We start from the raw sequence: 461,373 nt of genomic DNA on the forward strand, positions 1-461,373 counted from the left end.
GGCCCTACCGGGTTACTGACCTTAGCCAAACTCCGAATGCCGGCAAGTCAGAGCGCGGCAGTGAGACTGTGGGGGATAAGCTCCATGGTCGAGAGGGAAACAGCCCAGAGCATCGACTAAGGCCCCCAAGCGTGTGCTAAGTGGGAAAGGATGTGGAGTCGCAGAGACAACCAGGAGGTTGGCTTAGAAGCAGCCATCCTTGAAAGAGTGCGTAATAGCTCACTGGTCAAGTGATTCTGCGCCGACAATGTAGCGGGGCTCAAGCACACCGCCGACGTCGTGTCATCGGCACATCAACCTCCAACGGGGGTGTCGATGGGTAGGGGAGCGTCGTGTGCCGGGTGAAGCCGCGCCGGAAGGCAGTGGTGGACGGTTCACGAGTGAGAATGCAGGCATGAGTAGCGATACAGGAGTGGGAAACTCCTGCGCCGATTGACCAAGGGTTCCTGGGTCAAGCTGATCTGCCCAGGGTAAGTCGGGGCCTAAGGCGAGGCCGACAGGCGTAGTCGATGGATAACCGGTTGATATTCCGGTACCCGCTGTGGAGCGCAAGGGCCGAGCCCGGTGATGCTAAGTCCGTGAAGCCGCCCGTGCCCTTCGGGGTGCGGTGCCGGTGGAGCCGACGGCCCGATCCGGTAGTAGGTGAGTGATGGGGTGACGCAGGAAGGTAGTCCAGCCCGGGCGGTGGTTGTCCCGGGGTAAGGGTGTAGGGCGCCAGGCAGGTAAATCCGTCTGGCACGAGGCCTGAGACCTGATGCCGAGCCGATGGTGGCGAAGTGGATGATCCTATGCTGTCGAGAAAAGCCTCTAGCGAGTTGCACGGCGGCCCGTACCCCAAACCGACTCAGGTGGTCTGGTAGAGAATACCGAGGCGTTCGGGTGAACTATGGTTAAGGAACTCGGCAAAATGCCCCCGTAACTTCGGGAGAAGGGGGGCCACATCCGGTGATCGCCCGTGCGGTGTGAGCCGGGGGTGGCCGCAGAGACCAGCGAGAAGCGACTGTTTACTAAAAACACAGGTCCGTGCGAAGCCGTAAGGCGAGGTATACGGACTGACGCCTGCCCGGTGCTGGAACGTTAAGGGGACCGGTCAGTCATCCTTCGGGGTGGCGAAGCTGAGAACTTAAGCGCCAGTAAACGGCGGTGGTAACTATAACCATCCTAAGGTAGCGAAATTCCTTGTCGGGTAAGTTCCGACCTGCACGAATGGCGTAACGACTTCTCGACTGTCTCAACCATAGGCCCGGTGAAATTGCACTACGAGTAAAGATGCTCGTTTCGCGCAGCAGGACGGAAAGACCCCGGGACCTTTACTACAGCTTGATATTGGTGTTCGGTTCGGCTTGTGTAGGATAGGTGGGAGCCGGTGAAGCATGCACGCCAGTGTGTGTGGAGGCGTTGTTGAAATACCACTCTGGTCGTGCTGGATGTCTAACCCGGGTCCGTGATCCGGATCGGGGACAGTGTCTGGTGGGTAGTTTAACTGGGGCGGTTGCCTCCCAAAGGGTAACGGAGGCGCCCAAAGGTTCCCTCAGCCTGGTTGGTCATCAGGTGGTGAGTGTAAGTGCACAAGGGAGCTTGACTGTGAGACTGACGGGTCGAGCAGGGACGAAAGTCGGGACTAGTGATCCGGCGGTGGCTGGTGGAAGCGCCGTCGCTCAACGGATAAAAGGTACCCCGGGGATAACAGGCTGATCTTCCCCAAGAGTCCATATCGACGGGATGGTTTGGCACCTCGATGTCGGCTCGTCGCATCCTGGGGCTGGAGTCGGTCCCAAGGGTTGGGCTGTTCGCCCATTAAAGCGGTACGCGAGCTGGGTTTAGAACGTCGTGAGACAGTTCGGTCCCTATCCGCTGCGCGCGCAGGAGTCTTGAGAAGGGCTGTCCCTAGTACGAGAGGACCGGGACGGACGAACCTCTGGTGTGCCAGTTGTTCTGCCAAGGGCATGGCTGGTTGGCTACGTTCGGGAGGGATAACCGCTGAAAGCATCTAAGCGGGAAGCCTGCTTCGAGATGAGGGCTCCCACCCCCTGGAGGGGGTAAGGCTCCCGGGAGACGACCGGGTTGATAGGCCGGAGATGGAAGCTCCGCAAGGGGTGGAGTTGACCGGTACTAATAGGCCGAGGGCTTGTCCGTAGATGTTCGCGTCCACTGTGTGGGTTCTGAGACCACGAACGGCCTCGGCAGGTTTTTCGGGGTTCTAATTGAACAGTGTGCTTGTTCGCTTGGAACACTCGAGTGGTGTTTCGGTGGTCAGAGCGAGAGGGAAACGCCCGGTTACATTCCGAACCCGGAAGCTAAGCCTTTCAGCGCCGATGGTACTGCACGGGGGACCGTGTGGGAGAGTAGGACGCCGCCGAACAGTTTTTCAGCCTCGGTCTTCGAGTTTCGGCTCGGAGACCGAGGCTTTTTTGCGTTCACGGTTTCCCCTGCCGTGATCAACAGACGGCGGACTACGTGGGTCGGAGCGTGCGATGCGGGGCCGGCGGCACAGTTCCTGGAAGCGCCCACCGTCCGGGGAGTTCGGCTGTACGTGCACGAGGATCGACACCGACCCCGAGCCTCGGCGGTTGAGGGCTCAGAGGCGGCCGGCGGCCTTGAGGGCGAGGTAGGCGTCGGCCAGGGCGGGGGCGAGCTCGTCGGGGATGGCGTCCACGACGGTGACACCGCGGCGGCGGAGCCGGGATGCGGTGTGGCGGCGTTCCGCTTGAGCCCGGGCCGCGGCCGCGGCTTCGTAGACGGCGTCGAGTGTGCCGCGTGCGGCGGCCATCTCCTTGATGCGGGGGTCGGCGACCGATGCGACCATGACCGTGTGGCGCTGGGTCAGGAGCGGGAGCACGGGGAGCAGGCCCTCCTCCACGGGGGAGGAGTCAAGGCCGGTGAACAGGACGACGAGCGAGCGCTGAGGAGCGTTGCGGAGGACGGTCGAGGCCATGCCCCGGGCATCGGACTCGATCAGTGCCGGTTCGAGCGGCGCCATCGTTGTGACCAGTGCGGGCAGCAGATCGCGGGCGGTTCGGCCCCGGACCGTGGCGCGCACCTGGCGGTCGTAGGCCAGGAGGTCGAATCGGTCGCCCGCGCGGGCTGAGAGGGCGGCCAGCAGCAGGGCGGCGTCCATCGCGGCGTCGAGACGCGGGATGTCGCCCACGCGGCCGGCCGAGGTGCGCCCGGTGTCGAGGACGGCCAGGATGCGGCGGTCGCGTTCGGGGCGCCAGGTGCGGACGGCGACCGCGCTCTGGCGGGCGGTGGCACGCCAGTCGATGGACCGGGTGTCATCGCCGGGGATGTACTCGCGGAGGCTGTCGAACTCGGTGCCCTCGCCGCGGGTGAGGACGCTGGTGCGCCCGTCGAGTTCACGGAGCCGGGAGAGCCGTGCGGGGAGGTGCTTGCGGCTGGTGAAGGGCGGCAGGACGCGCACCGTCCAGGGGACGGAGTGACTGCCCTGGCGGGCGGCGAGGCCGAGCGGCCCGTACGAGCGCACGGTGACGCGGGCGGCGTGGTGGTCGCCGCGCCGGGTCGGGCGCAGCCGCGTGGTGAGGAGGCGGCGTTCCCCGCCGGGTACGGTCAGCCGGTGCCGGGAGCCGGTGATCTCGGAGCCGGTGGCCCAGACGCTGGGCGGCCATGCGTCGCGGAGGTGTGCGCGGAGCGGGCGCCCGGCGGGGTTGGTGACGGCGAGCCGCACTTCGACAGAATCACCGAGTCGAACTGATGTATCACCGGAACGGGTGAAAAGGAGCTTTCGGACTGGTGCCGCGCGTCCCAGGTCGTAAAGAATTGCGAGCAGCAGGGGGAGCTCGACGGCGAGCAGGCCGGTCCAGCTCGGCAGCAGGAAGCCGACGAGAAGCGCGCCGAGGGCGGCGATGAGGGCTGTACGTCCGGTGAGAGCCATCGGTCAGTTCGCGTCGCCTTCAGCGGGGCACGGGGACATGAGCGAGCAGTGAGGAGATCACGCTGTCCGCGGTGACGCCCTCCATCTCGGCCTCGGGGCGCAGTTGGATGCGGTGTCGCAGCGTGGGCAGGGCGAGCGCTTTCACATCGTCGGGGGTGACGTAGTCGCGTCCGGTGAGCCAGGCCCAGGCTCGGGCGGTGGACAGTAGTGCGGTGGCGCCGCGTGGTGAGGCGCCCAGCGAGAGCGAGGGGGATTCACGGGTGGCACGGCAGATATCGACGACGTAGCCGGCGACTTCGGGGGAGACGGATGTCTTGGCGACCGCTGCTCGGGCCGCGTCGAGTTCCGCGGGGCCGGCCACACGGCGTACACCGGCGGCGATGAGATCGCGGGGGTCGAAGCCCTCGGCATGCCTGGAGAGGACCTTGATCTCCTCCTCTCTGGAAGGCAGCGACACCTGGAGCTTGAGCAGGAACCGGTCGAGCTGGGCTTCGGGGAGGGGGTAGGTGCCCTCGTACTCGACGGGGTTCTGGGTGGCGGCCACCAGGAAGGGGTCGGGGAGCTTGCGTGCGGTGCCCTCGACGGTGACCTGCCGTTCCTCCATGGCTTCGAGCAGGGATGCCTGGGTCTTCGGCGGAGTGCGGTTGATCTCGTCGGCGAGGAGGAGATTGGTGAAGACCGGGCCGGGCTGGAAGGAGAACTCGGCCGTGCGGTTGTCGTAGATGAGCGAGCCGGTGACATCGCTCGGCATCAGATCGGGGGTGAACTGGACACGCTTGGTGTCGAGTTCGAGTGTGGCGGCCAGGGCTCGGACGAGAAGGGTCTTGGCGACGCCCGGAACGCCCTCCAGCAGTACGTGTCCGCGGCAGAGCAGGGCGACGACGAGTCCGGTGACGGTGGCGTCCTGGCCGACCACGGCCTTGGAGATCTCGCCGCGCAGAGCCTCTAGGGCGGCGCGGGCGCTGTCTGCGGAGGGGGCGCTCACGGGGTGCGGTCCTTGTCTCTCGGAGATGGGGTGATGCGGCGTTCGAGGAGGTCGAGTCGGTCGGCGAGCCGGACGAGGGCTTCGTCGTCCATGGGTGCCGGGCCGAACAGGAGGCCGTGGATCTGGACGCCGTCGTCTCCGGTATGCGCGGCGACGGCCGGGCACAGGGCCTCGGAGCGGTGGGCCTGTGCAGTGGGTACGCCGACGAGAGGGGCGATCCGGGTGCGGGTGGCCGAGCGCAGGGCTTCGGCGGCGCGTCCGCGTGCGTTCGCCCGGCGGTAGAGGCGGGCGCGGCCTTCGGTCGCCTCGGACGCCGGGACGGCCACGGGCAGTCGTTCGGGGACGAGAGGGCCCAGGCGCCTGGCTCGCCAGAGTGCGGCGAGGACAGCGGCGATCGCGAGCTGGAGAGCGCCCCACCTCCAGCCGGAGGGGATGAGGTCGAAGAAGTTCTCGTTGCCGCCGTCGGTGGCGGCGTCGTCGTCCAGGGAAGGGAGGTACCAGACCAGATGGGGACGGGAACCGAGGAGTTGCAGGGTGAGCGAGGCGTTGCCGTGGTCGTCGAGACGGTGGTTGTACAGCAGGTCCGGGGCGCCGAGTACCACGGTGTCGCCATCGCCGGTTTCCGCGGGGAGCCGCAGCAGGGTGGGCAGCTCACCGCTGGGGTAGCAGGCCTCGACCGAGGCGGCGGAGGTGGTGTAGGTGATTCCGCCGAGTTCGGCCGCGCCCGCGCGCCGGGCGTACGGGGCGTCGCAGCCGGGGCGGAGCACCTCGACGGAGGCGGGCTCCACGGCGCGTACGTCCGGGGCCAGGGTGCCCAGCGAGGCGGGCCCCGGGGCCAGCAGGACGGTGCGGCCTCCGCTGCCGGACGCGGCGGCGCGCAGCGCGGACTGCTGGCGTGCGCTGAGCAGGTCGGGGTCGGTCACGAGCAGTGTGGTGTCGGGTCCCAGGGCCTCGGTGGCCTCGGTGATGCCGGTGGCGACGGTGGTGCCCACACCGCGGTCGGCGAGGAGTTCGGCGGTGGCGCGGCTGCCGTAGCGGTCGGCGGAGCGGGGGTCGAGCAGTCCGTGCTGCTCGCCGGAGCGGAGAGCGGCGATGACCAGGCCGGCCAGCGCCAGGACGGCGGCCGCCAGCAGCAGACCGCGGGCGTGCCCCCACAGTTGGCGTGCTGTGGGCGATACCGGGGTGGCCGCCTCGGTGGAAGGGGCGGGCGGTGCGGTCTTCATACGGCGCCACCACCGGGGGCCGCGGGTGTGGGACGGCCGTCGGTGAGGCGGGGTCTGCTGTGCCGGACGGCGTCATCGAGGTCCCGCAGCCGGAGGTACGCGGCCCGGTCGGCCGGGCGCCCGGCGTATGTGACCTCGTCGAAGGCGAGGGCGGCGGCGTACAGGTCCGTGGTGTGGTCCGGGAGGACCCGGGCGGCTTCGGCCGTGGCCTCGTCGGCGGTGCGGCCGGGGCGGGGGTCGAGCAGGGCGCGTTCCTCCAGGGAGCGGACGAGGGCGCGCATCCTCTCCTGGAGGGCCTCGCTCCAGCGGGCCGCGGAGGCGTACTGCTCGGCCGCGGCGCGGTGCTCGTCGGCGCTGCGCGGGCGGCCGTCGAAGAGTTCGCCGCGCCCGGCGGAACCGGGCGCGCGGCGCAGCGCGCCCATGCGCAGCCGCAGGCCGACCAGGAGGAGCACGACGAGCAGGGCGACGACCGTGAGGCCGACCCAGCCGCCGGGTGTGGCCCCGGCCGCGGCGTCGAGGAGGTCGCCGACCCGCTCCCACGCCCAGTCGAGGAGGCGCCGCAGCAGGCTCGGGTCGTTCTCGTGGTACATGGGCTTGGACAACTCGTCCTCGGCCGCCTCGCGCGCCGGGGCACGCGGGATCGTCACCGGCACCCCGCCATCGGAGCTGCCGGAGCCGTCGGAGCGCACGGCGAACGGGGTCTCCCGTACCGCCGTGCGTACGCCCGCGGGCCGCGTCACCACATCAGTTCCCCGGAGTGGTGTCGTCGGATTGCCGCTCGTAGCCGGGGACCCCCGCGGCGCGGGCGAGTTCGAGGTCGAGGGCCTCGCGGCGGATGCGCTGGTCCATGTAGAGGAGGGCGGTGACGCCCGCGCTGAGCGGGAGGGTGATGGTGGAGGCGATGACCGCTCCGATGCCGATGACGATCAGGTACGTCCAGGTGATGTCCGCGACGCCGCCGGAGATGAGGGTGTCGATGCCGTCGCCGCCCAGTACGGGGGCGAGGAAGGAGGCGGGAAGCTGGATGATCATCCCGATCACGGTGACCAGTACGACGGTGAGGAACTGGATGCCGAAGATGCGCCACCAGGAGTTGCGCACGAGTCTGGCGGAACGCCGGAGGGCGGCGAGGACGCCCTGCCGCTCCAGCATGAGGGCGGGCGCGGAGAGGCAGTAGCGGACCCACAGCCACACGGCCGCCACGGTGCCCGCGAGGCCGCCGAGGAGGCCGATGCCTATGCCGGCCAGCTCCGAGCCCGCCGCGCCGACGAGGATGCCGGGCAGGAAGCCCAGGGTGATCGCGCCGGTCACGATCAGGCCCACCAGCAGCGTCAGTCCGAGCAGGCGGGCGAGCTGCGGCCGGGAGTCGCGCCAGGCCTCCCCGATGGACACCGGGCGGCCCAGGACGGCACGGCTGACCACCACGGTGAGCATCGCGGTGGCGATGACCGTGCCGATCAGGGAGGCCAGCAGTTCGACGCCCAGGGTGCTGAACGTACCGCTGAGGGCGTCCAACACCTCGTCCGTGGTCGGCTCGGCCTTGGTCTCCAGTGCCTGGAGGCCGCTGTTGTCCCGCATCCAGACGCCGGTGGCCACGGTGGAGGCGAGCTGGATCATGATCGCGACCGCGAGCGATATGCCCAGGGCCGTCCGCCAGTGGGCCCGTGCGGTGGAGACCGCCCCGTCCAGGATCTCGCCCACGCCCAGGGGGCGGAGCGGGATGACGCCGGGCTTGGCCGCGGGCGGCTGGTTCCAGTTTCCCCAGCCGGGCCGGCCCGGCGGCGGGGGAGGAGGGGCGCCCCAGCCCTGCGGGGCGGCGGGCGGCTGCTGCGGCGACCAGCTCGCGGGTGGCTGCCGTGGCGGGGTCCTGTCGGTGGGCACCTTGTCGGCGGGCTGCCCGGAAGTACCGCCGCCGGATGCGCCCCCACCGGACGCGGGGGGAGGATCGGAGGGGGAGGATCCGGGCGAGGCCCAGCCCGGAGAGTCACTCACAGCGGTTCACCTCGTGTTCTCGCGGCCTGTCCGTGGGGATGTATCGGCTGGTTGGCAGCCATCGTGCCATGGGCCGCCGTGGAACGGCGCGGGCCCTGCGGCTCCCGGTTGCCTTCGACTGATGGTCGGGAGAAGGGGCAGACTGTCCGAATGGTTGACCAGACTGAGGAACGATCCACGGCTTCGGCGCCCGATGACGTACCGGTTCCCGTTCCCGCGCTGCGCTGGGAGGAACCTCCCGAGGGGCCGGTGGTGGTGCTGCTCGACCAGACCCGGCTTCCCGTCGAGGAGGTCGAGCTCGTCTGCACCGACGTGCCCGCACTGGTGGAGGCGATCCGCTCGCTCGCGGTACGCGGGGCGCCGCTGCTGGGGCTGGCGGGCGCGTACGGCGTCGCGCTGGCAGCCGCCCGCGGGTACGACGTGACCGATGCGGCCGAGCAGCTCAGACACGCGCGTCCGACCGCGGTCAACCTCGGGTACGGGGTGGGCCGGGCCGAGCGGGCCTTCCGGGCCGCTGCCGACGGCGGCGCGGGATACGAGCGGGCGGCCGCCGCGGCGCTGGCCGAGGCCCGGGCGCTGCACCGCGAGGACGCCGGGGCGAGCGAGCGGATGGCGGTGCAGGGCCTGGCGCTGCTGGGTGAACTGCTGCCGGGCGGCGGTTACCGGGTCCTCACCCACTGCAACACCGGGGCGCTGGTGTCCGGCGGGGGAGGCACCGCGTTCGGGGTGGTGCGGGCCGCGCACCACGCCGGCGAGCTGCGCAGGCTGTGGGTGGACGAGACCCGGCCGCTGCTCCAGGGGGCGCGGCTGACGGCGTACGAGGCGGCCCGAGAGGGCATGGCCTACACGGTGCTGACGGACAACGCGGCCGGTTCGCTGTTCGCGGCGGGTGAGGTGGACGCGGTGCTGGTCGGCGCGGACCGGATCGCGGCCGACGGCTCGGTGGCGAACAAGATCGGCAGTTATCCGCTGGCGGTGCTGGCCCGCTACCACCATGTGCCGTTCGTGGTGGTGGCGCCCATGACCACGGTGGACCTGGAGACGGCCGACGGCGGTTCGATCGAGGTGGAGCAGCGTCCCGGCCACGAGGTGACGGAGTTCGCGCCGCCGACGGTGCCGGGGGCCGGGGCGGAGCCGGGGAGCGGCATCCCGGTGGCCCCACTGGGCGCGCAGGCGTACAACCCGGCCTTCGACGTCACCCCGGCGGAACTGGTGACGGCGATCGTCACCGAGCGGGGTGTGGTCTCACCGGTCACGGGGGGCGCGCTGGCCGAGCTGTGCTCGTCCTCACCCTCACCCCGGGAAAAGTCACGATCGGGTAATGGGATGATGGACGCATGAAGGGACGCGTCCTGGTCGTCGACGACGACACCGCACTGGCAGAGATGCTCGGCATCGTGTTGCGTGGAGAAGGCTTCGAACCGTCGTTCGTGTCGGACGGAGACAAGGCCCTCGCCGCCTTCCGCGAGACCAAGCCCGACCTCGTGCTGCTCGACCTGATGCTGCCGGGCCGGGACGGCATCGAGGTGTGCCGGCTGATCCGCGCCGAGTCCGGGGTGCCGATCGTCATGCTCACGGCCAAGAGCGACACCGTCGACGTGGTGGTGGGCCTGGAGTCCGGGGCCGACGACTACATCGTCAAGCCGTTCAAACCCAAGGAGCTGGTGGCCCGCATCCGGGCACGGCTGCGGCGGTCGGAGGAGCCCGCGCCCGAGCAGCTCGCCATCGGTGATCTGGTCATCGACGTGGCGGGGCACTCGGTGAAGCGCGACGGGCAGTCCATCGCGCTGACCCCCCTGGAGTTCGACCTGCTGGTGGCCCTCGCCCGCAAACCGTGGCAGGTCTTCACCCGCGAGGTGCTCCTGGAACAGGTGTGGGGCTACCGTCACGCGGCGGACACCCGGCTGGTCAACGTCCATGTGCAGCGGCTGCGCTCCAAGGTCGAGAAGGACCCGGAGCGGCCCGAGATCGTGGTGACCGTACGCGGCGTGGGGTACAAGGCCGGACCAAGCTGACATGTGGCGTGGCGGTCGATTCATCCCGGACGGGCTGCTGTCCGAAGGGGCGACGGGCAGCCGGGCGCACCCCCTGTTCCGGATGTTCGTCCGCTGGGTACGGCGCCCGCTGCTGGCCGTGGCACGGCTGTGGCGGCGCAACATCCAGCTGCGGGTGGTGACCGCCACGCTGCTGATGTCCCTCGCGGTCGTCCTGCTGTTGGGCCTGGTCGTCATCGGCCAGGTCAGCAACGGGCTCCTGGACGCCAAGCAGCAGGCCGCGCGGAGCCAGGCCGCCGGCGGCTTCGCGGTGGCCGAGCAACTGGCCGACGACGCGGCCGACGACGCGGCCTCGGGAGGCGCCGGCAACGGACGCGACGGACGACAGGACACCGGCACCTGGCTGAACGACCTGGTGACCCAGCTCGCCAGTGGCGGTCAGGGCGTCTACTACCTGGTGGCGCTCAGTTCCGAGGAGGGGCCGGACACCTTCGGCGCGGGCGAGGGGTCGGGCAACCACGGCCCCCGCGCGTCCTTCGACCTCAAGCCCGAGGAGAGCGTGTCGCCGCAGCTGCGCGAGGCGCTGGACGACAGCCCCGACACCCACGAGCAGTACGGCACGATCATGCTGGAGGGCGGCCGGACAGAGGCCGCGCTGATCATAGGCAGGCGCCTGAACGACCCCAACGGCGATCCGTACCAGCTGTACTACCTTTTCCCGTTCCAGCAGGAGGAGAAGTCCCTCAGCCTGGTCAAGGGCACCCTCGCCACCGCCGGGGTCTTCGTGGTGGTGCTGCTGGGGGCCATCGCCTGGCTCGTGGTCCGCCAGGTGGTCACCCCCGTCCGGATGGCCGCCAGGATCTCCGAGCGGCTCGCCGCAGGACGTCTCCAGGAGCGGATGAAGGTCAGCGGCGAGGACGACATCGCCCGGCTGGGCGAGGCGTTCAACAAGATGGCGAAGAACCTCCAGACGAAGATCCAGCAGCTGGAGGAGCTGTCCCGGATGCAGCGCCGTTTCGTCTCGGACGTCTCCCACGAACTGCGCACCCCGCTCACCACGGTGCGGATGGCCGCCGACGTCATCCACGAGGCGCGCGACGAGTTCGACCCGGTGACGGCCCGCTCGGCCGAGCTGCTGCTGGGACAGCTGGACCGCTTCGAGTCGCTGCTGGCGGATCTGCTGGAGATCAGCCGCTTCGACGCCAGGGCGGCCGCGCTGGAGGCCGACCCGGTGGACCTGCGCGATGTGGTCAGGCGCGTTCTGGAGGGTGCGGAGCCGCTCGCCGAGCGCAAGGGCAGCCGCTTCCTGGTGTACGGCGACGAGCGGCCGGTCGTCGCGGAGGCCGATGCCCGGCGCATCGAGCGCGTGCTGCGCAACCTCGTGGTCAACGCGGTCGAGCACGGCGAGGGCCGGGACATCGTGGTACGGCTCGCCTCGGGCGACGGCGCGGTGGCCGTGGCGGTGCGCGACTACGGCGTGGGGCTCAAGCCGGGCGAGGCCAACCGGGTCTTCAACCGCTTCTGGCGTGCGGACCCGGCCCGTGCCCGTACCACCGGCGGCACCGGCCTGGGCCTGTCCATCGCGGTCGAGGACGCCAGACTGCACGGCGGCTGGCTGCAGGCCTGGGGCGAACCGGGCGGCGGTTCGCAGTTCCGGCTGACCATCCCGCGGACCGCGGGCGAGCCGCTGCGCGGCTCGCCCGTCCCCCTGGAACCGGCCGATTCCCGTCGCCGCGAGGAGGCGGCCCGCGCCCCGACCGGCGGGGCGCACGCGTCCGTGCCGTCCCCGGCCCCGTCCCGGGGTGCCGGGCGGGAGCCACACCGGTCGCCCGGCGGCACGGTGGCGGCGCCGCCCCGGGAGGCCGGGGACGGTGGGAGCGGTCCGGGCGGCGGAGAACCGGAGGCACGGAGGCGGACGGTGACGGAGCCGGAGGAGGGGAAGGACGGACATGGCGACCGGCAAGGCGACTGAGCGCCTCCGCGAGGGCTCCCGCCCTCCCCGCTTCTCCCGTACGCGCCGCGGGTCCGCGGCGGCGCTCGGTGCGCTCGTCCTGCTGCTCGCAGGGTGCGCGTCGATGCCTTCCGAAGGGGAGGTCCGCAGGGTGGACCCCCCCTCCCGGTCCGACACCGACTCCCAGGCGCGGGTGTTCGGGGTGAGCCCGCGCAAGGACGCGCAGCCCGGGCAGATCGTGCGCGGTTTCCTGGAGGCCACCACGAGCGACGAGCCGGAGTTCGCGACAGCCCGCGAGTACCTCACCGGCAGGGCCGCGCGCGGCTGGGACCCCTTCGCCCGTACGACGGTGCTCGATGTCGCCCCCACCGTGCTCGCCTCCGGCCGCTCCTCCACCGGTGAGGAGGGTGGCACCGTCCTGGAGGTGACCGGCCCCACCGTCGCGCTGGTGGACAGCGAGCACGCCCATCAGCCCAGCGACGGAACGTACCGGGAGACGTTCCACCTCGTCCGGGTCGGCGGCGAGTGGCGCATCGACCGGTTGCCGGACGGGCTGGTGGTGGCCGAGGCCGACTTCGAGCGCAACTACGAGTCGGTCAACACCTACCACTACGCCGATCTGGGTCCGGGCGCCGGCGCTGTGACACGGGGCGAGGACGTCCTGGTCGCCGATCCCGTCTACGTCCGGGAGCGCATAGACCCGCTGACCGAGGCGGTCGAGGCGCTGCTGGACGGCCCGACCGGCTGGCTGGCCCCGGTGGTCGGTTCGGCCTTCCCCGAGGGCACACGGCTCGCCGATGGCACGAGGCTCTCCCCGAACGACTCCGGCACGCTGACCGTGCCGCTGGTCGTGCGCGACGGGAAGGGGCGTGAGCGCCCGCTCAGGGTGGGGAGCGCCCAGTGCGACCGGATGGCCGCCCAGGTGCTGCACACCGTGGACGGCCAGGTGTCGGCCAGGACCTCCCGTGTCCGGCTGACCAGGGCAGGGGGTGGCGCGGAGCTGTGCTCCCTGACCCCTGACGAGGCCGAGGCGTACGCGCCGGGCCGGCTGGGCGGTGACGGCGGCCAGTACTTCGTCGACGACCGCGACCGGCTGGCCGTGGTGCTGGGCGACGGAGACCGGACCGCGCCCGTCGGCGGACCGTTCGGTACGGGGCGGGTCCGGATGGGCGCTGTCTCGGTGAGCCGGGACGAGAAGCGCGGTGCGGGGGTGTCGCTGGACGGCCGGTCGCTGTTCGTCGCCCCGCTCACCGCCGACACCGGGTTCGGCGATCCCGTCGTGATCAGCGGTGCGCAGCGGGAGAGGGACGGGCTGACTGCTCCGAGCTGGGACGGGCTCGGCGATCTGTGGGTGGCCGACCGCGATCCGGACAGGTCCCGGCTGCTGTGGCTGCGCGGGGGCCAGGAGGAGGCGAGGGAGGTCGAGGTGGCCGGTCTCGGCCGCGGCCGGATCGAGGCGCTGAGGGTCTCCTCGGACGGTGTGCGCATGGCGCTGCTGGTCAGCGAGGGGGACCGGACGACCCTCCGGCTCGGACGCATTGAGCGGGAGGAAACCGACGGCGGGGACCCCAAGGCGACAGTGGAGGGCCTGCGGCCCATCGCTCCGCGGATGGAGGAGGTGCTGGACGCCTCCTGGGCGGGCGACAGCAGGCTGGTGGTCGTCGGCCGGGAGTCCAAGGGCGTGCAGCAGTTGCGCTACACGGCCACGGACGGCTCGTCGGCCGGTCCCTCGACGCTGCCCGGGCTCAACGGGGTGACCGGGGTGGCGGCCTCGGAGAACGGCGAAAAACCGCTGCTGGCCGACACCGGGGAGGGCATCGCCCGGCTTGAGCGCGCCGAGTGGGAACTGGTCACGGACAAGGGGTCGATGCCTGTCTACCCGGGGTAGTCATCCCGGTATGTTCGATATGCGGGAATGGTGGCGGGAGCTGGCCGATCTGGTGCTGCCGGCCGACTGCGCCGGGTGCGGCCTGCCGCGCACCGGACTGTGCGCGCGGTGCCAGGGGCTGCTGCGCGGGGCCCGGCCGCGGCGGGTGCGGCCGGATCCGCCGCCGGACGGCCTGCCGCCGGTCCACGCGTGCCTGGCCTACGCCGACGAGGTACGGGCGGTGCTGCTCGCGCACAAGGAGCGCGGCGCCCTGCGGCTGGCCGCTCCGCTGGGGGTGGTGCTGGCCGGTGCGGTGCGGGCGGCGGCCGGGGAGACGGCGTCCGGGGGAGCGGCACGGCGGAGGACGGGGAGGGCAGGGACGCTGCTGCTGGTGCCGGTGCCCTCGGCCCGGCGCTCGGTGGCGGCGCGCGGCCACGATCCGGTGCGGAGGATGGCGCTGGCGGCGGCCGGTGAGCTCAGACGAGCCGGCCGGTCGGCACGGGTCCTGCCCGTGTTGCGGCAGCGGCGCACCGTGGCGGACCAGGCGGGTCTGGACGCCCGGCAGCGCCTGGCCAATCTGGCCGGCGCACTGGACACGGCCGCCGGTGCGGGGCGGCTGCTGACGGAGGGCCCGGTGGTCGTGGTGGACGACCTGGTGACCACGGGCGCCTCACTCGCGGAGGCGGCGCGGGTGCTGGGCCGGGCGGGCGGCGGGGTGGTCGGCGCGGCGGTGGTGGCGGCCTCGCGGCCCGGCGCCCTCTAACGCCCCCCGGCGCCGTGCCGGCCGGAGCGTCGGCGGGGCCCGCTCGCCGACGCTCCGGCCGTTCTCGCACCGGTGTGCGGGCGCTCACCCGGCAGACGGTTCGCGGGGGCGTACCCCGGCCGGGAGTGGGCAGTGTGGTCCGTACGGGTGGAACCGCCGGCGGGAGGGCCTCCTTCCCGTCGTGGTTCCCGTCGTGGTTCCCGTCGTGGTTCCCGTCGTGGTTCCCGTCGTGAAGGCGGAGCCGCCCACGACAGGAGGTACGTGCCGACAGGGGGTGCCGAGTTTCCCCCGGCGGAGGTAGGTTCGGTTGTGAGGGACGGCGAGAGTCGTTCCGTACGGCGGGACATGTGCGCTCCATGGCGTTCGCCCGGCTTTGCTGGTCATCCTCCCGGAAACGGAAGGGTGGCGATCTTCCCGACTGGGGAGGAGGAGGTGAAAGTCGCAACCCGACGTAGGGCCGGACGGTGACGGGCAAGGCCCCGCACCTTCCGGACTCAGTGCACAAAGGGCGTGCTCCGCCGCTCAGGCCGCGGAGGCGTCCGGGAACGGAGTTCTGCGTGGACATCGTCGTCAAGGGCCGTAAGACAGAGGTGCCGGAGCGGTTCCGCAAGCACGTGGTCGACAAGCTCAAGCTGGACAAGATCCAGAAGATCGACGCCAAGGCGATCCGCCTCGACGTCGAGGTGTCCAAGGAGCCCAACCCGCGTCAGGCCGATCGCTCCGACCGGGTTGAGATCACACTGCGCTCCCGCGGTCCGGTGATCCGCGCCGAGGCGGCGGCGGCCGACCCCTACGTGGCGCTGGACCTGGCCACGGAGAAGCTGGAGTCGCGGCTGCGCAGGCAGCACGAGAAGCGGGTCTCCGCGCGGAAGGGGAACGGCCACCACCGGATCCCGGCGCGCGACGTTGCCGTGACCGTGCCGAACGCGGCGACCATCGGCGAGGACGGCCGGCTCGGACCGCAGCGCACGGCGGTCGAGGAACCGCCCGCCACCACCAGGGTGGGACCGCTGGAGGTCCAGGGGGAGGGACCCCTGGTCGTCCGGGAGAAGACCCACGCGGCGGCCCCGATGTCGTTGGACCAGGCCCTGTACGAGATGGAGCTGGTCGGGCATGACTTCTACCTGTTCGTCGACTCCGAGACCAAGCTGCCGAGCGTCGTCTACCGGCGGCACGGTTACGACTACGGCGTCCTCCATCTGGAACCCGATCCGTTCGTGGAGGAGGCACCGCAGGGCGCCGGAGGCGCTCTGGGTGGCTGATAACAGCCGCTGACACCGCGTACCGGACCCGCCCCCGGCCGAACGAGGAATTCGGCCGGGGGCGGGGGCATGGAATCATGGCCACGTCCAACCGGCGCCCTGCATCGGCCGGTTGACGCTGCGTAGCCTGGTTGCAGGGGGAGGAACGATGGCGGACAGCTTCGGGCCCGTGACGCCCGCCGCGCGGGACGGCGGCCGCGCCCCCGCCCCCGCGGGGGCGGAGGGCCCGCGCAAGGAGCCCATCCGGGTCCTGGTCGTCGACGACCACGCCCTCTTCAGACGCGGGCTGGAGATCGTCCTCGCGCAGGAGAAGGACATCGAGGTCGTCGGCGAGGCGGGGGACGGGGCCGAGGCCGTGGACAAGGCGGCCGACCTGCTTCCCGACATCGTGCTGATGGACGTGCGGATGCCCCGGCGCGGCGGTATCGAGGCATGCACCTCGATCAAGGAAGTGGCCCCCAGCGCGAAGATCATCATGCTGACGATCAGCGACGAGGAGGCCGACCTCTACGACGCGATCAAGGCGGGGGCCACCGGCTACCTGCTCAAGGAGATCTCCACCGACGAGGTCTCCACCGCGATCCGCGCGGTCGCCGACGGGCAGTCGCAGATCAGCCCGTCGATGGCGGCCAAGCTGCTCACCGAGTTCAAGTCGATGATCCAGCGCACCGACGAGAAGCGGCTGGTGCCCGCGCCGCGCCTGACCGACCGGGAGCTGGAGGTGCTCAAGCTCGTGGCCACCGGTATGAACAACCGCGACATCGCCAAGGAACTCTTCATCAGCGAGAACACCGTGAAGAACCATGTCCGCAACATCCTGGAGAAGCTCCAGCTCCACTCCCGGATGGAGGCCGTGGTCTACGCGATGCGGGAGAAGATCCTGGAGATCAGGTGAGGCCGGCCGGTCCGCGGTGGGCCGGCCCGCGATACGCCGGCCGTGCCGAGTGCGCCGGGCGAACCGGGCGCTGCGGGAGGCGGCGGACGCGTCAGTCGAGGGCCGCGGTGAGGGCCGCGGCCAGTACCGGGTCGTCGCAGCGCTCGACGCGGACCGCGTCGCAGCCCACCCACCCCGCCGCCTCCCGCAGCGCCCGGGCCATCGGCTCCACCGCCCCGCGTCCCGCCATCGACACCTGCCGCGCCACCAGCGTCCTCCCCTCGCGGGCCGGGTCGGCCCGGCCCAGCAGCCGTCCCCCCGACAGCAGCGGCATCGCGAAGTAGCCGTGTATCCGCCGTGCCCTGGGCACGTATGCCTCCAGCCGGTGGGTGAAACCGAAGATCCTCTCGGTGCGCCTGCGGTCCCAGATCAGCGAGTCGAACGGCGACAGCAGTGTGGTGCGGTGCCGCCCCCGGCCCCCGGACGACTCGGCCTCCAGCGCCGCCGGGTCCGCCCAGGCGGGTCTGCCCCAGCCCGCCACCTCCACCGGCACCAGGCCCGTCCCGGCGACGACCGCGTCGACCTGCTCGCCCTTCAGCCGGTGGTAGTCGGCCAGGTCCGCGCGGGTGGCCACACCCATCGCCCTCCCGGCCTGGGCGACCAGCCGGCGCAGGCACTCGCGGTCGGTCGGGTCGTCGTGGAACAGCTCGCCGGGTACGGCGCGCTCGGCCAGGTCGTACACCCTCTTCCAGCCGCGCCGCTCGGCGCAGACCACCTCGCCGGTGTCCAGCAGCCACTCCACCGCGATCTTCGTCTCGGACCAGTCGTACCACTCGCCGCCGTTCTTCGCGCCGCCCAGCTCGGTGGCCGTCAGCGGGCCGTCGGCCTTCAGCCGGTCCCGTACGGCGGCGCAGGAGCGATCGGAGTCCTCCATGCGGTGCCAGCGGTGCCCCCTGGCCCGGAACGCCCGGCGCCGGAACGCGAAGTACGGCCACTCCTCGACCGGCAGGACGCAGGCGGCGTGCGACCAGTACTCGAAGGCGCGCCCTCCCGTCCAGTACGCCGCCTCCACCGTGTCGCGGCCGACCGCGCCCAGCCGTGCGTACGGCACCAGTTCATGGGAGCGGGCCAGTACCGAGATGGTGTCCAGTTGCACGGCCCCCAGGCGGCGCAGCGTTCCCCGAACCCCGGCCCGGCGGTCCGGCGGTCCCAGCAGCCCCTGTGCGCGCAGCGCGATCCGGCGGGCCTCGTCGGCGGAGAGTGACAGTGAGACGGTGGTCATGCGCCGACGATAGGACCTGCCGCCGACAGCGGGCCCGGAAACGGCCGGGCCGCGCTCCGGCGGCGCAGTCCGCCGGAGCGCGGCTCCTACGGCGCGGGCAGGTACGGTACGGCCGCCGTCAGCCCCCGGTCCGAGGGCAGCAGCGACGCCACCCAGGCGTCCCGCCGGGTCCCGCGGAAGGTGATCCGTGCTCGCAGGGTGCCCTCCATCACGAAGCCCAGCCGCTCCGCCACGGCCCGCGACCCGGTGTTCCCGGCCTCGGCGAACCACTCCAGCCGCTCCACGCCCAGCCCGGAGAAGGCCCAGTCGGCCACCGCCCGCGCGGCCTCCACGGTGTACCCGCGACCCCGCAGTCGCCTGGCCGTCCAGTAGCCCAGCTCCGCCAGGCGCCCCTCCGGGCCGGGCGGTGTGATGCGCACCAGGCCCATCGAGCCCACCAGCTCCCCGTCACGGGTGAAGACGCCGAAGTTGTACGCGGTGTCCTCGCGCCAGCCCGCCGGGCCGATGTTGAGCACGAACTCCTGCGCGTGCCGCCGCTCGTAAGGCTCGGGGAGGGTGGTCCAGCGCAGGATGTCCGGGTCCTGGCAGGCGGCGTGGACGGCGGGAACGTCCTGCGGTTCGAAGGGACGCAGCAGGAGGCGCTCGGTGCCGAGGGTGACGGGTCGCATGGAGAAGATTGTGCCGGTCATCCAATCGGGCGGAACCGGCACCTTCCGAGTCTCCGGCACGTTGGGGGGTACAGGGGCCGGTGCCCCTCGCATACGATGGCCGGTGCGGCTGGGCCCGACGCAAGGAAGAGGCCCGCCGTGCCAGAGCACCCAGACCGTGCCCGGCCCGACCGGCAAGGAGCCAGCCTACGTGTCCGTCTTCGGCAAGATCATGCGTGCAGGTGAAGGCAAGATCCTGCGCAAACTGCACCGCATCGCGGACCAGGTGTCGTCGATCGAAGAGGATTTCGTCAACCTCACCGACGCCGAGCTGCGGGCGCTCACGGACGAGTACAGGGAGCGCCTCGCCGACGGAGAGTCCCTGGACGACCTGCTGCCCGAGGCCTTCGCGACGGTCCGCGAGGCGGCCAAGCGCGTACTCGGCCAACGCCACTACGACGTGCAGATCATGGGCGGCGCCGCCCTGCACATGGGCTATGTCGCCGAGATGAAGACCGGTGAGGGCAAGACGCTGGTGGGCACCCTGCCCGCGTACCTCAACGGCCTGTCGGGCAAGGGCGTCCATCTCATCACGGTCAACGACTACCTGGCCCAGCGCGACTCCGAGATGATGGGCCGGGTCCACAAGTTCCTGGGGCTGACGGTCGGATGCATCGTCGCCAACATGACCCCGGCGCAGCGCCGCGAGCAGTACGCCTGCGACATCACCTACGGCACCAACAACGAGTTCGGCTTCGACTACCTGCGCGACAACATGGCGTGGTCTAAGGGCGAGCTGGTGCAGCGCGGCCACAACTTCGCGATCGTCGACGAGGTCGACTCGATCCTCGTCGACGAGGCCCGTACCCCGCTGATCATCTCGGGCCCGGCGGACCAGGCCACCAAGTGGTACGGCGACTTCGCCAAGCTGGTGAGGCGGCTGGAGCGCGGTGAGCCCGCCAACCCGCTCAAGCAGCAGCAGGAGACGGGCGACTACGAGGTCGACGAGAAGAAGCGCACGGTCGCCATCCACGAGTCCGGTGTGGCCAAGGTCGAGGACTGGCTGGGGATCGACAACCTCTACGAGTCGGTCAACACCCCGCTGGTGGGCTACCTCAACAACGCGATCAAGGCCAAGGAGCTCTACAAGAAGGACAAGGACTACGTCGTCCTCGACGGCGAGGTCATGATCGTCGACGAGCACACCGGCCGGATCCTGGCCGGCCGCCGCTACAACGAGGGCATGCACCAGGCGATCGAGGCGAAGGAGGGGGTGGAGATCAAGGACGAGAACCAGACGCTCGCCACGATCACCCTCCAGAACTTCTTCCGCCTCTACGACAAGCTCTCGGGCATGACCGGTACGGCCATGACCGAGGCCGCCGAGTTCCACCAGATCTACAAGCTCGGCGTGGTGCCGATCCCGACCCACCGGCCGATGATCCGCAAGGACCAGTCGGACCTGATCTACCGCACCGAGGTCGCCAAGTTCGACGCGGTGGTCGACGACATCCTCGAACGGCACGAGAAGGGGCAGCCGGTCCTGGTGGGCACCACCTCGGTCGAGAAGTCCGAGTACCTGTCGCAGCAGCTGAAGAAGCGCGGTGTGCCGCACGAGGTCCTCAACGCCAAGAACCACGAGCGCGAGGCCGTGATCGTCGCCCAGGCGGGCCGCAAGGGCGCCGTCACGGTCGCCACCAACATGGCCGGCCGCGGTACCGACATCAAGCTCGGCGGCAACCCGGACGACCTCGCCGAGGCCGAGCTGCGTGCCAAGGGCCTGGACCCGGTGGAGAACGCCGAGGAGTGGGCGGCGGCCCTGCCCGGGGCCATGGAGCGCGCCGAGCAGGCCGTCGCGTCGGAGCACGAGGAGGTCGTCGACCTCGGCGGCCTGTACGTGCTGGGCACCGAGCGGCACGAGTCGCGCCGCATCGACAACCAGCTGCGCGGCCGGTCCGGCCGCCAGGGCGACCCGGGCGAGTCCCGCTTCTACCTGTCGCTCGGCGACGACCTGATGCGGCTGTTCAAGGCGCAGATGGTCGAGCGTGTGATGTCCATGGCCAACGTGCCCGACGACGTCCCGATCGAGAACAAGATGGTCACCCGCGCCATCGCCTCGGCGCAGTCGCAGGTCGAGCAGCAGAACTTCGAGATCCGCAAGAACGTCCTGAAGTACGACGAGGTCCTCAACCGGCAGCGCGAGGTCATCTACGGCGAGCGACGCCGCGTCCTGGAGGGCGAGGACCTGCACGAGCAGGTCATCCACTTCATGGACGACACCATCGACGCGTACGTCCAGGCCGAGACGGTCGAGGGCTTCGCCGAGGAGTGGGACCTGGACCGGCTGTGGGGCGCTTTCAAGCAGCTCTACCCGGTGACGGTCACCGTCGAGGACCTGGAGGAGGCCGCCGGGGGCCGCGACGGCATCACGGCGGACTTCATCGCCGACGCCATCAAGGACGACATCCACGAGGGGTACGAGGAGCGCGAGAAGCAGCTCGGCTCGGAGATCATGCGCGAGCTGGAGCGCCGTGTGGTCCTCTCCGTCCTCGACCGTAAGTGGCGCGAGCACCTGTACGAGATGGACTACCTCCAGGAGGGCATCGGCCTGCGCGCCATGGCGCAGCGCGACCCGCTGGTGGAGTACCAGCGCGAGGGCTACGACATGTTCGTCGCGATGATGGACGGCATCAAGGAGGAGTCCGTCGGCTACCTGTTCAACCTGGAGGTCCAGGTCGAGCAGCAGGTCGAGGAGGTGCCGGTCGAGGAGGCCGGACCCGCCCCCTCCCTGGAGAAGGCCCCGAGGGAGGAGGCCGTCGCGGCGGGCGGGCGCCCGGCGATCCGGGCCAAGGGCCTGGAGGCCCCGCAGCGTCCGGACCGGCTGCACTTCTCCGCGCCGACCGTGGACGGCGAGGGCGGTGTGGTCGAGGGCGACTTCGCCAGCGGCGAGGACGGCGGCCCGGTCCGCTCGCCCGCGGACGGCATGACCCGTGCCGAGCGCCGCAGGGCGCAGAAGGAGAAGGGCCGCCGCCGCAAGAAGTGACCCGTCGACCGCCGCCGCAGGGAGGCCGGCGGTCCGCTTCGAGGCCGGCCCGGGGCCGGGCGTCCGCCGAGGACGCCCGGCCCCGCCGCGTTCCCCGTACCGCACGGACCCCCGCGTCCCGCGCGGCGCGGTCACGGTCCCGTCCCGCCGGTCAGGACACGGTGTCGAGTTCGACGGCGGAGCACAGCCAGCGCTGGTCGCGGGAGCGTTCCAGGCGGAAGGCCAGAGCGCGCAGCCGGTCACCGGCGGCGATCCGGGCGAACGCCTCGACCGCGCCGGGGCAGGGCTGCGACCAGCCGACCTCCCGGACCACCGGAGCCGGTCCGCCCGCCACCGCCGACCGCAGCGGGGTCAGCGGGGCGAGCCGGACCAACTGCTCGTACGCCTCGTCGCGGGTGTGGCCGAGCAGCAGATGGACCGGCCGCAGACCGCTGAGGACGAGCACCAGCCGGTGTGCGAACCAGTAGGGCGGCAACCGGTCGCGTTCGCGCTGCCGGGCGGCGAGCAGGGCCGAGCGGGCCGGCCGCCGGGAGTCCCGGCGGCCGGGAGGGGCGGTACGGCTGGTGGGCGGCATGGTGTCTCTCCCCGTGGTCTTGTGCGGTCTTCCGCACTGCGATCTGCCTACTGAGCGGTAACTTTCACTCCGGTTTCTACTGGGCGGCCCGCGAGGCGGCAACGACCGATGGACGGTGGCGCCGGACTCCGTGCGTTTCACCTGTCCGATGGAGGGGCCGCCCGGGGTTTGACGGCCGGGGCCGTTGACCTGCGCAGTTCGCTCGCCAGGGGCGGACGGGGCCGGGGGCGTCCGGCGCGCGGGAGCCGCCGTATGCTGTCGGGACACCCGGAGCGGCCTTACACGAAAGTGGTGGCGATGCGCGTCTATGTCCCCCTCACCCTGCCCGGCCTGGCGGCCGCGAGCCGGGCGGGCGAGCTCGGCCCCGGCCCGCTGACCGCCTACGCGGTCACCCCCGGACTGCGCGAGTGGTACGTCTCGGACGACATCGAGGAACTGGAGTACGCCGCGCTCGGCCGCGCCGCGCAGGCCTCGCTGCGGCTCCTGGCCGTCGCCCCGGACGCCCCGCGCCGCCGGGTCGTGGTCGCCGTCGACGTGCCCGACCGCGAGGCCGTGGCCGACCCGGACCGCGTTCTGGACCCGGCCGCGCTGGGCGAGGTGCGCATCGAGCGGGCCGTACCGCTGGAGCGGGCCGCCGCCGTGCACGTCGACGGGGGCGACGCCGAGGCGGACGTCGCCGCGGCGGCACAGGCGCTGGGCGCGGCCGACCAGGGTGACGACGACGCCCGCTTCACGGTGGACGGGGCGGACGACCACGAACTGCTGTGGTACGCCACCCAGGAGATCGGCGGCATCGTGGAGGAGCTGGGCTGAGCCCGCTCCCGTACGGCACCCCGGTCCGGGTCCGCAGGCCCGGTCCGCCGGCCGCGTCTGTCGTTTGTCGCACCCAGCCCTTAACGTCGTGGGTATGGACTCGGGCACGGGGAGAGCCCACATCGTGTGGGACTGGAACGGCACGCTGCTGCACGACATCGACGCGGTCATCGCGGCGACCAACGCCGCCTTCGCCGAGATAGGGCTGCCGGTCATCACGCTGGAGCGCTACCGGGAGCTGTACTGCGTACCGGTGCCGCGCTTCTACGAGCGGCTGATGGGAAGGCTGCCCACCGACGAGGAGTGGGCCGGGATGGACGAGATCTTCCACCGGCACTACTTCGCGCGCATCGAGCAGGTGGGGCTCGCCGAGGGCGCGGCGGAACTGCTCGCCGCGCGGCGGGAGGCCGGGCTGACCCAGTCGCTGTGCTCCCTGGCCCCGCACGACCATCTGGTGCCGCTGGTGCGCCGGCACGGCATCGAGGAGCACTTCGTCCGGGTCGACGGGAACCTCGGAGGCGGCAGCGGGTCGAGCGCGGGCAAGGCCCGGCAGATGGCGGCGCACGTGGCGGCGCTCGACGGGTTCGATCCCCGCCGCACCGTGGTGGTCGGCGACGCGGTGGACGACGCGGTGGCGGCCGCCGCCGTGGGCGCGCGGGCGGTGCTGTACACCGGTGGCTCGCACAGCAGGAACAGCCTGGAGGCGGCCGGGGTGCCGGTGGTGGACAGCCTCACCGAGGCGGTGGAGGTGGCCGAGCACGTGATCGCGGAGAACTGACACCGCTGTGCACCGTGTCGCCCGCGGCATGCCGCAAGCTGTCCACAACGTCCAACTCCGGCCCCCGGTTTTGTACACATACTGTCCATGACGCGGCCCGGACGGAGAGGGGTAGCCTAGCCGCGTGATCAGCGAGACGCCCGCGGGAGGCAGTGCCGCCTCCGACCCCGGGAGCCCGTGCGACGCCGCCGGGGCCGGGGATGCCGCAGATCACCCCGTCTCCGGGCATGACGCCCCGCTCCGGCGGACACTTGGTGTGCCGGCGTCAAGCCCTCAGAACCCTCAACGCCTTGACGTCACGCAACGGCGCGCGACAGGAGCCAGACGACATGCAGACCAAGCTGGACGAAGCAAAGGCCGAGCTGCTCGAACGAGCCGCCCGGGTCGCCGACGGCGGTCCCGCCGGCAGCCAACCCGTACCGGGGCTGGACGCCGGGACCCTCGGCTCGTACCTCCAGCGCTACTACCTGCACACCGCTCCCGAGGACCTGACCGACCGCGACCCGGTCGACGTCTACGGGGCCGCGGTCTCCCACTGCCGGCTGGCCCAGCAGCGCCCCCAGGGCACCGCGAACGTCCGCGTCCACACCCCGTCCGTCGAGGAGAACGGCTGGACGTGCACCCACAGCGTCGTGGAGGTCGTCACCGACGACATGCCCTTCCTGGTGGACTCGGTCACCAACGAGCTGACCAGGCAGGGACGCGGCATCCATCTGGTGGTCCACCCCCAGGTCGTCGTCCGCCGCGACGTCACCGGCACCCTGCTCCAGGTGCTGGACGCGGGCGCCCGGCCCGGAGAGAAGCTGCCGGACGACGCGGTCACCGAGTCCTGGATCCACGTCGAGATCGACCGCGAGACCGACCGCGAGGACCTCAGGCGGATCACCGCCGATCTGCGGCGCGTCCTGTCCGACGTGCGCGAGGCGGTCGAGGACTGGCAGAAGATGCGGAACGCCGCGCTGCGGATCGCCGACGGCCTGCCCGACGAGCCGCTCGCCGACGATCTGCCCGAGCAGGAGGTGGAGGAGGCGCGTGAGCTGCTGCGCTGGCTCGCGGACGACCACTTCACCTTCCTGGGCTACCGCGAGTACGAGCTGACCTCCGAGGCCGCGGACGGGACCGAGGAGCTGCTGCTCAGCGCCGTCCCGGGCACCGGCCTGGGCATTCTGCGCTCCGATCCGCACCACGACGACCGGGGTGGCGGGGATCCGGGCAGTGACCGGGGCGCCGCCTCCACCCGCCCCCACGCGCCCGCCCACACCCACGCCCACCCGGTGTCGCCCTCCTTCAACCGCCTCTCGGCCGGCGCCCGTGCCAAGGCCCGCGAGCACAGGCTGCTGGTGCTCACCAAGGCCAACAGCCGGGCCACCGTCCACCGCCCCTCCTACCTCGACTACATCGGGGTCAAGAAGTTCGACGAGGCGGGCAACGTGGTGGGGGAGCGCCGCTTCCTCGGACTGTTCTCGTCGGCCGCGTACACCGAGTCGGTGCGCCGGGTGCCCGTCATCCGCCGAAAGGTCGAGGAGGTGGTCGGCTCCACCGGCTTCGTCCCCGACAGCCACGACGGCCGCGACCTGCTCCAGATCCTGGAGACGTACCCGCGTGACGAACTCTTCCAGATCCCGGCCGACGAGCTGCGCGAGATCGCCACCTCCGTGCTGTACCTCCAGGAGCGCCGCAAGCTGCGGCTCTACCTGCGGCAGGACGAGTACGGCCGCTACTACTCCGCGCTGGTGTACCTGCCGCGCGACCGCTACACCACCGCCGTACGACTGCGGATGACCGACATCCTCATGGACGAACTGGGTGGCACCAGCGTCGACTTCACCGCCTGGAACACCGAGTCGGTCCTCGCCCGGCTGCACTTCGTCGTCCGCGTCCCGCAGGGCACCGAGCTGGCGGAGCTGACCCACGCCGACGCCGAGCGCATCGAGGCCCGGCTGGTGGAGGCCGCCCGCTCTTGGGCCGACGGCTTCTCCGAGGCGCTGGTCGCCGAGGTCGGCGAGGAGCGGGCGGCCAGGCTCGCCCACCGCTACGGCGGCGCCTTCCCCGAGGGATACAAGGCCGACTTCCCGCCCCGCACCGCCGTCGCCGACCTCCAGTACATCCAGGGCCTGGAACGGGGCGAGGGCGTCAGCGACTTCGCGCTCAGCCTGTACGAGCCGGTCGGGGCCGGCCCGGGCGAGCGACGCTTCAAGATCTACCGCACCGGCGAGCCCGTCTCGCTCTCCGCGGTGCTGCCGATCCTCCAGGCCATGGGCGTGGAGGTCGTCGACGAGCGCCCCTACGAGCTGCGCTGCGCCGACCGCTCCCCGGCGTGGATCTACGACTTCGGGCTCCGGCTGCCGGTGAACCACGCGCAGAACCTGGAGGGTGACGCCCGCGAGCGCTTCCAGGACGCCTTCGCCGCCGTCTGGAGCGGCGAGGCCGAGAGCGACGGCTTCAACGCGCTGGTGCTGTCGGCCGGACTCACCTGGCGGCAGGCGATGGTGCTGCGCGCCTGCGCCAAGTACCTGCGACAGGCCGGCTCGCCCTTCAGCCAGGACTACATGGAGGACACCCTCCGCCGCAACGTCCACACCACCCGGCTGCTGGTCAGCCTCTTCGAGGCCCGTCTCTCCCCGGACCGCGCCGCGGCCGGCCACGAGCTGACCGACGGCCTGCTGGAGGAGCTGGACGGGGCGCTGGACCAGGTCGCCTCGCTGGACGAGGACCGCATCCTGCGCTCCTTCCTCACCCTCATCAAGGCCACCCTGCGCACGAACTACTTCCAGCCGCGCGACGAGGAGTCGGGCCGGCCGCACGCGTACGTGTCGATGAAGTTCGATCCGCAGGCCATCCCGGACCTGCCCGCGCCACGCCCGGCGTACGAGATCTGGGTGTACTCGCCGCGGGTGGAGGGCGTGCACCTGCGGTTCGGCAAGGTCGCCCGCGGGGGCCTGCGCTGGTCCGACCGGCGCGAGGACTTCCGCACCGAGATCCTGGGCCTGGTCAAGGCACAGGAGGTCAAGAACACGGTGATCGTGCCGGTGGGGGCCAAGGGCGGCTTCGTCGGCAAGCGGCTGCCCGACCCCTCGGCGGACCGCGACGCCTGGCTGGCCGAGGGCGTCGCCTGCTACAAGACCTTCATCTCCGGCATGCTCGACATCACCGACAACCTCGTGGGCGGCCAGGTCGTACCGCCCGAGCGCGTGGTGCGGCACGACGGGGACGACACCTACCTGGTCGTCGCCGCCGACAAGGGCACCGCCTCCTTCTCCGACACCGCCAACGAGGTCGCCACCGCCTACGGCTTCTGGCTCGGTGACGCCTTCGCCTCCGGCGGCTCGGCCGGCTACGACCACAAGGCCATGGGCATCACCGCCCGCGGTGCCTGGGAGTCGGTCAAGCGGCACTTCCGCGAGCTCGGGCACGACACCCAGACCGAGGACTTCACGGTCGTCGGCATCGGCGACATGTCCGGGGACGTCTTCGGCAACGGGATGCTGCTCAGCGAGCGCATCCGGCTGGTGGCCGCCTTCGACCACCGGCACATCTTCCTCGACCCGGACCCGGACGCGGCCACCTCCTACGCCGAACGCCGCCGGCTGTTCGAACTGCCGCGCTCCTCCTGGGCCGACTACGACACCTCGCTGCTGTCGCCCGGCGGCGGAGTCCACCCCCGCAGCGCCAAGTCCATCCCCGTCAGCGCGCAGGTGCGCCAGGCGCTGGGCATCGAGGGCGGCGTCACCAAGATGACCCCGGCCGAGCTGATGAGGGCCATCCTCAAGGCCCCGGTGGACCTGCTGTGGAACGGCGGCATCGGCACCTACGTCAAGGCGTCCACCGAGACCGACGCCGACGTCGGCGACAAGGCCAACGACGCGATCCGCGTCGACGGCGGGGACCTGCGGGTGCGGGTCGTCGGGGAGGGCGGCAACCTGGGCCTGACCCAGCTCGGCCGCATCGAGTTCGCGCACGAGGGCGGCCGGATCAACACCGACGCCATCGACAACAGCGCGGGCGTGGACTCCTCCGACCACGAGGTCAACATCAAGATCCTGCTCAACTCGGTCGTCGCCGACGGCGACATGACCGTCAAGCAGCGCAACGCGCTGCTGGCGGAGATGACCGACGAGGTCGCCGAGCTGGTGCTGCGCAACAACTACGCGCAGAACGTGGCGCTGGCCAACGCGATGCGGCAGGCGCCCGACCTGCTCCACGCCCAGCAGCGGCTCATGCGCAGCCTGTCCCGCCAGGGACGGCTGGACCGGCAGCTGGAGTTCCTGCCGGCCGACCGGCAGATCCGCGAGCGGCTGGCGCACGGTCGCGGACTGACCCAGCCCGAGATGGCGGTGCTGCTGGCGTACGCGAAGATCACCGTCACCGAGGAACTGGCGGACACCGATCTCGCGGACGACCCGTATCTGCAGCGGCTGGCGCACGCGTACTTCCCCAGCGCGCTGCGTGAACGCTTCCCCGAGCAGGTCGGGCGCCACGCCCTGCGGCGCGAGATCGTCACGACCCTCCTGGTCAACGACATGGTCAACACCGGGGGTTCGACCCTGGTGCACCGGATGAGGGAGGAGTCGGGCGCCTCGGCGGAGGAGATCGTGCGGGCGCACACCGCCTCCCGGGAGATCTTCGGCCTGGCCCGTGTCTGGGACGAGGTCGAGGAACTGGACAACACCGTGGCCGCCGACGTCCAGACCCGTATGCGGCTGCACGCCAGGCGGCTGGTCGAGCGGGGCACCCGCTGGCTGTTGAACAACCGGCCGCAGCCGCTGAAGCTCGCCGAGACCATCGAGGTCTTCCAGGAGCGGCTGGAGGTGGTCTGGTCCCAGCTGCCCAAGCTGCTCAGGGGTGCGGACCTGGACTGGCACCAGAGCGTCAGCGACGAGCTGACCGGCGCCGGTGTCCCCGGTGAACTGGCGCTGCGGGTGGCGGGCTTCTCGTCCGTCTTCCCCGCACTGGACGTGGTGGCCGTCGCCGACCGCACCGGCCGCGAACTGCTGGACGTCGCCGAGGTCTACTACGACCTGGCCGACCGGCTGGGCATCACCGAGCTCCAGGACAGGGTGAGCGAGCTGCCGCGCTCCGACCGCTGGCAGTCGATGGCCCGCGCGGCGATCCGCGAGGACCTCTACGCCGCCCACCAGCTCCTCACGGCGGACGTGCTGGCCACCGGGGACGGCAGTGCCACGCCCGAGCAGCGCTTCGAGGCGTGGGAGGAGAAGAGCGCCGCCGTCCTGGGGCGGGCCAGGGCCACGCTGGAGGAGATCCGCGAATCCGACACCTTCGACCTGGCGAACCTGTCGGTGGCGATGCGCACGATGCGCACGCTGCTGCGCAGCAACCGCTGACGCGCCGGAGCGCGGAGCACCGGCAGGTCCCGGAGCACCGGGGAGCACGCTGGGAGGGGGCGGCCGTCCGGCCGCCCCCTCCCAGCGTGTGCGGCGCCGTGCCGCGCCCTCACCTCACCGCGCCTTCCACTCGCCCTCGCCCTCGGTGCCGCCGAAGGCTGCCGGGGCCCGGCCGGACATGTCGAAGCGGAGATCGTCGCCCGCGGCGATCAGCGCCTCGGTGATGTCGCGCTGCACGCCGTCGGGGTGGACGCCGGTGTCCAGCTCCCCGGCTTCCTTCTCCTCGGCCTCCTTGCGCGGCGGGCCCGTCGGCGTCACATCAGTGAGGGGGGAGCGGGGGCGCCCGCCTCGCGGGCCGCGCGCTCGACCGCGCTGGCGAGCAGCGCCAGATCGGTCGGCCCGTTGCCCAGCTCGCGCAGGGGGCGACGGGCGGGAGGGTCCCCGGCGCGCGCCCAGTCCAACGGGACCACCGTCGGCCGCAGAGTCGCCGTACGGGGTATGCGGCCCGACACCCGGCCCGCCTGGAAGGCGGTCACCGAGCCGTCCGGCCGGTGCAGCGCCCCCCGCCCCGGCCGCGGCTCCTGCGCGGAACCGTCCGGGCCGTTCGAACCACCCGGGCCGCTCCGGGTGTCGGAGCCCAGGAGGGCCCGCAGGGCCGCGCCCTGCCCGGTGGCCGTCCGCTCGGTGTGCTCCGGCCGCCCGGTGGCTGCTATCAGATGCACCCCCAGCCGCGCTCCGTCCCGCGCCACGGCCTCCAGCGCCCTGACCACCGAACCGGCCGCCGGCCGACCGGGGTTGCCCAGAGCGGGGGCGACCAGCGTGTCGAAGTCGTCGACGAGGACCACCAGCCGGGGCAGCGGTCCCGGCCCCGTGGCGCCGGCGGCCTTGGCGGGGTCCGCCTTTCCGGGCGCACGCAGCTTGAGTGCGCCGGGTTCGGAGCCCGCGCCGGGGCCCGTGCCCGCCGGGGGAGCGCCCGTGGCCCGGCGCTGGGCGACCACCCGGGCGGCGGGACCGCCGGTGGCGTGGTGCCGCGTACGCGACGCCTCCGCCGCGTACGCCTCGTACGGGTGGTCGCCCAGCAGTTCCGCGCGGCGCTTCAGCTCGCCGCCCAGGGCCTGGGCGAACTCCCGCATCCGCGCCGGGTCCCCTGCGGCCAGGTACGTCGTGGCGTGCGGCAGGTCGCCGCACGCCCGCAGCCCGTCGCCGTCACCGTCCACCAGGACCAGTGCCAGCCTGTCCGGCCGCTCTCCGGCGGCCAGCGAGGCGGCCGCCGAGCGCAGCAGCTCGGTCTTGCCGGAACCGGCCGGACCGGAGACCAGGAAGGGGCCGTGGCCGTCCGCGAGGTCGGCGGTGACCGGACCGTGCGGGCCCGCGCCCAGCACGGCCTCGGCCCGGGGGCCGGCGGGCGCGCCGCGCTCGGCGGGACCGTCGGCCCAGCGGGCCAGCAGCGCGGCGGGAGTGGCCCGGGCCAGGCCCAGCTCCTCCAGCAGCCGGGAACTCGGCGGCAGCGGCACGGGGCGGTCCGGGGACGGGCCCCTGGCCGTGTCCGCCTCGCGCAGCGGAGCCAGTGCCCGGGCGAAGCGCTCGGCCCAGGCCGACGACACCCCGTCCACGGTCGCTACCGGGGCGTTCGCCGGATCCGTACCGCGCGCCACCACCCGTATCGCCGTGGCGACGGCGCCGCTGAGCAGGCCGACGGCCCCGCAGAAGCGGAAGGCGGGGGAGGCGGCGGCCGCCGCCTCCAGAATCACGGCGAGCGGGGAGGTGGGGGTGGCGGCCGCCGTCTCGGCGAGGCACAGCAGGTGGACGCCCGCGGCCGGTCCGTGCGCCGCCAGCCGGGCCACGGCGTCACGCAGCTCGGCCGGGCCCGGATCGCCGTCGACCACGGCGACCGTCAGCGGGCCGCGGCGCGCGCCCGCCCCCGTGCCCGGCTCCGGTCCGTCCAGCCGCCGCAGCAGCTCCTCGGTACGGGCGGCGGCCTGTTCGCGGTCGTACGCCAGCAGCAGGCGGCAGTCCTGGCCGCGGGCCGGGTGCAGGTGCGGCAGCCAGCCCAGCCAGGACCAGTCGCCGCCCTCCGCCGCGTCGTGCGCGCCGCCGCGTGGCGCGCGGCCCGGGGCGATCAGCACGACCTCCAGGGCACCCGGCCCGTGCAGCGCGGTGAGCTGGGCGAGGACCGAGCGCACCAGCGGCAGCAGCCGGGCCCGGGGGCCGGCCAGCCCCAGCGAACCCGTGCGCCGCAGATCCACCGTCACCGGCTCGACGGACCCGGCCGCGCCGCGGGCCGAGCCGAGCCGGACGGTCAGCGCGTCGGCGTGGCCGGAGCCGCGCTCCCACAGCCGGGGGCCGGGGCCCAGCGCGGTGAGCAGGATCTCCGACGGGTCGGGCCAGCGCTCCGCGCCCGGCGCGGCCGCCGCGGCGGAGGATGCGGAGGGCACGGCGGCCGGGCCGGGCGCGGCCGGGCCCGGCCCGTGGGCGTCCGCGCCGCCGTCGTCCGGCCGCCCTCCGGCGAGCCGCCGCGCCCAGGCGCCCAGACCGCCGCGCCGGGGCCGCCCGGCGGCAGGGTCGCCACCCGGAGGCGCGATCCCGGCCCCGTGGGTGCCGCCGCCGGAGGGGAAGGGGTGGTCGGCGCGGCCGTGCTCGATCTCCTCGGCCGGTCCCGGGCCGCCGGCGACGTACGGGGTGGCCGCCGCACCGGGGCCGTCCGTTCCGCCGTCGCCGGGCCCGTACGGCGGGAGCACCGCCCGGCCCGGCCCGCTGACCGTCTCGGCGGTGGGAGCGGCAGGGCCCGCGGGCGCGCCGGGGGAGGCGGAGGCGGCCGAGGGCGCACAGTCCTGCTCCGGGAGCCCCCCGGACGCGTCGGTGCCGCCCGCGGAGATCCGCAGATGCCCTTCCCCGTCGGGAAGTGCGTGCGGCCCGCCCCCCAGTTCCTCCGCCCCGGCCCGCAGCCGTACGGCGGACTCGCCCAACCGAAGTGTCGCGCCCGGCGGCAGCGGCACCGGACGGTCGTGGACCGCGGCGCCGTCGACCGTCGTGCCGTTGGTGGAGGCCAGGTCGGTGACCGTCACCACTCCCGACTCCGCCACGGTGACCATGCAGTGCAGCCGGGAGACGTCCGGATCGTCCAGCGGCACGTCCGCCTCGGCGGAGCGGCCGACGCGCACCTGCCCGCCCCGCAGCAGGTGGACCCCGCCCGCGTCCGGCCCGGCGACGACGTGCAGCCGGGCGCGCGTACCGGCGGGGGCATGGCCGTGGCTCCATGGCGCGGTCGGTCCGTACAGGGACACCACCGCGCCGTCCACCAGCGGCGGCACGCCCAGCATCTGGCGCCCGGCGTCCAGCCGCTGCGCGCCGGCGAACACCGCCACCGTCTCTTTGGAACCGGCGGCGGACGCGGCGCCGGCGGAGGCCGCTGCCGCGGCGAGGGCGCCGGTCACCGCGGAGAGGGTGGTGCCGGCGGGGGCGGTCACCAGCACGTCGCAACCGCCGGTGCTCTGCTCCGCGTGACCGCCGCGCGGCCCGAGGACGGTCAGCCGGATCTGCATCGACATCGGCCCCTTCAGTCCCGTGATGCTGGATGCATCCTCGCACCGACCACTGTCATAGCGCCCACGTTCCTCCGTCGAATGATCTTGATTGGTCGGCTGTGCACGCAAATGTGGCCGGTAATTGCCCGTCCTCCGTGCGTTTCACTCCGATGCGAAACCCCGGACGGCCGCCCACCGGCAACCGTCCGCCCGCACGGCGCGTCCGACAGGACACGGGGGCAGGGCGCGGAACGGCCCGGGCAGGCGCCTGTGCACGCCTGTGCCCTGCCGCACACGGCACTACAGTGAGCCGCCGGAGCGCCGTACAGTGGCGGCTTGGGCAGTTCCGAACGAACCAGGGAGCGCATGACGTGCGGCCGGTAGGCAGCAAGTACCTGCTCGAGGAGCCGCTCGGACGCGGCGCCACGGGCACTGTCTGGCGTGCGCGCCAGAGGGAGACGGCGGGCGCCGAGGCGGCCGTGGCCGGGCACCCCGGCGAGACCGTGGCCATCAAGGTCCTCAAGGAGGAGCTGGCGAGCGACCCGGACGTGGTGATGCGCTTCCTGCGCGAGCGCTCCGTCCTGCTCCGTCTGACCCACCCCAACATCGTCCGCACCCGCGACCTGGTGGTCGAGGGCGAACTCCTCGCCCTCGTCATGGACCTGATCGACGGCCCGGACCTGGACCGCTACCTGCGGCAGAACGGCCCCTTCTCGCCGGTCGCCGCCGCGCTGCTGACCGCCCGGATCGCCGACGCGCTGGCCGCCAGCCACGCCGACGATGTCGTCCACCGCGACCTCAAGCCCGCCAACGTGCTGCTCGCCGGCTCCGAGGACGATCCCGCGGGCCTGCGTCCGATGCTCACCGACTTCGGCATCGCACGCCTGGCCGACTCCCCGGGCCTGACCCGCACCCACGAGTTCGTCGGGACCCCGGCCTACGTCGCGCCCGAGTCCGCCGAGGGCCGGCCGCAGACCTCCGCCGTGGACGTCTACGGTGCGGGCATCCTGCTGTACGAGCTGGTCACCGGTCGTCCCCCCTTCGGCGGCGGCACCGCGCTGGAACTCCTCCAGCGCCATCTGACCGAGGAGCCGCAGCGTCCCGGCAACGTGCCCCTGCCGCTGTGGACGGTCATCGAGCGCTGTCTGCGCAAGAACCCCGAGCATCGGCCCGGCGCCGAGAGCCTGGCCCGCGCCCTGCGGACGGTCGCCGAGGGGATCGGGGTGCACGCCACACCCGCGCAGGCCGAGGCCGCGATGGGCGTCGCCGCGCTGCTGGGCCCCGACCCCTCGCCCGCCCCGGTGCCGGGGCCGGCCGGCGCCTCGGACCCCACGCAGGTGCTGCCGACCACGGGCCGGCCCGGCGACGGCGCCCCCGCGTACGACCCCGACGCCGCCACCAGCTTCCTGCCGCACACCGGCGGCTCCGGTCCGGGAGGCCCCGGTGGGGGCGGCTCCGACGAGGGCGCCACCCAGGTCATGCCGCCCATGCCACCGGGCACGCCCTCCGGAGGCGGGGACGGACCGGCGCCCGAGGAGCCGCACCCCTGGCAGACCCAGCTGCGCGCCGCCCGGGACCGCAACGAGCAGACCCAGGTCCAGCCGCTCGACCCGGAGCAGGACCCGCTGCGCCGCCGCCCCCAGCGCCGCGTCGCCCCGCAGCAGCATCAGCCTGCGCACCATCAGCAGCCCCCGCCCCAGCCGCGGCAGCGCGCCCGGCAGCAGCAGCCGCAGCAGCCGTACGCCCCCGCGCCGCAGCACCGGCCGGAGCCGCAGCCGCAGCGGTACGAGCCCCCGCGTCCGCCCGCGTCCCGGCGCGAGCCCCGCCCGCCGCGGCGGCGCACCTCCAGCCCCATGCGCATCCCCGGGCTCGGCTGCCTCAAGGGCTGCCTGTTCATGGTGCTGATCTTCGTGCTGATCTGCGTGCTGGTCTGGAACTTCACCCCGCTGCCCGAGTGGTGGGACCAGGGGCGGCAGTTCTGGGAGGACACCAAGGACTGGGTGGGCGAGGCCTGGACGTGGATGACGGAGTTCGGCAACGCGGCCGAGGAGCTGCCCGCCGAACTGCCCTCGGACGTCCCCACGGAGCTCCCCGCGAACAACTGACGGACAACCGGCGGCCGGGAACGGCGGCTCGGTTGCTTTGTCGACTTTCGGGGCGGATTTCCGCCCCGGAGGTGGTGGTTGCCGCCATCCGGGGGGCACGGCGCCCCCGCGGAAGCGTAGTTTTGTCGCCATGTCACGGAAGATCGGCAGTCGGTACACCGCCCATCGGATCCTGGGCCGGGGCAGCGCCGGCACGGTGTGGCTGGGCGTGGGGCCGAAAGGCAGCCCCGTCGCCGTCAAGCTGCTGCGCGAGGACCTGGCCTCGGACCAGGAGCTGGTGGGCCGCTTCGTGCAGGAGCGCACCGCGCTGCTCGCCCTCGACCACCCGCGCGTCGTCAAGGTGCGCGACCTGGTGGTCGACGGCAACGACCTCGCCCTCGTCATGGACCTCGTGCGAGGCACCGACCTGCGCTCCCGGCTGGAGCGCGAGCGCCGCCTCGCCCCGGAGGTCGCCGTCGCCGTCGCGGCCGACGTCGCCGACGCGCTGGCCGCCGCCCACGCGGCCGGGATCGTCCACCGCGACGTCAAGCCCGAGAACATCCTGCTCGACGTCCACGGTCCGGCCGGGCCCGGCGGTGCCCCGCCCGCGCTGCTCACCGACTTCGGCATCGCCAAGCTGATCGACGCGCCCAGCCGGGGCGGCGGCAGCAAGGTCGTCGGCACTCCCGACTACGTCGCTCCCGAGATCGTCGAGGGACTGCCGCCGCGCGCCTCCGTCGACGTCTACGCCCTGGCCACGGTGCTGTACGAGCTGCTGGCCGGTTTCACGCCCTTCGGCGGCGGTCACCCCGGGGCCGTGCTGCGCCGCCACGTCACCGAGCGCGTCGCCCCGCTGCCCGGCATCCCCGACGAGCTGTGGCAGCTCCTCAACCAGTGCCTGGCCAAGGCCCCGGCCTCCCGGCTGCGCGCGTCCGAGACGGCCACGCGGCTGCGGGAGATACTGCCGGCCCTGGCAGGGCTGCCGCCGCTCGACATCGACGAGCCCGAGCCGGAGGCCGGCGCCCGCGGCGGCGAGCAGCAGGGAGCGTACGGGCACCACGTCGGCTCCCCGTACGACGACGGGCACCACGGACCCGGGGCGGACGCCGATCCGTACGGCGCGCCCGCCCGCGGCGCCGTTCCGCTCGTCCACGGCGGGCCCGCGCCCGACTCCACCCGTGACACCCACACCAGCATGCGCGTCCCCGGCGCGGACGAGCTGGCGGGCGGCGCCCACGGCACCGCCCGCGCCCCCCGAGCCCCGGGCAGCCCGCGAGCCGGCTCCGCCCGACACCGGGCGGCCGAGCGCCGCCGCAGGGTCAGGCAGGGCGTCACGGCCACGGCCGTCGCTGCCGCGCTCGGCATCGGCGGCTGGCTGGCCCTGTCCGGCGGTGGCGAGGAGGACGGCGGCCCCGCGGTCCCCTCGCAGAGCGAGGACGACCGCCCGGACGAGCCCTGAGGCGCCCCGAGCGGGCGGCTCCCCGGTGGCCGGGCGCGGGCCCGGCCACCGGCCGGGCGGCCCCCGCTCGACGGGGCGGCGGCAAAGGTTCCGGCAACCGTTAGTCTGGAGGGCGTGGCAGTCGTCGACGTATCCGAAGCACTGAAGTCCCTCACCTCGACCATGGAGTCGATCGAGGCCGTCCTGGACCTCGAGAAGCTGAGGGCCGAGATCGCCGTGCTCGAAGAGCAGGCGGCGGACCCGGCCCTGTGGAACGACACCGAGAACGCCCAGCGGGTGACCAGCAAGCTGTCCCTGCTCCAGGCGCAGGTCCGCAAGGTGGAGGAACTGCACGGCCGGATCGACGACCTGGAGATCCTGTTCGAGCTGGCCGAGGCCGAGGACGACGCGGACACGCGCACCGAGGCCGAGAGCGAACTGCAGGCCGTCCAGAAGGCCGTGGACGAGCTGGAGGTCCGCACCCTCCTGTCCGGCGAGTACGACCCCCGCGAGGCCATGATCAGCGTCCGTGCGGAGGCCGGCGGCGTGGACGCCGCCGACTTCGCCGAGCAGCTCATGCGCATGTACCTGCGCTGGGCCGAGCGCAAGGGCTACCCGACCGAGGTCCTGGACACCTCGTACGCCGAGGAGGCGGGCATCAAGTCCGCCACCTTCTCCGTCAAGGCCCCCTATGCCTACGGCACCCTCTCCGTCGAGCAGGGCACCCACCGCATGGTGCGCATCTCGCCCTACGACAACCAGGGCCGCCGCCAGACGTCCTTCGCGGGCGTCGAGGTGATGCCGGTGGTGGAGCAGACCGACCACATCGAGATCCCCGAGAACGAGATCCGCGTCGACGTCTTCCGCTCCTCCGGGCCCGGCGGCCAGTCGGTCAACACCACCGACTCCGCGGTCCGGATGACGCACATCCCGACCGGCATCGTCGTCTCCTGCCAGAACGAGAAGTCCCAGATCCAGAACCGCGCCGCCGCCATGCGCGTCCTCCAGGCACGCCTTCTGGCGCACCGCCGGGCGGAGGAGCAGGCCAAGATGGACGCCCTCAAGGGCGACGGCGGCAACTCCTGGGGCAACCAGATGCGTTCGTACGTCCTCCAGCCGTACCAGATGGTCAAGGACCTGCGCACTGAGCACGAGGTCGGCAACCCCCAGGGCGTCCTCGACGGCGACATCGACGGCTTCCTGGAGGCGGGCATCCGCTGGCGCAAGCAGCAGGAGCAGCAGAGCGCCGCCTGACCCGCGGCGGGTCCACCCGGGGCGGGTTCTCCGGAGGGCCTCCTCCTGTGTGTCGGTTCTGTCACAACCCGGTCCGCCGGAGTCTCAACTACCCGCCCACCGTGGACATTTCGGGTTGGTCCGGCTTGACGGCGGTGTCGGGCCTGGGAAAGCATTCTGGCCGGCACGCGCGTGTTCGGGGCGCGTAGGTACGGGGGTGGACAGAGCCCGACCGCTGATCGGTCGCCGACTCGACACGACGGACCCCGGCACGCAGGAAGCTCCGCACGGCTGCCCCATCGACGAAGACCACTACTGGGGGTAGTTGGCATATGACAAATTCCAGGACGCGAGTGCGCGTCGCGCGGGTCGCCGCAGGTGCGGTGTTCCTCGCGGGTGTGTCGCTGACGGCCATCGGCACGGCGTCGGCTGTCACCGGTGATGCGGAGGGAGGCCAGACCCAGGGTCAGACCGAAGGCAACGGGAACGGCGGTGGCGACACCGACGGCGCCAATGGTGGCGGCGACAGCGAGGGTGTCATCCAGGGAGTCGTCGAGGGTCTGACCGAAGGCGCCACGAGCGAGGGTGCGACCTCCGAGGGTGCCACGAGCGAGGGTGCGACCTCCGAGGGTGCGACGAGCGAGGGTCTGACCGAAGGCGCCACGAGCGAGGGTGCGACCTCCGAGGGTGCCACGAACGAGGGTGCGACCTCCGAGGGTGCGACGAGCGAGGGTGCGACCTCCGAGGGTGCGACGAGCGAGGGCGCGACCTCCGAGGGTGCGACGAGCGAGGGCGCGACCTCCGAGGGTGCGACCTCCGAGGGTGCGACGAGCGAGGGTGCGACCTCCGAGGGTGCCACGAGCGAGGGTGCGACCTCCGAGGGCTCCACCGGCGGCCCGGGCACCGCCACCACCGGCGGCGGGAGCGACAACCCGAACACCTGCATCCTCGACGAGTCCACCGTGGACTGCGGCCCCGACACCGACTCCGTCGGCACCAAGCCGATCAGCCAGGAGAAGCCGAAGGAGGAGCTGGCCAAGACCGGCGCCGCCGAGACGACCTTCCTGCTGGTCGGTGCGGCCACGATGATCGCCGGCGGTGTCGGCTTCCGCCTGATGCCGCGCCTGGCGAACCGCAACACCGTCGCCTGAGCGAACGGCACGGCGCCGCACACGCGTGACAACGCGTGACGGCACACAGGAGCAGCGCACATGAGGGGCCCGGGACGCATCCAGCGGACGCTGCTGGTTATTTCGGGCCCGTGCGTGACGTCGGCTCCCAAGACCCGGTTGTGGTCCTGGGAGCCGACGTTGTCGTATGGGGTGGGTGTCGCCGTCCATGCAGCCGAAGGGGCCGGGGGGATCCCGGCGGAGACGGTGCGGGTGACGCGGGCCGCGTTCCCGAAGGGGAGCCGGGCGACCCGGGTCCGGGACGGGCCGGGTCCGCCGTTCACTGACGAGGAGTTCGCCGACCTCTTCCCGGCGCGGGGGAAGCCTGCTTGGTCACCGGGCCGACTGGCGCCGGCGCCGGCGCTGGTGTTGCAGTTCGTCGAGGGGCTCACCGACCGGCAGGCCGCCGAGGCGGTGCGGGCGAGGATCGGCTTCAAATACGCCCTCGCGCCGGAACTGGCCGATCCCGGCTTCGACTTCTCGGTGCTGGCAGAGTTCCGGGACCGCCTCGTCGAAGCGGACGCCGGGCGGAGGGTGCTGGACGGCATCCTGGCCGCGGCCCGTGACAAAGGCCCGCTGAAGACGTCAGGCCGGGCCCGGACCGATTCCACGCATGTGCAGTCCGCGGTTCGGGAACTGTGCTGGCTGGAGACGGCCGCGGAGACGCTTCGTTCGGCGCTGAACGCGCTCGCGCAGGCCGCCCCCGACCGGCTGGCGGAGATCGCCGCACCGGACTGGTTCCGGCATTACGCCACCCGGGCCGGCGTCCGGAGCATCGCTCCGGGCCGGGCCCCTCATACGTCTCATTCGTTTCACACCTCGCGGCGCGCACGCGCCGCACGGCACCGCGAGGTGGCCTACACGGCGGCCTGGCGGGCCAGCAGGGCCACGGCGATCAGGGCCAGCAGCAGCGCCGCCAGCGCGGCCGGGGAAAGGGGTCCCAGGGAGAACGGTCCGTTCTCCTGGTGCAGTCGCTCGCGGTGCGCGCGGCACACCGGGCAACGGCCCTCACTCACCGGCCCTGCGCAGTTGGCACACACCAGTCGGTCGCACGTCATGCGATGTCCTCCTTATGCAATGCCAACGCCACCGGGCGGCCTTCTGTTCCCGCTTACGCCTCCGCGGCCGGAAGCTCTGCCTCCACTGTGCCAGCACCGGGGCCGGAGCGCAGAAAGTCATGGCCAATGCCTGGTTTGCGCCTGATGTGCCGCCGGACAAAACCCCCAACCGCGGACGCCGACTGCGGGCCCCTCGCGGATTCGCGTAGGGTCACCACACCGACGGGGATCCACTCCGCGGCTTCCGCTGCCCCTACCCAGGTCGACGTGGTGTAAATCCGTGATCCGATTCGACAACGTCTCGAAGTTCTACCCCAAGCAGAACCGCCCCGCCCTCCGCGACGTGTCGCTGGAGGTCGAACGCGGCGAGTTCGTCTTCCTGGTGGGCTCCTCCGGCTCCGGCAAGTCCACCTTCCTGCGGCTGATCCTGAGGGAGGAGCGCGCCAGTCACGGGCAGGTGCACGTCCTCGGCAAGGATCTCGCCCGCCTGTCCAACTGGAAGGTGCCGCACATGCGCCGCCAGGTCGGCACGGTCTTCCAGGACTTCCGGCTGCTCCCCAACAAGACGGTGGGGGAGAACGTCGCCTTCGCCCTGGAGGTGATCGGCCGGTCGCGCGGCGACATCCGCAAGTCCGTTCCCCAGGTGCTCGATCTGGTCGGTCTGGCGGGCAAGGAGGACCGGATGCCCGGTGAGCTGTCCGGTGGTGAGCAGCAGCGAGTGGCCATCGCCCGCGCGTTCGTCAACAAGCCGAAGCTGCTGATCGCCGACGAGCCAACCGGCAACCTCGACCCGCAGACATCGGTCGGCATCATGAAGCTGCTGGACCGGATCAACCGCACCGGGGCGACCGTGGTCATGGCCACCCACGACCAGCAGATCGTCGACCAGATGCGCAAGCGCGTGATCGAACTAGAAAAGGGCCGTCTCGTGCGCGACCAGTCGCGCGGTGTCTACGGCTACCAGCACTGAAAGGACGCCATGCGCGCCCAGTTCGTACTGTCGGAGATCGGCGTCGGTCTCCGCCGCAACCTCACGATGACCTTCGCGGTGATCGTCTCCGTCGCCCTGTCGCTGGCCCTGCTCGGCGGTGCGCTGCTCGCCCGTGAACAGGTGAACAGCATGAAGGGGTTCTGGTACGACAAGGTCCAGGTGTCGATCTACCTCTGCAACGAGAACGACGCCGACTCCGACCCCAACTGCGCCAAGGGAGCGGTCACCGCCCAGCAGAAGCGCCAGATCAAGGCGGACCTCGACAAGCTCGGCATAGTCGAGACGGTCTACCACGAGTCCGCCGAGCAGGCGTACAAGCACTACCGGGAGCAGTTCAAGGACTCCCCGCTGGCCGACTCGCTGACCCCGGACCAGATGCAGGAGTCCTACCGGGTCAAGCTGAAGGATCCGACCAAGTTCGAGGTCATCAGCACCGCCTTCTCCGGCCGTGACGGCGTCCAGGAGGTCCAGGACCAGCGGAACCTGCTGGAGAACCTCTTCCGGATGCTGGAGGGCATGAACTTCGCGGCGCTCGGGCTGATGGGACTGATGCTGGTCGTCGCCCTGCTGCTGATCGTCAACACCGTGCGGGTGGCGGCGTTCAGCAGGCGCAGGGAGACGGGGATCATGAGGCTGGTGGGCGCGTCCAGCTTCTACATCCAGATGCCGTTCATCGCGGAGGCCGCGTTCGCGGGGCTGCTGGGCGCGGTCGGCGCCACGGTGCTGCTGGTGGTCGGCCGCTACTTCCTCATCGACGCCGGCCTGTCGCTGGCCGAGCAGATGCCGCTGATCGACTTCATCGGCTGGGACGCGCTGCTCAAGGTGCTTCCGCTGGTGTTCGTGGTCGGTGTGCTGATGCCCGCGCTGGCCGCCTTCATCACGCTGCGCAAGTACCTGAAGGTGTGATGGGACCGCGGTCCGGGAGCGCCCGGGGCCGTTCGAACGCCCCCGGGCGCTCCCGGGGTGTGACGAAGGACGCCGCGGCCGTCCGTGCAACCTCCCGTGCGGCGCCCGCCCGTGTCCTAGACTCCGCAGCATGTCGGGTACGTCGAAGTTCGTTCCCCACGGTTTCGTCCGGGGCGCGGCCCGGGCCCCGGAAGGCGGGCGCCGGCCTCGCCGCATCCTCCGGGGGGCGGGGCTGACCCTGGTCTTCGTGGCCGTGCTGGGGACCGGAGCCGTCACCGAATCGTGGGGAGACGTCGCCGAGGGTGACGCGGCGCCTGTGAGCCCGGGACCGGCCGGCGCGGGGTCGGGGGAGGGCGGTCCGCCGTACGAGGGCGCCGCGCACGAGGACGCCGGGCATGACGCCGTGCACGACGCCGAGGAACTGGTCAGCCGCAGCGGGGACCGCTGGGCCGCCGCGTACACCGCCCGCGAGTACGCGGGGCTCCGGCAGTCCCTGGACGGCCGGTACGTCGGCGTGGGCGTCTCCGTGCGCCGTACGGGCGCCGACCGGATCGAGATCGCCCGCGTCCAGCCCGGCAGCCCCGCCGCGAAGGCGGGCGTACGCGCCGGGGACCGGCTGGTCACCGTCGACGGCACCGGGGTCGAGGGCCGCCCCGTCACGGATGTGGTGGCCCTGCTGCGCGGCGGCGCGCCGGGGGAGGGGGCCCCGCCCGGCAGCCGGGTCGCCCTCGGCCTGAGCCGCGGGAGCCTGCGCTGGGAGGAGGGGCTGGAACGGGCCCGGCTCAGCGTCGAGACCGTCACCGCCATCCCCCTGGGCGCGGCCTCCCCCGGTGCGCCGGAGGACCCGGACGAGCCGGCCGCCGGCGCCGCCCGCGTCAGGATCGACTCGTTCACCAGGGGCACGGGGGAGCAGTTGCGGCGCGCGGTGGAGGACCTCCCCCCGGGCGGGGGGATCCTGCTCGACCTGCGCGGCAACTCCGGCGGTCTGGTCGCCGAGGCCGCCGAGGCCGCCTCCGTCTTCCTCGACGGCGGTCTGGTGGCCACCTACGGGGACGGCGACACCGAGCGCGCGCTGTACGCCGAGCCCGGCGGGGACACCGCCTCCCCCCTGGTGGTGCTCGTCGACGGCGGCACGATGAGCGCCGCCGAACTACTGGCCGGCGCCCTCCAGGACCGCGGCCGGGCGGTCGTCGTCGGCACCCGGACCTTCGGCAAGGGCTCGGTCCAGGAACCGAGGGAGCAGCCGGACGGCTCGGTCGCCGAGCTGACCGTCGGCCACTACACCACCCCCGGTGGGCGGACCTTCGAGGAAGGCGGGCTGCTCCCGGACCTGGAGGTGCTGCCGGGGCAGGACGCGCAGGAGGAGGCCCGCACGGTATTGAGTGGCCTCGCCACCCGGTCGTAGTGGAACAATGGCGGTGCTATGGCTAAAGAGACGGGGCGCAAACTCATCGCGCAGAACAAGAAGGCGCGGCACGACTACCTCATCCTCGACACCTACGAGTGCGGGCTGGTGCTGACCGGCACCGAGGTGAAGTCGCTGCGGCAGGGGCGGGCGTCGCTGGTGGACGGCTTCGCCCAGCTCGACGGCGGTGAGGCGTGGCTGCACAACGTGCACATCCCCGAGTACAGCCAGGGGACGTGGACCAACCACAGTGCGCGGCGCAAGCGGAAGCTGCTGATGCACCGCGCCGAGATCGACAAGCTGGTCGGCAAGCTCCAGGAGTCGGGCCTGACGCTGGTCCCGCTCCAGCTGTACTTCAAGGACGGCCGCGCCAAGGTCGAGATCGCGCTGGCGCGCGGCAAGAAGGAGTACGACAAGCGGCAGGCACTGAGGGAGAAGCAGGACCGCCGTGAGGCCGAGCGCGCGGTCTCGGCGGCCCGCCGCCGCCGGCGGGCCTGAGGGCCGCGCCACCGCCCTCCGCCCCGGCGTGGCCGCCGCCCGTGAGCGGCCGGCCGGCCGCTCACGGCCCGGGTGGTCCGGGTGGCCGGGGACCACCCGCCCGGGAATACGTTGGCAGCCCTCCGCGCTGACCCGTACAATGACACCAGCGCCGTCCGGTCCAGGCCGGGCGAGCTTGTCAAATGAACATGGGGATGATCGGTTTCGACAGCGGCTGTTGAAGCAGGGGAAGCGAGCCGAGGAACGCGGCAATGATCTCGTTAACCATGTGCCGCGAAAAAATAATCGCCAACACCAAGCGCGATTCCTTCGCCCTCGCTGCCTGATCAGCGACTTGCGAAGTGTCAGCCCAGGGGCGTTCCCGCCCTGGATCCTGGCATCAGCTAGGGAACTTCACCGTTAACCCCGGTCACGGGGGCTGGCGGGACATCAAACAGTGACTGGGCCTGTCGGCGGCTTGTCCGCGTGACCGCCGGGGCCGAGAAAATCACAGCGGACTGCGCTCGGAGAAGCCCTGGTTCTGCACCGTTGGACGCGGGTTCGATTCCCGCCATCTCCACTCATCCCATGTGGGCCGAAGGCCCCGCCGTCCTCGGACGGCGGGGCCTTCGGCACGTCCCGGGCCGGGCGGACGGGCCGCGGCTCAGCGCCTTCCGGACGCCCGGGCCCGGGCCCGCGGCCCCGGGGCTCTGGCCGCGGCGGCCGCCGCGGCCAGAGCGACGGCGGCCGCGAGGGTGGCCGCCGCCGGCGGTACCGCGTACCCCCACGAGCCGCCCAGGTGCTCCGCCGCCCAGCCGCCCGCCGCCGAACCGGCGGCTATGCCGCCCAGCAGGGCGGTGACGGCCAGAGTCATGCCCTCGTTCAGCCGGCCGGACGGGGTCAGCCGCTGGACCAGCGTCATGCCGGTGACCATCGCGGGGGCCGTCGCCATCCCGGCCACCAGCAGCGCGGGGGCCAGCACCAGCAGGCTGCCGGCGGTCGAGGCGAGCAGCGGCAGCGTCATCAGGGCGGCCATCGCGCCCACGCAGACCGCGAAGCGCCGCCCCGGCGATCCCGCCGGGCGCAGGGCGCCGAAGGCGAGTCCGGCCGCGCCCGAGCCCAGGGCCTGGAGGGCGAGGACGGCTCCCGCCGCGCCCTTGTGGCCCAGCCCGTCGGCGTACGCCACGGTCACCACCTCCAGGGCGCCGAAGACGGCTCCGGTGGCGAGGAAGGCGGCCAGCAGCCCGGACAGCCCCGGGATGCGCAGCAGCGCGGCCGCGCGGGCGGGGCCGTCGTGCGGTGCGACCGGCGGCTCGGTGCGGCGCTGGGCGGCGAACAGCAGGGTGCCGCCCAGCAGCAGGACGGTGGCGGTCAGGGTGCCCGCCTCGGGGAAGAGCGAGACGCACAGGAAGGTGGCCAGCACCGGGCCGAGCATGAAGCACAGCTCGTCGAGGGCCTGCTCGAAGGAATTGGCGGTGTGCCGCGCGGCCTCGGCCTCCGGCGAGGGGCCGCGGTACAGGTACGCCCAGCGGGCCCGGGCCATGCCGCCGGTGTTGGGGGCGGTGGAGCCGGCCGCGTAGGCGGCGAACAGCGTCCAGTCGGGGGCGTCGTACCGCACGCACAGCAGCAGCGTCAGCGAGGCGGCCGCGGACAGGCACACCGCGGGGACGGCGATCCGGGCCTGCCCGTGGCGGTCCACCAGCCGTGCGACCAGCGGCGCCAGGAGGGCGGTGGCGACCAGCCCGGTGGCGGTGACGGCTCCGGCGAGGGCGTACGAGCCGCGGGTGGTGGCGATCATGATGACCGCGCTGATGCTCAGCATCCCCACCGGCAGCCGGGCGAGGAGGCCCGTGAGGGCGAACGCCCGCGTCCCGGGCGGCGCGAACAGCCGCACGTAGGGCGTGAACCAGCGCGTGCGCGCGGTGCGGTTCCCGGCGTCGGCGGGCCGGCCGCGCGGCACGGTGGCCGACTCCCCGCGCTCCGCCGCGGGCGGAGGGGCAGGGGCGGGTCCGGTGGACGAGTTCGGCATGTACACACCTTGGGCCGGGCGTCTGTGAGGTGTCCAACACCTTGTCGCTGGCCATTGACGCGCCTGTGTTGTCACCATGGGGCGTGCCCCGAGACACCGACCCCCGGCTGCTGCGCGCCTTCGTCGCCGTCGCCGACGAACTGAACTTCACCCGTGCGGCCGCCCGGGTGTTCGTCGCCCAGCAGTCGCTGAGCCGCGACATAAGGCGGCTGGAGGAGCAGCTCGGCACCGTGCTGTTCGTCCGTACGACCCGGCGCGTGTCCCTGACCCCCGAGGGGGAGCGGCTGCTGCCGTACGCCCAGCGCGTGCTGGTGGCGCACGAGGAGCTGAACGCCGCGGCCGTACGCGAGGAGCGCCCCCTGATCGTCGACGTCGGCGCTCCGGCCACCACCGGGCAGCGGGTGCTGGACGAGGTCCGGCGGCTGGCGCCCGACCTGGAGTTCGTCGCCCGCTACCACAGCGGCCTGATCGGTGCCGCCGCGGAGATCTCCGACGGAGGGCTGGACGTCTCCTTCGGCCGGGTCGCCGGACTGGATCCGGCCGTGCTGGGCGTGCTCGACCACCGCCTGATCCGCTACGAGAGGGCGGCCGTGCTGCTGCCGGAGGGGCACCGGCTGGCCCGGCTGCCCAGGGTGCCGCTGGACACGCTGGCAGGGGAGATCCTGTACGCGGGGGCCGGCAACCCCGAGACCGCGGAGTGGACCGACTACGCCCGCCACCTCTTCGCGGGCCGCGGGATAGAACTCGCCGCGCCCTTTCCCAAGATCGAGGGGGAGGCCGAGTTCGGCCGGGTCGTCCGCAGGCGCGGCTGGTCGGTGCTGGCGAGTGAGGTCTTCGCCGCGGTGCCGGGCATGGTGCTGCGCCCGCTGGTGGATCCCGTGCCGCTCTCGCCGGTCTCGATGGTCTGGCGGCGCGGTCTGCGCCACCCGGGGCTGGACGCGCTCAGGGCGGCGGTGCGGCGGCTGGCCGAGGCGGGACGCTGGCGGGAGCGGCCCCACGGCTCCTGGCTGCCGGAGCCGGACGCGCGTTTGCTGGGGGTGGCCGCGCCGCCGGCGCGCTGATTCCCGGCCGGACCGACGGCCCCGGCCGTACTCCGGAGCGGTCCGGTCCGGACAGCCCGGACAGCCCGGACGATCGTCCCACCGGAGTACCGGAGCGCCGTCGGTGTCTCCTGTGAGCGGGTGAAACCGCGCCGGGCCGCCGATGGACCGGCACGGCGGGGCACTCCCGAACCGCCTTTACCGAAAGCCCCGTTGAGTGCCGGAGGGTGGCGCGGGCGAGGGGCGGCGCCGCCCTCCGGGCCCGGAGGGCGGATTCTTGGATGATCTTTTGATCACGATTTGTCAGCTTGTGGGATATTTTCTTCGGGAGGGGTGCCAGGGAAGAGCGGAGCGCGGCCGGTGTCATGCGCCGGCCCTTTCGCATGTGGCGCCCGGCACGCGTGAGAAACCAGAGGAGGTGTTCCTGAATGACGTGTGCTGATCCAGGGGCCGGCAGCCCCCCGGGGGGACCGGTCTTCGTGGACGCGACCGGCAGGCGCGGGCGCGTGCTGCGGGCCCTCGGCTGGTCGTTCGGAGCCCTGTGCGGAGGCTGTGTGGCCGTACTGGCCGCCACCCTGACGGGAGGCAGCCCCACGGTCTCCGGCAGGCCGGCGCCCGGCGCCACCGCGGAGGCCGGGCCCTCCGCGCTCCTGGCCGACACGCCGGGCTTCGGCGCACGGAGGCACTGGGGCGGTCACGAGGGTCCGGGCATGCGCTGGACCGGGGGCGGGGGAGCCGCCATCGACTGGACGGTGGGAACCGTACGGGACGCCGCGACGGCCGCCCCGCTTCCCGGTGAGCAGACCTCTCCATGACCCTGGGGAGGCACGGGCGCCGGCGCCGGCGGGGAAGGCTGCGCCGACTGCTGGTCCTGCCGCTGCTGCTGACCGCCCTCACCGTGCTGATGCTGCGCGGCTATGTGCACAGCGAGTTCCTCGCGGACCACCGGGTGCGGCCCGGGGCCCCCGCCGACCGGGTGCCCCGGGAGGTCCGCGAGGGCGGCCCCGTCGTGGACGCCTCCGGCCCGCGTCCGGCCGGCCACCGGGTGCCCGACCACATGATCGTGCTGACCTTCGACGACGGCCCGGACCCGGTGTGGACGCCGAAGGTGCTGGACAAGCTGGCCGAGCACGACGCGCACGCGGTCTTCTTCGTGACCGGCGCCATGGCCTCCCGCCACCCCGGACTGGTCAGGCGGATGGTGGCGGAGGGCCACGAGATCGGCCTGCACACCTTCAACCACCCCGACCTGTCCTACCAGTCGGAATCCCGCATCAACTGGGAGCTGGCGCAGAACCAGCTCGCCCTGGCCGGTGCGGCCGGGGTGCGGACCTATCTGTTCCGGCCGCCGTACTCCTCGCACGCGCACGCCCTGGACAACGAGTCCTGGCCGGTGGTCCGGTACGTCGGCGGCCGCGGTTACATCACGGTCCTCAACGACACCGACAGCAAGGACTGGGCGCGCCCGGGGGTGGACGAGATCGTCCGCCGGGCCGTTCCGAAGGAGCCGGGCGCCGGCGCCGTGGTGCTGATGCACGACGCCGGGGGCGACCGCTCGCAGACCGTGGCCGCCCTGGACCGGCTGCTGCCGGAGCTGAAAGCGCGCGGCTACGCGTTCACCAACCTCACCGAGGCGCTGAGGGCCCCCAGCGCCCACACCCCCGTCAGCGGCTCCGAACTGTGGAGGGGCAGGTTCTTCGTCCTCGCCGTCGGCGTCGCGGAGCGGGCGACGTCCCTGTTCATCGTGGCGCTGACGGCGGTCGGCCTCCTGGCCTTCGCCCGCCTCGGGCTGATGCTGCTCCTGGCCAGGGCGCACGGCCGCGCCGCGCGCCGGAGAGCCGCCTGGGGTCCGGAGCCGGTCACCCGGCCCGTCAGCGTGGTGGTCCCGGCGTACAACGAGGCCAAGTGCATCGCCGGCACCGTGCGCTCCCTGGTGGCCGGGGACCACCACGTCGAGGTCGTCGTCGTCGACGACGGCTCCCGCGACGCGACGGCCGGCATCGTCGAGGCCATGCGGCTGCCGAACGTGCGGGTGGTGAGGCAGGCCAACGCGGGCAAACCCGCCGCCCTCAACAACGGCATCGCCCACGCCTCGCACGACATCGTCGTGATGGTGGACGGCGACACCGTCTTCGAGCCCTCCACCATCCGCGAACTGGTGCAGCCCTTCGCCGATCCGGCCGTCGGGGCCGTCGCCGGCAACGCCAAGGTCGGCAACCGCGACACCCTCATCGGGGCCTGGCAGCACATCGAGTACGTGATGGGCTTCAGCCTGGAACGGCGGATGTACGACGTGCTGCGCTGCATGCCCACGGTGCCCGGAGCGGTGGGCGCCTTCCGCCGCGAGGCGCTGGAACGCGTCGGCGGCGTCAGCGACGACACCCTCGCGGAGGACACCGACCTCACCATGGCCGTCCACCGCGACGGCTGGCGGGTGGTCTACGCGGAGAACGCCCGGGCCTGGACCGAGGCGCCCGAAACCGTCCGGCAGCTGTGGTCCCAGCGCTACCGCTGGAGCTACGGCACCATGCAGGCGATGTGGAAGCACCGCCGGGCGGTGGTGGAGCGCGGTCCCTCGGGACGCTTCGGCCGTGTCGGACTGCTGTTCATCTCGCTGTTCACCGTCCTGATGCCGCTGCTCGCCCCGCTGATCGACGTGTTCCTCCTGTACGGCCTGCTCTTCGGGCCCGCGCAGCGGACGGCGGCGGTCTGGCTGGGCGTCCTGGCCGTCCAGGCGGCGTGCGCCGCGTACGCCTTCCGGCTGGACCGCGAACCCCTGGTCCACCTGGTCTCGCTGCCCCTGCAGCAGATCCTCCACCGCCAGCTGATGTACCTGGTGCTGCTGCGGGCCTGGGTCACCGCACTCACCGGCGGCCGGCTGCGCTGGCAGAAACTGCGCCGCACCGGCGTCGTCGACTCCGCACCCGCGGGCGTCGCGGAACCCCGTCGCATGCAAGGGAGCACCACCGTATGACCGAGACGGCGACCCCCTCCCCGGTCCCGCCCCCGGGTACGGGGAACCGCGCGCCGGCCGCCGGGCGCGACCGCTACCTCGATCTGCTGCGCACCCTCGCGCTGCTGCGCGTGGTGCTTTACCACACCTTCGCCTGGGGCTGGCTGACGTTCCTCTTCCCGTCGATGGGTGTGATGTTCGCGCTGGCCGGCGCACTGATGGCCCGCTCCCTGGCACGCCCCGCCCCCGGGGTGCTGCGCGGCAGGATCCGGCGCCTGCTGCTGCCGCTGTGGCTGTACGGCCTGGTGGTGCTCGGTGTCCTGTTCGCACAGGAATGGCGGCCGGCCAGAGGCGAGGAGGCCGCCCTGTGGTGGCTGAAGCTGGCCTTCTGGGTGGTGCCCGCGGGCACCCCGCCCTTCCCGGTGCGCATCGGCGAGGACGGCGGGATGCTGGACGCGGGCTGGGCCCAGCAGGCCGCCGGCCCCCTGTGGTACCTGCGCGCCTACTTCTGGTTCGTGCTGCTCTCGCCACTGCTGCTGAAGGCGTTCCGCGCACTGCCGTGGGCCACCCTGCTCGCTCCGCTCGGCCTGACCGCCGTCGTCGGCACGGGCCTGGTGGAGATCCCCGGCGCCACGGGCGAGGCGGTGCGGGACTTCGCGGTCTACGGTGCCTGCTGGGTGCTCGGCTTCGCCCACCACGACGGGGTGCTCTACCGCGTCCCCGGGTACTTCGCGCCCTCGATCGGTCCGGTCTTCATGGGCCTGGGCCTGTGGTGGAGCGCCGGGCACCCGGGCCCGGACGGCTGGGACCTGGGCGACATCCCCCTGGGCCAGGCCCTGTGGTCCTTCGGGTACTGCGTCCTGCTGTTCCAGGTCAGCCCCGCCTGGCAGCGGCTGCCCGAACGGCTCCGGCGCTTCGACGGCACGATCACGCTGGCCAACAACCGGGCGGTGTCGGTCTACCTGTGGCACGAGATCGCCCTGCTCGCCACCGTGCCCGTGATCGACCTGCTGTGGAGGATCCCGGCCGTGTGGCGGTCCCCCGCCCTCTCCGGACTGCTGGAGAGTTCCTACCCGGTGCTGATGTTCCTGCTCCTCTGGCCGCTGCTCGCCGTGCTCGTGGCGGCCTTCGGCTGGGCCGAGGACCTCGCCGCCCGGCGCCGGCCCCGGCTGTGGCCCCGCGGCCCGCACCGCCGGAAGGCCGAGGACCGGAAGGGCGAGGGCCGGGCGGGCGGCGGTACGGGTGCGGGGGCGGTCCCGGGCGCGCGCGGGGCGGTCGGCGAGGGCTCACACACGCCCTGACCTCCGGGTGAGGGCAAGGTTGCGCGGAGGTCACCTGGCGGCACCGGGGTGAAACGCGCCGTCCATAGCGTCGGGAGCCGACACCCGACGCTATGGAGGCGCCATGACCGCTCCGACGACCGCACCCGGCAGGGGCCGCTGGATCGAGCACTGGGATCCGGAGGACGAGGACTTCTGGGAGAGGACGGGCCGCCGCGTCGCCCGCCGCAACCTCGCGCTCTCGGTGGTCTCCGAGCACATCGGCTTCTCCGTGTGGAGCATGTTCTCGGTCCTCGCCCTGTTCATGGGCCCCGAGTACGGCATCGACCCGGCGGGGAAGTTCTTCCTGGTCGCCGTCGCCTCCCTGGTCGGGGCCGCGCTGCGGATGCCCTACGGCTTCGCGGTCGCCCGCTTCGGCGGCCGCAACTGGACGGTGATCAGCGCCGCGATGCTGCTGGCGCCCACCACCGCCCTGCTGGTGGTCATGGAACCGGGCACCTCGTACACCACCTTCATGCTGGTGGCGGTCCTCACTGGGGTCGGCGGCGCCAACTTCGCATCCTCCATGACCAACATCAACAGCTTCTACCCGCTGCGCCTGAAGGGCTGGGCCCTGGGTGTGAACGCGGGCGGCGGCAACATCGGCGTCGCCGTCGTCCAACTCGCCGGCCTGCTGACCATCGCCGTCGCCGGGGCCGCGCAGCCCAGGCTGCTGCTCGCCGCCTATCTGCCGCTGATCGTCGCCGCCACCGTGCTCAGCGCGCGGTACATGGACAACCTCGGACCCGTGCGGGGCGACACGGGCGCGGCGAGGGAGGCGGCACGAGACCGCCACACCTGGATCATGTCGTTCCTCTACATCGGCACCTTCGGCTCCTTCATCGGCTACAGCCTCGCCTTCGGCCTGGTGCTCCAGAGCCAGTTCGGCCGCACCCCCCTGCAGGCCGCCTCGCTCACCTTCACCGGCCCACTGCTGGGCTCGCTGGTCCGCCCCGTCGGCGGCCGGCTCGCCGACCGGCTGGGCGGCGCGCGGGTGACCCTGTGGAACTTCGGGGCCATGACGGGCGCGGCCGGCATCGTGGTGGCCGCGTCGGTGCGGGAGTCGCTGCCGCTGTTCATCGCCGGCTTCGTCGTCCTGTTCGTCCTCACCGGTCTGGGCAACGGCTCGGCGTTCAAGATGGTCCCGGGGATCTTCCAGGCCAGGGCCCACGAGACGGGTCTGACGGGGGAGGCGGCCGCCGTCCGCGCACGGCGGCTGTCGGGCGCGGCCATGGCGCTGATCGGGGCGGTCGGCGGCTTCGGCGGGGTGGGCATCAACATGGCCCTGCGCCAGTCCTTCGTCGCGTCCGGCACCGGTACCGGGGCCTTCGCCGTCTTCCTCGGCTACTACGTGGTGTGCGCGGCGGTCACCTGGGCCGTATACATGCGGCCGGGTGCGGGGCTCGACGGAGGCGGCGGGCGCGTCCGCGACTCGGTGGCCGGGGAGGAGAAGCGGGCCGCTTACGCGGGGGTGTGAGAGGGCGGTGCGGGCGCGGCGTGTGTAACACCGGGGAAACCGCGGGGAACCGGGGGCGTCACGCATCCTTGTCAGGCTCGGTTGCCCCACGGCTGTGCGGGCGAGACCCGTACGAACGACTGCGGACGAGGACCCCATGCACCAGGTCGGACCACTGGAAGGCTTCACCGTCGGCGTCACCGCGGCCCGGCGCGCCGACGAACTGGGCGCCCTGCTGGAGCGGCGCGGCGCGGCGGTGGTGCACGCACCGGCCCTGCGCATCGTGCCGCTGGCCGACGACGGCGAACTGCTCGGCGCCACCGAGGCGCTGCTCGGCCGCGCCCCCGACACGGTGGTGGCCACCACCGCCATCGGCTTCCGCGGCTGGGTGGAGGCCGCCGAGGGCTGGGGGCTGGGCGAGGAGCTGCGGGGTGTGCTGGGCGGTGTGGAACTGCTCGCCCGCGGCCCCAAGGTGCGCGGCGCGGTACGGGCCGCGGGGCTGACCGAGGCGTGGTCACCGCCGTCGGAGTCGCTGGCCGAGGTCCTGGACCGGCTGCTGGCCGAGGGCGTCGCCGGACGCCGGATCGCCGTCCAGCTCCACGGCGAGCCGCTGCCCGGCTTCGTCGAGGCGCTGCGCGAGGCGGGGGCGGAGGTCGTCGGCATCCCCGTCTACCGCTGGCTGCCGCCGGAGGACATCGCTCCGCTGGACCGGCTGATCGACGCCGTGCGGGCCCGCTCGGTGGACGCGGTCACCTTCACCTCCGCCCCCGCCGCCGCCTCGCTGCTGGAGCGCGCGGAGCGGCGCGGCGTGCGGGAGGGGGTGCTGGAGGCGCTGCGGGGTGACGTGCTGGCCGGGTGCGTGGGGCCGGTCACCGCGCTGCCGCTGGCCGCGCACGACGTGCCGGTGGTGCGGCCCGAGCGCTTCCGGATCGGGCCGCTGGTCCAGTTGCTGTGCCGGGAGCTGCCCGCCCGCGCGCCGGCTCTGCCCGTCGCCGGGCGGCGGCTGGAGATCCGCGGCCACGCGGCGGTCGTGGACGGCGGGCTGAGGCCCGTACCGCCCGCCGGGATGGCGCTGCTGCGGACCCTGGCCCGGCGGCCCGGCTGGGTGGTCTCCCGCGCCGACCTGCTGCGCGCCCTGCCCGGCGCGGGGCGCGACGAGCACGCCGTGGAGACGGCGGTGGCGCGGCTGCGTTCGGCGCTGGGCGCGCCCCGGATGATCCAGACGGTGGTCAAGCGCGGTTACCGGCTCGCCTTCGACCCGTCGGAAGGACGTTCCGGAGCCGTGTGACCGCAGCCGGCGGTCGGGTGCCGCAGGGCCGCAACCGGTTCGACGCCGCCCGCGCGGCACTCGGACGCGGCCGGTTGCGAGGGCTCGGCCGCGTGCGCGCCGCGATCCCCTGGCGTACGGTGGACGGCTGCCCTGGGTACAGCAGAAGGGGGCCGTGCGTTGGGAGCGCAGGAGACAGTGCCGTCGGTGCCGGGGACCGCCGCCGGCGACGGTGGCGGGCACGAGGTGCACGACGGCGTACGGGAACGGGAGATCCGCGGGGAGCAGGAGCACCTCGACCGGGTCTACCGGCGCCTCGAGGAGAAGATCCACGAGGCGGAGTTCCTCATGGCGGACGCCGCCAAGCGCGCCCAGGTCGGCACACCGGGGGCGCTCGCCGAGCGGGACGCGCAGGTCTTCCGCGCCGGTGTGCACCTCAACCGGCTCAACAGCGAGTTCGAGGACTTCCTCTTCGGCCGGATCGACCTGCTGCGCGGCAAGGACGGCGAGCGCGGACCCGACGGCGCGTACACCTCCGTCGAGCCCGCCGACGGCGCCGTGCGCACCGGCGGTGCCGGTGCCGCCGTCGCGGACATCGCCGAGACCCTGCACATCGGCCGGCTCGGCGTGCTCGACGCCGACTACACCCCGCTGGTCATCGACTGGCGCGCCCCGGCCGCCGCGCCCTTCTACCGGGCCACCCCGGTGGCGCCGGGCCGGGTGGTGCGGCGGCGGGTGATCCGCAGCCGGGGCCGCCGCGTACTGGGCGTGGAGGACGACCTGCTGCGCCCGGAGCTGACGGCGTACCTGGACGGCGAGGAACTGGCCGTGGTCGGCGACGGCGCCCTGATGGCGGCCCTGGGCCGGTCCCGCGGACACACCATGCGCGACATCGTCGCCTCCATCCAGGCCGAGCAGGACGAGGTGATCCGGGCCCCCGCCGTCTCCGTCACCGAGGTCGAGGGCGGCCCCGGTACGGGCAAGACGGCCGTCGCGCTGCACCGCGCCGCGTACCTGCTCTACCAGGACCGGCGGCGCTACGCCGGAGGCATCCTCGTGGTCAGCCCCACCCCGCTGCTGGTGTCCTACACCGAGGGCGTGCTGCCGTCGCTGGGCGAGGAGGGCCAGGTGGCCGTCCGCGCGCTGGGCTCGCTGGTGGAGGGCGCCGAGGCGGGCACCTACGACGAGCAGGCCGTCGCCCGCGTCAAGGGCTCCTCCCGCATGGTGCGGGTGCTGCGCAGGGCCGCACGCGGCACGCTGGAACCCGGTGCGCTGCGCGCCGGCACGGTGCCCGGCCGGCTGCGGGTGGTCGCCCTCGGCACGCGCCTGGAACTGGACGCCGACGACCTGCGCCGGATCCGCGAGCAGGCGCTCGGCGGCACCGCGCCCGTCAACCTGCTGCGCCCGCGCGCCCGGCGGCTGCTGCTGGACGCTCTGTGGGAGCGCTCGGGAGCGGGCCGCCGTCACACCGATCCGGAGCTGGCGGCGGAGGCGCGCCGGGGGTTCGACGAGGACGTCTCCACCGAGACGGACTTCACCGGCTTCCTGGACGCCTGGTGGCCCGAGCTGACCCCGCGCCGCGTGCTGGCGGCCATGGCGGACGAGAAGCGGCTGTCGCGCTGGGCGCGCCGTGTGCTCCAGCCGGGAGAGGTACGGCGGCTGGCACGCTCGCTGGCCCGGCTGGACGCCGACGGCTGCGGCCCGCTGTCCGTCCACGACGTCGCGCTCCTGGACGAGCTGCGGGTCCTGCTCGGCACCCCCGCCCGCCCCCGCGGGCAGCGGGAGATGGACCCGCTGGACCAGCTCACCGGCCTGGAGGAGCTGAGCACCTACGCCGACCGCCTCGCCGGCCGCACCGCCCGCGCCGAACGCCGGGAGGAAGAGGAGCGCACCGACTACGCGCACGTCATCGTCGACGAGGCGCAGGACCTCACGCCGATGCAGTGGCGGATGGTGGGCCGGCGCGGCCGCCAGGCGACGTGGACGGTGGTCGGCGACCCGGCGCAGAGCTCCTGGTCGGACCAGGAGGAGGCCGCCGCCGCCCGCGACGAGGCGCTGGGAACCCGTCCGCGCCGCCGCTTCGAGCTGACGGTCAACTACCGCAACCCGGCCGAGATCGCCGAGCTGTCCGCCCGGGTGCTGGCCCTGGCCATGCCGGGGGTGTGCCCGCCCCGCGCGGTCCGCGCCACGGGCCTGGTGCCGCGCTTCGCCACGGTGGCTGGCGGCCCGGAAGGCCCGGGCGGCCCGGGCGAGGCGGTGGGCCGGGCGGTCCGCGCGGAGGCCGAGCGGCTGCTGGCGGAGGTGGAGGGCACCGTCGGCGTCGTGGTGGCGATGGGCCGCCGCGAGCAGGCCCGCGCCTGGCTGGCCGGGCTCGGCGACCGGGTGGTGCCGCTGGGCAGCCTGGAGGCCAAGGGCCTGGAGTACGACGCGACGCTCGTGGTCTCGCCCGCGGAGATCGCCGACGAGTCCCCGGCGGGCCTGCGGGTGCTGTACGTGGCGCTGACCCGGGCCACGCAGCGGCTGACGGTCCTGGCGCGGGCGAAGGACCTGCCGGACGCGGAAGGGGTCCCCGACCTGCTGCGGGAGTGAGGTGGCGGGAGCGGATCCTGTCCGGGTTCCGGGCGGATCGCGGGCGGGCTCCGCGCGATCTCCCGGCCGCCGGAGCCGAACGGAATCACCGTCGCCGATCGTTTGTTAGCCTGGCTGTGGCACCGGCCCGATCCAAGCCCCCGGGCCCAACCTTCGTCGCTTCGAGCGACCACTTGCCGCGAGGCGAGCATGGCGGGTCGGTGTCGCAGACGTGGATCCGAGGGGTCCGCACCGCCGGGAGGCGGTGCGGACCCCTCGTCCTTGTGCTTCCGGGCCCGGCGCCCGCGGCGTGTGGCGTGCCGCGCGTCACACGGCGGACCGGGCCGCGCCTTCCGCGGCGGGAAGCACTTTCCGTCCTCCGGAACCGGTTACCCGCTACCGGTCGGTAGGTGCGACGATCGGGTGACGCGATCCGGCGAGGGGGCCGGATGTGCGCACAGCACCACGGAAAGCAGAGGAACCCGGCCATGGCAACGGCGCCCAGTGTCTCGTACTCGATGACCATCCGCCTGGAGGTGCCCGCCGGAGGAGCGGCGGTCAGCCAGCTCACCACGGCCGTGGAGTCCTCCGGCGGCTCGGTCATCGGTCTCGACGTCACCGCCTCCGGCCACGAGCGGCTGCGCATCGACGTCACGATCGCCGCCTCCTCCACCGCGCACGCCGACGAGATCGTCGCCAAGCTGCGCGAGGTCGAGGGCATCGCCATCGGCAAGGTCTCCGACCGGACCTTCCTGATGCACCTGGGCGGCAAGATCGAGATGGCGTCCAAGCACCCCATCCGCAACCGCGACGACCTGTCGATGGTCTACACCCCGGGCGTGGCCCGGGTCTGCACCCAGATCGCGGCCAACCCCGAGGACGCCCGCCGGCTGACCATCAAGCGCAACTCCGTCGCCGTCGTCACCGACGGTTCGGCCGTGCTGGGCCTGGGCAACATCGGGCCGAAGGCCGCGCTGCCGGTCATGGAGGGCAAGGCGGCCCTCTTCAAGCGCTTCGCGGGCATCGACGCCTGGCCGCTGTGCCTGGACACACAGGACACCGACGCCATCGTCGAGATCGTCAAGGCCGTCGCCCCCGGCTTCGCGGGCATCAACCTGGAGGACATCTCCGCCCCCCGCTGCTTCGAGATCGAGGCGCGGCTGCGCGAGGCGCTGGACATCCCCGTCTTCCACGACGACCAGCACGGCACCGCCATCGTGGTACTGGCCGCGCTGACCAACGCGCTGCGCGTCGTCGACAAGCGCATCGAGGACGTGCGGGTGGTGATGTCCGGCGCCGGAGCCGCCGGCACGGCCATCCTCAAACTGCTGCTGGCCGCCGGAGTGAAGCACACGGTGGTCGCCGACATCCACGGCGTGGTGCACTCCGGGCGCGCGGACCTGGTGGACGCCGCCCCCGACTCGCCGCTGTGCTGGATCGCCGACAACACCAACCCCGAGGGCGTCACCGGCACGCTGAAGCAGGCCGTCGCCGGCGCCGACGTCTTCATCGGCGTCTCCGCCCCGGACGTGCTCGGCGCCGAGGACGTGGCGGCGATGGCCGACGGCGCCATCGTCTTCGCGCTCGCCAACCCCGATCCGGAGGTGGACCCGGCGGTCGCCCGCCGGACCGCCGCGGTGGTGGCCACCGGCCGTTCGGACTTCCCCAACCAGATCAACAACGTGCTGGTCTTCCCCGGCGTCTTCCGGGGCCTGCTCGACGCCCAGTCGCGCACGGTCAACGAGGAGATGATGCTGGCCGCGGCGTGGGCGCTGGCCGACGTGGTGCACGAGGACGAGCTGAACGCGAACTACATCATCCCGAGCGTCTTCAACGACAGGGTCGCGGGCGCGGTCGCCGGAGCGGTGCGGGAGGCCGCCATCGCGGCCGGGGAGTCTGTGACGACCGCCACGGTGTCCTGACCGCGTGGGACCGGCGCGTCGGGGGCATCCCACCCGTATGGCCCCTTAGGGTGGCGAAAGCCGCACCGAGGGTGGCTACGGAGTGTAATCATGGCGTGTCACGGGCGTCCCCCGGACGATGCCGCAGGGCGCCGGATTGGCATTACCACCGCAGGTGGGGGCAGGATGCTCCCCCGAGGGCTGCGTCCTGGGGGCGCCCCCGCGGACGCAGAAGGTCTGGCAGCAGACCCGGGTCCGGGGACTGTCCGAGGGCCTTGGCAGCATCGGCTTCGATCTCATGCCTCACAGGCAAGAAAAACACGGGAGTACGAATTATGAACCGCAGTGAGCTGGTGGCAGCGCTCTCCGAGCGCGCCCAGGTGACCCGCAAGGACGCCGACGCTGTGCTGGCCGCGTTCGCCGAGACCGTCGGCGAGGTCGTCGCCAAGGGCGACGAGAAGGTCACCATCCCCGGCTTCCTGACCTTCGAGCGCACTCACCGTGCCGCTCGCACCGCGCGCAACCCGCAGACCGGCGACCCGATCGAGATCCCCGCCGGCTACAGCGTGAAGGTCTCCGCGGGCTCCAAGCTGAAGGAGGCCGCCAAGGGCAAGTGAGCCCTGGCGCGGCACCACACAGGCACACGCCACGAGGGCGGTCACCCCGGAGAAGGGGTGACCGCCCTCCGCGCTGCGCGGGCCCGGCCGGGGGCCGGTGGGGTCAGGCGGGCAGCTCCACCCGCGCGCCCAGCGCCGGCAGCTTCTCCATGAAGTTCTCGTAGCCCCGGTTGATCAGATCGATCCCGTGGACCCTGGAGGTCCCCTGGGCCGCCAGGGCGGCGATCAGGTACGAGAAGCCGCCGCGGAGGTCCGGGATGACCAGATCGGCTCCCTGGAGCTTCGTGGGACCGGACACGACCGCCGAGTGGAGGAAGTTGCGCTGGCCGAAGCGGCACGGCATGCCGCCGAGGCACTCGCGGTAGAGCTGGATGTGCGCGCCCATCTGGTTCAGGGCGGATGTGAAGCCCAGCCGCGACTCGTACACCGTCTCGTGGACGATCGACAGGCCCGACGCCTGGGTCAGGGCCACCACCAGCGGCTGCTGCCAGTCGGTCTGGAAGCCGGGGTGTACGTCCGTCTCCAGGGCGATGGCCTTGAGCGCGCCGCCCGGGTGCCAGAAGCGGATGCCGTCGTCGTCCACCTCGAACTCGCCGCCCACCTTGCGGTAGGTGTTGAGGAACGTCATCATCTCGCGCTGGCTGGCGCCGCGCACGTACACACTGCCCTCGGTCGCCAGCGCCGCGCTCGCCCAGGAGGCGGCCTCCAGGCGGTCGGGCAGGGCGCGGTGGTTGTAGCCGCCGAGCTTGTCCACACCGGTGATGCGTATCGTCCGGTCGGTGTCCACGGAGATGATCGCGCCCATCTTCTGCAGTACGCAGATGAGGTCCTCGATCTCCGGCTCCACGGCGGCGTTGGAGAGTTCGGTCACTCCCTCGGCCAGTACGGCCGTCAGCAGGACCTGCTCGGTGGAGCCGACCGACGGGTACGGCAGCTTGATCTTGCAGCCGCGCAGCCGCTGCGGGGCCTCCAGGTACTGGCCGTCGGCGCGCTTCTCGATCGTCGCGCCGAACTCGCGCAGTACGTCGAAGTGGAAGTTCACCGGGCGTCCGCCGATGTCGCAGCCGCCCAGGCCGGGTATGAAGGCGTGGCCCAGCCGGTGCAGCAGGGGGCCGCAGAAGAGGATCGGGATGCGGGAGGAGCCCGCGTGGGCGTCGATGTCGGCGACGTTGGCGCTCTCCACGTAGGAGGGGTCGAGCACCAGCTCACCGGATTCCTCGCCCTTGCTCACGGTGACGCCGTGCAGTTCGAGCAGGCCCCGGACGACCCGCACGTCCCGGATCTCGGGGACGTTGCGCAGCCGGCTCGGTTCGCTGCCGAGCAGTGCGGCGACCATGGCCTTGGGCACGAGGTTCTTCGCGCCCCGGACTCTGATCTCGCCCTCCAGCGGTGTGCCGCCGTGGACAAGGAGTACGTCGTCGGTGCCGGTCATGGGCCTCGCGTTCCAGGATGAAGAAGAGCAGGGGCACAGGGAATGGTAATGGCCGTACACCCGGGCCGTATCCGTTCGTCCGGGGCGCGGACGGGGCCGGAGGGCGTACGGGCGCGGCCCGCGCCGGTGCGGGCCGCGCCCGCTCACGCGCCGTCTCCGGGCCGCGCCGCGGTGTTGTGCGGGGTTCGGGCCTCCGTCCGGGCCCGTGGTGGGGGATCATGGGGGCATGACCGAGGTGACCTCGCTCACCGGGCGGCTGCTCGTCGCGACGCCGGCGCTGACCGACCCGAACTTCGACCGTGCGGTGGTGCTCCTCCTCGACCACGACGAGGAGGGCTCGCTCGGCATCGTCCTCAACCGGCCGACGCCCGTGGACGTCGGCGACGTACTGGAGCCCTGGGCCGCGCTGGCGGGGGAGCCGGGCGTGGTCTTCCAGGGCGGGCCCGTCTCGCTGGACGCGGCGCTCGGGGTGGCCGTCATCCCGGGGGGCGAGGGTCCGCTGGGGTGGCGGCGGGTGCACGGGGCCATCGGCCTGGTGGACCTGGAGGCGCCGCCCGAGCTGCTGGCCGCCGAGCTGGGCTCGCTGCGGATCTTCGCCGGCTACGCCGGATGGGGGCCGGGCCAGTTGGAGAACGAACTGGAGGAGGGCGCCTGGTACGTGGTGGAGTCCGAGCCCGGCGACGTCTTCGCACCCGACCCGGAGCGGCTGTGGCGGTCCGTGCTGCGCCGCCAGCGCGGTGAGCTGGCGATGGTGGCCACGTATCCCGACGACCCCTCGCTGAACTAGCCGTACCGTCCCGGACCGCTGCTCCGGGCGGGGCGGGTCCGGGTGCCCTCGGGGTCGGTCGCAGTACCCTTGGGGCCCATGAGCACTCCTGAGCCCGAGCGCGGGACGGGCACCGGCACCCTCGTCGAGCCCACCCCGCAGGTGTCCCACGGCGATGGCGACCACGAGCGCTTCGCCCACTACGTCCAGAAGGACAAGATCATGGCCAGCGCGCTCGACGGGACTCCCGTCGTCGCGCTCTGCGGCAAGGTCTGGGTCCCGGGGCGCGACCCCAAGAAGTACCCGGTCTGCCCCATGTGCAAGGAGATCTACGAGTCCATGGGAGCCGGCGGCGACAAGGGCAAGGACGGCGGCGGCAAGAAGTGACGCAGCCCCCCGGCGGCCCCTCCTCCCCCGTCCGGCCCTGATCCGCCCCGCACAGGGCCCGTCACTCCTTCAGCGGCCCCCGGAGCGCGCCTCGGTGCGTTCCGGGGGCCGCCGTGCGTACGGGCAGGCGTCCGGGACCGGCCGGGGTGCCTTGTCGGCCGCCGCGGGTTGCCCTACGCTCCTGCGCGGTTGTGTATGACGAAACAGGTGTTGCGCAGGGTGCAACACTGCTTCCCCAGGGCCGCCCGGGAGCGGGACGCCGAGGACGAGGGCGCGCGCCGACGGCCTGCGCGGCCCGCGGAACATGCGAGGAGAACCGGGCATGTACGAGCCCGATCTGGTCCCCCTGCCGCGCTCCGTCGAGGACGGCGGCGGACTGCTGGCACTCGACGCGCGGACGGCGCTCGACGCCGGCCCCGGCACCGGTCGGGCCGCCCACTGGCTGCGCACCGCCCTCGCCGCGGCCACCGGTCTGCCCCTGCCGCCCGCCGGCAGGGACGGCGCGGACGGCGGGCGAGGTGCCGTCGTGCGGCTGCGCGTGGACGAGGCGGTCGCCGCCGAACTCGGCCCCGAGGGCTACCGGCTGGACGTGACCGGCGGCGGCGCCGAGATCCGCGGCGGTGCGGCCCCCGGTGTCTTCTGGGGCGCCCAGACGATGCGGCAGCTCCTCGGCCCCGCCGCGTACCGCCGCGCGCCGCTGCCCGGCCGCACCTGGTCGCTGCCCCACGTCCGTGTGGCCGACGCGCCCCGCTTCGCCTGGCGTGGTTTCATGCTGGACACGGCGCGGCACTTCACGCCCAAGGACGGCGTGCTGCGCTGGATCGACCTGCTCGCCGCGCACAAACTCAACGTGCTGCACCTGCATCTGACGGACGACCAGGGGTGGCGCCTGGAGATCGCGCGCTTCCCCCGGCTCACCGAGGCCGGCGCCTGGCGCCGGCGCACGAGGCTGGGGCACCGGGCATCCCCGCTGTGGGACGTGCGCCCGCACGGCGGCTTCTACACCCACGACGACATCCGCGAGATCGTCGCCCACGCCGCCGAGCGCCACATCACCGTCGTCCCCGAGATCGACCTGCCCGGCCACTCGCAGGCGGCGGTCGCCGCCTACCCGGAGCTGGGCAACGCAGACGCCCGCGGAGGCGTCCCGGAGGTGTGGGACGACTGGGGCGTCAGCCACGACGTCCTGGCTCCCACCGAGGCCGTACTCCGCTTCTACGAGGGGGTGTTCGAGGAGGTGCTGGAGCTGTTCCCGGGCGAGTTCGTGCACATCGGCGGCGACGAGTGCCCCGCGGACCAGTGGCGGCGCTCGCCGGCCGCGCGGGCGCGGGCCGGGCAGCTCGGGCTGGACGGCGTGGACGCCCTGCACGGCTGGTTCGTACGGCACTTCGACCGCTGGCTGGCCGAGCGCGGGCGCCGCCTCGTGGGGTGGGACGAGATTCTGGCGGCCGGCATGGGCGGTACGGGCACGGGACCCGGCCCCGGCGCGGTGGTCTCCTCCTGGCGTGGCCGCGCGGGCGCGGTCGCCGCCGCACGGGCCGGGTACGACGTGGTGATGTGTCCCGAGCAGGAGGTCTACCTCGACCACCGGCAGGACGGCGGCGAGGACGAACCGGTGCCCATCGGGTACGTGCGCACCCTGCGCGACGTGTACGGCTTCGACCCCGTGCCGCCCGAACTCGCGGGCACCGGCGCGGCGGAGCATGTCGTCGGCGCACAGGCCAACCTGTGGACGGAGGTCGTGGACGACCAGCGGCGCGCCGACTACCAGGCCTTCCCGCGGCTGTCCGCCTTCGCCGAGGTGGTGTGGTCGGGGCCGGGCGCCCGGGACGGGGCGGGCGGCTTCGGGGACTTCGAGCGGCGGATGGCCGCCGCCCACTACGCCCGCCTCGACGCGCTGGGCGTGGCCTACCGGCCGCCGTCGGGGCCGCGCCCGTGGCAGCGCCGCCCCGGTATCGGGGGGTGCCCGTTCGAGGAGCCGCCGCGGGTGTCCTGAGGCCGGTGCCCCGGGCGCCCCGCGGATTCCGTACCGGATTCCGTACCGCACCGGAGCGACGCCCGAAACGGCTTGTATAAAGTAGTACAAGGTCTCCCAGGAGTGGCAAGGCGCCTCTGTCGGTGACAACCGCCGAAAGCGGGCCATCGACCAGGTCAGGGACGGATGCTCCCTTCACGGACCCCGGCTCCGGCGGCCCCCCGGAATGTGCCAGAGTTGCCACGTCCGGGTTCCCAGCACGTACGGTACGGCTGGGCAGCCGGGACGACCGGGGAAGGGGCGCTGGATTGAGCACGCACGCACCGCACGCACCACGGGCGGCGCAGCCGGTCATGCTGCCGGCCACGCTCGACGAGGCCGTGGCCGCTCTCGCCGCCACGCCTGCCGCCGTGCCCGTCGCGGGCGGCACCGACCTGATGGCCGGGGTGAACTCCGGGTTGCTGAGGCCCGCAGCGCTGGTCGGCCTGAACCGGATCAGCGAGATCCGCGGCTGGGAGTACCAGGACGGCCACGCGCTGCTCGGCGCCGGCCTCACCCACGCCCGTATGGGACGCCCCGACTTCGCGGCCCTCATCCCCGCCCTGGCCGCCGCCTCCCGCGCCGCCGGGCCGCCGCAGATCCGCAACGCCGGGACGCTCGGCGGCAACATCGTCACCGCCGCGCCCACCGGCGACTCCCTGCCCGTCCTGGCCGCGCTGGAGGCCACGGTGCTGATCGCGGGGCCGGGCGGCGCGCCGCGGGAGGTCCCCGTCAGCCACCTGCTGACCGGCATGGAGATGTTGCGGCCCGGCGAGATCGTCGGCTATGTGCGCGTGCCCCTGCTGCACGCCCCGCAGACCTTCCTCAAGGCCACCGGCCGCACCGGCCCCGGACGCGCGCTGGCCTCGGTCGCCGTCGTGCTCGACCCCGTCCGCCGCGGGGTGCGCTGCGCGGTCGGCGCCGTCGCGCCGATGCCGCTGCGCCCGGTGGAGGCCGAGCAGTGGGTGGCATCGCTCATCGACTGGGACGGACGACGGGCCCTGGCCCCCGAGGTGCTGGGCGCGTTCGGCGACTACGTCGCCATGGCCTGCATCCCCGATCCCCCCGCCCCGGAGGGCGGGGGAGAGGCCCCCGTACTTCCGCCCGCGGCACTGCACGTACGGCGTACGGTGGCGACACTGGCCCGACGGGGGCTCGGGAGGGCACTCGCATGAGCAACGACCAGCAGGGTCCGTTCCGGCAGGACGGCCGGCCCGTGCCTCCACCGGCGCCCGAGGGCGGCTGGGGAGGCGAGTACGACGGCGACTCCACCGCCTTCATACAGCTTCCCGAGAACCTGCCGGGCCCGTACCAGTACGGACCCGCCGACGGGCCCGGCGGCATGCCCGAGCCGCTCGCCGCGCCGGGCACCGGACACGGCTGGGAGCCGCCCGCCATCGACCCCGGCGCCCACCAGGATCCGCGGGCCCGGATGCCGCTGACCCCGGAGGCCACCACCGACCCGACGGCCCCGGTGCAGTGGACCATGCCGTTCGCCGGGAGCCAGGCGGGGTCCGAGCAGTCCGCGCAGTCCGCGCAGTCCGGCTCCTCCGAGCCCCCGCGGCCCGAGCGGGAGCAGACCCCGCCGCCGGGCGCGGCCGCCGCCATGGGGCAGGGCGCCGCGGCGGCCCTGGCCGGCTCGCACGAGGCGCGCGTACGGCAGCAGCGCCGTCCGCAGGAGGACGGCACCCGGGAGGCGCGGGCGTCGGCGGACGCCTCCGGCGACGACTGGAGCGCGGTGCCCGCGCCCGGTGCGACCGGCCAGTGGTCGATCCCGTTCGCGGCGGCGGGCAGCCCCGACGACTCCGGCGAGTACCTGGCCGCCGCGGCGGCCGGGCGGGCCCCCGAGCCACCGCCGGTCCCCGGGCCGGAGAAGGCACACGATCCGGAGGTGCAGGCCCCGGAGGCGCAGGCCCCGGAGGCGCAGGACGGGGAGACGGCCGAGTCGGCGGAGCCGGGCACGGAGGACACCGCGGGGGCCGGAGACGCTCCGGAGGCGCCGGGGGCGACGAATACCGCCGACCCGCCCGCCGACCCGCCCGCCGATCCGTCCGCGCCGCGCGCCGCCGAGGTCGACAGCGAGCACCCGCACGTCTCGTACGTCCTGCGCGTCAACGGGGCCGAGCGGCCCGTGACCGACGCCTGGATCGGCGAGTCCCTGCTCTACGTGCTGCGCGAGCGCCTCGGCCTGGCCGGCGCCAAGGACGGCTGCTCGCAGGGGGAGTGCGGGGCCTGCTCCGTCCAGGTCGACGGGCGCCTCGTCGCCTCCTGCCTGGTGCCCGCCGCGACCACCGCCGGATCCGAGATCCGCACCGTCGAGGGACTGGCCCGGGACGGCATGCCCTGCGACGTGCAGCGGGCGCTCGCCGCCCGCGGCGCCGTGCAGTGCGGCTTCTGCGTGCCCGGCATGGCGATGACCCTGCACGACCTCCTCGAGGGCAACCACGACCCGACGGAGCTGGAGACCCGCCAGGCCGTCAGCGGCAACCTCTGCCGCTGCTCCGGCTACCGGGGCGTGCTCGACGCCGTCCGCACGGTCGTCGCCGGGCGCGAGGCCGCGGCCGCCACGCTCGCCGAGGCCCGGGAGGCCGAGGCCGGAGGCCGCCGTACCGGCGACGGCGGGGAGCGGGGCGACGGCTCCCGCGTCCACATCCCGCACCAGGCCGGGCCGGCCCCGGGCCGCACCCACCACGACCCGCCGCAGGACGGAGGCGCGCAGTGAGCAGCGACGCGGTGACCGCCACCCCGGCCGGAGGAGTGCCCCTCACCGGCGCGGCCGCGGGAACGGGGACCGAGCAGGCGCGGTACGGACTCGGAGCCTCGCTCCAGCCCGCCGACGCGCTCGCCAAGGTCCAGGGGACCTTCCCCTACGCCGCCGACCTGTGGGCCGAGGGACTGCTGTGGGCCGCCGTGCTGCGCTCCCCGCACCCGCACGCACGCATCGTCTCCGTCGACACCGCCCCGGCCGCCGGGATGCCCGGGGTGCGGGCCGTCATCACCCACGAGGACGTGCCCGGCGACGCCACCCACGGCCGCCGGGTCGCCGACCGGCCCGCCTTCGCCCGCGACACGGTGCGCCACCACGGCGAGCCCATCGCCGCCGTCGCCGCCGACCACCCCGACACCGCGCGGCTGGCCGCCGCCGCCATCGCGGTCGAGTACGAGGTCCTGGAGCCGGTCACCGACCCGGAGAAGGCTTTCGAGGCCGAGCCGATCCACCCCGACGGCAACCTGATCCGGCACATCCCCCTGCGCTACGGCGACGAGTCCGCCACCGGAGAGGTGGTCGTCGAGGGCCTGTACCGCATCGGCCGCCAGGACCCGGCCCCCATCGGCGCCGAGGCCGGACTGGCCGTGCCGCGCACCGACGGCGGGGTGGAGATCTACACCGCCTCCACCGACCCGCACACCGACCGCGATCTGGCCGCCGCCTGCTTCGGGCTCCGTCCCGATCAGGTCAAGGTCGTCGTCACCGGTGTTCCCGGAGCCATGTCCGACCGCGAGGACCTGAGCGTGCAACTCCCGCTCGGCCTGCTGGCCATGAGGACGGGCTGCCCGGTCAAGCTCGCGGCCGGCCGCGAGGAGTCCTTCCTCGGCCACGCCCACCGCCACCCCACCCTCCTGCGCTACCGCCACCACGCCGACTCCGAGGGCCGGCTGGTCAAGGTCGAGGCGCAGATACTGCTGGACGCCGGCGCCTACGCCGACAACTCCGCCGACGCGCTGGCCGCCGCCGTCTCCTTCGCCGCCGGCCCGTACGTGGTGCCGCACGCCGCGATCGACGGCTGGGCCGTGCGCACCAACAACCCTCCGTCGGGCCATGTGCGCGGCGAGGGTGCGATGCAGGTGTGCGCCGCGTACGAGGGCCAGATGGACAAGCTCGCGGCCAGGCTGGGCATGGACCCGGTCGAGCTGCGGATGCGCAACGTCATGGCCACCGGCGACCTGCTGCCCACCGGCCAGACCGTCACCTGCCCCGCACCCGTGGCCGAACTGCTGCGCGCGGTGCGGGAGACACCCCTGCCGCCGCTGCCCGCCGACGGCGCGGACGGCGCCCCGGGCCCGGAGGAGTGGCTGCTGCCCGGCGGCCCCGAGGGCGCCGGCGACCCGGGCGCGGTGCGGCGCGGGATCGGTTTCGCGCTGGGCATGGTCCACATGCTGGGGGCGGAGGGCACCGACGAGGTGTCCACGGCCACGGTGAAGGTCAGCGGTCCCGTCGCCACGGTGATGTGCGCGGCCGTGGAGACCGGACAGGGCTTCTCCACCCTCGCCCGGCAGATCGTCCAGGAGGTCCTCGGCGTCGAGGAGGTGCACGTCGTCGCCGTCGACACCGACCAGCCTCCGGCCGGGCCGGGCGCGCGCGGACGCCACACCTGGGTCTCGGGCGGCGCGGTGGAACGGGCCGCCAAGATGGTCCGCACCCAGCTCCTCCAGCCGCTGGCCGCGAAGTTCGGGATGTCCACCGAGCTGCTGACCATCGCCGACGGCAAGATCACCTCCTATGACGGGGTGCTCAGCACCACCGTCGCCGAGGCGCTGGAGGGCAAGGAGCTGTGGGCCACCGCCCAGTGCCGCCCCCACCCCACCGAGCCGCTGGACGACACCGGCCAGGGCGACGCCTTCGTCAGCCTGGCCTTCGCCGCCGTCCGGGCCGTGGTGGACGTGGACGTGGAGCTGGGCACGGTCCGGGTGGTGGAGATGGCCGTGGCCCAGGACGTGGGCCGGGTCCTCAACCCCCAGCAGCTGCGCACCCGGATCGAGGCGGGCGTCACCCAGGGCGTCGGCGCGGCCCTCACCGAGCACCTGCGGGTCTCGCGCGGGGTGGTGCGCCACCCCGATCTGACCGCCTACCCGCTGCCGACCGCGCTGGACGCCCCGGACATCCGGATCGTGAAGCTGGTCGAGGAGCGGGACGTGGTAGCGCCCTTCGGCGCGAAGTCGGTCAGCGCGGTGCCGGTGGTGGTCTCCCCGGCGGCGGTGGCGGCGGCGGTGCGCGCGGCGACCGGACGCCCGGTCAACCGGCTGCCGATCCGCCCGCAGGCCGCGGTGGCCGGCCCCTGACCTCCCGCCGGCCCCTGACCTCCCGCCGGCCCCTGACCTCCCGCCGGCCCGCCGCCCTGCCGGTGCCGCCCGTCCGGGGTCCGGCGGCACCGGCGGAGTTCAGCCCCGGGGGCGGGGGAACAGGGCGGGGGAGGCCTGGGTGAGGCTGGCGCCGGTGTGCGCGTCGCGGCGCACCGGCTCGGGGCCGTACCAGTCCAGGCACATCACGGTCGCGTCGTCCTTCAGTTCGCCTCTGTTGGCGTCCAGGACCGCCATGGTCAGGATCTGGGTCGCCTCACGCGGATGGAGCTCCTGGGTTTCCTTGATCAGCGCGGGCAGGTCGACGAGCCGGGAGCGGCGGTCCAGCATCCCGTCGGTGAGGATGACCAGCCGGTCGCCCGGCCACAGCTCCATCCTCTGCACCTCGTACAGGCGCTGCGACTGGACCCCGAAGGGCAGGTTGATCCTCAGCCCGACCTCCTCCACTCCGCCGGCCCGCAGCAGCAGGGGCCAGGGGTGGCCCGCGTTGACGAGCGCGACCCGGCCGTCGCGCAGGCACACCCGCAGCAGCAGTCCCGTCGCCATGGCGCCGCCGCTGTGGTCGACCATGGCCCGGTGGGCCCGCCGCGCCTGTTCGGTCAGGTCGCAGCCCGCCCGGCGCGCGCCCCGCAGGGCGCCGACCAGCAGGGTGGCGAGCATGGCGGCGTTCACCTCGTGGCCCATGGCGTCGGTGACGGACAGGTGCAGGGTGTCGCGGTCCAGGGCGTAGTCGAAGGTGTCGCCGCCGACGTTGCCCGCCGGCTCCAGCGCTCCGGCCACCGCGAACTGCGCGGCCTCGCACGACAGCGAGGAGGGCAGCAGATTGTGCTGGATCTCGGCGGCCAGGCTGAGCGGGGCCGTGCGCTGCCCCCACTGGTAGAGGTCGGTGAAGCGCTGGTTGGCGATGACGATGTAGGCCAGTGTGTGGGCGGCCCGGCTGATCTCCCGCAGTGTCCTGCGGTCCGGGTCGGCCGGAACGCGCACCTCCAGCACTCCGATGGAGTCCCCGCGGTTGGTGACCGGGGCGATCACCCGCTGCCCGCCGTCCCCGTCGACGGGGCCCGCCAGCCGCAGCCGCTGGGTGCGGATCACGTCGCCGTAGACGGTTCCGAACAGCGGGACGGTCTCCATGCTCTCGCCCGCCCCCACCTCGCCCGCCGTGCTCACCCGCACCACCGACTGCCGTGCCAGGTCGGTGATGAGGAACGACACCGAGGTCGCGCCGAAGCGCCGCTTGAGTTCCAGGGCCACCACGTCGACGGACTCCACCGGCGACGCGGCCTCCGCCGCCGCCAGGATGCCTGTGTGGGTGCCCCGCTCGGTGTCGTACTCGACCGTCATCGTCAACTCCCCTCGCCGGAACACGCTCGCTCCGGGCCGTCGTCGGCGCGCTCCGGCCCTCCATCCCGAATGCCGCGCCTGTCAAGATCCGCTGCCGTGTTCTCTGTGGTCCGTATGCCCCGGCTTTCCGTTTCAGTGCGCGCGGCTGTGTGCGGCGGTCGCGCGGCGGGGCCGTGCGCGCGCCGCCGGAGCGGGCCGAACCGCCCGGGAGCGCACTCCTTCGGGCCGGCGGAAGGCCCCCTCCTGTGGACCTGGGTCCGAAGGACGAGCCGGTCACCGCCCTATGACAGGTGCCAGTGTCGGAGACGGGCCTTACTCTGAGCGCATGACCGCACTCGACGACGAGCTCGACAACCCCCCGGGCGGGGACCTCGGCACAGTGGCACCCGTCACCCCCGTCCTCACTCCGGTACCCACGCCGGAGGCGGACGGCGGGGTGCTCGGCCGCGCCTACCGGGCGCTGACCCTGGGCATCGTCTCCGTCGTCCTACTCATCGCCTTCGAGGCGACGGCCGTCGGCACGGCCATGCCCGTCGCCGCCGACCGGCTCGACGGGGTGTCGCTGTACGCCTTCGCCTTCTCCGCGTACTTCACCACCAGCCTGCTGGGCATGGTCGCCGCCGGCCAGTGGTGCGACCGCAGCGGGCCGCCGGCGCCGCTGGCCGCCGGGATCGGGTCCTTCGCCGTCGGGCTGCTGCTGTCGGGCACGGCGGCGCAGATGTGGGTCCTCGTCCTCGGCCGCGCGGTGCAGGGCATCGGCGGCGGGCTGGTGATCGTCGCGCTGTACGTCACCGTCAGCCGCGCCTACCCCGAGCGGCTGCGGCCCACGGTGATGGCCGCCTTCGCGGCCTCCTGGGTGCTCCCGGCCGTCGTCGGGCCGCTGATCGCCGGTACGGTCACCGAGCAGCTCGGCTGGCGCTGGGTGTTCCTGGGCATCCCCGTCCTGGTCGTCCTGCCCATCGCGGTCATGCTGCCGCCCCTGAGGCGGGCCGCCTCGGGGCCGCCGCCCGGTGGGGCGAGGCCCCTGGACCGCCGGCTGATGCGGCTGGCGGTGGCGGTGTCGCTGGGTGCCGGGCTGCTCCAGTACGCCGGCCAGGATCTGCGCTGGGTCTCCCTGGTTCCCGCCGCGGCCGGCGCGGCACTGATGGTCCCGGCCGCACTCGGACTGCTGCCGCGCGGCACGTTCCGCGCCGCGCGCGGGCTGCCGACGGTGGTGCTGATGCGCGGCATCGCGGCGGGGTCGTTCATCGTCGCGGAGAGCTTCGTACCGCTGATGCTGGTGAGCCAGCGCGGGCTGTCGGTGACGATGGCCGGCCTCTCCCTCGCGGCGGGCGGCGCGACCTGGGCGCTGGGGTCGTTCCTCCAGTCCCGGCCGTTCGCCGAGGCGCACCGGGAGCGGCTGGTGCGGTACTGCATGGTGCTGGTGACGGCCGGGATCGCGGCCACGCCGCTGGTGCTGCTGGAGTCCGTGCCGGTGTGGACGGCGGCGGTCGCGCAGGCGGTGGGCTGCTTCGGGATGGGCGTGGTGATCTCGTCCACGAGCGTGCTGCTGCTGAAGCTGTCGAAGCCGGAGGAGGCGGGCGCCAACTCCGCCGCCCTCCAGTTGAGCGACGGGCTGTCCAACATCGTGCTGCTCGCCGCCTGCGGCGCGCTCTTCGCGGCCCTGGGCGGCGGCGCGGTGTCGGTGGGGCACGGCGCGGGGGAGGCGGCGGGCGCCGCCTCGGCCTCCCACCCGGCGGCGTTCGTGGCGGTCTACCTCCCGGCGGCGGCGGTCGCCCTGGCGGGCGCCCTGGCGGCGGGGCGGCTGCGCGCGGAGAAATAGCCGATGTCACAGGGGCTGCCCGGCCCCGCTGTGCTCCGTCCGCAGTCGCGGATGTTCGGCATCGAGGCGTATCCCGGCCCCTTCGGGAAGGCGGCCGCACCGCCGCACTCGCCGGTGTCGAACCGCCCGTCGGCGGACGGCGACAAGCGCCCGGCGTGGGTGTGCACCGCCGTCCTCCTCGACATGAACGGGGTGGACACGGCGGACGTCGACCAGGACCGTGCGTACGGCCCCGTGACCGACGTCGCCTCGGGCAAGCCGGAGGACGCGTCGCTCATCGCGGACTTCCCGCCGGCGCCGCGCGCCGATGTGTGACGTGGATCGCATCCCGGTCCGCCATCCGGGGCGTCACCCGGATGGCGGACCGTGCGTCCCGGTAGTCTGACGCGGTTGCCGATCGCCGACCCAGTTCAGCGGAGACCGTGACTACCACGACCACGTCCCACCACCTCTCGCCCGCGTTCCCCGGCCGCGCCCCCTGGGGCACGGCGGGCAAGCTGCGAGCCTGGCAGCAGGCCGCGATGGACCTGTACATCGAGAAGCAGCCGCGGGACTTCCTCGCCGTCGCGACCCCGGGCGCGGGAAAGACGACCTTCGCCCTCACCCTGGCCTCCTGGCTGCTGCACCACCACGTCGTGCAGCAGGTGACGGTCGTCGCGCCGACCGAGCACCTGAAGAAGCAGTGGGCCGAGGCGGCGGCGAGAGTGGGCATCAAACTGGACCCGGAGTACAGCGCGGGCCCGCCGGGCCGGGAGTACCACGGTGTCGCGGTGACGTACGCCGGCGTCGGGGTGCGCCCGATGCTGCACCGCAACCGCTGCGAGCAGCGCAAGACGCTGGTCATCCTGGACGAGATCCACCACGCCGGCGACACCCGCTCCTGGGGCGAGGCGTGCTTCGAGGCGTTCGAGCCCGCCACCCGCCGTCTGGCCCTGACCGGTACGCCCTTCCGCTCGGACACCAACCCCATCCCGTTCGTCACCTACGCCGAGGACGGCGAGGGGATCCGCCGCTCGGTGGCCGACTACACCTACGGCTACGGCAAGGCGCTGGCCGACGGCGTCGTGCGCCCGGTGATCTTCCTGTCCTACAGCGGCAACATGCGCTGGCGCAGCAAGGCGGGCGACGAGCTGGAGGCCAGACTCGGCGAGCCGATGACCAAGGACGCGATCTCCCAGGCGTGGCGCACCGCGCTCGACCCGCGCGGTGACTGGATGCCCAGCGTGCTGCGCGCGGCCGACACCCGGCTGACGGAGGTCCGCAAGGCGATCCCGGACGCGGGCGGGCTGGTGATCGCCGCCGACCAGGACTCGGCACGCGCCTACGCCAAGCTGATCCGCGAGATCACCGGCAGCGCCGCGACCGTCGTGCTCTCCGACGACGCCGGGGCGTCCGGGCGGATCGAGGAGTTCAGCGGCTCGGGCGACCGCTGGATGGTCGCGGTGCGCATGGTGTCCGAAGGCGTGGACGTGCCGCGCCTGGCGGTCGGGGTGTACGCCACGACCATCTCCACACCGCTGTTCTTCGCCCAGGCCGTCGGCCGCTTCGTGCGCTCCCGGCGGCGCGGTGAGACCGCCTCCGTCTTCCTGCCGACCATCCCCATGCTGCTCGGCTTCGCGCACGAGATGGAAGTCGAGCGCGACCACGTCCTGGACAAGCCGAAGAAGGGCGGGGACTCCGACGACGCGGATCCGTACGCGGAGGAGGCCGACCTCCTCAAGGAGGCCGAGAGGCAGCAGGACGAGGACACCGGCGAACAGGACCAACTGCCCTTCGAGGCGCTTGAGTCGGACGCGGTCTTCGACCGGGTGATGTACGACGGCGCCGAGTTCGGCATGCAGGCCCACCCCGGCAGCGATGAGGAGCAGGACTATCTGGGCATCCCCGGGCTGCTGGAGCCGGACCAGGTGCAACTGCTGCTCCAGAAGCGGCAGGCGCGGCAGATCGCGCACAGCCGCCGCAGGCCGGACGCCGAGGCCGATCTGCTGGAGACGCCCGCCGAGAAGCGCCCGGTGGTCACGCACAAGGAGATGCTGGAGATGCGCAGGCAGCTCAACTCACTGGTCGGCGCGTACTCCCACCAGAGCGGCAAGCCGCACGGCGTGGTCCACACCGAGCTGCGCCGGGTCTGCGGCGGCCCGCCCACGGCCGAGGCGACGGCCGGGCAGCTCCAGCAGCGGATCGCCAAGGTGCGCGAATGGGCCACCCGGATGCGGTGACGCGGGCGGAGCGCGGACGGGAGAAGGCGCGCGGAGGACGATCGGGACGGCGGAGGGCGCGGACGCGACCGCGTCCGCGCCCTCCGCCGTCCCGTACCGACCGGTAGGTGCCATGAGCACCGTTGTGGGCACCTGTGCGCCATGCGCACAGGTGTGGGAGCGTATCCAGGCCCCGCTGTGACCTGCTGCTGTACGCAATGCGGATAAACCATGCCAGCGGCGCCCGGATTCTGGACAGAGTCTTCCGGACGGCGGACGGGATCGCTAGGTTTCGCGTCACGCACACGCCCCGTGGCAGCGTCGCCCCGGAGCGCAGCCGGTGCGGCCCGCCAAGCGACCGGCGGCTCGCCGGGAACAGCACGCGTGCCGCCGACGGGACCGGCGGCGCACCTCCCGGAGCGGAGTCGTCGGCACACAACCGAGGAGGGGGCGTCGTGACCGCGGAGACATCTCAGACGCTCGACCGGGGACTGCGCGTCCTCAAACTGCTCGCCGACACCGACCACGGCCTGACCGTCACCGAGCTCTCCGGCAAGCTCGGGGTCAACCGGACGGTCGTCTACCGACTGCTCGCCACGCTGGAGCAGCACTCCCTGGTGCGCCGGGACCTGGGCGGCCGGGCCCGTGTCGGGCTCGGGGTGCTGCGGCTGGGGCGGCAGGTCCATCCGCTGGTGCGTGAGGCGGCCCTGCCGGCGCTGCGGGCACTGGCCGAGGACGTGGGCGCCACCGCGCACCTGACGCTGGTCGACGGCAACGAGGCCCTGGCCGTCGCGGTCGTCGAGCCGACCTGGACCGACTACCACGTCGCCTACCGCACCGGCTTCCGCCACCCGCTCGACAAGGGCGCGGCGGGGCGCGCGATCCTCGCCGGGCGCCGCCCGGACCGGGACCTGGAGGACGGCTACGTCCTCACCCGCGGCGAGCTGGAGGCCGGAGCCTGCGGCGCCGCCGCACCGCTGCTGGGGGTGAACGGCATCGAGGGCAGCGTCGGCGTGGTGATGCTGTCGGAGTCGGTGCCGCAGAAGGTGGGGCCCCGCGTGGTGCAGGCGGCGCAGGAGGTCGCCGACTTCCTCCGCTAGTTCCTGACGCGGCACCGGCAGCCGGCCGGCGGACCGGAGGGGACCGGTCCCGCAGGGCCGGCCCCCGGGGCGCCGGCCCCGCCCGGCCGAGGCGCGCGGAGCGGCGGTGAACTAGATTCACCCCATGCCGGCTCTGTCCTCCCGTACCCAGGCCCTCGCGATCTGCGGGACGCTCGTCGCGTCGCTGTTCGCGGTCGCCGCGCTCGTCCCGCTGCCGTTCTCGGTCGCCCAGCCCGGGATCACCGCGGACGTCCTGGGCGAGTACCGGGGCAGGCAGGTCATCACCGTCGACGGGGCCGGGGATCCCGGTGGCGGCGACCCCGGGGCGGGCGAGTCGGAGGGGCGGCTGCTGGCGACCACCATCGCGGCGACGGCGCCGGACACCACCGTGCGGCTGGCCGACGTGGTGGACGCCTGGTTCGACACCGACCGCGCGGTGATGCCGCGCGACTCGGTCTACCCGGTCGGCGACGACGCCGAGGAGATCGAGGAGCACACCACCGCCCAGATGGAGGAGTCGCAGACGGAGGCGGTGACGGCCGCACTGAGCCAACTGGGAATGTCCGAGGACGAGGTGGAGGTGGAGCTGCGGCTCGCGGACGTCGGCGGCCCCAGCGCCGGGCTGGTGTTCGCCCTCGGAGTCGTCGGCGAGATCGACGACGGCGACCTCACCGGCGGCCGTACGGTCGCCGGTACCGGCACCATCACCGCACGCGGCGAGGTCGGGCCGGTCGGCGGCGTACCGCTCAAGACCCAGGCGGCGGCGCGCGACGGCGCCACCGTCTTCCTGGTCCCCGAGGCGGAGTGCGACGACGCGCGGACCGAGCTCCCCGAGGACCTGCGCCTGGTGCCCGTCACCACCCTGGAGGGCGCGCTGAAGGCGCTGAGGGCCCTGCGGGACGGCGGCCGCGTACCGGCCTGCTGAGTCCGGGAAGCCGGCGGGAAGGCCCTCGCGCCTCGCCGTGCGGAACCCGGTGCGGGCGGCGCCGCCCGCACCGGGTTCCGCACGGACCGGGACGACGAACCCCGAGGGCGTGACGGAGGGACTGGCGATCACCGGCATCGTCTTCTCGCTCCTGTTGGCCTTCCTCCTCTACGACCCGATCCTCACCGCCACCGGCGGCACCGTGGGGAAGCGGCTGTGCGGGCTGAAGGTGGCGCGCATCGAGAACGGCGGGCAGGTGGGGTTCGGGGCCGCGCTGGGACGCCATCCGATGGCGCGGGGCTCATCAACAACGCGATGTGCGTGCCGCTCGCCCACCTGTGGTGCACCTGGGACAGGCCCTTCTGCCAGGGGCTGCACGACAAGATCGTGCGCACCGTGGTGGTCCGCACCAGGTGACGGGCCTCCCGGGAGGCGCGGGGCGGTGCGCGGCGGCGCGCCCGGGAACGGGCCGCGGCCCCGCCGTCAGGGAGGCGGGGCCGCGGGGTGTGCGCGCTGTGGGCGGCACGGGGAGCGGGGAGCGGCGGCTCAGAGGTTGCCGCGACGCTCCTGCTCGCGCTCGATGGCCTCGAACAGGGCCTTGAAGTTGCCCTTGCCGAAGCCCATGGAACCGTGGCGCTCGATCATCTCGAAGAACACCGTCGGACGGTCCTGGACCGGCTTGGTGAAGATCTGCAGCAGGTAGCCGTCCTCGTCGCGGTCGGCGAGGATCTTCAGCTCGCGCAGCTCCTCGATCGGCACCCGGGTCTCGCCGACCCACTCGCCCAGGGTGTCGTAGTAGGAGTCGGGGGTGTCCAGGAACTCCACGCCGGCGGCGCGCATGGCCCGCACGGTGGCGACGATGTCGTTGGTGGCGAGCGCGATGTGCTGCACGCCCGGGCCGCCGTAGAACTCCAGGTACTCGTCGATCTGCGACTTCTTCCTGGCGATCGCGGGCTCGTTGAGCGGGAACTTCACCTTGCGCTTCCCGTCGGCCACGACCTTGGACATCAGCGCGGAGTACTCGGTGGCGATGTCGTCGCCCACGAACTCCTTCATGTTGGTGAAGCCCATGACCTCGTTGTAGAAGGACACCCACTCGTCCATCTTCCCCAGCTCGACGTTGCCGACGCAGTGGTCGATGGCCTGGAAGAGGCGGGGGCCGGGCTCGGTGATCGGCTTCGCCGCGGTGAAGCCGGGCAGGTAGGGGCCGTCGTAGCCGGAGCGCTCCACCAGGGTGTGGCGGGTCTTGCCGTAGGTGGCGACGGCGGCCAGCACGACGGTGCCGTGCTCGTCTTTGACCTCGTGGGGCTCCTCCAGGCCGGTGGCGCCGTGCTCGATCGCGTAGGCGTACGCGGCCCGCGCGTCCGGCACCTCGATGGCCAGGTCCACCACGCCGTCGCCGTGCGCGGCGACGTGCTCGGCGAGGAACCGGCCGCGCTCGGTGGCCGGCTTGATGACTGACGTGAGGACGAAGCGGGCGGAGCCCGACTCCAGGACGTAGGAGGCGGTCTCGCGGCTGCCGTTCTCGGGGCCGGAGTAGGCCACCAGCTTCATGCCGAAGGCCGTGGAGTAGTAGTGCGCGGCCTGCTTGGCGTTGCCCACGGCGAAGACGACCGCGTCCATCCCCTTCACCGGGAAGGGGTCGGCCTGCCGGGCGGTGCTGGGGGTGTTGTGCATGGTCTCAGTCATGGCCGCAGGCTCCCGTTGTTCCACAAGATGCGCAATAGTTCATGCAAAGACTGAGCAATCTGTACAGCGATCCCGTCATCATCCCGGGCGATCTGTACAGGATGACCACCGGGAGGCGGGCCATGGGCATCGACGAGCTGGACGGCCGGCTGCTGGAGCTGCTCGCAGCCGAGCCGCGCATCGGCGTGCTGGAGGCGTCCCGCCGTCTGGGGGTGGCCCGGGGCACCGTGCAGGCGCGGCTGGACCGGCTGCAGGGCGGTGGGGTGATCCGCGGCTTCGGGCCCGACGTCGATCCCGCGGCCATCGGCTACCCGGTCACCGCCTTCGCCACGCTGGAGATCCGGCAGGGACAGGGCCGCGACGTACGGGCGCATCTGGCGACCGTCCCGGAAGTACTGGAGCTGCACACCATCACCGGCCGTGGCGACATGCTCTGCCGCCTGGTGGCCCGCTCCAACGCCGATCTCCAGCGGGTGATCGACAAGGTGGTGGGGTTCGAGGGCATCGTGCGGGCCTCCACGGCCATCGTCATGGAGAACCCGGTGCCGCTGCGGATCGTCCCGCTGGTGCGCCAGGCGGCCAGGGACGCCGGCCGGTCCGCATCCTGACGCCCGGTCACGGATTTGGGGATTCGCGGGGAGGGGGCCGAGGGGGGAGAAAACGCGCGCGCCGTGGGGCGTGGTGCGTTCCCCGCGGGGAGGCGGCGGGTTCCGGTGTCGCTGGATGGGGGTGGGGTCGCCGATGGCCGGGGCGAAGGATGCCCCGTCTCTGGTAGATGTGGAGCCAGCGCTCCCCGGTTGCGCCGCCGGACGGGGAGCGGCACACGCCACAGCGACGGCCGAGCAGATACGGGACCGGACACATGAGCGCCCCTCCGTCAGCATCCGCCAACGGCAGCCCGGGTCCGGGCTACTACCCCGATCCGTCCATTCCGGGATACATCCGCTACTGGAACGGCGCCGCGTGGGTGCCGGGAACGAGCCGCCCCGAGCCCCGCGAGGGCGAACCGGCGCCCGCCGCGCCCCCCGGGGTGGCGGTGCAGGCCCCGCCCTCACCCGCCGCCCCCGCGGCCGGCCCCCCGGTGCCCTCCGCGCCCTCCGCGTCGGCCGAGTCCCCGCAGGAGGAGACGGGTCCGGTCTTCCTGGACGAGGAGGGGACCGCGGACGCCGGGGGGCGGGCCGAGGCCCCGGCGTCCCCTCCGGGGGACTTCCTGCCCCGGCTGCGCGGGCGCGGCGGGGTGGAGGTCCGCCCCGGGGGTCGGGCGGCCGCCCGGAACGACCCCTCCCGGCCGCACGGCGGGCCCGAGCCCGCGTCCGTCTGGCAGGCCGACGCCGCCCGGCAGACGGGCTTCGACGGGGAGCGGGACGGCCGCGTCTCCTGGGGCACGGGCGGTTCGGGCGAGGGGGCGGCCCCGGCCGCACCGGCGCTGGGACCGGGCCGTGTTCCGCAGGCGCTGGGACCGGGCCCGGACCCGCGCGGCGGCCCCGGCCACGCCGACGGCGCCGGGCCGGTGGACGGCGGGAACGCACAGCCGCGCGACGAGGGCACCGCACGGATGCGGCCCGTACGTCCCGAGGGCGCCGCCCCGGCGGCGGGCGGGCCCGTCAGGCCCGAGGACACCATGGGGCTGCGGCGTGCGGAGGCGCCCGCGGCTTCGGCGCCCGTGCCCGCGGCGCCCGTGCCCGCGCCCGCCGATCCGACAGGCCCCGCCGTACCCGCCGTACCCGCCGCTCCCGTCACGCCCGCCGGACCCGCGTCAGGGCAGCCCTCCTGGACGCGGCAGGTGCACGAACTGGCCCAGCGCGCCCCCGCGTCCACCGGTCCGGCCCCCGCACCGCACGCCCCCGCACCGCACGCGTCCGCCGTGCCGCAGCAGCAGTCGCCGGCCGGGCGGCCCGGCGGCCCGGAGCAGGTCGTACCCTGGCGCCCCCCGGTCGACGACCCTTTCCTGCGGGCCGCCCAGCGGCAGGCCCGCCCCGCCGGGCCCGGACGCCGGCTGGGCGCCCGTGCGGTGGACGGCGTCCTCACCGCGGCGGTGGCCGCGGCGGTGGCCCTCCCGTTCACAGGTCCCAGCGCCGAGCACTTCAGGAAGCAGGTGGAGGCGGCCGAACAGGCCGGTGAGACACGGCAGATCTGGCTGGTCGACGGCACCACCGGCGGCTACCTGGCGATCGTGCTCGGCGCCCTGCTGGTGTTCGGCCTCCTCTACGAGGTGCTGCCCACCGCCCGGTGGGGCCGCACGCTCGGCAAGAAGCTGTTCGGCGTCAGGGTGCTCGGCATCGAGGAGCAGGACACCCCCTCCTTCGGCGCCGCACTGCGCCGCTGGCTGGTGTACGCACTGCTGGCGCCGGTGGGCGTCGGCCTGGTGAACGTCCTGTGGTGCCTGTTCGACCGGCCATGGCGCCAGTGCTGGCACGACAAGGCGGCACGCACCTTCGTGGCGCGCGGCACCGAGGAGTCCGGCCGGCTTCGATGACGCCGGGGTGAGGTCCCCCGAACGGCCCGCCCCTGATGCGCGGCGGGCCCCGGCGCGGTCGACTCGGAGCATGAGAACGCGAAGGCCGCGCCGGACACGAAGGCCGCACCGCCCTCCCCGGGACGGTGCGGGCGGAGCGCCCGGCGAGGGAGACGGCCGTACGGCCGGTGCGCGCGGCCCGGCGGCCCGTGCCCCGGCCGGGTCAGCGGCGCGAGGAGGTCTCTGCCAGGCGCCGCCCGTCGTCGGCGGGCTCCACGCCGCGCTGCGCGGGCACCGCGCCGGCCACCGGACGCGGGGCCCCTGAGGAGCGGCGGACGGGCACCCTGACCGCGACGAGCAGTCCGAGTGCGAGCGCCGCGCTCGCGATGACCGCGATCCCGGCTCCCGAACGCGCCTGCGACACCAGCAGCATCGCGAGAGCCGAGAGGATGACGGTGGCCGAACCGTAGGCGAGCTGTGCGGGATTCGGACGCGGCATGACGGAATCCGTCCTCCGGGATCGGTGGTTGGCCGGGGGCGAGGCCGCCGGACGGCGAACGTTGTCCGTCGAACGGCTCTACGATGCCGGATGCCCGTACAGAGCCGCGGGTAAGCACGACCTGACCCGCCGCCACCGACACGCCGGTGCACAGGGGGCGCACGGAGTCACGCCGCGGCCGTACCGTCATCGGCCGCTACCGTCCGGTCTCCGGACTCCGCAACTGGCTAGTCGGACAAGGTACTTGCGTGGCGTGCTCAAATCAAGGGCTGTTTTTTCGGCCGCCGCTCATGTCGAATGCCTCCACACGTGTGCACACACGTGCCATGGCCATGCATGGGGAGGGCAATACCTAGTGAAGAGCCAACGGAGGACGATCAGATCCGCCGCCCTGGCCACGACGGTCGCCGTCATAGGGGCGACCTTTCTGACCGCCGGCGCCGCCTACGCCCACGAGGGCACCGCACCCGACGGCCGTGACCCGGCCGCCGCGGAGCACGGCGACCACGCCAAGGACGGGCACGAGCACGGCAAGGGCAAGGACGGCAAGCACGTCGACCACGACCTGCCCGGCCCGCTCACCAAGAAGCAGCGCTCCCAGCGCCTCGCCGCTCTTGAGCGGCTCGCCTCCGGCCAGAAGCCCGTGACCAAGAACGGCTCCAAGGTCATGAAGCTCGGCGACGACAAGTACGTCGAGATGGAGCAGACCAAGACCGACAAGATCTTCACCATCCTCATCGAGTTCGGTGACAAGATCGACCCGCAGTACGGGGGCACCCCCGGCCCGCTGCACAACCAGATCGCCGAGCCCGACCGCGAGAAGGACAACACCACGCTGTGGAAGGAGGACTTCAGCCAGGAGCACTTCGAGGAGATCTACTTCGGGGAGGGCGAGGGCTCGCTCAAGACGTACTACGAGACCCAGTCCTCCGGTAAGTACTCCGTCGACGGCATGGTCTCCGACTGGGTCAAGGTCGACTACAACGAGGCCCGCTACGGCAACAACGCCTGCGGCCAGAGCACCTGCAACACCGTCTGGGACGCCGTCCGCGACGGTGTGAACCAGTGGGTGGCCGACCAGAAGGCCGCCGGCAGCACCACCGAGGAGATCAAGGCCCAGCTCGCCGAGTACGACGTGTGGGACCGCTACGACCACGACGGCGACGGCAACTTCAACGAGGCCGACGGCTACCTCGACCACTTCCAGTTCGTCCACGCCGGCGAGGACGAGTCGGCCGGCGGCGGCGCGCAGGGCGAGGACGCCATCTGGGCCCACCGCTGGTACGCCTACGGCACCGACTACGGCAGGACCGGCCCCGACTTCAACAAGGCCGGCGGCACCGAGATCGGCGACACCGGCATCTGGGTCGGCGACTACACCGTGCAGCCCGAGAACGGCGGTCTGGGCGTCTTCGCCCACGAGTACGGCCACGACCTCGGCCTGCCGGACCTGTACGACACCGCCGGCGGCGAGAACTCCACGGGTTTCTGGACCCTGATGTCGTCCGGTTCCTGGCTGAACAACGGCACCGACGCCATCGGCGACTGGGCCGGCGAGATGACCGCCTGGGACAAGCTGTCCCTGGGCTGGCTGGACTACGAGACGGCCAAGGCCGCCACCAACTCCACTCACAAGCTGGGCGTTTCGGCCTACCAGGGCAAGAACCCGCAGGCGCTGATCGTGGAGCTCCCCGAGAAGGAGGTCACGACCGAGGTCGTCGAGCCCGCGGCGGGCGAGAAGCAGTGGTGGAGCGGCAGCGGTGACGACCTGCGCAACTCCCTGACCCGCACCGTCGACCTGACCGGGGCCTCCTCCGCGTCGCTCGACCTCAAGGGCTGGTGGGAGATCGAGGCCGGTTACGACTACCTCTACACCCAGGTCTCCACCGACGGCGGCGCCACCTGGACCGCCCTGGACGGCACCCGCAACGGCGAGCCGCTCGGCAAGGACGCCTCCGGCGCCCCCGCCCTCGACGGCTTCTCCGGCGGCTGGGAGGACCTCTCCTTCCCGCTGGACGCCTACGCCGGCAAGAAGGTCGATCTCCGCTTCCACTACCGCACCGACGGTGGCGTGGCGGAGAAGGGCTTCACCGCCGACGAGATCACCGTCACCGCCGACGGCCAGGCGATCGTCACCGACGGCGCCGAGGGCGACGACAACGGTTGGACGGCGAGCGGCTTCTCCCGCATCGGGGCGTCGTTCTCCAACTCCTACCCGCAGTTCTACATCGCCGAGAACCGTCAGTACGTCTCGTACGACAAGACGCTGAAGACCGGCCCGTACAACTTCGGCTGGCTGGACAGCCGTCCGGACTGGGTCGAGCGCTACGCGTACCAGAAGGGCCTGCTGATCTGGCTGTGGGACACCTCGCAGCTGGACAACAACACCAGCGCCCACCCGGGTGAGGGTCTGGTCCTCCCGATCGACGCCCACCCCAAGGCCGAGAAGTGGGCCGACGGGACGCTGATGCGCAACCGCATCCAGTCGTACGACTCCACCTTCAGCTGGTACCCGACGCGCGGCATGACCCTGCACAAGAACGGCGAGGCCACCAAGGTCCGCTGGAAGCTGGGCAGGCCGTACTTCGACGACCGCAAGGGTGCGTACTGGGACGAGTCCAACCCGACCGCGAGTGTGAAGGTGCCCGACACCAACACCCGCATCATGATCGTCAACCAGCCGCTCAACGGCAAGACGATCACCGTCCGGGTCGGGCCCTCCACCAGGTGATGCCCGTGTGACACCCGAGTGACGGCGCGTTCGCGCAGGTCACCGCGGTGAGGCAGTGAACGGTCGGCCGTCGCCCCCTAGCGGGCGGCGGCCGACCGTGCTGAGAATGCGCGTACCGACCGAGGGCGGTACGCCGTTGTTGACGTGGTGTATAACGGGGGAGTGGTGAAGATGGCAGGCGGTGGCTGGACCAGGCTGCCGGACGGCAGCGTGGTCGTGGCGCTCTCCGTGCCCCGGCCGGGGCACGGCGGGCAGCGTGCCCGCTTCCTGGTCCACGCGGCCAACCGCGCCCGCGCCCTGACCCGGCTGAGAAACCTCGGCCTGCGCGCGGTCTACCTGCGCGGCAACACCGAGCCGCCCACCCCCGACGAGATCAGCGCGGTACTGCACCACCCCGACGGCCTGGTCTGGCGCCCGGCCCCGCAGCACGGCGCCGCCGGCGCGCCGGCCGGCGAGGGGGCGCACGCGGAGAGCGGCTTCTGGCGGCCCATAGGCGCCCTGCGCCGCGCCGCGGCGGGCTGAGCACCCCGGTGCCGCGTGCGCGGACCGTGCGGACCTGGCGGCCGGGTACAGGCGGGCGGTACGTCTCTCAGGCGGCGCGGACCACCGGCTCGCCCGACAGCTCCACACCCGCCCCGCGCATCTCCTCCAGCGCCAGCTCGGTGGTCCGCGCCGCCACCCCGGCCGTCATGCCGAGCAGTACCCGGGTGCGGAAGCCCCCGCGGGCCGCGTCCAGCGCGGTCGCGCGCACACAGTGGTCGGTGGCGATGCCCACCACGTCCACCTCCGCCACATCGTGGGAGCGCAGCCAGTCGGCGAGCGGGGTGCCGTTCTCGTCCTCCCCCTCGAAGCCGCTGTAGGCGGCGGCGTACGCGCCCTTGTCGAAGACCGCTTCGATCGAGCCGGAGGCGACGGCCGGGGCGAAGTTCGGGTGGAAGCCCACACCCTCGGTCCCGGCCACGCAGTGCGCGGGCCAGGAGCGGCGGAAGTCGGGGTGGTCGGAGAAGTGGTCGCCCGGGGAGACGTGGTGGTCGCGGGTGGCCACCACGTGGCGGTATCCGGCGGTGCTCTGCCCGACGAGATCGGTGATGGCCGCGGCCACGTCGGCACCCCCCGCCACCGCGAGGCTGCCGCCCTCACAGAAGTCGTTCTGGACGTCTACGACGATCAGGGCCCGGTGCATGGTGCACACCTTTCGGCTGGAGTGGCTGTGACTGACTGTGGCTGGCTGGCTGGTTGGCTGTGACCGAACGCGACCGCGGTCGGCGGTGACCGGTCGCCGCGGCCGGCGGCGGACCGCAGGAGGACGGGGACGTGTCCGACTTTAGACACTCGGCGTCCGCCGCGGGAGTGCGTGGGCGCGCCGTGCCTCACCCCCCGGTGTACTGCGTGGGCAGGACCGGCTCGCCGCGCGAGAGCTGCGTCGCCGACAGCGGCAGCCCGTCGCGGGCCCGCAGGTGCCGCTCACGGGCCGCCTCCAGCCGCTCGCGCGCCACGATCTCGCCGCCGCGGACCAGGTCCACCGTCAGCAGGTGGTCCGCCAGCTCCGCGGGCACCTCGCCGGTGCCGACGACCTCGGCCTCGGCCACGCCGTCCGCGTCCGGCCGCCGGGCGGCCCACTTCACGCCCCCGACCGACAGCTTCCCGCCCATGGACTTCTTGGCCACCGGGCGCAGCGGCGTGCCGGGGCCGGAGGAGTCGGCGCGGGCCACCAGCTTGTAGACCATCGAGGCCGTGGGGTGCCCGCTGCCGGTGACCAGCTGAGTGCCCACCCCGTAGGCGTCCACCGGGGCGGCGGCCAGCGAGGCGATGGCGTACTCGTCCAGATCGCTGGTCACGACGATCCTCGTGTCCCGCGCCCCCAGCTCGTCGAGCTGCTGCCGCACCCGGTGGGCGAGCAGCAGCAGGTCGCCGGAGTCGATGCGCACCGCGCCCAGCCCGGGGCCCGCCACCTCCACGGCGGTGCGGACGGCCTCGGCCACGTCGTAGGTGTCCACCAGGAGCGTGGTGCCGCTGCCCATGGACTCCACCTGCGCGGTGAAGGCGTCCCGTTCGGTGTCGTGCAGCAGGGTGAAGGCGTGGGCGCTGGTACCGACGGTGGGGATGCCGTAGCGGAAGCCGGCGGCCAGGTCGGAGGTGGTGGAGAAGCCGCCGACGTACGCCGCCCGGGCCGCGGCCACCGCCGACAGCTCGTGGGTGCGGCGCGCGCCCATCTCGATCAGCGGGCGCCCCCGGGCCGCGACGGCCATCCGGGACGCGGCGGCGGCGACGGCCGAGTCGTGGTTGAGGACCGACAGGATCACCGTCTCCAGCAGCACGCACTCGGCGAAGGTGCCCTCCACCCGCATGACCGGCGAGCCGGGGAAGTAGACCTCGCCCTCCGGGTAGCCGCTGATGTCGCCGCGGAAGCGGTAGCCGGCCAGCCATTCCAGGGTCGGCTCGTCCACCACGCCCCGCTCGCGCAGGAACTCCAGGATCTCCGGCTCGAAGCGGAAGTTCGCCACCGCGTCCAGGACCCTTCCGGTGCCCGCCACCACGCCGTAGCGGCGTCCCTCGGGCAGGCGGCGGGTGAAGACCTCGAAGACGGAGCGCCGGTCGGCGGTCCCGCCGCGCAACGCCGCCTGGACCATGGTGAGTTCGTAGTGGTCGGTGAAGAGGGCGGTGGACGGCACGGCGACCGGCGGGCCCAGGTCTGCGGTGTTCATGGGACGGATGCTACCCCTAATTTCGTCACCTTGACGATATCTGGTTCCGGGGGGACGCGGCGCGGCCCGCCGGAACCCCGTTTGCAACGCGGCCCGGTCTCAGTGGCAGCATGGGAACCGTGAGCGACGACACACACCGGACGGCACCCTCTGTCGCCGCGGACCGCGTACCCGGTCCGCGCCGCGCCCATGTGGCCCTGCTGTCGGTCGCCCCCACCGAGATCACCCGTCCCGAGTCGGGCGAAGCCCCCGAGGCGGTGTCCGAGCCGGACGTCCCGTGGGTGACGGTCGTCCACAACGACCCGGTGAACCTGATGAGTTACGTGACCTATGTGTTCCAGACCTACTTCGGGTACCCGAAGGAGAAGGCCAGGAAGCTGATGATGGATGTCCACCACAAGGGTCGCGCGGTCGTCTCCAGCGGCACCCGCGAGGAGATGGAGCGCGACGTACAGGCCATGCACGGCTACGGCCTGTGGGCGACCCTCCAGCAGGACCGCTGATGGCCGGGCTCTTCCAGCCCGCGGCCGGCGTGCCCGGAGGCGCGGCCGTCGCGCTCGACGAGGTGGAGATCTCCATCCTGCGCAGCCTCGCCGTCCAGCTCCTGGAGCTCATCGGCCCCGGCCCGGGAGCGGAGGAGGCCGGCGGCGAGCAGGACCCGCTCGCCGCGCTGATGGCCGACGGCCCCACCGAGCCGCCCTCCGATCCGGCGCTGGCCAGGCTCTTCCCCGACGCCTACGGCGGTCCCGGCGCCGGGGGGGACGAGAAGACGCGCGAGGCCGCCGCGGAGTTCCGGCGCTACACCGAGAACGACATGCGCGCCCGCAAGCGCGAGGACGGCCTCGCCGTCGTGCGGGCCCTGGACTCCCTCGCTCCCGCCGGCGAGGGGGGAGCGGTGCTCACCCTCACCCCCGAGCAGTCGCGCCAGTGGCTCGGCGCGCTCAACGACCTGCGGCTGGCCATCGGCGCGCGCCTGGAGATCACCGACGACGAGGACGGCGACGAGCTGTACGCGCTGCCGGACGGCGACCCGCGCAAACCGATGGTGATGGCGTACCTGTGGCTGGGAGCGCTCCAGGAGTCGCTGGTGGAGACCCTGGCCCCCTGACGGGCCCCCTGACGGGCCGCGGCGGGCCGCGGCGGGCGTGGCGGCTTCCGGAGGGCCGGTGATTCCCGGCATTTGTTTGCGCCGTACATTAAAAAGCCTCTGCGAGCCCGCCGTGTCGCACAGAGTCACCGAAACTCTCCGTTAATCGGATACGGCGCTTCTTCGAGCGAGACGGCTGTCCGTTTTATCCATGAATTCCCCTGTGTGATCCGACCGTAATATGAGCATGTGATCCAGGTCACACCGACGCGGTAGCGCAGCGTGATAGGAACTCCCAACCCGATTTTTATCCGTGCCTTACAACTCGGAGAACTTCGGAGGAAACTGCGCTCGAGACCGGACGCCGAGGTTGGTCCGTTCGCCGTACGACCGGCAACCACCGTTGCACCCGCCCCCACACGTCCCCGCAGCCGCTACAGCCCGAGGGAAGTCATGGCAAACGAATCCTGGACAACACGGATCGATGAATCCATCACCGAATTCATCGACCCGGTCGCATCGGTAATCAGCGACATCGTCTTCTACACCATCCCGTTCGGGGACACCGAGTTCCCCTGGATCGTCGGCTGGCTGGTGGTCGCGGGACTGGTGTTCACCGGATACTTCGGCTTCGCCCAGGTCCGCCACCTGCCCAAGGCCCTCAAGCTGGTCCGTGGCAAGTACGACCAGAAGGACGCCCCCGGTGAGGTGAACCACTTCCAGGCCCTCACCTCCGCCGTCTCCGGCACCGTCGGTCTCGGCAACATCGCCGGTGTGGCCATCGCGGTCACCATCGGCGGCCCAGGTGCCACCTTCTGGATGATCGTCTGCGGCCTGCTGGGCATGGCGACCAAGTTCGTCGAGTGCACCCTCGGTGTGAAGTACCGCGAGGTCCACGCCGACGGCACCGTCTCCGGCGGCCCGATGCACTACCTGCGCAAGGGCATGGCCGAGCGCGGCCTGGGCGGCCTGGGCAAGGGGCTCGCCATCGGTTCCGCCGTCGCCCTGCTGTTCTTCACCTTCTTCGGCGGCAACCTCTTCCAGGTCAACCAGAGCCTGGAGCAGCTGCAGTCCGTCACCGGCGGCGACGACAGCCTCTTCAGCAGCTCCGGCGGCGCCCTCTTCTTCGGCATCCTGATCGCGGCCCTGGTCGCCCTGGTCCTCATCGGCGGCATGCGCTCCATCGGCGCCGTCACCAGCCGGCTGGTCCCCGCGATGGCGATCGTCTACGTCATCGCCTGCCTCTTCGTCATCCTGACCAACCTCACCGCCGTGCCCGACGCCGTCTCGGACATCGTCGTGGGCGCCTTCGCGCCCGAGGGCGTGGCCGGCGGCCTCATCGGCGCCCTGATCGTCGGCTTCCAGCGCGCCGCCTTCTCCAACGAGGCGGGCATCGGCTCGGCCCCCATCGCCCACTCCGCGGTGAAGACCAAGCGCCCCGCCACCGAGGGCCTGGTCGCGATGATCGAGCCGTTCATCGACACCGTCATCATCTGCACCATGACCGCGCTGACCATCGTCATCGCCCGCACCCCGAGCTGGGAGGCGGCCCGCGAGGCCAACGCCAACGGCGAGCCGATCGCCTCCGGCGTCTCGCTCACCTCGGACGCCTTCGAGACCGCGATCTCCTGGTTCCCGTACATCCTGGCCGTCGCGGTCCTGCTCTTCGCCTTCTCCACGATCATCACCTGGAGCTACTACGGCCTGAAGGCGTGGACCTACCTCTTCGGCCGCAGCAAGGCCAGCGAGAACGTCTACAAGGTGCTCTTCAGCCTCATCGTCATCACCGGTGCGCTGATGTCGCTGTCCTCCCTGGTCTCCCTGGCCGACTCCTTCCTCTTCCTCGCCGCGGTGTTCAACATCGTCGGCCTCTACCTGCTGGCGCCCGTCGTCAGGCGGGAACTCAACCGCGTCCTCGACTACATCCGCCGACGCGACGCCGGTGAGACCGACGAGCAGATCGAGGCCGCCGAGGCCGCCGGCCCCGGCGGCGCCGACGGAGCCCCCACGCTCGCCAAGTGACATCCGCTGCCCCCCGGGGGGACAGAGCGCCGCGGGGCCCCGCCCGTACCGCACACCGGTACGGGCGGGGCCCCGCCCGTACGTCCTGCCTATGCTGTCGGCCATGCTGACCATCACCCAGGAGCTGCACGACAAGATCGTGGCCCACGCCCGCCGGGATCACCCCGACGAGGCGTGCGGCATCATCGCGGGCCCGGCCGGCAGCGGACGCCCCGAGCGCTTCATCCCCATGCTGAACGCCGCCCGCTCGCCCACGTTCTACGAGTTCGACTCCGCGGACCTGCTGAAGCTCTACCGCGAGATGGACGACCGCGACGAGGAGCCGGTGGTCGTCTACCACTCCCACACCGCCACCGAGGCCTACCCCTCGCGCACCGACGTCGCCTACGCGGGCGAGCCGGGCGCCCACTACGTCCTGGTCTCCACCGCGGAGTGCGGCAACGACGAGGGGCCCTTCTCCTTCCGCTCCTTCCGCATCGTCGACGGCGAGATCACCGAGGAGGAGGTCAGGATCGTCCCCGCCTACGAGGGCTGATCCCCGAGCCCCCGCCGGCAAGTGAGACGGCAGGGTCCGCATCATGGAACAGGTATCCGGATCCGGAGGCGGGAATCGTTACGATGAGCCCATGGTTAACCACGACGTGAGCGATACCCACCCGGGTAAGTCCCCGGGCGCGCTGCTCGTGGCGCGCCTGCACGTCGATCTGTGCCGCCTCGCCAGCGCCATGGGGTCTTCCCGGCGCTGCGAGGGGACACGCAGGTGCTGCGCCGCCGTCCGTGCCTGACCCGGACGGCCACCCCCGCGCGGCCCGCCCGGCCGCACCTCGCCCACGCGCACGTGTCGAGGCCCGCACGCTTCCCGCCCTCTCCCACAGGAGTACACCCATGGCCATCGAGGTCCGCATCCCGACCATCCTCCGCACCTACACCGACGGGCAGAAGGCCGTCGAGGGCGACGGCGGCACCATCGCCGAGCTCATCGAGGACCTGGAGACCCGCCACAGCGGCATCCGGGAGCGGCTGGTCGAGGGCGGCGAGCTGCGCCGCTTCGTCAACGTCTACCTCAACGACGAGGACGTCCGCTTCCTGGACGGGATCTCCACCAAGCTGAGCGACGGCGACAACGTGACGATCCTCCCCGCCGTGGCCGGGGGCATGCGCTGATGCGCTACGACTCGCCGATCGCCGCGGTGGGCAACACCCCTCTGGTGCGCCTGCCGCGGCTCTCGCCGTCCGAGGACGTCCGCGTCTGGGCCAAGCTGGAGGACCGCAACCCCACCGGCTCGATCAAGGACCGCCCGGCCCTCCACATGATCGAGCAGGCCGAGAAGGACGGCCGGCTCACCCCCGGCCGCACCATCCTGGAACCCACATCCGGCAACACCGGCATCTCGCTGGCCATGGCGGCCAAACTCAAGGGCTACCGCATGGTCTGCGTCATGCCGGAGAACACCAGCGACGAGCGCCGCCAGCTACTGGCCATGTGGGGCGCCGAGATCATCTCCTCCCCGGCCGCCGGCGGCTCCAACACCGCGGTGCGCGTCGCCAAGGAGATCGCCGCCGAGCACCCCGACTGGGTCATGCTCTACCAGTACGGCAACCCCGACAACGCCGGTGCCCACTACGCCGGCACCGGCCCCGAGATCTACGCCGACCTGCCCTCGATCACCCACTTCGTCGCGGGACTCGGCACCACCGGCACCCTGATGGGCGCCGGCCGCTACCTGCGCGAGAAGGTCCCCGGCATCCAGATCGTCGCCGCCGAACCGCGCTACGACGACCTCGTCTACGGCCTGCGCAACCTCGACGAGGGCTTCGTCCCCGAGCTGTACGACGAGACCGTCCTCACCACCCGCTACTCGGTCGGCTCCGAGGACGCGGTCACCCGCACCCGCGAACTCCTCGCGCAGGAAGGCATCTTCGCCGGAGTCTCCACCGGCGCCGCCCTCCACGCCGCCCTCGGGGTCGGCCGCAAGGCCGTACACGCGGGCCGGAGCGCCGACATCGTCTTCGTCGTCGCCGACGGCGGCTGGAAGTACCTGTCCACCGGCATCTACACCGCGCCCACCACCGAGGCCGCGGTCGAGGCCCTCCAGGGACAACTCTGGGCCTGAGCCCGGCCCCGCACGTTCGCGACAACCGCCCGCCGCGCCTGCCGCGTCCCCGCCCCTCCGGCGACCGGGAGCGGCGGTGCGGGGGCGCCCGCCGCAGGCCGCGCACCGCCCCAGGCCCGCACGCCGCGCGATCCGCCCCCGCACCACCCCCGCCCTGGTGATTCCGCCCACAACGGGGCACTGCGGAGGAGCCACCGGCCCCCGTGCGCCTTACGCTCAGGTAACCCCTCTTCCCGGGCCACGGAGGTTCCTTCCCCTATGAAGCTCACCGTCGTCGGCTGCTCGGGATCGTTCCCGTCCGCGGAATCGGCCTGCTCCAGCTACCTCGTCGAGGCCGACGGCTACCGGCTCCTGCTCGACATGGGCAACGGCGCCCTGGGCGAGCTGCAACGCCACTGCGGCCTCTACGACCTCGACGCCATCGTCCTCAGCCACCTCCACGCCGACCACTGCATCGACATGTGCGCGTACTTCGTGGCCAGGTACTACCGGCACGAGGGAGGGCGCTGCGAGGCCATCCCGGTATACGGCCCCAAGGGCACCGAGCAGCGGCTGACGACCGCCTACGCCGACACCCCGTCCGAGAACTCCATGAGCGAGGTCTTCGACTTCCACGACCTCGCCCCCCGGAGCACCTTCCGCCTCGGACCGCTGACCGTCACCGCCGACCGGGTGCGGCACCCGGTGGAGACCTACGGCTTCCGCGTCGAGCACGAGGGCAGGGCCATCGTCTACTCCGGCGACACCGGCCCCTGCCACGCACTGTGCGACCTGGCCCGGGGCGCCGACCTCTTCCTGTGCGAGGCCTCCTTCACCGACGGCAAGGAGGACATCCCCGAACTCCACCTCAACGGGCGGCAGGCCGGGGAGTGCGCACGGGACGCGGGCGCCGACCGCCTGGTCCTCACCCACATCCCGCCGTGGACGGACCCCCGGCACAACCTGCGCGACGCACGGGCCGCCTTCGGCGGCCCCGTGGAGATGGCCCGCCCCGGCGCCGTCTACGAGATCTGACCGGCCGCCGGCCGGGCCCGGGAGCCACGGGCCCGGCCGGCGCGGCACGGACCGTACGGGCACCGGACCCCGGACACCGGCCCCCGGCCCGAGACCGGACTACGCCCGGTACTGCGCCTTCTCCTGCTCGGCGATCTCCTCGTCCGTCTCCCGGCCCGGTGTCGGCAGACCGAACCGCGTGATCGCGAACCGGAAGACCGCGTAGTACACCACCGCGAAACACAGCCCCAGCACCACCAGCAGCCACGGCCTGGACGCGATCCCCAGATTCAGCAGGAAGTCGATCGCCCCGGCGGAGAAACCGAAGCCGTCCCGTGCCCCCAGCGCCCAGCTCAGCGCCATCGACACCCCCGTCAGCACCGCGTGGACCGCGTACAGCAGCGGCGCGACGAAGATGAACGTGAACTCGATCGGCTCGGTCACCCCGGTGACGAAGGCGGTCAGCGCGATGGAGAACATCATCCCGCCCACCACCTTGCGGCGCTCGGGCCGCGCGCAGTGGTACATCGCCAGACAGGCCGCCGGAAGGGCGAACATCATGATCGGGAAGAACCCGGTCATGAACTGGCCCGCCGTCGGATCCCCGTGCAGGAAGCGCGCGATGTCCCCCTCGTACCGCACCCCGCCGTCCTCGTAGGAACCCGCCTGGAACCACGGGAACGAGTTCAGCAGATGGTGCATGCCCACCGGGATCAGCGCCCGGTTGGCCACCCCGAACACCCCCGCCCCCAGCGCGCCCGACCCCACCAGCCACTCGCCGAAACCGTGGATCCCGGCTCCCAGCACCGGCCAGGCGTAACCGAAGACGACACCCAGGGCCAGACCCGCGAACGACGCCAGGATCGGCACCAGCCGGCGGCCGCCGAAGAAACCCAGCCAGTCCGGCAGCTTCCTGCGGTGGTAGCGCTGGTAGAGCACGGCGGTGACCAGCCCCATCACCACACCGCCGAGCACACCGGCGTCCGCGGGCCGGGCGACGCCCTCCTCGGGAGGCAGATTGGGATCGCTGAAGGTGGCCATCACCTGCTGGAAGACCAGATAGCCCACGACGGCCGCCAGCCCCGTGGAGCCGTCCGCCCGCCTGGCGAAGCCGACCGCGATGCCCACGGCGAACAGCAGCGGCAGATTGTCCAGCAGCGCCCCGCCGCCCGCCGCCAGGAACTCGGCGATCCGGTTGACGAAGTCCGGGAAGCCCGCCCTGCCCAGCATGTCCTCGTAACCCAGCCGGACCATCAGGGCCGCCGCGGGCAGCACGGCGATCGGCAGCATCAGACTGCGGCCGATGCGCTGGGCCACCGCCATCGCGCCAGCGCCACGCCTCCTCCCGCCTCCGCCGTCCCCCTCGACGCCGCTCCCGCCGCTCCCGTCGCCTCCGTCGTCGGATGTCCTGGCAGTGGCCGTGGTCATCGGCTTCCTCCCGTGGGGCCGTGCGGTCCGCGCCGCACATCCGCATCGCAAGCATCACATGGGTAACAGAGCGCTTAAGTCACCTTGTAACACGAGTAAAGACTCCGAAAGCACCCAGGCGGGCAAGGGGGCCGACGGAAACGGGGACAGTGCCGGAATGCAGTACCCGGACCGCCGCGGGCCGCGCCCCCTTCCCCGCGGGACCGGAAAGCGGTATGGAGCCGATGAGGCGCCCTCGCGCAGATGTGCATAGCGTGGGTTAACGTGCCAATCCGGCCCACAGGGGGCACCGGACACAGTACGGGCCGAGACGGTCGGCGACAGCCGGCGGGAAGGCGGAGAACATGCCCGGCAAAGCGGAGAACATCGTCGCCGGACTCGGCGGCATCGACAACATCGTCGAGATCGAGGGCTGCGTCACCCGCCTGCGCACCGAGGTCGAGGATCCCGCCCTCATCGACGAGGCAGCGCTCAAGGCCGCCGGCGCACACGGCGTCGTGAAGATGGGCTCCGCCATCCAGGTCGTCATCGGCACCGACGCCGACCCCATCGCCGCCGAGATCGAGGACATGATGTGACCACTGCGCCCCCGCGGTCTCCGCACACCGGGCCACCAGGTCGTTCACCCGAACGGCCGACCCGACCGTGGCACTAGGCTCGCACCCATGTCACGCATCGACGGCCGCACAGCCGAACAACTCCGCCCCGTCACCATCGAACGCGGCTGGAGCAAGCACGCCGAAGGCTCCGTTCTCATCTCCTTCGGCGACACCCGCGTCCTCTGCACCGCCAGCGTCACCGAAGGCGTACCCCGCTGGCGCAAGGGCAGCGGCGAGGGCTGGATCACCGCCGAATACGCCATGCTCCCCCGGTCCACCAACACCCGCGGCGACCGCGAATCCGTCCGCGGCAGGATCGGCGGACGCACCCACGAGATCTCACGCCTCATCGGCCGCTCCCTGCGCGCGGTCGTCGACCTCAAGGCCCTCGGCGAGAACACCGTCGTACTCGACTGCGACGTCCTCCAGGCCGACGGCGGCACCCGCACCGCCGCCGTCACCGGCGCCTACGTCGCCCTCGCCGACGCCCTCGCCTGGGCCCGCGACAACAAACTCGTCCGCGCCAAGGCCCAGCCGCTGGCCGGCACCGTCTCCGCCGTCAGCGTCGGCATCGTCGACGGCACCCCCCTCCTCGACCTCTGCTACGAGGAGGACGTCCGCGCCGAGACCGACATGAACGTCGTCTGCACCGGCGACGGCCGCTTCGTCGAAGTCCAGGGCACCGCCGAGGGAGTCCCCTTCGCCCGCACCGAACTCGACGCCCTCCTCGACCTCGCCGTCGCCGGCTGCGCCCAACTCGACGGCGCCCAGCGGCACGCACTGGACACCGGATCGCTGCCCCCGGCCTGACCCCGCCGCAATCCGTCCGGGCCGTCCCGGTGACGCTGCATGAGAACGCGGACGGGACGCGGAACTTTGCGAGCGCTTTACGCGTCCTACAGGGCACGGGCCGTACGGGTCGAGCCGTACGGCCCGTCCAGACACAGGAGGACCACGCCCCCATGCGCAGACGGACCACCCTCGCCGCCCTCGCCCCCGTCGTCCTCGCCCTCCCCCTGGTGGGCTGCGGCGCCGTCCAGAACGCACTGGACTGCGCCAACACCGCCGTCGTCGTCGTGGACAGCGCCAACGCCCTCCAGCAGGCCGTCGCCGACGGCGTCGAGAACCCCGCCGAGGTGGACCGGTCCCTGGACCGCATCAACGAGAACCTCGACAAGATCGTCGAGAACACGGACAACGCCGACATCACCCGGGTCGCCGAGGACATGCGGAAGGCCGCCGACAGCGTCCGCGAGTCCGTCGAACAGGGCAAGACCCCCGACGCCGGCCCCGTAGTCGACGCCGCCGACGAACTGACACAGGTCTGCGCCCCCGGCTGACGGACACCGGCCCGGAGCCCGGCCCGCCCGACGGTTCCGGCCGCCGCGACGGGATAATCGGTCCCCATGAGCCAGCGTCTGATCCTCGCAACCCGCAACGCCCACAAGGTCCGAGAGCTGGAGGCCATCCTCTCCGCCGCCGGACTGGACCTCACCCTGGTCGGCGCCGACGCCTACCCCGAGGTCCCGGACGTCAAGGAGACCGGCCTCACCTTCGCCGAGAACGCACTCCTCAAGGCCCGCACCCTGGCCAGGGCCACCGCGGTGCCCGCCGTCGCCGACGACTCCGGCCTGTGCGTCGACGTCATGGGCGGAGCCCCCGGCATCCTCTCCGCCCGCTGGGCCGGACACCACGGCGACGACAGGGCCAACCTCGACCTGCTCCTCGCCCAGCTCTCCGACATCGACGACCCCCACCGCACCGCGCACTTCGCCTGCGCGGCCGCCCTGGCCCTGCCCGACGGCACCGAACGCGTCGTCGAGGGCCGCCTGGCCGGCACCCTCCGCCGCGAACCCGCCGGCGACGGCGGCTTCGGCTACGACCCGATCCTCCAGCCCGAGGGCGAGACCCGCACCTGCGCGGAGCTGGGCCCGGGCGAGAAGAACGCCATCAGCCACCGCGGCCAAGCCTTCCGCGCCCTCGCCCCGGTGGTCCGCGAGCTCCTGGGCTGACGGCCGGCCCCGCGGCCAGGGTTCAACCGACAACGCCGAAGGCCCGGCTCAGCGAGCCGGGCCTTCGAATAAGAGCTTTGTGCGGCCGGTGGGATTCGAACCCACACGGGGAAAACCCCACTGGGACCTAAACCCAGCATGACTGCCAGTTCCATCACGGCCGCCGGTCACCGCCCATCGTACCGGTTCGGTCGCCCCCGGAGAGTTGTCGCTCATGGCGCTCGCCGCCGGTTTCGGCCACACCAGGTATCCGTGATCGCGTGGCAGCTCGGACACAGATAACGCAGGTTGCCGCGCCTGTTGTCGTGCCAGCCCCCATTGACGTGGTCGACGCATCGGTACGGGACGCCGACCTCGTCCAGAGCCCGCCGCAACCGGGCGTGGTTCACGCGAGGGGCGCCTTCGGGGTGCACACGCAGGACTTCGCCGGCGATCCGCTTCGGCATCCCCGGGCGGGGGCTGCGCCTGCTTCGACGCTTGAAGTGCGAGGTGTCCAGGCCCAGCCGGACCGCCTGCCGGTGCACCCGCCGGTGGTTGGCGTCGTCGACCGGGAGCCCCGGGCGGCGCATCACATCGGCATAGCTCGTGCTGCTCGGGACGGCGGCACGGAGTGCTTCCTCGGGGACGGTGGTACGCGCGTGGGAGAAGCGCGAGACGTCGACGCTCAGTTCGGTGAGCATACGGCGCAGCGCGGCACGCGACGCGCTGTCGTCGCCGAGGCCCAGGGAGCGCGCCAGGGAACGGACGCTGGTGGCGGTGGCCGCTGCCTGCCTGACCTCCTCGGGTGTGAACGGAAGGTCGACACGGGGGCGGTTCAGCGCGGGAAGGTGGCCGGTGTCGATTCCGGCGGCTTCGATACGGCGCCGGATGTGGGAGAGTGTGCCCGTCGCAGGTGTCGCGCCTAGCTTGGCGGCGACCTCGCGCAGCGTGCTCGAACCGGCGACGGCCTCGGCGACCGCCGTGTCGGTGTACTTCCGCCACGGGCTCTGCCGTCTGAAGTGGCCTGTTTCGATGCCGTGTTCGGCCACGAGTCTCTGGAGCGTGCGGCGTCTCCCTCCGCTGACCTCCATCCCCAGCTCGCGCATGAGCTGCGCCCATGTCGAGGAGCGGGCGACGGCGTCGGCGAGTGATTCGCGGGTGTATCCGGTGGCCATGGCCCCTCCCCTGGCGGACCGTCCGCGCCGTCGTCGTTCGGTCTTCTGTCGCGGACTCGCACTGGTCGACGAACAGCGCGCCGGGAGGTCACGCGGGAGAGGAGCCGGTTGGCCGGGTCAGGGGGCTCAGAGGGAGAGGTCCCGGATGAGCTTGGCGACATGTCCGGTGGCCCTGACGTTGTACAGCGCCCGCTCGACCTTCCCCTCCTCGTCGACGACCACCGTGGAGCGGATGACGCCGGTGACGGTCCTGCCGTACATCTTCTTCTCGCCGAAGGCGCCGTAGGCCTGGAGCACCTCCTTCTCCGGGTCGCCGACGAGGGTGACCCTCAGGTTCTCCTTCTCGCGGAACTTCGCGAGCTTCTCCGGCTTGTCGGGGGAGACGCCGATCACGTCGTAGCCCGCGCCGGCGAGGAGGTCGAGGTTGTCGGTGAAGTCGCAGGCCTGCTTGGTGCAGCCGGGGGTGAGGGCGGCGGGGTAGAAATAGACGATCACCTTGCGTCCGGCGCGGTCGGAGAGCGAGACGGGGGTGCCGTCGGCGTCGGGCAGGGTGAAGGCCGGTGCGGTGTCGCCGGGTTGCAGTCGCTCGCTCATCGGTACTCCTCGGGCGGGGCTCGCGGTCCCGTGGTCGGGGCCGTCGTCAGGGGGCCGTTATCGGTTCGAAAGCCTAGCCACGGGGTGTGACGGGGGTGGCGGGGGGCACCGGAGGTGAGGGAACTGCCAGACTGTCCGGTAGCCGGGCCCCCGGTGTACGGCGGTCCGGGTGGGGCGGATGAGACGGATGAGACGACGGAGGCAGTGCGGTGTCGGAAGCCAGGACCCCCGCGGAGATCGAGGCGGAGATCGTCCGCAGGCGGCAGGAGCTCGCCGAGACGCTGGACGAGCTGGCGGTGCGGGTGCACCCGAAGACGATCGCCGACGGTGTGAGGGCGCGGGCGGTGTCGGCCGTGGACCGCACCGCGGGCCGGGCGTATGTCGCGGTCAACCACGCGCTGTCGGATGTGCGCGACCGGTTCACCGACGAGGAGGGCCGCCCCCGGGCGGCGCGGGTCGTGCCGGTGGCGCTGGTGGCCGTGGGGGTGGCCGGACTGCTGGTGGTGTCCTCCCGGCGCCGCCGCCGCTGAGCGGTGCGGAAGCGGGCTGAGATACGGTTCTGCCGTGAGCTCCAAGACGTCCCACCACGACAAGCTGCCCATCCGGATGCTGCACGACCGGGTGCTGGTGCGTACCGACATTCCCGAGGGCGAGCGCCGCTCCTCCGGTGGCATCGTCATCCCCGCGACGGCGGCGGTCGGCCGCAGGCTGAACTGGGCCGAGGTGGTCGCCGTCGGGCAGAACGTGCGCACGGTGGAGCCCGGTGACCGCGTGCTGTTCGACCCGGCCGACCGGGCCGAGGTGGAGGTGCGCGGGGTCGCGTACGTGCTGATGCGCGAGCGTGATCTGCACGCGGTGGCGGCCGAGCGGCTGCAGGGGGCGGAGGACTCCACCGGGCTGTACCTGTAGAGCCGCGCCCGGGGAGGGGCGACGGTCGTGCGGTCGGGCCCCGCGGACGTACCGCGGGGCCCGACCGCACGACCGTCGCTGCCGCCCGGTCTCAGGACCGGGGGGTGGCGGAGTCCTCGGTGGAGCCCTCCCGGCGCGGCCCGGGTGACGCCTTGGCGGTGGGGGCCGGGGAGGTTCCGGCGGGGTTCTTGCCGTCCGCCGCTTCGGCGGAGGGTTCGGCCGGTTTCCCCGCCCGCTCGTCCTCTCCCTTCCCGCGGTCACGCTCCTCGGAGTTCTCGCGGTCCTTCTTCTCCGCCTTCTCCGGGGCGCGTTCGCCGTTGGCGCCGTCGTCTCCGGTGTTCCCGGCGTCGTCCCGGCCGGAGGCGGAGGTGTCCGGGGCCTCCTCGGTGTCGTCCACCTGGGTGGGCTCCTCCTCGGGGTCGCCGGGGCCGCCGGACGGGTCGGTGCTGTCGGAGGGGCTGGGGGAGGCCTTGGGGACGCGGTTCTTGCCGGGCTTGAGATCGAAGTCCCTGGCCGGGGTGGAGCGCAGTGCCCCGGAGGTGTAGGCGGCCCAGATCCGGGCGGGGATGCCGCCGCCGTTGACGCGGGCGAGTCCGGCGGCGCCGTAGAGGGATTTGTGGGCGCCGGTCTCGGGGTCCTGGCCCATGACGGCGACGATGGTGACGAGGTCGGGGGTGTAGCCGGCGAACCAGGCGGCCCGGTCCTCCTCGGCGGTGCCGGTCTTGCCGGCGGCGGGGCGTCCGGCGGCCTTCGCGGCGGTCGCGGTGCCGCTCTTGACGACGCCGCGCAGGACGGCGGTGGTGGCGTCCGCGGTGGAGCGGGAGACGGCCCGCAGGGTGGCCGGTTCGGGGACGCGGATCTGTTCGCCGCCGCGCCGGATCTCCTTGACGAGGGTGTGGTCGACGCGTTCGCCGTGGTTGGCGAGGGTGGCGTAGGCCTGGGCCATGTCGAGGGTGCTGGGGGTGGTGGTGCCCAGGGAGATGGAGCCCTGGGCCTCGGCCATGCCGGGGGTGGTGTCGGGGAGGCCGAGGCGGGCGGCGGTCTCCTTGACCTTCGCGGGGCCGACGTCCACGCCCATCTGGGCGAAGACGGCGTTGACGGACTTGTTCATGGCGGTGCTGACGGGGATGTCGCCGTAGTCGACCTGGTCCTCGTTCTGGGGTTTCCAGGTGGTGGGTCCGCCGGGGCCGACGACGGTGCGTCCGCTGTCGCCGTTGTAGGTGGTGCCGGGGCCGATGAGGTCGCCGTCGCGGGTCTTGGCGCGGTGTTCGAGGGCGGCGGCGTAGACGAAGGGCTTGAAGGTGGATCCGGGCTGGTAGTCGCGGCGGGTGGCGTTGTTGACGAACTGCCGGGTGTAGTCGACGCCGCCGTACATGGCGACGACCTCGCCGGTCTCGGGGTCGATGGAGGTGCCGCCGGCGCGGACGTTGCGGTCGATTTCGCGTTCCTCGCTGAGCTGGGAGAGCAGTTCGCGTTCGACGGCCTTGACGAAGACGTCCTGTTTGCGGCGGTCGATGGTGGTGGTGATGCGGAAGCCGCCCTGTGCAAGGCGCTCCTCGCTGAGGAGGTCACGGGCGGCGAGGTGCTGTTTGACGGCTTCGACGATGTAGCCGCGCTGTCCGGACAGGCCGGTGGGGGGCTTGGCGGGGCCGGGCTGGGGGAACTTCGCGGCGGCGCGCTCGCGGGGGGCGAGCCACCCTTCCTTGACCATGCCGTCGAGGACGTACTTCCAGCGGGCGACGGCGCGCTCCCTGTTCTCGGGGTGGGCGGCGACGTCGTAGAGGTTGGGGGAGTTGAGGAGGGCGGCGAGGTAGGCGCCCTCGGCGGTGGTCAGGTCGCCGGCGTCCTTGCCGTAGTAGGCCTGGGCGGCGGCCTGGACGCCGTAGGCGTGGCGGCCGAAGTAGCTGGTGTTGAGGTAGCCGGCGAGGATCTCGTCCTTGCCGGCCTCGCGGTCGAGTTTGAGGGCGATGAAGAACTCCTTGGTCTTGCGGGTCAGGGTCTGCTCCTGGCCGAGGTAGTAGTTCTTCACGTACTGCTGGGTGATGGTGGAGCCGGACTGCTTCCCCTCACCCTGGAGCATGTTCCAGCCGGCGCGGGCCATGGCCGCCACGTCGACGGCGGGCTGGTGGTAGAAGTCCCGGTCCTCGGCGGCCAGTACGGCGTGCCGGGTGCTCTCGGGGATGGCGTCGAGCTCGACGTTCTGGCGGTTGATGTCGCCGTCGCGGGCGAGCTGGGTGCCGTCGGAGTAGAGGTAGACGTTGTTCTGCGCGGCGGCCGCGGAGTTGGGCGCGGGAATCTCCACGAGCATGTAGCCGGTGATCAGGGCGCCCGCGCCGGCCAGGAGGACCACGGCGGTGGCGGCCAGGAGTGTCTTCCAGGTGGGCAGCAGGCGCCGCGGGCCGGTGCGTCGCGGCCGGGGTTTCTGGTCGCCGTTGGGCTCCTCGGGCTCCTCGCTCATGACCGCAGGGCTCCTTGTCGGTATGGGACTTTCGTACCGTTTCCTGTGGATCGCCCCGTAGGACACTGTGGCATCATCCGCGCCGACGGGCGAGGCAGGTTCACACCGCCGGCGGTGCGCGGCGCGGTGCGGCGGTGCGAACGGGAGTGCGACCCGTCCGGCGGTCGGCCCGTCGGCGGCTGGCCTACGGCACCGCGGGGGCGGCCGGGACCTCACGCTCCGCCATCACCCGGGAGGGGTCGCCCGGGAGGGTGTCGGACGGTGCCCGCCGGCCGGCCCGCGGCCTGCCGTGAGCCGGCCGGCGGGCACGGTGGACCGCCGGGTTCGGCGGCCCGTTTCCGGGGAAGGCGGCGGTGCCAGGACTGCCGGGGCCGGAGTGCCGGAGTGCCGGAGTCAGAGCCTGGCCGGCGAGGAGCCCTTGAGGAGGTCCAGGTCCAGGGCCTCGGCCATCGCGCGGAAGCCGCTGTCGCTGGGGTGCAGATGGTCGCCCGAGTCGTAGACGGGGAGCAGCCGCTGCGGGGCGGCGGGGTCGCGCAGGGCCGCGTCGAAGTCGACGACCGCGTCGAAGACGCCGCCGCGGCGGATCTGCTCGTTGACCCGCTGCCGTACGGCCTCCAGGCGTGCGCCGTGCTTGCGGTGCCCGCCGAACGGCGTCAGCGTCGCCCCGACCACCCGCAGCCCGCGCCGGTGGGCGTGCTGGGTGATCCGCTCCAGACCGTCCACGATCCTGCGCGGGTCGGTCTGCCGGGGTGTCTTGATGAGGTCGTTGATGCCTAGCTGGACGACCAGGACCTCCGCGCCGGTGCGGGAGAGCACGTCCCGCTCCAGCCGGTTCAGGGCGCTGGGCCCGTTCTTGAGGTCTGCCGGGGAGGCGTCGAGGAGGACCCGGTTTCCGCTGATGCCCTGGTTGAGGACGCTGTAGCGGGGGGCTCCGCGCTCGGTGCGCAGCCGGTCGGCGAGGAAGTCGGTCCAGCGGCGGTTGGCGCCGAGGCTGGAGGTGACGCCGTCGGTGATGGAGTCGCCGAGGGCCACGACGGCGGCCTCGGTCTCGTTCGTCCACACGTCCACGGCCGTTACGTGCCGCCAGTAGGCGGTCTGCTCGGTGTAGGGGGCGCCGGTGGTGTCGGCGGCCCGGTCGCCGCGGGCCAGATAGCTGGTCTGGCGTGCGTGGGGGTGGTGGGTGACGGCGCCGGATCCGGTGGGCGAGTAGAGGGTGACGAGCAGGTCGGCGGCGGCGGGCACGTTCAGCCGCACCGCGTCGCTGGTGACGGCGGAGCCGACCGGGACGGTCACCTCGTTCCGGTCGCCGAAGGTCAGCCTGCGCATGCTGCCGGGGGCGGCGGCGGGGCTGCTGGGCTCGGCGGCCAGGGCGAGGGTGGCGTGGGTGATGGTCAGCGGGCGGGTGCCGAAGAGGTTGGAGAACCGGACACGGGCGGCGCTGCCGCCGACGGAGGTGTGCACCACGTTCCGCAGGGAGGCGTCCGGGTGGCCGTCCGGGGCGTTCGGCTCGGCGGAGGCGGGGGAGGCGGACCAGGTGCCCACCCAGGCCCCGGAGGAGGCCGGCGCGGCGTTCTCCCCGCCCCGCGGGGTGGCGGTGTCCGGGGCCGCGCCCCTGACGCCGGCGCCGACGAACACGGCGCCGGAGACCAGGACCACGACGGCCGCGAGCCCTGCCAGCAGGGCGTATCCCATGTTCTTGCTCACGGGCAGCAGCCTCGCTCGTACACGGAAGAGTCCCCCCTCGGGCGGCGCGGGCCCAGGTGTGCGAAGTGATCGGCGGTTTCCCCATGATCCCATGGCGGTCGGCGTGGCCCTGCCGGGTGGCCCCGCCTGTTACGCGATCGATGAACGGACGTGGGGCGGACGGGCACCGCCGGCCGCCGCGTTCGAGGTGGGGGGCGCGGGCGGCGCGTTCGGCGTCCCACCGCCGGCCCCTTGCGACAATTGCGGTCGGGTACGGCGCGGACGGGTGGAGACGATGCAGCGGACGACGACGGACGGGAAGAACGCCGGGGACTCCGGCAACGCCGGGAACGGAGGCGGGAGCGGCGCGAACGGGCGGCCGGCGGGCCCCGGGACGCGGGCCGGTGCGGCGTTCGATCCGGTGGCCTTCACGGCGGCCGACGAGGAGAAGCGGCGCGGGGTGCGCCGGATGAAGGCCATCGCGACCGGTGCGCTGCTGCTGGCGGCGCTGGTGTTCGCGCTGGCCACCTGGGCGGAACGGACGGGGGCGGGAGCCTGGGCCGGTTATGTGGCGGCGGCGGCCGAGGCGGGCATGGTGGGCGCGCTGGCCGACTGGTTCGCGGTGACCGCGCTGTTCAAGCGGCCGATGGGGCTGCCGATCCCGCACACCGCGATCATCCCGAACAAGAAGGACCAACTGGGGCGCAGTCTCGGCGACTTCGTCGGGGACAACTTCCTGGCCGATGAGGTGGTGCGGCGGAGGCTGCGCTCGGTGGGCATCGGCGGCCGGCTGGGGGCCTGGCTGGCCCGGCCGGTCAACGCCGACCGGGTGACGGCCGAGCTGTCCACCGCGCTGCGCGGGGCGCTGGCCGTGCTGCGGGACAACGATGTGCAGGCGGTGGTGGGCGAGGCGATCACCCGGCGCGCCCACGCGCAGGAGATCGCCCCGGGCCTGGGCCGGCTGCTGTCGCGGATCGTCGCCGACGGCGGCCACGCCCGGGTCGTGGACCTGGTGGTCTCGCGGGCCCACGACTGGCTGGTGTGGCACAGCGACTCGGTGATGGACGCGGTGGCCGGCGGGGCGCCGGGGTGGACGCCGCGCTTCGTGGACCGCAAGGTCGGCGAGCGCGTCTACCGGGAGCTGCTGCGCTTCGTCTCGGAGATGCGGGACATGCCCGACCACCCGGCACGCGAGGCGCTTGACCGCTTCCTGCGGGACTTCGCCGCCGACCTGCAGTCCGACGACGAGACCCGGGCGCGGGTGGAGCGGCTGAAGTCGGAGATCCTGGACCGCGACGAGGTGCAGGAGCTGATCGCCTCGGCCTGGTCGGCGGTGCGGGCCATGGTGGTGGCGGCGGCCGAGGACGAGCGCAGCCAGCTCCGGCTGCGGGCGCGCGCCTCGCTGCTGTCGCTGGGCGCGAGGCTGTCGGGGGACGACGGGCTGCGGGGCAAGGTCGACGGCTGGATCGAGGGGGCGGCGGCGCACGTCGTCACCACCTACCGGAGCGAGATCACGTCCCTGATCACCGAGACGGTCGAGAGCTGGGACGCCGGGCACACCTCCCGCAAGATCGAGGCGCACATCGGCCGCGATCTGCAGTTCATCCGGATCAACGGCACGGTGGTGGGTGCGCTGGCAGGCCTGGCGATCCACACCGTCGCCCACGCGCTGGGCGGCTGAGACGCGCCGGTCCCCGCACCGGGGAGGGGCGTCCCGTCAGCCGATCCGTACGGTGCGGCCCTCGGCCGCCGAGGTGCGGGCCGCCTCCAGCACCCGCAGCGCCTCGGCCGCCTCCCGCGCGGTGACCGGGGGCTCGCCCCCCTCGCGCAGGGCGGCGGCGACGGCGGCGTAGTACGCGGGGTAGTCGCCGGAGCGGGACGGCACGGGCCGTACGTCGTCCGCCGCGCCCAGAGTGCCCCAGGCGGACTCCGCCTCCACGCCCCAGGGCTCGCCCGGCACGGGGCGGGCGCCGGCTCGCAGGGCGTCCTCCTGGGGGTCGAGACCGTACTTGACGTAGGCGGCCCGGCTGCCCAGCACCCGGAGGCGGGGGCCGAGGGCGGCGGCGGTGGAGCTGACCCACAGGTGTGAGCGGGTGCCCGAGGCGTGGTGGAGGGCGATGAAGGTGTCGTCGTCGGCCTCGGCGCCGGGGCGGCGCACATCGGACTCGGCGTGGACGGAGGTCGCCGGGCCGAAGAGGGTGAGTGCCTGGTCCACCACATGGCTGCCCAGGTCGTACAGCAGGCCGCCGAGCTCGGCGGGGTCGCCGGACTCGCGCCAGCCGCCCTTGAGGTCCGGGCGCCACCGCTCGAAGCGTGACTCGAAGCGCCACACCTCGCCCAGCGCGCCCTCGGACAGCAGGTCGCGCAGGGTGAGGAAGTCGCTGTCCCAGCGGCGGTTGTTGAAGACCGACAGCAGCAGCCCGCGGCGCTCGGCGAGACCGGCCAGCGCCTCGGCCTCGGCGGCGCCGGCCGCCAGCGGCTTGTCGACGACGACGGCCAGTCCGGCATCGAGGGCCCGGGTGGCCAGCTCGACGTGGGTGCGGTTGGGGGAGGCGACGACGACGAGGTCGAGTTCGCCGGCGCGAGCGAACAGCTCGCCGGCGTCGGTGGCGGTGCGCAGTTCCTCGCCGTGCTCGGCCCGGGCCTGCCGCCGCCGTTCGGGGGAGGAGGTGACGACGGTGTCCAGCACGAGGCCGTCGGTGGCGGCGATCAGCGGTGCGTGGAAGACGGAGCCGGCCAGGCCGTAGCCGATCAGTCCGACGCGCAGGGGGTGGGGCACCGGGGAGGCGGGGGGGACGGCGTTCATGGCGCCCACTTTGGCAACAGCGTTTCCGAATTGCAACGGCCACCCGCCGCGGGCCGCGCGCACCGACGGCCGGACCGTGCCGGTGTCCGCCGCCCCGGCGGTGCGCGGCTGTCGCCCGCGGTGCGGCGCGTCCGGTCCTCGCGCCGCTCTTCGGCCGGCCCGAACCGGGAACGAGACCAAAGGACCCCGGACGAGGCCGGGCCGGCGGGTCCGGAACGGCCTCGGGAGGGCCCCGGAAAGACGGGGCCGGGTTCGGCGGACAGTGGCTAGTCTGAGGGCGTCGGCGCAGCACAGCGTGGTGCCGCCGCCACGCCCCGATGTGCGTACGACAGGCAGGAGTGACCAATGGCGGAGCGCAAGCCGATCGAGTCATGGCTGACCGACATGGACGGCGTCCTCGTCCACGAGGGAGTGCCGATCCCGGGGGCCGACGCCTTCCTCAAGCGGCTGAGGGAGTCGGGCAGGCCGTTCCTGGTGCTGACCAACAACTCGATCTACACGCCCCGCGACCTGCACGCCCGGCTGAGGCGGATGGGCCTGGACGTCCCGGTGGAGAACATCTGGACCTCCGCCCTGGCCACCGCCAAGTTCCTGGAGGAGCAGCGTCCGGAGGGCACCGCCTACGTCATCGGCGAGGCCGGTCTGACCACCGCGCTGCACGACATCGGGTACATCCTCACCGACACCGACCCCGACTACGTGGTGCTCGGCGAGACGCGCACCTACAGCTTCGAGGCGCTCACCAAGGCGATCCGGCTGATCAACGACGGCGCGCGGTTCATCGCCACCAACCCCGACGAGACCGGCCCGTCCGCCGAGGGCGCGCTGCCGGCCACCGGGTCGGTCGCGGCGCTGATCACCAAGGCGACCGGGCGCGAGCCGTACTTCGTCGGCAAGCCCAACCCGCTGATGATGCGGGCCGGGCTCAACGTCATCGGCGCCCACTCCGAGTCCAGCGCGATGATCGGCGACCGGATGGACACCGACGTGCTGGCCGGGCTGGAGGCCGGGATGGAGACCTTCCTCGTCCTCACCGGGCTGACGCGGCCGGCCGACGTGGACCGCTTCCCCTTCCGCCCCTCGACGGTCGCCGACTCGATCGCGGACCTCGTCGAACGGATCTGACCCGCCCGCGCCGCCCCGCCCCGTACCGCGTTCGCCTCCGCCCCGCCCGCGTCCGGACGCGCTCGAACGGAGCAGCGCGGGGCGGTGCCGGGATGCGGGGCGGCGCGGCACGGCGGATCTTCGGGAGTACCGACCCGGAGGTTCGACATGGGCATCTTCCGCACCGTACGACCCGCTCCGAGCGTCCTCGCCGCGGCGTTCGCCGTCTGCGCCGCGGCGGCCCCTCCCGCCGGTCTCGCCGCCCTCACGGTCCTCGCCGCCCCCGCGGCGGCCGCCGAGAGCCCCGGCCCCGGCACCTCCCGCCCGCCCGGCCCCGGCACCTCCCGCCCGCCCGCCCCGGGCACGGCGGAGTCCGGCTCGCCGGAGGTGTCGGTACGGGTGACCCCCGCCAAGGTCCGTCCCGGTACCGAGATCGAACTGTGGGCCGTGTCCTGCAAGGGCACCGTGGCCACCGCCCGCTCCGAGGCGTTCGTCGCCGACGCGCTGCTGGCCCCCGGCGCCGACCGCGGCGGGCTGCGAGGCGAGGCGGTCGTCCGCTCGGACGCCGAGCCCAGGGAGTACCGGATCACGGTGGAGTGCATGGGTGTGAAGGTCACCGGCCGGGTGACCGTGCACCACTCCGGTTCCGGCCCGGCCTCCGGAGGTCCTTCGCACCACGCCACCGACCCGGCCGTGAGTCCGGTCGCCCCCGTGCCGGCCGGCGGCGGCGGCACCGCGAAGGCGGCCGGCGACGAGGGCGGGGAAGCCGGACCGAGCGCCCTCCACACCGCCCTGGGCGCCGGGCTGGCGGGCACCGCCACCCTGGTCGCCCTCTGGCGGGCCGCGGCGCTGCGCCGCCGGTCCCGCTCCGAATCCGACCGCTGAGCCGGCCGGCGGCGACGGCCGTGTACGACGACGTCCCGGGCGGGGAGCCGCGCACGGGCTGCGCCTCCCGGCTGGTGGCGGGAGCGGTGTGGGCGGTGCTGCTGCTCGGGCTGTGGCTGTGGGGCAGGGAGCTGACCGATCCCGCCGTCCCGCCGCCGGACCCGGCGCGGGCGGGGGCCCCGGCGTCCGGCCGGGCACCGGGCGGCGGGTCCGGCCACGCGCCGCTGCCCGGTGCCGAACCCCGGCGCATCGACATCGGCACCGTCGGTGTCCACGCGCGGATCATCGAGCGGGGCCTCGACCGCGAGGGCGCCGTGGAACCCCCGCCGATGGACTCCGCCGACACCGTCGGCTGGTACGCCGACGGCCCGGCGCCCGGAGCGGAGGGGGTGGCGCTGCTGGTGGGGCACCTGGACACCGACACCGGCGGGGCGGTCTTCCACCGCCTGCCCTCGGTGCGCCCCGGGGACCGGATACGCGTCGCGCGCGACGACGGCAGGACCGCGGAGTTCACCGTCGAGGACGTCGCGATCGCCGAGCGGGCCGACTTCGACCCGCACGAGGTCTACGGCGCCCGACGCCCCGGACGCGCCGAACTCCGCCTGATCACCTGCACCGGCGCCTTCGACCGGGCCAGCGGCTCCTACACGGCCAATCTGGTGGTCTCGGCGTATCTGACCGGCGTCCGCCCCGGGCCCGGGGCGGACGCCGGCGCGGGCCGTGCGGACTGAGCGGCCGCGTGCGCAACCGCCGCCCGGCCCGGTCGTCGTCACCGGGGTGAACCTCCGGCCGAAACCGGTTGCGTTCTCCGCCCGCCCGGGATTGAACAGAGGGGAAACGCGGTACTCGAACGCCGAGATCCCCCAGGACACGGAAGGCTGTCGCTACGCCATGTATGACACAGCTGAACCGGAAGCCGACGATCCGCCCGCCGTGACACGGGCGCTCGACGAGCTGCCGATCTCATCGCCCCCGCTGCTGCGCCTCGCCGGGGACGGCGACGACGACGAGTGCGAGCCGCACATCTGCCGGGGCATCGACTGAGGAGCGGGCGCGGGAGGGCCGGGCGGAGACAGGCACGGCCCCTGGGAGAACACACCGGGAGACATGCCGGGGAACGCGTCCGGGCCCCACCGCCGAGGACGGTGGGGCCCGGATCGAAGAGGTACGCCGCCAGGGACTCGAACCCCGGACCCGCTGATTAAGAGTCAGCTGCTCTAACCAACTGAGCTAGCGGCGCCCGCAGGGGCGGTGATCCGCACGATATGTGCCGATCGGTGCCGGACTGCGGGGACCAGCATACCCGACACCGCGCGGTGCTCCGTCCGGGCCGCCGCACCGGGCCGGGAGAGGCCCGCGGGGGATAGGTTTCCGGTCATGCGAACCGGTGAGCTGGTGGATCGGGCATGGCGGCTGGCGGCCCGCGCGGAGGGCGGACGGGCCGTGCTCGGCCTGGCGGGGCCGCCCGGCGCGGGCAAGTCCACCCTGGCCGGGGCCCTGGTGGCGGGCCTGCGGAGGCGGCACGGGCCGGACGCGGCGGCGTACGTCCCGCTGGACGGCTTCCATCTGTCCAACGCCCAGCTCGACCGGCTGGGCCTGGCCGCCCGCAAGGGTTCGCCCCCCACCTTCGACGTCCACGGGTACGCCGCCCTGCTGCGGCGCCTGGTCCTCGAACCGGACCACGACGTCTACGTGCCCGACTTCGACCGGACGCTGGACGAGCCGGTCGCCGCCCGCCATGTGGTGCGCCCCGGGGTCCGGCTGGTGGTGACGGAGGGGAACTACCTGGCCTGCGACCTGCCCGGCTGGCCGGACGCACGGAAACCGATCGACGAGCTGTGGTACGTGGCGGCCGGCCGGGAGGAGCGCCGCCGCAGGCTGGTGGAGCGCCAGCTGGCGGGAGGCCGCACCGCCGGTGAGGCCCGGGAGTGGGTCCGGTCCAACGACATGCCCAACGCGCGGATCGCCGAGGCGTCGAGGACGTCGGCGTGCGTGAGGCTGTCGTTCCACTGGTCGGGACGCGAATGAGGCGCAGGGCCCCCCGCGTGATGCGAGGGGCCCTGCGCCTTCTGTACGCCGCCAGGGACTCGAACCCCGGACCCGCTGATTAAGAGTCAGCTGCTCTAACCAACTGAGCTAGCGGCGCCTGCGGGCAGCGACTCCGGCGACCTCGTGACGACCCCGCGGAGCGCGCTGTCGGGAACCATACTACCCGCTCCCCGCGGTACTCCCGACCACGCGCCCGGCACAGCGCGCCCGGTGCGCGCCCGGTGAGACTCACAGGGACAGCGGGAGCAGCACCCCGGCGGCCTGCTCCCTCAGCGCCTCGGCGGCGCGCCGCAGCCGGTGGGTCTCCTCGGCCGGCAGGCACACGGCCAGGGAGCCGACGGCCGATCCCGCTGTCACCGGCACGGCCGCGCAGACCGAGCCTTCCGCGTACTCCTGCAGGTCCAGGACCGGTACGGTCGGCGGCTGCCGTTCCAGGACGCTCAGCAGCACCCGCTCGTCGGTGATCGTGCGCGGGGTCAGCCGGACGGCCCGGTACCGGGAGAGGTGGTCCCGGCGCGCTTCGTGGTCGAGCTGGCCCAGCAGGCACTTGCCGAGCGCGGTGGCGTGTCCGGCCGAGCGGAAGTCCGGCCGCTCGGGCGGCGCGGGGTGGCGCGGGCCGTCCGCGTGTCCGACGATCTCCACCTCGCCGTCGCGGTAGCGGCCGAGGTAGACGGCCGCGCCGATGGAGTCCCGCAGCCGGGCCAGCGTCCGCCACAGCCGCTCGCGCAGCGCCCGCTCCCGGCCGCCGGCGCCCGCGCCGCCGAGCAGGACCAGCGCCGCGCCCGCCACGTACGAGCCGTCACCGAGGCGCTCGACGTACCCCTCGCGCAGCAGTGTCCGCAGCAGACCGGCCAGGCGCGCGGGCGGCAGCCCCGTCCGGGCGGCCAGCCCTGCCTCGTCCACACCGTTGTGGCCGCCCGCGACCGCCTCCAGGACACGCAGGGCGTGCCGCGCCGTGGGAGGGCGGGCGGAGCCGGGCGCGGACCGTACGGGCCGCGCGGACGGACGGTGCTCCGGGAACGGCTCGGGGCAGGGGTCCCCGGGCGGGTGCAGCAGTGTCACGGTGCCCCCTCGGGCGGGTGACCGCTCGTGGCGCGACGCCCGCCCGAGGGTCACCGGGTCTTCGGGTGCGGGGTGGCGGGCGGCCGTACGCCGTCCCCGCACAGAACACTGGCCCCCCGCCCGCTCTCCGAAACATGTTCGAAGGCGGACGGGAGGGCCCGGTGCGGCGGCGCGCCCTCAGAGGATGGCGCTCAGGAACTCCCTGGTGCGCTCGTGGTCGGGGTCGTTGAAGATCTTCTCCGGCGGACCGGACTCGATCACCTTGCCCTCGTTGAACATCAGCACGTCGTCGGAGATGTCGCGGGCGAAGTTCATCTCGTGGGTGACCACGAGCATGGTGATGTCGGTGGTGTGCGCGATGTCCCGCAGGACGTCCAGCACCCCGGCGACCAGCTCCGGGTCGAGCGCGGAGGTGACCTCGTCCAGCAGCAGCACCTTCGGCCGCATGGCCAGCGCGCGGGCGATGGCCACGCGCTGCTGCTGGCCGCCGGAGAGCTGGGTGGGGTACTTGTCGATGTGCTCGGTCAGCCCCACCATCTCCAGCAGCTCGCGCGCCCGCTGCTCGGCCTCGTCCTTGCCCATGCCCAGCACGTGGACGGGTGCCTCGGTGATGTTGCGCAGCACCTTCATGTTGGGGAAGAGGTTGAACTGCTGGAAGACCATGCCGATCTTCTTGCGCACCTCGCGGGTGTGCTTCTCGCCCGCGGGGACGAGCCTGCCGCCCTTCTCCTCGTGGGTGAGGTGGTCGCCGTCGACGGTGATGGTGCCCTCGTCGGGCCTGAGCAGGGTCATCAGCAGCCGAAGGATCGTGGTCTTGCCCGATCCGGAGGGGCCGATGAGGGTGACGTGCTTTCCGGCGGAGACGCTGAACTCCAGTTGGTCCAGGACGACATGGTCGCCGAAGCGCTTGGTCACCTTGTCGAAGCGGATCAGTTCGCGGCCGTCCGCGGCGGTGCTCGTGGTGGCGTTCTCACGCGGGGTGTCAGCGGACAAGACGACGCTCCAGGACTCGGATGAGGAGGGAAGCCGGGTAGGCGATGAGGATGAAGGCGATGCCGACGATGGTGATCGGCTCCAGGAGCCGGAAGGTCTCGGCGCCGTAGGAGCGCGCCTCGCCGAGCATCTCGAAGGCGCCGATGATCGCGATCAGCGGCGAGTCCTTCAGCATGGCGATGACGTAGTTGCCCAGCGCGGGCACCACGCGGCGGATCGCCTGAGGCAGGATCACGGCCGTCCAGGTGCGCACCGGTGGCAGGCTGAGCGCGGTGGCCGCCTCCCACTGCCCCTTGGGCACACCGTCGATACCGGCCCGGTAGACCTCGGCGGTGTAGGTCGAGTAGTGCAGGCCGAGGCCGATCACACCCGTCATCAGCGGGGACATGGCCGGCCCCCACTCGGGCACCACGTAGAAGAGGAAGAACAGCTGCACCAGCAGCGGGGTGTTGCGGATGAACTCGGTGACCGCGGTCACCGGCGTCCGGATCCACGCCTTGGAGGAGCGCTGTGCGATGGCCCACACCAGACCGAGGGTGAAGGCCAGCAGGGACCCCAGCACCAGCGCCTGGAGGGTGACGAGCACCCCGTCCCAGAAGCGTGGCATGAAGTCCTCGACGATGTTCCAGTTCCAGTTCACCGATTACCCCCCGGGGTGCCCGCGCCGGCCGTCCCGGTGACGGGGTCGGCGGTCCTCGTCCGGCGGCGGAGGCCGCCCAGCAGTCCGCCGCCCGGCGGCGGCGCCTGTCCGATCCCCGCCTTGGCCTTCCGCTCCACCAGCCGCATGCCGCGGGTGACGAGGAAGGCGAGCACGAAGTACATCACCAGCAGGAGCGTGTAGATCGGCGCGCTCTCGTTGGTGGTGAAGCGGATCAGGTTCGCCGCGAAGGTCATGTCGGCCACGCTGATGACCGAGACCAGCGCGGTGCCCTTCAGCAGCTCGATGGCGAGGTTGTTGAAGGGCGGGACCATCTCCGGCCACGCCTGGGGCAGTTCGATGCGCCGCAGCCGCTGCATACGGGTGAAGCTCAGCGCGATCCCCGCCTCGCGCTGGGCCGGTGAGACCGCGGCCAGCGCGCCGCGTACGACCTCCGAACCGTACGCGCCGTAGGTCAGGCCCAGCGCCAGCACTCCCGCCCACATCGGGACGAGCTGCCAGCCGAAGGCGACCGGCAGGGCGAAGAACAGCCAGTACATGAACACCAGCGCCGAGGCTCCGCGGAAGACCTCGAAGTAGGTGCCGGACAGGAAACGGACGACCCACAGCGGAGAGGTCCGCAGGGTTCCGACGACGAAGGAGACGGCCGCGGCCAGCGCGGCGCTGTACACCGTCACCTGGATGGTGATCCAGATGCCGGGCAGCATGTAGGACTCCCAGAGGCCCCAGGTCATGATGCGCACAGCTCCTTCGCGGTCAGGTCGGTCATCTCGTCCTCGGTGAAACCGAAGGGCCGCATGATCTCCAGCAGCTCACCGCTCTCCTTGAGCTTGTGCAGCTCCCGGTTGAACGCGTCGCGCAGCACGGTGGCGCTCGGCCGGAAGGCGAAGCCGCCCGCGCCGATCGCCGGCTCGCCGTCCACCATGGGCTGGAAGGGCTCGGTGGACTCGGCCCGGTCGCTGCCCTCCACCACCCGGCGCACGGTCAGCGAGGTGCCGGCGAAGACGTCGGCGCGGCCCTGCTCGACGGCGGCCAGCCCGGCCACCTGGTCGGGCAGGATCAGCATCTCGTCACGGGGGACGCCGGCCGCGACCGCGTAGTCGATCTCGGCGTACGCGGTGCCGGTGGCCATCCTGGCGCCCGCCTGGGCGATGTCCTCGTAATTGTTCAGTCCCTTCGGGTTGCCCTTGGGGACGATGAACGCGTCGAGCATCACGTACTCGGGGTCGGCGAAGATCACCTGTTCGCAGCGCTGGGGATTGATGTACATGCCCGCGGAGACCACATCGAACTGCTGCGAGCGGAGTCCCGGAATCAGCGAACCGAACTCCGTCGGAATGGGGACGACGTTCTCCACTCCCAGCCGATTGAAGATGACCTTCGCGATCTCCGGCGCCTCACCGGTCAGTTCGCCCTGGTCGTTGATGTACCCGTAGGGGACTTCGCCGGCGATGCCCACCCGCACGGTGTTCTGCGCACGGATACGCTCCAGCAGGTTGCCCTCGCCGGCCTCCCCGGAGTCGGGCACCCGGCTGCATCCGGCCACGCCGACCGCGCCCGCCGCGCCCAGCGCGCCCAGGCCCGCCAGCATCGCGCGGCGACTTATCCCCCGGACGGGTCTCGTCCGGTTACCGGGACTTTCTCCGATGCCTGTTTTTCCTGTCTCGTTCCCTTGTGGTGGAGCCATGGGCGCGCCACTACCCCGATCGGAGGAAAATATGCCCACCGTTTCCAGCCCTTGATGCGGCCGTTGCGGTGTTGACGGCCGGGCCCGGCCGCTGCGTCAGTATTGGGAGGGAAATCGACGGACAGGAACGGACAGGAGCCGAAATGGCAGACCGTTTCATCGAAGTATCACTCGACAAGCGAGGAGTGAGCTGCACGGCGAGACTGCTCGACGACCGCGCGCCCGTCACCTGCGACGCGGTGTGGAACGCCCTTCCGCTGGGCGGTGACGTCTACCACGCCAAGTACGCGCGCAACGAGATCTACACACTCCTGCCGACGTTCGCCCCGGCCGAGCCGCCGCTGGAGAACCCCACCATCACACCCATCCCCGGCGACCTGTGCTACTTCACCTTCACCGACGTCCAGCTCGGCACCTCCTCCTACGGGTACGAGACGGAGGCGGGGCACCGGGGCAGGCCGACCGTGGTGGACCTGGCCCTGTTCTACGAGCGCAACAACCTGCTGATCAACGGTGACGCCGGCTGGGTCCCCGGGATCGTGTGGGGGGCGGTGGTGGACGGGCTGGACCGGATGGCCGACGCGTGCCAGGACCTGTGGCGGGCCGGGGCCCTGGGCGAGAGCCTCAACTTCCGGCGGGCCTAGAGAGGCCGGGGCGTGCACCGGGCCGGACACCGGTGCGCGCCGGGTCCGGGTCCGCACCGGACGCGGGCGCCGGGGGCGGCGGAACGTCGGCGGCCCCCGCCTCGTACAGCGCGTGCGCGGCGCGCAGCACCAGCGCGTCCGCGTGCCGCGCGCCCACCAGTTGCACCCCGATCGGCAGCCCGCCGCCGTCCGTCCCGCAGGGCAGGGACGCCGCGGGCTGCTGGGTCATGTTGAACGGGTAGGTGAACGGCGTCCAGCCCGTCCAGCGGGTGTACGGCGAGCCCGGCGGCACCTCGCCGCCCAGTTCGAAGGCGGTGACCGGCAGCGTCGGGGTGACCAGCAGGTCGTACTCCGTGTGGAAGGCGCCCATCAGCCGGCCCATCGACATCCGCACGTCCACCGCCGCCAGGTAGTCCAGCGCGCTGCGGGCCGCGCCCTGCTCGCACACCTCCCGCAGGCCCGGGTCCAGCAGTGCGCGCCGCTCGGGGTCCAGATGCTGGGTCACCCGGGCGGCGCCGCTGAACCACAGGGTGTGGAAGGCCTCCAGGGAGTCGGGCAGGCCCGGGTCGCGCTCCTCCACCCGCGCGCCCAGCCCCTCCAGCGCCTCCACGGCCCGCCGCACCGCCGCCGCCACCTCCCGGTCCACCTCCACCCGGCCGCCGAGGCCGGGGGAGTACGCCACCCGCAGGCCGGCGATCCCGCCGTCCAGGCCGTCGCGGAAGCTGCCCGGCACCGGACCGAGTTGCGACCAGTCGCGGGCGTCCGGGCCGGTGATCACGTCCATCAGCAGTGCCGCGTCCCGCGCGTCGCGGGTCATCGGGCCGACGTGCGCGAGCGTCCCGTAGGCGCTGGCCGGGTACAGCGGCACCCGCCCGTACGTCGGCTTCAGCGCGAAGATCCCGCAGAAGGACGCCGGGATGCGCACCGAGCCGCCGCCGTCGGTGCCCAGACTCAGCGGCCCGGCCCCCAGCGCCACCGCGGCCGCGCTGCCGCCGCTGGAGCCGCCCGCGGTGCGCCCCGGGGCGTACGGGTTCCCCGTCGCGCCGTGCCGCGGGCTGTCGGTGACGCCTTTCCAGCCGAACTCCGGTGTCGTCGTCCTGCCCGTGAACACCGCCCCGTGCTCGCGCAGTCGCGCCACCGAGGGGGCGTCCTCGTCCCAGGGGCCGTCCGTGGAGACGGTCCACGAGCCGCGCAGCGTCGGGCCTCCGCGCAGCAGCAGGATGTCCTTCACCGACACCGGCACCCCGTCCAGCAGACCGGCGGGCTCCCCGCGCCGCCACCGGGCGGTGGACCGCCGCGCCTGCTCCATCGCCGTCCCGGCGTCGAGCCGGACGAACGCGTTCACCGCCGGCTGAACGCGTTCGGACCGCTCCAGCACGGCGCGGACCACCTCCACGGGAGTGAACTCCCCGCGTGCGTAACCCTCGACGAGCCGGGCGGCGGTCAGGTCCGTGAGGCCGCCCGGGTCCGCAGAGCCGTTCGGGTGAGCCAGGCCGGTGGGGCCGGCCGGGTCGGTGGTGCCGTTCATGGCGCGCTCCTGTCCGGGACATAGCCGAGCTGTTTGTCCACGACGTTGAACAGGGGCTCGCCCGCCGTCCAACGGTCGAAGTTGTCGCAGAACTGCCGGGCGAGGTCGTCGCGCCAGCCGACGGTGTCGCCGCTCATGTGCGGCGAGACCAGCAGGCCGGGGACGTCCCACAGCGGGCTGCCGGAGGGCAGCGGCTCGTCGGTGAAGACGTCCAGCGCCGCAGCCGCGATCCGGTGCGAGAGCAGTGCCTCGACCAGGTCCTCCTGCACCACGTGGGCGCCGCGTCCGACATTGACGAAACGGGCCGTCGGCTTCATCCGGGCGAAGGCGGCGGCGTCGAACATCCCGGTGGTCGACTCGGTCAGGGGCGCCGCGCACACGACCCAGTCGGCGGAGGGGAGGAGGGCGTCGAGCGCTCCACTGGCGTGAATTCGGCCGAATTCCGGGTCTCCGGGCCGTTCCCTGCGCCCCACGAGTTCCACTTCGACACCCAGTGTCATAAGTGTGCGGCCGATTGCCCGGCCGATGGGGCCCGAACCTACGACAATCGCGTGAGTTCCGGCCACCCGCATTGTCTCCCGGTGCCGCCAGCGCCGCTGTCGCTGCAATTCCCGACTGCCGTGAAAATCCTTGGCCAAAGCCAGGACGAGACCTGCCACGTATTCGGCGATGGGCTGGTCGAAGACCCCTCGCGCATTGGTGATCACCGTTTCCGAGCCGACCAGTTCCGGACAGCCCAGCAGCCGGTCGACCCCGGCGCTCGCGGTGTGCACCCAGCCCGGCCGCGGGCCCGGACCGGGCCAGGTGCGGAGTACGGCGTCGGAGGTGAAATCCCAGACCAGCAGCGCGTCCACGGCCGGCAGCAGGGCGGCCAGCGAACCCTCGTCGGCGTACTCCACCCGGGCGCGCCCCGAGAGGCGTGCCAGGTTCGGCGGGTCGCCGCCGGGGACGCCGAGGACACCGAGAACGGGGACGCCGGCTGGAACAGTCGTTTCTGACATGGGCGGAAAACCGTTTCGCAACGAGGGGGCAACGAGGGCGCGGAAGTATTGGGCCGGACGGGAAGAGAGCCGGAGCACCGTACGGACGCACGGATGGACGGAAGGATTGACCACGGTAGGGACCTGTAACTACCTTCGTCAACGAAGGCATCTGTCCCGGCGTCCCGGCTCTCTCGCGCCGGTTTTTCTCCCGTCAACGGCCCTTGGCCGCCCCTACCCTCTTCAAGGGGTGCTCATGGATGTCTCGTTCCTCGGCGGTCCGCATCCGCAGCGCGGAGTCGGTGTCGTCGCCCCCTTCGACTTCGCACTCGACCGCGAACTGTGGCGGTGGATCCCCGACGACGTCTCCCTCCATCTGACCCGCACTCCGTTCGTCCCCGTCGAGGTGAGCCTGGACCTGGCCCGGCTCGTCAGCGAGCACGAGACGCTGCGGGAGGCCGTCCAGGCGCTGTGCGCGGTGGCGCCGGAAGTGGTGGCGTACGCCTGCACGTCCGGCTCCTTCGTGGGCGGCACGGTCGGGGAGCGGTCCATGTGCGCGGCCATGGAGCTCTCCGGAGAGGTCCCCTCCCTCACCACCTCGGGCGCCCTGCTGGATGCGCTGGAGGAACTCGGCGTGCGGCGGGTCGCCGTCGTCACCCCGTACACCAGGTCGGTGACCGACTCCCTGGAGGCCTTTCTGGGCGAGGCCGGCATCGAGGTCACCGGCCGCAGCTATCTGGGGCTGACGCGGGAGATCTGGCGGGTGCCGTACCGGGACGTGGTGGACATGGCCCGCGAGGCGGTGGTGGACGCGCCCGACGCGCTGTTCATCAGCTGCACCAACCTGCCGACCTACGACGTGATCCCGCAGCTGGAGGCGGAACTGCGGATGCCGGTGCTCTCCGCCAACCAGGTCACCGTCTGGTCGGCGCTGCGCCGCATCGGCAAGGACGCGGTCGGTCCCTACCAGGCGCTGCTCGACCCCGTGGCCCGGCGCGGCCCGGCGTCCATGTCGTCCCTGCCGCCGGGGCCGCCCGTACACCCGGACGGAGCAACGGAGTTGGGGAATCCCGCGGGGGTGCCCGGGCCGGCGGCCGAGCGCGAGCCGGAACCCGCGGTGGCCGGGGTCGAACCGGAGGCGGCCGAGGGCGCGGAGCCGCCGCCCTTTCCGGACGACCCGGGCGGGCTGCCGCCCCTGTGACCCCGCGCCGCGGTGCCACCGCCGCGGGGACGGCACCACCACCGAGGAAGAGACCGAGCAAGAGGAGGACCGGATGGACCGGACGGACGGGATGGACGGGACGGACCTGATGGAAGACGCGGAACGGGTGGAGCGGGCGGTCCGGACGGCGGACACCGTCGGTTTCCTCTACCCCGGCCACTCCGCCGAGGACGAGTACCCCCGGCTGGAGGCGATCCTCGGCGAGGCCGCGGGCTCCGTCCGGCTGCCGCTGGTCCACACCGACATCGGCGAGGACGCGCACCGCGTGGACGCGCTGCTGGAGATGGGGTCCACCGCCCGCCTGTCGGCCGAGGTCGGCCGGCTGTGCGAGCACGGCGCGCAGGCGGTGGTGTGGGCGTGCACCAGCGCCAGCTTCGTCTTCGGCTGGGACGGGGCGCACGAGCAGGTGCGCGAGCTGTCCTCGGCCGCGGCCCTCCCCGCCTCCAGCACCTCCTTCGCCTTCGCCCACGCCGTGCAGGCCCTGGGGGCCGAGCGGGTCGCCGTCGCCGCCACCTACCCGAAGGACGTGGCCGAGCACTTCAGGGCCTTTCTCAAGGCGGCGGGCGCCGAGGTGGTGTCGGTGCGCGGCGCCGGGATCGTCACCGCCGCCGAGGTCGGCACCTGGGGCCGCGAGGAGGTGCTCGCACTGGCCCGCGCGGGCGACCACCCGGACGCCCAGGCCGTACTGCTGCCCGACACCGCCCTGCACACCGCCGCCTGGCTCCCCGAACTGGAGGCGGCCCTGGGCAAGCCGGTGCTCACCGCCAACCAGGTCACCGTCTGGGAGGGGCTGCGCCTGCTGGACCGCACGGTCTCCTGCCCGGCACTGGGGGCGCTGTTCGACGGCCGGGCGCTCGCGGAGCCGCTGCTCCTGCGGGAATAACGGGCGGGCCGTACGGGCTGTGCTCTCCCGGCGCGGACGTTCCGCGCCGCACGCACCATGAGGAGGCGGCCCGCGATGGACCCGGTGAAGGACGCGGACGCGAGGAACGGCGGACAGGCGGGCGGACACGGCGGCGATCCGGTCAGGGGCACGGCGCGGGGCACCGCCCCCGTCCCGCTGTCCGTGCTCGATCTGGCCACCGTCGGCGCCGGCCGCACCGCGACCGACGCCCTGCGCACCTCCGTGGAGATCGCGAAGCTGGCCGAGAGCCGGGGCTACCACCGGCTGTGGGTCGCCGAGCACCACTCCATGCCCGGGGTGGCCAGCTCCTCGCCCGCCGTCATCCTGGCCCACCTGGCGGCCCGCACCTCCTCCGTACGCCTGGGCTCGGGCGGCGTGATGCTGCCCAACCACGCGCCTTTGGCGATCGCCGAGCAGTTCGGCACCCTGGAGGCGCTCGCCCCCGGCCGCGTCGACCTGGGCCTGGGCCGCGCCCCCGGCACCGACGGGGCGACGGCAGCCGCGCTGCGCCGCACCGACCGGCCGCACGAGGCGGCCGACGACTTCCCGCGGCAGCTCACCGAGCTGATCAGGTTCCTGGACGACGACTTCCCCGACGGCCACCCCTACGCCCGCGTCCACGCCGTCCCCGGCCCCGTCCAGGGCCGCGTGCCCGGCGGGGTGCAGGGGGCGAACCGGCCGCCGGTGTGGCTGCTGGGCTCCTCCGGCTTCAGTGCGCAGCTCGCCGGGAGTCTCGGCCTGCCGTTCGCCTTCGCCCACCACTTCTCGGCGGCGGGCACCCTCCCCGCCCTGGAGCTGTACCGCTCCTCCTTCCGCCCCTCCGGCGTGCTGGAGGAGCCGTACGCCCTGATCGGCGTCTCGGCCCTGGCCGCGGACGAGGAGGGGGAGGCGCGCCGCCAGGTGATGACCGGCGCGCTGTCGATGCTGCGGCTGCGCACCGGGCGCCCCGGCCTGGTGCCCACGCCCGGGGAGGCCGAGGAGTACGAGCGGGGCATGGGCGAGCTGGAGCGCGACTTCGTACGCGGCTGGCTGGCCAACGTGGTGTACGGCACGCCCGGGCAGGTGCGCGACGGCCTCGACGCGCTGGCCGAGCGCACCGGAGCCGACGAGCTGATGATCACCTCGCAGTCGCACGGGGCGCGGGCGCGGCTGCGCAGCTACGGGCTGATCGCCGACGCCTACGGACTGCCGTCCGGTACCAGTAGCTGACTGATGCGGTCCGCCGGCACCGGCTTGGAGTAGTGCCAGCCCTGGCCGGTGTCGCAGCCGATCCGCCGCAGCCGGTCGGCCTGGGCCGGACCCTCGACGCACTCCGCGGTGACCGTCAGCCCGAGGTTGTGGGCGAGCTGGACCAGCGAGGTGACGATCGTCTCGTCGGCCGGGTTGAGGGAGCGGGCGGTGCGGAAGCCGCGGACGAACGTTCCGTCCAGCTTCAGCCCGCGCACCGGGAGCCTGCTGAGGTAGGCGAGGTTGGAGTAGCCGGTACCGAAGTCGTCGATCGCGATGCGCACCCCCATGTCGGACAGCGCCTGGAGCGCCTTCAGCGGCCGGCCCGCCGAGCCCATCACCGCCGACTCGGTCAGCTCCAGCTGGAGCAGCCCCGCCGGCAGCCCCGTCTCCTCCAGGATCGCCGCGACGTCGGCCACCAGATCCGAGTCCCACACCTGCCGCACGGCCACGTTGACGCTGACGTACAGCGGCCGGCCGGGCTGCTCCAGCTGCCAGCGGTGGGCCTGGCGGCACGACTCGGCCAGGATCCAGCGGCCCAGCGGCACGATGGCGCCGTTCTCCTCGGCCAGCCCGATGAACCGGTTGGGGGCGAGCGTGCCGAGCCGCGGGTGCCGCCAGCGCACCAGCGCCTCCACTCCGGTGAGCGTCTCGTCGTGCAGGGAGACGATCGGCTGGTACTCCAGTGCGAACTCGCCGCGTTCCAGCGCCGGACGCAGCGTGCTGGACAGCGCCTGGCGGGTCATGCGGTTGGCGTTGCGCTCGGGGTCGAAGAGCGTCCAGCGGGCCTTGCCGTCGGCCTTCGCCCAGTAGAGCGTGGTGTCCGCGGCCTGCATCAGTTCCGTGGCGGTGGTCCCGGCGGCGGGCCGCTCCACCACCCCGATGCTCGCGGAGACCGCCAGCCGCTGCCCGGTCAGGTCGAACGGCTGCTGGAGGGCGGCGAGCACCTGCTCGGCCAGCTCGGTCAGCGGCTGGGTGCCGGTGGAGGCCTCGGCGAGCAGGGCGAACTCGTCGCCGCCCAGCCGCGCCGCCAGATGCCCGCCCGGCTCGGCGCACCGGCGCAGCCGGTCGGCGACCGCGTCCAGGAGGCGGTCGCCGACCCGGTGGCCGAGGGTGTCGTTGACGGCCTTGAAGCCGTCCAGGTCCAGGTAGCACAGCCCGATCCGGCCGGTGGTGGACTCGGCGAGCGCGGTGGACAGCCGCTCGAAGAACAGGGACCGGTTGGGCAGTCCGGTGACCGGGTCGTGCATCTGCAGATGGCGCAGCCGCTCCTGGAGATCGCACCGCTCGCTGATGTCGGTGACGGACAGCAGGGCGGTGCCGCGGCGCCGCCCGGACCGTGCGGCCGGCCCGCCGGTGGGGACCACGGTGACCCTGGCCCACACCGAGCGGCCGTCCCCGTGCTTGAGCCGGCGGGTGCAGCTCATGAGGTCGCTGCGGCCCTCCAGCACGGCCTGGCACTCGTCGCGGGCCCGGTCGTCGATGCCGAGCCCGGTCAGGGAGGCGACGGGGGTGCCGGCGAGTTCGGCGGCGGGAGAGCCCAGCAACTGTCCGAGCGCGTGGTTGGCGGCCAGGACGCGTCCCTCGCCGTCGATCACTGCCATCGCGAGACCGGCGGCCTCGAAGGCGGTGCGGTACTCCGCCGGGTCGAGGGGAGGGCCGAGGGCGGCGGACGCCCGGAGGCCCGCGAGGTCGTCACTCTCGGTAACTGAGGGCGTCGTCGTGCCCGGACCGTCACCCGGTTTCCTGCCCGGTCCGTCGAGTGGTCCATTCACCGGTCGCTCCCGCGGGGGACTCGTCTCGTGTAGGTGGCCCGGGCGGCGGGCCGGTGGTCGTCGTGGGGGTATCCGCCCTGGAAATGTGCCGATCATAGAGGCTTATCGGGCGGCCGAGCCAGTGTCGCGCGCGGTGTTCCGGATCCGTGCGGCGGACTCCTGGGACGCATTTTCGAGCGGCTGATCGTTCCTGCGCGGCAACTTCCCGCAGGCGACCGATGATGACCGATTGTTACTCACGGTGACCCTGTGGGGTCTCACTCGTACGGCGTAGCGGAACGGGGCACGCGGGCACAGGAAGGCACACAGTGGGTGCCGTGCCCCTCCCCCGGGGGCACCGTGCCCCGACACCACCGCGGGAGGACGATGTGCGGCTCACGCGCAGGGCCGAGTGGACCGGAGGGGTGCGGAGCGAGCCCGTGCCCCGGCCGGGCGGCTCCTGGCCGGGCCCCCGGTCCCGCAGGGCCGGGGCTGTGCTCACGGCGTTCTCCGCACTGGTCGGCACGAGCCTGGTCACCGGGCCGGTCGCCGTCGCGGCCGGCGCCGACTCCTGCGCCCTGGAACGCACCGCACTCCACCACTCCGAGGGTCTGGACACCTGGCACCCGGCCTACCCCCGGCCCCTGGGAGAGCTCGACGCGCTGATGGTCTTCCTGTCCTTCCCCGAGGCCCGGCCGGCCGCCTCCCCCCGCGGGCTCGCCGCCGACTACTTCCCGGAGACCTCGGACTTCTTCGAGCGGGCCTCCTACGGGAAGTTCACGCTGCGCTCGCACGTGACGCCCCGCTGGTTCGAGATGGCGGCCGACTCGCGGGCGTACGGGATACAGCGCGACTGGGAGCCGGACCTGCGCGGCGCCTACCTCCACGACGCCGTCGCCGCGGCCGACCCGCACGTGGACTTCGGCGACTACGACATCGTCTACCTCGTCGCCGACCCCGACGCGCCGGGCGTGAACTCCGACGCCACCAAGGTCGTCAACCTCGACGAGCCGATCACCGTGGACGGCACCGAGTTGCACCGGGTCGTGACGGTCTTCGAGAAGCAGCCGCCGGACCGCAACGTCCTCGCCCACGAGACCCTGCACATCTTCGACCTGCCCGACCTCTACCACCAGCCCGAGGACGGCGACGGCGACTGGGACACCCACGTCGGCGACTGGGACATCATGGGCAGCCAGTTCGGGCTCTCCCCGGAGCCCTTCGGCTGGCACAAGTGGAAGCTGGGCTGGCTGGACGGCGGCCGGATCGACTGCCGGGCCGAGTCCGGCACCAGCCGGCACACCCTGCGGGCGGTCGGCGCACCGGACGGCGGCGGGGCCGGCACCCGGCTGGTCGCGGTCCGCACGGGGCGCGGCGAGGTGCTGGCGATCGAGGCGAGGGAGCCCGGCGGCAACGACATCACCTCCTGCACCAGCGGCGTACTGGTCTACCGGGTGCGCAACGACGTCCCCTCGGCGCACGGCCCCGTCAAGGTGGTCGACGGTCACCCCGGCACCGGGGCGTGCGACCGCGTCTCGGTGTACCCGCCGCTGGCCGACGCGCCGCTGGGCCCGGGGGAGGCTGTGGACGTGGACGTGGACACGGGCACCGTGCGCGTGGAGGTCGTGGACCGCACCGAGCGGGGCTGGCGGGTGGAGGTCACCGTGCGCGGAGGGCCGGGCCCGGGCCCCGGGGCGGTGTGAGCGGAGCCCCCGGGCCCGTCGGGGCCGCGCCCGGGGGAAAGCCGGAAGGCCTCCGCTTCCGCGGAGGCCTTCCGGCTGTCTGTACGCCGCCAGGGACTCGAACCCCGGACCCGCTGATTAAGAGTCAGCTGCTCTAACCAACTGAGCTAGCGGCGCCTGTTGACGTGGTAAACCTTAGCACCCCGGTCCGAGGGAGCGGAAATCGGTTGATCACGGCCGCCGGCGGACCCCCGGCCGCTCTCCCGAACGGCCCGCACGCAGGCCCACAGCAGCGCCTCGGTGCCCGGCAGCCAGGGCTTTCGGACATCCGGGGCGACCAGCCAGCGGGTGGTGGGCGGGCAGCCCCCGCCGGGCACCGGCGGAGGAACGGTCACGGCGTCGCCGAGGCCGTAGCACAGGAGCGGAGGGATCGTTTCCGCACTGCCGCCCGCACCGCCGGCCGCACCCGCCGGGGCGGACGAGCCCCGCCACTCCCGCCAGCGCAGCAGGGCCGGCAGCCGCTGGGCGGTACCGGGCTCGGCGAACAGCAGCATCCGGCCCGCGTGGAACGCCACCGGGCCGGTGCCCGGCCCGGCGGTCCACAGCCGGTCCAGCATCCGGCGGCCGAACAGCGTGCCGACGCTGACCACGTCGAAGGCGGTGCCGCAGGGCAGAGTGCTCGGGGCGCCGGGGCGTACCGACCACAGGGCGTGGACGCTGCGCGGGAAGGCGCTCGAGGAGGCGAGCCACTCGGCTCCGGCAGGGGTCACATAGGCGGCGGGATCGTTCATGCCCACACCATCTACCGGCAACCTGTGTACCGTCCCTGGAAATCCGCGAAAACGGGACGCGGCGCGGCGGCGTCCGGTATCTTCCGCGCTCGCATATGCCGCGGGCGTAGCCGTGGCCGCCGCCGTGGCCATCGCGCCCCGGCCGTCCCGCGACCGCCGTCACCCCGGCGCCGTCACTCCGGGGTGCGGTCCCTCATCAGCTCGCGGCCGAACTCGATCATCTTGCGGGCGTAGTCGGCCGTCCACTCGGCCCGTTCGGCGATCGCCTCGTCCGGCAACCGGTCGAAGCGCCCGGGGTCGGCGAGCTGCGCCGCCGCCATGGCCTGGAACTCCATGGCCCGGTCCGCCGCCGCGCGGAAGGCCAGGGCCAGCTCGGTGGCACGGCCCAGCAGCTCGCGCGGGTCCTCGATGGACTCCAGGTCGAAGAAGTGCTCGGGGTCCGAGGCGGCGTCCGGCGGTTCGAAGAGCAGCGGCGCGGGGCGCCGATGGCGCGGCTCACCGCCGCGCCGTTCCGGAGCCGGGTTCGGCTCGGGCATGGAGATACCTCCGTCGGTCGTGGGCAGCGTTCCATTGTCCACCCTCGTGCCCGCCCCGCGCGGGTCCGGGCGGCCGGCCCCTCCCGGCCGCCCGCCGGAGCGCTCACCAGGCCACGGTGTGCTCCGCCAGGTGGGCCAGGACCGCGTGGTTGGCCTCCCAGCCGTCCGGGAACTTGACCGTGACGCCGAGCTGGACCGGATCGGCGGAGGGGTACTCGTCCAGCAGCCCGGGAACGCCCGCCCGGCACACCACCACACAGGCGTGCCGGTGGCGCGAGGCCAGTACGCACAGCCGTCCCGTCTCCAGGTGGAAGGCCGTGGCGTCCGGGCGGCCCGACAGCGGGTGGAGCACCACCGTCACATCGAACTCGCGGCCCTGGAGCCGGTTGGCGGTGTCCACCGCGACGTCCGTCACACCCAGGGAGGCCAGCGCCGCGCGGACGGCGGCCGCCTGGTCGCGGTGGGCGGTGCCCACCGCGATCCGCTCCGCCGTCACCGGGGCGGGCTCCCCGGAGCGCCCGCCGAACGCCTCGCCGCGGCGGTCCAGCAGCCGCCGTACCACCGACGCCAAGGCCGCGACCGCCTCCGGGTCGGTACGCGGGGTGTGGCGGGCGGGCAGTTCCAGCAGCCCCCACCCGGAGCCGGCCGCCTCGTCCAGCACCCGGTCCACGGAGGAGCCGTCGGAGGGCAGCGTGAACTCCAGCCGCCGCTCGCCCGGCCCGGTGCCGCTGCGGAACGGGGTGTAGGGGTAGAACGCCCTGGACACCAGCGGCGCGGCCGAGGCGGGCAGCCGCCAGGAGACCGGCAGCCGGTGCACGGGCAGGTCCGGGTTGTGCGCCAGCAGCGTGGTCACGGCACTGGCCGACGGGTCGTACGACAGTCCCGCCCACTGCTCGGAGCCGACCTGGCTGAACGGGTCGAGCTGACCGGGGTCGCCCACGAACAGCGCCCGCTCGAACAGCCCGGCCACCGACAGCAGCGCGTCGGAGCGCATCTGGTACGCCTCGTCCACGATGGCCTGCTCCCACGGCCCGGCGCCCCTGGCATGGGCCCACTTGGCGGCCGTGGAGACCACCACGTCCAGCCCGGCCAGATCCGCGGCCTTCGACGACTTCACCACCGACGGGTGGCGGTCCAGCACCGGGGCGTACGGCTGCGCCTCGCTGCTGTGCAGCCGGCCCACCGGCAGTTCGGGCTCGGCGGTCGCCAGCCGGTCCACGAGGTCGTCGACCTGGGCGTTGGTCTGGGCGACGACCATCAGCGGGCGGCCCGCGGCGGCCAGCTCCCGGGCGGCGCGCACCACCAGCGTGGTCTTGCCGGCACCGGGCGGTGAGTCCACGACCACACCTCGGTGGGCGCCCGAGAGGACGTCGCGCAGGATCGCGCCGGTCGCCTCGGCGGCGGCCGAGCCCGGGTCGGGCTCGGTGCCGGTTCCGGTGAGGGACACGGAGTCGTCGGGGGCGCCGTTCACAGCAGATCCTCCGGCGTCACGGGGTCGGGCGCGTCCAGGGCGTCGGGGTCGGGCGGGCCGCCGTGCGTCCACGGCGTCTCCTCCGGGTCCGGCAGATCCGGTCCGCCGCGCGGCGCGTGCTCGAACAGCGTCCAGCACACCGTCTCGCCCTTCTCCGGCACCGAACCGGCCTCGGGCTCCCTGCCGCGGCCCATGCCGCCGGTCAGCCGTACCGTCAGCAGCCCCGGCGCGGGGGACTCGGCGAACACCCCCGGCTGCGGCTTCCCGCTCTCCAGGGCCCGGTACAGCCGCTCGCCCCCCTCCAGGTGCGGCCGGTCGCCGGTGCGGACGGTGACCAGCGGGCGCGGCATCGGACGCCTCCCCGACGAGTACGCCATCTCCACCTCGACGACCTCGCCCTCGAACGCCTCCCCGGCCATCCGCCGCTCCGCCATCACCAGCGGGTCGTCCAGCGCCTCCTGGGCGGCCAGCTCCGCCCGGGCCGTCTCCCGGGCGGCGAGTTTGCGGGCCGCCGTCACCGCGTCGTCGCGCCTGGGCTGCGGCGGTTCACCGGCGCGCACCCGGTCGCGGTGGGCGGTGTAGGACCAGCGGTCCCGCTTCCAGCGGTCGGCGACGTGCGCGCCCGGCGGCAGCGCGCGCAGCAGGTCCAGGCCCTGCCACACCGAGTCCCAGGTGGGCCGCAGCTGGGAGGCGACCAGTTCGCGGATCTCCGCCTCGGCGCCGGGCAGTCCCGCGTCGTACCGCGCGACGGCCGGGGCCAGTGCGCGGTTGTCGAAGGCCGGGTCGGTGGCCGGGCCCGCCGGCGGGGTGAGCAGCAGCCCGCCGCGGTCGCGGGCCAGCTCGGCGCGGAGGGCGGCCTCCGCGCCCGACCCGCCCTCCCCGGCGGTGATCCAGGCCAGCAGGGCGCCCAGGTGCTGGTCCTCCAGGCGGCTCTGGCCCGTGGCCCAGTGGCGGCCCAGCACCTCGGTGACGGCCAGCAGCAGCGAGGAGCCGGGCACCCGGGCCCGCTCCCCGTAGTGCGTCAGCCACCGGCCCAGCAGCGGCAGCCGGGGCGGGGCGGGGTGGGCGGCCTCCGGCTCCTCCTCGGTGGTGCGGCGGAAGCGCATGGACCGGCCCAGCAGCCGTACGTGGGCGATGCCCGCGGGGCTGGGCACGACCAGTTGCGGCGCGTCCGCGCACAGCTCGACCTCGACCTTCGTCTTCCTCCCCGTCTCCGGATCTGTCCCGGAGCGCTCGACGAGCTCCACCTCGTCCTGCGCGGACTCCACAAGGGGCAGTACGGCGTCGGCCAGCTCGGCGAGGAAGGCGAAGCGCAGCGTGCGGTCGCGCGGCTGGGGGACGACCAGCAGGCGGGGCGCGTCCCGGTCCGTCCCCACCATCGCGCCCAGCGGGGCGCCGGCCTCGCCGGCGGTGGTCAGCGGCACCAGGACCACAGGCCGCTCGGCCAGGTGCCGGTGGCGCACCGTCGCCACCGGCTGTGCCCGGCCCGCGGCCGCGGCCTCGATCCGGGCCAGGGTGGTCACCAGCGACATCAGCGCCTCCCCGCGGCCGCGAGGGCCTCGGTCCGCAGCCGGGCCGCGCGGCGCAGCGCGGCGGCGGCCGGATCCCCGGCGGAATCCTCCGCGGTGCCGCGCGCCTCGTCGCGGGCGGCCGCCATGACCGCTCCGATCGTGGTCAGTCCGCCCAGCTCCCCGCGGACCTCGCGGCCCAGCACCTCCACCGCGCCCCCGCAGCGGGCGCGGTCGCGGCAGTGGAAGGCCAGTTCGCAGGTGGACAGGCACTGCGGCGCGTAGGCGGCCGGAACCGACTCGACGGAACCGGCCAGTTCGGCGGGCGGCCGGGCCGGGTCGAAGGTGGTGCCCTCGGGCAGCGCGGCGGCGATCTCCTCCAGCCGTGTCAGCCGGGCGAGCTGCCGCCGGGTGGTGGCGATCTGCCTGCGCAGGTCGACCGCCTCGGCGGTGGGCAGGTTGGAGAAGTCCTTCGGGCAGACCAGCAGCGCCCGGTCGTCCACCCGGCCGCCGAGCGCCTCCAGCGCCAGGGCGTAGACGGCCGCCTGCCGGGCCGCGGCGCCGACCTTGGCCGGATCGGCCGAACCGTCCAGGATCGGGAAGGACTTGATCTCCACCACCGTCCAGCGCCCGTCCGGGTGGACCGCCACGGCGTCGGGCTCCAGGTGGACGGGGGATCCGGCCACGTCCAGCCGCACCATCGGGTGGTCCAGCAGCGTCCAGCCGCCGTCGGCCGTCGCCCGCTCCAGCGCCTGCCGGGTGCGCTCCGCGCGCCCGTCCGGGCCGGGCGCCGACAGATCGGGCGCGGACACCCCGCCGGGCTCGGGGGCCGGGGTGTCCGCCGCGGCGGTGCGCGCGTGGACCAGGCGCACCAGCTCGGCGCCGCCGTCCCCCTTCACCCGCGCCTCGAAGGCGTGGCCGCGCACGAACGCGAACTGCGACTGCCCGAAGGGCGCGGGGGAACCCAGCGCGTCCGCCAGCGCGCCCTTGTCCACCCCGGCGCCGTCCAGCAGCGCCCGGCGGCGGCAGCCCGGGTTGGCGGCCAGCGCGGCGAGCGCCCGCGCGTCCATCGCCCGGGGCGCGACGTCGGCGCCGCGCAGCTCAGCGAGCCGTCGGCGCAGGGCTGTCGTCTGTTGGCTGTCGGGGTTGTAGCTCACCCGCGGAAGTGTGGCATCCGCCTGTGACACCGGTGGGGCCGAGGTCGTGCGAAGCCGCCGGTGCGGACCGCTGACCGGGCAGCACGGCGCCGGCCGGCCCGCTCGCGGTACCGTCCGCGACCCCGGGCGCGGCCCCGCCCGCCGAGGATCGCCCCGCGGACCGCCGCACCCGGGCCGCCGCCCGGTCCGCACCCCGCATCGCCGGGCCGGTCAGCAGCAGACCGGCGCCCATCACGGCCGCGCCCGCCACCGCGTCCAGCAGGTAGTGGTTGGCGGTGCCCATCACCACCACCGTCGTCAGCAGCGGATGGCCGACGGCCGCCGCACGCGTCCACGGTCCCCGGCCGCCCAGCCACCACAGCACCACACCGCACCACAGCGCCCAGCCGACGTGCAGGCTCGGCATGGCGGCGTGCTGGTTGGTCAGCCCGCCCAGGCCGCGCGGGGCGCTGGCCTCGCCGCCCCACCAGCCGTACTCGCCGTACTGCGCCATGGTGTCGGTGAAGCCGTGCGCGGCGGCGAGCAGGCGCGGCGGGCAGGTCGGGGCCAGGGTGAAGCCGGCCAGGCCGATGAGGGTGGAGACCATCAGCCAGGTGCGCAGCCTGCGGTAGTGGGCCGGCCGGCGGCGGAAGACCCACACCAGGACGGCCGGGGTCACCAGATAGTGCAGCGTGGCGTAGAGGAAGTCGGCGGGGACGCCGAGCCACGCGTGGCCGGTGAACAGCCGGTTGAGGAACCGCTCGGGGTCCAGGTTCAGCCGGTCCTCGAAGCGCAGGATCGCCAGCCCGTGGCCGACGGCCGTGGAGACGTCGCCGCGCGCGAGCAGCCGCCCGGCGGAGTACGCGCCGTAGACCACGGCGATCAGCGGCAGTTCGGTCCACCACCGAAGCCGTGCCCGGACCATCGCGAACTCTCCCCCAACCCCCGTGGTCGGCCGTACAACGGCCGGATGGCCGTTGCGGTGCGGGTGCGGGGAGGAGGACGCGGGGGGAGTGGCGGGGAGTTGAGCGGCGGCGCCCGGGCCGGCGCGCGATGATGGCCGTGAGCCCGGCGGCGGCGCCGGGAGCCCCTTTCGAAAGGCATGGAATGGCAGCGCGCATCCTGGCGGTCCGGCACGGCCAGACCGCATGGTCCCGGTCCGGGCGGCACACCGGCCGCACAGACGTCCCCCTGCTGGAGGAGGGGCGCGGCATGGCACAGGCGCTGGGGGAGCGGCTGCGCGGCGCGCCCTGGGACGGGCTGCCGGGCGCCGAGGTCCGCACCAGTCCGCTGTCGAGGGCGAGGGAGACCTGCGACCTGGCGGGGTTCGGCGAGCGGGCCGCCGACTGGGACGCGCTGCTGGAGTGGGACTACGGCGCGTACGAGGGGCTGACCCCGGACGGCATCAGGGAGCGGGCGGGCCAGGACTGGCTCATCTGGCGCGACGGCGTGGTCGACGGTGAGCGCCTGGCGCAGGTCGCCGCCCGCGCCGACGAGGTGGTCGCCTGGGCGCGGTCGGCGGAGCGTGACGTGCTCGTCTTCGCGCACGGCCATCTGCTCAGGGTGCTGGGCGCGCGCTGGCTGGGCCTGGACCCGTCCTTCGCCGCGCGGCTGCGCCTGGACGCGGGGGCGCTGTCGGTGCTGGGCTGGGCGTACGGGGAGCCGGCCGTCGAGAGCTGGAACGACCGGGGTCACCTGGACCGGCCGGGGCGGTGACGGGACGGGGCGGGCGGCGGGCCGCCGTCAGGCCGACCGGGCCCCCTCGGACCGCCCGGCCCCGTCGGCCAGGCGGTCCAGGAAGTCGGCGACGGCCGGGACGCCCCGGTGGTGGCGCAGCCGCCGGGCGGTGCTGTCGAGCATCCCGCCGACGCGGGAGGAACGCACCTGCCCGAGCAGGTCCAGCACCCGGCCCGCGGATCCGGCGGCCTCCTCCACCTCGCCCCCGCCGGCGAGGTCGTCCGCCAGCTCGGCTGTGAACAGGGCGGTGTTGCGCGCGAAGTGCGGATCCTGGAGGGCCACCGCGCGGCGCGCGCGGCGTGCCGCGCGCCCCCAGTCGCTCAGCGCCGCCCAGCACTGTGCCTCCAGTCCGTTCAGCTCGGCCTCGCCGTAGAAGGTCATCCACTCCGGGTCGGCGTCGCAGGGGCCGCGTTCGAACAGCGTCCGCGCCCGGCCGAGCGACCCCTCGCAGGCCGTGCGGTCGGCGAGGAGGGCCCAGCCGCCCGCCTCGCGTGCCGCCAGCAGCGACAGCAGCCGCGCCGAGCCCAGGTGGCGGGCGATGTGCTGCCCGGCCTGCGCGGCACGTACCGCCTCCCGGGGGCGCCCGGCGTCACGGGCGAGGAAGGAGGTGTTGCAGAAGGCGTGGGCCTCCAGGGCGGCGTCCCCGGCCACCCGGGCGATGGCCAGGGCCTCGGCGTAGTGCGGGCGGGCCTCGGCGAGACGGCCCGAGTCATGGGCCAGCCAGCCCACGGAGAGGGCCAGTTCACCGGTCCAGGCGTGCAGCCGGTCGGCGGTCGGCTGCCGCCGGGCGCCCGCGTCCAGCAGGTCGTACGCGGACCGCAGCGTGCCGTCGGCCCGGTGGTAGAGGCCGTCGGCGCCGTACCGGTCGTCGAACAGCCGGATGCCGCGCACCGCCTCCTCGACGGCCGCGGCCTCGGCCGCGCCGGGCCGGCCGCTCCGGGCGGCGGCGGCCGGAGCGGCGGCGGCCGGGTGCGCCAGGGGATCCAGGGACACCGCCGCCACGGCGGCCGGGCCGCCGGTCATGAACGCGCGACGCAGCACGTCGTTCTCCTCGTCGGTCGGGCGATCGTTCGGGCCGTGGCTCGGATCGCGGGTCGGGCAGGTCGGCTCCGAGCGGGTGGAGCCGGGGCGTATACGGGCGTCTTCGGGAGTGTCCGCGGCGTCGTACGCCCCCCGTCCGCGCGCTGTGCGCCCGCGAACCGCCTGACGGGGCTCGAAGCCCAGATCGGTGAGCGAGTACCCCGGGTACATGTGCAGGAACACGCGCTCGTAGGCGTAGTTGGGGCAGCGGATCTCCCCGGCCTCCACCCGCCCGACGTACCGGGCGTCACAGGAGACGTTCTCGCCTATCTCCCGGGCAGCCCTGCGGACGGCCGCCGCGAACTCCCCGGGCGAGAGCCGCCCGCGCAACCGCCGGAAGGCCGGATTGGGCTGACGGCCCGGACCCGCCGGCGCTGAGGGTGACGGTGACGACGCCATGGCCGGGACCGTACCGGCTGCTCCTCGGAAGATACGAGACGTTTTGCCGACAAAAGGGATATCCAACACGTGATCTGCCATCAACTGCCATCCTTTGCGGCGGCATTACGCCGTAGCGGTTGACAGACCGGTTCGTTGAGCCTCGCGTAGCGAACGTGGAGGACGACCCAGGAGGAGGTTCCCCCGTGCTGGACACCGGCCGCGAGACCGGCGGCGGCCCGCCGCCCGCCGGAGTGCCGGACGCGCCCTGCGAACTGGTGACCGTGCCCGCGCGGCACGGCCTGGAGGCCGTCGACATCCTGCGCCTGCGCGAGAGCGTGGGCCCGGTGCTGCACGACGGCGCGGGCGGCACCCTCGGCTTCCTGGTGCCGCCCGGCACCGCGGACGGCTGGGACCTGCCGGGCAGCGTCTGCGTCCCGGCCCGCCGCCGCTCCGGCCGGCCCGCCGATCCGCCGGTGGCGGGCACCGGATGGCTGGTGCCCCCGGAGAGCGCGCAGACGGGCACCACCGAGCCGGCGCGGCTGCGCGCCGCGCTGAGCGAGGCGGCCCGTACGATCGCCGCCGCCGAGGGCGGCTCCTGAGGGGCGTGCCCGGGGAAACGGCCGCGGGCGCGGTCCCACGGGGCGCGGATGGGCCGTACGGGTGATACTGGACCGTGTGGCGAGGAACGGGCGGCGGCGCGAGGGCGGCAGGCGGACCAGGGAGCCGGTGAGCGAGCCGGTCGACGGCGGACTGGCACAGCTCCTGCCGGACCCGGACCGGCCGCGCGCCTGGACGCTGCTGCTCGACGGCGCGCCGCAGTCCCATGTGGACCTCGACGACCCGACGCACCTGGACTTCGAGTACCAGCGCAGGATCGGCCATCTGATCGACCTGGCCGCGCCGCCCGGGCGGCCGCTGCGGGCGGTGCACCTCGGCGGCGGCGGGCTCACCCTCGCCCGCTACACCGCCGCCACCCGGCCGCGCTCCACCCAGCAGGTCTTCGAGGCGGACGCCGCGCTGACCGCCCTGGTCCGCCGCGAGCTGCCGCTGGAGGGAGCCTGGCGGATACGGGTGCGCGGCGGCGACGCCCGCGCCGGGCTCGCCGGGCTCCCCGAGGACGGGGCCGACCTGATCGTCGCGGACGTCTTCGGCGGCGCCCGCACCCCCGCCCATCTGACCAGCGCCGAGTTCCTGGCCGAGGTCCGCCGGGTGCTGGCCCCCGGCGGGCTCTACGCCGCCAACCTCGCCGACGGGCCGCCGCTGGCCCACCTGCGCGCGCAGGTCGCCACCGCCGCCGCCGTCTTCCCCGAACTGTGCCTGATCGCCGATCCCGCCGTACTGCGCGGGCGGCGCTTCGGCAACGCCGTCCTGGCCGCCTCCGACCGGACGCTGCCCGTCGCCGGGATCACCCGGCGCGCGGCGGGCGACCCGCACCCCGGCCGGGTCGAACACGGCCGTGCGCTGGCCGGTTTCACCGGGGGCGCCGCCCCCGTCACGGACGCCACCGCCACCCCCTCGCCGCAGCCGCCCGCGCGGGTCTTCCAGCGGCGCTGAACCGGCCCCCGTACCCCGCCGCCCCGGGCCGTCAGCCCCTGTGTTCGTCGACCGTCACCCGCGGCGTGGTGCCGTTCCAGACGCAGAAGACCGACGACGACTCCTCGCCCCGGGTGAAGGTGACCCGTATCCACCCGTTCCCCTGCCGGACCCGCATCCCCCAGCCGGGGCTGGGGGTGGCGGAGACGAGGCCGGCCGAGTCCCGGCCCAGGTCGAAGGCGACCCGCCCGCCGCGCACCTCGCGGCTCTCCACGCTCCCGGACGCCCTGCCGGCGCGCGGAGCGCCCTCGCCCGGCCCGGCGTCCCGGCGGGCCCCGGCGGAGCCGAGTGAGACGGAGGGCCTGGACACCCCGGGGGAGCGGGCGGCCGAGGACGGCCTGGGCCGCCGGGTGGAGGCGGTCTCCGGCTCGGGACCGGGGCGCGAGGCGGACGGCGCCGGCGTGCCCGATGTGAGCGGCGGCATCCGCGGCAGGTCGTACGCGGCCTCCGACACCACGGTGCGCACACCGAACCAGGACAGGGTCACCGCCGACCCGGTGGCCAGCACCCACGCGCCCGCGTGAACCAGTCCTCGTCGCATCCCGCGCACCCTAGCCGCTTTCCCCGCGCGCCCGCGGCGGCGCCGGCTCGCCCAAGCCCCTCCGTGACGCGTTCGCGCATGCCGTAGCGTGCCGACCATGGCACGTGTACTCGTCGTCGAGGACGACCAGTTCGTACGCTCCGCCCTGATCAGACATCTGACGGAGGCCTCCCACACCGTACGCAGTGTCGGGACGGCCCTGGAGGCGCTCAGGGAGGTGGCGCACCTCGGGTTCGACGTGGTGATCCTCGACCTCGGACTGCCGGACCTCGACGGGGCCGAGGCGCTGAAGATGCTGCGCGGGATCACCCAGGTACCCGTGATCATCGCCACCGCGCGGGACGACGAGGCGGAGATCGTCCGGCTGCTCAACGACGGTGCCGACGACTATCTGGTCAAGCCGTTCTCCGTGGAGCACCTGTCCGCCCGGATGGCCGCCGTGCTGCGCCGCGCGCGTGCCGGGACGGGCGCGGGCGGCGGCGCGGGCGCGGAGGCGGACCGGGCGATACGGGCCGGAGGGCTGGTCATCGACCCGCTGCGGCGGCAGGCCGAACTCGACGGGCGTGCACTGGACCTGACCCGCCGGGAGTTCGACCTGCTGGCCTTCCTCGCGCAGCGCCCCGGGGTCGTCGTGCCGCGCAGGGAGCTGCTGGCGGAGGTCTGGCAGCAGAGCTACGGCGACGACCAGACCATCGACGTCCATCTCTCCTGGCTGCGCAGGAAACTGGGCGAGACCGCGGCCAACCCCCGTTATCTGCACACGCTGCGCGGTGTGGGAGTCAAACTGGAGCCCCCGCGGGAGTCCGCGCAGGGGTGAGAGCGGCCGGGGCCGCAGGGTCCGGGGCGGCGGCGGGCAGGGCAGTGGGAGGGGGGCCATGAGACGGGCGCTGGTCAAGGTGTGCGTCGCCGTGACCGCGATGGTCGTGGTGGCCTTCGCCGTACCTCTGGCGCTGGTGGTCAAGGAGATGGCCCGCGACCGGGCCTTCACGGGCGCCGAGCGGCTGGCCGCCTCCGTCACCCATCTGATCGCCGCCACCGGCGGCGATCGGGGCCCGCTCCAGCGCGGGCTGGCCAGCATGCCGGCGCGGGTCGCCGGGCGGATCGCCGTGTACGCGCCCCCGGGCCGGGAGGACGGGAGCGCCGGGATCGGTGAACGCCGCCTGGACGGGAGGAGGCTGCGGTCCGTCGCCCCGCTGGAGGGGGCCGCCGTCGTACCCGTCGAGGGCGGCTTCGTGCTGCTCCAGCCGGTCGCCACCGAACGGTCGGCCGTCGTCGAGGTGTTCGTGCCCGAGGAGGAGGTCACGGGCGGTGTCACCACCGCCTGGCTCGTTCTGGCCGGCACCGGCCTCGCGCTCGTCATCGCCTCCGTCGTCATCGCCGACCGGCTCGGCACCCGCATGGTGGGTGCCGCCGAGCGGCTGGCCGGGGCCGCGCGAGAACTGGGCAAGGGACGGCTGGCGGTGCGGGTCCCGGTGGAGGGTCCCGCCGAACTGCGCCTGGCAGCGGCCGCGTTCAACTCCATGGCCGACCAGGTCGCCCAGTTGCTCGCCAACGAGAGGGAACTGGCCGCCGACCTCTCCCACCGGCTGCGCACCCCCCTGACCGTGCTCCGCCTCAACACCGCCTCGCTCGGCGACGGCGACGCCGCCGAGCAGACGCGCGCGGCCGTCGCGCAGCTGGAGCGGGAGGTGGACCACATCATCCGCACCGCGCGCGAGCAGCGGACCCAGCCACCGGACGCACCGGGCTGCGGCGCCTTCTGCGATGCCTCCGAGGTGATCCGGGAGCGGATGGACTTCTGGTCCGCGCTCGCCGAGGACGAGGGCCGCGAGGCGGAGCTGGCCGGGGTCGGGGAGCCGGTACGCGTTCCCGCGGCCCGCGCCGACCTCGCCGCCGCCCTCGACGCGCTGCTCGGCAACGTCTTCCGCCACACCCCGGAGGGCACCCCCTTCGCCGTGGACGTCCACCGCTCGGCCGCCGGCGACTCGGTGATCGTGCTGGTCTCCGACGCGGGGCCCGGCATCGACGACCCCGACGCGGCGCTGCGCCGCGGCCACGGCGACGGCGGGCCCGGCTCCACGGGCCTGGGCCTGGACATCGTGCGGCGGGTGGCGGAGTCCACCGGCGGCGACGTGCGGATCGGGCGCTCGGTGCTCGGCGGTACGGAGGTACGGCTCCTGCTGTCCTCGGACACAGGGCCCGCCGACGGGGTGAGCCGCCGGCGCGGGCACAGAGTGCGACGGGGCGTGCGCCGACGGTCGCGGTTTCTCAGCCGTTCCGTAGACCGGCCTTAAGGGAGCCATAAGTCCCCGGGTGCCTGTCCGGAACGGGCGTTTCGCCGGAATCGGTCCCGCTAGCGTGCTCCCTGTCCACGTTCCCCGGATCGAGGCAGGAGTGCGATGAGGAGCATCGCCGCACAGTGGCGCCGCCCGGGCGGGCGGCGGCAGCCGATCGCCGACGCGGCCGTGGCGGCGATCGTGGCTGCCGGCGGGCTGGTCCTGGCCGGTACGGCGACGGCGGAGCCGGGCCCCGCGCAGTCCGCCGCGGCCACCGCCGACCCGTCCGCCGAAGCGGACGGAGCCAGGGAAAACACCGCGCCGGCTCCCCGCTGAACCTTCCGCCCCGGCTCCGCCGGCCCGTATGAACCGGCCGCCCCCACGACAGGCGGGGCGCAGCGGTCTCCACCCCCACGCCCGCTGCGCCCCGCCCGGTCCGTTCGGGCCGGTGCGTAGTGGTCTGTCCCGGTCGGGCCGCCCGGCCGCCGGGGACCTCAGTCGGCCACCGGGTCTCCCACGGCTTCCAGCGCACCGGGCACGGGCAGTTCGCCGGTCCGGGCGACCTCGGCGTACCACCGGGCGCTGGACTTGGGGACGCGCGCCAGGGACTCGAAGTCCACGTACACCGTGCCGAACCGCTTGCTGTAGCCGTACGCCCACTCGAAGTTGTCCAGCAGGGACCACAGGAAGTAGCCGCGCACGTCGGCGCCGTCGGCGATCGCCCGCCGGACGGTGCCCAGGTGGCTGTGGAGGTAGGCGATGCGGTCGGGGTCGTGGACGGTGCCGTCGGGGGACGGCTTGTCGTCGCAGGCCATGCCGTTCTCGGTGATGTAGAGCGGGATGCCGCCGGTCTCGCGGTGGTAGTGCATGAGCAGGTCGTGCAGACCGGTGGGGTCGATCGTCCAGCCCATGTCGGTGGTCTCGCCCGGGGTCTGGTGGAAGGCGATGTCCTCCGCGGCCGGCCAGGGGGACTGCTCGCCGCCGCCGTGCCCGTCGCGGCGCGGCAGCTTCTGGTCGGCGGAGGCCGAGACCAGGGTGGGGGTGTAGTAGTTGATGCCCAGCGCGTCCAGCGGCTGGTGGATGTCCGCCAGGTCGCCGTCCCTGACGAAGCTCCAGTCCGTCAGGCGCGAGGTGTCCTGGATCAGGTCCTCGTCGTACACCCCGCGCAGTATCGGGCCGTCGAAGATCCGGTTGGCCAGGGCGTCGATGCGCCGCCTGGCGTCCAGGTCGCCGGGGTCGTCGGTGAGGGCCCGGACGGCGGCCGGATTGACGCTGACGCCGATCTGCGCGCGGGAGGGGAGGGCGGCGCGCAGGGCCTGGGTGCCCAGTCCGTGGGCGAGGTTGAGGTGGTGGGCGGCGCGCAGCACGTCGGCGTGGTCGGTGCGGCCGGGGGCGTGGACGCCCGAGCCGTAGCCGAGGTAGGCCGAGCACCAGGGCTCGTTGAGGGTGGTCCAGCGCTCCACGCGGTCGCCGAGCGCGCCGGCGACCAGGGAGGCGTACTCGGCGAACCGCTCGGCGGTGGCGCGCTCCGGCCAGCCGCCGGCGTCCTCCAGCTCCTGCGGCAGGTCCCAGTGGTACAGCGTGATCCAGGGGGTGATGCCCTTGGCCAGCAGCTCGTCGACCAGCGAGCGGTAGAAGTCCAGGCCGCGCTGTACGGCGGGGCCGCGGCCGGTGGGCTGGACGCGGGACCAGGAGATGGAGAAGCGGTAGGCGTTGAGGTTGAGGTCCGCCATGAGCTGTACGTCGTCGCGCCAGCGGTGGTAGTGGTCCACGGCGACGTCGCCGGTGTCGCCCCCGAGCACCTTGCCGGGGGTGCGGCAGAAGGTGTCCCAGATGGACGGCGTGCGGCCGTCCTCGTCGGCGGCGCCCTCGATCTGGTAGGCGGAGGTGGCCGAGCCGAACAGGAAGTTGGAGGGGAAGGAGGACTGGCTCATATGGGAGCGCTCCCATCGAAGGTTGTACGGAAGGGGATGACGTGGGGGCCGGGAAGCGGGGAACGGGCTGCCGGTCAGCCCTTGACCGCTCCCTGCATGATGCCGCCGACGATCTGCTTGCCGAAGACAGTCAGGATCAGCAGCAGCGGCAGGGTGCCCAGCAGTGCGCCGGCCATGATCACCGACTGGTCGGGGATGTAACCCCGGCCCAGGCCGGTCAGGGCGACCTGGACGGTCGGGTTCTGCTGGGTCAGCGCGATGATCGGCCAGAAGAAGTCGTTCCAGGCCATCACGAAGGTCAGCATGCCGAGCACGGCCATGGCGGGCCGGGCCGCGGGGAAGACCACGTGCCACACGATGCGCAGACTGCTCGCGCCGTCCACCCGCGCTGCCTCGATCAGCTCGGTCGGCAGCGCCTCCAGCAGGTACTGCCGCATGAAGAACACGCCGAAGGCGCTGACGAAGGTCGGCAGGATGACCGCCTGGAGCTGGTTGGTCCACTCCAGCTCCGCGATCGCCATGAACAGCGGCACCACACTGAGCTGCGGTGGCACCATCATGGTGCCGATCGTCAGCATCAGCAGCAGGTTCCTGAAGCGGAACCGCAGCTTGGCGAACGCGAACCCGGCGATCGTCCCGAACAGCACGGTGCCGACCGCGATGGACCCGGCGACGATGGTGGTGTTGAGCAGCGCCAGGCCCATGTTGGCGTCGGTCCAGGCGATCTCCAGGTTCTTGAAGAGGTTGCCGCCGAACCAGAAGGGCGGCGGCATCTCCGCGAGCCGGGTGTTGTTGCGGGAGGCGGCGACGGCGGTCCAGAACAGCGGGAAGAGCGCGATCGCGGTGACGAGGAACAGCACCGCGTACGTCAGCTTGCCGCCGTGCAGCGTGCCGCCGGCGCCGCCGGCCCGTCCCCGCATGCGGCCGCGGCCGGCGCGGTGGTCCGTCCCGCCGGGCCCGGGTGCCGTCCGCGCGGATGTCGCGCGGTCGGAGTCCAGCACGCTCATGAGCGCCTCCTCGCGGTCTTGCGGCCCAGTTCCCGCTTCTGCATGCCGCGCGAGATCAACCAGTTGACCAGCGCGATCAGCACCAGGATCAGGAACATCATCCAGGCGATGGCCGAGGCCCGGCCCAGGTGCAGGTTGACCCAGCCCTGCTCGTACAGGTACAGGCCCAGGGTCTGGTACTGGTGGGCCGGACCGCCGTTCGCACCGCCGCCGGGGTTGAACAGCAGGGGCTCGCCGAACAGCTGTGTCGCGCCGATCGTCGAGACGACGACGGTGAACAGGATCGTCGGCCGCAGCGCGGGGATGGTGACGTGGACGAACTGCTGCCAGCGCGAGGCGCCGTCCAGCGCCGCCGACTCGTACAGGTCCTTGGGCACCGCCTGCATGGCGGCGAGGTAGATGAGGGTGTTGTAGCCGGTCCAGCGCCAGATCACGATCGCGGAGATCGCGAGATGGGAGGTCGTGCCCTCGTGCCAGTTGACGGGGTCGAGCCCGACGAACCCCAGGAACCAGTTGATCATGCCGTAGTCACGGCCGAAGAGCACGACGAAGACGAGGGTCGCCGCGGCCACCGAGGTGGCGTAGGGGGCCAGCATGGCCACGCGGTAGAAGGTGGCGCCGCGCAGCTTGTAGTTCAGCAGGTGGGCCAGCCCGAGCGCGATCAGCAACTGGGGCACGGTGGAGATGATCCCGATGCTGAAGGTGTTGCGCAGGGCGTTCCAGAAGAACTCGTCCTCGAGCAGCCGGGTGAAGTTGTGCAGCCCTGCCCACTCCATGTCGGTGGGGGCCGTCAGCGACACCTTGTGCAGTGACGCCCAGCCCGTGTAGAGCAGCGGGAAGAGGCTGAAGGCCCCGAAGAAGAGGAAGAACGGGGCGACGAAGCCGTAGGGGCTCCACTTCACGTCCCGCTGGTACCAGCGGCTGCGGCGTGCCCGCCGCCGGTCCTCGCGGGATGAGGGAACGTGTTTGTGGCGCGGGGCCGCGCCCCCCTGCTTGACGGGGGGCGCGGACACCGGCGAACCGGTAGTGGTCACTTGTCGATCACTCGTCCAGGGCGTTGTCGACTGCCTTGGTGGCCTCTTCCCATGCCTTGTCGGAGGACAGACCGCTGCGCTCCATCTGCAGGAGGCCGCTGCGGGTGATGTTCTCCTGGATGACCTGGTCCTTCGGGCCGATCACCTGGGTCGGGATGCCCTCGGCCGCCTTGGAGAAGATCTCACCGATGGGAGCGTCCGAGAAGTACTCGTGCGTGGCCTCGGCGACCTCGGGGGTCTCGTACGACTTCGGGGCGCTGGGGAAGCTGCCGCGCTCGGCGAAGAGCTTGGCCTGCTGGGTGGGGGCGGTCAGCCAGGCGGCGAGCTTGATCGCCTCCTCCTTGTTCTTGCTGCTCTCGGGCACTCCGAGGAAGGAGCCGCCCCAGTTGCCGGCCCTGGGCGCGGGAGCGACGTCCCACTTGTCCTCGGCCTTCTCGCCGCCCTTGTCCTGGATGTAGCCGAGCATCCAGGCGGGGCAGGAGAGCGTGGCGAAGGTGCCGTTGTTCATGGCCTTGTTCCACGAGTCCGTGAACAGCTCGTGCTTGTCGGTCATGTCCTCGGAGGCGGCCTCCGCGGCGACGTCCCAGGCCCCCCTGACGTCGGGGTTGGTCTTGTAGACGACCTCGCCCTGCTCGTCGTAGTAGCGGGTGGCGCTGGAGGAGATGGCCGCGTTGTAGAGGCCGCTGGCGGAGTCGACCCACTTGACGCCCTTGGGGGCGTCGTCCATGAACTTCCTGCCGGTGTCGAGGTACTTCTGCCAGTCGCCCTCCCACAGCTTCCCGACCTCGTCGCGGTCGGTGGGCAGGCCGGCGGCCTTGAAGTGGTCCTTGCGGTAGCAGATGGCCATCGGGCCGATGTCGGTACCCAGGCCGATGGTCTTGCCGTCGTCGGTGGTGGCCTGGTTCCACTTCCAGTCGAAGTAGTCGTCCTCGGAGACTCCGCCGGCCTTGGACAGGTCGGTGAACTTGTCCGCCTGGGTCTGGACGACCTCGGCGATGTTCGCCACCTCGATGCCCTGGATGTCGGCGAGGCCGCTGTTGCTGGCGAGGCGGGTGAGGAGCTGCGGGTAGTAGTTCTCGTTCCGCTCGACGACGCTCTGCTCGATCTTGACCTTCGGGTTGAGCTTCTCGTACTCCTCGTAGAGCCCGGCCTCCTGGAAGCCGAAGGTTCCGAAGAGGCCGACGGTGATGACGGTCTTGCCCTTGCTGTCGGTTCCCCCGGCCTTGTCGCCCGAGTCGTCGTCGCTCGCGCATCCGGCGAGCAGGCTCGTGCCGATCGCCGCGGCGGCCATGACGGCCACGGCTCGGCGGGTGGTGCGGGTCTTGCGCACTGCGTCCTCCTAGCGCCCTGACGTTTCACTCCCGGCCGTGGAAGGGTGTGGGGGACCGCGGTGACGGATGGTGCTGCGGCTCGGGCGGGAACGTGCGGGTTCTGTATGGGTCAAGTCCTTTGGGAGCGCTCCCAGACGTGATGAGTTGAAGAGTCGCGGTTCCCTGGCGCGGGTGTCAAGGGAATGGACACACTGACCCGGCGCAGTTATCCGGCTGTTAGCTTCGGTGGCTGATCGATACTGGTGCAGGGGACCGACCGGTCCTGTGCAGGTGAGCCCGTACACCTTGGGGAGGCGGTCATGACAGTGAGCGGAAGGCGGGGCCAGCGGCCCACTCTGGAGCAGGTCGCCGCCTACGCGGGGGTGGGCCGCGGCACCGTCTCCCGGGTGATCAACGGCGCCGCCAACGTCAGCGACCAGACGCGTACCGCCGTCCAGCAGGCGATCGCCGAACTGGGCTATGTGCCCAACCGGGCCGCCCGGGCGCTGGCCGCGGGCAGTACCGACGCGATCGCGCTGGTCATTCCCGAGGCCGAGACCAGACTGTTCGCCGAGCCCTACTTCTCCGGTATCATCCGCGGCGTCAGTACCGAGCTCGCCGACACCGACATGCAGCTCCTGCTGACCCTGATCCGCAACCCCAAGGAACGCGACCGCTTCGCCCAGTACGTCGCCGCCCACCGGGTGGACGGTGTGCTGCTGGTGTCCGTGCACGCCGACGACCCCCTGCCCGACCTGCTGGAACGCATCGAGATGCCCGCCGTCCTCAGCGGCCGCCGCAGCGGCGACGAGCTGGTGCCGTACGTGGACTGCGACAACACCGGCGGCGCCCAGACCGCCGTGGAGCATCTGATCGGCCGCGGCCGGCGCGCGGTGGCCACCGTCACCGGGCCGCTGGACATGTACGTCGCCCAGTGCCGCCTCCAGGGGTACCGCGACGCGCTGCGCACCGCGGGCCTGGAGGAGGACGAGCGGCTGGTGGCCGTCGGCGACTTCACCGAGGAGGGCGGCCGCCGCGCCGTGCGGGAGCTGCTGTCGCGGCGGCCCGACCTGGACGCCGTCTTCTGCGCCTCCGACGTGATGGCCGCGGGCGCCCGCGCGGTGCTGCGCGAGTCCGGCCGCCGGGTGCCCGAGGACGTGGCCCTGGTCGGCTTCGACGACTCGGCCGTCGCCCGCCACATGGACCCGCCGCTGACCAGCGTGCGGCAGCCGCTGGAGGAGATGGGCCGGTCGATGGCCCGGGTGCTGCTGGAGCAGATCGAGGGCCGCAAGGCGGGCCGGGACGACCGCTCCAGCCGGGTGCTGCCCACGGAGCTGGTCCGCCGCGCGTCCTCCTAGAGGCCCCGCCGGTCACGCGGACACGGCGAAGGGGCCGGCCGGCGTACCGACCGGCCCCCTTTCGAGCCGTCCTACCGCTGTCGCGCGGTCAACCGGTGATCAGTCGACCGGCGGGTAGGCGTTGCGCAGCAGCTCCTCGAACTGGGCCTGGAACCAGTGGCCGGAGAGCGGCGCGTCGGGCAGGGCACCCGACATGTGGTTGTTGTTGCGCGGGTTGCCCTCGTAGGAGGGGTTGCACATCTCGTCGGCCCTCTTGCCCTCCTCGTTCGGGATGTCCTCGCTGGCGCCGTCGGACTCACCCGGGGGCTTGATCCAGGCGTAGGCGTCGATGCCCGGAGCGGGCGCCGCCTTCGGACGCTCGCCGAGGCCGGCACCGGCCTGGTTGCACCAGTTGCCGGTGTGGATGCGGCGGTCGGTGCGGCTGCCGTCGACGAAGGCGTCCAGGCTGGTCTTGGCGGCGGGAGCGGTCGGGCGCTCCGGACCGCCCCAGCCGTTGCGGGAGGTGTCGATGATCACGCCGACGTCGGAGTTGAAGCCCGCCCGGACGGCCTCCTCGCGGAACGCCTGGGCGTAGGACTGCTCGTCCACGTAGCGGTTCCAGTCGACCCACTTGGACTGGCGGACCGAGGTGCCGTTCACCGAGTCGTTGATGGTGAAGTGCGGCTCCTTGAGCGCGCCGTAGTTGGCGACGTTGGCGGCGAAGCCGGCGACGTCGTCGACCGTGGCGCCCGCGGCGTTGGCGGCCTCGTGGAGCAGTTCGGCGGACGGGGTGAAGTTGCTGTCCCAGCCGAGCCAGCCGTGGTGGCCGATGTCGATGTAGTTGTAGACGTTGTCGAACTGGCCCAGCGTGGCCAGGGCGTAGCCGACGCCCTCGACGTAGTTGCCGTTGGCCAGCATCTCGTCGCAGTTCTCGGTCGCGGTGGGCCTGCTGCCGACGTTGGTGATCAGGTTCGGCAGCGAGTCGATCTCGACGATGTTGATGATCCGCAGGTCGGCGTACTTCGGGTCGCCGACGATCTCCGCGATCGGGTCGATGAACTCGTTCTTGTACCGGTCGATCTCGTCCGGACCGAGCTCACCCTGCGAGGCGAGCGCGGCGCAGTCGCGGCCGGGCAGGTTGTAGGTGACCATCTGGAGCGCGTCGGCGCCCTGCTCCAGGGCCGCGTCGAGGTGGTCGCGCAGGCCCATGGTGTTCTCGCCCGCGGAGCCCGACTCGATGGCGGCGATCCGGTCCAGCCACACGGCGGTCGGCTGGTCGGCGATCGCGGCGCCGCCGCTCTCGGCGGCCTGCTCGGACCAGTCCGGGTTCACGTAGAGCTGCGCGCCCTCGTACGGGTTGTCGGCGCGGTCGCCCGGGTCACCGGGGTCATCGGGGTTGTCCGGGTCGTCCGGGTCCTCGCCGTCCACGTTGCAGGTGGTGCCGTTCAGCGTGAACGTGGTGGGCGCCGGGTTCGAGCCGGAGTAGGTCCCGTTGAAACCGAAGTTCGCGGAACCGCCCGAGGACAGGGTGGAGTTCCACGTGGGGGCGGTGGCGGTCACGTGCGCACCGCTCTGGGACACGGTGGCGTTCCAGCCGGGTCCGGCCTGCTGGTTGCCGGCGTAGTCCCACTCCACCTTCCAGTTGTTCACGGCGGAGGCGGCGTTGTTGGTCACGGTGACCGAGGCGGTGAAACCGTTGCCCCAGTCGTTGGTGACGTCGTAGTCGACGTTGCACGCGGGTGCCGCCATGGCGGTCCCCTGCATCATGCCGCCCGCGCCGAGCGCGCCGGTTATCAGCGCGCCGGCGGCGAGCAGCGCCGTCCGGCGCCCGCGCGTCGGCTTTCTGGTGCCTGTCATGCGATCTCTTCCTCTTCCTTCCGGTGTTCTCCGGATGACGACGGAGCCCAGCTCCGCGTTGGGGGGTGCGGTCGTGTCACAGGTGCGTGCCCCGGACGGAGGGGGCCTTCCGTCGTGGTGGGGAGCGACCGCCGTTGCGGCACGGAGCGAGGTCCCGCTCCGGTCCCGCCTCCGGGCACGGCCTCCCGGAGCGTGCTCCGGTATCGGTGCCGGGGGAGGACGGGGGTCGTCGTGAAGGGGTGAGCCGGCCGGTGTGGCCGTGAAGGCGCGCCGCGGCGGGCGGCGCGGTGCCGGTTAACGCCCGAGGGCGCGGTGGGGGGTACATGAAGCGGCTCCTGGTCGGTCGAACGCGCCGTCCCTGGCGCACGACTGTGGAAGCGCTCCCACTGGTTGAAGGAGAACGTAGCGCCAACTTCCGGTTGTGGCCAGAGTGCGTTCAGTAATTGGCGAATCGAATTCCTTCGACAGGGTCTTCTTGTTCGGAGTCTTGACAGGTGTCATGTCCACCTTGAATCTTGGGAGCGCTCCCACTGGTTTCAGTTCCTCCACACGTCCCTGCCAGGCACAGCCCAGGCACAGTCGTTCCCCACTCCGAGCCGCGAGGAGAGAGCCCCGCATGAGCGTGTTACCGGTCACGGGCGTACCGCCCAGGCCTCCCAGAGGCAGAACCAGGAAGCTGCTGGTGGCAGCGGCCGTCGCGATCTCCCTCCCGCTGGGGCTGACCTCGGCCCTGAGCGGGACGGCCCAGGCCGCCGCCCTCCAGTGCAGCGTGGACTACGGCAAGAACGACTGGGGGTCGGGCTTCACCGCCGAGATCACCCTCACCAACCGGGGTTCCGAGGCCATCGACGGCTGGACCCTGACCTACGCCTACAGCGGCAACCAGCAGCTCCAGCAGGGCTGGAACGGCCAGTGGTCGCAGTCGGGCCAGAACGTCACCGTCAAGAACGCGTCGTTCAACGCGCGCATCGCCGGCGGTGCCGCGGTCGGCACGGGTGCCAACTTCAGCTACAGCGGCACCAACACCGACCCCACCTCCTTCTCCGTCAACGGCACCCGCTGCGGCGGCAACCTCTCCGCCCCCACCACCACTTTGACCAGCCCCGGAGCGGGCGCGGTCTTCTCCGCGGGCGCAACCGTCCCGCTGGCGGCCACCGCGAGCGCCACCGAGCCCGGGGCCACCATCGAGAAGGTCGAGTTCTACAGCGACACCGAGCTGCTGGGCACCGACACCACGGCGCCCTACTCCTTCGACTGGGAGGACGTCCCGGCGGGCAACTACTCGATCTACGCCGTCGCCCACGACTCCAACGGCATGTCGAGCGAGTCCACCCCCGTGGGCGTCCAGGTCACCGCGGGCCCCGCGGTGGTCGTCACCCCGGCCCAGCTCGGGGTTCGCCAGGGGGAGACGGCCCGGTTCGCCGTCAAGCTCTCCAAGCAGCCGTCCGCGAACGTGACGGCGACGGTGGAGCGCACCGGCGGGAACACCGGTCTGTCCGTGGCCGACGGAGCCTCGCTCACCTTCACGCCCGCCGACTGGGACACCCCCCAGGAGGTGACCGTCGCCGCCGACGACACCGGCTCCGGAGCGGCGACCTTCACCGTCAGCGCCCCCGGCCACGACGAGGCCGAGGTGACGGTGACCCAGCTCGCCGGAACCGGTGACGGGGGCGAGTACGAGGACCGCTTCCTGGAGCTCTACAACAAGATCTTCGACCCGGCCAACGGGTACTTCTCGCCGGAGGGCATCCCCTACCACTCCGTCGAGACGCTGATGGTCGAGGCCCCCGACCACGGTCACGAGACGACCTCCGAGGCGTACAGCTACCTGATCTGGCTGCAGGCCATGTACGGCAAGGTCACCGAGGACTGGGGCCCGTTCAACGAGTCGTGGCAGATCATGGAGGACTACATGATCCCCACGAAGGACGACCAGCCCACCAACAGCTTCTACGACCCCTCCAAGCCCGCCACCTACGCGGGTGAGCACCCCCAGCCGGCGGACTACCCGTCGCCGATGGAGCCCGGCGTCCCGGTCGGCCGCGACCCGATCGCCGCCGAACTGAAGAGCGCCTACGGTACGGACGACATCTACGGCATGCACTGGCTGCAGGACGTGGACAACGTCTACGGCTACGGCAACGCGCCCGGCAGCGTCTGCCAGGGCGGACCGGAGTCGGACGCGCCCTCGTACATCAACACCTTCCAGCGCGGTCCGCAGGAGTCGGTCTGGGAGACCGTGCCGCAGCCCACCTGCGACGACTTCACCTTCGGCGGGCCGAACGGCTACCTGGACCTGTTCGTCCAGGACGGCTCCTACGCCAAGCAGTGGAAGTTCACCAACGCCCCCGACGCCGACGCCCGCGCCATCCAGGCCGCCTACTGGGCCGAGATGTGGGCCGAGGAGCAGGGCAAGAAGTCCGAGATCACCGCGACCCTCTCCAAGGCCGCGAAGATGGGCGACTACCTGCGCTACGCCTTCTTCGACAAGTACTTCAAGAAGATCGGCAACTGCGTCGGCGCCACCGCCTGCCCGGCGGGCACCGGCAAGGACAGCGCGCACTACCTGCTCTCCTGGTACTACGCCTGGGGCGGCGCCACCGACACCAGCGCCGGCTGGTCCTGGCGGATCGGCAGCAGCCACAACCACTTCGGCTACCAGAACCCGATGACGGCCCACGCGCTGACCACCGTGCCGGAACTGAAGCCCAAGGGCTCGACCGCCGCGGCGGACTGGGAGAAGAGCCTCCAGCGCCAGGTCGAGCTCTACCGCTGGCTGCAGTCCGACGAGGGCGGCATCGCGGGCGGCGCGACCAACAGCTGGGGCGGCGACTACGGCACCCCGCCGGCCGGCACACCCACCTTCTACGGCATGTTCTACGACGAGAAGCCCGTCTACCACGACCCGCCGTCCAACCAGTGGTTCGGCATGCAGGCATGGTCGATGGAGCGTGTCGCCGAGCTGTACCACGAGACCGGCAACGCCACGGCCAAGGAGGTCCTGGACAAGTGGGTCCCGTGGGTCCTGTCCGAGGTGACCGTCAACCCGGACGGCAACTACCAGATCCCGTCGACGCTCCAGTGGTCGGGCAAGCCCGACACCTGGGACCCCTCCAACCCCGGTGACAACTCGGACCTGCATGTGACGGTCCGCGACTACTCCACCGACGTCGGTGTCACCGCGGCCCTGGCCAAGACCCTGATGTACTACGCCGCCAAGTCCGGCGACGAGGAGGCCAGGACCACCGCCAAGGCGCTGATGGACGCCATGTGGGACCACCACCAGGACGCCATGGGCATCGCCGTGGAGGAGACCCGGGCCGACTTCGAGCGGTTCGACGACCCGGTGTACGTCCCCGAGGGCTGGACCGGCGCCATGCCCAACGGCGACAGCATCGACTCCGACTCCACCTTCCTGTCGATCCGCTCCTTCTACCAGGACGATCCGCAGTTCAACAAGGTGGAGAGCTACCTGAACGGCGGCGAGGCGCCGACGTTCACCTACCACCGCTTCTGGGCCCAGGCGGACGCCGCTCTCGCCCTGGCCACCTACGCGGACCTCTTCGGCGACGAGTAGCCGCTCCAGAGGGCGAAGCCGGCCCCCCGGTCCGGTCTGGTCGACGGCGGCCGCACCGGGGGGCTTCCAACCCGCACCACCCGCACCACCGGCGGCACCGCTCGTACCGGTGCCGCCGGCCGGTGGCGAGCCGGAGCGGTGGTCTGTCCGTCCCCGCCCTCCACCGCCCGGCCGGCACCACCCGATGGCCGCGGCCGTCCTGCGTACCGGCACCGGGGTCGCACCCGGTGCCGGCGCGGGACGGCCGCGGCCGCTTCCGCTGCCCCACCGTCCCCCACCGCCTCCCGGCCCGGCGGAGCCGGGAGGTGACCGTGTGCCAGACGGCCGCCGCGGGTGCCGCCGGCCGTGGCGGCGCCTGCCGGATGGTTTAGTCCATTCACCTGTAAGGGGATTGTCGCCCGACGGGCCGTCCGGAACCGCAACCGCGCCCACCGGCAAGCGGGTTCACGCGTTCCGGCCAGGTCCGCGCTACGCCGTTCGGCGGCCCCGGAGGCGGTCGCGAAGATGCGAGAAGGCTCCGGCTGACGTGTCCTCACATCTATGGCACCGCCGAATGGGAGGTCGAAGCGATGGCTACACAGGGTGGACGTCGGCAGTGGACGCCGGACCGGCGCGCACTGGTGCTGCGCGGTGCGGCGCTGGCGGCGCTGGGAAGCGTCCCTTTCCTGGCGGGAAGGGCCGGGGGAGCCGGGAGAGGGCGGCCCGGCGATGCCGCCCCGGTGGCCTTTCCGGCCGGGCAGGAGACGGCTCTGGGGCGCTGGGCCCGGCCGGTGGTGGGGGACTACCGGGTCTCCGCCGCCTACGGGATTCCCGGAAACTGGCAGGCGGGCCATCACACGGGCATCGACTTCGCGATGCCCGTCGGCACCCCCGTCTACGCGGTCGGCGCCGGCTCCGTGGTCTTCGCCGGCGAGGCCGGCGCCTACGGGAAGGCGGTGACGGTCAGGATGGACGACGGCTACTACGCCCTCTACGCCCACCTGTCGCGGATCTCGGTGAACGGCGGGGAGCGGGTGAAGGCGGGCAGCCCGGTGGGTGACTCGGGTGCCACGGGCCGGGTAACCGGCCCCCACCTCCACTTCGAGGTGCGCAGCAAACGCGGCTACGGCTCGGACGTCGACCCCGTCGCCTATCTCGCCCGGCGCGGGGTGCGGCTGCTGTGACCCCCGCCACGTCCCCCGGGGCGTGGGCCCCGCCGTGTTCCCGCGACCCGGCGGACGACGAAGGCCCGGTCCGCTTCCGCGGGCCGGGCCTTGATCGTTCAGGGTGAGTAACGGGACTCGAACCCGCGACATCCTGGACCACAACCAGGTGCTCTACCATCTGAGCTATACCCACCACGACCGGCGCTCGTGGTGCTTTCCGCACCGGCCGATAAGAGTGTACAGGGTCGTGGACCCTGCCCGCGCACCCTTGTCCCGCGTGGCCCCGCAGACGCTCCTCGGGGCCGGGGCGCCTCAGTCCGCGGGCGGCAGCACGTGCCGGGCCGCGATCCTCCGCGCCGTCTCCGAGTCCGGGCCGGGCCCGGGGACGAAGACCGCCTCGCGGTAGTAGCGCAGTTCCGCGATGGACTCCCTGATGTCCGCCAGCGCCCGGTGGTTGCCGCTCTTCTCCGGGCTGTTGAAGTACGCCTTCGGGTACCAGCGCCGGGCCAGTTCCTTGATCGAGGAGACATCGACGATCCGGTAGTGGAGGTAGTCCTCCAGCGTCGGCATGTCGCGCATCAGGAAGCCGCGGTCGGTCCCGACGGAGTTTCCGCACAGCGGGGCCCGGCCGGGCTCGGGGACGTGCTTCCTGACGTACTCCAGGACCCGCTGTTCGGCGTCCTCCAGTGTGGTGCCCCCGGCCAGCTCGTCGAGCAGGCCGGAGGCGGTGTGCATCTCGCGGACGACGTCGGGCATGGTGTCCAGCGCCTCGGCGGGCGGGCGGATGACGATGTCCACCCCGTCACCGAGCACGTTCAGCTCCGAGTCGGTGACCAGCGCGGCCACCTCGATGAGAGCGTCTTCGGACAGCGAGAGCCCGGTCATCTCGCAGTCGACCCACACCATGCGATCGTTCATGCGCTCCAGCCTACGGGGCCCGGCCGGGCGCGCGGCCCCGCTGGGAGGGCAGCCGGGGGGTGTATGTGTCGGATTCCGGTTTGCCGTGCTCACCCCGTACGCCACGCTCCGTCCGGTCGGCGCGCTCTCCGCGGTTCCCCCGTTCCCCCCGCTCCCCCCTGTCCGTGCGCGCGACGTGGGCCGTGCCGTGCGCGGTGGACTCGGCCGCGGTCTGGTCGGCGCGTGTCTCGGGTACGCGCTCCCCGTCCCCGGCGCCCTCCGGCCTGCCGGTACGCGCCCGGTAGGCCGCCCGGTACGCCGCGGGGGACGCGCCGAGCTGCCGCCGGAAGTGGCCGCGCAGCGCGACCGGTGAGCGGAAGCCGCAGCGTCCGGCGACCTCGTCGACCGAGTAGTCGGAGGTCTCCAGCAGCCGCTGCGCCTGGAGTACCCGCTGGGTGATCAGCCACTGCAGCGGCGCGCTGCCGGTCAGCGAGCGGAACCGGCGGTCGAAGGTCCGCCGGCTCATGTAGGCCCGCGCGGCCAGCGTCTCCACGTCGAACTGCTCATGGAGGTGCTCCAGGGCCCAGGCCACGACCTCGGCGAGCGGGTCGGTGCCGATCTCCTCGGGTAAAGACCTGTCCAGGTAGCGCTCCTGGCCGCCGTTGCCGCGCCGGGGCGGTACGACGAGGCGGCGGGCCAGGGCTCCCGCCGCCTCGGCGCCGTGGTCGGTGCGCACCACGTGCAGGCACAGGTCGATACCCGCCGCCGTACCGGCGGAGGTGAGGATGTCCCCGTCGTCCACGAACAGTTCGCGCGGGTCGACGTGGACCGCCGGGTACCGCTTGGCCAGTGTCGGCGCGTACATCCAGTGCGTCGTCGCGGGGCGGCCGTCGAGCAGCCCCGCCGCGGCGAGCACGAACGCGCCGGTGCACAGGCCTATGATGCGCGCCCCCTCCTCGTGCGCCCGCCGCAGGGCATCGAGGGCCGCAGAGGGCGGCGGCTGGGTGATGGAACGCCAGGCGGGCACGACGATCGTGCCCGCCCGGGAGAGCGCCTCCAGGCCGTACGGAGCGGTCAGCTCCAGGCCTCCCGTGGTGCGCAGGGGTCCCTCTTCGCCCGCGCACACCAGAAGGCGGTAGCGGGGAACGCCGGCGTCCTGCCGGTCGATGCCGAAGACGGACAGCGGGATGGAGCTCTCGAAGATCGGGCCGCCGCCGAAGAGCAGTACGGCGACGATCTCGCGGCGGCGGCGCGCGGCCAGCTTGCGCGTCGTCCCAGGGCCGTGCGGTGGCTCCTGGCTCATGGAACTAAGCCCCCCTCAGTCGTCGCGTCCTTCCGGTCCTGCACGTTTCCCCCGCCGTGGTTAGCCAAGATCGAATCTACTGTGTCTGTCGAGGCTGACGGGCCAAGTTCACCACTCGCCGCTATGTCGACATGGCAACTTGGCGTGAAGCGTTCGATCACGAAGCGTTCCACTCGTCGGCGCCCCTGGGAAGAACGCCTCGCTCCGTGGTCGTCTGTCCGCGGGGTGCACTTGTTCGCCTCGATTCTCCCCGCCCTGGTGGGCGTTGCGGGGTCAGCCTCTGGCAAGTTGTGTACCACGGCTGGAAGTTGGCCGAAAAGCGCGGGGGCTCAGAAAGCGGCGACCGGAGCCCCGGGGGTGTGCGCCGCGCATCGGGGGGCGGACTGCGGCCGGTGTCATCTGCTCCTGTGCGCCCCTGTGCGCCCCCATGTCGGTAGGCCCGCGGCGACCCGGTCCGCCCCGCCGCGGGTGCCGTGCGCGGCCCGCCGGAAGAGGGCGCCCGGGCAGGCTCCGAGTGGTCCCGGGGAGGCGTGGAGGCGGCGGTGAGGCCGCCCCGGCGTTGCGCAACGCTTTCCGCTCCGGCATGCTGCACCGGCAGTGACCGCAGCCTCTGGGCAAAGGGGGAGTGCCGTCGTACCCTCAGGGGTATGGGCTGAGGAACATGCTTCCAGGACGTATTCCTAGGCACACGTGACGTAACCGATGGCTGGACACGAGATCCCCGACCCCGCGGACCGCAAGCGGCTCGCCGACCCGGCGGCGACGCCCCGGGCGGCGGACGAGACGCGCCACTCCTGCGACCCGGCGTTCCGGCACGGGGTCGTGGTGGGATTCGACGGCTCGGTCTCCAGCGAGCGGGCCCTGGCCTACGCCATCGGCATGGCGAAGCGCTCCGACTCCGGGCTGATCATCGTCCATGTCGCCAACCGGCTTCCGACGACCGTGTGGGCGGGCTGCGAGCCGCCGGTCTTCGTCGACGTCCCCGACCATCGCACCGAGGTGCTGGGCCTGGAACTGGCCTGCGCGGACCATCTGTCCGAGGTCCCCTGGATCCTCGTGGAGCGCGGTGGCGACATCTGCCACGAACTGGAGGAGGTCGGCTGCGAGTACGAGGCCGACGCCATCGTCGTGGGCTCCACACACGGCATCGTCGGCCGGTTCTTCGGCTCGGTCGCGGGCCGTCTCGCCCGCCGCGCGCGGCGCCCGGTCGTCGTCATCCCTTAGCGTTCGCCCCGCGGTGCCCTGCCAACCCGCCCCAGGCGGAGGCGAGTCGGCGAATCCGTCCCTGCCCGGAGGTGGATCGTGCGCCTGTGACGGGCATACAGACAGCATCATGCCGCCGCGCGGGAAGTGACGGTCCCACGCCGGTGGCCCACCGCCGGCGTGATGGGCGACGCCGGCGCAGGGAGGCGGTCCCCTCGTGCGCATGGTGGCACGCGTGAGGGGACCGCCCGCACGTTCCGCGGCCGGCAGCGTTCCCGGCCCGCTCCACCGCCCGTTCCCGCCGCCTACTCCACCGTCACCGACTTCGCCAGGTTGCGCGGCTTGTCGATGTCACGCCCCAGGGCCAGGGCCGTGTGGTAGGCGAGGAGCTGGAGCGGGACGCCCAGCAGGATCGGATCCAGCTCCACCTCGTTGCGCGGCACCACGACCGTATGCTCGGCCTTCTCCTGATCGGAGTGCGCCACGGCCAGGATGCGGCCGCCGCGGGCCCGGACCTCCTCCAGCGTGGCGCGGTTCTTCTCCAGCAGCTCGTCCTCGGGCACGACCGCCACGGTCGGCACGGCGGGCTCGATCAGGGCCAGCGGACCGTGCTTGAGCTCGGATGCCGGGTACGCCTCGGCATGGACGTAGGAGACCTCCTTGAGCTTCAGGGACGCCTCGCGCGCCACCGGGTAGCCGCGCACCCGGCCGACGAACATCATCGACTTCGCGTCCGCGTACCGGGCGGCCAGCTCCGCGATCTCCTCCTCCTTCTCCAGGATCCCGGTGATCTGGCCGGGCAGCCTGCGCAGCCCGGCGATGATCCGCCGGCCGTCGGCCACCGACAGGTCGCGGATGCGGCCGAGGTGGAGGGCGAGCAGCGCGAAGGCGACGGCGGTGTTGGTGAAGCACTTGGTGGACACCACGCACACCTCCGGCCCGGCGTGCACGTACACGCCGCCATCGGTCTCGCGGGCGATGGCCGAACCGACGACGTTCACCACGCCCAGCACCCGCGCGCCCTTGCGCCGCAGCTCCTGGACGGCTGCCAGGGTGTCGTAGGTCTCCCCGGACTGGCTGACGGCGATGTAGAGGGTGTCGGGGTCCACCACAGGGTTGCGGTAGCGGAACTCGCTGGCGGGCTCGGCGTCGGCGGGCACCCGGGCCAGCTCCTCGATCAGCTGGGCGCCGATCAGGCCCGCGTGGTAGGCCGAGCCGCAGCCGAGGATCTTCACCCGGCGCACCCCGCGCGCCTCGCGGGCGTCGAGGTTGAGGCCGCCGAGGCGGACGGTGGCGAAGCGGTCGTCGATCCGGCCGCGCAGCACCCGGTCCACGGCGTCGGGCTGCTCGGAGATCTCCTTGTGCATGTAGGTGTCGTGGCCGCCCATGTCGTACGACTGCGCCTCCCACTCCACCGTCGTGGGGACGGCGGAGGTGCGGCTGCCCTCGGTGGTGCAGGTGCGGTAGTCGCCGGCCTTGACGGTGGCCATCTCGCCGTCCTCCAGGGTGACCACCTGGCGGGTGTGGGAGACCAGGGCGGCCACGTCGGAGGCGACGAACATCTCGTGCTCGCCGATGCCGAGCACCACCGGCGAGCCGTTGCGGGCCACGACGATGCGGTCGGGGAAGTCGGCGTGCAGGACGGCGATGCCGTAGGTGCCCTCGATGTGGCGCAGCGCTTCGCGGACCCGCTCCTCCAGCGTCGGGGCCTGCGAGCGGCCGACGAGGTGGGCGAGGACCTCGGTGTCGGTCTCGGAGGTGAACTCCACGCCCTCGGCGGCCAGCCTCGCGCGCAGCTCCCCGGCGTTGTCGACGATGCCGTTGTGGACGACGGCCACCCGGCCGCCGGCGTCCCGGTGCGGGTGGGCGTTCTCGTCGCTGGGGGCGCCGTGAGTGGCCCAGCGGGTGTGGGCGATGCCGGTGGTGCCCGCGAAGCGCTCGGGCAGGCGCGACTCCAGCTCGCGTACGCGGCCCTTGGCCTTGACCGTGCGCAGACCCGCGGCCCGGCCGGTGCCGCTGCCGTGGACGGCGATGCCGGCGGAGTCGTAGCCCCGGTACTCCAGGCGCTGGAGGCCCTCCAGCAGGAGCGGGGCGGCGTCGCGCCCGCCGATGTATCCCACGATTCCACACATACGGGGTCCTTAGGTTCTCGGATGGTTCGCTTCGGGCACCCGGTTCTCGGGCGCCCGGCTCCTGGAGGGCTCTCGGGCGGCGGGCCGGCGCCGCGGGCGGCCGTCAGCCGTAGACGATGCGGCGCAGTTGCCGCAGGGAGAGTCCGGGCGGGGCCACCGCGCGGTACGGCAGTTCGGCCGTGATCCGCTCGAAGATCTCCTGGTTCGCCAGCCCCCGGGACTGCAGTTCGCGGTGGCGGCGGCGCACGAACTCCTCGACGGTCTCGTCGAAGTACGCCAGGACGTCCAGGACCACCCGGGCCGCCTCGCCGCGCCGGAGCGGCGTGGAGCGGACGAGGTGGTCCACGAGGTCGTCATGGGCGGAGGGGCGTTCGAGCACCCGTAGATACTGAGGCCCGTGCTCGCTCTTGCGCAAGAAATCTGCCCGATATCGGGCAGGAGTGAGGTGGAAGGGTGGAATCGGGGCCCGGCCGCCGGCCTCCCGCCGCCGTCTCACCGCCCCCTTGTCGCGCCCTCACCGACCCTCTCGCCGTCAGAAGCGGCGCAGTACGGCCTGCTTGGCCGCGGTGAACTCCTCCTCGGTGAGCACTCCGTCCCGGTGCAGCTCCCCCAGCTCACGCAGCCGTCGCAGCAGGACGTCGTGCTCGGCCCCCTCGGGGCCGAGCTCTTTCCCGGACCCGGACCCGGAACCCGAACCGGAACTGGCCCCGGTCCCGGACCCGGGCCGCGGGTCGTCCGAGGGCGGCAGGGCGGGAACGGACGCGGGGACCGGCGGGTGCGGCAGCCGGGCGGTGACGGCGGCGGCCAGCAGCACAGAGCTGACGTCCTTCGCCTGCCGGACGCCCCACAGCACCAGGCAGTTGGGGTCGTGGTCGGGCTTGAGCACGGCGTGCGGGCCCTTGGGGCGGAAGCGCACGAAGCCGTTCTCCAGCCCGACCGCCGGTGACCACTCCACACCCGCCAGCTCGTGCAGCGCGAGCGTTCGCGGTCCGGCGGAGGATTTGCTCCCCTCGGCCACCCAGTTCCAGTCGATCCGCACCAGGTCCCCGTCGAAGGAGGCCGTTCCGTCGGTGCCCTGCACCGTCAGCGGCACCGGCGGACCGGGCAGCAGATAGCGGCCGCACGGCTCGGCGACGGGTACCTGATCCAGCAGCAGGGCGTTGCGCAGCTCGTCCGCGAAGTACTCGGCGGCTCCGGCGCGGTCCGGCTCCACCTCAAGGCTGTACGGGTCGGCGGCGTCGGGCAGCCGTCCGCCGGCGGCCTGGAGGAGCGGATCGGCGCCGTGCCGCAGCCGCAGCCGCAGCCGCCCGGCCTTGCGGCCGGGCTCGTACGCGATCCCCGACACCGACTCCAGCGGCACCGCCACCTCGCCGAGCAGCCTCCGCAGCCTGTGCACGCTCTTGTGGTGCCCCGGCACGATGCGCACCGTGCCGCCGTCGAACGTCCAGTTCCCCGCCCGCTGGAGTATCTCGGTCATGCGGCGATTGTCCCAGCCGCCGGACCGGACCCCGCCCCTCGGTCCCGGTGTGCGCCGGTCCCGGTGTCCGTCAGTCCCAGTAGAGGCCGCGCAGACGTGAGGTGACGATGGTCACCGGGGTGTCGTCGCCCGGATCGGCGGGGTAGTAGGCGGCCTCGAAGCGCAGCTTCTCGCTGCGCGCGATGCTGCCGGAGTGGTGGAAGTCGGCGAAGGTGCTGCCCGGAGTGCCGATGCGCTCGATGATCCCGGACTCCCAGCGGGTGCCGTCCGCCCGGAGGTGGTAGAAGCGGCCCTGGATCGTGGACCCGGCCGGGAGGGTGGCGGTGAGGTGCGCCATCACCTGGTAGCGCGTCGCGCCGGTCAGGATGTCGGTGCCTTTGATGCCGAGGGTCTGCCACTGCCGGGGGGCGAGCCGGATGTCGCTGGTCTGGTACTCGCCGATCACCTTGGGCACGTCGTCCTCCTCGCTCCGGTCCCAGCCGGGGCTGTGGTTCAGGCGCTCGCGTACGCGGGCGCGCATCGTGTTCATGGAGAAACCGCGCGGGTCGACCTTGCCGGGCTGCCACTCCAGGTGCCCGATCACGGACTCGGCCTTCCAGCCGTGGTGGCGGCAGAGCGCGGCCGCGGCGCGTTCGATGGCGTCCAGCTGGGCCGCGGGCCAGGGGTCGCGGCCGTCGCCGAGGTTCTCGCACTCGAAGCCGTAGAAGTGGCGGTTGCCGTCGGTGTTCGCCTCGTTGTCCGGGGGGAGGGGCCTTTCGGCGATGACGGCGCGCAGGACGTCGTCGTCGCCCATGCCGGCGTGGTTGGCGCGGCCGTGGCCGACCAGGTGGACCCGCCCGTCCTTGGTGATCACCCCGTGGCACAGCGGGCCCGGAAGCGTCGAGTAGCCCCTGCGGCAGATCTCGACCGTCCGGGCCGACCCGGAGGTCACCGTGTGGTGGACCATCACGCCGTGCACCGGCCCCCACGGGCCCTTGTGGTTGCGGTTGTGAGTGCGCCAACTGCCGACCTCGACGACTCTGAGCCCCTCTTTCTTGAGCGCGGCGACGAATGCGCTCGCGCCGATGGGAGTAGCCATGTGTGTTCTCCCGACTACTTTTGGTGAGGTGCCTGTTCTTTTTCCTTACCCACTCCCGCGGGCGAGTCCGAAGGAGTGGCCAAGATTCTTTGAAGCCCTTCCGCCGCTCCCCGCGGCCGGGTCCCGCCGTCCGCGGGTGAGGGGGTGTTCGCCGCGAAGTGTCGAACAGTGTTAAGAATGGGCATGTGATCGGACTTTCCGGCCGATCTCGGGATTCACTGAGCCGACTGCTCGGCGCCCGGCGTCCACCGTTGGAACGGCACGAGGGCGGGAGAACGGGGGGCGGGGATCCCGGGGAGACGACGAGACGACCGCCGAAGCGGCACCCGGGCTCGCTGCTGGGCGTGCGCAGTCTGGCGGGCCAGGTGTTCGTCCTCCAGGCCGTCCTCGTCCTCCTGCTCGTCCTCGCCGCCGTCGCGGCCCTGGTGGTGCAGGCGCGCAACGACAGCACGCGGGAGGCGCGCAACCGGTCGATCGCGGTCGCCGAGGGGTTCGCCGGTGCGCCCGGACTGCCCGCGGCGCTCCGAAGCGACGATCCCACCGCGCGGCTCCAGCCGCTCGCCGAAGACGTCAGAGAGCGGTCCGGTGTGGACTTCCTCGTGGTGACGGACACCGACGGGATCCGCTACACCCACCCCAAGCCGGACCGGATCGGGAAGAAGTTCGTCGGCACCATCGAACCGGCGCTGCGCGGCGAGGTCGTCACCGAGGAGATCGTCGGCACCATCGGCCCTCTGGTGCAGGCGGTGGTCCCCGTCCGGAACGCGGACGGCTCGATCGTGGGCCTGGTCTCCGCGGGCATCACCGTCGAGAACGTCGAGGGCACCGCCGGAGGCCAGTTCCCGCTGCTCTTCGGCGCCTCCGCTGGAGCGCTGCTGTTGTCCATGGCGGGCACGGCGGTGGTCAGCCGGCGGCTGCTGCGCCAGACCCGCGGCCTGGGGCCCGGCGAGATGACCCGCATGTACGAGCACCACGACGCCGTGCTGCACGCCGTCCGCGAGGGTGTGCTGATCGCCGGCGCCGACGGCCGGCTGGTGCTCGCCAACGACGAGGCGCGCCGGCTGCTGGACCTGCCACCGGACGCCGAGGGGCGCCCCGTCGCCGGCCTGGGCCTCCCGCCGCCCCTCGGCGGACTGCTGGCCTCCGGACGGGTGGCCGTCGACGAGGTCCACATGGCGGGGGAACGCATGCTGGCCGTCAACCAGCAGCCCGTCGACCCCTACGGGGCCCCGTCGGGCAGCGTCGCGACGTTCCGGGACACCACCGAGATGCGGGTGCTCTCGGAGCGCGCCGAGGCGGCGGGCCGCAGGCTGAGGCTGCTGTACGACGCGGGCACGGGCATCGGCACCAACCTGGACATGGTGCGCACCGCCGAGGCACTGGCACAGGCCGCCGTGCCCCGGCTGGCCGACTTCGTCACCGTCGACCTGGCCGAGCCGGTGCTGCGGGGCGAGGAGCCCGCCGGCGAGGCGATGGACATGAACAGGGTGGCCGCCGCCGGGATCCGGGAGGTCCCTGCCTTCCACAGCAGGGGAGACCTCATCAGGCTCGCCCCCTCCACCCCGCAGGCACAGGGGTACGGGTCGGGGCAGGCGGTCCTGGAGGCCGACCTGGCCGGTACTTCCGGCTGGCGGGCGCAGGACCCCGAGCGTGCCCGGGAGATCCTGGCGGAGGGTGTCCACTCCCTGATCACGGCCCCCCTCCGGGCGCGCGGCATCGTTCTGGGGCTGGTCAACTTCTGGCGCTCGGAGAAGCCCGGGCCGTTCGACGGCGACGATCTGTCCCTGGCCGAGGAACTGGTGGTCCGGGCCGCGGTCGCCGTCGACAACGCCCGCCGCTACACGCGCGAGCACACCATGGCCGCCGCGCTCCAGCGCAGCCTGCTGCCGCGGGCCCTGCCCGAGCAGGAAGCGCTGGACGTCGCCTACCGCTACCTGCCCGCCCACTCGGGGGTGGGCGGCGACTGGTTCGACGTGATCCCGCTGTCCGGCGCCCGGGTGGCGCTGGTGGTCGGCGACGTGGTCGGCCACGGTCTGCACGCGGCCGCCACCATGGGGCGGCTGCGGACCGCCGTCCACAACTTCTCCGCCCTGGACCTGCCGCCCGACGAGATCATCGGGCACCTCGACGAACTGGTGAGCCGGAACGACCAGGAGGGGGACGGCGAGGACGGGACGCCGGGCGACACCCACGGGATGATGGGCGCCACCTGCCTGTACGCGATCTACGACCCGGCCTCCCGGCGCTGCGCCATGGCCCGGGCCGGGCACCCGCCTCCCGCGGTCGTCCGCCCCGACGGCACGGTGGAGTTCCCCGACACGCCCGTCAGCGCCCCTCTCGGACTGGGGGCGCCGCCCTACGAGTCGGCCGAGATCGAACTGACCGAAGGCAGCCGGCTGGTGCTGTACACCGACGGGCTGGTGGAGGACCGGGCGCGCGACATCGATGTCGGGCTGGACCTGCTGGCGCAGGCTCTGGCCGGAGCCGACCGCTCCCCGGAGGAGACCTGCGACGCGGTGACCGGGGCGATGCTGGCCGAGCGCCCGCGCGACGACATCGCCCTGCTCGTCGCCCGTACCCGGGCCCTGGCCGCCGACCGGACGGCGTCCTGGGACGTGCCCTCCGATCCCGCCGCGGTCTCCGCCGTACGTGACGAGGTCGCGCGGCGGCTGGCCGACTGGGGGCTGGAGGAGGCGGCGTTCACCACCGAGCTGATCCTCAGCGAGCTGGTCACCAATGCCATCCGGCACGCCACCGGGCCGGTGCGGGTCAGGCTGCTCAGGGCGGAGCGCAGTCTGATCTGCGAGGTCTCCGACACCAGCAGCACCTCGCCGCACCTGCGCCGCGCGGCGACGACGGACGAGGGCGGGCGGGGGCTGTTCCTGGTGGCGCAGCTCTCCGAGCGTTGGGGCACCCGGTACACCGGGACCGGGAAGGCCATCTGGGCCGAGCAGCAACTGCCCTCGGTCTGACCGGCCCGGCCGTCCGGCAGCCCGGCCGGAGGTTCGGGACCGGAGTGGGGGGCGCCGGCGACGGCGCCCCCCACCGGCCTGTCGGACCGCTCTGTCCGGTCCGTTCGCTCAGGAGGTGGCGACGCCCAGCTCGCGGGCGATCAGCATGCGCTGGACCTCGCTGGTGCCCTCGCCGATCTCCAGGATCTTCGAGTCCCGCCACATACGTGCCACCGGGTACTCGTTCATGAAGCCGTAGCCGCCGTGGATCTGAGTGGCCTCACGGGCGTTGGTGACCGCGATCTCCGAGGAGTACAGCTTGGCGATGGCCGCCTCCTTCTTGAACGGCTCGCCCGCCAGCAGCCGGGAGGCCGCGTCGCGCCAGGCGATACGGGCGGTGTGGGCGCGCATCTCCATGTCGGCCAGCTTGAACTGGATGGCCTGGTTGGCGCCGATGGGGCGGCCGAAGGCGCGGCGCTCCCCGGCGTACCGCACCGACTCGTCCACACAGCCCTGGGCCAGGCCGGTGGCCAGCGCGGAGATGGCGATGCGACCCTCGTCCAGGATGCGCAGGAACTGGGCGTAGCCGCGGCCCTCCTCGCCCAGCAGATTGGCGGCCGGGACCCGGACGTCGGAGAAGGACAGCTCGCGGGTGTCCGAGGCGTTCCAGCCGACCTTGGAGTAGGGCGCGGCGACGGTGAAGCCCGGAGTGCCGGAGGGGACGATGATCGAGGAGATCTCCGGGCGGCCGTCGGGCTTGCGGCCGGTGACGGCGGTGACGGTGACCAGGCCGGTGATGTCGGTGCCGGAGTTGGTGATGAAGCACTTGGTGCCGTTGATCACCCACTCGTCGCCGTCGCGCACGGCGGTGGTGCGGGTGCCGCCCGCGTCCGAGCCGCACTCGGGCTCGGTCAGGCCGAAGGCGCCGAGCATCTCGCCCGAGCACAGCTTCGGCAGCCACTGGCGCTTCTGCTCCTCGGTGCCGAAGCGGTGGACGGGCATGGCGCCCAGCGAGACGGCGGCCTCCAGGGTGATGGCGACCGAGGAGTCCACCCGGGCCAGCTCCTCCAGTGCCAGGCACAGGGCGAGGTAGTCGCCGCCCATGCCTCCGTATTCCTCGGGGAAGGGCAGGCCGAACAGGCCCATGCGGCCCATCTCGCGGACGATCTCGTAGGGGAACTCGTGGTTCTCGTAGAACTCCCCGATCTTCGGCGCGATGACGTCGTGCGCGAACTCCTCGACGGTGCGGCGCAGTTCCTCGTGCTCGGGGGAGAGGCGGTGGTCAAGGGACATGGCTGTCACTGCTCCTTGTGGGAGTCGCGGGAGACCTGGGTGTCCTGGGAGCCGGGGGTGTCGTGGACTCCCTGGGAGGAGAGGGCGCGGACGGTGCGGGACGGGCTGGGCCGGTCCAGCCGCTCGGCCATCCACACGCTGGTGGCGGTGAGGCGGCCGAGGTCGACCCCGGTGTCGATGCCGAGGCCGTGCAGCATCCACACCAGGTCCTCGGTGGCGAGGTTGCCCGTGGCGCTCCTGGCGTACGGGCAGCCGCCGAGCCCTCCGGCGGAGGCGTCCACCGTGGTGACGCCGTGCCGGAGGGCGGCCAGGGTGTTGGACAGGGCCTGGCCGTAGGTGTCGTGGAAGTGGACGGCGAGGCGGCCGGTGGGCACGCCCGCGTCGTTGAGGGCGGTCAGCAGGGCGGTGACATGGCCGGGGGTGGCCACACCGATGGTGTCGCCCAGGCTCAGCTCGTCGCAGCCGAGGTCGAGCAGTCGGCGGCAGACGCCGACCACCTGCGCGATGGGCACCGGGCCCTCCCACGGATCACCGAAGCACATCGACAGATAGCCGCGCACCCCGGCGCCCGCCTCCTTCGCACGTGCGACCACCGGCTCGAACATCGCCAGGGCCTCGTCGACGGTGCGGTTGAGGTTGGCCCTGGCGAAGGACTCGGTGGCGCTGCCGAAGACGGCGATCTCGCGGACGCCGAGGGCCAGAGCCCGCTCCAGGCCGCGCTCGTTGGGCACGAGCGCGGGCAGCCGTACGGCATCGGCGCCCGCCCGGTCGGCGAGATCGGCCACGGCCGGGAACAGCTCCTCGGCGTCGGCCAGTTGGGGCACCCATTTGGGATGGACGAAGCTGGTCGCCTCGATGGTGCGCAGCCCGGCGCCGGCGAGCCGGCGGATGAACTGGGCCTTCACCTCGACGGGAACGGTCGACTGTTCGTTCTGCAGCCCGTCGCGCGCGCCCACCTCGTGGATGCGGACGCGGTCCGGAAGCCCCTCGGCCGGAACGGCCATGGGCAGACCCTCGATCATCGCGCGGCCTCCTTCTTGGGCTCCCCGGGCTCCCCGGGCTCCCCGGGCTTCTCCGTCTCCTTCGGTCCCTCCGACGGCGCGGAGTCCTTCGGCTCGACGACGGCGAGCACCTGGTCCATGGCGACCGTGCTGCCCGCGGTGACGTCCAGTTCGGTGACGACCCCGTCGCAGGGGGCGGCGATGACGTGTTCCATCTTCATCGCCTCCACCACCAGCAGGCTCTGGCCGACGGTGACCTCCTCGCCGACGGCCGCCTTGACGACGGTGACCGTGCCGGGCATCGGCGCGGTCAGGGCGTCGGCGCCGTGCGCCCCCGCGCCGCCCCGCAGGGCCGCCTCGACCGGGTCGTGGTCGGCCAGGTGCCAGCTCTGCCCGTCGCGGCCGAGCCAGCGGCTGCCGCCGGAGCGGGCGTGGGCGAAGGAGTGGGTCACCCCGTCCCAGGTCAGCAGCGCGCGACCGGAGTCCTCACCGGAGCCACCGCTGACATCACCACCGCCTTCCGACCGCAGCACGGCACTCACCGGCCCGGCGTCCCCGATACGGACCTCGGCGCCGTCGGCCCGCCCGCGCACCCGCACGGCCACCGGCTCGTGGCCCGGTATCCGCAGATGGTGGACCGTCCAGGCGGGCTCGCCGCCCAGTCGCCAGCCGGTCGGCGCGGAGAACGGGTCCGTCCAGCCGGCCGGACCGCCCGTGGAGGCGGGGGCGGAGGGCTCCAGAGCGGCGTGCCGCAGCAGCGCCGCCGCCGCGTACACCTCGTCGGGCACGGCCGACGGCAGCAGTGAGGCTGCGTCGCGGTCCACCAGGCCGGTGTCCAGCTCCCCGGAGACCACCGCCGGGTGGGCCAGCAGGGCGCGCAGGAAGGCGGTGTTGGTGTCCACGCCCAGCACGGTCGTCTCCGCCAGTGCCGAGCGCAGCCGCCGCAGCGCGGAGGCCCGGTCCGGGCCGTGGGCGATCACCTTGGCGAGCATCGGGTCGTAGACCGTGCCCACCTCGGTGCCCTGCGCGAGCCCGGAGTCCGTACGGACGCCCTCGCCCGAGGGCTCCGACAGCAGATGGACGGTGCCGGCCGAGGGTAGGAAGTCCACCTTCTCGCCGGTGGCGCGCGCCGTCTCCGCGCAGATGCGGGCCTCCACCGCGTGCCCGGCCAGCCGGACGTCCTCCTGGCCGAAGGCCAGCGGCTCGCCGGCCGCCACCCGAAGCTGCCACTCCACCAGGTCCAGGCCGGTGATCAGCTCCGTCACCGGGTGTTCGACCTGGAGGCGGGTGTTCATCTCCATGAAGCAGTAGGCGGCCGGATCGCCGCCGGGGACGATGAACTCCACCGTGCCGGCGCCCCGGTAGCCGCAGGAGCGGGCGGCGCGTACGGCCGCCTCGCCCATCGCGGCGCGGGTGGCCGGATCCAGCAGCGGGCTGGGCGCCTCCTCGATGATCTTCTGGTGGCGGCGCTGGAGGCTGCACTCGCGCTCGCCCAGGTGCACCACGGTGCCGTGGCCGTCGGCCAGGACCTGGATCTCGATGTGCCGGGGCCGGTCGATCCACCGTTCCACCAGCAGGGTGTCGTCGCCGAAGGCGCCGCGGGCCTCGCGCCGCGCGGCGGCGATCTCCTCGGCCAGCAGCGCCTCGTCGCGCACCAGCCGCATGCCCTTGCCGCCGCCGCCGGCCGAGGGCTTGAGCAGGACCGGCGTCCCGATCTCCAGCGCCGCGGCGGTCAGTTCGGCGTCGGTCAGACCGCTGCCGCTGCTGCCGGGCACCACCGGCACCCCGGCGGCCCGCACCGTCTCCTTGGCGCGGATCTTGTCGCCCATCAGCTCGATGGCGTCGGCGGGCGGGCCGACGAAGACCATCCCGGCCGCCTCCACCGCGCGGGCGAAGGCGGCGTTCTCGGCGAGGAAGCCGTAGCCGGGGTGCACCGCCCGGGCGCCCGTGCGCCGGGCGGCCTCCAGCAGTCTCCCGGCCGACAGATAGCTCTCGGAAGCCACCGCCGGGCCGATCCGCACCGCGGTGTCCGCCTCCCGTACGTGCCGGGCGTCGGCGTCCGCGTCGCTGAAGACGGCGACCGAGCGCACGCCCAGCCGCCGCAGCGTGCGGATGACGCGGACGGCGATCTCGCCGCGGTTGGCGACCAGCACCGTGTCGAACATGGAACGCATCCCCCTCACATCCGGAAGACGCCGTAGCCGGGCGCCGCGGGGTCCTTCTCGGGCAGTGGCGCGTTCGCGCACGCGGTGAGCGCGAGGCCGAGCACCGTACGCGTCTCCAGCGGGTCGATCACACCGTCGTCCCACAGCCGCGCGGTGGCGTAGTAGGCGTTGCCCTGGGTCTCGTACTGCTCGCGGACGGGCGCCTTGAAGGCGTCCTCCTCCTGGGCGCTCCACTCCTCGCCGCGCGCCTCCAACTGGTCGCGCTTGACGGTGGCCAGCACCGACGCGGCCTGCTCGCCGCCCATCACCGAGATCTTGGCGTTGGGCCACATCCACATGAAGCGCGGCGAGTACGCCCGGCCGCACATCGAGTAGTTGCCCGCTCCGTAGGAGCCGCCGACGACGACCGTCAGTTTGGGCACCCGGGTGCAGGCCACGGCCGTCACCATCTTGGCGCCGTGCTTGGCGATGCCGCCCGCCTCGTAACTGCGGCCCACCATGAAGCCGGAGATGTTCTGGAGGAACACCAGCGGTATGCCGCGCTGGTCGCACAGCTCGATGAAGTGCGCGCCCTTCTGGGCGGACTCGGCGAACAGGATGCCGTTGTTGGCGACGATCCCCACCGGGTGGCCGTGGATGCGGGCGAAGCCCGTCACCAGCGTCGTGCCGTACTCGGCCTTGAACTCGGCGAACCGGGAGCCGTCCACGGTGCGGGCGATGACCTCCCGCACGTCGTAGGGGGTGCGCGAGTCCACCGGGACCGCGCCGTAGAGCCCGGCCGGGTCGGCCTTCGGCTCCTCCACCGGCTCCACCGGCCACGGCAGCGGGCCGCGGCGGGGGAGGGTGGAGACGATCTGCCGCACGATGCGCAGGGCGTGGGCGTCGTCCTCGGCGAGGTGGTCGGTCACCCCCGAGGTGCGCGAGTGGACCTCGCCGCCGCCCAGCTCCTCGGCCGTGACGACCTCGCCGGTGGCGGCCTTCACCAGCGGCGGACCGCCCAGGAAGATCGTGCCCTGGCCACGCACGATCACGGCCTCGTCGCTCATCGCCGGCACGTAGGCGCCGCCCGCCGTGCAGGAGCCGAGGACGGCGGCGATCTGCGGGATGCCCGCGCCGGACATCCGTGCCTGGTTGTAGAAGATCCGCCCGAAGTGCTCGCGGTCGGGGAAGACCTCGTCCTGCATGGGCAGGAAGGCGCCGCCCGAATCCACCAGGTACAGGCACGGCAGCCGGTTCTCCAGGGCCACCTCCTGCGCGCGCAGGTGCTTCTTCACCGTCATCGGGTAGTACGTGCCGCCCTTGACCGTGGCGTCGTTGGCGACGACCACCACCTCGCGGCCCGACACCCGCCCGATGCCGGCGATCACGCCGGCGGCCGGGGCCTGCCCGTCGTACATCCCGTCCGCCGCGAGCGGGGCCAGCTCCAGGAAGGGCGACCCCGGGTCCAGCAGAGTGTCCACCCGGTCCCGCGGCAGCAGTTTGCCGCGCGCGGTGTGCCGCGCCCGTGCCCGCTCGCCGCCGCCCAGCCGTGCCGCGGCGAGCTTCTCGCGCAGCCGCGCGGCCAGCTCGCGGTGCGCGGCCTCGTTCGCCCTCGCCGCCTCCGACGCCGGATCCACGGCGCTGACCAGCGGAGGTGCCTGCTGCATCCCTTCGAGCCCCCTTGCCCGGTTAGTGAGCGTTAACCTCGCCATCAGGTTAACGCTCGCTAACCCGGCTGTCTACAATTCCCCTATGACGACCAGGACCGACGCCCCCACCCGCCGAGAGCAGATCCTCGGCCAGGCCGCCCGCCTGTTCGCCGAGCGCGGGTTCCACGGCGTCGGCGTGGACGAGATAGGCGCGGCGGTCGGCATCAGCGGCCCCGGCCTCTACCGCCACTTCGCGGGCAAGGACGCGATGCTCGCGGAGCTGCTGGTGGGCATCAGCGAGCGGCTGTACTCCGGCGGGCGCAGGTGTCTGGCGGAGTCCTCCGGGGCGGGCCTCGCGCCGGGGGCGACGCTGGACGCGCTCATCGGCCGCCACGTCGACTTCGCCCTCGACGACCGCGCCCTGATCACCCTCCACGACCGCGAGCTCGACCGGCTGCGCGACAGCGACCGCAAGCTGGTGCGCCAGCTCCAGCGCCAGTACGTGGAGCTGTGGGTGGGCGTCGTGCGCCAGGTGCACCCGGAGCTGCCGGAGAAGGAGGCCCGCGCCTCCGTCCACGCCGTCTTCGGCCTGCTGAACTCCACCCCCCACCTGAGCCGCCCCTCCTCCCTGCCGGACCGCGAAGCGGCGGCCGCCCTCCTGCACCGGCTGGCCCGCGGCGCCCTCGCCGCCGCGGCGGACGCGGCCGGGGGCGGTGCTGCGGACGCCGCCTCGGACGGCGGCTCCGGCGCCCCGGCGGGCGCCGGGCCGCGCGCCGAGAGCTGACCCCGGCCCCCGCCCGTGCCCGCCCGTCTCCGCTCCCTCGCGTATGACACCGCCCACAGTGGCGGGCAACCGCCGGAACACCCCTGGACAGCCGATTCGACCCTTCGGTAACTTGCGTCTGAGCAAGCGCTTAGTTTTTCCGGCTAGTTTTCCGGCCCCAGGAGGCGATGACGTGCGTCGCACGGTGTTCAACGAGGACCACGAGGCGTTCCGCGAGACCATCCGCGACTTCATCGCCGCCGAGGTCGTGCCCCACTACGAGCAGTGGGAGAAGCAGGGCTACGTCCCCCGCGAGCTCTACCTCAAGCTCGGCGAGCTGGGCGTCTTCGGCATCGAGGTGCCCGAGGAGTACGGCGGCGCCGGCGAGACCAGCTTCAAGTACAGCGCCGTCATCTCCGAGGAGACCGCCCGCGCCGGCGTCAGCTTCGGCGGCTCCGGTGTCCACACCGCGCTGTGCCTGCCCTACCTGCTGAAGTACGCCGACGAGGAGCAGAAGCAGCGCTGGCTGCCCCCCTTCGTCACCGGCGAGATGATGACCGCCATCGCCATGACCGAGCCCGGCGCCGGCTCGGACCTGGCCGGGATGAAGACCACCGCGAAGCTGTCGGAGGACGGCACGCACTACATACTCAACGGCGCCAAGACCTTCATCACCGGCGGCGTCCAGGCCGACCGCGTCCTGGTCTGCTGCCGCACCGCCCCGCCGACCCCCGAGGACCGCCGCGGGGGCATCTCCATCCTGGTGGTGGACACCGGGAGCGAGGGCTACGCCGTCGGCCGCAACCTCGACAAGCTGGGCCTGAAGTCCTCCGACACCGCCGAGCTGTCCTTCACCGATGTCCGTGTCCCCGCCCGGGACCTGCTCGGCGAGGAGGGCAAGGCGTTCTCCTACCTCACCCACAACCTCCCGCAGGAGCGCCTGGGCATCGCGGTCGGCGCCTACGCGCAGTCCGCCGCCGCCGTCCGCTTCGCCCAGGAGTACGTCAGGGACCGCACGGTCTTCGGCAAGCCCGTGGCCTCCTTCCAGAACACCAAGTTCGTGCTCGCCGACTGCCGGGCGGACGTGGACGCCATGCAGGCGGTCGTGGACCGCGCCCTGGAGGCGCTGGACGCCGGGGAGCTGACCCCCGCCGACGCCGCCTCCGTCAAGCTGTTCGCCACCGAGACCGCCGCCAAGGTCATCGACAAGTGCCTCCAGTTGCACGGCGGTTACGGCTACATGCGGGAGTACCCGATCTCCCGCCTGTACGCCGACACCCGCGTCACCCGCATCTACGGGGGCACCAGCGAGGTCATGCGGTCCATCATCGCCAAGTCGATGGGCCTGTGACAGGCCCGGGCTCAGGCCGGGTACGGAACCGAGTAGAGGAAACACCCCTTCCATGAGCGACAACGGCACGGACGGGGGCGCCGGCCGGACGCCCCCGTCCGCCCTGCTGGACCTGGTCGGCCTGCTCGACCTGGAGCGGATCGACCGCGACATCTTCCGCGGCCAGAGCCGCCAGGCGGTCATCCCCCGGGTCTTCGGCGGGCAGGTGGCCGCGCAGGCGCTCGTCGCGGCCTTCCGCACCGTCCCCGACGACCGGCTCGCGCACTCGCTGCACGCCTACTTCCTGCGCCCCGGCGACCCGGCCGCGCCGATCGTCTACACGGCCGACCGCATCCGCGACGGGCGGTCCTTCACCACCCGCCGGGTCGTCGCCGTCCAGCACGGGCAGCCGATCTTCCACCTGTCGGCGTCCTTCCAGACGGACGAGGACGGGCTGGAGCACCAGGAGCCGATGCCGGCCGCCCCGGACCCGGAGACACTGCCGAACTCCACCGACCTGCTGCCGCGCCACGCCCATCTGTTCAGCGACCCCGGCGTCGCCGACCGCCTCGCCGAGGCGCGGGCGGCGGTCGACCTGCGCTACGTCACCCAGCCGCCGTACGCGACGGCCGGGCAGCCGCGCGAGCCGCGCTCCCAGGTGTGGTTCCGCACGGCCGGCAAGCTCGACGGCGACCTCGACCGGCCGATGCTCCACCTCTGCCTGGCCGCCTACGTCTCCGACATGAGCCTGCTGGAGCCCGTCCTGCTCGCCCACGGACGCGGCGGCTGGGCGGTCGGGGACGTGGTGGGCGCGAGCCTGGACCACGCGATGTGGTTCCACCGCCCCTTCCGGGTGGACGAGTGGCTGCTGTACGACCAGTCCAGCCCCACCTCCCAGGCCGGCCGCGGACTGGGCCACGGCCGGATCTTCACCGCCGACGGGCGGCTGGCGATCACGGTGATGCAGGAGGGCGTGGTGCGGGTGCCGCGCGGCTGAGGGCGGCGTGCTCAGCGTGGTGCGGTGCTTCCGGGACTAGGAGGCGAACGTCCAGAAGAAGACGAGCGAGAAGAAGGCCGCGAGCCCGGTGCCCACGAAGAACCTGAGCACGTCGAACACATCCACGAGGACCAGCCTGGACTCGCCGTTGACCACCCCCCGGTGCGCCGGGTTTCCGGGACTGTAGGCGACGAGCGCGGTCTCCCCCACTTTCAGCGGAGGGCGGGGGTGGGGGCCGGTGAGCGCCTCGCGAGTGCGTCCCTCGGCGTCCTCGTACCGCACCACACCGACCACGGCGCCGTTGACCGTCCACTGGTAGCCGGTGCAGATGCCGACGGTCGTCTCACCGTGCCGCACTCCGTGCCGCTCCCGGACGATGAACACCAGACGCCGGATTCCGCCCTGCAGGAAGTACACGGACAGCGCAGCGGATATCGCCCCCAGCAGAAAGAGCATCCCCCGAACCTACCAACGGGCGGGAGGATCCCGGAGCGGCCTTTCGCGGTAACTCCGGAGCCTTTTCGGGGAAGAGGAACCGCCCGGTCGCGGCGACGGGAAAACCGCCGCGGTGATGCCCCGGAGCACGCGGGAGAACGATGGCCACGGTGGCCGGGGAAGAGCGGGGCGGCTCCTCGCCCGGCCGCGCGGGCTCCCGGGCGGAATACCGGCGCCGCCCGCCGCCGCGCTACGCGGGCGTCAGCCCCGCCGCCTCCAGCAGATAGGCGGTCATCGGCTCGTAGTAGCGCGGATTGATCACATGGTCGTCCAGGGGGACGGTGACCGCGAGGGTGCCCTCCGCCTCGCCGAGGAAGAGCGCCGGGTCGTTGCAGTCGGCGAAGCCGACCGTGGTGATGCCGCGCTGCGCCGCGCAGCCCGCCCAGCCGTGGTCGGCGAAGACCAGGTCCGGCAGCGGCTCGCCCTCGCGCTGGAGGGCGTCGAGGATCGCGGTCATCGGCTCGGGGGAGTGGGTGTGCCACAGCGTCGCCCCGCGCTCGTGCATCGCGATGTCCGCGAGCTGCACCACCACGCCCTGGTCCGCGATCAGCCCCAGCGGCACCCGTACGATCTCGCACCCGGCCGGCCGCAGCGCGTTCGCCACCCTGCTGTGCAGATCGATCAGCGCGCCCGGGTGACCGGTGGCGAACAGCACCCGGCGGCCGGCCTCCGCCGCCTTGCGCAGTTCGGCCGCGGCCCGGTCCAGGGCGGCCACCGTCAGCTCCGGGTCGATGGTGTCCTGGCCCTGGCGGTGCCCGGGATCGTCGACGACTCCGCAGCGCTCGGCCATCACCGCCAGCACGTCCTGCTCGTCACTCCAGCGGTCGCCCAGCTCCAGGCCCAGCCAGTAGTGCCGGTCGCCGTTGGCGAGCCGGCGGTAGTGGTCCAGGTTGTTCTCGCGCGGAGTGGCGACCTCCCCGGCGATACGGGTGCGGACGAGGTGGTCGATCAGCTCGGAGCGGGAGGGGGCGGCGGTTATCGGCATGGGGGCATTGTCCCCCGAGGGGGCCCGCCGGGCGATCCGCTTCGGCCCGCGGCGCCCGGCCGCACACCCGCCGCACCCGCACGGCGTCCCCACCGCATCCGCCGCCTGATGTACAGGCCGTCCAAAAGGGGACGGGCGGCTGTCGGATCCGTACATGTCCGCCGGGGCGGGCCCCTGCCTACCCTCGGCCGCATGAGCAGCGACCAGCAGCAGCCCCGCGGACCCGTCGACTCCTCCCGTATCCCGCGCTTCGCGGGCCCGGCGACCTTCGCCCGCCTGCCCCGCCTGGACGAGGTGGGCCGCGCAGACGTCGCCGTCGTCGGGGTGCCCTTCGACTCGGGCGTCTCCTACCGGCCCGGCGCCCGCTTCGGCTCCAACGCCGTCCGCGAGGCCTCCCGTCTGCTGCGGCCCTACAACCCGGCCCAGGACGCCTCGCCCTTCGCGCTCGCCCAGGTCGCCGACGCGGGCGACATCGCCGCCAACCCCTTCGACATCCACGAGGCGGTCGAGACGGTGGAGGCGGCGGCCGGCGAACTGCTGGACACCGGCGCCCGGCTGATGACGCTGGGCGGCGACCACACCATCGCCCTGCCCCTGCTGCGCGCGGTGGCCCGTGAGCACGGCCCCGTCGCCCTGCTCCACTTCGACGCCCACCTGGACACCTGGGACACCTACTTCGGCGCCGAGTACACCCACGGCACGCCCTTCCGGCGCGCGGTGGAGGAGGGCGTCCTCGACACCTCCGCGCTCTCCCACGTCGGCACCCGCGGCCCGCTGTACGGCAAGAAGGACCTCACCGACGACGCCAAGATGGGCTTCGGCATCGTCACCTCAGCCGACGTGATGCGGCGCGGCGTGGACGAGGTGGCCGACCAGCTCCGCCAGCGCATCGGCGACCGCCCGCTGTACGTCTCCATCGACATCGACTGCCTCGACCCGGCCCACGCCCCCGGCACCGGCACCCCGGAGGCGGGCGGCATGACCTCCCGCGAGCTGCTGGAGATCCTGCGCGGGCTGGCCTCCTGCAACCTGGTCTCGGCCGACGTGGTCGAGGTCGCCCCCGCCTACGACCACGCCGAGATCACCTCGGTGGCCGCCTCCCACACCGCCTACGAGCTGACGACGATCATGTCCCGGCAGATCGCGGCCGAGCGGGAGTCCGCGCAGGGGTAGGGACGGCCGGCGGCCCCCGTGGTCACCGCGGGGACCGCCGGTGACCACGGGGGCCGCCGAGGCAGGCGTCGCAGGGCTCGGCGGGCGGCTGCGGCGTCAGTGCGCGGGAGAGGACGACGCCGGTGACGGCGACACCGGTGGTGAAGGCCAGCAGGCCGAGGAACACGGTGCTCATCACGTCGCCCGGCCGGCGCGTGTGCCGCGCAGTTCGAACCACACGCTCTTGCCGGAGGGTTGGAGTCCGCCGTGCCACACCGTCCCCCAGGCGGCGGCGAGTTCCCGGACCAGGAGGAGGCCGCGGCCGTGCTCGGCCTCGGGCGGTATGCCGGCTCCGGGGGACGAGGGGCGCCCGTGGTGTCGTCGTCCTGGACGGACACCCTGATCCGGTCTCTTCCGACCGTCGCCTTGAGGGTGAGCAGCGGCACCTTCGTGTGGAGGTGGACGTTCGAGACGACCTCGGAGACCAGCAGCCGGGCCGTCTCCGCCAGCGCCGAGTGGCCGCTGGCGTCGAGCAGTCCGGCCACCATGTCCCGCGCGACCTTCACGGTCTCCGGGATGTTCGGGGCCCGCAGCTCGTAAGTGCGGGCCCGCTGAAGCGCGTTGACGAGCACGGTGGCGGGTGTCGGGTCGGTCATGGTGCCCCCTGTGAACGGATACGGTCGCCGCTCGCGCTCGCCACCGTGGCCCTGTCGTCCCCCGAGCACACCCGTGGACGGGCGCGTACGGACGACCGCACTGCGGATTTACCGGCATGCGTAGCGGTACGGGTACGGACAGTAGGGTACACATGTGTACCGGTACAAGGTTGCGGAAGATTTTCCCTCGTGCGAGTGGCGTCGTGATATAGGTACGCGGCAGGCGCGAAGGCGGCTACGGAAAGGGACTGTTGGAGCCATGCCCCCAAGAGATGCCCCCACCGTCAGACAGATGCGGTTGGGTGCGGAGCTGAGGAAACTCCGGGAGCGGGCGGGCAAGACCGCCCGGGAGGCCGCCGGTCTACTCGGTGTCGACCACGCGAGGGTGAGCAACATCGAGTCGGGGCGCATGGGGATCAGCGAAGAGCGCATCCGCCGCCTCGCCACCTTCTACGCTTGCATGGACGCTGAATATGTCGATGCCCTCTGCGCCATCGCGCGGGAGCGGCGTGGAGCGTTCTGGTGGGAGGAGTACCGCGGTGTCCTGCATCCCGCCTTCCTGGATATCGCCGAGTTGGAGCACCATGCTGCCTACCTGCGGTCCATCCAGACGCTCTCGATGCCCGGGCTTCTCCAGACGGAGGAGTACGCGCGGACCCTGTTCAGCAGTGTGGTGACGAGCCTGCCGGCCGAGGAGATCGAGGCGAGGGTCGAGTACCGGATGAGGCGCCAGGCGATCCTGGACAGAGACAGTCCCCCACCGCTTGACATGGTCATCCACGAAGCGGCTCTGCGAATGCGCTTCGGTGGCCGCGAGGTGACTCAGGGGCAGCTTCGGCATCTTCTGGAGGCGTCCGAGCGCCCTGCGGTCACGATTCGGGTCATGCCCTTCAGTACCGAGCGGTTCATCGAGGTGACGCAGCCGATCCTCTATGCGGGAGGGGTCGTTCCCCAACTGGACACCGTTCAGATGGACACCCATCTGGGTGGAAGCTACTGGGACGCGGAGGCAGAGCTTCAGCGGCACCGGAAGCTGCTCGACGTGGCGGAGAGCGTCTCGCTCGGGGAAGAGAAGTCGAGGGACGTCATCCACCGCATCGCGCGAGAACTGTGAGGGAGTTCGGTATGGCCGAAGAACTCGAATGGCAGAAGTCCTCGTTCTCGGGGAACGAGGGTCCCAACTGTGTGGAGGTCGCGCGGCGGGGCGACGACCTGCTCATACGGGAGAGCGACGAGCCGGGGCTCGTCCTCGCCACGAGCCGGGCGGGTCTGGCCGCGTTCATCGCGGGGATCAAGGCTGGGGAGTTCGACCGCTTCGCGCGCTGATCCCCTCGGCGCGGCGGTTTCGCGGCGGCCGAGGCCCGCACCGGGCATGCCCGCCGCCGGGCGCCGGTCAGCGGGGCCTGAGGCCGTGCAGCAGGTGGTGGACCAGGTCGTCGGTCATGCCGAGGGCCTCGGCCGGCTCCAGCATGCCGCCCGCCGTGAAGCCGGCGATGCCGTGCAGGGCGGCGCCGGTGAAGAGGGTCAGGCGTTCCGGGTCGGCCTCGACGATCTCGCCGCGCCGCTGCGCGTCCGCGATCACCCGTTCGAAGAAGCCCACCGTCCGGTCGACCCCGGCGGCCATCTGCCCGGCGGCCTCGGGCTCGTGCTTGCGGGCGTACATGAAGGCCAGGAGCTCGGCGTTCCCGGCGGCGAAGGCGAGGTAGGCGCGGGCGAGGGCGGTCAGGCGGGGCTGGAGCGGGAGCGCGGGGTCGTCGGCGCCTTCGAGGGCCCGGGCCAGCCGGTCGTAGCCGGCCAGGGCCAGGGCGTCGAGCAGGGCCTGTTTGTCCTTGAAGTGGCGGCCGGGCGCGGCGTGGCTGACACCGGTCTCGCGGGCCAGCTCGCGCAGGGACAGGGAGGCGACCCCCTTCTCCCGCAGGGTGCGCTCGGCGCTCTCCAGCAGGGCGGCGCGCAGGTCGCCGTGGTGATAGGGGCGGCTTCGGGACATGCGGGCCATCGTATCCCGATGTTGACGCCGACATCATTGTTGTCATTGTCCATTTTGAGGCCATGGCGGCCGATGAGGACAAGTGGTGGAACGCCGCCCACCTCCCCGGTCTCGCCGGCCGCACGGCCGTCTTCACGGGCGCCGACAGCGGCATCGGACCCCACCGCGGCGGACGCGCCGGCCCGGGCGGGCGCGCATGCGGTGTTCGCCGTACGGGACGTGGAGCGGGGCCGCGCGGCGACGGTGACGGCGGACCTGCCCGGCGCGGGCTGCGTCGGCCCGGACGGGGGGCGGAGGCGCGGGGCGGGCCGATGCCGGTGGTGCGCAGTGCGGCGGCCGGCGATCCGGTGGCGGCGCGACGGCTGTGGGTGATGTCGGAGGGGATGACGGGAGTCGGCTTTCCGGTGGTGACCGCAGGTCGCTGAGGGCACTGAGGGTGCTGGGGTGCTGGGGCGCGCGCCCGGGCCGGGCGGAGGTGGTCGAAGCGACTGTTGCGGCTGCAACCGCTTCCGGAAGTGTGGCCGCGGCGTACCGCCGCGCGGGTTCCGCCGACCGGAACCCCTTGTTTTTCGGTCACGTTTGGAACGTTGCGTATCCGGACGTATGCACAGCGTTTCGAGGCCGGCGAAAGTGATCGATCGAAACATCGCTGGTGATCGGTGTATGCGCCCTGTACCCCCGGGGGTTACAGCAGGCTACTCATTTAATACGCAACGTTACTCGAAATGATCGTCGAAGGTGCATCCGGCGCCGCTTGCCGACAGACTCACGTTCGCTATCCGTTACACACCGACGGAAGGACGCGTCATGCGGAAAGCGGTGAAGTGCGCCCTGGTGAGCGGCCTGCTGGCCATGGGCACGCTCGCCCCGCTGTGCGGTGCGGCGCTCGCGGCGCCGGCGCCCCACGCGCCCTCGGCGCTGGTGCTCGCCGCCGCGCCGGAGCGCACGGGGGAGGCGGGCGGCGCGGGCGCGCCGGTCTGCGCCCCCGATGGTCCCGGAAGCCCAGGGAGTCCGGGGGACCCCGGGGGCTGTTCCACGCCGGAGGTCCTCTGCGTGTGGCCGGACGGCGCGAAGGGGGACGGCGCGGAGGTGTTCGCCATCTGACGGAACCTTCCGGCGGAAACCGGGGCCCGCGCCACCTGGGACCCCACTGAAGCGGCCGGTCGCCGTGCACGCCCCGGACAGGCGGCGCGAGCGGGCCGGCGGGCCCCGCGGTCACCTCCTCACCGCGGGGCGGGCCGAACGAGCGGACGGGCGGAGAGCCGGTCCTGTGGGGGGTGCTGGCACGCACCGCCCGTCGACGCCGCGGCCTCACCGAGGGCGCGGTCCGGAGAGAATGCCTGGCTCTCCGGACCGCGCCCCTTTGCTCGCTCCGAGGTGGATCAGATGGCGACGACGGTGAGCAGGCGGTCGAGCCCCTTGAAGTCATCGGGGTTGCGAGTGAACAGCGGCAGGCCGTGGATCGAGGCGATCGAAGCGATCATCAGGTCCATGCGGCGCGGCCGCGGATCACGTCCGGTGGCGATCGTCAGTGTCACAAACGTGCCGTAGCGCGCCGTGGCTTCCTTGTCGAAAGGGAGGGGCTCGAAATCGGCGGTGGCCGCGGCCAGTACTTCGCTTCGTGCCGCCCGGGCGGCCGGGTCCCTTGCCGTGGCGACCCCCTGGTGCAGTTCGGCAAGGGTGATGGCGGTGAGTTCGGGGACACGGGGAAGCCGCTCGGCCGGCAGCAGGTCGAGATCGATGTACGCGCAGGTGTCCAGAACTCCTGCCTGGTGGCGGTCAGCCACGACGACGCTCCCAGGGGTCATCATCGCCGACACGGTCCTCGCTGCCGAAGAATTCGCCGGCCTCCCTCCGCATGGCGGCGTAATCGATGCGAGGCAGTTTCCGATGTTTGGCCACCAACTCCTCCGCGGTCATCTTGCGCCTGCGGGCGAGGGGGCGCAGCTCAGCGATCTCTATGCCGTTTCTGGTGATGTGGTAAGTCTCGCCCGCTTCGACCGCGTTCATCACGGCGGCGGAGTTGTTGCGGAACTCGCGCTGATTGATGACCTTCATGAAGGCAATGTAGCACCAAGTGTCATGAGGTGCTACACCGGCTTCGTCGGGTCCGTCTTCCCGCCGGCGGGATGAAATACGGTCGCCCGCGCGTTGATCCACCGGTGCAGTGGACACACAGGGCGACACGCGGTCGCATACGGCGACGCACAGCCAGCGGGAGGTAACCGGAAGTGGCGGGTACGCAGGCGGGGGAGACCGGGGAGACCGGGGAGACCGGGAAAGCCGGGGACACGGGGGAGGCCCAGGGCGCGCGGCGGCCGGGCTGGGCGCGGCGGCTGACCGCGTACTGCTGGCGCTACCGCCGCAACGTGCTGCTGTCGCTGGGCGCCTCGCTCGGCGGCATGGCCGTGATGGCGCTCGTCCCCCTGGTCACCAAGGTGGTCATCGACGACATCGTCATCGGCGGCGGAGGCGGGCTCGGCCTGTGGATCGGGCTGCTGGCCGCCGCCGCGGTCGCGGTGTACGGGCTGACGTACGTGCGCCGCTACTACGGCGGCAGACTCGCGCTCGACGTCCAGCACGACCTGCGCACCGATATGTACGACTCCATCGCCCGTCTCGACGGGCGGCGGCAGGACGAGCTGTCCACCGGGCAGGTCGTCGGGCGGGGCACCAGCGACCTCCAGCTCATCCAGGGCCTGCTGTTCATGACGCCGATGATGATCGGCAACATCCTGCTCTTCGTCATCTCGCTGGTCGTGATGGTCTCCCTCTCCCCGCTGCTGACGCTGGTGGCGCTGGCCGTCGCGCCCGCCCTGACGTTCATCGCCCTGCGCAGCCGCGACCGGCTCTTCCCCGCGAGCTGGTACGCCCAGGCCCAGGCAGGCGCCGTGGCCGGGGTGGTGGACGGGGCCGTCGGCGGTGTGCGCGTGGTCAAGGGCTTCGGGCAGGAGGAGCAGGAGACCGGCAAGCTGCGCGCGACCGGCCGCGAGCTGTTCGCCGCCCGGCTGCGCACGGTGAAGCTGAACGCGCGCTACACCCCCGCCCTGCAGGCCGTCCCCGCCCTCGGCCAGGTCGCGATGCTCGCCTTCGGCGGCTGGATGGCCACCCGCGGCCAGATCACCCTGGGCACCTTCGTCGCCTTCTCCACCTACCTCGCCCAGCTCGTCGGGCCGGTGCGGATGCTGACCATGATGCTGACCGTCGGCCAGCAGGCGCGGGCGGGCGTCGAGCGCGTCCTGGAGCTGATCGACACCGAGCCGGCCATCCGCGAGAGCGAGAACGCCCGCGAGCTGCCCGCCGACGCCCCCGCCACCGTCGAGTTCGACCGCGTCGGCTTCGCCTACGACACCGGTCCCGACGCACGGCCGGTGCTGGAGGACTTCTCGCTGAGCATCTCGCCCGGCGAGACCGTCGCCGTCGTCGGCACCTCCGGCAGCGGCAAGTCCACCGTCTCGCTGCTGCTGCCGCGCTTCTACGACGTGACCTCCGGCGCGGTGCGGGTCGGCGGCCACGACGTGCGCGAGCTGACCTCCGCCTCGCTGCGCGCGGCCATCGGCCTGGTGCCCGAGCACAGCTTCCTGTTCTCCGACACCGTCCGCGCCAACATCGCCTACGGCCACCCCGACGCCACCGACGAGCAGGTACGGGCCGCCGCGCGCGCCGCCCAGGCCGACGGCTTCGTCTCGGACCTGCCCGACGGCTACGACACCGCCGTCGGCGAGCAGGGCCTGACGCTCTCCGGCGGCCAGCGCCAGCGCATCGCCCTGGCCCGGGCCATCCTGTCCGACCCCAGGCTGCTGGTGCTGGACGACGCGACCTCCGCCGTGGACGCCCGGGTGGAGCACGAGATCCACGAGGCGCTGCGCGGGGTGATGGCCGGCCGCACCACCCTGCTGATCGCCCACCGCCGCTCCACCCTCTCCCTGGCCGACCGCATCGCCGTGCTCGACGGCGGGCGGCTGGTGGACGCCGGCACCGACGCCGAGCTCCAGGAACGCTGCGAGCTGTACCGGAGGCTGCTCAGCGACCCCGACGAGCTGGGCGGCGTCGAACGCGATCCGGCCGGGCAGGCCGCCGCGTCCCGGAAGGTGTCCCGGGCGGCGTCGAAGGACGGGGAGTCCGGCGGCCGGGTCGACGGTGTCACCCCCGAGCTGTGGATACGGGAGGGCGACCCGGAGGACACCGCCGCCACCACCCCCGGCGCGCCCGCCCCGGCCACCGGTGGCGGGCCGGGCTTCACGGGGGCCCTGGCCGGGGTTCCGGCCACCTCCGAGATGCTCGACAAGGTCGCGGCCCTGCCCCCGGCCGACGACACCCCCGGCATCGACGAGGAGCGCGCCACGGCCGCCGAGTCCGCCTACGGGCTGCGGCGTCTGCTGCGCGGCTTCCGCGGGCCGCTGCTGCTGAGCCTGCTGCTGGTCGTGGTCGACGCGGTCGCCGGACTGCTGCTGCCGGTCCTGGTGCGGCACGGCATCGACGAGGGCGTCCAGCAGGCGGCGCTCGGCGCGGTCTGGGCCGCCTCCGCGCTGGCGCTGGTCGTCGTCCTCGTCCAGTGGGCCGCGCAGACCGGCGAGACCCGGGCCATCGGCCGCACCGGCGAGCGGATCCTCTACACCCTCCGCGTCAAGATCTTCGCCCAGCTCCAGCGCCTCGGGCTCGACTACTACGAGCGCGAGCTGACCGGGAAGATCATGACCCGGATGACCACCGACGTGGACGCCCTGACGACCTTCCTGCAGACCGGGCTGGTCCAGGCGATCGTCGCGGTGCTGACCTTCTTCGGCATCATGGTCGCCCTCGTCGTCATCGACGCGGGGCTCGCGCTGGTGGTCCTGGCGACCCTGCCGCCGCTGGTGATCGGCACGGTCTTCTTCCGCCGCCAGAGCCTCAAGGCGTACGAGCTGGCGCGCGAGCGCGTCAGCGGCGTCAACGCCGCCCTCCAGGAGGGCGTCGCCGGTCTGCGGATCGTGCAGGCGTTCCGCCGCGAGGAGCGCGACGCGCGCCGCTTCGCCGAGCTCAGCGACGGCTACCGCCGGGCGCGTGTGCGCGGCCAGTGGCTGATCTCGGTGTACTTCCCCTTCATCCAGTTCCTCGCCTCCCTGGCGACCGCCGCCGTGCTGATCGTCGGGGCGAACCGGGTGGGCGACGGCACGCTGACGGCGGGCGCGCTGGTGGCGTACCTGCTCTACATCGAGCTGTTCTTCGCCCCCGTGCAGCAGCTCTCGCAGGTCTTCGACGGCTACCAGCAGGCGGTCGTCTCCCTGGGCCGCGTCCAGGAGCTGCTGCGCGAGCGGACGACGACGCCGCTGTCGAAGGAGCCGCGAGAGGTGGGCCGGCTGCGCGGCGAGATCGTCTTCGAGGGCGTCGCCTTCCGGTACAACGCCGACAGCGACAGCGACGGGAACGGGAACGGGGAGGGGAGCGGGGCCGGGGAGGGCGGCGAGAACGCGCTGTCCGGCATCGACCTGACGATCCCCGCCGGGCAGACGGTCGCCTTCGTCGGCGAGACGGGCGCGGGCAAGTCCACGCTGGTCAAGCTGGTCGCCCGGTTCTACGACCCGACCTCGGGCACCGTCCGGGTGGACGGCGCCGACCTGCGCGAGCTGGATCTGGCCGGCTACCGCCACCGGCTCGGTGTGGTGCCGCAGGAGTCCTACCTCTTCCCCGGCACGGTGCGCGACGCCATCGCCTACGGCCGTCCCGGCGCCACCGACGCCGAGGTGGAGGCCGCCGCGCAGGCGGTCGGCGCGCACGACATGATCGCCACGCTCTCCGGCGGCTACCTGCACCCGGTCGCCGAGAAGGGGCGCAACCTCTCGGCCGGGCAGCGGCAGCTGATCGCCCTGGCCCGCGCGGAGCTGGTGCGCCCCGACATCCTGCTGCTGGACGAGGCCACCGCGGCCCTGGACCTGGCCACCGAGGCGCTGGTCAACCAGGCCACCGACCGCCTGGCGGGCCGCCGCACCACCCTGGTCGTCGCCCACCGCCTCACCACGGCCGCCCGCGCGGACCGGGTGGTGGTCCTGGACCACGGCCGGGTGGTGGAGGACGGCACCCACGCGGAGCTGCTGGAGCGCGGTGGGCGGTACGCGGAGCTGTGGCGCACCTACGCGGGCGTGCCCGCGGGCGCGGCGGTGTGAGCGGTGGTGCGGGCGGTGGTGCGGGCCGGCGGGTGCGCGGGTGCGCGGGCGGCCGTACGGGTCAGGGGCGGCAGAGCGCGGCCAGATACTCGTCCACCGTCTGCACCCCCCCGCCCTCCAGCGGCTCGTCGCCCTCCCTCCAGTGGACGGCGGCGATCTCCTCGCCGGGTGTGAACGGCGCCGGCGCGTCCGCCTCGGCGGTGAACAGGGCGCCGTACAGCGTCCGGCGCTCGGGGCCGACCAGGGTGCGGGCGAAACCGGCGAACCGCAGCCGCTCCGGGGCCACTTCCTGGCCGGTCTCCTCGCGCAGTTCGCGTGCGGCCGCCTGACGGGGCGTCTCCCCGGGGTCGATCTTGCCGCCCGGCAGCTCCCAGCAGCCGCGCTCGCGCACCCGCACCATCAGCAGCCGCCCCCGATGCCACAGGGCCACCAGGGCGTAGCCCACGCGCGCGTCGGCGAAGACCGTGTCCTCCGGCTCCCGGTGGAAGTCCAGCAGTTCCATGCCCCGCGGCCCGCGCGCCAGTGGGGTCCGTCCGTCCGTCATGGAACCCGTCGCGGCGTTCGTCGTGGTGTCGGTCATGGCGGCGAGCGTACGTCCGCGTGCGGCGGACGCGGTACCGGGCGGGGAACGGCCCGCGGCGCGTGCGCGGGGGGCGCGGTCTCCCGGGTTCCGGCGCCAACCCGCTCTGGCGGGGCCGGTGTTGCGCCGGATAGGTTCGCCGCGTTCACGGACAAGCCCACGGGAGGGCACATATGCGCAAGGCGCTCAGAGCGCTGCTGACCCTGCTGGTGCTCATCGGCACCGTCAGCGTCGGCAGCGCGTCGGCGGGGGCCGCCACCGCGGCCGGGACCGACATCGAGGACCGCATCCTCGCGATACCGGGGATGCGCCTGATCGAGGAGAAGCCGGTCGACGGCTACCGCTTCTTCGTGCTGGGCTACCGGCAGCCCGTCGACCACCGCAGGCCCTCGAAGGGGAACTTCGAGCAGCGCCTGACGGTGCTGCACCGGGGCGAGGACCGGCCCACCGTCTTCTACACCTCCGGCTACGGTCTGCGCACCACGCCCTCGCGCAGCGAACCGACGCGGATGACCGACGCCAACCAGGTCTCCATGGAGTACCGCTTCTTCACCCCGTCGCGGCCCCGGCCCGCCGACTGGTCCAAGCTCGACATCTGGCAGGCGGCCAGCGACCAGCACCGCATCTTCCGCGCGCTGCACCGGATCTACGACGAGGAGTGGATCTCCACCGGCGGCAGCAAGGGCGGGATGACGGCCACGTACTACCGCCGCTTCTACCCCGGCGACATGGACGGCACGGTCGCCTACGTCGCGCCCAACGACGTCAACGACAAGGAGGACTCGGCCTACGACGAGTTCTTCGCCACCGTCTCCACCGCCGAGTGCCGCGAGCGGCTGAACGCCGTGCAGCGCGAGGCCTTCGTGCGCCGCGACGAGATCGTGGCCCGCTACGAGGCGTGGGCGAAGGGGGAGGGCTACACCTTCACAACCGTCGGCAGCGCCGACAAGGCCTTCGAGAACGTGGGCCTGGACCTGGTGTGGGCCTGGTGGCAGTACGGATCGGAGTCCGACTGCGGCCAGGTGCCCCCGGCGAGCGCGACCACCGACGAGCTGTACGACTTCGTCGACCGGGTGGCGGGCTTCTCCTTCTACACCGACCAGGGCCTGGAGTACTACACGCCGTACTACTACCAGGCCGGCACCCAGCTCGGCGCACCGAGCTTCGACACCCCGCACCTGGACGGGCTGCTGCGCTACCCCGGCATCTACGACCCGCGCTCCTACGTCCCGCGCGACATCCCGATGAGCTTCGACGGGAAGGCGATGCGCGACATCGACAAGTGGGTGCGCAAGGACGCCGAGCGGATGCTGTTCGTCTACGGCGAGAACGATCCGTGGGGAGCGGAGCCCTTCCGGCTGGGCCGCGGCAGTGAGGACTCCTACGTCCTGACCGCGCCCGGCGCCAACCACGGCGCGAACATCGCCGGGCTGGAGGCGGACGACAGAGCCCTCGCCACCGGTGCCCTGATGCGGTGGGCCGGTCTGGACGCCGACGCGTCCGCGAAGCGGAAGGCGGCGCCGCTCGCGCCGTACGACGCGGAGCTGGACCGGGCCGACAAGGCCGACCGGCGGATGCTGCGCCCGTAGGACGCGCCCCGTACCCGGAAACGGTGGGCGCGACCGGATCGCCGGTCGTGCCCACCGCCGCGTCCGGGTGTTGTGGCCGGACGGGGTGTCAGGGCGGTTCGCCGACCGAGCGGATGGAAGGCGAACAGCGGTCCGCCGCCGTCCGACATCGGCGGGAAGCCGCCGCCCCGGGCAGCGGCGGGAACGGCGCCTCGGTGTCCTGGGGCGGCGCCTCGGCCCCGCCCGCGCCGCCGCTCCCGACGCATGCGGCCGGCAGCCCCGCGGCCACTACGGCCACCGCGGCCGCGAGCGCCTTCCTCACGCTTTCCACCACGCGCCTCCTCGGGCCGGGGAGGCCGCCGACCGGCCTGCGGGGGAAGTCAGTCGGTGCGCGGGGCCGCGGTCGAGGCGCGGACCATCAGCTCGGTGCGGACGGTCGCCACGCCTCCGGGGGGTGCCGACTCCCGGCCCAGCGCCAGCCGGCCGGCGCGGGCGCCCGCCTCGTGGAGCGGGATGCGGACGGTGGTCAGGGCGGGGGAGGCGTCCGCGCTGAAGGGCAGGTCGTCGAAGCCGGCCACGGACACGTCCCCGGGGATGCTCAGGCCCGCCTCGCGCAGTGCGGCGCAGACGCCGAGGGCGACGGTGTCGTTGGCGGCCAGCACGGCCGTCAGGCCCGGTTCGCGGCGCAGCAGCTCCAGGGCGCCGTCGTAGCCGGAGGAGCGGTCGTACGCGCCGTGCACGGTGAGGCGTTCGGTCTCCGCGAGCAGAGCGCGATCGTGGTCGGCCAGTGCGGCCCGGTGGCCCTCCAGGCGGTGCCGGGTGGTGGTGCGCTCGGCCGGGCCCGCGACGTAGCCGATGCGGCGGTGGCCGAGTGCGAGCAGATGCCCGGTCAGGCGGCGGGCGCCGCCCCGGTTGTCGAAGGCCACGGTGAGCGGCGCCCCGTCGCCGTCCGCCTCCGGCAGCGGCGGCCTGCCGCACAGCACCACCTGGGTGCCGGCGGCGGCCAGCCGGCGCAGCCGGGTGGACAGCGCCTCGGTGTGCCCGGGGTCCTCCACCGAGCTGCCGGTGAGGACGACGGCGGCGGCGCGCTGGCGCTGGAGGAGCGTGAGGTAGGTCAGTTCGCGCTCGGGGGAGCCGCCGGTGTTGCACACCACCGCCAGTTTCCCGCCGGCCTTCTCCGGCTCCATCTCCGACTGGACGGCGCTTGCCATGATCCCGAAGAACGGGTCGGCGATGTCGTTGACGAGGACGCCGACGAGATCGGAGGTGGCGGCGGCCAGGGAGCTGGCCGGCCCGTTCACGACGTACTCCAGCTCCTCCACCGCGCGCAGCACCCGGCTGCGGGTGGCTCCGGCCACCGGGTAGTTGCCGCTCAGTACGCGCGAGACGGTGGCCGCCGAGACCCCGGCCCGGGCCGCCACGTCCGCCAGCGTCACTGCCATCGATTCCTCCGGTGCGGTTCTCGTCCGCGGGTGTCGTCTGCGGGTCTTGTCGTGAGTGCTGTGGGCAGGCTAGCTTGCCTTGGGGTAGAAAGCGCTTTCTAAAGCGAGAGGGAAGCTCATGACACGCAGGGTCGTACGGATCGCCATGAACGGCGTCACCGGCCGGATGGGGTACCGCCAGCACCTGGTCCGCTCCATCCTCGCCATCCGCGAGCAGGGCGGGCTGGAGCTGGGCGACGGCGATGTGCTGTGGCCCGAACCGGTCCTCGTCGGGCGCCGGGAGCACGCACTGAGGGCGCTCGCCGAGCGCCACGGCCTCGACCCCGGCGCCGTGAGCTGTGACCTCGACGCCGTACTGGCCGACGAGAGCGTCGAGATCTACTTCGACGCCCAGGTCACCTCCGCCCGCGAGGCCGCCATCCGCAAGGCGATCGCCGCCGGCAAGCACGTCTACACCGAGAAGCCCACCGCCACCGGCCTCGACGGCGCGCTGGAACTGGCCCGGCTCGCCCGCGAGGCCGGCGTCAAGCACGGCGTGGTGCAGGACAAGCTCTTTCTGCCGGGGCTGCTCAAGCTCAAGCGGCTGATCGACGGCGGCTTCTTCGGCCGCATCCTTTCGGTGCGCGGCGAGTTCGGCTACTGGGTCTTCGAGGGCGACTGGCAGCCCGCCCAGCGCCCCTCCTGGAACTACCGGTCCGAGGACGGCGGCGGCATCGTCGTCGACATGTTCCCGCACTGGGAGTACGTGCTCCACGAGCTGTTCGGCCCGGTGCGCACCGTCCAGGCCGTCACCGCCACCCACATCCCGCAGCGCTGGGACGAGCACGGCAAGCCGTACCAGGCAACCGCCGACGACGCCGCCTACGGCGTCTTCCAGATCGAGGGCGGGATCGTCGCCCAGATCAACTCCTCCTGGACCGTGCGGGTCAACCGCGACGAACTGGTGGAGTTCCAGGTCGACGGCACCGAGGGGTCGGCCGTCGCCGGACTGCGCACCTGCCGCGTCCAGCACCGCTCCGCCACCCCGAAGCCGGTGTGGAACCCGGACCTGCCCGTCGGCGAGTCCTTCCGCGGCCAGTGGCAGGAGGTGCCCGACAACCACCCCGAGGGCGGGGAGTTCGACAACGGTTTCAAGGCGCAGTGGGAATTGTTCCTGCGTCATGTGGCGCTGGACGATCCCTACACCTGGGATCTGCTGGCCGGCGCCCGCGGCGTCCAGCTCGCCGAACTCGGCCTGGCCTCGGCCGCCGAGGGCCGCCGCCTCGACGTACCGGAGCTGAGCCTGTGATCCGCCTGCCCGACGCCCGCGGCGTCCTGCGCGAGTACACCCCCCGCGCCGAGCCCGCGGTGCCCGCGGTCCCCGCCGCCGGGAGCCCGCCGCTGGTGTCCCGCACGGTGTTCTCCGCCGCCCACGTCGTCGCCGACCCGTTCGCGGACGGAACGCCCGACGGCCCGGCCGCCGTGGACTGGGACGCCACGCTCGCCTTCCGCCGCCATCTGTGGTCCCATGGCCTCGGCGTCGCCGAGGCCATGGACACCGCCCAGCGCGGCATGGGCCTGGACTGGGCAGCCGCCGCCGAGCTGATCCGCCGCTCCGCCGCCGAGGCCGCCTCCTGCGGGGGCCGTATCGCCTGCGGGGTGGGCACCGACCAGCTCACCGGCCCCGCCGCCGGTCTGGACGAGGTCCGCGCCGCCTACGAGGAGCAGCTCGCCGTGGTGGAGGAGGACGGCGCCCAGGCGATCGTGATGGCCTCCCGGGCCGTGGCCGCCCTCGCCCGTGGCCCCGAGGACTACCTGGAGCTCTACGGGCACCTGCTGCGCCAGGTCTCCGAGCCGGTGATCCTGCACTGGCTCGGCCCGATGTTCGACCCGGCGCTCACCGGCTACTGGGGCGGCGAGGACCTGGACGCCGCCACCGAGACGTTCCTCGCCGTCATCGCCGAGCACCGCGACAAGGTCGACGGCGTCAAGATCTCCCTGCTGGACGCGGACCGCGAGGTCGGGCTGCGGCGCAGACTGCCGGGCGGGGTGCGCTGCTACACCGGGGACGACTTCAACTACCCCGAGCTGATCGCGGGCGAGGACCCCGCGGCCGGCGGGCGCTTCAGCCACGCCCTGCTGGGCGCCTTCGACCCGCTGGCGCCGCTGGCGGCCGAGGCCGTGCGGGTGCTGGACACCGGGGACCCGGCGGGCTTCCGCAAACTGCTGGACCCCACCGTCGAGCTGTCCCGCCACCTGTTCCAGGCCCCGACCCGCTACTACAAGACCGGCGTGGTGTTCCTCGCCTGGCTGGCCGGGCACCAGGAGCACTTCGCCATGGTCGGCGGGCTGCAGTCCGCGCGCTCGCTGCCGCACCTGGCGCGGGCGTACGAACTGGCCGACTCCCTGGGGCTGTTCCCCGACCCGGCGCTGGCCGAGACGCGGATGCGGCACCTGCTGGCGGTCCACGGGGTGGCGGCATGAACCCGTTCCCCGAGGCCCCCGGGACCCATGCCGCTCCCGGCGCCGCCTCCGGCGGCTGCACCGACCGCTTCTCCATCAACCAGGAGACCGTCAGGCAGCTCTCCCTGCCCGAACTGGCGAAGGCGTGCGCCGAACTGGGCGTCGGCGGCGTCGGCCTGTGGCGAGCGCCCGTCCGGGAGTACGGGGTGGAGGCCGCCGCCCGCCTGGTGCGGGACGCGGGCCTGACCGTCACCAGCCTGTGCCGCGGCGGCTTCCTCACCGCCGCCGGCCCCGCCGCGCGCCGTACGGCGCTGGAGGACAACCGGGCGGCGGTCGACGAGGCGGCCGGGGTCGGCACCGACACCCTGGTCCTGGTCTGCGGCGGGCTGCCCGACGGCGACCGCGACCTGTACGGCGCCCGCGAGCGGATCGCCGACGCGCTGGCCGAACTGGCCCCCTACGCGGCCGAGCGCGGGGTGCGGCTGGCCATCGAACCGCTGCACCCGATGTTCGCCTCGGACCGCTGCGTCGTCTCCACCCTCGGACAGGCCCTGGACCTGGCCGAGCGCTTCCCGGCCGAGCAGGTCGGCGTGGTCGTGGACACCTACCACGTCTGGTGGGACGACCGGGCGCCCGCGCAGATCGACCGGGCGGGGGAGGGCGGCCGCATCGCCGCCTTCCAGCTCGCCGACTGGTGCACCCCGCTGCCGGCGGGCGTGCTGCTGGGCCGCGGGCAGCTCGGGGACGGCTCGGTCGACTTCCGCTTCTGGCGCGACCGGGTGGCGGCGGCCGGCTACACCGGCTGGACCGAGGTGGAGATCTTCAACGAGGCCCTGTGGGACCGCGACGGCCGTGAGGCGCTCGCGGAGACGGCGGAGCGCTTCCGCGTCCACGTCCTGTAGGGGTGGAGCCCGCGAGGGCCACCGAACGGACGCGGTCCACCACCGTCGCGCCGTGGACCGCGCCGGGCCGCCGTCGCCTCCCGTACGGGCGGGAGGCGACGGCGGCGTCACCGCGCGCCGCCGCGGTCCTGCTCGGTGCCCTCCGCGCCCTTCTCCCCGGCGCCGGCGGCTTTCTCCGGGCCGCCCTTCTCCGTGGCGGCCTGCTTCGCGGCGGCCTCGTGCCGCTCGCTCAGCCCGCGTGACTGGTCGATGCCCTCCTCGTCGTCCCGCTCGCCCTCGGCCTGGGACGGCGTCCACCCGCTCATGTGCCTCCTCCTCACCACTGTCGGCTGCCGTCACCGTCGTCCGCCGCCGCTCCCGTCCGCCGCAACCCTTCGGCGGAGCCGCTGGACGGACCGGCCCGGCGGATCCCCCGAGAAGCTCCTGCCGGGTACCCGGAGCCGCGCCGATTCCACTTCCGGCGCCCGCCGCGGACATCCCGTGGGAATCCGGCGAAAAAAATCATGCTCCGCAGCGCAACCCTTCCGGCCCTCAGCGGGTCATAGCCGGTGTCGGTCGAACCGGGGAGGGATCTCGGGGGAGGGCGGGACCGGCGGGGGGACACGAGGGGCCCGGGCCTTGCAGGCCGGGTCCCTCGTAACGTTCCACTTCCGGCGGGGTCCCGCACCGCCCCACCCGCCCCGCGTCCACGGCCGGGATTCCGGTTGTCGGTCCCCGGCGTTACGGTCTGTGACATGTCGTTCCAACCCGCCGTACTCGAGGCCGTTCTCGAGCGCATCACCTACGCCAACGAGGAAAACGGCTACACCGTCGCCCGCGTCGACACCGGGCGCGGCGGCGAGCTGCTCACGGTCGTCGGCTCGCTGCTCGGTGCGCAGGTGGGGGAGTCGCTGCGGATGGAGGGCCGCTGGGGCTCGCACCCGCAGTACGGCCGCCAGTTCACCGTGGAGAACTACACGACGGTCCTGCCGGCCACCGTCCAGGGCATCCGGCGCTATCTGGGCTCCGGTCTGATCAAGGGCATCGGCCCGAAGATCGCCGAGCGGATCGTGGACCACTTCGGGCTGGAGACCCTGGATGTCATCGAGAACGAGCCGGAGCGGCTGATCGAGGTGCCCGGCCTCGGCCCGAAGCGCACGAAGCTGATCGGCGCGGCGTGGGAGGAGCAGAAGGCGATCAAGGAGGTGATGGTCTTCCTCCAGGGGGTGGGGGTGTCCACCTCGATCGCGGTGCGCATCTACAAGAAGTACGGCGACGCCTCGATCTCGGTGGTGCGCAACCAGCCCTACCGGCTGGCCGCCGACGTGTGGGGCATCGGCTTCCTGACCGCCGACCGCATCGCGCAGGCCGTCGGCATCCCGCACGACAGCCCCGACCGGGTGAAGGCCGGGCTGCAGTACGCGCTGTCGCAGTCGGCCGACCAGGGGCACTGCTACCTGCCGGAGGAGCGGCTGATCGCCGACACCGTCAAGCTCCTCCAGGTGGACACCGGCCTGGTCATCGACTGCCTGGGCGAGCTGGCGGGCGAGGAGGAGGGGGTGGTGCGCGAGCAGGTCCCGGACCCGGAGCACCCGGGCGAGCGGGTCTCGGCGGTCTACCTGGTGCCCTTCCACCGCGCCGAGCTGTCCCTGTCGGCCCAGCTTATGCGCCTGCTGCGCACCGAGGAGGACCGCATCCCGGCCTTCCGGGACGTCGACTGGGAGGCGGCCCTGTCCTGGCTGGCGGGGCGCACCGGGGCCGAGCTGGCCCCCGAGCAGCGGGACGCGGTGAAGCTGGCGCTGACCCAGAAGGTGGCGGTGCTCACCGGCGGGCCCGGCTGCGGCAAGTCCTTCACCGTGCGGTCGGTGGTGGAGCTGGCGCGGGCCAAGCGGGCGAAGGTGGTGCTGGCCGCGCCGACCGGCCGGGCGGCCAAGCGGCTGTCGGAGCTGACCGGGGCGGAGGCCTCCACCGTCCACCGGCTGCTGGAGCTCAAGCCCGGCGGGGACGCCGCCTACGACCGGGAGCGGCCGCTGGACGCCGATCTGGTGGTCGTCGACGAGGCGTCCATGCTGGACCTGCTGCTGGCCAACAAGCTGATCAAGGCCGTGGCGCCGGGCGCCCATCTGCTGCTGGTGGGGGACGTGGACCAGTTGCCGTCGGTGGGGGCGGGCGAGGTGCTGCGCGACCTGCTCGCCGAGGGCAGCCCGGTCCCGGCGGTGCGGCTGACGCGGATCTTCCGGCAGGCCCAGCAGTCCGGTGTGGTCACCAACGCCCACCGCATCAACTCCGGGGTCCCGCCCATCACCCAGGGCCTGCCGGACTTCTTCCTCTTCGTGGAGGACGACACCGAGGAGGCCGGCCGGCTCACCGTCGACGTGGCGGCCCGGCGCGTCCCGGCGAAGTTCGGCCTCGACCCGCGCCGCGACGTGCAGGTGCTGGCGCCGATGCACCGGGGCCCGGCCGGCGCGGGCACGCTCAACGGCCTGCTCCAGCAGGTCATCACCCCCGGCCGGCCCGACCTCCCCGAAAAGCGATTCGGCGGACGGGTTTTCCGGGTGGGCGACAAGGTCACTCAGATTCGCAACAACTACGAGAAGGGGGCCAACGGGGTCTTCAACGGCACGGTGGGCGTGGTCACCGCCCTGAGCACGGAGGAGCAGCGCCTGACGGTGCGCACCGACGAGGACGAGGAGGTGGGCTACGACTTCGACGAACTGGACGAACTCGCTCACGCCTACGCGGTGACCATCCACCGCTCACAGGGCAGCGAATACCCGGCGGTGGTCGTACCGGTCACCACCGGCGCCTGGATGATGCTCCAGCGCAACCTGCTCTACACGGCCGTGACGAGGGCCAAGCGCCTCGTGGTGCTGGTGGGGTCGCGCAGGGCCCTGGGCCAGGCCGTGCGGACGGTCTCCGCGGGGCGGCGCTGCACCGCCCTGGACCACCGATTGCGCGGTACGCCACACCCCGCGTAACTTGCCGGAGGCACTCCGTGCCACCTGCGGGCCTGCTGGCCGACCCCGAGTGCACCGCACCGCACCGAATGGGAGACAGTGGGACGAGGGCAGGGCACTCGAAGATGAGGCACTACGTCGGTGAGGGATGACGTGAGCGAACACCGTGAAAGCGATGGCGCAGTAGTACTGCGGTACGGGGACGGCGAGTACAGCTTCCCGCTGGTCGGCAGCACTGTCGGTGACAGTGGTTTCGACATCTCCAAGCTGCGCGCCCAGACCGGTCTGGTGACCCTGGACTCCGGTTACGGCAACACCGCCGCGTACAAGTCGGCGGTCACCTTTCTCGACGGCGAGAAGGGCATCCTCCGCTACCGCGGGTATCCGATCGAGCAGCTCGCCGAGCACGGCACGTTCCTCGAGACGGCGTACCTGCTGATCAACGGAGAGCTGCCCACCGTCGACCAGTTGGCCGGTTTCCGCAACGAGATCACCCAGCACACCCTGCTCCACGAGGACGTCAAACGGTTCTACGACGGCTTCCCGCGGGACGCCCACCCGATGGCGATGCTCTCCTCGGTGGTGAGCGCGCTGTCCACCTTCTACCAGGACAGCCACAACCCCTTCGACGAGCAGCAGCGGCACCTGTCCACCATCCGGCTGCTCGCCAAGCTGCCCACCATCGCGGCGTACGCGTTCAAGAAGTCGGTGGGCCACCCGGTGGTCTACCCGCGCAACGACCTGGGCTACGTCGAGAACTTCCTGCGCATGACCTTCTCGGTCCCGGCCGAGGAGTACGAGCTCGACCCGGTCGTGAGCGGTGCCCTGGACAAGCTGCTCATCCTGCACGCGGACCACGAGCAGAACTGCTCGACCTCGACCGTGCGACTGGTCGGCTCCTCCCAGGCGAACATGTTCGCCTCCATCTCCGCCGGTATCAGCGCCCTGTGGGGCCCCCTGCACGGCGGCGCCAACCAGTCGGTGCTGGAGATGCTGGAGCGCATCAGGGCCGAGGGCGGCGACGTCGACTCCTTCATCCGCCGGGTGAAGAACAAGGAGGAAGGCGTCCGGCTGATGGGCTTCGGCCACCGCGTCTACAAGAGCTTCGACCCCCGGGCGAAGATCATCAAGGCGGCGGCGCACGACGTCCTCTCCGCGCTCGGCAAGTCCGACGAACTGCTGGACATCGCGCTGAAGCTGGAGGAGCACGCGCTGGCCGACGACTACTTCGTCGAGCGCAACCTCTACCCGAACGTCGACTTCTACACCGGTCTCATCTACCGGGCCATGGGCTTCCCGACCACCATGTTCACCGTGCTGTTCGCGCTCGGCCGCCTTCCCGGCTGGATCGCCCAGTGGCACGAGATGATCAAGGAGCCGGGCTCCCGCATCGGCCGTCCGCGCCAGATCTACACCGGTGTCGTCGAGCGCGACTACGTTCCGGTCGAGCAGCGCTGAGCGGGCGTCCGGGCGCCTAGGGCCGCCCCGCACGGCCCCGCGGGCCCCGCTCCGCCCCTCCGCCGGGGTGCGGAACGGGGCCCGCGGTGTGTGTCCGGCGCGGTGGAGCGGTGGAGGAGGCGTGAAGAAGAGTGACGTAGGTCACACGTGAAAAGGGGTAACCATTCGGCGGAGTCGTGTGTCTTATGGGGTGGCGTCGGTACTCCGGCGGAGCCGCCGCCGCCCGCCGTGTTCGTCTGTGGGGGACGAAGGCGGTGGTCCGTGCAGGCGGTGTGCCTCGGGGGAGCTTGAGCGGCCCTCCCGCCCGTACACCGTCCGGCAGACACCCGGCCAGGATCCCGTGGGGGGAGTCCATGACCGGGAAGAGGAGGCGCCCCGTCGACGGGCCCGTGGGGGGACTCGTCGTTCGGGGCGCTTCTGTGTGCGGCTTCTGCCACGAGGGCCCCGACTCGGGGGCCCTGCCATGAGGCCCTGACGTGCGGCGCTCACGGGGAACCGGGGGAGCCCTCCGCGGCCCGGACGGGGGAGCGGCCCGCCATGAGCTGTGCGGCGGCGAGCCCGGCGTACAGCGAGTCCGAGCGCAGCAGATCGGCGTGGCGGCCCGCCGCGCGCACCCGGCCGTCCTCCATGACCACGATGCGGTCGGCCCGCACCACCGTGGAGAGCCGGTGAGCGATGGCCAGGACGGTGGTCTCGGCGGCGAGCTCCACGACGACCTCGCGCAGCGCCTCCTCGTTGACCGCGTCGAGCTGCGACGTCACCTCGTCGAGCAGCAGCAGCCTGGGCCGGCGCAGCAGCGCCCGGGCGATGGCGATCCGCTGGCGCTCGCCGCCCGACAGCGTCACCCCCCGGTGACCGACCTGCGCGTCCAGGCCACCGGGCAGCCGCTCGACGAGAGCGTCGAGCCGGGTGCGCGACACCGAGCGCCGCACCTCCTCCTCCGCGGCGTCCGGAGCGGCCAGCAGCAGGTTCTCCCGCAGGGTCCCGGCCAGTACGGGCGCGTCCTGCTCGACATAGGCGATCGCCGACCGCAGCTCGGCCAGCGGCCAGTGGCGGATGTCGCGTCCGCCGACGGTACCCGCGTCGTAATCGTAGAAGCGCTCCAGCAGCTCGAACACCGTCGACTTCCCGACGCCGGAAGGGCCCACGAGCGCCGTCAGACCACCGGCGGGCACCTCGAAGGTCACCCCCCGGTGCGCCGGATCCCGTCCGTCGCCGTAGACGAAGACCACGTCCTCGAAGGTGACGCCGAGCGGCGACGACCTCTTCGTGCACGGTCCCTCCGGCGGCGCCCCCTCCGGCGACGGACCGCTGCCCGGGGACTCCCGCGGCAGCTCCTCCATCTCCCGGATGCGCCGCACCGCGGCCAGTCCGATGTTCAGGCCGCTCCATCCGTCGGTGAGCCGGCCGAGGGGCCCGTCAGGGTGAAGAGGTAGAGCAGGAAGGCGACCAGCGAGGAGATCTCCATCGCTCCGGAGACGGTCCTGGCGCCGCCGGCCCCCAGCACGGCGAGGAAGGCGAACTGCATCGCCACGGAGGTCGTGACATCGGAGACCGAGTTCCACCGGGCCACCGCCACACCGCGGTCGTGGGCCCGCCGCGCCGCCTCGGCGACGGCCGCGGTCTCGCGTTCCTCGGCCCCGCTCGCCTTGATGGTGCGGGAACGCCTGCAGCGCGCGGTCCAGCGCCGACCCCATCGCGCCGACCGCCTCCTGCGCCTGGTGCTGCGCCCGCTGGATCCTCGGCATGAGCAGGGCGAGCAGGCCCAGGGCGAGGAGCACGGCGAGGAGGGTGACCCAGAGGAGGACGAGGTCCACGACCGCCATCAGGGTGATGGTGCCCAGCAGGACCAGCACCCCGGTGACCGCGTCGGCGATGTCGCGGGAGAGCACGGTGCGCAGCAGCGAGGTGTCACCGGCGGTGCGGGAGAGCAGGTCGCCGGGGTGAGCCGGTCGACGGCCGCGACCCGCAGCCGCAGCATCCGGCCGACGAGCCGCCGCCGGGCCCGCAGGCCGGCGGCCTCGCCGGTGCGTGCCATCAGATAACCGCCGGCCGCCGCGAGGGACGACCCGGTCCTCGGCGCGGACGGCGAGGACGGCCTCGACCACCCGGTCGTCGTGAACGGCGCGGCCACCGGCAGGCCCGCGGTGACGCCCACGTCCTCCAGCGCCTGGAAGCCGCGGGCGTCGGCCCGGACGGTGTCGAGGTCCGTGTGCCGTCCGGGGCGGGGGCTCAGCGGCTCGGCGTGCTCGGCCGCCGAGCGGAGCTCGTCGAGGATCAGTGCCCCGGCGTCACCGGTGAGCCAGGGCGGCAGCGACTGCCGCGGCCCCCAGGACAGCAGCGGGCCGCGGTCGGCGGGCGGTTCGCGGGTGACGGCGCCGGCCAGCCAGGCGGCGTACGAGGGGCGCGCCAGCAGGCCGCGCAGGGTGGGCCACAGGGGCCGGCCGTTGAAGAGCTCGTCGCCGCCGTAGCCGGTGAGGTGGTACCGGGGCCGGTGGCGGCGGCGCGGCTGAGCAGCAGGTACGCCCTCGCCCGCGCGGGGGCGACGGGGAAGGGCTCGTCGAGCAGTTCCCGGGCGTTGCCCCGCAGGTCCGCGTAGAACAGCGGGGCGTCGCCGGCCGGGACGACATGGTGCTCGACGGCCCGGCCGACGACATGGGCGGGTAAGGGCGAACCGGCCGGGACCGGTCAGCGGAAGGCGCGCAGCCGGAGGCTGTTGGTGACGACGAAGACGGAGGAGAAGGCCATCGCCGCTCCCGCGATCATCGGGTTGAGCAGTCCGGCCGCGGCCAGTGGCAGGGCGGCGACGTTGTAGCCGAAGGCCCAGAACAGGTTGCCCTTGATGGTGGCCAGGGTGCGGCGCGACAGCCGGATGGCGTCGGCGGCGACCCGCAGGTCGCCGCGGACCAGGGTGAGGTCGCCGGCCTCGATGGCGGCGTCGGTGCCGGTGCCCATGGCCAGGCCGAGGTCGGCCTGGGCGAGGGCGGCCGCGTCGTTGACGCCGTCGCCGACCATGGCCACGGAGCGGCCCTCGTTCTGGAGGCGCTTGACGGTGTCGACCTTGTCCTGGGGCATGACCTCGGCGATCACCTCGTCGATCCCGACCTCGCGGGCGACGGCCTCGGCCACCGCCCGGTTGTCGCCGGTCAGCAGCACCGGGGTGAGCCCGAGGGCGCGCAGCCGGGTGATGGCCTCGGCGCTGGTGGGCTTGACCGCGTCCGCCACCGCCAGCAGCCCCCGCACTTTCCCGTCCCAGGCGACGGCGACCGCGGTGCGGCCCTCCGCCTCCGCGGCGGCCCGTGCCCCGGCCAGCTCATGGGGGAACTCCAGGGCGCTCTCGGCCAGCAGCCGCTCCCGGCCCACGGTCACCTCGCGGCCCTCGACGGTGCCCCGGACGCCGAGGCCGGGGACGTTCGCGAAGTCCTCCACTGCGGGCAGGGTGCCGACGCGCTCGGCGGCGCCGGTGGCGATCGCCCGGGCGATGGGGTGTTCGGAGGCGTGTTCCAGGGCGCCGGCCAGGCGCAGCACCTCGCCGTCGTCCTCGCCCCCGGCGGTGACGACGTCCCGCAGCTCCATCTTCCCGGTGGTGACGGTGCCGGTCTTGTCCAGGACGACGGTGTCCGCGCGCCGGGTGGTCTCCAGGACCTCGGGGCCCTTGATGAGGATGCCGAGCTGGGCGCCGCGTCCGGTGCCGACCATCAGGGCGGTGGGGGTGGCCAGGCCCAGGGCGCAGGGGCAGGCGATGATCAGGACGGCGACGGCCGCGGTGAAGGCCGCGGCCGGCCCTCCGCCGGTGCCGAGCCAGAAGCCCAGGGTGCCCAGCGAGATCAGCAGCACCACCGGCACGAAGACGGCCGAGACCCGGTCGGCCAGCCGCTGCACCTCGGCCTTGCCGTTCTGGGCGTCCTCGACCAGCCTGGCCATCCGGGCGAGCTGGGTGTCGGAGCCGACGCGGGTGGCCCGCACGACCAGTCGGCCGCCGGCGTTGACGGTCGCGCCGGTGACCGCGTCACCGGTCGAGACGTCCACCGGTACCGACTCGCCGGTCAGCATCGAGGCGTCCACGGCCGAGGAGCCCTCGACGACGGTGCCGTCGGTGGCGACCTTCTCGCCGGGGCGGACCAGGAAGCGGTCCCCGACGGCCAGCTCGGCGACGGGGACGAGCTCCTCACGCCCTCCCCGCAGGACGGTGACCTCCTTGGCGCCCAGCTCCAGCAGGGCGCGCAGGGCGGCGCCCGCGCTCCGCTTGGATCGCGCCTCCAGATAGCGGCCGAGCAGGATGAACGTCGTCACCCCGGCCGCGACCTCCAGATACAGGGCGGAGGCGGCGTCGGCGCGGGAGACGGTCAGCTCGAAGCCGTGCCGCATCCCCGGCATGCCGGCGTCGCCGAGGAACAGCGCCCACAGCGACCAGCCCAGGGCCGCGGTCGTGCCCACCGACACCAGGGTGTCCATGGTGGCCGCGCCGTGCCGGGCGTTCGTCCACGCCGCGCGGTGGAAGGGCAGCGCGCCCCACACCACGACCGGTGCGGCCAGGGTCAGCGACAGCCACTGCCAGTTGTCGAACTGGAGGGCCGGAACCATCGACAGCAGCACGACCGGTACCGACAGGGCCAGGGAGACCAGGAAGCGCTGCCGCAGCGAGGCCAGTTCGCGCTCGCCCTCGCTCTCCCGCTCCCCGGCTCCGGCCTGGGTCCCGGCCACCGGCCGGGACGGCCGCGCGGGGGCGGGCGGCGGAGGCGGCTGGGCGGTGTAGCCGGTCTTCTCGACGGTGGCGATCAGATCGTCGACGCTCACACCGGGGGCGTAGCTGACGCGCGCCTTCTCGGTGGCGAAGTTGACCGTGGCGGTCACGCCGTCCATCCGGTTGAGCTTCTTCTCGACACGGGCGGCGCAGGAGGCGCAGGTCATCCCGCCGATGGCGAGTTCGACCTCGTCGGCGGGCGCCTGTGTACCGGATGTCGTGGTGGTGGTCATGCTGTCTCCCGGACGGGGGCCGGACCGTGCCGGCGGCGCGGGCGCGCGGCGGTACGGTCCGGCGGTGGCGGGGCGGTTGCGGGCGGTCAGGCCCGGCCGGCGAGCTCGTAGCCCGCCTCGTCGACGGCGGCGCGCACGGCCTCGTCGTCCAGCTCGCGGGTGGAGGTGACGGTCACCAGGCCGGTCGAGGCGACGGCCTTCACCTCGGTGACGCCGTCGATCCCGGCGACCTCGCTGTTGACCGCGCCCTCGCAGTGGCCGCAGGTCATGCCGGTGACCTTGTAGGTGGTGGTGACGGTGCTCATGGCTTCTACTCCCTCGGATCGGTGCGCGGAAACGCCCGGGCGGCCGGGCGGGTGTTCCGACACTCTTGACTTTATACCCCTAGGGGGTATTCGACAAACGGGGCCCGGTGTGGACCCCCAAGTCCCCCGGAAAACCGCGGGTCGGCCGTTCCGGGGCCGGTAGGGTGCGGCGGACGATCACCGAGGGGCGGGGGCGAAGGTATGGCGTGCGCGGAGTGCGAGGGCGCGGGAGACGGAAAGGTCAGCGGGGAGGGACGGGGCGGGACGGCCGGGGACCGATGCCCGGCGTGCGGCGACCCGGCACCGCCGTCCGCCGAGCCCATCACGCCCACCGCGAAGGGCGCGTCCGCGGGACAGTCCTGGTGGGTGCTGACCGACGGGGAGCTGCGGACGGTGGAACGGATCCGCCGGGACCAGAGGGAGTCGCCGTACCTGCGCTGGCAGTCCACCCGGCCCCTGGCGACCGTCACCGTCGCGCTGCTGGGGGCGGTCGTGGCCTCGGACCTGTTCGCGATCCTCGCCGGGGCGCGGTTCGCCGGGATCCTGAAGGAGGAGGCGGAGTCGTCGTGGTACGGCTCCACCGAGGCCCTGGAGAGTGCGGAGTCGCTGTACTTCGCCGCCGGTGTGGTCCAGTTCGCCGTGTTGGCGACGGCGGGGATCCCGTTCCTGATGTGGTTCCACCGCTCCCGGCTCAACGCGCAGACGTTCGACGCCGCGAGCCAGCGGATGAGGCCCGGCTGGGCGATCGGCGGATGGTTCGTGCCCGTCGTCAACCTCTGGTTCCCCAAGAAGATCGCCAACGACATCTGGGACGCCAGTACCCCGCCGGGGCCGGACGGCACGGTCCGCGAGCGCCTCCCCGGCGGACTGCTCAACTGCTGGTGGCTGCTGTGGCTGCTCACCTGGGCATCCAGCCGGTTCGCGTCCCGCAGGTACGGGGACGCGCAGACCCTGGAGGAACTCGGGAGCGCCGTCTCCTCCCACCTCTTCGCCGACGGGGTCGACATCCTCGCCGCCGTGCTGGCGATCCTCGTCGTCCGCAGGATCACCGCCATGCAGCACGACCTCCAGGAGCACCGCACGGCCCTCGCCGCGGCTCCGGTCTGACACGCCTGTCCGGCGTCCCCGTACCGGTTCGCTCCGGGGCGGGGGTAGGGTGCCCGCCTGTCCGGGACCGGCGCACGGCCGGGCCGGTGACCAGAGCCCGCTTCCCGGGGAGTGTTCACGTGGTACTCGTCATGGTGTTCGGAGTCGCGCTGCTCATAGCGGTGCTGCTGTCCGGGCTGGCCGCCCGCTCGGTGCTCTCCACCTCACTGCTGTTCCTGGTGGGCGGCGCACTGGTGAGCGACGGCTTCCTGGGGCTGATCCACATCACCCCGGACAGCGGCATCGTGGCGGTCACCGCTGACCTGGCCCTGTTCGCGGTGCTGTTCACCGACGGCATGCACGTCTCCTTCCCCGCGCTGCGCAGGGCCTGGCGCAATCCGGTCCGCGCGCTCGGTCTGGGCATGCCGCTGGCCTTCCTCGGTGTAGCGCTGCTGACGCACTTCCTGGTCGGCCTGGACTGGACGACTTCCTTCCTGGTCGGCGCGGTGCTGGCGCCCACCGACCCGGTGTTCGCCTCGGCGATCGTGGGCCGCAGGGAGGTGCCCGCGCGGCTGCGGCAGTTGCTCAACATCGAGAGCGGCGTCAACGACGGCCTCGCACTGCCCTTCGTCCTGATCCTCATCGCCGCCGCCGCGCCGGCCGGGCACGCAGAGGACGCCGACTTCGCCGCGATCGCCACCGAACTGGTCCTCGGCCTGCTCCTCGGCGTCCTGCTGCCGCTGCTGGCGAACTGGCTGGTCCGATTCCGTCTGCTGGGTGCCGAGCCCAGGCTCCAGCCGCTGCTGCCGCTGGCCGTCGGCGTGACCCTGTACGCGGCCTGCCACCTCACCCACGCCAACCCCTACCTCGCCGCGTTCTCGGCGGGCGCGGTGATCGTCGCCGTCTCCCCGGAGGCCAAGGAGGCGTTCGAGCCGCTGGGGGAATCCCTCGCGGAGCTGGCGAAGTTCGCGGCGCTGCTGGTCTTCGGCGCGCTGCTGACCCCGCAGCTCTTCGGGGACCTGTCCCCGGGCGGCTACGCGGTGGCGGTCCTGGCCATCGTCCTGGTCCGCCCGGCCTCGATGCTGCTGTCCCTGGTGGGCACCGGTTTCGACCGCAGGGAGAGGCTCACGGCGGCCTGGTTCGGGCCCAGGGGCTTCGCCTCGGTGGTGTACGGACTGCTGGTGCTCCAGTCGGGCATCCCGCGCGCCGAGGACGCGTTCACGCTGATCGCCGTGACCATCGCCTTCTCGATCGTCGCCCACAGCAGTACGGACGTGCCGATCGCACGGGTCTTCCACGTCGAGGAACTGGCGGGCATCCCGGACGGCGGGAACGACGGAAACGGCGGGAAGGACGGAGACGAGGGGCCGCGCCCGCCGGTGGGCGGGCGCGGCCGGGGCGGTGAGGGAGACGTCGGTCCGAAGGCCGGGGAGGGCGCCGTCAGCCCTCGCGCCTGACCTCGCGGTCGGCCCGGCCGACGGCGTCCTCGGTGGCACTGCCACGCGGCCGCTCGTAGATGTCCGGGATGCCGTCGTGGTCGTCGTCCCGGTTCTCCTCCTCCCACAGCCGCTTGTAGCGGGCGTCGCGGAACTTGAGGAAGACGGCGGCGGCCACCGCGGCGGCCAGCGAGCCGATCAGGACGGCCGCCTTGACCTGCTCGGCGACCTCGGCGCCGGCGAAGGCCAGCTCGCCCACCAGCAGCGAGACGGTGAAGCCGATGCCGGCGAGCAGCGCGACGCCCACCACGTCCGCCCACTCCAGGTCCTCGCTGAGCTGGGCGCGGGTGAAGCGGGCCGCCAGGTAGGTGCCGCCGAAGACGCCGAGGAGCTTGCCCGCGAACAGGCCGAGGATCACGCCCAGCGCCTCGGGCCGGCGGAACGTCTCGCCCAGCGCGTCGCCGGAGACGCTCACGCCCGCCGCGAAGAGCGCGAACACCGGCACCGCGAAGCCCGCGGACAGTGGCCGCACCATGTGTTCGATCCGCTCGGCCGGGGACTCCTTCTCGGTGGGCCAGCCCTCGCTGCCCTTGGCCGGGATCACCCGCAGCAGCATGCCCATCGCCACACCGGCGATGGTGGCGTGCACCCCGCTGGCGTGCATCAGCGCCCAGATGACGACGCCCAGCGGCACGTACACGTACCAGCCGCGCACCCGCAGCTTCTGGTGGAGGAACCAGAACACCACCAGTCCGGCCAGCGCCCCGCCCAGGGCGGGCAGGTTCAGCGCGGAGGTGTAGAAGACGGCGATGACGAGGATCGCGCCGAGGTCGTCGACGATGGCGAGGGTGAGCAGGAAGGCCCGGATGCCCGACGGCAGGTTGGTGCCGATCACGGCGAGCACGCCGAGGGCGAAGGCGATGTCGGTGGCCATGGGGATGGCCCAGCCGTCCATCTGGCCACCGCCCGCCGCGTTGACCGCGACGTAGAAGAGGGCGGGCACCACCATGCCGCACACGGCGGCGACCACCGGGAGCGCGGCCGCGGCCGGGCGGCGCAGCTCGCCCAGGAGCAGTTCGCGCTTCAGCTCGATACCGGCGACGAAGAAGAAGATCGTCAGCAGGCCGTCCGACGCCCAGTGACCCACCGACAGGTCGAGGTGGAGGGCGGGAATGCCGAAGTGGAAGTCGCGGACCGACTCGTACAGATCCCCCCAGGGAGAGTTCGCCCACACCAACGCCACCACCGCGGCGGCCAGCAGGAGCATCCCGCCGACGGTCTCGGCGCGCAGCGCCTCCAGCAGGAACCGGCGTTCCTGGAACGACGGCAGTCCGAAGAGGGAGGTGCGCTCTTTGGGGGCGTTGGACATGGAGTGACCTCCCGGGCCGGTTTCGGGGTACGTGGACAACGTCGCCGACCAGACTTCCCGGCACACCATTTGTGATCTTGATTGTCATACCACCGTACCCACAACCTGCTGTTTCCGCGCAAGAGCGGATCTGTGCACGGCTGCGCGGGTACCGCCGGTCAGTGCCCGGCAACTTCCGCTCCATGTCGGCGAATGCCCCCGGCCGCCCCGGTTTCGCCGGTGACGGTGATCACACCGTCCTCCGCCGCGGCGGCCGGGGGTGTTCCTTCCCCGCGGCGCACGCCGCCACCCCCGCCGCGGCGGCCCCGACCCTCCCTTAGTCTGTGCCGGTGGCCCGGCCGTACGGCCGGGGCGGGCGGAGCGCGGGACGGAGGAGGGGGCGGTGCACCGGTGAGACGCGGCGGGATCCCCGACTCCTTCCTCGGCGGTTACGCGGAGCTGCTCGCCGGTATATCCCGGACCGGCCGGCTGCCGCGCCGCGCCGAGCTGGACGCCTTCCGCGAGACGGGCGAGCGGGTCGCCGAGCAGGGGTACGGCCTGCGGGACCTGGTCGGCCTCTACCTCGCCGAGACCCGCCGGCTGTGGGGCACGCTGCCGGGCATCGCCCGGTCGGCAACGGCCGCCGAGCGGGCCCGCACCGGCGACGCCCTGCTGGCCGCGGTGGAGGCCGCGGTGGCCGCGCTGGGGGAGGGGCACGAGCGGGCACAGCGGCTGGCGGTGCGGCAGGAGGAGGCCGAGCGCCGCGAGTTCGTGGACGACCTGCTCTACGGCCGCAGCGACCTGGGCCGGCTCGCCGAGCGCGCCCAGCGCTTCGGCCTGCGGCTGGCCCGCGCGCACGCGGTCGCGGTGGCCTCGGGCACCGAGAAGTACGACGACGTGCACCCCACCGTGCGCCGCATCGAGCGCGAGCTGGTGGGCCGCTTCGGCGAGCGCGACGTGCTGCTCGCCACCAAGGACGGGCGGCTGGTGTGCATCGCCGCCAGCGCCGACAAGTCCGTCCTGCGGGCCTTCGCCCGGCTCGCCGAGGACCCCGGCCCGGGCTACCCCGCCGCCGAGCGGGTGGCGCTCGGCAGGTCCCACAGCGGCCCCAGCGGCGTGGTGCGCTCCTACGAGGAGGCGCTGGGGGCGCTGGACCTCGCCGACCGGCTCGGCCTGGACGGGGTCCGGTTCAACGCGGCGGAGATGCTGGTCTTCCCGGTGCTGCTGCGCGACCGCGCGGCGATGGCCGACCTGGTGCGCACCGTGCTGGGGCCGCTCACCCAGGCCCGCGGCGGGGCCGCGCCGCTGCTGGAGACCCTGTCGGTGTGCTCGGCGGCGGGTTACGTGAACGCGGAGGCCGCCCGCCGGCTGGGCGTGAGCGTGCGGACCCTGTCGTACCGGCTGGCGCGCATCCGGGAGCTGACCGGCTACGACCCCGGCGACGGGCTCCAGCGGTACACCCTGGAGACCGCCGCGATGGGCGCCCGGCTGCTGGGCTGGCCCGAGAAGCCGCTGTAGCGCCGCCCGCCGCCCGCGGCCCCCGGCCCCCGTGGTCCGGCCGCGCGGCTCGTTCCGGGTGCGCGGTCCGGACGTCCGTACCCCGCGGCCGCCGAACCGCCTGGTCGAGCAGCCCGCACCACCCCGGCCCCAAGAGGCGGGCAACGGCTGCCGCGCCGATGGTTCCCTCCGGTTGCCGGACGTAAGCACGGCGTAAAGATTGCCGGATCCTGGCAATGTGCGCCCCGGTGCCGGACTGTCAGCATGAGGTCACGCCGCGACCGGTACGGGGGTGGAACGATGAGCGAGTTCATGAACACGGCCATGAGCTTTCCCGCCAATCTGTTCGGGTTCGGACTTGTGGTGGTGCTCGTCTACTGGCTGACGGTGCTGGTCGGAGCGGTCGGCGTCGATGCCCTCGACGGGGGTGAGGGCATCGGCGCCGGCCACTGCGACCACTTCGCCACCGGTCCCGCCACCGGTCCCGCGGCGGTTCTCGCGGCGGCCGGACTCGGCGGGACGCCTGTCTCCGTCTCCCTTTCGCTCCTCATCTCGATTGCCTGGTTCGCATCACTGAGCGGTACCGCGCTGGTCGAGCGGGCCGGCGGGGGCGCCCCTGCGCGCCTGCTGGTCCTGCCCGCCGCGCTGCTCGCCGCCTGGGCGCTGACACGCCTGCTGGTCCGCCCGCTGGGCCGGCTGGCGCCGCGCGAGACGGGCACCAGCCACCGCGACCTCGTCGGCCGGGTGTGCACCATCCGCACCGGGCACGTCAGCCACCGCTTCGGACAGGCCGAGATCACCGCCGACGACGGCTCGGCCCATCTGGTCCAGGTCCGCGCCCGGGGCGAGGACGCCGCGGGTCTGGCCGCCGGAAGCACCGCGCTGGTCTTCGACTACGACCCCGACGGCGGCTTCTTCCGCGTCATGCCCTGCGACCCCGCACTGGACCCCGGCCCGGACGCCGGCCGGCTGCCGCGCTGAACCCCCGCGCGCCCGCCGCCGGCCCGTCCACCAGACCTCAAGCACACGACCTCACAAGGGACCCACCGCCATGGACGTCATCTCCACGGGCCTCGGCGTGCTCATCGCCGTGTTCCTGCTCATGGGCATCGCCCTGCTGATCGTGGTCAGCCGCCTGTTCCGCAAGGTCGAACAGGGCAAGGCGCTGATCGTCTCCAAGATGCGCAAGGTCGACGTGACCTTCACCGGCGCCGTGGTGCTGCCCGTGCTGCACCGGGCCGAGGTGATGGACATCTCGGTGAAGACCATCGAGATCGCCCGCACCGGCGGCGAGGGACTGATCTGCCGGGACAACATCCGCGCCGACATCCGCATCTCGTTCTTCGTCCGCGTCAACAAGACCGTCGAGGACGTCATCAAGGTCGCCCAGGCCATCGGCACCGAGCGGGCCAGCGACCGGACCACCCTCCAGGAGCTGTTCAACGCCAAGTTCTCCGAGGCGCTCAAGACCGTCGGCAAGCAGCTCGACTTCGCCGACCTCTACACCAAGCGCGACGAGTTCCGCGACCGGATCATCGCCGTCATCGGCACCGACCTCAACGGCTACAGCCTGGAGGACGCGGCGATCGACTACCTGGAGCAGACCCCGCTCAGACAGCTCGACGGGAACAACATCCTCGACGCCCAGGGCATCCGCAAGATCACCGAGCTGACGGCCGTCGAGCACGTGCGCACCAACGAGTTCCAGCGCAGCGAGGAGAAGGAGATCACCCGGCAGAACGTCGAGGCACGCGAGGCCGTCCTCGAACTCGAGCGCCGCCAGACCGACGCCGAGATCCGCCAGCAGCGCGAGATAGAGACCGTGCGCGCCCGTGAGGAGGCCGAGACCGCCCGCGTCCAGGCCGAGGAGCGGCTGCGCGCCCACACCGCGCATCTGAAGACCGAGGAGGCCCTCGGCATCCAGAACGAGAACCGCGAGCGCGAGATCGCCGTCGCCAAGCTCAACCGCGACCGGGTCGTGGCCATCGAGAACGAGCGCATCGAGAAGGACCGCCTGCTGGAGGTCATCGCCCGCGAACGCGAGACCCAGCTGCGCCGGATCGCCGCCGACAAGGAGGTCGAGGCCGAGAAGCGGGACATCGCCGACGTGATCCGCGAGCGGATCGCGGTGGAGAAGACCGTCGCGCAGCAGGAGGAGGAGATCAAGAAGCTGCGCACCGTCGAGGAGGCCGAGCGCGAGCGCCAGGCCCTGATCATCGCCGCCGAGGCCCAGGCGCAGGAGCGGCTGGTCAAGGACATCAAGGCGGCCGAGGCCGCCGAGCAGGCCGCCGGACACCGGGCCGCCGAGGAGCTGACGATGGCCGAGGCGCGCCGCAAGGCCGCCGAGATGGACGCGGCCGCCGCCGTACGCCTGGCCGAGGGCAGGAAGGCCGAGGCCGCCGCGGCCGGACTCGCCGAGGCCGACGTCCGGGAGCGGATGGCCGACGCCATCGCCAGGACCCGCCACGCCGAGGCCGAGGCCGAGCGCGAGCTGGCCCTGGCCCAGGCCGACGGGCTGCGCGAGAAGCTGAAGGCCGAGGCCGAGGGGCTGACCGAGAAGGCCGGCGCCATGGCCCGGCTGGACGAGGCGGGCCGGGAGCACGAGGAGTACCGCCTGCGGCTGGAGGCGGAGAAGGAGATCCGCATCGCGGGCATCGACGTCCAGCGGCAGATCGCCGAATCCCAGGCGACCCTGATCGCCACCGGCCTGGAGAACGCCAACATCGACATCGTCGGCGGGGACTCGGTCTTCTTCGACAAGCTGGTGGGTTCCATCGCCGCCGGCCGGAGCGTCGACGGCTTCGTCAACCGCAGCGAGACTGTCCGGGCCATGGCGGGCCCCTGGCTCGACAAGGAGAACTCGGCGTTCACGCACGACCTGACCGCCGTGACCGCCGGGCTCGGCGCCGCGGGGCTGCGCGACATGACCCTGGCCGGCCTGCTGGCGAGGCTGGCCGCGGGCGGCGGCCCCGACGCACCGAAGCTGGCCTCCCTGCTGGAGGCGGTACGCGGCTCGGGCGTCGCCGACCTGCCGCTGTCGGCCCTGGCCGGCGGCGCGGCGGACCGCACACACGCCGCCGCGAACGGCGCACCCGCGGGCCGCTGACCCGCACACCTTACGAAGGACCTTGAGCGAGCGAGGAGTTGAGGGCACGTGGCAACCGAGGCACGCCGGACGCCGGACGCGGGGCCGGACGCGGGCGCCCACGAGGTGCTGCGGGACCGGATGGCGGCCGCGGCGGCGGATCTCGCGGCCCGGGCGCGGGTCCTCAACGACCGCCGTGTCGAGGCCTTCGGCGGCGCCGGACTGGAACTGGCCGGGGCCGCCCGGCTGGACACCGGGCGGCCCCGGGTGCCGTGCGACGCGGCGGCCGTCGGCGGGGCGCTGCTGCTGGGCGCCAACCCGCCCGCCGGGCACGGACGGCCGGAGTCGGTCGCCGACGTGCTCACCCTCCACCGCCTGCGCGTGAGGGACGGCGGCCCGCCCGCCTTCGAGCCCGCCGGTCCGGACGCCGTGCCCGGCCTGCTCGACGACCCGCGCCTCCACCGCGACGCCGGGGAACTGTTCCGCTACTACCGCCACGCCCGGCTGCTGCGGCTGCGCCGCACCGGACCGCTGCTGCTGGCCGTCTTCTCCGTCGGAGAGCGGGCCACCGACATCCGCGTCCTGCGCTGGCGCGCCGAGGACGGCGGCGCCGTCGCCTACCTCGACGCCAAGGGCGAGCGCGACCACCTGGAACACCCGGCCCGCACGGCCGGCTCCACCGGCACGGTCAGTTCCGCCCGGGACGTTCTGTGGACACCGGCCGCCCGCGAGGACCACGTCACCGGACGCCACCCGCACGTGGCGGTCGACGGCGGGACGCTGTACGTCTCGACCGTCGGCGGCTTCCTCACCGTCAAGACCGACAACGACACCGAGACCGCCGGGGGCGTCCACAGCGAGCCCGTCGAGGACTCCCTGCAGGCCCTGGCCGACGCCGAGATCGCCCACGCCCGCGTCGGCCCGCTCGTCCTGCTGCGCGTCCTGCCGTACAACGAGACCGCCCACCGCCATCTGGTCTTCAACACCCGCACCCGCGAGGTGCTGCGGCTGGACGGCATCGGGCAGGCGTGCCGCCGCCTCCCCGACGACCAGGGCGTCGTCTTCCCCGGCGGCTGCTACCTCGCCGACGCCCCCGCCGGCTCGGCCGCCCGCACCTTCGAGGCGGACACCGAGGGGATGGAGTTCGAGGCGGAGGTGCGCTCGCCCAACGGCGAGGACGTGCTGTACGTCTTCCACGCACCCGCCCGGGGCCGCTCCCTGCTGCTGCCGTACAACCTCATCCGCAAGGAGGCCGCCGCCCCGATCCCCGCCCCGGGCCACGCCCTCTTCGACGACGGCACCCTGGCCGTGCTCGGGGAGACGCCCGGCGGGGAGGAGACGGCGGCACACCCCGTGCGGCTGTGGAACACCCCGTACGCCCTTCACTCCCGCGCCACCGGCCCCGCCGGGGACGGGCCGCTGACCCGAGTCGGCAACGCCGAGCTGGTGCGCGGCATCTCCGACTGCCTGTCCGTCGTACGGCTGGCCGAGGGGGTGACCGGACGGACGGCGCGGGGTACGGGCGGCGCACTGCCCGCGGCGGCCGCCCTGGAGGCGGTCACCGCCGCCTGCGCCCGCGCCGCCGACCGCCACCACTGGCTGGACGCGCCCGGCCTGGCCGAGGAGCTGGAAGGGCTCGGCTCGCCGCTGCGGACGCTGCGCGAGGCCGCCGGGCAGGCCGTCGCCGAGTACGCACGGGTGGCCGAGCTGCGCGAGAGGGCCTCGAAGGCCGTGGAGGAGACGGCCGCGCGCACCACCGCGCTGGTGCGCCGCGCCCGGGGCGAGGCACCCGGCGAGGCGGCCGGCTGGGTCGCCCTCCTGGCCGAACTGCGCCGCGCCCGGGGCCCGGTGGAGACCCTGCGCGAGCTGCGCCACGCCGACCCCGGCCGGATCGGCGCACTCGGCGCGGAGCTGGACGAGGCGCTGGCCGCCACCGGCCGCCGGGCGGCGGCCGACCTCGCCCGCGCGGACGCCTTCGACGGCGTGGGCGCGGTCGTGGCCGAACTGGCCGACCTCGCCGCCGCCGCTCCCACGGCCGCCGAGGCCGACACGCTGGGCGAGCGGATCGCCGGCCACGCCGACGGACTCGGCGCCGTCACCGAGGTGATCGGCTCCCTGGAGGTCGGCGACGCCACCGTGCGCACGGCCGTGCTGGAGCGGATCGGCGAGGCCACGGCCGCCGTCAACCGCGCCCGCGCCGTACTGGAGGGCCGGCGCCGGGAGCTGCTGGAGGCCGAGGGGCGGGCGGAGTTCGCGGCCGAGACGGCCCTGCTGGGCCAGGCGGTCACCGGCGCGCTGGCCGCCGCCACCACCCCCGACGAGTGCGACGAGCAGCTCGGGCGGCTGCTGGTGCGCCTGGAGGACCTCCAGGCCCGCTTCGGCGCCCACGAGGACTTCTTCGCCCGCCTGGCCGAGCGGCGCGAGGAGATCCGCGAGACCTTCGCCGCCCGCCGCCAGGCCCAGCTCGACGAGCGCGCACGGCGCGCCGAGCGCCTGGCGGTGTCCGCCGCGCGCGTGCTGGAGACCGTCGCGCGTCGCTGCGCCTCCCTCGCCTCCGCCGAGGAGGTGGCCGCCCACTTCGCCGCCGACCCGCTGGTCGCCCGGATCCGGGCCACCGCCGGGGAACTGCGTGCCCTGGGCGACACCGCGCGCGCCGAGGAGCTGACCGCCTCCCTGGCGGCGGCCCGGCAGGAGGCGGACCGCGCCCTGCGCGACCGCGTGGAGCTGGGCGCCGGCGACGGCGGGGGCCGGGGCACCGTGCGGCTGGGCCGCCACCGCTTCGCGGTGAGCACACGGCCGCTGGAGGTGACGCTGGTCCCGCACGGCGACGGGCTTGCCTTCGCGGTCTCCGGCACCGGCTACCGTGCCGCCGTGCGTGGCGCGGACTTCGCGGCCACCCGCGAGTTCTGGGACCAGCCGCTGGTCTCGGAGTCGCCGTGCGTCTACCGCGCCGAGCACCTGGCGGCCGCCGTGCTGGCGGACCTGCCGCACGACGCGGCCGGGGCGGCCGGGGCGGGCGACGCGGACGCCGAGAGCCTGCTGCCGCTGGTGCGCCGGGCGGCCGGGACCGCGTACGACGAGGGGTACGACCGGGGCGTCCACGACCACGACGCCGCCGCGATCCTCGCGCGGGCGCTGCGGCTGAGGGCCGGGGCCGGCCTGCTGCGCTTCACCCCCCGGGTGCGGGCCGCGGCGCAGCTTTTCTGGGCGTACGGCGCGGACGGCCCGGCACGCGACGCCTGGACGGTGCGAGCCCAGTCCCTGACCCGCGCCCGCGCCGCCTTCGGCGCGCGCGGCGTACTGGAGCCGCTCGCCGCCGAACTGGGCGGCGCGGTCCAGGAGTTCCTGAACCGCGCCGGGCTGCCGGCGCCGCCGCGCCCGGCCGCGGTGGGGACGTATCTGGCCGAGGAACTGGCCTTCAGCGGCGGCCGGTTCGCAGTCGGCCCCGCCGCCCGCGCCCTGCTGGACGGCTTCCACGCCTCGCTGGGCGGTGCTCGGTCGGCCCCGGCCGAGGAGTTCGCCGAGGACCTGCGGGCGCTCGGCGGCGGAACGCCGGGGGAGCCGGGGCGGCTGGCGGCCCGCCACCAGCTCGCGGCGGCATGGCTGGGTGCGTACGCCGAGTCCGCGGCCCGGGACGGGCACGGCGGCGGGCCGGACGCCGGGCGGGACGCCGGGCCGGGCGCCGACGCGGCGCCCCCCGACCTGCCCGAGGCCGTCGCCGTCGCCCTGTGCGGCGAGGCGCTGGAGCACCGGGACGTGGACGCACCGCTGACCGCCGTCGTCACCGGGCTGCTGGGCACCCACCCGCGGATCAGCGGCGGCGCCCTGCCGCTGCGCCTGGACGAGTTCCTCGCCCGCACCGAGGAGTTCCGCGGCGTCCGCGTCCCGGCCCACCGCGCCTACACCCGCCGCCGCGCCGAACTGCTGGACGCCGAGCGCGAGCGGCTGCGGCTGGACGCGTACGTGCCGCGCGTGCTGCCCGCGTTCGTCCGCAACCGCCTCATCGACGAGGTCTACCTGCCGCTGATCGGCGACAACTTCGCCAAACAGCTCGGAACGGCGGGGGAGGACCGCCGCACCGACAGCCAGGGCCTGCTCCTGCTGCTCTCCCCGCCCGGCTACGGCAAGACGACGCTGATGGAGTACGTCGCCGCCCGCCTGGGCCTGGCCTTCGTCCGCGTCGACGGCCCGGCGCTGGGCCACCGCACCACCTCCCTGGACCCGGCCGCCGCACCGGACGCCACCGCGCGGCGCGAGGTCGAGAAGATCAACTTCGCGCTGGAGACGGGCAGCGACGTCCTGCTCCACCTCGACGACGTCCAGCACACCTCGCCGGAGCTGCTCCAGCGCTTCATCCCGCTGTGCGACGCCCAGCGACGCCTGGACGGAGTGCGGTTCTCCGACGGCCGGCCGGCCACGTACGACCTGCGCGGCAAGCGGTTCGCGGTGTGCATGACGGGCAACCCCTTCACCGAGTCCGGCGCCCGCTTCCGCGTCCCGGACATGCTCGCCAACCGCGCGGACGTGTGGAACCTGGGCGACGTCCTGTCCGGCCGGGAGGAGCTGTTCGCGTTCAGCCACATCGAGAACTCCCTCACCGCCAACCCGGTGCTGGCGCCCCTGGCCTCGCGCGAGCGCGCCGACACCGGGCTGCTGGTGAGGCTGGCCGCCGGAGACCCTTCGGCCCGCCCCGACCGCCTGTCCCACCCGTACGCGCCCGCCGAGCTGGAGCAGGTGCTGGGCGTGCTGCGCGGGCTGCTGCGGGTGCGGCGCACGGTGCTGGCGGTCAACGCCGCCTACATCGCCTCCGCCTCCGGCGACGAGGCGGCCCGCACCGAACCGCCGTTCCGCCTCCAGGGCTCCTACCGCGACACGGGGAAGCTGGCCGGGCGCCTGGCGCCGGTGATGACGGACGAGGAGGTCGAGGCGCTGATCGACGACCACTACACGGCCGAGGCCCGCACGCTGTCGGCGGACGCCGAGGCGAACCTGCTCAAACTCGCCGAACTGCGCGGCCGCATGACGCGGGAGCGGGAGCGGCGGTGGCGGGAGGTCAGGGAGGCGTTCCGGGCCCGCGGCGCCGCCGCTGGTGCCGCCGGTGCGGAGGCCGCCCCGGGGGCGGTCCCGGAGGCGGCGGGAGGGGGCGCGCGGTGAGGGGCGGCGCGGTGAGGAGCCGGCGCCGGCGCGGGGCCGCCCGCGCCCGGTGGACCGGCGCGGAGTACGTCCACGACGAGGCGGACCGTGCCCGGGAGAAGGCGAGGGTCTCCGAAGACCTGGGCCGGGCCGTGTACGGACGCCGCAGGGCGCTGGGCATCTCCCAGTCGGAGCTGGCCTGCCGGGCGGGCATGAGCCAGCCGCAGGTCTCCAGGCTGGAGCTGGGCGGAGGCATGCCGACCCTGGCGGTGCTCACCCGGCTGGCGAGAGCCCTGGACGCCTCCTTCGCGCTCACCTTCGACGGCGGCGAGCCACACCTGGGGTTCGAACCACTGACGGCGCCCGTCCTCGCGGAGCCTTCCTCCCGGAATCTGCCCCGCCCGGGGTCCGGACCGGCACGCAACGGCATATGACGATCGCGCAGAGTGGCGCGAAGGCCGGGACAGGCGCGGGGAGACGCTCCTAGAGTGCCGGTATGACCGACAGCCGGGAGGCGCCGGAGGCCACGCCCGCCCGGGAGCCGGAGCAGCGAGCCCCGTACGCCGGGCACACTCCGTACGGCTCGCGCGGCCCGCTCCCCCCGGGGTCCCCGGGCCTACGCGCAGGGGGCCGGCGCGGTGCCCTCGGCCGCCTCGGCCGCCTCGACGGCCTCCGCCGTCTCCAGCGCCGCGCGCAGCGCGCGGATGCTGGTCAGCCGGCGATCGGCGGCCGGGGGCACGATCCAGTGCAGACCCGGCGGGCGGACGCTGGCGGCGTCCGGCACGACGACGTAGGAGCCGCGGCCCAGCACACGGGCGCCGGGCAGCTCCCAGCGCTCGGCGGCTCTGGGCGGGATGAGGAAGTACATCCGCGACCGCTCCCAGCCCCCCTCCGGCGCTCCGCCCGGCCCGCCGGCCTCTCCGGGCAGGTCGGCGATGACCGGGCCGGGCGGCCGGTCGCCGTGGCGCAGCAGCGCGTCGAGCACCAGCAGCCCCGTGCGCCCCGGCATCCGTACCGCGTCCCACCAGGTGCCGGCGGGCACGGCGCGGTGCGTCCCCCCGTACGGCAGCCAGCTCGGCCGGACGGCGGGCGGTATCGCGTGGAAGGGGCCGGGCAGGAGGGGCGCCGGGCGCGGGTCGGGCGTGCCGGGGGCGCCGGCCAGCCGGATGCGGCCGCCTCCCGTGCGCTTGACCTCCCGCAGCGCCACGTCGGAGTCCAGCAGCAGATCGGACAGCCCGCCCGGGGCGGGGTCGGCCGGATCCCAGACGGCGACGCCGAGCGAGACGGTCTGCCCGGTGATGGTCACGGTGGTGCCGCGGCTGACCGGGGCCGGCACGGACATCTCCCGCACGCCCTGCTGGACGAGCCGGGCCGCGGCCATCGCCTCCTCGGCGCCGGCGCCGGGCAGCAGGGCCAGGAACTCGTCGCCCGCGTGGCCCCCGTAGCGCCCGCAGACCGCGTCCCCGACAGCGCCTCCGACGCGGCGCAGCACGTCCGCCGCGGCGCGCAGCACGGCGTCCCCCGCGAGGTGGCCGTAGGTGTCGTTGACGGCCTTGAAGCGGTCGAGGTCGCCCATCAGCAGCGCGAGCGGCCTGTGCCGCCGGCGGGCGGAGGCGAGGGCCTGGGAGGCCCTGATCTCCCAGGCCCTCCTCACCAGCAATCCGGTGAGGTCATCGGTCAGGGGGCGATGGCCGCCTCCCGGACAGCACGAGGGGGACGGCGCGTGCTCCTCGGTCGTCCTCGGCGCAGTACTCATCGATCCCCTTCTCCCCCGGTCGTGCGGTCCGGCGCATGGGCAGTGGTGAACCTGCGGTTGAACCGTTTACTTTTCAACTCAACTGGTAGTTGAGCGAATGCGATGAGTGAGTTTAGGCTTCTGAATGACCGGGCTGTCAACTCCCTCCCGGTCAGTAGGAGTTATGATGCGGTGACGACTCCTGGTCGGTTCCGGTGCGGTGGAGGTGGATGCGGTGTCCGACACCCGCGGGGATCGGATGCTGGCGGAGAGACTCGACCGGCTCTTCGACACCGTCCGCCCGGAGGGCCCCAAGGGCCGCAGGTACACCAACGAGGAGGTCGCCACCGCCGTCAAGCGCGCGGAGCCCGGTGTCCGGGTGGGCGGCGCCTATCTGTCGGCGCTGCGCAAGGGCACCAAGAAGAACCCCTCCACCGAGCTCCTGACGGCCCTGGCCCGCTTCTTCGGCGTTCCCGCCTCCTACTTCCTGGACGAGCGGGCCGCGGCCCGGACCGACGCGGAGATAGAACTCGCCAAAGTAGCCCACAACATGGGCGTCAGAAAGCTCGCCCTGCGAGCCCTGGAGCTGTCCCCCGAGGGGCTCGCCGCCGTGACGAGGATCGTCGAGCACGTCCTGGAGAGCGAGCCCGGCGCCCGCACCACGCAGGAGGAGCGGCCGTCCCCCGGCGCCCCGTCACCGGACGGCCGGCCCGCGGAGCGCTGACCGCGTCCCCGTCCGCCCGGCCGGGAGGGGCCGGGCGGACGGGGACGGGGCTCAGCCTTCGCCGTCCGCCGCGCCGGTGGGCCGCGGCGCCGGGTCCGCCGGCGGCAGGGCGGCCAGCCGCGGCAGCAACTGGGCCGTCAGGAGCGTGGACAGCGCCGAGGTGTCGCCGCCCCCGGCGCCGTCGGTGCGCACCACGACCGGCCGCGGCGCGCTGCAGGCCAGGGCCGCGCCGACCTCCAGGCGGCGGCGGGCCAGTTCGTACTGGAGGACCGCCCGGTTGTCGCGGTACGCCTGGGCCAGCCGGCGCTGGGCGCGGGCCTCGTTCTCGGCGGCGATCAGGCCGCTGCGCCCGCGGGTCTCGATCTCGAACCGCACCCGCTGCGCGTTGGTCTCCTGCTCCTCCAGGAGTTGGGCCACCTCCTCGCGCGCCCGGTTCAGGGCGGCCTTCACCTCGACGATGCGCGCGTCGCGCACCTTCTTCGCCCGCTCGATGTCCATCTGGAGGCTGTCGATGCGGCGCTTGCGGGTCAGGCCCCACTCCTGGTCGTACGCGGCGCGCTCCTTGGCGACCCGCTCACGGGTGGCCAGATGCTGCTGGTACTGGGCCGGGAGCTGCACGTCGGGGATGTTGCAGCCGGTGATGCGCACCCCGTAGCGGGAGAGCTGGCGGTTGAGCAGCTCCTGCATGTCGGCCACGTCCGAGCCGCGCAGGTCGTAGGCCCGTTCGGTCCGCATCCTGCGCGCCCGCTGCCGGATGGCGTCCTGCACCGCGCTGGAGAGCACCAGGTCGAAGTTGCCCGCGCCGATGGTCCGCACGAACAGCACCGCGTCGGTGATGCGGAACTTCAGGAAGAACTCGATCGACCGCAGCGGCACGTTCTCCTGGGTCGGGCAGGCCATCACCGGGGCCGAGTAGGGGATCTCGGTGGCGGTGTCCACCACGAACTCCACCCGCGACCACGGGTGCCACAGGTAGTGGCGGCCGGGGTCCAGGGTGCGGGTGACCGCGCCGTAGCGGGTCAGGACCCCGCTGGTGCCCTGCTCGATCTCCACGATCGAGGAGCGCCACCACCACAGCCCCCCGACCAGCAGCGCGAGCACGCCCAGGACGTAGGAGAGCGCGGCCAGGGAGTCACGGGCGGCGCCGGTCAGCCCGTCGGAGTCACCCGCGGACAGCAGTACGCCGGTCAGCAGCGCGAACACCCCGGACCACAGCGGCAGCAGCCACCACAGCCGGCGGCGGTGGCGGGGGATGATGACCGGGACCAGGGTGCCCGCCTCGCCGCCGCGCAGCAGCTGGGCGATCTCGCTCCAGGGGGCCACGGCCTCGGAGATGACCGACCTGCGGGCGGTGGACACGGCGCTCACTGCGCGGCCTCCTCGGTGTCGTCGGACGCTGCGGGCACTGCGGGGGCTTCAGGTACTTCGGGTGATCCGGGCCCCCCGCCGGGCACCGCGGGGTTCGCGGCCTCCCCGCCTCCGGAAACCGCCGCGCCCCCGGCCGGCACGGTCGGCCGCTCCTCCTCCAGCAGGGCGCGGATCTCCTCCTGGCGCTGTTCGATGCGCTCGGAGACCTCCCGCAGCCTGGTGCGGACGGCGGCCATGTCGTCCTCCGTGAACAGCTCCGTACCGTGCTCGCCGATCATCTCCCGGGCCAGCCGGAGGAAGTCGACCCCGGCCGTGCCGTCGGAGTCCTCCGCGCCGCCGACCCGCACCAGCTGCGGCAGGTGGTCGGCCACCTGCTCCAGGGTGTCGAGCATCTGCTGCCGGTAGCGGTACTCCAGGATCTCCGGGGCCTCGGCGGCGGTCACCGCGCGGATGTCCAGGGCCTGTGCCTCCAGCAGCGCGGCGTTGGCCTTCGCCTCCGACTCGGCCTGCACGTAGCGCTGCCGGGCCAGCGCCTGGGCCCGGTTGGTCTCCCGCTCGACGGCGGTGTCCATCTGGGCCTGGTACTGGGCGATCTCCGCCTGGATCGCGGAGAACGTCTCCTGGAGACCGGCCAGCTCCTTGGTGAGGTCGCCCTCGTCCTGCTCCTTGCGGAGCTGGAGCGCGTACTCGTGGGTGTAGGCCTCCTTGGCGACCCGCACCATCTCCGGGGCGGCCAGGTCCATGCGGTAGTTGCGGTCGGAGGGCTCGGCGTGCGTGATGTTGGCGTTGGTCAGCTCCACCGCCGGCTGGAACTGCTGGTTGAGCTGCTCCAGGAGCCGGCCGGTGTCCTCGCCGACCATGTCGTAGATCCCGGCTGCCTCCTGCTCGTAGATCAGGCTGCGGATGGTCTCGCTGACGGCGTTGCTCAGCTTCTCCTCGAAGCCGCGGACCGCGCCGAGGGTGTAGACGAACTCCACCGGGTCGTTGATCCGGAACTGGATGAACAGGTCGATCGAGGCCTTCACCCCGCTGCGGGTGGGGGCCTCGCGCACCGGCGCGTTGAACGGGTACTCGCGGGTGGTGTTGAGGATGTACGACACCCGCTTCCACGGGTTCAGCAGGATCACCCGGCCGGGGCCGACCACCTGCTCCAGCTTCCCGAAGCGGGTGATCAGCGCCTGGCAGCCGTCCGGCACCATCACCATGCCCTGCCGCCACCACACGAAGGCCACGGCCGACACCGACAGCACCCAGTAGTGGAGGCCGAACAGGGGGTTGGCCAGCGCGCTGCCGCCGGCGGCGGACACCACCGAGGAACCCACCACGCCCACCACCAGCAGCATGAGCACCGGCAGCATGCTCAGCAGGGAGCGCCCGCGCGGGAGCACCATCGGGCAGATGGCGTGCACCGGCACGCCGTCCTCGCGACGCTGCTCGCTGCGGTTGAGCGCCTCACCGGCCTCCGCCAGCGGAACGGTTCGCTGCGTCATGACGGTGGCGATGGAGCCGCCGCCCTGGTCCCGTGCGGCGGGGAAGTCGGCGGGGTCGATGCCGTCCTGCTGGGAGGGGGCGCCACCTTCGGCGGTCCCGCCGTCCCGGCCGCCTCCGCCTCCGCCGCTTCCGTCACCGCCGCGCCGTCGCCGGCGCAGCTCCTCCTCGGCGACGGCCCGAGGATCGGCTCCCTGGGCCACCGACTGTGCGATTCTGCGCATGTCCTGGGTTCGTGCCACGTCTGCCCTTCGCCGTCTCCGGTCGTATTCGTCCCGTACGGGTGTTCCACCCTCATCTCACAACACGCCGCCCGCCGCGGGCGGTGCCGGGGGCCGATCGTGACCCGGACGGGACCTTCCGGGCCCTCCGGAGCCGCCGCCACCGCCGCGCCACTGGGTGCTGGAGGAGTACGTCGATGCCCGGCCGGCCCCTGCGCCCGGCCAGGGACGCCGCCATGAGCCGGGCGCCGGCCCGCTCATCCGGCAGGCCCCGGAGCCGCCTCCCCCCGACGGCTCCGGCGCCTCGGAGGACGCGGATGACTCGCTCGAACCGGGAGACGCACTGTTCGGCGTCGGGGACGTAGGAGTGGACGAGCAGCTCGGCTTCTGGAACTGACGCCCGCCCGTCAGGGAGTTGTCGCCGGTCACAGCTCTCCGGCGATGACCCCCTGCCGGAACGCCTCCCACTCGGAGGCGGTGTAGCGCAGGGGAGCGGTGTCGGGCCGCTTGGAGTCGTGTACGGCCTTGCCGCCGCCGGGGAGATTGGTGACCTCCACGCAGTTGTGCTCGGGACCGCTGGCGGACGCCTTCCGCCATATGGCTTCCGTCAGGTCGTACGTGTAGAGCTCCGCCTTCGGATCATTCACTTCCGGTGCCCTTCTTCCAGTTCGGCGATCCTCGCGAGCGAGTCCCCCACGGACAGGGCCGTCGCGCGGATGCGGTCGAAAGCTTTGGCGAAGGGCGTCGCTTCGTCGCCCTCAGCGTATGCCGATGGCCTGGGTGGCGTTCTCGATCTTCGAGAGTTTCGGACTCTTCCAGCCCATGGTCGTGGCAGCCGCTTCGAGGGTCATGCCCGCGTCGGTGCGGAGGCGCCGGAGGGCTGCCCCCAGGCGTCGGCGGCGGATCGTCGGAGTCAGAGGGGAGTTGGGCATGGCCGGAGTCTGGCAGGCCGGGGCTCGGGCCGAACTTCTCGCCAGGGAAGTCACTCGTCTGGGTAGAAAAGTTTCTACCTCATGGGGAAATTTTTCTGATCGGTCGATGCTGCTGGTGGGCGGCAGTCACGCCGCCCGGCAACGCGCCGTGCGGCGCACGCCCGCCACTGCCCGACCACGAGGAGACGACCCCCATGCACCCCACCGCCGGTGGACACCGTCCTCGCCGACTGGCTGAAGAAGAAGAGTCCTCCCCGGGACGCGGCGCTGCTGCTCGACGCCCTCAACGGGCGTATCGAGCAGGCGGAACCGGAGGACCGCGACTTCCGGATCGGTCCCTCCTACCTGATGCGGCCGGCCGGCCGTCCACACCGCACCCAAGGGACTGGACCGGGTCTGGAAGCACCAGATCCTCCCGCTGCTGAAGGAGCTCCACTGGGGTGACGAGGCGGTGGACGTCGAGGAGCAGTACGGCCTGGAAGCGCTGCGGAAGGAGACCGGGGTGACAGCCGGTGCGGCCGTCCCGGCGGCCCGGGGGACCGGGGAGTGACAGCGCCCCGGCGCGGCGGCCCGTTCCCCGTCGAACTGGCCGAGGGCGACGACCGGAGCACCTGGGCACTGACCACCGCACAGCTCGACACGCTGCGCACCAGGGCCGAGAAGATCGTCGACATCCAGCCCGCCGAACGGAGAGCCGAGGGGTGGCGGTGGCGGCTGAAGGCCAAGCGGACGGTCGGAACGGTGCGGTTCGGGTCCGGTGAGGGCGCCGTCCAGCTGCGGATCACCCCCAAAGTTGCCGTCGACCGCCTGCTCCACCTCCTCGCCCACGCCCCGGACAGGGCGCGCTGGGACCACGGACTCGTCGACACGGCGGCCCGCGAGGAGCTCTTCCCCGCCGTCGCCCGCACCTTCGTCCGCGCCGCCGAGCGCGCCCTGCGCCCCGGCCCGCTGTCGGGCTACCAGGGCCGGGAGGACACCTCCACGACCCTGCGCGGCAGACTCCGCGTGGCCGCCCAGTTGCGCCGCCGCCCCGGCCTCGCGCTCCCGTTGGAGGTGGCGTACGACGAGCACACCCCCGACATCCCGGAGAACCGGCTCCTGCTCGGCGCGGCCCGGCGGCTGGCCCGGCTGCCCGGTCTGGAACCGTCCGTGCGCACCCGGCTCCGCGGGCTCGACGTCCTGCTCGACGGCGTCACCGCCCCCGCACCCGGCGCCCGGCTGCCGGCATGGACCCCGACCCGGCTGAACGCCCGCTACGGGCCGGCTCTGCGGCTGGCCGAACTCGTGCTGCGCGGCGCCTCCTTCGAGTACGCCGACGGTCGGCGGGTCAGGGCGGACGGCCTGCTGCTGAACATGGAGAAGGTCTACGAGGACTTCCTGGCCGTCGCCCTCGGAGCCGTCCTGCGACGCCGCGCCGGAGGGCGTCCCCAGCCCCACCCGCGCACGCACCATCTGGACGACCGGCGCGAACACCTGCTCCTGCCGGACCTGGTCCACCTGCTGCCGGACGAAGGCGGCGCGCTGCGCCCTGCCGTCGTCGTCGACGCCAAGTACCAGGAGGGTGTGAGGCGGGAGAACCTCTACCAGATGCTGGCGTACTGCACCCGCTTCGGCCTCCACGAGGGCCATCTGGTCTGTGTGGCGGGAGACGTGGACGGGACGGCCGTGCGTGTTCCGGCGCCCGGCGGCACGATCACCCTCCACCGGCACGTACTGGACCTGTCGCTGCCCCGCCAGGCGCTCACCGACCGCCTGGAGGAGCTCGGCCGGACGATCCTCCGGGCGCGCACGGCCGCGGCCCGGCCGGGGACATGAGCCGGCGCCCGGCGGTCTCTCCCCGGCCGCCGCGGGATTCCGGCACCGCCTGCGGGCGTACGGGGCGATCGGGAAGAATCGGGGGCGATGACGTCCCAGCACCACGACCGGCACCACGGCTCCGGCCTGCCGGGCGGCCCCGGCCGGCCCGACTACGCACCCTTCGTCCATCTGACCGTCCCCAACACCGCCCTGTACCGGCAGGTGATGCGGACGTTCACCACCGCCAAGGAGCGGTTCGCGGTGCATCTGCGTCCCGAGGACGTCCAGGCGGCGCTGGAGCCGGGGCCCGGGGAGCAGCCGGCCGACCTGGACACGGTGGTCAAGGCGCTGGACAGCCTGGTGGAGTGGGGCAACCTGCGGGCCGACCCCGACACCGCGCGGGTGACGGCGGTCGAGGACTTCTACCGCAAGCGGTTCATCTACCAGCTCACCCGGGCCGGCGAGGCGGCCGAGGCCGCGCTGGGAACGTACGAGGAGGAACTGGGGCGGCGCGGCGAACTCCAGGCGGTGGCCCTGCACGACATCGTCACCCAGCTCCGGGCGCTGCTGGTGATCGCGGCCGAGGAGGAACCGGATCCGACCAAGGCGTACCTCACCCTGTCCACCCTGACCGCGCGGTTCACCGACCTCGCCGAGAACGCGCGGGCGTTCATGGGGTCACTGCAGCGCACCATCGACCTGCACGAGGTGGAGGTCGAGGCGTTCCTCGCCTACAAGGACCGGCTGATCGACTACCTGAAGCGGTTCATCCAGGACCTGATCACCCTCGGTGGCCTGATCGCCGCCCTGATCGGGGAGCTGGAGGAGCACGACCGCATACGCCCGCTGCTGCGGCTGGCCGCGGCCCGCGAGGCCGCCGACGCCGCACCGGACGAGACCGAGCACGCCGAGCGGGCCGCGTACCGCGGATGGCAGGACCGCTGGTCGGGCCTGACCGACTGGTTCGTCTCCGGGCAGGGGCGGGAGTCGCAGGCCAGGCTGCTGCGCGGCCGGGCCCTGGGGGCGATCCCGCAGCTCCTGGCCGTGGTACGGCGGCTCAACGAGCGGCGCGCCGGACGCTCGGACCGGTCGGCGGACTTCCGCACCCTCGCCCGCTGGTTCGCCGAGGCGCCCGACGACGTGGCGCGGCACCGGCTGTGGCGGGCGGCCTTCGGCCTCCACTCCTCCCGCCACCTCACCGTGGACGCCGACACCCTCACCGCCCGTGCGGCCGACCCGGTACCGCCCACCACCGCCTGGGCCGGGGCCGAGCCGCTGCGCATCAGCCCGCAGCTGCGGCGCACCGGCAGCTACGAACGGCGCGGCAAGCCCCGCAAGGTGGTCAGCCGCGCCGCCGACCGGGCGCGGCTGGCCGGGATCGCCGCCCGCCAGGCCGAGCAGACCGCGGCCGCCCGCGCCCGGCTGGCCACCGGCGGCGAGATCCGCCTCTCGCGGCTCGGCGAACTGGACCCGGCCGCGTTCGGCCTGTTCCTGCGGCTGCTCGGGGACGCCCTGGCCACCTGGCGACCCGGCACGACCTCCACCACGGCCACCAGCAACGACGGCTCCCTGGAGATCCGGCTCACCGCCCTGGCGGACGGTACGACGGCCGAGATCCCCACCCCGGACGGGACGTTCCGCGGCCCCGACCACCTCGTCGAGATCACCGACCTCACCGGGAAGGAGGCCCACCGGTGACCACCCCGCTGGCCGAGGTGCTCGACGGACAGCGCACCGCGAACCTCCGCAAGGCCGCCCGCGCCCTGCTGAAGGAGCCGCTGCTGACCGCGGACGGCCCGTACGGCGACGAGTTCCGCCTGGTGCGGCAGTACGAGGCGGAGTTGCGCGAGTGGTTCGACCGCAACACCGGCTGGCCGTTGCGGGTGGACGCCGACGCCGCCCGGCTGCGCAAGACCCCCGGCACCCTGGACGATCCCACCCACCCCGCGCGCGAGGCCGGCCGGGCCGCGCAGCCCTTCACCCGCCGCCGCTACGTCCTGCTGTGCCTGGCACTGGCCGCGCTGGAGCGGGGCGAGGCGCAGGTCGCGCTCGGGCGGCTGGCCGAACAGGTGGTGCTGGACGCCGCCGACCCCCACCTGGCCGCCGCCGGGATCGCCTTCACCCTGGAGCGGCGTGACGAGCGGAGCGACCTGGCGGCCGTGGTGCGGGTGCTGCTGCACCTGGGCGTGCTGCGGCGGGTGGCGGGCGACGAGGACGCCTACGTGGCCGGGGCGGGGGACGTGCTCTACGACGTGAAACGGCGGGTGCTGGCCGGACTGCTCGCCACCCGGATCGGCCCCTCGATGGTCACCGCCGCGGGTTTCGAGGACCGTCTGGCGGAGCTGACCGCCCAGTCCGCGCTGGACAGCGACGAACTCAGGTTCCGTGCCATCCGCTGGAAGCTCACCCGCCGTCTGCTGGACGACCCGGTGCTCTACTACGACACCCTCACCGAGGAGGAGCTGGCCTACCTCACCCGCCAGCGCGGCTTCCTCACCGCCCGGATCGCCGAACTGACCGGTCTGGTGCCCGAGGTGCGGGCCGAGGGCATCGCCATGGTCGACCCCGACGACGACCTCACCGACGCCCGTATGCCCGAGCAGGGCACCCACGGGCACATCACCCTGCTGCTCGCCGGGCACCTGGCCACCGCCGGTGGGCCGGTGGGCCGGGACGAACTGGAGCGGCGGGTGCGTGAACTGGTCGCGGAGCACGGCAGCTTCTGGTCCAAGTCGGCCCGGGAGCCGGGCGCGGAGGCCGAGCTGGTGGAGCGGGCGCTGGACAGGCTCACGGCGCTCGGCCTGGTGACGGTCACGGGGCGGGAGGTCCTCCCGCGCCCGGCGCTGGCGCGGTACGCGGTCGGCGAGCCCGTCGTGAAGCGGGCCGCTCCCCGGCGGTCGGCGGGTGTGCCCGCGGGCACGAAGGCAAGCGAAAGGCGGCCCACACGGTGAATCCCCTGCCCACCCCCGCTCCCGGGCGCTGGAAGCCCCTGCGCATCGGGCTCGTCGACCTCTTCCACTACGACGTGGAGGAGTTCTGGTTCCGCGACGGCAGGCTGCTGCTGCGCGGCAACAACGGCACCGGCAAGTCGAAGGTGCTGGCCCTGACCCTGCCGTTCCTGCTGGACGGCGACCTGTCGGCGCGCCGTGTGGAACCCGACGGGGACCCGGGCAAGCGCATGGAGTGGAACCTGCTGCTCGGCGGACAGCACCCGCACCCCGAACGGCTCGGCTACACCTGGGCCGAGTTCGGCCGCCTGGACGAGACGGGCCGGCCCCGGTTCCGCACCCTGCTGTGCGGGCTGAAGGCGGTCACGGGCCGGGGTATCGCCCGCCACTGGTTCGCCGTCACCGACCAGCGCGTCGGCGCGGAGCTGACCCTGCTGGACGCCACCGGCACCGCGCTGTCCCGCGACCGGCTCGCGGAGGCCCTCGCCGGGCGGGGCATGGTGTACGACACGGCGAAGGCGTACCGCAGAGCGGTCGACGAGGCGCTGTTCGGCCTCGGCGAGCGCAGGTACGCGGCCCTGGTCGACATGCTGATCCAGCTGCGCCAGCCGCAGCTTTCCAAACGGCCCAGCGAGACGGCCCTCTCCCGCGCCCTGACGGAAGCGCTGCCGCCCATGGACCAGGCCGTCGTCGCCGATGTGGCCGAGGCGTTCCGGTCGCTGGAGGAGGAGAAGGAGGAGCTGCGGGCGGCGACCGAGGCCGAGCGGGCGTCCTCGGCGTTCCTCGGCCACTACCGGCGCTACGCGAAGGTCGCCGCCCGCCGCCGGGCCCGCCTGCCCCGCGCCGAGCACGCCCGCTACGAGAAGCTCCAGCGCGATCTGGTCCAGGCGCAGGCCGAGCGCGAGCGGGCGGAAGCGGACCGCGAGGCCGCGGCCGGGCGGATCGCACAGCTGGAGGAACGCGCGGTACGGCTCGCCGCGCAGCAGGAGGCCCTGCGCACGGGTCCGGAGATGAGGGACGCGCGGGCTCTGGAGCAGGCCGCGGCCGACGCCCGGCGGACGGCCGACGAGGCCGGGCGGGCGGAGGCGGACCGGAGACAGGCCGCCGAGACGCACACCCGGGCCCTGGGGCGGCTGGCGACGGCCGAGAACCGGCTGGACGCCGCCGAGCGGTCACTGGAGGAGATCCGCGCGCACGCCGGCGAGGCGGCCGGGGCCGCCAGGCTGGACGGCGAGCCGCGCACCGCGGGTGCGCCCGGGCCCGAACTGCGCCGCGCGGCCGAGGAGGCGCTGGCCCGCAGGCGACGCGCCGTCGAGCACGTGGAGGAACTGGCGGAGCGTGCCGAGCGCGCGCAGGACGGGCGCCGGGCAGCCCTGTCGCGCGCCGACGAGGCGGACAAGGACCTCGTCCACAGCACCGGGGAACTGGCCCGTGCCGAGGAGAGGGTGACCGAGGAGGGGCGGGCGCTGGTCGGCCGCGTGCGCGACCACGTGCTCGGGTGCACCGAGCTGACGATCCCCGGCCTGCCCGGTCTGCTGGACGGGACACAGGAGTGGGCGGTCCGGCCGGACGGTCCCGAGCCCGCGCGGGAGGCGGCCGCCGGCGCGCACCGCGCCCGGGCGGCACACCTGGCCGACCAGGCGGCGGACCTGGCCCAGCGGCGGCGCACGGCGCAGAGCCGGGCCGCGGAGGCGGAAGCGGAGCTGGCCGCTCTGGAGGCGGGACGTCAGAGCGGTCCCCGGGACCCGTACACCCGCACCCCCGGTGTCAGGGACCGGGCGGCCGGTGCGCCGCTGTGGCGGCTCGTCGACTTCCACCCACAGGTCGCGGCGGCCGAGCGCGCGGGCCTGGAGGCGGCCCTGGAAGCGTCCGGCCTGCTGGACGCCCGGTTGCGCCCGGACGGTGCCGCGTTCTTCGCCGACGGCCACGACGTCCTGCTGGCGCCCGCGCCGGTTTCCGGGATCCCGGCGGCCGGGCCCACCCTCGCCGACGTGCTGCGCCCGGCCCTGGACCACGGCGACACCCGGGCCGCCGGTGTGGGAGAGGAGACAGTGGCGCGGCTGCTGGCCGCGATCGGACTGGGTGAGGCCTCCCGCGCCACCCCCGACGGCAGCGGTGCGAGCGACACCTGGGTGTCGCCGGACGGCCGCTTCCGGACCGGAGCGCTGACCGGGAGCTGGAGCAAACCGGCCGCCGAGTACGTGGGCGAGGGCGCCCGCGAGGAGGCCCGCCGCGCCCGCATCACCGCCCTGCGGAACGAACTGCTCACTTTGCGCGAGGAGTTGACCGGACTGGAGGAGGCGTCCCGCGCGGTGGCGGAGCGCCGCCGCGTACTGGACGCCGAACTGTCGGCCTTCCCCGGCGACGACGACCTGCGCCGGGCCCACGCGCTGGCCGCCGCGGCCGCCGACACGGCCGGCCGGGCCCGCACCCGCCACGACGAGCGCTCCGCCGAACTGGCCGAGGCGGCCCGGGAGGCGGCGCAGACGGCGGCCGAACTCACCGAGACGGCCGCCGCCGTCCAACTGCCCGCCGACCGCACCGGGCTCGCGGCCGTCCGCCGGGCTCTCACCGACCTCACCGCCCACCTCGCAGCCCTGTGGCCCGCACTGCGGGAGCACACCGACGCAGAAAGCGCCGTCGCCGAGGAACGGGCCGAGGCTCGGCGGGCCGGGGAACGGGCCGCCGAGCTGGCCCTGCGCACAGAGGAGGCGGCGAGGCGGGCCGCCGCGGCCGACGAGCACCACACCACCCTGCGCTCCACCGTCGGCGCCGCCGTCGCCGACCTCCAGCGCCGTCTGGCCGAGACCGTCGAGGAGGCACGGCTGTGCGGGCAGGAGCAGAAGCGGGCCCATCAGGAGCATCGGCAGGCGGACGGCCGCGCCCACCGCGCCGAAGGGCGCATCGAACAGCTGGAGGAGGACGTCACCGAGGCCGCGGCGGCCCGGGACCGGGCCGTCGCCGCACTCCAGCGGTTCGCGGCGACCGGACTGCTGGCGGTGGCCCTGCCCGACATCGAACAGCCGGATGCCGGCGGGCCGTGGGCGGCGACCCCGGCCGTCGTCCTGGCCCGCGCCGTCGAGTCCGAGCTCTCCGGGACCGACGACTCCGACGGCGCCTGGGAGCGGGTGCAGAAGCGGCTGAGCGAGGAGTTCGGCAGACTTCAGGACGCGCTGTCGAGGCACGGGCACACCGCCTCGGCCCGCAGCGGCGAGGACGGCATGGTCGTCGACATCGTCTACCAGGGACGCGAGCGCGCCGTGCCGGAACTCGCCGGGGCGCTGGCCGCCGAAGTGGAGGAGCTGACCCGCATTCTGTCCGCGCGCGAACGGGAGATCCTGGAGACCCACCTCATCACCGAGGTAGCCGGCACCCTCCAGGAGCTGATCGGCACCGCCGAGCGACAGGTGCGGGCCATGAACGCCGAGCTGGAGGAGCGGCCGACCTCCACCGGCATGGTGCTGCGCCTGGTGTGGCGGCCCTCACGGAAGGCACCGCCCGGGCTCGCCCAGGCCCGCGAGAGGCTGCGCCAGTCCGCCGACGCCTGGTCGCCGGAGGACCGGGCCGCGGTCGGCGGGTTCCTCCAGGAGCAGATCGCGCGCCGGCACGCCGACGACAGCTCCGGAAGCTGGCTGGAGGACCTCACCGAGGCCCTCGACTACCGCACCTGGCACGAGTTCGGCATCGAACGCCACCAGCACGGCAGGTGGGTCCCGGCCACCGGGCCCGCCTCGGGCGGAGAGCGGGTGCTGGCGGCGTCGGTGCCGCTGTTCGCAGCCGCGTCCGCGCACTACGCCAGCGCCTCCGTACCGCACGCCCCGCGCCTGGTCACCCTGGACGAGGCGTTCGCCGGCGTGGACGACGACTCGCGTGCCAAGTGCCTGGGGCTGCTGCACGCCTTCGACCTGGACGTGGTGATGACCAGCGAGCGCGAGTGGGCCTGTTATCCGCAGGTGCCGGGCGTCGCCATCGCCCAGCTCTCGCGCGTCGACGAGATCTCCGCGGTCCTGGTGACCCGCTGGGAATGGGACGGAACGCGGCGGTCGCGGGGCGCGGAGCCGCAGGCGTACGGTGAGCCGGAACACGCCTTCCCGGCCGCCGCCTCCACCGGTACCGCCGTCACCGAGAAGCCCACGGCCCAGGACTCCTTGTGGACATGACTCCACGCCCCGGGCGGATCGACGCCACCCGCCTCACCCGCCTGCTCGGCGTACCCGAACTGGCCTGGCTCCTCGACCGCGCCCGGCACCGGATGGCCCGCGGCCGCCCCCTCACCGGCGCGGTCGCCCTGACCGGTCCCGACGAGGCCCAGCGGGCGGCGGTGGAGCGCCTGATGGGCCGCGCCCCGCGCGGCGGCCGATCCCTGACGGTGCGCCTGGAGACGGTGGACGAGATCCTGCGCCGCTCCGGTGTCAGTCCGGACGGGCTGGCCGCCGCCGTGACCGCTCTGACCGGCCCCGTGACCAGGCTCGACGAGACGCGCCGGGCCGAGGCGGCGGCCTGGGAGGAGGCCCACGCACCGCTCGGTGAACTCGGCGCCGTCCGTCCCGAACTGGCCGACTGGACCACCCGGGTACGCGGAGAGGGTCTGACCCGCCGTCTGGCCCGGACCCCGGAGACGGCCCGCGCGCTCCTGGCGGACGCGGCGGCGGCTCTGCGGGCGCTGCCCGCCGACCCCCCGGTCTCTCCGGCAGCCTTCGCCGCCAGGACCCTCGGCAGCGCCCACGCCCTGGACGACGGCAGACCGCTTGCCACTCTCGTACTGTCCGGGATACGCGCGCTGACCGGCTTCGCCGACGGCTCCGGAGCCCGGTGGCGGCGCGAGGCGTGGGCCTCGGCGGGACTGCTGAAGGACGAGCTGTCCTCCACCGTCCTCACCCTCAACCTGCGCGGCACTCCGGCGCTGGACTGGTCAGCCGGTGCGGGCGAGCCCGCCGTCCTCACCCTGCGCCAACTGGCCCGTGACACATCCTTCGTGCCGCACGCGGCCTCCGGACGCGTCCACGTCTGCGAGAACCCGGCCGTGATCGCGGCGGCGGCCGATGCCCACGGCCCCGGCTGCCCGCCCGTGGTCTGCCTCCAGGGCCAGCCCTCGGTCGCCGCCCTCACCCTGCTGCGTCGCCTGCACGCCCGGGGCGCCCGGCTCCTGTACCACGGCGACTTCGACTGGGGCGGGCTGCGCATCGCCGCCGCACTGGCCCGCGCCGTTCCGTGGCGGCCCTGGCGCTACACCGCCGCCGACTACCGCACCGCCGTCACGGCATCCGGACTCCCCGCACTGACGGGCGTCCCCGCCGAGTCCCCCTGGGACCCGGACCTGTCCGGTGCCCTCGCCGAACTCGGCGTGCGAGTCGAGGAGGAGACGGTCCTCGACGACCTGCTCTCCGACCTCGCGCCTGCTCCGTGAGGCCCGGGCCCGGTAGGCGACCCGGCCCCGGCTCCGGGCCTCCCACGATGGGGCCGGGTGTCATGCCCTCCCCGTCGGACGAGGGGCGCGTTGGAGGCCGGGAAGTGACGGCAGCGGGAGGGCGCAGGCGCCCGGGCCAGGTCCGCCGAAGCCTGCCCGGCAGTGGTTCCAGGAGCGGCCCTCCCCGTGTCCCCGGGAGCAGGACGCCCTGGAGCGTGTGCGGCGCCTGCTGCCGGAGGCCGAGCCCTACCGCGCTTGGGCCGCGTTCTCCTTCACCGCACGGTCGGGCCGTGTCAACGAGTGCGACCTGCTGGTCCCCGTCCCCGCCGGCCTGTTCCTCATCGAGATCAAGAGCCATCCCGGTGAGCTCCGCAACACCGGCTCCCCCTGGAGCCTCCACGCCCCGGACCGCACCAGGACCGTCACCAACCCGCTGTACTTCAACGACCTGAAGTCCAGTGAACTGCGCGGCCGGCTCCAGTGGGCGGCCCGCAGGCTGGGGATGAGCGACCGGACCGTTCCGCGCGTCGAGCCCGCCGTGTTCCTCTCGGCCCCGACCTGGTGAGCCATCTGGACGAGGTCCAGCGGATCCGCGTCTACGGACGGGACGACGGCGGCAGCGGGCTGGACCGCATCCGGCAGGACCTCCTCGGCCTGCCGCCCGAGCAGCCGGAGCGGCGGATCACCCCCGAGTTCTCCCGCCACGTCCTGCCGCGCCTGCTGGAGACCGCCGGCATCCGGCAGTCCACCGGGCACCTGCGGTTCGGGGACGCCTGGCGGATGCGGCCCCACCCCCTGGACGCCGGCCCGTCATGGGAGGACCGGCTGGCCGGGCGGGACGACGGCCTCGTGCGGGAGGAGAGGCTCGCCTCCGCCGACGAGTTCCCCGGCCTGCTGGACGCGGCGGAGCCGGCCGCCGTCCTGCCGGACTCCCCGGCCTCCGTGTCCGCCGATCCCCTGGAGGCGCAGCCGGGGCAGACGCCCGACGCCGAGTGGACGGTGCGGCGCGTGCTCGGCACCGGCGCCACGGCCCGTGCCCTGCTGGTGGAGCGGCCCGTCCACGATGCCGGGGAAGCCGGGATCGCTCAGGATGCCGAGAGCGCCGTCCGGACCGAGGAGCGGGTCTTGAAGGTCGCGCTGGACGACGACGAGGCCGAGCGGCTGCGCGCCGAGGAGCATGCGCTGAGACTGGTCGGCGGCGGTGCGGCGGTGCAGCTCCGCGACGAGGGGCCGCTCTCCCACCACGAGCTGGAGCGCTTCGGGGAGGACCTGTTCCAGGCCCTCGACCAGCTCGCCGCGAACGGCGTGCGCCACCGCGACATCGTACGCCCCTCACGCTGGCCGAGCACTTGGAGGAGACCGGCACCGCCGCCTCGATCGGATCGGTCGGCGACGCGTACGACAACGCACTGATGGGGTCCACGAACGGCCTCTTCAAGACCGAGGCGATCAAGCCGCAGCGGCCCTGGGATCCCTCGCCCAGGTCGAGCCGGCCACCGCCGAGTGGACCGACTGGTACAACCACACCCGTCTCCACGGTGGGATAGGGCACATCCCGCCCGTCGAATACGAAGCCAACCACTACCTGAGCACCATGAAAGCCCAGGTCACAACCAGCATCTGAGATCTCTGCCGAACCCGGTGCGGTTCATGTCGGTTCATTTGAGGGTGGCGAGGTGGTCGGATTTGCCGCCGCGCCATTCGATGAGGAAGATGGTCGCGTCGTCGCTGGTGACGTCACCACGTTCCCGTTTCAGGGTGTGGGAGAGCGCTCTGGTGACGGCGCGTGCCACGGTGTGGTCACGCAGGGTGCGGTTGGTCCACTCGATGAGCTGCTCCTCGCCGAACTGTTCCTCGCCGGCCTGGTGTTCTTCGATCAGGCCATCGGTGAAGCAGAGCACCTGGTCTCCGCGTTGCAGCGCCCACTCGCTGACCTGAGGCTGGTCACCGCCGAAGCCGACGGGTAGCGTGGTGGGGCTTTCCAGCCGGTCGACCACGGCGCGGTCGCGGATCAGCAGCGGCGCAGGGTGGCCGGCGTTGACCACTTGCAGCTGCCCTGTGACGATGTTCAGGCACATTATCTGTGCGGTGACGAAATGGTCGGGACCGAACTGGTCGTCGATGGCCTGGTCCATGAACGTATAGATCTCGGACAGTTCGATACCGGCACGACGGGCGTGGCGGTAGGCGCCGATGGCCACCGTCGCCATGGTCGCGGCGGTCAGGCCGTGGCCCATGGCATCGATCATGGCGACGTGCAGGACGTCCTCGTTGAGCGCGTAGTCGAAGCTGTCGCCGGCCACGTTGTAGGCGGGCTCCAGAATCCCGGCAACCTCGACCTGTGGGACGGCCATCGACAACGGGGGCAGCAGCGACCACTGCATCTCGGCGGCCACATCCATAGGGGCGCTGCGGCGCGCATCGAAGAACTGGTCGGTGTAGGCGTTCTTGGTGACGATCATGTCGGCGACCAGGCCGGCGAGGCGCCGTAGCAGCCGCCGGTCATCGTCATCAACGTCATCGACGGTAACGATCATGACGCCGACCTGGTCGCTGCCGTCCAGCAGCGGCAGGTACATCCGCACGCCGCCGTCCTGTGGCACTTCCACGGTCCTGCGATACAGGAATGCCTCGCCGGCAGGGGAGCCTTCGACCGGTTCGGGCTCACCGGCGACTAGCCATCGGCCGGGGAGGGGTACCAGGAGCAGCTGTTCGTAGTCCTGCAGGAGGATCGAGACGTCGCGTCCTCCGATGGCGGCCACCTCCTCCGCGATCAGCGGGGCGATCAGATGCGGAGGCATCTCGTGGGCGCGGTCCAACAGCAGCCCCAGCAGGCGTTCACCGAAGCCCTCCGACCGGTCCGGTTTGGCCTTGTGTGGTTTCTGTTCACCTTCCGCCATCGGTCCGGCCTTCCCTTGCTTCGTTCGTCCCGCAGGCCGTGCCGGGCGGCGCGTTCATCGAGCGGCCCGGCACGGCCTGGGCGGCCTGGAGCCGGTAGAAGTTCAGTCCACACAGTCTGACGGGGCCAGTCGGCCCAACGTGCCCATTGCACTGAATGCGGCATGTCGCAGGGCCTTGGGCCAAGGCCCGCATCCATGTCGCCCACGACTCCGTACAGGACCACCACGGTCCCGGACACCAGCAGGTGAACACCGACGACCGTCAGGCCGATGGCGCGTCCCTTGCCCAGGAAGGCGAAAGGAACGGCCGCCCGTATCAGGATCAGGGTGATCCACGGGATGACCACCAGAATCATGGGAGTGCTCCTCAGCCACTGAACTCCGGCTTGGGTTTCATACTGGCGTCCACGCAGAAGTGGCCGCCGGGGTTGGCATCGGGGGCGTCAGTTGGTCGATTCCCCGGGGGTTCTCGCTCCGGCCGCCGCCTGAGTGGCAGGCACCATATGCGGTCCCCCGCCATCGGGGCCGGTCGGATCCCGGACGAAGGCGGTGCTGAAGAGCTCGAGATCACCTGTGATCACCGGTGATCACAGGTGCGGAACTGCCGGACGGTCTGCCGTCGAGTCCCATGGCCTTGCCGTTGTGGTACAGGTACTGGCTCGGCATGTGGCTGGAGCGGAGCAGCAGGCGCCCGCTGCTCTTGCGGATGGTGCTGTCCGTGCAGGACTGGAATTCCAGTTCCTGCCGGATGGACGGGGCGATGCCGCAGAGGGATCCGGTCGTCCCGCGCCGGGGCGGGGTAGGGGGCTGCGTCGCTCATCTCCGCCGCCCAGGCCGACCGCCCGCGCGTCGACCGCGAACTCGGCCATGCGTACGCCTCCCGCATGCGCCCGGCCGAGTCCGTCCGCGAACCTGCGCGGTTGCGGACGCGCGAGGGCTTACTGACCGAGCACGCCGACGAGGTCCGCGAGCTGCGGAGGACTCTGGTCCCCGCGCTGCGCCGCCCCGCCAGCGGCCCGCTCGCCCGCTTCGGCTTCGGCCGCGGGGATGTCGCGGTTGCGGCGGGCGCGGTACCGGTGGCCGGCTCGTCCGCCGTGTCCACCGAGGCAGGCGTGTCGACCGGCTCCGTTTCAGGTGGCGCGGCGGTCGGGGCGGGAACGGGGGCGGCCGACTGCCCGTGGGGCGTCCCCGGGCGTACGTCGTCCAGCAGCCGCAGGAAGGTGCGCTCGTCGACGACGGGTACTCCCGCGGCGACGGCCCGCCGCGCCTTCGCCGAGCCCGACGCCTGGTCGTTGGCGACCAGGACGCCGGTGTGCCGGCTGACGGAGGTCATCACGTTCAGTCCGGCGGCCACGGCGCGCTCGGTCAGCTCCGCGCGGGAGACGGCCGTCTCCCCGGTGAGGGCGACCTTCATCCCCTGCACCAGCGGACCGCCCGGCGACAGCCGCCCGGGGCTGCGGAAGGCACACGGTGTCTTGGGAGGCTTCGGCGCGAACCGCGAGTCCCGCCGGAGCGGGCAGGGCACGAGTGGCAGGGGCAGTCCGAGCCGGGCCGCTTCCCGCAGGGAGGCGCGCAGTACGCCTGCCAGTACGCGGGTGTCGTCCAGCGCGCCATGGGCGCGGAGCTGCGGAACTTTGTAGTGGGCGGCCAGCGTGCCCAGCCTGAGGTCCTCGGTCGGCGGGTCCACGCGCCGGTTCGGCGCCGGGGTGCCCAGCCGCCGCGAGACCGGCAGGGACCTGCGCGCACGGGCGAACTCGTGTGCCAGGAAGCCGTACGAACTGCACGTTGTGGGCGACCAGGACGCGGCCCTCCAGCATGGCGGCGATCCGTTCGGCGACCTGCCCGAAGACCGGGGCACCACGCCGCCGCCCGGCGGGCCGGGCGGCGGCGGAAGGTTGTGAGCGCCCCCGGCAGGACTCGAACCTGCGGCCAAGCGCTTAGAAGGCACCTGCCGTGTTCGCATACGCATCCCGATGGCCTGCAAGAACACCGCAGGTGAGACGGGGCTCCCGCAAACCGTGAGACGTGTGTGGGACGCGGGCTGCCCGGTTGTTGGCGATTCGCCTTCCTCGCTGAGCGCTCCAGCCCGCGCGGAGACCACGGTCCACTGGCCTCGCCATGTGCCGTCGGTGGCGGAACACCCCCGCTCGCGCGGGGACCACGCACGATCCAGCCCGCCAACCTCCTCCATGGGGTCCAGTCAAGGTGACCCCAAAGTCATCACGGGATGATCTTGGTGCTAGGGGTGCAGGGTGATCGGGCTTAGTCGATGTCGGTGTCCGTCTCCGGAGCCTTTCGGGCGTTGTTCCTGAGGTTGGCGAAGGGCAGAGCTCCTCCGTGAAGTTCTTTGAACTCGTCGATCAGGTCCTGCTCGGCCTCACCCGCATCGTCCTCGATCGTCGGCCGCCAGGCGACGAGCAGTGCGTCCGAGTCGGCCAGCTGCCAGATGTAGCGACCGCCCCAGTGGCCGGCCAGCAGGCCGGTGCCGTGGCGGCGGTAGTCGGCAAGCCGCTGATTCAGTCCGTCCTTGCCCGCGGCCTTGCCGATGTACACGACCGTCGCCCCGTCCACCCAGGCGTCGTGAAGCTTGTCGGCGGTCACGGACGGGTCGCGGCCCTTGAGGTGTCCGGCAGGGCTGCTTGGGAGGAACGACGGGGGCGAGGTGTCAGTGCGGATCACCACGTAGATTCCGTGCTCGGTGGGGACGTTGCTGCCGGACAGTTCACGGAACGGCACGAAGCCGCGGAAGCCGCGTGCGATCAGGGTCCTCTGGATCAGTTCTGGTGCCGGGCTCATATCAGGCATCGTGCCAGGCGCAGCTGACAGTCCTCGGTGGTGGGCGTCGTACCGCAGCCGGGCGGGTCAGGACAATGACCTGCCCCGCCCGGGCTTGGTGAGATCGGCACCTGGTGCTGGGCCTTCTTGCGGTGGACGCGGATGCTGGCGGGGGCACCGGAGTGGTTGCAGTCCGCCCCGGGACACCGCTCCCAGCAGCCGTTCCCGACAGCCGTCTCGGTGACGGTCCTGCCGGAGGAGTGGACCGGCGCGACCGCGTCGCGCTCGAACTCCTCCGAGTACCGCCTGCTGCGGTTGCTCCTGCTTCCCACCCGGCACTACTTCCTCCGGAACCTCACGTCCCAGTCTCCAGGTGTCCAACATCAAGGGGGAGGTTCACGGTGTCACATCGGCGCCTTCTCTGATTCGAGTGGGCGAGGCAACCGTTGGGCCAGCAGGGCCGCATGATCGTGTCAACTGCGCGTGTGGCGGTCGGAAGGGCGCACTTCGGGCCCCAGCGCTCGTGGACAACGGTCAAAGGGTGTTCCGTCATGGCGTGGCAGCGTAGATGCGAATCGGCCGGCCGCAGCTCGGGTCGGTGCCTGTGCGGACCAGGCGCATGCCGAGTTTGTGCATGATGCGGGCCGAGGCGTCGTTGCCGGCTTGGTGGATGCTCAGTACGCGTTGCAGGCCGCGTTCCTCAAAACCGAAGCGTAGGACGGCGCGGGCGGCTTCCGTAGCAAGGCCGCGGCCCCAAAAGGATTGCCCCAGGCGCCAGCCGATCTCCACTGCGGGCAGCACCTCCGGGAGGAAGGTGGGCACTGACAGGCCCGTGAAGCCTGCGAGTTCGCCGGTGGCCCGGACTTCCACGGCGAACAGTCCGAAACCGCGGGTCTCCCATTCCTCCTCCCAGGCCGCGATCGCTTCGCGGGTCTGTGCCCGGGTGCGTACCGAACCGTCGCCGATCCAGCGCATCACCGCCGGGTCGGCGTTGATGGCGGCCATGGGATCGATGTCCTGCGGGCGCCATGGACGGAGCAGCAGGCGAGGGGCTTCGAGCGTTACTGTCACGTGTGGATCCGTCAGGCCGCGAAGGCCGCGTCGGCCGCCGCGCGTAGTTCCTTCATGACTTCGATGGTGTCTCGGCCACTGTCGAACAGCACGCTGTTCACGAGGGCTCCGACGGCTCCGCTTTGCGCGGCCGTGTGGATGTGGGCGGCCTCGCCGATGCCTCCGTCGAGTACGACGGGTACGGGGAGTGCGCAGATCTCTTCGAAGGCGGCGCGGTCGCCGATGCCGGTCCCCGAGCTGATGGCGGAGCCCATCACCCGGAGCAGAGGGCAGCCGGCGTCGTATGCCTTCTTGGCGGACTCTGGGTCGTTGGCGAGCAGCGGGAGTACCACCAGGGAGGGCTCCCAAGCCATCAGTTCCCGGGCTGCCGCGATGACGTCGGCGTCGTTGGACCGGCGCAAGCGGTCGTCGAGCACCTCGAGCTTCAGGACTCGCTCGCCGGTCATGTCGAAGGCGGTCTTGGCTGCTTCCACGGCTGCGGCAGTGGAAGTGCGCAAGTTGATGTTGAGCATCGTGACGTAGCCGTCCAGGTCGACGTGCCGGCCGATCTCGGCGTACGTAGCGCCGGCGAAGCCGTGCTCAAGAGCGTCGGGGTCGCGGGTCGCGTCCAGGCGGTGGGTGTTGACGGGCAGCACATTCGTCCTGGACGTCTTGAGCATCTGCAGTACGAGGGGTAGCTCGGCACGGTGCCGTTCGGTTCCGAAGCAGTGCCAGAAGTGGTCGAGCTGCAGGCCCGCGACGTGGATGCGGTTGACCATTCTCATTCCTCGCTGTGATGGCTTGCGCGTGCCTGAAAACTCCGTGCAGAGTCGGGCTCTTCGAGGCTCGGAAAAACTACCTAACTCTCGCGCTGCCAAGAGTTCCCGTGAATACGGAAAAGCCGCACCGAAGCCGTCCGAACCGATGGAACTCCGGATCTCCCGGGTTCGTCAGGACGGTAGCCCGAGTGGGCCTGGTCTTGTCCAGTCCTGTCCGGAGCCCAGGTGAAGTTGGCTTGAATTTGGCGGTCAGAAGGCCCTCTTGGTCGCTGATGTCCGTCGTAAACCCTGTGAAAGGGACAGAGTGGTGTCACTTTTCCGCCGCGCAGAATGAGGCTCAGGGAAAATGCCGACCGCTCTTGTCGCGCCGCGTGCCTGCGAGTTAGCGTCCGTTCGGCCCTCGAAAGCCCCGGGGGTGGAAGGAGGTGCACGTGCATGTCCAACGCGAGCTTCCAGGACGACCTGCTCGACCCCGAGCAGGCGAAGAAGGTGCAGCAGGCATTCGAGGAGGCTTCTTCCGCGACTGAGGAAGAGGCTGAGTAAGTGATCGCACTGGTGGTGGCGTCGTACGGCGCCACCACCAGATCGGCGTCGTAACTACGTACAGCCCTGCGGAGGAAAGATGACGGCCGAGCCTCGGGCGGTCGGGGAAATGACCCCGCGGGCCCCGGATCCCATACCCGAGGTGCGCAACTTCCGCCTGCTGTGGGGTGGCCAGGCGATCAGCCTGCTCGGAAACGAGCTGACCAAGCTGGCCATACCGTTGCTGGCGCTGGGTCAACTGCACGCCTCATCTGCCCAGGTCGGCCTGTTGCGGGCGTCGGGAACGGCGCCCACCTTGGTGATCATGCTGTTCGTCGGGGTGTGGGTGGACCGGCTGCGCCGCCGACCGCTGCTGATCGCGTCGAACCTGTTCCAGGCCGCTGTCCTGATGCTACTGACCGCCCTCGCGTTGTCCGGGTCGCTGTCGTTCGTGATGCTGGCCACGGCGGCGCTGGCGCTGGGCGCGGCCGGCGTGGTCTTCGAGGTCGCCTACCCCAGCTTCATCCCCACCGTGGTGCCCACCGAGCGACTGCCCAGCGCCAACGGCCGGCTGTTCGGCGCCCAGTCGGTCGCGGAGGCGGCTGGACCCGGGCTGGCCGGAGTGCTGGTGGCCTGGTTCGGAGCCGGCTGGGTGCTGCTGGTCGACGCCGTCAGCTTCGTCGTCTCCGCCGTGACGGTCCTGGCCATCCGGGTCCGGGAGAGCGTCCCGGCCCCGTCGGAAGGCCGCCGCGTACTGGGCGAGATCAAGACCGGCATGCGGGCCTTGCTCGGTCACTCGCTACTGCGCGCCACGGTGTTGGCCGCGGGGCTCTACAACTTCTGGGAGAGCTCGCTGGCCACCGTCTTCCTGGTACACGCGGTCCGCGGCCTGGGGATCAGCGAGGCGACGCTGGGGCTGATCCTGGGCGGCGGCAGTGTCGGCGCCATCGTCGGCACCGCCGTCTCCGCGTTCGTCGTACGCCGCTACGGCCTCGGGCCGACGCTGGCGGTGAACTTCACCGCCGGCTGCCTGCTGCCGCTGCTACTCCTGCTGCCGAACGGCAACGGTCTGGGCACGGTGGTGGCTTTCACCGTGATCTTCTTCAGCACCACCTTCTGCATCGCCCTCTACAGTGTGCAGGCGCTGACCGTGCGCCAGGCGGCGACCCCAGACCACATGCGCGGACGGGTCCTGGCCAGCGGCTGGCTGTTCATCCTCGGCTCGATCCCACTCGGCGCACTGCTGGGCGGCTTCCTGGGCGGGCTCCTCACCCCGTGGACGGCGCTGGCGGTCTCCGCGCTTGGGCTGCCGATGGCCATGCTGTTCCTGCTGCCCTCGCCGGTACCGCGGCTGACCGGACTGCCGGCTGTCGAGCATCAGTACTGGGAGCGGTTCGAGTGAGCGGCGACCGACAGAGGCTCGCCACCGCGCCGCTGGTCGCCGGATGCTGGTCCTGGGGGGACCGGCGTACCTGGGGCTACGGCGAGCGGTTCGGTGACGACGAGCTGCGTGAGGTGGTCGCGGAGCTCACCACCGTTGACGCCGCGTACTTCGACACCGCGGAGATCTACGGACGTGGCGCCTCAGAGCGGTTGCTGGGCCGTCTGGCTCCCGATGCGGCCGTGTCCGGCAAGTTCTTTCCGTATCCGTGGCGATGCACCTACGGGCAGTTCGCCCGCGCGCTGCACGCCTCGCTGCGCCGGCTGAGGCGGCCGCGGATGTCGCTCTACCAGATCCACCACGACGTCCCGGGCGCACTGCTGAAGCGTTGGACCGACCACCTGGCGCGGGCCCGGCGCGAAGGGCTGATCGAGCAGATCGGCACCTCCAACCTGCCGCCCGTCACCTTGGCTGCCGTGGCGGACCGGCTGGCCGCGCAGGGCGAGCAGGTAGCAGCTCACCAGGTGCGCTACAACCTGTGTGATCGCCGCGTGGAGAGCGACGGGACGCTGGAGTTGTGCCGGGACCGCGGCATCATAGTCCTCGCCCACAGCGCCTTGGGGCAGGGGCTGCTCGGCGGCAACTACCGGCCAGGGCACCAGCCGCTCGGTCGTCGGGCTCGGCATCTGACCGAGCCGCTGCTCAGGCAAACACAGCCGGTGCGGGACCTGCTGACTCGCTTCGGCGGGCGGTACGGCGTGTCGCCCGCGGCGGTGGCGCTGTCCTGGCTGCGTGGCCAGGGCGTGGTCCCCGTGGTCGGCCTGCGCGACGGGCGGCAGGCGCGCGAGGCGTTGGCCGGCTGCGCGCTGCGGCTGCCGGAGGACGTCCGTAGCACCTTGGACACCGTCACCGCTCCTTGGCGGGGGACGCCATGACCGGGCAAGCTCGAACGGACCGTGCCCGGTTGCTTCGGCTGCTCGCGGAGCGGGAAGCCGCCCGCGCGGACGGTCGCCAAGGTTACCGAGTCGCCCCCGCCCAGGAGTCGATGCTGGCCGCGGAGGCCGCGCAGCCTTCTGGTGGCAGTCACAACGACCTCGTAGCGGCCTACCTGGACGGCCCGTTGGACGCCGCCGCACTACGTCGCGCGCTTCAGTCGCTGACCGAACGCCAGGAGGTGCTACGCGTCCGATTCACCCCCCCGCCCGAGCCGCGCATGCTGATCACCCCGCAGACTGCGGTCGACCTCGACATCCGCTGTACGGAGTCGGGCCCCGAGGAACGCCAGCGGGTCGTGGAGCAGGCCGCCGCCGCACTCCTGGGGGAGCGTCTCGACGCGTTCACCGGACCGCTGCAGCGCGTGGTGCTGCTCCGGCTCGCGCCCCGCAGGCACCTGCTCCTGTCCGCCGTGCACCATCTGATCAGCGACGCCCACTCGCACGGCGTGTACCTGCGCGACCTGGCTGCCCTCTACCGCGCCCACACCACCGGTGAACAGGCAAAGTTGCCGCTGGTGCGGCCATACCGGGAGCACGCGGCCGCCCGCAGACAGGTGTTGGCGGAGGAGGCAGGACCGGCCACGGCCGCGCTGCGGCGCTCGATGGCCGTGCTCGCCCCGCCGCTGCCCACGCTGACCTGGCCCCGTACGCCGACGAAACGCACCTACCGCCAGCGGGTCGTACAGCGGAAGTGGCCGGCCCGCATGGTCGGTGCGGCCGAACGGGCCCTGTCCGGCGTGGGGCTGACCTTCGGCATGGCCTTGGCCGCCGCCTGGGCAAGCGCGCTGTACCGGTACGCGGGGGCGGAGGATGTCCGTATCGGCGTCCCGGTCGCCAACCGTCTCGACCCCTCGTTTGCCCATACCGTGGGCCTGTTCGCCGGCATGGGGATGGTGCGTATCCCGGTCGGCGGCGACAGTACGGTCGAGGAACTCCTCAGCTCCGCGAGGGAGTCGATGCTGACCGCCTGGGAGAGCGGTGCGGTGCCACTGCCGTACGTGGTGCGCGCCCTGCGCGCCGCGCACCCGGACCTCGACTCCGCTGCGGTGTTCGAGTCCACCTTGACGCTGCAGGATCAGGCTGAGCCCCTGCTCGTCGGAGCGCTCCGCATCACCGCCCTGGACTCCTTCGACTTCTCTCCGCTGACCGGCCCGGCGTTCCAGCCGCTGCACCTGTCCGTGCGCCGTGGCACGGGGCCGGTGCCGGTGCCGGTGCGACTCACCTATGACCGGGACCTGCTGACCGTGGCGGAGGCCGAGGCGCTGCTGCGCGGCGTGGCGGAGTTCTTGGCCGTGTGTGCCGCCGGTGCAGAGCGTCGTACGGCGGTGCTGCCGGCCCGCCGGTGGACCGCGGCGGCGGACGCATGAGCGCGCGTCGGACCGTCGGACGGCTGGGCGCCGCTGCCCGGTTGACCGGGGTACGGGCGCTCGCCGCGGCGGCGGCCGGACTGGATTCCGCGGTGGGAGGCCGCAGCACCGCCGCGCTGCCGGCCGGGGCGGAGATCGTCGCGCTGGCCGCCATGCACCGCTTCCGGGCACGGGTCGACGCCGCCCGTCGGCGCGTACCCGGGCTGCGGTTGGACCGGCACGGCATCCCCCACGTCTTCGGCACCGGCGTGGACGTCTGGCGCGGCCTCGGATTCGCCACCGCCGCCGCCCGGTTGTTCCAGATGGACCTGGTGCGGCGGCGGGCGGCTGGCCGCAGCAGCGAGTTGCTCGGCCCGGATCTCGCCGAACAGGACGCCCGTCAGCGTCCGTTGGGATTCGCCTGCTACGCGGAGCGGATCGTGGCCGCGTTGTCGGCGGACCAGCGTCAGATGCTGGACGCATACGCGGAGGGCGTCAACCAGCTGCTGCGGGCAGCCGTTCCCTGGGAGTACGCGGTGCTGGGCCGCGCCCCGGAACCGTGGCGGCCGGCGGACAGCGTGCTCGTCGTCCAGGACCTGTTCCAGCAACTGACTGACCCGGCCGTGGACTCGTTGGAGGCCGCGTTCGCCGACGCCCCAGTCCCGCACGGCCGGGGCACCGGGCTGACCGGCGAGCCCTTGACCGACGCCGTGGCGGCCGACCGGCTGCGGGCAGCACTGCGCGGCGCCCGCGGCGGCGGCGCACCGGTGCCGCCGGAGCCCGCCGTCGGCTCCAACGGCTGGGTGCTGGCTGCGGACCGCACCGCCGTAGGCGGGCCGCTGCTGGCCAACGACATTCATCTGCCGCTGGGTTCGCCGGGTCCGCTGTTCTTCGTTCGGCTCACCGTCGACGCCCGTCCGGCACACGGATTCGCCCTGCCCGGTGTGCCCGCGCTGGTCGCTGGCGCCAACGCAGATGTCTCCTGGGGGCTGACCAGGCTGTGCGGTCGCACAGCCCGCCGGCTGCCCGCTGCGGCGGCCCCGCTGCTGTGCGACCGTACGGAGGAACTGGCGGGCACGAACCGCACCGTGCGGGTACGGCTGGCGGTCGCGGGACCGGTGCTGCCGGACGGCTCGGTGCTGCGGTGGACTGCGCTGGACCCCGAAGCCGTCGACTTCGGTCTTGCCCGCCTGGTGACCGCCCGCAGCGTGCCCGAAGCCTGTGAGATCGCGCGCACCAGCGGCGCCCCGCCCACCAGCCTGCTCGTCGCAGACGCGGCCGGGCGCACCGGTTGGGCGCCGGCCGGCCGACTGCTGGCCGCCGACAGCGAGAAGCTGGTGCCGGCGGCGGACGTGCCGCAGGTGCTGGATCCGGACTCCGGGCTGCTGGTCGCGGCGAACCAGGACCTCGGTGTGCTGCTGCCGGACGGCTCCCCGGTGACTGTCAACGCCTACCCGGACGCGCGGGCCCGCCGTATCACGGCGCTGCTCGACTCCCGCCGCGACTGGCGCCCGGCCGGGCTGTTCGGCGTGCAATACGACGCCGACGCCGCCTTCTTCCGGCCTTGGGCGGAGCTCTTCGCCCGGCACGCCCACTCCCGCCCACGCGCCCGCGCCGCGCTGCTGGCCTGGGACGGCACCGCCGGCACCGGCGCTCGCGGACTGCACCTGCTGGCCCTCGCGCACGACCTGGCCCGCCAGGAGATCCTGGCCCCGCTTTCCGCTTCATCGTCCGGCACCCCCGGCCTCACGCCGCCTTCGCTCAGCGGCCTTGATGACGAACTCGCCGAGCTCGTAAGGGAAGAAGACCCTTCGTTGTTGCCGGCCGGGCACACGTCCTGGCCGGCGTTCCTGTCCTGGTGTGTGGAGGCCGCCGACCGCTACCTCACCCAGATACTCGGCCCCAACGCCGCCGACCTGCCGTGGGGACGGGTCAACCGGGCGCGGCTGCGGCACCCATTGGCCGGCCGGCTGCCGCGGCTGGCGCGGCTGATCGAGCCGCCGGGCACGCCGCTGGCCGGCTGCACCCAGTCCGTGTCCGTGGCCGCCGGCGGCTTCGGCGCGGCCATGCGGATGGTGGCCGACCCGGCGGCCGGCACGCTGTGGGCGAATTGGCCCGGCGGCCAGACCGCGGACCCCCTCGACCCCGGCCACCGCGCCCTGCTCGCCGACTGGGTCGGCGGCCGGGCCCGGCGGCTGCCGCTCCCGGCCGAGCCCTCGACTGTCACAGAACCAGACCGAACAGGAGCCCCGTGATGGCTGCGTCCGAGAAACCGAATCTCGTCAGCGCGGTCCGGGCGCATGCGCGCGAGAAACCCGAATTCCCCGTGATCACCTGGCTGGACGGGCTCGCCGAGCCCGGCACCGTGCTCACCTACACCGCCGTCGACGACCAGGCCGCCGCCGTCGCCGCCACGCTGGCCGGGCAGACCGGCCCTGGCGACCGGGTACTGCTAGTCCACCTGCCGGGGCCGGAGTTCGTGCCGGCGTTCCTGGGGTGCCTGTACGCCGGCCGCATTCCGGTCCCGGTCTATCCCGACCTCGGCGCCGACGGACTTGAGACCATCCGGCGCATCGGCAAGGACAGCGGTGCCCGCGCGGTGCTGGTCGCCGACCCGGCCATCGGTGACCGGGCGCAGGAGTTGCTCGGCCTGCCCGCGGTGCTGCCCCACTCCACCGAGCGGGCCCGGCCGTCCGCCCCGTCGGCCCCTGACGACCTGGCCTTCCTGCAGTACACCTCGGGGTCGACCGCGGCGCCCAAGGGCGTGGAGGTGCGGCACGGCGCGCTGCTCGCCAACGTCCGCGCCATCGCCGAAGCCTTTGAACACCGCCCCGGCACCCCGATCGTCAGCTGGCTGCCCGTCTACCACGACATGGGTCTGATCGGGAACATCCTGCATGCGCTCCACCTGGGCTGCCGACTCCACCTGGGCTCGCCGATGGACTTCAGTGTCCGTCCGCTGACGTGGTTGGAGGCGATCTCGCGGTACGGGGCGCACACCGCGGGCGGCCCCAACTTCGCGTACGAGCTGGCCGCACGTGCGGTGGAACGGCACGGCCTGCCTGAGGGCCTGGACCTCAGCGGCTGGAGCCGCGCCTACAGCGGTGCCGAGCAGGTGCGCCCGGCCACCCTGGAACGGTTCACCCGCGCCGTGGCCCCGGCGGGCTTCCGGCCGTCCGCGTTCATCCCCTGCTACGGCCTCGCCGAGGCGACCCTGCTGGTCAGCTCGGTTACACCCGGGCGGGGGGTGCGGACCCGTACCGCAGCAGACGGTATGAGCGCTGTCTCCTGCGGCCCCGCACGCGACTGCCGGATCCGAATCGCTGACGAGCAGGGGCGGGCCCTGCCCGACGGGGAGGTTGGCGAGATCGCGGTGGCCGGGCCATCGGTCACCACCGGCTACTGGAACCAGCCCGAGGCCACCGCCGCCACCTTCCTGCCGGCCGATGCCGACAGTGACCGCGTGCGGTGGCTGCGCACCGGTGATCTTGGCTTCCTCGCCGAAGGTGAACTCCACGTCGCCGGCCGGGTGAAAGACGTCTTCACCGTCCGCGGCCGCAACATCTACCCACAGGACGTGGAGGCCCTCGCCGCCGACACCGTGGCGGCGCTGCGCCCCGGTTCCACGGCCGCCTTCTCCGACGGCGGCGGCGGCGTGGTCGTGGTGGCCGAGGCACGCCCGGGCGCGGAGGTCACCGAGGAGGACGTGGTACGGCTGCGGGCCGCGATCGTCGCGGCCCGCGGGGTTCGCCTGAGCGAACTGGTGCTCGTCGACCGCGGCGCCGTCCCCAAGACCACCAGCGGCAAGCTGCGCCGCGCCGAGTGCGCCGAGCGTTACCGGAACGGGACGTACGACGCGCACCGGCTGCCGACCCCCGCCGAGGCGCCGTCCGTTGCGGCCGGGACACCGGGCGAGCCACTGGAGGAGCTGCGTCACATGGTTGCCGACGCACTGGTCCTCGACGACGGCCCGCCCCCGGCGCAGGCGTCACTGACCTCGCTCGGTCTCGACTCGCTGGGCGCGGTGCGGCTGCGGCACACCGTGGAGGAGCGGTGGGGCGTGCTGCTCCCGCTGCCGGCGCTGCTGAGCGGGCCGACCATCGCCGACCTCGCCGACCACCTGGCATCGCAGGACGCACCGGCCGAACCGCCCGCCACTCTCGCGGCGCCGCCCGATGGCCGTCCCTCCCGGGCCCAGGAGGCACTGGCGTTCCTGCACATGCTTGAGCCGGACGGTGACGCGTACACCATCTCGCACGCCGTGGAACTGCCGGAGGATGTGGACCTCGCCCGGTTCCGCCGGGCCGTGCGCGCCGCCTTCCTCCGTCACCCGGAGTTGGCCGTGACGCTGTCCTGGACCAGCGGGACGCTGCGCCGTACCCCCGCCGCCACGGACGCGGTGCGCGACGCCCTCGCCCTGGTCCCGGTGCCGGTGCGAGAGGAGCGGCTGGACGAGAGCCTGGCCGACGCGGCCGCGGCGCCGTTCTCACCTGAGCAAGGTCCGCTGTTCCGGCTTCACCTGTGGCGCAGCCCGCGGCGGACGGTGCTCCAGCTGTCCGTCCACCACACGGTGGCCGACCTGTGGTCGCTCTGTCTGCTCCTGCGCGATGTGGCCCGTTGTTACGCGGACATGACCACCGCCCGCGTCCCGGCTCGGCCCTCGGTGGCGCCGTACGACGTGTACGTCCGCGCCCAGGAGGACTACCTGGCCTCCGAGGCGGCGCAGCGACGCGCCGCCGACCTCGCCGCCCGACTGCCCCGCCGGGCTGGTCCCCTGGGCGTGCGCACCGATCGGCCGCGCGGCCCGCGGCGCAGCCGCCGAGGCGCCCGGGTCACCGACACGCTGCCGCCCGAGACCACCGAGCTGCTCATCCGCACCGGCCCTGTGCCGCTGCTGACCGCTGTGTGGGGACTGTGCCTGCAGCGGTACGGCACGCCCGCGCCGGTCGTCGTCGGTGTGCCGGACGCCGGCCGGCCGACCGCGGCGCTGGCCGAGGTGGTTGGGCTGTGCACCAACACTGTGCCGTTGGCTGTCGACGCTCGCGACGAGCAGCCGCTGGAGGACCTGCTGGCCGACGTACGCGAGCAGGTGCACGCTGGCATGGCGCACGGCCTGCACCCGCTGAGCAGCGTGGTGGAGGCGGTCTCGCCGGACCGCGAGCCGGGTCGGCAGCCGCTGGTGGAGACGATGGTGGCGTACTTCGAGAATCCGCTGCCGGAGATCGAAGGGCTCACCGAGGTGGTCACCGGACGGCCGGGGCCGGTGCGCATCGGCGACCTCCGGCTGCGCAACGTCCCCATCCCGCGCAACTGTTGCCGCTACGACCTGGACCTGGTCGTCGCCCGCGAGCAGGCCGGCCACCGGCTGGTGCTGGACTACGCGGCGGACCTGTTCGACGCCGAGACCGCGGCTGCCCTGCTGGCCACCTTTCGCGCGATGGTCGAGGCGGCCGGGCGCCCGGGCGCCCGGGTCGCCGACCTGTTTGTGCTCTCCACGCGGGATCGGGAGCACCTGGAGCAGGCTGGCACCTCGTACACCCCGCCGCTGACCGGCACTCCGGCACAGGCGGTACACGCCGTGGCCACCGCTGACCCCGGGCGGCCCGCGATACGCACCGCGGAACGGGACTTGGACTTCGCCGAGTTCGCCGACCGGGTGCGGCGGCTCGGCCGCGTACTGCACGACGCCGCTCGGGAGGACGCATGACGACAGACACGGCCGTGCCGCCGGCCGGTACGGACCCGCGGCACCTGGCCCGCCGCCAGGTAGCGCTGCTCATCGGGCCGAGCGAGCAGTTCGTCGTCGGGATGTTTGCCGCCTGGCAGGCCGGGCTCGGCATCCTGCCGCTGCCGCCGGCCTTCCCCGACGAGCGACTCGGTGTCATGCTGCGGGACTGTGCCCCGCGCGTTTTGCTGACACTCCCCGAACACCAGGAACGGGCCGCGGAGCTGATCGCCCGATACGCGCCTGGCACGGGCCTTGTGGTGGACGATGGCACCGGCCCGGACATCCCGGCCACCGACGTCCCCGTCCCCGTCGGCGACGCCGCCGCGTTCACCGTCTACACCAGTGGCTCCACCGGGCGGCCGAAGGGCGTGCTGGTCCGGCACGCACACCTCTCGCCGCTGATCCGCTGGTTCGGCGAGACCTTCGCCATGGGGGAAGGGGTACGCATCGCCCAGACCCTGTCGCTCGGATTCGACTTCGGCCTGCAGGAGCTGTTCACCTCGCTTCCGTACGGCGCCTGTCTGGTCATCCCCGAGCCAGAGGACCGGCGCGACGCCTGCCGCTACGCCCGCTTCCTGCGCAAGCAGGAGGTCACCGCCCTTTACACCACCCCGTCCTTCGCGCAGGAGGTGGCCGCCACCGGCGAGCCGCTGCCCGCGCTGCGGGTGGTGTTGCTCGGCGGCGAGGTGCTCACCGGTTCGGCGGTCCGCGCGCTGCGCCGGATCGTGGCACCGGACTGCCGGCTGTTCAACGGCTACGGCCCCACAGAGGCGACCGTCAACTGCCTGGTGTACGAGGTGCCGAAGGACCTGCAGGACGACGCGCTGCCCGCCGTCCTGCCGGTCGGCCGGGCCACCTCCGGCAGCTGGGTGCGGATTGTGGACGATGCCGGCCGACCGCTGCCGGTGGGTGCCGTCGGCGAGCTGCTGATCGGCGGCAACGGCGTCACCGGCGGCTACTTGGGCCGCCCGGAGCAGACCGTGGAGCGATTCGTCGAAGTCCCCGCCTCGACCGGCCCCGGCGGGTGGGGCTACCGCAGCGGCGACCTCGGCTACGTCCTTCCCGGCGGCGACTTCGTCGTGGTGGGACGGGTCGACCGGCAGGTGAAGATCCGCGGCTTCCGGGTGGAGCCCGGCGAGATCGAGGAGGTGCTGGCCGGCTGCCGCGGCGTCACCGCGGCCGCGGTGCGGCCGCTGGGCGGCCCGCGGCGGCTGGTCGCGTTCGTCACCGGAGACGCCACCGCAGAGGCGGCGCGAGCCTACGTTGCCGAGCGGCTACCGGCCGCCATGGTGCCCGAGCAGATCGTCCCGCTGGATCGGATCCCGCTGAACGCCAATGGCAAAGCCGACGAGGCGGCGCTGGTCGAGCTGGCCGAACGGGACCACGTGCCGTGGGTCGACCCCGGTGCCGGCAGCGCCGAGCTGGAGGCCGCCGTCTGCGAGGTGTGGGGACGGGTGCTCGGCATCGACCCGCCGCCCGGCCACGCCAACGTCTTCGACCTGGGCGCCCACTCGCTCGTAGCCCTGCAGGCCCACCACCGGCTGCAGACCGCACTGGGCGTCGACTTCCCCCCGCACTACCTCTTCGAGTACCCCCAGCCGCGGGCCCTGGCCGAGCGCCTGCACGCCGAACGCGCCGCAGCGTCGGCCGCTCCGTCCACCGACCCGCAGCCCGTCACCGCGAAGGACACACGATGAACCCGGAAGCCACCGAACACCCCGACTCCATAGCAGTGATCGGTATGGCGGCCCGGCTACCCGGGGCCGACGACATCCCCGCCTTCTGGGCAGACCTGCGCGAGGGCATGGAGCGCGTGGAGCGCCACACCCGCGAGGAGATGATCGCCCGCGGCGCAGCCGAACCCCTGGTCGACGACCCAGCGTGGGTCAACGCCTCGGCGCCGCTGCGCGACCCCGACGCCTTCGACGCCGCCTTCTTCGGCCACGCCGCCCGCGAGGCGTCCACCATGGACCCACAGCACCGCATCTTCCTGGAGTGCGCGTACCACGCCATGGAGGAGTCCGGCTACGACACCGAGCGCTACGACGGTCTTATCGGCGTCTACGCGGGCGCCACCATGAACACATACGTGCACTACAACCTGATGCCCAACGGCGAGGTCTTCGACGTCATCGGCGATCTGCAGACGATGATCGGAAACGACAAGGACTTCCTGGCCACCCGGGTCTCGTACAAGCTGGATCTGCGGGGCCCCAGCTTGTCGGTGCAGACCGCCTGCTCCTCGTCGCTGGTCGCGGTGCACATGGCCTGCCGGGCACTGCTGGATGACGAGTGCGACATGGCGCTGGCCGGCGGCAGTTCGCTGCGGATGCCGCACGGCGCTGGCTACCTCGCCAACCCCGGCGGCACCTCCGCCCCCGACGGGCACTGCCGTGCCTTCGACGAGGACTCCGGCGGCAGCGTGCCCGGCAGCGGCGCCGGCGCCGTCGTGCTCAAGCGGCTCGCCGACGCGCTGCGCGACGGCGACCACGTGCACGCCGTCATCCGCGGCACAGCGGTGAACAACGACGGCCGGTCCAAGGCCAGTTTCACCGCCCCCAGCGTCGACGGCCAGGCCAGGGTGATGATCCGCGCCCTGCAGCGGGCCGGGCTGACCGCCCGCGACATCGACTACGTCGAGGCGCACGGCACCGGAACCCCGCTCGGCGACCCCATCGAGGTCGCCGCGCTCACGCGGGCCTTCCGTGCCGACACTGACGAGCGCGGCTACTGCTTGCTCGGATCGGTCAAGCCCAACATCGGCCACCTGGACGCCGCCGCCGGTATCGCCGGCCTGATCAAGACGTCCCTGGTGCTCAAGCACCGAAAGGTGCCGCCGGTGGTCAACTTCCGCCGCCCCAACCCGAAGCTGGAACTGGAGACCACGCCCTTCACCGTCCCCGGCGAACTGACCCCGCTGGACGGCGAAGGACCCCTGCACGCCATGGTCAACTCCCTGGGCATGGGCGGCACCAACGCGCACGCCATTTTGGAGGAGCCGCCCGCACTGCCCGCCGGCGGTCCGTCCCGCCGCCGCCAGCCAGTGCTGCTGTCCGCCAAGACCCCCGAGGCGCTGGAGCAGATGAGCCAGGCGCTGGGCCGGTGGATGCGGGAGAACCCCACCGCGCACCCCGCCGATGTCGCGTACACGCTGGCGGTCGGACGGCGCCGGATGGAGCACCGACGGACGGTGATCGCCACCGACCTGGAGGACGCCAGCTACGCGCTGACCACCCCCGGCAGCAGCCGGCAGCGCACCACCGAGGCGGTCGGCAGCGCCCGTACCGCCCTGGTCTTCCCCGGTCAGGGCACCCAACGCGCCTGCATGGGCGGCCGGCTCACGAGCCAGGAGCCCCGGTTTGCGGCCCACCTGGAGCACTGCCTGACCCTCTTCGCGGAGCGCGCCGGGGTCGATCTGCGCCACCTGGTGGGCCCCGATGCCCGCGCCACCGACGAGGCGCAGCAGCAGCTCGTCCAGACCGAGCTGACCCAGCCGGCGCTGTTCGCGGTCGAGTGGGCGCTCGGCCGTACGCTGCTTGACCTGGGGGGGCGCCCGCAGGCGCTGCTCGGCCACAGCATCGGGGAGTGGGTCGCCGCCACCCTGGCCGGGGTATTCACACTGGAGGACGCCGTCGAACTGGTTGCGCTGCGCGGGAGGTTGATGGCCGAGAGTGTGCCCGGCGCCATGCTGTACGTGCACTTGTCCGAGGCGGAGGTCGAGCGTCGGCTGCCCGAGGCCCTGACCGTCGCCGCGGTCAACGCACCGGAGCTGGTCGTGGTCGCCGGCGACACCGAGGCTGTGGCCGCGTTCCACAAGCAGTTGCAGACCGACGGGGTGTCCGCCGGGCCGCTGGCGGTCACACGCGCCTTCCACTCACCGCTGATCGCCAAGGCCGCCGAGCAGCTGTGCGCCGCCGTCGCCGAGCGCACGCTGTCGGCGCCGACGCTGCCGGTCGTCTCCAACGTCACGGGTCGGCTGCTGGACGCCGACCGGGCCGTGGACCCGGCGTACTGGGCCGAGCAGATGCGGCTGCCGGTGCGCTTTGCCCAGGGCGTACGCACCGTCGCTGACCAGGGTGTCGAGCTGTTCCTTGAGGCCGGCCCCGGGCACGCGCTGACCACCCTGATCCAGGCCGCCGGTTGGGAGGGCGCCCCTCCCGCCTGCCGCACGGTGCTGGAGACCGGTGGCAAGGAGCCGCAGGACCTGCTGGACACCCTCACCCACATGTGGTCGCTGGGCGTGGACGTCGACTGGTCCGCGTACTACGCATCCGAGGACCGGCGCCGTGTCTCACTGCCGCTCTACCCCTTCGCCCGCACCCGATTCTGGCTCGACCCGGCCCCCGGTGGGCCCGCCCGTACGGCCGCCGCGACCGGTACGGGACCGGCCCGGCTGGAATCCGACCGCTGGCTGCATCGGCCGACCTGGCGGCTGCGCCCGCTCATCGCGTCCGAGGCAGCCGACGGGGCCATCGTCAGCGTCCGTACCGGGGTGGCGGGTGAGGTGTCGGACGAGGTCGTGGCGCTGGACCGGGCCGACGGCGGGCTGACCGCCGAAGACCTGGCCGGTCACGGGCCGTTGACACTGCTGCTGCCGGTGGATGTGGGGGCCGACGCGGTCGCCGCTGTCGAAGTGCTGCGTAAGCTGGCCGCCTCGGTGGCCGCCCACACCGGGCAGGACAGGCCGGTGCGGCTGGTGGTACGCACCGCGGGCGCCGCCCGGATCGACGCTGCCGGCGGCGGGCTCATCGCGCCCACTGCTGCCGCACTGGCAGCCGCGGCCCGCGTCGCCGCCCAGGAGGTGCCGCAGCTGGCCACCTGCCTGCTGGACGGCGCCGACGCCGAATCGGCTGCCCTGCGCGTGGTGACCGCCCGGGACACCGGCACCGTCCTCGCCGAACGGGAGGGCCTGTGCTGGGAGTCGACCTACTCCGAGGCGCCGGCCACCTCCTCGGAGGACCGGCCGATCGCCGGGTGGCTGTTGATTGGCGGCGCCGGAGCCTTCGGCCGCGCCTTCGCCTCACGGGTGCTGGCCGACGGCGCCCGCAAGGCCGTCGTGCTGGACCTCGAAAGCGACGGCGGTCGGCCGCTCTCCGGCCCCGTGGAATACGTCACCGGCGACGCCCGTGACCCGCAGGTCCTCGAAGCTGCCCTGGACCGGCTCGGCGGCATTGGCCCCGTCGGCGTCCTGCACGCTGCGGGACTGTCCGGCGAGAGCGGCATCGGGCCGTTGACGGTGCTGGACTCGCAGGCCGTCGGTGCCCAGTTCGACGTCCGCGCCGGCATCGCCCGGACCCTCGCGGAGGTGGTCGGAGGCCGTACCGACATCGATCGAGTGGTGCTGCTTTCCAGCCTGTCCGTGCCGCTCGGCGGCGTCGGCGGCTTCGGCTACGCCGCCGCCAGCGCCTGGCTGGACGGCTACGCCCATTCCCGCGACCGTACGGGCGGCACCCGGTGGAGCAGCGTGCAGTGGGAGCACTGGCAGGACGGCCCCGCCGACCCGCGTGACCCCCGGGCCGCGTACGCGCTGGACGAGGCCCAACTGGTCCAGTCCATAAGTCGCTTGCTGTCCGCCCCGGCCGCTCCCGTGCTGGCCGTGGCGACCGCGGACCCGGCCGCCCGCGCGGCCGGAGCGACACCCCGTGCGGCCCGCCCCGCCGCAGACACCCGGGCCACCGGCTCCGCCGCACCCGTGCCGGACGAGCCGTCCGCGGCCCGGCTCAGCCCGATCCAGCAGCTGCTCGCCGACATCTGGATCGAGCTGCTGGGCGTGGAACAGGTCCGCCCCCAGGACAACTTCTTCGACCTGGGCGGCCACTCCCTGCTGGCGATGCAGCTGATCACCCGGCTGCGGCGGGAGCTCGGTACGGAGCTGCCGATGATCACCCTTTTCGAGACCCCGACCCTGGCGGCGTTGGCCGCCCACCTGGAGGAGCTCGGCCTGGCTCCCAGCGGCAGGCAGTCCGCGGCTGCGGAACCGGTCTCGGCACCCGCGCCGCCCGCACCCTCCCCCTCGGAGGACGACGACACCGCCCGGCTGGCCGCGCAGGTCGAGGCCATGTCGGACGAGGAGGTCCAGCGGCTGCTGGCCAGCTTCGAGGCAGAGGAGGACCAGTCATGACCCCGCCCACCCCCTCCGGCGCGGACCGTCCCAGGCTCTCCGCCGACCGGCAGCAGCTGTTGGAGCTGCTCCGCCGCCGCGGCCAGGTGCCCCGTACTGCCACCGCGGCCAGAGAAACCGTGGCCGCCGCGCCCGACGCGGACGCACCCGCCGGGGGCCGGCCTCCCAAAATCAGCCTGTTCTTCTTCTCCGCGGATCTGGATGACCGGCCCGACGAGAAGTACGAGCTGGTCACCGAGTGCGCCCAACTCGCCGACCGGCTCGGCCTGCACGCGGTGTGGGTACCCGAGCGGCACTTCGACGGCTTCGGCGCACCCTACCCCGCGCCCGCCGTCTTGCTGGCCGCGCTCGCCGCCCGCACCGAGCGGCTGCGGCTGCGCGCCGGCAGCGTCGTACTGCCGCTGCATGACCCGCTGCTGGTCGCCGAGCAGTGGGGCGTGCTGGACGCCATCAGCGGCGGACGGGCGGGCATCTCGCTGGCCTCCGGCTGGCACCCGGACGACTTCGTGCTGGCCCCGGACGCGTACGACCGCCGACGCGAACTGCTGGCAGAGGGTGTCGAGGAGCTGCGCCGGCTGTGGGCCGACGAGGCCGTGGAACGTACCGCGCCGCAGGGCCGGTCGATCGCCGTCCGCAGCTACCCAGTCCCGCGCACCACGCCGCCGATGTGGCTGACCAGCACGGGCAATCCCGAGACCTGGCGCACCGCGGGCCGGCTGGGGATGAACGTGCTCACCGCCCTGCTGCAGCAGACCGTGGAGGAGGTGGCGGAACGCGCCGCCCTGTACCGACGGGAGCTGCCGGTCGACGGCCTCGCGACGGAGATCACCGTCATGCTTCACACCCACCTCGGTCCTGACGACGCCGCCGTGCGCCGCCGGGTACGCGAGCCGCTGCTCACCTATCTCTCCGCCCACCTGGACCTGTTCGCCAAACAAGCGGTCGGCGCCGACCTGGGCGTGCGGCCCGAGGACGTATCGGAGGAGGACCGTCAGTTGCTGCTGGAGCACGGCCTGCAGCGCTACTACAGCTCGGCCGGCCTGTTTGGCACCGTCGAGTCCTGCCGCCCCATGGTCGAAAAGCTGCGGCGGGCCGGCGCCACCGAGCTGGCCTGCCTGGTCGACTTCGGGCTGCCGCGCGAGCAGGTGCTGCAGTGTGTTCACCACCTCGCCGAACTTCAGCAGGCGCTGGCCGATGACGCTGCCGCCGTCCAGGCCAGCGACGCGGCGGCCGTGCGGTGACCACCTGGCTCGCGCTTTATCCGTACGCCGGCGGAGGCCGGGCCAGCTACCGCACCTTCACCGCCCTGGCCGACGAGGCGTGGGCGCAGCTTGAGGCCGGGTCCGGTCCCGCCGCCAGCCGCGACCCGGCGGAACTGGTGCTCTACGGCTACAGCATGGGCACGCTGCTCGCCGCGGAGCTGACGGTGCGGCTGCACGAGCGGTACGGCCAAGGTCCGAGGGCCCTGGCCGTCGCCGGCGCGTTCGCCCCGCACCTGCTGCCCGACCCCGAGGCCGTGCGGCTGTTCCCGCCAACCCGGCGGGCGGACTGCGCCGCTGTGAAGTCCCACCCGCGCCGACGGCTGGCGATGCCCTGGCCGCCCGTCCGGCGCCGCGGGGCTGGGCGGACATCGGTGGCCCGGGTTCGCGGACGTACTGGGTACCCGGCGACCATGCCACCCTCATGCACGACCCGCGCCCCGTCCTGCTGGTGCTGCGCGGTCAGCTCACGGCCGCCGCGTCGGGCGCGGCCACCGGGAAAGGAGATCGACGTTGCAACCCGGAAGCTCCATGCTCACCTATCTGCGCGGCGCCGCCCACCACGGCCCGTGCCTGGCCTTCGGCAGCAACAGCGTCCAGCACGGCACCGCCGTCTTCGAGGGCATCCGCTGCTACGACGGCCCTGGCGGCCCGGCAGTCTTCCGCCTCGACGACCACCTGCGCCGGCTGCTGGACTCCGCACGTCTCGTGGGCATCGACCACCCCTACGACCTGGTCGCGCTGCGCGGCGAGGTACTGGCCGCGGCGACCGCCGCCGGACTGGCCGACGCCTACCTGCGCCCGGTGCTGTTCACCCCCGCCCCGGTGCTGGGCGGGGACCTGCGCGCCCTGCCGTTCGAGCCGGCCACCGAGGTGTGGCCGGCGCCAGGAGCCGAGGTTCGGCCCGCGGCGGCGGCCCGGCTGACGATCTCCCCCTGGCGGCGCCCGTCACCGTCGGCCTTCCCGGTACGCGCCAAGGCCACCGGCACCTATGTGCACTCCGCGCTCGCCCGCACCCAGGCGGGCCGCGCCGGCTTCGACGACGCGATCCAGCTCGACCCCGACTCCGGGCGGGTGGCCGAGGCGACGGTCGCCAACGTCTTCTTGGTCAAGGACGGCCAGCTGCGCACCCCGTGGCTCGCCGACAGTGTGCTGGCCGGTATCACCCGCGACACCGTGTTGCAACTCGCCGCAGACCTCGGCCTGGCCGCGGACGAGGCGCCGGTGACCGTGTCCGAACTGCTCACCGCGGACGAGGTGTTCCTCACGGGCACCGCCAGCGAGATCGTGCCGGTACAGAGCGTCGACGGGGCGCGGTACCCTGCCCGTCCGGTCACCGAGGCACTGATCGCGGCCTTCCGCCGCGCCGTGGCGGAGGACGACACGCACGACTGGCGCACCCCGGTGCCGGGGCACCCGCCGACGACCGCCGCCGTGAGCTGAGGCCGGGCCATACGGGCTTGGGCCGGTCACGCGCCGGAGAGGGGCACCGGGCCGCAGGCCAGCGTCGCGCCGCCAACGGAGTGTTCCAGCGGGAAGAACCGCAGGTCGTCGCCGATCGAGGTGACCGAGCCGAGTAGCTGGTCCAGGGAGGTGGCGAGCGTCAGCTCTCGCACCGGCTCGGCCGGTTCGCCGCCGTGCAGCCAGTGCCCCTTGACACCAACGCTCACGTCGCCTGTGACTGTGCTGACGCCGCTGTGCGCTCCCTTTAGGTCCAGCACGTACAGCGCGTCCCCGGCCCCGTTCAGCAGCTCCCGGCGCGGCGTGGTGGGCCCGGTCACGTGCAGGTTGCCCGGCAGCACGCCGGGCTGGCTGCGGAAGCCGGTCCGCCGCCCGTTGCCGGTCGAGCGGGTGCCGGCTGCCGCCCGCGCCGCCGACTCGGTGCTGTGCAGAAAGCCGCGAAGTCTGCCGTCCTCGACCAGCGGCGTACGGCGGCACGGAACCCCCTCGTCGTCGACCGGCGCCGTGGCCGGGCCGCCCGGCAGCGTACCGTCATCGACGAGGGACAGTACCGGCGAGGCGATGCGCTCGCCCGTCAGGTCCCGCCACAGCGAGGTGCCGTGGTGTACGGACTCGCCGCTCAGCGCCGGAGCGATCGCCGCCAGCAGCCGGGCAGTCGCCAGCGGGTCCAGGACGATGGGCGCCTCCCCCGTCCGGGGCTTGACCGCCCCCAGTTGCCCCGCCGACCGCCACGCCGCCTCCCGCGCGGCGTGTTCCAGATCGAGCCCGGCGAGGTCCGGGTGGAGCGAGAATCCCAGGCCGGTCTGCCGCTCCTCTCCCCGGCGGGCGACCGCCGAGACCGTGGCGTAGGCGTCGCTGCGCTCGTGCGCGCAGCGCACGCCCAGGTTGGAGGCGATGGCGGTACGGGACACCTCCTGGCCCACCATCACCGGCGCGGTGCGCTGGACGTCGCGGTGGGCGGCCATGGTCAGCCGGTCCAGATCGAACGCCGCCGCAACGATCGCCTCCGGCACGGCCGATACCCACCCGGCGGGCAGCAGCAGCGGCGCCGCCGCCGGTGCCGCCGGTTCGGGCAGCACATGCGCCGCGTCGGCGATCCCGATGGCGTTGTCGGACGCCGCCCGCACCGCCCGGCGCAGCCCGTCGGGGGTCAGGTCGGTGGTGCCGGCGAAGCCCAGTCGGCCGTCCCGGATTACCCGCACGCCGGCGCCCGAGCTGTCGGAGGTGTGGAACTGCTCCAGCCGGCCACCGGCGACCTTGGCCGTGACGTCGGTGGAGTGCGAGATGAACACCTCGACCGCGCACTGCGCCGGCGCCCGGCACACCGCACCTGTTGCGATCTCCAGCAATTCCTCCGCGTTCACGAGCGCCGCCCTCCCACGGTTATCCTGGCGACCCGTACGGTGGGTGAGCCGAAGGACGCCGGGACCCACTGGCCGCCCTTGCCGCACATGCCCTGTTTGGTGCCGAAGTCCGAGCCGACCGCTTCGATCAGCCCCAGCGTGCGGGGTCCGTTGCCGATGAGGTTGGCATTGCGTACGGGCTGGGTCAGCTCGCCATTCTCGATCAACACACCCTCGGTGACGCCGAAGACGAAATCCCCGGTCGTCGAATCGACTTCGCCGCCGCTGAGCCGCACCGCGTACAGACCCCGCCGCACCTGCCGCACCAGCTCTGCCGGATCGGCGCTGCCCGGCAGCACGGAGGTGCTGGTCATCCGGGGCTGCGGCAGGTGGGCGTAGGATTGCCGGCGCCCGTTGCCGGTGGGCGTTGCGCCCAGCGGGCCCGACGTCAACCGGTCCGTGAGCACCCCGGTCTGCCGACCGCGGTCGAAGAGCACCGTGCGCTGCCCGGGCGTCCCCTCGTCGTCGAAGCCCGCAGCACTCCACTCGGCTGGCACGGTGGAGTCGTCCACCGCCGTGAACTCGGCGTCCGCCAACACCGCGCCTGGCGTGGCCGCGTAGACCGAAGTCCCGTCGGCCATCACGTCACCCTCCAGGCCGTGACCGCACGCCTCGTGCAACAACACCCCGCCCTCGCCGGGATGCAGCACGACGGTCATCTCTCCCGTCGGCATCGGCTCGGCGCCCAGGCCGTGCAGCGCCTGCCGGGCCGCCGCCCGGCCGATGCTTTCCGGCGGGGTGGTGTCGTAGAAGTCCAGGCCAGTGGCTCCACCCGGCCCCTCGAAGCCGCGGGCCGCCCGACCGTCCCGCCGAGCCACCACATGGCAGATCAACCGGGTGCGCTCGCGAGCGTCGCGGGCCAGCCGCCCCTCGGAGTCGGCGACCAGCACATCCTGGCTCTGGTCGAGGTAGGAGACCCGCACATGGTGTATGTCCTTCCCCTGCGCCCAGGCACTGTCAGCCGCCCGCCGCACCAGGGCGACGCGGTCGTCGTTGGTGGCCTCACCGGACGGTCGTGCTGCCCGGTGGACAAAGGCAGGCGTACTGCGGGCAAGCGCCACCGGGCGACGCGCCACGTCCCCCGTCACCCCGGCACCCGCGGTCCTGGCCGTGGCCAACAGGGACTCCCGGTCCAGGGAGTTGGTGTAGGCGTAGGCGGCGAACCCGTCCTTGACCACCCGCACCCCGACGCCCGCGTCCAGACTCGAGGAGACGGACTCCACCTCGTGGCCGGACAGCGACAGCAGCGTGGTGGTGCGGCGCTCAGCGTAGACCTCGCCCCAATCGGCACCGCTCACCAGCGCCGCATGCAGTATCCGTCGTATGTCGCCCTCGTCCAGCACCCACCGATGCTAACCGAGGGCCGTTCGTCGCAAAGCCGTCGGACGGGGTGCGGACCGGCACGCAAAGCCGGTATAGGCGAACACCGCCGCCGTGCGGCAGGCGGTCCTCGACCACGTCCCGTCCGGCCTGGGCCTTTCCGGTCGGCTGTGGTCGCGGGGACCGATGGGTGAACCGATCTTCACGCTGTACCGGGTCCGGTCCACCGAGCCCGGGACGGGCAAGTACCTCAGGCGATGGGGTCTGACCTTCCAGCGGCCGGACAAGCGGGCTGTCGAACAGGGTGCGGAGGCCGTCCGCACCCGGGGCGAGCAGGGGCGGACGCCGGTCGTGCGCCGCACCGGGAACCGGTTCTCCGTGCACGCGACGTCCGCGATCAGCACCAAGGGCCGGATGCACTTCATGGTCTTCACCGAGACCTTCGACGCGAAGGTCGTGTGCCGATTCCCGGGCCGGCTCGTGGGGCACTTCGACCGGAAGATGCATCTGATCGTGGACCGGCGCTCGGCCCACCGCTCGAAGACCGTCCGGGCCTGGCCCGCTGACAACAGTGAGCGACTCCGTCGGGGATCTTGGTGTCGTCTGCTCAGCCTCTGGCGGACCGCCAAGACCTCGGCCGGGTGATCCCGTGCTGGTCCAGGAAGTTCTGGAAGGCGGTCGGCGACCGGGACGCAGATGCTTCTCCGGTCGGCGGCCGTCGGCTGAGGCGCTCGATGTTCGCGGCGATGGCTGTGGACACGTGTTGTAGGTGTGTTTTCCGCCGTCTCCGGCAGCGGCGGCGGCGCATGCCGTGTCCATGAGCGAGCTCGTTGATGGTGCCTTCCACTCCGGAGGCACCCTGCTGGACGGGTCCGCGGCGGCGGCCAGCTCCGTCTCCCGCAACCACCGGATCATGAACCTCCTCGTGAGCTATGCGATCCGACGGAAGATCCTTCGGTCCAACCCCCTGCCGAAGGGCAGGGGGGAGAAGAAGGGGAGGGCGTCGACCAGGCCCGTCACTCCCGTCGACAAGCGATCCCTGCTCAATCCGCGGCAGGTCGCCCTGCTGCTGGCCTGGATAGCCAAGCGCCCGCGTCGCGGTCACCTCTACCGGGCCTTCTTCGCGACCATGTACTACGCGGGACTCCGTCCGGAGGGGGCCGTCGCCCTCCGGGTGAGAGACGCCACCCTTCCGGACGCGGGCTGGGGGGAGTTCCTCGTCCACGAGGCACAGCCCGAGGTCGGCAGCCAGCGGACGGACACCGGTGAGGTCCACGAGGAGCGGGACCTCAAGGGCCGCGAGGAGGGCGACAGGCGCCCCGTCCCCGTGCACCCCTCGCTCGTGGCCATCCTCCGCGAGATGATCAGGGAACTGGGCCTCGGGCCCGGCGATCTCCTCCTTTCCCGGCGAGCGCGGCGGCATGCTGGCCGGCTCGGTTTTCCGCCGGGTCTGGAGCAAGGCGCGCAAGGAGGTCCTCGGCGAGCACGAGTACGACTCGCCCGTCGGCAAGCGTGTGTACGACCTGCGCCACACCTGTCTGACGACCTGGCTGAACCACGGCGTGCCGTCGGCGCAGGTCGCGGCGTGGGCGGGCAACAGCGTTCCGGTCCTGCTCGCCATCTGCGCCCGGTGCGTCACCGGGCAGATGGCGGACCTCCAGAAGCGCATCGAAGGGCCGCAGGACCTTCCCCGGGTCGAGGCGTGACCTCGGCCCCGGTATCGAGACCGGTCCACCGGCGCGAGGGCTCCGTGGCCCGGCCCGGGAGGCCGGTCTCGTACTTGCGAGGTCGTTGCACGCATGTTGCACAGCCGCCCGTAGGGAGCCGGTTCCGGCCGGTGTCAGTCGGACAGCCGGACCTGCCGGGGCCGGGGCGCCCGCCCGGCCCGGAAGGCCGGGAAACCCCACCTGGCCTGCAAGGAAGCGGCCCAGCCGAGGCTGGGCCGGTGGCGCCCCCGGCAGGACTCGAACCTGCGGCCAAGCGCTTAGAAGGCGCCTGCTCTATCCACTGAGCTACGGGGGCTCAAGCGGTCGCGGACGGGCGACGGAGCGCGCCCCCGGGTGACCTTGCCGCGACAAGGATAGGGGCCCGGGCGCTTCCTCCCCGTTGCTTCACGTCCGCGACACCCTGTGGAGGTTCAGTGAAGCGGTCCCGATAATCGCAGGCGAGTACGAATCATGCACCGGTTTGAACGCTCGGCGGGGCGGGTGTTGTGCAGTCGTTATGCCCTCCGCCTCCGGTGCGGCGCGGGCCACAGGGGTCAAAACAGCCTGTTCTAGTCCTAATGCACTTCAAAAACCATTCGAAATTGGGCATTCTGCGCATGTGGCGATCTTGGGAGCTAGGACCGAACTGCTCGACGCGCTCACCACGCTGCGTGACCGCGTCGCCGCAGCCCGCTTTCCGCTGCCGCTGCCCGGGGCCGAGCGCGCCCGCCGCTCCCGCGGCGAGCTGCTCGCCCAGCTCGACGACTACCTGGTGCCCAGGCTGCGCGCCCCCGAGGCGCCGCTGCTCGCCGTCGTCGGCGGCTCCACCGGAGCCGGGAAGTCCACCCTGGTCAACTCGCTCGTCGGGCGCCGGGTCAGCGATGCGGGGGTGCTGCGGCCCACCACGCGCACACCTGTGCTGGTCTGCCACCCCGCCGACCAGCACTGGTTCGCCGGGCCCCGCGTACTGCCCCGGCTGAGACGTGTCTGGACGCCGCGGCGGGACGACTGCCGCGCCGCGGAGGACGGGCCGGCCGCCCTTCCCGACGACGACCACGCGGCGGACGACGCCGACGCCCCGCCCGCGCTCGCCGTCGAGACCGCCGAGGCCGTGCCCGTCGGGCTCGCCCTGCTGGACTCGCCCGACATCGACTCCCTGGTGACCGCCAACCGCGAACTGGCCGCCGAGCTGTTCTGCGCCGCCGACGTCTGGATCCTGGTCACCACCGCCTCCCGCTACGCCGACGCGATCCCCTGGCACCTGCTGCGCAGCGCCCGCGAGTACGACGTGACGCTGGCCACCGTGCTGGACCGGGTGCCCCACCAGGTCGCCGACGAGCTCTCCCGCCAGTACACCGCCCTGCTGGCGCGGGCCGGCCTCGGCGACGTGCCCTGCTTCACCGTTCCCGAGCTGCCCGAGTCCGCGCGCGGCGGCTCCGGACTGCTGCCCGCCACGGCCGTGGCCGGGCTGCGCGAGTGGTTGCTCCACCACGCCGGGGACCCCGCCGCCCGCGTGGTCGCCGCCGACCGGACGGCCACCGGCGCCCTGGCATCGCTGCGCTCGCGCGTCTCCGGGCTCGCGGGCGCGGCCGCGGCCCAGCACGCCGCCGTACTGCGGCTGATGCGGCACATCGACGGCGCGTACGAGCGGGCCGGGGCGCGGGTGCGGCGGCAGATCGCCGACGGCGAACTGCTGGCGGGCGAGGCCCTCGCCCGCTGGCGCGGTTTCCCCAGGGACAGCGGCGGCGACGAACTCCTGGACGCCTTCGCCGACGGACTGTCCGCCCTGCTGCGCGGCGCCGTCGGCGACGCCGACGAGCAGGCCGCCGACGCCTGGCGCCTGGAACCCGGCGCACCCGAGTGCGGCCGCGCCGACGAACTGGTCGCGGAGCGGATCGACCTCCTGGCGCGGCGCTGGCGGCGCTGCCTGGAGGAGGCCGCCGACGAGGAACTGCGCGCGGCCGAGAGCGGCTGCCCGCTGTCGGCCGAGGAGACCGCGGCCCTGCTCGCCGCCGCGCTGCTGGGCGGACGGCGCGGGCGGGGCGCCGGCGAGGCGCTCGCCTGCGCCCTGGGCGCGGCCGTCGCGGCGCGGCTGCGCGAGCGCGGCGAGCGGCTGCTGGAGGGCTGCCTGGACCGTGTGCTGCGGGGGGAGCGCGGCTACCGGCTCGCGCCCCTGCGGGACCTCGACGCCACCCCCGGCCAGCAGGTGGCCCTGATCGCCGCACTGTCCGTACTGCAGAAGGAGAGGTGATCGCGGTGGGCACCGACGTCCGTACCGACGGCGGCCGGATCTGGGACGACGGGCTGATCGCCCGCAGGGTCCGTACGGACGGGGGCGGGGGCGTGCGGGAGGAGCCCGAGGGCGCGCCGTTCCCGGCCGGGCCGTTCGAGGGCGGGCCGTTCGACGCCGCCCCTCCCGGCCGCGCCGGCGGCCGGGAGGAGTGGTGGGACGGCGGTCGCGCCGGCGGCACGCGGGCGTACGCCGCGCCGGGCGCCGCACCCGAGGAGGAGGCGCTGCGCGAACGGCTGCGCGCGCTGCGGGAGCTGGTCGGCCTCTCCCGCACCCGGCTGGACGGCGAGGTGCTCGCCGAGGCGGGCCGGATCCTGGACGAGGTCACCGCGCGCGGCAGGCTGTCGCGGGCGTACACCGCCGTCGCCGTCGCCGGGGCCACCGGCAGCGGCAAGTCGATGCTGTTCAACACGCTCGCCGGGGTCCAGCTCTCCGAGACCGGGCTGCGCCGCCCCACCACCTCGGTGCCCGTCGCCTGCGTCTGGGAGACCGAGTGGGACAGCGGCGCCGACGGCCTGCTGGAGCGGATGGGGGTACCGCCCCGGGCCCGGCGCCGGGTGCAGCCGCGCGACCCGGCGCTGCGCGGCCTGGTCCTCATCGACCTGCCCGACCACGACTCCGCCGCCCCCGGGCACCGCGAGCAGGTCGACCGGATGCTGCGGCTGGTGGACGCGGTGGTCTGGGTGACCGACCCGGAGAAGTACGCGGACGCCGTGCTGCACGAGCGATATCTGCGGCCTCTGGCCGGCCACGCCGAGGTGACGTTCGTGGTGCTCAACCAGGTCGACCGGCTGCCGGGTGACGACGTCGACACCGTCATGGACGACCTGCGGCGGCTGCTGGACGAGGACGGCATGGCCCTCGGCGAGCACGGCGAGCCCGGTGCGACCGTACTGGCCCTGTCCGCGCTCACGGGCCGGGGCGTCGGCGAACTGAGGGACTCACTGGGGGAGTTGGCCTCGGGGCGGCGGGCGGCGGCGCTGCGGCTGTCGGCCGACGTGGACGGTGTGGTCGCCCGGCTCCGCCCGGTCTACATGGCCGACACCCCGCGGGGCCCGGCCGGGCTGACCGAGCGGGCGCGCGAGGAGTTCGAGGACCGGCTGGCCTCGACGGTGGGCGCGTGGGCGGCGGGGCAGACGGCCGAGCGCCTCTGGCTGCGCCGCGCGGAGCAGGTCTGCGGCACCCCCTGGGCGCGGCTGCTGCGCTGGTACGAGACGCGGCGCGGGCGCGGGGAGACGGCCGCCGCCCCGGTCGGGCCCGGTACCGGACCGGCCTCCGGGAGCGCAGACGGGCATGGGGACAGGGGCGGGGCCGTGGTGCCGGAGACGGTCACGGTGGCCCGGCCCGTACTGGCGCAGGCGGTTCGGGCGCTGGCCGAGGAGGCGTCGGCCGGGCTGCCGCAGCCGTGGGCCCGCTCGGTGCGGGACGCGGCCTGGCGCGGTGCGCTGGGGCTGCCGGAAGCGCTGGAGGACGCGATCGTCTCGGCCGCGGACGAGAGCGATGAGGTCCGGCCGCCGAGGCCGCGCTGGTGGACGGTGGTGTCCTGCGCGCAGTGGCTGATGCTGGCCGTCCAACTGCTCGGCCTGTACCTGCTGGTGGACCTGATCGCCGGAGGACCCGGGTGGGGCGGCGTCTGGCTGCCGGTGGCGCTGCTGACGGGCGGCGCGCTGGGCGGCCCGCTGCTGGCCTGGTGCTGCCGGATCGCGGCACGGGGGCCGGCGCGGGCGTACGGGCTGGAGGAGGAGCGCGGACTGCGGCGGCTGGCGACCGGCTGGGGCCAGGCCTGGGTGCTGGAACCGGTGGCCGCCGAACTGCTGCGGTACCGGGAGGTGCGCGAGCAGTACGTCATCGCGGCGGGCGGCACGGGCCGGGCCTGAGGCCGGCCCCGGGGGGCCTTCTGCCGTCGCCCGTCCGGGTGGCCGGGTTGTCCACAACCCGTCGGTACTCCACAGGCCGCGGCGGACACCGTCGCGGGCGGGCAGTATCAGAGCCGTACGGGAGCGAAGGAGAAGAGAACGGGGGCGGCTCGAGTGAACGAGACGATGGTGACGGTGGTCGGCAACGCGGCGTCGGCGGTGGAGTCCAGGACGACGGCGTCCGGCCATCCGGTGGCCCGGCTGCGGCTGGCCACCACGGTGCGGCGCTACGACGAGCAGCGGGGCGGCTGGACGGACGCCCACACCAGCTTCTACACGGTGTGGGCGTTCCGGGGGCTCGCGGAGAACCTGGCCGCCTCCGTGACAGTCGGCGAACCCCTGCTCGTCCAGGGGCGGTTGCGAGTGCAGCAGGGCGAACGCGACGGAAGGCGCTGGACGTCGGCGGAGATCGATGCCACGGCCGTGGGGCATGACCTGGCCCGGGGCACCTCGTCGTTCCGCCGCGTGGTGCGGGCCGTTCCCGCCGGCGAACCGGCGGCCGGTCCATGAGACTTACACATAACCAGCCGTTAACTGCCTGTATGTCATGGTGGGTACGCCTCTGCGGCGTTCCGTTATAACGATTGGGGCTCGAAATGTGTAACGTCTGATATTCCTGGGGATCGCGTTCCGATTGCTCCCTACGATCGCCCTCTGAGACACGGGGGTTGACGAGGGGACGACCAGACCATGATTTCTGTACGCGGACGGGGTCCCGCCCGTTTCGCCGCCGCAGCGATAGCCACGGGCATGCTGGCGGCAGGAGTGATCGCCGGTGCGGGGACCGCCGTCGCAGACGAGAACAACCAGCAGGACGGCGTGCTCGCCACCCTGCCCAAGGCCGGCGTGACGATCGGTTCCGGCGTCGAGATCCTTGACGGACCCAACCCGGGCCAGACCGCCGCCGGTCTGTTCGAGCTGAAGGTCGAGGGCGGCGGCACCCTGAAGACCTACTGCATCGATGTCGGCCGCGGGACGGTCGCTGGCGCCAAGTACCGCGAGGCTTCCTGGGACGAGTCCACGCTCCACAACAACGAGAACGCGGGCAGGATCCTCTGGATCCTGAAGAACTCCTACCCGCAGGTGGACGACCTCACGGCGCTCGCGAGCAAGGCCGGAGCCAAGCGCCTCACCGAGAAGACCGCCGCCGCCGGCACCCAGATCGCGATCTGGCACTTCTCCGACAACGTGAAGGTCGACGCGGACAACGACAACGCCGACAAGCTCGCCGAGTACCTGATCAACTCGGCCGAGAACCTCGCCGAGCCGAAGGCCTCGCTCACGCTCGAGCCGTCCGCCGTCTCCGGCAAGGCCGGTGAGAAGCTCGGCCCGGTCACCGTGCACACCAACGCGCAGGCCGTGAACGTCGCGCCCGGCGCCGAGGCCGCGAACGCGGGTGTGACGGTCGTCGACAAGGACGGCAACGCGGTGACCACCGCCAAGGAGGGCGACCAGCTCTTCTTCGACGTGCCCAAGGGCACCGAGCCCGGCACCGCCTCGCTGACCGCGCAGGCCAACACCGAGGTCGCCGTGGGCCGCGCCTTCACCAGCGTCGACCCGAAGAACCCGAGCCAGACCCAGATCCTGGCCGGCTCCAGCAGCTCCAGCGTCACCGCCACCGCGACCGCGAACTGGGCCAACGAGGGCCCGATCCCGGCCGTGACCGCGGAGAAGAACTGTGTCGAGGGCGGCGTCGACGTCACCGCGACCAACGAGGGTGACGAGCCGTTCTCCTTCTCCCTCGCGGGCAAGGAGTACGAGATCCCGGCCGGCGGCTCCGAGACCGTGACCGTCCCGGTCCAGGAGGACCAGGAGTACAACATCACGATCACCGGCCCGAACGGTTTCGAGGAGACCTTCACCGGCACCCTCGACTGCGAGACCGAGACCACCACCGGCGGCAACGGCGGCGGCGAGGAGGAGAGCCCCGAGCCCTCCACCAAGCCCAGCCCGGCCACCGTCGGCGGTGACACCGGCGACACCGGTGACACCGACGGCAACCTCGCCGAGACCGGCAGCAGCAGCACCACCCCGATCATCGCGGGTGTCGCCCTCGCCCTGGTGGTCCTCGGCGGCGCCGCCGTCTTCTTCCTCCGGAAGAAGAAGTCCGCCACGGCAGGCCCCAACGACTGAGCCGTCGCCTCACCTCGCTCCACCGGTCCGGGCGTGATCGCCTGGTCCGCCCGGACCACCCGGCCGCGTGCCGCCGCACCCCTGCGGCGGCACGCGGCCTTTTCACGGCCCGGGGCCGTGACACAGGTCGCTCCGGTACTCGTTTTCGTCCCAGCGCGGGGGTGCGGCAAGATGGGGTGTATCTGCCCACTCCCTGATTGCCGGACGGTTTCTCTTGGCTGAGTACATCTACACCATGCGCAAGGCGCGTAAGGCGCACGGCGACAAGGTGATTCTCGACGACGTCACGCTGAGCTTCCTGCCCGGAGCGAAGATCGGTGTCGTGGGCCCCAACGGCGCCGGAAAGTCCACGGTGCTGAAGATCATGGCCGGACTGGAGCAGCCGTCCAACGGCGACGCCTTCCTCGCCCCCGGCTACAGCGTCGGCATCCTCCTCCAGGAGCCCCCGCTGGACGAGTCCAAGACGGTGCTGGAGAACGTCCAGGACGGCGTCGCGGAGATCAAGGGCAAGCTCGACCGTTTCAACGAGATCGCCGAGCAGATGGCGACCGAGTACACCGACGAGCTGATGGAGGAGATGGGCAAGCTCCAGGAGCAGCTCGACCACGCGAACGCCTGGGACCTGGACGCCCAGCTGGAGCAGGCCATGGACGCCCTGGGATGCCCGCCCGGCGACTGGCCCGTCACCAACCTCTCCGGCGGTGAGAAGCGCCGCGTCGCGCTGTGCAAGCTGCTGCTGGAGGCCCCCGACCTGCTGCTGCTGGACGAGCCCACCAACCACCTGGACGCCGAGTCCGTGCTGTGGCTGGAGCAGCACCTGGCCAAGTACGAGGGCACCGTCGTGGCCATCACCCACGACCGGTACTTCCTGGACAACGTCGCCGAGTGGATCCTGGAGCTCGACCGCGGCCGCGCCCACCCCTACGAGGGCAACTACTCCACCTACCTCGAGAAGAAGGCCGCCCGCCTCAAGGTCGAGGGGCAGAAGGACGCCAAGAGGCAGAAGCGCCTCAAGGAGGAGCTGGAGTGGGTCCGCTCCAACGCCAAGGGCCGCCAGGCGAAGTCCAAGGCGCGTCTGACCCGCTACGAGGAGATGGCCGCCGAGGCCGAGAAGACCCGCAAGCTCGACTTCGAGGAGATCCAGATCCCGCCGGGCCCGCGTCTGGGCAACGTCGTGGTCGAGGTCGAGCACCTGCACAAGGCGTTCGGCGACAAGGTCCTCATCGACGACCTGTCCTTCACCCTGCCGCGCAACGGCATCGTCGGCGTCATCGGCCCCAACGGCGCGGGCAAGACCACGCTGTTCAAGATGATCCAGGGACTGGAGGAGCCGGACTCCGGCACCATCAAGGTCGGCGACACGGTCAAGATCTCCTACGTCGACCAGGCCCGCGCCAACATCGACCCCAAGAAGACGCTGTGGGCCGTCGTCTCCGACGAGCTGGACTACATCAACGTCGGGCAGGTCGAGATGCCCTCGCGCGCCTACGTCTCCGCGTTCGGTTTCAAGGGCCCGGACCAGCAGAAGCCGGCCGGGGTCCTGTCCGGCGGTGAGCGCAACCGCCTGAACCTGGCGCTCACCCTCAAGCAGGGCGGCAACCTGCTCCTGCTCGACGAGCCGACCAACGACCTCGACGTCGAGACCCTGTCCTCGCTGGAGAACGCGCTGCTGGAGTTCCCCGGCTGCGCCGTGGTGGTCTCCCACGACCGCTGGTTCCTGGACCGCGTGGCCACCCACATCCTCGCCTACGAGGGCGAGAGCAGGTGGTTCTGGTTCGAGGGCAACTTCGAGTCCTACGAGAAGAACAAGGTCGAGCGTCTCGGCCCGGACGCGGCCCGTCCGCACCGCACCACCTACAAGAAGCTGACGCGGGGCTGAGGAGAGGCGTGCGCCACACATTCCCCTGCCCCCTGCGCTGGTCCGACATGGACTCCTTCGGGCACGTCAACAACGTCGTGTTCCTGAGGTACCTGGAGGAGGCACGGATCGACTTCATGTTCCGGCTCGCCCGCCAGGCGGCGTCGGGGGCCTTCACCGGCGGCTCGGTGGTGGCCGGGCACGAGATCTCCTATCTGCGCCCGCTGGTGCACCGGCACGAGCCGGTCGTGGTCGAGATGTGGGTGACGAAGGTCGGCGCGGCCTCGCTGACGGTCGCCTACGAGGTCAAGGACGGCCCCGGCGAGGGGGACACCGTCTACGTCCGCGCCTCGACGGTCGTGGTCCCCTACGACCTGGAGCGCGAGCGTCCGCGCCGGCTCTCCGACGAGGAGAGGGCCTTCCTCAAGGAGTACCTGGACGACAGCGCGACGGGGGCCGCCGCCGCATGAGCGGACAGCCTCCACGACTGGTGTTCGCCGACCCCGGGGAAGCGGCCGAACTGGCCGCCCTCCTGGGGCGGCTGCTGCGCTGGGAGAAGGCCGCGGCGGCACGGCTGCGGGCGGCCGGGGACGGTGTCCTGGGCGTCTTCGCGCGCCCGGCCCGCTTCGAGGTGCTGGCCGTGCGCACCGTCCGGCTGACCGAGCCGGCGGAAGTGGACGCGACGGTCTCCGCCGGGGAACTGCTGGAGGGCCTCGACGAGGCGTCCGGGTCCGTCTCCGTGCCCGCCGCCGTGACAGGCCCGCCCTGGGCCGGCCTGCTGCCGCCGCGCGGCGGCTGGCGGCCGGTGGGCGAGCTGCCGTACGAGTCGGTGCGCGCGGCGGCCGCGTCGGTGGTCGCCGAGTTCCGGCGGCGCAGCGAGGCGCTGGCGCCCGGCGAGCGCACCCGCGAGGCGCTGGACGCGCTGGCGGAGGAGATCTGGTCCCGCCCCCTGGGCGGCGGTACGGGGCTGCCGCTGCGCGCCGTGCACGCCGCCCAGGCGCTGGGCATGCTGCGCTGGCGCGGCCCGGCCCCGGCCGCCGGCCCGCAGGGGCCGCCACCCGTCGCGGGCGGGCAGGCCGCCGCGGTGGCGGTGCTTGCCGCCGGTACCTGGCTGCGGCTGCGTACCCCGTACGGCTCGGTCGCCGTGCGCGGCGCCGGACGGGGCGGTCCGGGGCTGAGCGTCACCCCGCTGTGAGGACGTCCTCGCGAAGAACGCGGGCGGAGCCCCGGCCCGGGAGAAGGGCCGGGGCTCCGGTGCGTGCGTGCGCGGCGCGGGGGTCAGTCCGGGGTGTTGACCATCGAGGCGGCCGCGTAGACCAGGTAGTCCCACAGCTGCCGCTCGTGCTCGGGGGCCAGGCCGAGGCCGTCAACGGCGTCGCGCATGTGCCGCAGCCAGGCGTCGTGGGCGGCGCGGTCGACCCTGAAGGGCACGTGCCGCATGCGCAGCCGGGGGTGCCCCCGCTGCTCGCTGTACGTGCGCGGCCCGCCCCAGTACTGCATCAGGAACAGCGTCAGCCGCTCCTCGGCCGGGCCGAGGTCCTCCTCCGGGTACATCGGCCGCAGCAGCGGGTCCCCGGCGACCCCCTCGTAGAACCGGCGCACCAGCCGCCGGAACGTCTCCTCGCCCCCGACCTGCTCGAAGAAGGTCTGCGTCTGCACGTCGCCACGCGGAATCTCCATCACGCCCCCCATGGTCGCAGATGCCCGGCCCGTGCTCCGGGGCCCGGGGTCCGGCCCCGGCGGGCGGCCGGGGGCCTCAGGCGTCGTCCCAGCGGAAGAGCCGGGCGGCCACCGCCGTCAGGACCGCCGCGAACAGCAGCAGCCCGCCCATGACGGGCAGTGCCGCGCCCCAGGACTGACCGCGGGAGAGGACGTCCTGCATCGCCTCGCTCAGATACGTCAGCGGGAAGATGCCGGAGACCGTCCGAATCCAGGCCGGCGCCATGTCCAGCGGGAAGAAGGCGCCGGAGAGGAAGGCCATCGGCAGGATGACCACCTGGGCCGCCCCGTTCGCAGCCTCCTCGGTCTTCGCCCAGGCGCCGACGACCAGCCCGATGGACATGAAGGCCAGTGTGCCGCACACCACCAGCGGCACGGCCAGCCACCAGTCGCCGCTCAGCTCCAGGCCGTAGTAGGGGACGGAGGCCACGCCGAGGAAGACCGCGGTCTGGACGAGGGCCAGCGCCACGCTCACCCCGACGCGGGCCGCGATGACCGTGCCCGCGCTCACCGGGGCCAGCCACAGCCGTCGCAGGATGCGCTTCCTGCGCCAGTTGACCAGGGTGAACGCCGATCCGAAGACCGCACCCATCGCCACCGCCCAGCCGAGCAGGCCCGGGGTGAGGAACTGGATCGCCTGCAGCGACTCGTCCTCCACCTGCCGGGCGGTCAGCTCGTAGGCGGGCGGCTGCCCGGTCGCGGCGATGTTGGCCTGCTGGACGACCGAGTCGACCAGTGCCCGCGCGTTGCCCGCCCGGACCCGGTCGGCGGCCGAGTAGCGCAGCCGCACCTCGTCGCCCTCCTGCCAGACGGCGGCGTCCGCATCGCCCGCGCGGACCTCCTCCAGGGCCTTGCCCCGGTCGTCGGACCGCCTGATCTCCAGAACCTCCTCCAGCCCCTCGCGCGCGTCGCGCGGCAGGGAGTCGAAGACCTCGACCCGGCCGATCTGGACGATCTCCGCCCGTGCCGTCGCGTCGTTCTTGAACAGCGCGCCGAACAGCACCAGGAACATCAGCGGGAAGACCAGCATGAAGAAGGCGGCCGTACGGTCTCTCAGCAGGCCCAGGGCCATCGCCTTGGAGAGGCTGGTGAACGTCGCGGCGCTCACTGGCGGTACTCCCGTCCGGTCAGCTGGAGGAAGACGTCCTCCAGGGAGTCCACGCCCAGCTCCGCCACCAGCTCGGCCGGGGCGCCCACACGCAGTACGCGGCCGTTGTCCATCACCGCGACCCGGTCGCACAGTGTCTCGGCCTCGTCCATGTAGTGCGTGGTGAGCACCACGGTGCGGCCCTCCTCGTTGATGGCCCGCAGCAGGTCCCACAGGTTGCGGCGGGCCTGCGGGTCGAGACCGGTGGTCGGCTCGTCCAGGAACACCAGTTCCGGGTCGTGGACCAGAGCGCAGGCTATGGACAGCCGCTGGGCCTGGCCCCCGGAGAGCCTGTTCTCGCGGGTGCCCGCCTTCTCGGTCAGGCCGACGGTCTCCAGCATCGCGTCGGCGCGCTCGGCGCAGACGCCGTAGAGGGAGGCGAAGGTGCGGATCTGCTCGCGGGCGGTCAGCTTCTCGAAGAACGCCGATGCCTGGAACTGGACGCCCACGCGGCGCAGCAGCGCCGGGCTGCGGGGGAAGGGGGACTCGCCGAGCAGCCGGACCGTCCCCTCGTCCGGCTTGCGCAGGCCCTCGGTTATCTCCAGGGCGGTCGTCTTGCCCGCGCCGTTCGGTCCGAGGATGCCGTAGAACTCGCCGCGTTCGACGGTGAGGGACACCCCGTCGACGGCCTGCACGTCCCCGTACCGCTTGCGCAGCCCCTCGACTGTGATCGCGGCGTCTTTCATGGGGCGGAGGCTACTGCCGGAACATCACCTTCCGGCAGTGGCCGGGATCCGGGGCGGTCTCGTCCGGTGGACCGGGGACGGACCCGGGGCTCCGGCGGTGGAGCCCCGGAGCAGGCCGGGGTGACGGTCCGGGCGTCAGCCCCGGTGCAGGGTGATCGTGGTCCACGCCCCGACGTGCACCCGGTCGCCCTCCTGGAGCGGGACGGGGACGAACGGCTGGATCGGGTCCTCGGCGCCGTTGATGGTGGTGCCGTTGGTGGAGTCCTGGTCGACCACGGACCAGCCGCCGTCGGGCTGCTGCACAAGCACCGCGTGCTGGTGCGAGACCCCCGGGTCCTCCGGCGAGCGGCCCAGGTCGATGTCGGGCGACTCGCCGGTGGAGTGGCGGCGGCGGCCGATGGTGACCTGGGGACCGCTGAGCCGGACGTGCTGCTCGGCGGTGTAGGCGGGCATGTTGAGTCCGGCCGCCTCGGGGCCGCTGCGCCGCATCATCGCGGTGAAGTACTCGTGGTCGGGCCCGACCGTCACCGCCCAGTTCGCGGGCCGCTGCTGGGGCGGCGGCCCCTGCTGGTGGTGCGGCTGCTGGTGGGGCTGGTGATGGGACTGCTGCTGCGGAGGCTGGTGGGGGTAGCCGTAGCCGGGCTGCTGCCCGTAGTCGGACCGGCCGTAGTCGGACTGCCCGTGCTGACCGGGCTGCTGTCCGCCGTGCGAGGGCGGTGGGAGCGTCCAGTCGTCACCGCCGCCTCCCTGCGGCTGCCGGGGCGGCTGCGGAGGCTGGGGAGCCTGAGGCTGGTGGGGGTAGCCGTAGCCGGGCTGCTGCCCGTAGTCGGACCGGCCGTAGTCGGACTGCCCGTGCTGGGGCTGCCCGTGGTGCTGGTGGTGCTGAGGCTGCTGGGGCGGGGCGGGCGGGCCCTGCGCCTGGAAGCCGGGCGGCAGGTTCAGCCCGCTCATACCGCTGCCGGGCATCTGCTGCGGCGGGGCGGGCGGAGGCGGCGGACCGTAGGAGGCGGGGGAGTGCGTGAGAAAGCTGTACCGGCACTCCTCGCAGGCCGGGGACTGCCCCTCGCGGGGAGTGCGGCACTGCGGGCACAGCTCGCCCTGCACCGCGGAGTCGTCCCCGGGGCCGGGGTAGCCGTAGCCGCCCCGGCCGGGCATCGGGGGCGGCGGAACGGCACCGGCGGGCACCCCCGGAGCGGCGGCCATGTGGTGGCCGCACACCTCGCACCAGTCGTCGGCCGCCGACTGATGGCCGTTCGGGCAAGTCGGCATGTCGGTCCTTCCCCCTCCGTGCGGCTCCGTGTCGCGTCGCTCGGTCGTTCGCTCCTTCGCGCGTCCCGGCTTTCGGGCCGCGCGTCCGGTGGTCCCGTCGGCCTCGAAGGACCACCGCCGTCAGCGGAACAGTACCGGGCGCGGGACCGGTCACGCCCACTGCCTTCTCCACCGCTTCCGGGGCGCGACCGCCCGCCGGCACACCCGTCCGCCGCCCGGAGCCGCCGGGGCAGACGGGTGCCGGGAGGGTGGGGGCGGGGGGCTCCGCCCGCGCCCCCACCGCCGCCCCCGGGCCCGTCCCCGTCCGGCCGGAAGTCCTGTGACCTGCGGGTGGACCACCAAACGGCGGGAGCGGAACCGGCCGGGCACGGCCGGCACACCGCTTCCCGCGCCGCTGCCGCCGGACGCCGCGGAACGCCGCGCCGGCCGGAGCGGAGGGGCGGCCGGTGATCTGCGCCACCTCCGGTCGGCCCGCCCGGCGGCACCCGTTCCGGTTGCCGCCCGCCGTGAGGCGCGGTACGCCCGATCCGGTTAAGGCGCTCCGGCGCCGGGCGGGCGGTGCGTCAGCCGGTCACGGCCCGGCCGGAGCCGGGCGGCGCGGGGAACGGGAGCACCGCCACCGTCACGTTGTCGTGGCCGCCGCCGTCCAGCGCGTGCCCCACCAGGTGCCGGGCGGACCGCATCGGGTGGGTACGGGCGTCGGCCGGGACGGCCGCGGCCATCTCCTCGGCGGACTCGGCGTAGTTCCACAGCCCGTCCGTGCACACCACCACCACGCCGGGCCGGTCCGGGGTGAACGAGGCGGTGTGCGGGTCGATCTCGTAGGCGTCCGCGCCCAGCCATCCGGTGATGGCGTGCGCCCGGGCGTCCGCGTACGCCTCGGCCTCCTCCATCAGGCCCGCCGCCACCATCTGGGCGGCCCAGGAATCGTCCTCGGTGAGCCGGGCGGGCGCGGTGGAGCGGTCCTCGGGGATCCAGTAGACGCGGCTGTCGCCGATCCAGCCGACGGTGAGGAGGTCCGCGGCGACCACCGCTCCGACGATGGTGCAGGCCGGGACGTTCTCCACCGGGTCGCGTGGTTCCGGTGCCAGGGCGTTGACGGCCTCGGATGCGGCCACCAGGGCGTCGTGCATCGCCTGCCGGGGATCGGCGCCGCGCGGCAGGGAGCGCCGCATCGACGCGCACGCGGACTCGGCGGCGGCGGCCGAGGCCTCGTCCGGGCGGGTCGCCGACGACACCCCGTCGCAGACGACGGCGATCACGGCCGGGGAGCCGTCCGGCAGGGGGACGGCCGAGACGGCGAAGGAGTCCTCGTTGCGGTGGTGGCGCAGCCCCCGGTCGCTGACCGCCGCGGCCCCTTCCGACTCCTCCTCCGTGTGGTCGCGTTCGCGGGGCTGGGCGTGCCCGCAGTGCTCGCAGCGGCTCTCGGCGTCGACGGCGCCCGTGCCGCAGGCGACACACCGTTCTTCCGCGCCACCGGCCGGAGCGCCGCCGTGGGCGCCGGCCGGGAGCCGGTTCTCACGTGGGTCCGGCGCCGGCGGACCGGCCCGCCCTGCTTCTTCGGCCTGCGCGTCGGGGGCCGTGGGAGGAACGGCGGGCGCGGGCGGCACCCCGGGAGGCGGCGGCACCTGCGGGACGGGGGGCGGCAGGACGTGGTCCGGCCCGTCCTGTGCGGCGTCCGGTACGGCGGGCGGGGCCGCGGGAGGCGCCGGTGGGGCGGGAGGCACGGGCGGTGCCGCCGGGAGCGGCGGGATCAGGGGCCGCGAGCCGCCTGTCCCGGCCGCCGGACCGGCTCCGCACGCGCCGCGGTGTAGATCACCGTCCTCCAGCGGCTCCTGGCACCGGGGGCAGACGGAAGGGCGGTCGGGCTGCGGCATGGTCACCGGGTTCCTTCGATGATGTCCCGGCCTCCGGGCCGGGGTGGGGATGCCTCCCGTTCTCGGGAGGGAGTCGGACTCCTGCGGTGCAGGACGGGTGGGGGCGAACCGCCCTCAGCGTGATTCGCCGTCGGCCTCGGTGGCGCGCTCGACCTCCAGGCGGTAGACGATCTCGGAGTTGAGGGACCTGCGGGCGGACCTGGCCTGGCCGACCAGCCACTCGTGGAGGTCGGCGGGAAGGCGGAGTGTGATGCGTGTCGTCTCGTCCATGACTTCAGCGTAGGGTCTCTTTGGTGCTCTGATGGTGATTTGAAGGCGTCCCAGTGACACCATGGAAGCCGGAGAGCGCCGGGCACGCCCCCGTACGGTTGCCCCGGTGGTCAAGCGTTCCCGGAGCAGCGCGTCCAAACCCGGCCTCCGCGGCGGGGGAGGGCGGTGTACGGCGGGCCGGAGGCCCTCCGGATCACCGGAACCCCTCTTCCCCGCCAGCCGGTTCGCCACCCGCCGGCCCGCAGGGCGGCGCCGGCGCCTCCAGCGCCGCCTCCCGGTAGCGCAGCACCGCCTGCTCGGCCGCCCGCAGATCGCACGGCGCGCTCCACAGCAGCCGCCGGGCGGCGTCGTACCGCTTCGCCGGCAGCGGATCGTCCGCCATACCGCGCCGCGCCACCCGCGCGCGGTACGCGTCCAGCCGGCCGCGCAGCTCGGCCCGCACCGCCAGCGGCGCGGTCACGGCGGTCAGCGAGGCGCGGGCCCGCTCCAACTCCTCGTCCGCGCGCTCCTCCAGGCTCTCCAGCAACGGTGACAGCCGGTGCCAGCGGGCGTGCCGCCGGTGCTCGGCGGCCAGCGCGAGCTGCTCGTACAGGGCGGTCGGCGGCCCGCTCACCGCGGGCACTTCGACGGCCGCGATCTTCGCCAGCACCTCGCCGCGCGCAGTCCTGGCCTCGGCCAGGGTGCGGTCGGCACGCGACAGCACGTCACGCAGCCGCATCAGCCGCTGCTCGGCGTCCTGCCGTACCTGGAGCACGGCGTCGATCTCGCGTCGGACGTCCTCCAGCGCACGGGCCGCGCGGTCGTACCGGACGGTGTCGGGGCGCCCGCCGCCGGGGGCCGAACTCCCGCCCGCCGACACCCAGAAGGCCAGCGGGTCGGTGAGGACCTCGGCCCGCAGCGCGGTCAGCTCCGCGGTGACCTGCTCCAGCTCGTCGCCCGCCGGATGCTCCCCGGGGCGTACGCCCACGGAGTGCGCCAGGGAGCGGATGCGCTGGAGCTCGGCGGAGAGCATGTCTATCCGGGCGGGCAGCGCGGACCACACGGAGTCGGCGGCGACGACCGTGTCGAGGGCCCGGGCGTACCAGCCGTTCATCCGGGACACCAGCTCGGCCAGGGTGATCCGCTCGACGGCCCCGGCCCCGGGGCTGTCGGCGGCGGGGACGGTGACCGCCGGGCCGCGCAGCCGCGCGGTCAGCTCGGCGAGGTCCTCCGGCGCAGGCCAGCGGCTTCTGCCGCGCAGTTCACGCGCGGAGTCCAGCGCCGCGGTGAAGGCGTCGAAGCAGGTCCACAGCAGTGAGACGGCCTCCTCGGTCCGCGCCCACCGCTCCCTGGTGACCCCGGTCGGTTCGGCGCCCTCCAGCAGCCTGCGCCCCGCGTGGTCCTGGAGTGCGTACAGAGAGGTCTCCACCGCCTCGTGCTCCGCGCACAACCGCGCCAGGGCACGGTCCGCCTCCTCCCGGTCCATCACCGGTCCGCCCGGTTCGGCAGCCCCGTCGTCCCCCATCGGTCACCTCGCCGCTCGTGTCGTCTTCGCGTCCTGATCGCGTCCGTGCTCGCAGCCGGCGTCCGCCCGTTCCCGGTGGGCCGGGGCCGGGAACGCCGGATCCGCTGCTCCCATCTTGTCGGCCGGACACCGCTCGTGTACGGCCATCCGCGGACTGCCCAGCCCACTCCGGCGATACTCCTCCGGCGCCTTGTTGACGCGGATCACCGGATCTGCGTCCCCGCTCCCGTCCCCTCCCCCGCCGTGCCGCCCCTCCCCCGCCGCGGCGGGGGAGGGGCGGCACGGCGGGGGTGCCGATGCCCGGGACCCCTTCGGCCGCCGGTCAACCGGGCCCGCGCCCCGCGCGACGGGAGGCCGAGGAACCCGGTCAGCCGAACGGCGGCCGAGGGCCGTGACGGCACCGTTCCGGCGGGATCCTGCTCGGACGGCGATGCCTCAGGCGCGCTCCGTGCGGTCGGCGTAGTGGGCGCGCAGCCGGGCGCAGGGGGCGGGCCCGGCCTCCAGCCGGTCCAGGGCCAGCAGTCCGGCGCCGAGGACAGGGGGAGCGGTGACCACACGGACAGCGGCCAGCGGGGCGCGTTCGGCCAGCAGGGCGAGCAGGCGGTCGTGCAGCAGCGGATGGCGGGCGGCCGCGACGCCGCCGCCCAGCACCACCGGCGCCGGGGCCCCCAGCAGGTCCAGCCGCTCCAGCGCCACCGAGGCCATCACCGCGATCTCCTCGGCCTGCCGGTGCAGCAGGGAGCGGGCCGCGGCGTCGCCCCCGGCGGCCACCTCGAAGAGGACGGGTACCAGCTCGTGCCTGCGCCCGTCCGGCAGACCGCCCAGGTGGAACGCCTCGATCAGCGCGTACATGCCGGGCAGCCCGAAGTGCGCGGGCAGCGCCCGGGCCAGCTCGGTGTCCTCGCCCCGGCCGTCCTCGGCGCGGGCCGCGTGCCACAGGGCCTCCTCCGCCAGTCCTCCGCCGCCGCCCCAGTCCCCGGACAGGCGGCCGACGGCGGGGAAGCGGTGGACACGGCCGTCGGCGGCGGTGCCGGCGCAGTTGATCCCCGCACCGCACACGACGGCGACCCCGTGCCGGGGGGAGCCGTCGTCGGGCAGGCCCGCCCGCAGGATCGCGAACGTGTCGTTGGCCACGCGGATGGTGCGGCCCCAGCCGAGGGCGCCGATCCGCTCCGCCAACTCCCGCTCCTCGTGCGGCAGGTCCGCGTTGGCCAGACAGGCCGACACATGCTCGGCCGGGAGAGCGCCCGGCCGCGCCTCCAGCCCGGCGTCCCGCGCCGCCCGGGCCACCGTCCGGGCCAGTGACTCGACGGCTCTCCCCGCCCCGACCGCCGGCGGCCGGAAGCCGCCGCCGCGCGCCGAGCCCAGCACCGTCCCGTCCGCCGAGACCAGCGCCACATCGGTCTTGGTGTTGCCCGCGTCGACGGCCAGCGCGGCGGCGGGGGTCAGGCCCATGCCAGGTACTCCCGGTTGTGCGCGAGCAGACGGTCCGTCAGCTTCTCGGCGAGTGCGTACCGGCCGACCAGGGGGTGGGCCAGCAGCGCGGCGAACACCCGGTCCCGGCCGCCGCGCAGGGCGGCGTCCAGCGCCAGGTGCTCGTACGCCGTCACGGCCGAGATCAGGCCGGTGCAGATCGGGTCCAGCGGCGGTACGGGCAGCGGCTTCGCGCCCGCCGGGGAGACCGCGGCCGGGACCTCGACCACCGCGTCGTCGGGGAGGAAGGGCAGGGTGCCGTCGTTGCGGACGTTCACCACCTGCGCGCCTTCGCCCGCCCCGCCCGTACCGCCGCCCAGCAGGGCCGCGGCCAGGGCGACGGCGGCCTCGGAATAGTAGGCGCCGCCGCGCCTGGCCAGCAGCTCCGGCTTGGTGTCCAGCGCCGGATCGGCGTACATCTCCAGCAGCCCGCGCTCCATCGCGGCGACCTCCGCGGCCCGCGGGGGCCGGTCGCGCATCTCGGCCACGACCTCGTCGTGCGCGTAGAAGTAGCGCAGGTAGTAGGAGGGCACGGCGCCCAGCCGGTGCAGGAGGGGCTCGGGCAGCCGCAGGTCGGCGGCGATCGCCGCACCGTGCCGGGCCAGCAGCCCGGGCAGTGCGTCCCGCCCCTCCGGTCCGCCCGGACGCACCCCGAGCTCCCAGGTGAGGTGGTTGAGCCCGACGTGGTCGAGGTGGAGCTCCCCGGGCTCCACCTCCAGCAGCGCGGCGAACTTCCGCTGGAGCCCGATCGCCACGTTGCACAGACCCACCGCCCGGTGGCCCTCGTTCAGCAGCGCGCGGGTGACGATGCCGACCGGGTTGGTGAAGTCGATGATCCACGCACCGGGATTGGCGCGGCGCACCCGCTCGGCGATGTCCAGGACGACGGGGACGGTGCGCAGCGCCTTGGCCAGCCCGCCCGCGCCCGTGGTCTCCTGCCCGACGCAGCCGCACTCCAGCGGCCATGTCTCGTCCCGCTCGCGGGCCGCCTGGCCGCCCACGCGGAGCTGGAGCAGCACGGCGTCGGCGTCCGCGACGGCCGCGTCCAGGTCGCCGGTGGTGGTGACGGCGGCCGGGTGGCCGGCGCGGGCGAGCATGCGGCGGGCGAGCCCGCCCACCAGCTCCAGCCGGTCCTCGGCGGGGTCGGCCAGGACCAGCTCGGTGACCGGGAGGGCGTTTCGCAACCGGGCGAAACCGTCGACGAGTTCGGGGGTGTAGGTGGACCCGCCGCCCACCACTGCGAGTTTCACGGGACTGCCTCCTCGGGCCTCGGGTGCGGGACGTCGGGGTGCGGGGTGTCGGAGTTCGGGGGTCGGGGACCGGGAGTGTCAACGGGAGGTGTCGAACACCTCGTCGCGGGTGGCGGCCAGGGCGCTCTCCAGCGCGCCGCTGAGCACGGGGTGTGCGGTGACGGCACCGAGGACCAGCCGCGGCCGGGGGGCCGCCAGTTCGTCCAGCTCCCGCCGCACAAGCGTGCGCAGCACCTCGCCGCCCGCGGCGAGTACGCCGCCGGACAGCACGACCAGCTCCGGGTCCAGGACGGCGACCAGAGCGGCCAGCCCGGTCGCGAGCCCGGTGGCGGCGCGGCGCAGCAGCTCGTCGTACGGGCCGCCGCCGTCCTGTCCGGCCTCCGGGCCGGCCCGTTCCACCGCGCGGGCGAGCAGCTTCGCCGCCGCCTCGCCGTCCTGGCCGGAAGGGGGCTCGATACCCAGCTCGTCCGCCGTCCGCAGCAGCGCCCGCGCGCCCGCCAGTTCCTGGAACCCGCCCCTGTTGGCGCGGGCCACCCGCCGGACCAGCGGGGCGCCGGGGACGGGCAGGAACCCGACCTCGCCCGCGCCGCCGGTCCAGCCGCGGTGCAGCCGCCCGCCCAGCACCAGCGCGGCGCCGAGGCCCTGCTCGCTCCAGAGCAGGACGAAGTCGTCATGGCCCCGGGCGGCGCCCAGGCGGTGCTCGGCGACGGCGGCGAGGTTGACGTCGTTGTCGTACTCCAGCGGTACCGGCAGCGCGGCGGCCAGCTCGTCCAGCAGGCCGGGGGAGTGCCAGCCGGGCAGGTGGGAGGCGTAGCGCAGCCGTCCGGTGCGCGGGTCGAAGGCCCCGGGGGTGCCGACGACGACGCGGTGCAGCGCGGACCGGGTGAGTCCGGCGGCCCCGGCGGCCCCGTCCACGGCGGCCACGACCCGCCGTACGACCGGCCCGGCGGACTGCCGTCCCGGAACCCCGGACGCCTCGGGAGCCCCGGAGCGCCCCGGCGCCGGCACCTCGAAGGAGCCGACGGTACGGCCGGTGATGTCGGCGACCGCGGCGCGGATCCGGGTTGCTGTGACGTCGAGCCCGGCCACGTGCGCCGCGGCCGGGTCGAGCGAGTAGAGCTGGGCGTCCGGCCCCGGGCGGCCCCGGCTGGCGCCGGTGACCCGGACCAGGCCCGCGGCCTCCAGACGGGCCAGTAGCTGGGAGGCGGTCGGCTTCGACAGCCCGGTCAGCCCGCCGATGCGGCCGCGCGAGAGCGAGCCGTGCGCGAGCAGCAGTTCCAGGGCGGCGCGGTCGTTCATCGCGCGCAGCACCCGGGGCGTCCCCGGAGCGGTCCCGGTCATGGGCCTCTCTCCCGCCCAGAACTGTAAGGAAGGTTTCCTGTCGTTTCACCGGGACACTAGGGCCCGCCTCCGGCCGGCGTCAACGGACGTGCCGGAGGCGGGCCTCCGCAGCGCTTCCCGGGTGTCTCCCGCGTCCTACCGCCGCGGCCCGCCGGAGCCCTGCCCGAGGTTCTTCGGCTCCTTCACCAGGGCCCTGGCCGGATCCCTCGCCAGGGCGTCCTTCACCGGGTCCACCGCCTCCTTCGCCGGCCCCTTCTCCATCCGGACCCGGCCGGAGCCCGGCGCGTGCGCCGGAGCCCCCAGCTCCTCGTCCAGCTTCCGCAGGGCCGCCAGCGACTCCTCGTCCACCATCCGGATGCCCCGCGCGTCCAGTGCCCGCTTGACCCGCCAGCGCAGCTCGCGCTCCACCGGCAGCGCCTTGCCCGGCATCGTCTTGGCGGAGACGCGGATGACCATGGTGTCCAGCGTCACCGAGTTCAGGCCCAGCACCTCCACCGGCGCCCACAGGACCTCGTCCCACGGCGCGGACGTCGACATCTCCTCGCCGGCCGCGGCGATCGCCGAGCGGACCTCCTCCAGGTCCTCCCCGGAGCGGACCTCCACGTCCAGGGCGGCCGTCGCCCAGCCCTGGCTGAGGTTGCCGACCCGCTTGATCTCACCGTTGCGCACGTACCAGATCTCACCGTCGTCACCGCGCAGCTTGGTCACCCGCAGCCCGATCTCCAGGACGGTGCCGGTGGCCTCACCCGCGTCGATGCGGTCGCCGACCCCGTACTGGTCCTCCAGCAGCACGAACATCCCGGTCAGCACGTCCGTGACCAGGTTGCGGGCGCCGAAGCCGATCGCCACGCCCGCCACACCGGCGCTGGCCAGCAGCGGGGCCAGGTCGATGCCGAGGGTGGACAGCACGATCAGCAGCGCCGTCCCCATGATCACGAAGGTGGTGACGCTGCGCAGCACCGAGCCGATGGCCTCCGTGCGCTGGCGCCGCCGCTCGGCGTTGACCAGCAGACCGCGCAGCGCGTTGCCGCTGGCCTCGGCCTCGGCGTTGCGGTTCATCCGGGCGATCAGCCGTGTGATGGCCCGTCTGACCACCGAGCGAAGTACGACGGCGATCGCCAGGATCAGGGCGATGCGCAGACCGATGGCGAGCCAGTTCCCCCAGTTCTCCTCTATCCAGCCGGCGGTGTCGGTGGCGGTCCTGTGCGCCTCGTCCATGGAATCCACCCACAACACACTAACGGGGGACACCCCGTCGAACAGGCCGCGTCACCCGGGGTAGCGGCGGCACCAGGAGGGGGAGGAACAGCGTGTGGTCGAAAACACGCTCAGCGCGTTACGCGATCGTGGTGGCGCCGCCACCGGGGCACGGGACACACTGGGGGAGATCGTCCCGGCGCGAGCCACGCGCCGCCGACGTACAAGGAGGCACCGTGCCGCATGTCCTGGTCCTCAACGCGTCGTACGAGCCGCTCGGCGTCGTACCGCTCCGCCGCGCGCTCATACTCGTCCTCAACGGCAAGGCGATCAGCCTGGAGGACTCCGGCGCCCTCATGCACAGTGCGACCCAGGCCATACCCGCCCCCAGCGTCGTCCGTCTCAAACGCTTCGTGCGCGTGCCCTTCCGGGGCACGGTGCCGCTCACCCGCCGCGCCCTGTTCGCCCGTGACGGCGGCAGGTGCGCGTACTGCGGTGGCGTCGCGACCAGCGTCGACCACGTCGTACCGCGCAGCCGCGGCGGGCAGCACTCCTGGGAGAACGTCGTGGCGGCCTGCCGCCGCTGCAACCACGTCAAGGCCGACCGCCACGTCTCGGAACTGGGCTGGCGGCTGCGCCACCAACCCGCCCCGCCCAGCGGCCTGGCCTGGCGGATCATCGGAACGGGGCACCGGGACCCGCGCTGGCTGCCGTATCTGCGGCCCTACGGCGCGGACGACGCGCTCGCCCGGATCGAAGGCAGAAAGACGACACCCGCCTGAGGCCCGGGTCTTTCCGTACGGGGCCGGTGACGGCCCCGTGCCCGGCGCGCCCGCCACGCCCTGCCGCCCCTACTCCTGTTCCTTCTCCCGCTCGGGCTCCTTCTCCCGCTCCGGCTCCCGCACGGCATAGGCCTCCACCGACCACAGCGAGACGCCGAAACGGGTCGCCCGCTCGTCGGCCACGATCCGCACGTAGCGGGTGCCGGCGGGCGCGTCCATCCGCACCGTCTCCCGGCCGCCCCGCCCGTCGCGGACGGTCGTGGCCGTGCTCCAGGCCCTGCCGTCGGCGGATACCTGGACGCGGTAGCGGGAGGCGTACGCCTCCTGCCAGTGCAGCCGCACCTCGCCGACCCGGGCCGGGTGGTCCAGCTCCACCCGCAGCCACTGGCCGTCCTCCGCGGGGGAGGACCAGCGGGTCTCCGGATCGCCGTCGGTGGCCGCGGAGGAGGGGAAGTCCCCGGTCTCGTCGGCCGAGGAGCCGGTCCGCGCGCCCCGGGCCAGGTCCGGCCCGCCGGTGGGCGGGTAGGCGCGCACCGTCAGCGTCCGCCGCAGGCTCTCGCCCTCGGCGGTGAGGGTGACCGGGATCCGGTACGTGCCCGGCCGCACGTCCTTCCCGGCGCTGATCTCGATCTCCGGGGACGACGGCACGCCGCGCCGGAGCGTGACCCGGCGCGGGGCCCGCACCGTGAAGCCCTCCGGCGCCCGCACGGCCAGCCGGCCGCGCACGTCGGTGTGCCGGTGGCCGGTCAGCCGGGCCCCGACGGAGGCGGGCTCGCCGCCGATGACGGCGTTGGCCTCCTCGCGGGAGAGCTCCAGTCCGGCGCCGGGCGAGTCCGAGTACCAGGGCGTGAGCTCGTGGATCACCGGCGCCTTCGAACCGTCCTGCCAGGCCAGCCGTACGGCGTCCGCCCGCAGACCGCCGGTGTCCACCTCCGTCCAGCCCCGGTCGGAGAGCGCGCCGAGCCGCCTCCAGCCCTCGCCCGGCACATGCGCCTCGATAACGGCACGGGTGCCCGCGCCCGGCTCGGACTGGACGGTGACGGCCGCCAGGGAGCGTGCCCGGGGCAGCCGCAGCACCAGCTCGTCACCGCCGCCGCTGTCACCGCCGCCCTCTCCTTCACCACCGCCGCCGGGTCCGGGCTCCCCGGCGGCGCGGAAGGCCGTGGCGGGGTCGCCGTCGGCGGCGTGCTCCAGCGAGGAGCCCGGCAGCGGCGCCGGGCCGCCGCTCACCCGTCCGCCGGAGCGCTCGGCCCCGCCCTCCCCGCCGCTCGCACCGGACCAGTCGTCGGCGGCCTTCAGCGCCCTGTCGACGAAGGCGGGCAGCACGTCCTCGCCGACCGTCACCCCGCTCTCACGCGCGTCCGCGCGCAGCCGCTGCAGCTCCAGCCGCGCCTTCCACGCCCCGGCGCCGTCCCCGTTCCGCTGGGCGGCCAGCATGTCCAGCGCGTACCGGCCGGCCCGCCCGTAGCGCGCCAACTGCCGCACCCAGGGGCGCATCTCCTCGCTCAGGGCGCCCCCGGCGACGCCGGCCAGGTTCTCCGGTGACTCGCGCAGGACGGCGAAGGCGTCGCGCAGCCGGCCGGCCGCGGCGGTGAACTCCTCGTCGTCCTCGCCCGCGAGGGTCTTCCAGAAGGCGTCGAGCAGGGGGGCGAGGTAGGCCGACTCCTCCTCGTCGAGCACCGAGGAGGAGTTGTTGGCGGCGAGGGCGTGCAGCGCCTCGCGGGCTCGTTCCCCGGGCTCACCGGATTCACCGGGCTTCCCGGACCCCCCGGGATCCTCCGTCCCGCCGCCCGTCGCCGCCAGGTCCTCGACGGCCGCCTTCCAGGACTCCCGCGGCCGGTAGCCGCGCGGGTTCCAGGCGTAGTCGGCGACCGTGAACAGCGGGAGGCGGGAGGCCGTCGCCTGCTCCATCGCGTTGGCCAGCAGAGCCGCCGAGCGGTTGGCGACGGCCGGTTCCCGGCCGGTGTAGGGGCCGAGGAAGACGCGGTCGCCGGCGTAGTCGTTGACCGGGTAGTTGTCCATGGTGACCAGCGGGTGGCGGAAGACGGTGCGGGCCTTGGCCAGTTCGCCGCCGGTGATGGTGGCGGGCACGACCCCGACGCCCGTCCAGGCCACCTCCACGTCCGCGTCCAGCTTCTCGGCGAGCGCGCCGCGGTACTCGGTCGGGCCGTCCTGGTAGAACTCCGTGGGCAGCACCGACAGCGGCACCGCGTCGCGCCCGAAGCCGTACCGCTTCGCCAGATGTGCCGCCACCTCGTTGGCCAGCTCCGCGTGGGCGGTGGCCGCGGCCTCCGGCCCCGTGCCGTAGTGCTCGGCGTCCGCGTCGCAGTGCCACTCGGTGTAACTGGCGTCCTCGAAGCGGAGCTGGAACGCCCGTACCCCCAGGGCGGCCATGGCGTCGATCTTGCGCAGCAGGGCCCTGCGGTCCTCCCCCGAGGCCAGGCACATCGACTGCCCCGGCGAGACGGCCCAGCCGAGCACCACGTGGTTGCGCCGGGCGCGCTCGGCGAGCTCGCGGAACTGCGCACGCCGCTCGGCGGGGTAGGGCTCGCGCCAGCGCGACTGGCGGAACGCGTCGTCGCCGGGGGCGTACAGATAGCGGTTCTGCTTGGTGCGGCCCATGAAGTCCACGTGGGCCAGCCGCTCGTGGTGCGGCCAGGCCTCGCCGTAGAAGCCCTCCGTCGTACCGCGCACCGGCGAGGCGGGCCAGTCGCGTACGACGGTCCCGGTGATCCGTGCCCCGCCGTCGCCGACGGTCACCAGTTGCCGCAGCGTCTGCGCGGCGTGGAACAGCCCGTCAGGGCCGGCGCCCGACAGCGCCACCGTGCCGCCCGGCCCGTCCACGCCGTCCGCCCGGCCGACCGCCAGCCGGTAGCCGCCCGCGGGCAGGTCGCCGCGCTCGGAAGCGCCCAGGGCGCGCAGCGCCCCTTCGGCGGCCCTGGCGCCGGCGCGCACCACCAGTCCCCGGGCGCGCGTCTCCTCACCGGGGCGCACGGTGCGCACCTCGCGCGCCCCGGCCGTGCGCAGGACGTCGCGGACGGTGTCGAGGGCGTACGGGTCGGCGTCCTCGTCGGCGACCAGCAGCACCTCCTCCCCGACGGGCAGGGACGGGCCGCGCGTGCGCAGGGACTGGGGGCGTGGCCACACACCGGGGGCGCCGTCCAGGCGGACGCGGTCGTACGGGCCCGCGGCCTTTCCTGCGGGCTCCTCCGCGGCCCTGTCCCGCGGTGGCGCCGAGTGTGCGGCCGGCGCGCCGCCGAGCAGTCCGCCGAGGACGGCCGCGACCAGTGCCGTCGCACCGGTCCGGCGCACGGCGCGGCCATGCGTCGCGTGGTTCACGTCTTCCTCAGGCCCCTCTCGACCCGTTCCCCGACCCGTTCCTCCACCTGGCTCCCCGCCTCGTCCGGGAGCCGCTCGCTCCGGCCGGGCACCGGACCCGCCGGTAGGTGACGAGCCCATCACCGCCGTGGTGAAGGTGTCAACGACAGGGGCCGAAGTGCCCGGTTTGTCGACCGGTGCGGCCGAGGCCGGACGGAGCGGGCCCGGGGCCCTCGCGGGGCGGTCGTCCTGCGGAGGGGCGGTAAATCCTGGCCGAGATGCCCGCTTTGCTCGAATGCCCTACGCTGGCAGGCGCATCGAACCGTGAAATCATCGGTGGTGAGACTGTGGGCCATCTCACGTTTGCCCCGCCGAAAGTGTCTGGGCTCCGCCTCAGTGGGTAGGGCCCCCATGTCCGACCGACAGCAACGAACGGAGGCCCCCGTGGCCGCGTCCGCTGAACTCCTCACTCCCCTCCCCCTGTTTCCCAAACAGGGGCAGGAGCCGATCGACCTGTCCGGAGTCTCCGACCCCGACTCCGGCCTGGACGGCTCCTGCTCCTGGGACTACGCCGAGACACCGCTGACCAGCGAACCCCCACTCGCCGACGCCGCCCCGCTCACCAGTGAGCCGCCGCTGGCCGCCGAGCTCCCGCTGACCAGCGAACCGGCCGGGGTGGGATACGGAACGGATTCCGCGGAGATCTAGGCCCCGGAGAGCCCAGGGGGAGAGCGGAGGGAGTTCCCATGAGCCGACTGGCGCGACTGGCCGCGGCACACGGAGTCTGCACCTCCTACGACCCGGCCCCGGGCCGTACGATCCGGGTGCCCGACGACACGATCGTCGAAGTGCTCGCCGCACTGGGCGTCGACGCCTCCACCCCGGACGCCGTACGCGACGCCCTGGCGCGTCACGCGCACGAGGAGGCGGCCCGGCTGCTGCCCCCCACCGTCGTCGTACGCGCCGCCTCCCGCGGTGACGCCTCCCCTCCCGCCGCCTCCGCGCCCGTCGTACGCGGCGGCGTCCCCCCGCTCCCCGACGGCACCGCGCTGAGGGTCGAGACGGAGGACGGCCGCACCCTGGACTGGGGAGCGGACCCGGACGCCGAGGGCGAGCGGCTCCCCCTGGGCTGCCACACCCTCCACGCCGAGGCCCCCGACGGCCGCACCGCGCACGCCGCCCTGATCGTCGCCCCGGACCGCTTCCCGGCCGTCCGGGACCGCTCCTTCGGCCTGCTCGTCCAGCTCTACTCGCTGCTGTCCTCGCGCTCGTGGGGCATGGGCGACCTGGCCGACCTGGCCGACCTGGCAGCCTGGGCCGGGCGCGCGACCGGAGCCGACTTCATCCAGCTCAACCCCCTGCACTCGGCCGTGCCCGCCACCGAGGGCGAGAGGGTGGACCCCTCCCCGTACCGCCCCTCCTCGCGGCGCTTCGCCGACCCGGTCCACCTGCGGGTCGAGGAGATCCCCGAGTACGCCTACCTGCGCGGCGGGGCCCGCGCGAAGGCGGACGAGCTGCTGGCCCAGGCCGCCGAACTGCGCGAGGCCACCCTCGCCAAGGACGGAACGATCGACCGCGACGCGGTGTGGTCGCTCAAGCGCCGTGCCCTGCAACTGGTGCGCACCGTCCCCCTCGGCCCCGGCCGCCATGTCGCGTACTGCGACTTCCTCGCCGAGCAGGGCCAGGCCCTGGAGGACCACGCGGTCTGGTGCGCCCTCGCCGAGATGCACGGGCCGGACTGGCGCTCCTGGCCCGCCGGCCTGGACGACCCCCGCTCGGCCGCCACCGCCCGCGCCCGCGGCGAGCTGCTGGACCGGGTGGACTTCCAGACCTGGCTGGCCTGGCTCACCGACTCCCAGCTCGCCCGCGCCCAGCGCACCGCCCGCGACGCGGGCATGTCCATCGGCCTGGTGCACGACATGGCACTCGGCGTCCACCCCTCCGGAGCCGAGGCCTGGGCGCTCAAGGACTTCCTCGCCACCGGCATGTCCATCGGAGCCCCGCCGGACGCCTTCAGCACCCGCGGCCAGGACTGGGGCCTGCCGCCCTGGAACCCGGGCGCGCTGGCCGCCTCGGGCTACGCTCCCTACCGCGCGCTGCTGCGCGGGCTGCTGCGGCACACCGGCGGCCTGCGCATCGACCATGTGATGGGCCTGTTCCGGCTGTGGTGGATCCCCGAGGGCCGCCCGCCCACGGAGGGCGCGTACGTGCGCTACGACGCCGAGGCCATGCTCGGGGTGCTCGCCCTGGAGGCGTACCGCGCCGGGTCGGTCGTCGTCGGGGAGGACCTGGGCACCGTCGAGCCGGGTGTGCGCGGGGAGCTGGCCGGGCGCGGTGTGCTGGGCACCTCCGTGCTGTGGTTCGAGCGCGACTACGACCACATCCGCACCCCCAACCACGAGAACCCCCAGCCGCTGGAGCCGCAGGACTGGCGCGCCGACTGCCTGGCCACCGCCACCACCCACGACCTGCCCAGCACCGCCGCCCGCCTCAGCGGCGACCACGTCGCGCTGCGCGACGGCCTCGGCCTGCTGTCCGGCCCGCTCGCCGAGGAGCAGGCCCGGGATGCCATGGAGACCGCCGAGTGGATCTCCCACCTGACCCGTCTGGACCTGCTGCCGGAAGGACCGGGCGAGGAGGAGAGCGAGATCAGGGGCCTGTACCGTTTCCTGGCCCGCACTCCCGCGAAGATGGTCGGCGTCTGGCTGCCCGACGGTGTCGGCGACCGGCGCCCGCAGAACGTGCCGGGCACCTGGGACCAGTACCCCAACTGGCGGCTGCCCGTCGCCGACGGCGACGGCAGGCCCGTCACCCTGGAGGAACTGGTCACCTCGCCCCGGATGCGCGACCTGCTGGAGACGGTGTACGAGGAGCTGCACGGACCGCGCGAGCGCCGCATACCGGCTCCCGGCCAGCATGGAGGGCAGCACGAGGAGAGCCACGCGACACCCGAAGACCACCCTGGACGCGTGACGACCGGAGACGTTCGCTAGCGTTGGCCGTGTGGACAACAAGGTCAAGGTCAACGAGAACGTCAGGAGCGCCGGCACCGCCGTGCGCGCCGGATTCGTCACCGCCCTCACCGCGCTGACGCTGCTGGTCGCCTCCCCCTCCGCCCTCGCCCTCTACCGCGACGACGGCGACGACCCGGGCACCGGCCTGAGCGTGGTCGAGACCCTCGGCCTGTACGTCGTGGCACCCCTCGCCCTGTTCGCGATCATCGCCGCGCTGGTGATGGTCGGCGACAAGTCCTCCCGCCAGAGCGGTCAGGTCGCCGGTCGCCAGGAGCCCAACCGCGGCTGACTCGCGGCCTGCCGCCCCGGCACCTCGCGGCCGGACACCGGTCACGGCTCCGGGCCGGTGATCGGCCCAGTGCCCCGGCCGCCGGTTGACCCTGCCGAAAGGGCCGGGAGGATCCGTAGCGTCACGGCACGACCCTGCGCACACGACCGGCTCCGGCCCGGCCGCCGGCACCGGCCCAACTGGTCAACTCCGTCGGCGACGGCGCGTACTACGCCTGCTGCCAGTGCGGTCTGGGCGCGGCCTTCCTCGCCGCCTCCGGTCCGGAACCGGCCGCGACCGCGCCGGAGGCGCGGTGACGCACGGTGCCGGCGCGGGCTGTCAGAGCATGCCGCCCTTGGCCGCCGTCACGAAGGCGGACCAGCCGGCGTTCGGGAAGACCAGCACGGGCCCTTCGGGGGTCTTGCTGTCACGGACGGGTATGAAGCCGGGGAAGCCGTCGGCGACCTCGACGCAGCTTCCGCCGGTGCCGTCGCTGTAGGACGATTTGCGCCAGACAGCGGTGTTCAGATCGTGTGCGGTGCGCATGATGTCGTGTACTCCTCCGCCAACGATTCGATCAGGTCCAGGGATGCCGTAGGGGGCAGCGAAGCGGCCCTGACGAGATCGTATGACTTCTGAGATCGCTCTACCATGGCCGGTCCGTCGATGAGCCGGCCAGTTCCAGCGCTCTCCGTGTAGACGACGGGCGGTGCGTCGGGGAAGGTCATCAGAGACGCCATGCCGTTCAAAAGCGCGTGCGCTGCGGAGGCGAACGGAAGCACCTGCACCATGATCCGGTGGGAACGTGCCAGTTCAGCGATGCGGACGAGTTGTTCGTGCATGCCGTCCGGGACCGTGTCGGCCGACCGGTCCCGGACGCATCACGACGGCGGTACCGCGTGATCGTGGCGGGTGCGCTGCTTGCAGACCGGTGACCGCCGACGCGCTTTCGGCTCGCTCGGACGGGAACGCACGAGCCACGCGGGGATGCGTGCGCGGAGTGTGAGGTGCCCGCGTTTACCGGTCGGATGGCTCGGGACCTCGGGTGGGCCCGTGGGGCAGGCGGGGAATGTGGTGGGGCCCGAAGTCGGCTGTGTTGGCCGGAAGTTCGCTTCGTCCAACCCCTTGACCGAGGACGGCCCGCCGCTAAGGTCTAGACCTGAGAACCTCAGGTCTAGACCTTAAGTCAGCCCCTGTCCTCGTCCCACGGCGTTGTCCGTGTGAGGGCACGGTGCGTGGACGGCGATGCCTGTCGCGGCATCCCGTGCGTCCACGCACCCGCGCCACCCGGCGGGGCGGCACGACCGGAACGGTGTACGCGCCGTACCCCACCCGGTCGCGCCGGGCTTCCGGGCGGCGGCCTCGACGACACCGAAGAGAGTGGAATGCCATGAACACGAAGAAACGAGTGGCTCTTGCGCTCGGCGCGATGGTCGCCCCCCTGCTCGCCGTCAGCCTCCCGGCGGGCACGGCCAACGCCCACGGCTGGGTGACCGACCCCGGCAGCCGACAGGACCAGTGCGCCGAGGGCGTCGTCGACTGCGGCCAGATCTCGTACGAGCCGCAGAGCGTCGAGGGGCCGAAGGGGCTCAAGAGCTGCAGCGGCGGCAACGAGCAGTTCGCCGAACTCGACGACGACAGCAAGGCCTGGCGGGTCACGCCGGTCGGCTCCTCGCACACCTTCACCTGGAGTCTGACGGCACGCCACGCCACCGACACCTGGGAGTACTTCATCGGCGACCGGAAGATCGCCGAGTTCGACGGCAAGGGCGTGCAGCCGCCCTCGCAGGTCAGCCACCAGGTGAACTTCGACGGCCTCACCGGCCGCCAGAAGGTGCTCGCCGTGTGGAACGTGGCGGACACCGCCAACGCCTTCTACGCCTGCATCGACGTCAACATCGGCGGCACGGGCGACGGCGGGGGCGACGGCGAGCCGGGCGCCTGCGCCTCGCCGGTCTGGGGTGCCGGGAGCGTGTACAACGGCGGCGACACCGTCACCCACGACGGGCACACCTGGCGCGCCAAGTGGTGGACGCAGGGCGAGGAGCCCGGCACCACCGGCGAGTGGGGCGTCTGGCAGGACCTCGGAGCCTGCGCGGCCGCCTGATCCGGTGACCGCGTGACCGCGTGACCGCGTGGCCTTGCGGCCGTGTGACCGCGGCCGGGCCGTCGCCGCCCCGGCCGTACCCGGCTGCGGTGGCGGCCGAGCCGTCGCGGCCGGTCAGGGACACCAGCCCGCCGGACCACACGTCCCGGTGCAGGGGCACGACGATCCGTCCCCCGGGCACGGTCTGCGCCGCCCACGCCCCCGGTACGCGTAGCACCGAGCACGTCGCCAGCACCCGGTCGTACGGTGCGCCGCGCGCCCACCCGACCGTCCGGGTCGCAGAGGTCGCCGGGTACGGGGACGGCCTGCTGCGGCTGCGTGCGGCGGTGGCCGCCGCCAACGCGGTCAGCCGGGGCGAGCGGATGTGAGCCGGAAGCGGACCGGGCCCGCCACCGCCCGGGGAAGGGCGGTGGCGGGCCCGGTGGGGGCGCGGGCTCCTGGATCACCCGCCGCTGGCGGACGCGCTCAGCGGCGCTTCCGGCCCCGGTCCTCCTTCCACCGCTCCCACTTGGCGTCCTTCAGGGAGGACCGCAGGGCGTGGAAGGCGGGCTCGCGCTCGAAGTCCTCGGTCATGACCGTCGCCGAACCCTCGCCCTCGAAGAACACCGGCACCCAGGAGTACTTGTCGGTGAAGCCCCAGATGGTGAAGGAGTTGCACTCCTCGCCCCCCAGGCACGCCTCCAGTACCCGCTGGTACCAGTCGGCCTGCTGCTTCTGCTGCTCGGCGGTGGGCTCACCGTCGGCCGGCAGGTTCATGCGGACGTCCAGCTCGGTGACGGCCGTCTCCAGGCCGAGGTCGTCGAACCGCTGCAGGTTCTGCCGGAGGTCGCCGGGGAAGCCGTAGCGCATGCTCAGGTGTGCCTGCACGGAGAAGCCGTGCACGGGCACGCCCTGCGCGAGCAGTTCCTGGCTGAGCTCGTGGTAGGCGTCGCTCTTGGCGTTGTCGCTCTCCACGTTGTAGTCGCTGAGGAACAGCTTCGCCTCCGGGCCGGCCTCGTGGGCCCAGCGGAAGGCGTCGGCGATGATCTCCGGCCCGAGCTCGCGGATCCAGATGTTGTCCTGGGCGCGCAGGTCGCCCTGGTCGTCGAAGATCTCGTTGGCCACGTCCCACTGCTGGACCTTTCCGGCGTAGCGGCCGACGACGGTGGTGATGTGCTCGCGCAGGATCTCGCGCAGCTCCTCCTCGGAGAAGTCGCCCTGCTCCAGCCAGACGGGGTTCTGGCTGTGCCACAGGAGCGTGTGGCCGCGCACGACCTGCCGGTTGAGCTCGGCGAACTCGACGATGGCGTCGGCCGCCTCGAAGTCGTAGGTGTCCCGCTCGGGGTGGATGAACTCCCACAGCCCGCGACCGGTCCGCGTCCCCGGCCGGGCCCGTGGGTGCCCCGCCATGTGTCCATCACCACCTGGAGCGGCAGCCACAGGAAGCCGATCGGCACGAACCAGGAGCCGATCGCCCAGCCCCTGCCGAGCCGCCGCCGGGCCGTCTGCCGGTGCGGGTCCAGGTGCTCGACGTTCGTGCGGGCCCGGTACAGCCACACCAGGAAGACCGGAACCGTCGCCAGCACCAGCAGCGACGAGACGCCCATGGGCAGTACGACGACGCCCGTGCCGGCCAGGTGCAGCACCCCGATCACGGCCTGCAGGACGGCCGCCGCGCCGAGCAGCCCGGCGGACCAGATGCCGAGGTTGCCAACGGGGGCCGGCGGCGGGCCCGGCCACGCGCCGGGAGCAGGCGGCGGCCACTGGCCGGGGTGCCGGGCCTGCGGCTGGGGCGGCGAGTACGGGGGGCTCCGGTGTGTTCCTCCGGCCTGCTGCGAGTCCACTTCGCCGCCCTCCCGTCACAGGCCGTGCGCCGGCGAACGGCACGGCCCGCCCTGCGCTGACACGACCTTTAAAGCCCGCAGACCCTACCCAGGCGGTGTATGCGCAGGTCAATGACCGGCGCATAACGATCGCAGACGCTGTCCTCCCCGCCCGGGCCGTCCGCCCCCGGGCGGCGCGGTTGTCGGCGTTACATGCGAACATGCCACGCCATGGACCTGTCCTCGCTCATCGCACGGCTTGAGCTCCCACCGCCGTCGACGGACTCCGGCCGGCCCGCCGCGCCCGAGCCCGTCCCCGTCGACTGGGACGCGGTCGAGAGCCGACTGGGGCTGAGGCTGCCCGCCGACTACAGGGCGCTGGCCTGCGTCCTCGGGCCGCTGGAGGTCGGCGGGCGACTGTGGCTGCACACGCCGTGCGAGCGGGAGGGCGGTTACGACTACGGGGACTGGCTGTGGGAGACCCACCGGGAGTGCCGCATCTCCTCCCGCCGGGCCCTGCGGCGGGAGCCGCCGCCGTTCCACCCCGAGCCCGGCGGGCTGCTCGCCTGGGGCGAGACGCGGGAGGGTGTCAGGCTGCTCTGGGACACCGGGGCGTCCGGCGACCCCGACCGGTGGCCGGCCGTCGTGTTCGACGCCGAGGCCGCCCGGCACGGTGACGATCCGTGGCACGGCTGCGGGACGACGCTGACACAGACCCTGGCGGCGCTGCTGACCACCGGGGTCCGGCTGCCCGGCGGCAGGGTGCTCGGACCGCTGCCGCCCACCGCGTGCCGTTCCGCCTTCCTGGCCGGCGCCCGCCCCTGGAGGCCGCCGGAGCCCGACCCCGAGGCCGGAGGGCCGGAGGGCCGGAGGCGCTGAACCGGCCCGTACCTACCGTCGCCGCGGGTCCCGTGTCTCGGCGACGGCACCCCGGTGCGGCTCTTCCGGCTGCCCGGCACCGGCTGCCCGGCGAGTGCACGGCGTGGGAGTGCGCCCTCGGGCGGACCACCGGGCGTCACCGCCTGTGAACCTCAAATCACCGTTATGACCTGCGGTTTCAGGGGTATTCGGGGCTGCGGCGCACTCCGATGGGGCGGCACGGCGGAAGGACGGCACGGTGACGATCGGTGACGGCGTGTTCGCATGGCTGGGGGCGGCGGCGCTGGGTGCTGCCGTGCTGCCGCGCGTGGTGGCCGGGCGGCGGCCGCTGTCGCTGCCCCTGATCTTCCTGCTCTGCGGCATCGGCGTGTACCTGTTGCCGTTGCCGCTGCCCACCGTCGACCCGGTGGACGACCGGCTCCTGGTGGAGCACGCCACCGAGATCTGCGTGATCATCTCGCTGATGGGCGCCGGGCTGGCCCTCGACCGGCCCGTCGGCCTGCGCCGCTGGGCCGCGACCTGGCGGCTGCTGGGTGTCACGATGCCGCTGACCGTGGTGCTCACCGCCGGCATGGCGTGGTGGCTGCTGGACTGGCCGCCGGCCGCCGCGCTGCTGCTGGCCGCCGTCCTGGCGCCGACCGACCCGGTGCTGGCCTCGGAGGTGCAGGTGGGCGAACCCACCGAAGAGGAGCACGGCGAGGACGAGGTGCGGTTCGCCCTCACCAGCGAGGCAGGCCTGAACGACGGGCTCGCCTTCCCCCTGACGTACGCGGCCGTGGCGCTGGCCGCCGCCGCGGGCGCCGGATGGTCGGCCGACTGGGTCGGCTCGTGGGCGGTGGAGGACCTCGCGTACAAGTGCGTGGTCGGCGTGCTGGGCGGGCTGCTGGTCGGCCGGCTGCTCGGCCGGCTGTTCTTCCGCGCGCGCTCGAAGGCGCTGCGCCTGTCCCACCACCGGGAGGGCTTCGTCGCCCTGGGGGCCACCTTCCTGTCGTACGGGGTGACCGAGCTCGCCGGCGGCTACGGCTTCCTCGCCGTGTTCACCACCGCCTGCGCGATCCGGGCGGCCGAGCGCGCCCACGGCTACCACAGGGTCCTGCACGACTTCGTGGAGCAGGTCGAGCGCCTGTTCACCGTGGGGCTGCTCTTCCTGCTGGGCGCCTTCGTCGCGCTGGGCGGCCTCGCCCCGCTGACCTGGCGGGGCGGCCTCGCCGCGCTGGCGGTGCTGCTGGTGGTCCGGCCGCTGGCGGGGTGGGCGGGCCTGCTGGGCGGCAGTATGGAGCGCCGTGAGCGCTGGGTGGTCGCGGGCTTCGGTATCCGGGGCATCGGCTCGCTGTACTACCTCGCCTACGGGCTGGGGCAGACGGATTTCCCGGTACCGGCGGAGGAGCTGTGGGCCGTGGTGACGTTCACCGTGCTGGCCTCGGTGGTGCTGCACGGCGTCACGGCGGGGCCGGTGATCACCCGGCTCGACCGGCTGCGGGACTCTGCGGAAACCGCCTCCGGGCCCGAGGAGGAGCGGCAGCGCGAGGGCGGGCCCTTCCCCGGCCGGTCCGCCGCGTGACGGGCCGGACGGTGGTTCGGCGGACGCGGAACAGTGGCCCTCCTCCGCGCCGGCCGCCGCGCTTCCCGCACCCTCAGCGGCGCCGCAGCAGCAGTTCCGTGTTGCGGTCGCCCGCCTTGCCGGTCAGGGAGGTGCTGCGGCCCGGGGCGTTGAAGGCCAGTTCGCGGTAGAGCGAGGCCAGACCGGCGGGGGAGAGGTCGCCGGGGCCGGCGGCGTAAGGCGCCGCGGACTCGACGCAGGTGGTGAAGAGGGAGAGGGTGCCGTCGCCGTTGTCCGCCAGCTCGATGACGCGGGCGAGCTGCGGGTGGTCCACGTGCGAGGCGGTGGTGATCTCCCAGTAGTGGCCGCGCGGCACGATCCGGTTGCGGTGGCTGTGCCCGTTGATCCAGGCGGTCACATGGGCGTGCCGCCCCAGCAGCGCGGTCAGCTCGGCGCCGCCGACGGTGACGGATTCGCTGTAGTGGTGGCTGAAGACCAGCACGTGGTCGTCGCCGTGGCGGGTCAGCTCGCGCTCCAGCCAGCGCAGTTGGGCGGCGCCGATGTGTCCCCGGTAGTCGCCGTCCGGGTTGGTGGTGTCCAGGCTGACGCCGAGCACGCCGTCGGCGACGCGGAAGGAGTAGTACAGCCGCCCCTCCTCCAGGGCGGCCCGGGTGTAGCCGTGGCCGACGGGGCCGGGGCCGGTGTACGCCGGGTCCAGGTGCGCCGCGGCGTACTCCCGGGTGGTCAGGGGCGCGCGGGAGGGGTCGGGGGTGACGGTGCGCGTCTTACGGGAGTGGGCGCGCAGCAGTTCCCTGAGCGCGGCACCCCGGGTGTCGAGGCCCCTGCGCACCGATCTGTGGAGCGCGGCGGCCTCGGCCTCGGGCAGCTCGTACAGTTTCCGCTCCCCGGTGGCCAGGCCGGTGAAGTGCGCGCCGCCCGCGAAGTGGCCGCCGTGGAGGTCGTCGTGGTTGCCGACGGTGGAGTACCAGGGGATGGCCAGGCCGGGGCTGGTGAGCCGCCGGATCGCGGCGTCGAGGAAGCCGTCGACGCGGGGGAAGCCGTACCGCCCCCGGTCGGTGTCGTCCGCCCCGCCCTCCGGGTGCCAGTACAGGGGCAGTCCGGAGTTCTGCACGCCCTCGTAGCGCAGCGGGTCGCCGGTGTTGGGGGTGATGCGGCCGCCGCTCATCGCGGTGAGGAACCACTCGGTCTCGGCGCGGCAGTTGTTGTCGGTGTTGTCCCCGGTGGTGACCGCGAGGCCGAGCGGCGCACCGGTGGCCGGGCCGCCGCGCAGCGAGTTGATCCGCTCGACCATCGAGACCAGGCCGTGTACCGACAGCGCCTCCTGCGGGCGCCAGGCGCCGGGCTTCCCGGAACGCATGTACTCGAAGCGCAACGGGTGCTGCACGTCCGTGACATGGGCGTCGGTGAGCTGGACGAAGCAGGCCAGGGTGGTGCGCCGGTCCTCGCGCGCCCTGCCCGCGGCGGCCAGGTCCTCCCGTACGACCCGCTCCCAGCCGCGCCCCTCGCCCAGTCGCCGGTAGCCGCCCGCGCCGCGCGGCGCGGCGGTGCTCACCAGCGTGGTCCCGGCCGGGGAGGGGAGGGCCGGGGCGGTGGGCGAGGGGGAGGCGGAGGGCGTCGGCGGGACCGCGGTGGGCGCGGCGGCGTCGGCCGGCTCCCCGCCTCCGCCGAGTGCCACCCCCGTCCCGGTGGCGATCACGGCGGCCCCGGCGGCGGTGAGCAGGGTGCGGCGGTCGAGGGCGCGGTGGGCGGGCTGGCTGCTGCGGGACATGGGCGTCTCTCCCCGGATGCGAACGCGGCACCTTGGGGCGGGGCGTTCCCCACCCACCGGGGATCGTCGGCAGCCGTGGTGACCCGCGTTCCAACGGCGCGCGAACGTACGACACCGAACAGGGCTCATGGATCACCCGGGACCGTGTCCGCCACGTCCCGCTGGTCGTGCGTTCACCGGGGAGGCCGGAAGTTCACCTCCCGGCCTCCCCGGGCCTTCTCTCCCGGCCTCCCCGTTCACCCCTCCGGGGCCGCCTCCGGCCGCGGGCGGGAGCGCCGCGGCAAGGGCCTCCCGGACCGCACCCGCCGTCACACCCTGCGCGGTGACCGCTTTCGCGGCGAGTCCGTCCGGCTCGCTCAGCAGGCCCGGGCCCGGGTCCCGAGGTGGCCCGCCGCCTGCGCCTCGTTCCGCGCCGCCTCCTCGCATCGCCGCAGGTACCGGCGGGGAAAGGCCATCACCTCCCCCGGGGCGGGCGTGCGAGGATGGCCGGAAACCCGAGAATCCGGACACACGAAGGAGATGACGCAGGTGCCTGGTACGAACCTCACGCGCGAAGAGGCGCGGGAGCGGGCCCGTCTGCTCGAGGTGGACTCCTACGAGATCGAGCTCGACCTCTCCGGCGCGCAGGAGGGAGGGACCTTCCGCTCGGCCACCACGGTGAGGTTCGACGCGCGCGAGGCCCGGGAGAGCTTCATCGACCTGGTGGCCCCGGCCGTGCACGAGATCGTCCTCAACGGCGAGTCCCTCGACCCCGCCGAGGCCTTCGCCGACTCGCGCATCGCCCTGCCGGGCCTGGTCGCCGGACGCAACGAGCTGCGCATCCTCGCCGACTGCGCCTACACCAACACCGGCGAGGGCCTGCACCGCTTCGTCGACCCCGTCGACGACCAGGCGTACCTCTACACGCAGTTCGAGGTGCCCGACGCCCGCCGCGTGTTCGCCTGCTTCGAGCAGCCCGACCTGAAGGCGTCCTTCGCCTTCACCGTCACCGCCCCCGACGGCTGGACGGTGATCTCCAACTCGCCCACCCCGAAGGCCGAGGGGCCGGGCGGCAACACCTGGCGCTTCGAGCCCACCCCGCGCATCTCCTCCTACATCACCGCGCTGATCGCCGGCCCGTACCACTCGGTGCACAGCAGCTGGGAGGACGGGAAGGGCCGCAGCGTCCCGCTGGGCGTCTACTGCCGCCCCTCACTGGCCGAGCACCTGGACGCGGACGCGATCTTCGAGGTCACCCGCCAGGGCTTCGACTGGTTCGAGGAGAAGTTCGACCACCCCTACCCCTTCGCCAAGTACGACCAGCTCTTCGTCCCCGAGTTCAACGCGGGCGCGATGGAGAACGCGGGCGCCGTCACCATCCGCGACCAGTACGTCTTCCGCTCCAAGGTGACGGACGCCGCCTACGAGGTGCGGGCCGAGACGATCCTGCACGAGCTGGCCCACATGTGGTTCGGCGACCTGGTCACCATGGAGTGGTGGAACGACCTGTGGCTGAACGAGTCGTTCGCCACCTACACCTCCATCGCCTGCCAGGCCGCCGCCCCCGGCAGCCGCTGGCCGCACGCGTGGACGACCTTCGCCAACTCCATGAAGACCTGGGCCTACCGCCAGGACCAGCTCCCCTCCACGCACCCGATCATGGCCGAGATCCGGGACCTGGACGACGTCCTGGTCAACTTCGACGGCATCACCTACGCCAAGGGCGCCTCCGTCCTCAAGCAGTTGGTGGCCTACGTCGGCGAGGCCGCCTTCTTCCGCGGCGTGCAGACGTACTTCAAGCGGCACGCCTGGGGCAACACCCGTCTGACCGACCTGCTCACCGCTCTGGAGGAGACCTCCGGCCGGGATCTGAAGACCTGGTCGAAGGCGTGGCTGGAGACGGCCGGCATCAACGTCCTGCGCCCGGAGATCGAGGTGGACGCGGACGGCGTCATCACCTCCTTCGCCGTGCGCCAGGAGGCCCCCGCCCTGCCGGCGGGCGCCAAGGGCGAACCGCTGCTGCGCCCGCACCGCATCGCCGTCGGCTCCTACGAGCTGGATGGCGGGAAGCTGGTGCGCACCGGCCGGACCGAGCTGGACGTGGACGGCGAGCGCACCGAGGTGCCCGGACTGGCCGGAACCCGCCGCCCGGCGGTGGTCCTGCTCAACGACGACGACCTGTCCTACGCCAAGGTCCGGCTCGACGAGGCGTCCCTGGCCACCGTCACCGGCCACCTGGGCGACTTCACCGAGTCGCTGCCGCGCGCCCTGTGCTGGGCCTCGGCCTGGGACATGACCCGCGACGGCGAGATGGCCGCCCGCGACTACCTGGAGCTGGTGCTCTCCGGCATCGGCAAGGAGTCCGACATCGGCGTCGTCCAGTCCCTCCAGCGGCAGGTCAAGCTGGCCCTGGACCTGTACGCCGCCCCGAGCTGGCGCGAGGCCGGGCTGCTGCGCTGGTCCGAGGCCGCGCTGGAGCGGCTGCGCACGGCCGCTCCCGGCAGTGACCACCAGCTCGCCTGGGTGCGGGCGCTGGCCGCCACCGCCCGTACCGACGAGCAGCTCGGCCTGGTCGCCGGGCTGCTGGACGGCAGTGAGGAGATCGAGGGCCTGACGGTGGACACCGAGCTGCGCTGGGCGCTGCTCCACCGCCTAGCGGCCACCGGGCACGCGGACGCCGGCGCCATCGAGGCCGAGCTGGAGCGCGACCGCACCTCGGCCGGTGAGCGGCACGCGGCGGCGGCGCGGGCGGCCCGGCCGACGCAGGAGGCCAAGGCTCAGGCGTGGGCCTCGGTCGTGGACTCCGACAAGCTGCCCAACGCCATGCAGGAGTCGGTCATCGGCGGCTTCGTCCAGACCGACCAGCGCGAGCTGCTCGCCCCGTACACCGCGAAGTACTTCGAGGTCCTCAAGGACGTGTGGGAGTCGCGCAGCCACGAGATGGCCCAGCAGATCGCGATCGGCCTCTACCCGGTCCTGCAGGTGTCCGAGGAGACGCTGCGGGCCACGGACGCCTGGCTGGAGTCGGCGGAGCCCGGCGCGGCCCTGCGCCGCCTGGTGACCGAGTCGCGCGCGGGGGTCGAGCGCGCCCTGAAGGCGCGGGCGGCCGACGCGGCGGCGGCCGTCTGACGTTCCGGGAGTCCCGGAGAAGGGGGGCGGTGCCCGCGCTTTCGGCGCGGGCACCGCCCCCCTTCCGGTGTTTCCGGTGTTTCCCGGGTCTCTCAGCCGGACGGGGCGCCGCGTGTCGAGGCGGTCTCCCCGGACGCGTCTCCGCCGTCCCCGCCGGCACTGTCGTCCCCGCCGCCGTCCCCGTCTCCGTTCCGGGAACGGGTGGCCGCCAGGGACCAGCCGATCGAGACGGTGATGGTGGCGGCGATGACGCCGAGGGTGAGGGGGATGGGGAGCTTGCCGACGGGGGTCTCGGACAGGATCAGCTTGATGCCGGCGAAGACGAGCAGGAACGCCAGCCCGTAGTGGAGGTAGGTGAAGCGACGCAGCAGCCCGGACAGGCAGAAGTACAGGCTGCGCAGGCCGAGGACGGCGAAGGCGTTGGCCGTCCACACCAGGAAGGTGTCGGTTGTGATGGCCAGGACGGCGGCGACCGAGTCGATGGCGAAGACCAGGTCGGTGGCCTCGATCGCGATGAGGGCGATGAACAGCAGGGTGGCAACCCGGCGCCCGTCGATCCGGACGAAGAAGCGGTCGCCGTGGTACCGGGAGTCGGTGGGCAGGACCCGGTGGATCAGGCGGACGAGCGGATTGCGCTCGGGGTGGATCTCCTCGTTGTGCGAGAAGGCCATCTTCCAGCCGGTCCAGATCAGGAACGCGCCGAAGAGGTAGGCGGTCCAGAAGAAGACCTGGAGCAGTTCGGCCCCGACGAAGATGAACACCAGCCGGGCGACGAGCGCGCCGATCACGCCCCAGAAGAGGATCTTGTGCTGGTAGGCGTCGGGAACCGCGAAGAACGAGAAGACCAGGGCGAAGACGAAGACGTTGTCGATCGAGAGGGCCTTCTCGATCAGATAGCCCGCGTAGTACGTGCCGGCGGTGTCGCCGCCCTGCCAGGCCCACAGCACGAGACCGAAGCCCAGACCGGCGGCGATCCACACCGCGCTCCAGGCGGCCGCCTCGCGGAAGCCGATCACATGGTTGTCACGGTGGGCGAGCAGGTCGACGGCGAGCATCGCGGCGATGCCGAGGGTCAGGGCGGCCCACACCCACAAGGGGACGGCCAGTGACGGATCGTTCAACGGGGTCGGGTTCCTTCCGCCGTCGGCGGACTCGGCGGACTCGGCGGACCCGGCGGACCCGGCGCGGTGCCGCGCAGGGGGGCCCAGGGCGCGGGGGCCGCCGTGTGCACCGGCGGGCCGCCGTGGAGGGCGGCGGCCTCCCGCAGTGCGGCGGCGTCGACGCCGGCGGGGCCCGTACGGGCGGCGACCACCGCGTCGCAGCCGTTCCGGCGGGTCAGGGCCACCACCTCGGCGGCGGTCCGCAGCCGCGTACCGCGGCGCGGCGGCAGACGGTGGGCGGCGGGGATGTGGCCCAGGCCGGCCCGTCCGACGCGGGGAAGCACCCTGGCCAGGACGGCGGCGCCCGCCCGCCCGACGGCCCGGTCGCCCAGGTGCGCGGGCAGTACGGCCACCAGCAGCAGGGGCGCCCGGTGGATCCTGGCCAGACGTACGGCGGTGTCGGCGACGGCGACGTCGTCGAGGCGGTCGGTGAGAATGGCGGCGATCGGTCGGGGCGGGAGGTGCGGCGCGGTCATGGCGGATCCGCCTTCCTGCGCGGAAACGGTCATATCCTCAAGAGTCACCTGAAAGGGGAACCGCGTCAATGTTTACGCGAAAAGTTTTTCGCTAATTACGGGGCGTCCTTTCGTGAGTGACACGCGAAGCGCGGATCGTACGATGGAGGTGTGACCGTATCCCCCTCCCGCGGCGACCGGTGGACCTTCCTCACCAACCACGCCCGCGTGCTCCTGCACATCGCCCGCGACCCCGAGGTCCGGCTGCGGGACGTCGCGGCGTCCATCGGCATCACCGAGCGCGCGACCCAGGCGATCGTCGCCGACCTGGAGGCCACCGGATACCTCAGCCGCACCCGGGTCGGCAGGCGCAACCGCTACACCGTCGACCCCACCGTCTCCCTGCGGCACCCCTCGGAGGCCGGTCACCCCGTCGGCGATCTGCTCGACACCTTCCTCCACCGCGAGGAGCCACAGGCCGCCTCCGCCTCCCGGACCGCGGCGCCCCGGGAGGGGGAGGGGCGGGAGGGTTCCGGCCCCTGAGGGCCGGCGCTCACCGCGGCAGGACCTCCACGTGCGGGACCGGCCCGCGCTCCGGCGCGGTCACCAGGGCGGTGCGGACCACGGCGGCCTGCTGCGCGGGGCGGTCGCGGAGCGCGGCCGCGGTGACGTGGACGACCGTGACGCCCCGGCCCCGCAGCCGCTCGCGCTTGCGGGCGTACGCCGGCGGCCGGGTGCCGCCCTCCACGCCCGTACCGTCGCGGACGTCGATCTCGACGGCCACGGCCTGCTCCGGCCAGTAGGCGTCCACCCCGCCGAGGTGGGGGCCGCCGGGCAACCGGAGGTCGACGTTCCAGCAGGGCTCGGGCAGGCTGTGGGCGCGGACCAGGCCGTACAGCAGGCTCTCGGCCACCGACCGGCTCTCGGCCAGCAGCGCGTCCACGGCGTCCGCCAGGTGCGGGCGGCCCAGCAGCCGGGCACGAGCCAGCTCGCGGAGGACGGCCCGCGCCTCGCAGTGGCCGCCGCGCACCGCCTCGGTCAGCATCCGGCGCACCGCCGCCGCTTCGACGGTCCGGGCGGCGGTGTCGGCCAGGGCGCGGGGCACCGGGGCCACGGACAGGCCGGTGATCTCCTCGGGTACGGGGAGGCGGCGGGTGCGCACCACGCGGGCGCAGCCGGCCGGGCGCAGCCGCCGGGTGTGCGGCACCAGCACGTCGATGTGCTCCAGGGCGGACAGCGGGGGCGTGGAGGAGAAGCCGTGCAGGGCGAGCGCGGCGGGCCCGGTGATCACCGCCCGCGCCTCGCGGCCGGCGGCGCGGTCGGCGGGACCGGGGCAGGCCGGCCCCGGTACGCGTTCCGGCCCCGCCGCGTACAGCAGCACCGCGTGCAGTCTCTCCTCGCCGGTCGGCGGCCCGGGGTGCAGCAGGTAGACACCGGGCAGCGGCATCCGCCAGGGGCCGCCGGGCCGGCAGCGCTCACCGGCGGCGGCGGCCGACACACCGCGCTCGCGCAGTGTGCGGGCCGTCACCACCCGTCGGCGTACGTGCGACAGACGGCGGGCGGGGCGGGGGGACACGGGGGTCTCATGGCTCATGTCCCCGCGATTCCCGCCCGCGTTCCACCCGCCAACCTCTGTTACGCACCCGTCGACGAACGCGGACACGCCCGTCCTAAAGTACGGGCGTTCGAACGCCGATCAGCTCCCCGCCGCACGGGCCGCCGCGTCGCGGCGCTGCGCCCGCAGCGCCCGCGCCGTGTCGTCGCGGGCCTCCAGCACCAGGCGCCGCAGCGCGGGGGCGGCGTCCTCGTGCGCGGCCAGCCAGGCGTCCGTCCGCTCCAGCACGGCCCGGTTGTCCTGGAGCGCGGGGAACAGGCCGCGGACGACCGACATGCCGATCTCGATGGAGCGCTCGGCCCACACTCGCTCGATCACCTCGAAGTACCGCGGCGCGTACGGCGCCAGCAGCTCCCGCTGGCCCGGCTGGTCGAAGCCCGAGATGGTCGCGTCCACCAGCGCGTTGGACAGGCGGTCGGAGTCCACCACGTCCGTCCACGACCGGGCCTTGACCCCGGCCGACGGCCGCGCGGCCAGGCAGCGCACCTGGTGCCGCTTGCCGGAGGCGGTGTCGTCGCGGGCCAGCTCGGCCGCCAGCCGCCCCTCGTCGGCCAGGCCCTGGGAGGCCAGCGTCTCCAGGAAGGTCCAGCGCAGCTCCTGGTCGACCTCCAGTCCGTCGATCCGGCCCGTGCCCTCCAGCAGCCCGTCCAGCACCCGCAGGTCGTGCTCGTCGTGCGCGACGGACGCGAAGAACCGCGCCCACGCGAGCTGGTGGTCGCCGCCCGGCCCGGCCTGCCGCAGATGCCGCAGCGCGCCGTGGGCGAGCAGCCGCGCGCCCTCCTCGCGCCACTCGGGCGCGACGTAGTGGACCAGGGCGGCGCGCGCCCAGGCGTGCAGCATCTGCACCACGCCGATGTCGGACTCCCGGCCGCCGAAGCGCAGCACCAGGTCGAGGAAGTCGCGGGCGGGCATCAGCGCGTCGCGCGTGAGGTTCCACAGGGCCGACCAGCACAGCGCGCGGGCCAGGTTGTCGGTGACCGAGCCCAGGTGGGAGCGGAGGGTCTCCAGGGACGCCTCGTCGAAGCGGACCTTGCAGTACGTCAGGTCGTCGTCGTTGACGAGGATCAGCTCGGGGCGCTCGGCGCCCGCCAGCTCCTCCACGACCGTCCGCGCGCCGGTTACGTCCACCTCCGCGCGGGCGTAGCGCTCCAGTGCGCCCCCCGCGTCCCGCCGGTACAGGCCGACCGCCACCCGGTGCGGGCGCAGCACCGGGTACTCCCCGGCCGCCTCCTGGACGACCGCCAGTTCGGTGATCCGGCCCGCGGAGTCGTAGGCGGCCTGCGGGGTGAGGGAGTTGACCCCGGCGGTCTGCAGCCAGGCCCGCGCCCACTCGCCCATGTCGCGCCCGGAGGTCTCCTCCAGCACCGACAGCAGGTGCTCCAGCCGCGTGTTGCCCCACTCGTGGCGCTTGAAGTACCGCCGCGCGCCCTCCAGGAAGGCGTCGCGCCCCACGTACGCCACGAGCTGCTTGAGGACGGAGGCGCCCTTGGCGTAGGTGATGCCGTCGAAGTTGAGTTTGGCGTCCTCCAGATCCCGGATGTCGGCGGTGATCGGATGGGTGGAGGGGAGCTGGTCGGCGCGGTACGCCCAGGACTTGCGGCGGTTGGCGAAGGTGATCCAGCCGTCGGTGAAGCGGGTGGCCTCCACCATCGAGAAGGAGCCCATGAAGTCGGCGAAGGACTCCTTGAGCCACAGGTCGTCCCACCACTCCATGGTGACCAGGTCGCCGAACCACATGTGCGCCATCTCGTGCAGGATGACGTTGGCCCGTCCCTCGTAGGAGGCGTCGGTCACCTTGCCGCGGAAGACGAACTCCTCGCGGAAGGTCACACAGCCCGGGTTCTCCATCGCGCCGAGGTTGTACTCGGGCACGAACGCCTGGTCGTACTTGCCGAACGGGTACGGGTAGTCGAAGTGGTCGTGGAAGAAGTCCAGGCCCTGCTTGGTGACGGTGAAGACCTCGTCGGCGTCGAAGTGGCGGGCCAGTCCCCTGCGGCACAGCGCCCCCAGCGGGATCACCAGCTCGCCGCCGCCGGGCAGCTCGCGCCGGTAGACGTCGGTGACGTGGTGGTAGGGGCCGGCCACGACGGTGGTGATGTAGGTCGAGATCGGCCTGGTCGCCTCGAAGCGCCACACGGCCGCGTCCTCCCCGGCCGGCTCCGGCTCGCCGGTGCGCGCGCCGTTGCTCAGCACCGTCCACCGCGCGGGGGCGGTGACGGTGAAGGCGAAGGGCGCCTTGAGGTCGGGCTGCTCGAAGTTCGCGAACACCCGGCGGGCGTCGGCCGGTTCGTACTGGGTGTAGAGGTAGGTCTCCCCGTCCTCGGGGTCGAGGAAGTGGTGCATCCCCTCGCCGGTGCGGCTGTACGCGCACCAGGCGTCCACGGTCAGGGTGTTCTCGGCCTCCAGGGAGTCCAGCGTGACGCGCGTGCCGTCGAACACCTCGTCCGCGTTCAGCTCGCGGCCGTTGAGCGTCACCGAGGCGACCGACGGGGCCAGCAGGTCGGCGAAGGTCGAGGCGCCCGGCTCGGCGCAGCGGAAGCGGATGGTGGTGGTGGAGCGGAAGGTGCGCGGGCCGCCCCCGGGACGGGGGCCGACCGCGGAGCGCAGGTCGAGCGCGATGTCGTACCCGTCCACGGTCAGCAGCCGGGCACGCTCCCGGGCCTCGTCACGGGTCAGATTCTCACCGGGCACGGCGTGACTCCCTCGTCTCGCGTCTCGACAACGGACGGCCAGGATTTCATGCGGCCGCGCGTCGGTGCGCAGCCGGTCGACCGGTCGGTCGGACGGCTGCGCGGGCCGGGCTGCGCGGACCGGGCCGGAGGGCCGGGAATCACCGCGCGGTCCCCGGGCGTTCCCACCAGACACCCCGGCGGACGTCGGCGCGACGGCCGCCGTCCGTGCGCGACGCCCGCGGGTGAGGACCCGCACGATCCGTACGACGAGGAGACCCGCATGCCCGAGACGTCCGAGACCGCGAGCAGGACCCCGGCCGACTTCTGGTTCGACCCCGTCTGCCCGTGGGCCTGGATGACCTCCCGCTGGATGCTGGAGGTGGAGAAGGTCCGCCCGGTCGAGGTGCGCTGGCACGTGATGAGCCTCTCGGTGCTCAACGAGAACCGGCTGGACGAGCTGCCGCGGCAGTACGCCGACCTGATGGAGGCCGGCTGGGGCCCGGTGCGTGTGCTGACCGCCGCCGAGCAGAAGCACGGCCCCGAGGTGCTCGGCCCGCTCTACACCGCTCTGGGCACCCGCTTCCACAACCGGGGCCTGCCCAACGAGCGCGCCACGATCGTGGACGCACTGAAGGAGGCCGGTCTTCCCGGGGAGCTGGCGGACGCCGCGGACACGGACGCCCACGACGAGCGGCTGCGCGCCTCGCACGAGGAGGGCATCGGCCTGGTCGGCCAGGAGGTCGGCACCCCGGTGATCGCCGTACCGGGCCCGGACGGGAAGCGGACCGCCTTCTTCGGCCCGGTCGTCACCCCGGCGCCCAGGGGCGAGGCCGCGGCCCGGCTGTGGGACGGCACGCTGATGGTGGCCTCCACCCCCGGCTTCTTCGAGCTGAAGCGGACCCGTACGGAGGCCCCCAAGTTCGACTGAGCCCCGTGCCCGCGCCCTGCTCCCGTCCGTGGGCGGAAACCTCCCGTACCGCCTGCCGCCCGTGATGCGCGAGGGCTGAGAAGACGACCGCGCGGGTGGCAGGCGGTACGGGAGCGGCGGGGCCCGGCGCGGCGGGGAGGCCGTGCGGTACGCGGGCTCCGCCCAATCTTGTTGCACGTTATGTGCAACAAGATTGGGCGGGCAACAGCGCGCGACGGGGCGCATGGAGGTGCGGCGGCTACCGACCTCGCGCCGCCTCGGCGCCCGCCCCCGCCGCCCGCCGCTGCCGCACCAGCCCGGCCGCCGACAGGGCCAGGGTGAGCCCGGCGGTGAAGGCCAGCTGGGCGCGGGTGTCGCCCTCGCGCAGCATCAGCAGCAGCACCGCGGCCACCCCCGCCAGCGACAGCCAGGTCAGCGCGGGGAACAGCCACATGCGTACCACCAGCAGTTCCGGCGCCTCCCGCTCCAGCATGCGGCGGGTGATCAGCTGGGAGGCGGCGATGAAGCCCCACACCACCAGCACGGCGGCGCCCACCATGTTCAGCAGCCAGGCGAAGACGGTGTCGGGCCACCGGAAGCTCAGCAGTACGGCGAAGAACCCGAAGGCGGCCGAGGCCAGCACCGTCCGGCGCGGCACCCCGCCGCCGACCCGCCCCAGGAAGGCCGGGCCCTCGCCCCGGGCGACCAGCGAGTACGCCATCCGCGAGGCGCCGTAGATGTTGGCGTTCATGGCCGACAGCAGGGCGACCAGCACCACCACGTTCATGACCTCGGCGGCGGCCGGGACGCCGATGTGGCCCAGCACGGCGGCGTACGGGCCGGAGAGCACCGACTCGTCGTCCCAGGGGATCAGTGTGACGATCACCGCGATCGAGCCGACGTAGAAGACGGCGATGCGCCACATCGCCGTACGCACGGCCCTGGCCACGCCCCGCACCGGGTCCCTCGACTCGGCGGCGGCGATGGTCACAGTCTCCAGCCCGCCGTAGGCGAAGACCGAGGCCAGCAGGCCGACGACCAGGCCTTCCGCGCCGTTGGGCAGGAAGCCGCCCTGCCCGGCGAGGTTGTCCAGGCCGGGGGAGGGCGTGCCGGGCAGCAGGCCGAGGACCGCGACGAGGCCCAGGACGATGAAGAGGACGATCGCGGCGACCTTCAGGGCGGCGAACCAGAACTCGTACTCACCGAAGTTCCGCACGGCCAGCAGGTTGCTGCCGGTGAACGCCGCCATGAAGACGGCCACCCACAGCCACTGCGGGGTGCCCGGGAGCCAGCCCGTCATGATCGTCGCCGCGCCCAGCGCCTCCACGGCGACGGCCACGCACAGCAGCACCCAGAAGATCCACCCGGCGGTGAAGCCGGCCCACGGGCCGATCGCGCGCTCGGCGTGCACGGAGAAGGAGCCGGAGGCGGGGTGGGCGGCGGACATCTCGCCGAGCATCCGCATCACCAGCATCACCAGCAGCCCGGAGGCGGCGTAGGCCAGGACGACGGACGGGCCCGCGGCGGCGATGCCCGCACCGGAGCCGACGAAGAGGCCGGCGCCGATCACGCCGCCGAGGGCGATCATCGACAGATGGCGTTGTTTGAGGCCGTGGGAGAGGGCGGAGTGCTCGGTGCCGGCCGCCTCCCGGCGGGGGGAGGCGGTGGTCTTCACATCGGGCGTGCCGGACATGGGGAAGGTGCCGTCCAGGGGTCAGGGGAACCAGGGCCGAGAGAAGCGGAACGGTTGGCTCCGCACTCGGTCAGTGTGGGTGCCCGGCCCGGTCGGCGGCAACGTCCCTCACCTCTCTGTCCGATATCCGGACACTTTGATCACTCCGCGTACGGACCGGCGGCGCACGCCGACGGGTGCGCGCCGCTCCAGGCGCCCTCCGGCCGCCTCCCACAAGCCGGGCCCGCCCTTCTTTGTCGCCAATCTCACGGGGGTGCCGGGGCCGACGTCGGTTAACGTCGGGGCGTCCCCCGAAGTCCTCACGAGACCGGAGCCGTGATGAGCACCTCTGCCACCGCCACAGCCACCGTCCGCCCGGGCGCCGTCCTCGCCGACGTCCTGCCCGCCTCCACCGCCGCCCGCGCCCGCCTGCGCGACGCGGCCCTGGTCCTCGGCGGCGCCGCGCTCACCGGGGTGGCCGCGCAGCTCGCGGTCCCCGTGCCCGGCTCGCCCGTCCCCGTCACCGGCCAGACCTTCGCCGCCCTGCTCCTGGGCGCCGGCCTGGGACCCCGCCGCGCCCTGGCCTCCATGGGCCTGTACGCCGCCGCGGGCGTGGCCGGGATGCCGTGGTTCGCCGAGGGCGCCTCCGGTGTCGCGATGCCCTCCTTCGGCTACATCATCGGCATGCTGCTGGCCGCCGTCGCCGTCGGCGCCATGGCCCGCCGGGGCGGGGACCGCGGCGCGCTGCGCACCGCCGGGACCATGGCCGTGGGCACCGCGATCATCTACGCCGTCGGCGTCCCCTACCTGGCCCTGGCCACGGGCATGTCGGTCGGCCAGGCCGTCGCGGCCGGTCTGGTGCCCTTCCTGATCGGCGACGCGCTCAAGGCGGCCCTGGCCATGGGAGCCCTCCCCACGGCCTGGAAGCTGGTCGGGCGCAAGTCCTGAGCCGGCTCTGAATAGACTTCCGTCCCATGCGCGTGTACCTCGGCTCCGACCATGCCGGCTACGAACTGAAGAACCACCTCGTCCAGTGGCTGAAGGAGGCCGGTCACGAGCCCGTCGACTGTGGCCCCCACATCTACGACGCGGCTGACGACTACCCGCCCTTCTGCCTGCGCGCCGCGGAGCAGACGGCCGACGACGAGGACTCCCTGGGCATCGTCATCGGCGGCTCGGGCAACGGCGAGGCCATCGCCGCCAACAAGGTCAAGGGGGTGCGGGCCGCGCTGGCGTGGAGCGTGGAGACCGCCAGGCTGGGCCGGGAGCACAACGACGCCAACGTGATCAGCGTCGGCGCCCGGATGCACACCACCGAGGAGGCCGTCTCCTTCGTGCAGGCCTTCCTCGACACCCCGTTCTCCGGCGACGAGCGGCACACCCGCCGCATCGACATGCTCTCGTCGTACGAGCGGACGGGGAACCTCCCGCCCGTCCCCGCCCACCACCCCCAGCAGGACTGAGCCCCGAGAGGACCGACCCGCACCCGTGCCGGAAGGCCACACCATCCACCGGCTGGCCGCCGACCTCGACGACAGGTTCGGCGGCCGGTCCGTCCGTGCCTCCAGCCCCCAGGGCCGGTTCGAGGGCGGAGCCGCCCTCGTCGACGGCCGGACGATGGGCGGCGCCGACGCCCACGGCAAGCACCTCTTCCTCGGCTTCCCCCGTTTCGGAGGAGACGCCGACGGCGAGTGGATCCACATCCACCTGGGCCTGTACGGCTCCTTCGCCCTCGGCGAGGGAGCGCCCCCCGCCCCGGTCGGGCAGATACGCCTGCGCCTGGCCACCGCCGAGGCGCCCCCGGCCTACGCCGACCTGCGCGGCCCCAACACCTGCGAGCTGCTCACCGCGGCGGGGAAGGACGCGGTCGCCGGCCGTCTGGGCCCCGACCCGCTGCGCTCCGACGCCGACCCCGAGCGGGCCTGGGCGAGGATCTCCCGCAGCCGCACCACGGTCGCCGCGCTGCTGATGGACCAGAAGGTCGTCGCGGGCGTCGGCAACGTCTACCGCGCCGAGGTCCTCTTCCGGCACAACATCGACCCCTACCGGGCGGGAAGGGACCTCACCCGGGCCGAATGGGAGGCGGTCTGGGCGGATCTGGCCGGACTGATGCGCGAGGGCGTGCGCGCCAACCGCATCGACACCGTACGGCCCGAGCACACCCCCGAGGCCATGGGCCGCCCGCCGCGAGTGGACGACCACGGCGGCGAGGTGTACGTCTACCGCCGGGCCGGGATGCCCTGCCACATCTGCGGCGAGGAGATCCGCACCGCCCCGCTGGCCGCCCGCAACCTGTTCTGGTGCCCCGGCTGCCAGAAGCCCTGACCCGCCGCCGGGCCCGTCCCGCCCACCGGCCCCACCGGGTGCGCCCGAGCCGTCAGAAGCCGTGCGGCAGCCACGGAGCGACGGGCCAGGAGAACGCGGTCGCGGCCCCGGCCAGCGCCCCGGGACGCAGTTCCCGCACCCGGCCGGCGCCCGCCAGCGACGCCAGGGACGTCCCGCCCAGATAGACCTCGCCCAACTCCCTTACCCCCAGTGCCAGTCCGGCGGCGTCACCGGTGCGCTCGCAGGACGCGCCCGAGGCGTCGCCGGTCAGCCGCCAGCGCCCCGTGTTCCAGGGGCAGAAGGCGTCCTCCACCTCCAGCACCACGTCCACCGGCGCCGCGTAGCGGCGGGCCGCCAGCGCCGCGCCCACCTCCACCGGGCGCAGGTGCAGCAGATCGCGCAGAAGAAGCCCGCACCGCCGGACGTCGCTGACCAGATGGAGCAGCGGATCGTCCACCGGGCGGGACTTCGCCTCCACCGCCGAGATCAGGTCGATCCCGAACAGGAAGCGCCACAGCGCCGCGTACGCCGCCGGGTCCAGCGCCTCCAGATCGTGCACCACCACCGTGCCCTTCGGCCCGGACGCGTCCCACTCCGGCCTGACGGCGTAACGGGCGTATCCGCGCAACCCGCCGTCCGACTCGGCCAGTACGCATCGCAGCGCCGACGCGCCCTCCCGCCAGCCCTCGGGATCCAGCACACCCTGCCGCTCCCAGCCCGGACGCCGCTCCAGCAGGCCGGGCCGGGAAGGCACCAGGCGGGCGTACAGCCTCTCGCACTCCTCCAGCGCCTCGACCGGATCGGCGTTCCGCAGCCGGACCCCGTCCGTACCCGGCGGCACCTCCAGGCGCACCCGGTCCGTGTCGACCCGCGTGCGCACATGGCGGGCCGCGACGCCGTACCCGAAGCGCCCGTAGATCGCCGGCTCCGAGGCGGTCAGCACCGCCAGCGGCTCCCCGGCCGCCCGCGCGTCGTCCAACTGCCTCCGCATCATGGCGGTCAGGATGCCGCGCCGCCGGTGCGTGGCGGCCACGCTGACCATCGACAGCCCGCCGGCGGGCACGATCGCACCGCCCGGCACCGACATGCGGAAGGAGAACGCGCCGGCCGTACCGACGATCTCCTCCCCGTCCCGAACGGCGACCGCCCGCTCGAACTCCGTCAGCTCCCGCCACAGCGCCCGGGCTTCGGAGGGCTCGGACTCGCCGAAGGCGAGTTCGAGCTTCCCGAACCAGTCGTCCCACTCCCCGGGGCGCAGTGTCCGCAGATCCGTACTCGTCATGCGCCCATCCCTATCAGGCGGGCGGAGGCGGAGCGACTGATTATCGAACACCGTTTCAGGCCCTCCGTACCGGGAATCGACGGACCCCCGAACGGGTGGATAAGGTCCCTGACATGGCAGGTCGCACGGGCAAGACCCTTCCCGCGCCCCGGTTGCACCGGGCACGCAAGGCCGTCCACCGGGCCCGCACCGTGCTGCGCCGTTCCGCCGTCGACTACTTCCGCGGCGAGGGGTCGGACCGGATCGCCTTCGCCGCCCTGCTCGCCACCGTCCCCGCCCTCGCCTACGCCACCGCCGCCGAGCCGCTGTGGTTCGCGCCCGAGGGCCTGGTGCTGCCGGTCATCGCGGGAGGCCTGCTGCTGCGCCCGGCCAGCCTGCTGGTCCTGTACGCCGCCGCGGCCGTCGCCCTGATCGTGGAGGCCACCGTGCTCGGCCCGTACACGGCCGGGCCCGGCCGTGTCACACCGGGGACCGTCCTGGTGGTGGGCGCGGTCGGACTCTCCGGGCTGCTGATCGCCCAGTTCCGCAGCCGGGTCGGCGTCCCCTGGCGGCACGGCAACACGATGCTGTTCGACCTGCGTGAACGCATCCGCGTCCAGAGCAAGCTGCCGAAGCTGCCCGCGGGCTGGCACCGGGAGATGGCGCTGCGCCCGGCCGGCGGGCAGTCCTTCTCGGGCGACTTCGTCGTCGCCACCCTCACCGGGCCCGACCGCCGCACCCTGGAGGCCGTCCTCACCGACGTCTCCGGCAAGGGCATGGACGCGGGCTCCCGCGCGCTGCTGCTGTCCGGCGCCTTCGGCGGGCTGCTGGGCTCCCTGCCCCCGCACGCCTTCCTCCCGGCCGCCAACGACTACCTGCTGCGCCAGGACTGGCAGGAGGGCTTCGCGACCTCCGTCCACCTCGTCCTCGACCTCGACAGCGGCGACTACGAGCTGTTCTCCGCGGGCCACGTGCCGGCCCTCCAGCTCAACGCGGGCAGCGGCCGCTGGGAGGAGAAGAACGCCGAGGGACCGCTCCTCGGCGTCTACGACGGAGCCCGGTTCGACCCGGTCAAGGGCAGTCTGCGCCCCGGCGACGTTCTGATGCTCTTCACCGACGGCCTGGTGGAGACCGCCGAACGGGAGCTGACCGAGGGCATCGACCGGCTGACGGGAGAGGCCGACCGCTATGTCGTCGCCGGCTTCGAGGGAGCCGCCTGGCATCTGATCGAGGCCGTCGCCCGTGACGTCAACGACGACCGGGCCCTGCTGCTGATCCGCCGTGACTGACGGCACGGCCGGTACGGCGCGTGCGGCCGGCGCGCCGCGGTGGCCGGTCACCGAGGCGGAGGCGGTGGCCGAGCAGGAGCGGATCCGGGCCGCGGCCGACCCTGTGGGCCCGGGACCGGCGCCGGGGCGGGCACACCGGATCGCCGGGGTCGACGTCACCTACGACGAGGGGAGCGACCTGCTGGTCGCGGCGGCCGTGGTGCTGGACGCGGAGAGCCTGGAGATCCTGGAGGAGGCGGTCCACACCGGCCGCGGCCGCTTTCCGTACATCCCCGGCCTGCTCGCCTTCCGCGAGCTGCCGCCGGTGCTGGCCGCGCTGGGGAAGCTCGGCACACCACCCGATCTGGTGGTGTGCGACGGCTACGGCTACGCGCACCCCCGACGGGCCGGGCTGGCGGTGCATCTGGGCGTGCTGACCGGGCTGCCGTGCTTCGGGGTCGCCAAGTCGCCCTTCGTCTTCGAGCACACCGAGCCGGGACCGCGGCGAGGCGACACCTCACCGCTGCTGGACCGGCAATCCACCCCGGCCGAGACCGTGGGCCGCGCGCTGCGCACCAGGCCCGGCGTCAGACCGGTCTTCGTCTCCGCCGGCCACGGAATCGGACTGGACCACGCCTGCGCCCACACCCTGCGCCTGGCCCCGCGCTACCGGCTGCCGGAGACGACGCGCGGCGCCGACGGACTCAGCCGCAGGGTCCTGAGGGAGATCAGGCAGGGCCTGCGGGAGCCGTACGGCGCCGCGGAGCGGTGAGCTCCCGGGCGGACGGTCAGCGCGAGCCGGCCGTCCTGGACGACCTCGCCGTCCTGGACGACCTCGCCGTCCCGGCCGTCCCGGCCGGCTCGGCGGAGCGCCGCCGGGCCGCCTCGGCGGCGTCGCGCCTGAAGATCCAGTCCATCCTGGGCTCCATCGCGAACCGGAACGTCCGCCGCACCGGCGAGCTGCACAGCACGGCCGCCAGGGCCACGGCGCCGATCGTCAGCGCGACGATGCCGGCCGGCGTGGTGAGCCACGGGAACGCGTCGTACCACCCGAAGATCCGTGAGGCCTGCACCAGGAAGCCGTGCAGCAGGTAGGCGTACAGCGTCCCCGCGCCCAGCGCGGTGAACCACATGTGGCGCCGGGGGACCCAGGCGAGGAAGCAGACGGTCAGCACCAGCGAGCAGGCGAACATCGCGAGGTTCATGGCGATGCCGATCCACCAGGGCACGCCGAGCTCCTGGCCGCTGCTGTTGTGGTAGAACCACTCGAAGTTCATCCGGGGCCCCGACCAGTAGGCGAAGACCAGTGCCGCGGCGGCCACGGGGACGCTCAGCAGCCGCACCCCGCGCCGCCGCACGCGCTCGAAGTGCTCGGGGCGCAGGCAGAGGCCGAGGACGAAGAACGGCAGGAGCTGCAGCACCCGCTGGAGGTCCAGGTCGTTGCCGATGTCGGGTGAGACGGAGGCCAGCAGGGCGATGCCCAGGGCCACCGGCAGGGGCCAGCGCAGCGCCTTCCAGACGGGCGTCGTCAGCCGCCACACGAACAGCGCGATCAGGAACCAGGTCAGGTACCAGGGATCGAGCAGGCTTATGGGATGCTCCGGGGAGTCCGCCGCCTTCCTGAACAGGCTGTAGGCGGTCTCGAAGACGAGGTACGGCACGAGTACGCCGGTCACCAGCCGCCGCACCCGGCTCGGCCGCATGTCGAAGCTGCGGGAGAAGTAGCCGGAGACGATGATGAAGGCCGGCATGTGGAAGGCGTACACGAAGTTGTAGGCCGCCAGCACCGCCCGCGAGTCGTCGATCACCGGCCGCCAGGCGTGGCCCACCACGACCAGCGCGATCGCCAGGAACTTGGCGTTGTCGAAGAAGGCGTCCCGCCGCCCGGATCCTTCCGCTCCGCCTCCTGGTCCGGGCCGGGTGGTCTCCGGTGCGGACGGCGCGGACGGTACGGCCGCGTCGGGCCTGGCGGGAGGGAGCGGGGAGCGCTCATGGCCGACTTGGAACATCTTCCGCACCTTAGTAGGAACCCATTCGGAGGTAAATCCGGGGAGGTCTCCCCGCCCCCGGAACGGAGAATCGTGACCGGCGCACTTCGGGCTGCCTGCGAGTGGCGGCTCCTTCTGTGGAATGTCCGTTAAGCTCCATTTGGTCGCCCTTTCGTTCCGTTCATACCGGACTTATCGCTCAGGGGTGCGCCGTTTTTCCCCGGGGGTGTTTCTCCGCCCGGCAGGGGCCGCGGCACCGTCCAATTCCAACGGTGAAGTTATTGGAAATGTTCTCGGAAGATCCGATCCGAAACACCGGTGTGCGCTGCACCGATCCGTTCGGCGGCCGGTGAGGCGCCCTGGCGGACCCGGGTCCGCTGACACGCCCGGGGTCCGCCGATCCTCCACCTGCCTGCACTGACACGGCAGTTGGTGGCACGATGGTCACGCCGGGGGTGCGGTGGAGGGTTCCCGGGCCGGCGTGGCCGGCGCAGAGGCGTTGCGACCGAGGGTGTGATCAGTTGTGGCCATTTCACTGTCTGTGGTGCTGCTCTTGGCGATCATCATGGTCGTTCTCATGCGCAGCGGCTCGCTGAAGGCGGGGCCCGCGCTCGTCGCGATCCTCTTCGGCTTCTTCCTGGCCTCCACGGGTATCGCCCCGTCGATCAACCGCTTCCTCGACTCGCTCGCCGAGTCGATCAACCAGATCACTTTCTGAGCGGCGCCCGGAGTACGGGGAACAGGCGCGGAAACGGAAGAACGGCCCGGTCCCCACCGAGGACCGGGCCGTTCTTCCGGTGGAGCGGGCGACGGGAATCGAACCCGCGTAGCCAGTTTGGAAGACTGGGGCTCTACCATTGAGCTACGCCCGCAGCGCCGCCGTAGTTCACGGGGCAGGCAGATCATACAGATCGCGGCCGGCCGTGAACCGTGTGCGGCACGCTCCGCATCGTACGGCATGTACTCTACGTGTCGCACGGACGGGGTGTGGCGCAGCTTGGTAGCGCGTCCGCTTTGGGAGCGGAAGGCCGTCGGTTCGAATCCGGCCACCCCGACCACGTACTATGAAAGACGCGCCTGTCTGTGTCGTGTCTGCGTGCGGGGCGCCCCACAAGAAGTACGAAGTCCCAGCAGTCAGCCCCCAAGGAGACCGACCGTGAAGAGCGCCGTGGAGACCCTGAACCCCACCCGGGTTCGGCTCACTGTCGAGGTGCCCTTCGAGGAGCTCAAGCCCAGCCTCGACGCGGCGTACAAGAAGATCAACCAGCAGGTCACCGTGCCCGGTTTCCGTAAGGGCAAGGTCCCCGCCCGGGTGATCGACCAGCGGTTCGGCCGGGGTGCGGTCCTGGAGGAGGCCGTCAACGACGCGCTTCCCAAGCTCTACCAGGACGCCGTCGAGGAGGGTGAGCTGAGCCCGCTCGGCCAGCCCGAGGTCGACATCACCGAGCTCAAGGACAACGAGCTCCTCGCGTTCACCGCCGAGGTGGACGTCCGTCCCTCCATCGAGATCCCGGACTACTCCGGCATCGAGGTCACCGTCGACGCCGTCGAGGTCTCCGACGAGGACGTGGACAAGTCGGTCGAGCAGCTCCGCGAGCGCTTCGCCTCAACCACCGTCGTCGAGCGCGCCGCCGCCGAGGGCGACGTCGTCAAGATCGACCTGGAGGCCAGGGTCGACGGCGAGGTCCTGGAGGACGGCGTCGCCGAGGGCGTCGACTACACCATCGGCTCCGGCGAGCTGCTGGACGGCATCGACGAGGCCGTCACCGGCCTGGAGGCCGGCGGTTCCGCGACCTTCGCCTCCGAGCTCAAGGGCGGTTCCGCCGCGGGCCGCGAGGCCGAGGTCAAGGTGGACGTCACCTCCGTCTCCGCCCGCGAACTGCCCGAGCTGGACGACGACTTCGCCCAGATGGCCAGCGAGTTCGACACCCTCGGGGAGCTGCGGGCCGACAGCCGTAAGCGCCTGGAGCGGATGAAGAAGTACGACCAGGCCACCCAGGCCCAGGAGAAGGTGCTCGACGCGCTGATCTCCCTGGTGGAGGTCCCGGTCCCGGAGAAGCTCCTCCAGGACGAGATCAACACCCGCAAGCACAACCTGGTCAACCACCAGCTCTCGCAGCTCGGCATGGACCTCGCGACCTACCTGAAGATGCAGGAGAAGTCCGAGGAGGAGTTCGAGAACGAGCTCAAGGAGCAGGCGGAGAAGGGCATCCGGACCCAGTTCATCCTCGACGAGCTGGTCAACAAGGAGAAGCTGAACGTCAATCAGGAGGAGCTCACCGAGCACCTCATGCGGCGCGCCCAGTCCTCCGGCATGAGCCCCGACCAGTTCGCCCAGGCCGTCGTCGAGGGTGGCCAGGTGCCGATGCTCGTCGGCGAGGTCGCCCGCGGCAAGGCCCTCGCGGTGGTCGTCGAGTCCGCCAAGGTCACCGACACCAACGGCGAGGCCGTCTCCATGGAGGACGAGGAGGACGAGGAGGAGTCCGGCGAGGCCGCCGACGCCTCCGCCGAGTCCGCCGACGCCTCCGCGGAGCAGGGCGGCGAGAAGTCCGAGGGCTGATCCGCGGGGCCCCGCCCCACGACCGGCCGAACGGGCCCGCACGCGACACCGCGTGCGGGCCCGTTCGCGTACGGCGGAACACGCCGATTCCACCTGCGGGAACGCTCCCTGCGCTAACAGCGAACAGTTCTCGGACCGGGATGGCGCAGTCGGACCCGCGCGTTAGGGTCCAAGTACAGACGAAGACCCCAGAGACGGCCCTGCGGCAGACCGCGGCCGTCCGTATACGAGCAGGTGGACACGTGACGCTTCCGATGCCTTCCGCCGCCACCGAGCCGACCATCGGTGGCCTCGGCGACCAGGTCTACAACCGACTGCTCAACGAGCGGATCATCTTCCTCGGCCAGCCGGTCGACGACGACATCGCCAACAAGATCACCGCTCAGCTGCTCCTCCTGGCCGCTGACCCGGACAAGGACATCTACCTCTACATCAACAGCCCGGGCGGCTCCATCACGGCCGGCATGGCGATCTACGACACCATGCAGTACATCAAGAACGACGTGGTGACCATCGCCATGGGCCTGGCCGCCTCCATGGGCCAGTTCCTGCTGAGCGCCGGCACCCCCGGCAAGCGCTTCGCCCTGCCGAACGCGGAGATCCTCATCCACCAGCCCTCCGCGGGCCTGGCGGGCTCGGCCTCGGACATCAAGATCCACGCCGAGCAGCTGCTGCGCACCAAGAAGAAGATGACGAGGCTGTCCGCGCTGCACACCGGCCAGAGCGAGGAGCAGTGGACCCGCGACGCCGACCGCGACCGCTGGTTCACCGCCCAGGAGGCCAAGGAGTACGGCCTGATCGACGAGGTCTACGGCTCCGCCACGCAGCTTCCGGGCGGCGGCGGTACGGGCGCGTGAGCGCCTGACGTCCCGCAGCTCGACACCGCAGCCAGTCCATCTCTCCAGAACGGTGTACAGCCACATGAACAGTCAGCACAGCTTCCCCGGGGCCGGGATCCACGACCGCCTCGAGGCCCGCTACGCCGGGCCGTCGGCCGAGTCCCGCTACGTCGTTCCGCGTTTCGTGGAGCGCACCTCGCAGGGCGTGCGGGAGTACGACCCGTACGCCAAGCTCTTCGAGGAGCGCGTGATCTTCCTCGGCGTGCAGATCGACGACGCCTCCGCCAACGACGTCATGGCGCAGCTGCTGTGCCTGGAGTCGATGGACCCCGACCGCGACATCTCGGTCTACATCAACAGCCCCGGCGGTTCCTTCACCGCGCTGACGGCCATCTACGACACGATGCAGTTCGTCAAGCCGGACATCCAGACCGTCTGCATGGGCCAGGCGGCCTCCGCCGCGGCCGTGCTGCTCGCCGCCGGCACCCCCGGCAAGCGGATGGCGCTGCCCAACGCGCGGATCCTGATCCACCAGCCCTACAGCGAGACCGGCCGCGGCCAGGTCTCCGACCTGGAGATCGCCGCCAACGAGGTGCAGCGGATGCGCACCCAGCTGGAGGAGATGCTCGCCAAGCACTCCGACAAGCCGATCGAGCAGATCAGCCAGGACATCGAGCGCGACAAGATCCTCACCGCCGAGGAGTCGCTGGAGTACGGCCTGATCGACCAGATCATCTCCACCCGCAAGACCTCTGTGGGGCTGGGCTGAGCCCGCGGATTCTCCCGAACATTTCCGCCCCCCTCGGGTCGAGTCGGTCCGAGGGGGGCCCATTCAGGGGGCCGGGCAAGGTACCGTCATAGGGGGTCCGGGGGCCGCCCCCGCCAAGGCCCAGAGCAAGCACCCGGGTTCGCGGAACTCGACGGATCCCAGGCGAAGGAGAAGCACCTCGTGGCACGCATCGGTGACGGCGGCGATCTGCTCAAGTGCTCGTTCTGCGGCAAGAGCCAGAAGCAGGTGAAGAAGCTCATCGCGGGGCCGGGCGTCTACATCTGCGACGAGTGCATCGACCTCTGCAACGAGATCATCGAGGAAGAGCTCGCCGACACCTCCGAGATGCGCTGGGACGAACTGCCCAAGCCGCGTGAGATCTACGAGTTCCTCGAGGGGTACGTCGTCGGCCAGGAGGCCGCCAAGAAGGCCCTCTCCGTCGCCGTCTACAACCACTACAAGCGGGTGCAGGCCGGCGAGAACGGCGGTTCGCAGGGCCGTGACGACGGCATCGAGCTGGCCAAGTCCAACATCCTCCTGCTGGGCCCCACCGGCTCCGGCAAGACACTGCTGGCGCAGACCCTCGCCCGGATGCTGAACGTCCCCTTCGCCATCGCCGACGCCACCGCCCTGACCGAGGCCGGCTACGTGGGCGAGGACGTCGAGAACATCCTGCTGAAGCTGATCCAGGCCGCCGACTACGACGTGAAGAAGGCCGAGACCGGGATCATCTACATCGACGAGATCGACAAGGTCGCCCGCAAGAGCGAGAACCCGTCGATCACCCGCGACGTCTCCGGCGAGGGCGTGCAGCAGGCGCTGCTGAAGATCCTGGAGGGCACCACCGCCTCCGTGCCGCCGCAGGGCGGGCGCAAACACCCCCACCAGGAGTTCATCCAGATCGACACCACGAACGTGCTGTTCATCGTGGGCGGCGCCTTCGCCGGGCTGGAGAAGATCATCGAGTCCCGGGCGGGCGCCAAGGGCATCGGCTTCGGCGCCACGATCCGCTCCAAGCGCGAGATCGAGGCCAGCAACCAGTTCGAGGACGTCATGCCCGAGGACCTGGTCAAGTTCGGCATGATCCCGGAGTTCATCGGCCGCCTGCCGGTCATCACCTCCGTCCACAACCTCGACCGCGAGGCGCTGCTGAAGATCCTGGTCGAACCGCGCAACGCGCTGGTCAAGCAGTACCAGCGGCTCTTCGAGCTCGACGGCGTGGAGCTGGACTTCGACCGCCCGGCGCTGGAGGCCATCGCCGATCAGGCGATCCTGCGCGGGACCGGGGCGCGCGGTCTGCGCGCGATCATGGAGGAGGTCCTGATGTCGGTGATGTACGAGGTGCCCTCGCGCAAGGACGTGGCGCGTGTGGTGATCACCGAGGAGGTCGTCCACTCCAACGTCAACCCCACTCTGGTGCCCCGCTCCCGCGGCGAGCGCGACCAGGGCCAGGGGCCGCGCGAGAAGAGCGCCTGAGCGCGCACCGCGCGACCGGTGGCACGCGGCCGGGGCCGTGCGGGCTACCCGATCTCGACGCGCACGTCGTTGCGGAGCCCTGCCACCTGGTCGGCGGCCTCCTCCGGGGCCTGGCTCCTGCCGGTGATCACCGCGGCCACGTCGGTGCTCACGGAGTGCGCGACGGTGCTGTGACCGGCCCAGACGCAGTAGGGCATGGTGAAGTTCCGGCCGATCTCCGAGGAGCCGTCGCCGGTGAACCTGACCTCCTGGCACTTCAGGACCGCGTTCTCCAGCCCCCCGAGGGCGAACCGCCGGGGCTCGCCGACGAGCTCGGCCGTCCCCTCGTCGCAGCCCTCCCCACGCCGGGGTCCTCGGCGGCCTTCTCCTCGATCACTCGAACATGGTGTCGACGACCGCCCCGGGGTCTTCGACCTCGCCCCGCACGCCGCCGGTGGTCGGCTTGTACCGCTTGCCGTCGTCGGTGATGTCGCTGCCGCCGCCGGAGAAGACGAAGTAGCCGCCCACCGCCAGGACGGCGGCCGCGGGGACGGCGACCAGGGCGCCGACCGTCCTGCCCTTGACGCCCCGCCCGGCGGGGGCGGGGGCATGCAGCCGCCGGGCCGCTGCGGGTAATCCGGCTGTCCTCGGCCCTGCCGCTGGGGAGGCCCGACCGGGGCTGAACGGGCTGCTGCGGATGGCCGTACCCCGGCTGAGGGCCGCCGAACAGCGGTGGCGGCTGCTGACCGTACGGACCGGGCCGCGGCGGCTGGTTGTGACTCGGGCTGGGACTCCCCTCCCCCTTGATCGGACACGTTCGCGAACGAGCCGTCCCATCCCGGCGGGCCCCGGCGCCTCCCGGTCACCCGGACCCCCAAACCGGTTCGAGACCGCCGCACGGCCGCCCGTACACTGGCCGTCGTGACCGACAACACTCAGCAGAGCCCGACCCCCGCGGGGGCGGAGCCGTCGAACAGCGCCCATGCCGACCTGCCGACCCAGTACGTTCCGGCCGAGGTGGAGGGGAAGCTGTACGAGCGCTGGGTAGAGCGCGGTTACTTCGAGGCGGACGCGGGGAGCGACAAGCCGCCGTACACGGTCGTCATCCCGCCGCCCAACGTCACCGGCAGCCTGCACCTGGGCCACGCCTTCGAGCACACGCTGATCGACGCCCTCACCCGCCGCAAGCGGATGCAGGGCCACGAGACGCTGTGGCAGCCCGGCATGGACCACGCCGGCATCGCCACCCAGAACGTCGTCGAGCGCGGGCTGGCCAAGGAGGGCAAGTCCCGTCACGACCTGGGGCGCGAGGCGTTCGTCGAGCGGGTGTGGCAGTGGAAGTCGGAATCCGGCGGCCAGATCCTCGGCCAGATGCGGCGGCTGGGCGAGGGCGTCGCCTGGTCGCGCGAGCGCTTCACCATGGACGAGGGACTCTCCCGGGCCGTCCAGACGATCTTCAAGCGGCTCTACGACGACGAGCTGATCTACCGCGCCGAGCGGATCATCAACTGGTGCCCGCGCTGCCTGACGGCCATCTCCGACATCGAGGTGGAGCACGCCGACCAGGACGGCGAACTGGTCTCGATCCGATACGGCGCAGGCCCCGGGAACCCGGACTCCATCATCGTGGCCACCACCCGCGCCGAGACGATGCTCGGCGACACCGCCGTGGCCGTCCACCCCGACGACGAGCGCTACACCCACCTCGTCGGCACCGAGATCGAACTGCCGCTCACCGGCCGGCGCATCCCCGTGGTCGCCGACGAGCACGTCGACCCCGGGTTCGGCACGGGCGCCGTCAAGGTCACCCCGGCGCACGACCCGAACGACTTCGAGATCGGCCGCCGCCACGACCTGCCGAACATCACGGTCATGGACGAGCACGCGATCATCACCGCCCACGGCCCGTTCCAGGGCCTGGACCGGCTGGAGGCGCGTTCGGCGGTCGTCGGCGCGCTGCGCGCCGAGGGGCGCATCGTCGCCGAGAAGCGCCCCTACGTCCACTCCGTCGGCCACTGCTCGCGCTGCAAGACGACCATCGAGCCGCGGCTGTCGATGCAGTGGTGGGTCAGGGTCGGCCCGCTGGCCGAGGCCGCCGGCGACGCGGTGCGCGACGGCCGGGTCGCCATCCACCCCAAGGAGATGGAGTCCCGCTACTTCGGCTGGGTCGACAACCTCCACGACTGGTGCATCTCCCGCCAGTTGTGGTGGGGCCACCGCATCCCGGTCTGGTACGGCCCGAACGGGGAGACCGTCTGCGTCGGCCCGGACGAGGAACCCCCGGGCGGCGAGGGCTGGCACCAGGAGACGGACGTCCTGGACACCTGGTTCTCCTCCGGCCTGTGGCCCTTCTCCACCCTCGGGTGGCCCGAGCGGACCGAGAGCCTGGAGAAGTTCTATCCGAACTCCGTCCTGGTCACCGGCTACGACATCCTCTTCTTCTGGGTCGCCCGGATGATGATGTTCGGCCTCTACGCGATGGACGGCACCCCGCCGTTCCACCAGATCGTGCTGCACGGCATGGTCCGCGACCAGTTCGGCAAGAAGATGTCGAAGTCGTTCGGCAACGCGGTCGACCCGCTGGACTGGATGGACGAGTACGGCTCCGACGCGCTGCGCTTCACCCTCGCGCGCGGCGCCAACCCCGGCGTCGACGTCCCCATCGGCGAGGACTGGGTCCAGGCGTCCCGCAACTTCGCCAACAAGGTCTGGAACGCCACCCGCTTCGCGCTGATGAACGGCGCCACGGTCGAGGGCGGTCTGCCCGCGCCCGAAGAGCTGTCGTCCACCGACCGCTGGATCCTCTCCCGGCTGAACACGGTCGTGGCCGAGGTGAACGCCTACTACGACGACTACCAGTTCGCCAAGCTCTCCGACCTCCTCTACCACTTCGCGTGGGACGAGGTCTTCGACTGGTACGTCGAGCTGTCCAAGACCACCTTCGCCGCGGGCGGCGACGCGGCCCGCGCCTCCGCCCGCGTCCTGGGCGAGGTCCTGGACACCACGCTGCGGCTGCTCCACCCGGTGATGCCGTTCGTCACCGAGACGCTGTGGACGACGCTGACGGGCGGGGAGTCGGTGGTGATCGCCGACTGGCCCTCCGACTCCGGCTTCCGCGACGCGGCGGCCGAGCAGGAGATCGCCACCCTCCAGCAGGTGATCACCGAGGTCCGCCGCTTCCGCGCCGACCAGGGCCTCCAGCCCGGACAGCGCGTCCCGGCCCGCCTCGCCCTGGACGGAACCGCGCTGGCGGTCCACGAGGCGGCCATCCGTTCCCTGCTGCGCCTGCAGCCGGCCGGCGAGGACTTCCGGGCCACCGCGTCCCTGCCGGTGGCGGGCGCGAAGGTGGAGCTGGACCTGTCCGGCGCGATCGACTTCGCCGCCGAGCGCAAGCGTCTGGCCAAGGACCTGGCGGCGGCCGAGAAGGAGTTGGCGCAGACCACGGCCAAGCTCGGCAACGAGGGCTTCCTGGCCAAGGCCCCCGATCACGTGGTGGCCAAGATCCGCACCCGCAGGGAGCAGGCCGAGGCGGACATCACCCGGATCTCCGCCCAGCTGGAGGCACTGCCGCAGGGCTAGAAGGCCCGCAGGCGGGCGGGACGACGGATACGACGAGAGGGCGGTGGCCGCCGCGCCCGGCCCGGGCGCGGCGGCCACCGCCCTCTCCGTACACTGAAACGGTGAGTGAGCAGCCCCCGCACGACCCGCACGAAGGCCCCGGCGACGCCTCCGGCCAGGAGGGGGAGCACGGCGATCCCCTGGAGCGGTTCGACGAGATCATCGACGCCGAGACCGACCGCGACCCCGATCTCGCCGTGATCGAGGCGGGCAGCCGCACCCTGCGCACCCAGGCCGGGCCGGCCGGGGGCGGCGAGCTGCCGACCCGGCCCGAGGACCCGGAGCTGGACCGGGCGCTGCGGGCGGTGGAGGCCGAGCTGGTGGGGCGGTGGCCCGAGACGAGGCTGGAGCCGTCCCTGACGCGGATCGCCGCGCTGATGGACGTACTCGGCGAGCCGCAGCGCTCCTACCCTTCCATCCACATCACCGGCACCAACGGCAAGACCACCACCGCCCGGATGATCGAGGCGCTGCTGGGCGCCTTCGACCTGCGCACCGGCCGCTACAGCAGCCCGCACGTCCAGGCCATGACCGAGCGGATCAGCCTGGACGGCGCCCCGATCTCCGCCGAGAGGTTCATCGAGACCTACGAGGACCTGCGGCCGTACGTGGAGATGGTGGACGCCGCCCAGGAGCACCGGCTGTCGTTCTTCGAGGTCATGACGGGCATGGCGTACGCGGCCTTCGCCGACGCGCCCGTGGACGTGGCGGTCGTCGAGGTCGGCATGGGCGGGAGCTGGGACGCCACCAACGTGATCGACGCGTCCGTCGCCGTCGTCACCCCGATCGCCCTGGACCACACCGACCGGCTGGGGGAGACGCCCGAGGAGATCGCGCGGGAGAAGTCCGGCATCGTCAAGCGGGACGCCGCCGTCGTGCTGGCCCAGCAGCCGGTCGAGGCCGCCTCGGTCGTACTGCGCAGGGCCGTGGAGATGGACGCCACCGTCGCCCGCGAGGGCCTGGAGTTCGGCGTCGTCTCCCGCGAGGTCGCCGTCGGCGGGCAGCTTCTGACGCTGCGCGGCCTGGGCGGGGAGTACCCGGAGGTCTTCCTGCCGCTGCACGGCGTCCACATGGCGCACAACGCCGCCGTGGCGCTGGCGGCCGTCGAGGCGTTCTTCGGCATCGGCTCCCGGCACGCCCGCGCCCTGGACATCGACGCCGTCCGCACCGCCCTCGCCTCCGTGGCGTCCCCGGGACGGCTGGAGGTGGTGCGCCGCAGTCCCACGGTGGTGCTGGACGCCGCACACAACCCCGCGGGCGCCCGGGCGACGGCCGCCGCGGTCACCGAGGCGTTCGGCTTCAGCCGTCTGGTCGGCGTGGTCGCCCCCAGCGCCGAGAAGGACGTGAAAGGGCTGCTGGAGGCCTTCGAACCGGTCTTCGCCGAGGTCGTGCTCACCCGCAACTCCACCTCCCGCGCCATGGACGTGGACGAGCTCGCCGCGCTGGCCGTGGAGGTCTTCGGCGAGGAGCGGATCCAGGTCGAGCCCCGGCTGGACGACGCGCTGGAGGCGGCCATCACCCTGGCCGAGGAGGAGGGTGAGTACGCCGGCGCGGGAGTACTGGTCACCGGCTCGGTCTTCACCGTCGGCGAAGCCCGGCTGCTGCTCGGAAAGGACAGGTGACGGCGGTGCGTACGCTCTGCGCGTCCACGCTCATCGGCGAGTTCCTCGTCATCGGCCTCGCATCCCTGGTGGCGGTGCGACTGGGGGAACTGCCCACGGGAACGGTGTGGGCCGTCGGCGGCACGGCGATGGCGCTGTGCCTGCTGCTGTGCGGGATGCTCGGCCGGCCCGGCGCGATCCGGCTCGGCTGGGCTCTGCAGATCGGCCTGATCGCCTCCGGCTTCGCCGTCCCGGCGATGTTCTTCCTCGGCGTGGTCTTCACCGGGCTGTGGTGGGCCTCGATCCACTTCGGCCGGAGGATCGACGAGGCGAAGGCCCGCTTCGCGGCGGGAGCCGGCACCGCGTGACCGGCGCCGGCCGGCCGGTGTCCGACGGGTGCCGCCCGACGGGTGCCGACGGAGCGCGGGCGGGCTCCCTGTAGCCTCTGAGCACTTGTGAAAGCCCGTACTCACGTGAAAGTCCCAAGGAGCAGCCGACCATGAGCCAGCGTACCCTCGTCCTCCTCAAGCCCGACGCGGTCAGGCGGGGCCTGATCGGCGAGATCGTCGGGCGCATCGAACGCAAGGCCGGCTGGACGATCAGCGCGATGGAGCTGCGCACGCTGGACCACGCCGCCCTGGAGCGGCACTACGCCGAGCACGTCGGCCGCCCGTTCTACGAGCCGCTGCTGGAGTTCATGGCCTCCGGCCCGTCCGTGGCGATGGTCGTCGAGGGCGAGAGGGTGATCGAGGGGGTTCGAGCCCTGGCCGGTCCGACCGACCCGATCGCCGCAGCGCCCGGCTCCATCCGGGGGGATTTCGGAACGATCGTGCGTGAGAACCTTGTCCACGCGTCGGACTCCGAGGAGTCCGCCGAACGGGAGCTGAAGATCTTCTTCCCTTCCCGCCACTGACGGTGCGTCAGAAGTGCGAACCTCTTGACCTGGGGCGATCGATGGAATTCGATCGCCCCAGGTGAATTCGCCCTCCACTCGGGGGAACGAATCACCCGGACGCGACGTCACCACATACGGGGATGAACCGCGTTCCGCCGACAATGACGGAGGAGGAACCCTCTCACCGCGTTCGAAGGAGCGCGACTACGATGGAAACTTCTCCGGGCCCCGCAGCGCACGCTGTCGTCCTCCCCTCACATCGCTCCAGTCGGAAGGCCTGACGTATCCTCATGGCGAACAACATGTCGTTCATCGGCCGTGACATGGCTGTCGACCTCGGGACCGCCAACACGCTGGTGTACGTCAGGGGTCGCGGGATCGTCCTCAACGAGCCATCGGTCGTCGCCATCAACACCAACACCGGCGGAATCCTCGCGGTCGGCGCCGAGGCGAAGAAGATGATCGGCCGCACCCCGGGCAACATCGTGGCGGTCCGCCCCCTCAAGGACGGGGTGATCGCGGACTTCGAGATCACCGAGCGGATGCTCCGCTACTTCATCCTGAAGATCCACAAGCGACGCTACCTCGCGCGCCCCCGAGTGGTCGTGTGCGTCCCCTCCGGTATCACCGGTGTCGAGCGACGCGCGGTCATCGAGGCGTCCACCCAGGCGGGCGCCCGTCAGGTGCACATCATCGAGGAGCCGATGGCGGCCGCCATCGGCTCGGGGCTGCCGGTGCACGAGGCGACGGGCAACATGGTCGTCGACATCGGCGGCGGCACCACCGAGGTGGCCGTGATCTCCCTGGGCGGGATCGTCACCGCGCAGTCCATCCGGGTGGCGGGCGACGAGCTGGACAACGCGATCATCCAGCACATCAAGAAGGAGTACAGCCTCCTGCTGGGCGAGCGCACGGCCGAGAGCATCAAGATCACGATCGGCTCGGCGTACGACATGGAGGACGACGAGCACACCGAGATCCGCGGCCGCGACCTGGTCAGCGGACTGCCCAAGACCGTGGTCATCTCGGCCTCCGAGGTCCGCAAGGCCATCGAGGAGCCCGTCAACTCCATCGTGGACGCGGTGAAGACCACCCTCGACAAGTGCCCGCCCGAGCTCTCCGGCGACATCATGGACCGCGGCATCGTCCTCACCGGCGGCGGCGCCCTGCTGCGCGGCCTGGACGAGCGGCTGCGGCGCGAGACGGGCATGCCCATCCACATCGCCGAGGACCCGCTGGACTCGGTGGCGCTGGGCTCGGGCAAGTGCGTCGAGGAGTTCGAGGCGCTCCAGCAGGTGCTCGACGCCCAGCCGCGGCGGTGACGCCGGGCCGGACCGGCCCCCGCCGCGCCGCCCGCGCCCGGCCGATGGACGGAGGCGGCGGGCGTCCCGGGAAACCGGATCGACATCACGGTCAGACAAGTCCGACAAGGGAAGGCACGGCCGTCGCACGTGAGGGATACACGAGAGAGCCGGCTGCTGCTCGTTCTGCTGGTCGCCATCGCGTTCGCACTGATCACGGTGGACATCCGCGGCGGTGAGCGATCGCCGCTGGACGGGGCGCGGCAGGTGGCCGCGTCCGTACTCGGTCCGGTGGAGAGCGGTGTCGCCGCCGCCGTCGACCCCGTCGGCAACGCCATCGCGGCCGTACGGGACTCCGGCGAGCGCCACGGCCGGATCAGCGTACTGGAGCAGGAGAACGCCGAGCTGAAGCAGAGGCTCGCCGCCTCCGACCGGGACAACGCCCGGGTCGGGCAGCTCGACGACCTGCTGAGGACCGCAGGCGCCGGGCAGTACGGCATCAAGGCCGCCCAGGTCGTCGGGATCGGCGCCGCCCAGGGCTTCTCCTGGACCGTCACCATCGACGTCGGCCGCGACGACGGCATCAGGCGCGACATGACCGTGATAAACGGCGACGGACTCGTCGGCCGGGTCACCACCGTCGGACCGAGCACCTCCACCGTGCTCCTGGCCAACGACCCCGACTTCACCGTCGGCACCCGGATGGAGGGCACCGGCGAACTCGGCTTCGCGGGCGGCCGCGGCGACAGCGCGCTGACCGTCCAGCTCCTCAACAGCAAGGCCAGGGTGAAGAAGGGCGACCGCCTGGTCACCTTCGGCTCCAGCAACGACCGGCCGTTCGTGCCCGGCGTGCCGGTGGGCGAGGTCATCCGGGTCGATCCGCACAGCGGCGGCCTCACCCGGACGGTGCGGGTGCGGCCGTACGTCGGCTTCACCAAGCTCGACATCGTCGGCGTCGTCGTCAGGCCGCCGCGCACCGACCCGCGTGACGCGGTCCTCCCGCCCAAGCCGAAGGACCGGCCCGCCCCGACGGTCACGGTGACCGCCGACCCCTCGGCCGCCGCCGGATCATCCGCTGCCGACCCCTCGGCGAGCACCGGCCCCGCCGCGGCCGCCGCACCCAGCCCTTCCAGGAGCTGACCGATAACGATGCACCCCAACCGGATCCTGCTCTCGATCGCACTCGTCGTCGTCGCCCTGGTGGTCCAGGTCAGCGTGCTGGCCCGGCTCCAGCTGCCCGGCGCCGTCCCCGACCTGTTGCTGCTGACCGTCCTCGGCCTGGCGCTGGTGTACGGCCACACCGGCGGAGCCCTGGTCGGCTTCGCGGCCGGCCTGCTGGCCGACCTCGCGCCGCCCGCCGACCACGCCGTGGGCCGCTACGCCCTGGTGCTGTGCGTCATCGGCTACGCCGCCGGCCTGACCAAGCCGGAGAACGGCCAGCACCGCTCGGCCACCATCCCGATGCTCGTCGTGGCCAGCGCCGCGCTCTCCTCCACCCTGCTCTACGCCGGTGTCGGCGCGCTGGTCGGCGACACCGCGGCCCGCCACGTGGGTCTGGGCCTGCTGCTGACCACGGCCACCCTCTACGACCTGCTGCTCGCGCCCTTCACGGTCCCGGTGGTCATGGCGCTGGCCCGTCGCACCGCGCACGACCCGCTCGCCGACACGGCCGGCAGCGCCGGCGACGGCGCCCGCACATACGGCGGACTGCTCGGCTCCGGGGGGCTCGGCGGGCTGCGCGGCCGCGCCGGCGGCCGGGCGGGCCGGGCGGGCGCCGTCCGGCGCGGCGGCCTGACGGCCCGGGCCTCCAGGAGCGGAACGGGGCGGATCAAGGGCGTCAAGCGACTGTGACGGCGGCGGCGACAGCGACTGTGACCGTGACGGCGGCGACTGTGATTGCGACGGAGACGCAGTGAGCAACATTCCCGAGACCGGGCGCACCCCCCGGGTCACCATCCGGCTGGTCGCCATCCAGATCCTGGTCTTCTCCCTGATGCTCACCCTCGGCGGGCGGCTGTGGTACCTCCAGATCCGCAACGGCGAGGAGTACGCCGAGAAGGCCGCGGGCAACCACGTGCAGCAGGTCGTCCAGCCCGCCGTACGCGGCGCCGTCCTCGACGCGCGCGGTGTGCCGCTGGCCGACAACGAGACCCGGCTGGTGGTCTCCGCCAGCCGCACCGAGCTGATGAAGATGGCCGACGAGGGCGAGGCCGTCCTCACCCGGCTCGCCGACGTCCTCGGCATGACGTACAAGGAGGTCTTCGAGAAGATCCGCCTGTGCGACGCGGAGACTCCGCAGCCCTGCTGGAACGGCTCCCCCTACCAGCCGATCCCGGTGACCGACGAGGCCACCACGCAGCAGGCCCTCCAGATCCGCGAGCGGCAGGAGGACTTCCCCGGCATCACCGCCGAACCCGTCGCCGTCCGCCGCTACCCGGCCCCGTACGGCGCCCGTACCTCCCAGGTCCTCGGCTACCTCTCGCCCGTCACCGACGAGGAGATCGCACAGACCAAGGACACCGGCTCCCCGCTGCTCAGCTCCGACCAGATCGGCCGCTCAGGCCTGGAGCGCCAGTACGACGCGGCGCTGCGCGGCGACGCGGGCGTGACGCGCTACAAGGTGGACAACCTCGGCCGCGTCATCGGGGAGGCCGAGAACGACAAGGGCGAGCCCGGCTCCTCCCTCGTCACCAGCATCGACGCGCGCGTCCAGGCCATCGCCGAGAAGGAGCTGGTCAAGGCGATGAAGGAGGCGCGCAAGCAGCACGACCGCAACACCAACCGCAACTACGAGGCGGACGCGGGCGCGGTCGTGGTGATGGAGGCCGAGACGGGCCGGATCGTGGCGATGGCCTCCGCGCCGGACTACGACCCCAACGCCTGGGTCGGCGGCATCTCCGCCAAGGACTACGCCAGGCTCACCGGCAAGAAGTCCAACTACCCGCTGCTCAACCGGGCCATCCAGGGACAGGCCGCACCCGGCTCGATCTTCAAGGTGATCCCGACCGCCGCGGCCGTCAAGGCCGGCTACGAGTTCGACGGGCGCTACAACTGCCCGTCCTCGTACAGCATCGGCGGCCAGGTCTTCAAGAACTTCGAGTCCCAGAACCACGGCATGATCGACCTCGGCCGCGCGCTGGAGGTCTCCTGCGACACCGTCTACTACGCCCTGGCCCACCAGGAGTGGAAGAAGGACGGCGGCGCCAGGCCCAAGAAGAACCCCGACGACTGGTTCTACAAGATGGCCCACGAGTTCGGCCTCGGCAAGCGCACCGGGATCGACCTGCCCAACGAGGTCACCGGCCGGGTGCCCGACCGGAAGTGGAAGCAGGAGTACTGGGAGGCCAACAAGGACGCCTGGTGCAAGTACGGCAAGAAGGACGGGGACTACGTCGAGAAGATCGCGTACGAGAACTGCCTGGAGGGCAACAGGCTGCGCGCCGGCGACAGCGTCAACTACTCCATCGGACAGGGCGACACGCTGGTGACGCCCATTCAGATGGCGGCCGTCTACGCGGCCCTGAGCAACGGCGGCACCATGTACGAGCCCACCGTCGGCAAGGCCGTCATCAGCCCCGACGGCAAGACCGTCGAGGAGATCGAGCCGAAGAAGCGCGGCAGGCTGCCGATGGACGCCAAGACCCTGCGCCAGACCGACAGTGCGCTGGAGGGCGTGGCCACCCGCGGCACCGCCGCCTGGCGCTTCGCCGACGCCGGCTGGCCGCAGAAGGAGATCCCCATGCACGCCAAGACCGGTACGGCAGAGGTCCACGGCAAGCAGACCACCTCGTGGTTCGCGACCTACACCGACGAGTACGCGATCGTCATGACGATCTCCCAGGGTGGCACCGGCTCCGGCGCCTCCGGCCCCGCGGTGCGCGCGATCTACGACGCGCTGTACGGCGTCGGCGAGGGAGGGAAGATCGACAAGAAGAAGGCCCTGCTGCCGAAACCGCGCAAGGAACTCCCCGAGATCAACCCGGACGGCACCATCGAGGCCCTGCGCCAGAAGGGCTTCAAGCCGTGAGCACCCACTCCTACACCGGGCGTCCCTGGCAGGAGCGCTCCGCCTGGAGCAGACTGACGGCCCGCGACTCCGTCCTGCGCCGCCTGGACTGGACACTGCTGCTGGCCTGCGTGGCGCTGTCCGCCATCGGCTCCCTGCTGGTGTGGTCCGCCACCCGCAACCGCACCGAGCTGAACGAGGGCGATCCGCAGCACTTCCTGTGGCGCCACCTGATCAGCCTCGCCATCGGTGTTGCGCTGTCCGTGGGCACCGTCTGGCTCGGCCACCGCAGGCTGCGCGGCGCGGTCCCGGTGCTGTACGCGCTGTCGGTGCTGCTCACCCTGCTCGTGCTCACCCCGCTCGGCGCGACGATCAACGGCCAGCGCGCCTGGCTGGACCTGGGCGCGGGCCTGTCGCTCCAGCCCGCCGAGTTCGCCAAGATCACCATCATCCTGGGCATGGCGATGCTGCTCGCCGCCCGGGTGGACGCCGGCGACCGGCTCCACCCCGACCACCGCACGGTGGTGCAGGCCCTCGCGATGGCCGCCGTGCCGATCGGGATCGTCATGCTGATGCCCGACATGGGCTCGGTGATGGTGCTGGTCGTGATCGTGCTGGGAGCGCTGCTGGCCTCCGGCGCATCCAACCGCTGGATCATCGGTCTGCTGGCCACGGGCGGCCTCGGCGCGGTCCTGGTCTGGCAGCTCGGCGTGCTCGACGAGTACCAGATCAACCGCTTCGCGGCCTTCGCCAACCCCGCGCTCGACCCGTCCGGCGCCGGCTACAACACCAACCAGGCCCGTATCGCCATCGGCTCGGGCGGCCTCTACGGCAAGGGGCTGTTCGAGGGCAGCCAGACCACCGGGCGGTTCGTCCCCGAGCAGCAGACCGACTTCGTCTTCACCGTCGCGGGCGAGGAGCTGGGTTTCCTCGGCGCGGGCCTGATCATCCTCCTGGTGGGCGTGGTGCTGTGGCGCGCCTGCCGTATCGCGCTGGAGACGACCGAGCTGTACGGCACGATCGTCGCCGCCGGGATCATCGCCTGGTTCGCCTTCCAGTCCTTCGAGAACATCGGGATGACCATGGGCATCATGCCGGTCGCCGGTCTGCCGCTGCCCTTCGTCAGCTACGGCGGCACCTCGATGTTCGCGGTCTGGATCGCCATCGGGCTGCTCCAGTCGATCCGGGTGCAGCGCCCGGTCTCCGCCTGAGTCCCGGTCCCGGGCCCCGGCCCGCCCGCGCACCGGCCCCCGCCGGTACGCGGGCGCGGGGCCCGTCCCGGCAGGCGTTACGCTGGATGGTCACTCCCGTCCGCCTGCCAGGCGGTACGGTGCCGGCCGCGCGTACGGCCGCCGAAAACCGGTTAGACCCAGTGAACCCAGCGAACCCCAGCATCCGAGGACACCACCCATGCCTGTCGAGTCGGTCTTCCCGCGCCTGGAGGCCCTCCTCCCGCACGTCCAGAAGCCGATCCAGTACGTCGGCGGAGAGCTGAACTCCACCGTCAAGGACTGGGACGCCTGCGATGTCCGCTGGGCCCTGATGTACCCCGACGCCTACGAGGTCGGCCTGCCCAACCAGGGCGTCATGATCCTCTACGAGGTCCTCAACGAGCACGAGGGCGTGCTCGCCGAACGCACCTACAGCGTCTGGCCGGACCTTGAGAAGCTCATGCGCGAGCACCGGGTCCCGCAGTTCACCGTGGACGCCCACCGCCCGGTCGGCGCCTTCGACCTGTTCGGCGTCTCCTTCTCCACCGAGCTGGGCTACACCAACCTGCTCACCGCCCTGGACCTGGCCGGCATCCCGCTGGAGGCGAAGGACCGCGGCGTGGACCACCCCGTGGTCGTCGCCGGCGGCCACGCCGCCTTCAACCCCGAGCCGATCGCCGACTACATCGACTGCGCGGTCATCGGCGACGGCGAGCAGGCCGTACTGGAGATCACCGAGATCACCCGGGCCTGGAAGGCCGAGGGCCGCCCCGGCGGCCGCGAGGGGCTGCTGCTGCGCCTGGCCAAGACCGGTGGCGTGTACGTCCCCGGCTTCTACGACGTGGAGTACCTGCCCGACGGCCGCATCGCCCGCGTCGTACCGGGCCGCTCCGGCGTGCCGTGGCGGGTGTCCAAGCACACCGTGATGGACCTCGACGAGTGGCCCTACCCCAAGCAGCCCCTGGTGCCGCTGGCCGAGACCGTCCACGAGCGGATGAGCGTGGAGATCTTCCGCGGCTGCACCCGCGGCTGCCGCTTCTGCCAGGCGGGCATGATCACCCGACCGGTGCGCGAGCGCTCCATCACCGGCATCGGCGAGATGGTGGAAAAGGGCCTGAAGAACACCGGCTTCGAGGAGGTCGGCCTGCTCTCTCTGTCCTCGGCCGACCACAGCGAGATCGGCGACGTGGCCAAGGGCCTGGCCGACCGCTACGAGGACGACAAGATCGGCCTGTCGCTGCCCTCCACCCGGGTGGACGCCTTCAACATCGACCTGGCCAACGAGCTGACCCGCAACGGCCGCCGCTCGGGCCTGACCTTCGCCCCCGAGGGCGGCAGCGAGCGCATCCGCAAGGTCATCAACAAGATGGTCTCCGAGGACGACCTGATCCGCACCGTCGCCACCGCCTACGGCAACGGATGGCGCCAGGTGAAGCTGTACTTCATGTGCGGTCTGCCCACCGAGACCGACGACGACGTCCTCCAGATCGCCGACATGGCCGCCAAGGTCATCTCCAAGGGCCGCGAGGTCTCCGGTTCCAACGACATCCGCTGCACCGTCTCCATCGGCGGTTTCGTGCCCAAGCCCCACACCCCCTTCCAGTGGGCCCCGCAGCTGTCGGCCGAGGAGACCGACGCCCGTCTGGAGAAGCTGCGCGAGAGGATCCGCGCCGACAAGCGCTACGGCCGCTCCATCGGCTTCCGCTACCACGACGGCAAGCCCGGCATCGTCGAGGGCCTGCTCTCGCGCGGCGACCGGCGCATCGGCGACGTCATCCGCGCCGTCTACGAGGCCGGCGGCCGCTTCGACGGCTGGCGCGAGCACTTCTCCTACGACCTGTGGATGGAGTGCGCCGAGCGCGCGCTGGCCCCCCACGGCGTGGACGTCCACTGGTACACCACCCGCGAGCGCACCTACGAGGAGGTCCTGCCCTGGGACCACCTCGACTCCGGCCTCGACAAGGACTGGCTGTGGGAGGACTGGCAGGACGCCCTCGACGAGACCGAGGTCGAGGACTGCCGCTGGACCCCCTGCTACGACTGCGGCGTGTGCCCGGCGATGGACACCTCCATCCAGATCGGCCCGACGGGCAAGAAGCTGCTCCCGCTGACGGTCGTCAACAAGTAGCCGCCCGCCCGCCGCACGGGCACCGCGCTCCGCCCCCGGCCAGGGACACCCGCTGGCCGGGGGCGGGGCGCGCTGACACACTGGCCGCATGCCCGAGCTGATCCTCCCCGACCCGCGCGTCCACGCCTCCTTCCTGGAGGCGATGAAGGAGTTCGAGGCCGAGGGGCGCGGCGGGCCGCAGGACAACTCGATGCTCGGCCGCGACATCCTCCGCTACGGCGAGCGCTGGCACGACCCGGAGGTCTTCGCCGCGTACGCCGCCGCCGTCCGCGCCGACGCGGACGAGGACAGCCCGCGCCCCGAGGGCCACGTTCCGTGCACCACCCTGTGGTGGGCCGAGGGCGACACCTACCTCGGCCGTATCGCCATCCGGCACGGGCTCAACGGCTTCCTGCTCGACTACGGCGGCCACATCGGCTATGACGTCCGCGCCTCCGCCCGCCGCCGCGGCCACGCCACCGCGATGCTGCGCGCCGCCCTGCCCGTCGTCCACTCCCTCGGCATCGACCCGGTCCTGGTCACCTGCGACGACACCAACACCGCCTCCCGCCGCGTCATCGAGAGGTGCGGGGGTGTCTTCGAGGACCGGCGGGGGAAGAAACTGCGGTACTGGATCGCCACGGGACCGGCCGCGCCGCAGGTGCGCGGGGCCGGTCCGGGAGAGGGCGGAGCCGCCGGCGAGTAGGCTGGTGGGTAGGTACGGGCCTACCGGCCCCGCACCGGCGGGGACGGCCCGGCCGCCAGTGTTCGACCGAGGGGCGCTCGTCGCGCCACCCCGCAGCAAGGAGAAGGATCCTGGGCAAGCGACAGCCCGAAGGCCCGCCGCCCGCACCCGCGGTGCAGCGCATTCGCCTGCGTTACACCAAACGCGGCCGCCTCCGGTTCACCAGCCACCGCGACTTCCAGCGCGCTTTCGAGCGGGCACTGCGCCGGGCCGAGGTGCCCATGGCGTACTCCGCGGGCTTCACCCCGCACCCGAAGGTCTCGTACGCGAACGCGGCGCCGACCGGCACGGGCAGCGAGGCCGAGTACCTGGAGATCGCCCTCACCGAGCGGCGTGACCCGGAGGTGCTGCGGCGGCTGCTCGACGAGTCGCTGCCCGACGGACTCGACGCCGTCGACGCGGTGGAGGCGCACACCAGCGGCTTCGCCGACCGTCTGACGGCCTCCCGCTGGGAGCTGCGGCTCGACGGGGTGGAGCTGGAGGAGGCCCGCAAGGCGGCGGAGGTCTTCCTCGCGGCGGACTCCGTCGAGGTCAGCAGGCAGACCAAGAAGGGCATGCGCACCTTCGACACACGCGCCGCCGTGGCCTCGCTGGAGGCCGTCCCGGCCGGGTCCGATAGGCCCGGTGGGGGTCCCTGTGCGATACTGCGCCTGGTGGTACGGCACCTGACACCTGCCGTACGACCCGACGACGTCCTGTCCGGCCTCCGAGCTACGGCCGACCTGGCGCCGCCGGTCCCCGCAGCGGTGACCAGGCTGGCGCAGGGGCCGCTCGATGAGGAGACCGGCACGGTGACCGATCCGCTTGCGCTCGACCGCGACGCAACCCCCGCCGCGACGGTGCCGGACGGTACCGCGTAAGGCCGACGCCGCCGCGCCGCCGATGTGCGAGGCACCAGGGAGCCACCCGGGTCCGGCCGTCAGGCAGGCGCATCCACCAGCAGACTTTCGCCGTGTCCGGGCCCGACGGCACGGAACCGGCGAGCGAGACGACAGCTCCCGTGCGGCGCCCGCGCCCCGGACAGCGGCCCGCGGACATCACGCGGAGCCCGGCCGGATCGAGGCACGGCGCCCGGGAGCGTGAACGGGAGAACCGTCCGCATGCGCGAACCCATGGAATCCGCGGAGTCCACACCCGCGGAGAACATCGACACCACACCCGCAGCGCCCGCCGTGACCGCCGCAGAGGCGGAGGCCGGGCAGGGCAGCCCCAGCGACACGCTGCCGCCGCGCCGGCGCCGCCGCACCGTGTCCCGCCCGGCGGGACCGCCCGCGGCGGCCTCGGCCGAGCCGGAGGCCGTCACCACGGCGGTCGCCGCAGCACCGGCCGGGGCCGCGCCGGCGCAGGCCGCCGAGCCCGGGCCCGCCGCCGAACCCGCCGCCGAGACGCAGGCCGCGCCCGCGCGGCCACGGCGTCGCGCCACCCGCCGTGCCTCCGCCCCGGCGGGATCGCCGCAGGTGGCCGAGACGGTGGTGACCGCGGAGCCGGCCGGCGCAGAGACCGGGCCCGCCACCGAGACAGCCGGGACGCCCGAGCCGACAGCGGCCGAGGAGCAGCCGGCCCCGGCGCGTACGCGCCGCCGTGCCACCCGCCGTGCCTCCGCCCCCGCGGGCCCGCCGCAGTCGGCCGGGGAGGGCGCGGAGCAGGGACCCGCCGCCGAAGCGGCGGAGCCGGCCGGGTCCGCGGCACCCGCCGAGTCCGTCGCACCGGCCGCCGAGGAGCAGCAGGCACCCGCCCGTGCCCGGCGGCGCACCCGCAGGACCGCCGAGAAGGCCGCTCAGCAGGAGCCCGTGCGGCAGGAGCCCGTGCGGCAGGAGCCCGCCGCCGAGGAGCCGGCCGGGGTATCGGCAGAGGCACCCGCCGGGGCTGAGCGTCCTGCGAGGACCCGGAAGTCCGCGAAGGTGAGGGCCGCCGAGGCCACCGAGGCCGCGGAGGCGCAGAAGCCCGCGCGGACCGAGACGCCGGAGCGGTCCGGGGAGCCCGCCGCCGAGGCCGGGCCCGCCGCTTCCCGGCGCTCCCGGAGGAAGCCGCCGATGGCACCGATGGCGGTGTTCCGGGCGCCCGTGTTCGCCGAGCCGGTCTTCCAGACCCCGGAGACCGCGGCGGCCGCCGCCGGGTCCGCCGAGGAGGAGGAGCCGGAGACCTCCGAGGAGTACGGGACCGAGACCGGCGGCACCGCGGAGGCCGAGCGCGAGGAGCGCGCCGCGGCCCGCCGCCGTCGCCGCCGCCGCAGGAGCGGCGAACCCGCCGAGGAGGAGCGGGACGAGCAGCCCGCCGCCGGGGGTGCCGGGAACGACGCGGAGGCCGGGGAGACCCGGGCCGGGTCCGAAGCCGCCGAGGAAGGCGGCGAGGAGGACGAGGAGTCCTACGGCCGGGGCGAGGCCGACGAGGGCGAGGAGCGCCCCTCGCGCCGCCGTCGCCGTGGCGGGCGCCGCCGTCGCCGTGGCTCCGACGCCGAGACCTCCGAGGACGCCGGTGAGGGCGAGGAGGTCGACGAGACCCGCGGGAGCACCGGGGAGACCGGAGGAGCGGCCGCCGGGGGCGGCCGGGAGGACGGTGAGCGGGGCGGTGAGGCCGAGGAGCACCAGGGCGCCTCCAGCAGCACCTCGCGCCGCCGTCGCCGTCGCCGTCGCCGCAGCGGAGAGCCCGAGCCCCAGGCCGCCGAGGTGGCCCCGGACGACCCGGAGCGCACGGTCGTCAAGGTGCGCGAGCCGCGGAAGAAGAAGGACGAGCCCTCCGAGAGCGCCGACGGTGTGCAGTCCATCAAGGGTTCCACCCGTCTGGAGGCCAAGAAGCAGCGCCGCCGCGAGGGCCGCGAGCAGGGCCGCCGCCGCGTCCCGATCATCACCGAGGCCGAGTTCCTGGCCCGCCGCGAGGCCGTCGAGCGCGTCATGGTCGTCCGCCAGAGCGGCGAGCGCACCCAGATCGGGGTGCTGGAGGACGGCGTCCTCGTCGAGCACTTCGTCAACAAGGAGCAGGCCACCAGCTACGTCGGCAACGTCTACCTGGGCAAGGTCCAGAACGTCCTGCCGTCGATGGAGGCCGCCTTCGTGGACATCGGCAAGGGGCGCAACGCCGTCCTGTACGCCGGTGAGGTGAACTTCGAGGCGCTGGGTCTGTCCGGCGGTCCGCGCCGGATCGAGACCGCGCTCAAGTCCGGCCAGTCCGTCCTGGTCCAGGTGACCAAGGATCCGATCGGGCACAAGGGCGCCCGGCTGACCAGCCAGGTCTCCCTTCCCGGCCGCTACCTGGTCTACGTGCCCGAGGGCTCGATGACCGGCATCAGCCGCAAGCTGCCGGACACCGAGCGGTCCCGGCTCAAGCAGATCCTCAAGCGGATCGTCCCCGAGGACGCGGGCGTCATCGTCCGCACCGCCGCCGAGGGGGCCAGCGAGGACGAGCTGCGCCGCGACGTCGAGCGGCTCCAGTCGCAGTGGGAGGACATCCAGAAGAAGGCCCGCAAGGGCGGTGCGCCGACGCTGCTCTACGGCGAGCCGGACATGACCGTCCGGGTCGTCCGCGACATCTTCAACGAGGACTTCTCCAAGGTCGTCGTCAGCGGCGACCAGGCGTGGGAGACGATCCACGGCTACGTCTCGCACGTCGCGCCGGACCTCGCCGACCGGCTCCAGCGCTGGACGTCCGAGGTGGACGTCTTCGCCACCTACCGGATCGACGAGCAGCTGATGAAGGCGCTGGACCGCAAGGTCTGGCTGCCCAGTGGCGGATCGCTGGTCATCGACCGCACCGAGGCGATGGTCGTGATCGACGTCAACACCGGCAAGTTCACCGGCCAGGGCGGCAACCTGGAGGAGACGGTCACCAGGAACAACCTGGAGGCGGCCGAGGAGATCGTGCGCCAGCTCAGGCTGCGCGACCTCGGCGGCATCATCGTGATCGACTTCATCGACATGGTGCTGGAGTCCAACCGCGACCTGGTGATGCGGCGCCTGCTGGAGTGCCTGGGCCGTGACCGCACCAAGCACCAGGTGGCCGAGGTCACCTCGCTGGGGCTGGTCCAGATGACGCGCAAGCGGGTCGGCCAGGGGCTGCTGGAGTCCTTCTCCGAGACCTGTGTGCACTGCAACGGCCGGGGCCTGATCGTCCACATGGACCAGGTGCAGACCCAGGGCGGCGGCGGTGGCGGCAAGCGCGGCAGGAAGAAGGGCAAGGCCGCGGCCCAGCAGCCGGAGGCCCCCGTCGAGGTCCCTGCACCCTCCGTGGAGGAGCCGGCGGCCGAGACGCCCGCCGAGGTGGCGGCGGAGGCCGCCGAGCCCGCGGCGCTGCCGGAGCCGGAGTTCGTCCCGGACGAGGAGCTGTACAGCAGCGCCGCCGAGGCCGAGGAGGCCGCCCGGCGCGGACGCAGGCGGCGGCGCACCGGTGGCCGCAAGGTGTCGGCTCCGGCGGGGCCGCCGAAGGCGGCCGGCGAGGTGGAGGCCGCGGTGACGGTGGTTCCGGCGGCCGAGGAGGCGCCGCAGGCGCCGGCGGAGGAGCCGGCCGGGGTGGCGGAGCCCGCCCCCGGGGCTCCGGCCGAGGCCGCTGAGCCTGAGGCCGCCGTGTCCGGGGCGTCCGAGGTGGAGGCCGCGCCGCGTGCCCGGCGTCGTGGTGCGCGCAAGGTGTCGGCTCCGGCGGGGCCGCCGAAGGCGGCCGGCGAGGTGGAGGCCGCGGTGACGGTGGTTCCGGCGGCCGAGGAGGCGCCGCAGGCGCCGGCGGAGGAGCCGGCCGAGGTGGGGGAGCCCGCCGCCGAGCCCGCTGCGCCGGCCCGTCCCCGCCGTCGTGTGGTGCGCCGTGCCGCGGCTCCGGCCGGATCCCCCGAGACGGCCGAGATCACCGAGCCCGCCGTCCCGTCCGCCGAGCCCGCGGCCGAACCGGAGCCCGGTGCCGAGGTGCCGGCCGAGGTCCGCGAGGAGGCTCCCTCGGAGCCCGCTGCGGAGGCTCCCGCCGGGGAAGCCGCTCCGGCGAAGAAGGCGGCCCGCAAGACGGCGAAGAAGGCCACCGCCAAGAAGACCGCGTCCACGGCGAAGAAGGCCACCGCCAAGACGGCGGCCTCCAAGACCGCCGCCAAGAAGACGACGGCCAAGAAGGCGGCCGCCAAGAAGACCGCGGCGTCGGCGGCCAAGAAGACGACGGCGAAGAAGGCCACCGCCAAGAAGACGGCGGCCTCCAAGACCGCCTCCAAGACCGCCTCGAAGACCGCCGCCAAGAAGACGGCCGCCCGCAAGACCGCGGCGGCCGAGCAGCAGAACCCGCCGTCCGTCTCGGCCCCGGCCGAGGACTGACGGAAGAAGGACCGGCCCCGGACGCCCACCGGCGTCCGGGGCCGGTTTGACCCTCCGCGACAAAGCCCCGTAACCTTGACCGTCGCGGCGTGTCGATGGACACGCCAGGCTCCTGAGCAAATCCCTCCACGCACTCCGCGAGGTGTCGCGTGAGCGCGAGGAGAGGCCGCTCAATCCACTCGGATCCGCACGGGCCCCGCCCGTGGCGAGCGGCTGGCATCAGGGGCCCAACCCACGAGCGAGAGAGAGTTCCGCGTGTACGCGATCGTGCGCACCGGCGGCCGCCAGCAGAAGGTGTCCGTCGGCGACGTCATTGAGGTTGACCGTATCTCCACCAGCAAGGTCGGCGACAGCGTCGAGCTCTCGACCCTGCTCATCGTCGATGGCGACGCGGTCACCAGCGACCCGTGGGTCCTGGCCGGCGTGAAGGTCCACGCCGAGGTCGTGGACCATCACAAGGGTGCCAAGATCGACATCATGAAGTACAAGAACAAGACCGGCTACCGCAAGCGGATCGGTCACCGTCAGCTGCACACCGCGCTGAAGATCACCGGCATCGACGCCCCGGCGACGAAGTAAGGGACTGAGGAGAGATGGCACACAAGAAGGGCGCATCGTCCACTCGGAACGGTCGTGACTCCAACGCCCAGCGGCTCGGCGTGAAGCGCTTCGGCGGTCAGGTCGTCAACGCGGGCGAGATCCTGGTCCGCCAGCGCGGCACCCACTTCCACCCGGGCTCCGGCGTGGGCCGCGGCGGCGACGACACCCTGTTCGCGCTGGCCGCCGGTTCGGTGCAGTTCGGCACCGCTCGTGGCCGCAAGGTCGTGAACATCGTCCCGGTCGCCGGGTAACCACCGGCTCCGGTACGACCCGCAGCACCCTCCGAGGGCGGACCGCCTCCCGTCCGTACGTGCCCCGCGCGTACGGACGGGGAAGCGGTTCCGCCCTCGGTGCGTTGTACGAAGGCGGCACGCGCAGGCGCCGTGCCGCCGCACCGGCGCGCGGCGCCGCCCCCGTGATCCGCAGATCCGCACCCCGCACACCCCTCGAACACCAGCCTGGAGGCACCCGTCATGACCACCTTCGTGGACCGCGTCGAGTTGCACGTCGCCGCGGGTAACGGAGGCCACGGCTGTGCCTCCGTCCACCGTGAGAAGTTCAAGCCGCTGGGCGGCCCGGACGGCGGCAACGGCGGCCGGGGCGGGGACGTGGTCCTCGTCGTCGACCAGTCCGTGACCACGCTGCTGGAGTACCACCACACCCCGCACCGCCGGGCGACCAACGGCAAGCCCGGCGAGGGCGGCAACCGCTCGGGCGCGGACGGCAGGGACCTGGTGCTGCCCGTCCCGGACGGCACGGTCGTCCTGGACCGGCAGGGCAATGTGCTGGCCGACCTCGTCGGCCAGGGCACCACCTTCGTCGCCGGACGCGGCGGACGCGGCGGCCTGGGCAACGCCGCGCTGGCCTCGGCCCGCCGCAAGGCGCCCGGCTTCGCGCTGCTGGGCGAGCCGGGGGAGACCCGCGACATCGTCCTGGAGCTGAAGACGGTGGCGGACGTCGCCCTGGTCGGCTACCCGTCGGCGGGCAAGTCGTCCCTGATCTCCGTCCTCTCCGCGGCCAAGCCGAAGATCGCCGACTACCCCTTCACCACCCTGGTGCCCAACCTGGGCGTGGTCACGGCCGGCGCGACCGTCTACACCATCGCCGACGTACCCGGCCTGATCCCCGGCGCCAGCCAGGGCAAGGGGCTGGGACTGGAGTTCCTGCGCCACGTGGAGCGCTGCGAGGTCCTGGTGCACGTGCTGGACTGCGCGACGCTGGAGTCCGAGCGCGACCCGGTGACCGACCTGGACGTCATCGAGGCCGAGCTGGCGCAGTACGGCGGTCTGGACGGCAGGCCGCGCGTGGTGGTGCTCAACAAGGTGGACATCCCCGACGGCCAGGACCTGGCCGACATCATCCGCCCCGACCTGGAGGCGCGCGGCTATCAGGTCTTCGAGGTCTCGGCCGTCAGCCGCAAGGGGCTCAAGGAGTTGTCCTTCGCCCTGGCGGGGATCGTGGAGGAGGCGCGTGCGGCCAGGCCGAAGGAGGAGGCGACGCGTATCGTCATCCGCCCCCGGGCCGTGGACGACGCCGGCTTCACCGTCACCCGGGAGGGCGACGGTTTCTTCCGGGTGCGCGGCGAGAAGCCGGAGCGCTGGGTGCGCCAGACCGACTTCAGCAACGACGAGGCCGTCGGGTACCTCGCCGACCGGCTCAACCGCCTCGGCGTCGAGGACGAGCTGATGAAGGTGGGCGCCCGCGAGGGCGACGGCGTGGCCATCGGCCCGGAGGAGAACGCGGTCGTCTTCGACTGGGAGCCCTCGGTGGCCGCGGGCGCGGAGATGCTCGGCCGCCGCGGCGAGGACCACCGTATGGACACCATCCGCCCGGCCGCCCAGCGCCGCCGCGACCGCGACGCGGAGCGCGACGAGGCCCTGCGCGCGTACGAGGGCTTCGACCCCTTCGAGGAGCAGTAGCCGCGGCGAGGCACGGACGACACGGACGCCGGAAGCGGCGGTGGCCCCGCATCCTCTCCCCTGAGAGTGCGGGGCCACCGCCGCTTCGCGGCTCGCCGGCCGGTGCTTTAGGTGGTGAGGGAGTTCTCCGAGTCGCTGGGGTCGCTCTCCTGCCCGGCCTCGGCCGCTTCCGCGGCTTCGGCCGCCTCGGCGGCCACCCGCGGCGCCGGGGCGTCGTCCGTGCGCAGGGCCATCAGCTCGCGGCGCCTGTCCGCCTTGGCGCACAGCGCCGCGACCGCCCGGTCGAAGCGGACGATCGACGGCGGGTCGGCCGGCCCGAGCAGGTGCGTCTTCAGCTCGGCACGGGCCCGCGCCATGGTGTCCCGGGACGGGTCCCGGACGGAGTCCAGCAGGGCGGGCACGCCGGCGGCGTCGGGCGTGAGGATCGTGGCCGCCCGCACGGTCGGCAGACCGGCCCTGAACCCCTCCTCCGCCAGACCGCTGGTGTTGGCGACCGCGTACGGCTTCTCACCGGCCAGCCAGTCCGAGACCACGCTGGAGACATCGCTGATCAGCAGGTCGGACCGGTTGAAGCAGGCGTACAGGGCGGGCCGCGGCCCGGTGACGACCAGATGCTCCCACTCGGGGAAGGACGCCCAGTAGGCCTCCTCCCAGGCGGCCGTCGCGGCCGCCACCGCCGCCTCCCGGTCCCCCTTCGGGGTGGACTGGAGCAGCATCCGTTCCATCTCGTCAGCGCTCGGCCGGAACGCCGTGCTGGTCAGCTCGTCCAGCGCGGCGGTGCGGCGGGCCAGCTCGGCGGCGGCCTCCGGGCCGGGGCGCGGGCCGGAGCGCCGGGCGTTGGCCTCGGCGATCATCCGCTGGACGCGCTCGTTGGCGCGGGCCGCGCGCGGGTCCACCGAACCGGTCATCGGGTGGGGCTTGTACAGCAGCCGCACCTTCGGGTCCGCCAGCAGCGCGCGGACGATGTTCTCGCCGGCCAGGATGACCGAGGTGTTGCCGGGATCGTCGGTCCAGCCCTCCCAGGTGGGCGCGTACAGCACCGTGACGGTGCCGTCCGCGGCCGGAGGCCCGGCGTACGGGCGGATCGGCGCGAGCTGCGGGCGGCCGACCTCCACCACGTCGCGGTCGTCGACGCCGATGTCGGCGAGCCGGTAGCGGTCCCGGGCGGCCCGGCCCGCGACCCACACCTCGTCGTAGGCCTTGGCGTAGGGGTTGCAGCTGGAGAGCTTGTCGCTCTCGCCGTGGTTGATGAAGGCGTGCTTGATCGACGGGATGCGCAGCACCTGCGAGGTCTTACCGGAGTTCGCCGGGTGCAGCATCATCTTGAGCGAGGAGTGCTCCAGCCGCATGAGGTGGGCGACCTTGGGGATGCACACGACGGGCACGTCGGTCGCGTCGATCTTCTGCACCATGAACCGCTCGCGCAGCACGATCAGCGGCCTGGCCTCCAGCTCGGAGAGCGTGCCCAGCCACATGTTCGCCTGGTAGGCGGAGGCGGCGCCACCGGAGAAGTACATCGCCACCGTCGGCCGGTACTCGGCCAGCCAGCGGTCCAGCCACTCCAGCGCCTGCCGCTCGTTTGCGGGCTGCGCGCCCGGCCGCAGCCAGGCGGCGAGCCGCAGTATGCCGCCCAGGTGGAGCGCCAGGGTGAGGCCCACCCCCAGCAGGCCCCACAGGGCTTCGGCGGTCAGGGCCGAGGCCATCAGACCGGCCGTGGCGGGCAGGGCGAAGTACAGCAGCCTGCGGCTGGGCTGGCGGGCCAGCAGCCGCGGCGGCGCGGAGGACAGCCGCAGGGCGGAGGCGTCGACGTTGCGGGTGATGAAGGGGAGGGTGCGCCGGCGCCTGATCAGCAGTGCGGCCGCCTGGCAGCACAGGTGCAGGAAGTAGCCGGCCAGCAGGGCCAGGGCCAGGGGCTGCTCCTCGAGCGGGTCGATGCCCGGCAGCCGGACCAGGCCGACGACGATCAGCGCGTCACGCAGCAGCTGGCGGGTGGTGACGTCGAAGCGCAGCCTGCCCAGCGCGGCGACCAGCCGGGGCTGCCGGTGCACCAGGTACAGGTCGAGCAGGAGACCGGCCGAGGAGCCCGTGACGAACAGCGCGGTGTCCGCCAGCAGCGCGCCCAGCGACTGTGCGAGGAAGGCCGCGCCCAGCAGGACGGAAAGGGCCAGGGCGTGTTTCACCGAGAAACTCGGGGGGGTGGGCCGGGCGGCACCTCTCTCGGACTGTTTCTTGCTGCGGAAGAGCCTCAGGACTGGGAACGAGGCGGACATCAGGCAGGTCACGCTCCAGGAAGGGGACGTCATACGTGTCGTCTCGCCTACCGTCCGCCCCCTGCCTTCCGGAGGCCTCCCGGCACCGTTCCCCAACGGCGATCGGCATGCGACGGGGTGTTCGACGACCACTCGATGATGCGTTTGCGGCGCTCATCCTACGGTCACCGCGGCGGTGTCCTCGCGCGGTGCCCTCGCGCAACGCCGGACGGGGCGGCGAACGGGGACCTCGCTCCCGTTCACCGTCCCGCCCGGCGGCGTGCGCGTCCCGCCCTCCTAGTGGCCCGCGGCGGCTCCGTCGCGCGACGGCAGGCCTTCCCCGGCCGGGCCGCCGGGCTGGGCCGGGATCCCGGCAGCGGTGCCGGAGACGGCCTCGGGCGCGGTCTCCGGGGCGGCCTCGGGAACCTCGGCGGCCTCGGGCACCGGGTAGGAGGCCAGAGTGCGCTCGAAGTCCCTGGTGGACAGCAGCAGCTTGTAGATGATCGCGAGCTCGAATCCCATCAGCAGGGCGCCCGCCGCGATGGTCACCGGCATGATCGTGCCGAGGATCGGGCCCACGATGAAGACGGCCATCTGGAACTCGATACCGCTCACCAGGTGGGTGCGGACGCGGTGCCGGAGCAGGAAGGTGCGGAAGCGGCCGTACCAGGGGAACCGGCTCTTGAACTCCACGTGCAGGTCGATGACCTTCTTCTCCCGGGGCCGGGCCTGCGCATCGCCCTCGGCCCCGGCGTCCGGGCCGTCCTGCCGGGGACCGTCGTCGAGGTCGGCCGTGGGGTTCTCACGGAGGAGGTCCTCCATGAAGGCGATCCCCTGCTCCTCGTCGCCGTCGTTCTCCCGGTCCTGCTCCCGCTCCCGTTCGCGCTGCTCACGCTCCCGGTCCTGCTCCAGTTCCTCGGCGCTCATCAGCGCCCTCGCCGCCCGGCGGCTGGCCTTGGCGCGGGCGCTGATCTTCTTGCGCATGCTGTGGCGCACCTTGAAGATCTGGAGCGCGTCCAGGTAGCGCAGGGCATCCAGGAAGACCACGACGAGGGCCAGCCAGACGTACGCCACCTCCCCCGTGCGGGAGTACTGGCCGCCCATCAGCGCGATGGCGCAGATCAGCACCCGCACCCGGTCGAACACGTAGTCCAGCCAGCCGCCGAACTCCGAGCCCTTCCCCGTGAGCCGGGCGAGCTTGCCGTCCATGCAGTCCAGGATGAAGCTCAGGTGGTAGAGCCCGGCCCCGATCAGCAGCCACTCCCAGTCGCCGCGTGCGAAACAGGCGGCGGCGGCGAGGCCGAGGAAGAGCGCCCCCCAGGTGATCTGGTTCGGCGTCACCCGGGTCCACTTCGCCGTCCACCGGACCAGGGGTGTGGCCACGGGGTCGACGAGCAGCACCGTCCACCAGGCATCGCGCTTCTTCTCGGTGAGGCGGCGCACTTCGGAAAGGGGGGGTATGTCCATGTCAGGTTGGCAATCCTCTCAGCCGGTCGGGAAGTGGGCCGGAGCCGGGCGGCGTCTGAGGAGCCCACACATCCGGATGTTCCGCGCAACCCTCGCGAGGCGCGCAGAGCGTGCGCAACCCGAAGATTGGGTGACCTGCGGGTGCAATCGATCTGAACCAGAAGTTAAGACACATGGGATGACCGGATGGTTGCCCCCGGTTTCGGCCACGCGTTCGCCGGACGGCCGAGGACGCCTCCGGCTCAGGCGCCGGAGGCCGCGGCGCGCCGGCTCCGCCCGGTCTCCGAGGGGCGGTCGGGCGCGAAGAACCACTCCAGCCGCGGTTCCATGACCCAGCGGAAGGCCCTGACCACCAAAGGCGTGGTCAGGGCCACGGCCACAGCGGCCGCGGCGGCGGTGACGAGCAGGAAGCCCGCCGGGCTGTTCACGAAGCCGCCCTCGTACCAGTCCCAGTAGTGCGCTCCCTTGGCGAGAAAGCCGTGCAGCAGGTACGCGTACAGCGTCCCGGCCCCCAGCGCCGTGAACCAGGTGCGGCGGGAGGGCGTCAGGCTCAGGAAGGCGGCGCTCAGCAGCAGCGAGCAGCCGAGCATCCCCAGCGTCATCAGCACCCCGGCCCAGCCGGGAGCGCCGAGTTCCTGGGCCGCGTAGCGGTGGTAGAACCAGTCCGGGTTCATCCGGGGCACGGCCCAGTAGGCCGCCAGCGCGCCCAGGGCGAGGACGGCCGGCGCGAGCAGCCGCACCCGCCGGTCCCGCAGCGCCTCGAAGTGGCGCTGCTCCATACGCAGGCCCAGCACGAAGAACGGCAGGTACTGGAGCACCCGCTGCAGGGCCAGGTCGCCGCCGATGTCCGGGGAGGCGGTGGCGAAGGCGGCCAGGACGACCGACACGGTGAAGGGGTGCCGCAGCGCACGCCACAGGGGAGCGGTCAGCCGCCAGACGAACAGCGCCATGAGGAACCAGGTCAGGTACCAGGGGTGCAGCAGAGTGATCCTCAGCTCCTCGCCGGTGTTCCAGGCGCGGAACATGTTGAGTGCGGTCTCGAAGACGACGTACGGCACGACCACCCCGGTGACCAGCCGCCGGATCTGGCGCGGCCGGAAGGAGAAGCTCCGCGAGAAGTGGCCCGAGACGATGGTGAAGGCGGGCATGTGGAAGGCGTACAGCAGCAGGTAGCCCGCCGCCATGACCCGGCTGCCGTCGCGCAGCCCCTCCCAGGAGTGCCCGACGACGACCAGCACGATGGCCAGGAACTTGGCGTTGTCGAAGAACGCATCACGCTCCCGGGGCCGTCCGCCTCTCTCCGGGGCCGGGGTGCCCGGCGCCCCCGGGGCGTCCGGGGCGGTCGAGGTGCCCGGACCGCCCGGGGTGTTTGGGGAGGCTGCGGGGGCGGGGGAGACCTGGCTCACGGGGATCCTTCCCTCCGGGTGACGGAACGGACATGTCGGGTGATCTGGCGAGAGGACGCCCGTCAGTCTCCGGCGGCTCCGGACGGAGCGCAAACGCCACCGGGCCCCCGTTGCGCCCATCGGGCGCACCGTCCGGGAGTCGGAACGGGCGGGCGGGCCGGGGTGGGGCTCGCGTAGATTGCACAGCGACCGGACGAGAGAACGCATACAGGGGACGGCGCAGGTGGCAGCGGCAGAGCAGGGCCTTCGGCGGGACGTGCGAGACGCCCGCAGGATCGTGGTGAAGATCGGGTCGTCCTCGCTGACCACGGCCGCCGGCGGGCTGGACGCCGACCGGGTGGACGCGCTGGTGGACGTGGTGGCCAGGTGCCTCGGCGCCCCGGAGGACGAGGACAGCAAGGAGATCGTGCTGGTCTCCTCCGGCGCCATCGCCGCCGGACTGGCGCCGCTGGGCCTGGACGGGCGGCCCCGCGACCTCGCCCGCCAGCAGGCCGCCGCCAGCGTCGGCCAGGGACTGCTGGTGGCCCGCTACACCGCCTCCTTCGCCCGCTACGGCCGGCGCGTCGGCCAGGTGCTGCTGACCTCGGACGACACCAGCCGTCGCGCGCACTACCGCAACGCCTACCGCACCCTCGACCAGCTCCTGGCCATGGGCACGGTGCCGGTCGTCAACGAGAACGACACCGTCGCCACCGACGAGATCCGCTTCGGCGACAACGACCGGCTGGCCGCGCTGGTCGCCCACCTCGTCCGCGCCGAGCTGCTGATCCTGCTCTCCGACGTCGACGGCCTCTACGACGGCAACCCGGCCACCCCCGGCACCTCCCTCATCCGGGAGGTGCGCGGCCCGCACGACCTGGACGAGGTGGAGATCGGCAGCGCCGGGAAGGCCGGGGTCGGCACCGGGGGCATGGTCACCAAGGTCGAGGCGGCCCGGATCGCCGCCGGGGCCGGCGTCCCCGTGGTGCTCACCTCCGCCACCCGCGCCGCCGACGCCCTCGCCGGGCGGCCCGTGGGCACCTACTTCCACCGCACCGGCCGCCGCTCCGCCGGCCGGCTGCTGTGGCTGGCCCACGCCTCCGCCCCGCGCGGCGCGCTGGTGCTGGACGACGGCGCGGTACGGGCCGTGGTCGAGCGGCGCACCTCGCTGCTGCCCGCCGGGCTGGCCGGAGTGGAGGGCGAGTTCTCCGCCGGGGACCCGGTCGAGCTGCGGGACGCCGCCGGGCGGGCCGTCGCCCGCGGGCTGGTCAACTTCGACGCGCGCGAGATCCCCCGGCTGATCGGCCGCTCCACCCGCGACCTGGCCCGCGAACTCGGACCCGCGTACGAGAGGGAGGTCGTCCACCGCGACGACCTGGTCCTGCTGCGCCGCTGACGGCACCTCTGACGGTGCCTTCGGGTCAGCCTTTCAACGGAGACCTTCCCGAAAACCGCCACACGGTGGCCCGAGTACTGGTCAACTTCTGTGGGAGGCCCGCGCCGGGACGGTGTTCCGGGGCACGGCCGCACGAGCGCAGTCGCACGAGCACAGTCACATGAGTTCGGCACCACACGGGAGGCCGCCGGTGAGACGACTGACCAGCGTCGACTTGGGGTACCCCCAGCGAGGCGACGGGGCGGGGAGCCCCCTGCGGGGCCCGGCGGAGCCGGGCTCCCGCCGCGGCGGGGAGGAGGGCCGCTCCGACGGCGCCTCGCGCCTGTGGCACGTCACCCTCAGCGTCTCCGGGGCCGAGGCGCCCCTGAGGGACGTCAGACGGGCGCTGGAGCGGCTCGCCCACGACCACCCCTTCCTGCTGGCCGGCCGGTACGCCAACGACCACGCCGAGATCCGCTACTGGGAGGAGGCCCGTGACCTCCACGACGCCGCGGCCGTGGCGCTGCGGCTGTGGGGCGAGCACCGGGCGTCGGCGAAGCTGCCGCCGTGGGAGATCGTCGGGCTGGAGGTCATCGGCCGTGAGACGTACCACCAGCGGGTGGCGGAGGGCTACGGCCCGCACCCCGCCGTACCGGCGGGCGTCCACCCGTTCTGACCACGGGCACACCACCCGTCTCGCACTGCGGACCTCGGGATGGACGCCGCCCGCCCTGGCTACGCTGGGAGCATGAGCAGCGCATCGCAGACCTCGCCCGTGACCGACACCGCCCGCCGTGCCAAGGAGGCGGCCGCCGCGCTCGCCCCGCTGCCGCGCACCGCGCGCGACGGCGCGCTGCTCGCGATCGCCGACGCCCTGGTGGCCCGCGCCGGCGAGATCGTCGAGGCCAACGCCGCGGATGTGGAGAAGGCCCGCGCCGCCGGGACGGCCGACTCCATCGTCGACCGGCTCACCCTCACCCCCGAGCGGATCGCAGCCATCGCCTCCGACGTGCGCGACGTGGTGGCCCTGCCCGACCCGGTGGGCGAGGTGGTGCGCGGCTCCACGCTCCCCAACGGCCTGGAGCTGCGCCAGGTGCGGGTGCCGCTCGGCGTGGTCGGCATCGTCTACGAGGCCCGGCCCAACGTCACCGTGGACGCCACCGTGCTCTGTCTGAAGGCCGGCAACGCGGTGCTGCTGCGCGGCTCGTCCTCCGCGTACTCCTCCAACACCGCCCTGGTCGCCGTGCTGCGCGACGCCGTGGCCTCGGCCGGGCTCCCGGCCGACGCCGTCCAGCTCGTGCCCGGCGAGAGCCGTGACAGCGTCAAGGAGCTGATGCGCGCCCGCGGCCTGGTGGACGTGCTGATCCCGCGCGGCGGCGCCTCCCTGATCAAAACGGTCGTGGAGGAGTCCACCGTGCCCGTCATCGAGACCGGCACCGGCAACTGCCACGTCTACGTCGACGAGCACGCAGACCTCGACACGGCCGTGGAGATCCTGGTCAACTCCAAGGCGCAGCGCCCCAGCGTCTGCAACGCCGCCGAGACCGTGCTGGTGCACTCCGGCGTCGCCGACGCCTTCCTGCCGCGCGCCCTGGCCGCGCTGGAGAAGGCCGGGGTGACCGTCCACGGCGACGGGGCCTGGGCGAAGGCGGGCGAGGCAGGCGGCGTGGACGTGGTGCCCGCCACGGAGGAGGACTGGGCCACCGAGTACCTCTCCTACGACATCGCCGCCGCGGTGGTGCCCTCCCTGGACGCCGCGGTGGAGCACATCCGCCGCTGGAGCTCCGGCCACACCGAGGCGATCGTCACCTCCGACACCTCCGCGGCCCGCCGCTTCGTGTCGCTGGTGGACTCCACCGCCGTCATGGTCAACGCCTCCACCCGCTTCACCGACGGCGGCCAGTTCGGTTTCGGCGCCGAGATCGGCATCTCCACGCAGAAGCTGCACGCCCGCGGACCCATGGGCCTGCCGGAGCTGACCTCGACGAAGTACGTGGTCACGGGCGAGGGGCACGTGCGCGACTGAGCCCGCCGCTCCCCGGCACGTTTCCGGGGGGAGCGCGCGAAGCAGACGAATCACCGTTCTCCCTGCCCAAAGTCCTCCGGCCGGTCTACGCTGGTTCCGTGCCGGAGGATGTGGGGGGCCAGCCGCACCAGAGCGGCGAGGAGCCCGACGACCGCGACCGCGCGGCGGCGGACGACGCGTTCGCAGCCGTGGTGCTCGACGAGTCCTTCGTACGCGCCGCCCTGATCCACGAGCCCACCGCCGCCGAGCGCACACTGGCCGCCGCCCAGTCCCCCTCCGAGACCGAGGCGGCGCTCGCGCGCGACGACCAGTACGGCCACGGACCGTGGCTGGACGACCCCGAGGGCGCCGAACACGACCGCGACGGCGGGGAGGACGACGGCGACGACCACCACGGCCGGTACCGCTACGGCCGGCTGGAGTTCGCCGACCGCCTCGACCACCTGGAGTACGTGGAGGACACCGAGTACCCGGAGGACGCCGGGTACGCCGGCTACACCGAGGACACCGACGACCGGAGCGGCCTCCACGGGCACCGCCCGCGCCCCTACCGCGGCCACGTCCGCTGGCAGCGGCCGGTCGCCTGGGTGCTCGCCGTGGTGATGGGCGTCGGCATCGTCGCGATGGCCTTCGCCGCCGTCCACCGGGGCGCCTCCGGCCAGCGGCAGCAGACCCCGCCGGAGCCCCCGCCGGCGACCAGCGGGGTCGACGCCCCGCCGCCGGCCGGCCGGTCCGGCGCGCTGCCGTCCCTGTCCGGCCACTACAGCACGTCCTCGCTCGACGGCCGGGCGTAGCGGGCGCCGTCGGGCCGTCGCCCGTCAGGCGCCGGGTAGGCCGCCCGGCGGACTCTGCCCGACTTTTCCCGTAATTCGGAGACTTGGGGCCGGTTTGAGCGCCTTTGCCGGACCTACTCTGGGGGTATGGCCGGGCCTGGAGATCCACCGCCCCGGGGCTTCTCCGGGGGCGGCGACGACGAGTACCGCTCCACCGTCTTCGACGAGTCGTTCGTCCGGGCTGCCCGCCTCCAGGAGTTCTCCGCGCGGGAGCGGCTGGCCGACTGCGAACACCCCGTCCGCACCCTCCCGCCCCGGCCGCTGCGCGGGAAGCCGTGGCGGGGCCTGGTCCTGGCGGTGCTGATCGTGTTCGCCTTCGGCGCCGTGGTCTACGCGGGGATCCGCACCCAGCAGCAGCCCGTGGGCCGGTCGGTGCCGCGGGTGATGAGCAGCACGGTCGTCCCGCTCTCGCCGGGCGGGGAGAGCAGGGTGCCCGGCGGGCGGCCGGCACGGCTGCTCGAACGCAGCCCGGCGGCGGAGTTCTACACCGGGGCCGCCGGAGTGACGCTGCCCCCGGTCCGCTCCACCGCCCACTTCGCCGACAGCCAGGTGCTCGCCGCGCTGGCCGTCGCCAAGGAGTACGTGGTCGAGAGCTCCCTCAATCCCGAGGTGCTGAGCGGTGAGACCGCGCGGCCGGTGCGGATACTGATCGACCCGGGCCAGCACGCGCAGTTCGACCGCAGCATCGAACGGCCCGCGGCCGACGGCCGACACGCGGCGACCGGCTGGCTGGTGCGCTTCGCCCCCGGGCACACGGAGTTCGCCGGCGAGGGGGTGCGCGTCCGCGGCACGATGGAGGTCCGCGAGACGGAGGCCGACGCGCTGGAGATCGTCACCGACCACGTCTTCGTCTACGCCGTCCGCCCCGCCCGGGCGGACGGCGCCCGGCCGGACGGGGAGGCCGCCTCGCTGTTCACGGTGCGGCGGGAACTGCGGCTGCGCTTCGACCGCGAGGACCTGCGCGACCAGCACCTGACGGTGGAGCGCAGCGAGGTACGGGCCGGGCCGATGTCCTGCGCGGCCCGGGCCCACGACGTCCTGCGCCCGCTCACGGCCGGGCAGACCGCCGGTGCCGACCACCCGGCCGGCACCGACCCGTACGTGCGCGACGGCGGCGACAGCCCGGTGTGCGGGACACTGGACCCTAACTCCCTGCCGCGCCCGTAGCGCCTTCCGCGCCGCCGTCGCCCTTGCCGCCCGCGCCGCCGCCCGCGCCGCCCGTGCCGCGCCCGGCGAAGCGGTCGCGCAGCTTCCCGCCCAGGTCACCGGCGCCGTCGCCCAGGTCCCGGAGCAGACCCATGAGCGGGTCCCTGCTGGTGCGCACGGTGTCGGAGTAGTGGCTCGCGGACTGCCGGAACGACTCGTAGACCGAGGTGTCCTTGTCGTCCTCGCGCCGGTCGTAGTGGCCTTCCATGATCCGCTGGTGGTCGCGGCTCGCGGCCCACTCGCGCAGCTCCGCGGCGCGCACCGTGGTGAAGGGGTGGCTGCGCGGCAGCACGTTGAGGATCTTCAGCACCGAGTCGCGCAGATCGCCGGAGGACTCGTACTCGTCGGCCTGCTTCAGGAAGGCGTCGACGTTCATCTCGTGCAGATGGTTGCCGCCGGCGATCTTCATCAGACCGCGCATCGACGCCTGGAGGTCCTGGCCGACCAGCAGTCCGGCCCGGTCGGCCGACAGCTCCGACTTGCGGAACCACTCGCGCAGCGCCGTCACGAGTGCCATGATCGCCACATTCCCCAGCGGGATCCACGCCACCTTGACGGCCAGGCCGGTCAGGAACAGCAGGATCGTCCGGTACACCGCGTGCCCGGACAGGGCGTGGCCGACCTCGTGGCCGATCACCGCCCGCATCTCCTCCTCGTCCAGCAGCTCGACCAGTCCGGTGGTCACCACGATGACCGGCTCGTCCAGGCCGATGCACATGGCGTTGGGCTTCGGGTCCTGCGTGACGTACATCGCCGGGACCTTCTCCAGGTCCAGGATGTAGCAGGCGTCGCGCAGCACGGCGTACAGGTGGGTGAACTGCGCGTCGTCCACCCGGACCGAGTCCGACAGGAACAGCAGGCGCAGGCTGCGCTCGGGCAGCAGCCCGCTCAGCGCCTTGAAGACCGTGTCGAACCCGCTCAGCCTGCGCAGGGCCACCAGTGCCGAGCGGTCCGCGGGGTGCTCGTACGCCCGCGAGGAGATCCCGGGGAAGCGCCGTCTGCTGCGGCCGGGAAGGTGCTCGGTGGTGCCGTTGCCGTCTGTCATCGTCCGCCCCCTGCGGGTCTGGTGTGGGCCCGTCCCCCGTCTCGGACCCCACCCTAGGTGGTGGGTGCCACACGCCACAGCACACCGCCACGCTTACGATGTGCTCAAGTTTCCGCCCCTACCCGATAGGTCTGCCGACGATGACCCTCCCCGACACCGTGCACACCCTGACCCTCCTGGCCTCCAGCGCCGAGAACGGCGAGCACGGCGGTGCGTCCGCCAACCCGTTCGTCACCGGTCTCGGCGCTCTGGCGGTGCTGCTCCTGCTGCTGTGGATCACCACCCGCTTCAACCGGGACCGCTGAGGCACCGGGCCCGGACGGCGGCGCGATCGGCGCCGGAAGGCTAAGGTCGGCACGCATGGGAGAGCACATAGTGTCCGGCGCCGGCAAACGGCGGCTGGGCGTGATGGGCGGGACGTTCGACCCCATCCACCACGGGCACCTGGTCGCGGCGAGCGAGGTGGCGGCCAGGTTCCACCTGGACGAGGTGGTCTTCGTGCCGACCGGGCAACCCTGGCAGAAGAGCCACAAGGCGGTGTCGCCGGCCGAGGACCGCTACCTGATGACGGTCATCGCCACGGCGTCCAACCCGCAGTTCTCGGTCAGCCGCATCGACATCGACCGCGGCGGCCGGACGTACACCATCGACACCCTGCGGGACCTGAGGGCGCTGCACGCCGACGCCGACCTGTTCTTCATCACCGGCGCCGACGCACTCGCCCAGATCCTGACCTGGCGCGACGTCGACGAACTGTTCTCGCTCGCCCACTTCATCGGGGTCACCCGCCCGGGGCACGCCCTCGCCGATCCGGGCCTGCCGGCCGGCGGGGTGTCCCTGATCGAGGTCCCGGCGCTGGCCATCTCCTCGACGGACTGCCGTGCGCGTGTGGCGCAGGGGGACCCCGTCTGGTATCTGGTGCCGGACGGTGTGGTGCGCTACATCAACAAACGCAGGCTGTACCGGGACGGCCGGGCACCGAAGGGTTAGAGGGGCGGCAGTCGTGAACGACCGACAGGACCCGTACGGGCCGGGGAACCCGCCGCAGGCGAGCGGCCACATCTACGGTTACGACGAGTACGGGCGGCCGGTCTACGGCGAGCAGGGGTCCGGCGCGCCGCACGGGGACGCTCCGTACGACCCCTCGTACGGCTCCGCGTACGGACAGGATCCCCGGACGGAGCAGCAGCCCGCGTACGACCCGTACGGCACGGGCTCCTACGACCCGGGCACGTACGCCCCCGGCTCCTATGCCCCCGATCCCTACGCGGGGGGAGCCCAGGCCCCTTACGCCCAGGACCCGTACGCGCAGGACCCGTACGCGCAGGACCCGTACGCCCAGGACCCGTACGCTCCCGAAACCCACGGCGGCGGGTACGACGGGCAGGACGGCCGGTACGGCGACCGGGACGCCTCCGCCACCGGGCGGCAGGACCCGGTCACGGAGCCGTGGATCCCGCAGCAGGCACAGGAGCCCTGGTACGAGGAGCGGCCCGCCGGGCGCACCGGGCCGGCCGGGGCCGGCGGCGCGCCGGGGTCCGGGCCCGGCGCGGGCCGCGGCACCGGTGCCCCCACCGGCGACGACGCCCCTGCCGGTACCGACGCCGACGAGTACCGCACCGAGGAGTTCTCCTTCGTCGAGGAGCAGGACGAGGAGTCCGAGGACGTCATCGACTGGCTGAAGTTCTCCGAGAGCCGCACCGAGCGGCGCGAGGAGGCCAAGCGCCGGGGCCGCAACCGCACGGTGGCCCTGGTCGCGGCGCTCGCCGTGGTGCTGGCCGGCGGCGTCGGCTGGCTCTGGTGGGCGGGCATGCTGCCCGGCACCCCCGGGGACGGCGGGGCCGGCGAGGCGGCGTCGGGCGCCCAGAAGCGCAAGGTGATCGTCGTCCACCTGCGCGACATCGACGACGGGGAGATGTCCACCGCGCTGCTGGTCAACAACGAGACGGCGGGCAGGGGCACCACCGTCCTGCTGCCCAATTCCCTGGTCGTCGCCTCCGGTGGCGCGGGGGAGGGGACGACGCTGGGCAAGTCCTTCGAGGCCGAGGGCGCGGCGGCCACCCGCGACGCGCTGGGCCTGCTGCTGGGCACCGACATCAGGGGCACCTGGCGGCTGGACACCCCCTATCTGGAGAACTGGGTCGATCTGGTCGGCGGTATCTCCCTGGACGCCGACGCCACCGTGCCCGGCGCGGAGAAGGAGGACGATCCGCTGGTGCGTCGTGGCGAGGGGCGCGACCTGGACGGAAGGGCCGCCGTCGCCTACGCCACGCACCGGGCCGCGGGCGAACCGCAGACGAAGCAGCTCGCCCGGTTCGGGCAGGTCCTGCGGGCCACGCTGGAGAAGATGTCCGACGACCCGAAGACCGCCACCGGCACGGTCCGGGCGCTGACCCAGATCCTCGACCCCTCCCTGACCGACGGACAGCTCGGAGCCAGCCTCGCCTCGCTGGCCGGATACGCCGGGAAGGACGCCTACGGCACCGAACTGCTGCCGGTGGAGGCGGACGGCACGCTCAGCGACGCCACCAGCGAGGGTCTGGTGAAGGACGTGCTCGGCGGCACGGTGAGGAACACCGACCCCGGCGCCACGCCGCGGGTGAGCCTGAAGGACGCCACCGGCGACGAGAAGGCGGCGAACAACGCCCGGGTGGCGCTGGTCAACGGCGGCTACACCGTGGTCGGCGGCGGCAGCGCGGACTCCGCGCAGGCCACCACCCGCGTGACCTACTCCGACGCCGGGGACCGGGCCGGGGCCGAGGAGGTCGCCAGGACGCTCGGCCTGTCGGAGAAGGCCGTGGCCGAGGGCAAGGGCGCGGCGAACGCCGACATCACGGTGGTGCTGGGCCGGGACTACGAGCCCGGCGGGTCGTGAGACCGCGGGAGCCCGGCGGGGAGCGGTGGGAAGACCGGTGAGGAGCCCGGCGGGGGAGGCCCCGCCGGGCCCGGCGGGGCCGGGCGGCGGCGGATCGTGAGACCCTGGAGGGGTTGTAGACCACCGACCGAAAGCGTTGCCTGTGACCGCCACGGACCGCTCCATCGAGCTGATCAACGCAGCAGCCCAGGCTGCCGCCGACAAGCTCGCCCACGACGTCGTCGCGTACGACGTCAGCGATGTGCTCTCCATCACCGACGCCTTCCTGCTGGCCTCCGCGCCCAACGACCGCCAGGTCAAGTCGATCGTCGACGAGATCGAGGAACGGCTGCAGAAGGAGAAGGGCGTCAAGCCGGTGCGCCGCGAGGGCGAGCGCGACGGCCGCTGGGTCCTGCTGGACTTCGTCGACATCGTCGTGCACGTCCAGCACAGCGAGGAGCGGGTCTTCTACGCGCTGGAGCGTCTGTGGAAGGACTGCCCGGAGATCGACCTTCCCGAGGACGCCAAGGCCACCCGGGGCGAGGGCGAGGCCGCCGCGGGCGAGGGCGGTGAGCTGAGCTGAACGGACGCGTGGCGGGACGCGGCCGCCGCATCGTGCTGTGGCGGCACGGGCAGACCGCGTGGAACCTCGAACGCCGCTTCCAGGGAACCACGGACATCGAGCTGACCGAGGCGGGCCTGGAGCAGGCCCGCCGCGCCGCGCGGCTGCTCGCGGCGCTCAGGCCGGACGCGATCGTCGCCTCCGACCTGAAGAGGGCCGTCGACACCGCCGCCGAGCTGGCCGCGGTCACCGGCCTGGAGGTCACCCGCTACGAGGGCCTGCGCGAGACGTACGCGGGCGTGTGGCAGGGGCTGACGCACGAGGAGATCGTCGAGCGCCACGGCGGGGAGTACGCCGCCTGGAAGCGCGGCGAGCCCGTGCGGCGCGGCGGCGGCGAGCTGGAGACCGAGGTGGCCGACCGCGCGGCGCCGGTGGTCGAGCGCAACGTCGACAAGCTGCCCGACGGCGGGGTCCTGGTCGTGGTCAGCCACGGCGGCACGATCCGCACCACCATCGGCCGTCTGCTGGGCCTGGAGCCGAGCTCGTGGGAGTCGCTGGGCGGGCTGACCAACTGCTGCTGGTCCGTCCTGGGCGAGGGGGCGCGTGGCTGGCGGCTGCTGGAGCACAACGCCGGGACGCTTCCCCAGCCGGTCCTCGGCGACGACGTCTGACACGCTCCGAAGGCCGGGCCGGAAGGCGGTCCGGAGGCCGGCCGGGGCGGGCCGGCGGCGGATTTCGCATTCGGGCAGGTCACCGGTTAAGCTTCTTCCCGTTCACGGCACCGCGGTGAAAGCGGCGGAGCCGGAGCGATGGGGCTATAGCTCAGTTGGTAGAGCGCTTGCATGGCATGCAAGAGGTCAGGAGTTCGATTCTCCTTAGCTCCACGCAAGCGAGAGAGGTCCCGTCCCCCACCGGGGGCGGGATCTTCGCTTTTCCGGCGGAGGCCGTCCCGGAGCGGCGAGGGGGAAGCAGAACCTCGTCGCACCCGTTCACGCTCTCCTGCCCGCAGACGGAGCATGGCAGAATCGGAGCGCCGGACGGGCCGTTGCGCGCAGCGGGAGCCTGCCGGGGTGTTCGGAGACATCGAGGACGGCAGAGACAGCGGAGGGGTCCCCCACGTGCGCACGCCTGCGGTCACGGCTGGAGTTGACTGACGGACATGGGTGCACACAGCAGGAAGTGCGACTGGTGCGGCGGCGGGACCCCGATCGTCCGCGACATGGAGCCGGTCAACACGGCGTACCAGTACTGGTGCGTCGAGTGCGCGCGGGCGCTGATCATCAAGGGCGACCCGATCGAGACCTACCGCGAGCTGGAGGGCGAGCCGATCTACGGCCGGCTCCTGGAGGAGCACTGCACCCTCAAGCGCTTCTACTCCTTCGAGGCGGCCTGACCGCCGTCCGCCCGCGCGGAGGCCCGTGAGGCCTTACGGGGCCTGGGCGCGGGGAGGGCGTCGGAGGAGCCGGGCGGGCCCGGGTACGGCGCGGGCCGCCGCAGCGCGCGTACCGCCAGGACGGCGGCGAGGACGAGCAGCGCCGCGCCCGCCGCCGGATAGACCGCCGACAGCGCCATCTGCGCACCGCTCTGCCGCAGTTCGAACCGCTCCACCGGGGAGCCGTGCGGCACCCACCACAGCGCGTAGGAGCAGAACAGCAGCGCCGCCAGTGCCGTACCCGCCCACCACGGCGCGCTGCTCCGGTGCAGCGCCTCCGAGGCCAGCAGCAGCACGGCGGGCACGCACCACACCCAGTGGTGCGACCAGGAGACGGGGCTGACCAGCAGCGCGGTGCAGGCGACGCAGACGGCGGCCCAGGCGTGCGCGGAGGGCAGCCGGCGCGGGCCGGCGAGCACGGCGGCCACCGCGACGGCGAGCCCCGCCAGGGCCGCCGCGACGGCGAGCAGCGTCCAGCCGCCGCCGGGTTCGGCCGTGTGCAGCAACCGCGCCAGGGCGCCGCGCAGCGACTGGTTGGCGGTGTCCTCGACCCGGCCGACGCGCTCGGGCGAGAAGACCGCCCCCGTCCAGAAGTTCCGGGAGTCCCGCGGCAGCACCAGCACCGCCAGCACGACCGTCCCGGCGAACGCCCCCGAGGCGACGGCGGCCCGGCGCAGCCAGTGGTTCCAGAGCCGCACCGGGCGGCCGGCGAGGCGCCTTCGCCGCCAGGCCAGTGTCAGCCCGCACAGGGCCAGGAACACCGCGAACAGAGCGGGGGTCAGCTTGATCCCGGCGGCCACCCCGGTGCCGACGCCGGCCCAGCGGTGACCGGAGCGCCGGGACAGGTCCCACAGCACCAGCACCGCCAGCAGCAGGTTGATCTGGCCGTACCGCAGCGTCGTCCACACCGGCTCGCACCAGACGGCGACCGCCGACAGCGCCAGGGCGGCGGCCGGGCGGGGAAGGTTCAGCGGGCGTCCGGTCAGCCGCAGCGACAGATGGACCAGGGCGACCAGCAGGGCGAGGTTCGCGCCGGTCGCCAGCAGCCGCATCGTCGGCACGTCGACCAGGGTCAGGGGCATGAACAGCAGCGCGGCGAACGGCGGGTAGGTCATGGGCAGTTCGGCGTGCGTGGCGCGCATCGCGTACAGGTCGCCGCCGTTGCGGGCCGTCCAGCCCTCGGCCCGGTAGACCATCAGGTCGATCATGGAGACGTTCGCCGCGCTCTGCGCCGCCAGGAAGGCGGTGAAGGAGAGCAGGCAGCACACGGCAGCGAGCCGGGTGGAGCGCTTCAGCAGATACGCCCGCGCCGCGGGGAACCGGCGGTCGGCGGTCAACTGCAGCGTGCTCACGGGCGGCTCCGGGTCCTGGCGTGACGGTCGTCGGGTAGGGCTGGGGCGGTCGGGACCTTCCACGGCCGGCCGTGTGCGTGGACGTGCGCGCGGGCGCGGCCGGTTGCCCGGAAGCGGCGGGGAGTCGCGTACGGGTGTGGAGATACGACAGTACCCGGCCGGCCGTGACCTGCCCGTTATGGGATTTGGCGAAGGGTGCTCCCGGGCGTGTACAGTGGGCATCGCCGCCGCGGGGGATCGCGGCGGACGGAACAAGGGGCTATAGCTCAGTTGGTAGAGCGCTTGCATGGCATGCAAGAGGTCAGGAGTTCGATTCTCCTTAGCTCCACAGCGGGTCCACAGCGAGACGGCGGGCCGCCCGGACGGGCGGCCCGTTTCCGTCTGTCCGGTCCCCGGAGGGCCGCCGGGGCGGGGGAGGCCTTGCGGTACCCTGACGGCATGCGTGCCGTACGCCTTCTGCTTAGCGGGCCGCGCTGAACCAGCGCCGACCCTCCGGTCCCGGTTCCGGTGAGGTCGGAACCAGCGCGGCGTCCCCTCCTGTGCGAGGGGTCTTTTCGTTTACGGGCCGTGAGCCCTCCCGCGGGCAGACGACGACCGATGGAGCTTAGAGGACGATGAGCGAGACCACCGCCGCCGCGGAGACCGCGGCCCCCCATCGCTACACGGCCGCGCTGGCCGCGGAGATCGAGGCGCGCTGGCAGGACTTCTGGGACGAGCGCGGCGTGTACGAGGCGCCCAACCCCGGCGGGGACCTGGCCGGCGATCCGGAGACCGTCGCCCGCCCCAAGCGCTTCATCATGGACATGTTCCCGTACCCCTCGGGTGCGGGCCTGCACGTCGGGCATCCGCTGGGCTACATCGCCACGGACGTCACCGCGCGCTACCTGCGCATGACCGGCCACAACGTGCTGCACACCCTGGGCTTCGACGCCTTCGGCCTGCCCGCCGAGCAGTACGCCGTGCAGACCGGCACCCATCCGAGGGTGTCCACCGAGGCCAACATCGGGAACATGAAGGCCCAGCTGCGGCGGCTGGGCCTGGGCCACGACCAGCGCCGGTCCTTCGCCACGATCGACCCGGACTACTACAAGTGGACCCAGTGGATCTTCCTGCAGATCTTCAACTCCTGGTACGACGAGGAGGCCGACCGGGCCCGGCCGGTCTCCGAACTGGTCGAGCGGTTCGAGGCCGGCACGCGTCCCACGCCGGACGGCCGGGCCTGGAGCGAGCTGAGCGAGACCGAGCAGGCCGACGTACTGGGTGAGTACCGCCTGGCGTACGCCTCCGACGCGCCGGTCAACTGGTGTCCCGGCCTGGGCACCGTCCTGGCCAACGAGGAGGTCACCGCCGAGGGCCGCTCCGAGCGCGGCAACTACCCCGTCTTCAAGGCCAAGCTGCGCCAGTGGAACATGCGCATCACCGCCTACGCCGAGCGGCTGCTGCGCGACCTGGACGCGCTGGACTGGCCCGAGGCGATCAAGTTGCAGCAGCGCAACTGGATCGGCCGCAGCGAGGGCGCCCGCATCGAGTTCCCGGTCGAGGTCGAGGACGCCGGCGGCGAGGGCTCCGGCGAGCGGATCACCGTCTTCACCACCCGTCAGGACACTCTGTTCGGGGCCACGTACATGGTGCTGGCACCCGAGCACGAGCTGGTGGACCGGATCGTCCCCGGCGCCTGGCCCGAGGGCACCCGCGAGGTGTGGACGGGGGGTCACCCCACCCCGGCCGAGGCGGTCTCGGAGTACCGCAAGCGGGCGGCCGCCAAGTCGGACGTCGAGCGGCAGGCCGAGTCGAAGGAGAAGACCGGTGTCTTCACCGGCGCCTACGCCGTCAACCCGGCGGGCGGTGAGCGGATCCCCGTCTTCATCGCCGACTACGTGCTGATGGGCTACGGCACCGGCGCGATCATGGCCGTCCCCGCGCACGACAGCCGCGACTTCGCCTTCGCCCGCGCCTTCGAACTGCCGATGCGCTGCGTGGTCGAGCCGACCGACGGCCGCGGCACCGACCCGGCGACCTGGGACGACGCCTTCTCCTCCTACGACGCCGCGATCGTCAACTCCACCGGTGTGGAGGTGTCGCTGGACGGTCTGGTCGTGGCCGAGGCGAAGGCCCGGACGACCGAGTGGCTGACCGAGCGCGGCATCGGCGAAGGCACCGTCAACTACCGCCTGCGCGACTGGCTGTTCAGCCGCCAGCGCTACTGGGGCGAGCCGTTCCCGATCGTCTACGACGAGGACGGCGTGGCACACGCGCTGCCCGAGTCGATGCTGCCGCTGCAACTGCCCGAGGTCGAGGACTACTCCCCGCGCACCTTCGACCCCGACGACGCCGACACCGAGCCCGAGACCCCGCTGTCGCGGAACGAGGAGTGGGTGAACGTCACGCTGGACCTGGGCGACGGGCGCGGTCCGCGCAGGTTCCGCCGCGAGACCAACACCATGCCCAACTGGGCCGGTTCCTGCTGGTACGAGCTGCGCTACCTGGATCCGCACAACGACGAGAAGCTGGTCGACCCGGAGATCGAGCGCTACTGGATGGGCCCGCGCGAGGGGATGCCCACCGGGGGCGTGGACCTGTACGTCGGCGGCGCCGAACACGCCGTGCTGCACCTGCTGTACGCCCGCTTCTGGTCCAAGGTGCTGTACGACCTGGGGCACGTCTCCTCGGCCGAGCCGTTCCACAAGCTGTTCAACCAGGGCATGATCCAGGCCTACGTCTACCGCGACTCCCGCGGCATCGCGGTGCCCGCCGCCGAGGTGACCGAGCGCGACGGCGCCTACTGGTACAACGGCGAGAAGGTCGACCGGGCGCTGGGCAAGATGGGCAAGTCCCTGAAGAACGCCGTCACTCCGGACGAGATCTGCGCCGAGTACGGCGCGGACACCCTGCGGCTGTACGAGATGGCGATGGGCCCGCTGGACGTCTCCCGCCCGTGGGACACCCGCGCGGTCGTCGGCCAGTACCGGCTGCTGCAGCGGCTGTGGCGCAACGTCGTCGACGAGGCGACGGGCGAGGTCTCGGTCGTCGGGGCCGAGCCGGACGAGGAGACCCTGCGCGCGCTGCACAAGGCGGTCGACGGGGTGCGGCAGGACATGGAGGGCCTGCGCTTCAACACCGCCATCGCGAAGATCACCGAGCTGAACAACCACGTCACCCGGCTGCGCGAGGTGCCCCGGCCGGTGGCCGAGCACCTGGTGCTGCTGATCGCGCCGCTGGCCCCGCACATCGCCGAGGAACTGTGGCGCAGGCTGGGCCACGGCACCAGCGTCGTCCACGAGGACTTCCCCGTGGCCGATCCGCGGTACGTGGTGGACGAGACCGTGACCTGCGTCGTGCAGGTGCGGGGCAAGGTCAGGGCCCGGCTGGAGGTCGCCCCGGACATCTCCGGAGCCGATCTGGAGGCGCGGGCGCTGGCCGAGCCGGCGATCGTCGGCGCACTGGGCGGGGCGGACGTCCGCAAGGTGATCGTGCGGGCGCCGAAGCTGGTGAACGTCGTCCCCGCCTGACCCCGGGCACGTACGTCGTACGGCGGCGGGGCCGCGGTCGGTGAGCCGCGGCCCCGCCGCCGTGCGCGTTCAGCCCTCCGCCGGTCCGGCGCCCGTTCCCGGTCCGGGACCTGGACCGGGGACCGTTCCGGGGCCCGGCCCGGTCCCCGGTTCCGACCGCGCCGCCATGGCGAGCAGTTCGGCGAGGTGCACGGCCTTCGTCCGGGAGCGCGTGCGGCGCAGCCCCTGCCTCAACTGGCGCAGACACCCGGGGTTGACCGCCACCACGTAGTCCACGTCCAGCTTCCGCAGGGCCTCCAGCTTCGGATCCAGCACGGCCCGGCTGTCGTCCGGCCGCAGCATCGCGTACGTACCGGCGGCGCCGCAGCAGTCGCCCGCGCCGGGCAGCTCGACGTAGTCGGCCACCGCGGCGACGAGTTCGCGGGGCGGACGGGTCACGCCCAGGCCGTTGCGCAGGTGGCAGGAGTCCTGGAGGGCGACCCGCGCCCGACGGCCGCCGACCGTGACCCGGCCCGAGGGCCGGTGGCCGGTGCGCTCCAGGTACTCGCTCAGCTCCCTGACGCGCTCGCGGCCCAGGTGGTGGGCGAGATGGGCGGCGCAGCCGCCGGAGGTGGTCACGATGGTGCCGGGCAGCCGCTCGCCCAGTGCGCGGGCCATCCCGGCGCCGGCGGCGGAGTCGCCGTTGTGGGCGTGCAGCGCGCCGCAGCAGCCCTGCCCCGCGGGGACGGCGACCTCCGGCCGCAGCCCGCGCACGGCGCGGGAGACGGAGGGGTACAGCCCGCGCTCGGCGCAGCCCAGCATCAGCGACACCGGCTGCTCCCGCTCCCCGGACGCGGGACGGCGGTCGCGGGCGTGGCGCCGCACCAGCCCCTGGAGGCGCAGCAGCCACGGCCGGGACACCGCGGCCATCAGCAGGCGGGCGATCCAGGGCCGGTCGCGCCCCTGCCACTGGTGGTCGCGCCACTGCTCCAGCAACTGCCCGTACTCCACGCCCGCCGGGCAGACCGTCTCACAGGCCCGGCAGCCCAGGCAGAAAGACGACTCCTCGGCCAGGGTGGGATCGTCCGGGGCGAGGTCGCCGGACTCCAGCGCCCGCATCAGGGTGATACGGCCGCGTGGGGAGGAAGGCTCCTGGCGGGTGAGGGCGTAGGTGGGGCAGGCGGGCAGGCAGAATCCGCAGGAGATACAGCGGTCGAGCAGCGCCTTGTCGAAGACGCCGGCCCCTTCGCCCCGTCCGGGGCCGGGAACGGGAACGGGAAGGGGGCCGGGGCCGGGCTCGGTGGAGGAGGCGGGATCGGGGCGGGGCGCGGGACGCGGTGCGGAGTCGGTCATCGGGAGTCCTCCGTGGACACCCCGCCTTCCGGCGGGGAGGAAGTCAGGATCCGAGCTTTCCCGGATTGAGGATGCCCGCCGGGTCGAAGGCCTTCTTGACACGGCGCAGCAGGGCGACCTGGTCCTCCCCGATCCGGTCGGCGAGGTAGGGCAGTTTGGCGGCGCCCACGCCGTGCTCACCGGTGATGGTGCCGTCCAGGGCGATGGCGGCCGCGAAGATCTCGGCGAACGCCCGGTGGGCGCGGTCGGCCCCCTCGCCGTCGTCGGGGTCGAGCACACAGGTGGGGTGGAGGTTGCCGTCCCCGGCGTGTCCGAAGGTGGCGATCCGCAGGTCGTGGCGGTCGGCGATCTCGTCGATGCGGTCCACCATCTCGGCGAGCCGGTGGCGGGGCACGGTGGCGTCCTCCAGGATCGTGAGCGAACCCAGCCGGGAGAGCGCCGGGAGCGAGCAGCGGCGGGCGGCGAGCAGGGCGTCGGCGCGGGCGACGTCCTCGGCGAGGGTGACCTCCGGGGCCCCGGAGCCCTCGCACACCTCCCCGATACGGGCGAGGGTGCCCGCCACGGTGCGCTTCGACCCGTCGTCGCCGAACAGCAGCAGCGCCCCGGCGTCCCGCCGCAGGCCGAGCCCGGCGAACTCCTCGACGGCCGAGATGCACTTGCGGTCGAGGAACTCCAGCGTGGCCGGGACGATCCCGTCGGCGATGACGGCCGCGACGGCCCGGGAGGCGTCGGCGAGGGAGTCGAAGTAGGCGACTCCGGTACCGGTCTCCTCGGGAGCGGGCAGCAGGGCCACGGTGGCCTCGGTGATCACCGCGAGGGTGCCCTCGGAACCGGTCAGCAGCCGGGTGAGGTCGTAGCCGGCCACGTCCTTCCACAGCCGGCCGCCGGTGCGGATGACCTCACCGGTGGGCAGGACGGCCTCCAGGCCGAGCACATGGTTGCGGGTGACGCCGTACTTCAGGCCGCGCAGGCCGCCGGCGCAGGTCGCCACGTTGCCGCCGACGGTGGAGACGGTGCGGCTGCCGGGGTCGGGTGCGTACAGCAGGCCCTCGCGCGCCGCCGCGTCCGCGAGGGCGGCGGTGGTCACCCCGGGCTGGACGCGGGCCAGCAGTTCGGCGGGGCTGACCTCCAGGATCCGGTCGAGCCGGGTGAGCACCATGACGATGCCGCCGCGCAGGGGCACGGTGGCGGCGCACAGGTTGGAGCCCGCGCCGCGCGGTACGACCGGTACGCCCCGCTCGGTGGCGTACCGCAGGACCGCGGCGACCTCCTCGGTGCCGCCGGGCAGCACCACGGCCTGCGGCCGGGCGTGGAAGAGGGGGGTGGCGTCGCGGGCGTAGGCGGCCAGCGCTCCGTCGTCGGTTCTGACGTGGTCGCGTCCCACGATGGCGGCCAGATCGCCGGCCAGATCGCCCGGCGGGTCGTTCGCCGGGCTCCCGGCCGGTTCTCCGGCCCGGCGTCCGGCCGGGCCCGTCTCCGCGTGCGTGTGCATCGGCGCACCACCATCCAGTCCGACTACGGGCGTGGACCGACGGTAGACCAGCGGGCGGACGGCGGCGAGAAGGCGGGCGGGCAGGGGGAGGCCGGGCCGCGCTCCGGGAGGCGGCCCGGACCCCTACGGGACGGATGCGGGGAGCGCTCCGGGCTCGCCGGAACCCGGGACCGGCCCCGCGCGTTTACCCTGGGAGGACGACCGCCCCCTCCGGGCTCTGGAGGGCGGTGGCACACCGGCGGACGAGGGAGCGGAGCTGTGGAGTTCGTCATCGGTCTGCTGGCCTTCCTCTTCGTGCTCTTCGTCGTCCTCGGCGCGGTCGCCACGGTGAAGACCGTGCGAGCGGTCAGGCGCGGCGTGGAGCGGACGGGGCAGCAGGTGCGCCGCACCGTCGAGGAGACCACGCTCAAGGCCCGCGGTGCCCAGCCGGGACCGGTGGGCGAACTGGCCCGGGTACGGCTGGAGCTGCGCAGTTCCCTGGACAGCACGCGCCGCGCACTGGAGACCGGGGCCCGGCACGACCCCTCCCTGAGCGAGGCGGCCGGTCTGCTCGACCGGCTCGACGAGCACGCCCGTCAGCTGGACGGCGAGCTGCGGCTGCTGATGGAGCGCGAGCCGGACCGCGGCCGGATCGCCGCCCGGCTCCCGGACGCGCGGGAGCGCGCCGACCGCATCCGCGCCTCCGCCGACTCGCTGCGCTTCGCCGCACAGGACCGGGCCCGGCGGCACGACGAGGACGGGCTGACCGCGCTGAGCGAGCAGATCGAGATCGAGGCGGGCGCGCTGCGGCACTGGACGGCTCCCGCCTCCGGGACCGCTGCCTCCGAGACCGCCTCCGCCGGCGCGCAGGGCCCGGAGGAGCGGCGGAGCCCGGACGCGGTGGACGCCCCCGGAGCGCGGGCCCCGCGGACACCGGGCATCGAGGGCCCGAAGGGCGATCCGCAGGGCCGCACGGCGGACTTCGGCACCGACTTCACCAAGGAGTTCGGCCCGGACTTCGGCAAGGGCCGCCCGCAGAGCGCGTCATGAAACCCGCGCGGGCCGCCCGTCCGGGCGGCCCGGCCCGCTCCGCCACCCGAACCGCACCACCGTGAAAGGCCGTCGAGTGAACCACCGGGCAGCGGGCCGCCGTATCGCGGACCGCGGCGCACCGCTCGCTTCACCGCGGCGAGGAAAGGCCCGGTAATCTCCGCCCCATGTCCCGCCATGTCGCGATCGTCACCGATTCCACGGCCTACCTGCCGCAGGCGGCACTGGAACACCACCGCATCGCCTCGGTGCCGCTGACCGTGGTGCTGGGCGACCGGGCCCTGGAGGAGGGCACCGAGCTCTCCGCCCGCTCGCTGGCCGAGGCCCTGCGGAAACGGCGGTCCGTCACCACCTCCCGTCCCGGTCCGCAGGTGTTCGCCGAGGTGTACCGCTCCATCGCGCGGGAGCCGGGGGTGGAGGGCATCGTCTCCCTCCACCTGTCGGCCGAACTCTCCGGAACCCACGACGCGGCCGTGACCGCCGCGCGGGAGGCGCCCGTACCGGTGCGGGTGGTGGACACGGGCATGGTGGCGATGGCGCTGGGCTTCTGCGCCCTGGCCGCCGCCGAGGCCGCCGAGGCGGGCGGCACGCTGGACGAGACGGTCGCCGCGGCCCGGAAGCGAGCCGAGGGGACCTCCGCGTTCTTCTACGTGGACACCCTGGAGTACCTGCGGCGCGGCGGCCGCATCGGTGCGGCCCGGGCCCTGCTGGGCTCGGCCCTGGCGGTCAAACCGCTGCTGGAACTGGAGGACGGCCGTATCGGCATGCTGGAGAAGGTCCGCACCGCCTCCAGGGCCATCGCCCGTCTGGAGGAGATCGTGGCGGACCGGGCGGGCGGCGCCGACGTGGACGTCGCCGTACACCACCTGGCGGCCGCGGAACGTGCCGACCAGCTCGCGCAGCGACTGCGCGCCCGGTTGCCGGGACTCGGGGAACTGCACGTCAGTGAGGTGGGGGCGGTCATCGGCGCACACACCGGGCCGGGGCTTCTGGGCGTCGTGGTGTCACTCCGACAGGTGACAAAGTTGTCCACAACCGGTCGGTAGTCCACGGGGAAAAGCCGCGACCGGACGGGACGGGCACTCCCGCCTACCGTCGAGCGGCATGAGCACCCCACCACGCCTCCGATCGCGTACCCCCGCCTCCCGCATCTCCGCCCCCCGGCCTTCCACCCGACCGCCCCTGCGTCCTCTGGCGGCAGGTCCCGGCCGCCACCGGGGCCCCGGCGGGGCCGCCCCGTACACGGGGCGGCGCGGGCGTCGGCGGGAGATCCGCAGAGCCGCCGAGGCGGCGCCCCTGCGGGCCCGCGCGGGCGCGCTGCTCGGGAACGCCCCACCGGCGCCGGGGCCGGAGCCGCGCGGACCGGACACCGGCGGGGCGCCCGCCCCGCTGTCGCGGACGGAGGCCATCACGGCCGCGCGTGACGCGGTCCGGCGGGCACGGGCCGGCCGCCCGGCGGCGGAGCGCCCGCAGGGGCGGGCGGCTGGGCGGGTGCCGGCGCCGCGCCCGACCGGTCCCGGTCCCGCTCCCGCTTCCGGCCTCGTTCCCGGCGGCGCGCCCGTGCCCGCGTCGGCTCCCGCTCCCGCGGCCGAGCCGGACGCGGTCCCCGCGGACGCGACCCGGCGCGCACGGCTGGCGGAGGCCGTACGGGACAGGCTGCCGCTGTGGGTGCGCACGCGGTGCGGAGTGGAACCGCGTGCGCTGGCCGCACTCACTCTGGCCCTGGCCGCGGCCCTCGGCTTCGCCGTACACCACTTCTGGAGCGGGCGCCCGCTGACGGTGCAGGCGCCGCCTGTGGAGTCGGCCTCCCGCTCGAGCCCCGTGCCGTCCCCGGCGCCTCCCGCGGCGCCCTCCTCCGCCCCGGCACCGGCGGCGGCCCGGAGCGCGGCCCCGGGCGCGGTTTTTGGAGGAGGGCCGTTGCTGGTGGACGTGGCGGGCGAGGTCCGCAGGCCCGGGGTCCACCGGCTGCCGGCCGGCGCCCGGGTGGCCGACGCCCTGCGGGCCGCGGGCGGCGTCCGGCCGGGCACCGATCTCCACGGTCTCAACCGCGCCCGGCCGCTGGCCGACGGCGAGCAGATCGTCGTCGGGGAGCCTCCCGTGGCGCCCGTCCCCGGTCCGCCCGCCGCCGCGGCCGGGAGCGGACCGGCGGCGGGCGGACCGGTCAGCCTCAACTCCGCCACGGCCGACCAGCTCGACACGCTCCCCGGTATCGGTCCCGTGATGGCCCGGCGCATCATCGACCACCGCACCGAGCGCGGCGGCTTCTCCTCCGTCGAGGAGCTCCGCGAGGTCAGCGGAATCGGGGAACGCCGCTTCGCCGAGCTGAAGCCGCTGGTCGGACCATGACCGCGAGCACGCCGACCGGTGCGCCGACCGGCACGCAGACCGGCGCGGCGGCCCGTACGGCGGCTCGCGCGGAGGCCCGGTCGGCGGTCCACTCCGCCGCCGGTCGCCGACTGGGGGCGGCGGAGCCGCGCCAGGAGGGCCCGGCCGACCTGAGGCTGGTGCCGCCCGCGCTGGCCGCCTGGGGTGCGGCGGCCCTGGCCCTGGACGCCCCGGGCGGTGCGGCCGTCGCCGGCGTGGCACTGTGCCTCATCGGCGCGGTGGTGTGCCTGGCTCCGGCACGGAGCCGCGGCGGGATCCGGGGAGGCGGGCGTACGGCCGTCGCCATGACGCTGGTGTGCGCCGCCGCCGGCGGCGGGGTGGCCGCGGCGCACGCGGCTGACCTGCACCGCGGTCCCCTGCCGGCGGCGGCCCGGCAGTACGCCCACGTCACCGCCGAGGTGGCCGTCACCGGTGATCCGCGCGTCGTCCGGCCCCGCGTACGCGGTTCGGAGCAACTGGCGGGCACGGTGATGCTGCGCGCCGAGACCCGGCGCGTCACCACCGCCGACGGCACGGTGACCGCCACCCGGGCGCCGGTGCTCGTCCTGGTACGGGGCACGGACTCGGCGGCCGGGCCGCCCGCGGGATGGCTCGATCTGCTGCCCACCACCCGGCTGCGGCTCCGGACCCGGCTCCTGCCACCGCGGGACGACGGGGCCGGGGGCCGCGACATCGCCGCCGTCCTGAAGGTGAGCACCGGCGGGCCGCCCGCGGTGACCGCCGGGCCGACGGCTCTCCAGCGCATCGCGGGAGAGCTGCGCTCCGGGTTGCGGGAGGCCAGTGACGGGCTGCCGGGTGACGCGCGGGCGCTGCTGCCCGGGCTGGTCGTCGGCGACACCTCGCGCATTCCGGCCGACCTCGACGCCGCCTTCCGGGCCGCCGACATGCTCCATCTGCTGGCGGTCAGCGGGGCGAACCTCGCGATCCTGCTGGTGCTGCTCATCGGGCCGCCGGGCAGGGCCGTACGCGCCGAACGCCGGGGCATGGCGCCCCGACTGGGGATGTCGCTGCGCACCACCGCGGTGGCCGGGGCGCTGCTCACCCTCGCCTTCGTGGTGGTCTGCCGCCCCGAGCCCAGTGTGCTGCGGGCGGCGGCCTGCGGGCTGATCACCATCGCCGCGATCGGCACCGGACGGCGGCGGTCCCTGTTGCCGGCCCTGGCCGCCGCCGTACTGCTGCTCGTGCTCCACGACCCGTGGCTGGCCCGCGACTTCGGCTTCATCCTCTCGGTCCTGGCCACCGGCTCGCTGCTCACCGTCGCGCCCCGCTGGAGCGAGGCCCTGCGCCGCCGGGGGATGCCGGGGAGGCTCGCCGAGGCGCTGGCGGCGGCCGCGGCGGCACAGGCGGTGTGCGCGCCCGTGGTCGCGGTCCTCGCGGCCCACGTCAGCCTGGTGGCGATCCCGTGCAACCTACTGGCCGAGTTCCTGGTCGCGCCCGCCACCGTGCTCGGCTTCGCCGCCCTGGCCGTGGCACCCCTCGCGCCGCCGCCGGCCGAGGCGCTGGCCCGGCTGGCGGGCTGGCCCACCGGGGCCGTCGCCGCCATCGCCCGGGCGGGGGCCTCCCTGCCCGGCGCCGAGATCGACTGGCCCGGCAGCTGGACCGGCGCACTGCTGCTGGCCGCGCTCACCGCGGCGGCGGCCCTGGCGGCCCGCCGGCTGGCGCGGCACCGGTGGCTCTGTGCGGCCTGCGCCGTGCTGCTGGCCCTGGCGGTGCTGCGCCCCGTCCCGCTGGTCCGCCCGCTCACCGGCTGGCCACCGCCGGGCTGGCGGCTGGCGGTCTGCGACGTGGGCCAGGGTGACGCGCTGGCGCTGGCGGCCGGGGACGGCGCGGCCGTGGTCGTCGACACCGGCCCCGAGCCGGAGACGGTGGACCGCTGCCTGCGTGCCCTGGGCGTCACGGCCGTCCCCCTGCTGGTGCTCACCCACTTCCACGCCGACCACGTCGCCGGACTGGCCGGGGTACTGCGAGGCCGTGCGGTCGGGGCGATCCAGACCACCACCCGGAACGAACCGGCCGGGCAGGCGGCGGCGGTGCGGCGCGAGGCCGCCCGCGCGGGAGTGCCGGTGATCGGGGCCGGGCCGGGAGAGCGGCGCCGGATCGGCGACCTGTCCTGGGAGGTGCTCTGGCCCCGCCGACCGCCGCCGCCCGGGCCGCCCTCGGCCTCGGGCGAGGAGGCCAACGACGCCAGCGTCACCCTCCTCGTCCGTGCGGCCGGCCTGACCGTCCTCCTTCCCGGCGACCTCGAACCCCCGGCGCAGCGCGGCCTGCTGGCGGCACATCCCGATCTGCCCGCGGTGGACGTCCTCAAAGTGGCCCACCACGGATCGGCCCACCAGGACCCGGCCCTGCTGGAGCGGCTGCGGCCCCGCGTCGCCCTCGTCTCCTGCGGGGAGGACAACCCCTACGGCCACCCGTCCCCTGGAGTCCTTTCCGGACTGCACGCCCTGGGCTCCGCCGTTCTGCGCACCGACACCCACGGCTCCCTGGCCGTCACCGCGGACGGCACGGTGGTCGCATCGGGTTGAGTGGCCGTCATGCGCGGGACGCCGGCCGGCGGTGCGGCCCGGCGTGCCGGGGGATGCCGCCCGCCGCCTCAGTCCCTTTCCAGCCAGCCGTCGTACTCGGCGGCGAGGGCCTCCAGTCCGGCCCGGTCGTACGTGCGGCCCGGGTCGTCGAGGACGACCAGCCACTGGGCGTCCTCCGCGTCGTCCTCGCCCGCCAGCGCCTCGCGGACCGGCCGCGGCTCCTCCGCCAGGCCGAGCCGTTCTGTGATCTCCTCGGCCACCTCCTCCGCGGCGCCGCGGTCGGGGAGCACCAGGATGTGTCGTACGTCGTCCACCGCGTCATTGTGCGACAGCCGCCGGAGCGGTCTGCGGGCAGGCCCGAGCGGCTCCCGGCGGCGCCGGGCTGTCGTAGGCTCGTGGGATGCTGGTGCGCGATGGCCGGTAAAACCAGGAAGTCCTCGACCGACGACCCCCTAGCCCCCGTCACGCTCGCGGTGGGCCAGGAGGATCTGCTGCTCGACCGCGCGGTGCGCCAGGTGATCGACGCGGCCAGGGCCGCCGACGCCGACACCGACGTGCGTGAACTCGCCCCCGCCGACCTGCGTCCGGGCACGCTGGCGGAGCTGACCAGCCCGTCCCTGTTCGCCGAGCGCAAGGTCGTGGTCGTCCGGGACGCACAGGACCTCGCCGCCGACACGGTCAAGGACGTCAAGGCGTATCTGGGCTCCCCGGCCGAGGAGATCACCCTGGTGCTGGTGCACGCGGGCGGCGCCAAGGGCAAGGGGCTGCTGGACTCCGCCCGCAAGGCGGGCGCGCGCGAGGTCGCCTGTCCGAAGATGACCAAGCCCGCCGACCGGCAGGCGTTCGTGCGCGGCGAGTTCCGTGCCACCGGGCGCTCCGCGACGCCGGAGGCCTGCCAGGCCCTGGTGGAGATCCTCGGCAGCGACCTGCGTGAACTTGCCAGTGCCTGCTCCCAGCTCACCGCCGATGTCGAGGGCACCATCGACGAGGCCGTCGTCGCCCGCTACTACAGCGGGCGCGCCGAGGCGTCCAGCTTCACCATCGCCGACCGGGCGGTGGAGGGCAGACTGCCCGAGGCGCTGGAGGCGCTGCGCTGGTCGCTGTCCACGGGGGTGGCTCCGGTACTGGTCACCAGCGCCCTGGCCCAGGGGGTGCGGGGCATCGGCAGGCTGATGTCGGCCCCGCGTGGGATGCGCCCCGGCGACCTGGCCCGTGAGCTGGGCATGCCGCCGTGGAAGATCGACCGGGTCCGCCAGCAGATGCGCGGCTGGTCGGCGGCAGGGGTGTCGGCGGCGCTGCGCGCGGTGGCCGAGGCCGACGCGGCGGTCAAGGGCGGCGGGGACGATCCGGAGTACGCCCTGGAGAAGGCCGTCATCACCATCGCCCGCGCGGCCGGCTCCCGCTGAGGCGGGGCGGTGCGCAAGGGACGTGCGCGGAACGCGCACTGCCCGCCGTGGGGGCACGGCGGGCAGTGCGCGTCAGGCTCTCGGCCCGTGACTTCTCGGTGCGCCGCACCCGCGTGGCGAACGCAGGCCGCGTGCGGCGCGGTGGGCCGGCACGGAGCGGTGAGAGGGTCCGCTGGAGTCCGCTTCGGCACCGGGGTGGGCCGTCAGCCGGCGGCCCGGGGGCTTCAGCCCTTGAGAGCGGAGACCTTCTGGGCCAGCGCCGCCTTCTTGTTGGCGGCCTGGTTCTTGTGGATCACGCCCTTGCCCGCGGCCTTGTCCAGCTTCCTGCCGGCCAGGCGCGCGGCCTCGGCGGCCTTCTCGGCGTCACCGGCGGCGATCGCCTCGCGGGTGCGGCGGATCGCGGTCTTCAGCTCGGACTTGACCGCCTTGTTGCGCTGGCGGGCCTTCTCGTTGGTCTTGATCCGCTTGATCTGGGACTTGATGTTCGCCACGAAAGAGCCTTCTCGGGTTTGATGAGGTGTGATTCCGCGCTCCGTCCCCCGTGCGGTCCCGTCGCACCGTCCGCGCGCCGGGCCCCGCGCGAGGGCGTTGAGACACAGTCGGTCAGGGTACCAGCAGGCCTGATCGGCTCCCAAACCGGACCGTAAGCGCCACTCGTGGGACGATGGGGGAGACGTACCGATCCGAGCCATGACCCGACAGGACCCTGCGTGCCCGCGACCCCATCGAACGTGCCGGAGCCGAGCCGTACCGACCCGGCGCTGATCCGCAACTTCTGCATCATCGCGCACATCGACCACGGCAAGTCGACGCTCGCCGACCGGATGCTCCAGCTCACCGGTGTCGTCGAGCAGCGCCAGATGCGCGCCCAGTACCTCGACCGCATGGACATCGAGCGCGAGCGCGGCATCACGATCAAATCCCAGGCGGTCCGCCTGCCGTGGGCCCCCACCGAGGGCGAGGACAAGGGGACCCCCCACATCCTCAACATGATCGACACCCCCGGACACGTCGACTTCACCTACGAGGTGTCCCGCTCGCTGGCCGCGTGCGAGGGGTGCATCCTCCTGGTCGACGCCGCCCAGGGCATCGAGGCCCAGACGCTCGCCAACCTCTACCTGGCGATGGAGAACGACCTCACGATCATCCCCGTCCTCAACAAGATCGACCTCCCGGCCGCCCAGCCGGAGAAGTTCGCCGCCGAGCTGGCGCACCTCATCGGCTGCGACCCGTCGGAGGTGCTGAAGGTCTCCGCCAAGACCGGCGAGGGCGTCGAGGCGCTGCTGGACGAGGTCGTGCGGCAGGTCCCGGCCCCGGTCGGCGTCGCGGACGCCCCCGCCCGCGCGATGATCTTCGACTCGGTCTACGACGCCTACCGGGGCGTCGTGACGTACGTGAAGGTCGTCGACGGCAAGCTCTCCCGGCGCGAGCGCATCCAGATGATGTCCACCGGCGCCGCCCACGAGCTGCTGGAGATCGGCACCAACAGCCCGGAGATGCTCCCCGCCGACGGCCTGTCCGTCGGTGAGGTGGGCTACCTGATCACCGGCGTGAAGGACGTGCGCCAGTCCAAGGTCGGCGACACCATCACCCAGTTCTCCAAGGGAGCCACCGAGCCGCTGGGCGGCTACAAGGACCCCAAGCCGATGGTGTTCTCCGGCCTGTACCCGCTGGACGGCTCGGACTATCCCGAGCTGCGCGACGCCCTGGACAAGCTCCAGCTCAACGACGCCGCGCTGGTCTACGAGCCGGAGACGTCCGCCGCCCTCGGCTTCGGCTTCCGCGTGGGCTTCCTCGGCCTGCTGCACCTGGAGGTCATCCGCGAGCGTCTGGAGCGCGAGTTCGGGCTCGACCTGATCGCCACCGCGCCCAACGTGGTCTACCGCGTGGACATGGAGGACGGCACCGAGCACATCGTCACCAACCCCAGCGAGTACCCGACGGGCAAGGTCGCCCAGGTGCACGAGCCGGTCGTCCGCGCGACGGTGCTGACGCCGAACGACTTCGTCGGCGCCGTGATGGAGCTGTGCCAGTCGCGGCGCGGCAACCTGCTGGGCATGGACTACCTGTCCGAGGACCGCGTCGAGCTGCGCTACACCCTTCCGCTGGCGGAGATCGTCTTCGACTTCTTCGACGCGCTCAAGTCCAAGACCCGCGGTTACGCCTCGCTCGACTACGAGCCGACCAGCGAGCAGACCGCCGACCTGGTCAAGGTCGACATCCTGCTGCACGGCGACAAGGTGGACGCCTTCTCTGCGATCGTCCACAAGGACAAGGCGTACAGCTACGGGGTCAGGATGGCCTCCAAGCTGCGCGAACTCATCCCCCGGCAGCAGTTCGAGGTCCCCATCCAGGCGGCCATCGGCTCGCGCGTCATCGCCCGCGAGACCGTCCGCGCCATCCGCAAGGACGTGCTCGCCAAGTGCTACGGCGGTGACATCTCCCGCAAGCGGAAGCTGCTGGAGAAGCAGAAGGAGGGCAAGAAGCGCATGAAGGTGGTGGGCCGGGTGGAGGTCCCGCAGGAGGCCTTCATCGCCGCGCTCTCCTCGGACTCCGACGGCGGCGGCGACACCAAGGGCAAGAAGTAGGGCCCGCCCGGGGCCGGCCCGTACGGCCGGAGCCGCGGGACGGAGTGTCCGTGAGGGCGCCCGCGGGCCCACGTGGGCCCGCGGGCGCCCTCACACGTACGGACCCGTGTGCGGGTGCACGGGCGGGTGGTGAGGTATGTGGTGTATGTATCGCACAGGTCACGGCTTCACGTAGGCGGTGTGCAAGCTCTTTCACGGCGGGGTCTTCCGCCTTAGGCTGATCGCCCGCTCGGTTGTTACTCGCGAGTCACTCAATACGCACAGAGCAGCACGCACAGCACGGGATCGTTGCACCCCTTCCCACCCCAGCACTCGCGGTGGGCCGAGCCTTGGAGTCACCCCCTGCACCGTCGCGGGCCCCGGAGGATGTTGTGAGCGACAACCAGTCCCTGATCCAGAACCGTCCGCCCTCGGTGGCGAACCTCTTCCTGGAGCGCATCGAGGCGACCCCGGACGGGGAGGCGTACCGCTACCCCGTGCCCCCCGCCTCGGGCGAGGGGCCGGACGAGTGGCGCTCCTACACCTGGGGCGAGGCCGCGCGGCGCGTCTTCTCGATCGCCGCGGGCCTGATGGACCTGGGTGTCAGGCCCGAGGAGCGGGTCGCCATCGCCTCCAACACCCGGGTCGACTGGATCCTGTGCGACCTGGGAGTGCTGTGCGCCGGAGCGGCCACCACGACCGTCTATCCCAGCACCAACGCCGAGGAGACCGCCTACATCCTCGCCGACTCCGAGAGCCGTGTGCTGATCGCCGAGGACGCCGGGCAGCTCGCCAAGGCCCGCGAGCGCCGCGCGGAGCTGCCGGACCTCGCCCATGTCGTTGTCATCGAGGCGGAGGGCGCCGTGGCCGCCGAGGGCGACCCGGAGGGCTGGGCGCTGTCGCTGGACGAGCTGTGCAAGCGCGGTGAGGCGTACCTCGAGGAGCACCCCGAGGCGGTCAAGGAGACCGTCGGCGCCCTGCGCTCCGAGCAGCTCGCCACCCTGATCTACACCTCCGGCACCACCGGCCGGCCCAAGGGCGTACGGCTGCCGCACGACGCCTGGTCCTACATGGCCAAGGCCATCGCCGCGACCGAGCTGGTCCGCGCCGAGGACGTGCAGTACCTGTGGCTTCCGCTGGCGCACGTGTTCGGCAAGGTGCTCACCGCGGCCCAGATCGAGGTCGGCCACGTCACCGCCGTGGACGGCCGGGTCGACAAGATCATCGAGAACCTCCCGGTCGTGCGGCCCACCTACATGGCAGCCGTCCCCCGGATCTTCGAGAAGGTCTACAACGGGGTCGCCGCCAAGGCGCGGGCGGGCGGCGGCGTCAAGTACAAGATCTTCAAGTGGGCCGCCGGGGTCGCGCGCGAGTACGCCAAGGTCACCCAGGACAACTTCCGCCGCACCGGCACGGCCTCCGCGCCCGCCGGCCTGAAGGTGAGGCACGGGGTCGCCGACAAGCTCGTCTACGCCAAGCTCCGCGAGGCCTTCGGCGGAAGGCTGCGCGCCTGCGTCTCCGGCTCCGCCGCCCTGGCCCCGGAGATCGGCTACTTCTTCGCCGGTGCCGGCGTCCACATCCTGGAGGGCTACGGCCTCACCGAGTCCAGTGCCGCCAGCTTCGTCAACCCCGGCGAGGCGTACCGCACCGGCACGGTCGGCAAGCCGCTGCCCGGTACCGAGGTGCGCATCGCCGAGGACGGCGAGATCCTGCTGCGCGGCCCCGGCATCATGCAGGGCTACCACAGGCTGCCGGAGAAGACCGCCGAGGTCCTGGAGGAGGACGGCTGGTTCCACACCGGCGACATCGGCGAGCTGTCGGAGGACGGCTACCTGCGGATCACCGACCGCAAGAAGGACCTGATCAAGACCTCCGGCGGCAAGTACATCGCCCCGGCCGAGGTCGAGGGGCAGTTCAAGGCGATCTGCCCCTACGTCTCCAACATCCTGGTGCACGGCGCCGACCGCAACTACTGCACCGCGCTCATCGCGCTCGACGAGCCCACCATCATGGGCTGGGCCGAGGAGCACGGGATGGGCGGGAAGAGCTACGCGGAGGTCGTCGGCTCCGAGCAGGTGCACAAGCTCGTCGACGGTTACGTCCAGCGCCTCAACGAAGGGCTCCAGCGCTGGCAGACGATCAAGAAGTTCCGGGTCCTGCCGCGCGACCTGGACATCGAGCACGGTGAGCTCACCCCGAGCCTGAAGCTGAAGAGGCCCGCGGTGGAGAAGAAGTTCGGCCACCTGATCGAGGAGATGTACGCGGGCTCCCGCGAGTCGTGAGACCGGGGGCGCGCCGCCCCCGCGGCCCGCCCCCGCCCCCCCCGGACCGCCCCCGTCGCGCACCGGCGCACGACGGGGGCGGCCGTCCGCGATGATGTGCCGGTGGCTCGTCTCATCAGCACGCCGATCTCGGCCCTCGGCGTCCTGGGCGCCCTGCTGATCCTCGCCATGGCCGTCGACGACCACCGGGCCGGGGCGTCGCCTCTGTGGGTGGCGGCGGCCGTCCTCCTCCTCGCGGCCCTCCTCGCGCTCGTGCGCGACATTCGTGCCGCCCGCCGGGCGGCCGGCCCGGGAGAGGCAGGGTGGTGGGCGGGAGAGGCAGGGTGGTGGGCGGGAGAGGCAGGGTGGTGGGCGGGAGACGGGCTGAGGCGGATCGGCCGGCTCCCGGGCCGCTCAGTCCACCAACTCGCGGACCACCGCGTCGGCCAGCAGCCGGCCGCGCAGGGTCAGCGCCGCGCGTCCGCGCTCGTACGCCTCCGGGCGCAGCAGCCCGCCCGCCAGCGCCCGCTCGGCGGCGCGCGCCCCGGCCGGGGCCAGGACGTCCAGCGGTACGCCGTCCACCAGCCGCAGTTCCAGCAGGATCCGCTCCACGCGCCGGGCCCCGTCGTCCAGCACCTCGCGGCCCACGCCCGGTGAACGGCCCTCGGCGAGCGCCTGGGCGTACGTGCCGGGGTGCTTGGCGTTCCACCAGCGCACCCCGCCGACGTGGCTGTGCGCCCCCGGACCGGCGCCCCACCAGTCGGCGCCCGTCCAGTACAGCTCGTTGTGGCGGCAGCGGGCGGCCCGCGTCACCGCCCAGTTCGACACCTCGTACCAGTCGAGACCGGCCGCCGACAGCGTCTCCTCGGCGATCAGGTAGCGGTCGGCGTGCACGTCGTCGTCCGTCATCGGCACCTCGCCGCGCCGGATGCGGGAGGCCAGCCGCGTGCCGTCCTCCACGATCAGCGCGTACGCCGAGACGTGGTCGGGCCCGGCTCCGAGAGCGGCCTCCAGCGAGGCCCGCCAGTCGTCGTCGCTCTCGCCCGGGGTGCCGTAGATCAGGTCCAGGTTGACGTGCTCGAAGCCCGCCGCGCGGGCCTCGGCCACACACGCCTCGGGGCGGCCCGGGGTGTGGGTGCGGTCCAGCACGGCCAGCACGTGGCGCCGGGCGCTCTGCATGCCGAAGGAGATCCGGTTGAAGCCCGTCTCGCGCAGTTCGGCCAGGTACGCCGGGCCGACGGACTCCGGATTGGCCTCCGTGGTGATCTCGGCGCCTTCCGCCAGCCCGAACTCCTCGCGGATCACGGCCAGCATCCGCCCCAGGTCGGCGGCGGGCAGCAGAGTGGGGGTGCCGCCGCCGACGAAGACCGTCTCCACCGGCCGGGGGTCGTCGCCGAGTGTCTTGCGGGCCAGCCGCACCTCCTCGGCCAGCGTCCGCGCGTAGTTCTCCCGCGAGGCGAGCGCGCCTTCGGAGCCGCGCAGCTCGCTCGCGGTGTAGGTGTTGAAGTCGCAGTAGCCGCAGCGCGTCGCGCAGTACGGCACGTGCAGGTAGAAGCCGAGGGGGCGCCGCGCCGCGTCCGCCAGGGCGTGCGCGGGCAGGGAACCGTCGGCGGGGACGGGCTCGCCGTCGGGCAGTGCGGAAGGCATGGGATCCATTCTCCCGCACCCGCCCCGCACCCGCCCCGGACCGAGTCAAGCACGGGGGCCCGGGGCCGGCTCACGGGCCGGCGGGCCCGCCCGCCGGCCCGCCCACCGTGACGTGGTCGATCAGCCGCTCGACCGGGCCGAGCAGTCCCGGCTCCAGGTCCCTGTAGTCGCGTACGCTCCCCAGGATCCGCTTCCACGCCGCGCCGGTGTTCTCCGGCCAGCCCAGCGCCCGGCACACCCCCGTCTTCCAGTCCTGGCCGCGCGGCACCCGGGGCCAGGCGTCGATGCCCAGCGCGGACGGCTTCACCGCCTCCCAGACGTCGATGTACGGGTGGCCGACGACCAGCACGTTCTCGCCGGTGACCCGATCGGCGATCCGGGACTCCTTGGAGCCGGGCACCAGGTGGTCCACCAGCACTCCCAGCCGGGCCCCGGGGGTGGGACCGAAGGCCTCCACGACCGCCGGGAGGTCGTCCACGCCCTCCAGGTACTCCACGACCACGCCCTCGATCCGCAGGTCGTCGCCCCAGACCTTCTCCACCAGCTCCGCGTCGTGGCGCCCCTCGACGTAGATGCGCCCCGCCCGCGCCACCCGTGCTCGGGCGCCCGGCACCGCCACCGAACCCGATGCCGTGCGCCGGGGCGCCTCCGGGGCGGGCGGGGCGACCGCCCGCGGCCGGACTAGGGTGACGGTCTTACCCTCCAGCAGGAAGCCGCGCGGCTCCATCGGGAAGACCCGGTGCTTGCCGAAGCGGTCCTCCAGCGTGACGGTGAACCCCTGCGCCGTCTTCTCGCAGCGCACCACGGCCCCGCAGAAGCCGGTCGTGACCTCCTCCACCACCAGATCCGGCTCGGCGGGCACCTCGGGCGCGGGCCTGTGATTCCCCGGGGTCCGCTTCCACGGCGGGGTCATGTCGGGGTCGTACCGTCTGCTGCGCATGCGGTCATTGTGTCTCTCCTCGTGGACACCCCGGCCTTCAGGCCGGGGTGGGGGTGCCCCCGCTTGCGGGGGAGAAACGAAGCCCCCGCGGGGCAGGGCAGGGAAAGCCGGTTCGCCGCCAGGGTGGACCGGTGTGCACCGGCCACCGGCCGACCCCCGGCACTTACCAGGGCTCTTGCGGAAAGCCCGGCGTTGTCGCACGCCAGCACGCCAAGGTGGCGGACCGGCGCCGGGACTGGCACCACAAGGCATCCACACAGATCATTCGCGACGACCAGGCGGCGTACGTGGAAGACCTCGCGGTGTCCGGCCCGGGACGCACCCGTCTTGCCAAGTCCGTGCACGACGCGGGATGGTCCGCGTTCGTCGGCATGCTGGAGTACAAGGCGGCTCTGCACGGCCGCACCTTCGCCAAGGCGGACCGGGCCTTTCCCTTCTCGCGGGTCTGCTCGGCCTGCGGATTCGGGGACGGCCCCAAGCCCCTCCACGTCCGGCGGTGGACGTGCAGCCGGTGCGGCACAGTGCACGACCGGGACCACAACGCAGCCCGCGATGTCCTCTTCGAAGGACGCCGAATCGTCACCGCCGGACGGGCGGAGACACCAAACGCCTGTGGAGCGCCGGTAAGACGGGCACACGTGCCCGCACAGCGCGGTGAAGCAGGAAGCCTCCGGAAGGGTCGGACGACCCGGGCCGGAATCCCTGGACTTTGGGCCAGGGAGCACGTCAAGCGATCCCCACCGTGAAACCCGAGGCGGAACCCCTCCGCGGTACCCGTCACACGGTGCCGAAGCGCTCCGCCAGCGCGTCGCGCTGGGCGCGGACGAAGGCGGCGTCCACCACCGCCCCGTGTCCCGGCACGTACCGCGCCTCCTCGCCGCCCAGGTAGAGCAGCCGGTCCAGCGCGGCCGGCCAGTGGACGGGGTGGGAGTCCGGGCCCGCCTGCGGCGCGCCGGACTCCTCCACCAGATCGCCGCAGAAGACCACGTCCGGTCCGCCGAGGACGCCGGGGACCACGACGGCCAGGTCGTGGGCGGTGTGCGCCGGGCCGACGTTCGCCAGGAGCGCCTCCCGGCCGCCCAGCGGGACGGTCAGCTCGCCGGCCACCCGGTGGTGCGGGTGGACGAGCACGTCGACCGCCTCGGCCGCCTCCTCCGGGTCCACACCGTGCCGTACGGCGTCCTCGCGCAGCCCGTCCTTCGAGTGCGCCAGCAGGTCCTCGATCCCCACCGCCCCGTAGACCTCCACCCCGGCGAAGGCCGAGGCGCCCAGGACGTGGTCGAAGTGCGGATGGGTCAGCGCCACATGGGTCACCGGCAGCCCGAAGCGCTCGTGCAGGTACCGCCGGACGCGCGCGCCGTCACCCAGCGTCGCGCCCGTGTCGACCACCAGCACCCCCGACTCCCCCGCGACGGCCCCGACCGTCTCGTCCCAGCCGGGCATGCGGCGGCGTACGACTCCAGGCGACAGCTCTTCCCAATCCGTCTCCATACCGCGACGCTAGCGCCATCACGCGGGCGGTGCCCGCCGGGATGTGGTGCGGATCGCCCTCCCGGTCGGCGCCCGCCCTTGCCCTGGCCGTGGTCACCGGCCGTACACTGGCACAGGGCGACTGGCACTCACCGGCTGAGAGTGCCAGGAAAGAGGACCGGGAAGAGACGGCCGGACGGGAGGTGCGCCCAGATGCTCAGCGAACGCAGACTCGAAGTCCTGCGCGCCATCGTCCAGGACTACGTGGGCACACAGGAGCCGGTGGGGTCCAAGGCGCTGACCGAGCGGCACAATCTCCAGGTCTCCCCGGCCACCGTGCGCAACGACATGGCGGCCCTGGAGGACGAGGGGTACATCGCACAGCCGCACACCAGCGCGGGCCGTGTCCCCACCGACAGGGGGTACCGCCTGTTCGTCGACAAGCTGGCGGGCGTCAAGCCGCTGTCCAAGCCGGAGCGCCGGGCGATCCAGAACTTCCTGGAGGACGCCGTCGACCTCGACGACGTCGTCAGCCGCACCGTGCGGCTGCTGGCCCAGCTCACCCGCCAGGTCGCCGTCGTCCAGTACCCCTCGCTGACCCGCTCGACCGTCCGCCACGTCGAGCTGCTGCTTCTGGCCCCCGCGCGTCTGATGCTCGTACTGATCACGGACACCGGGCGGGTCGAGCAGCGCATGGTGGACTGCCCGGCCCCCATCTCGGAGTCGTCCCTGGCCGATCTGCGCGCCCGGCTCAACAGCCGGGTGGTCGGCGAGCGCTTCTCGGAGGTGCCCGGGCTGGTGCAGGATCTGCCGGAGTCCTTCGACCAGGAGGACCGCGGCACGGTGTCGACCGTGCTCGCCACCCTTCTGGAGACGCTGGTGGAGGAGACCGAGGAGCGGCTGATGATCGGCGGCACCGCCAATCTCACCCACTTCGTGCACGACTTCCCGCTGACCATCCGGCCGGTGCTGGAAGCTCTGGAGGAGCAGGTCGTCCTGCTCAAACTGCTGGGGGAGGCGAAGGATCCGGGCATGACGGTGCGAATCGGCCATGAGAATGCTCACGAGGGGCTGACTTCAACGTCGGTCGTCTCGGTCGGTTACGGTTCGGGAGACGAGGCGGTCGCCAAGCTCGGTGTGGTCGGGCCGACCCGCATGGACTACCCCGGAACGATGGGAGCGGTACGCGCAGTGGCACGTTACGTCGGACAGATTCTCGCGGAGTCGTAAGTGGCAACCGACTACTACGCGGTCCTGGGCGTGCAGCGCGATGCCTCGCAGGACGAGATCAAGAAGGCCTTCCGCCGGCTCGCGCGCGAACTGCACCCTGACGTCAACCCGGACCCGAAGACGCAGGAGCGGTTCAAGGAGATCAACACCGCCTACGAGGTGCTCTCCGACCCGCAGAAGAAGCAGATGTACGACCTCGGCGGCGACCCCACGGGCGGCGCGGGCCGGGGCGGCGGCTTCGGCGGGGGATTCGGGAACTTCTCCGACATCATGGACGCCTTCTTCGGCGCCGCCTCCCAGCGCGGGCCGAGGTCCCGTACCCGGCGTGGCCAGGACGCCATGATCCGGCTCGACATCGAGCTGGACGAGGCGGCCTTCGGCACCACCAAGGACATCCAGGTGGACACGGCGGTCGTCTGCACCACGTGCAGCGGCGAGGGGGCGGCCCCGGGTACCTCCGCGCAGACGTGCGACATGTGCCGCGGCCGCGGCGAGGTCTCGCAGGTCACCCGGTCCTTCCTGGGCCAGGTCATGACCTCGCGCCCCTGCCCGCAGTGCCAGGGCTTCGGCACGGTCGTGCCCACCCCCTGCCCGGAGTGCGCCGGCGACGGCCGGGTGCGCTCGCGGCGCAACCTGACGGTGAAGATCCCCGCCGGCGTCGACAACGGCACCCGCATCCAGCTCGCCGGCGAGGGCGAGGTCGGCCCGGGCGGCGGCCCGGCGGGCGACCTGTACGTCGAGATCCACGAGGCGCCGCACCCGGTCTTCCAGCGGCGCGGCGACGACCTGCACTGCACGGTCACCATCCCCATGACGGCGGCGTCGCTGGGTACCAAGGTCCCGCTGGAGACGCTGGACGGCCTGGAGGAGGTCGACATCCGGCCCGGCACCCAGTCCGGCCAGTCGATCCCGCTCCACCAGCGCGGCGTGACGCATCTGCGCGGTGGCGGTCGCGGCGACCTGATCGTCCATGTGGAGGTCCAGACGCCGAACAAGCTGGACCCGGAGCAGGAGGAGCTGCTGCGCCGCCTGGCCAAGCTGCGGGGCGAGGAGCGGCCGACGGGCCAGTTCCAGCCGGGACAGCAGGGGCTGTTCTCGCGGCTGAAGGATGCGTTCAACGGTCGTTGAGGCGGGGCGGCCGGGGGTCCGGGGGTCGCCCCCGGCGGGCGTGGCAGGATGCCGTCATGCCCACCGAGCTGATCACCCCGGCCGCCCGGCCGGGGCACCACGCCTGGCGGCCCGCGTGACCGCCCCGGTCTTCCTGGCCGAGACCGCCGTCCTGGCCGGTGCCGCTCCCGGCGCCGTGCTGACGCTGGAGGGACCCGAGGGCCGGCACGCCGTCGCGGTGCGACGGCTGCGCGCCGGCGAGGAGATCGTCCTCACCGACGGTGCGGGCGCCGGGGCCTTCGGCACCGTGGCGGCCGTCGAGGGGAAGGACCGGCTGGAGGTCGCCGTCGCCGGGGTGCGCACCGAGCCGGAGCCGCGCCCGCGGATCACCGTCGTCCAGGCCCTGCCCAAGGGCGACCGCGGCGAGCTGGCCGTGGAGACGATGACGGAGACGGGCGTGGACGCGATCGTGCCCTGGGCCGCGTCGCGCTGCGTCACGCGGTGGCGGGGCGAGCGCGGGCAGAAGGCGCTGCGCAAGTGGCGTTCCACCGCGCGAGAGGCCGGCAAGCAGTCGCGCAGGCTGCGCTTCCCGGAGGTCGCCGAGCCGGCCACCACCCGGCAGTTGCTCCCGCTGCTGTCGTCCGCCGCCTTCGCCGCGGTCCTCCACGAGGAGGGCTCACGTCCGCTGGCGACCGCCGAACTGCCCGCCGAGGGCGAGCTGGTGCTCGTCGTCGGCCCGGAGGGCGGGGTCGACCCGGAGGAGCTGGACGCCTTCGCGCAGGCGGGCGCGGGCCCGTACCGGCTGGGCCCGAGCGTGCTGCGCACCTCCACGGCTGGTACGGCGGCGGCGGCGCTGCTGCTGGGACGTACCGGCCGCTGGTCCTGATCACCCGCGTCGCGGGCGGGGTACGATCGGCGCTGCGTGACCACCGACCGACCCACCTCACAGCGGGAGGCGCCACCGTGGCGGAGGAACCGCAGGCGGACTGCCTGTTCTGCAAGATCGTCGCGGGGGACGTCCCGGCGACGATCGTCCACGAGACAGACACCACGCTCGCCTTCCGGGACATCAACCCGCAGGCGCCCACCCATGTGCTGGTCATCCCCAAGGAGCACCACCCCGACGCCGCCGCGCTGGCCGCCGCCGCCCCGCAGCTTGCCGCCGACGTGCTGCGCGCGGCGGGCGAGGTCGCCGAGCAGGAGAACATCGCCCCGCCCGGGGGCGCCGCCGTCGGTTACCGGATCGTCTTCAACACCGGCGCGGGCGCCGGGCAGACCGTCTGGCACGCGCATGCCCACGTCCTCGGCGGACGCGGCCTGAACTGGCCCCCCGGGTAAGCCCGTTGTCCGTACGCGAACTGGTCGTGCTGGGCACCGCCAGCCAGGTGCCCACCCGCCGGCGCAACCACAACGGCTACGTACTGCGCTGGGACGGCGAGGCGCTGCTGTTCGACCCCGGGGAGGGCACCCAGCGCCAGATGCTCCGCGCGGGCGTGGCCGCCCACGACCTCACCCGGCTGTGCGTCACCCACTTCCACGGCGACCACAGCCTGGGGCTGGCCGGGGTCATCCAGCGCATCAACCTCGACCGGGTGCCGCACCCGGTCACGGCGCACTACCCGGCGAGCGGGCAGCGCTTCTTCGACCGCCTGCGGTACGCCACCGCCTACCGGGAGACGGCCGAGCTGCGCGAGGAGCCGGTCGCCGCCGACGGCACGCTGGCCGCCACCGCGGCGTACACGCTCCAGGCGCGGCGCCTGTCCCATCCGGTGGAGTCCTACGGCTACCGCCTGGCCGAGCCCGACGGGCGCCGGATGCTGCCCGGGCGGCTCGCCGCCCACGGCATCCACGGCCCGGACGTCGGCCGTATCCAGCGCGAGGGCGAGCTGCGCGGGGTAACCCTCGACGAGGTGAGCGAGACCCGCCCCGGGCAGTGCTTCGCCTTCGTGATGGACACCCGGCTGTGCGACGGCGTGTACGCGCTCGCCGAGGGCTGCGACATGCTGGTCATCGAGGCCACCTTCCTCGACGAGGAGGAGGCCCTGGCGCGGGAGTACGGCCACCTCACCGCGGGCCAGGCGGCCTCCGCCGCGGCGCGGTCGGGGGTGCGGCACCTGGTGCTCACGCACTTCTCGCAGCGTTACGACGACCCGGCCCGGTTCGCCGCCCAGGCCCGGGAGGCGGGGTTCACCGGGGAGCTGACCGTGGCCGAGGACCTGACGCGGGTGCCGCTGCCCCGGCGGCGCTGACCACCGCCCACGCCGCCCCGCCCACGCCGCCCCGCGCGCGCCCTCTCCGCGCACGTCCCCTCCGCGACCGCGCCCGCGCGCGCCCGCTTCCGGAAGCGTACGGGCACCCTTGACGCCCTCCTCCGCCGTGCCTAGTCTCCGTCTCCGTACGTGGGCGGAGTTCACGTAGGAGAACAGGCCGGTGGTGGGGCGGCCCCGGCCCCGGAAGCCCGCCGTCGGCCCCGACCCGACAGGAGTCGCCGGTGAAGGACCTGACCATCGCCGAGGTGCGCCTGACCCCGATCCTCGTCGCCGACCCGCCCCTGCTCAACACCCAGGGCGTCCACCAGCCGCACACCCCGCGCCTGATCGTCGAGGTGGTCACGGCCGGCGGCGTCACCGGGGTCGGGGAGACCTGCGGCGACACCAAGTACCTGGAGCCGGCACGCTCCTTCGCCCGGCGGCTGCCCGGACACCCGGTCAGCGACCTGAACGGGCTGCTCGCCCTCGCCGGCGGAATCCCCCTGGGCGGCCACCGGACGGACGGCTCGGTGGACGTCGGCGGGCTGCGCGGCGTCCAGACCGCCGGCAAGCTGCGGCTGTCCGTCGTCTCCGGCTTCGAGGTGGCCTGTCTGGACGCCCTGGGCAAGACACTGCTGATGCTGGCGCTGCCCGGCTCGGCGGGAGGGTGCGCGACCGGGTCGAGTACAGCGCCCACCTGTTCTACCGCTGGGCCGCACACCCCGGTGGCGCGGCGGACGGGAGCGACGACTGGGGCGCGGCCTTCGACCCGGCCGGGATCGTCGCCCAGGCCCGCCGTTTCGCGGCCGACCACGGCTTCGGCTCCTTCAAGCTCAAGGGCGGGGTCTTCCCGCCCGGGGAGGAGACCGCCGCCGTCCGGGCGCTCGCCGAGGCCTTACCCGGCAGTCCCCTGCGCCTGGACCCCAACGGCGCCTGGTCGGTGGAGACCTCGCTGAAGGTCGCGGAAGAACTGCGCGACGTGCTGGAGTACCTGGAGGACCCGACCGCCGGCACGCCCGCGATGGCCGAGGTCGCCGCACGGGCCGGAGGGCTGCCGCTGGCCACCAACATGTGCGTGACCACCTTCCCGGAGATCGCCGGGGCGTTCACCGCCGGCGCCGTCCAGGTGCTGCTCAGCGACCACCACTACTGGGGAGGGCTGCGCAGCACCCAGCAACTGGCCGCGGTCTGCCGCGCCTTCGGCGTCGGGGTGTCCATGCACTCCAACACCCACCTGGGCGTCAGCCTCGCCGCCATGACCCATGTCGCCGCCACCGTCCCCGGCCTGGGGCACGCCTGCGACACCCACTACCCCTGGCAGACCGAGGACGTGCTCACCGAGCGCATCGCCTTCCGCGAGGGCGCCGTCGCCGTCCCCGACGCCCCCGGCCTGGGCGTCACCCTCGACCGCGACCGCCTCGGTGCCCTCCACCGCCGCTGGCTGGCCGACGACGGCTCGATGCGCGACCGGGACGACGCCGCCGCCATGCGCCGGGCCGACCCGGACTGGAGAGCCCCCTCCGTACCGCGCTGGTGACGCCGTCCGCAACCCGCCGGTGGCCTTCCGCGCCGATCGTGCACACTGGCCGCATGCTCGACCCGCTCGCCGCGCTCCGCACCCCCGACGACCCGCCCTGCGATGTCTATCTGACCGGGACGGTCTTCCTGGACATCATCTTCACGGGCCTGGACTCGGCGCCGGTGCGCGGCACCGAGTCCTGGGCGCGGGGCATGGGGTCGAGCCCCGGCGGCGTCGCCAACATGGCCACCGCCCTGGCCCGGCTCGGCCTGCGCACCTCGCTCGCCGCCGCCTTCGGCGACGACATGTACGGCGAGTACTGCTGGGAGGCGCTGGAGAAGGGCGAGGGCATCGACCTGTCGCTGTCGCGCACCGCGCCCGGCTGGCACTCGCCGGTCACCGTCTCGATGGCCTACGAGGGCGAGCGGACGATGGTCTCCCACGGGCACGAGGCCCCCCGGCCCGAGGAGCCCGCCCCCGGCGACCCGCCCGCCGCCCGCGCCTGCGTCGCCCCCCTCCAGCCCGGCAGGCGACAGGAGTGGATCGCACGGGCGGCCCGGGCCGGCAGCCGGGTCTTCGCCGACGTCGGCTGGGACGAGACCGGCCGCTGGGACCCGGAGGACCTCGCCGACCTGGAGCACTGCGAGGCGTTCCTGCCCAACGCCGGGGAGGCGATGGGCTACACCCGCACCGACTGCCCCCGCGCCGCCGCACGCCGCCTCGCGGACCGGGTGCCGCTGGCGGTGGTGACGATGGGGGCCGAGGGCGCCGTCGCAGTGGACGGCGCCACGGGCGAGACCGCCGAGGTGCCCGCCATCTCGGTGGGGACGCTGGACCCCACCGGCGCCGGTGACGTGTTCGTGGCGGGCTTCGTCACCGGCACCCTGGCGGGCTGGCCGCTGGCCGACCGGCTGGCCTTCGCGGGGCTCACCGCCGCCCTGTCGGTGCAGGAGTTCGGCGGCTCGCTGTCCGCGCCGGGCTGGGTCGAGATCGCCGCCTGGTGGCAGCGCGTGCGCGACTTCGACGAGCAGGATCCGGCCGCCCTGAGCCGCTACGGCTTCCTGGACGCCCTGCTGCCCGGCTGCGCCCGGCCGTGGCCGCTGCGCCGCGCGGTGCCGACCATCGGTTTCCGCAGGCCGTGACCCGCCCCGCGCCGGCGGTGACCCGTCCCCGAGCCGCCCGTGAGCCTTCCGCGGCGCCCGGGCGCGGGGCCGGGCATACAAATCGCTACTGACCTGTCAGCGCCACGTCGTACCCTGGAAGTCCAGGCGCGCGGCGCAGACAGACCGGCGACACAGCAGCGACAGAGAGGGACGCGCAGGCCACAGAGCCGGCCCATGACTCAGACACAGACGGACCAGGCACGGTCCAACCAAGCGAGTGCCCGTTTCACCGTTCCGGCCAAGCACCCGATGGTGACGGTGCTGGGTTCCGGCGACTCCCTCCTGCGCGTGATCGAGAAGGCCTTCCCGTCGACGGACATCCACGTCCGCGGGAACGAGATCACCGCGACCGGCGAGGCGGCGGAGGTCGAACTCGTCCAGCGGCTGTTCGACGAGATGATGCTGGTGCTGCGCACCGGCCAGCCGCTGACGGAGGACGCGGTGGAACGATCGATCGCCATGCTCCGCGACGCGGACAGCGGCGCCGACGAGACACCGGCCGAGGTGCTCACGCAGAACATCCTGTCCAACCGCGGCCGCACGATCCGCCCCAAGACGCTCAACCAGAAGCGCTACGTGGACGCGATCGACAAGCACACCGTCGTCTTCGGCATCGGCCCGGCGGGCACCGGCAAGACCTACCTCGCCATGGCCAAGGCGGTGCAGGCCCTGCAGTCCAAGCAGGTCACCCGCATCATCCTGACCCGGCCCGCCGTCGAGGCGGGGGAGCGGCTGGGCTTCCTGCCCGGCACCCTCTACGAGAAGATCGACCCGTATCTGCGGCCGCTGTACGACGCGCTGCACGACATGCTCGACCCCGACTCGATCCCGCGCCTGATGGCCGCCGGGACGATCGAGGTCGCGCCGCTGGCGTACATGCGCGGCCGGACGCTCAACGACGCCTTCATCATCCTGGACGAGGCGCAGAACACCAATCCCGAGCAGATGAAGATGTTCCTCACCCGGCTCGGCTTCGACTCCAAGATCGTGATCACCGGCGACGTCACCCAGGTCGACCTGCCCGGCGGCACCAGAAGCGGCCTGCGCCAGGTGCAGGAGATCCTCGAGGGCGTGGACGACGTCCACTTCTCCCGGCTCACCAGCACCGACGTCGTGCGGCACAAGCTGGTCGGCCGTATTGTCGACGCCTACCAGCGCTACGACGACAGCCACGGAACCACCGACGGCAGTGACCGAAAGTAACGGAAAGCAACCGCCACCCACATGTCGATCGACGTCAACAACGAGTCCGGCCGCGGGATCGACGAGCGGGCGATCCTCGACATCGCCCGCTACGCCCTCGCCCGGATGCGCATCCACCCGCTGTCGGAGCTGTCGGTGATCGCCGTCGACACCGACGCCATGGAGCAGCTCCACAAACAGTGGATGGACCTCCCCGGCCCGACCGACGTGATGTCCTTCCCCATGGACGAGCTGCGCCCGCCCCCCAAGGACGAGGACGAGCCGCCGCAGGGCCTCCTCGGCGACATCGTGCTCTGCCCCGACGTCGCCGAGAAGCAGGGCGCCGACGCCCCGACGAAGCACTCCATGGACGAGGAGCTCCAGATGCTCACCGTCCACGGGGTGCTCCACCTGCTCGGCTACGACCACGAGACACCCGGCGAGCGGACCGAGATGTTCGGCCTCCAGGCTGCGATCGTCGACGGCTGGCGCGCCGAGCGCGGCCTGGAAGGGCCCTCCCCGGCCCCGACGACGACATGAGCGCCCCGCTGATCGCCGCGGCGGCCCTGCTGGTCGGCCTCGCCTGGCTGGCGGCCTGCGCCGAGGCCGGCCTGGCCAGCACCACCAGCTACCGGGCCGAGGAGGCCGTACGCTCCGGGCGGCGCGGCGGAGGCAAACTGGCCGCCGTCGCCGCAGACCCCACCCGTTACCTCAACCTCGCCCTGCTGCTGCGGGTGGCCGCCGAGATGTCGGCCGGAGTCCTGGTCACCTACGGCTTCCTGCACACCTTCGACAGCACCTGGCAGGCACTGGCCGCCGCCGGCGGTGTGATGGTGCTCGTCTCCTACGTCGCCGTCGGCGTCTCGCCGCGCACCATCGGCCGCCAGCACCCCCTGAACACCGCCACGGCCGCCGCGTACGTGCTGCTGCCGCTCGCCCGCGTGCTCGGCCCGCTGCCGCAGTTGCTCATCCTCCTGGGCAACGCCCTGACCCCGGGCAAGGGCTTCCGCAAGGGCCCGTTCGCCACCGAGGCCGAACTGCGGGCCATGGTGGACCTGGCCGGGCGGGAGGCGCTGATCGAGGACGAGGAGCGCCGCATGGTGCACTCGGTCTTCGAACTGGGCGACACCCTGGTGCGCGAGGTGATGGTGCCGCGCACCGAGCTGGTCTCCATCGAGCGGTTCAAGACCATCCGCCAGGCGCTCACCCTGGCTCTGCGCTCGGGCTTCTCCCGTATCCCGGTGACCGGCGAGAACGAGGACGACATCGTCGGCATCGTCTACCTCAAGGACCTCTCCCGGAAGGTCCACATCAACCGCGAGACCGAGAACGACCTGGTCTCCACGGCCATGCGGTCGGCCGTCTTCGTCCCCGACACCAAGAACGCCGGCGACCTGCTGCGCGAGATGCAGAAGGACCGCAACCACGTCGCCGTCGTGATCGACGAGTACGGCGGCACCGCCGGGATCGTCACCATCGAGGACATCCTGGAGGAGATCGTCGGCGAGATCACCGACGAGTACGACCGGGAGCTGCCACCCGTCGAGGACCTGGGCGGCGGCCGCCACCGGGTCACCGCCCGCCTGGACCTGGGCGACCTGGGCGAGCTGTACGGCCTGGACCTGGAGGACGAGGACGTGGAGACGGTCGGCGGGCTGCTGGCCAAGCTCCTGGGCCGCGTCCCCATCGCGGGCGCCACGGCGACGGTGGAGGTGCCCGAGGGGCGCGGTGAGCACCGCGGCGGCCACCACGCGGACCACCGGGGCGAGCCGGCGCTGCGCGGCCTTCGGCTGACCGCCGAGTCCCCGGCCGGCCGCCGCAACCGCATCGTCACGGTCCTGGTCGAGCCGGTCCGCGCCCCCGCGCCGGAGCCGGAGGACGAGGCGGCGGCCGAGGCCGGCGGCTGACGGCCGGAGAGCGGCCGCCGCAAGAGGGCGCGGGCAGCCGGGAGGGGACGGCAGGGCGCCCGTTCCCGGTCCGGGCCGCCCTCCGCGCGGTGAGCACATATGCTCACCCGCATGAGCGAAGCCGCCGACCTGGATCCCGAAGACCGCAAGATCGTCACCCTCGCGCGCAGCGCGCGGGCCCGCAACGCCGTGCCCGATGGGGCGGCCGTACGCGACGAGACCGGGCGCACGTACGTGGCCGGAACCGTCGCCCTGAAGTCGCTCCGGCTGAGCGCGCTGCAGACGGCCGTCGCGATGGCGGTGGCGTCCGGGGCCAAGTCCCTGGAGGCCGCCGCCGTGGTCTCCGAGGCGCCCGCCGTGCCCTCCGCCGATCTCGCCGCCGTCCACGACCTGGGTGGCCCGGCCACCCCGGTGCTGCTCGTCGGCCCCGACGGCACGGTCCGCTCCACCGTCACCGCGGGCTGAACCGCCGGGCGGGAGGCAGGGGGCGAGACGGCCGGTACCGGGGCACCCCGCGGATCGGGGAGAATGGCCACCATGAGCGACCGTTCCCTCTCCTCCCGGCCCGAGCAGCAGGCGGAGTCCGCGCCGCACCGCGCGGGCTTCGCCTGCTTCGTCGGCCGCCCCAACGCGGGCAAGTCGACCCTCACCAACGCCCTGGTGGGAACGAAGGTCGCGATCACCTCCAACCGTCCGCAGACCACCCGCCACACCGTGCGCGGCATCGTCCACCGACCCGACGCGCAACTCGTCCTGGTGGACACCCCCGGTCTGCACAAGCCGCGCACCCTGCTGGGCGAGCGCCTCAACGACGTGGTGCGCACCACCTGGGCCGAGGTCGACGTGATCGGCTTCTGCCTGCCGGCCGACCAGCGGATCGGCCCCGGCGACCGCTTCATCGCGGGGGAGCTGGCGGCCCTGAAGCGCACCCCGAAGGTCGCGATCGTCACCAAGACCGATCTGGTGGACTCCGGGGCACTGGCCGAGCAGCTCGTCGCCGTCGACCGGCTCGGCAAGGAACTGGGCACCGAGTGGGCCGAGATCGTCCCCGTCTCCGCCACCGCGGGCGACCAGGTGGGCCTGCTGGCCGATCTGCTCGTCCCCCTCCTGCCCGAGGGCCCGCAGCTGTACCCGGACGGCGACCTCACCGACGAGCCCGAGCAGGTCATGGTCGCCGAGCTCATCCGCGAGGCGGCGCTGGAAGGGGTGCGCGACGAGCTGCCGCACTCCATCGCCGTGGTGGTCGAGGAGATGACGCCGCGCGAGGGACGCCCGGCGGACCGGCCGCTGCTGGACGTCCACGCCAACGTCTTCATCGAGCGCCCCAGCCAGAAGGGCATCGTCATCGGCCCCAAGGGCGGCCGGCTCAAGGAGGTCGGGACCAAGTCCCGCAAGCAGATCGAGGCGCTGCTGGGCACCCCCGTCTACCTCGACCTGCACGTCAAGGTCGCCAAGGACTGGCAGCGCGACCCCAAGCAGCTTCGCAGGCTCGGTTTCTAGGGCCCGGCTCCCAGGGCCCGGCTCCCAGGGCCCGGCTTCCAGGGAACGGCTTCCGCGGACCGGCCCCCGTGCCCCGCGACGGCGGGAGGCGGGGGCCGGCTCCGTGCTCACCCATGTGGGTTCTCGCATACTGATACGCACCGCCACGCACCGTCCGCCTCGGTTACGCTGACTCGCATCATGCGTTTTGGGCTGCTTCTCCTTAGCTGCCGCGGCGAGGGCCTGTAGTCATACGGCCGACCCCCTCCCCGCGGAGTTCGGTGATGCCGTCGTCGGCCCCTTCGGAAAGCGTTTCGAAGCCCATCGCCCTCCACAGGAGCCCAGTCCACATGAGCAGTGATCCCTCCCGCGCAGGCCGCCCCACGCCCATCACCGCCGCCACGGTGACCCAGAAGCCGTCGGGCATGCCGATCCACCGCTACCGCGGCTACGAGGCCGTCGAGCTGCCCGACCGCGCCTGGCCCGACAACCGGATCACCAAGGCCCCCCGCTGGCTGTCCACCGACCTGCGCGACGGCAACCAGGCGCTGATCGACCCGATGTCGCCCGCACGCAAGCGCGAGATGTTCGACCTGCTGGTCCGCATGGGCTACAAGGAGATCGAGGTCGGCTTCCCCTCCTCCGGCCAGACCGACTTCGACTTCGTGCGCTCCATCATCGAAGAGGGCGCCGTCCCCGAGGACGTGACGATCTCGGTGCTGACCCAGGCCCGCGAGGACCTGATCGAGCGCACCGTGCAGTCCCTGGCCGGCGCCCACCGGGCCACGGTCCACCTGTACAACGCCACCGCCCCGGTCTTCCGCCGCGTGGTCTTCCGCGGCTCCAGGGACGACATCCGGCAGATCGCCGTGGACGGCACCCGCCTGGTGGTCGAGTACGCCGAGAAGCTGCTGGGCGACGAGACCGTCTTCGGCTACCAGTACAGCCCGGAGATCTTCACCGACACCGAGCTGGACTTCGCCCTGGAGGTCTGCGAGTCGGTCATGGACGTCTGGCAGCCCGAGGAGGGCCGCGAGATCATCCTGAACCTGCCCGCCACCGTCGAGCGCTCCACGCCCTCCACCCACGCCGACCGCTTCGAGTGGATGTCGCGGAACCTGTCGCGGCGCGGGTTCGTCTGCCTGTCCACCCACCCGCACAACGACCGCGGCACCGCCGTGGCCGCCGCCGAGCTGGCCGTGATGGCCGGCGCGGACCGGGTGGAGGGCTGCCTGTTCGGGCAGGGCGAGCGCACCGGCAACGTGGACCTGGTCACGCTGGGGATGAACCTGTTCAGCCAGGGCATCGACCCGCAGATCGACTTCGGCCGGATCGACGAGATCCGCCGCACCGCCGAGTACTGCAACCAGATGGAGGTCCACCCGCGCCACCCCTATGCGGGAGACCTGGTCTACACCGCCTTCTCCGGCTCCCACCAGGACGCCATCAAGAAGGGCTTCGAGGCCATGGAGGCCGGCGCGGCCGCGGCCGGCAAGCCGGTGGAGGAGACCGAGTGGGCGGTGCCGTACCTGCCCATCGACCCCAAGGACGTCGGGCGCTCCTACGAGGCGGTCATCCGCGTCAACTCCCAGTCCGGCAAGGGTGGCGTCTCCTACGTCCTGAAGAACGACCACAAGCTGGACCTGCCACGCCGGATGCAGATCGAGTTCTCGAAGATCATCCAGGCCAGGACCGACGCCGACGGCGGCGAGATCACCCCGGCGCAGATCTGGGAGACCTTCCGCGACGAGTACCTGCCCAATCCCGACAACCCCTGGGGCCGCATCCAGGTCCGCAACGGCCAGACCACCACCGACACCGACGGCGTGGACACCCTCACCGTCGAGGCGGCCGTCGACGGCACCGACACCGTGCTGACCGGCAGCGGCAACGGCCCGATCTCCGCGTTCTTCGACGCGCTGGAGGGCATCGGCGTCGACGCCCGGCTGCTGGACTATCAGGAGCACACCATGAGCGAGGGGGCCTCCGCGCAGGCCGCCTCGTACATCGAGTGCGCCATCGACGGCAAGGTGCTGTGGGGCATCGGCATCGACCCCAACACCACCCGCGCCTCGCTGAAGGCGATCGTCTCCGCCGTCAACCGCGCCTGCCGCTGACGGCCCGGCGGCCGCGCCCTCCGCGGCGAACACCGCCCGCCCCCGCCGGACGCCCGTCCGCCGGGGGCGGGCGTCCGGCGGCCCCCGCTCCGCCCGGCCCGGCGGCTCCGGGCCTCCCCGGCGCCCCATGCTTTCGCAAAGGTTTCCGCCCGGCGCACGGACGCCGCGAGACCCTTTCCGACCTGCTCGTACGTCCTCCGGCCCGGCCCGCAAGGGCCACAAGGGGAAGAGATGGGTGACCTCCGGGGTACTGACGGCGCCTCATCGATGTGGTTAACATCACGCCCACGCGGCAATGGCGCAGGAGCGTGACGGAGGTACGGCAGTGGTGCACTCCCGGGGCCGGGACGGCCGGAGACTACGGCTGGCGGGTGTCCGCACGGCCTGGCACACGGTCGACGACGGCGAGTTCTTCTGTCCCTCCTGCGGCGGCGACCGCAACTACAGACGCCGTACCGGGCGCCGCCGCCTGGTGGTGCTCGGCCTCCCCGTGCTGCCGCGCGGTGAGGCCGGGCCCGTGCTGGAGTGCGCGGCCTGCGAGGGACACTTCGGCACCGACACCCTCGACCACCCCACCACCACCCGGCTGGGCGCCATGCTCCGCGACGCCGTGCACGCCGTCGCGCTGGCGGTGCTGACGGTGGGCGGCTGCGAGGCACGTTCGGCCCGCGAGGCGGCCGTGGAGGGGGTGCGGTCCGCCGGCTTCACCGGCTGCTCCGAGGAGCAGCTGGTCGCCCTGTTCGCGGCGGTGGGCTCCGACGGGGTCACGATGGAGATAGAGCTGCACGAGGCCCTGGCCCCGCTCGCCCCGCACCTGGCCGGGCCCGGCCGCGAGAGCCTGCTGCTGCTGGGCGCCCGTATCGCGCTCGCCGACGGCCCGTACACCCCCGGCGAGCGCAGGACGCTGGGCCTGGTCGGCCGGACCCTGCGGCTGTGCGGGGAGGAGACCGACCGTCTGCTGGACGCCGCCCGCACCACCCCTTCCTGACGCTTCCCGGCCCAGCCCCTCCCCGGTCCGTGTCCCCCGGTCGGGGGAAGGGTGGGGGACAATGGGGGAATGAGTCTGTTCCGCGACGACGGCGTGGTCCTGCGCACCCAGAAGCTGGGCGAGGCCGACCGCATCATCACGCTGCTCACGCGCGGACACGGACGGGTGCGGGCCGTGGCCCGGGGCGTGCGGCGCACCAAGTCGAAGTTCGGGGCGCGGCTGGAGCCGTTCTCCCACGTCGACATCCAGTTCTTCGCGCGCGGCAGCGATCTGGTCGGCCGCAGCCTGCCGCTGTGCACCCAGACCGAGACCATCGCGCCGTACGGGCGGAACATCGTCACCGACTACGCCCGCTACACCGCCGGGACGGCCATGCTGGAGACGGCCGAGCGGTTCACCGACCACGAGGGCGAGCCCAACGTCCAGCAGTACCTGCTGCTGATCGGCGGTCTGCGCACCCTCGCCGCCGGCGAGCACGCCCCGGCACTGGTGCTGGACGCCTTCCTGCTGCGCTCCCTGGCCGTGGGCGGCTACGCGCCCAGCTTCGAGGCGTGTGCCCAGTGCGGGCTGCCCGGCCCCAACCGGTTCTTCTCCGTCGCCGCCGGCGGGGTGGTGTGCGCCGACTGCCGCAGGCCGGGCAGCGTCGTGCCGTCCCCCGACGCGCTGCGGCTGCTGGGCGCGCTGCTGACGGGTGACTGGGCGACCGCCGACGCGGCCGAGGCGCGGCACGTGCGCGAGGGCGGCGGACTGGTGTCGGCGTATCTGCACTGGCACCTGGAGCGGGGCCTGCGCTCCCTGCGCTACGTCGAGAAGACCTGAGGGAGCCGACCGGCTACGCTCCCGGTAACCCTTCCCCGTCCTCACCCAGGCGCGGCCTTCCCGGGCCCCGCCCGACTGGAGATGAACCGCATGGCACGGCGCGGAATGCTGTCCCGGCAGCGTCGCGAGTACCTCACCCCCGAACCGCACCCCTCGGGCGCGCGTCCGCCGCGCATCCCCGCCGACCTGGTACCAGGCCACGTGGCGGTCGTGATGGACGGCAACGGGCGCTGGGCCAAGCAGCGCGGGCTGCCGCGCACCGAGGGGCACAAGGTCGGCGAGGGCGTCGTGATGGACGTGCTCAAGGGCTGCCTGGAGATGGGCGTGAAGAACCTCTCCCTGTACGCCTTCTCCACCGAGAACTGGAAGCGGTCCCCCGAGGAGGTCCGCTTCCTGATGAACTTCAACCGCGACGTCATCCGCCGCCGCCGCGACGAGATGGACGCGCTCGGCATCCGCATCCGCTGGGTCGGCCGGATGCCCAAGCTGTGGAAGTCGGTCGTCCAGGAGCTCCAGGTGGCGCAGGAGCAGACGAAGGACAACGACGCCATGACGCTGTACTTCTGCGTCAACTACGGCGGCCGGGCCGAGATCGCCGACGCGGCGGCGGCCATCGCGGCGGACGTGCGGGCCGGGCGGCTGGACCCGTCGAAGGTGAACGAGAAGACCGTCGCGAAGTACCTGTACTACCCGGACATGCCGGACGTGGACCTCTTCGTGCGGCCCTCGGGCGAGCAGCGCACCTCCAACTACCTGATATGGCAGAGCGCGTACGCCGAGATGGTCTTCCAGGACGTGCTGTGGCCGGACTTCGACCGCCGCAACCTGTGGGAGGCGTGCCTGGAGTACGCCCGCCGCGACCGCCGCTTCGGCGGCGCGGCGCCCGCCCCGCCGGAGGGGACCGTACCGCCGCAGGTCTGACGCCGCGCTCCGGACGCGCGGAGCCGGACGCGCGGCGGCCCCGGCACTCCCGGTGGGGAGTGCCGGGGCCGCCGCGCCGGAGCCGTCAGGCCTTGGCGCTCCGGGCCGCGGCGCACTCGCCGCAGGTGCCGAAGATCTCGATGGTGTGGGCCACGTCCACGAAGCCGTGCTCCGTGGCGATGGAGTCCGCCCACTTCTCCACCGCGGGCCCCTCCACCTCCACGGCCTTGCCGCAGTTGCGGCAGACCAGATGGTGGTGGTGGTCGTCGCTGCTGCACCGGCGGTAGACGGCCTCGCCCTCGTCGGTGCGCAGCACGTCCACCTCGCCGGCGTCGGCGAGCGACTGGAGCGTGCGGTAGACGGTGGTCAGGCCGACGGAGTCGCCTCGGTGCTTGAGCATGTCGTGCAGCTCCTGGGCGCTGCGGAACTCGTCGACCTCACTGAGCGCCGCCGCCACAGCGGCGCGCTGCCGGGTCGACCGGCCGCGTACGGGGGGACCTGCGGTCGCCACCATTGCCTCCTAGAGTCGGCGCTACCTCGTGTAGCTGATCGGCCATTGTGCCAGGTGCGGCGGGCGCCGCCGGGCGCACTCCGCACCGGTGGTGTCATCGGCCGCGCCGTCCGCCGACGACCATCGGTCACCGCACGACCGTAACGCCTTCCGCCGCCTCCCGGCCTCCCCCCTCCCGGTCTCCTTCCCGCTCCCCCCGTGCGGACGCCTCCTCGTCCCGCGCCCGCGCCCTCAGCCGCGCGCGGTTCAGCAGCGGGGCCGCCGCGGACAGGAGGGCGAACAGCGCGATGGCCAGCAGCACGATGGTGGCACCGGGGGGGACGTCGGCGTAGTACGAGGTGGTGGTGCCGGACACGGACACCAGCACGCCCATGCCCACCGCGAGCCCCATGGTGGTCGCGAAGCCGCGCGTGACCTGCTGGGCCGCGGCCACCGGGATCACCATCAGGGCACTCACCAGCAGCAGGCCCACCACCCGCATGGCCACGGTCACGGTGACGGCGGCGGTGACGGCCAGCAGCAGGTTGAGCAGCCGCACCGGAAGCCCGCTGACCCGGGCGAACTCCTCGTCCTGGCAGACGGCGAAAAGCTGCCGCCGCAGTCCGAAGGAGACCGCCAGGGCGAGGACCGACAGCACCACGATGGCGGTGACGTCCTCGGGCGAGACGGTCATGACCGAGCCGAAGAGCGGGGAGAGGAGATCGGCCGTGGTGCCACCCGGTGCCAGGTTGATGATCAGTACGCCGCCCGCCATGCCGCCGTAGAACAGCATGGCCAGGGCCACGTCGCCGCGCGTTCTGCCGTACCAGCGGATCAGCTCCATCGCGACCGAGCCGAGCGAGGCGACCACCACGGCCGTCCACACCGGGCTGGTGCTCAGCAGGAAGCCCAGCGCCACACCGGTGAGGGCCACGTGCCCGATTCCGTCGCCCATGATCGCCTGACGGCGCTGGACGAGGTAGATGCCGATGGCGGGGGCCGCGACGCCGACCAGCAGCGCGGAGAGCAGCGCGCGCTGCATGAAGGCGGGCTGGAGTATCTCGATCACGTCAGCAGTCCGGTTCGGGTCCGTTCGGCGGATGAGTCGGCGTGCGGATGACACGCCTGGTCGTGGAGGTGTGCGGTGCCCTCCACGCGCTCCACGCGGCCGTCGTGCAGGACGACCGTGCGGTCGATCAGCGGGGCCAGCGGGCCGAGCTCGTGCAGCACCAGCAAGACGGAGGCGCCCCCGGCGGTCTGTTCGCGCAGAGCTTCGGCCAGGACGCGCTGGCTGAGCAGGTCCACACCGGCCAGCGGTTCGTCCATGACCAGCAGCTCGGGCTCGCCGGCCAGCGCGCGGGCGATCAGCACGCGCTGGTGCTGACCGCCGGAGAGCGCGTTCACCGAGTCCCGCGCCCGGTCGGCCAGCCCGACCAGCTCCAGGGCCCGCCGTACCGCCGCCCGGTCGCCGCGTCCCAGCGGCCCCAGCCGCCTGCGGGCCAGCCGCCCGGAGGCGACGACCTCGCGCACGGTCGCGGGTACGCCTGCCGCCGCGGTCGAGCGCTGCGGTACGTAGCCCACGCGGTGCCAGTCGCGGAAGCGGCGCAGCGGTGTGCCGAACAGCTCCAGCTCGCCGCCGGAGGTCTGCACCTGGCCGACGGCGGCCCGCACCGTCGTGGACTTGCCCGAGCCGTTCGCGCCGAGCAGGGCGACGACCTCGCCCCGCCCCACGGCCAGGTCGATGCCGCGCAGCACCGGCCGCGCCCCGAGCGAGGCGGTCACGTCCCGCAGGGACAGCACCGGGGGCGCCACCGGCCGCGTGCTCCGTGGTGCCGCCCGCGCCGTGGCGGTGTGCTCGTTCGTCATGATCGGCCTCCTCACCGGGCGCCGAGCGCCTTCCGCAGGGCCTGGAGGTTGGCCCGCATGATCTCGAAGTAGTCGTCGCCGGGGGAGGCGTCGGTGACTCCCTCGACGGGGTCGAGGACGTCGGTGCGCAGCCCGAGGTCGTCGGCGAGGGTCTTCGCGGTGCGCTCGCCGGCCGCCGCCTCGAAGAAGACCGTGTCGACGTCGTCCTCCTCGGCCACCCGGTGCAGCTGCTTCATCCTCGCGCCGCTGGGCTCGGACTCGGGGTCGAGACCGGCGACGGACTCCTCATGGAGGCCGTAGCGGTCGGCGAGGTAGCCGAAGGCCGCGTGGGCGGTGATGAAGGTGTCGGTCCTGCGGTTCTCCAGGCCCTCGCGGAAGTCCGCGTCCAGGTCCCTGAGCTTCTCCGCCAGGGCGTCGGCGTTCTTCCGGTAGTCGCCGGCGTGGTCCGGGTCCGCCTCCGCCAGGGCGTCGCCCACGCCCTCGGCGACCTCGGCGTACTTCACCGGGTCGAGCCAGACGTGCGGGTCGGTGGCTCCCTCGCCGCCGTGGTCGTGGCCCTCGTGGCCCTCTTCCTCGTGGCCTTCCTCTCCGTGGCCGTCCCCGTGCTCGTCCCCGTGCTCCTCCTCGTGGCCGGGGTCGCGCTCCGCCGGCTCGGTGTAGGAGGTCACCTCGGCGACGTTCTCCACGCCGGACAGCTCGATCGCCTTGTCCACGGCCGGCTGGAACCCCTTGAGGTAGACCACGAGGTCCGCCTCGCCCAGCACGGCGGTCTGCCGCGGGCTCAGCTCCAGGTCGTGCGGCTCGACACCGGGCCCGACCAGGGAGCTGACCGAGACGTGCTCCCCGCCTATCTCCTCGGCGAGGAACTGCATCGGGTAGAACGAGGCGACGACGTCCACCCCGCCGCTCGCGTCCCCTCCCGTCTCTCCCGCCTCGCCTGCTCCGCAGGCGGTCAGGCCGAGCATGCCCATGGCGGCGGCTCCGGCCAGTGCGGTACGGGCGGCGGTGCGGCGGGGGCGGGGTATGAGAGGGCGGCGTCGAGCGTTCATGACACTCATTTTCACCCTAGTTGGAAATGATTGTCAAATGAGATGGAGATCCCGGCGACCGATGGCGACCGGGTTTCCAGTCTCTCGCGTCCGAACCCCGAACCGATTTGATCCCGCCCCCGTCATCGCCGGTAACCTGAGGCATTCCGTCGTCTGTACCGAAGAGAGCACCGTGGCCGCCGACAAGATCGACACCATCGTCAGCCTCAGCAAGCGCCGTGGCTTCGTCTATCCCTGCAGTGAGATCTACGGGGGGCAGAGGGCCGCCTGGGACTACGGTCCGCTGGGTGTGGAGCTGAAGGAGAACATCAAGCGCCAGTGGTGGCGCTACATGGTCACCTCGCGCGACGACGTGGTCGGAATCGACTCGTCGGTCATCCTCGCCTCCGAGGTCTGGGTCGCCTCCGGCCACGTGGCCACCTTCACCGACCCGCTGACCGAGTGCACCTCGTGCCACAAGCGGTTCCGCGCCGACCACCTCGAGGAGGCGTACGAGGCCAAGCACGGCCGCCTCCCCGCCGCCGGCCTGTCGGACGTCAACTGCCCCAACTGCGGTGTCAAGGGCCAGTTCACCGAGCCCAAGCAGTTCTCCGGCCTGCTGTCCACGCACCTCGGCCCGACCCAGGACTCCGGCTCGGTCGCCTACCTGCGCCCCGAGACCGCGCAGGGCATCTTCACCAACTTCGCCCAGGTGCAGCAGACCTCGCGCCGCAAGCCGCCGTTCGGCATCGCGCAGATGGGCAAGTCCTTCCGGAACGAGATCACTCCGGGCAACTTCATCTTCCGCACCCGCGAGTTCGAGCAGATGGAGATGGAGTTCTTCGTCAAGCCGGGCGAGGACGAGAAGTGGCACGAGTACTGGATGGAGCAGCGCTGGAACTGGTACACCGGGCTGGGCCTGCGCGAGGAGAACATGCGCTGGTACGAGCACCCGGCGGAGAAGCTCTCCCACTACTCCAAGCGCACCGCCGACATCGAGTACCGCTTCCGGTTCGGCGGTGGCGAGTGGGGTGAGCTCGAGGGCGTGGCCAACCGCACCGACTACGACCTGAGCTCGCACTCCAAGGCCTCCGGCCAGGACCTGTCGTACTTCGACCAGGAGGCCGGCGAGCGCTGGACGCCGTACGTCATCGAGCCCGCGGCCGGCCTCGGCCGCACGATGCTGGCCTTCATGCTGGACGCCTACACCGAGGACGAGGCGCCCAACGCCAAGGGCAAGATGGAGAAGCGCGTCGTGATGCGCCTCGACCCGCGCCTGTCGCCGGTCAAGGTCGCCGTTCTGCCGCTGTCGCGCAACCCGCAGCTCTCCCCGAAGGCCAAGGGCCTGGCGGAAACGCTGCGCAAGCACTGGAACATCGAGTTCGACGACGCCGGCGCCATCGGCCGCCGCTACCGCCGCCAGGACGAGATCGGCACGCCGTTCTGCGTCACCGTCGACTTCGACACCCTCGACGACAACGCCGTGACGGTGCGCGAGCGCGACACCATGAAGCAGGAGCGCGTCTCGCTCGACCAGATCGAGTCCTACCTCGCGGCCCGGCTGATCGGCTGCTGAACCCGCCGTACGCGCGGCTCGTGTGGAGGCCTCCGGACCCGGTGCGGGTGCGGAGGCCTCCGGCCGTCTCCGGCGCCCGCACGGCACCGGAAGCCGGGGCGGCCCTGCCGCCGCCCCGGCCGCGTCCCGCTTGCCGGGATCCGGAAAGCGGCCGTCGCCGAACACTGCCCCACTCGGCTCTGGTGCCGCCGTGCACAGCCTTCCAGAATGGGCCGGGCACGCACGGGTGGGAGATCCGGAGGGCGACGAGGGGGGCGAATGCTGACGACGGGCACGGTGACCACGGGCACGGTCAGCGGTTACGGACAGGACGGGCGCATCCACGAGGTGAGGATCACCCGTGAGCTGTGCTTCCGCCGCGGCACGGGGGAGGGCCGCCATCTCGTCTGCGGCACCTGCGACCGCCGCTTCACGGCCCGCGGCCTCGCACGTGCCGAGGCCGCGCACCACCTGGCCGAGCACGGCGCGCGGGGCGGCGGCGGACAGCGGCTGAGCCCGGCGCCCTGGATCCTCGGGCTGATCGGGCTGGCCGGCTTCCTCGCCGTCTTCACCCCCGCCCTCCTGGGGCACTGACCCCGGGAGGGGCGGGGCGCGCGGGGAGCGGTCCGGATGGGGGACAATGGAGGATCGTTCCCCACCACCGAGCGACAACGAGGACGCCCTCCGCCATGTCACAGCAGCTCGCCATCGGCCCGCACACGGTCCGGCCGCCCGTGGTCCTCGCGCCGATGGCCGGGATCACCAACGCGCCGTTCCGGACGCTGTGCCGCGAGTACAGCGGCGGCCGGGGACTGTTCGTCAGCGAGATGATCACCACCCGGGCACTGGTCGAGCGGGACGCCAAGACCATGCGGCTCGTCCACTTCGCCGAGACCGAGAAGCCGCGCTCCGTCCAGCTCTACGGCGTGGACCCGGCGACCGTCGGCAAGGCCGTCCGCATGATCGCCGACGAGGACATGGCCGACCACATCGACCTCAACTTCGGCTGCCCGGTGCCGAAGGTGACCCGCAAGGGAGGCGGCTCGGCGCTGCCGTACAAGCGGAACCTGCTGCGGGCCATCCTGCGCGAGGCCGTCACCGGCGCCGGCGGGCTGCCGGTGACCATGAAGATGCGCAAGGGCATCGACGACGACCACCTCACCCATCTGGACGCCGGGCGCATCGCCGTCGAGGAGGGCGTCACCGCCGTCGCCCTGCACGGCCGCACCGCCGCCCAGCACTACGGCGGCACCGCCGACTGGGACGCCATCGCCGCCCTGAAGGAGGCCGTGCCCGAGATCCCGGTGCTGGGCAACGGCGACATCTGGTCGGCCGACGACGCGGTGCGGATGATGCGCGAGACCGGCTGCGACGGCGTCGTGGTCGGACGCGGCTGCCTGGGCCGGCCGTGGCTCTTCGGCGATCTGGTGGCCGCCTGCGAGGGCAGGCCGGAGAGGGCCGAGCCCACCCTGCGGGAGGTCGCCGCGGTGATGCTGCGGCACGCCCGGCTGCTGGGGGAGTGGCTGGAGGACGAGGCGCGCGGAGTGATCGACTTCCGCAAGCACGTCGCCTGGTACACCAAGGGCTTCCCGGTCGGCTCCGAGATGCGCCGGAAACTGGCCGTCGCGTCCTGTCTCGCCGAGCTGGAGGACCTGCTGGGCGAACTCGACCTGGACCAGCCGTGGCCGAAGGGGGCGGACGGCCCGCGCGGGCGCACCTCCGGACGTAACCGGGTGGCCCTGCCCGACGGCTGGCTGGACGACCCGTACGACCGCGCGGGCGTCGCGGCCGAGGCCGAGCTGGACACCTCCGGCGGCTGAGCCGTCCCGGGGTGCCCCGGGACGGCTCAGCCCGCCGTGCCGCTGCGCACCAGCGCCCCGACGCGCATCCCGGTGCGCACCGCCGCGCGGTCCGCGGACCGGTCGGCGGTGCGGGACAGCAGGTCGAGGGCGAGGGCCGCCGTCCAGCTGAACTCCCGGGAGCCCCGGCCCGTCCCGGTGTGCGGATCGACGTACTCGGCGAAGCCGGACGCGGCGGCCGACGCCAGCACCGCGGCGCGCAGGGAGTCGGCCCGGTTGGTGTGCCCGTACTGCCTCAGGCCTCGTTCCACCAGCCAGTTGACGTTGAACCAGGCCGGCCCCCGCCAGTAGCGGCACGAGTCGAAGGCGTGGCCCTTCAGGTCGTAGCTGGGCACCAGACGGACGGTGTCGCCCAGTCCGAAGTGCTCGCCGCCGACCGTGCGCAGCAGCGTGCGGACGATGCCGTGCGGCAGGCCGGGGACGATCAGCGGCACCAGCCCGGCGGCGCTGCGCTCCCGGATCGGCTCGCCGCGGTGCCCGGCGCGTACGTCGCGGCACAGGAACATGCCGCTGTGCTCGTCCCACAGGCGGTCCACCAGGGCATCGGTCAGCCGCGCGGCCCGTCCGCGGTGCCCGCCGGGGTCGTCCCCCGGGCCCTCCGCCCCGACCTCGGCGGCGATCTGCGCCAGGGCGTGCTCGGAGGCGATCAGCAGGGCGTTGACACCGGGGTCCTCCACCGCGAACGGGTGCGGGGCGTCGGCGTCCCGGTAGCCGTGGTCGCGGTAGTCGGCCGCCAGCCGCACGTACCGGCCGTAGTCCAGGTCGGTGGGGCGGTCGGCGGCCGAGCCGTGGTCGAGGTCGCAGCGGCGGAAGGAGCAGAGGTCGGCCGGTTCGACGCGCGACAGGGGGGCGTCCCAGGCCGGGCTGTTGTCCATGCCCGGTTCCCACGGGTGGACGGCCGACACCAGCCCGTGCCCGCCCAGGTCGCGGTGGGCGGTCAGATAGCGGTGCCAGGCGACCAGCCGGGGGTAGAGGCGTCTGAGGAAGCCGCGCCGCCGCGAGGTCGCCGGGTCGGCGCGGTGCACCAGCCAGGCGGCGAGCGCGTGGACGGGCGGCTGCACGATTCCCGAGGTCTCCGTGTGCCCGGGTGCCCCGGCTCCGGCACCGGCGGTCGAGGAGCGCCAGAAGTCCGGGCTGGGGAAGTACGCGCCGAGCGGCACGGACGGATTGAAGACGATGTGCGGGACGCGGCCGTCGCCCCACTGGGCGGCCATCAGTGTCTCCAGCTCGCGCTGGGCGCGCGGCGCCGACAGATGGCGCAGGCCGATCGCGACGAACGCCGAGTCCCAGCTCCACTGGTGCGGATACAGGCTGCGCGAGGGAACGGTCGAGGCGCCCGTCCAGTTGCGCAGCAGCACCTGGCGCGCGGCCTGGCGCAGCTCGGCCGCGGTGACGCCGACGGGCGGCCGCTGGGCGGGGATGAACGGCCGGGCTGTGGTGAGGGGGATCGGAACGGGCTTCATCGGACCGCCGAACCCGGGCCGGAGCGGGCGGTGGAGCGCGGTGTGCGCGGCCACGCCTCCCGGGCCGCAGGCCACGGCACCGACCCCGGAACGCCGGCCCCGGGGGAGGGCGGGGATATGGGAATGTCGGTGGGTTGGGCGACGCGCTCCACGAGAACTCCGGTGTCTGTACGACTCCTAGGTTACGTCTCCATAAGCCTAGGGTTCTGTCTTGCGAAAAGGCAGAAGCGATGCTGTGAGACCCGACACAGAAAGGCGCGGGAGGAGGCGCGGGCGAGCACGGCCGACTCGCGGACGGAGGCTGAGCAGGGCGTTCGGCAGGGGCGGGACGGCGGTGGCCGGAGGGTGCGGCGAAGATGACCGTATGACCGGGAACCAATCCAGCGCGGGACATCTGCTGCGACTGGTCCGCAGCGGGCAGGCGACCACCCGCGGCGAACTCCAGCGCGCCACCGGACTGTCCCGATCCACCGTCGGCCACCGCCTCGACCAGCTTTTCGGGGCGGGCTGGATCCGCGACGGCGCCACCGTGCCCGCGGGCGGCCCGGCGGGCGGACGCCCGTCGAACCGCCTGGAGTTCGACGGCTCGCACGCCGTGGTGCTCGCCGTGGACGTGGAGACCCGGCACGGGCTGGCCGCCGTGCTGGACCTCAACGGCCGGGTGCTGGCCGAGCACACCGGGCCGCTGAACATCGAGGACGGCCCGGAGGACGTGATCGACCGGGTGGCGAGGTGGTTCCCGCCACTGCTGGAGCGGGCCGGGGCGGCGCCGGAGGGCGTCTGCGGCATCGGGGTGTCGGTGCCGGGGCCGGTGGAGTGGGAGTCGGGGCAGGTGGTCCAGCCGCCGATCATGCCGGGCTGGGACCGCTACCCGATCCCGGAGCGGATGCGGCGGGCGTATCTGCGGCACACCGGTGCGGACGGCGAGGGCCCCGTGGTGCTGGTGGAGAACGACGCCAACCTCATGGCGTACGCCGAGCAGCGCACCGGCTGGCGCGACTGTGGCGCCTTCCTGCTGGTCAAGGTCTCCACCGGCATCGGCGCGGGGCTGGTGGTGGACGGCGAGATGTACCGCGGCACCGACGGCGGCGCGGGGGACATCGGGCACATCAGACTTCACGACCGGCCCGACGCACTGTGCATGTGCGGCTCGTACGGCTGTCTGGCGGCGGTCGCCAGCGGCCGGGCGCTGGCGGCACGGCTGACCGGTTCCGGCGTTCCGGCCGCCTCCGGCACCGGGGTGCGCGAGCTGCTGGCCGCCGGGCAGCCCGACGCGGTGCGGCTGGCCCGGGAGGCGGGGCGCCGGGTGGGGGAGGTGCTGGTCACCGTCGTCACCGTGGTCAACCCCGGAGTGCTGATGATCGCGGGCGACCTGGCCGGCACCCCGTTCGTCACCGGGGTGCGCGAGCTGCTCTACCAGCGGGCGATGCCCCGCAGCACCGCTCATCTGACCGTGGTCACCTCCCGGCTGGGGGAGCGGTCGGGCCTGGTGGGGGCGGGGGCGATGGTCGTGGAGCACCTGTACGCACCGGAGCGGGCCGATGCCCGGCTGGCCGCCATGGGGCTTTGAGGCGGGGTCGCCGGAGGGGCAGGGCAGGTCGGGGTGCGTCTACCAGGTGCTCATCCGAGCGGCGTAGCTCCCTTATGTGTCCAATGGCTGAGATGCCGGGCCCGTCAGGAGGGTGATGCTCGCCACTCTGATAGGGGCTGCGCTCACATGAGCGCTTAAAACGGCTCTGCACTTCTCCAAAGGGTGGCACTCGGTGCCACCCTTCTTCCGTTCACCCGCCCGCCACCACCCTCGCCCAGAGTGGCGCGGACGCGCCTTTTCCGCTACCCACCGCGTTGATGGCTTCGAGTGGTGAACGAACCAACTCGTGGCACTTGAATCAGCCTTTACTTTCGATCCGTCGGCGGATGAGCGGTTACGCCCCCATGGACCACCGGTGGACGTACTCGAAATCCTTCGATCTGGGTACGCTCCCCGCCGTCAGGGCAGCCTTCCCCCGGCCTCCGCCGAGGGGATCCAGCGAGGAGCGCGATTCTCTTGCCGGAAAACCAAGAGCCTCACGTAACCCAGAAGTTCGTCTACGACTTCACCGAGGGCAACAAGGACTTCAAGGACCTCCTCGGAGGCAAGGGAGCCAACCTCGCCGAGATGACCAACCTCGGTCTTCCGGTCCCTCCCGGGTTCACCATCACCACCGAGGCGTGCAAGGTCTACCTCGACTCCGGCTCCGAGCCGCCGGCCCTCCGCGACGAGGTGAGCGCCCACCTCGACGCCCTTGAGGAGAGGATGGGCAAGAAGCTGGGCCAGGCGGACGACCCCCTGCTGGTGTCCGTCCGCTCCGGCGCCAAGTTCTCCATGCCGGGGATGATGGACACCGTCCTGAACATCGGCCTGTCCGACGACTCCGTGGCCGGACTCGCCGCCCAGGCCGGGAATGAACGTTTCGCCTGGGACTCCTACCGGCGCCTCATCCAGATGTTCGGCAAGACCGTCCTCGGCGTCGACGGCGATCTGTTCGAGGAGGCGCTGGAGGAGGCCAAGCGGGCCCGGAACGCCTCCACCGACGTCGACCTGGACGCCGGCGACCTCAAGAGCCTCGTCGAGGAGTTCAAGGGCATCGTCTCGGAGCAGACCGGCCGCGACTTCCCGCAGGACCCGCGCGAGCAGATGGACCTCGCCATCCGCGCGGTCTTCGACTCCTGGAACGGCGAGCGCGCCAAGCTCTACCGCCGCCAGGAGCGCATACCCCACGACCTGGGCACGGCCGTCAACGTCTGCTCGATGGTCTTCGGCAACCTCGGCCCCGACTCCGGCACCGGCGTCGCCTTCACCCGCGACCCCGCCAGCGGCCAGCAGGGCGTCTACGGCGACTACCTCGCCAACGCCCAGGGCGAGGACGTCGTCGCAGGCATCCGCAACACCGTGCCGCTGGCCGAGCTGGAGACGATCGACAAGAAGTCCTACGACCAGCTCATGCAGATCATGGAGACCCTGGAGAACCACTACCGGGATCTGTGCGACATCGAGTTCACCATCGAGCGCGGCAAGCTGTGGATGCTGCAGACCCGGGTGGGCAAGCGCACCGCCGCCGCCGCGTTCCGCATCGCCGTCCAGCTCGCCGACCAGGGCCTGATCGACGAGACCGAGGCGCTGCGCCGCGTCAGCGGCGCCCAGCTCGCCCAGCTGATGTTCCCGCGCTTCGACGAGAGCCGGACCGGCGGCGGCGCGGCCGAGCGGATCGGCCGGGGCATCGCGGCCTCGCCCGGCGCCGCCGTCGGCGCGGCCGTCTTCGACTCCGCCACCGCCGTGGCCCGCGCCCGCGCCGGCGAGAAGGTCATCCTCGTGCGCCGCGAGACCAACCCCGACGACCTCGACGGCATGATCGCCGCCGAGGGCATCCTCACCTCGCGCGGCGGCAAGACCTCGCACGCCGCCGTCGTCGCCCGCGGCATGGGCAAGACCTGCGTGTGCGGTGCCGAGGAGCTCCAGGTCGACCTCAAGCAGCGCCGCATGACCGCCCCCGGCGGCCTGGTCGTCGCCGAGGGCGACGTCATCTCCATCGACGGCTCCACCGGCAGCGTCCACCGCGGCGAGGTGCCCGTCGTGCCCTCCCCGGTCGTGGAGTACTTCGAGGGCCGCACCCGGCCCGACGAGCAGGCCGGTGAACTGGTCCGCGCCGTGCACCGGATCATGGCCCTGGCCGACGGCAACCGCCGCCTGCGGGTGCGGGCCAACGCCGACAACGCCGAGGACGCCGCCCGCGCCCGCCGCTTCGGCGCCCAGGGCATCGGTCTGTGCCGCACCGAGCACATGTTCCTCGGCGAGCGCCGCGAACTGGTCGAGCGCCTGGTCCTGGCCGAGACCGACGAGGAGTGCGAGGCCGCGCTGGCCGCGCTGCTGCCGCTGCAGAAGGGCGACTTCGTCGAGCTGCTGACGGCCATGGACGGCCTGCCGGTGACGGTACGGCTGCTGGACCCGCCGCTGCACGAGTTCCTGCCCGACCTCACCGAGCTGTCGGTGCGGGTCGCGCTCGCCGAGGCCCGCGGCGAGACCGACGAGGACGACCAGCGTCTGCTGCGGGCCGTCCGCCGGCTGCACGAGCAGAACCCGATGCTGGGCCTGCGCGGTGTGCGCCTGGGCCTGGTCATCCCCGGCCTGTTCACCATGCAGGTGCGGGCCATCGCCGAGGCCGCCGCGGACCGGGCCGCCGCCGGCGGCGACCCCCGTGTGGAGGTCATGATTCCGCTGGTGGGCACCGTCCAGGAGCTGGAGTGCGTCCGCGAGGAGGCCGAGAAGGTCATCGCCGAGGTCCGGCAGGCCCGCGGCGTGGACCTGGAGCTGCTGATCGGCACCATGATCGAGCTGCCGCGCGCGGCGGTGACGGCCGGCCAGATCGCCGAGTGCGCCGACTTCTTCTCCTTCGGCACCAACGACCTCACCCAGACCGTGTGGGGCTTCAGCCGGGACGACGTGGAGGCGAGCTTCTTCACCGCCTACCTGGAGAAGGGCATCTTCGGGGTCTCGCCGTTCGAGACCATCGACAGGGACGGCGTCGGCGCGCTGGTGCGAGGCGCGGTCGAGGCCGGCCGGGCCGCCCGCCCCGATCTCAAGCTGGGCGTGTGCGGAGAGCACGGCGGCGACCCGGAGTCGGTCCACTTCTTCCACGGGATCGGCCTGGACTACGTCTCCTGCTCCCCGTTCCGCATCCCCGTCGCCCGCCTGGAGGCGGGCCGCGCGGCGGCCGTGGAGAGCGGGGAGGGCAGCGACAACCGGTGACTTCACCGGTGCTATGACCAACCGACACCGGGACCGCCCCGCCGGCCGACCCTCACCGGCGGGAACGGCGGTCCCGGCGCACAAAGGGAAGGGCGGCGCCTGTGCGGAGGCGCCGCCCTTCTTTGTGTGATCAGGCGAAACGCGGTTGAGTGCCCTCTGAACTGCGGAAATGCCGTCCGTGGGTACTCAACGGCACGCATCATTTCTCAGCGTCTTGTGCCCTCGTTGTGCCCTCTGACTCGGCCGCGCCCTGCGCCTCGGCCCGCTCGGCGTCGACCTGATCGGCGATCCGGCGTGCCCACTCGCGGCTGTAGGGGGTGTGCTCGGAGATCGCGGTGAGGGGCACTCCCGCCCGCCGCGCATCTGCGATGAGCGCGTCCAAGGCCTTGCGTGCCTTCTCGTGGGCGCCTGTGGCGCGGTCCAGCTTTCTCAGCCAGGGTGCCCTCTCCTGCTCGCTGAGCTTCGGCGTGTTCGGTGTCATGGCCGCATGTTCCCACAGCGAGTGCCAAGCGACTAGGCAGCCACGGTGCAAGAAATGCTGCCAAGTATGTTGCGCTGTCCGCCGAGTGTGTGCAGTATGGAGAGTGCCAAGATACTTGGCAGCCCCGCCCGGTGCTACCAACACCGGAACGGGGCCTAGGTCAGACCCTTCTCACACAAGGAGTCATCCCATGGGGAAGACCCTACCCAAGTCCGTCGTGTCCTCGCGCTCCGAGGCGCTGGCCGTCCAGCCGGGCCGCATGGTGCCGGCCCGGATCCAGGGCGCGCTGCTCTCGATCCCCTGCCCGCCCTGGTGCACCGTCGACCACGTCGAGCAGGACGTGGCCTTCGTCGCGGACATCTACCACGCCAGCGACCGGGTCAGCGTCTCGGCGCCGGCCATGGGCGGCGGCACGGAGGACGTGCTGGAGGCGTGGCTGACGGTCTACCCGTTCGCCCACGGCCCGGAGGCCGCGCCGGTCGTCGCGTTCGACGCGGCGGGCGGGGGCGAGGTGGCCGAGCTGTCGCCGGAGGCGCTGGAGGCGCACGCCGACCAGCTCGCCGCGCACGTCAAGAAGCTGCGCCACCTGGCCCGCCTGGCCGCCGTCGCGCGTACCGCCGGTGGTGCGCGATGAGTCGGGCGACGGCCGTGGAGACGGCCCGCCGGATCCTGGACGACACCTCGGGGGTGGCGTTCTCCAGCCCGATGGACGCGGCGGATGCGATCGGCTCCCTGCGGGGCGCGGTGCGCGGGCTGCTGGGGGTGCTGGACGCCGAGCCGGTGTCGGCCCGCCTGGCGGCGCAGCGCGACGAGGAGTTCATGAACCTGGCCCGTGCGACCCGCGGGCAGATCGGCAAGGTGCGGGCCGCCGTCGAGGAGCTGGACGCGTTCGAGCGGGCCCTGTCGGCGATGCTCGCCCCGAAGGGCGGTGCGGACCGGTGAGCGGATACGCGGCCCACTTCAAGGACGTGACGGCCGAGAAGCTGTTCGCCATCGAGGAAGCCGGCGACTGCGACGACCCGCGGCTGTACGTGGAGGGCCTGCTGGTGATGCTCGCCGCGTGGCGGGCGGACCTGGAGCGCTGGCGGGACAGCCTGGACCCCTCCCTGCCGTTCGCCCTGTCGGCGTACCGGAGCGCTGCGGCGGAGTACGGGCGGGCCCTGGACGCGGTCCGGGAGGCGTGGCTTCAGTGGTCCTTCCAGGCCGCCGAGGGCCCGTCCCTGCCGGAGCGGTTCGACCTTCCCCCGGCGGGGGGTGCGGTCCGGTGAGCCGCCGGACCGGGGCGAAGACGCCCGAGCGCCGTGCGCACCGGGCGGCGCAGATCGCCCAGCGCAAGGGGCACGGCTGGCGGTGCTTCTACTGTCGGCGGCCGTTCACCGAGCAGCGGCGCTGGACGTTCGACCACTACATCCCGTACCGGCTGTGGCGCACGACCCGCCTGCGGAACCTCGTGCTCGCCTGCGAGTCGTGCAACGCGGCGAAGGCGGACGCCCTGCCGTGGACGGTGGCCGCGCTGCTGCTGCAGCGGGTGCTCCATGACGAGCTGTGGTGGCGGGCGTGCATGCCCGCGACCGCCTCGGAGTACCGGCCCGCGGCCTGACAACGCCGCAGGTCGTTACCGATCTCCCCCCTTGCCTGACGCCGCCCCGGGATGAGCCCCCGGGGCGGCAGTCGGGCCCATCTTCAGCAGACCGGAAGAGGTAGGCACCATGACCATTCTCCCCGAGACTTCGGCCACCGTTGACCAGTGCGCGCTGCTGCCGATCCCGCCGGCCTACGGGCCGTCGCTGGTGTCGGGCATCGGCGGGGACGGGCCCGCCCGGGCGGTGGTCCGGCTGGCCGTCGCGGTGACCCGTGACGAGCTGCTGTACGCGCTGGCCGAGCAGTACGCCCTCATGGGCGAGGAGACCGACCCGGACGCCCTGTCCGCCGCCGAGGTGCGGCAGATGGTCGAGTGGTCCCTTCAGGGCTACTCGGCCGTGGAGATCGAGCGCGGGACGGCCCGGCTGTGGGCCGGTGTGGAGGACTGGACGGACGCCGAGCGGGACCGCATGCAGGGCCTGGCCCGGGCGGTTGACCGGGCGTACCCGCCCGCCGTCTCCCCGGTCGTCGTGGGCGACGAGCCGGTGACCGGGGCCCGCTGCACCGCGGACGGCTGCGGCTGGACCTCGGGCGCCGGGTACGTCGAGCAGGTCACCCACGCCGGCCTGGCCCACGCCGAGGCCGCGCACCAGGCGCAGGGGCGGTGACGGCGGTGGAGCTCGTTCTCCAGTGGACCGGCCGCCACGCGGCGGCTCTCCAGCGTGCGCTCCGCATGAGCAACGAGCGGTTCGCCGAACACCTCGGCGTCGCGGTGCGCACCGTCGCCGGCTGGCGGGCGCGGCCGGACATCGTTCCGCGCGGCGAGCTGCAGGACGTGCTGGACACCGCGCTGGAGCAGGCGCCCGAGGCGTCCCGGCAGCGGTTCGCGCTGCTGCTGGAGGCCGCGCCCGCACCGGCCGCCGAGCCGCCGGCCGAGGGCGGTGGCGTGGTGCCCGCGCTGGTGGCCGAGGTGGCTCTCCTGCAGGCGCGGGTGGACCACCTCCAAGAGCAGCTTGCCCGGCTGGCCGGAGCCTCCCTTTAGGCGGTTGCGCCGCAGGTCGAATCCCTAATCCCCGCGCCTGTTCCCGCAGGCCGTATCGCAAGTGCCCGGGGCCGGTGGGCCCGCCCTCTCACTCCACGGAGGACGGTCCCACCGGGGCCCTTCCCGCCCGTGCGCGAGACCGCTTCGGCGGTGCGCGCGGCGGGGACCGGCGGGCCGTGCTCCCGCTGGCCCGGATCCAGATGAGCAGCGCTCGACACCCATCCGCGCACACCCCTTGGAGGACGTCATGTTCGGACGACGCAAGAAGAACCTGTACAGCTTTGAGCAGCCGTCGCGGGCCGCCGTGGAGGCGTACCAGGCGACGCAGGACTGGGGGTGCGTCGACTGCCGCACGGACACCCGGTGCGAGTACTACCACCTGCGCGGGGAGGTGTGGCAGGCCGCGGGCATGGGCCCGAAGGGTCTCCTGTGCATCGGCTGTCTGGAGCGCCGGTTGGGCCGGCGGGTGTCGCGGGCGGACTTCACCGGGGTGCCGATCAACGACCCGGCTTACTCGCGCCCGCCGCGGCCGAAGTCGGCCCGGCTGCTGGACCGGCTGAAGCGGTAGCCCCGGGCCGGGCGGCTGCGTGGTGCAGAGGACCACGCAGCCGCAACCGTTGCCCACCCCTTCGTCGTTGGCGGCCTGCGGAATCACGACCCTGTCACAACCCGCGTAACGACCTCTACCGGCCCGGTAGGCGGGCGTGACGCCCCCGTGACAGTGCAGGTGGAGGGCATGACACCCGCATGACAGCACGTGACGCGTCACGCGCCCGTCACGTGCACTGTCACGCGCGTGACCTGCGATGTCACGTGCCCGTCACGCCCACCGTCACGGGCGGGATATCCCGATATGGGCTGCTGCTCGGCGCTGCTCGACCGCAGGTCGGCGCCTGCTCGGACGGCTGCTCAGGGGGTGCTCAGACTCCTGCTCTGAGCACCCCCTGAGCAGGGCTTGAGCACCCGGACGAGCACCCGGTATGCCCCAGACTGTCCGCTGGTCAGCGGCCGGACAGGGGGCGGACACGACTCGGACGCCGTCCACCCCCTGTCCGGGCCCTGTCCGCCCTGCTCACATCTTCCGGCCGGCCTGCATCCGCCGACGCGCCGCGGTGAAGCCGTCGGCGGTGCTCTCGTCGGCGATGCCGCGGACCCAGCCGCGCACCATCGGCCCGTCCTCCAGCTGCAGCACGACCGGCTGGCCGGGCTGGAGTCCTCCGCCGCCAGCCGCAGCCGCCTGTACGGCCCGCCATTGCGGGGCGGTGAGCACGGCCTCGGGCCGGCCGGTGGCGTTGACGGCCAGCGTCGCCCCGGGCATGAGCCAGCCGCCCGAGTCGTACCCGCCGGGCCGGTTGTAGGCCCGGCTGAGACTCCCGTACCGGGAGAGGGCGTACCGCATCGACGCATAGATGTTGGCGAGCGGGTCGATCGAGACGCCGTACAGATGCGGGCCCCGGTCCCGGAACCGTCCGGCGTGCGCCCGGAAGGTGGGCCCGATGACCTGCATGAGACCGACCGACGGGGTGCCGTTCTTCGCGTTGATGTCCCACAGGTTCACCGCCCGCGGGTTGCCGCCCGACTCCTGGTTCATCCGGCGCAGGGTGGTGCCGAGCAGGGAGCCGGGCTGGCCGACCATGCGGAGCGCCTGCAGCACCACGTTCGTCCAGCGCTTCACCCCGGCGCCGCCGACGTCGACCGAGGCGCCGCCGTCGCCGGTGAAGAAGCCCTTCACCATCTTGGTCAGGCCGCCGATGGCCATGCGGGGCAGGCCGGCGGCCATCTTGCCCCAGCTGCTGCCGGTGAGGGACTTCAGCTTGCTGGTGATGGGCTCCAGCAGCTTCTTCAGGCCCTTGACCGGGTCGGTGAGGAAGTCGGCGGCCGAGCCGATCGCCCCCCGGATTTTCCCGATGATGCCGCCACCCGCGAGAAGCTGTGTACCTGCCGCTTGGTGCAGAGCCAAGGCCCGCTTGCGGTACTTCGGATCGGTGGGGATCACGTACTCGGGGTGGCGCGGGTTGCCCTCGCCGACGATCGCCGTGGGCCGGTTGAAGACGCCGGGCTGGACGGGCATCGGCCCGCCCGCGGCCAGCAGCGGCAGCTTCTCCAGCTTGGGCAGGCCCGGAATCCAGTCGCGGATCTTGCCCCAGGTGCCGACGATGCCGTCATTCCACACCACCCGGATCACCCAGTTGATCGGCTTCTTCGTCGCGTCCTTGATCTTGCCCCAGGCTTTGCCGATGCCGTCCTTCGCCACCTCGAACGCGTCCTTCACCTTGCCGACCGCCCGCTTGAGGGCGTCGAACGCCTTCTTGATGACGTTCTCCCACACCCACGAGATGCGGTCGCCGATCCAGCCCATCACCGGCTTGACGCCCTTGTCGTACAGCCACTTGAAGACCGCGCCGACCGACTGGATGGCGAACTTCACCATGTTGAAGTAGCGCTTGACGATGTTGTTCCACCACCAGGAGATGATCGCGCCGATGGCCTTGAACACGGGCGAGATGACCGACTCCCACAGCCACAGGGCGATGCGGCCGACCATCTTCCAGTAGGCGACGATGAACCCGATGTACGGCTTGATGATGGACGTCCACAGCCAGGACACGATCTTCCCGAACCAGGCGAAGAACGGCTTCAGCGCCTTGTCCCACAGCCACATGGCCGCCGTCCGCACCGCCGACAGGGCCTTGTCGACGATGTTGCGGAACGTCTCCGACTTCTTGTAGGCCACCACCAGGGCGGCGGCCAGGGCGACCACGGCGACGATGATGAGCACGGCCGGGTTGGCGGCCATCACCAGATTCCAGGCGGCCTGCGCCACCGTCCACGCCTTGACGCCGAGGACGATCCCGGTGATGACGCCGGCCAGCGGCAGCAGCACCGGGGCGAAGGGCCGGATCGCGCCCAGCACCTCCCGCAGCACCGGGATGACGTGCGTGCCGAGCACGTTCACCAGGCCCGACTGCAGATCCCGCGTGAACGTCGTCAGCTCATGCCCGGGGCCGGACCGGACCGTCTTGCCCAGCTTGTCCGCGGCCCCGCCGAACTTCCCCAGCTCCTTCGACGCCCCCGAGGGGTCCATGGCCAGCAGCGCGTCGCCGAGATCCTCCGCCTGCGTACCGAACAGGGCCACCGCGGCTTCGGACTGCTTGACCGGGTCCTTGATGCCGCGCAGCCGGTCCAGGGTGGTGTCCAGGGCGGCCGTCGCCGAGGAGCCGCCCTTCGCGAACTTCTTCGCCATGTCGTCGGCGTTCAGCTTCAGCATCTTGAAGCCGTCCGCCGTGGTCTCGCTGCCGTCGATGGCCCGAAGGGAGAACTCCTTGATCGCGTCGGCGGCCACATCCGAGTCGCGGGCGCCCGCCTGAATGGCCTGCGAGATCAGACCCATGGCCGTCGACCCGTCCAGGCCGGCCTTGCGGAACTGAGTGCCGTACTCGTTCATGGTGTCCAGCAGGTCCCCGCCCTTGTCGGCGCCCTGCTGGAACCCGGCGGTGATGACGTCGAACGCCTCCTTGGAGTCCTTCGCCAGCCCGGTGCGCATCATCTGCGACACCGCGTTCGTCACCCCGCCGAGATCCTGGCCGAACACGCCAGCCACGTCCGAGGCGCGGGTGGCGATCTGCTGCAGCTGCTTGTTCGTCGCGTCCGGCGGCGCCAGGCCCGACTGCACCACGTGCTTGATGGAGTCCGCGGCCTCCTGGAACGAGCCGGACACCCCCGAGCCGTACAGCTTGCCCGCCAGCTTCCCGTGCCGGGCCGCGACCTTGTCGGTGGTGCCCAGCTGCGCCTGCAGGGCATTGCCCGCGTTCATCTGCCCGATCGCGTCCGTGAGCCCCTTGACGAGCACCGCGCCCGCGGCCACCCCGGCCGCGGCCGCCGCCGCGTTCATCCTGTCCTTGAAGCCACCGCCCGCCGCATCCCCCGCCCGCTCGCCGGCCACCTGCGCGGGACCGGCGAGCTGGCGGCGGATGTCATCCCCGATGCCCTTGACGGAGGGGATGATCTGCAGGGTGGCGTAGCCCACTGAGGGCATGGCCGTGCCCCCTTAGACCGCGGTGAGGTCAACCTCGACGATGGCGGACGGCCGCAGGATCTCCAGCCCGAACCGGCCCTCGAACCGGAACGTGACCATGTTCCGCTCGAAGTCGCTGGCGCCCACCCCGGCCCCGAGGGCATCCGGGCGGTACACGTTCTCGCTCCAGTCCAGGACACCGTCCTGCCGCACCTGCAGCCGCATCTGCGAGAAGTCCGCCAGATGCGCGGTGCCCGCGGTCGCGGCGTCCGACACGACCACCGGCACGCCCCACAGCCGCCGGTTCCCGGGGCTGATGACCGACTGCGGGCCGCCGTAGTAGAACACCGCCTCGTTGTCCTGCAGCAGCTCGACCGCTTCCCAGTCCTCCGGAGTCATCAGCCAGCCGGCGCCGCCCAGGTAGCCGTACCGCTCCAGCTTCGTCACGGCCTTGCGGGTCGTGGTCAGCAGGTTCGTGTCCCACGCCTGCACCTGCGACCCGGACACGTTCGCCATGCCGGTGAAGTGCTCGCCCGTCCCGTCCCCGTTGATGATCTCGTCCTCCAGGGCGAGATCCAGGCCCAGGCGCATCTCCTGGTCGATGAACTGCCGCAGCAGCGCGACATCGTCCAGATCCTGCTTGGCGATCGGCTCCGACAGGTGCGCGATCGTGCGGACCCGGTCATCCACCCGCTCCAGCGTGTACACCGAGGTCGGCTTCTTCGCGCCCTGCGCGACCACGGCCGCGTTGTTGGTGCGGGTCGTCTGCCGCAGATACCCGAACCGGCCCGTGCTGTTCGGCACGTTCGGCACCAGCTGGCGCACCGAGAGGACGGGCACATCGGAGCGGACCGGGTCCGGGTTCAACGGCACGTTCACCGCGACCGTGCCCGAGGCGAGGATGCCCTTGTACCCGTCCGGGCCGGCCACCGCCTTCAGCATCGTGTCGGCCCAGTCCGTGCCGCCCGACGCCTTCACCTTCGGGTGCGCGTCCGCGGCCTTCGCACCGCCGCCCGGCTCCACCGGGCCGCCGACACCGGCCAGCTGCGCGTGCATCGTCTCGAACGCCTTCGCGCGCTCCGCATCGGCCTTCAGGGTCTTGCCGCGCGCCAGCAGCTCGTCCACCTGGCGCACTTCGTCATCGGTGAAGTCCCGGCCCTCGGCCTTCGCCTTCTCGTGAATGGCCTGCGCCTCGGTGAGCGTCTTCTTCAGCTCGTCGCGCAGCGCCTCGAACGTCTTGGGCATGGTGGTCCCCTTCGGGAAGTCGTGTCATCTTCCCGGCGGGCTGGAGACCGTACCGCTCGACGGCGGGCCACAGGGGCGGGCCGGAACGGGAGGTACTCGACAGCGAACCGGAGGCGCCGAACGCGCGGACTCCGGCGGGCGGGGAGACATCCGGGGGACAGCCACGGGAGGCGGGCAACCGGCGGCGGTAGGTGCCGCGGCCGGTGCTGGCCTCCCGCGAGCCTCACGCTCACGGAGTCTCTCGCGGGCCGTAGCGGGCCGTTGATCAACCTGCGGTCATTCTAGCTGGACGGCCCCACGATCCGGGACGTCTCCACGCCGCGGCGGTACGTCGTCAGCTCCGCACACTCGCACCGGCAGCCCAGCGGCACCAGACGGGCCACACCGTCGCCCTGCGGGAACCACACCGCCCCCGAGCCGTCCGCCACCGCCCCCAGCCGCTCCGAGGCCGCCCACGGGCCCACAGGCGCCGTCTCGGCGTGCTCCAGCACCGCCAGCACCAGCAGCGTGCCCACGGCCTCCCTGCCGTCCACCACGCGCACCGTCATCCCTGCCTCCAGATCCGCTCATCCCAATGCGTGGCGGCCTCCAGATCCTCGGCCTCCACCTCGCCCTCGAACCGGCCCGACACCGTCCGCCGGCCCGTCGGCACCCGCACCGGGCGCCGCTCCTTCTCCGCCTGGTCCTGCTCATCGCTCATGCCGCATCCTCGCTTCCGTCGTCCAGCAGCTCCCGCAGCCGCGCCTCCAGCCGCAACCGCTCCTCCTCTACCTCGGCCGGCGGCTCCTTCGACCGCCCGAACTGGCCGAACCGGTATGCACGGGCCCGCTCCTCCACCGCCTCCAGCGCATGCTGCAGACGGCGCAGCTCGTACTCCGCCGCCCGGCGGCAACCAGTCGAGCAGTACACCGCCGGGCGCCCCGGCCCGCCCCGGGCAGGCAGCTCAACCGAGCACTTCCGGCACTGCAATTTCTCCACCTCCACAAAAGTCGAAAATCCGTGCAGCGGTGCGTTCCATTCACCGCGGCGGACCCCCTGGCGCACCGTCCAGCGATGCAGACCCATCTACCCCCGGCCGGCTCGGCGCCGTGCGAGTCGGCGCGCGTTGCCGCGGGCGGACTCGGCTCGGGACTTGGCGGCGTGGCAGTCGGGGCAGGCAAGGCCGAGGTTGTCCAGGTCTGCGGCTGCGCCGCCCTCGGCCACGGGCCGGATGTGGTCCAGGTCGAACGCCTGGCCTTCGTCCGGCTCTCGCCCGCACATGTGGCAGCAGCCGTTGTCGCGTGCGGTCACCTGACGCTTGAGCGACCGCCACTTGCCGCCGCTGATGCCGTACCGCTCGCGGATGGTTGGCCGGTTGGCCCACGGCTTGCGCTTGTGCTCGTCACATCTGCCGTGGTCGACGGCGAGCGCGCGGCAGGCCGGTTCGGTGCAGCGGCTCGGTGGTGCGGTGGGCATGGCTGGCCTCCTGTCTGCCGGGGTGGCCGGGGTGCCCCGGTGGGGGTCATGCTGCGGGCGGCGGGTCGTCGTCCTGGTGGGCGCTGCGTTCCATGAGCAGCAGGGCGTCCCGCGTCTTGGTGACGTTGGACGGCCGCGCGGTGAGGCCGAGTTCGGCGAGCGCTCCGAGGGCGACGGCCGCGGCCTGCCTGGCTTGCTGCGGGTCGACGGTGCTGAGCATCGCCGCGATGGTGTGGCTGTCGCGGTCGAGTGCCGCGAGTGCGAGGCGTGCGCCGACCTGTTCGGTGCGGCCGATGCGCACCAGCTTGGTGGCGTGCCGCTGCCGTAGTCCGTGCTGGCGTGCTTCGGCCAGTGCTGCTCTGCGGTCGCGTTGTGCCCGGCGCCTGCGTTCGGCTGCGGCTATCTGCTCGTTCACGACGTCATCGACGTTCACGGGGTCCTCCAAGGGTGAGGCCCCGGGCCGGATGCCCGGGGCCGGGGTGGGCTACTCGGTGGGGGCCTGCTCGGGGCGGTAGATGCGGACGAAGTTGCTGACGGTGGTGGGGAAGTCCACGTAACCGTCGCGGTCGGTGTCGGCGGGCTTCACGCTGCCGTCGTCGTAGACGAGCCAGGCGACGACGGGCGAGGAGTGAACGGTGCCGTCGTCGTCGCGGTACTCGGCCCGCCAGCCGTCACCGGGCAGCGCGGCAACGACCACGGGTTCACCCTCGTGCACGCCGACGTAATTGCTCCAGCTGCCCGCGTCCCGGAGCCTGCCCGTCTTACCGTCGACGACGAGCGGGTTGCCGTCGTCGTCCCAAGCGATGACGGGCTTGTTGGTGTAGTGGGTGCGGGTCTTCCCGTCCGCGCTCCCCTCGTGTCGGTAGATGGCTGTGAAGCGCTGGCTAGGGACGATCATCGGGTGCTCCTCTGTGGGTTGCTGAGGTGGTGACGAACATAGGCGGGCGGGGGCTTCCTCGGTGCCCTGGGCGCCCGTGTTCGACCTCGTCCCGGCTGCTGTGCTCACTGGCGGCCCTTGTTGTGACCTCGTCCTCGTCCCACCTATAGGGGTGGGACGAGGGACGAGGACTCACAACCTCGTCCGGGACGAAGTGGGGACGAGGTCGGGACGAGGTCATTCGGCTTCCTCCTCGTCCGGCTGCTGGCCGCCCATTCCGCTCGGGGCGGGGAGGCTGTGAAGGGTCGCGTTGCGGGGCCCGGGGGTGGCGATGACGCGCCCCTCGTCCACCAGCTCGGCCAGGGCCATGCGCTTGTCGGCTGCCTTGCCGGGGACGCGGTCTTCGACGCCTTTGCCGGACAGTGGTCCCTTGGCGCGGCCGATCGCTTCGAGGATCTTCCGCTTCAGCTCGGCGATGCGCTCCTGCTCGGCCTTCGCCTTCGTGTCGTCCTCGTCGCGCTGGACGGGCGGGTACAGGTGGCCGTCGGCGAACTCCGAGGACTCGGACTTCACAACCAAGTCGGCGAACCAGTGCAGGCCGCTGGAGTGCGGCAGCCCGTGCTTGCGCAGCTGTGCGGGCCGGTCCTTGGCGATGCGGATGCGTGACTTGCCGGTGACGCCGACTCCGAAGGGCCGGATGTTCTCGAGCATGTACATCACGCCGTTGAGCCCGTTGAGCTTGTGGACTCCGCCGAGGCTGTACCGGCCGCGGTTCTCGACGGACTTCACGACGTGGTCGAGGGTGACCACGGCGGCGCCGCTCTCGCTGAGCGGGCGCAGCAGTAGCCGGCCGAACTTGGCCACGTCGGTGTTGTCCTTCAGCTCCAGGCCGAACAGGGACATGGCCTCGGTGACGCCGTCGACCACGGCCAGCGTGGGCTTCAGCTTGAGCAGCTGGGCGAGGTCGAGCAGGTCTATCGGGGTCGGAGTGTTCTCGGGCCGGACGTAGTGGAAGTACGCGAATACGTCATCCCGGTGGGCGCCCAGCAGCAGCAGCCGGCCGACGACTCCGGCGGCGTCGTCCTCAAAGTCGAGGTAGATGACGTGGTTGCCGTCGTTGATCTCCTGTAGGCAGGCGATCAAGGCGAACCACGTCTTCCCGGCCTCGGACTCGCTGGCGACGCTGTTAACGCGCCCCGGGTAGAACAGGCCGACGCCGTCGTCCCGGCGGCCCACGGTGGGCTGCGCCGGCCGGTACGTGCCGTTCAGCACGTCGGCGAGGTCCTGGGCGGCCCATGTGCGGGGAGCCGCCTCCATGTGCTCATCGGGCGCCGGCGGCTGGCCGGGTGGCGGTGCTTCGCCGAGCCAGACCGGCGCCTCGATGTCCTGGTAGGTCACGCGGCGACTCCTGTGGTGCGTCGTGCGGATGCGATGGTGCGCAGCGCCTCGGCCTCGGCCAGCCCGGTGCGGGCGGCCGCCGCGACGAGAGCGGCCTCCACGTCGCCGGCCGCGATATGCCCGTCCCTCACGTGCGCCCACGCCTTCGCCGCGGCCCAGAACAGACGGTCGTTCCGCGTGCCTTCGGCCGCTTCGGCGACGACCCGCACCAGGCCGTCCAGGGCCCGCCCGCCGTTCCCGCCGCGCGGCAGGAGAACGGTCCGGGGCTGGACGATGGGCGGGGGCTGCATGAGCTTGAGCAGCAGCCCGGGAACGGGCTGGATGCCGACTTCACCGAGGGACGGGTGGAGGCCGTACAGGCCGTTGCGTCCTCGGCTGCCGGGGCCGACGAGGTACCCGCCGGTTCCGCGCACGTCGATGCCGGGCCCGAGTCGCCCGGCCGAGTTGGGTACGGCCACCCCTTCGGGCGCGGTGAACCACAGGTGGTATCCGCCGGTGGGGGTGCACACGGTGAGGGTGCGGGGCACGTCGAATCCGTGCTGGGCTGCGAGGTGGTGGAGGGTGGCGACGCCGTCGACGCCGTTCTTCCGGTCCAGGTCGAGCCCGATCATCCGGCCGCCGCAGGCGATGCCGTACCCGGTGGCGCGGGGCGCCAGCTCGAACAGACGCCGGGCCTGGCCCGGGTCGGTGGTGGCGTCGTGGACACCGTGGCCAGCCTGCCCGCAGTCGCCCTTGCAGGTGTGCCCCTTGCCGTGCGGGGAGCGGATGGCGGGGGTCTTGCTGGCGGACAGGGGGAAGACGGCGTGCCCGCGGTCGATGGCGTACAGGGCGCTGTTGAGCGCGTCGGTCCATGCGCTCATGGCGTCCACTCCTCGCCCATGGCGGTGATGGCGGCGCACCAGCGGCGGGCGGCGGCGCGCCGCGATTGGCGACTGGGCTGCTCGTCCAGGTGGGCGCGGATGCTGCCGAGGGTGATGTGCCACCGGGCCTTCTCGCGGTTGACTTCGGAGCGCGCTACAGTGCACGTGTCAGACCCGCCAGCCAGCAGGTTTGCTTTCGAGGCCCCGGGGCGCCCACCCCGGGGCTTCTTGCTGTCCCGGCTCATGCTGCGGCCTTCCTGTCGGTGGCCTGCTCGTCCAGCCAGGCGTCGACGTCCGACCACCGTGCCTTCAGGTGGCGCCCCACCTTGGAGAACCTCGGCCCGGTGCCCTTGTAGCGCCAGGTGTAGATGGTCGCGACCGTCACCCCGAGGTACTCGGCCACTTCTTCGATGCTGGCCAGGGGCCTGCGCTGACTCGCCATGTGATCAACCTTCCGCAGTGAAGCGATCCTGTCTCGATACTTGATCGAACTCCGTGCAGACTGGCACGAAATGACGAGAGAGGTCAAGTGTTGAAAGTTGATCGGCGTGGCGGCGTTGCTTGCTCGCTTAACCCGTCGGTCGGCATGATGACGGCATGACGCAGCCCAACATCTTGTCCTTCGGAGCCAGCGGGTGGATCCGGGTCACCTGGTCCGACCGCCCGTATCGAGTGCTCGCCAGAACGGTCGAGCGCGACGGCCGCCGAGTGATCGCTGACCTAGTGATTCGGTCCGACGGCCATGTCGACTCCAAGGTGATGAAGAAGGTGCCGGTTTCGTGGCTGGAGAGCACCGCGAACGTCCCGGACCGAGCGCGACAGCTCTCGGCAGGAGAGTCCGGCGGCGGCAGCAACACGCCCTCAGGTACCCCCATGTCGTCGGTCCTCGATGAGCTGGAGATCGCCATCGACGGCATGGCGATGGCCGCCCTGAGCACCCAGGAGCCCGTAACCCGTGAACGCTTGGCGCGTCCCGACGGCACCAATCCGGAGGAGTTCTACGCGCACGTAGCGTCCGCTTACCACGATGTCGTTCAGCGGACGAGCGCCGTCGCCCCCGTCCTGGCCGAAGAGGCTGGGGTGCCGGTCGCTACTGTTCGACGCTGGATCCAGGAGTCGCGCCGTCGTGGCTTCCTGCCCCCGGCCCGCCGGGGCCGGGCAGGGTAGTGGTCGGCAAGGGGCGGTTGAGCGGGAGGGGCGCCGAGGATGGCGAAAGTAGTGGATCGCTGGCACCTGTCCCGGCCGCCGTCGGATGCCGAGCCGTGCGGCGAGCACAGGGCGGCCGGCCGCGTGCTGGTGCCGAGCAAGGACCACGGCCAGGGGAAGCGCTGGCAAGTCCGCTACCGGGATCCGGCCGGCGTCCAGAAGAAGGAGAACTTCGCCCGGCGCCCCGAGGCTGACGCCCGGGCGGCCGAGGTTGCCAACGAGCTGAACCGCGGCGAGTACGTCGACCGGGCCACGCGACGGCAGACGTTCCGCGAGTTCGCCGAGCAGTGGCGCCAGTCGTTGACCCAGCGGGAGACGACCGAGCCGAAGGTGGAGCGGGCGCTACGGCTGCACGTCTACCCGCTGCTCGGCGACAGGCCGCTGAACGCCGTCACGCGCACGGACGTTCAGAGGTGGGTCAAGGACCGGCGGGCGGTGCTCACCCCGATCGGCCTGCGCACCCCGTACAACGCCCTGTCCTCGGTCATGGCAGCGGCCCTGTACGACGGGCTGATCCGCAAGAACCCGTGCCACAACATCGACCTTCCGGAGATCCGCCGGCCCGAGGCCGAGCCGCTGCATCCCGAGGTGGTGCGCGCGCTGCTGGACACGGCGTCCCCGCGGTACCGGGCGCTGTTGCGGCTGGCCGCGACCACAGGTCTGCGACAGGGGGAGTTGTTCGGGCTGGAGGATGACCGGCACATCGACCTGGAGGCCATGACGCTGGAGGTCGAGCAGCAGCTCGTAGGCCCGGACCGGGGCGTGCCGTACATCGGAGAGCCGAAGACGGAGAAGTCCTACCGCACGGTGCCGCTGTCGGCGTCGGCCGCCGCCGCCATCCGCGCGCACCGCGAGGAGTTCCCGCCGAAGGAAGTCGAGATCGAGGACCGGAGCAACCCGCGCCGGCCGGAGCAGCGGACTGCCCGGTTGCTGTTCGTCTCCGAGTACGGGGCGCCGCTGCGCCGGGGGTCGTGGGCGAAGCTGTGGGCCCGGAACGTGAAGCGCGCGAACAAGGCGCTGGAGGACGCGGGTTCGCCGCTGCGGGTGCCGGAGGGGGCGACGCTGCACCAACTGCGGCACTTCTACGCCTCGGTGCTCATCAAGCACGGCGCCTCGGTGAAGAAGGTCCAGCGGCGCCTGGGGCACGCCAAGCCGTCGATCACGCTGGACCTGTACGTCCACCTGTGGGAAGACGACGAGGACGACACGGCCGCGCTCATCGACGATGCTCTGAGCTAGTGCCCTCGTTGTGCCCTCACGGAGTTCTGATTCGCCTGCTGTGCAGGTCAGAACGCGTAAGGCGGCGCCTGTGCGGAGGCGCCGCCCTTCCGCGTGCCCGCACCGCCTCCAACCGGTCCCTCCCCCTCGGACAGCCTGCACGAGCCGGATCGTGGCGATGGTGGAAGCGGTGACCGGGAGGGGCCAGGTGCAGGACTCCGGGCGTCTGCGGCGGTGCCGACGGGGGATCGTCAGGTCGCCTCCAGGTGCGGTCGGGCGGGCCGGCACGACCGGTACCGGTGTTCGTGGTCGGCAGGCGGCGGTACGGCGGGCTGCCGCTTCCGTGGTGCGGGGTGGCACCGACAGGCGCGTGCCGGATGCCGCACGCCGGGTACGCCGCTCTCCCCCGGCCCGGCCTCGGCGCACTCGCCGTGAGCCCCGATGGCGCAGCGCTTGGAGGTGTGCTCCGCGCCGTCCGCCCGGGCTCCGATACCGGTCACCGACCCTGCCCTTGGAATGTGGCCTTCCGGGTCGGGCCGCCGACGTGCCTCCTCGTGGGTCACGACCCGGTGTGACGCCGCGCCGGTTCGAGGTCGGCCTCGGGCACCCTGGGCGACCTGCGGGGCGGAACGGTCCGCGTCGAGATCCGGGGCGCGATCGGCGGCGGCCCGGTGAAGCCCCGGGTCGGCTCCGGTCCGGTGCTGACCGTCCCCTTCGGCCGACCGGTCCTCGGCCCCGCGCGCGAGCCACGCGACTTCGGGCGCGCGCACGGCGGTCCGGGCGGTACGGTGTACGGTCGGAGTGTGGCCACGGCCGGTGAACTCCTGCGTTCGGCACAACAGTTGACCGACTGATCGGAGACCACACCGTGCGTACCCGCCGTGCCCGAGCCGCCGCGCTCGCCGTCCCCTTCGCGTTACTGCTGCCCGCCTGCTCCGGGAGTGCGGACCGGGAGGCGGGCGGCGGCCCGTCCTCACCGGCCGCGCTCCCGGAGCAGGCGGCCGGGCCCGCGTCCGAGGAACTGCGCGGCATCGCCTCGGCCTCGGCGGAGGCCGAGGAGTCCGCGGCCGCCTCGCCGCCGGGACCGACACCGGGCCCCGGGTCGGTCCGCGACGAGTTCGCCGGGCTCCAGGCCACTTTGGACGATTCCTGCGACACCCCGGGGAACTGCGAGTACCTGCTCAACCGGGTCGTCGACGAACTCGACGGCCTCGACGCGGCGATGAAGGCCGACGGCAAGGGCCCAGGCCACTTCCCCGAGCCGATCGAGTGGATCGCGCGGATGCGGGAGCGGATCGGGGAGGACCGTTCCTACGAACACCTCAAGTCCCACCAGGACCTGATCCTCGGCACCCGCGACCGGATCAACGTCTGGATGCAGGACCACCCCGACGACTACCGCTGACACCCCCGCCGCCGGGACCGCCGGGCGGCCGGTTGCCCCGACACCGGTCGTCGCGGCCGGGCCGGACGTACGGCCGGCGCGTACGGCTCAGCGCGCGGGGAAGTCGTAGCGCACGCCGGTGAGCCGTTCGGAGGTCTCCCACAGGCGTGCGGAGGTGGCGTCGTCACGGGTGCGGCGGGCGCGCGCAGACGGACCGGGCGTGCCGCGTACGCCCAGCACACGCGGGCCGGTGAAGGAGTCCGGGCGCACACCGGGAGCGGTGGCGGCGTACAGGGTGGGGGCCGCGCCCAGTTCCGGGGAGGAGGCGACCAGCCGGTTGAGCAGGTGCGCCCCGCGTTCCGCGACGCGGTTGCCGGCCAGCCGCGGCCCCTTGCCCTGGAGCTCGGTCGCCGAGTAACCGGGGTGGGCGGCGGCGGCCACCAGGCGGTGCTCGACGGTGCGGCGGGCCAGTTCGTGGGTGAACAGCAGGTTCGCGCTCTTGGAGCGGGCGTAGGCCGTCCACGGGTTGTACCGGACACCGCTCGCCGGGTCGTGCGGATCGACGTCCGACAGCAGGTGCGCCAGGCTGGAGACGGTGACCACCCGGGCGGCGGGGGCGGCCAGCAGCCGCTCCAGCAGCAGTCCGGTCAGCGCGAAGTGGCCCAGGTGGTTCACGCCGACCTGCGTCTCGAAGCCGTCGGCGGTCCTGGAGAACGGGATCGCCATCAGCCCCGCGTTGTTGACCAGCAGGTCCAGCCGGTCGAAGGGGAGCGTGTCGGCGAAGGCGCGCACCGAAGCCAGATCGGCCAGGTCCAGCACCCGCACCTCGGCCCGCGCACCGGGTGCCTCGGCCAGCAGCCGCTCCAGGGCCGCCTCCCCGCGTCCCCGGTCGCGGCAGGCGAGCGCCACCCGCGCGCCGCGCCGGGCCAGTTCGCGCGCGGTCACGTAGCCCAGGCCACTGTTGGCGCCGGTCACCACTGCCGTGCGCTCGTCCAGGCGGGGGATGTCCCGTACCGTCCAGCCCATCGGTGTCTCAGCTCCTCGCATCGGCGCCCGCCCGCTCCCACGGTGACGGCGCGATCGTCTCCTTCGCGCGGCACAGCGTAGGCCGGACGGGACGCCGAGGCGAGGAACGCGGCGCCGGCCGGGGGGCGGGGCGGGCGCCGGCTCGGGAGGGGCCCGGCCGAGGGACCCGGGTCAGGGCCGCAGGACGCGGACCTTCGTCCCGCAGGTCATCCGGCGTCCGAAGCCGACGGTGCGCTCCGGCCCGGTCAGGGGCAGCGGCACGGTGTGGCGCACGTCGGAGCTGGAGGCGGCCAGCCGCAGCTCCACCACCCCGGGCTCGACGACCCGCTGCCCGGGCCGCACGGTGTACGAGGCCAGGTCGGCGTGGAAGTCGAAGACGACCTCGGCCGCCTGTCCCGGCTCCAGCGTCACCCGGGTGTAGCCGACCAGTTGCACGACCGGCCGGGCGACACGCGCCACGGGGTCGTGCAGATAGAGCTGGACGACCTCGGTGCCGGCCCGCTCGCCGGTGTTGCGCACGGTGACGCGGACCTCGGCGGAGCCGCCGGTCGGCAGCGCGTCGGCGCCCGTGCCCGCGGCCTCCCACTCGAAGGAGGTGTACGACAGGCCGTGCCCGAAGGGGTACAGCGGCGTCGGGTCGATGTTGCTGGCGTCGCCCTTGAGGCCCAGCGGCGGCACGAGATAGGTCCACGGCTGTCCGCCGGTGCCGCGCGGCACGCTGACCGGGAGCCGTCCGGAGGGGTTGACCCGTCCGGTGAGCACCCCGGCGACCGCCGGTCCGCCCTCCTCGCCGGGGAAGAACGCCTGCACGACGGCGGCCAGCCGGCCCTCCCACCGGCCGAGCGCGTACGGGCGGCCGGTGAGCAGCACCAGCACCACGGGCTTGTCGGTGCTCTCCAGCAGGGCGTCCAGGAACGCCGCCTGGCCGTCGGGGAGGGCGAGGTCGGCGGCGTCGCAGCCCTCGCCGGATGTGCCGCGGCCGAAGAGGCCGGAGCGGTCGCCGAGCGCCGCGATGACGATGTCGGCGTCGGCGGGGGAGTCGGTCAGGACCGCTCCGGGCAGCTCGGCGCCCAGGGCGTCCAGCAGCGTGGGGATCTCCACGCCGACGGGCAGCTCGGGGTGCTCGACGCCCACGTGCCGGGGGAAGGTGTAGCAGCCCAGCATGGCGGCCCGCTCCTGTGCGTACGGGCCGACCACGGCTATGCGGGCGGTGGGGTGCACGGGGAGCGCGCCGCCGGAGTTGTCCAGCAGGACGACGGACTCCTCGGCCACGCGCCGGGCCACCGCCCGCATCGCGGGCGGGTCCAGGTCCACGGTGTCCGCGGAGGCGGCGGGCGGTGCGGCCGACCAGTCGGGGTCCAGCAGGCCCAGCTCGCACTTCTGCCGCAGCACCCGCAGCGCCGCGCGGTCCACCAGCTCCTCGGGCACCTCGCCGGAGCGCACCGCCTTCAGCAGCGGCTCGCCGTAGCAGCGCAGGCCCGGCAGCTCCACGTCCACGCCCGCGGCCAGCGCCAGGGCCGCGGCGCCGGCGGGGGAGTCGGCGACGCGGTGGGCCGTCTCCAGGAAGGAGACGCCGAAGTAGTCGGAGACCAGCGTGCCGGTGAAGCCCCACTCCTCGCGCAGCAGATCGGTGAGGAGCTCGGTGTGGGCGGCGGCCGGGACGCCGTCGAGGTCGTTGTAGGCGTGCATGACCGAGCGGGCCCCGCCCTCGCGCAGGGCCATCTCGAACGGCGGCAGGATCACGTCGGCCAGTTCGCGCGGGCCGATCGGGACGGGGCCGTGGTTGCGGGCGCCGCGGGAGGCGGAGTAGCCCGCGAAGTGCTTGAGGGTGGAGACGATCCCGGTGGACTCCAGGCCCGCCACGTAGGCGGTGGCCACCGTCGCGACCAGGTACGGGTCCTCGCCGATGGACTCCTCGGTGCGGCCCCAGCGCGGGTCGCGCACCACGTCCAGGACCGGCGAGAGGCCCTGGTGGATGCCGACCGAGCGCATGGAGTCGCCGATGGCCGCGGCCATCTCGCGCACCAGCGCCGGGTCGAAGGTGGCCCCCCAGGCCAGCGGAGTGGGGAAGACGGTGGCCTGCCAGGCGGTGAAGCCGGTCAGGCACTCCTCGTGGGCGAGGGCGGGGATGCCGAAGCGGTTGGCCGCGGCGACCTTCGTCTGGAAGGCCGCCAGGGCCCGCGCGCCCTCGGCCGGCTCCACGGGGGCGGTGCCGAAGGGGCGGGTGAGCTGGCCCAGACCGTGGGGCAGCAGGGCGTCCAGGTCGACGGTTTCGGAGACCTCGTGCTGGAGCGGGGCGACGTCCTCGCCGTCGGACTCGGAACCCGGCCAGACGCTGGAGAGCTGTGCGAGCTTCTCCTCCAGGGTCATCCGGGACAGCAGGTCGGCGGCGCGCTCCTCGACGGGTCGGGAGGTGTCCTGCCAGGGGTGGTGATGCATGGGGCTCCTTGTCGGGCGTCAGCGTGTCTCGCGCGTCCCCGTGGGACTCAGCGCCCGCCGGCGCCCATGAGGCCGTTGATGAGCTGACGGCGCGCGAAGAGGTAAACGACGAAGATCGGCACGATCGACAGCACGACCGCGGCGAGCAGCGCGGGGATGTCCACCCGGAACTGGCCGACGTAGTCGTAGAGGCCGAGGGTGAGGACCCGGCTCTCGCGCGACTGGGTGAGGATCAGCGGGAAGAGGAAGTTGTTCCAGGCCTGCAGCGCCGCGTAGACGCCGACGGTGGAGATCCCGCCCCGGGAGAGGGGCACGACGAGCTGGAGCAGGACGCGGGTCTGGCCCGCACCCTCCAGGGCCATCGACTCGTACATCTCCTCCTCGATGTCGCGCATCGTGGAGGACAGGATCAGCACGCACACGGGCAGGCAGAACGCCGAGACGGGCAGGATGACCGCCAGCAGGCTGTCGTACAGCCGCATCTCGGTGATCAGCAGGTAGATGGGGATGATCACCGCCTGGGCGGGGATGGCCAGGCCCAGCAGGAAGAACTGGAAGATCCGCTGCGAGGTCCGGCTGAGGGTGCGCACCACGGTGTAGCCGATGCCCACCGAGAGCACGATGACGATCGCCGCCGTGGCGACCGTGACGACCGCGGTGTTGAGCAGGTAGGTGAGGAAGTCGCTCTCCAGCACCGTGCGGTAGTTGTCGGACGTGAGGTCGCCCGGCAGACTCAGCGCACCCTCGTCGAAGTAGGAGTCGCGGTCCCGCAGCGTGGTGAGGACCAGGACGTACAGCGGCAGGCCGACGATGACCAGCCAGACGACGGAGGCGACACCCGCGGGCATGTTCCACTTGCGGACGCGGCGCAGCCTGCCGGGCAGGCCCCGGTCGTTGCGCGCCCGGGGCGCGTCGGCCCGTCCGGCGGCGGGGGAGGGCCGGCGCTCCGGTCTGGTGGCGGTCTTCACATCCCCTCCCGGGTGCTGCGCATCCTGCTGAAGCCGGTCGCCCGGACCATCAGCAGGGAGACGGCGGTGGCGACGATCACCAAGGTGGTGGCGACGGCGCTGGCATAGCCCATGTCGTACGCCTGGAAGCCGGTCTCGTACATCAGGTAGGGCACGATCGTGGTGTCCGTTCCCGGCCCGCCCTCGGTCAGGATGAGGACGGTGTCGAAGAAGGTCAGCGCGCCGACGACCATCAGCACCGAGGAGGTGATGACGGTGTTGCGCAGCTGCGGCAGGGTGATGGAGAAGAACTGCCGCACGGTACTCGCCCCGTCGATGGAGGCGGCCTCGTAGAAGGACCTGGGGATCTGCCGGGCGCCGCCCTGGTACAGCAGGGTGTGGAACGGGATGAACTGCCAGGCGGCCACGAACGCCACGGCGGCGAAGGCGCCGTCGCCGGTGCCGAGCAGATTGCCGTCCTCGATCCCCAGCCAGGGGCCGATCTCGGCGATCAGGCCGAAGTTGGGGTCCAGCAGCGACTTCCACAGCAGCGCCAGCGCCACCGAGGAGGCCAGCAGCGGCAGGAAGAAGATCGCGCCGAGGACGGCCCGGTTCTTCTGCCGGCCGGCCGACCACACGCCCAGCAGCAGGGCGACGGGCGTCTGGATCAGCCAGCTGACGCCGGTGAGCAGGATGCTCAGCCAGACGGCCTGCCGCATGGTGGGGTCGTCGAACAACCGTTCCCAGTTGCCCGTGCCGCTGATCGAGGGGAAGTCGCCGAGGCCGTCCCAGTCGGTGAAGGACAGATAACCGACCAGCGCCATCGGGCCGACGGCGAACAGGACGAAGAACAGCACGCCGGGGACCGCCCAGGCAATGCCCGGGCGGCCCACGCGCGGCGACGCGGTTGGTGCTTGCTTCACTTCAGGGCCTTCATGGCGTCGACGAACTCTTCGGGGCCGAGCTGCCTGTTGAAGAGCTTCTGGATGTTGGTGAGCATCGGCGAGGCCTGTTGCGCCGGCAGCGCCTGGTCCCAGGAGAGGGTGAAGTTCGGGGCGTCGCGCACCAGGTCGTACTGGAAGAGGGCGTAGTCGGGGGCGGGGTGTTTGGTGAGCATGTCCTCGGAACCGGAGGTGGCGGGCACGTCGCCGTTGTCCACCAGGGCCTCGGCGTACCACTCCTCGGCGGCGGTCCCGACGAACTCCAGGGCCGCCTCGCGCTCGGCGCCCTTCAGCTTGGAGTTGACCGACCAGAAGTTGGTGGGGTTGCCCACGACGTTCCTGGGGTCGCCCTTGCCGTCGGGGAGGGCGGGGAAGGTGGTCCAGCCCAGACCCTTCTCGGCGAACTCCTTCTGGTTGGCCTGCTGGTTGGAGTACTCCCAACTGCCCATCAGGTGCATGGCGGCCCTGCCCTTGGCGAAGAGCGTGGAGGCGCCGTCGGCGGTGTAGTTGACCGAGGCGTAGTTCTTGCCGAACGCCCCGCGGTCCACCAGGTCGCGGATGGTCTCGGCGGTCTTCAGCACGGCCGGGTCGCCCCAGGCCGAGGAGTCGCCGTCCTGGACGCGCTGGAAGACCTCGGCGCCGCCGATGCGGTCCAGCAGGTACTCGACCCACATCAGCTCGGTCCAGGCGTCGGTGCCGGCCAGTGCGAAGGGCGTGACGCCCTCCTTCTTGAAGGTGTCGACCAGTTCCAGCAGGTCGTCCCAGGACTCGGGCGGCTGGGCGCCGGCCTTCTCGAAGACGTCCTTGTTGTAGAAGAGGACCACCGGCTGCATGCCTCGCATCGGGACGCCGTAGATCTCGTCGTTCACCTTGCCCGCGTTGAGGATCGAGGGCAGGAACGCGTTCTTGAGCTCCTCGTCCTTCCGGATCTCGGGCGTGAGGTCGACCAGCATGTCCTTCTCGACGAAGTTGCTGATGCTGCCGCCGCCCCAGTTGAAGAAGACGTCGGGGGCGTTGGGGGTGCCCATCGCACTGCGCATCTTGTCCTGGTAGCCCTCGCCGGGCACCTCGACGAGCTCGGCCTTGACGTCGGAGGTCTTGTTGAACCGCTCGACGGCCTCGCGCTGCACCTTGGTCGAGGCGTCCTGGTAGACCCACACCTCCAGGGTGCCGCCGGCCTTCTCCTCGCCCGGCCCGCCACTGCCGCAGGCGGTGAGCACGGAGGCGGCCAGCACCGCCGCCGTCAGCTTGGCGGCGTGGCTCCGCCCGAATCCCTTGCGGCCTCTCGTGGCCGAGCTCTGCACTGCTGTTCGCATCGCGTACCTTCCGGAAGGAACCCGAAAATTATCGGTAGTGGTGGTGGGAAAGTACGTACGCGCTCCAGCGGTGTCAACAGGTCTGACAAAAACGGGACCCATGACCCGGCGGCGTGACGCGCCCGTTGTGCGGAGTTGTCCGGTCCGCCGTCCGGGTCAGCCCCGCGGCGGCGCCGTGCTGGCACGAACGACCAGCTCAGTGGCAAGTTCCACGCGCGGGGAGTCGATCTCCTCGCCCCTGGCCTGGCGCAGTACGGTGCGGGCCGCGACCTTGCCCATCTCCACCAGCGGCTGACGCACCGTCGTCAGCGGCGGAGCGGACCAGCGGACTTCCGGAAGGTCGTCGAATCCGACGATGCTGACGTCCTCCGGCACCCGCATCCCGCGCCGCCGCAGCGCCTCGATCGCGCCCAGTGCCATCTGGTCGCTGGCGGCGAACAGGGCGGTGGGCGGCCCGTCCAGGTCCATCAGCCGGTTGCAGCCGGTGAAGCCGGACTCGTGGTAGAAGTCGCCCGGCGCCATCAGCCGGTCGTCCACGGGGACGCCGGCGGCCTCCAGCGCGGCGCGGTAGCCGTCCAGCCGGGCGCGGCTGCACAGCAGTCTCGGAGGTCCGGCGATGAAGCCGATGCGGCGGTGGCCCAGCTTCAGCAGGTGCTCGGTGGCGGACATGCCGCCGGCCCAGTTGGTGGCGCCCACCGTCGGCGCGTCCAGGGCCGGGGAGCCGGAGGGGTCCACCACCACCAGCGGCACGCCCAGCCGGTGCAGCTCCTCGTGGAGGACCGGCTCCAGGACCGAGGTCACCAGGATCACGCCCCCCGAGGCGCGGGCCCGCAGATTGCGCATCCACTGCCGGGCCGAGCCCGCGCGGTCGTGGATCGCCGAGACCACCGTGCCGAAGCCGACCTCGTGCGTGGTCTCCTCCACGCCACGGATGATCTCCACCGCCCAGGGGCTGTCGAGATCGTTGAAGACCAGGTCGATCAGGGCCGGCCGGTCGCCGGAGGAGGCCGTGCGGCGGCGGTAGCCGTACTGCCGCAGCAGCTCCTCGACCCTGGCCCGGGTCGCGGGCGCGACGTCCGAGCGGCCGTTGACCACCCGCGAGACCGTGGGGACCGAGACCCCCGCCTCCTGGGCGATCGCCGTGATCGTGACCTTCTGCTCCACCTTGGACGCCATCCTCCGCTCCGCGGCCTTGCCGGCCGCGGCGACCGCGCCGTCCGTCATGCCCTCTCCCATGCTCCCTCTCCTCCACACGCGCACACCGTTGACGGGCGTTCCCATCGGCTCTACCGTTCCCGGCGCACCCTCGAAACCTTCCAACAGTCTTCCGGAAGAAGTTCCGGGGCGTCGAGAGAGGGACACCCCAGCATGAGGCAGCACCGTGTACGCACCGTACGTCGTTTAGCCCGGGCGGCCGTAGCCGCATCCGCCGCGGCCGCGGCCCTGACCTTCGGGTTCAGCGCTCCGAGCCAGGCGGCAGACCCCTCCCTGCGCGAGGTCGCCGAGTCCACCGGCCGCTTCATCGGCACGGCCGTCAACGACGGCCTGCTGAGCAACGGGACCTACAGCGACATCGTCAGCACGGAGTTCGACAGCGTCACCGCCGAGAACGCCATGAAGTGGGAGTCGGTCGAACCCCAGCGCGGCCAGTTCAACTGGGCCGGGGGCGACCGTCTGGTCCAGTTCGCCCAGGACAACGGCCAGCTCGTCTACGGCCACACCCTGGTCTGGCACAGCCAGATGCCGGGCTGGCTGCAGAACGGGTCGTTCTCGAACACCGAGCTGCGCCAGATCATGACCGACCACGTCACCACCCAGGTCAGCCGCTACAAGGGCAAGGTCCGGCGCTGGGACGTGGTCAACGAAGCCTTCAACGAGGACGGCTCGTTCCGGCAGAGCAAGTTCTACCAGCAGCTCGGAGCGTCCTACATCGCGGACTCCTTCCGGGCCGCCCGCGCCGCGGACCCGGACGCCAAGCTGTTCATCAACGACTACAACACCGAGCTCGACAACGCCAAGAGCGACGGCCTGTACCGGCTGGTCGGCGACCTGCTGGCGCAGGGCGTGCCGATCGACGGCGTCGGCTTCCAGAACCACCTCATCGTCGGCCAGGTCAACGGCCCGGCGATCCGGCAGAACCTCCAGCGCTTCGCCGACCTGGGCCTGGAGGTCGCGGTCACCGAGCTGGACATCCGGATGCAGATGCCGTCCGACGGCTCCAAGCTCCAGCAGCAGGCCCGCGACTACCGGGCGGTGGCCGACGCCTGCCTGGCGGTCTCCCGGTGCTCCGGCATCACCGTCTGGGGCGTCAGCGACCGGGACTCCTGGGTGCCGGACGTCTTCCAGGGGCAGGGTGCCGCCTGCCCCTGGGACGAGAACTACCGGCCCAAGCCGGCCTACGACGCGCTGCGCGACGCCTTCGTCGCTGCGGGCGGCGACCCGGGCGACCCCGACCCGCCCACGGGCGACTGCTCAGCCGTCTTCACCGTCTCCAACCGCTGGGACACCGGCTCGGTCGTCTCCGTGACCGTCCGCACCGGACAGGCCCTCGACGGCTGGCGCGCGCAGTTCGACCTGCCGGCCGGTGTGAGCCTGGCCAACGGCTGGAACGGCGGCTTCTCGCAGAGCGGCAGCACCGTCACCGTCACCAACGCCGCCTACAACGGCACGGTCCCGGCCGGGGGGACGATCTCCTTCGGCTTCCAGACCAGCGGGGGCGCCGCCCAGGACGGCACCCGCGTCAGCCTCGGCGGACAGGAGTGCGCCGCGGGCTGACACCGGCTCCCGTCCGGTGCGCCGAACCGCCGGGGCAGGGCGGCCGGCGTGCCGGCCGGGGCGGAGCCGGGCCCCGGTCGCGGCCCGCCCCACACGGGCCGCGGCCGGGGCCCTTCCGCCGTTCTCCGTCGCTCTCCGCCGTACCGCGGTGCTCCTCAGCTCGTGCGGACGGCGTACACCGGCACCGACGCCGCGTCGTCGTCCAGGCACCGGCCCGTGGTCAGGTCGAAGCGCTGCTTGAGCAGCGGGGAGGCCACGAACGCCCGGCCGTCCACCGAGCCCAGCAGCCCGCGCGAGAGCACGTAGGCGCCGGTGAACGGGTCGCGGTTGCCGACGGCGTACGTCCGGCCCGCCCGGTCCCGGAACACGGCGACCTGCCGACCGTCGGGCAGCAGCGCCGCCACCCCCCGCCCCGGCACCAGATCGGACAGGCCGCACACCGCGGCCCAGCCGCCGCCGGCGTGCACCTCCACCCGCGCCCCGGCCGCCCGTCCCTCCCCGGAAACGGCGGCGGGCGCCGCCCCGGTCGTCACCGCGGTCGTAACTTCGGTCCTCGCTTCGGTCCTCGCTTCGGTCGTCGTCTCGGTCGTCGCCGTGGTCATCGGGCCGCGCTCCCTTCGAGGGCTTCGAGCGTGCGGACGGGGATGTCGGGGCCGGACAGGAGCGTCAGGTCGGGCCGGACCTGCTCGCGCTCGGCGACGAACCGCACCGACGGGTCCGGCGCGTCGGGGGCGTTGACGAAGGACACGAAGCGCCGCAGCCGCTCGGGATCGTCCAGCGTCGCGGCCCACTCGTCGCGGTAGTTCGCCACATGGCCGGCCATCAGGGCCTCCAGTTCGGCGCACAGCCCCAGTGAGTTGTGGACGACCACGTCGCGCACGTGGTCCAGGCCGCCCTCGATCCGCTCCAGCCAGGCAGCGGTGCGCTCCAGCCGGTCGGCGGTGCGGATGTAGAACATCAGGAAGCGGTCGACCAGCCGGACCAGCTCGGCGTCCGACAGATCCTTGGCCAGCAGGTCGGCGTGGCGCGGGGTCGCGCCGCCGTTGCCGCCCACGTACAGGTTCCAGCCGTTCGCCGTGGCGATCACGCCGAAGTCCTTGCCCCGGGCCTCGGCGCACTCGCGCTGGCAGCCGGAGACCGCCCCCTTCAGCTTGTGCGGCGCGCGCAGGCCCCGGTAGCGCAGCTCCAGGTCGATGGCCATGCGCACCGAGTCCTGCACCCCGTAGCGGCACCAGGTCTGACCCACGCACGACTTCACCGTGCGCAGCGCCTTGCCGTAGGCGTGGCCCGATTCGAAACCGGCCTCCACCAGCCGTGCCCAGATCGCCGGGAGCTGGTCGACACGGGCGCCGAACAGGTCGATCCGCTGGCCACCGGTGATCTTGGTGTAGAGGCCGAAGTCACGGGCCACCTCGCCGATCACGATCAGCTTCTCGGGTGTGATCTCACCGCCGGGGACGCGCGGCACGACCGAGTACGAGCCGTTGCGCTGGAGGTTGGCCAGATGGTGGTCGTTGGTGTCCTGCAGGCCTGCCTGCTCGCCGTCCAGGACGTAGCCGCTGGCCCCCAGCGCCGGGGCGAGCGAGGCGATGATCGAGGCGGCGGCCGGCTTGCAGACCTCGCAGCCCTCCCCGCCGCGGGCCTCCGGGCGGCCGTGGCCGTCCAGCAGCTCGGCGAAGGTGGACAGCCGCCGGGTGCGGACGATCTCGTACAGCTCGCCGCGGGTGTGGGCGAAGCAGCCGCACAGGCCCTTGTCGACGGTGATGCCGCTCGCCTCCAGCTCGTCGTCGACCAGCCTGGCGAGCACCTTCACACAGCTTCCGCAGCCGGTGCCCGCCTTCGTGCACTTCTTCACCTCGGGCACGGTGGTGCACGCGTGGTCGGTGACGGCCGCGCGGACGGCGCCCTTGGTGACGTTGTGGCAGCTGCACACCACCGCGTCGTCCGGCAGCGCGGACGGCCCCAGTGCCACCGGCGCCCCGGCCCCGGCCGGCAGGACGAGCTGCTCGGGCGCCACCGGCGGGACGGTCCCGGTCAGCGGGCGCAGCGTGCCGTACGCCTCGGCGTCGCCGACCAGCACACCGCCCAGCAGGGTGCCGTCGGAGGCGACCACCAGCTTCCTGTGGACCCCGGCCCGGGAGTCGGAGTAGACGACGTCCAGACAGCCCTCGGTCCTCCCCAGCGCGTCGCCGAAGGAGGCCACGTCCACGCCCAGCAGCTTGAGCTTGGTGGAGGTGTCGGCGCCGGTGAAGGACCCCCCGGTTCCACCGGCGATCGCCTCGGCCGCCACCCCCGCCATCTCGTAGCCCGGCGCCACCAGGCCGTACACCATGCCGTCAACGGTCCTGGCGCACTCGCCGATGGCGTACACCGCGGCGTCGGCGGTGCGGCAGCGCTCGTCCACGGCGATCCCGCCGCGCTCGCCGACTTCCAGACCGGCCGCCCGGGCCAGCTCGTCGCGGGGGCGCACCCCCGCCGAGAAGACCACCAGATCGGTGGCGATCGCCGAGCCGTCCGACAGCGTCATCGCCGTGACTGCGCCGTCCGCGCCGGCGGTGATCTCCCTGCCGCCCACACCCGTGTGGACGGTCAGGCCCATCCCCTCGACGGTGCGGCGCAGGGCGGCGCCGCCGCCCTCGTCGACCTGGAGGGCCATCAGACGCGGGTTGAACTCCACGATGTGGGTCTCAAGGCCCAGACCGCTGAGGGCGCCGGCCGCCTCCAGGCCCAGCAGGCCGCCGCCGACGACCGTGCCCACCCGGCTCCTGCCCGCGTACTCCTCGATGGCGAGCAGATCCTCCACCGTGCGGTAGACGAAGCAGCCGGTGCTGTCGCTTCCCGGCACGGGCGGCACGAACGGGTAGGAACCGGTGGCCAGCACCAGCGTGTCGTAGCCGATCTCCAGCCCGGCGCGCGAGGTCACGGTGCGCGCCTCGCGGTCGATCGCGACCGCCGGGTCGCCCAGGCGCAGCTCGATGCCGTGCCGCTCCATGAAGCCCTCGTCCACCAGGGACAGCTCCTCGGGCGTGCGGCCGGAGAAGTACGAGGTGAGCTGCACGCGGTCGTACGCCGGCCGCGGCTCCTCGCACAGCACGACCACCCGGGCCCGCCCGGTCACCTCCCGGCTCGCGAGCTCCTCCAGGAACCGCTGGCCGACCATTCCGTGCCCGACGAGCACGATCGTGGGGCGTGGCGTCCGTGGCATGTCTACAGGCCTCCATCGTTGGTGAGCAGGTGGAGCAGCGGGGCGGAGGGCAGCGGCTCGCCGTCCTCCCAGGCGCGGGCGAGAGCCCCGACGGTGCCGAGGTCGCCCAGGAGGATGCCGCCCACCAGCCGGTCGCCGCGGACGACGACCTTGCGGTAGACGCTGCGGGTGGCGTCGGCGAGGCGGACGACGTCGTCGCCCGCGCGGGGCACGGTCTCGCCGAACGCGGCGAGGTCCAGCGCACTTCCGGGTCCGGAGGGGGGCGGGTCGAGGGTCAGCCGGGTCAGCGCCCGGGTGCCGGTGTACGCGGGGGAGCCCGCACCGGCCGCCGCGCCACCCGCCGCGCTGTCCACGGCGTTGTCCACGGCGTTGTCCACGGCGTTGTCCGCCAGCAGGACGCGGGCCAGCGCGTCGGCCTGCTCCTGGGCGGCGCCGGCCAGCCCGTAGACCCTCCCGCCGTGCTCGGCGCAGTCGCCGGCGGCGTGGATCCGGGGATCGCCGGTGCGCAGCTCGTCGTCCACGACGATCCCGTCGCGGACCTCCAGACCGGCCGCCCGGGCCAGCCCGGTCCGCGGGCGCACCCCGCAGGCGAGGACGACCAGCTCGGCCTCCAGCCGGTAGCCGTCGGCCAGTTCCACGCCGCGGGCCACGGCCCCTCCACCGGCGGCCCCCTCCCCGGCGCTCCCCGCGGTCAGCAGGCCGCGGACGCGGCACTCGGTGTGGACCTCGACGCCCAGCCCCTCCAGATGCCCGCGCAGCAGCGCCGAAGCGCGGGCGTCCAGATGACGCTCCATGAGGTGTTCGCCCTGGTGGGCGAGGACGGTGCGCACCCCGCGCCCGGCCAGTGCGCGGGCGGCCGAGACCCCGAGCAGGCCGCCGCCGACGACGACGGCCCGCACCCCGGGCCGTACCGCCGCCTCCAGTGCCCGGCAGTCGGCCAGGGTGCGGAAGGGGTGCACGCCACGGGGCGGTTCGTGCCCGCAGCCGGGGAAGAGCCCGCGCAGCGGTGGCAGCACCGGATTGGAGCCGGTGGCCAGCACCAGGGTGTCGTACGGCAGCGATGAGCCGTCGTCGCACCGCACCAGCCGCTCGGCCCGGTCCAGCCGCACCGCCCGCACACCGCGCAGCCAGCGGGCGGCGGGCGGTGCGGGCAGGCCGATCACCCCCGGCGCGTACCGCCCGGCCAGCACCCCGGCCAGCAGCACCCGGTTGTACGGCGCATGGGGTTCCTCACCGACGACCGTCAGGTCCACGGCCGCGCCATCGGTGCCCTCGGCACCGGCGGCACCGAGGGCACCGGCGGCGGAGAGCTGCCCGGCGAGCCGGGCGGCGGCCATTCCGCCGCCGATCACCACCACACGCTTCTTCGAGGCCATGCGGAAAGCGTGCGATGCGGCTGTTTCCCGGCCGCATCACCGCTGTTTCCCGGCGGCAACACCGCCCTCAGCGCACCCGGCCCCCGGCTGTGAGTTCCGGGCGGACTACCGCATCCCCGAGCGGACCCTCAGGGGGCCAGGCGGACGGGCAGCGCCGCAAGGCCCCTGGTCCACGGCGACGACGCCCAGGCCAGACGATCCTCGGGCACGGCCAGCCGCAGGCCCGGCAGCCGCCGCCGCAGCACCTCCACCGCCGTCCGCGCGATCAGCCGCGCCTGCGGCTGGGCCGGGCAGGCGTGCGGTCCCGCGCCGAACGCCACATGCGCGCGGTTGCCCGGCACCGGCCGCCCGCACGAGGGCAGCACCAGGGGGTCGCGGCCCGCGGCGGCCAGCCCCAGCACGAGCATGTCCCCGGCCCGCACCTCCTGCCCGCCCAGGCGGACGTCGCGCAGGGCGTAGCGGCCGGGGAGGTTCTGGGTGGGCGGGAACCGCCACAGCACCAGGTCCAGCGCCTCGTCCAGGGTCAGGTGCCCGCCGTCCAGCGAGGAGCGCAGGGCCGGATCGGTCAGCAGCAGGCGCAGCGTGGTGGCGATCCAGTTCTTCGTCGTCTGGTGGGCGGCCACCACCGTCACCACCAGGTTGTGCAGCACCTCCTCCTCGCGCAGCGAAGCGGGGTGCGTCAGCAGCCAGGAGATGATGTCGGGGCCCGGCGCGCGCCGCTTCTCCCGCACCAGGGCCAGCAGGACGCGCTCCAGCCGGCGGCCGGCGTGGACGGAGTCGGCGTTGGCGGCGGCCGTGCCGGCGACGGCCTCCGCCAGTTTCCGGCTGACCAGCTCGTCCGTCCCCAGCAGCCGGGTGACGACCCGCGCCGGCAGGCGGTGCGCGTAGTGCGGTACGAGGTCGGCCTCGCGCCGCCCGTCGAAGGCGTCGATCAGCCGGTCGGCGGTGTCGCGCGCCAGGCGGCCCAGCTCGGTGCAGTCGACCCGGCCCAGCGCGTCGGCGACGGCCGACCGCATCCGCCGGTGCCGGTGCCCGTCGGCGAACATCAGGGCCGGACGCCAGCCGGCGAACGCCAGCAGCGGGGAGTCGGCCGGCACACGCCCCTCGCGCAGCAGACGCCAGTGCCGCGGGTCGTGGCTGAAGTCCCCTTCGCAGCGGGCCACTCGCAGCAGTTCCTCGTAGCCCATGACCAGCCAGGCGCGCGCCCCCGGGGCCAGGGCGACGGGTGCGACCGGTCCGTGTTCCGCGCGCAGCCGCTCGTACAGGGCGGGCAGGCCGTCGCCGTCGAGGCCCGGACCGTACAGCGGGACGTGGCGCGAGCGGCCGGGGTGTCCCGGTGGCGTCTCGGCCTGGGAGCGGCGGGGGGCAGCGGTCATGTGGTGGCTCCGGGGGAGGGGGGGGAAGGACGGGAGGGGGGAGCGGCCCGGGGGCGGCCCGTACCACCGGAGACAACGCGCCGGCGGCCGACGCGGTCAACCGCCTTATCCGAAAAGAGTCCTGGAATACCACTCAGGAGTGAGTGACCGGGCGGCGGGCGGCGCGGATCAGTGCGCCAGAGCCCGCTCAAGGCCCCGCTCGCGCGGGCCGAGGAAGTGCGGATCGGGGGTGAACGTCGCCTCCAGCCCGGCCTTCACCGCGCCCCCCACCTCGCGCAGCGCGCCGTAGTACCAGGTGGCGTCGTGCGGCTCGGCGACACCGACGCCGTGCGCGTCGACCCCGGCGGCCCGGCACAGGGCCAGCGCGCGGCGCATGTGGAACCCCTTGGCCTTCATCGAGCTGATCACCATACCGATGGAGACGGACCGGACCACGCCGCGGTTGCCGCGGTTACGGTTGGCAGGCGGGACCGCGAAGGCGGCGAGGGCCGCGAAGGCGGCGAGGAAGAGAGGGAACGGCGGCCATGGCGGAGACGGGCGTCCTGACGGTGCTGACCACAACCGACAGCCGGGAGAAGGCCGAGGTGCTGGCGCGCGGCGCGGTGGAGGCCCGCGTCGCGGCGTGCGCCCAGATCTCCGGCCCGGTGACCTCGGTCTACCGGTGGGAGGGCGAGGTGCGCGCCGAGCCCGAGTGGCAGGTGCTGCTGAAGACGGCGGCGGACCGCTACGACGCCCTGGAGGCACATCTGCGCGCGGCGCACGACTACGACACCCCCGAGATCATCGCCACCCCGGTCGTCCGGGGCGGCGCGGACTACCTGGCCTGGGTCGCTCGGGAGACGCGCGGCTCCTGAGCCGTGCGGCAGCCTTACAGGGCCAGATGACGGCGCAGGGCGGCGTCGAGGTCGGCCAGGACGTGCGACGGCAGTGCACCGACCCGGTGCAGCAGCCGCTCCACGGCTACGGAGCGCACCTGTTCGCACTGGGCTTTGGAGTCTTTGCGCAGCCCGCAGTCCGCGGCCTTGAGGAGCACCTGGAACGGGTAGACACGTGTGGTGTTGGACGTCACGGGCACCACGGTCAGCACACCCCGGCCGACGCGGTCCACCGAACGGTTGGCCGCGTCGTTGGAGACGATGACGGCGGGGCGTGCCTTGTTGGCCTCGTTGCCGCGGGCCGGGGCCAGATCGACCAGATAGACGTCACCGCGCCGCATCGCCGAGCCCGTCCGCAGCGGTCGCGTCCCACAGCTCCGCGTCCTCGTCCTCGGCCCATTCCTGCCAGGCGGCGGTGTAGTCCTGTTCGAGTTCCGAGGCGCGCAGCAACTCGATAGCGGCGTGTATCACGGCCGATCGCGACTCGACCTCGGCTCTGGCGGCGTATGCGTCGACGAAGGCGATGTCTTCCTGGGGGAGGCTCACACTTACCTTCATACCGCCGATGGTACATCGGTGGCTTCGCTGGTGCTACTCCGGCTACTACCTCGGATCCCCCGCGCGCTCCACGCGGACCGCGCAGACCTTGAACTCCGGCATGCGCGAGACCGGGTCCAGGGCCGGGTTGGTCAGGGTGTTGGCGCGGCCCTCGCCCGGCCAGTGGAACGGCATGAACACCGTGTCCGGGCGGATGCCCGGCGTGATCCGGGCCGGTGCCACCGCCCGTCCCCGCCGCGAGACCACCGCCACCGGCTCCCCCTCGGCCACCCCGATCCGCTCGGCCAGCCGCGGGTGGAGCTCGACGAACGGGCCCGGGGCGGCGTCGTTCAGCTCCGCCACCCGCCGGGTCTGGGCGCCCGACTGGTACTGGGCCGGCACCCGGCCCGTGGTCAGCAGCAGCGGGTGGCCGGCGTCCGGTTCCTCCGCCGAGGGCCGGTGGGCGACGGGCGCGAAGCGGGCCCGGCCGTCGCCGGTGGCGAAACGGTCCAGGAACAGGCGCGGGGTGCCGGGGTGCGGGCCGGGGGAGCGGTCCGCGGCCGGTTCGCCCGCGGCGCCGGCCTCGTCCGCCCCGCCGGTCTCCGGCGCCTCGGGGCACGGCCAGAAGACCCCCTCCTCCTCGGCGATACGGCGGTAGGTGATCCCCGAGTAGTCCGCCGGGCCCCCGGCCGAGGCCTTCCGCAGTTCCTCGAAGACCTCCTCCGGATCGGTGGGGAACCCCTTCTCCCAGCCCAGCCGCGCCGCCAGCGCGCCGATCACCTCCAGATCGGTGCGCACCCCGGGCGGGGCGTCCACGGCCCTGCGGCGCAGCAGCACCCGGCCCTCCAGACTGGTGGTCGTCCCCGTCTCCTCCGCCCACTGCGCCACCGGCAGCACCACGTCCGCCAGCGCGGCCGTCTCCGACAGCACCACGTCGCACACCGCCAGGAAGTCCAGCGACCGAAGCCGCCGCTCGACGTGGGCGGCGCGCGGAGCGGAGACGACCGGGTTGGAGCCGGTCAGCAGCAGGGCGCGCACATCACGGCCGAGCGCGTCCAGCAGCTCGTACGCGCTGCGCCCCGGCCCCGGCAGCACACCGGGGTCCACACCCCACACCCGCGCCACGTGCTCGCGCGCCGCCGGGTCGTCCAGCCTGCGGTAGCCGGGCAGCTGGTCGGCCTTCTGGCCGTGCTCGCGCCCGCCCTGGCCGTTGCCCTGCCCGGTCAGGCAGCCGTAACCGGACAGCGGGCGGCCCGCCCGGCCGGTGGCCAGGCACAGGTTGATCCAGGCACCCACGGTGTCGGTGCCCTTGGACTGCTGCTCGGGCCCGCGCGCGGTGAGCACCATCGACGACTCCGCGTCGCAGAACAGCGCCACCGCCTCGCGCAGCGCGGGCACCGGCACCCCGGTGATCCGCTCCACCAGCTCCGGCCAGTGCGCCATCGCCGCCGCGCGCGCCTCCTCCCAGCCGCTGGTGCGCGCCGCCACGAACTCCGTGTCCACCCGCCCCCCGGCCACCACCAGATGCAGCATGCCCAGCGCCAGGGCCAGGTCCGTGCCGGGGCGCGGGGCCAGGTGCAGGTCGGCGTGCTCGGCGGTACGGGTGCGGCGGGGGTCGACGACGATCAGCTTCCCGCCCCTCTCGCGCAGCTCGGTGAAGTAGCGCAGGGCGGGCGGCATGGTGTCGGCGGGGTTGGCGCCCACCAGGATCACGCAGCCGGTGCGCGCGACGTCCGCCAGTGGGAAGGGCAGCCCGCGGTCCAGCCCGAACGCCCTGTTCAGGGCGGCGGCGGCCGAGGACATGCAGAACCGGCCGTTGTAGTCGATCTGGGAGGTGCCCAGCACCAGCCGGGCGAACTTGCCCAGCGCGTACGCCTTCTCGTTCGTCAGCCCGCCCCCGCCGAACACCCCCACCGCGTCCGCCCCGTGGTCTGCCCGCGCCGCCGACAGCCCCGCCGCGACGCGGTCCAGCGCCTCGTCCCAGCCGGCCGGCTCCAGCGGCCCGCCGGCGCGGCGCCGCACCAGCGGCCCGGTCAGCCGCACCCGGGAGGAGAGCACGGCCGGCGCTGTGCGGCCCTTGCCGCACAGCGCCCCCCGGTTGACGTCGAACGCGGTGCGCTCGACCACCTCGACCCGCTCCTCGCCCCCGGCGGGGCGCAGTCCCATGCCGCACTGCAGGGCGCAGTACGGGCAGTGGGTGTCCACGGTCGCCGCGGGCGTCCGGGGGGTCTGTCCTGCGGGCTGGGCAGTCGTCGCGCTCATGCCGCCCAGCGTGAGTCGCGCGTGTTACGCCGCGCGCCCTTGCGGGTTACGGACCCGGTACACCGGCCTCAGCCCGCCCGGGCCGGCGCCGTGAGCCGTGCGCAACCGGGCGTCACAGCAACGCAACGGCGGGGCAACCGGGGCCCGCCACACTCGCCCCATGACCTCCCCCTTCCGCGCCCGTCCCCGCCCCGCGCCCCCGCTGGTCGCGGTGGCCCACGGCTCCCGCGACCCCGGGGCGCTGCGCACCGTCACCGCACTGCTCGGCCTCGTGCGGTCCCTGCGGCCCGGTCTGCGGGTGGAACTCGGGCACGTCGAGCTGAACGAGCCGCTGCTGCCGGACACCCTTGAGGCGCTCCCGGCCGGCCGGGCGGTCCTCGTCCCGCTGCTCCTGGGCCGCGGCCACCACGTCAAGCACGACCTGCCCGGGGCCGCTGCCGCCGCCGGGCACCTGTCCGTACTGACCGCCGCACCGCTGGGTCCGCACCCGCTGCTGGCCGAGGCGCTGGCCGGACGGCTGGCCGAGACGGGCTGGAGCGCCGCCGGCGCGTCCCGCACCGGCGGCGTGGTGCTGGCGGCGGCCGGATCGCGCGACCCGGACTCGGCCCGGGACGCCGAACGGACGGCCGCCCTGCTCTCCGCACGCCTCGGCGGCGTCCCTGTGGTGCCCGCCTACGCCTCGGCCGCCGGGCCGACCGTGCCCGGGGCCGTGGCCGCCCTGCGCGCAGGCGGGCGCCACGATGCCGCCCTGGCCTCGTACTTCACCGCGCCGGGCCTCTTCGCCGCCCGGTGCGCGCGGGACGCCCCCGGTCTGCCGGCCGCCTCCCCGCTGGGCGCGCACCCGGCGCTGGCCCGCCTCGTCCTGCACCGCTACGACGAGGCGCTCGCCCGGGCGCGTACGGCGGCCCGCGCGCCCGTCCTCCGCCCGGCGCGGGGCGCACCGGTCCGCGCACGCTGACCGCCCGGGGCGGCCCGCGCCCGCCCGTACCCGGCCGCGGTTGTCACCCGGGGCGGCTAGCGTCGGTGTATGCGCGGCAGGTATGGCGATGCGTACGCCATGGACGACAGCACGGACGACACGGTCGGCGGCGGCACGGAGGGCACGGTGGACGGAGCGGCGGAGCACGTCGCCGGCTACGACGGCGCGGCGCTGGAACGCTGGGTGCCCGAGCCCGACAAACGGCCCGGACGCACCGCCTTCCAGCGCGACCGGGCGCGGGTGCTGCACTCCGCCGCGCTGCGGCGGCTCGCGGGCAAGACCCAGGTCGTCACCCCCGACGCCGCCGCCGGCGCCTGGGACGCCACCCCCCGCACCCGCCTGACGCACTCCCTGGAGTGCGCCCAGGTCGGCCGGGAACTGGGCGCCGCGCTCGGCTGCGACCCGGATCTGGTGGAGACCGCCTGCCTGGCACACGACCTGGGCCACCCGCCCTTCGGGCACAACGGTGAGCGCGTACTGGACAAGATCGCCGAGCCCTGCGGCGGCTTCGAGGGCAACGCGCAGTCGCTGCGGCTGCTGTCGCGGCTGGAGCCGAAACGGTTCGTCGGACCGGCCGGCGGGGACGGCGGTCCGCCGTCCTGCGTCGGCCTCAACCTCACCCGCGCCGCGCTGGACGCCGCCACCAAGTACCCCTGGCCGCGCGGCGGCCACCCCGACGGCCCCGCGTCGAGCAAGTTCGGCGTCTACGAGGACGACCTGCCGGTCTTCGAGTGGTTCCGGCGTGGCGCCCCCGAGCACGGGCAGTGCTTCGAGGCACAGGTCATGGACTGGTCCGACGACGTGGCCTACTCCGTCCACGACGTCGAGGACGGCCTCCACGCCGGCCACCTCGACCCCAACCTGCTGCTGGCCGAACCCGAGCGCCGCGAGGTCTTCGCCGTCGCCGCCGCCCGCTACGCGCCGCCCGGCACCGAGGAGGCCGAACTCGCCGAGGCCCTGGACCGGTTGCTGGACCAGGAGTGGTGGCCGCACGGCTACGACGGCACGGCCGTCGCCCAGGCCCGGCTGAAGGACGCCACCAGCCAGCTCATCGGCCGGTTCTGCCTGGCCGCCGAGGGCGCGACCCGGGCGGCGTACGGTCCGGGCCGCCCGACCCGCTACGGCGCCCGCCTGGTGGTCCCGCGCGCCGCACGCCTGGAGTGCGACGTGCTCAAGGCCGTCGCCGACCGGTACGTCATGCAGCGCCCCGACCAGGAGCGGCTGCGCGGCGAACAGCGCGACATCCTGGCCGGGCTGGCCCAGGCACTGATCGCCCGCGCCCCGGACGGCCTGGACCCGCAGTTCCGCGCGCTGTTCTCGCAGGCCGGCGACGACCGGGCCCGGCTGCGCGTGATCGTCGACCAGATCGCCTCCCTCACCGACGCCTCCGCCCGCCGCCTCCACGCCCGCCTCACGGCCCCGTCATAACCGCCTCGATGACCCTCATCGAGGCGTACGACCCGACGCGCTGCCTCCCTGCCCGGCAGTGGGCGCTGTCCCGTCTCCACGTGGAGCCGGTGACCGAGGAGGTCGCCCGGGACGCGACCGGCCTCCTGAAGGAGACCGGGCTGCACGGGCACAGGTACGCCGTCGACGCGGCCCTGGCGGTCGTTGCCCTGCGGCAGCCCGGCGCCGTCACCGTCTTCACCTCCGACGAGGACGACATGCGCAAGCTGTGCGGCGACCGCGTGGCGGTCGCAAGGCTCCGACCGCCCGCCCGGAGCGTGGTAGGAAGGCCGGATGAGCCGCTTACCCGTCCACGGCCCCGAGGGGCCCATCCGCGCCGTGACGGCCCCGCAGGGGCCGCCCGCCGCCGTACGGGCCGTGCTCTTCGACTTCTCCGGCACGCTGTTCCAGATCGGGACGTACGCGGACCGCATACGGGCGGCACTGGCGCGCCCGGTGGGCGAGGAGGAGATGGATGCCCTGCTGGACGGGCTCGAAGCCGGTCTGTCGGACCCGGCGGTGGCCGGCGCCCAGCACGCCCGGGATGTGTCCGCCCGGGCCCACCGGCACGCCTTCACCACCTGGTACGCCTCCGTCCCGGAGCTGGCGCCGGTGGCCGGGGCGCTCTACGAGCAGTTGCGGACCCCCGGGCACTGGGTGCCGTACGCGGACAGCGCGGCCGTACTGGCCCGGCTGGCCGGGGCGGGCGTGGCCCTGGGCGTGGTCAGCGACGTCGGATGGGATCTGCGCGCCACCTTCGCCCACCACCGGCTGGACGGCTGGTTCTCCTCCTGGACGCACTCCTTCGAGCACGGCACGGAGAAGCCCGATCCCCGGCTGTTCCGGCACGCCTGCCGGGAGCTGGACGTCGATCCGGCCGAGACCCTGATGGTGGGGGACCACCCGGCCAGGGACGGCGGGGCGGTCGGGGCGGGACTGCGCTCCTACGTGCTGCCGGCCGGGGCGGCCCCGGGACAGGCCCGGGGGCTGGACGCCGTTCTCCGGCTGGCCGGTCTCGGCGACGGGTAGGCCCCGACGGCCGCGGTCACCGAGCCGGGGTCACTTCCCAGGAGGCCCGTGCCGGTCCGGCCGTGCGAACGGTCCGAGCCAGCGGTGCCGGGCGCCGAGCCACTCGTCACCCGCCGGCCCGGTGCCCATCTCCTCCCGCAGCGGCGCCCCGGCCCCGGCGGAGGCCGCCGTGTACCACCGGCCCAGGCGTTCCGAGAGCGCTGCCGCGGAGACACCGTGCAGGACGATGCTGAGGAAGACGGTGACCGCCATCACGCTGCCCAGCGGCTCCAGCCCCGGGCCGCCCTCCCGTACGGCCAGGAGCCCCAGGATGACGGAGGCCAGGCCGCGCGGCCCGAACCAGCCGACGAAGGCCACCGTGGGTGCGCGCAGGCCGCTGCCGAGCAGCGAGAGGGCCACCGGGACCATGCGGACCACGGTGAGGCTGAGCAGGGCGTAGCAGACGATCCGCCAGTCCAGCCGTTCCAGGGTGGGGCCGAGCAGTACCGCGCCGAACACCAGGAAGCTCAGCGCGGCCAGCAGTCCGCCGAGGTCCTCCGCCAGTCCGGGGGTGTCCTCGGGGCCCTCCGGGCCGGTCGCGAACCGCAACGCGGCGCCGAAGGCGAAGCCCGCCATCCACACGGCGATGAATCCGCTCCCCCCGGTCGCGTCCGCGAGGAGGTAGGAGCCGGCGGTGAGGGCCAGGGGGAGCGCCTGGCCCCACTCCGGGGTGACCCAGCCCCTGGTGTCCGACCACTTCAGCAGCCGTCCGCCGGCCCACCCGACCACCGCGCCCAGGGTGGTGCTCAGTACCAGGGCGCGCCAGAACACCTGGGCCGCCCCGGCCTCCGCCCCGGCCGTTCCGGGGACAGCCGTGAGGAAGAGGACGAAGAAGGGCAGGACCATGCCGTCGTTCAGTCCGCTCTCGACGGTGAGTCCCTGGCGCACCAGCGCGGGGACCCGGGGGGAGGAGACCGTGGTCCTGCCCAGCGCCGCGTCGGTGGGGGCGAGGACGGCGCCGACCAGCGCCAGCTCCCAGACGCCGAGTTCCGGGAACAGCGGCCAGGCCAGCAGCCACCCCGCGCCGATGGTCAGCGGCAGTCCGATCCCCAGGAGGCGGCCGGGCAGGAAGCGGCCCCGGCGCAGCAGCCATCTGCGGATCGCCATCGCGTCGGTGAACAGCACCAGGGCCAGGGCGGTCTCCAGCAGCGGCAGCAGGAGGCCGGAGTCGGGGCCGGGCAGCGGCAGTCCCAGCCCGGCCGGGCCGATCAGGAGCCCGAAGGCGGCGAAGATCATGGCGGTGGAGACGGGGGTGCCGGCGAGTCTGCGCGACCCCAGGGCGTAGGCGGCGACGGCGGCCGCCACCGCCGCCCCGGTCCACTCCCCGTCGGTCACCGTCGTGCCGTCCCCGTCCCGCCGTGGGGCGGCCCGTCCGTTCCGCGGGGAGCGGTGCCCCTCACGCCTGCCCGCATCCCGCTGCCCCTTCCATGGCGCTTCGGTGGACGACGCGGGCCATTGTGCTGCTCCGGCCGCCCTCCGCGCGGCCGCGACATGTCGTCAGGGCCGTGTGCGGCACCGATGGCGGGGGGATCCGGTGCCGGACGCACACGATCGGGGGAGAGCCGGCGCCTCCGCGTCGCGGAGGCGCCGGCACCGGGGGCGCGGTTCAGCAGGGGCCCAGGTCCCGCCAGACACCGGAGACGCCCGGCTCCTCGCCGCGCGTCCACCAGGCGGCCCGCCAGGCGTGGTCCCGGTGGGTGACGGTCCGGCCGCCGGTGTAGGCGGTGGAACGGTCCCAGGCGGGGGAGGAGGCGCACTCGGTCGGCGGGGTGGGCGTTCCGCCGTCGTCGCCGCCACCGCTGCCGACCTGGATGTCCACGCAGTTGTAGAACGCGTTGGCGGTGTCCGCGACGTTCCACACGGCGAGGATCTTGTGCTTGCCGGAGGGCAGGCCGGACAGGGTGTGCGAGATGTTCGACGGCGGGCGGGTGCCGCCCTGGTCGAACCGCTTGAACAGGACGCCGTCGACGTAGTAGTCCCAGGTGCTGGTGCTGTGCGCGGCGGTCAGCCGCCACTGGAAGGTGACGGTGCCGGAGACCTGGGTCACCGGCCAGTTCCGGCTGTCGTCGTCCAGGAAGGTCCACCGGGTGCCGCCGCTGCACAGGCGCGAGCCCTTGGGGGCCTCGACGCTCTGCGGCTCGTACTGCAGGCCGTCGCAGCCGGTGACCCGGCCGGTGGCGCAGTGGTCCTGGCGGCTGGGCGGGGAGGTGATCCAGCCGTGGGCGCCCGCCGAACTTGCCGAGGTCATGACAATCATGAGGGGTAGTGCCAGCGCGAAGGCGAAGAGCGAGGCCAGCAGCCTCGCGGGACTCCTGCGAGCCGTCCGTACTGTCCGGGGGATGTGTTCGGTCTGTCGCATGTGGGGGCTCCTCCTCCTTCCGTGCGCAGGCCTCTTTGGCCGGCGCGCGGAGCGGTGCGGGGGGTGGCGACCTGCCGTGCGCAGGGCCTCGCCGGTGACGATAGATTGGTTCAGACCAATCGTTAAGGGTGGCTTCCGGTCCGTTCCCGGGGGGTGCGGCCGGGGTGCACGCGGTGCAACGGGGGTCGTCCGCCCGGGCGGAGGGGTCCGGAGGGTGGGTGAAGAGGGTGGAGACGAGACGTTCTGTCCGCTGACCGAATCTGGTCTGTACCAATAGTTCCGCCTTCCCCGCCTCGTCACGGCGGGGAAGGCGGGGGCACCCTCAGTCCAGGGCGCGGCCGGTGGTGCTGTCCACGTGGCCGGGGATCTCACCCTCGTGGCGGTCCCCGGTCGAGGCCGTCCCGGTGGGCTCGAACATCAGGATCGACCCGCCGGCCGAGGACGGCTTGTGCTCGGTGCCGCGCGGCACCACGAACACATCGCCCTTGCGAAGCTCGACGGTCCTCTCGCCGCCGTCGGCGTCGCGCAGGGCGATGTCGACGGCGGCCGTCGAGGACGAGGAAGAACTCGTCGGTGTCCTCGTGCACGTGCCAGACGTGATCGCCCCCGGTGTGGGCGATCCGCACGTCGTAGTCGTTCACGCGGGCCACGATCCGCGGGCTGTGGACGTCGGTGAAGGAGGCCAGGGCCTCGGTCAGGTTGACGGGCCGCGGCGCGGACTGGGATACGGGTGTCTCGGTCATGGGGCCGATTCTCGGCGGCTTCCGCGCGCCGCTCCCGGTGTTTCGCGGGCGCGCCCCTCAGGAGGCCGGCTCCGGGGCCAGATCCGCCACGACGGCGGCGTGGTCGGACGGCCAGACGCCGCCGACCGGACCGTCGCCCGCCCGCCGTACGGCCGTGACACGGCCGATCCCGCCCGGGCCGGGCGGCCCGACGCGGATGTAGTCGACGCGTGCGCTGGGCCGGAAGGTGGCCGCGACATAGGGGTTGGCCGCGTCCCGGGTCGCGGCCGGGGCGGCCGGATCGGCGTACTCCCAGGCGTCCGGCAGTACCTGGCCCTCGACGGCGGGGGCCGTACGCGAGCCGCCCAGCAGCCGGATCTCGTCTGAGTCGGGCGGTGCGTTGAAGTCCCCGGTGACCACGGGCGGGAAGTCGGTCCCGCCGCGGTGCGCCGCGACGAACTCCGCCAGGGCCGCGACCTGCCGGCAGCGCAGGGCGGAGGCGTGGGCGGCGGAGGTCAGGTGCGTGGTGAAGAACGGCACCGGGCGGCCGGGCGCGTCCAGCAGCGCGTACAGCGCCACCCGCCCGTCGTCGCCCCCGGCCGGGGGCAGCGGGGCCAGGGCCCGGTCCGTTATGGGCCAGCGGCTGAGCACGGCGTTGCCGACGCCGGGTGCCGGGTCGTCCAGCCGCTTGTGCCACTGCCCGGGGACGTCCCAGGCGGCCCAGGCCCAGTGCATGTCCAGCTCGCGGGCGAGCCGTCCGGCGAGGTTCTCCCCGCCGCGGGTCCACACCTCCTGCAGGCCGACCGCGTCGGGCCGCAGTTCGCGCAGCGTGGCGAGGATCGCCTCGTACCGCTCCCGCCACGGTCCGAACCGCCACCACACGTTCCACGTCATCACGCGCATCCGCCGCCCCGCTCCCTGCGTCGCCCCCGGTGGGCCATGGGTGTACCCCGTCCGCCGCCCCGCTACCCGCCCGATGTGACGCGCAGTGGTCCGCGGGGCGAACGGTCCGGGTACGGCCGCCGCGTGCGCCGTGGCCGCCCCGGCCGGTCCGTGTCAGCCGGCGGATTCCAGGAAGTCCGCTATCGCCGGGGCGAAGGACGGGTCGCGCACGGCCGTCAGGTGGTCGCCGTGCAGAGTCCGCAGCGAGGCGCGGGGAAGTGCGTCGGCGAGCACCCCGGGGCGTGTGGCCAGCGGATCGTCCGCGCCCGCGAGCACCAGGGTCGGCACGGTGACGTCCGCCAGCGCGGTCGGGCCCTGGTGCATGGACCTGCCCTGCGCGGCCAGGGCGCGGCGGTCGGCGCCCACCTCGTCGGCCCAGATCCGCAGGCCCGCCATCCGCAGCGGCACCTCGGCCGGGTCGTCCGCCAGCAGCGCCGCCACCACCAGTCCGGGGGGCAGTTCGCGGGTGTCCACACCGCCCAGCTCGACCACCCCGGCCCCCACCCCGCCGACGACCAGCCGGGTGACGCGCTCGTCCTGGGCGGTGGCCAGCAGCGCGGTGACCGCGCCCATCGAGTAGCCCACCAGATGCGCACGCTCCTCGCCGAGGACGTCCAGCAGGCCCAGCAGGTCGCGCGCCATGGCCCTCTCGCCGTAACGGCGGGCGTCGTGCGGCTTGTCGGAGCGGCCGTGGCCGCGTGCGTCGATGCCGACGACCCGCCGCCCCCGCCGGGTCAGCACCTCGACGACGCCGGGCCGGACCCAGTTGGTGTGGGTGTCGGCGATGAAGCCGTGGTGCAGCACCACGACCGGCAGTCCGCTGTCCCCGCCGGGCGCCGGTTCCCAGCGGTGGTAGCGGATGGTCACGCCGTCGAAGGAGGTGAACTCTCGTGTCATGGGCCGACCGTAGGACGGCCGGCCACGGCCCGGCGGTCGCGGGCGGAGCCGTTGTGCGAGCGCACACGCCGCCCGCCCGGCCGCTGGGCCGCGGTCGCGACGTGACCCTGTTGTCATGGACACTGTGTGGTCTCGGTGCTGTCGTGGGGGGAGACCCGGGCGACCTGGAAGTCCCTTCCGAGGAGGGATGTGCGGATGCACGGTGCGAACACCGCACGGAAGGCCGTGGCGGAACTGATCGGCGGCGCACGCGCGGGACGGGGCGGCGCGCTGCTGGTGCGGGCCGAACCGGGGCTCGGCGCCGGCGCCCTGCTGGACCACGCCGCGGCCTCCTTCGAAAGAGCCTGCCCGGGCGGCACCGTGCTGCGCGCACGGGGTGCGGCCGCCGAGACCGCCGTCCCCTACAGCGGACTGCACGCCCTGCTGCGGCCGGTGGCCGACCGGGCGGCACCGGACGACCCGCGCACCGCCGCCCTCGTCCGCGCCCTGACGCTCGGCGACGCGCCCGCCGACGAGGGACCGGTGCTGGCCGGGCTGCCGGCGCTGCTGCACGACCTGGCCGCCGAGGGGCCGCTGCTGCTGTGCGTCGACGACGCGCACCACCTCGACGCACCCTCCCGCCGGGCCCTGGGCTTCGCGGCCCGGCGGCTGGGCCCGCCGCTGCCCGTCGCGATGCTGGTCGCGGCGCACCGCGACGGCGCCGAGGACCCGCTGCTGGCCGGGCTGCCCGTACTCGCGCTGGAGCCGCTGGACGCCGCGGCCGCCGACGCGTTCCTGGCCGGGCTGCTGCCCGCCGACGCCGACCCGGCCGTACGCGAGGCGCTGCTGCACAGCGGAGGCGGCAACCCCGGCCTCCTCGCCGATCTGGCCGCCTCCCTCACCCCCGGCCAGCTCACCGGCGCCGAACCGCTGCCCCACCCGCTCCCCGCCGCCGGGCCCCGGCTGCGCTCGGCCGCCGCCGAACTGGCGGGCCTGCCCGAACGGACCCGCACGCTGCTGCTGCTGGCCGCCGCCGCGCACGAGCTGGGCGGTACGGCGGACTGCTCCGCCCTGGCACGCGCCGCGACCCTGGCCGGACTCGGTCCGGAGGGGGCGGACCCGGCCCGGACCGGCGGCGCCCTGCGACGCGAGGGCGACCGGCTGCGCTTCGCGAACCCGCTGCTGCGCCGCGCCGCATACTGGGGCGAGCCGCCCGAGCGACGGCGCACCGCCCACCGGCTGCTCGCCCGCGCCCTGGAGGGCGCCCGCGACGGGGGCGGCCGGGGCGACGGGGCCGCGAACGCGGGAGCACCGCACCGGCTGCTCGCCCTGCGCCACCGCGCCGCGGCCGCCCTGTCGCAGGAGGGCGCCGACCCGGAGCTGGCCGACGCACTGGCCGTCGTCGCCTCCGACACCACGGCGACCGACGAGCACACCCACGCCGAACTGGCCGACGCCCTGTGGCGGTCCGCCGAACTCACCGGCGCCGAAGACGGGTTCGGCGGAGCCCGGGACACCGGCGTGCGCGCGGCCCGGCTGACCGCCGCGGCCGAGCACGCCTGGTCGGCCGGACGCCCGTACCGGGCCCTGGCCCTGCTGGACCGGGCCCGCGCGCTGCCCGTCCACGACACCGTGCGCGGCCGGACCGAACTCGTGCGCGGAGTACTGGAGTTGCGCAACGGCGTGGTCACCGACGCCCATGAGCTGCTGTCGTACGCCGCCCGGCTGCTGGGTCCCCACGACCCGCACACCGCCCGCCGGGCGCTGCTCCACGCGACCGAGGCGGCCTGGGCGATCGGCGACATCGCCGGGCTCCGCGCCGATCTCGCCCGCATCGCCGAGCTGAGGGCTCCCGCCGAGGACCCGCTGCTCGACGACTACTGCGCGGGCCTGGACGCGGTGCTCTCCGGCGACATCGACCGCGGCGGCCCGCTGCTGCTGCGCGTCCTGGAGCACGCCGGCGGCGAGCGGCAGCCCTGGAGGCTGATCCGGGCCGGGATCGTGGCCCTGGTCGTCGGCGACGTCGCGGCGGCCCACGACCTCAACACCCGGGCCCTGGCCGCCGCCCGGGCGTGCGGGCCGGCCGCCGTCGTACCCCAGGCGCTGGAGCACCTGGCCTACAGCGAGCTGCGGGCCGGGCGGCACAGCCGGGCCCGAGCCCACGCCGAGGACGGACTGCGCCGCGCCCGCCGCAGCGGCCAGCGCAACTGCGCCGCCCACCACCACGCGGTGCTGGCGATGGCCGCGGCCGTGGAGGGGGACGCGGCCGCCTGCGCCGGGCACGCCCGCGCGGCGGGCGAGGACGCCGGCCCGCACGGCCTGGGAGTGGCCGCCACCCTGGCCCAGTGGGCGCTGGCCCGCTGCGACATGGGGCACGGCAGGCCGCACGAGGCGGCGGCCCGGCTGGGGCCGCTGGTGGGCACCGGTCCGGGCGAACTGCCGGGGACCGGTGCCGGGCGCGGGCACTTCGCGCTCCAGGCGCTGGCCGCGCCGTGCCTGGTGGAGGCGGCCGCCCAGGCGGGCGACCGGCGTACCGCGCGCGCCGCGCTGGCGCACTTCGCCCGGTGGACCGCCGTCACCGCGGACCCGGCGGCACCCGTCCACCTCGCCCGCTGCCGGGCCCTGCTCGCCGGGCCTGAGGAGGCTCCGGAGCTGTTCGCGAAGGCGCTGGAGGAGCACGCGCGGATCGACAGCGACTTCGAGTACGGCCGCACCCAGCTGCTGCACGGCAAGGCGCTGCGCCGCGGCCGCCGGCCGGG

General features: G+C 73.2%; 368 protein-coding genes, 10 tRNA genes, 2 rRNA genes, 1 other RNA gene and 11 pseudogenes (2 of these 392 only partly in view). 230 read left to right on the top strand and 162 right to left on the bottom strand.

The window, feature by feature from the left end; all coding sequences use genetic code 11:
- Window positions 1–2,136: ribosomal RNA gene (locus tag ACGRHY_RS17150) — 23S ribosomal RNA — on the top strand (it extends 984 nt beyond the left edge of the window).
- Window positions 2,137–2,245: 109 nt separating this feature from the next.
- A 5S ribosomal RNA gene (gene rrf / locus ACGRHY_RS17155) occupies window positions 2,246–2,362 on the top strand.
- A 216-nt stretch (window positions 2,363–2,578) separates the two neighbouring features.
- On the opposite strand, the gene ACGRHY_RS17160 is transcribed toward rrf, so the two are convergent.
- Genes ACGRHY_RS17160 through ACGRHY_RS17180 form a run of 5 tightly spaced genes read right to left on the bottom strand, consistent with a single transcriptional unit; the run spans window position 2,579 to window position 8,089 of the window.
- Window positions 2,579–3,889 carry a DUF58 domain-containing protein gene (locus tag ACGRHY_RS17160; RefSeq protein WP_394636208.1) on the bottom strand — a complete coding sequence of 437 codons (1,311 nt, stop codon included), beginning with the start codon at window positions 3,887–3,889 and terminating at the stop codon, window positions 2,579–2,581.
- A 19-nt stretch (window positions 3,890–3,908) separates the two neighbouring features.
- The gene (locus ACGRHY_RS17165; RefSeq protein WP_394636209.1) at window positions 3,909–4,874 is read right to left on the bottom strand and encodes an AAA family ATPase; all 966 of its coding nucleotides are present in this window, start codon (window positions 4,872–4,874) and stop codon (window positions 3,909–3,911) included.
- On the bottom strand, window positions 4,871–6,097 hold the full coding sequence (locus ACGRHY_RS17170; protein ID WP_394636210.1) for a DUF4350 domain-containing protein: 1,227 nt from the start codon (window positions 6,095–6,097) through the stop codon (window positions 4,871–4,873). The genes ACGRHY_RS17165 and ACGRHY_RS17170 overlap by 4 nt, the downstream gene beginning before the upstream one ends.
- The gene (locus ACGRHY_RS17175) at window positions 6,094–6,837 is read right to left on the bottom strand and encodes a DUF4129 domain-containing protein (protein WP_394636211.1); all 744 of its coding nucleotides are present in this window, start codon (window positions 6,835–6,837) and stop codon (window positions 6,094–6,096) included. Before ACGRHY_RS17175 ends, ACGRHY_RS17170 begins: the two co-directional genes overlap by 4 nt.
- Window positions 6,838–6,841: 4 nt before the next feature.
- Entirely contained in the window at window positions 6,842–8,089 is a 1,248-nt protein-coding gene (locus ACGRHY_RS17180; RefSeq protein ID WP_394636212.1) for a DUF7847 domain-containing protein, read from the bottom strand.
- Between the two features lie 150 nt (window positions 8,090–8,239).
- Between ACGRHY_RS17180 and mtnA the strand changes: the two genes are divergently transcribed.
- The 7 genes from mtnA to ACGRHY_RS17215 all read left to right on the top strand — a co-directional run bounded on the left by mtnA (window position 8,240) and on the right by ACGRHY_RS17215 (window position 16,821).
- The gene (gene mtnA, locus ACGRHY_RS17185; protein ID WP_394636213.1) at window positions 8,240–9,430 is read left to right on the top strand and encodes an S-methyl-5-thioribose-1-phosphate isomerase; all 1,191 of its coding nucleotides are present in this window, start codon (window positions 8,240–8,242) and stop codon (window positions 9,428–9,430) included.
- Window positions 9,427–10,104 (top strand): two-component system response regulator MtrA, encoded by a 678-nt coding sequence (mtrA, locus tag ACGRHY_RS17190; protein ID WP_014061181.1) that lies wholly within the window; start codon window positions 9,427–9,429, stop codon window positions 10,102–10,104. Before mtnA ends, mtrA begins: the two co-directional genes overlap by 4 nt.
- A 1-nt stretch (window position 10,105) precedes the next feature.
- Window positions 10,106–12,055 (top strand): MtrAB system histidine kinase MtrB, encoded by a 1,950-nt coding sequence (gene mtrB, locus ACGRHY_RS17195; RefSeq protein WP_394636214.1) that lies wholly within the window; start codon window positions 10,106–10,108, stop codon window positions 12,053–12,055.
- The gene (locus tag ACGRHY_RS17200; RefSeq protein WP_394636215.1) at window positions 12,033–13,922 is read left to right on the top strand and encodes an LpqB family beta-propeller domain-containing protein; all 1,890 of its coding nucleotides are present in this window, start codon (window positions 12,033–12,035) and stop codon (window positions 13,920–13,922) included. The genes mtrB and ACGRHY_RS17200 overlap by 23 nt, the downstream gene beginning before the upstream one ends.
- Before the next feature lie 10 nt (window positions 13,923–13,932).
- Window positions 13,933–14,664: a ComF family protein gene (locus ACGRHY_RS17205; RefSeq protein ID WP_394636216.1), complete on the top strand. Its 732-nt coding sequence runs from the start codon at window positions 13,933–13,935 to the stop codon at window positions 14,662–14,664.
- 557 nt (window positions 14,665–15,221) lie between these two features.
- The gene (gene hpf / locus ACGRHY_RS17210; RefSeq protein ID WP_394636217.1) at window positions 15,222–15,926 is read left to right on the top strand and encodes a ribosome hibernation-promoting factor, HPF/YfiA family; all 705 of its coding nucleotides are present in this window, start codon (window positions 15,222–15,224) and stop codon (window positions 15,924–15,926) included.
- A gap of 148 nt (window positions 15,927–16,074) precedes the next feature.
- A complete protein-coding gene (locus tag ACGRHY_RS17215; protein ID WP_394636218.1) occupies window positions 16,075–16,821 on the top strand; it encodes a response regulator in 747 nt (248 codons plus the stop codon).
- A 91-nt stretch (window positions 16,822–16,912) separates the two neighbouring features.
- Here ACGRHY_RS17215 and ACGRHY_RS17220 read toward each other — a convergent pair whose 3' ends face one another.
- Both ACGRHY_RS17220 and ACGRHY_RS17225 read right to left on the bottom strand, forming a co-directional pair.
- On the bottom strand, window positions 16,913–18,082 hold the full coding sequence (locus tag ACGRHY_RS17220) for a winged helix-turn-helix domain-containing protein (protein WP_394636219.1): 1,170 nt from the start codon (window positions 18,080–18,082) through the stop codon (window positions 16,913–16,915).
- An 86-nt stretch (window positions 18,083–18,168) separates the two neighbouring features.
- Window positions 18,169–18,750 (bottom strand): GNAT family N-acetyltransferase, encoded by a 582-nt coding sequence (locus ACGRHY_RS17225; protein ID WP_394636220.1) that lies wholly within the window; start codon window positions 18,748–18,750, stop codon window positions 18,169–18,171.
- Window positions 18,751–18,940: 190 nt separating this feature from the next.
- On the opposite strand from ACGRHY_RS17225, the gene secA reads away from it, so the two are divergent.
- Window positions 18,941–21,772: a preprotein translocase subunit SecA gene (gene secA, locus ACGRHY_RS17230; protein ID WP_394636221.1), complete on the top strand. Its 2,832-nt coding sequence runs from the start codon at window positions 18,941–18,943 to the stop codon at window positions 21,770–21,772.
- A gap of 151 nt (window positions 21,773–21,923) precedes the next feature.
- Here the strand turns inward: secA and ACGRHY_RS17235 are convergent, their stop codons facing one another.
- Complete coding sequence (locus ACGRHY_RS17235; RefSeq protein ID WP_241716016.1) at window positions 21,924–22,346, bottom strand: Rv3235 family protein; 423 nt, start codon at window positions 22,344–22,346, stop codon at window positions 21,924–21,926.
- A gap of 297 nt (window positions 22,347–22,643) precedes the next feature.
- Here ACGRHY_RS17235 and ACGRHY_RS17240 point away from each other — a divergent pair, with 297 nt between their 5' ends.
- From ACGRHY_RS17240 to ACGRHY_RS17250, 3 genes are all read left to right on the top strand, one after another.
- Window positions 22,644–23,159, top strand: a complete 516-nt coding sequence (locus ACGRHY_RS17240; RefSeq protein WP_394636222.1) for a DUF6912 family protein — start codon at window positions 22,644–22,646, stop codon at window positions 23,157–23,159.
- A gap of 94 nt (window positions 23,160–23,253) precedes the next feature.
- Window positions 23,254–23,937 carry an HAD family hydrolase gene (locus tag ACGRHY_RS17245; RefSeq protein WP_394636223.1) on the top strand — a complete coding sequence of 228 codons (684 nt, stop codon included), beginning with the start codon at window positions 23,254–23,256 and terminating at the stop codon, window positions 23,935–23,937.
- 329 nt (window positions 23,938–24,266) lie between these two features.
- Complete coding sequence (locus ACGRHY_RS17250; protein ID WP_394636224.1) at window positions 24,267–29,279, top strand: NAD-glutamate dehydrogenase; 5,013 nt, start codon at window positions 24,267–24,269, stop codon at window positions 29,277–29,279.
- A 114-nt stretch (window positions 29,280–29,393) separates the two neighbouring features.
- On the opposite strand, the gene ACGRHY_RS17255 is transcribed toward ACGRHY_RS17250, so the two are convergent.
- Together ACGRHY_RS17255 and ACGRHY_RS17260 are read right to left on the bottom strand one after the other, a co-directional pair.
- On the bottom strand, window positions 29,394–29,597 hold the full coding sequence (locus tag ACGRHY_RS17255) for a hypothetical protein (RefSeq protein WP_394636225.1): 204 nt from the start codon (window positions 29,595–29,597) through the stop codon (window positions 29,394–29,396).
- Window positions 29,594–32,827 (bottom strand): FtsK/SpoIIIE domain-containing protein, encoded by a 3,234-nt coding sequence (locus ACGRHY_RS17260; protein WP_394636226.1) that lies wholly within the window; start codon window positions 32,825–32,827, stop codon window positions 29,594–29,596. Before ACGRHY_RS17260 ends, ACGRHY_RS17255 begins: the two co-directional genes overlap by 4 nt.
- 347 nt (window positions 32,828–33,174) lie before the next feature.
- On the opposite strand from ACGRHY_RS17260, the gene ACGRHY_RS17265 reads away from it, so the two are divergent.
- The 5 genes and pseudogenes from ACGRHY_RS17265 to ACGRHY_RS17285 all read left to right on the top strand — a co-directional run.
- Window positions 33,175–34,908, top strand: a complete 1,734-nt coding sequence (locus tag ACGRHY_RS17265) for a serine/threonine-protein kinase (RefSeq protein WP_394636227.1) — start codon at window positions 33,175–33,177, stop codon at window positions 34,906–34,908.
- 130 nt (window positions 34,909–35,038) lie between these two features.
- Window positions 35,039–36,346: a serine/threonine-protein kinase gene (locus tag ACGRHY_RS17270; RefSeq protein WP_394636228.1), complete on the top strand. Its 1,308-nt coding sequence runs from the start codon at window positions 35,039–35,041 to the stop codon at window positions 36,344–36,346.
- Between the two features lie 114 nt (window positions 36,347–36,460).
- Complete coding sequence (gene prfB / locus ACGRHY_RS17275; RefSeq protein WP_394636229.1) at window positions 36,461–37,579, top strand: peptide chain release factor 2; 1,119 nt, start codon at window positions 36,461–36,463, stop codon at window positions 37,577–37,579.
- Between the two features lie 685 nt (window positions 37,580–38,264).
- Window positions 38,265–38,738: pseudogene (locus ACGRHY_RS17280) on the top strand (pentapeptide repeat-containing protein); the annotation flags it as partial.
- Window positions 38,739–38,875: 137 nt separating this feature from the next.
- A pseudogene (locus ACGRHY_RS17285) lies at window positions 38,876–39,519 on the top strand (transposase); the annotation flags it as partial.
- A 65-nt stretch (window positions 39,520–39,584) separates the two neighbouring features.
- Here ACGRHY_RS17285 and ACGRHY_RS17290 read toward each other — a convergent pair.
- Window positions 39,585–39,785: a hypothetical protein gene (locus tag ACGRHY_RS17290; protein WP_394636230.1), complete on the bottom strand. Its 201-nt coding sequence runs from the start codon at window positions 39,783–39,785 to the stop codon at window positions 39,585–39,587.
- Window positions 39,786–40,065: 280 nt separating this feature from the next.
- Between ACGRHY_RS17290 and ftsE the strand changes: the two genes are divergently transcribed.
- The 5 genes from ftsE to ssrA all read left to right on the top strand — a co-directional run bounded on the left by ftsE (window position 40,066) and on the right by ssrA (window position 44,147).
- Window positions 40,066–40,755, top strand: coding sequence for a cell division ATP-binding protein FtsE (gene ftsE, locus ACGRHY_RS17295; RefSeq protein WP_093849794.1), 690 nt, complete (start codon window positions 40,066–40,068; stop codon window positions 40,753–40,755).
- Window positions 40,756–40,764: 9 nt separating this feature from the next.
- Window positions 40,765–41,682: a permease-like cell division protein FtsX gene (gene ftsX, locus ACGRHY_RS17300; protein WP_394636231.1), complete on the top strand. Its 918-nt coding sequence runs from the start codon at window positions 40,765–40,767 to the stop codon at window positions 41,680–41,682.
- A 130-nt stretch (window positions 41,683–41,812) separates the two neighbouring features.
- Window positions 41,813–43,087 carry a S41 family peptidase gene (locus tag ACGRHY_RS17305; RefSeq protein ID WP_394636232.1) on the top strand — a complete coding sequence of 425 codons (1,275 nt, stop codon included), beginning with the start codon at window positions 41,813–41,815 and terminating at the stop codon, window positions 43,085–43,087.
- Between the two features lie 18 nt (window positions 43,088–43,105).
- Window positions 43,106–43,585, top strand: a complete 480-nt coding sequence (smpB, locus tag ACGRHY_RS17310; RefSeq protein ID WP_394636233.1) for an SsrA-binding protein SmpB — start codon at window positions 43,106–43,108, stop codon at window positions 43,583–43,585.
- A 190-nt stretch (window positions 43,586–43,775) separates the two neighbouring features.
- Window positions 43,776–44,147: a transfer-messenger RNA gene (gene ssrA, locus ACGRHY_RS17315) on the top strand.
- 81 nt (window positions 44,148–44,228) lie between these two features.
- Here the strand turns inward: ssrA and ACGRHY_RS17320 are convergent.
- A complete protein-coding gene (locus tag ACGRHY_RS17320; protein ID WP_394636234.1) occupies window positions 44,229–45,593 on the bottom strand; it encodes an MFS transporter in 1,365 nt (454 codons plus the stop codon).
- A gap of 83 nt (window positions 45,594–45,676) precedes the next feature.
- Between ACGRHY_RS17320 and ACGRHY_RS17325 the strand changes: the two genes are divergently transcribed.
- The 9 genes from ACGRHY_RS17325 (at window position 45,677) to ACGRHY_RS17365 (ending at window position 58,714) form a co-directional block, all read left to right on the top strand.
- Window positions 45,677–46,654, top strand: coding sequence for a LysR family transcriptional regulator (locus ACGRHY_RS17325; protein WP_394636235.1), 978 nt, complete (start codon window positions 45,677–45,679; stop codon window positions 46,652–46,654).
- Window positions 46,655–47,112: 458 nt separating this feature from the next.
- Entirely contained in the window at window positions 47,113–47,448 is a 336-nt protein-coding gene (locus tag ACGRHY_RS17330; protein WP_394636236.1) for a hypothetical protein, read from the top strand.
- Entirely contained in the window at window positions 47,445–49,607 is a 2,163-nt protein-coding gene (locus ACGRHY_RS17335) for a bifunctional polysaccharide deacetylase/glycosyltransferase family 2 protein (protein ID WP_394636237.1), read from the top strand. The genes ACGRHY_RS17330 and ACGRHY_RS17335 overlap by 4 nt, the downstream gene beginning before the upstream one ends.
- Window positions 49,604–50,887, top strand: coding sequence for an acyltransferase family protein (locus ACGRHY_RS17340; RefSeq protein WP_394636238.1), 1,284 nt, complete (start codon window positions 49,604–49,606; stop codon window positions 50,885–50,887). The genes ACGRHY_RS17335 and ACGRHY_RS17340 overlap by 4 nt, the downstream gene beginning before the upstream one ends.
- Window positions 50,888–50,990: 103 nt before the next feature.
- Window positions 50,991–52,382 (top strand): nitrate/nitrite transporter, encoded by a 1,392-nt coding sequence (locus ACGRHY_RS17345; protein WP_394636239.1) that lies wholly within the window; start codon window positions 50,991–50,993, stop codon window positions 52,380–52,382.
- Window positions 52,383–52,518: 136 nt separating this feature from the next.
- The gene (locus ACGRHY_RS17350) at window positions 52,519–53,649 is read left to right on the top strand and encodes a uroporphyrinogen-III synthase (RefSeq protein WP_394636240.1); all 1,131 of its coding nucleotides are present in this window, start codon (window positions 52,519–52,521) and stop codon (window positions 53,647–53,649) included.
- Between the two features lie 186 nt (window positions 53,650–53,835).
- The gene (locus tag ACGRHY_RS17355; protein WP_394636241.1) at window positions 53,836–56,217 is read left to right on the top strand and encodes a HelD family protein; all 2,382 of its coding nucleotides are present in this window, start codon (window positions 53,836–53,838) and stop codon (window positions 56,215–56,217) included.
- Window positions 56,218–56,684: 467 nt separating this feature from the next.
- Complete coding sequence (locus ACGRHY_RS17360) at window positions 56,685–58,118, top strand: NAD-dependent malic enzyme (RefSeq protein WP_394636242.1); 1,434 nt, start codon at window positions 56,685–56,687, stop codon at window positions 58,116–58,118.
- Between the two features lie 314 nt (window positions 58,119–58,432).
- Window positions 58,433–58,714: an HU family DNA-binding protein gene (locus tag ACGRHY_RS17365; protein ID WP_093654109.1), complete on the top strand. Its 282-nt coding sequence runs from the start codon at window positions 58,433–58,435 to the stop codon at window positions 58,712–58,714.
- 103 nt (window positions 58,715–58,817) lie between these two features.
- Here ACGRHY_RS17365 and murA read toward each other — a convergent pair whose 3' ends face one another.
- Window positions 58,818–60,146 (bottom strand): UDP-N-acetylglucosamine 1-carboxyvinyltransferase, encoded by a 1,329-nt coding sequence (gene murA / locus ACGRHY_RS17370; protein ID WP_394636243.1) that lies wholly within the window; start codon window positions 60,144–60,146, stop codon window positions 58,818–58,820.
- A 226-nt stretch (window positions 60,147–60,372) separates the two neighbouring features.
- On the opposite strand from murA, the gene ACGRHY_RS17375 reads away from it, so the two are divergent.
- From ACGRHY_RS17375 to ACGRHY_RS17400, 6 genes are all read left to right on the top strand, one after another.
- Window positions 60,373–60,933: a YqgE/AlgH family protein gene (locus tag ACGRHY_RS17375; RefSeq protein ID WP_394636244.1), complete on the top strand. Its 561-nt coding sequence runs from the start codon at window positions 60,373–60,375 to the stop codon at window positions 60,931–60,933.
- 78 nt (window positions 60,934–61,011) lie between these two features.
- On the top strand, window positions 61,012–61,299 hold the full coding sequence (locus ACGRHY_RS17380; protein WP_093654114.1) for a DUF3039 domain-containing protein: 288 nt from the start codon (window positions 61,012–61,014) through the stop codon (window positions 61,297–61,299).
- 322 nt (window positions 61,300–61,621) lie between these two features.
- Window positions 61,622–63,295 (top strand): beta-N-acetylhexosaminidase, encoded by a 1,674-nt coding sequence (locus ACGRHY_RS17385; protein ID WP_394636245.1) that lies wholly within the window; start codon window positions 61,622–61,624, stop codon window positions 63,293–63,295.
- A 332-nt stretch (window positions 63,296–63,627) separates the two neighbouring features.
- Entirely contained in the window at window positions 63,628–64,488 is an 861-nt protein-coding gene (locus ACGRHY_RS17390) for an FAD binding domain-containing protein (protein WP_394638091.1), read from the top strand.
- Window positions 64,485–66,035 (top strand): 2Fe-2S iron-sulfur cluster-binding protein, encoded by a 1,551-nt coding sequence (locus ACGRHY_RS17395; protein ID WP_394636246.1) that lies wholly within the window; start codon window positions 64,485–64,487, stop codon window positions 66,033–66,035. Before ACGRHY_RS17390 ends, ACGRHY_RS17395 begins: the two co-directional genes overlap by 4 nt.
- Window positions 66,032–68,374 carry a xanthine dehydrogenase family protein molybdopterin-binding subunit gene (locus tag ACGRHY_RS17400; RefSeq protein ID WP_394636247.1) on the top strand — a complete coding sequence of 781 codons (2,343 nt, stop codon included), beginning with the start codon at window positions 66,032–66,034 and terminating at the stop codon, window positions 68,372–68,374. The genes ACGRHY_RS17395 and ACGRHY_RS17400 overlap by 4 nt, the downstream gene beginning before the upstream one ends.
- 99 nt (window positions 68,375–68,473) lie before the next feature.
- Here the strand turns inward: ACGRHY_RS17400 and ACGRHY_RS17405 are convergent, their stop codons facing one another.
- The gene (locus ACGRHY_RS17405) at window positions 68,474–69,733 is read right to left on the bottom strand and encodes a PP2C family protein-serine/threonine phosphatase (protein WP_394636248.1); all 1,260 of its coding nucleotides are present in this window, start codon (window positions 69,731–69,733) and stop codon (window positions 68,474–68,476) included.
- 325 nt (window positions 69,734–70,058) lie between these two features.
- On the opposite strand from ACGRHY_RS17405, the gene ACGRHY_RS17410 reads away from it, so the two are divergent.
- The 6 genes and pseudogenes from ACGRHY_RS17410 to ACGRHY_RS17435 form a co-directional block, all read left to right on the top strand.
- Window positions 70,059–71,555: an MFS transporter gene (locus tag ACGRHY_RS17410; RefSeq protein WP_394636249.1), complete on the top strand. Its 1,497-nt coding sequence runs from the start codon at window positions 70,059–70,061 to the stop codon at window positions 71,553–71,555.
- 3 nt (window positions 71,556–71,558) lie between these two features.
- Complete coding sequence (locus ACGRHY_RS17415) at window positions 71,559–71,870, top strand: type II toxin-antitoxin system death-on-curing family toxin (RefSeq protein WP_394636250.1); 312 nt, start codon at window positions 71,559–71,561, stop codon at window positions 71,868–71,870.
- 107 nt (window positions 71,871–71,977) lie between these two features.
- Entirely contained in the window at window positions 71,978–73,774 is a 1,797-nt protein-coding gene (locus tag ACGRHY_RS17420) for a DEAD/DEAH box helicase (protein ID WP_394636251.1), read from the top strand.
- 434 nt (window positions 73,775–74,208) lie between these two features.
- Window positions 74,209–74,853, top strand: coding sequence for an IclR family transcriptional regulator (locus ACGRHY_RS17425; RefSeq protein ID WP_394636252.1), 645 nt, complete (start codon window positions 74,209–74,211; stop codon window positions 74,851–74,853).
- A gap of 124 nt (window positions 74,854–74,977) precedes the next feature.
- Window positions 74,978–75,778 carry a S16 family serine protease gene (locus ACGRHY_RS17430; protein WP_394636253.1) on the top strand — a complete coding sequence of 267 codons (801 nt, stop codon included), beginning with the start codon at window positions 74,978–74,980 and terminating at the stop codon, window positions 75,776–75,778.
- 109 nt (window positions 75,779–75,887) lie between these two features.
- Window positions 75,888–76,052 (top strand): annotated as a pseudogene (locus ACGRHY_RS17435) (RDD family protein); the annotation flags it as partial.
- 272 nt (window positions 76,053–76,324) lie between these two features.
- Here the strand turns inward: ACGRHY_RS17435 and hppD are convergent.
- Complete coding sequence (gene hppD, locus ACGRHY_RS17440) at window positions 76,325–77,467, bottom strand: 4-hydroxyphenylpyruvate dioxygenase (RefSeq protein WP_394636254.1); 1,143 nt, start codon at window positions 77,465–77,467, stop codon at window positions 76,325–76,327.
- 122 nt (window positions 77,468–77,589) lie between these two features.
- Between hppD and ACGRHY_RS17445 the strand changes: the two genes are divergently transcribed.
- Together ACGRHY_RS17445 and ACGRHY_RS17450 are read left to right on the top strand one after the other, a co-directional pair.
- Window positions 77,590–78,075, top strand: a complete 486-nt coding sequence (locus ACGRHY_RS17445; RefSeq protein WP_394638092.1) for an Lrp/AsnC family transcriptional regulator — start codon at window positions 77,590–77,592, stop codon at window positions 78,073–78,075.
- Between the two features lie 254 nt (window positions 78,076–78,329).
- Complete coding sequence (locus ACGRHY_RS17450; RefSeq protein WP_394636255.1) at window positions 78,330–79,943, top strand: RDD family protein; 1,614 nt, start codon at window positions 78,330–78,332, stop codon at window positions 79,941–79,943.
- A gap of 202 nt (window positions 79,944–80,145) precedes the next feature.
- Here ACGRHY_RS17450 and ACGRHY_RS17455 read toward each other — a convergent pair whose 3' ends face one another.
- The gene (locus ACGRHY_RS17455) at window positions 80,146–80,421 is read right to left on the bottom strand and encodes a hypothetical protein (RefSeq protein WP_394636256.1); all 276 of its coding nucleotides are present in this window, start codon (window positions 80,419–80,421) and stop codon (window positions 80,146–80,148) included.
- Window positions 80,422–80,776: 355 nt separating this feature from the next.
- On the opposite strand from ACGRHY_RS17455, the gene ACGRHY_RS17460 reads away from it, so the two are divergent.
- Together ACGRHY_RS17460 and ACGRHY_RS17465 are read left to right on the top strand one after the other, a co-directional pair.
- Window positions 80,777–83,152 carry an immune inhibitor A domain-containing protein gene (locus ACGRHY_RS17460; protein ID WP_394636257.1) on the top strand — a complete coding sequence of 792 codons (2,376 nt, stop codon included), beginning with the start codon at window positions 80,777–80,779 and terminating at the stop codon, window positions 83,150–83,152.
- A 171-nt stretch (window positions 83,153–83,323) separates the two neighbouring features.
- A complete protein-coding gene (locus tag ACGRHY_RS17465; RefSeq protein WP_394638093.1) occupies window positions 83,324–83,674 on the top strand; it encodes a hypothetical protein in 351 nt (116 codons plus the stop codon).
- 67 nt (window positions 83,675–83,741) lie between these two features.
- On the opposite strand, the gene ACGRHY_RS17470 is transcribed toward ACGRHY_RS17465, so the two are convergent.
- Window positions 83,742–84,335: an isochorismatase family protein gene (locus ACGRHY_RS17470; protein WP_394636258.1), complete on the bottom strand. Its 594-nt coding sequence runs from the start codon at window positions 84,333–84,335 to the stop codon at window positions 83,742–83,744.
- Between the two features lie 187 nt (window positions 84,336–84,522).
- Entirely contained in the window at window positions 84,523–85,857 is a 1,335-nt protein-coding gene (locus tag ACGRHY_RS17475; protein ID WP_394636259.1) for a nicotinate phosphoribosyltransferase, read from the bottom strand.
- A 200-nt stretch (window positions 85,858–86,057) separates the two neighbouring features.
- Here ACGRHY_RS17475 and clpS point away from each other — a divergent pair, with 200 nt between their 5' ends.
- From clpS to ACGRHY_RS17515, 8 genes are all read left to right on the top strand, one after another.
- The gene (gene clpS / locus ACGRHY_RS17480; protein ID WP_394638094.1) at window positions 86,058–86,360 is read left to right on the top strand and encodes an ATP-dependent Clp protease adapter ClpS; all 303 of its coding nucleotides are present in this window, start codon (window positions 86,058–86,060) and stop codon (window positions 86,358–86,360) included.
- The gene (locus ACGRHY_RS17485; protein ID WP_394636260.1) at window positions 86,360–86,965 is read left to right on the top strand and encodes a DUF2017 domain-containing protein; all 606 of its coding nucleotides are present in this window, start codon (window positions 86,360–86,362) and stop codon (window positions 86,963–86,965) included. Before clpS ends, ACGRHY_RS17485 begins: the two co-directional genes overlap by 1 nt.
- Before the next feature lie 432 nt (window positions 86,966–87,397).
- Window positions 87,398–88,966, top strand: coding sequence for an alanine/glycine:cation symporter family protein (locus tag ACGRHY_RS17490; RefSeq protein ID WP_394636261.1), 1,569 nt, complete (start codon window positions 87,398–87,400; stop codon window positions 88,964–88,966).
- A gap of 103 nt (window positions 88,967–89,069) precedes the next feature.
- Window positions 89,070–89,501: a M67 family metallopeptidase gene (locus ACGRHY_RS17495; protein ID WP_394636262.1), complete on the top strand. Its 432-nt coding sequence runs from the start codon at window positions 89,070–89,072 to the stop codon at window positions 89,499–89,501.
- A gap of 91 nt (window positions 89,502–89,592) precedes the next feature.
- On the top strand, window positions 89,593–89,751 hold the full coding sequence (locus tag ACGRHY_RS17500; RefSeq protein ID WP_394636263.1) for a putative leader peptide: 159 nt from the start codon (window positions 89,593–89,595) through the stop codon (window positions 89,749–89,751).
- Between the two features lie 100 nt (window positions 89,752–89,851).
- A complete protein-coding gene (locus ACGRHY_RS17505; RefSeq protein WP_394636264.1) occupies window positions 89,852–90,130 on the top strand; it encodes a MoaD/ThiS family protein in 279 nt (92 codons plus the stop codon).
- Complete coding sequence (locus ACGRHY_RS17510) at window positions 90,130–91,080, top strand: PLP-dependent cysteine synthase family protein (protein ID WP_394636265.1); 951 nt, start codon at window positions 90,130–90,132, stop codon at window positions 91,078–91,080. The genes ACGRHY_RS17505 and ACGRHY_RS17510 overlap by 1 nt, the downstream gene beginning before the upstream one ends.
- A gap of 258 nt (window positions 91,081–91,338) precedes the next feature.
- Window positions 91,339–92,094, top strand: coding sequence for an MBL fold metallo-hydrolase (locus ACGRHY_RS17515; RefSeq protein ID WP_394636266.1), 756 nt, complete (start codon window positions 91,339–91,341; stop codon window positions 92,092–92,094).
- Between the two features lie 99 nt (window positions 92,095–92,193).
- Here the strand turns inward: ACGRHY_RS17515 and ACGRHY_RS17520 are convergent, their stop codons facing one another.
- Window positions 92,194–93,396: a PTS transporter subunit EIIC gene (locus ACGRHY_RS17520; RefSeq protein ID WP_394638095.1), complete on the bottom strand. Its 1,203-nt coding sequence runs from the start codon at window positions 93,394–93,396 to the stop codon at window positions 92,194–92,196.
- 440 nt (window positions 93,397–93,836) lie between these two features.
- Between ACGRHY_RS17520 and ACGRHY_RS17525 the strand changes: the two are divergent.
- The 4 genes and pseudogenes from ACGRHY_RS17525 to rdgB all read left to right on the top strand — a co-directional run.
- Window positions 93,837–94,079: pseudogene (locus ACGRHY_RS17525) on the top strand (PTS sugar transporter subunit IIB); the annotation flags it as partial.
- Window positions 94,080–94,166: 87 nt separating this feature from the next.
- The gene (gene rph / locus ACGRHY_RS17530; RefSeq protein WP_394636267.1) at window positions 94,167–94,910 is read left to right on the top strand and encodes a ribonuclease PH; all 744 of its coding nucleotides are present in this window, start codon (window positions 94,167–94,169) and stop codon (window positions 94,908–94,910) included.
- Window positions 94,911–95,062: 152 nt separating this feature from the next.
- Window positions 95,063–95,440, top strand: a complete 378-nt coding sequence (locus tag ACGRHY_RS17535; protein WP_394636268.1) for a hypothetical protein — start codon at window positions 95,063–95,065, stop codon at window positions 95,438–95,440.
- A gap of 66 nt (window positions 95,441–95,506) precedes the next feature.
- Entirely contained in the window at window positions 95,507–96,112 is a 606-nt protein-coding gene (gene rdgB / locus ACGRHY_RS17540) for an RdgB/HAM1 family non-canonical purine NTP pyrophosphatase (RefSeq protein ID WP_394636269.1), read from the top strand.
- 80 nt (window positions 96,113–96,192) lie between these two features.
- On the opposite strand, the gene ACGRHY_RS17545 is transcribed toward rdgB, so the two are convergent.
- The 3 genes from ACGRHY_RS17545 to bcp all read right to left on the bottom strand — a co-directional run bounded on the left by ACGRHY_RS17545 (window position 96,193) and on the right by bcp (window position 97,860).
- Window positions 96,193–96,276 (bottom strand) — tRNA-Leu (locus ACGRHY_RS17545).
- A gap of 48 nt (window positions 96,277–96,324) precedes the next feature.
- The gene (locus tag ACGRHY_RS17550) at window positions 96,325–97,266 is read right to left on the bottom strand and encodes an HNH endonuclease (RefSeq protein WP_394636270.1); all 942 of its coding nucleotides are present in this window, start codon (window positions 97,264–97,266) and stop codon (window positions 96,325–96,327) included.
- Between the two features lie 126 nt (window positions 97,267–97,392).
- Window positions 97,393–97,860 carry a thioredoxin-dependent thiol peroxidase gene (gene bcp, locus ACGRHY_RS17555; protein WP_394636271.1) on the bottom strand — a complete coding sequence of 156 codons (468 nt, stop codon included), beginning with the start codon at window positions 97,858–97,860 and terminating at the stop codon, window positions 97,393–97,395.
- Between the two features lie 209 nt (window positions 97,861–98,069).
- Between bcp and ACGRHY_RS17560 the strand changes: the two genes are divergently transcribed.
- Both ACGRHY_RS17560 and ACGRHY_RS17565 read left to right on the top strand, forming a co-directional pair.
- Window positions 98,070–98,390, top strand: coding sequence for a DUF3618 domain-containing protein (locus tag ACGRHY_RS17560; protein ID WP_394636272.1), 321 nt, complete (start codon window positions 98,070–98,072; stop codon window positions 98,388–98,390).
- 76 nt (window positions 98,391–98,466) lie between these two features.
- Window positions 98,467–98,769 (top strand): GroES family chaperonin, encoded by a 303-nt coding sequence (locus tag ACGRHY_RS17565; protein ID WP_093850016.1) that lies wholly within the window; start codon window positions 98,467–98,469, stop codon window positions 98,767–98,769.
- Window positions 98,770–98,860: 91 nt separating this feature from the next.
- Here the strand turns inward: ACGRHY_RS17565 and ACGRHY_RS17570 are convergent, their stop codons facing one another.
- Together ACGRHY_RS17570 and ACGRHY_RS17575 are read right to left on the bottom strand one after the other, a co-directional pair.
- Entirely contained in the window at window positions 98,861–101,227 is a 2,367-nt protein-coding gene (locus ACGRHY_RS17570) for a transglycosylase domain-containing protein (RefSeq protein ID WP_394636273.1), read from the bottom strand.
- A 393-nt stretch (window positions 101,228–101,620) separates the two neighbouring features.
- Complete coding sequence (locus ACGRHY_RS17575) at window positions 101,621–102,919, bottom strand: SGNH/GDSL hydrolase family protein (RefSeq protein ID WP_394638096.1); 1,299 nt, start codon at window positions 102,917–102,919, stop codon at window positions 101,621–101,623.
- Window positions 102,920–103,205: 286 nt separating this feature from the next.
- On the opposite strand from ACGRHY_RS17575, the gene ACGRHY_RS17580 reads away from it, so the two are divergent.
- On the top strand, window positions 103,206–104,591 hold the full coding sequence (locus ACGRHY_RS17580) for a DUF445 domain-containing protein (protein ID WP_394636274.1): 1,386 nt from the start codon (window positions 103,206–103,208) through the stop codon (window positions 104,589–104,591).
- Window positions 104,592–104,627: 36 nt separating this feature from the next.
- On the opposite strand, the gene ACGRHY_RS17585 is transcribed toward ACGRHY_RS17580, so the two are convergent.
- Entirely contained in the window at window positions 104,628–105,716 is a 1,089-nt protein-coding gene (locus ACGRHY_RS17585) for a Gfo/Idh/MocA family oxidoreductase (RefSeq protein ID WP_394636275.1), read from the bottom strand.
- Between the two features lie 345 nt (window positions 105,717–106,061).
- Between ACGRHY_RS17585 and ACGRHY_RS17590 the strand changes: the two genes are divergently transcribed.
- The 4 genes from ACGRHY_RS17590 (at window position 106,062) to ACGRHY_RS17605 (ending at window position 108,749) form a co-directional block, all read left to right on the top strand.
- The gene (locus ACGRHY_RS17590; protein ID WP_394636276.1) at window positions 106,062–106,841 is read left to right on the top strand and encodes an HAD-IIA family hydrolase; all 780 of its coding nucleotides are present in this window, start codon (window positions 106,062–106,064) and stop codon (window positions 106,839–106,841) included.
- Between the two features lie 147 nt (window positions 106,842–106,988).
- Complete coding sequence (locus tag ACGRHY_RS17595) at window positions 106,989–107,705, top strand: hypothetical protein (protein WP_394636277.1); 717 nt, start codon at window positions 106,989–106,991, stop codon at window positions 107,703–107,705.
- Window positions 107,706–107,725: 20 nt separating this feature from the next.
- A complete protein-coding gene (locus tag ACGRHY_RS17600) occupies window positions 107,726–108,436 on the top strand; it encodes a class F sortase (RefSeq protein WP_394636278.1) in 711 nt (236 codons plus the stop codon).
- Window positions 108,437–108,596: 160 nt separating this feature from the next.
- Window positions 108,597–108,749 carry a hypothetical protein gene (locus ACGRHY_RS17605; protein WP_394636279.1) on the top strand — a complete coding sequence of 51 codons (153 nt, stop codon included), beginning with the start codon at window positions 108,597–108,599 and terminating at the stop codon, window positions 108,747–108,749.
- 122 nt (window positions 108,750–108,871) lie between these two features.
- Here the strand turns inward: ACGRHY_RS17605 and ACGRHY_RS17610 are convergent.
- A tRNA-Lys gene (locus ACGRHY_RS17610) sits at window positions 108,872–108,945 on the bottom strand.
- A 137-nt stretch (window positions 108,946–109,082) separates the two neighbouring features.
- Between ACGRHY_RS17610 and ACGRHY_RS17615 the strand changes: the two genes are divergently transcribed.
- Window positions 109,083–109,733: a nucleoside/nucleotide kinase family protein gene (locus ACGRHY_RS17615; protein ID WP_394636280.1), complete on the top strand. Its 651-nt coding sequence runs from the start codon at window positions 109,083–109,085 to the stop codon at window positions 109,731–109,733.
- 44 nt (window positions 109,734–109,777) lie between these two features.
- Here the strand turns inward: ACGRHY_RS17615 and ACGRHY_RS17620 are convergent.
- From ACGRHY_RS17620 to ehuB, 6 genes are all read right to left on the bottom strand, one after another.
- Window positions 109,778–109,851 (bottom strand) — tRNA-Lys (locus tag ACGRHY_RS17620).
- A 131-nt stretch (window positions 109,852–109,982) separates the two neighbouring features.
- Window positions 109,983–110,696, bottom strand: coding sequence for an IclR family transcriptional regulator (locus ACGRHY_RS17625; protein ID WP_394638097.1), 714 nt, complete (start codon window positions 110,694–110,696; stop codon window positions 109,983–109,985).
- Between the two features lie 297 nt (window positions 110,697–110,993).
- Window positions 110,994–111,809 (bottom strand): ectoine/hydroxyectoine ABC transporter ATP-binding protein EhuA, encoded by an 816-nt coding sequence (gene ehuA, locus ACGRHY_RS17630; protein WP_394636281.1) that lies wholly within the window; start codon window positions 111,807–111,809, stop codon window positions 110,994–110,996.
- Window positions 111,799–112,449 carry an ectoine/hydroxyectoine ABC transporter permease subunit EhuD gene (ehuD, locus tag ACGRHY_RS17635; RefSeq protein WP_394636282.1) on the bottom strand — a complete coding sequence of 217 codons (651 nt, stop codon included), beginning with the start codon at window positions 112,447–112,449 and terminating at the stop codon, window positions 111,799–111,801. The genes ehuA and ehuD overlap by 11 nt, the downstream gene beginning before the upstream one ends.
- Window positions 112,446–113,201 (bottom strand): ectoine/hydroxyectoine ABC transporter permease subunit EhuC, encoded by a 756-nt coding sequence (ehuC, locus tag ACGRHY_RS17640; RefSeq protein ID WP_394636283.1) that lies wholly within the window; start codon window positions 113,199–113,201, stop codon window positions 112,446–112,448. Before ehuC ends, ehuD begins: the two co-directional genes overlap by 4 nt.
- Entirely contained in the window at window positions 113,198–114,154 is a 957-nt protein-coding gene (ehuB, locus tag ACGRHY_RS17645) for an ectoine/hydroxyectoine ABC transporter substrate-binding protein EhuB (RefSeq protein WP_394636284.1), read from the bottom strand. Before ehuB ends, ehuC begins: the two co-directional genes overlap by 4 nt.
- 143 nt (window positions 114,155–114,297) lie before the next feature.
- Here ehuB and ACGRHY_RS17650 point away from each other — a divergent pair, with 143 nt between their 5' ends.
- The gene (locus tag ACGRHY_RS17650; protein ID WP_394636285.1) at window positions 114,298–114,798 is read left to right on the top strand and encodes a DUF3830 family protein; all 501 of its coding nucleotides are present in this window, start codon (window positions 114,298–114,300) and stop codon (window positions 114,796–114,798) included.
- Here ACGRHY_RS17650 and ACGRHY_RS17655 read toward each other — a convergent pair.
- Together ACGRHY_RS17655 and ACGRHY_RS17660 are read right to left on the bottom strand one after the other, a co-directional pair.
- The gene (locus ACGRHY_RS17655; RefSeq protein WP_394636286.1) at window positions 114,779–116,326 is read right to left on the bottom strand and encodes an amidase; all 1,548 of its coding nucleotides are present in this window, start codon (window positions 116,324–116,326) and stop codon (window positions 114,779–114,781) included. The two genes, ACGRHY_RS17650 and ACGRHY_RS17655, sit on opposite strands and share 20 nt — an antisense overlap.
- Window positions 116,323–117,327: a D-2-hydroxyacid dehydrogenase gene (locus tag ACGRHY_RS17660; protein WP_394636287.1), complete on the bottom strand. Its 1,005-nt coding sequence runs from the start codon at window positions 117,325–117,327 to the stop codon at window positions 116,323–116,325. The genes ACGRHY_RS17655 and ACGRHY_RS17660 overlap by 4 nt, the downstream gene beginning before the upstream one ends.
- A gap of 235 nt (window positions 117,328–117,562) precedes the next feature.
- On the opposite strand from ACGRHY_RS17660, the gene ACGRHY_RS17665 reads away from it, so the two are divergent.
- The 3 genes from ACGRHY_RS17665 (at window position 117,563) to ACGRHY_RS17675 (ending at window position 120,641) form a co-directional block, all read left to right on the top strand.
- Complete coding sequence (locus ACGRHY_RS17665) at window positions 117,563–118,507, top strand: maleate cis-trans isomerase family protein (RefSeq protein ID WP_394636288.1); 945 nt, start codon at window positions 117,563–117,565, stop codon at window positions 118,505–118,507.
- Window positions 118,508–118,616: 109 nt separating this feature from the next.
- Window positions 118,617–119,411 carry a maleate cis-trans isomerase family protein gene (locus ACGRHY_RS17670; RefSeq protein WP_394638098.1) on the top strand — a complete coding sequence of 265 codons (795 nt, stop codon included), beginning with the start codon at window positions 118,617–118,619 and terminating at the stop codon, window positions 119,409–119,411.
- Between the two features lie 75 nt (window positions 119,412–119,486).
- A complete protein-coding gene (locus ACGRHY_RS17675) occupies window positions 119,487–120,641 on the top strand; it encodes an LLM class flavin-dependent oxidoreductase (protein ID WP_394636289.1) in 1,155 nt (384 codons plus the stop codon).
- Here ACGRHY_RS17675 and ACGRHY_RS17680 read toward each other — a convergent pair.
- Window positions 120,611–122,434: a putative bifunctional diguanylate cyclase/phosphodiesterase gene (locus ACGRHY_RS17680; RefSeq protein ID WP_394636290.1), complete on the bottom strand. Its 1,824-nt coding sequence runs from the start codon at window positions 122,432–122,434 to the stop codon at window positions 120,611–120,613. The two genes, ACGRHY_RS17675 and ACGRHY_RS17680, sit on opposite strands and share 31 nt — an antisense overlap.
- A 473-nt stretch (window positions 122,435–122,907) precedes the next feature.
- Here ACGRHY_RS17680 and ACGRHY_RS17685 point away from each other — a divergent pair, with 473 nt between their 5' ends.
- Window positions 122,908–124,116 carry a M6 family metalloprotease domain-containing protein gene (locus ACGRHY_RS17685; protein ID WP_394636291.1) on the top strand — a complete coding sequence of 403 codons (1,209 nt, stop codon included), beginning with the start codon at window positions 122,908–122,910 and terminating at the stop codon, window positions 124,114–124,116.
- 82 nt (window positions 124,117–124,198) lie between these two features.
- Here the strand turns inward: ACGRHY_RS17685 and ACGRHY_RS17690 are convergent.
- From ACGRHY_RS17690 to ACGRHY_RS17720, 7 genes are all read right to left on the bottom strand, one after another.
- Window positions 124,199–124,272 (bottom strand) — tRNA-Lys (locus ACGRHY_RS17690).
- Complete coding sequence (locus ACGRHY_RS17695) at window positions 124,263–124,886, bottom strand: hypothetical protein (RefSeq protein ID WP_394636292.1); 624 nt, start codon at window positions 124,884–124,886, stop codon at window positions 124,263–124,265. The genes ACGRHY_RS17690 and ACGRHY_RS17695 overlap by 10 nt, the downstream gene beginning before the upstream one ends.
- Window positions 124,887–125,059: 173 nt before the next feature.
- Window positions 125,060–125,422 (bottom strand): DUF8844 domain-containing protein, encoded by a 363-nt coding sequence (locus ACGRHY_RS17700; RefSeq protein ID WP_206348392.1) that lies wholly within the window; start codon window positions 125,420–125,422, stop codon window positions 125,060–125,062.
- A gap of 103 nt (window positions 125,423–125,525) precedes the next feature.
- Window positions 125,526–126,893: an AAA domain-containing protein gene (locus ACGRHY_RS17705; protein ID WP_394636293.1), complete on the bottom strand. Its 1,368-nt coding sequence runs from the start codon at window positions 126,891–126,893 to the stop codon at window positions 125,526–125,528.
- A complete protein-coding gene (locus tag ACGRHY_RS17710) occupies window positions 126,890–128,425 on the bottom strand; it encodes a hypothetical protein (RefSeq protein ID WP_394636294.1) in 1,536 nt (511 codons plus the stop codon). Before ACGRHY_RS17710 ends, ACGRHY_RS17705 begins: the two co-directional genes overlap by 4 nt.
- Window positions 128,425–129,588 (bottom strand): hypothetical protein, encoded by a 1,164-nt coding sequence (locus tag ACGRHY_RS17715; RefSeq protein ID WP_394636295.1) that lies wholly within the window; start codon window positions 129,586–129,588, stop codon window positions 128,425–128,427. Before ACGRHY_RS17715 ends, ACGRHY_RS17710 begins: the two co-directional genes overlap by 1 nt.
- Window positions 129,503–130,462 carry a phosphatase PAP2 family protein gene (locus ACGRHY_RS17720; RefSeq protein WP_394636296.1) on the bottom strand — a complete coding sequence of 320 codons (960 nt, stop codon included), beginning with the start codon at window positions 130,460–130,462 and terminating at the stop codon, window positions 129,503–129,505. Before ACGRHY_RS17720 ends, ACGRHY_RS17715 begins: the two co-directional genes overlap by 86 nt.
- A gap of 182 nt (window positions 130,463–130,644) precedes the next feature.
- Between ACGRHY_RS17720 and ACGRHY_RS17725 the strand changes: the two genes are divergently transcribed.
- Complete coding sequence (locus ACGRHY_RS17725) at window positions 130,645–131,253, top strand: histidine phosphatase family protein (protein ID WP_394636297.1); 609 nt, start codon at window positions 130,645–130,647, stop codon at window positions 131,251–131,253.
- A 27-nt stretch (window positions 131,254–131,280) separates the two neighbouring features.
- On the opposite strand, the gene ACGRHY_RS17730 is transcribed toward ACGRHY_RS17725, so the two are convergent.
- Window positions 131,281–132,753 carry an NsdA family TPR-like regulatory protein gene (locus ACGRHY_RS17730; protein ID WP_394636298.1) on the bottom strand — a complete coding sequence of 491 codons (1,473 nt, stop codon included), beginning with the start codon at window positions 132,751–132,753 and terminating at the stop codon, window positions 131,281–131,283.
- A 185-nt stretch (window positions 132,754–132,938) separates the two neighbouring features.
- Here ACGRHY_RS17730 and ACGRHY_RS17735 point away from each other — a divergent pair, with 185 nt between their 5' ends.
- Window positions 132,939–133,334 (top strand): hypothetical protein, encoded by a 396-nt coding sequence (locus ACGRHY_RS17735; RefSeq protein ID WP_394636299.1) that lies wholly within the window; start codon window positions 132,939–132,941, stop codon window positions 133,332–133,334.
- Window positions 133,335–133,410: 76 nt separating this feature from the next.
- Window positions 133,411–134,289 (top strand): spermidine synthase, encoded by an 879-nt coding sequence (locus ACGRHY_RS17740; protein ID WP_491630963.1) that lies wholly within the window; start codon window positions 133,411–133,413, stop codon window positions 134,287–134,289.
- Window positions 134,290–134,320: 31 nt separating this feature from the next.
- Here ACGRHY_RS17740 and ACGRHY_RS17745 read toward each other — a convergent pair whose 3' ends face one another.
- Window positions 134,321–134,869, bottom strand: coding sequence for a hypothetical protein (locus ACGRHY_RS17745; protein WP_394636300.1), 549 nt, complete (start codon window positions 134,867–134,869; stop codon window positions 134,321–134,323).
- Between the two features lie 97 nt (window positions 134,870–134,966).
- Between ACGRHY_RS17745 and ACGRHY_RS17750 the strand changes: the two genes are divergently transcribed.
- From ACGRHY_RS17750 to ACGRHY_RS17760, 3 genes are all read left to right on the top strand, one after another.
- Window positions 134,967–135,686, top strand: coding sequence for a response regulator transcription factor (locus ACGRHY_RS17750; RefSeq protein WP_394636301.1), 720 nt, complete (start codon window positions 134,967–134,969; stop codon window positions 135,684–135,686).
- 58 nt (window positions 135,687–135,744) lie between these two features.
- Window positions 135,745–137,163 (top strand): sensor histidine kinase, encoded by a 1,419-nt coding sequence (locus ACGRHY_RS17755; protein WP_394636302.1) that lies wholly within the window; start codon window positions 135,745–135,747, stop codon window positions 137,161–137,163.
- A 105-nt stretch (window positions 137,164–137,268) separates the two neighbouring features.
- Window positions 137,269–137,481 carry a hypothetical protein gene (locus tag ACGRHY_RS17760; RefSeq protein ID WP_394636303.1) on the top strand — a complete coding sequence of 71 codons (213 nt, stop codon included), beginning with the start codon at window positions 137,269–137,271 and terminating at the stop codon, window positions 137,479–137,481.
- A 158-nt stretch (window positions 137,482–137,639) separates the two neighbouring features.
- On the opposite strand, the gene ACGRHY_RS17765 is transcribed toward ACGRHY_RS17760, so the two are convergent.
- From ACGRHY_RS17765 to ACGRHY_RS17780, 4 genes are all read right to left on the bottom strand, one after another.
- Entirely contained in the window at window positions 137,640–139,079 is a 1,440-nt protein-coding gene (locus ACGRHY_RS17765; RefSeq protein WP_394636304.1) for a GH1 family beta-glucosidase, read from the bottom strand.
- A 74-nt stretch (window positions 139,080–139,153) separates the two neighbouring features.
- On the bottom strand, window positions 139,154–139,999 hold the full coding sequence (locus ACGRHY_RS17770) for a carbohydrate ABC transporter permease (protein ID WP_394638100.1): 846 nt from the start codon (window positions 139,997–139,999) through the stop codon (window positions 139,154–139,156).
- An 83-nt stretch (window positions 140,000–140,082) separates the two neighbouring features.
- On the bottom strand, window positions 140,083–141,099 hold the full coding sequence (locus ACGRHY_RS17775; protein WP_394636305.1) for a carbohydrate ABC transporter permease: 1,017 nt from the start codon (window positions 141,097–141,099) through the stop codon (window positions 140,083–140,085).
- Between the two features lie 28 nt (window positions 141,100–141,127).
- Window positions 141,128–142,411 carry an ABC transporter substrate-binding protein gene (locus ACGRHY_RS17780; RefSeq protein WP_394638101.1) on the bottom strand — a complete coding sequence of 428 codons (1,284 nt, stop codon included), beginning with the start codon at window positions 142,409–142,411 and terminating at the stop codon, window positions 141,128–141,130.
- 339 nt (window positions 142,412–142,750) lie between these two features.
- Here ACGRHY_RS17780 and ACGRHY_RS17785 point away from each other — a divergent pair, with 339 nt between their 5' ends.
- Window positions 142,751–143,788: a LacI family DNA-binding transcriptional regulator gene (locus ACGRHY_RS17785; RefSeq protein ID WP_394636306.1), complete on the top strand. Its 1,038-nt coding sequence runs from the start codon at window positions 142,751–142,753 to the stop codon at window positions 143,786–143,788.
- A 99-nt stretch (window positions 143,789–143,887) separates the two neighbouring features.
- Here the strand turns inward: ACGRHY_RS17785 and ACGRHY_RS17790 are convergent, their stop codons facing one another.
- Entirely contained in the window at window positions 143,888–145,624 is a 1,737-nt protein-coding gene (locus ACGRHY_RS17790) for a glycoside hydrolase family 6 protein (RefSeq protein ID WP_394636307.1), read from the bottom strand.
- 616 nt (window positions 145,625–146,240) lie between these two features.
- On the opposite strand from ACGRHY_RS17790, the gene ACGRHY_RS17795 reads away from it, so the two are divergent.
- Together ACGRHY_RS17795 and ACGRHY_RS17800 are read left to right on the top strand one after the other, a co-directional pair.
- Window positions 146,241–149,201, top strand: coding sequence for a glycoside hydrolase family 48 protein (locus ACGRHY_RS17795; protein WP_394636308.1), 2,961 nt, complete (start codon window positions 146,241–146,243; stop codon window positions 149,199–149,201).
- A gap of 569 nt (window positions 149,202–149,770) precedes the next feature.
- Entirely contained in the window at window positions 149,771–150,364 is a 594-nt protein-coding gene (locus ACGRHY_RS17800; protein WP_394636309.1) for a M23 family metallopeptidase, read from the top strand.
- Window positions 150,365–150,466: 102 nt separating this feature from the next.
- On the opposite strand, the gene ACGRHY_RS17805 is transcribed toward ACGRHY_RS17800, so the two are convergent.
- The 3 genes from ACGRHY_RS17805 to ACGRHY_RS17815 all read right to left on the bottom strand — a co-directional run bounded on the left by ACGRHY_RS17805 (window position 150,467) and on the right by ACGRHY_RS17815 (window position 152,546).
- Window positions 150,467–150,539, bottom strand: a tRNA-His gene (locus tag ACGRHY_RS17805).
- Window positions 150,540–150,658: 119 nt separating this feature from the next.
- Complete coding sequence (gene orn / locus ACGRHY_RS17810; RefSeq protein WP_394636310.1) at window positions 150,659–151,264, bottom strand: oligoribonuclease; 606 nt, start codon at window positions 151,262–151,264, stop codon at window positions 150,659–150,661.
- Between the two features lie 10 nt (window positions 151,265–151,274).
- Window positions 151,275–152,546, bottom strand: a complete 1,272-nt coding sequence (locus tag ACGRHY_RS17815; RefSeq protein ID WP_394636311.1) for a helix-turn-helix domain-containing protein — start codon at window positions 152,544–152,546, stop codon at window positions 151,275–151,277.
- Window positions 152,547–153,248: 702 nt separating this feature from the next.
- On the opposite strand from ACGRHY_RS17815, the gene ACGRHY_RS17820 reads away from it, so the two are divergent.
- Entirely contained in the window at window positions 153,249–153,770 is a 522-nt protein-coding gene (locus ACGRHY_RS17820; protein ID WP_394636312.1) for a universal stress protein, read from the top strand.
- Between the two features lie 284 nt (window positions 153,771–154,054).
- Here the strand turns inward: ACGRHY_RS17820 and glmS are convergent, their stop codons facing one another.
- The 4 genes and pseudogenes from glmS to ACGRHY_RS17840 all read right to left on the bottom strand — a co-directional run.
- Window positions 154,055–155,881 carry a glutamine--fructose-6-phosphate transaminase (isomerizing) gene (gene glmS / locus ACGRHY_RS17825; RefSeq protein WP_394636313.1) on the bottom strand — a complete coding sequence of 609 codons (1,827 nt, stop codon included), beginning with the start codon at window positions 155,879–155,881 and terminating at the stop codon, window positions 154,055–154,057.
- A gap of 103 nt (window positions 155,882–155,984) precedes the next feature.
- Window positions 155,985–156,260 (bottom strand): hypothetical protein, encoded by a 276-nt coding sequence (locus ACGRHY_RS17830; RefSeq protein WP_394636314.1) that lies wholly within the window; start codon window positions 156,258–156,260, stop codon window positions 155,985–155,987.
- Window positions 156,261–156,413: 153 nt separating this feature from the next.
- Window positions 156,414–157,358, bottom strand: a complete 945-nt coding sequence (locus ACGRHY_RS17835; protein ID WP_394636315.1) for a DUF4429 domain-containing protein — start codon at window positions 157,356–157,358, stop codon at window positions 156,414–156,416.
- 493 nt (window positions 157,359–157,851) lie between these two features.
- A pseudogene (locus ACGRHY_RS17840) lies at window positions 157,852–158,424 on the bottom strand (N-acetylmuramoyl-L-alanine amidase); the annotation flags it as partial.
- A gap of 350 nt (window positions 158,425–158,774) precedes the next feature.
- Here ACGRHY_RS17840 and ACGRHY_RS17845 point away from each other — a divergent pair.
- On the top strand, window positions 158,775–161,408 hold the full coding sequence (locus ACGRHY_RS17845; RefSeq protein ID WP_394638102.1) for a SpoIIE family protein phosphatase: 2,634 nt from the start codon (window positions 158,775–158,777) through the stop codon (window positions 161,406–161,408).
- A gap of 108 nt (window positions 161,409–161,516) precedes the next feature.
- On the opposite strand, the gene ACGRHY_RS17850 is transcribed toward ACGRHY_RS17845, so the two are convergent.
- From ACGRHY_RS17850 to ACGRHY_RS17865, 4 genes are read right to left on the bottom strand one after another with little or no spacing between them, the layout of a single operon-like run.
- Complete coding sequence (locus ACGRHY_RS17850; RefSeq protein ID WP_394636316.1) at window positions 161,517–162,680, bottom strand: acyl-CoA dehydrogenase family protein; 1,164 nt, start codon at window positions 162,678–162,680, stop codon at window positions 161,517–161,519.
- 5 nt (window positions 162,681–162,685) lie between these two features.
- Window positions 162,686–163,702, bottom strand: a complete 1,017-nt coding sequence (locus ACGRHY_RS17855; RefSeq protein WP_394636317.1) for a hydroxymethylglutaryl-CoA lyase — start codon at window positions 163,700–163,702, stop codon at window positions 162,686–162,688.
- Window positions 163,699–165,846: an acetyl/propionyl/methylcrotonyl-CoA carboxylase subunit alpha gene (locus ACGRHY_RS17860; protein ID WP_394636318.1), complete on the bottom strand. Its 2,148-nt coding sequence runs from the start codon at window positions 165,844–165,846 to the stop codon at window positions 163,699–163,701. The genes ACGRHY_RS17855 and ACGRHY_RS17860 overlap by 4 nt, the downstream gene beginning before the upstream one ends.
- A 14-nt stretch (window positions 165,847–165,860) precedes the next feature.
- Window positions 165,861–167,492: a carboxyl transferase domain-containing protein gene (locus tag ACGRHY_RS17865; RefSeq protein WP_394636319.1), complete on the bottom strand. Its 1,632-nt coding sequence runs from the start codon at window positions 167,490–167,492 to the stop codon at window positions 165,861–165,863.
- A gap of 85 nt (window positions 167,493–167,577) precedes the next feature.
- Here ACGRHY_RS17865 and ACGRHY_RS17870 point away from each other — a divergent pair, with 85 nt between their 5' ends.
- The 3 genes from ACGRHY_RS17870 (at window position 167,578) to ACGRHY_RS17880 (ending at window position 170,564) form a co-directional block, all read left to right on the top strand.
- Window positions 167,578–168,258 carry an SACE_7040 family transcriptional regulator gene (locus ACGRHY_RS17870; protein ID WP_394636320.1) on the top strand — a complete coding sequence of 227 codons (681 nt, stop codon included), beginning with the start codon at window positions 167,578–167,580 and terminating at the stop codon, window positions 168,256–168,258.
- A gap of 172 nt (window positions 168,259–168,430) precedes the next feature.
- Window positions 168,431–169,588: an acyl-CoA dehydrogenase family protein gene (locus tag ACGRHY_RS17875; RefSeq protein ID WP_394636321.1), complete on the top strand. Its 1,158-nt coding sequence runs from the start codon at window positions 168,431–168,433 to the stop codon at window positions 169,586–169,588.
- Between the two features lie 52 nt (window positions 169,589–169,640).
- Window positions 169,641–170,564 carry an acyl-CoA thioesterase gene (locus ACGRHY_RS17880; protein ID WP_394636322.1) on the top strand — a complete coding sequence of 308 codons (924 nt, stop codon included), beginning with the start codon at window positions 169,641–169,643 and terminating at the stop codon, window positions 170,562–170,564.
- Between the two features lie 36 nt (window positions 170,565–170,600).
- Here ACGRHY_RS17880 and ACGRHY_RS17885 read toward each other — a convergent pair whose 3' ends face one another.
- Both ACGRHY_RS17885 and ACGRHY_RS17890 read right to left on the bottom strand, forming a co-directional pair.
- Window positions 170,601–171,020 carry a hypothetical protein gene (locus ACGRHY_RS17885; protein WP_394636323.1) on the bottom strand — a complete coding sequence of 140 codons (420 nt, stop codon included), beginning with the start codon at window positions 171,018–171,020 and terminating at the stop codon, window positions 170,601–170,603.
- Between the two features lie 229 nt (window positions 171,021–171,249).
- Window positions 171,250–172,044: a phosphatase gene (locus ACGRHY_RS17890; RefSeq protein WP_394636324.1), complete on the bottom strand. Its 795-nt coding sequence runs from the start codon at window positions 172,042–172,044 to the stop codon at window positions 171,250–171,252.
- 192 nt (window positions 172,045–172,236) lie between these two features.
- On the opposite strand from ACGRHY_RS17890, the gene speB reads away from it, so the two are divergent.
- On the top strand, window positions 172,237–173,217 hold the full coding sequence (speB, locus tag ACGRHY_RS17895) for an agmatinase (RefSeq protein ID WP_394636325.1): 981 nt from the start codon (window positions 172,237–172,239) through the stop codon (window positions 173,215–173,217).
- Window positions 173,218–173,239: 22 nt separating this feature from the next.
- Here the strand turns inward: speB and ACGRHY_RS17900 are convergent, their stop codons facing one another.
- Window positions 173,240–173,392 (bottom strand): hypothetical protein, encoded by a 153-nt coding sequence (locus ACGRHY_RS17900; RefSeq protein WP_394636326.1) that lies wholly within the window; start codon window positions 173,390–173,392, stop codon window positions 173,240–173,242.
- 71 nt (window positions 173,393–173,463) lie between these two features.
- Between ACGRHY_RS17900 and ACGRHY_RS17905 the strand changes: the two genes are divergently transcribed.
- The 3 genes from ACGRHY_RS17905 to ACGRHY_RS17915 all read left to right on the top strand — a co-directional run bounded on the left by ACGRHY_RS17905 (window position 173,464) and on the right by ACGRHY_RS17915 (window position 175,178).
- The gene (locus ACGRHY_RS17905; RefSeq protein WP_394636327.1) at window positions 173,464–173,796 is read left to right on the top strand and encodes a hypothetical protein; all 333 of its coding nucleotides are present in this window, start codon (window positions 173,464–173,466) and stop codon (window positions 173,794–173,796) included.
- A 315-nt stretch (window positions 173,797–174,111) separates the two neighbouring features.
- Complete coding sequence (locus ACGRHY_RS17910; protein WP_394636328.1) at window positions 174,112–174,966, top strand: helix-turn-helix domain-containing protein; 855 nt, start codon at window positions 174,112–174,114, stop codon at window positions 174,964–174,966.
- An 11-nt stretch (window positions 174,967–174,977) separates the two neighbouring features.
- Complete coding sequence (locus tag ACGRHY_RS17915; protein WP_394636329.1) at window positions 174,978–175,178, top strand: DUF397 domain-containing protein; 201 nt, start codon at window positions 174,978–174,980, stop codon at window positions 175,176–175,178.
- Between the two features lie 67 nt (window positions 175,179–175,245).
- Here the strand turns inward: ACGRHY_RS17915 and ACGRHY_RS17920 are convergent, their stop codons facing one another.
- Entirely contained in the window at window positions 175,246–175,848 is a 603-nt protein-coding gene (locus ACGRHY_RS17920) for a TetR/AcrR family transcriptional regulator (protein ID WP_394636330.1), read from the bottom strand.
- Between the two features lie 798 nt (window positions 175,849–176,646).
- Here ACGRHY_RS17920 and ACGRHY_RS17925 point away from each other — a divergent pair.
- Window positions 176,647–176,943, top strand: coding sequence for a hypothetical protein (locus tag ACGRHY_RS17925; protein ID WP_394636331.1), 297 nt, complete (start codon window positions 176,647–176,649; stop codon window positions 176,941–176,943).
- Window positions 176,944–177,221: 278 nt separating this feature from the next.
- Here ACGRHY_RS17925 and ACGRHY_RS17930 read toward each other — a convergent pair whose 3' ends face one another.
- Window positions 177,222–177,626, bottom strand: a complete 405-nt coding sequence (locus ACGRHY_RS17930) for a type II toxin-antitoxin system VapC family toxin (protein WP_394636332.1) — start codon at window positions 177,624–177,626, stop codon at window positions 177,222–177,224.
- Window positions 177,619–177,897 (bottom strand): type II toxin-antitoxin system Phd/YefM family antitoxin, encoded by a 279-nt coding sequence (locus tag ACGRHY_RS17935; RefSeq protein ID WP_394636333.1) that lies wholly within the window; start codon window positions 177,895–177,897, stop codon window positions 177,619–177,621. Before ACGRHY_RS17935 ends, ACGRHY_RS17930 begins: the two co-directional genes overlap by 8 nt.
- Before the next feature lie 278 nt (window positions 177,898–178,175).
- On the opposite strand from ACGRHY_RS17935, the gene ACGRHY_RS17940 reads away from it, so the two are divergent.
- Window positions 178,176–181,982, top strand: coding sequence for an ABC transporter ATP-binding protein (locus tag ACGRHY_RS17940; RefSeq protein ID WP_394638103.1), 3,807 nt, complete (start codon window positions 178,176–178,178; stop codon window positions 181,980–181,982).
- 61 nt (window positions 181,983–182,043) lie between these two features.
- Here ACGRHY_RS17940 and ACGRHY_RS17945 read toward each other — a convergent pair whose 3' ends face one another.
- Entirely contained in the window at window positions 182,044–182,562 is a 519-nt protein-coding gene (locus tag ACGRHY_RS17945; RefSeq protein WP_394636334.1) for an NUDIX domain-containing protein, read from the bottom strand.
- A gap of 173 nt (window positions 182,563–182,735) precedes the next feature.
- Between ACGRHY_RS17945 and ACGRHY_RS17950 the strand changes: the two genes are divergently transcribed.
- Window positions 182,736–184,151, top strand: coding sequence for a S28 family serine protease (locus ACGRHY_RS17950; RefSeq protein ID WP_394636335.1), 1,416 nt, complete (start codon window positions 182,736–182,738; stop codon window positions 184,149–184,151).
- Window positions 184,152–184,510: 359 nt separating this feature from the next.
- On the opposite strand, the gene ACGRHY_RS17955 is transcribed toward ACGRHY_RS17950, so the two are convergent.
- A complete protein-coding gene (locus tag ACGRHY_RS17955) occupies window positions 184,511–185,572 on the bottom strand; it encodes a LacI family DNA-binding transcriptional regulator (protein ID WP_394636336.1) in 1,062 nt (353 codons plus the stop codon).
- A 118-nt stretch (window positions 185,573–185,690) separates the two neighbouring features.
- Between ACGRHY_RS17955 and ACGRHY_RS17960 the strand changes: the two genes are divergently transcribed.
- From ACGRHY_RS17960 to ACGRHY_RS17970, 3 genes are read left to right on the top strand one after another with little or no spacing between them, the layout of a single operon-like run.
- On the top strand, window positions 185,691–186,860 hold the full coding sequence (locus ACGRHY_RS17960; RefSeq protein ID WP_394636337.1) for a Gfo/Idh/MocA family protein: 1,170 nt from the start codon (window positions 185,691–185,693) through the stop codon (window positions 186,858–186,860).
- Window positions 186,857–188,035 carry a dihydrodipicolinate synthase family protein gene (locus ACGRHY_RS17965; RefSeq protein ID WP_394636338.1) on the top strand — a complete coding sequence of 393 codons (1,179 nt, stop codon included), beginning with the start codon at window positions 186,857–186,859 and terminating at the stop codon, window positions 188,033–188,035. The genes ACGRHY_RS17960 and ACGRHY_RS17965 overlap by 4 nt, the downstream gene beginning before the upstream one ends.
- Complete coding sequence (locus ACGRHY_RS17970) at window positions 188,032–188,916, top strand: sugar phosphate isomerase/epimerase family protein (protein ID WP_394636339.1); 885 nt, start codon at window positions 188,032–188,034, stop codon at window positions 188,914–188,916. Before ACGRHY_RS17965 ends, ACGRHY_RS17970 begins: the two co-directional genes overlap by 4 nt.
- A gap of 107 nt (window positions 188,917–189,023) precedes the next feature.
- On the opposite strand, the gene ACGRHY_RS17975 is transcribed toward ACGRHY_RS17970, so the two are convergent.
- Window positions 189,024–189,221 (bottom strand): hypothetical protein, encoded by a 198-nt coding sequence (locus ACGRHY_RS17975; RefSeq protein ID WP_394636340.1) that lies wholly within the window; start codon window positions 189,219–189,221, stop codon window positions 189,024–189,026.
- A gap of 429 nt (window positions 189,222–189,650) precedes the next feature.
- On the opposite strand from ACGRHY_RS17975, the gene recD2 reads away from it, so the two are divergent.
- Window positions 189,651–191,873 carry an SF1B family DNA helicase RecD2 gene (gene recD2, locus ACGRHY_RS17980; protein ID WP_394636341.1) on the top strand — a complete coding sequence of 741 codons (2,223 nt, stop codon included), beginning with the start codon at window positions 189,651–189,653 and terminating at the stop codon, window positions 191,871–191,873.
- Window positions 191,874–192,005: 132 nt separating this feature from the next.
- Window positions 192,006–193,310 (top strand): citrate synthase, encoded by a 1,305-nt coding sequence (locus ACGRHY_RS17985; RefSeq protein WP_394636342.1) that lies wholly within the window; start codon window positions 192,006–192,008, stop codon window positions 193,308–193,310.
- A 485-nt stretch (window positions 193,311–193,795) separates the two neighbouring features.
- Here the strand turns inward: ACGRHY_RS17985 and ACGRHY_RS17990 are convergent.
- From ACGRHY_RS17990 to ACGRHY_RS18000, 3 genes and pseudogenes are all read right to left on the bottom strand, one after another.
- A pseudogene (locus tag ACGRHY_RS17990) lies at window positions 193,796–195,477 on the bottom strand (ABC transporter ATP-binding protein).
- Window positions 195,478–195,998: 521 nt separating this feature from the next.
- Complete coding sequence (locus tag ACGRHY_RS17995; RefSeq protein ID WP_394636343.1) at window positions 195,999–198,287, bottom strand: heavy metal translocating P-type ATPase; 2,289 nt, start codon at window positions 198,285–198,287, stop codon at window positions 195,999–196,001.
- An 86-nt stretch (window positions 198,288–198,373) separates the two neighbouring features.
- On the bottom strand, window positions 198,374–198,667 hold the full coding sequence (locus ACGRHY_RS18000; protein WP_394638104.1) for a heavy-metal-associated domain-containing protein: 294 nt from the start codon (window positions 198,665–198,667) through the stop codon (window positions 198,374–198,376).
- A 126-nt stretch (window positions 198,668–198,793) separates the two neighbouring features.
- Here ACGRHY_RS18000 and ACGRHY_RS18005 point away from each other — a divergent pair, with 126 nt between their 5' ends.
- The gene (locus ACGRHY_RS18005) at window positions 198,794–199,699 is read left to right on the top strand and encodes a DUF4328 domain-containing protein (RefSeq protein WP_394636344.1); all 906 of its coding nucleotides are present in this window, start codon (window positions 198,794–198,796) and stop codon (window positions 199,697–199,699) included.
- Between the two features lie 119 nt (window positions 199,700–199,818).
- The gene (locus ACGRHY_RS18010) at window positions 199,819–201,135 is read left to right on the top strand and encodes a cation:proton antiporter (protein WP_394636345.1); all 1,317 of its coding nucleotides are present in this window, start codon (window positions 199,819–199,821) and stop codon (window positions 201,133–201,135) included.
- On the opposite strand, the gene nhaA is transcribed toward ACGRHY_RS18010, so the two are convergent.
- Window positions 201,119–202,483: a Na+/H+ antiporter NhaA gene (nhaA, locus tag ACGRHY_RS18015; protein ID WP_394636346.1), complete on the bottom strand. Its 1,365-nt coding sequence runs from the start codon at window positions 202,481–202,483 to the stop codon at window positions 201,119–201,121. The genes ACGRHY_RS18010 and nhaA overlap by 17 nt on opposite strands.
- 390 nt (window positions 202,484–202,873) lie before the next feature.
- Here nhaA and ACGRHY_RS18020 point away from each other — a divergent pair, with 390 nt between their 5' ends.
- The 5 genes from ACGRHY_RS18020 to ACGRHY_RS18040 all read left to right on the top strand — a co-directional run bounded on the left by ACGRHY_RS18020 (window position 202,874) and on the right by ACGRHY_RS18040 (window position 212,611).
- Window positions 202,874–203,980 (top strand): PucR family transcriptional regulator, encoded by a 1,107-nt coding sequence (locus tag ACGRHY_RS18020; protein ID WP_394636347.1) that lies wholly within the window; start codon window positions 202,874–202,876, stop codon window positions 203,978–203,980.
- Between the two features lie 279 nt (window positions 203,981–204,259).
- Window positions 204,260–204,940, top strand: coding sequence for a hypothetical protein (locus ACGRHY_RS18025; RefSeq protein ID WP_394636348.1), 681 nt, complete (start codon window positions 204,260–204,262; stop codon window positions 204,938–204,940).
- Between the two features lie 70 nt (window positions 204,941–205,010).
- Window positions 205,011–207,065, top strand: a complete 2,055-nt coding sequence (locus tag ACGRHY_RS18030; RefSeq protein ID WP_394636349.1) for a flotillin family protein — start codon at window positions 205,011–205,013, stop codon at window positions 207,063–207,065.
- Window positions 207,066–207,185: 120 nt separating this feature from the next.
- Complete coding sequence (locus tag ACGRHY_RS18035; RefSeq protein ID WP_394638105.1) at window positions 207,186–212,198, top strand: DNA repair ATPase; 5,013 nt, start codon at window positions 207,186–207,188, stop codon at window positions 212,196–212,198.
- An 11-nt stretch (window positions 212,199–212,209) separates the two neighbouring features.
- On the top strand, window positions 212,210–212,611 hold the full coding sequence (locus tag ACGRHY_RS18040; RefSeq protein ID WP_394636350.1) for a helix-turn-helix domain-containing protein: 402 nt from the start codon (window positions 212,210–212,212) through the stop codon (window positions 212,609–212,611).
- A gap of 182 nt (window positions 212,612–212,793) precedes the next feature.
- Here ACGRHY_RS18040 and ACGRHY_RS18045 read toward each other — a convergent pair whose 3' ends face one another.
- Window positions 212,794–213,933 (bottom strand): GGDEF domain-containing protein, encoded by a 1,140-nt coding sequence (locus tag ACGRHY_RS18045; RefSeq protein ID WP_394636351.1) that lies wholly within the window; start codon window positions 213,931–213,933, stop codon window positions 212,794–212,796.
- Between the two features lie 214 nt (window positions 213,934–214,147).
- On the opposite strand from ACGRHY_RS18045, the gene ACGRHY_RS18050 reads away from it, so the two are divergent.
- Window positions 214,148–214,636 (top strand): XRE family transcriptional regulator, encoded by a 489-nt coding sequence (locus ACGRHY_RS18050; protein ID WP_394636352.1) that lies wholly within the window; start codon window positions 214,148–214,150, stop codon window positions 214,634–214,636.
- A gap of 51 nt (window positions 214,637–214,687) precedes the next feature.
- On the opposite strand, the gene ACGRHY_RS18055 is transcribed toward ACGRHY_RS18050, so the two are convergent.
- From ACGRHY_RS18055 to ACGRHY_RS18070, 4 genes are all read right to left on the bottom strand, one after another.
- Complete coding sequence (locus ACGRHY_RS18055) at window positions 214,688–216,004, bottom strand: SPFH domain-containing protein (RefSeq protein WP_394636353.1); 1,317 nt, start codon at window positions 216,002–216,004, stop codon at window positions 214,688–214,690.
- A complete protein-coding gene (locus ACGRHY_RS18060) occupies window positions 216,001–217,716 on the bottom strand; it encodes an SPFH domain-containing protein (RefSeq protein ID WP_394636354.1) in 1,716 nt (571 codons plus the stop codon). The genes ACGRHY_RS18055 and ACGRHY_RS18060 overlap by 4 nt, the downstream gene beginning before the upstream one ends.
- A gap of 422 nt (window positions 217,717–218,138) precedes the next feature.
- Entirely contained in the window at window positions 218,139–218,360 is a 222-nt protein-coding gene (locus ACGRHY_RS18065) for a DUF397 domain-containing protein (protein ID WP_394636355.1), read from the bottom strand.
- A gap of 111 nt (window positions 218,361–218,471) precedes the next feature.
- Entirely contained in the window at window positions 218,472–218,645 is a 174-nt protein-coding gene (locus ACGRHY_RS18070) for a helix-turn-helix domain-containing protein (RefSeq protein ID WP_394636356.1), read from the bottom strand.
- Between the two features lie 210 nt (window positions 218,646–218,855).
- On the opposite strand from ACGRHY_RS18070, the gene ACGRHY_RS18075 reads away from it, so the two are divergent.
- From ACGRHY_RS18075 to ACGRHY_RS18115, 9 genes are all read left to right on the top strand, one after another.
- Window positions 218,856–219,089, top strand: coding sequence for a hypothetical protein (locus ACGRHY_RS18075; protein WP_394636357.1), 234 nt, complete (start codon window positions 218,856–218,858; stop codon window positions 219,087–219,089).
- A gap of 102 nt (window positions 219,090–219,191) precedes the next feature.
- Window positions 219,192–220,460: an McrC family protein gene (locus tag ACGRHY_RS18080; RefSeq protein WP_394636358.1), complete on the top strand. Its 1,269-nt coding sequence runs from the start codon at window positions 219,192–219,194 to the stop codon at window positions 220,458–220,460.
- Between the two features lie 87 nt (window positions 220,461–220,547).
- Window positions 220,548–222,140, top strand: a complete 1,593-nt coding sequence (locus tag ACGRHY_RS18085) for a TIGR02677 family protein (RefSeq protein WP_394636359.1) — start codon at window positions 220,548–220,550, stop codon at window positions 222,138–222,140.
- Window positions 222,137–223,393, top strand: coding sequence for a TIGR02678 family protein (locus ACGRHY_RS18090; RefSeq protein ID WP_394636360.1), 1,257 nt, complete (start codon window positions 222,137–222,139; stop codon window positions 223,391–223,393). The genes ACGRHY_RS18085 and ACGRHY_RS18090 overlap by 4 nt, the downstream gene beginning before the upstream one ends.
- On the top strand, window positions 223,390–227,550 hold the full coding sequence (locus tag ACGRHY_RS18095) for a TIGR02680 family protein (RefSeq protein WP_394636361.1): 4,161 nt from the start codon (window positions 223,390–223,392) through the stop codon (window positions 227,548–227,550). The genes ACGRHY_RS18090 and ACGRHY_RS18095 overlap by 4 nt, the downstream gene beginning before the upstream one ends.
- Window positions 227,547–228,797: a TIGR02679 family protein gene (locus ACGRHY_RS18100; protein WP_394636362.1), complete on the top strand. Its 1,251-nt coding sequence runs from the start codon at window positions 227,547–227,549 to the stop codon at window positions 228,795–228,797. The genes ACGRHY_RS18095 and ACGRHY_RS18100 overlap by 4 nt, the downstream gene beginning before the upstream one ends.
- Window positions 228,798–229,014: 217 nt before the next feature.
- Window positions 229,015–229,362: an NERD domain-containing protein gene (locus tag ACGRHY_RS18105; protein ID WP_394636363.1), complete on the top strand. Its 348-nt coding sequence runs from the start codon at window positions 229,015–229,017 to the stop codon at window positions 229,360–229,362.
- On the top strand, window positions 229,359–230,210 hold the full coding sequence (locus tag ACGRHY_RS18110) for a hypothetical protein (protein WP_394636364.1): 852 nt from the start codon (window positions 229,359–229,361) through the stop codon (window positions 230,208–230,210). The genes ACGRHY_RS18105 and ACGRHY_RS18110 overlap by 4 nt, the downstream gene beginning before the upstream one ends.
- A 52-nt stretch (window positions 230,211–230,262) precedes the next feature.
- Window positions 230,263–230,421 (top strand): integrase core domain-containing protein, encoded by a 159-nt coding sequence (locus tag ACGRHY_RS18115; protein ID WP_394638106.1) that lies wholly within the window; start codon window positions 230,263–230,265, stop codon window positions 230,419–230,421.
- A 34-nt stretch (window positions 230,422–230,455) separates the two neighbouring features.
- Here ACGRHY_RS18115 and ACGRHY_RS18120 read toward each other — a convergent pair whose 3' ends face one another.
- The 6 genes and pseudogenes from ACGRHY_RS18120 to ACGRHY_RS18145 all read right to left on the bottom strand — a co-directional run bounded on the left by ACGRHY_RS18120 (window position 230,456) and on the right by ACGRHY_RS18145 (window position 236,301).
- Window positions 230,456–231,697, bottom strand: a complete 1,242-nt coding sequence (locus ACGRHY_RS18120; protein ID WP_394636365.1) for a PP2C family protein-serine/threonine phosphatase — start codon at window positions 231,695–231,697, stop codon at window positions 230,456–230,458.
- 1,116 nt (window positions 231,698–232,813) lie between these two features.
- A pseudogene (locus tag ACGRHY_RS18125) lies at window positions 232,814–233,565 on the bottom strand (exonuclease domain-containing protein); the annotation flags it as partial.
- Between the two features lie 394 nt (window positions 233,566–233,959).
- The gene (locus ACGRHY_RS18130) at window positions 233,960–234,493 is read right to left on the bottom strand and encodes a hypothetical protein (protein ID WP_394636366.1); all 534 of its coding nucleotides are present in this window, start codon (window positions 234,491–234,493) and stop codon (window positions 233,960–233,962) included.
- Window positions 234,490–234,804, bottom strand: coding sequence for a hypothetical protein (locus ACGRHY_RS18135; RefSeq protein ID WP_394636367.1), 315 nt, complete (start codon window positions 234,802–234,804; stop codon window positions 234,490–234,492). Before ACGRHY_RS18135 ends, ACGRHY_RS18130 begins: the two co-directional genes overlap by 4 nt.
- 217 nt (window positions 234,805–235,021) lie before the next feature.
- Entirely contained in the window at window positions 235,022–235,516 is a 495-nt protein-coding gene (locus ACGRHY_RS18140) for a GNAT family N-acetyltransferase (protein WP_394638107.1), read from the bottom strand.
- 38 nt (window positions 235,517–235,554) lie between these two features.
- Complete coding sequence (locus ACGRHY_RS18145; RefSeq protein WP_394636368.1) at window positions 235,555–236,301, bottom strand: beta/alpha barrel domain-containing protein; 747 nt, start codon at window positions 236,299–236,301, stop codon at window positions 235,555–235,557.
- A 622-nt stretch (window positions 236,302–236,923) separates the two neighbouring features.
- On the opposite strand from ACGRHY_RS18145, the gene ACGRHY_RS18150 reads away from it, so the two are divergent.
- From ACGRHY_RS18150 to ACGRHY_RS18190, 9 genes are all read left to right on the top strand, one after another.
- On the top strand, window positions 236,924–238,225 hold the full coding sequence (locus ACGRHY_RS18150) for an MFS transporter (protein WP_394636369.1): 1,302 nt from the start codon (window positions 236,924–236,926) through the stop codon (window positions 238,223–238,225).
- On the top strand, window positions 238,222–239,139 hold the full coding sequence (locus ACGRHY_RS18155; protein ID WP_394636370.1) for an aldo/keto reductase: 918 nt from the start codon (window positions 238,222–238,224) through the stop codon (window positions 239,137–239,139). Before ACGRHY_RS18150 ends, ACGRHY_RS18155 begins: the two co-directional genes overlap by 4 nt.
- 29 nt (window positions 239,140–239,168) lie before the next feature.
- Window positions 239,169–240,566, top strand: coding sequence for a condensation domain-containing protein (locus ACGRHY_RS18160; protein WP_394636371.1), 1,398 nt, complete (start codon window positions 239,169–239,171; stop codon window positions 240,564–240,566).
- On the top strand, window positions 240,563–242,800 hold the full coding sequence (locus ACGRHY_RS18165; RefSeq protein WP_394636372.1) for a penicillin acylase family protein: 2,238 nt from the start codon (window positions 240,563–240,565) through the stop codon (window positions 242,798–242,800). Before ACGRHY_RS18160 ends, ACGRHY_RS18165 begins: the two co-directional genes overlap by 4 nt.
- Window positions 242,800–246,252, top strand: a complete 3,453-nt coding sequence (locus tag ACGRHY_RS18170) for an AMP-binding protein (protein WP_394636373.1) — start codon at window positions 242,800–242,802, stop codon at window positions 246,250–246,252. The genes ACGRHY_RS18165 and ACGRHY_RS18170 overlap by 1 nt, the downstream gene beginning before the upstream one ends.
- Complete coding sequence (locus tag ACGRHY_RS18175) at window positions 246,249–247,970, top strand: non-ribosomal peptide synthetase (protein WP_394636374.1); 1,722 nt, start codon at window positions 246,249–246,251, stop codon at window positions 247,968–247,970. The genes ACGRHY_RS18170 and ACGRHY_RS18175 overlap by 4 nt, the downstream gene beginning before the upstream one ends.
- A complete protein-coding gene (locus ACGRHY_RS18180) occupies window positions 247,967–252,394 on the top strand; it encodes a type I polyketide synthase (RefSeq protein ID WP_394636375.1) in 4,428 nt (1,475 codons plus the stop codon). Before ACGRHY_RS18175 ends, ACGRHY_RS18180 begins: the two co-directional genes overlap by 4 nt.
- Window positions 252,391–253,635: a MupA/Atu3671 family FMN-dependent luciferase-like monooxygenase gene (locus tag ACGRHY_RS18185; RefSeq protein ID WP_394636376.1), complete on the top strand. Its 1,245-nt coding sequence runs from the start codon at window positions 252,391–252,393 to the stop codon at window positions 253,633–253,635. Before ACGRHY_RS18180 ends, ACGRHY_RS18185 begins: the two co-directional genes overlap by 4 nt.
- A 531-nt stretch (window positions 253,636–254,166) precedes the next feature.
- Window positions 254,167–255,096: an aminotransferase class IV gene (locus ACGRHY_RS18190; protein ID WP_394636377.1), complete on the top strand. Its 930-nt coding sequence runs from the start codon at window positions 254,167–254,169 to the stop codon at window positions 255,094–255,096.
- A gap of 26 nt (window positions 255,097–255,122) precedes the next feature.
- Here ACGRHY_RS18190 and ACGRHY_RS18195 read toward each other — a convergent pair whose 3' ends face one another.
- On the bottom strand, window positions 255,123–256,478 hold the full coding sequence (locus ACGRHY_RS18195; protein WP_394636378.1) for a TldD/PmbA family protein: 1,356 nt from the start codon (window positions 256,476–256,478) through the stop codon (window positions 255,123–255,125).
- Complete coding sequence (locus ACGRHY_RS18200; protein WP_394636379.1) at window positions 256,475–257,860, bottom strand: TldD/PmbA family protein; 1,386 nt, start codon at window positions 257,858–257,860, stop codon at window positions 256,475–256,477. Before ACGRHY_RS18200 ends, ACGRHY_RS18195 begins: the two co-directional genes overlap by 4 nt.
- A gap of 91 nt (window positions 257,861–257,951) precedes the next feature.
- Between ACGRHY_RS18200 and ACGRHY_RS18205 the strand changes: the two genes are divergently transcribed.
- Window positions 257,952–258,482 (top strand): transposase, encoded by a 531-nt coding sequence (locus ACGRHY_RS18205; protein WP_491630964.1) that lies wholly within the window; start codon window positions 257,952–257,954, stop codon window positions 258,480–258,482.
- A 776-nt stretch (window positions 258,483–259,258) separates the two neighbouring features.
- Window positions 259,259–259,543 carry a site-specific integrase gene (locus tag ACGRHY_RS18210; RefSeq protein WP_394636380.1) on the top strand — a complete coding sequence of 95 codons (285 nt, stop codon included), beginning with the start codon at window positions 259,259–259,261 and terminating at the stop codon, window positions 259,541–259,543.
- A gap of 240 nt (window positions 259,544–259,783) precedes the next feature.
- On the opposite strand, the gene ACGRHY_RS18215 is transcribed toward ACGRHY_RS18210, so the two are convergent.
- Window positions 259,784–259,859 (bottom strand) — tRNA-Arg (locus ACGRHY_RS18215).
- Window positions 259,860–260,162: 303 nt separating this feature from the next.
- Here ACGRHY_RS18215 and ACGRHY_RS18220 point away from each other — a divergent pair.
- The 7 genes from ACGRHY_RS18220 (at window position 260,163) to ACGRHY_RS18250 (ending at window position 268,935) form a co-directional block, all read left to right on the top strand.
- A complete protein-coding gene (locus tag ACGRHY_RS18220; RefSeq protein WP_394636381.1) occupies window positions 260,163–261,794 on the top strand; it encodes a dynamin family protein in 1,632 nt (543 codons plus the stop codon).
- A 5-nt stretch (window positions 261,795–261,799) separates the two neighbouring features.
- The gene (locus ACGRHY_RS18225) at window positions 261,800–263,710 is read left to right on the top strand and encodes a GTPase (RefSeq protein ID WP_394636382.1); all 1,911 of its coding nucleotides are present in this window, start codon (window positions 261,800–261,802) and stop codon (window positions 263,708–263,710) included.
- Between the two features lie 153 nt (window positions 263,711–263,863).
- Window positions 263,864–264,259, top strand: coding sequence for a single-stranded DNA-binding protein (locus ACGRHY_RS18230; protein ID WP_394636383.1), 396 nt, complete (start codon window positions 263,864–263,866; stop codon window positions 264,257–264,259).
- Between the two features lie 240 nt (window positions 264,260–264,499).
- On the top strand, window positions 264,500–265,882 hold the full coding sequence (locus tag ACGRHY_RS18235) for a Cys-Gln thioester bond-forming surface protein (RefSeq protein WP_394636384.1): 1,383 nt from the start codon (window positions 264,500–264,502) through the stop codon (window positions 265,880–265,882).
- Between the two features lie 214 nt (window positions 265,883–266,096).
- Window positions 266,097–267,761: an energy-dependent translational throttle protein EttA gene (ettA, locus tag ACGRHY_RS18240; protein WP_394636385.1), complete on the top strand. Its 1,665-nt coding sequence runs from the start codon at window positions 266,097–266,099 to the stop codon at window positions 267,759–267,761.
- Between the two features lie 8 nt (window positions 267,762–267,769).
- Complete coding sequence (locus ACGRHY_RS18245) at window positions 267,770–268,210, top strand: acyl-CoA thioesterase (protein ID WP_394636386.1); 441 nt, start codon at window positions 267,770–267,772, stop codon at window positions 268,208–268,210.
- Window positions 268,207–268,935: a DUF8010 domain-containing protein gene (locus ACGRHY_RS18250; RefSeq protein ID WP_394636387.1), complete on the top strand. Its 729-nt coding sequence runs from the start codon at window positions 268,207–268,209 to the stop codon at window positions 268,933–268,935. Before ACGRHY_RS18245 ends, ACGRHY_RS18250 begins: the two co-directional genes overlap by 4 nt.
- A gap of 83 nt (window positions 268,936–269,018) precedes the next feature.
- Here ACGRHY_RS18250 and ACGRHY_RS18255 read toward each other — a convergent pair whose 3' ends face one another.
- The 11 genes from ACGRHY_RS18255 to ACGRHY_RS18305 all read right to left on the bottom strand — a co-directional run bounded on the left by ACGRHY_RS18255 (window position 269,019) and on the right by ACGRHY_RS18305 (window position 281,494).
- The gene (locus tag ACGRHY_RS18255; RefSeq protein WP_394636388.1) at window positions 269,019–269,423 is read right to left on the bottom strand and encodes a globin; all 405 of its coding nucleotides are present in this window, start codon (window positions 269,421–269,423) and stop codon (window positions 269,019–269,021) included.
- 73 nt (window positions 269,424–269,496) lie between these two features.
- Window positions 269,497–270,567 carry an ABC transporter permease gene (locus ACGRHY_RS18260; protein ID WP_394636389.1) on the bottom strand — a complete coding sequence of 357 codons (1,071 nt, stop codon included), beginning with the start codon at window positions 270,565–270,567 and terminating at the stop codon, window positions 269,497–269,499.
- Window positions 270,564–271,292, bottom strand: coding sequence for an ABC transporter ATP-binding protein (locus ACGRHY_RS18265; RefSeq protein WP_394636390.1), 729 nt, complete (start codon window positions 271,290–271,292; stop codon window positions 270,564–270,566). The genes ACGRHY_RS18260 and ACGRHY_RS18265 overlap by 4 nt, the downstream gene beginning before the upstream one ends.
- 135 nt (window positions 271,293–271,427) lie before the next feature.
- Window positions 271,428–272,561, bottom strand: a complete 1,134-nt coding sequence (locus ACGRHY_RS18270; RefSeq protein ID WP_394636391.1) for an FHA domain-containing protein — start codon at window positions 272,559–272,561, stop codon at window positions 271,428–271,430.
- A 563-nt stretch (window positions 272,562–273,124) separates the two neighbouring features.
- Complete coding sequence (locus ACGRHY_RS18275; RefSeq protein ID WP_394636392.1) at window positions 273,125–274,438, bottom strand: PP2C family protein-serine/threonine phosphatase; 1,314 nt, start codon at window positions 274,436–274,438, stop codon at window positions 273,125–273,127.
- A 114-nt stretch (window positions 274,439–274,552) separates the two neighbouring features.
- Window positions 274,553–274,708 carry an Arc family DNA-binding protein gene (locus tag ACGRHY_RS18280; RefSeq protein WP_394636393.1) on the bottom strand — a complete coding sequence of 52 codons (156 nt, stop codon included), beginning with the start codon at window positions 274,706–274,708 and terminating at the stop codon, window positions 274,553–274,555.
- 193 nt (window positions 274,709–274,901) lie between these two features.
- The gene (locus ACGRHY_RS18285) at window positions 274,902–276,212 is read right to left on the bottom strand and encodes a hypothetical protein (protein ID WP_394636394.1); all 1,311 of its coding nucleotides are present in this window, start codon (window positions 276,210–276,212) and stop codon (window positions 274,902–274,904) included.
- A gap of 435 nt (window positions 276,213–276,647) precedes the next feature.
- Complete coding sequence (locus tag ACGRHY_RS18290) at window positions 276,648–277,667, bottom strand: N-acetylglucosamine kinase (protein WP_394636395.1); 1,020 nt, start codon at window positions 277,665–277,667, stop codon at window positions 276,648–276,650.
- Window positions 277,658–278,935: a family 4 glycosyl hydrolase gene (locus tag ACGRHY_RS18295; protein ID WP_394636396.1), complete on the bottom strand. Its 1,278-nt coding sequence runs from the start codon at window positions 278,933–278,935 to the stop codon at window positions 277,658–277,660. Before ACGRHY_RS18295 ends, ACGRHY_RS18290 begins: the two co-directional genes overlap by 10 nt.
- A 78-nt stretch (window positions 278,936–279,013) precedes the next feature.
- A complete protein-coding gene (locus ACGRHY_RS18300) occupies window positions 279,014–280,276 on the bottom strand; it encodes an ROK family transcriptional regulator (RefSeq protein WP_394636397.1) in 1,263 nt (420 codons plus the stop codon).
- A gap of 135 nt (window positions 280,277–280,411) precedes the next feature.
- Window positions 280,412–281,494 carry a mechanosensitive ion channel family protein gene (locus ACGRHY_RS18305; RefSeq protein ID WP_394638108.1) on the bottom strand — a complete coding sequence of 361 codons (1,083 nt, stop codon included), beginning with the start codon at window positions 281,492–281,494 and terminating at the stop codon, window positions 280,412–280,414.
- Between the two features lie 215 nt (window positions 281,495–281,709).
- Between ACGRHY_RS18305 and ACGRHY_RS18310 the strand changes: the two genes are divergently transcribed.
- Window positions 281,710–282,255, top strand: a complete 546-nt coding sequence (locus ACGRHY_RS18310; RefSeq protein ID WP_394636398.1) for an HNH endonuclease — start codon at window positions 281,710–281,712, stop codon at window positions 282,253–282,255.
- Between the two features lie 69 nt (window positions 282,256–282,324).
- Here the strand turns inward: ACGRHY_RS18310 and ACGRHY_RS18315 are convergent, their stop codons facing one another.
- Entirely contained in the window at window positions 282,325–285,714 is a 3,390-nt protein-coding gene (locus tag ACGRHY_RS18315; protein WP_394636399.1) for a beta-N-acetylglucosaminidase domain-containing protein, read from the bottom strand.
- Window positions 285,715–286,017: 303 nt separating this feature from the next.
- Between ACGRHY_RS18315 and ACGRHY_RS18320 the strand changes: the two genes are divergently transcribed.
- From ACGRHY_RS18320 to ACGRHY_RS18330, 3 genes are read left to right on the top strand one after another with little or no spacing between them, the layout of a single operon-like run.
- On the top strand, window positions 286,018–286,281 hold the full coding sequence (locus ACGRHY_RS18320) for a hypothetical protein (RefSeq protein ID WP_093849159.1): 264 nt from the start codon (window positions 286,018–286,020) through the stop codon (window positions 286,279–286,281).
- Between the two features lie 38 nt (window positions 286,282–286,319).
- Entirely contained in the window at window positions 286,320–288,566 is a 2,247-nt protein-coding gene (malQ, locus tag ACGRHY_RS18325; protein ID WP_394636400.1) for a 4-alpha-glucanotransferase, read from the top strand.
- 10 nt (window positions 288,567–288,576) lie between these two features.
- On the top strand, window positions 288,577–288,876 hold the full coding sequence (locus tag ACGRHY_RS18330; RefSeq protein WP_394636401.1) for a hypothetical protein: 300 nt from the start codon (window positions 288,577–288,579) through the stop codon (window positions 288,874–288,876).
- 318 nt (window positions 288,877–289,194) lie between these two features.
- Here ACGRHY_RS18330 and ACGRHY_RS18335 read toward each other — a convergent pair whose 3' ends face one another.
- Both ACGRHY_RS18335 and ACGRHY_RS18340 read right to left on the bottom strand, forming a co-directional pair.
- Window positions 289,195–289,401 carry a DUF397 domain-containing protein gene (locus tag ACGRHY_RS18335; protein ID WP_394636402.1) on the bottom strand — a complete coding sequence of 69 codons (207 nt, stop codon included), beginning with the start codon at window positions 289,399–289,401 and terminating at the stop codon, window positions 289,195–289,197.
- Window positions 289,380–289,697 carry a Scr1 family TA system antitoxin-like transcriptional regulator gene (locus ACGRHY_RS18340; RefSeq protein ID WP_394636403.1) on the bottom strand — a complete coding sequence of 106 codons (318 nt, stop codon included), beginning with the start codon at window positions 289,695–289,697 and terminating at the stop codon, window positions 289,380–289,382. Before ACGRHY_RS18340 ends, ACGRHY_RS18335 begins: the two co-directional genes overlap by 22 nt.
- A gap of 548 nt (window positions 289,698–290,245) precedes the next feature.
- Between ACGRHY_RS18340 and ACGRHY_RS18345 the strand changes: the two genes are divergently transcribed.
- Window positions 290,246–290,962, top strand: a complete 717-nt coding sequence (locus ACGRHY_RS18345; protein ID WP_394636404.1) for a lytic polysaccharide monooxygenase — start codon at window positions 290,246–290,248, stop codon at window positions 290,960–290,962.
- Here the strand turns inward: ACGRHY_RS18345 and ACGRHY_RS18350 are convergent.
- The 3 genes and pseudogenes from ACGRHY_RS18350 to ACGRHY_RS18360 form a co-directional block, all read right to left on the bottom strand.
- On the bottom strand, window positions 290,850–291,197 hold the full coding sequence (locus ACGRHY_RS18350; protein WP_394638109.1) for a hypothetical protein: 348 nt from the start codon (window positions 291,195–291,197) through the stop codon (window positions 290,850–290,852). The two genes, ACGRHY_RS18345 and ACGRHY_RS18350, sit on opposite strands and share 113 nt — an antisense overlap.
- A gap of 230 nt (window positions 291,198–291,427) precedes the next feature.
- Window positions 291,428–292,351, bottom strand: a complete 924-nt coding sequence (locus tag ACGRHY_RS18355) for an endo-1,4-beta-xylanase (protein WP_394636405.1) — start codon at window positions 292,349–292,351, stop codon at window positions 291,428–291,430.
- A gap of 38 nt (window positions 292,352–292,389) precedes the next feature.
- A pseudogene (locus ACGRHY_RS18360) lies at window positions 292,390–292,548 on the bottom strand (DUF4328 domain-containing protein); the annotation flags it as partial.
- Window positions 292,549–292,995: 447 nt separating this feature from the next.
- Here ACGRHY_RS18360 and ACGRHY_RS18365 point away from each other — a divergent pair.
- On the top strand, window positions 292,996–293,643 hold the full coding sequence (locus tag ACGRHY_RS18365) for an SMI1/KNR4 family protein (protein WP_394636406.1): 648 nt from the start codon (window positions 292,996–292,998) through the stop codon (window positions 293,641–293,643).
- A gap of 238 nt (window positions 293,644–293,881) precedes the next feature.
- Window positions 293,882–295,204: a cation:proton antiporter gene (locus ACGRHY_RS18370; protein ID WP_394636407.1), complete on the top strand. Its 1,323-nt coding sequence runs from the start codon at window positions 293,882–293,884 to the stop codon at window positions 295,202–295,204.
- Window positions 295,205–295,277: 73 nt separating this feature from the next.
- Here ACGRHY_RS18370 and ACGRHY_RS18375 read toward each other — a convergent pair whose 3' ends face one another.
- Window positions 295,278–296,972, bottom strand: a complete 1,695-nt coding sequence (locus ACGRHY_RS18375; RefSeq protein ID WP_394636408.1) for a TIGR03767 family metallophosphoesterase — start codon at window positions 296,970–296,972, stop codon at window positions 295,278–295,280.
- A gap of 528 nt (window positions 296,973–297,500) precedes the next feature.
- Between ACGRHY_RS18375 and pepN (ACGRHY_RS18380) the strand changes: the two genes are divergently transcribed.
- A complete protein-coding gene (pepN, locus tag ACGRHY_RS18380; RefSeq protein WP_394636409.1) occupies window positions 297,501–300,080 on the top strand; it encodes an aminopeptidase N in 2,580 nt (859 codons plus the stop codon).
- 92 nt (window positions 300,081–300,172) lie between these two features.
- Here the strand turns inward: pepN (ACGRHY_RS18380) and ACGRHY_RS18385 are convergent, their stop codons facing one another.
- Entirely contained in the window at window positions 300,173–301,201 is a 1,029-nt protein-coding gene (locus ACGRHY_RS18385) for a TerC family protein (RefSeq protein ID WP_394636410.1), read from the bottom strand.
- Window positions 301,198–301,749, bottom strand: a complete 552-nt coding sequence (locus ACGRHY_RS18390) for a universal stress protein (protein ID WP_394636411.1) — start codon at window positions 301,747–301,749, stop codon at window positions 301,198–301,200. The genes ACGRHY_RS18385 and ACGRHY_RS18390 overlap by 4 nt, the downstream gene beginning before the upstream one ends.
- A 117-nt stretch (window positions 301,750–301,866) precedes the next feature.
- Between ACGRHY_RS18390 and ACGRHY_RS18395 the strand changes: the two genes are divergently transcribed.
- Window positions 301,867–302,238 (top strand): helix-turn-helix transcriptional regulator, encoded by a 372-nt coding sequence (locus ACGRHY_RS18395; RefSeq protein WP_394636412.1) that lies wholly within the window; start codon window positions 301,867–301,869, stop codon window positions 302,236–302,238.
- A gap of 10 nt (window positions 302,239–302,248) precedes the next feature.
- Here the strand turns inward: ACGRHY_RS18395 and ACGRHY_RS18400 are convergent, their stop codons facing one another.
- Complete coding sequence (locus ACGRHY_RS18400; RefSeq protein WP_394636413.1) at window positions 302,249–303,289, bottom strand: hypothetical protein; 1,041 nt, start codon at window positions 303,287–303,289, stop codon at window positions 302,249–302,251.
- A 102-nt stretch (window positions 303,290–303,391) separates the two neighbouring features.
- A complete protein-coding gene (gene pepN / locus ACGRHY_RS18405; RefSeq protein ID WP_394636414.1) occupies window positions 303,392–306,001 on the bottom strand; it encodes an aminopeptidase N in 2,610 nt (869 codons plus the stop codon).
- A 261-nt stretch (window positions 306,002–306,262) separates the two neighbouring features.
- On the opposite strand from pepN (ACGRHY_RS18405), the gene ACGRHY_RS18410 reads away from it, so the two are divergent.
- Complete coding sequence (locus ACGRHY_RS18410; protein ID WP_394636415.1) at window positions 306,263–306,910, top strand: mycothiol-dependent nitroreductase Rv2466c family protein; 648 nt, start codon at window positions 306,263–306,265, stop codon at window positions 306,908–306,910.
- A gap of 238 nt (window positions 306,911–307,148) precedes the next feature.
- Here the strand turns inward: ACGRHY_RS18410 and ACGRHY_RS18415 are convergent, their stop codons facing one another.
- The gene (locus ACGRHY_RS18415) at window positions 307,149–308,582 is read right to left on the bottom strand and encodes an amino acid permease (protein ID WP_394636416.1); all 1,434 of its coding nucleotides are present in this window, start codon (window positions 308,580–308,582) and stop codon (window positions 307,149–307,151) included.
- 318 nt (window positions 308,583–308,900) lie between these two features.
- Here ACGRHY_RS18415 and ACGRHY_RS18420 point away from each other — a divergent pair, with 318 nt between their 5' ends.
- The 3 genes from ACGRHY_RS18420 to ACGRHY_RS18430 are packed head-to-tail and all read left to right on the top strand — an operon-like array spanning window position 308,901 to window position 310,886.
- Window positions 308,901–309,509 carry a biotin transporter BioY gene (locus ACGRHY_RS18420; protein ID WP_394636417.1) on the top strand — a complete coding sequence of 203 codons (609 nt, stop codon included), beginning with the start codon at window positions 308,901–308,903 and terminating at the stop codon, window positions 309,507–309,509.
- Window positions 309,510–309,535: 26 nt separating this feature from the next.
- Window positions 309,536–310,024: a ribose-5-phosphate isomerase gene (locus ACGRHY_RS18425; protein ID WP_394636418.1), complete on the top strand. Its 489-nt coding sequence runs from the start codon at window positions 309,536–309,538 to the stop codon at window positions 310,022–310,024.
- Window positions 310,025–310,049: 25 nt separating this feature from the next.
- Window positions 310,050–310,886, top strand: a complete 837-nt coding sequence (locus ACGRHY_RS18430; RefSeq protein ID WP_394636419.1) for an Fpg/Nei family DNA glycosylase — start codon at window positions 310,050–310,052, stop codon at window positions 310,884–310,886.
- Window positions 310,887–310,938: 52 nt separating this feature from the next.
- Here the strand turns inward: ACGRHY_RS18430 and ACGRHY_RS18435 are convergent, their stop codons facing one another.
- The gene (locus ACGRHY_RS18435; RefSeq protein ID WP_394636420.1) at window positions 310,939–312,168 is read right to left on the bottom strand and encodes a GNAT family N-acetyltransferase; all 1,230 of its coding nucleotides are present in this window, start codon (window positions 312,166–312,168) and stop codon (window positions 310,939–310,941) included.
- A 113-nt stretch (window positions 312,169–312,281) separates the two neighbouring features.
- On the opposite strand from ACGRHY_RS18435, the gene ACGRHY_RS18440 reads away from it, so the two are divergent.
- Window positions 312,282–313,436, top strand: coding sequence for a PP2C family protein-serine/threonine phosphatase (locus tag ACGRHY_RS18440; RefSeq protein ID WP_394636421.1), 1,155 nt, complete (start codon window positions 312,282–312,284; stop codon window positions 313,434–313,436).
- On the top strand, window positions 313,429–314,187 hold the full coding sequence (locus ACGRHY_RS18445) for an endonuclease V (RefSeq protein ID WP_394636422.1): 759 nt from the start codon (window positions 313,429–313,431) through the stop codon (window positions 314,185–314,187). Before ACGRHY_RS18440 ends, ACGRHY_RS18445 begins: the two co-directional genes overlap by 8 nt.
- A gap of 16 nt (window positions 314,188–314,203) precedes the next feature.
- On the opposite strand, the gene ACGRHY_RS18450 is transcribed toward ACGRHY_RS18445, so the two are convergent.
- The gene (locus ACGRHY_RS18450; protein WP_394636423.1) at window positions 314,204–315,424 is read right to left on the bottom strand and encodes an acyltransferase family protein; all 1,221 of its coding nucleotides are present in this window, start codon (window positions 315,422–315,424) and stop codon (window positions 314,204–314,206) included.
- 502 nt (window positions 315,425–315,926) lie between these two features.
- Between ACGRHY_RS18450 and ACGRHY_RS18455 the strand changes: the two genes are divergently transcribed.
- A complete protein-coding gene (locus ACGRHY_RS18455; protein WP_093654442.1) occupies window positions 315,927–316,121 on the top strand; it encodes a hypothetical protein in 195 nt (64 codons plus the stop codon).
- Between the two features lie 80 nt (window positions 316,122–316,201).
- On the opposite strand, the gene ACGRHY_RS18460 is transcribed toward ACGRHY_RS18455, so the two are convergent.
- A tRNA-Gly gene (locus ACGRHY_RS18460) sits at window positions 316,202–316,275 on the bottom strand.
- Between the two features lie 109 nt (window positions 316,276–316,384).
- Between ACGRHY_RS18460 and ACGRHY_RS18465 the strand changes: the two genes are divergently transcribed.
- From ACGRHY_RS18465 to clpX, 5 genes are all read left to right on the top strand, one after another.
- Window positions 316,385–316,461 (top strand) — tRNA-Pro (locus tag ACGRHY_RS18465).
- A gap of 98 nt (window positions 316,462–316,559) precedes the next feature.
- The gene (gene tig / locus ACGRHY_RS18470; RefSeq protein ID WP_394636424.1) at window positions 316,560–317,963 is read left to right on the top strand and encodes a trigger factor; all 1,404 of its coding nucleotides are present in this window, start codon (window positions 316,560–316,562) and stop codon (window positions 317,961–317,963) included.
- 254 nt (window positions 317,964–318,217) lie between these two features.
- Window positions 318,218–318,820 (top strand): ATP-dependent Clp protease proteolytic subunit, encoded by a 603-nt coding sequence (locus ACGRHY_RS18475; RefSeq protein WP_177213868.1) that lies wholly within the window; start codon window positions 318,218–318,220, stop codon window positions 318,818–318,820.
- 64 nt (window positions 318,821–318,884) lie between these two features.
- Window positions 318,885–319,571, top strand: a complete 687-nt coding sequence (locus ACGRHY_RS18480; RefSeq protein ID WP_394636425.1) for an ATP-dependent Clp protease proteolytic subunit — start codon at window positions 318,885–318,887, stop codon at window positions 319,569–319,571.
- Window positions 319,572–319,751: 180 nt separating this feature from the next.
- On the top strand, window positions 319,752–321,047 hold the full coding sequence (clpX, locus tag ACGRHY_RS18485) for an ATP-dependent Clp protease ATP-binding subunit ClpX (RefSeq protein ID WP_394636426.1): 1,296 nt from the start codon (window positions 319,752–319,754) through the stop codon (window positions 321,045–321,047).
- Window positions 321,048–321,419: 372 nt separating this feature from the next.
- Here the strand turns inward: clpX and ACGRHY_RS18490 are convergent, their stop codons facing one another.
- Window positions 321,420–321,554, bottom strand: coding sequence for a hypothetical protein (locus tag ACGRHY_RS18490; protein WP_394636427.1), 135 nt, complete (start codon window positions 321,552–321,554; stop codon window positions 321,420–321,422).
- A gap of 393 nt (window positions 321,555–321,947) precedes the next feature.
- On the opposite strand from ACGRHY_RS18490, the gene ACGRHY_RS18495 reads away from it, so the two are divergent.
- The 16 genes from ACGRHY_RS18495 to obgE all read left to right on the top strand — a co-directional run bounded on the left by ACGRHY_RS18495 (window position 321,948) and on the right by obgE (window position 344,308).
- Window positions 321,948–324,605 (top strand): valine--tRNA ligase, encoded by a 2,658-nt coding sequence (locus tag ACGRHY_RS18495; RefSeq protein WP_394636428.1) that lies wholly within the window; start codon window positions 321,948–321,950, stop codon window positions 324,603–324,605.
- Between the two features lie 101 nt (window positions 324,606–324,706).
- The gene (folC, locus tag ACGRHY_RS18500; RefSeq protein ID WP_394636429.1) at window positions 324,707–326,266 is read left to right on the top strand and encodes a bifunctional tetrahydrofolate synthase/dihydrofolate synthase; all 1,560 of its coding nucleotides are present in this window, start codon (window positions 324,707–324,709) and stop codon (window positions 326,264–326,266) included.
- 5 nt (window positions 326,267–326,271) lie between these two features.
- On the top strand, window positions 326,272–326,613 hold the full coding sequence (locus ACGRHY_RS18505; RefSeq protein WP_394638110.1) for a DUF4233 domain-containing protein: 342 nt from the start codon (window positions 326,272–326,274) through the stop codon (window positions 326,611–326,613).
- 131 nt (window positions 326,614–326,744) lie between these two features.
- Window positions 326,745–327,158, top strand: coding sequence for a nucleoside-diphosphate kinase (ndk, locus tag ACGRHY_RS18510; protein WP_394636430.1), 414 nt, complete (start codon window positions 326,745–326,747; stop codon window positions 327,156–327,158).
- 284 nt (window positions 327,159–327,442) lie between these two features.
- Window positions 327,443–328,462 carry a rod shape-determining protein gene (locus ACGRHY_RS18515; RefSeq protein ID WP_394638111.1) on the top strand — a complete coding sequence of 340 codons (1,020 nt, stop codon included), beginning with the start codon at window positions 327,443–327,445 and terminating at the stop codon, window positions 328,460–328,462.
- A 129-nt stretch (window positions 328,463–328,591) separates the two neighbouring features.
- Window positions 328,592–329,581, top strand: a complete 990-nt coding sequence (gene mreC / locus ACGRHY_RS18520; RefSeq protein ID WP_394636431.1) for a rod shape-determining protein MreC — start codon at window positions 328,592–328,594, stop codon at window positions 329,579–329,581.
- A gap of 9 nt (window positions 329,582–329,590) precedes the next feature.
- The gene (mreD, locus tag ACGRHY_RS18525; protein WP_394636432.1) at window positions 329,591–330,292 is read left to right on the top strand and encodes a rod shape-determining protein MreD; all 702 of its coding nucleotides are present in this window, start codon (window positions 329,591–329,593) and stop codon (window positions 330,290–330,292) included.
- A gap of 61 nt (window positions 330,293–330,353) precedes the next feature.
- Window positions 330,354–332,468, top strand: a complete 2,115-nt coding sequence (gene mrdA / locus ACGRHY_RS18530) for a penicillin-binding protein 2 (protein WP_394636433.1) — start codon at window positions 330,354–330,356, stop codon at window positions 332,466–332,468.
- Window positions 332,465–333,658 carry a rod shape-determining protein RodA gene (rodA, locus tag ACGRHY_RS18535; protein ID WP_394636434.1) on the top strand — a complete coding sequence of 398 codons (1,194 nt, stop codon included), beginning with the start codon at window positions 332,465–332,467 and terminating at the stop codon, window positions 333,656–333,658. The genes mrdA and rodA overlap by 4 nt, the downstream gene beginning before the upstream one ends.
- A 199-nt stretch (window positions 333,659–333,857) precedes the next feature.
- A complete protein-coding gene (locus ACGRHY_RS18540; RefSeq protein WP_394636435.1) occupies window positions 333,858–335,786 on the top strand; it encodes a TIGR03960 family B12-binding radical SAM protein in 1,929 nt (642 codons plus the stop codon).
- A gap of 88 nt (window positions 335,787–335,874) precedes the next feature.
- Entirely contained in the window at window positions 335,875–336,471 is a 597-nt protein-coding gene (locus ACGRHY_RS30275) for a GNAT family N-acetyltransferase (protein WP_491630965.1), read from the top strand.
- A gap of 152 nt (window positions 336,472–336,623) precedes the next feature.
- The gene (locus ACGRHY_RS18555; protein ID WP_394636436.1) at window positions 336,624–337,370 is read left to right on the top strand and encodes a TIGR03936 family radical SAM-associated protein; all 747 of its coding nucleotides are present in this window, start codon (window positions 336,624–336,626) and stop codon (window positions 337,368–337,370) included.
- A 240-nt stretch (window positions 337,371–337,610) separates the two neighbouring features.
- Window positions 337,611–341,789 (top strand): Rne/Rng family ribonuclease, encoded by a 4,179-nt coding sequence (locus ACGRHY_RS18560; RefSeq protein ID WP_394636437.1) that lies wholly within the window; start codon window positions 337,611–337,613, stop codon window positions 341,787–341,789.
- A 255-nt stretch (window positions 341,790–342,044) separates the two neighbouring features.
- Window positions 342,045–342,368 (top strand): 50S ribosomal protein L21, encoded by a 324-nt coding sequence (gene rplU / locus ACGRHY_RS18565; RefSeq protein ID WP_093654483.1) that lies wholly within the window; start codon window positions 342,045–342,047, stop codon window positions 342,366–342,368.
- Window positions 342,369–342,382: 14 nt separating this feature from the next.
- The gene (rpmA, locus tag ACGRHY_RS18570) at window positions 342,383–342,640 is read left to right on the top strand and encodes a 50S ribosomal protein L27 (RefSeq protein WP_394636438.1); all 258 of its coding nucleotides are present in this window, start codon (window positions 342,383–342,385) and stop codon (window positions 342,638–342,640) included.
- A 222-nt stretch (window positions 342,641–342,862) separates the two neighbouring features.
- Window positions 342,863–344,308, top strand: coding sequence for a GTPase ObgE (gene obgE, locus ACGRHY_RS18575; RefSeq protein ID WP_394636439.1), 1,446 nt, complete (start codon window positions 342,863–342,865; stop codon window positions 344,306–344,308).
- Between the two features lie 107 nt (window positions 344,309–344,415).
- On the opposite strand, the gene ACGRHY_RS18580 is transcribed toward obgE, so the two are convergent.
- The 3 genes from ACGRHY_RS18580 to ACGRHY_RS18590 all read right to left on the bottom strand — a co-directional run bounded on the left by ACGRHY_RS18580 (window position 344,416) and on the right by ACGRHY_RS18590 (window position 349,430).
- Window positions 344,416–346,488 carry a hypothetical protein gene (locus ACGRHY_RS18580; protein ID WP_394636440.1) on the bottom strand — a complete coding sequence of 691 codons (2,073 nt, stop codon included), beginning with the start codon at window positions 346,486–346,488 and terminating at the stop codon, window positions 344,416–344,418.
- Window positions 346,489–346,854: 366 nt separating this feature from the next.
- On the bottom strand, window positions 346,855–348,024 hold the full coding sequence (locus ACGRHY_RS18585) for a CDP-alcohol phosphatidyltransferase family protein (RefSeq protein WP_394636441.1): 1,170 nt from the start codon (window positions 348,022–348,024) through the stop codon (window positions 346,855–346,857).
- A 242-nt stretch (window positions 348,025–348,266) separates the two neighbouring features.
- Window positions 348,267–349,430 (bottom strand): acyltransferase family protein, encoded by a 1,164-nt coding sequence (locus tag ACGRHY_RS18590; RefSeq protein ID WP_394636442.1) that lies wholly within the window; start codon window positions 349,428–349,430, stop codon window positions 348,267–348,269.
- 256 nt (window positions 349,431–349,686) lie between these two features.
- On the opposite strand from ACGRHY_RS18590, the gene proB reads away from it, so the two are divergent.
- The 5 genes from proB to ACGRHY_RS18615 all read left to right on the top strand — a co-directional run bounded on the left by proB (window position 349,687) and on the right by ACGRHY_RS18615 (window position 354,810).
- Complete coding sequence (gene proB / locus ACGRHY_RS18595) at window positions 349,687–350,805, top strand: glutamate 5-kinase (RefSeq protein ID WP_394638113.1); 1,119 nt, start codon at window positions 349,687–349,689, stop codon at window positions 350,803–350,805.
- 88 nt (window positions 350,806–350,893) lie between these two features.
- On the top strand, window positions 350,894–351,460 hold the full coding sequence (locus tag ACGRHY_RS18600; protein WP_394638114.1) for a DUF8830 family protein: 567 nt from the start codon (window positions 350,894–350,896) through the stop codon (window positions 351,458–351,460).
- Window positions 351,461–351,532: 72 nt separating this feature from the next.
- Window positions 351,533–352,810 carry a glutamate-5-semialdehyde dehydrogenase gene (locus ACGRHY_RS18605; protein WP_394636443.1) on the top strand — a complete coding sequence of 426 codons (1,278 nt, stop codon included), beginning with the start codon at window positions 351,533–351,535 and terminating at the stop codon, window positions 352,808–352,810.
- A gap of 98 nt (window positions 352,811–352,908) precedes the next feature.
- Complete coding sequence (locus ACGRHY_RS18610; RefSeq protein WP_394636444.1) at window positions 352,909–353,604, top strand: SCO2584 family spore wall biosynthesis protein; 696 nt, start codon at window positions 352,909–352,911, stop codon at window positions 353,602–353,604.
- A gap of 126 nt (window positions 353,605–353,730) precedes the next feature.
- Complete coding sequence (locus tag ACGRHY_RS18615) at window positions 353,731–354,810, top strand: SCO2583 family membrane protein (RefSeq protein WP_394636445.1); 1,080 nt, start codon at window positions 353,731–353,733, stop codon at window positions 354,808–354,810.
- Here ACGRHY_RS18615 and ACGRHY_RS18620 read toward each other — a convergent pair.
- On the bottom strand, window positions 354,788–355,894 hold the full coding sequence (locus ACGRHY_RS18620) for a M48 family metallopeptidase (protein WP_394636446.1): 1,107 nt from the start codon (window positions 355,892–355,894) through the stop codon (window positions 354,788–354,790). The genes ACGRHY_RS18615 and ACGRHY_RS18620 overlap by 23 nt on opposite strands.
- 140 nt (window positions 355,895–356,034) lie before the next feature.
- Between ACGRHY_RS18620 and ACGRHY_RS18625 the strand changes: the two genes are divergently transcribed.
- From ACGRHY_RS18625 to ACGRHY_RS18655, 7 genes are all read left to right on the top strand, one after another.
- Complete coding sequence (locus ACGRHY_RS18625) at window positions 356,035–356,199, top strand: hypothetical protein (RefSeq protein ID WP_394636447.1); 165 nt, start codon at window positions 356,035–356,037, stop codon at window positions 356,197–356,199.
- A gap of 55 nt (window positions 356,200–356,254) precedes the next feature.
- Window positions 356,255–356,884 carry a nicotinate-nucleotide adenylyltransferase gene (nadD, locus tag ACGRHY_RS18630; protein WP_394636448.1) on the top strand — a complete coding sequence of 210 codons (630 nt, stop codon included), beginning with the start codon at window positions 356,255–356,257 and terminating at the stop codon, window positions 356,882–356,884.
- 13 nt (window positions 356,885–356,897) lie between these two features.
- On the top strand, window positions 356,898–358,769 hold the full coding sequence (locus ACGRHY_RS18635; protein WP_394636449.1) for an LCP family protein: 1,872 nt from the start codon (window positions 356,898–356,900) through the stop codon (window positions 358,767–358,769).
- Between the two features lie 142 nt (window positions 358,770–358,911).
- Window positions 358,912–359,331: a ribosome silencing factor gene (rsfS, locus tag ACGRHY_RS18640; RefSeq protein WP_394636450.1), complete on the top strand. Its 420-nt coding sequence runs from the start codon at window positions 358,912–358,914 to the stop codon at window positions 359,329–359,331.
- 8 nt (window positions 359,332–359,339) lie between these two features.
- Window positions 359,340–359,981, top strand: a complete 642-nt coding sequence (locus ACGRHY_RS18645; RefSeq protein WP_394636451.1) for a histidine phosphatase family protein — start codon at window positions 359,340–359,342, stop codon at window positions 359,979–359,981.
- A gap of 140 nt (window positions 359,982–360,121) precedes the next feature.
- Window positions 360,122–360,194 (top strand) — tRNA-Ala (locus tag ACGRHY_RS18650).
- 275 nt (window positions 360,195–360,469) lie between these two features.
- Complete coding sequence (locus ACGRHY_RS18655) at window positions 360,470–360,703, top strand: hypothetical protein (RefSeq protein WP_394636452.1); 234 nt, start codon at window positions 360,470–360,472, stop codon at window positions 360,701–360,703.
- On the opposite strand, the gene ACGRHY_RS18660 is transcribed toward ACGRHY_RS18655, so the two are convergent.
- Window positions 360,682–362,094, bottom strand: a complete 1,413-nt coding sequence (locus ACGRHY_RS18660; RefSeq protein ID WP_394636453.1) for a glycosyltransferase 87 family protein — start codon at window positions 362,092–362,094, stop codon at window positions 360,682–360,684. The two genes, ACGRHY_RS18655 and ACGRHY_RS18660, sit on opposite strands and share 22 nt — an antisense overlap.
- 255 nt (window positions 362,095–362,349) lie before the next feature.
- On the opposite strand from ACGRHY_RS18660, the gene ACGRHY_RS18665 reads away from it, so the two are divergent.
- A tRNA-Ala gene (locus ACGRHY_RS18665) sits at window positions 362,350–362,422 on the top strand.
- Window positions 362,423–362,708: 286 nt separating this feature from the next.
- Window positions 362,709–365,603 (top strand): leucine--tRNA ligase, encoded by a 2,895-nt coding sequence (gene leuS / locus ACGRHY_RS18670; protein WP_394636454.1) that lies wholly within the window; start codon window positions 362,709–362,711, stop codon window positions 365,601–365,603.
- A 69-nt stretch (window positions 365,604–365,672) separates the two neighbouring features.
- On the opposite strand, the gene ACGRHY_RS18675 is transcribed toward leuS, so the two are convergent.
- Complete coding sequence (locus tag ACGRHY_RS18675) at window positions 365,673–366,935, bottom strand: (Fe-S)-binding protein (RefSeq protein ID WP_394636455.1); 1,263 nt, start codon at window positions 366,933–366,935, stop codon at window positions 365,673–365,675.
- Between the two features lie 43 nt (window positions 366,936–366,978).
- Window positions 366,979–368,427, bottom strand: coding sequence for an FAD-binding oxidoreductase (locus tag ACGRHY_RS18680; RefSeq protein ID WP_394636456.1), 1,449 nt, complete (start codon window positions 368,425–368,427; stop codon window positions 366,979–366,981).
- A gap of 258 nt (window positions 368,428–368,685) precedes the next feature.
- On the opposite strand from ACGRHY_RS18680, the gene ACGRHY_RS18685 reads away from it, so the two are divergent.
- The 4 genes from ACGRHY_RS18685 (at window position 368,686) to ACGRHY_RS18700 (ending at window position 374,366) form a co-directional block, all read left to right on the top strand.
- Window positions 368,686–369,456 (top strand): hypothetical protein, encoded by a 771-nt coding sequence (locus ACGRHY_RS18685; RefSeq protein WP_394636457.1) that lies wholly within the window; start codon window positions 368,686–368,688, stop codon window positions 369,454–369,456.
- 167 nt (window positions 369,457–369,623) lie between these two features.
- On the top strand, window positions 369,624–370,502 hold the full coding sequence (locus ACGRHY_RS18690; RefSeq protein WP_394636458.1) for a DegV family protein: 879 nt from the start codon (window positions 369,624–369,626) through the stop codon (window positions 370,500–370,502).
- Window positions 370,503–371,016: 514 nt separating this feature from the next.
- On the top strand, window positions 371,017–371,802 hold the full coding sequence (locus tag ACGRHY_RS18695) for a ComEA family DNA-binding protein (protein WP_394636459.1): 786 nt from the start codon (window positions 371,017–371,019) through the stop codon (window positions 371,800–371,802).
- The gene (locus ACGRHY_RS18700; protein WP_394636460.1) at window positions 371,799–374,366 is read left to right on the top strand and encodes a ComEC/Rec2 family competence protein; all 2,568 of its coding nucleotides are present in this window, start codon (window positions 371,799–371,801) and stop codon (window positions 374,364–374,366) included. The genes ACGRHY_RS18695 and ACGRHY_RS18700 overlap by 4 nt, the downstream gene beginning before the upstream one ends.
- 68 nt (window positions 374,367–374,434) lie before the next feature.
- Here ACGRHY_RS18700 and ACGRHY_RS18705 read toward each other — a convergent pair whose 3' ends face one another.
- On the bottom strand, window positions 374,435–374,680 hold the full coding sequence (locus ACGRHY_RS18705) for a hypothetical protein (protein ID WP_394636461.1): 246 nt from the start codon (window positions 374,678–374,680) through the stop codon (window positions 374,435–374,437).
- A 99-nt stretch (window positions 374,681–374,779) separates the two neighbouring features.
- Between ACGRHY_RS18705 and holA the strand changes: the two genes are divergently transcribed.
- A complete protein-coding gene (gene holA, locus ACGRHY_RS18710) occupies window positions 374,780–375,772 on the top strand; it encodes a DNA polymerase III subunit delta (protein ID WP_394636462.1) in 993 nt (330 codons plus the stop codon).
- Between the two features lie 224 nt (window positions 375,773–375,996).
- Here holA and rpsT read toward each other — a convergent pair whose 3' ends face one another.
- Window positions 375,997–376,263 (bottom strand): 30S ribosomal protein S20, encoded by a 267-nt coding sequence (gene rpsT, locus ACGRHY_RS18715; protein ID WP_394636463.1) that lies wholly within the window; start codon window positions 376,261–376,263, stop codon window positions 375,997–375,999.
- A 219-nt stretch (window positions 376,264–376,482) separates the two neighbouring features.
- Here rpsT and lepA point away from each other — a divergent pair, with 219 nt between their 5' ends.
- On the top strand, window positions 376,483–378,360 hold the full coding sequence (gene lepA / locus ACGRHY_RS18720; protein WP_394636464.1) for a translation elongation factor 4: 1,878 nt from the start codon (window positions 376,483–376,485) through the stop codon (window positions 378,358–378,360).
- 371 nt (window positions 378,361–378,731) lie between these two features.
- Window positions 378,732–380,621, top strand: coding sequence for an AMP-dependent synthetase/ligase (locus ACGRHY_RS18725; protein WP_394636465.1), 1,890 nt, complete (start codon window positions 378,732–378,734; stop codon window positions 380,619–380,621).
- Between the two features lie 393 nt (window positions 380,622–381,014).
- Here ACGRHY_RS18725 and hemW read toward each other — a convergent pair whose 3' ends face one another.
- A complete protein-coding gene (hemW, locus tag ACGRHY_RS18730; RefSeq protein WP_394636466.1) occupies window positions 381,015–382,247 on the bottom strand; it encodes a radical SAM family heme chaperone HemW in 1,233 nt (410 codons plus the stop codon).
- A gap of 70 nt (window positions 382,248–382,317) precedes the next feature.
- Window positions 382,318–383,187, bottom strand: a complete 870-nt coding sequence (locus ACGRHY_RS18735; protein ID WP_394636467.1) for a DUF3097 domain-containing protein — start codon at window positions 383,185–383,187, stop codon at window positions 382,318–382,320.
- Window positions 383,188–383,318: 131 nt separating this feature from the next.
- On the opposite strand from ACGRHY_RS18735, the gene ACGRHY_RS18740 reads away from it, so the two are divergent.
- Entirely contained in the window at window positions 383,319–383,933 is a 615-nt protein-coding gene (locus tag ACGRHY_RS18740; RefSeq protein WP_394636468.1) for an RNA-guided endonuclease InsQ/TnpB family protein, read from the top strand.
- A gap of 31 nt (window positions 383,934–383,964) precedes the next feature.
- Here ACGRHY_RS18740 and ACGRHY_RS18745 read toward each other — a convergent pair whose 3' ends face one another.
- Entirely contained in the window at window positions 383,965–384,678 is a 714-nt protein-coding gene (locus tag ACGRHY_RS18745) for an MBL fold metallo-hydrolase (protein ID WP_394636469.1), read from the bottom strand.
- A 192-nt stretch (window positions 384,679–384,870) separates the two neighbouring features.
- Here ACGRHY_RS18745 and hrcA point away from each other — a divergent pair, with 192 nt between their 5' ends.
- The 16 genes and pseudogenes from hrcA (at window position 384,871) to ACGRHY_RS18825 (ending at window position 401,338) form a co-directional block, all read left to right on the top strand.
- A complete protein-coding gene (gene hrcA, locus ACGRHY_RS18750) occupies window positions 384,871–385,887 on the top strand; it encodes a heat-inducible transcriptional repressor HrcA (protein WP_394636470.1) in 1,017 nt (338 codons plus the stop codon).
- On the top strand, window positions 385,888–387,015 hold the full coding sequence (gene dnaJ / locus ACGRHY_RS18755) for a molecular chaperone DnaJ (RefSeq protein WP_394636471.1): 1,128 nt from the start codon (window positions 385,888–385,890) through the stop codon (window positions 387,013–387,015). It begins immediately after the preceding gene.
- 115 nt (window positions 387,016–387,130) lie between these two features.
- Window positions 387,131–387,880 (top strand): 16S rRNA (uracil(1498)-N(3))-methyltransferase, encoded by a 750-nt coding sequence (locus ACGRHY_RS18760; RefSeq protein WP_394636472.1) that lies wholly within the window; start codon window positions 387,131–387,133, stop codon window positions 387,878–387,880.
- Between the two features lie 77 nt (window positions 387,881–387,957).
- A complete protein-coding gene (locus tag ACGRHY_RS18765; RefSeq protein WP_394636473.1) occupies window positions 387,958–388,332 on the top strand; it encodes a histidine triad nucleotide-binding protein in 375 nt (124 codons plus the stop codon).
- A gap of 5 nt (window positions 388,333–388,337) precedes the next feature.
- Window positions 388,338–389,243 carry a ribonuclease Z gene (locus ACGRHY_RS18770; protein WP_394636474.1) on the top strand — a complete coding sequence of 302 codons (906 nt, stop codon included), beginning with the start codon at window positions 388,338–388,340 and terminating at the stop codon, window positions 389,241–389,243.
- A gap of 242 nt (window positions 389,244–389,485) precedes the next feature.
- A pseudogene (locus ACGRHY_RS18775) lies at window positions 389,486–390,780 on the top strand (enolase C-terminal domain-like protein).
- A gap of 53 nt (window positions 390,781–390,833) precedes the next feature.
- Entirely contained in the window at window positions 390,834–391,904 is a 1,071-nt protein-coding gene (locus ACGRHY_RS18780) for a PfkB family carbohydrate kinase (protein WP_394636475.1), read from the top strand.
- Between the two features lie 195 nt (window positions 391,905–392,099).
- Window positions 392,100–393,128, top strand: a complete 1,029-nt coding sequence (locus ACGRHY_RS18785; RefSeq protein WP_394636476.1) for a PhoH family protein — start codon at window positions 392,100–392,102, stop codon at window positions 393,126–393,128.
- 21 nt (window positions 393,129–393,149) lie between these two features.
- Entirely contained in the window at window positions 393,150–393,647 is a 498-nt protein-coding gene (gene ybeY / locus ACGRHY_RS18790; protein ID WP_394636477.1) for an rRNA maturation RNase YbeY, read from the top strand.
- Complete coding sequence (locus tag ACGRHY_RS18795) at window positions 393,644–395,014, top strand: hemolysin family protein (protein WP_394636478.1); 1,371 nt, start codon at window positions 393,644–393,646, stop codon at window positions 395,012–395,014. The genes ybeY and ACGRHY_RS18795 overlap by 4 nt, the downstream gene beginning before the upstream one ends.
- Window positions 395,015–395,113: 99 nt before the next feature.
- Complete coding sequence (locus ACGRHY_RS18800) at window positions 395,114–395,479, top strand: cytidine deaminase (RefSeq protein ID WP_394636479.1); 366 nt, start codon at window positions 395,114–395,116, stop codon at window positions 395,477–395,479.
- A 63-nt stretch (window positions 395,480–395,542) separates the two neighbouring features.
- Window positions 395,543–396,514 carry a GTPase Era gene (gene era / locus ACGRHY_RS18805; RefSeq protein WP_394636480.1) on the top strand — a complete coding sequence of 324 codons (972 nt, stop codon included), beginning with the start codon at window positions 395,543–395,545 and terminating at the stop codon, window positions 396,512–396,514.
- Between the two features lie 329 nt (window positions 396,515–396,843).
- Complete coding sequence (gene leuA / locus ACGRHY_RS18810; RefSeq protein WP_394636481.1) at window positions 396,844–398,610, top strand: 2-isopropylmalate synthase; 1,767 nt, start codon at window positions 396,844–396,846, stop codon at window positions 398,608–398,610.
- Between the two features lie 325 nt (window positions 398,611–398,935).
- Window positions 398,936–399,598: a tellurite resistance TerB family protein gene (locus ACGRHY_RS18815; RefSeq protein ID WP_394636482.1), complete on the top strand. Its 663-nt coding sequence runs from the start codon at window positions 398,936–398,938 to the stop codon at window positions 399,596–399,598.
- A gap of 69 nt (window positions 399,599–399,667) precedes the next feature.
- Window positions 399,668–400,417 carry a DNA repair protein RecO gene (gene recO, locus ACGRHY_RS18820; RefSeq protein WP_394636483.1) on the top strand — a complete coding sequence of 250 codons (750 nt, stop codon included), beginning with the start codon at window positions 399,668–399,670 and terminating at the stop codon, window positions 400,415–400,417.
- 90 nt (window positions 400,418–400,507) lie between these two features.
- Window positions 400,508–401,338: an isoprenyl transferase gene (locus tag ACGRHY_RS18825; RefSeq protein ID WP_394636484.1), complete on the top strand. Its 831-nt coding sequence runs from the start codon at window positions 400,508–400,510 to the stop codon at window positions 401,336–401,338.
- Window positions 401,339–401,423: 85 nt separating this feature from the next.
- Here the strand turns inward: ACGRHY_RS18825 and ACGRHY_RS18830 are convergent, their stop codons facing one another.
- The 4 genes from ACGRHY_RS18830 to ACGRHY_RS18845 all read right to left on the bottom strand — a co-directional run bounded on the left by ACGRHY_RS18830 (window position 401,424) and on the right by ACGRHY_RS18845 (window position 404,752).
- Window positions 401,424–401,849, bottom strand: a complete 426-nt coding sequence (locus ACGRHY_RS18830; protein ID WP_394638115.1) for a Fur family transcriptional regulator — start codon at window positions 401,847–401,849, stop codon at window positions 401,424–401,426.
- A gap of 127 nt (window positions 401,850–401,976) precedes the next feature.
- Entirely contained in the window at window positions 401,977–402,894 is a 918-nt protein-coding gene (locus ACGRHY_RS18835; RefSeq protein WP_394638116.1) for a metal ABC transporter permease, read from the bottom strand.
- The gene (locus tag ACGRHY_RS18840) at window positions 402,894–403,694 is read right to left on the bottom strand and encodes a metal ABC transporter ATP-binding protein (protein WP_394636485.1); all 801 of its coding nucleotides are present in this window, start codon (window positions 403,692–403,694) and stop codon (window positions 402,894–402,896) included. Before ACGRHY_RS18840 ends, ACGRHY_RS18835 begins: the two co-directional genes overlap by 1 nt.
- An 11-nt stretch (window positions 403,695–403,705) precedes the next feature.
- Window positions 403,706–404,752, bottom strand: coding sequence for a metal ABC transporter substrate-binding protein (locus ACGRHY_RS18845; protein WP_394636486.1), 1,047 nt, complete (start codon window positions 404,750–404,752; stop codon window positions 403,706–403,708).
- Window positions 404,753–404,915: 163 nt separating this feature from the next.
- Between ACGRHY_RS18845 and ACGRHY_RS18850 the strand changes: the two genes are divergently transcribed.
- The 3 genes from ACGRHY_RS18850 to dusB all read left to right on the top strand — a co-directional run bounded on the left by ACGRHY_RS18850 (window position 404,916) and on the right by dusB (window position 408,097).
- A complete protein-coding gene (locus tag ACGRHY_RS18850) occupies window positions 404,916–406,298 on the top strand; it encodes a glycine--tRNA ligase (protein ID WP_394636487.1) in 1,383 nt (460 codons plus the stop codon).
- Between the two features lie 258 nt (window positions 406,299–406,556).
- The gene (locus ACGRHY_RS18855; RefSeq protein ID WP_394636488.1) at window positions 406,557–406,871 is read left to right on the top strand and encodes a hypothetical protein; all 315 of its coding nucleotides are present in this window, start codon (window positions 406,557–406,559) and stop codon (window positions 406,869–406,871) included.
- Between the two features lie 95 nt (window positions 406,872–406,966).
- Window positions 406,967–408,097 carry a tRNA dihydrouridine synthase DusB gene (gene dusB, locus ACGRHY_RS18860; RefSeq protein WP_394636489.1) on the top strand — a complete coding sequence of 377 codons (1,131 nt, stop codon included), beginning with the start codon at window positions 406,967–406,969 and terminating at the stop codon, window positions 408,095–408,097.
- A gap of 26 nt (window positions 408,098–408,123) precedes the next feature.
- Here the strand turns inward: dusB and ACGRHY_RS18865 are convergent, their stop codons facing one another.
- Window positions 408,124–409,599 carry an MGH1-like glycoside hydrolase domain-containing protein gene (locus tag ACGRHY_RS18865; protein WP_394636490.1) on the bottom strand — a complete coding sequence of 492 codons (1,476 nt, stop codon included), beginning with the start codon at window positions 409,597–409,599 and terminating at the stop codon, window positions 408,124–408,126.
- A 364-nt stretch (window positions 409,600–409,963) separates the two neighbouring features.
- Here ACGRHY_RS18865 and ACGRHY_RS18870 point away from each other — a divergent pair, with 364 nt between their 5' ends.
- The gene (locus ACGRHY_RS18870) at window positions 409,964–411,169 is read left to right on the top strand and encodes an ROK family transcriptional regulator (RefSeq protein ID WP_394636491.1); all 1,206 of its coding nucleotides are present in this window, start codon (window positions 409,964–409,966) and stop codon (window positions 411,167–411,169) included.
- 477 nt (window positions 411,170–411,646) lie between these two features.
- Complete coding sequence (gene ppdK / locus ACGRHY_RS18875) at window positions 411,647–414,385, top strand: pyruvate, phosphate dikinase (RefSeq protein ID WP_394636492.1); 2,739 nt, start codon at window positions 411,647–411,649, stop codon at window positions 414,383–414,385.
- A gap of 199 nt (window positions 414,386–414,584) precedes the next feature.
- On the opposite strand, the gene ACGRHY_RS18880 is transcribed toward ppdK, so the two are convergent.
- A complete protein-coding gene (locus ACGRHY_RS18880; protein WP_394636493.1) occupies window positions 414,585–414,866 on the bottom strand; it encodes a hypothetical protein in 282 nt (93 codons plus the stop codon).
- A gap of 190 nt (window positions 414,867–415,056) precedes the next feature.
- On the opposite strand from ACGRHY_RS18880, the gene ACGRHY_RS18885 reads away from it, so the two are divergent.
- The 7 genes from ACGRHY_RS18885 to ACGRHY_RS18915 all read left to right on the top strand — a co-directional run bounded on the left by ACGRHY_RS18885 (window position 415,057) and on the right by ACGRHY_RS18915 (window position 418,057).
- A complete protein-coding gene (locus tag ACGRHY_RS18885; protein ID WP_394636494.1) occupies window positions 415,057–415,500 on the top strand; it encodes a DUF6907 domain-containing protein in 444 nt (147 codons plus the stop codon).
- The gene (locus ACGRHY_RS18890; RefSeq protein ID WP_394636495.1) at window positions 415,497–415,808 is read left to right on the top strand and encodes a hypothetical protein; all 312 of its coding nucleotides are present in this window, start codon (window positions 415,497–415,499) and stop codon (window positions 415,806–415,808) included. The genes ACGRHY_RS18885 and ACGRHY_RS18890 overlap by 4 nt, the downstream gene beginning before the upstream one ends.
- Window positions 415,805–416,134 carry a hypothetical protein gene (locus tag ACGRHY_RS18895; RefSeq protein ID WP_394636496.1) on the top strand — a complete coding sequence of 110 codons (330 nt, stop codon included), beginning with the start codon at window positions 415,805–415,807 and terminating at the stop codon, window positions 416,132–416,134. The genes ACGRHY_RS18890 and ACGRHY_RS18895 overlap by 4 nt, the downstream gene beginning before the upstream one ends.
- The gene (locus ACGRHY_RS18900) at window positions 416,131–416,466 is read left to right on the top strand and encodes an HNH endonuclease (RefSeq protein WP_394636497.1); all 336 of its coding nucleotides are present in this window, start codon (window positions 416,131–416,133) and stop codon (window positions 416,464–416,466) included. The genes ACGRHY_RS18895 and ACGRHY_RS18900 overlap by 4 nt, the downstream gene beginning before the upstream one ends.
- Window positions 416,467–416,575: 109 nt before the next feature.
- On the top strand, window positions 416,576–417,115 hold the full coding sequence (locus tag ACGRHY_RS18905; RefSeq protein ID WP_394636498.1) for a hypothetical protein: 540 nt from the start codon (window positions 416,576–416,578) through the stop codon (window positions 417,113–417,115).
- A gap of 5 nt (window positions 417,116–417,120) precedes the next feature.
- Complete coding sequence (locus ACGRHY_RS18910; protein ID WP_394636499.1) at window positions 417,121–417,489, top strand: hypothetical protein; 369 nt, start codon at window positions 417,121–417,123, stop codon at window positions 417,487–417,489.
- Between the two features lie 247 nt (window positions 417,490–417,736).
- Window positions 417,737–418,057: a hypothetical protein gene (locus ACGRHY_RS18915; protein ID WP_394636500.1), complete on the top strand. Its 321-nt coding sequence runs from the start codon at window positions 417,737–417,739 to the stop codon at window positions 418,055–418,057.
- Window positions 418,058–418,561: 504 nt separating this feature from the next.
- On the opposite strand, the gene ACGRHY_RS18920 is transcribed toward ACGRHY_RS18915, so the two are convergent.
- The 11 genes from ACGRHY_RS18920 to ACGRHY_RS18970 form a co-directional block, all read right to left on the bottom strand.
- The gene (locus tag ACGRHY_RS18920) at window positions 418,562–421,525 is read right to left on the bottom strand and encodes a phage tail tape measure protein (RefSeq protein WP_394636501.1); all 2,964 of its coding nucleotides are present in this window, start codon (window positions 421,523–421,525) and stop codon (window positions 418,562–418,564) included.
- 12 nt (window positions 421,526–421,537) lie between these two features.
- Window positions 421,538–422,749 carry a phage major capsid protein gene (locus ACGRHY_RS18925; protein WP_394636502.1) on the bottom strand — a complete coding sequence of 404 codons (1,212 nt, stop codon included), beginning with the start codon at window positions 422,747–422,749 and terminating at the stop codon, window positions 421,538–421,540.
- Window positions 422,750–423,030: 281 nt separating this feature from the next.
- Window positions 423,031–423,297 carry a hypothetical protein gene (locus ACGRHY_RS18930; protein WP_394636503.1) on the bottom strand — a complete coding sequence of 89 codons (267 nt, stop codon included), beginning with the start codon at window positions 423,295–423,297 and terminating at the stop codon, window positions 423,031–423,033.
- Window positions 423,294–423,449, bottom strand: coding sequence for a hypothetical protein (locus ACGRHY_RS18935; RefSeq protein WP_394636504.1), 156 nt, complete (start codon window positions 423,447–423,449; stop codon window positions 423,294–423,296). Before ACGRHY_RS18935 ends, ACGRHY_RS18930 begins: the two co-directional genes overlap by 4 nt.
- The gene (locus ACGRHY_RS18940; RefSeq protein ID WP_394636505.1) at window positions 423,446–423,658 is read right to left on the bottom strand and encodes a hypothetical protein; all 213 of its coding nucleotides are present in this window, start codon (window positions 423,656–423,658) and stop codon (window positions 423,446–423,448) included. Before ACGRHY_RS18940 ends, ACGRHY_RS18935 begins: the two co-directional genes overlap by 4 nt.
- A 156-nt stretch (window positions 423,659–423,814) precedes the next feature.
- Window positions 423,815–424,204, bottom strand: a complete 390-nt coding sequence (locus tag ACGRHY_RS18945) for an HNH endonuclease (RefSeq protein WP_394636506.1) — start codon at window positions 424,202–424,204, stop codon at window positions 423,815–423,817.
- A gap of 46 nt (window positions 424,205–424,250) precedes the next feature.
- Entirely contained in the window at window positions 424,251–424,637 is a 387-nt protein-coding gene (locus tag ACGRHY_RS18950) for a hypothetical protein (RefSeq protein WP_394636507.1), read from the bottom strand.
- Between the two features lie 51 nt (window positions 424,638–424,688).
- Window positions 424,689–425,102, bottom strand: coding sequence for a hypothetical protein (locus tag ACGRHY_RS18955; RefSeq protein ID WP_394636508.1), 414 nt, complete (start codon window positions 425,100–425,102; stop codon window positions 424,689–424,691).
- Window positions 425,103–425,318: 216 nt separating this feature from the next.
- Window positions 425,319–426,479, bottom strand: coding sequence for an AAA family ATPase (locus ACGRHY_RS18960; protein ID WP_394636509.1), 1,161 nt, complete (start codon window positions 426,477–426,479; stop codon window positions 425,319–425,321).
- Window positions 426,476–427,339 carry a bifunctional DNA primase/polymerase gene (locus tag ACGRHY_RS18965; protein WP_394636510.1) on the bottom strand — a complete coding sequence of 288 codons (864 nt, stop codon included), beginning with the start codon at window positions 427,337–427,339 and terminating at the stop codon, window positions 426,476–426,478. Before ACGRHY_RS18965 ends, ACGRHY_RS18960 begins: the two co-directional genes overlap by 4 nt.
- Before the next feature lie 241 nt (window positions 427,340–427,580).
- Window positions 427,581–427,781: a helix-turn-helix transcriptional regulator gene (locus tag ACGRHY_RS18970; protein ID WP_394636511.1), complete on the bottom strand. Its 201-nt coding sequence runs from the start codon at window positions 427,779–427,781 to the stop codon at window positions 427,581–427,583.
- Window positions 427,782–427,936: 155 nt separating this feature from the next.
- On the opposite strand from ACGRHY_RS18970, the gene ACGRHY_RS18975 reads away from it, so the two are divergent.
- The 3 genes from ACGRHY_RS18975 (at window position 427,937) to ACGRHY_RS18985 (ending at window position 431,168) form a co-directional block, all read left to right on the top strand.
- Window positions 427,937–428,506, top strand: a complete 570-nt coding sequence (locus ACGRHY_RS18975) for a hypothetical protein (RefSeq protein ID WP_394636512.1) — start codon at window positions 427,937–427,939, stop codon at window positions 428,504–428,506.
- 39 nt (window positions 428,507–428,545) lie between these two features.
- The gene (locus ACGRHY_RS18980; protein WP_394636513.1) at window positions 428,546–429,784 is read left to right on the top strand and encodes a tyrosine-type recombinase/integrase; all 1,239 of its coding nucleotides are present in this window, start codon (window positions 428,546–428,548) and stop codon (window positions 429,782–429,784) included.
- An 847-nt stretch (window positions 429,785–430,631) separates the two neighbouring features.
- A complete protein-coding gene (locus ACGRHY_RS18985) occupies window positions 430,632–431,168 on the top strand; it encodes a hypothetical protein (protein ID WP_394636514.1) in 537 nt (178 codons plus the stop codon).
- A gap of 87 nt (window positions 431,169–431,255) precedes the next feature.
- On the opposite strand, the gene ACGRHY_RS18990 is transcribed toward ACGRHY_RS18985, so the two are convergent.
- From ACGRHY_RS18990 to ACGRHY_RS19015, 6 genes are all read right to left on the bottom strand, one after another.
- Window positions 431,256–432,173 (bottom strand): oxidoreductase, encoded by a 918-nt coding sequence (locus ACGRHY_RS18990; RefSeq protein ID WP_394636515.1) that lies wholly within the window; start codon window positions 432,171–432,173, stop codon window positions 431,256–431,258.
- A 171-nt stretch (window positions 432,174–432,344) separates the two neighbouring features.
- Complete coding sequence (locus tag ACGRHY_RS18995; protein ID WP_394636516.1) at window positions 432,345–434,612, bottom strand: beta-xylosidase/alpha-l-arabinosidase; 2,268 nt, start codon at window positions 434,610–434,612, stop codon at window positions 432,345–432,347.
- 47 nt (window positions 434,613–434,659) lie between these two features.
- Entirely contained in the window at window positions 434,660–435,580 is a 921-nt protein-coding gene (locus ACGRHY_RS19000) for a carbohydrate ABC transporter permease (protein WP_394636517.1), read from the bottom strand.
- A complete protein-coding gene (locus ACGRHY_RS19005) occupies window positions 435,577–436,482 on the bottom strand; it encodes a carbohydrate ABC transporter permease (protein ID WP_394636518.1) in 906 nt (301 codons plus the stop codon). Before ACGRHY_RS19005 ends, ACGRHY_RS19000 begins: the two co-directional genes overlap by 4 nt.
- Window positions 436,479–437,816 carry an ABC transporter substrate-binding protein gene (locus ACGRHY_RS19010; RefSeq protein WP_394636519.1) on the bottom strand — a complete coding sequence of 446 codons (1,338 nt, stop codon included), beginning with the start codon at window positions 437,814–437,816 and terminating at the stop codon, window positions 436,479–436,481. The genes ACGRHY_RS19005 and ACGRHY_RS19010 overlap by 4 nt, the downstream gene beginning before the upstream one ends.
- A gap of 156 nt (window positions 437,817–437,972) precedes the next feature.
- Window positions 437,973–438,992, bottom strand: a complete 1,020-nt coding sequence (locus ACGRHY_RS19015) for a LacI family DNA-binding transcriptional regulator (protein WP_394638117.1) — start codon at window positions 438,990–438,992, stop codon at window positions 437,973–437,975.
- A 192-nt stretch (window positions 438,993–439,184) separates the two neighbouring features.
- Here ACGRHY_RS19015 and ACGRHY_RS19020 point away from each other — a divergent pair, with 192 nt between their 5' ends.
- A complete protein-coding gene (locus tag ACGRHY_RS19020; RefSeq protein WP_394636520.1) occupies window positions 439,185–440,591 on the top strand; it encodes an endo-1,4-beta-xylanase in 1,407 nt (468 codons plus the stop codon).
- Between the two features lie 155 nt (window positions 440,592–440,746).
- On the opposite strand, the gene nirD is transcribed toward ACGRHY_RS19020, so the two are convergent.
- The 5 genes and pseudogenes from nirD to ACGRHY_RS19045 all read right to left on the bottom strand — a co-directional run.
- Window positions 440,747–441,193: a nitrite reductase small subunit NirD gene (gene nirD / locus ACGRHY_RS19025; RefSeq protein ID WP_394636521.1), complete on the bottom strand. Its 447-nt coding sequence runs from the start codon at window positions 441,191–441,193 to the stop codon at window positions 440,747–440,749.
- Window positions 441,190–443,796, bottom strand: a complete 2,607-nt coding sequence (gene nirB / locus ACGRHY_RS19030) for a nitrite reductase large subunit NirB (protein ID WP_394636522.1) — start codon at window positions 443,794–443,796, stop codon at window positions 441,190–441,192. The genes nirD and nirB overlap by 4 nt, the downstream gene beginning before the upstream one ends.
- Before the next feature lie 2 nt (window positions 443,797–443,798).
- Window positions 443,799–445,172 (bottom strand): NAD(P)/FAD-dependent oxidoreductase, encoded by a 1,374-nt coding sequence (locus ACGRHY_RS19035; RefSeq protein WP_394636523.1) that lies wholly within the window; start codon window positions 445,170–445,172, stop codon window positions 443,799–443,801.
- A gap of 128 nt (window positions 445,173–445,300) precedes the next feature.
- Window positions 445,301–446,548, bottom strand: coding sequence for a cytochrome P450 family protein (locus ACGRHY_RS19040; RefSeq protein WP_394636524.1), 1,248 nt, complete (start codon window positions 446,546–446,548; stop codon window positions 445,301–445,303).
- A gap of 168 nt (window positions 446,549–446,716) precedes the next feature.
- Window positions 446,717–446,938: pseudogene (locus ACGRHY_RS19045) on the bottom strand (hypothetical protein); the annotation flags it as partial.
- A gap of 134 nt (window positions 446,939–447,072) precedes the next feature.
- On the opposite strand from ACGRHY_RS19045, the gene cutA reads away from it, so the two are divergent.
- A complete protein-coding gene (cutA, locus tag ACGRHY_RS19050; RefSeq protein ID WP_394636525.1) occupies window positions 447,073–447,402 on the top strand; it encodes a divalent-cation tolerance protein CutA in 330 nt (109 codons plus the stop codon).
- A gap of 14 nt (window positions 447,403–447,416) precedes the next feature.
- On the opposite strand, the gene ACGRHY_RS19055 is transcribed toward cutA, so the two are convergent.
- The 3 genes from ACGRHY_RS19055 to ACGRHY_RS19065 are packed head-to-tail and all read right to left on the bottom strand — an operon-like array spanning window position 447,417 to window position 450,222.
- Entirely contained in the window at window positions 447,417–447,764 is a 348-nt protein-coding gene (locus ACGRHY_RS19055) for a type II toxin-antitoxin system PemK/MazF family toxin (protein WP_394636526.1), read from the bottom strand.
- Entirely contained in the window at window positions 447,751–447,981 is a 231-nt protein-coding gene (locus tag ACGRHY_RS19060) for a ribbon-helix-helix domain-containing protein (protein ID WP_394636527.1), read from the bottom strand. Before ACGRHY_RS19060 ends, ACGRHY_RS19055 begins: the two co-directional genes overlap by 14 nt.
- 45 nt (window positions 447,982–448,026) lie before the next feature.
- Window positions 448,027–450,222 carry a molybdopterin oxidoreductase family protein gene (locus tag ACGRHY_RS19065; protein ID WP_394636528.1) on the bottom strand — a complete coding sequence of 732 codons (2,196 nt, stop codon included), beginning with the start codon at window positions 450,220–450,222 and terminating at the stop codon, window positions 448,027–448,029.
- A 160-nt stretch (window positions 450,223–450,382) separates the two neighbouring features.
- On the opposite strand from ACGRHY_RS19065, the gene ACGRHY_RS19070 reads away from it, so the two are divergent.
- From ACGRHY_RS19070 to ACGRHY_RS19080, 3 genes are all read left to right on the top strand, one after another.
- Window positions 450,383–451,180 carry a sirohydrochlorin chelatase gene (locus ACGRHY_RS19070; RefSeq protein WP_394636529.1) on the top strand — a complete coding sequence of 266 codons (798 nt, stop codon included), beginning with the start codon at window positions 450,383–450,385 and terminating at the stop codon, window positions 451,178–451,180.
- Between the two features lie 69 nt (window positions 451,181–451,249).
- Entirely contained in the window at window positions 451,250–452,629 is a 1,380-nt protein-coding gene (locus tag ACGRHY_RS19075) for a deoxyguanosinetriphosphate triphosphohydrolase (protein ID WP_394636530.1), read from the top strand.
- A gap of 312 nt (window positions 452,630–452,941) precedes the next feature.
- On the top strand, window positions 452,942–453,676 hold the full coding sequence (locus ACGRHY_RS19080; RefSeq protein WP_394636531.1) for an HAD family hydrolase: 735 nt from the start codon (window positions 452,942–452,944) through the stop codon (window positions 453,674–453,676).
- A gap of 30 nt (window positions 453,677–453,706) precedes the next feature.
- On the opposite strand, the gene ACGRHY_RS19085 is transcribed toward ACGRHY_RS19080, so the two are convergent.
- The 5 genes and pseudogenes from ACGRHY_RS19085 to ACGRHY_RS19105 all read right to left on the bottom strand — a co-directional run bounded on the left by ACGRHY_RS19085 (window position 453,707) and on the right by ACGRHY_RS19105 (window position 458,635).
- Window positions 453,707–455,050, bottom strand: a complete 1,344-nt coding sequence (locus ACGRHY_RS19085; protein ID WP_394636532.1) for a cation:proton antiporter — start codon at window positions 455,048–455,050, stop codon at window positions 453,707–453,709.
- Window positions 455,051–455,321: 271 nt separating this feature from the next.
- Window positions 455,322–456,074, bottom strand: a complete 753-nt coding sequence (locus ACGRHY_RS19090) for a lytic polysaccharide monooxygenase (protein ID WP_394636533.1) — start codon at window positions 456,072–456,074, stop codon at window positions 455,322–455,324.
- Between the two features lie 322 nt (window positions 456,075–456,396).
- Window positions 456,397–456,817: pseudogene (locus ACGRHY_RS19095) on the bottom strand (cupin domain-containing protein).
- Between the two features lie 57 nt (window positions 456,818–456,874).
- Entirely contained in the window at window positions 456,875–457,699 is an 825-nt protein-coding gene (locus ACGRHY_RS19100; RefSeq protein ID WP_394636534.1) for an endonuclease/exonuclease/phosphatase family protein, read from the bottom strand.
- Window positions 457,700–457,852: 153 nt separating this feature from the next.
- Window positions 457,853–458,635, bottom strand: coding sequence for an alpha/beta fold hydrolase (locus ACGRHY_RS19105; RefSeq protein ID WP_394636535.1), 783 nt, complete (start codon window positions 458,633–458,635; stop codon window positions 457,853–457,855).
- Between the two features lie 195 nt (window positions 458,636–458,830).
- Between ACGRHY_RS19105 and ACGRHY_RS19110 the strand changes: the two genes are divergently transcribed.
- On the top strand, window positions 458,831–461,373 hold the 5' portion of the coding sequence (locus ACGRHY_RS19110; RefSeq protein ID WP_394636536.1) for a LuxR C-terminal-related transcriptional regulator. Its footprint extends 337 nt past the window's final position; only the first 2,543 of its 2,880 coding nucleotides appear in the window; the start codon lies at window positions 458,831–458,833; the stop codon falls past the right edge of the window.

Source organism: Streptomyces shinuiensis (genome assembly GCF_043660855.1).
Classification (GTDB): Bacteria; Actinomycetota; Actinomycetes; order Streptomycetales; family Streptomycetaceae; genus Streptomyces.

Bases quoted from the DNA above. Each gene is read 5' to 3' on its own strand.
- ACGRHY_RS17160 (WP_394636208.1), bottom strand. From the start codon at position 3,889: ATGGCTCTCACCGGACGTACAGCCCTCATCGCCGCCCTCGGCGCGCTT.
- ACGRHY_RS17170 (WP_394636210.1), bottom strand. From the start codon at position 6,097: ATGAAGACCGCACCGCCCGCCCCTTCCACCGAGGCGGCCACCCCGGTA.
- mtnA (WP_394636213.1), top strand. From the start codon at position 8,240: ATGGTTGACCAGACTGAGGAACGATCCACGGCTTCGGCGCCCGATGAC.
- mtrA (WP_014061181.1), top strand. From the start codon at position 9,427: ATGAAGGGACGCGTCCTGGTCGTCGACGACGACACCGCACTGGCAGAG.
- mtrB (WP_394636214.1), top strand. From the start codon at position 10,106: ATGTGGCGTGGCGGTCGATTCATCCCGGACGGGCTGCTGTCCGAAGGG.
- ACGRHY_RS17200 (WP_394636215.1), top strand. From the start codon at position 12,033: ATGGCGACCGGCAAGGCGACTGAGCGCCTCCGCGAGGGCTCCCGCCCT.
- ACGRHY_RS17205 (WP_394636216.1), top strand. From the start codon at position 13,933: ATGTTCGATATGCGGGAATGGTGGCGGGAGCTGGCCGATCTGGTGCTG.
- ACGRHY_RS17215 (WP_394636218.1), top strand. From the start codon at position 16,075: ATGGCGGACAGCTTCGGGCCCGTGACGCCCGCCGCGCGGGACGGCGGC.
- ACGRHY_RS17220 (WP_394636219.1), bottom strand. From the start codon at position 18,082: ATGACCACCGTCTCACTGTCACTCTCCGCCGACGAGGCCCGCCGGATC.
- ACGRHY_RS17225 (WP_394636220.1), bottom strand. From the start codon at position 18,750: ATGCGACCCGTCACCCTCGGCACCGAGCGCCTCCTGCTGCGTCCCTTC.
- ACGRHY_RS17235 (WP_241716016.1), bottom strand. From the start codon at position 22,346: ATGCCGCCCACCAGCCGTACCGCCCCTCCCGGCCGCCGGGACTCCCGG.
- ACGRHY_RS17240 (WP_394636222.1), top strand. From the start codon at position 22,644: ATGCGCGTCTATGTCCCCCTCACCCTGCCCGGCCTGGCGGCCGCGAGC.
- ACGRHY_RS17245 (WP_394636223.1), top strand. From the start codon at position 23,254: ATGGACTCGGGCACGGGGAGAGCCCACATCGTGTGGGACTGGAACGGC.
- ACGRHY_RS17250 (WP_394636224.1), top strand. From the start codon at position 24,267: ATGCAGACCAAGCTGGACGAAGCAAAGGCCGAGCTGCTCGAACGAGCC.
- ACGRHY_RS17260 (WP_394636226.1), bottom strand. From the start codon at position 32,827: ATGTCGATGCAGATCCGGCTGACCGTCCTCGGGCCGCGCGGCGGTCAC.
- ACGRHY_RS17270 (WP_394636228.1), top strand. From the start codon at position 35,039: ATGTCACGGAAGATCGGCAGTCGGTACACCGCCCATCGGATCCTGGGC.
- ACGRHY_RS17290 (WP_394636230.1), bottom strand. From the start codon at position 39,785: ATGACGTGCGACCGACTGGTGTGTGCCAACTGCGCAGGGCCGGTGAGT.
- ftsX (WP_394636231.1), top strand. From the start codon at position 40,765: ATGCGCGCCCAGTTCGTACTGTCGGAGATCGGCGTCGGTCTCCGCCGC.
- ACGRHY_RS17305 (WP_394636232.1), top strand. From the start codon at position 41,813: ATGTCGGGTACGTCGAAGTTCGTTCCCCACGGTTTCGTCCGGGGCGCG.
- smpB (WP_394636233.1), top strand. From the start codon at position 43,106: ATGGCTAAAGAGACGGGGCGCAAACTCATCGCGCAGAACAAGAAGGCG.
- ACGRHY_RS17320 (WP_394636234.1), bottom strand. From the start codon at position 45,593: ATGCCGAACTCGTCCACCGGACCCGCCCCTGCCCCTCCGCCCGCGGCG.
- ACGRHY_RS17335 (WP_394636237.1), top strand. From the start codon at position 47,445: ATGACCCTGGGGAGGCACGGGCGCCGGCGCCGGCGGGGAAGGCTGCGC.
- ACGRHY_RS17340 (WP_394636238.1), top strand. From the start codon at position 49,604: ATGACCGAGACGGCGACCCCCTCCCCGGTCCCGCCCCCGGGTACGGGG.
- ACGRHY_RS17345 (WP_394636239.1), top strand. From the start codon at position 50,991: ATGACCGCTCCGACGACCGCACCCGGCAGGGGCCGCTGGATCGAGCAC.
- ACGRHY_RS17350 (WP_394636240.1), top strand. From the start codon at position 52,519: ATGCACCAGGTCGGACCACTGGAAGGCTTCACCGTCGGCGTCACCGCG.
- ACGRHY_RS17360 (WP_394636242.1), top strand. From the start codon at position 56,685: ATGGCAACGGCGCCCAGTGTCTCGTACTCGATGACCATCCGCCTGGAG.
- ACGRHY_RS17365 (WP_093654109.1), top strand. From the start codon at position 58,433: ATGAACCGCAGTGAGCTGGTGGCAGCGCTCTCCGAGCGCGCCCAGGTG.
- murA (WP_394636243.1), bottom strand. From the start codon at position 60,146: ATGACCGGCACCGACGACGTACTCCTTGTCCACGGCGGCACACCGCTG.
- ACGRHY_RS17375 (WP_394636244.1), top strand. From the start codon at position 60,373: ATGACCGAGGTGACCTCGCTCACCGGGCGGCTGCTCGTCGCGACGCCG.
- ACGRHY_RS17380 (WP_093654114.1), top strand. From the start codon at position 61,012: ATGAGCACTCCTGAGCCCGAGCGCGGGACGGGCACCGGCACCCTCGTC.
- ACGRHY_RS17385 (WP_394636245.1), top strand. From the start codon at position 61,622: ATGTACGAGCCCGATCTGGTCCCCCTGCCGCGCTCCGTCGAGGACGGC.
- ACGRHY_RS17390 (WP_394638091.1), top strand. From the start codon at position 63,628: ATGCTGCCGGCCACGCTCGACGAGGCCGTGGCCGCTCTCGCCGCCACG.
- ACGRHY_RS17395 (WP_394636246.1), top strand. From the start codon at position 64,485: ATGAGCAACGACCAGCAGGGTCCGTTCCGGCAGGACGGCCGGCCCGTG.
- ACGRHY_RS17405 (WP_394636248.1), bottom strand. From the start codon at position 69,733: ATGACGGTCGAGTACGACACCGAGCGGGGCACCCACACAGGCATCCTG.
- ACGRHY_RS17410 (WP_394636249.1), top strand. From the start codon at position 70,059: ATGACCGCACTCGACGACGAGCTCGACAACCCCCCGGGCGGGGACCTC.
- ACGRHY_RS17415 (WP_394636250.1), top strand. From the start codon at position 71,559: ATGTCACAGGGGCTGCCCGGCCCCGCTGTGCTCCGTCCGCAGTCGCGG.
- ACGRHY_RS17430 (WP_394636253.1), top strand. From the start codon at position 74,978: ATGCCGGCTCTGTCCTCCCGTACCCAGGCCCTCGCGATCTGCGGGACG.
- hppD (WP_394636254.1), bottom strand. From the start codon at position 77,467: ATGACTGAGACCATGCACAACACCCCCAGCACCGCCCGGCAGGCCGAC.
- ACGRHY_RS17445 (WP_394638092.1), top strand. From the start codon at position 77,590: ATGGGCATCGACGAGCTGGACGGCCGGCTGCTGGAGCTGCTCGCAGCC.
- ACGRHY_RS17450 (WP_394636255.1), top strand. From the start codon at position 78,330: ATGAGCGCCCCTCCGTCAGCATCCGCCAACGGCAGCCCGGGTCCGGGC.
- ACGRHY_RS17455 (WP_394636256.1), bottom strand. From the start codon at position 80,421: ATGCCGCGTCCGAATCCCGCACAGCTCGCCTACGGTTCGGCCACCGTC.
- ACGRHY_RS17465 (WP_394638093.1), top strand. From the start codon at position 83,324: ATGGCAGGCGGTGGCTGGACCAGGCTGCCGGACGGCAGCGTGGTCGTG.
- ACGRHY_RS17470 (WP_394636258.1), bottom strand. From the start codon at position 84,335: ATGCACCGGGCCCTGATCGTCGTAGACGTCCAGAACGACTTCTGTGAG.
- ACGRHY_RS17475 (WP_394636259.1), bottom strand. From the start codon at position 85,857: ATGAACACCGCAGACCTGGGCCCGCCGGTCGCCGTGCCGTCCACCGCC.
- ACGRHY_RS17485 (WP_394636260.1), top strand. From the start codon at position 86,360: ATGGCCGGGCTCTTCCAGCCCGCGGCCGGCGTGCCCGGAGGCGCGGCC.
- ACGRHY_RS17490 (WP_394636261.1), top strand. From the start codon at position 87,398: ATGGCAAACGAATCCTGGACAACACGGATCGATGAATCCATCACCGAA.
- ACGRHY_RS17495 (WP_394636262.1), top strand. From the start codon at position 89,070: ATGCTGACCATCACCCAGGAGCTGCACGACAAGATCGTGGCCCACGCC.
- ACGRHY_RS17500 (WP_394636263.1), top strand. From the start codon at position 89,593: ATGGTTAACCACGACGTGAGCGATACCCACCCGGGTAAGTCCCCGGGC.
- ACGRHY_RS17505 (WP_394636264.1), top strand. From the start codon at position 89,852: ATGGCCATCGAGGTCCGCATCCCGACCATCCTCCGCACCTACACCGAC.
- ACGRHY_RS17510 (WP_394636265.1), top strand. From the start codon at position 90,130: ATGCGCTACGACTCGCCGATCGCCGCGGTGGGCAACACCCCTCTGGTG.
- ACGRHY_RS17515 (WP_394636266.1), top strand. From the start codon at position 91,339: ATGAAGCTCACCGTCGTCGGCTGCTCGGGATCGTTCCCGTCCGCGGAA.
- ACGRHY_RS17520 (WP_394638095.1), bottom strand. From the start codon at position 93,396: ATGGCGGTGGCCCAGCGCATCGGCCGCAGTCTGATGCTGCCGATCGCC.
- rph (WP_394636267.1), top strand. From the start codon at position 94,167: ATGTCACGCATCGACGGCCGCACAGCCGAACAACTCCGCCCCGTCACC.
- ACGRHY_RS17535 (WP_394636268.1), top strand. From the start codon at position 95,063: ATGCGCAGACGGACCACCCTCGCCGCCCTCGCCCCCGTCGTCCTCGCC.
- rdgB (WP_394636269.1), top strand. From the start codon at position 95,507: ATGAGCCAGCGTCTGATCCTCGCAACCCGCAACGCCCACAAGGTCCGA.
- ACGRHY_RS17550 (WP_394636270.1), bottom strand. From the start codon at position 97,266: ATGGCCACCGGATACACCCGCGAATCACTCGCCGACGCCGTCGCCCGC.
- bcp (WP_394636271.1), bottom strand. From the start codon at position 97,860: ATGAGCGAGCGACTGCAACCCGGCGACACCGCACCGGCCTTCACCCTG.
- ACGRHY_RS17565 (WP_093850016.1), top strand. From the start codon at position 98,467: ATGCTGCACGACCGGGTGCTGGTGCGTACCGACATTCCCGAGGGCGAG.
- ACGRHY_RS17570 (WP_394636273.1), bottom strand. From the start codon at position 101,227: ATGAGCGAGGAGCCCGAGGAGCCCAACGGCGACCAGAAACCCCGGCCG.
- ACGRHY_RS17575 (WP_394638096.1), bottom strand. From the start codon at position 102,919: ATGGGATACGCCCTGCTGGCAGGGCTCGCGGCCGTCGTGGTCCTGGTC.
- ACGRHY_RS17580 (WP_394636274.1), top strand. From the start codon at position 103,206: ATGCAGCGGACGACGACGGACGGGAAGAACGCCGGGGACTCCGGCAAC.
- ACGRHY_RS17585 (WP_394636275.1), bottom strand. From the start codon at position 105,716: ATGAACGCCGTCCCCCCCGCCTCCCCGGTGCCCCACCCCCTGCGCGTC.
- ACGRHY_RS17590 (WP_394636276.1), top strand. From the start codon at position 106,062: ATGGCGGAGCGCAAGCCGATCGAGTCATGGCTGACCGACATGGACGGC.
- ACGRHY_RS17595 (WP_394636277.1), top strand. From the start codon at position 106,989: ATGGGCATCTTCCGCACCGTACGACCCGCTCCGAGCGTCCTCGCCGCG.
- ACGRHY_RS17605 (WP_394636279.1), top strand. From the start codon at position 108,597: ATGTATGACACAGCTGAACCGGAAGCCGACGATCCGCCCGCCGTGACA.
- ACGRHY_RS17615 (WP_394636280.1), top strand. From the start codon at position 109,083: ATGCGAACCGGTGAGCTGGTGGATCGGGCATGGCGGCTGGCGGCCCGC.
- ehuC (WP_394636283.1), bottom strand. From the start codon at position 113,201: ATGACCTGGGGCCTCTGGGAGTCCTACATGCTGCCCGGCATCTGGATC.
- ehuB (WP_394636284.1), bottom strand. From the start codon at position 114,154: ATGGCTCCACCACAAGGGAACGAGACAGGAAAAACAGGCATCGGAGAA.
- ACGRHY_RS17650 (WP_394636285.1), top strand. From the start codon at position 114,298: ATGGCAGACCGTTTCATCGAAGTATCACTCGACAAGCGAGGAGTGAGC.
- ACGRHY_RS17655 (WP_394636286.1), bottom strand. From the start codon at position 116,326: ATGAACGGCACCACCGACCCGGCCGGCCCCACCGGCCTGGCTCACCCG.
- ACGRHY_RS17660 (WP_394636287.1), bottom strand. From the start codon at position 117,327: ATGTCAGAAACGACTGTTCCAGCCGGCGTCCCCGTTCTCGGTGTCCTC.
- ACGRHY_RS17665 (WP_394636288.1), top strand. From the start codon at position 117,563: ATGGATGTCTCGTTCCTCGGCGGTCCGCATCCGCAGCGCGGAGTCGGT.
- ACGRHY_RS17670 (WP_394638098.1), top strand. From the start codon at position 118,617: ATGGAAGACGCGGAACGGGTGGAGCGGGCGGTCCGGACGGCGGACACC.
- ACGRHY_RS17675 (WP_394636289.1), top strand. From the start codon at position 119,487: ATGGACCCGGTGAAGGACGCGGACGCGAGGAACGGCGGACAGGCGGGC.
- ACGRHY_RS17695 (WP_394636292.1), bottom strand. From the start codon at position 124,886: ATGAACGATCCCGCCGCCTATGTGACCCCTGCCGGAGCCGAGTGGCTC.
- ACGRHY_RS17700 (WP_206348392.1), bottom strand. From the start codon at position 125,422: ATGCCCGAGCCGAACCCGGCTCCGGAACGGCGCGGCGGTGAGCCGCGC.
- ACGRHY_RS17710 (WP_394636294.1), bottom strand. From the start codon at position 128,425: ATGTCGCTGGTGACCACCCTGGCCCGGATCGAGGCCGCGGCCGCGGGC.
- ACGRHY_RS17720 (WP_394636296.1), bottom strand. From the start codon at position 130,462: ATGGTCCGGGCACGGCTTCGGTGGTGGACCGAACTGCCGCTGATCGCC.
- ACGRHY_RS17725 (WP_394636297.1), top strand. From the start codon at position 130,645: ATGGCAGCGCGCATCCTGGCGGTCCGGCACGGCCAGACCGCATGGTCC.
- ACGRHY_RS17730 (WP_394636298.1), bottom strand. From the start codon at position 132,753: ATGGCGTCGTCACCGTCACCCTCAGCGCCGGCGGGTCCGGGCCGTCAG.
- ACGRHY_RS17745 (WP_394636300.1), bottom strand. From the start codon at position 134,869: ATGCGACGAGGACTGGTTCACGCGGGCGCGTGGGTGCTGGCCACCGGG.
- ACGRHY_RS17750 (WP_394636301.1), top strand. From the start codon at position 134,967: ATGGCACGTGTACTCGTCGTCGAGGACGACCAGTTCGTACGCTCCGCC.
- ACGRHY_RS17755 (WP_394636302.1), top strand. From the start codon at position 135,745: ATGAGACGGGCGCTGGTCAAGGTGTGCGTCGCCGTGACCGCGATGGTC.
- ACGRHY_RS17760 (WP_394636303.1), top strand. From the start codon at position 137,269: ATGAGGAGCATCGCCGCACAGTGGCGCCGCCCGGGCGGGCGGCGGCAG.
- ACGRHY_RS17765 (WP_394636304.1), bottom strand. From the start codon at position 139,079: ATGAGCCAGTCCTCCTTCCCCTCCAACTTCCTGTTCGGCTCGGCCACC.
- ACGRHY_RS17770 (WP_394638100.1), bottom strand. From the start codon at position 139,999: ATGCGGGGACGGGCCGGCGGCGCCGGCGGCACGCTGCACGGCGGCAAG.
- ACGRHY_RS17780 (WP_394638101.1), bottom strand. From the start codon at position 142,411: ATGGCCGCCGCGGCGATCGGCACGAGCCTGCTCGCCGGATGCGCGAGC.
- ACGRHY_RS17785 (WP_394636306.1), top strand. From the start codon at position 142,751: ATGACAGTGAGCGGAAGGCGGGGCCAGCGGCCCACTCTGGAGCAGGTC.
- ACGRHY_RS17790 (WP_394636307.1), bottom strand. From the start codon at position 145,624: ATGACAGGCACCAGAAAGCCGACGCGCGGGCGCCGGACGGCGCTGCTC.
- ACGRHY_RS17795 (WP_394636308.1), top strand. From the start codon at position 146,241: ATGAGCGTGTTACCGGTCACGGGCGTACCGCCCAGGCCTCCCAGAGGC.
- ACGRHY_RS17800 (WP_394636309.1), top strand. From the start codon at position 149,771: ATGGCTACACAGGGTGGACGTCGGCAGTGGACGCCGGACCGGCGCGCA.
- orn (WP_394636310.1), bottom strand. From the start codon at position 151,264: ATGAACGATCGCATGGTGTGGGTCGACTGCGAGATGACCGGGCTCTCG.
- ACGRHY_RS17815 (WP_394636311.1), bottom strand. From the start codon at position 152,546: ATGAGCCAGGAGCCACCGCACGGCCCTGGGACGACGCGCAAGCTGGCC.
- ACGRHY_RS17820 (WP_394636312.1), top strand. From the start codon at position 153,249: ATGGCTGGACACGAGATCCCCGACCCCGCGGACCGCAAGCGGCTCGCC.
- glmS (WP_394636313.1), bottom strand. From the start codon at position 155,881: ATGTGTGGAATCGTGGGATACATCGGCGGGCGCGACGCCGCCCCGCTC.
- ACGRHY_RS17835 (WP_394636315.1), bottom strand. From the start codon at position 157,358: ATGACCGAGATACTCCAGCGGGCGGGGAACTGGACGTTCGACGGCGGC.
- ACGRHY_RS17850 (WP_394636316.1), bottom strand. From the start codon at position 162,680: ATGTCCCTTGACCACCGCCTCTCCCCCGAGCACGAGGAACTGCGCCGC.
- ACGRHY_RS17855 (WP_394636317.1), bottom strand. From the start codon at position 163,702: ATGATCGAGGGTCTGCCCATGGCCGTTCCGGCCGAGGGGCTTCCGGAC.
- ACGRHY_RS17860 (WP_394636318.1), bottom strand. From the start codon at position 165,846: ATGTTCGACACGGTGCTGGTCGCCAACCGCGGCGAGATCGCCGTCCGC.
- ACGRHY_RS17865 (WP_394636319.1), bottom strand. From the start codon at position 167,492: ATGCAGCAGGCACCTCCGCTGGTCAGCGCCGTGGATCCGGCGTCGGAG.
- ACGRHY_RS17870 (WP_394636320.1), top strand. From the start codon at position 167,578: ATGACGACCAGGACCGACGCCCCCACCCGCCGAGAGCAGATCCTCGGC.
- ACGRHY_RS17880 (WP_394636322.1), top strand. From the start codon at position 169,641: ATGAGCGACAACGGCACGGACGGGGGCGCCGGCCGGACGCCCCCGTCC.
- ACGRHY_RS17885 (WP_394636323.1), bottom strand. From the start codon at position 171,020: ATGCTCTTTCTGCTGGGGGCGATATCCGCTGCGCTGTCCGTGTACTTC.
- ACGRHY_RS17890 (WP_394636324.1), bottom strand. From the start codon at position 172,044: ATGCCGATAACCGCCGCCCCCTCCCGCTCCGAGCTGATCGACCACCTC.
- speB (WP_394636325.1), top strand. From the start codon at position 172,237: ATGAGCAGCGACCAGCAGCAGCCCCGCGGACCCGTCGACTCCTCCCGT.
- ACGRHY_RS17900 (WP_394636326.1), bottom strand. From the start codon at position 173,392: ATGAGCACCGTGTTCCTCGGCCTGCTGGCCTTCACCACCGGTGTCGCC.
- ACGRHY_RS17910 (WP_394636328.1), top strand. From the start codon at position 174,112: ATGCCCCCAAGAGATGCCCCCACCGTCAGACAGATGCGGTTGGGTGCG.
- ACGRHY_RS17915 (WP_394636329.1), top strand. From the start codon at position 174,978: ATGGCCGAAGAACTCGAATGGCAGAAGTCCTCGTTCTCGGGGAACGAG.
- ACGRHY_RS17920 (WP_394636330.1), bottom strand. From the start codon at position 175,848: ATGGCCCGCATGTCCCGAAGCCGCCCCTATCACCACGGCGACCTGCGC.
- ACGRHY_RS17925 (WP_394636331.1), top strand. From the start codon at position 176,647: ATGCGGAAAGCGGTGAAGTGCGCCCTGGTGAGCGGCCTGCTGGCCATG.
- ACGRHY_RS17935 (WP_394636333.1), bottom strand. From the start codon at position 177,897: ATGAAGGTCATCAATCAGCGCGAGTTCCGCAACAACTCCGCCGCCGTG.
- ACGRHY_RS17945 (WP_394636334.1), bottom strand. From the start codon at position 182,562: ATGACCGACACCACGACGAACGCCGCGACGGGTTCCATGACGGACGGA.
- ACGRHY_RS17950 (WP_394636335.1), top strand. From the start codon at position 182,736: ATGCGCAAGGCGCTCAGAGCGCTGCTGACCCTGCTGGTGCTCATCGGC.
- ACGRHY_RS17955 (WP_394636336.1), bottom strand. From the start codon at position 185,572: ATGGCAGTGACGCTGGCGGACGTGGCGGCCCGGGCCGGGGTCTCGGCG.
- ACGRHY_RS17960 (WP_394636337.1), top strand. From the start codon at position 185,691: ATGACACGCAGGGTCGTACGGATCGCCATGAACGGCGTCACCGGCCGG.
- ACGRHY_RS17970 (WP_394636339.1), top strand. From the start codon at position 188,032: ATGAACCCGTTCCCCGAGGCCCCCGGGACCCATGCCGCTCCCGGCGCC.
- ACGRHY_RS17975 (WP_394636340.1), bottom strand. From the start codon at position 189,221: ATGAGCGGGTGGACGCCGTCCCAGGCCGAGGGCGAGCGGGACGACGAG.
- recD2 (WP_394636341.1), top strand. From the start codon at position 189,651: ATGTCGTTCCAACCCGCCGTACTCGAGGCCGTTCTCGAGCGCATCACC.
- ACGRHY_RS17995 (WP_394636343.1), bottom strand. From the start codon at position 198,287: ATGACCACCACCACGACATCCGGTACACAGGCGCCCGCCGACGAGGTC.
- ACGRHY_RS18005 (WP_394636344.1), top strand. From the start codon at position 198,794: ATGGCGTGCGCGGAGTGCGAGGGCGCGGGAGACGGAAAGGTCAGCGGG.
- nhaA (WP_394636346.1), bottom strand. From the start codon at position 202,483: ATGTCCAACGCCCCCAAAGAGCGCACCTCCCTCTTCGGACTGCCGTCG.
- ACGRHY_RS18025 (WP_394636348.1), top strand. From the start codon at position 204,260: ATGAGCGAGTTCATGAACACGGCCATGAGCTTTCCCGCCAATCTGTTC.
- ACGRHY_RS18030 (WP_394636349.1), top strand. From the start codon at position 205,011: ATGGACGTCATCTCCACGGGCCTCGGCGTGCTCATCGCCGTGTTCCTG.
- ACGRHY_RS18035 (WP_394638105.1), top strand. From the start codon at position 207,186: ATGGCGGCCGCGGCGGCGGATCTCGCGGCCCGGGCGCGGGTCCTCAAC.
- ACGRHY_RS18045 (WP_394636351.1), bottom strand. From the start codon at position 213,933: ATGAGTACTGCGCCGAGGACGACCGAGGAGCACGCGCCGTCCCCCTCG.
- ACGRHY_RS18060 (WP_394636354.1), bottom strand. From the start codon at position 217,716: ATGCGCAGAATCGCACAGTCGGTGGCCCAGGGAGCCGATCCTCGGGCC.
- ACGRHY_RS18070 (WP_394636356.1), bottom strand. From the start codon at position 218,645: ATGCCCAACTCCCCTCTGACTCCGACGATCCGCCGCCGACGCCTGGGG.
- ACGRHY_RS18085 (WP_394636359.1), top strand. From the start codon at position 220,548: ATGACGTCCCAGCACCACGACCGGCACCACGGCTCCGGCCTGCCGGGC.
- ACGRHY_RS18100 (WP_394636362.1), top strand. From the start codon at position 227,547: ATGACTCCACGCCCCGGGCGGATCGACGCCACCCGCCTCACCCGCCTG.
- ACGRHY_RS18120 (WP_394636365.1), bottom strand. From the start codon at position 231,697: ATGGCGGAAGGTGAACAGAAACCACACAAGGCCAAACCGGACCGGTCG.
- ACGRHY_RS18130 (WP_394636366.1), bottom strand. From the start codon at position 234,493: ATGAGCCCGGCACCAGAACTGATCCAGAGGACCCTGATCGCACGCGGC.
- ACGRHY_RS18145 (WP_394636368.1), bottom strand. From the start codon at position 236,301: ATGGTCAACCGCATCCACGTCGCGGGCCTGCAGCTCGACCACTTCTGG.
- ACGRHY_RS18150 (WP_394636369.1), top strand. From the start codon at position 236,924: ATGACGGCCGAGCCTCGGGCGGTCGGGGAAATGACCCCGCGGGCCCCG.
- ACGRHY_RS18165 (WP_394636372.1), top strand. From the start codon at position 240,563: ATGAGCGCGCGTCGGACCGTCGGACGGCTGGGCGCCGCTGCCCGGTTG.
- ACGRHY_RS18170 (WP_394636373.1), top strand. From the start codon at position 242,800: ATGGCTGCGTCCGAGAAACCGAATCTCGTCAGCGCGGTCCGGGCGCAT.
- ACGRHY_RS18175 (WP_394636374.1), top strand. From the start codon at position 246,249: ATGACGACAGACACGGCCGTGCCGCCGGCCGGTACGGACCCGCGGCAC.
- ACGRHY_RS18180 (WP_394636375.1), top strand. From the start codon at position 247,967: ATGAACCCGGAAGCCACCGAACACCCCGACTCCATAGCAGTGATCGGT.
- ACGRHY_RS18185 (WP_394636376.1), top strand. From the start codon at position 252,391: ATGACCCCGCCCACCCCCTCCGGCGCGGACCGTCCCAGGCTCTCCGCC.
- ACGRHY_RS18210 (WP_394636380.1), top strand. From the start codon at position 259,259: ATGCTGGCCGGCTCGGTTTTCCGCCGGGTCTGGAGCAAGGCGCGCAAG.
- ACGRHY_RS18235 (WP_394636384.1), top strand. From the start codon at position 264,500: ATGCTGGCGGCAGGAGTGATCGCCGGTGCGGGGACCGCCGTCGCAGAC.
- ACGRHY_RS18250 (WP_394636387.1), top strand. From the start codon at position 268,207: ATGAGCGGACAGCCTCCACGACTGGTGTTCGCCGACCCCGGGGAAGCG.
- ACGRHY_RS18265 (WP_394636390.1), bottom strand. From the start codon at position 271,292: ATGAAAGACGCCGCGATCACAGTCGAGGGGCTGCGCAAGCGGTACGGG.
- ACGRHY_RS18270 (WP_394636391.1), bottom strand. From the start codon at position 272,561: ATGCCGACTTGCCCGAACGGCCATCAGTCGGCGGCCGACGACTGGTGC.
- ACGRHY_RS18275 (WP_394636392.1), bottom strand. From the start codon at position 274,438: ATGCCGCAGCCCGACCGCCCTTCCGTCTGCCCCCGGTGCCAGGAGCCG.
- ACGRHY_RS18280 (WP_394636393.1), bottom strand. From the start codon at position 274,708: ATGGACGAGACGACACGCATCACACTCCGCCTTCCCGCCGACCTCCAC.
- ACGRHY_RS18285 (WP_394636394.1), bottom strand. From the start codon at position 276,212: ATGGGGGACGACGGGGCTGCCGAACCGGGCGGACCGGTGATGGACCGG.
- ACGRHY_RS18290 (WP_394636395.1), bottom strand. From the start codon at position 277,667: ATGGGCCTGACCCCCGCCGCCGCGCTGGCCGTCGACGCGGGCAACACC.
- ACGRHY_RS18300 (WP_394636397.1), bottom strand. From the start codon at position 280,276: ATGACCGGGACCGCTCCGGGGACGCCCCGGGTGCTGCGCGCGATGAAC.
- ACGRHY_RS18305 (WP_394638108.1), bottom strand. From the start codon at position 281,494: ATGGACGAGGCGCACAGGACCGCCACCGACACCGCCGGCTGGATAGAG.
- ACGRHY_RS18315 (WP_394636399.1), bottom strand. From the start codon at position 285,714: ATGGGCTCGTCACCTACCGGCGGGTCCGGTGCCCGGCCGGAGCGAGCG.
- malQ (WP_394636400.1), top strand. From the start codon at position 286,320: ATGAGCCGACTGGCGCGACTGGCCGCGGCACACGGAGTCTGCACCTCC.
- ACGRHY_RS18335 (WP_394636402.1), bottom strand. From the start codon at position 289,401: ATGCGCACCGCACACGATCTGAACACCGCTGTCTGGCGCAAATCGTCC.
- ACGRHY_RS18340 (WP_394636403.1), bottom strand. From the start codon at position 289,697: ATGCACGAACAACTCGTCCGCATCGCTGAACTGGCACGTTCCCACCGG.
- ACGRHY_RS18345 (WP_394636404.1), top strand. From the start codon at position 290,246: ATGAACACGAAGAAACGAGTGGCTCTTGCGCTCGGCGCGATGGTCGCC.
- ACGRHY_RS18355 (WP_394636405.1), bottom strand. From the start codon at position 292,351: ATGGCGGGGCACCCACGGGCCCGGCCGGGGACGCGGACCGGTCGCGGG.
- ACGRHY_RS18365 (WP_394636406.1), top strand. From the start codon at position 292,996: ATGGACCTGTCCTCGCTCATCGCACGGCTTGAGCTCCCACCGCCGTCG.
- ACGRHY_RS18375 (WP_394636408.1), bottom strand. From the start codon at position 296,972: ATGTCCCGCAGCAGCCAGCCCGCCCACCGCGCCCTCGACCGCCGCACC.
- ACGRHY_RS18390 (WP_394636411.1), bottom strand. From the start codon at position 301,749: ATGACCGTTTCCGCGCAGGAAGGCGGATCCGCCATGACCGCGCCGCAC.
- ACGRHY_RS18400 (WP_394636413.1), bottom strand. From the start codon at position 303,289: ATGAGCCATGAGACCCCCGTGTCCCCCCGCCCCGCCCGCCGTCTGTCG.
- ACGRHY_RS18410 (WP_394636415.1), top strand. From the start codon at position 306,263: ATGCCCGAGACGTCCGAGACCGCGAGCAGGACCCCGGCCGACTTCTGG.
- ACGRHY_RS18415 (WP_394636416.1), bottom strand. From the start codon at position 308,582: ATGTCCGGCACGCCCGATGTGAAGACCACCGCCTCCCCCCGCCGGGAG.
- ACGRHY_RS18420 (WP_394636417.1), top strand. From the start codon at position 308,901: ATGAGCACCTCTGCCACCGCCACAGCCACCGTCCGCCCGGGCGCCGTC.
- ACGRHY_RS18425 (WP_394636418.1), top strand. From the start codon at position 309,536: ATGCGCGTGTACCTCGGCTCCGACCATGCCGGCTACGAACTGAAGAAC.
- ACGRHY_RS18435 (WP_394636420.1), bottom strand. From the start codon at position 312,168: ATGACGAGTACGGATCTGCGGACACTGCGCCCCGGGGAGTGGGACGAC.
- ACGRHY_RS18440 (WP_394636421.1), top strand. From the start codon at position 312,282: ATGGCAGGTCGCACGGGCAAGACCCTTCCCGCGCCCCGGTTGCACCGG.
- ACGRHY_RS18450 (WP_394636423.1), bottom strand. From the start codon at position 315,424: ATGTTCCAAGTCGGCCATGAGCGCTCCCCGCTCCCTCCCGCCAGGCCC.
- ACGRHY_RS18475 (WP_177213868.1), top strand. From the start codon at position 318,218: ATGCCTTCCGCCGCCACCGAGCCGACCATCGGTGGCCTCGGCGACCAG.
- ACGRHY_RS18480 (WP_394636425.1), top strand. From the start codon at position 318,885: ATGAACAGTCAGCACAGCTTCCCCGGGGCCGGGATCCACGACCGCCTC.
- ndk (WP_394636430.1), top strand. From the start codon at position 326,745: ATGAGCCAGCGTACCCTCGTCCTCCTCAAGCCCGACGCGGTCAGGCGG.
- ACGRHY_RS18515 (WP_394638111.1), top strand. From the start codon at position 327,443: ATGTCGTTCATCGGCCGTGACATGGCTGTCGACCTCGGGACCGCCAAC.
- mreD (WP_394636432.1), top strand. From the start codon at position 329,591: ATGCACCCCAACCGGATCCTGCTCTCGATCGCACTCGTCGTCGTCGCC.
- ACGRHY_RS18540 (WP_394636435.1), top strand. From the start codon at position 333,858: ATGCCTGTCGAGTCGGTCTTCCCGCGCCTGGAGGCCCTCCTCCCGCAC.
- ACGRHY_RS30275 (WP_491630965.1), top strand. From the start codon at position 335,875: ATGCCCGAGCTGATCCTCCCCGACCCGCGCGTCCACGCCTCCTTCCTG.
- ACGRHY_RS18560 (WP_394636437.1), top strand. From the start codon at position 337,611: ATGCGCGAACCCATGGAATCCGCGGAGTCCACACCCGCGGAGAACATC.
- rpmA (WP_394636438.1), top strand. From the start codon at position 342,383: ATGGCACACAAGAAGGGCGCATCGTCCACTCGGAACGGTCGTGACTCC.
- obgE (WP_394636439.1), top strand. From the start codon at position 342,863: ATGACCACCTTCGTGGACCGCGTCGAGTTGCACGTCGCCGCGGGTAAC.
- ACGRHY_RS18585 (WP_394636441.1), bottom strand. From the start codon at position 348,024: ATGGACATACCCCCCCTTTCCGAAGTGCGCCGCCTCACCGAGAAGAAG.
- ACGRHY_RS18605 (WP_394636443.1), top strand. From the start codon at position 351,533: ATGAGCAGCGCATCGCAGACCTCGCCCGTGACCGACACCGCCCGCCGT.
- ACGRHY_RS18615 (WP_394636445.1), top strand. From the start codon at position 353,731: ATGGCCGGGCCTGGAGATCCACCGCCCCGGGGCTTCTCCGGGGGCGGC.
- ACGRHY_RS18620 (WP_394636446.1), bottom strand. From the start codon at position 355,894: ATGACAGACGGCAACGGCACCACCGAGCACCTTCCCGGCCGCAGCAGA.
- ACGRHY_RS18625 (WP_394636447.1), top strand. From the start codon at position 356,035: ATGACCCTCCCCGACACCGTGCACACCCTGACCCTCCTGGCCTCCAGC.
- nadD (WP_394636448.1), top strand. From the start codon at position 356,255: ATGGGAGAGCACATAGTGTCCGGCGCCGGCAAACGGCGGCTGGGCGTG.
- ACGRHY_RS18655 (WP_394636452.1), top strand. From the start codon at position 360,470: ATGGGTGCACACAGCAGGAAGTGCGACTGGTGCGGCGGCGGGACCCCG.
- leuS (WP_394636454.1), top strand. From the start codon at position 362,709: ATGAGCGAGACCACCGCCGCCGCGGAGACCGCGGCCCCCCATCGCTAC.
- ACGRHY_RS18675 (WP_394636455.1), bottom strand. From the start codon at position 366,935: ATGACCGACTCCGCACCGCGTCCCGCGCCCCGCCCCGATCCCGCCTCC.
- ACGRHY_RS18680 (WP_394636456.1), bottom strand. From the start codon at position 368,427: ATGCACACGCACGCGGAGACGGGCCCGGCCGGACGCCGGGCCGGAGAA.
- ACGRHY_RS18690 (WP_394636458.1), top strand. From the start codon at position 369,624: ATGTCCCGCCATGTCGCGATCGTCACCGATTCCACGGCCTACCTGCCG.
- ACGRHY_RS18700 (WP_394636460.1), top strand. From the start codon at position 371,799: ATGACCGCGAGCACGCCGACCGGTGCGCCGACCGGCACGCAGACCGGC.
- holA (WP_394636462.1), top strand. From the start codon at position 374,780: ATGGCCGGTAAAACCAGGAAGTCCTCGACCGACGACCCCCTAGCCCCC.
- hemW (WP_394636466.1), bottom strand. From the start codon at position 382,247: ATGCCTTCCGCACTGCCCGACGGCGAGCCCGTCCCCGCCGACGGTTCC.
- ACGRHY_RS18735 (WP_394636467.1), bottom strand. From the start codon at position 383,187: ATGCGCAGCAGACGGTACGACCCCGACATGACCCCGCCGTGGAAGCGG.
- ACGRHY_RS18745 (WP_394636469.1), bottom strand. From the start codon at position 384,678: ATGGAGACGGATTGGGAAGAGCTGTCGCCTGGAGTCGTACGCCGCCGC.
- hrcA (WP_394636470.1), top strand. From the start codon at position 384,871: ATGCTCAGCGAACGCAGACTCGAAGTCCTGCGCGCCATCGTCCAGGAC.
- ACGRHY_RS18780 (WP_394636475.1), top strand. From the start codon at position 390,834: ATGCTCGACCCGCTCGCCGCGCTCCGCACCCCCGACGACCCGCCCTGC.
- ACGRHY_RS18785 (WP_394636476.1), top strand. From the start codon at position 392,100: ATGACTCAGACACAGACGGACCAGGCACGGTCCAACCAAGCGAGTGCC.
- ybeY (WP_394636477.1), top strand. From the start codon at position 393,150: ATGTCGATCGACGTCAACAACGAGTCCGGCCGCGGGATCGACGAGCGG.
- ACGRHY_RS18795 (WP_394636478.1), top strand. From the start codon at position 393,644: ATGAGCGCCCCGCTGATCGCCGCGGCGGCCCTGCTGGTCGGCCTCGCC.
- ACGRHY_RS18800 (WP_394636479.1), top strand. From the start codon at position 395,114: ATGCTCACCCGCATGAGCGAAGCCGCCGACCTGGATCCCGAAGACCGC.
- era (WP_394636480.1), top strand. From the start codon at position 395,543: ATGGCCACCATGAGCGACCGTTCCCTCTCCTCCCGGCCCGAGCAGCAG.
- leuA (WP_394636481.1), top strand. From the start codon at position 396,844: ATGAGCAGTGATCCCTCCCGCGCAGGCCGCCCCACGCCCATCACCGCC.
- recO (WP_394636483.1), top strand. From the start codon at position 399,668: ATGAGTCTGTTCCGCGACGACGGCGTGGTCCTGCGCACCCAGAAGCTG.
- ACGRHY_RS18825 (WP_394636484.1), top strand. From the start codon at position 400,508: ATGGCACGGCGCGGAATGCTGTCCCGGCAGCGTCGCGAGTACCTCACC.
- ACGRHY_RS18840 (WP_394636485.1), bottom strand. From the start codon at position 403,694: ATGACGAACGAGCACACCGCCACGGCGCGGGCGGCACCACGGAGCACG.
- ACGRHY_RS18845 (WP_394636486.1), bottom strand. From the start codon at position 404,752: ATGAGTGTCATGAACGCTCGACGCCGCCCTCTCATACCCCGCCCCCGC.
- ACGRHY_RS18855 (WP_394636488.1), top strand. From the start codon at position 406,557: ATGCTGACGACGGGCACGGTGACCACGGGCACGGTCAGCGGTTACGGA.
- dusB (WP_394636489.1), top strand. From the start codon at position 406,967: ATGTCACAGCAGCTCGCCATCGGCCCGCACACGGTCCGGCCGCCCGTG.
- ACGRHY_RS18865 (WP_394636490.1), bottom strand. From the start codon at position 409,599: ATGAAGCCCGTTCCGATCCCCCTCACCACAGCCCGGCCGTTCATCCCC.
- ACGRHY_RS18870 (WP_394636491.1), top strand. From the start codon at position 409,964: ATGACCGGGAACCAATCCAGCGCGGGACATCTGCTGCGACTGGTCCGC.
- ACGRHY_RS18880 (WP_394636493.1), bottom strand. From the start codon at position 414,866: ATGACACCGAACACGCCGAAGCTCAGCGAGCAGGAGAGGGCACCCTGG.
- ACGRHY_RS18885 (WP_394636494.1), top strand. From the start codon at position 415,057: ATGGGGAAGACCCTACCCAAGTCCGTCGTGTCCTCGCGCTCCGAGGCG.
- ACGRHY_RS18890 (WP_394636495.1), top strand. From the start codon at position 415,497: ATGAGTCGGGCGACGGCCGTGGAGACGGCCCGCCGGATCCTGGACGAC.
- ACGRHY_RS18905 (WP_394636498.1), top strand. From the start codon at position 416,576: ATGACCATTCTCCCCGAGACTTCGGCCACCGTTGACCAGTGCGCGCTG.
- ACGRHY_RS18915 (WP_394636500.1), top strand. From the start codon at position 417,737: ATGTTCGGACGACGCAAGAAGAACCTGTACAGCTTTGAGCAGCCGTCG.
- ACGRHY_RS18920 (WP_394636501.1), bottom strand. From the start codon at position 421,525: ATGCCCTCAGTGGGCTACGCCACCCTGCAGATCATCCCCTCCGTCAAG.
- ACGRHY_RS18925 (WP_394636502.1), bottom strand. From the start codon at position 422,749: ATGCCCAAGACGTTCGAGGCGCTGCGCGACGAGCTGAAGAAGACGCTC.
- ACGRHY_RS18930 (WP_394636503.1), bottom strand. From the start codon at position 423,297: ATGACGGTGCGCGTGGTGGACGGCAGGGAGGCCGTGGGCACGCTGCTG.
- ACGRHY_RS18935 (WP_394636504.1), bottom strand. From the start codon at position 423,449: ATGAGCGATGAGCAGGACCAGGCGGAGAAGGAGCGGCGCCCGGTGCGG.
- ACGRHY_RS18945 (WP_394636506.1), bottom strand. From the start codon at position 424,204: ATGCCCACCGCACCACCGAGCCGCTGCACCGAACCGGCCTGCCGCGCG.
- ACGRHY_RS18955 (WP_394636508.1), bottom strand. From the start codon at position 425,102: ATGATCGTCCCTAGCCAGCGCTTCACAGCCATCTACCGACACGAGGGG.
- ACGRHY_RS18965 (WP_394636510.1), bottom strand. From the start codon at position 427,339: ATGAGCGCATGGACCGACGCGCTCAACAGCGCCCTGTACGCCATCGAC.
- ACGRHY_RS18970 (WP_394636511.1), bottom strand. From the start codon at position 427,781: ATGGCGAGTCAGCGCAGGCCCCTGGCCAGCATCGAAGAAGTGGCCGAG.
- ACGRHY_RS18975 (WP_394636512.1), top strand. From the start codon at position 427,937: ATGACGCAGCCCAACATCTTGTCCTTCGGAGCCAGCGGGTGGATCCGG.
- ACGRHY_RS18980 (WP_394636513.1), top strand. From the start codon at position 428,546: ATGGCGAAAGTAGTGGATCGCTGGCACCTGTCCCGGCCGCCGTCGGAT.
- ACGRHY_RS18990 (WP_394636515.1), bottom strand. From the start codon at position 432,173: ATGGGCTGGACGGTACGGGACATCCCCCGCCTGGACGAGCGCACGGCA.
- ACGRHY_RS18995 (WP_394636516.1), bottom strand. From the start codon at position 434,612: ATGCATCACCACCCCTGGCAGGACACCTCCCGACCCGTCGAGGAGCGC.
- ACGRHY_RS19010 (WP_394636519.1), bottom strand. From the start codon at position 437,816: ATGCGAACAGCAGTGCAGAGCTCGGCCACGAGAGGCCGCAAGGGATTC.
- ACGRHY_RS19015 (WP_394638117.1), bottom strand. From the start codon at position 438,992: ATGGCGTCCAAGGTGGAGCAGAAGGTCACGATCACGGCGATCGCCCAG.
- ACGRHY_RS19020 (WP_394636520.1), top strand. From the start codon at position 439,185: ATGAGGCAGCACCGTGTACGCACCGTACGTCGTTTAGCCCGGGCGGCC.
- nirD (WP_394636521.1), bottom strand. From the start codon at position 441,193: ATGACCACGGCGACGACCGAGACGACGACCGAAGCGAGGACCGAAGCG.
- nirB (WP_394636522.1), bottom strand. From the start codon at position 443,796: ATGCCACGGACGCCACGCCCCACGATCGTGCTCGTCGGGCACGGAATG.
- ACGRHY_RS19035 (WP_394636523.1), bottom strand. From the start codon at position 445,172: ATGGCCTCGAAGAAGCGTGTGGTGGTGATCGGCGGCGGAATGGCCGCC.
- ACGRHY_RS19040 (WP_394636524.1), bottom strand. From the start codon at position 446,548: ATGACCGCTGCCCCCCGCCGCTCCCAGGCCGAGACGCCACCGGGACAC.
- cutA (WP_394636525.1), top strand. From the start codon at position 447,073: ATGGCGGAGACGGGCGTCCTGACGGTGCTGACCACAACCGACAGCCGG.
- ACGRHY_RS19055 (WP_394636526.1), bottom strand. From the start codon at position 447,764: ATGCGGCGCGGTGACGTCTATCTGGTCGATCTGGCCCCGGCCCGCGGC.
- ACGRHY_RS19060 (WP_394636527.1), bottom strand. From the start codon at position 447,981: ATGAAGGTAAGTGTGAGCCTCCCCCAGGAAGACATCGCCTTCGTCGAC.
- ACGRHY_RS19065 (WP_394636528.1), bottom strand. From the start codon at position 450,222: ATGAGCGCGACGACTGCCCAGCCCGCAGGACAGACCCCCCGGACGCCC.
- ACGRHY_RS19070 (WP_394636529.1), top strand. From the start codon at position 450,383: ATGACCTCCCCCTTCCGCGCCCGTCCCCGCCCCGCGCCCCCGCTGGTC.
- ACGRHY_RS19075 (WP_394636530.1), top strand. From the start codon at position 451,250: ATGCGCGGCAGGTATGGCGATGCGTACGCCATGGACGACAGCACGGAC.
- ACGRHY_RS19080 (WP_394636531.1), top strand. From the start codon at position 452,942: ATGAGCCGCTTACCCGTCCACGGCCCCGAGGGGCCCATCCGCGCCGTG.
- ACGRHY_RS19090 (WP_394636533.1), bottom strand. From the start codon at position 456,074: ATGCGACAGACCGAACACATCCCCCGGACAGTACGGACGGCTCGCAGG.
- ACGRHY_RS19100 (WP_394636534.1), bottom strand. From the start codon at position 457,699: ATGCGCGTGATGACGTGGAACGTGTGGTGGCGGTTCGGACCGTGGCGG.
- ACGRHY_RS19105 (WP_394636535.1), bottom strand. From the start codon at position 458,635: ATGACACGAGAGTTCACCTCCTTCGACGGCGTGACCATCCGCTACCAC.